The 461,373-nt window shown below is 38.1% G+C and carries 399 protein-coding genes, 5 tRNA genes, 2 other RNA genes and 1 riboswitch (1 of these 407 only partly in view); of the genes, 181 read left to right on the forward strand and 225 right to left on the reverse strand.

Going from position 1 to position 461,373, the window contains the following annotated elements; all coding sequences use genetic code 11:
* Positions 1-176: 176 nt before the first annotated feature.
* A tRNA-Arg gene (locus MR054_RS08040) sits at positions 177-250 on the reverse strand.
* 156 nt (positions 251-406) lie between these two features.
* Here MR054_RS08040 and MR054_RS08045 point away from each other — a divergent pair.
* Positions 407-1,117: an urease accessory protein UreH domain-containing protein gene (locus MR054_RS08045; protein ID WP_242157397.1), complete on the forward strand. Its 711-nt coding sequence runs from the start codon at positions 407-409 to the stop codon at positions 1,115-1,117.
* A 4-nt stretch (positions 1,118-1,121) separates the two neighbouring features.
* Here MR054_RS08045 and hypE read toward each other — a convergent pair whose 3' ends face one another.
* From hypE to MR054_RS08080, 7 genes are read right to left on the reverse strand one after another with little or no spacing between them, the layout of a single operon-like run.
* Positions 1,122-2,147 carry a hydrogenase expression/formation protein HypE gene (gene hypE, locus MR054_RS08050; RefSeq protein WP_242157399.1) on the reverse strand — a complete coding sequence of 342 codons (1,026 nt, stop codon included), beginning with the start codon at positions 2,145-2,147 and terminating at the stop codon, positions 1,122-1,124.
* A complete protein-coding gene (gene hypD / locus MR054_RS08055; RefSeq protein WP_242157402.1) occupies positions 2,148-3,245 on the reverse strand; it encodes a hydrogenase formation protein HypD in 1,098 nt (365 codons plus the stop codon).
* On the reverse strand, positions 3,242-5,512 hold the full coding sequence (gene hypF / locus MR054_RS08060; RefSeq protein WP_242157403.1) for a carbamoyltransferase HypF: 2,271 nt from the start codon (positions 5,510-5,512) through the stop codon (positions 3,242-3,244). The genes hypD and hypF overlap by 4 nt, the downstream gene beginning before the upstream one ends.
* A gap of 4 nt (positions 5,513-5,516) precedes the next feature.
* Entirely contained in the window at positions 5,517-6,047 is a 531-nt protein-coding gene (locus MR054_RS08065) for a hydrogenase maturation protease (RefSeq protein ID WP_242157404.1), read from the reverse strand.
* A gap of 27 nt (positions 6,048-6,074) precedes the next feature.
* The gene (cybH, locus tag MR054_RS08070) at positions 6,075-6,809 is read right to left on the reverse strand and encodes a Ni/Fe-hydrogenase, b-type cytochrome subunit (protein ID WP_242084654.1); all 735 of its coding nucleotides are present in this window, start codon (positions 6,807-6,809) and stop codon (positions 6,075-6,077) included.
* Between the two features lie 14 nt (positions 6,810-6,823).
* The gene (locus tag MR054_RS08075) at positions 6,824-8,557 is read right to left on the reverse strand and encodes a nickel-dependent hydrogenase large subunit (RefSeq protein ID WP_242157405.1); all 1,734 of its coding nucleotides are present in this window, start codon (positions 8,555-8,557) and stop codon (positions 6,824-6,826) included.
* 12 nt (positions 8,558-8,569) lie between these two features.
* Complete coding sequence (locus tag MR054_RS08080) at positions 8,570-9,697, reverse strand: hydrogenase small subunit (RefSeq protein ID WP_242157406.1); 1,128 nt, start codon at positions 9,695-9,697, stop codon at positions 8,570-8,572.
* A gap of 161 nt (positions 9,698-9,858) precedes the next feature.
* Here MR054_RS08080 and hypA point away from each other — a divergent pair, with 161 nt between their 5' ends.
* From hypA to MR054_RS08095, 3 genes are read left to right on the forward strand one after another with little or no spacing between them, the layout of a single operon-like run.
* Positions 9,859-10,200, forward strand: coding sequence for a hydrogenase maturation nickel metallochaperone HypA (hypA, locus tag MR054_RS08085; protein ID WP_242157407.1), 342 nt, complete (start codon positions 9,859-9,861; stop codon positions 10,198-10,200).
* 13 nt (positions 10,201-10,213) lie between these two features.
* Complete coding sequence (hypB, locus tag MR054_RS08090) at positions 10,214-11,038, forward strand: hydrogenase nickel incorporation protein HypB (RefSeq protein WP_242157408.1); 825 nt, start codon at positions 10,214-10,216, stop codon at positions 11,036-11,038.
* Positions 11,039-11,047: 9 nt separating this feature from the next.
* Positions 11,048-11,296, forward strand: coding sequence for a HypC/HybG/HupF family hydrogenase formation chaperone (locus MR054_RS08095; protein WP_242157410.1), 249 nt, complete (start codon positions 11,048-11,050; stop codon positions 11,294-11,296).
* Between the two features lie 245 nt (positions 11,297-11,541).
* Here MR054_RS08095 and MR054_RS08100 read toward each other — a convergent pair.
* From MR054_RS08100 to MR054_RS08110, 3 genes are all read right to left on the reverse strand, one after another.
* Positions 11,542-11,616, reverse strand: a tRNA-Pro gene (locus MR054_RS08100).
* Between the two features lie 6 nt (positions 11,617-11,622).
* Positions 11,623-11,706, reverse strand: a tRNA-Ser gene (locus MR054_RS08105).
* Between the two features lie 93 nt (positions 11,707-11,799).
* The gene (locus tag MR054_RS08110; RefSeq protein WP_242157412.1) at positions 11,800-13,851 is read right to left on the reverse strand and encodes an HD family phosphohydrolase; all 2,052 of its coding nucleotides are present in this window, start codon (positions 13,849-13,851) and stop codon (positions 11,800-11,802) included.
* A 219-nt stretch (positions 13,852-14,070) separates the two neighbouring features.
* On the opposite strand from MR054_RS08110, the gene MR054_RS08115 reads away from it, so the two are divergent.
* On the forward strand, positions 14,071-15,252 hold the full coding sequence (locus MR054_RS08115) for an acetyl-CoA C-acyltransferase (RefSeq protein WP_242157414.1): 1,182 nt from the start codon (positions 14,071-14,073) through the stop codon (positions 15,250-15,252).
* The gene (locus tag MR054_RS08120) at positions 15,252-16,001 is read left to right on the forward strand and encodes a C40 family peptidase (RefSeq protein WP_242157416.1); all 750 of its coding nucleotides are present in this window, start codon (positions 15,252-15,254) and stop codon (positions 15,999-16,001) included. Before MR054_RS08115 ends, MR054_RS08120 begins: the two co-directional genes overlap by 1 nt.
* Positions 16,002-16,078: 77 nt before the next feature.
* Here the strand turns inward: MR054_RS08120 and MR054_RS08125 are convergent, their stop codons facing one another.
* Together MR054_RS08125 and gyrA are read right to left on the reverse strand one after the other, a co-directional pair.
* Positions 16,079-17,326, reverse strand: coding sequence for a tetratricopeptide repeat protein (locus MR054_RS08125; protein WP_242157417.1), 1,248 nt, complete (start codon positions 17,324-17,326; stop codon positions 16,079-16,081).
* A gap of 20 nt (positions 17,327-17,346) precedes the next feature.
* A complete protein-coding gene (gyrA, locus tag MR054_RS08130; RefSeq protein ID WP_242084673.1) occupies positions 17,347-19,884 on the reverse strand; it encodes a DNA gyrase subunit A in 2,538 nt (845 codons plus the stop codon).
* Positions 19,885-20,132: 248 nt separating this feature from the next.
* Here gyrA and MR054_RS08135 point away from each other — a divergent pair, with 248 nt between their 5' ends.
* The 4 genes from MR054_RS08135 to MR054_RS08150 all read left to right on the forward strand — a co-directional run bounded on the left by MR054_RS08135 (position 20,133) and on the right by MR054_RS08150 (position 25,070).
* Positions 20,133-22,682: an ATP-dependent Clp protease ATP-binding subunit gene (locus MR054_RS08135; RefSeq protein ID WP_242157418.1), complete on the forward strand. Its 2,550-nt coding sequence runs from the start codon at positions 20,133-20,135 to the stop codon at positions 22,680-22,682.
* Between the two features lie 117 nt (positions 22,683-22,799).
* A complete protein-coding gene (locus MR054_RS08140; protein ID WP_242084677.1) occupies positions 22,800-23,363 on the forward strand; it encodes an RNA polymerase sigma factor in 564 nt (187 codons plus the stop codon).
* A gap of 10 nt (positions 23,364-23,373) precedes the next feature.
* The gene (locus MR054_RS08145; protein ID WP_242157419.1) at positions 23,374-23,943 is read left to right on the forward strand and encodes a hypothetical protein; all 570 of its coding nucleotides are present in this window, start codon (positions 23,374-23,376) and stop codon (positions 23,941-23,943) included.
* Between the two features lie 35 nt (positions 23,944-23,978).
* A complete protein-coding gene (locus MR054_RS08150) occupies positions 23,979-25,070 on the forward strand; it encodes a hypothetical protein (protein ID WP_242157420.1) in 1,092 nt (363 codons plus the stop codon).
* A gap of 31 nt (positions 25,071-25,101) precedes the next feature.
* On the opposite strand, the gene MR054_RS08155 is transcribed toward MR054_RS08150, so the two are convergent.
* On the reverse strand, positions 25,102-26,421 hold the full coding sequence (locus MR054_RS08155) for an MFS transporter (RefSeq protein ID WP_242157421.1): 1,320 nt from the start codon (positions 26,419-26,421) through the stop codon (positions 25,102-25,104).
* Between the two features lie 62 nt (positions 26,422-26,483).
* Positions 26,484-27,302, reverse strand: coding sequence for a M48 family metallopeptidase (locus tag MR054_RS08160; protein WP_242157423.1), 819 nt, complete (start codon positions 27,300-27,302; stop codon positions 26,484-26,486).
* A gap of 216 nt (positions 27,303-27,518) precedes the next feature.
* Here MR054_RS08160 and msrB point away from each other — a divergent pair, with 216 nt between their 5' ends.
* From msrB to MR054_RS08175, 3 genes are all read left to right on the forward strand, one after another.
* Positions 27,519-27,998 carry a peptide-methionine (R)-S-oxide reductase MsrB gene (gene msrB, locus MR054_RS08165; RefSeq protein ID WP_242157424.1) on the forward strand — a complete coding sequence of 160 codons (480 nt, stop codon included), beginning with the start codon at positions 27,519-27,521 and terminating at the stop codon, positions 27,996-27,998.
* A 166-nt stretch (positions 27,999-28,164) separates the two neighbouring features.
* Positions 28,165-30,333 (forward strand): prolyl oligopeptidase family serine peptidase, encoded by a 2,169-nt coding sequence (locus MR054_RS08170; protein ID WP_242157425.1) that lies wholly within the window; start codon positions 28,165-28,167, stop codon positions 30,331-30,333.
* Between the two features lie 119 nt (positions 30,334-30,452).
* Positions 30,453-31,004 (forward strand): DUF1572 family protein, encoded by a 552-nt coding sequence (locus MR054_RS08175; RefSeq protein WP_242157426.1) that lies wholly within the window; start codon positions 30,453-30,455, stop codon positions 31,002-31,004.
* Between the two features lie 53 nt (positions 31,005-31,057).
* Here MR054_RS08175 and MR054_RS08180 read toward each other — a convergent pair whose 3' ends face one another.
* Together MR054_RS08180 and MR054_RS08185 are read right to left on the reverse strand one after the other, a co-directional pair.
* The gene (locus MR054_RS08180; protein WP_242084693.1) at positions 31,058-31,987 is read right to left on the reverse strand and encodes a nuclear transport factor 2 family protein; all 930 of its coding nucleotides are present in this window, start codon (positions 31,985-31,987) and stop codon (positions 31,058-31,060) included.
* Positions 31,988-32,082: 95 nt separating this feature from the next.
* Entirely contained in the window at positions 32,083-33,375 is a 1,293-nt protein-coding gene (locus tag MR054_RS08185; protein ID WP_242157427.1) for an NAD(P)/FAD-dependent oxidoreductase, read from the reverse strand.
* 106 nt (positions 33,376-33,481) lie between these two features.
* On the opposite strand from MR054_RS08185, the gene lpdA reads away from it, so the two are divergent.
* Positions 33,482-34,858, forward strand: a complete 1,377-nt coding sequence (lpdA, locus tag MR054_RS08190) for a dihydrolipoyl dehydrogenase (protein ID WP_242157428.1) — start codon at positions 33,482-33,484, stop codon at positions 34,856-34,858.
* A 342-nt stretch (positions 34,859-35,200) separates the two neighbouring features.
* On the opposite strand, the gene aroQ is transcribed toward lpdA, so the two are convergent.
* The gene (gene aroQ, locus MR054_RS08195; RefSeq protein ID WP_242157429.1) at positions 35,201-35,617 is read right to left on the reverse strand and encodes a type II 3-dehydroquinate dehydratase; all 417 of its coding nucleotides are present in this window, start codon (positions 35,615-35,617) and stop codon (positions 35,201-35,203) included.
* Between the two features lie 20 nt (positions 35,618-35,637).
* Positions 35,638-36,522, reverse strand: coding sequence for a hypothetical protein (locus MR054_RS08200; protein ID WP_242157430.1), 885 nt, complete (start codon positions 36,520-36,522; stop codon positions 35,638-35,640).
* Between the two features lie 46 nt (positions 36,523-36,568).
* Here MR054_RS08200 and MR054_RS08205 point away from each other — a divergent pair, with 46 nt between their 5' ends.
* Entirely contained in the window at positions 36,569-36,901 is a 333-nt protein-coding gene (locus MR054_RS08205; RefSeq protein ID WP_242157432.1) for a TM2 domain-containing protein, read from the forward strand.
* 118 nt (positions 36,902-37,019) lie between these two features.
* On the opposite strand, the gene MR054_RS08210 is transcribed toward MR054_RS08205, so the two are convergent.
* Positions 37,020-37,544, reverse strand: coding sequence for a porin family protein (locus MR054_RS08210; protein ID WP_242157433.1), 525 nt, complete (start codon positions 37,542-37,544; stop codon positions 37,020-37,022).
* Positions 37,545-37,684: 140 nt separating this feature from the next.
* On the opposite strand from MR054_RS08210, the gene xerD reads away from it, so the two are divergent.
* Positions 37,685-38,581 (forward strand): site-specific tyrosine recombinase XerD, encoded by an 897-nt coding sequence (gene xerD / locus MR054_RS08215; protein ID WP_242157434.1) that lies wholly within the window; start codon positions 37,685-37,687, stop codon positions 38,579-38,581.
* Positions 38,582-38,608: 27 nt separating this feature from the next.
* Here xerD and rny read toward each other — a convergent pair whose 3' ends face one another.
* From rny to MR054_RS08235, 4 genes are all read right to left on the reverse strand, one after another.
* Positions 38,609-40,183, reverse strand: a complete 1,575-nt coding sequence (gene rny, locus MR054_RS08220; RefSeq protein WP_242157435.1) for a ribonuclease Y — start codon at positions 40,181-40,183, stop codon at positions 38,609-38,611.
* Between the two features lie 57 nt (positions 40,184-40,240).
* A non-coding RNA gene (ssrS, locus tag MR054_RS08225) (6S RNA) lies at positions 40,241-40,367 on the reverse strand.
* 56 nt (positions 40,368-40,423) lie between these two features.
* On the reverse strand, positions 40,424-40,717 hold the full coding sequence (locus MR054_RS08230; RefSeq protein WP_242157436.1) for a cell division protein ZapA: 294 nt from the start codon (positions 40,715-40,717) through the stop codon (positions 40,424-40,426).
* A gap of 16 nt (positions 40,718-40,733) precedes the next feature.
* Entirely contained in the window at positions 40,734-41,024 is a 291-nt protein-coding gene (locus MR054_RS08235; protein WP_242157437.1) for a hypothetical protein, read from the reverse strand.
* 177 nt (positions 41,025-41,201) lie between these two features.
* Between MR054_RS08235 and MR054_RS08240 the strand changes: the two genes are divergently transcribed.
* Genes MR054_RS08240 through MR054_RS08255 form a run of 4 tightly spaced genes read left to right on the forward strand, consistent with a single transcriptional unit; the run spans position 41,202 to position 47,116 of the window.
* Positions 41,202-42,887 carry a M23 family metallopeptidase gene (locus MR054_RS08240; protein WP_242157439.1) on the forward strand — a complete coding sequence of 562 codons (1,686 nt, stop codon included), beginning with the start codon at positions 41,202-41,204 and terminating at the stop codon, positions 42,885-42,887.
* A 9-nt stretch (positions 42,888-42,896) separates the two neighbouring features.
* On the forward strand, positions 42,897-45,374 hold the full coding sequence (locus MR054_RS08245) for a TonB-dependent receptor (protein ID WP_420868336.1): 2,478 nt from the start codon (positions 42,897-42,899) through the stop codon (positions 45,372-45,374).
* Between the two features lie 9 nt (positions 45,375-45,383).
* Entirely contained in the window at positions 45,384-46,571 is a 1,188-nt protein-coding gene (locus tag MR054_RS08250) for a retropepsin-like aspartic protease (protein ID WP_242157441.1), read from the forward strand.
* A gap of 11 nt (positions 46,572-46,582) precedes the next feature.
* Positions 46,583-47,116 (forward strand): PH domain-containing protein, encoded by a 534-nt coding sequence (locus MR054_RS08255; protein ID WP_242157443.1) that lies wholly within the window; start codon positions 46,583-46,585, stop codon positions 47,114-47,116.
* A gap of 44 nt (positions 47,117-47,160) precedes the next feature.
* Here MR054_RS08255 and MR054_RS08260 read toward each other — a convergent pair whose 3' ends face one another.
* Complete coding sequence (locus tag MR054_RS08260) at positions 47,161-47,907, reverse strand: hypothetical protein (protein WP_242157444.1); 747 nt, start codon at positions 47,905-47,907, stop codon at positions 47,161-47,163.
* A 136-nt stretch (positions 47,908-48,043) separates the two neighbouring features.
* Between MR054_RS08260 and MR054_RS08265 the strand changes: the two genes are divergently transcribed.
* Both MR054_RS08265 and MR054_RS08270 read left to right on the forward strand, forming a co-directional pair.
* On the forward strand, positions 48,044-48,742 hold the full coding sequence (locus MR054_RS08265) for a T9SS type A sorting domain-containing protein (protein ID WP_242157445.1): 699 nt from the start codon (positions 48,044-48,046) through the stop codon (positions 48,740-48,742).
* Positions 48,743-48,832: 90 nt separating this feature from the next.
* Positions 48,833-50,425, forward strand: a complete 1,593-nt coding sequence (locus MR054_RS08270) for a sulfatase (protein ID WP_242157446.1) — start codon at positions 48,833-48,835, stop codon at positions 50,423-50,425.
* Here the strand turns inward: MR054_RS08270 and MR054_RS08275 are convergent.
* Complete coding sequence (locus MR054_RS08275) at positions 50,422-51,561, reverse strand: cysteine desulfurase family protein (protein ID WP_242157988.1); 1,140 nt, start codon at positions 51,559-51,561, stop codon at positions 50,422-50,424. The two genes, MR054_RS08270 and MR054_RS08275, sit on opposite strands and share 4 nt — an antisense overlap.
* 108 nt (positions 51,562-51,669) lie before the next feature.
* On the opposite strand from MR054_RS08275, the gene MR054_RS08280 reads away from it, so the two are divergent.
* Entirely contained in the window at positions 51,670-52,566 is an 897-nt protein-coding gene (locus MR054_RS08280) for a hypothetical protein (RefSeq protein WP_242157447.1), read from the forward strand.
* On the opposite strand, the gene MR054_RS08285 is transcribed toward MR054_RS08280, so the two are convergent.
* Positions 52,567-53,130, reverse strand: a complete 564-nt coding sequence (locus MR054_RS08285; protein ID WP_242157448.1) for a Smr/MutS family protein — start codon at positions 53,128-53,130, stop codon at positions 52,567-52,569.
* Between the two features lie 35 nt (positions 53,131-53,165).
* Positions 53,166-53,369, reverse strand: a complete 204-nt coding sequence (locus MR054_RS08290; RefSeq protein WP_242084723.1) for a hypothetical protein — start codon at positions 53,367-53,369, stop codon at positions 53,166-53,168.
* 120 nt (positions 53,370-53,489) lie between these two features.
* On the opposite strand from MR054_RS08290, the gene MR054_RS08295 reads away from it, so the two are divergent.
* Positions 53,490-53,774, forward strand: coding sequence for a DUF2752 domain-containing protein (locus MR054_RS08295; protein WP_242084724.1), 285 nt, complete (start codon positions 53,490-53,492; stop codon positions 53,772-53,774).
* 9 nt (positions 53,775-53,783) lie between these two features.
* On the forward strand, positions 53,784-54,110 hold the full coding sequence (locus MR054_RS08300; protein WP_242084725.1) for a CCC motif membrane protein: 327 nt from the start codon (positions 53,784-53,786) through the stop codon (positions 54,108-54,110).
* 37 nt (positions 54,111-54,147) lie between these two features.
* Here the strand turns inward: MR054_RS08300 and rocD are convergent, their stop codons facing one another.
* Positions 54,148-55,392 (reverse strand): ornithine--oxo-acid transaminase, encoded by a 1,245-nt coding sequence (gene rocD / locus MR054_RS08305; protein WP_242157449.1) that lies wholly within the window; start codon positions 55,390-55,392, stop codon positions 54,148-54,150.
* Positions 55,393-55,512: 120 nt separating this feature from the next.
* Here rocD and MR054_RS08310 point away from each other — a divergent pair, with 120 nt between their 5' ends.
* From MR054_RS08310 to MR054_RS08325, 4 genes are all read left to right on the forward strand, one after another.
* Complete coding sequence (locus tag MR054_RS08310) at positions 55,513-55,665, forward strand: hypothetical protein (protein WP_242157451.1); 153 nt, start codon at positions 55,513-55,515, stop codon at positions 55,663-55,665.
* Positions 55,666-55,900: 235 nt separating this feature from the next.
* Positions 55,901-57,313, forward strand: coding sequence for a 23S rRNA (uracil(1939)-C(5))-methyltransferase RlmD (gene rlmD / locus MR054_RS08315; RefSeq protein ID WP_242157452.1), 1,413 nt, complete (start codon positions 55,901-55,903; stop codon positions 57,311-57,313).
* A gap of 15 nt (positions 57,314-57,328) precedes the next feature.
* Positions 57,329-57,868, forward strand: coding sequence for a DUF6452 family protein (locus tag MR054_RS08320; protein ID WP_242157453.1), 540 nt, complete (start codon positions 57,329-57,331; stop codon positions 57,866-57,868).
* Positions 57,834-58,568 (forward strand): DUF6048 family protein, encoded by a 735-nt coding sequence (locus MR054_RS08325; RefSeq protein ID WP_242084731.1) that lies wholly within the window; start codon positions 57,834-57,836, stop codon positions 58,566-58,568. Before MR054_RS08320 ends, MR054_RS08325 begins: the two co-directional genes overlap by 35 nt.
* A gap of 72 nt (positions 58,569-58,640) precedes the next feature.
* Here the strand turns inward: MR054_RS08325 and ychF are convergent, their stop codons facing one another.
* Positions 58,641-59,735, reverse strand: a complete 1,095-nt coding sequence (gene ychF / locus MR054_RS08330) for a redox-regulated ATPase YchF (RefSeq protein WP_242084735.1) — start codon at positions 59,733-59,735, stop codon at positions 58,641-58,643.
* Positions 59,736-59,918: 183 nt separating this feature from the next.
* Here ychF and MR054_RS08335 point away from each other — a divergent pair, with 183 nt between their 5' ends.
* Complete coding sequence (locus MR054_RS08335; protein ID WP_242157454.1) at positions 59,919-62,606, forward strand: TonB-dependent receptor; 2,688 nt, start codon at positions 59,919-59,921, stop codon at positions 62,604-62,606.
* A 195-nt stretch (positions 62,607-62,801) separates the two neighbouring features.
* On the opposite strand, the gene MR054_RS08340 is transcribed toward MR054_RS08335, so the two are convergent.
* The gene (locus MR054_RS08340) at positions 62,802-63,203 is read right to left on the reverse strand and encodes an ACT domain-containing protein (protein WP_242157455.1); all 402 of its coding nucleotides are present in this window, start codon (positions 63,201-63,203) and stop codon (positions 62,802-62,804) included.
* Between the two features lie 63 nt (positions 63,204-63,266).
* Here MR054_RS08340 and MR054_RS08345 point away from each other — a divergent pair, with 63 nt between their 5' ends.
* A complete protein-coding gene (locus MR054_RS08345; protein WP_242157456.1) occupies positions 63,267-64,739 on the forward strand; it encodes a carboxypeptidase-like regulatory domain-containing protein in 1,473 nt (490 codons plus the stop codon).
* Positions 64,740-65,094: 355 nt separating this feature from the next.
* Positions 65,095-67,053: a T9SS type A sorting domain-containing protein gene (locus tag MR054_RS08350; RefSeq protein ID WP_242157457.1), complete on the forward strand. Its 1,959-nt coding sequence runs from the start codon at positions 65,095-65,097 to the stop codon at positions 67,051-67,053.
* A gap of 110 nt (positions 67,054-67,163) precedes the next feature.
* Here MR054_RS08350 and MR054_RS08355 read toward each other — a convergent pair whose 3' ends face one another.
* Both MR054_RS08355 and MR054_RS08360 read right to left on the reverse strand, forming a co-directional pair.
* Positions 67,164-68,156, reverse strand: coding sequence for a sterol desaturase family protein (locus MR054_RS08355; protein ID WP_242157458.1), 993 nt, complete (start codon positions 68,154-68,156; stop codon positions 67,164-67,166).
* 108 nt (positions 68,157-68,264) lie between these two features.
* The gene (locus tag MR054_RS08360) at positions 68,265-68,618 is read right to left on the reverse strand and encodes a 4Fe-4S dicluster domain-containing protein (RefSeq protein WP_242084745.1); all 354 of its coding nucleotides are present in this window, start codon (positions 68,616-68,618) and stop codon (positions 68,265-68,267) included.
* A gap of 67 nt (positions 68,619-68,685) precedes the next feature.
* Here MR054_RS08360 and MR054_RS08365 point away from each other — a divergent pair, with 67 nt between their 5' ends.
* From MR054_RS08365 to MR054_RS08395, 7 genes are all read left to right on the forward strand, one after another.
* Positions 68,686-69,744 (forward strand): acyl-CoA reductase, encoded by a 1,059-nt coding sequence (locus MR054_RS08365; protein WP_242084747.1) that lies wholly within the window; start codon positions 68,686-68,688, stop codon positions 69,742-69,744.
* Between the two features lie 79 nt (positions 69,745-69,823).
* A complete protein-coding gene (serC, locus tag MR054_RS08370) occupies positions 69,824-70,888 on the forward strand; it encodes a 3-phosphoserine/phosphohydroxythreonine transaminase (RefSeq protein ID WP_242084749.1) in 1,065 nt (354 codons plus the stop codon).
* A gap of 194 nt (positions 70,889-71,082) precedes the next feature.
* Positions 71,083-72,033, forward strand: coding sequence for a D-2-hydroxyacid dehydrogenase (locus tag MR054_RS08375; RefSeq protein ID WP_242157460.1), 951 nt, complete (start codon positions 71,083-71,085; stop codon positions 72,031-72,033).
* A 244-nt stretch (positions 72,034-72,277) separates the two neighbouring features.
* Positions 72,278-72,721, forward strand: coding sequence for a DUF6146 family protein (locus MR054_RS08380; RefSeq protein ID WP_242157461.1), 444 nt, complete (start codon positions 72,278-72,280; stop codon positions 72,719-72,721).
* A gap of 44 nt (positions 72,722-72,765) precedes the next feature.
* Positions 72,766-73,260 (forward strand): DUF6787 family protein, encoded by a 495-nt coding sequence (locus tag MR054_RS08385; protein WP_242084755.1) that lies wholly within the window; start codon positions 72,766-72,768, stop codon positions 73,258-73,260.
* Positions 73,261-73,262: 2 nt separating this feature from the next.
* A complete protein-coding gene (locus MR054_RS08390) occupies positions 73,263-73,601 on the forward strand; it encodes a hypothetical protein (protein WP_242157462.1) in 339 nt (112 codons plus the stop codon).
* Between the two features lie 53 nt (positions 73,602-73,654).
* Complete coding sequence (locus MR054_RS08395) at positions 73,655-75,898, forward strand: TonB-dependent receptor (RefSeq protein WP_242157463.1); 2,244 nt, start codon at positions 73,655-73,657, stop codon at positions 75,896-75,898.
* A gap of 417 nt (positions 75,899-76,315) precedes the next feature.
* On the opposite strand, the gene MR054_RS08400 is transcribed toward MR054_RS08395, so the two are convergent.
* Positions 76,316-76,591 (reverse strand): hypothetical protein, encoded by a 276-nt coding sequence (locus MR054_RS08400; RefSeq protein ID WP_242084761.1) that lies wholly within the window; start codon positions 76,589-76,591, stop codon positions 76,316-76,318.
* Between the two features lie 37 nt (positions 76,592-76,628).
* Positions 76,629-77,219 carry a GTP cyclohydrolase I FolE gene (folE, locus tag MR054_RS08405; RefSeq protein ID WP_242157989.1) on the reverse strand — a complete coding sequence of 197 codons (591 nt, stop codon included), beginning with the start codon at positions 77,217-77,219 and terminating at the stop codon, positions 76,629-76,631.
* A gap of 156 nt (positions 77,220-77,375) precedes the next feature.
* Here folE and MR054_RS08410 point away from each other — a divergent pair, with 156 nt between their 5' ends.
* Positions 77,376-78,050, forward strand: a complete 675-nt coding sequence (locus MR054_RS08410) for an ABC transporter ATP-binding protein (RefSeq protein ID WP_242157990.1) — start codon at positions 77,376-77,378, stop codon at positions 78,048-78,050.
* 370 nt (positions 78,051-78,420) lie between these two features.
* Here MR054_RS08410 and MR054_RS08415 read toward each other — a convergent pair whose 3' ends face one another.
* On the reverse strand, positions 78,421-79,125 hold the full coding sequence (locus MR054_RS08415; RefSeq protein WP_242157464.1) for a hypothetical protein: 705 nt from the start codon (positions 79,123-79,125) through the stop codon (positions 78,421-78,423).
* Between the two features lie 243 nt (positions 79,126-79,368).
* Here MR054_RS08415 and MR054_RS08420 point away from each other — a divergent pair, with 243 nt between their 5' ends.
* Positions 79,369-80,133: a TIGR02757 family protein gene (locus MR054_RS08420; protein ID WP_242157991.1), complete on the forward strand. Its 765-nt coding sequence runs from the start codon at positions 79,369-79,371 to the stop codon at positions 80,131-80,133.
* A 191-nt stretch (positions 80,134-80,324) separates the two neighbouring features.
* On the opposite strand, the gene MR054_RS08425 is transcribed toward MR054_RS08420, so the two are convergent.
* The 7 genes from MR054_RS08425 to MR054_RS08455 all read right to left on the reverse strand — a co-directional run bounded on the left by MR054_RS08425 (position 80,325) and on the right by MR054_RS08455 (position 93,036).
* On the reverse strand, positions 80,325-80,720 hold the full coding sequence (locus tag MR054_RS08425; protein WP_242157465.1) for a heavy-metal-associated domain-containing protein: 396 nt from the start codon (positions 80,718-80,720) through the stop codon (positions 80,325-80,327).
* 68 nt (positions 80,721-80,788) lie between these two features.
* Entirely contained in the window at positions 80,789-82,561 is a 1,773-nt protein-coding gene (locus MR054_RS08430; RefSeq protein WP_242157466.1) for an efflux RND transporter periplasmic adaptor subunit, read from the reverse strand.
* Positions 82,562-82,832: 271 nt separating this feature from the next.
* The gene (locus MR054_RS08435; protein WP_242157467.1) at positions 82,833-85,331 is read right to left on the reverse strand and encodes a heavy metal translocating P-type ATPase; all 2,499 of its coding nucleotides are present in this window, start codon (positions 85,329-85,331) and stop codon (positions 82,833-82,835) included.
* A 3-nt stretch (positions 85,332-85,334) separates the two neighbouring features.
* Complete coding sequence (locus MR054_RS08440) at positions 85,335-86,552, reverse strand: TolC family protein (protein ID WP_242157468.1); 1,218 nt, start codon at positions 86,550-86,552, stop codon at positions 85,335-85,337.
* Complete coding sequence (locus MR054_RS08445) at positions 86,549-90,262, reverse strand: efflux RND transporter permease subunit (RefSeq protein ID WP_242157469.1); 3,714 nt, start codon at positions 90,260-90,262, stop codon at positions 86,549-86,551. Before MR054_RS08445 ends, MR054_RS08440 begins: the two co-directional genes overlap by 4 nt.
* A 106-nt stretch (positions 90,263-90,368) precedes the next feature.
* Positions 90,369-90,782 (reverse strand): HYC_CC_PP family protein, encoded by a 414-nt coding sequence (locus tag MR054_RS08450; protein WP_242157470.1) that lies wholly within the window; start codon positions 90,780-90,782, stop codon positions 90,369-90,371.
* Between the two features lie 361 nt (positions 90,783-91,143).
* Positions 91,144-93,036 (reverse strand): M61 family metallopeptidase, encoded by a 1,893-nt coding sequence (locus tag MR054_RS08455; protein ID WP_242157992.1) that lies wholly within the window; start codon positions 93,034-93,036, stop codon positions 91,144-91,146.
* 85 nt (positions 93,037-93,121) lie between these two features.
* Here MR054_RS08455 and MR054_RS08460 point away from each other — a divergent pair, with 85 nt between their 5' ends.
* The 8 genes from MR054_RS08460 (at position 93,122) to pheT (ending at position 102,404) form a co-directional block, all read left to right on the forward strand.
* Positions 93,122-94,129, forward strand: a complete 1,008-nt coding sequence (locus MR054_RS08460; RefSeq protein ID WP_242157471.1) for a glycosyltransferase family 2 protein — start codon at positions 93,122-93,124, stop codon at positions 94,127-94,129.
* 67 nt (positions 94,130-94,196) lie between these two features.
* Positions 94,197-96,122: a BatA domain-containing protein gene (locus MR054_RS08465; RefSeq protein WP_242157472.1), complete on the forward strand. Its 1,926-nt coding sequence runs from the start codon at positions 94,197-94,199 to the stop codon at positions 96,120-96,122.
* On the forward strand, positions 96,119-97,372 hold the full coding sequence (locus tag MR054_RS08470) for a dihydroorotase (protein WP_242157473.1): 1,254 nt from the start codon (positions 96,119-96,121) through the stop codon (positions 97,370-97,372). Before MR054_RS08465 ends, MR054_RS08470 begins: the two co-directional genes overlap by 4 nt.
* 6 nt (positions 97,373-97,378) lie before the next feature.
* Positions 97,379-97,711, forward strand: coding sequence for a hypothetical protein (locus tag MR054_RS08475; protein WP_242157474.1), 333 nt, complete (start codon positions 97,379-97,381; stop codon positions 97,709-97,711).
* Positions 97,712-98,377: an alpha/beta hydrolase gene (locus MR054_RS08480; protein WP_242157475.1), complete on the forward strand. Its 666-nt coding sequence runs from the start codon at positions 97,712-97,714 to the stop codon at positions 98,375-98,377.
* A 130-nt stretch (positions 98,378-98,507) separates the two neighbouring features.
* Positions 98,508-99,218, forward strand: a complete 711-nt coding sequence (locus MR054_RS08485) for a fatty acid desaturase (RefSeq protein ID WP_242157476.1) — start codon at positions 98,508-98,510, stop codon at positions 99,216-99,218.
* An 82-nt stretch (positions 99,219-99,300) separates the two neighbouring features.
* Positions 99,301-99,825, forward strand: a complete 525-nt coding sequence (locus tag MR054_RS08490; protein WP_242157478.1) for a YybH family protein — start codon at positions 99,301-99,303, stop codon at positions 99,823-99,825.
* 152 nt (positions 99,826-99,977) lie between these two features.
* On the forward strand, positions 99,978-102,404 hold the full coding sequence (gene pheT, locus MR054_RS08495; RefSeq protein ID WP_242157479.1) for a phenylalanine--tRNA ligase subunit beta: 2,427 nt from the start codon (positions 99,978-99,980) through the stop codon (positions 102,402-102,404).
* 3 nt (positions 102,405-102,407) lie between these two features.
* Here pheT and MR054_RS08500 read toward each other — a convergent pair whose 3' ends face one another.
* Entirely contained in the window at positions 102,408-103,232 is an 825-nt protein-coding gene (locus tag MR054_RS08500) for a cyclase family protein (RefSeq protein WP_242157480.1), read from the reverse strand.
* Between the two features lie 149 nt (positions 103,233-103,381).
* Between MR054_RS08500 and MR054_RS08505 the strand changes: the two genes are divergently transcribed.
* Complete coding sequence (locus tag MR054_RS08505) at positions 103,382-103,627, forward strand: putative signal transducing protein (protein WP_242084794.1); 246 nt, start codon at positions 103,382-103,384, stop codon at positions 103,625-103,627.
* Positions 103,628-103,638: 11 nt separating this feature from the next.
* Entirely contained in the window at positions 103,639-104,328 is a 690-nt protein-coding gene (locus tag MR054_RS08510; RefSeq protein ID WP_242157481.1) for a nitroreductase family protein, read from the forward strand.
* A gap of 31 nt (positions 104,329-104,359) precedes the next feature.
* Here the strand turns inward: MR054_RS08510 and MR054_RS08515 are convergent, their stop codons facing one another.
* Positions 104,360-105,985: an ABC-F family ATP-binding cassette domain-containing protein gene (locus MR054_RS08515; RefSeq protein ID WP_242157482.1), complete on the reverse strand. Its 1,626-nt coding sequence runs from the start codon at positions 105,983-105,985 to the stop codon at positions 104,360-104,362.
* 198 nt (positions 105,986-106,183) lie between these two features.
* Between MR054_RS08515 and MR054_RS08520 the strand changes: the two genes are divergently transcribed.
* Positions 106,184-107,605 (forward strand): TlpA family protein disulfide reductase, encoded by a 1,422-nt coding sequence (locus MR054_RS08520; RefSeq protein WP_242157483.1) that lies wholly within the window; start codon positions 106,184-106,186, stop codon positions 107,603-107,605.
* A gap of 38 nt (positions 107,606-107,643) precedes the next feature.
* Here MR054_RS08520 and fsa read toward each other — a convergent pair whose 3' ends face one another.
* The 3 genes from fsa to ffs all read right to left on the reverse strand — a co-directional run bounded on the left by fsa (position 107,644) and on the right by ffs (position 109,395).
* Positions 107,644-108,300 carry a fructose-6-phosphate aldolase gene (gene fsa / locus MR054_RS08525; protein ID WP_242084802.1) on the reverse strand — a complete coding sequence of 219 codons (657 nt, stop codon included), beginning with the start codon at positions 108,298-108,300 and terminating at the stop codon, positions 107,644-107,646.
* 105 nt (positions 108,301-108,405) lie between these two features.
* Positions 108,406-109,209: an SDR family oxidoreductase gene (locus MR054_RS08530; RefSeq protein ID WP_242157484.1), complete on the reverse strand. Its 804-nt coding sequence runs from the start codon at positions 109,207-109,209 to the stop codon at positions 108,406-108,408.
* Positions 109,210-109,296: 87 nt separating this feature from the next.
* Positions 109,297-109,395, reverse strand: an RNA gene (gene ffs, locus MR054_RS08535) — signal recognition particle sRNA small type.
* Between the two features lie 87 nt (positions 109,396-109,482).
* On the opposite strand from ffs, the gene MR054_RS08540 reads away from it, so the two are divergent.
* A complete protein-coding gene (locus tag MR054_RS08540; protein WP_242157485.1) occupies positions 109,483-110,517 on the forward strand; it encodes a glutaminyl-peptide cyclotransferase in 1,035 nt (344 codons plus the stop codon).
* An 82-nt stretch (positions 110,518-110,599) separates the two neighbouring features.
* Here MR054_RS08540 and MR054_RS08545 read toward each other — a convergent pair whose 3' ends face one another.
* The 9 genes from MR054_RS08545 to MR054_RS08585 all read right to left on the reverse strand — a co-directional run bounded on the left by MR054_RS08545 (position 110,600) and on the right by MR054_RS08585 (position 133,864).
* Complete coding sequence (locus MR054_RS08545) at positions 110,600-111,592, reverse strand: PorP/SprF family type IX secretion system membrane protein (RefSeq protein ID WP_242084805.1); 993 nt, start codon at positions 111,590-111,592, stop codon at positions 110,600-110,602.
* Positions 111,593-111,618: 26 nt separating this feature from the next.
* Positions 111,619-121,323, reverse strand: a complete 9,705-nt coding sequence (locus MR054_RS08550; RefSeq protein ID WP_242157487.1) for a T9SS type B sorting domain-containing protein — start codon at positions 121,321-121,323, stop codon at positions 111,619-111,621.
* 386 nt (positions 121,324-121,709) lie between these two features.
* Positions 121,710-124,274, reverse strand: a complete 2,565-nt coding sequence (locus MR054_RS08555) for a PorP/SprF family type IX secretion system membrane protein (RefSeq protein ID WP_242157489.1) — start codon at positions 124,272-124,274, stop codon at positions 121,710-121,712.
* A gap of 4 nt (positions 124,275-124,278) precedes the next feature.
* A complete protein-coding gene (locus MR054_RS08560; protein ID WP_242157491.1) occupies positions 124,279-125,718 on the reverse strand; it encodes a T9SS type B sorting domain-containing protein in 1,440 nt (479 codons plus the stop codon).
* Between the two features lie 251 nt (positions 125,719-125,969).
* Complete coding sequence (locus MR054_RS08565; protein ID WP_242157492.1) at positions 125,970-127,301, reverse strand: hypothetical protein; 1,332 nt, start codon at positions 127,299-127,301, stop codon at positions 125,970-125,972.
* Positions 127,302-127,592: 291 nt separating this feature from the next.
* On the reverse strand, positions 127,593-128,000 hold the full coding sequence (locus tag MR054_RS08570; RefSeq protein ID WP_338081515.1) for a hypothetical protein: 408 nt from the start codon (positions 127,998-128,000) through the stop codon (positions 127,593-127,595).
* 821 nt (positions 128,001-128,821) lie between these two features.
* On the reverse strand, positions 128,822-129,553 hold the full coding sequence (locus tag MR054_RS08575; RefSeq protein ID WP_242157494.1) for an SOS response-associated peptidase: 732 nt from the start codon (positions 129,551-129,553) through the stop codon (positions 128,822-128,824).
* Between the two features lie 121 nt (positions 129,554-129,674).
* On the reverse strand, positions 129,675-130,892 hold the full coding sequence (gene dinB, locus MR054_RS08580; protein ID WP_242157495.1) for a DNA polymerase IV: 1,218 nt from the start codon (positions 130,890-130,892) through the stop codon (positions 129,675-129,677).
* A complete protein-coding gene (locus MR054_RS08585; protein WP_242157496.1) occupies positions 130,889-133,864 on the reverse strand; it encodes a DNA polymerase III subunit alpha in 2,976 nt (991 codons plus the stop codon). Before MR054_RS08585 ends, dinB begins: the two co-directional genes overlap by 4 nt.
* 52 nt (positions 133,865-133,916) lie before the next feature.
* Here MR054_RS08585 and MR054_RS08590 point away from each other — a divergent pair, with 52 nt between their 5' ends.
* From MR054_RS08590 to rpsU, 4 genes are all read left to right on the forward strand, one after another.
* Positions 133,917-134,681, forward strand: a complete 765-nt coding sequence (locus MR054_RS08590) for an XRE family transcriptional regulator (protein WP_242084820.1) — start codon at positions 133,917-133,919, stop codon at positions 134,679-134,681.
* 335 nt (positions 134,682-135,016) lie between these two features.
* A complete protein-coding gene (locus MR054_RS08595; RefSeq protein ID WP_242084821.1) occupies positions 135,017-135,817 on the forward strand; it encodes a sulfite exporter TauE/SafE family protein in 801 nt (266 codons plus the stop codon).
* Positions 135,818-136,154: 337 nt separating this feature from the next.
* A complete protein-coding gene (locus MR054_RS08600) occupies positions 136,155-136,349 on the forward strand; it encodes a cold-shock protein (protein WP_242084822.1) in 195 nt (64 codons plus the stop codon).
* Between the two features lie 58 nt (positions 136,350-136,407).
* Positions 136,408-136,602, forward strand: coding sequence for a 30S ribosomal protein S21 (gene rpsU / locus MR054_RS08605; protein WP_242084824.1), 195 nt, complete (start codon positions 136,408-136,410; stop codon positions 136,600-136,602).
* A gap of 871 nt (positions 136,603-137,473) precedes the next feature.
* On the opposite strand, the gene MR054_RS08610 is transcribed toward rpsU, so the two are convergent.
* The 15 genes from MR054_RS08610 to MR054_RS08680 form a co-directional block, all read right to left on the reverse strand.
* A complete protein-coding gene (locus MR054_RS08610; protein WP_242157497.1) occupies positions 137,474-138,742 on the reverse strand; it encodes a T9SS type B sorting domain-containing protein in 1,269 nt (422 codons plus the stop codon).
* Between the two features lie 338 nt (positions 138,743-139,080).
* Positions 139,081-140,613, reverse strand: coding sequence for a T9SS type A sorting domain-containing protein (locus tag MR054_RS08615; RefSeq protein WP_242157498.1), 1,533 nt, complete (start codon positions 140,611-140,613; stop codon positions 139,081-139,083).
* Positions 140,614-140,826: 213 nt separating this feature from the next.
* Positions 140,827-142,359 carry a T9SS type A sorting domain-containing protein gene (locus MR054_RS08620; protein ID WP_242157499.1) on the reverse strand — a complete coding sequence of 511 codons (1,533 nt, stop codon included), beginning with the start codon at positions 142,357-142,359 and terminating at the stop codon, positions 140,827-140,829.
* Between the two features lie 17 nt (positions 142,360-142,376).
* Positions 142,377-142,697, reverse strand: a complete 321-nt coding sequence (locus MR054_RS08625) for a hypothetical protein (protein ID WP_242157500.1) — start codon at positions 142,695-142,697, stop codon at positions 142,377-142,379.
* A gap of 187 nt (positions 142,698-142,884) precedes the next feature.
* A complete protein-coding gene (locus MR054_RS08630) occupies positions 142,885-143,727 on the reverse strand; it encodes an alpha/beta hydrolase (protein WP_242157501.1) in 843 nt (280 codons plus the stop codon).
* 29 nt (positions 143,728-143,756) lie between these two features.
* Positions 143,757-145,583 carry a sulfatase family protein gene (locus tag MR054_RS08635; RefSeq protein ID WP_242157503.1) on the reverse strand — a complete coding sequence of 609 codons (1,827 nt, stop codon included), beginning with the start codon at positions 145,581-145,583 and terminating at the stop codon, positions 143,757-143,759.
* A 10-nt stretch (positions 145,584-145,593) separates the two neighbouring features.
* Positions 145,594-147,183, reverse strand: coding sequence for a RagB/SusD family nutrient uptake outer membrane protein (locus MR054_RS08640; RefSeq protein ID WP_242157505.1), 1,590 nt, complete (start codon positions 147,181-147,183; stop codon positions 145,594-145,596).
* 11 nt (positions 147,184-147,194) lie between these two features.
* Complete coding sequence (locus MR054_RS08645; protein ID WP_242157506.1) at positions 147,195-150,401, reverse strand: SusC/RagA family TonB-linked outer membrane protein; 3,207 nt, start codon at positions 150,399-150,401, stop codon at positions 147,195-147,197.
* Between the two features lie 23 nt (positions 150,402-150,424).
* The gene (locus MR054_RS08650; protein WP_242084844.1) at positions 150,425-152,890 is read right to left on the reverse strand and encodes a T9SS type A sorting domain-containing protein; all 2,466 of its coding nucleotides are present in this window, start codon (positions 152,888-152,890) and stop codon (positions 150,425-150,427) included.
* Between the two features lie 4 nt (positions 152,891-152,894).
* Positions 152,895-154,130: a hypothetical protein gene (locus MR054_RS08655; protein WP_242157508.1), complete on the reverse strand. Its 1,236-nt coding sequence runs from the start codon at positions 154,128-154,130 to the stop codon at positions 152,895-152,897.
* A 4-nt stretch (positions 154,131-154,134) separates the two neighbouring features.
* Complete coding sequence (locus MR054_RS08660) at positions 154,135-155,430, reverse strand: hypothetical protein (protein ID WP_242157510.1); 1,296 nt, start codon at positions 155,428-155,430, stop codon at positions 154,135-154,137.
* A 206-nt stretch (positions 155,431-155,636) separates the two neighbouring features.
* On the reverse strand, positions 155,637-159,464 hold the full coding sequence (locus MR054_RS08665) for an ATP-binding protein (RefSeq protein ID WP_242157512.1): 3,828 nt from the start codon (positions 159,462-159,464) through the stop codon (positions 155,637-155,639).
* A gap of 74 nt (positions 159,465-159,538) precedes the next feature.
* Positions 159,539-161,020, reverse strand: a complete 1,482-nt coding sequence (locus MR054_RS08670) for a sulfatase family protein (protein WP_242157514.1) — start codon at positions 161,018-161,020, stop codon at positions 159,539-159,541.
* Between the two features lie 7 nt (positions 161,021-161,027).
* On the reverse strand, positions 161,028-162,656 hold the full coding sequence (locus tag MR054_RS08675) for a sodium:solute symporter (protein ID WP_242157515.1): 1,629 nt from the start codon (positions 162,654-162,656) through the stop codon (positions 161,028-161,030).
* A gap of 65 nt (positions 162,657-162,721) precedes the next feature.
* Positions 162,722-163,747 (reverse strand): glycoside hydrolase family 130 protein, encoded by a 1,026-nt coding sequence (locus tag MR054_RS08680; protein ID WP_242157517.1) that lies wholly within the window; start codon positions 163,745-163,747, stop codon positions 162,722-162,724.
* 302 nt (positions 163,748-164,049) lie between these two features.
* Between MR054_RS08680 and MR054_RS08685 the strand changes: the two genes are divergently transcribed.
* From MR054_RS08685 to MR054_RS08695, 3 genes are all read left to right on the forward strand, one after another.
* Positions 164,050-165,621: a sulfatase family protein gene (locus MR054_RS08685; protein ID WP_242157518.1), complete on the forward strand. Its 1,572-nt coding sequence runs from the start codon at positions 164,050-164,052 to the stop codon at positions 165,619-165,621.
* Between the two features lie 22 nt (positions 165,622-165,643).
* On the forward strand, positions 165,644-167,206 hold the full coding sequence (locus MR054_RS08690) for a sulfatase-like hydrolase/transferase (protein ID WP_242157519.1): 1,563 nt from the start codon (positions 165,644-165,646) through the stop codon (positions 167,204-167,206).
* 304 nt (positions 167,207-167,510) lie between these two features.
* Entirely contained in the window at positions 167,511-169,223 is a 1,713-nt protein-coding gene (locus tag MR054_RS08695) for an FAD-dependent oxidoreductase (RefSeq protein WP_242157520.1), read from the forward strand.
* 115 nt (positions 169,224-169,338) lie between these two features.
* Here MR054_RS08695 and hemG read toward each other — a convergent pair whose 3' ends face one another.
* Positions 169,339-169,866 (reverse strand): menaquinone-dependent protoporphyrinogen IX dehydrogenase, encoded by a 528-nt coding sequence (gene hemG / locus MR054_RS08700; RefSeq protein WP_242157521.1) that lies wholly within the window; start codon positions 169,864-169,866, stop codon positions 169,339-169,341.
* 367 nt (positions 169,867-170,233) lie between these two features.
* Here hemG and MR054_RS08705 point away from each other — a divergent pair, with 367 nt between their 5' ends.
* Together MR054_RS08705 and MR054_RS08710 are read left to right on the forward strand one after the other, a co-directional pair.
* The gene (locus MR054_RS08705; RefSeq protein ID WP_242084860.1) at positions 170,234-170,641 is read left to right on the forward strand and encodes a c-type cytochrome; all 408 of its coding nucleotides are present in this window, start codon (positions 170,234-170,236) and stop codon (positions 170,639-170,641) included.
* Positions 170,642-170,723: 82 nt separating this feature from the next.
* Positions 170,724-171,941, forward strand: coding sequence for a glutamyl-tRNA reductase (locus MR054_RS08710; RefSeq protein WP_242157522.1), 1,218 nt, complete (start codon positions 170,724-170,726; stop codon positions 171,939-171,941).
* A 90-nt stretch (positions 171,942-172,031) separates the two neighbouring features.
* Here MR054_RS08710 and MR054_RS08715 read toward each other — a convergent pair whose 3' ends face one another.
* Positions 172,032-172,637, reverse strand: a complete 606-nt coding sequence (locus MR054_RS08715) for a DOMON domain-containing protein (RefSeq protein WP_242157523.1) — start codon at positions 172,635-172,637, stop codon at positions 172,032-172,034.
* A gap of 192 nt (positions 172,638-172,829) precedes the next feature.
* Here MR054_RS08715 and MR054_RS08720 point away from each other — a divergent pair, with 192 nt between their 5' ends.
* Both MR054_RS08720 and MR054_RS08725 read left to right on the forward strand, forming a co-directional pair.
* Positions 172,830-173,849: a 6-bladed beta-propeller gene (locus MR054_RS08720; protein WP_242157524.1), complete on the forward strand. Its 1,020-nt coding sequence runs from the start codon at positions 172,830-172,832 to the stop codon at positions 173,847-173,849.
* Positions 173,846-175,540: a cytochrome c3 family protein gene (locus MR054_RS08725; RefSeq protein ID WP_242157525.1), complete on the forward strand. Its 1,695-nt coding sequence runs from the start codon at positions 173,846-173,848 to the stop codon at positions 175,538-175,540. Before MR054_RS08720 ends, MR054_RS08725 begins: the two co-directional genes overlap by 4 nt.
* Positions 175,541-175,611: 71 nt before the next feature.
* Here the strand turns inward: MR054_RS08725 and MR054_RS08730 are convergent, their stop codons facing one another.
* Positions 175,612-176,067 carry a hypothetical protein gene (locus MR054_RS08730; RefSeq protein ID WP_242157528.1) on the reverse strand — a complete coding sequence of 152 codons (456 nt, stop codon included), beginning with the start codon at positions 176,065-176,067 and terminating at the stop codon, positions 175,612-175,614.
* A gap of 830 nt (positions 176,068-176,897) precedes the next feature.
* Between MR054_RS08730 and MR054_RS08735 the strand changes: the two genes are divergently transcribed.
* From MR054_RS08735 to MR054_RS08760, 6 genes are all read left to right on the forward strand, one after another.
* Entirely contained in the window at positions 176,898-177,653 is a 756-nt protein-coding gene (locus MR054_RS08735; RefSeq protein ID WP_242157530.1) for a cytochrome c3 family protein, read from the forward strand.
* Between the two features lie 247 nt (positions 177,654-177,900).
* Positions 177,901-178,899 carry an NHL repeat-containing protein gene (locus MR054_RS08740; RefSeq protein WP_242157531.1) on the forward strand — a complete coding sequence of 333 codons (999 nt, stop codon included), beginning with the start codon at positions 177,901-177,903 and terminating at the stop codon, positions 178,897-178,899.
* Between the two features lie 84 nt (positions 178,900-178,983).
* Positions 178,984-179,808: a cytochrome c3 family protein gene (locus MR054_RS08745; RefSeq protein ID WP_242157532.1), complete on the forward strand. Its 825-nt coding sequence runs from the start codon at positions 178,984-178,986 to the stop codon at positions 179,806-179,808.
* Between the two features lie 2 nt (positions 179,809-179,810).
* Complete coding sequence (locus tag MR054_RS08750; protein ID WP_242157533.1) at positions 179,811-181,778, forward strand: hypothetical protein; 1,968 nt, start codon at positions 179,811-179,813, stop codon at positions 181,776-181,778.
* 27 nt (positions 181,779-181,805) lie between these two features.
* Entirely contained in the window at positions 181,806-182,900 is a 1,095-nt protein-coding gene (locus MR054_RS08755) for a cytochrome c3 family protein (protein ID WP_242157534.1), read from the forward strand.
* Between the two features lie 27 nt (positions 182,901-182,927).
* Complete coding sequence (locus tag MR054_RS08760; protein WP_242157535.1) at positions 182,928-184,628, forward strand: tetratricopeptide repeat protein; 1,701 nt, start codon at positions 182,928-182,930, stop codon at positions 184,626-184,628.
* Positions 184,629-184,649: 21 nt separating this feature from the next.
* On the opposite strand, the gene rffA is transcribed toward MR054_RS08760, so the two are convergent.
* From rffA to MR054_RS08810, 10 genes are all read right to left on the reverse strand, one after another.
* Entirely contained in the window at positions 184,650-185,789 is a 1,140-nt protein-coding gene (gene rffA / locus MR054_RS08765; RefSeq protein WP_242157536.1) for a dTDP-4-amino-4,6-dideoxygalactose transaminase, read from the reverse strand.
* A gap of 4 nt (positions 185,790-185,793) precedes the next feature.
* Complete coding sequence (locus tag MR054_RS08770; RefSeq protein ID WP_242157540.1) at positions 185,794-187,470, reverse strand: hypothetical protein; 1,677 nt, start codon at positions 187,468-187,470, stop codon at positions 185,794-185,796.
* A 380-nt stretch (positions 187,471-187,850) separates the two neighbouring features.
* Positions 187,851-188,864, reverse strand: coding sequence for a 3-oxoacyl-ACP synthase III family protein (locus MR054_RS08775; RefSeq protein ID WP_242157542.1), 1,014 nt, complete (start codon positions 188,862-188,864; stop codon positions 187,851-187,853).
* 12 nt (positions 188,865-188,876) lie between these two features.
* Positions 188,877-189,626 (reverse strand): SDR family NAD(P)-dependent oxidoreductase, encoded by a 750-nt coding sequence (locus MR054_RS08780; RefSeq protein ID WP_242157543.1) that lies wholly within the window; start codon positions 189,624-189,626, stop codon positions 188,877-188,879.
* 4 nt (positions 189,627-189,630) lie between these two features.
* Positions 189,631-190,689 carry a 3-oxoacyl-ACP synthase III family protein gene (locus tag MR054_RS08785; protein ID WP_242157544.1) on the reverse strand — a complete coding sequence of 353 codons (1,059 nt, stop codon included), beginning with the start codon at positions 190,687-190,689 and terminating at the stop codon, positions 189,631-189,633.
* Between the two features lie 11 nt (positions 190,690-190,700).
* A complete protein-coding gene (locus tag MR054_RS08790) occupies positions 190,701-191,246 on the reverse strand; it encodes a GNAT family N-acetyltransferase (protein ID WP_242157545.1) in 546 nt (181 codons plus the stop codon).
* Position 191,247: 1 nt separating this feature from the next.
* Positions 191,248-191,475, reverse strand: a complete 228-nt coding sequence (locus MR054_RS08795; protein WP_242157546.1) for an acyl carrier protein — start codon at positions 191,473-191,475, stop codon at positions 191,248-191,250.
* A 10-nt stretch (positions 191,476-191,485) separates the two neighbouring features.
* Complete coding sequence (locus MR054_RS08800) at positions 191,486-192,415, reverse strand: glycosyltransferase family 2 protein (RefSeq protein ID WP_242157547.1); 930 nt, start codon at positions 192,413-192,415, stop codon at positions 191,486-191,488.
* 205 nt (positions 192,416-192,620) lie between these two features.
* Positions 192,621-193,334, reverse strand: a complete 714-nt coding sequence (locus MR054_RS08805; RefSeq protein ID WP_242157548.1) for a hypothetical protein — start codon at positions 193,332-193,334, stop codon at positions 192,621-192,623.
* An 18-nt stretch (positions 193,335-193,352) separates the two neighbouring features.
* Positions 193,353-194,087, reverse strand: a complete 735-nt coding sequence (locus tag MR054_RS08810; RefSeq protein WP_242157549.1) for a hypothetical protein — start codon at positions 194,085-194,087, stop codon at positions 193,353-193,355.
* Positions 194,088-194,228: 141 nt separating this feature from the next.
* Here MR054_RS08810 and MR054_RS08815 point away from each other — a divergent pair, with 141 nt between their 5' ends.
* Positions 194,229-197,408 (forward strand): cytochrome c biogenesis protein, encoded by a 3,180-nt coding sequence (locus tag MR054_RS08815; RefSeq protein ID WP_242157550.1) that lies wholly within the window; start codon positions 194,229-194,231, stop codon positions 197,406-197,408.
* Positions 197,409-197,480: 72 nt separating this feature from the next.
* Here the strand turns inward: MR054_RS08815 and MR054_RS08820 are convergent, their stop codons facing one another.
* The 8 genes from MR054_RS08820 to MR054_RS08855 form a co-directional block, all read right to left on the reverse strand.
* A complete protein-coding gene (locus tag MR054_RS08820; protein ID WP_242157551.1) occupies positions 197,481-200,336 on the reverse strand; it encodes a cytochrome c biogenesis protein in 2,856 nt (951 codons plus the stop codon).
* Positions 200,337-200,451: 115 nt separating this feature from the next.
* Positions 200,452-205,929 (reverse strand): glycine-rich domain-containing protein, encoded by a 5,478-nt coding sequence (locus MR054_RS08825; protein ID WP_242157553.1) that lies wholly within the window; start codon positions 205,927-205,929, stop codon positions 200,452-200,454.
* Between the two features lie 4 nt (positions 205,930-205,933).
* Positions 205,934-210,121 (reverse strand): PKD domain-containing protein, encoded by a 4,188-nt coding sequence (locus MR054_RS08830; protein WP_242157555.1) that lies wholly within the window; start codon positions 210,119-210,121, stop codon positions 205,934-205,936.
* A gap of 27 nt (positions 210,122-210,148) precedes the next feature.
* Positions 210,149-210,391 carry a hypothetical protein gene (locus MR054_RS08835; RefSeq protein WP_242157557.1) on the reverse strand — a complete coding sequence of 81 codons (243 nt, stop codon included), beginning with the start codon at positions 210,389-210,391 and terminating at the stop codon, positions 210,149-210,151.
* Positions 210,392-210,766: 375 nt separating this feature from the next.
* Positions 210,767-212,176, reverse strand: coding sequence for a TolC family protein (locus MR054_RS08840; RefSeq protein WP_242157558.1), 1,410 nt, complete (start codon positions 212,174-212,176; stop codon positions 210,767-210,769).
* Positions 212,177-212,235: 59 nt separating this feature from the next.
* Positions 212,236-214,668 (reverse strand): ABC transporter permease, encoded by a 2,433-nt coding sequence (locus MR054_RS08845; RefSeq protein ID WP_242157559.1) that lies wholly within the window; start codon positions 214,666-214,668, stop codon positions 212,236-212,238.
* 30 nt (positions 214,669-214,698) lie between these two features.
* Entirely contained in the window at positions 214,699-215,376 is a 678-nt protein-coding gene (locus tag MR054_RS08850; protein ID WP_242084886.1) for an ABC transporter ATP-binding protein, read from the reverse strand.
* Between the two features lie 34 nt (positions 215,377-215,410).
* Positions 215,411-216,664 carry an efflux RND transporter periplasmic adaptor subunit gene (locus MR054_RS08855; RefSeq protein WP_242157560.1) on the reverse strand — a complete coding sequence of 418 codons (1,254 nt, stop codon included), beginning with the start codon at positions 216,662-216,664 and terminating at the stop codon, positions 215,411-215,413.
* A gap of 202 nt (positions 216,665-216,866) precedes the next feature.
* On the opposite strand from MR054_RS08855, the gene MR054_RS08860 reads away from it, so the two are divergent.
* Both MR054_RS08860 and MR054_RS08865 read left to right on the forward strand, forming a co-directional pair.
* Positions 216,867-218,213: a sigma-54-dependent transcriptional regulator gene (locus tag MR054_RS08860; protein WP_242157561.1), complete on the forward strand. Its 1,347-nt coding sequence runs from the start codon at positions 216,867-216,869 to the stop codon at positions 218,211-218,213.
* 19 nt (positions 218,214-218,232) lie between these two features.
* Complete coding sequence (locus MR054_RS08865) at positions 218,233-219,543, forward strand: sensor histidine kinase (protein ID WP_338081516.1); 1,311 nt, start codon at positions 218,233-218,235, stop codon at positions 219,541-219,543.
* A gap of 162 nt (positions 219,544-219,705) precedes the next feature.
* Here the strand turns inward: MR054_RS08865 and MR054_RS08870 are convergent, their stop codons facing one another.
* Together MR054_RS08870 and MR054_RS08875 are read right to left on the reverse strand one after the other, a co-directional pair.
* Positions 219,706-220,902, reverse strand: a complete 1,197-nt coding sequence (locus MR054_RS08870; RefSeq protein WP_242157563.1) for a serine hydrolase domain-containing protein — start codon at positions 220,900-220,902, stop codon at positions 219,706-219,708.
* 142 nt (positions 220,903-221,044) lie between these two features.
* Complete coding sequence (locus MR054_RS08875; RefSeq protein ID WP_242157564.1) at positions 221,045-221,950, reverse strand: diacylglycerol/lipid kinase family protein; 906 nt, start codon at positions 221,948-221,950, stop codon at positions 221,045-221,047.
* Positions 221,951-222,385: 435 nt separating this feature from the next.
* On the opposite strand from MR054_RS08875, the gene MR054_RS08880 reads away from it, so the two are divergent.
* A complete protein-coding gene (locus tag MR054_RS08880) occupies positions 222,386-223,240 on the forward strand; it encodes a universal stress protein (RefSeq protein ID WP_242157566.1) in 855 nt (284 codons plus the stop codon).
* A 12-nt stretch (positions 223,241-223,252) separates the two neighbouring features.
* Positions 223,253-223,663 carry a hypothetical protein gene (locus tag MR054_RS08885; RefSeq protein WP_242157568.1) on the forward strand — a complete coding sequence of 137 codons (411 nt, stop codon included), beginning with the start codon at positions 223,253-223,255 and terminating at the stop codon, positions 223,661-223,663.
* Between the two features lie 260 nt (positions 223,664-223,923).
* Here the strand turns inward: MR054_RS08885 and MR054_RS08890 are convergent, their stop codons facing one another.
* The 7 genes from MR054_RS08890 to MR054_RS08920 all read right to left on the reverse strand — a co-directional run bounded on the left by MR054_RS08890 (position 223,924) and on the right by MR054_RS08920 (position 230,083).
* On the reverse strand, positions 223,924-224,130 hold the full coding sequence (locus MR054_RS08890) for a dodecin family protein (protein ID WP_242084904.1): 207 nt from the start codon (positions 224,128-224,130) through the stop codon (positions 223,924-223,926).
* A 139-nt stretch (positions 224,131-224,269) separates the two neighbouring features.
* Positions 224,270-225,196 carry a 1-phosphofructokinase family hexose kinase gene (locus MR054_RS08895; RefSeq protein ID WP_242157570.1) on the reverse strand — a complete coding sequence of 309 codons (927 nt, stop codon included), beginning with the start codon at positions 225,194-225,196 and terminating at the stop codon, positions 224,270-224,272.
* A 37-nt stretch (positions 225,197-225,233) separates the two neighbouring features.
* A complete protein-coding gene (locus tag MR054_RS08900) occupies positions 225,234-225,677 on the reverse strand; it encodes a response regulator (RefSeq protein WP_338081517.1) in 444 nt (147 codons plus the stop codon).
* A gap of 187 nt (positions 225,678-225,864) precedes the next feature.
* On the reverse strand, positions 225,865-226,938 hold the full coding sequence (glk, locus tag MR054_RS08905; protein ID WP_242157571.1) for a glucokinase: 1,074 nt from the start codon (positions 226,936-226,938) through the stop codon (positions 225,865-225,867).
* Positions 226,939-227,214: 276 nt separating this feature from the next.
* On the reverse strand, positions 227,215-227,853 hold the full coding sequence (locus MR054_RS08910; RefSeq protein ID WP_242157572.1) for a hypothetical protein: 639 nt from the start codon (positions 227,851-227,853) through the stop codon (positions 227,215-227,217).
* Positions 227,854-228,167: 314 nt separating this feature from the next.
* On the reverse strand, positions 228,168-228,836 hold the full coding sequence (locus tag MR054_RS08915; protein ID WP_242084911.1) for a BON domain-containing protein: 669 nt from the start codon (positions 228,834-228,836) through the stop codon (positions 228,168-228,170).
* A gap of 566 nt (positions 228,837-229,402) precedes the next feature.
* Positions 229,403-230,083 (reverse strand): Crp/Fnr family transcriptional regulator, encoded by a 681-nt coding sequence (locus MR054_RS08920; protein ID WP_242084912.1) that lies wholly within the window; start codon positions 230,081-230,083, stop codon positions 229,403-229,405.
* Positions 230,084-231,149: 1,066 nt separating this feature from the next.
* On the opposite strand from MR054_RS08920, the gene MR054_RS08925 reads away from it, so the two are divergent.
* Together MR054_RS08925 and MR054_RS08930 are read left to right on the forward strand one after the other, a co-directional pair.
* Positions 231,150-231,935, forward strand: a complete 786-nt coding sequence (locus MR054_RS08925; protein WP_242084913.1) for a lipocalin-like domain-containing protein — start codon at positions 231,150-231,152, stop codon at positions 231,933-231,935.
* A 5-nt stretch (positions 231,936-231,940) separates the two neighbouring features.
* The gene (locus MR054_RS08930; protein ID WP_242157573.1) at positions 231,941-233,872 is read left to right on the forward strand and encodes an erythromycin esterase family protein; all 1,932 of its coding nucleotides are present in this window, start codon (positions 231,941-231,943) and stop codon (positions 233,870-233,872) included.
* Positions 233,873-233,898: 26 nt separating this feature from the next.
* Here MR054_RS08930 and MR054_RS08935 read toward each other — a convergent pair whose 3' ends face one another.
* Positions 233,899-234,537, reverse strand: a complete 639-nt coding sequence (locus MR054_RS08935) for a phosphoribosyltransferase (protein WP_242157574.1) — start codon at positions 234,535-234,537, stop codon at positions 233,899-233,901.
* A 5-nt stretch (positions 234,538-234,542) separates the two neighbouring features.
* A complete protein-coding gene (locus tag MR054_RS08940; protein ID WP_242157575.1) occupies positions 234,543-235,187 on the reverse strand; it encodes a dienelactone hydrolase family protein in 645 nt (214 codons plus the stop codon).
* 365 nt (positions 235,188-235,552) lie between these two features.
* Between MR054_RS08940 and MR054_RS08945 the strand changes: the two genes are divergently transcribed.
* Entirely contained in the window at positions 235,553-236,005 is a 453-nt protein-coding gene (locus MR054_RS08945; RefSeq protein WP_242084917.1) for a pyridoxamine 5'-phosphate oxidase family protein, read from the forward strand.
* A gap of 26 nt (positions 236,006-236,031) precedes the next feature.
* Here the strand turns inward: MR054_RS08945 and MR054_RS08950 are convergent, their stop codons facing one another.
* Both MR054_RS08950 and MR054_RS08955 read right to left on the reverse strand, forming a co-directional pair.
* Positions 236,032-236,931: a ribose-phosphate diphosphokinase gene (locus tag MR054_RS08950; RefSeq protein WP_242157576.1), complete on the reverse strand. Its 900-nt coding sequence runs from the start codon at positions 236,929-236,931 to the stop codon at positions 236,032-236,034.
* A gap of 1 nt (position 236,932) precedes the next feature.
* Complete coding sequence (locus MR054_RS08955; protein WP_242157577.1) at positions 236,933-238,435, reverse strand: thymidine phosphorylase family protein; 1,503 nt, start codon at positions 238,433-238,435, stop codon at positions 236,933-236,935.
* Positions 238,436-238,684: 249 nt separating this feature from the next.
* Here MR054_RS08955 and MR054_RS08960 point away from each other — a divergent pair, with 249 nt between their 5' ends.
* The 3 genes from MR054_RS08960 (at position 238,685) to MR054_RS08970 (ending at position 240,946) form a co-directional block, all read left to right on the forward strand.
* The gene (locus tag MR054_RS08960; protein WP_242157579.1) at positions 238,685-240,073 is read left to right on the forward strand and encodes a PAS domain-containing protein; all 1,389 of its coding nucleotides are present in this window, start codon (positions 238,685-238,687) and stop codon (positions 240,071-240,073) included.
* 178 nt (positions 240,074-240,251) lie between these two features.
* Positions 240,252-240,665, forward strand: coding sequence for a hypothetical protein (locus MR054_RS08965; RefSeq protein WP_242157581.1), 414 nt, complete (start codon positions 240,252-240,254; stop codon positions 240,663-240,665).
* Positions 240,662-240,946, forward strand: a complete 285-nt coding sequence (locus tag MR054_RS08970; protein ID WP_242157582.1) for a type 1 periplasmic-binding domain-containing protein — start codon at positions 240,662-240,664, stop codon at positions 240,944-240,946. Before MR054_RS08965 ends, MR054_RS08970 begins: the two co-directional genes overlap by 4 nt.
* A gap of 242 nt (positions 240,947-241,188) precedes the next feature.
* On the opposite strand, the gene mnmE is transcribed toward MR054_RS08970, so the two are convergent.
* The 6 genes from mnmE to MR054_RS09000 all read right to left on the reverse strand — a co-directional run bounded on the left by mnmE (position 241,189) and on the right by MR054_RS09000 (position 247,394).
* Complete coding sequence (mnmE, locus tag MR054_RS08975) at positions 241,189-242,601, reverse strand: tRNA uridine-5-carboxymethylaminomethyl(34) synthesis GTPase MnmE (protein ID WP_242157583.1); 1,413 nt, start codon at positions 242,599-242,601, stop codon at positions 241,189-241,191.
* Between the two features lie 43 nt (positions 242,602-242,644).
* Entirely contained in the window at positions 242,645-243,475 is an 831-nt protein-coding gene (locus MR054_RS08980) for a CvfB family protein (RefSeq protein ID WP_242157584.1), read from the reverse strand.
* A 96-nt stretch (positions 243,476-243,571) separates the two neighbouring features.
* On the reverse strand, positions 243,572-243,910 hold the full coding sequence (locus tag MR054_RS08985) for a DUF2853 family protein (protein ID WP_242157585.1): 339 nt from the start codon (positions 243,908-243,910) through the stop codon (positions 243,572-243,574).
* Positions 243,911-243,967: 57 nt separating this feature from the next.
* The gene (gene menD / locus MR054_RS08990; protein ID WP_242157586.1) at positions 243,968-245,728 is read right to left on the reverse strand and encodes a 2-succinyl-5-enolpyruvyl-6-hydroxy-3-cyclohexene-1-carboxylate synthase; all 1,761 of its coding nucleotides are present in this window, start codon (positions 245,726-245,728) and stop codon (positions 243,968-243,970) included.
* Between the two features lie 119 nt (positions 245,729-245,847).
* A complete protein-coding gene (locus tag MR054_RS08995; RefSeq protein WP_242157587.1) occupies positions 245,848-246,969 on the reverse strand; it encodes a chorismate-binding protein in 1,122 nt (373 codons plus the stop codon).
* Positions 246,969-247,394, reverse strand: coding sequence for a PaaI family thioesterase (locus MR054_RS09000; protein ID WP_242157589.1), 426 nt, complete (start codon positions 247,392-247,394; stop codon positions 246,969-246,971). Before MR054_RS09000 ends, MR054_RS08995 begins: the two co-directional genes overlap by 1 nt.
* 105 nt (positions 247,395-247,499) lie before the next feature.
* On the opposite strand from MR054_RS09000, the gene MR054_RS09005 reads away from it, so the two are divergent.
* Complete coding sequence (locus MR054_RS09005) at positions 247,500-248,078, forward strand: GNAT family N-acetyltransferase (protein WP_242157591.1); 579 nt, start codon at positions 247,500-247,502, stop codon at positions 248,076-248,078.
* A 7-nt stretch (positions 248,079-248,085) separates the two neighbouring features.
* Here MR054_RS09005 and MR054_RS09010 read toward each other — a convergent pair whose 3' ends face one another.
* Positions 248,086-248,472, reverse strand: coding sequence for a gamma-glutamylcyclotransferase family protein (locus tag MR054_RS09010; protein ID WP_242157592.1), 387 nt, complete (start codon positions 248,470-248,472; stop codon positions 248,086-248,088).
* Between the two features lie 17 nt (positions 248,473-248,489).
* On the reverse strand, positions 248,490-248,678 hold the full coding sequence (locus MR054_RS09015; protein ID WP_242157593.1) for a DUF885 family protein: 189 nt from the start codon (positions 248,676-248,678) through the stop codon (positions 248,490-248,492).
* A 318-nt stretch (positions 248,679-248,996) separates the two neighbouring features.
* Here MR054_RS09015 and clpB point away from each other — a divergent pair, with 318 nt between their 5' ends.
* The 4 genes from clpB to deoD all read left to right on the forward strand — a co-directional run bounded on the left by clpB (position 248,997) and on the right by deoD (position 254,200).
* Entirely contained in the window at positions 248,997-251,603 is a 2,607-nt protein-coding gene (gene clpB, locus MR054_RS09020; RefSeq protein ID WP_242157594.1) for an ATP-dependent chaperone ClpB, read from the forward strand.
* A 372-nt stretch (positions 251,604-251,975) separates the two neighbouring features.
* Positions 251,976-252,632: a deoxyribose-phosphate aldolase gene (deoC, locus tag MR054_RS09025; RefSeq protein ID WP_242157595.1), complete on the forward strand. Its 657-nt coding sequence runs from the start codon at positions 251,976-251,978 to the stop codon at positions 252,630-252,632.
* 138 nt (positions 252,633-252,770) lie between these two features.
* Positions 252,771-253,436 carry a deoxyribose-phosphate aldolase gene (gene deoC / locus MR054_RS09030; RefSeq protein ID WP_242157993.1) on the forward strand — a complete coding sequence of 222 codons (666 nt, stop codon included), beginning with the start codon at positions 252,771-252,773 and terminating at the stop codon, positions 253,434-253,436.
* Positions 253,437-253,501: 65 nt separating this feature from the next.
* The gene (gene deoD, locus MR054_RS09035; RefSeq protein ID WP_242157596.1) at positions 253,502-254,200 is read left to right on the forward strand and encodes a purine-nucleoside phosphorylase; all 699 of its coding nucleotides are present in this window, start codon (positions 253,502-253,504) and stop codon (positions 254,198-254,200) included.
* Here deoD and MR054_RS09040 read toward each other — a convergent pair.
* The 18 genes from MR054_RS09040 to MR054_RS09125 all read right to left on the reverse strand — a co-directional run bounded on the left by MR054_RS09040 (position 254,197) and on the right by MR054_RS09125 (position 272,342).
* Positions 254,197-254,949, reverse strand: a complete 753-nt coding sequence (locus MR054_RS09040; RefSeq protein WP_242157597.1) for a DUF6503 family protein — start codon at positions 254,947-254,949, stop codon at positions 254,197-254,199. The genes deoD and MR054_RS09040 overlap by 4 nt on opposite strands.
* 62 nt (positions 254,950-255,011) lie before the next feature.
* Positions 255,012-255,863, reverse strand: a complete 852-nt coding sequence (locus tag MR054_RS09045) for a 5-oxoprolinase subunit C family protein (protein ID WP_242157598.1) — start codon at positions 255,861-255,863, stop codon at positions 255,012-255,014.
* Positions 255,856-256,587, reverse strand: a complete 732-nt coding sequence (gene pxpB / locus MR054_RS09050) for a 5-oxoprolinase subunit PxpB (RefSeq protein ID WP_242084960.1) — start codon at positions 256,585-256,587, stop codon at positions 255,856-255,858. Before pxpB ends, MR054_RS09045 begins: the two co-directional genes overlap by 8 nt.
* Positions 256,587-257,327, reverse strand: coding sequence for a 5-oxoprolinase subunit PxpA (gene pxpA / locus MR054_RS09055; RefSeq protein ID WP_242157600.1), 741 nt, complete (start codon positions 257,325-257,327; stop codon positions 256,587-256,589). The genes pxpB and pxpA overlap by 1 nt, the downstream gene beginning before the upstream one ends.
* 143 nt (positions 257,328-257,470) lie before the next feature.
* On the reverse strand, positions 257,471-258,715 hold the full coding sequence (locus MR054_RS09060) for an Nramp family divalent metal transporter (RefSeq protein ID WP_242157601.1): 1,245 nt from the start codon (positions 258,713-258,715) through the stop codon (positions 257,471-257,473).
* On the reverse strand, positions 258,708-259,817 hold the full coding sequence (locus tag MR054_RS09065; RefSeq protein WP_242157602.1) for a DUF2891 domain-containing protein: 1,110 nt from the start codon (positions 259,815-259,817) through the stop codon (positions 258,708-258,710). The genes MR054_RS09060 and MR054_RS09065 overlap by 8 nt, the downstream gene beginning before the upstream one ends.
* A gap of 66 nt (positions 259,818-259,883) precedes the next feature.
* Positions 259,884-261,422: a YifB family Mg chelatase-like AAA ATPase gene (locus MR054_RS09070; protein WP_242157603.1), complete on the reverse strand. Its 1,539-nt coding sequence runs from the start codon at positions 261,420-261,422 to the stop codon at positions 259,884-259,886.
* A gap of 350 nt (positions 261,423-261,772) precedes the next feature.
* The gene (locus MR054_RS09075; RefSeq protein ID WP_242157604.1) at positions 261,773-263,050 is read right to left on the reverse strand and encodes an alginate export family protein; all 1,278 of its coding nucleotides are present in this window, start codon (positions 263,048-263,050) and stop codon (positions 261,773-261,775) included.
* Between the two features lie 168 nt (positions 263,051-263,218).
* On the reverse strand, positions 263,219-264,052 hold the full coding sequence (locus MR054_RS09080) for an ABC transporter ATP-binding protein (RefSeq protein WP_242084997.1): 834 nt from the start codon (positions 264,050-264,052) through the stop codon (positions 263,219-263,221).
* 6 nt (positions 264,053-264,058) lie between these two features.
* Complete coding sequence (locus MR054_RS09085; protein ID WP_242157605.1) at positions 264,059-264,916, reverse strand: ABC transporter ATP-binding protein; 858 nt, start codon at positions 264,914-264,916, stop codon at positions 264,059-264,061.
* A gap of 89 nt (positions 264,917-265,005) precedes the next feature.
* Positions 265,006-266,112 carry an ABC transporter permease gene (locus MR054_RS09090; RefSeq protein ID WP_242157606.1) on the reverse strand — a complete coding sequence of 369 codons (1,107 nt, stop codon included), beginning with the start codon at positions 266,110-266,112 and terminating at the stop codon, positions 265,006-265,008.
* A 22-nt stretch (positions 266,113-266,134) separates the two neighbouring features.
* On the reverse strand, positions 266,135-267,529 hold the full coding sequence (locus MR054_RS09095; protein WP_242157607.1) for a CmpA/NrtA family ABC transporter substrate-binding protein: 1,395 nt from the start codon (positions 267,527-267,529) through the stop codon (positions 266,135-266,137).
* Positions 267,530-267,820: 291 nt separating this feature from the next.
* Positions 267,821-268,528, reverse strand: a complete 708-nt coding sequence (locus tag MR054_RS09100) for a multiheme c-type cytochrome (protein ID WP_242157608.1) — start codon at positions 268,526-268,528, stop codon at positions 267,821-267,823.
* 15 nt (positions 268,529-268,543) lie between these two features.
* Positions 268,544-269,572, reverse strand: a complete 1,029-nt coding sequence (locus MR054_RS09105) for a ferredoxin--NADP reductase (RefSeq protein WP_242157609.1) — start codon at positions 269,570-269,572, stop codon at positions 268,544-268,546.
* Between the two features lie 8 nt (positions 269,573-269,580).
* Positions 269,581-270,063 (reverse strand): hypothetical protein, encoded by a 483-nt coding sequence (locus tag MR054_RS09110; RefSeq protein ID WP_242157610.1) that lies wholly within the window; start codon positions 270,061-270,063, stop codon positions 269,581-269,583.
* 98 nt (positions 270,064-270,161) lie between these two features.
* Entirely contained in the window at positions 270,162-270,974 is an 813-nt protein-coding gene (locus MR054_RS09115) for a c-type heme family protein (protein WP_242157611.1), read from the reverse strand.
* A 21-nt stretch (positions 270,975-270,995) separates the two neighbouring features.
* Positions 270,996-271,409, reverse strand: a complete 414-nt coding sequence (locus MR054_RS09120) for a globin family protein (RefSeq protein ID WP_242085011.1) — start codon at positions 271,407-271,409, stop codon at positions 270,996-270,998.
* 186 nt (positions 271,410-271,595) lie between these two features.
* Complete coding sequence (locus MR054_RS09125) at positions 271,596-272,342, reverse strand: Crp/Fnr family transcriptional regulator (protein ID WP_242085012.1); 747 nt, start codon at positions 272,340-272,342, stop codon at positions 271,596-271,598.
* Between the two features lie 304 nt (positions 272,343-272,646).
* Between MR054_RS09125 and MR054_RS09130 the strand changes: the two genes are divergently transcribed.
* From MR054_RS09130 to moaA, 8 genes are all read left to right on the forward strand, one after another.
* Positions 272,647-273,825, forward strand: coding sequence for a molybdopterin molybdotransferase MoeA (locus MR054_RS09130; protein ID WP_242157612.1), 1,179 nt, complete (start codon positions 272,647-272,649; stop codon positions 273,823-273,825).
* 2 nt (positions 273,826-273,827) lie between these two features.
* Positions 273,828-274,169, forward strand: a complete 342-nt coding sequence (locus tag MR054_RS09135; protein WP_242085014.1) for a winged helix-turn-helix domain-containing protein — start codon at positions 273,828-273,830, stop codon at positions 274,167-274,169.
* A gap of 54 nt (positions 274,170-274,223) precedes the next feature.
* Positions 274,224-274,964: a sulfite exporter TauE/SafE family protein gene (locus tag MR054_RS09140; RefSeq protein ID WP_242085015.1), complete on the forward strand. Its 741-nt coding sequence runs from the start codon at positions 274,224-274,226 to the stop codon at positions 274,962-274,964.
* Complete coding sequence (gene mobA, locus MR054_RS09145; RefSeq protein WP_242157613.1) at positions 274,965-275,543, forward strand: molybdenum cofactor guanylyltransferase; 579 nt, start codon at positions 274,965-274,967, stop codon at positions 275,541-275,543. It begins immediately after the preceding gene.
* A complete protein-coding gene (locus MR054_RS09150; RefSeq protein WP_242085017.1) occupies positions 275,533-275,766 on the forward strand; it encodes a MoaD/ThiS family protein in 234 nt (77 codons plus the stop codon). The genes mobA and MR054_RS09150 overlap by 11 nt, the downstream gene beginning before the upstream one ends.
* Before the next feature lie 86 nt (positions 275,767-275,852).
* Positions 275,853-276,296 carry a molybdenum cofactor biosynthesis protein MoaE gene (locus MR054_RS09155; RefSeq protein ID WP_242157614.1) on the forward strand — a complete coding sequence of 148 codons (444 nt, stop codon included), beginning with the start codon at positions 275,853-275,855 and terminating at the stop codon, positions 276,294-276,296.
* Positions 276,297-276,330: 34 nt separating this feature from the next.
* Positions 276,331-277,242: a bifunctional molybdenum cofactor biosynthesis protein MoaC/MoaB gene (gene moaCB, locus MR054_RS09160; protein ID WP_242157616.1), complete on the forward strand. Its 912-nt coding sequence runs from the start codon at positions 276,331-276,333 to the stop codon at positions 277,240-277,242.
* A gap of 21 nt (positions 277,243-277,263) precedes the next feature.
* Entirely contained in the window at positions 277,264-278,271 is a 1,008-nt protein-coding gene (gene moaA / locus MR054_RS09165; RefSeq protein ID WP_420868337.1) for a GTP 3',8-cyclase MoaA, read from the forward strand.
* 80 nt (positions 278,272-278,351) lie between these two features.
* On the opposite strand, the gene MR054_RS09170 is transcribed toward moaA, so the two are convergent.
* From MR054_RS09170 to MR054_RS09205, 8 genes are all read right to left on the reverse strand, one after another.
* Positions 278,352-279,794, reverse strand: a complete 1,443-nt coding sequence (locus MR054_RS09170) for a rubredoxin domain-containing protein (protein ID WP_242157619.1) — start codon at positions 279,792-279,794, stop codon at positions 278,352-278,354.
* Positions 279,795-279,850: 56 nt separating this feature from the next.
* Positions 279,851-283,372 (reverse strand): nitrate reductase, encoded by a 3,522-nt coding sequence (locus tag MR054_RS09175; protein WP_242157620.1) that lies wholly within the window; start codon positions 283,370-283,372, stop codon positions 279,851-279,853.
* 563 nt (positions 283,373-283,935) lie between these two features.
* Entirely contained in the window at positions 283,936-284,601 is a 666-nt protein-coding gene (locus MR054_RS09180; protein WP_242157621.1) for a response regulator, read from the reverse strand.
* Positions 284,602-284,652: 51 nt separating this feature from the next.
* The gene (locus tag MR054_RS09185; protein ID WP_242157622.1) at positions 284,653-286,464 is read right to left on the reverse strand and encodes a sensor histidine kinase; all 1,812 of its coding nucleotides are present in this window, start codon (positions 286,462-286,464) and stop codon (positions 284,653-284,655) included.
* Between the two features lie 10 nt (positions 286,465-286,474).
* On the reverse strand, positions 286,475-287,059 hold the full coding sequence (locus tag MR054_RS09190) for a DUF4202 domain-containing protein (protein ID WP_242085027.1): 585 nt from the start codon (positions 287,057-287,059) through the stop codon (positions 286,475-286,477).
* Between the two features lie 20 nt (positions 287,060-287,079).
* On the reverse strand, positions 287,080-287,457 hold the full coding sequence (gene nirD, locus MR054_RS09195; protein ID WP_242085028.1) for a nitrite reductase small subunit NirD: 378 nt from the start codon (positions 287,455-287,457) through the stop codon (positions 287,080-287,082).
* A 22-nt stretch (positions 287,458-287,479) separates the two neighbouring features.
* Positions 287,480-289,999 (reverse strand): nitrite reductase large subunit NirB, encoded by a 2,520-nt coding sequence (gene nirB / locus MR054_RS09200; protein WP_276520164.1) that lies wholly within the window; start codon positions 289,997-289,999, stop codon positions 287,480-287,482.
* 523 nt (positions 290,000-290,522) lie between these two features.
* Positions 290,523-292,817: an FdhF/YdeP family oxidoreductase gene (locus MR054_RS09205; protein ID WP_242157624.1), complete on the reverse strand. Its 2,295-nt coding sequence runs from the start codon at positions 292,815-292,817 to the stop codon at positions 290,523-290,525.
* A 123-nt stretch (positions 292,818-292,940) separates the two neighbouring features.
* On the opposite strand from MR054_RS09205, the gene MR054_RS09210 reads away from it, so the two are divergent.
* On the forward strand, positions 292,941-293,972 hold the full coding sequence (locus MR054_RS09210) for a LacI family DNA-binding transcriptional regulator (RefSeq protein WP_242157626.1): 1,032 nt from the start codon (positions 292,941-292,943) through the stop codon (positions 293,970-293,972).
* Between the two features lie 7 nt (positions 293,973-293,979).
* On the opposite strand, the gene MR054_RS09215 is transcribed toward MR054_RS09210, so the two are convergent.
* The 10 genes from MR054_RS09215 to tilS form a co-directional block, all read right to left on the reverse strand.
* Positions 293,980-295,596: a sodium:solute symporter gene (locus tag MR054_RS09215; protein ID WP_242157628.1), complete on the reverse strand. Its 1,617-nt coding sequence runs from the start codon at positions 295,594-295,596 to the stop codon at positions 293,980-293,982.
* Positions 295,597-295,600: 4 nt separating this feature from the next.
* The gene (gene xylA / locus MR054_RS09220; protein ID WP_242157629.1) at positions 295,601-296,926 is read right to left on the reverse strand and encodes a xylose isomerase; all 1,326 of its coding nucleotides are present in this window, start codon (positions 296,924-296,926) and stop codon (positions 295,601-295,603) included.
* Positions 296,927-296,946: 20 nt separating this feature from the next.
* Positions 296,947-298,434, reverse strand: coding sequence for a xylulokinase (locus MR054_RS09225; RefSeq protein WP_242157630.1), 1,488 nt, complete (start codon positions 298,432-298,434; stop codon positions 296,947-296,949).
* 169 nt (positions 298,435-298,603) lie between these two features.
* Positions 298,604-299,230 (reverse strand): nucleotidyltransferase family protein, encoded by a 627-nt coding sequence (locus tag MR054_RS09230; RefSeq protein WP_242157631.1) that lies wholly within the window; start codon positions 299,228-299,230, stop codon positions 298,604-298,606.
* A gap of 2 nt (positions 299,231-299,232) precedes the next feature.
* The gene (locus MR054_RS09235) at positions 299,233-300,258 is read right to left on the reverse strand and encodes an XdhC family protein (RefSeq protein ID WP_242157632.1); all 1,026 of its coding nucleotides are present in this window, start codon (positions 300,256-300,258) and stop codon (positions 299,233-299,235) included.
* Between the two features lie 8 nt (positions 300,259-300,266).
* Positions 300,267-302,471 (reverse strand): molybdopterin cofactor-binding domain-containing protein, encoded by a 2,205-nt coding sequence (locus MR054_RS09240; RefSeq protein ID WP_242157633.1) that lies wholly within the window; start codon positions 302,469-302,471, stop codon positions 300,267-300,269.
* A gap of 11 nt (positions 302,472-302,482) precedes the next feature.
* Positions 302,483-302,938 carry a (2Fe-2S)-binding protein gene (locus tag MR054_RS09245; protein ID WP_242085040.1) on the reverse strand — a complete coding sequence of 152 codons (456 nt, stop codon included), beginning with the start codon at positions 302,936-302,938 and terminating at the stop codon, positions 302,483-302,485.
* 65 nt (positions 302,939-303,003) lie between these two features.
* Positions 303,004-303,966: a YheT family hydrolase gene (locus MR054_RS09250; protein WP_242157634.1), complete on the reverse strand. Its 963-nt coding sequence runs from the start codon at positions 303,964-303,966 to the stop codon at positions 303,004-303,006.
* A gap of 56 nt (positions 303,967-304,022) precedes the next feature.
* Positions 304,023-305,642 carry an adenine deaminase gene (ade, locus tag MR054_RS09255; protein ID WP_242157635.1) on the reverse strand — a complete coding sequence of 540 codons (1,620 nt, stop codon included), beginning with the start codon at positions 305,640-305,642 and terminating at the stop codon, positions 304,023-304,025.
* 59 nt (positions 305,643-305,701) lie between these two features.
* Positions 305,702-307,015: a tRNA lysidine(34) synthetase TilS gene (gene tilS / locus MR054_RS09260; protein WP_242157636.1), complete on the reverse strand. Its 1,314-nt coding sequence runs from the start codon at positions 307,013-307,015 to the stop codon at positions 305,702-305,704.
* A 124-nt stretch (positions 307,016-307,139) separates the two neighbouring features.
* On the opposite strand from tilS, the gene MR054_RS09265 reads away from it, so the two are divergent.
* Entirely contained in the window at positions 307,140-307,832 is a 693-nt protein-coding gene (locus MR054_RS09265) for a hypothetical protein (protein WP_242157638.1), read from the forward strand.
* Here the strand turns inward: MR054_RS09265 and MR054_RS09270 are convergent.
* Complete coding sequence (locus tag MR054_RS09270) at positions 307,829-309,130, reverse strand: anthranilate synthase component I family protein (RefSeq protein ID WP_242157640.1); 1,302 nt, start codon at positions 309,128-309,130, stop codon at positions 307,829-307,831. The genes MR054_RS09265 and MR054_RS09270 overlap by 4 nt on opposite strands.
* Positions 309,131-309,204: 74 nt before the next feature.
* Between MR054_RS09270 and MR054_RS09275 the strand changes: the two genes are divergently transcribed.
* The 6 genes from MR054_RS09275 to MR054_RS09300 all read left to right on the forward strand — a co-directional run bounded on the left by MR054_RS09275 (position 309,205) and on the right by MR054_RS09300 (position 314,791).
* Positions 309,205-310,098 (forward strand): aldose 1-epimerase family protein, encoded by an 894-nt coding sequence (locus tag MR054_RS09275; RefSeq protein WP_338081518.1) that lies wholly within the window; start codon positions 309,205-309,207, stop codon positions 310,096-310,098.
* Positions 310,099-310,134: 36 nt separating this feature from the next.
* A complete protein-coding gene (locus MR054_RS09280; protein WP_242157641.1) occupies positions 310,135-311,487 on the forward strand; it encodes a DEAD/DEAH box helicase in 1,353 nt (450 codons plus the stop codon).
* Positions 311,488-311,705: 218 nt separating this feature from the next.
* Positions 311,706-312,788, forward strand: coding sequence for a glycine cleavage system aminomethyltransferase GcvT (gcvT, locus tag MR054_RS09285; RefSeq protein WP_242157642.1), 1,083 nt, complete (start codon positions 311,706-311,708; stop codon positions 312,786-312,788).
* Positions 312,789-312,800: 12 nt separating this feature from the next.
* Positions 312,801-313,640 (forward strand): sugar nucleotide-binding protein, encoded by an 840-nt coding sequence (locus MR054_RS09290; RefSeq protein WP_242085049.1) that lies wholly within the window; start codon positions 312,801-312,803, stop codon positions 313,638-313,640.
* Positions 313,641-313,699: 59 nt separating this feature from the next.
* Positions 313,700-313,990: a 4a-hydroxytetrahydrobiopterin dehydratase gene (locus tag MR054_RS09295; RefSeq protein ID WP_242157643.1), complete on the forward strand. Its 291-nt coding sequence runs from the start codon at positions 313,700-313,702 to the stop codon at positions 313,988-313,990.
* A gap of 84 nt (positions 313,991-314,074) precedes the next feature.
* Positions 314,075-314,791, forward strand: a complete 717-nt coding sequence (locus MR054_RS09300; protein WP_242085052.1) for a YebC/PmpR family DNA-binding transcriptional regulator — start codon at positions 314,075-314,077, stop codon at positions 314,789-314,791.
* Between the two features lie 124 nt (positions 314,792-314,915).
* Here MR054_RS09300 and MR054_RS09305 read toward each other — a convergent pair whose 3' ends face one another.
* Positions 314,916-315,488 (reverse strand): YceI family protein, encoded by a 573-nt coding sequence (locus MR054_RS09305; RefSeq protein ID WP_242157644.1) that lies wholly within the window; start codon positions 315,486-315,488, stop codon positions 314,916-314,918.
* 105 nt (positions 315,489-315,593) lie between these two features.
* Positions 315,594-316,184 carry a Crp/Fnr family transcriptional regulator gene (locus tag MR054_RS09310; RefSeq protein WP_242085054.1) on the reverse strand — a complete coding sequence of 197 codons (591 nt, stop codon included), beginning with the start codon at positions 316,182-316,184 and terminating at the stop codon, positions 315,594-315,596.
* Positions 316,185-316,361: 177 nt separating this feature from the next.
* Here MR054_RS09310 and MR054_RS09315 point away from each other — a divergent pair, with 177 nt between their 5' ends.
* A complete protein-coding gene (locus MR054_RS09315) occupies positions 316,362-318,281 on the forward strand; it encodes a DUF294 nucleotidyltransferase-like domain-containing protein (protein ID WP_242157645.1) in 1,920 nt (639 codons plus the stop codon).
* A complete protein-coding gene (locus tag MR054_RS09320; protein WP_242157646.1) occupies positions 318,282-318,950 on the forward strand; it encodes a 3'-5' exonuclease in 669 nt (222 codons plus the stop codon).
* 28 nt (positions 318,951-318,978) lie between these two features.
* Here the strand turns inward: MR054_RS09320 and MR054_RS09325 are convergent, their stop codons facing one another.
* Positions 318,979-320,025, reverse strand: a complete 1,047-nt coding sequence (locus tag MR054_RS09325; protein ID WP_242157647.1) for an FKBP-type peptidyl-prolyl cis-trans isomerase — start codon at positions 320,023-320,025, stop codon at positions 318,979-318,981.
* Between the two features lie 81 nt (positions 320,026-320,106).
* Here MR054_RS09325 and MR054_RS09330 point away from each other — a divergent pair, with 81 nt between their 5' ends.
* Positions 320,107-320,478, forward strand: coding sequence for an RNA-binding S4 domain-containing protein (locus MR054_RS09330; RefSeq protein WP_242085058.1), 372 nt, complete (start codon positions 320,107-320,109; stop codon positions 320,476-320,478).
* A 28-nt stretch (positions 320,479-320,506) separates the two neighbouring features.
* Positions 320,507-321,010 (forward strand): phosphoribosyltransferase family protein, encoded by a 504-nt coding sequence (locus tag MR054_RS09335; protein WP_242157648.1) that lies wholly within the window; start codon positions 320,507-320,509, stop codon positions 321,008-321,010.
* Here the strand turns inward: MR054_RS09335 and MR054_RS09340 are convergent.
* A complete protein-coding gene (locus tag MR054_RS09340; RefSeq protein WP_242085063.1) occupies positions 321,002-321,523 on the reverse strand; it encodes a shikimate kinase in 522 nt (173 codons plus the stop codon). The two genes, MR054_RS09335 and MR054_RS09340, sit on opposite strands and share 9 nt — an antisense overlap.
* 133 nt (positions 321,524-321,656) lie before the next feature.
* Here MR054_RS09340 and MR054_RS09345 point away from each other — a divergent pair.
* Positions 321,657-321,732 (forward strand) — tRNA-Lys (locus tag MR054_RS09345).
* 56 nt (positions 321,733-321,788) lie between these two features.
* Positions 321,789-321,873 (forward strand) — tRNA-Leu (locus tag MR054_RS09350).
* A 14-nt stretch (positions 321,874-321,887) separates the two neighbouring features.
* On the opposite strand, the gene MR054_RS09355 is transcribed toward MR054_RS09350, so the two are convergent.
* Entirely contained in the window at positions 321,888-324,155 is a 2,268-nt protein-coding gene (locus MR054_RS09355; RefSeq protein WP_242157649.1) for a tetratricopeptide repeat protein, read from the reverse strand.
* A gap of 244 nt (positions 324,156-324,399) precedes the next feature.
* Between MR054_RS09355 and MR054_RS09360 the strand changes: the two genes are divergently transcribed.
* From MR054_RS09360 to MR054_RS09380, 5 genes are read left to right on the forward strand one after another with little or no spacing between them, the layout of a single operon-like run.
* The gene (locus tag MR054_RS09360; RefSeq protein WP_242085066.1) at positions 324,400-325,299 is read left to right on the forward strand and encodes a MerR family transcriptional regulator; all 900 of its coding nucleotides are present in this window, start codon (positions 324,400-324,402) and stop codon (positions 325,297-325,299) included.
* 45 nt (positions 325,300-325,344) lie between these two features.
* Positions 325,345-326,817 carry a phytoene desaturase family protein gene (locus tag MR054_RS09365; RefSeq protein ID WP_242157650.1) on the forward strand — a complete coding sequence of 491 codons (1,473 nt, stop codon included), beginning with the start codon at positions 325,345-325,347 and terminating at the stop codon, positions 326,815-326,817.
* Complete coding sequence (locus MR054_RS09370) at positions 326,814-327,653, forward strand: phytoene/squalene synthase family protein (RefSeq protein ID WP_242085068.1); 840 nt, start codon at positions 326,814-326,816, stop codon at positions 327,651-327,653. Before MR054_RS09365 ends, MR054_RS09370 begins: the two co-directional genes overlap by 4 nt.
* A gap of 9 nt (positions 327,654-327,662) precedes the next feature.
* Positions 327,663-328,112, forward strand: a complete 450-nt coding sequence (locus tag MR054_RS09375; RefSeq protein WP_242085069.1) for a sterol desaturase family protein — start codon at positions 327,663-327,665, stop codon at positions 328,110-328,112.
* Between the two features lie 3 nt (positions 328,113-328,115).
* Complete coding sequence (locus tag MR054_RS09380; RefSeq protein WP_242157651.1) at positions 328,116-328,814, forward strand: lycopene cyclase domain-containing protein; 699 nt, start codon at positions 328,116-328,118, stop codon at positions 328,812-328,814.
* Here MR054_RS09380 and MR054_RS09385 read toward each other — a convergent pair.
* The 8 genes from MR054_RS09385 to MR054_RS09420 form a co-directional block, all read right to left on the reverse strand.
* Positions 328,804-329,760 carry a D-2-hydroxyacid dehydrogenase gene (locus MR054_RS09385; protein ID WP_242157996.1) on the reverse strand — a complete coding sequence of 319 codons (957 nt, stop codon included), beginning with the start codon at positions 329,758-329,760 and terminating at the stop codon, positions 328,804-328,806. The two genes, MR054_RS09380 and MR054_RS09385, sit on opposite strands and share 11 nt — an antisense overlap.
* Positions 329,761-329,828: 68 nt before the next feature.
* Positions 329,829-330,401 (reverse strand): TlpA family protein disulfide reductase, encoded by a 573-nt coding sequence (locus MR054_RS09390; RefSeq protein ID WP_242157652.1) that lies wholly within the window; start codon positions 330,399-330,401, stop codon positions 329,829-329,831.
* Positions 330,402-330,525: 124 nt separating this feature from the next.
* Complete coding sequence (locus MR054_RS09395) at positions 330,526-331,197, reverse strand: Crp/Fnr family transcriptional regulator (RefSeq protein ID WP_242157997.1); 672 nt, start codon at positions 331,195-331,197, stop codon at positions 330,526-330,528.
* A gap of 102 nt (positions 331,198-331,299) precedes the next feature.
* Positions 331,300-331,731, reverse strand: a complete 432-nt coding sequence (locus tag MR054_RS09400) for a DUF5606 family protein (protein ID WP_242157653.1) — start codon at positions 331,729-331,731, stop codon at positions 331,300-331,302.
* Positions 331,732-331,785: 54 nt separating this feature from the next.
* Entirely contained in the window at positions 331,786-332,376 is a 591-nt protein-coding gene (gene def / locus MR054_RS09405) for a peptide deformylase (RefSeq protein WP_242157654.1), read from the reverse strand.
* 117 nt (positions 332,377-332,493) lie between these two features.
* Entirely contained in the window at positions 332,494-333,063 is a 570-nt protein-coding gene (locus MR054_RS09410) for a T9SS type A sorting domain-containing protein (protein WP_242157655.1), read from the reverse strand.
* Positions 333,064-333,124: 61 nt separating this feature from the next.
* Entirely contained in the window at positions 333,125-333,541 is a 417-nt protein-coding gene (gene ruvX / locus MR054_RS09415; RefSeq protein ID WP_242085077.1) for a Holliday junction resolvase RuvX, read from the reverse strand.
* 106 nt (positions 333,542-333,647) lie between these two features.
* A complete protein-coding gene (locus tag MR054_RS09420) occupies positions 333,648-333,905 on the reverse strand; it encodes a hypothetical protein (RefSeq protein ID WP_242157656.1) in 258 nt (85 codons plus the stop codon).
* A 331-nt stretch (positions 333,906-334,236) separates the two neighbouring features.
* Here MR054_RS09420 and MR054_RS09425 point away from each other — a divergent pair, with 331 nt between their 5' ends.
* Positions 334,237-335,052, forward strand: coding sequence for a 2,3,4,5-tetrahydropyridine-2,6-dicarboxylate N-succinyltransferase (locus tag MR054_RS09425; RefSeq protein WP_242157657.1), 816 nt, complete (start codon positions 334,237-334,239; stop codon positions 335,050-335,052).
* Positions 335,053-335,261: 209 nt separating this feature from the next.
* Here MR054_RS09425 and MR054_RS09430 read toward each other — a convergent pair whose 3' ends face one another.
* The 13 genes from MR054_RS09430 to MR054_RS09490 all read right to left on the reverse strand — a co-directional run bounded on the left by MR054_RS09430 (position 335,262) and on the right by MR054_RS09490 (position 347,753).
* Entirely contained in the window at positions 335,262-335,966 is a 705-nt protein-coding gene (locus MR054_RS09430) for a response regulator transcription factor (RefSeq protein ID WP_242085080.1), read from the reverse strand.
* A gap of 2 nt (positions 335,967-335,968) precedes the next feature.
* Positions 335,969-337,543: a sensor histidine kinase gene (locus MR054_RS09435; RefSeq protein ID WP_242085081.1), complete on the reverse strand. Its 1,575-nt coding sequence runs from the start codon at positions 337,541-337,543 to the stop codon at positions 335,969-335,971.
* 77 nt (positions 337,544-337,620) lie between these two features.
* Positions 337,621-338,211 carry a dephospho-CoA kinase gene (coaE, locus tag MR054_RS09440; protein ID WP_242157658.1) on the reverse strand — a complete coding sequence of 197 codons (591 nt, stop codon included), beginning with the start codon at positions 338,209-338,211 and terminating at the stop codon, positions 337,621-337,623.
* Positions 338,211-339,095: a CdaR family protein gene (locus tag MR054_RS09445; protein ID WP_242157659.1), complete on the reverse strand. Its 885-nt coding sequence runs from the start codon at positions 339,093-339,095 to the stop codon at positions 338,211-338,213. Before MR054_RS09445 ends, coaE begins: the two co-directional genes overlap by 1 nt.
* A gap of 74 nt (positions 339,096-339,169) precedes the next feature.
* Complete coding sequence (locus MR054_RS09450) at positions 339,170-340,177, reverse strand: glycosyltransferase family 2 protein (RefSeq protein WP_242157660.1); 1,008 nt, start codon at positions 340,175-340,177, stop codon at positions 339,170-339,172.
* A gap of 128 nt (positions 340,178-340,305) precedes the next feature.
* Positions 340,306-341,121 (reverse strand): enoyl-ACP reductase FabI, encoded by an 816-nt coding sequence (locus MR054_RS09455; protein WP_242157662.1) that lies wholly within the window; start codon positions 341,119-341,121, stop codon positions 340,306-340,308.
* 84 nt (positions 341,122-341,205) lie between these two features.
* Entirely contained in the window at positions 341,206-342,858 is a 1,653-nt protein-coding gene (recN, locus tag MR054_RS09460) for a DNA repair protein RecN (RefSeq protein ID WP_242157663.1), read from the reverse strand.
* Positions 342,859-342,923: 65 nt separating this feature from the next.
* Positions 342,924-343,811, reverse strand: coding sequence for a type IX secretion system protein PorD (gene porD / locus MR054_RS09465; RefSeq protein WP_242157664.1), 888 nt, complete (start codon positions 343,809-343,811; stop codon positions 342,924-342,926).
* On the reverse strand, positions 343,804-345,015 hold the full coding sequence (coaBC, locus tag MR054_RS09470) for a bifunctional phosphopantothenoylcysteine decarboxylase/phosphopantothenate--cysteine ligase CoaBC (protein ID WP_242157665.1): 1,212 nt from the start codon (positions 345,013-345,015) through the stop codon (positions 343,804-343,806). Before coaBC ends, porD begins: the two co-directional genes overlap by 8 nt.
* 7 nt (positions 345,016-345,022) lie before the next feature.
* Entirely contained in the window at positions 345,023-345,352 is a 330-nt protein-coding gene (locus tag MR054_RS09475) for a DNA-directed RNA polymerase subunit omega (RefSeq protein WP_242085094.1), read from the reverse strand.
* A 91-nt stretch (positions 345,353-345,443) separates the two neighbouring features.
* Positions 345,444-346,238, reverse strand: a complete 795-nt coding sequence (locus MR054_RS09480; protein ID WP_242085095.1) for an outer membrane protein assembly factor BamD — start codon at positions 346,236-346,238, stop codon at positions 345,444-345,446.
* A gap of 113 nt (positions 346,239-346,351) precedes the next feature.
* Positions 346,352-347,233, reverse strand: a complete 882-nt coding sequence (dapA, locus tag MR054_RS09485; RefSeq protein ID WP_242157666.1) for a 4-hydroxy-tetrahydrodipicolinate synthase — start codon at positions 347,231-347,233, stop codon at positions 346,352-346,354.
* Positions 347,226-347,753, reverse strand: a complete 528-nt coding sequence (locus tag MR054_RS09490; protein ID WP_242157667.1) for a DUF6913 domain-containing protein — start codon at positions 347,751-347,753, stop codon at positions 347,226-347,228. Before MR054_RS09490 ends, dapA begins: the two co-directional genes overlap by 8 nt.
* A gap of 81 nt (positions 347,754-347,834) precedes the next feature.
* Between MR054_RS09490 and MR054_RS09495 the strand changes: the two genes are divergently transcribed.
* From MR054_RS09495 to MR054_RS09505, 3 genes are all read left to right on the forward strand, one after another.
* Entirely contained in the window at positions 347,835-348,572 is a 738-nt protein-coding gene (locus MR054_RS09495; protein ID WP_242157668.1) for a 5'-nucleotidase C-terminal domain-containing protein, read from the forward strand.
* Positions 348,573-348,575: 3 nt separating this feature from the next.
* Entirely contained in the window at positions 348,576-349,490 is a 915-nt protein-coding gene (locus tag MR054_RS09500; RefSeq protein ID WP_242157669.1) for a bifunctional metallophosphatase/5'-nucleotidase, read from the forward strand.
* 66 nt (positions 349,491-349,556) lie between these two features.
* The gene (locus MR054_RS09505; protein ID WP_242157670.1) at positions 349,557-349,940 is read left to right on the forward strand and encodes a DoxX family membrane protein; all 384 of its coding nucleotides are present in this window, start codon (positions 349,557-349,559) and stop codon (positions 349,938-349,940) included.
* On the opposite strand, the gene MR054_RS09510 is transcribed toward MR054_RS09505, so the two are convergent.
* From MR054_RS09510 to MR054_RS09525, 4 genes are all read right to left on the reverse strand, one after another.
* Entirely contained in the window at positions 349,923-350,645 is a 723-nt protein-coding gene (locus MR054_RS09510; RefSeq protein ID WP_242157671.1) for a hypothetical protein, read from the reverse strand. The genes MR054_RS09505 and MR054_RS09510 overlap by 18 nt on opposite strands.
* 157 nt (positions 350,646-350,802) lie before the next feature.
* The gene (ligA, locus tag MR054_RS09515) at positions 350,803-352,806 is read right to left on the reverse strand and encodes an NAD-dependent DNA ligase LigA (protein WP_242157672.1); all 2,004 of its coding nucleotides are present in this window, start codon (positions 352,804-352,806) and stop codon (positions 350,803-350,805) included.
* Positions 352,803-353,678 (reverse strand): peptide chain release factor N(5)-glutamine methyltransferase, encoded by an 876-nt coding sequence (gene prmC / locus MR054_RS09520; protein ID WP_242157673.1) that lies wholly within the window; start codon positions 353,676-353,678, stop codon positions 352,803-352,805. Before prmC ends, ligA begins: the two co-directional genes overlap by 4 nt.
* Positions 353,675-354,166: a GNAT family N-acetyltransferase gene (locus tag MR054_RS09525; RefSeq protein ID WP_242085105.1), complete on the reverse strand. Its 492-nt coding sequence runs from the start codon at positions 354,164-354,166 to the stop codon at positions 353,675-353,677. Before MR054_RS09525 ends, prmC begins: the two co-directional genes overlap by 4 nt.
* Positions 354,167-354,201: 35 nt before the next feature.
* On the opposite strand from MR054_RS09525, the gene ribD reads away from it, so the two are divergent.
* Genes ribD through MR054_RS09540 form a run of 3 tightly spaced genes read left to right on the forward strand, consistent with a single transcriptional unit; the run spans position 354,202 to position 356,421 of the window.
* Entirely contained in the window at positions 354,202-355,185 is a 984-nt protein-coding gene (gene ribD, locus MR054_RS09530; protein ID WP_242157674.1) for a bifunctional diaminohydroxyphosphoribosylaminopyrimidine deaminase/5-amino-6-(5-phosphoribosylamino)uracil reductase RibD, read from the forward strand.
* The gene (locus MR054_RS09535) at positions 355,178-355,798 is read left to right on the forward strand and encodes an HAD family hydrolase (RefSeq protein WP_242157675.1); all 621 of its coding nucleotides are present in this window, start codon (positions 355,178-355,180) and stop codon (positions 355,796-355,798) included. The genes ribD and MR054_RS09535 overlap by 8 nt, the downstream gene beginning before the upstream one ends.
* A complete protein-coding gene (locus MR054_RS09540; RefSeq protein ID WP_242157676.1) occupies positions 355,795-356,421 on the forward strand; it encodes an IMPACT family protein in 627 nt (208 codons plus the stop codon). The genes MR054_RS09535 and MR054_RS09540 overlap by 4 nt, the downstream gene beginning before the upstream one ends.
* On the opposite strand, the gene MR054_RS09545 is transcribed toward MR054_RS09540, so the two are convergent.
* Positions 356,398-356,796, reverse strand: coding sequence for an acyl-CoA thioesterase (locus tag MR054_RS09545; protein ID WP_242085109.1), 399 nt, complete (start codon positions 356,794-356,796; stop codon positions 356,398-356,400). The two genes, MR054_RS09540 and MR054_RS09545, sit on opposite strands and share 24 nt — an antisense overlap.
* A 191-nt stretch (positions 356,797-356,987) precedes the next feature.
* On the opposite strand from MR054_RS09545, the gene dnaA reads away from it, so the two are divergent.
* The 3 genes from dnaA to MR054_RS09560 are packed head-to-tail and all read left to right on the forward strand — an operon-like array spanning position 356,988 to position 359,637.
* Positions 356,988-358,415, forward strand: coding sequence for a chromosomal replication initiator protein DnaA (gene dnaA / locus MR054_RS09550; RefSeq protein ID WP_242085110.1), 1,428 nt, complete (start codon positions 356,988-356,990; stop codon positions 358,413-358,415).
* Between the two features lie 11 nt (positions 358,416-358,426).
* A complete protein-coding gene (locus MR054_RS09555; RefSeq protein WP_242085111.1) occupies positions 358,427-358,879 on the forward strand; it encodes a low molecular weight protein-tyrosine-phosphatase in 453 nt (150 codons plus the stop codon).
* 41 nt (positions 358,880-358,920) lie between these two features.
* Entirely contained in the window at positions 358,921-359,637 is a 717-nt protein-coding gene (locus MR054_RS09560) for an SAM-dependent methyltransferase (protein ID WP_242157677.1), read from the forward strand.
* Positions 359,638-359,643: 6 nt separating this feature from the next.
* On the opposite strand, the gene MR054_RS09565 is transcribed toward MR054_RS09560, so the two are convergent.
* The 5 genes from MR054_RS09565 to dapF all read right to left on the reverse strand — a co-directional run bounded on the left by MR054_RS09565 (position 359,644) and on the right by dapF (position 363,661).
* Positions 359,644-360,303, reverse strand: a complete 660-nt coding sequence (locus tag MR054_RS09565) for a peptidoglycan-binding protein LysM (RefSeq protein ID WP_242085113.1) — start codon at positions 360,301-360,303, stop codon at positions 359,644-359,646.
* A gap of 111 nt (positions 360,304-360,414) precedes the next feature.
* Positions 360,415-361,317 carry a DUF2279 domain-containing protein gene (locus tag MR054_RS09570; RefSeq protein ID WP_242157678.1) on the reverse strand — a complete coding sequence of 301 codons (903 nt, stop codon included), beginning with the start codon at positions 361,315-361,317 and terminating at the stop codon, positions 360,415-360,417.
* Between the two features lie 2 nt (positions 361,318-361,319).
* On the reverse strand, positions 361,320-362,363 hold the full coding sequence (gene mltG, locus MR054_RS09575; RefSeq protein WP_242157679.1) for an endolytic transglycosylase MltG: 1,044 nt from the start codon (positions 362,361-362,363) through the stop codon (positions 361,320-361,322).
* Positions 362,364-362,888, reverse strand: a complete 525-nt coding sequence (locus MR054_RS09580) for a GNAT family N-acetyltransferase (RefSeq protein WP_242085116.1) — start codon at positions 362,886-362,888, stop codon at positions 362,364-362,366. It abuts the gene before it with no gap.
* Positions 362,885-363,661 carry a diaminopimelate epimerase gene (gene dapF, locus MR054_RS09585; protein WP_242085117.1) on the reverse strand — a complete coding sequence of 259 codons (777 nt, stop codon included), beginning with the start codon at positions 363,659-363,661 and terminating at the stop codon, positions 362,885-362,887. Before dapF ends, MR054_RS09580 begins: the two co-directional genes overlap by 4 nt.
* 149 nt (positions 363,662-363,810) lie before the next feature.
* Here dapF and MR054_RS09590 point away from each other — a divergent pair, with 149 nt between their 5' ends.
* The 4 genes from MR054_RS09590 to MR054_RS09605 all read left to right on the forward strand — a co-directional run bounded on the left by MR054_RS09590 (position 363,811) and on the right by MR054_RS09605 (position 367,605).
* Positions 363,811-365,217, forward strand: coding sequence for a trypsin-like peptidase domain-containing protein (locus MR054_RS09590; RefSeq protein ID WP_242157680.1), 1,407 nt, complete (start codon positions 363,811-363,813; stop codon positions 365,215-365,217).
* A 310-nt stretch (positions 365,218-365,527) separates the two neighbouring features.
* A complete protein-coding gene (locus tag MR054_RS09595) occupies positions 365,528-366,154 on the forward strand; it encodes a tRNA (guanine-N1)-methyltransferase (protein WP_242085119.1) in 627 nt (208 codons plus the stop codon).
* Positions 366,155-366,234: 80 nt separating this feature from the next.
* Complete coding sequence (gene trmD, locus MR054_RS09600; RefSeq protein WP_242157681.1) at positions 366,235-366,912, forward strand: tRNA (guanosine(37)-N1)-methyltransferase TrmD; 678 nt, start codon at positions 366,235-366,237, stop codon at positions 366,910-366,912.
* Positions 366,913-366,921: 9 nt separating this feature from the next.
* A complete protein-coding gene (locus MR054_RS09605; RefSeq protein WP_242157683.1) occupies positions 366,922-367,605 on the forward strand; it encodes an SIR2 family NAD-dependent protein deacylase in 684 nt (227 codons plus the stop codon).
* On the opposite strand, the gene MR054_RS09610 is transcribed toward MR054_RS09605, so the two are convergent.
* Genes MR054_RS09610 through MR054_RS09620 form a run of 3 tightly spaced genes read right to left on the reverse strand, consistent with a single transcriptional unit; the run spans position 367,592 to position 370,006 of the window.
* Positions 367,592-368,224 carry an alpha-ketoglutarate-dependent dioxygenase AlkB family protein gene (locus MR054_RS09610; RefSeq protein ID WP_242157684.1) on the reverse strand — a complete coding sequence of 211 codons (633 nt, stop codon included), beginning with the start codon at positions 368,222-368,224 and terminating at the stop codon, positions 367,592-367,594. The genes MR054_RS09605 and MR054_RS09610 overlap by 14 nt on opposite strands.
* A 9-nt stretch (positions 368,225-368,233) precedes the next feature.
* Positions 368,234-369,472: a glycosyltransferase gene (locus MR054_RS09615; protein ID WP_242157685.1), complete on the reverse strand. Its 1,239-nt coding sequence runs from the start codon at positions 369,470-369,472 to the stop codon at positions 368,234-368,236.
* Between the two features lie 60 nt (positions 369,473-369,532).
* Positions 369,533-370,006 (reverse strand): heme-binding domain-containing protein, encoded by a 474-nt coding sequence (locus tag MR054_RS09620; RefSeq protein WP_242157686.1) that lies wholly within the window; start codon positions 370,004-370,006, stop codon positions 369,533-369,535.
* Between the two features lie 53 nt (positions 370,007-370,059).
* Between MR054_RS09620 and MR054_RS09625 the strand changes: the two genes are divergently transcribed.
* Positions 370,060-370,623, forward strand: coding sequence for an adenylosuccinate lyase (locus tag MR054_RS09625; RefSeq protein ID WP_242157687.1), 564 nt, complete (start codon positions 370,060-370,062; stop codon positions 370,621-370,623).
* A gap of 1 nt (position 370,624) precedes the next feature.
* On the opposite strand, the gene MR054_RS09630 is transcribed toward MR054_RS09625, so the two are convergent.
* Positions 370,625-371,605 carry a DUF1028 domain-containing protein gene (locus tag MR054_RS09630; protein WP_242157688.1) on the reverse strand — a complete coding sequence of 327 codons (981 nt, stop codon included), beginning with the start codon at positions 371,603-371,605 and terminating at the stop codon, positions 370,625-370,627.
* A 122-nt stretch (positions 371,606-371,727) separates the two neighbouring features.
* Here MR054_RS09630 and purB point away from each other — a divergent pair, with 122 nt between their 5' ends.
* Together purB and MR054_RS09640 are read left to right on the forward strand one after the other, a co-directional pair.
* Complete coding sequence (gene purB / locus MR054_RS09635; protein WP_242157689.1) at positions 371,728-373,071, forward strand: adenylosuccinate lyase; 1,344 nt, start codon at positions 371,728-371,730, stop codon at positions 373,069-373,071.
* Positions 373,072-373,073: 2 nt separating this feature from the next.
* Complete coding sequence (locus MR054_RS09640) at positions 373,074-373,301, forward strand: hypothetical protein (protein WP_242157690.1); 228 nt, start codon at positions 373,074-373,076, stop codon at positions 373,299-373,301.
* A gap of 22 nt (positions 373,302-373,323) precedes the next feature.
* On the opposite strand, the gene MR054_RS09645 is transcribed toward MR054_RS09640, so the two are convergent.
* From MR054_RS09645 to MR054_RS09660, 4 genes are read right to left on the reverse strand one after another with little or no spacing between them, the layout of a single operon-like run.
* Positions 373,324-373,866 (reverse strand): DUF4252 domain-containing protein, encoded by a 543-nt coding sequence (locus MR054_RS09645; RefSeq protein WP_242085128.1) that lies wholly within the window; start codon positions 373,864-373,866, stop codon positions 373,324-373,326.
* 14 nt (positions 373,867-373,880) lie between these two features.
* Positions 373,881-374,441 carry a DUF4252 domain-containing protein gene (locus MR054_RS09650; RefSeq protein WP_242157691.1) on the reverse strand — a complete coding sequence of 187 codons (561 nt, stop codon included), beginning with the start codon at positions 374,439-374,441 and terminating at the stop codon, positions 373,881-373,883.
* 32 nt (positions 374,442-374,473) lie between these two features.
* Positions 374,474-374,944, reverse strand: a complete 471-nt coding sequence (locus MR054_RS09655) for a hypothetical protein (RefSeq protein ID WP_242085130.1) — start codon at positions 374,942-374,944, stop codon at positions 374,474-374,476.
* Entirely contained in the window at positions 374,931-375,440 is a 510-nt protein-coding gene (locus MR054_RS09660) for an RNA polymerase sigma factor (protein ID WP_242085131.1), read from the reverse strand. The genes MR054_RS09655 and MR054_RS09660 overlap by 14 nt, the downstream gene beginning before the upstream one ends.
* Positions 375,441-375,589: 149 nt before the next feature.
* Between MR054_RS09660 and MR054_RS09665 the strand changes: the two genes are divergently transcribed.
* Together MR054_RS09665 and MR054_RS09670 are read left to right on the forward strand one after the other, a co-directional pair.
* Entirely contained in the window at positions 375,590-377,092 is a 1,503-nt protein-coding gene (locus MR054_RS09665) for a S41 family peptidase (protein ID WP_242157692.1), read from the forward strand.
* The gene (locus tag MR054_RS09670; protein WP_242157693.1) at positions 377,085-377,801 is read left to right on the forward strand and encodes an adenine nucleotide alpha hydrolase; all 717 of its coding nucleotides are present in this window, start codon (positions 377,085-377,087) and stop codon (positions 377,799-377,801) included. The genes MR054_RS09665 and MR054_RS09670 overlap by 8 nt, the downstream gene beginning before the upstream one ends.
* Before the next feature lie 58 nt (positions 377,802-377,859).
* Here MR054_RS09670 and MR054_RS09675 read toward each other — a convergent pair whose 3' ends face one another.
* Positions 377,860-379,716 carry a TonB-dependent receptor plug domain-containing protein gene (locus tag MR054_RS09675; RefSeq protein ID WP_242157694.1) on the reverse strand — a complete coding sequence of 619 codons (1,857 nt, stop codon included), beginning with the start codon at positions 379,714-379,716 and terminating at the stop codon, positions 377,860-377,862.
* Between the two features lie 68 nt (positions 379,717-379,784).
* Positions 379,785-380,008: riboswitch (cobalamin riboswitch) on the reverse strand.
* Positions 380,009-380,121: 113 nt separating this feature from the next.
* Between MR054_RS09675 and MR054_RS09680 the strand changes: the two genes are divergently transcribed.
* From MR054_RS09680 to MR054_RS09700, 5 genes are all read left to right on the forward strand, one after another.
* Complete coding sequence (locus MR054_RS09680; protein ID WP_242157695.1) at positions 380,122-380,616, forward strand: DUF6580 family putative transport protein; 495 nt, start codon at positions 380,122-380,124, stop codon at positions 380,614-380,616.
* Between the two features lie 105 nt (positions 380,617-380,721).
* Complete coding sequence (locus MR054_RS09685) at positions 380,722-381,921, forward strand: hypothetical protein (RefSeq protein WP_242157696.1); 1,200 nt, start codon at positions 380,722-380,724, stop codon at positions 381,919-381,921.
* Between the two features lie 83 nt (positions 381,922-382,004).
* A complete protein-coding gene (locus MR054_RS09690; RefSeq protein WP_242157697.1) occupies positions 382,005-382,625 on the forward strand; it encodes a transcriptional regulator in 621 nt (206 codons plus the stop codon).
* Positions 382,622-383,323, forward strand: a complete 702-nt coding sequence (locus MR054_RS09695) for a DUF3307 domain-containing protein (RefSeq protein ID WP_242157698.1) — start codon at positions 382,622-382,624, stop codon at positions 383,321-383,323. The genes MR054_RS09690 and MR054_RS09695 overlap by 4 nt, the downstream gene beginning before the upstream one ends.
* 5 nt (positions 383,324-383,328) lie before the next feature.
* Complete coding sequence (locus MR054_RS09700; protein ID WP_242085139.1) at positions 383,329-383,865, forward strand: acyl-CoA thioesterase; 537 nt, start codon at positions 383,329-383,331, stop codon at positions 383,863-383,865.
* 68 nt (positions 383,866-383,933) lie between these two features.
* Here MR054_RS09700 and MR054_RS09705 read toward each other — a convergent pair whose 3' ends face one another.
* From MR054_RS09705 to MR054_RS09715, 3 genes are read right to left on the reverse strand one after another with little or no spacing between them, the layout of a single operon-like run.
* Positions 383,934-386,450, reverse strand: coding sequence for a TonB-dependent receptor (locus MR054_RS09705; RefSeq protein WP_242157699.1), 2,517 nt, complete (start codon positions 386,448-386,450; stop codon positions 383,934-383,936).
* The gene (locus MR054_RS09710) at positions 386,434-387,345 is read right to left on the reverse strand and encodes a FecR family protein (protein WP_242157700.1); all 912 of its coding nucleotides are present in this window, start codon (positions 387,343-387,345) and stop codon (positions 386,434-386,436) included. The genes MR054_RS09705 and MR054_RS09710 overlap by 17 nt, the downstream gene beginning before the upstream one ends.
* Before the next feature lie 46 nt (positions 387,346-387,391).
* Positions 387,392-387,916, reverse strand: coding sequence for an RNA polymerase sigma factor (locus MR054_RS09715; protein ID WP_242085142.1), 525 nt, complete (start codon positions 387,914-387,916; stop codon positions 387,392-387,394).
* 113 nt (positions 387,917-388,029) lie between these two features.
* On the opposite strand from MR054_RS09715, the gene MR054_RS09720 reads away from it, so the two are divergent.
* From MR054_RS09720 to MR054_RS09810, 19 genes are all read left to right on the forward strand, one after another.
* Positions 388,030-388,212: a hypothetical protein gene (locus tag MR054_RS09720; RefSeq protein ID WP_242157701.1), complete on the forward strand. Its 183-nt coding sequence runs from the start codon at positions 388,030-388,032 to the stop codon at positions 388,210-388,212.
* Between the two features lie 30 nt (positions 388,213-388,242).
* On the forward strand, positions 388,243-388,479 hold the full coding sequence (locus tag MR054_RS09725) for a hypothetical protein (protein ID WP_242157702.1): 237 nt from the start codon (positions 388,243-388,245) through the stop codon (positions 388,477-388,479).
* An 89-nt stretch (positions 388,480-388,568) separates the two neighbouring features.
* Positions 388,569-389,606, forward strand: a complete 1,038-nt coding sequence (locus tag MR054_RS09730; protein WP_242085145.1) for a hypothetical protein — start codon at positions 388,569-388,571, stop codon at positions 389,604-389,606.
* Between the two features lie 135 nt (positions 389,607-389,741).
* Entirely contained in the window at positions 389,742-390,119 is a 378-nt protein-coding gene (locus MR054_RS09735; RefSeq protein ID WP_242085146.1) for an OB-fold protein, read from the forward strand.
* 13 nt (positions 390,120-390,132) lie between these two features.
* Positions 390,133-390,846, forward strand: a complete 714-nt coding sequence (locus MR054_RS09740; RefSeq protein ID WP_242157703.1) for a T9SS type A sorting domain-containing protein — start codon at positions 390,133-390,135, stop codon at positions 390,844-390,846.
* 12 nt (positions 390,847-390,858) lie between these two features.
* On the forward strand, positions 390,859-391,707 hold the full coding sequence (locus MR054_RS09745; protein ID WP_242085148.1) for a DUF5777 family beta-barrel protein: 849 nt from the start codon (positions 390,859-390,861) through the stop codon (positions 391,705-391,707).
* Between the two features lie 35 nt (positions 391,708-391,742).
* Positions 391,743-392,108: a hypothetical protein gene (locus tag MR054_RS09750; RefSeq protein ID WP_242157704.1), complete on the forward strand. Its 366-nt coding sequence runs from the start codon at positions 391,743-391,745 to the stop codon at positions 392,106-392,108.
* Between the two features lie 46 nt (positions 392,109-392,154).
* Positions 392,155-392,697: a YceI family protein gene (locus MR054_RS09755; RefSeq protein ID WP_242085150.1), complete on the forward strand. Its 543-nt coding sequence runs from the start codon at positions 392,155-392,157 to the stop codon at positions 392,695-392,697.
* A 16-nt stretch (positions 392,698-392,713) separates the two neighbouring features.
* Positions 392,714-393,622: a nucleotidyltransferase domain-containing protein gene (locus tag MR054_RS09760; RefSeq protein ID WP_242157705.1), complete on the forward strand. Its 909-nt coding sequence runs from the start codon at positions 392,714-392,716 to the stop codon at positions 393,620-393,622.
* Complete coding sequence (locus MR054_RS09765) at positions 393,615-395,084, forward strand: B12-binding domain-containing radical SAM protein (protein ID WP_242157706.1); 1,470 nt, start codon at positions 393,615-393,617, stop codon at positions 395,082-395,084. The genes MR054_RS09760 and MR054_RS09765 overlap by 8 nt, the downstream gene beginning before the upstream one ends.
* A complete protein-coding gene (locus MR054_RS09770; protein WP_242157707.1) occupies positions 395,074-395,856 on the forward strand; it encodes a class I SAM-dependent methyltransferase in 783 nt (260 codons plus the stop codon). Before MR054_RS09765 ends, MR054_RS09770 begins: the two co-directional genes overlap by 11 nt.
* Positions 395,853-397,226, forward strand: coding sequence for a B12-binding domain-containing radical SAM protein (locus tag MR054_RS09775; RefSeq protein WP_242157708.1), 1,374 nt, complete (start codon positions 395,853-395,855; stop codon positions 397,224-397,226). Before MR054_RS09770 ends, MR054_RS09775 begins: the two co-directional genes overlap by 4 nt.
* Before the next feature lies 1 nt (position 397,227).
* Complete coding sequence (locus MR054_RS09780) at positions 397,228-397,986, forward strand: class I SAM-dependent methyltransferase (protein ID WP_242157709.1); 759 nt, start codon at positions 397,228-397,230, stop codon at positions 397,984-397,986.
* Between the two features lie 309 nt (positions 397,987-398,295).
* On the forward strand, positions 398,296-399,303 hold the full coding sequence (locus MR054_RS09785) for a hypothetical protein (RefSeq protein ID WP_242157710.1): 1,008 nt from the start codon (positions 398,296-398,298) through the stop codon (positions 399,301-399,303).
* The gene (locus tag MR054_RS09790; protein WP_242157711.1) at positions 399,290-399,982 is read left to right on the forward strand and encodes a methyltransferase; all 693 of its coding nucleotides are present in this window, start codon (positions 399,290-399,292) and stop codon (positions 399,980-399,982) included. The genes MR054_RS09785 and MR054_RS09790 overlap by 14 nt, the downstream gene beginning before the upstream one ends.
* On the forward strand, positions 399,983-400,855 hold the full coding sequence (locus MR054_RS09795) for a flavin reductase (protein WP_242157713.1): 873 nt from the start codon (positions 399,983-399,985) through the stop codon (positions 400,853-400,855).
* A gap of 4 nt (positions 400,856-400,859) precedes the next feature.
* A complete protein-coding gene (locus MR054_RS09800) occupies positions 400,860-401,546 on the forward strand; it encodes an FkbM family methyltransferase (RefSeq protein ID WP_242157715.1) in 687 nt (228 codons plus the stop codon).
* An 11-nt stretch (positions 401,547-401,557) separates the two neighbouring features.
* On the forward strand, positions 401,558-403,075 hold the full coding sequence (locus MR054_RS09805; RefSeq protein ID WP_242157716.1) for a B12-binding domain-containing radical SAM protein: 1,518 nt from the start codon (positions 401,558-401,560) through the stop codon (positions 403,073-403,075).
* The gene (locus tag MR054_RS09810) at positions 403,075-403,737 is read left to right on the forward strand and encodes a methyltransferase (protein WP_242157717.1); all 663 of its coding nucleotides are present in this window, start codon (positions 403,075-403,077) and stop codon (positions 403,735-403,737) included. The genes MR054_RS09805 and MR054_RS09810 overlap by 1 nt, the downstream gene beginning before the upstream one ends.
* A 2-nt stretch (positions 403,738-403,739) precedes the next feature.
* Here MR054_RS09810 and carB read toward each other — a convergent pair whose 3' ends face one another.
* Positions 403,740-406,592, reverse strand: a complete 2,853-nt coding sequence (gene carB, locus MR054_RS09815) for a carbamoyl-phosphate synthase large subunit (protein ID WP_242157718.1) — start codon at positions 406,590-406,592, stop codon at positions 403,740-403,742.
* A gap of 112 nt (positions 406,593-406,704) precedes the next feature.
* Positions 406,705-406,866 carry a 50S ribosomal protein L34 gene (rpmH, locus tag MR054_RS09820; RefSeq protein WP_040492009.1) on the reverse strand — a complete coding sequence of 54 codons (162 nt, stop codon included), beginning with the start codon at positions 406,864-406,866 and terminating at the stop codon, positions 406,705-406,707.
* 303 nt (positions 406,867-407,169) lie between these two features.
* On the opposite strand from rpmH, the gene MR054_RS09825 reads away from it, so the two are divergent.
* Complete coding sequence (locus MR054_RS09825) at positions 407,170-407,748, forward strand: tetratricopeptide repeat protein (RefSeq protein ID WP_242157719.1); 579 nt, start codon at positions 407,170-407,172, stop codon at positions 407,746-407,748.
* Positions 407,749-407,766: 18 nt separating this feature from the next.
* On the opposite strand, the gene MR054_RS09830 is transcribed toward MR054_RS09825, so the two are convergent.
* Complete coding sequence (locus MR054_RS09830; protein ID WP_242085164.1) at positions 407,767-408,687, reverse strand: lytic transglycosylase domain-containing protein; 921 nt, start codon at positions 408,685-408,687, stop codon at positions 407,767-407,769.
* 50 nt (positions 408,688-408,737) lie between these two features.
* The gene (locus MR054_RS09835) at positions 408,738-409,403 is read right to left on the reverse strand and encodes an alpha/beta hydrolase (RefSeq protein WP_242157720.1); all 666 of its coding nucleotides are present in this window, start codon (positions 409,401-409,403) and stop codon (positions 408,738-408,740) included.
* 120 nt (positions 409,404-409,523) lie between these two features.
* Between MR054_RS09835 and MR054_RS09840 the strand changes: the two genes are divergently transcribed.
* A complete protein-coding gene (locus tag MR054_RS09840; protein ID WP_242157721.1) occupies positions 409,524-409,820 on the forward strand; it encodes an N-acetyltransferase in 297 nt (98 codons plus the stop codon).
* Positions 409,821-409,901: 81 nt separating this feature from the next.
* Here MR054_RS09840 and MR054_RS09845 read toward each other — a convergent pair whose 3' ends face one another.
* Both MR054_RS09845 and mtaB read right to left on the reverse strand, forming a co-directional pair.
* The gene (locus MR054_RS09845) at positions 409,902-410,270 is read right to left on the reverse strand and encodes a hypothetical protein (RefSeq protein WP_242157722.1); all 369 of its coding nucleotides are present in this window, start codon (positions 410,268-410,270) and stop codon (positions 409,902-409,904) included.
* Between the two features lie 125 nt (positions 410,271-410,395).
* Positions 410,396-411,727: a tRNA (N(6)-L-threonylcarbamoyladenosine(37)-C(2))-methylthiotransferase MtaB gene (mtaB, locus tag MR054_RS09850; RefSeq protein WP_242157724.1), complete on the reverse strand. Its 1,332-nt coding sequence runs from the start codon at positions 411,725-411,727 to the stop codon at positions 410,396-410,398.
* Positions 411,728-411,817: 90 nt separating this feature from the next.
* Between mtaB and MR054_RS09855 the strand changes: the two genes are divergently transcribed.
* Complete coding sequence (locus tag MR054_RS09855) at positions 411,818-413,437, forward strand: ABC transporter substrate-binding protein (RefSeq protein WP_242157725.1); 1,620 nt, start codon at positions 411,818-411,820, stop codon at positions 413,435-413,437.
* Between the two features lie 132 nt (positions 413,438-413,569).
* Here the strand turns inward: MR054_RS09855 and MR054_RS09860 are convergent, their stop codons facing one another.
* From MR054_RS09860 to MR054_RS09870, 3 genes are all read right to left on the reverse strand, one after another.
* The gene (locus tag MR054_RS09860; protein WP_242157726.1) at positions 413,570-414,478 is read right to left on the reverse strand and encodes a TolB family protein; all 909 of its coding nucleotides are present in this window, start codon (positions 414,476-414,478) and stop codon (positions 413,570-413,572) included.
* 81 nt (positions 414,479-414,559) lie between these two features.
* Positions 414,560-415,735 (reverse strand): GlmU family protein, encoded by a 1,176-nt coding sequence (locus tag MR054_RS09865; protein WP_242085171.1) that lies wholly within the window; start codon positions 415,733-415,735, stop codon positions 414,560-414,562.
* A gap of 128 nt (positions 415,736-415,863) precedes the next feature.
* Positions 415,864-416,115, reverse strand: coding sequence for a type B 50S ribosomal protein L31 (locus tag MR054_RS09870; protein WP_242085172.1), 252 nt, complete (start codon positions 416,113-416,115; stop codon positions 415,864-415,866).
* A gap of 152 nt (positions 416,116-416,267) precedes the next feature.
* Here MR054_RS09870 and MR054_RS09875 point away from each other — a divergent pair, with 152 nt between their 5' ends.
* The 7 genes from MR054_RS09875 (at position 416,268) to MR054_RS09905 (ending at position 423,459) form a co-directional block, all read left to right on the forward strand.
* Entirely contained in the window at positions 416,268-416,801 is a 534-nt protein-coding gene (locus MR054_RS09875) for a DUF4199 domain-containing protein (protein ID WP_242157727.1), read from the forward strand.
* 167 nt (positions 416,802-416,968) lie between these two features.
* Positions 416,969-417,916: a glycosyltransferase family 2 protein gene (locus tag MR054_RS09880; RefSeq protein WP_242157728.1), complete on the forward strand. Its 948-nt coding sequence runs from the start codon at positions 416,969-416,971 to the stop codon at positions 417,914-417,916.
* 99 nt (positions 417,917-418,015) lie between these two features.
* Entirely contained in the window at positions 418,016-419,746 is a 1,731-nt protein-coding gene (locus MR054_RS09885) for a phospho-sugar mutase (protein ID WP_242157730.1), read from the forward strand.
* On the forward strand, positions 419,746-421,575 hold the full coding sequence (locus MR054_RS09890) for an ABC transporter ATP-binding protein (protein ID WP_242157731.1): 1,830 nt from the start codon (positions 419,746-419,748) through the stop codon (positions 421,573-421,575). The genes MR054_RS09885 and MR054_RS09890 overlap by 1 nt, the downstream gene beginning before the upstream one ends.
* 342 nt (positions 421,576-421,917) lie before the next feature.
* Positions 421,918-422,460 (forward strand): RNA polymerase sigma factor, encoded by a 543-nt coding sequence (locus MR054_RS09895; RefSeq protein WP_242085177.1) that lies wholly within the window; start codon positions 421,918-421,920, stop codon positions 422,458-422,460.
* A gap of 34 nt (positions 422,461-422,494) precedes the next feature.
* Positions 422,495-423,007 carry a hypothetical protein gene (locus MR054_RS09900; RefSeq protein WP_242157732.1) on the forward strand — a complete coding sequence of 171 codons (513 nt, stop codon included), beginning with the start codon at positions 422,495-422,497 and terminating at the stop codon, positions 423,005-423,007.
* Positions 423,008-423,009: 2 nt separating this feature from the next.
* Positions 423,010-423,459 carry a sensor of ECF-type sigma factor gene (locus MR054_RS09905; RefSeq protein ID WP_242085179.1) on the forward strand — a complete coding sequence of 150 codons (450 nt, stop codon included), beginning with the start codon at positions 423,010-423,012 and terminating at the stop codon, positions 423,457-423,459.
* 21 nt (positions 423,460-423,480) lie between these two features.
* Here MR054_RS09905 and MR054_RS09910 read toward each other — a convergent pair whose 3' ends face one another.
* From MR054_RS09910 to MR054_RS09930, 5 genes are all read right to left on the reverse strand, one after another.
* Positions 423,481-424,521, reverse strand: a complete 1,041-nt coding sequence (locus MR054_RS09910; RefSeq protein WP_420868338.1) for a WD40/YVTN/BNR-like repeat-containing protein — start codon at positions 424,519-424,521, stop codon at positions 423,481-423,483.
* A 92-nt stretch (positions 424,522-424,613) separates the two neighbouring features.
* The gene (locus MR054_RS09915; protein ID WP_242157734.1) at positions 424,614-425,324 is read right to left on the reverse strand and encodes an SCO family protein; all 711 of its coding nucleotides are present in this window, start codon (positions 425,322-425,324) and stop codon (positions 424,614-424,616) included.
* Positions 425,311-425,841: a toxin-antitoxin system YwqK family antitoxin gene (locus MR054_RS09920; protein WP_242157736.1), complete on the reverse strand. Its 531-nt coding sequence runs from the start codon at positions 425,839-425,841 to the stop codon at positions 425,311-425,313. Before MR054_RS09920 ends, MR054_RS09915 begins: the two co-directional genes overlap by 14 nt.
* 39 nt (positions 425,842-425,880) lie before the next feature.
* Positions 425,881-426,651 carry a YHYH protein gene (locus MR054_RS09925; RefSeq protein ID WP_242157737.1) on the reverse strand — a complete coding sequence of 257 codons (771 nt, stop codon included), beginning with the start codon at positions 426,649-426,651 and terminating at the stop codon, positions 425,881-425,883.
* 17 nt (positions 426,652-426,668) lie between these two features.
* On the reverse strand, positions 426,669-427,982 hold the full coding sequence (locus tag MR054_RS09930; protein ID WP_242157738.1) for a sulfatase-like hydrolase/transferase: 1,314 nt from the start codon (positions 427,980-427,982) through the stop codon (positions 426,669-426,671).
* Between the two features lie 109 nt (positions 427,983-428,091).
* Between MR054_RS09930 and MR054_RS09935 the strand changes: the two genes are divergently transcribed.
* On the forward strand, positions 428,092-429,303 hold the full coding sequence (locus MR054_RS09935) for an RsmB/NOP family class I SAM-dependent RNA methyltransferase (RefSeq protein WP_242157739.1): 1,212 nt from the start codon (positions 428,092-428,094) through the stop codon (positions 429,301-429,303).
* A gap of 41 nt (positions 429,304-429,344) precedes the next feature.
* On the opposite strand, the gene MR054_RS09940 is transcribed toward MR054_RS09935, so the two are convergent.
* Positions 429,345-432,683, reverse strand: coding sequence for a hypothetical protein (locus MR054_RS09940; protein ID WP_242157740.1), 3,339 nt, complete (start codon positions 432,681-432,683; stop codon positions 429,345-429,347).
* 413 nt (positions 432,684-433,096) lie between these two features.
* On the opposite strand from MR054_RS09940, the gene MR054_RS09945 reads away from it, so the two are divergent.
* Positions 433,097-433,957 (forward strand): fructosamine kinase family protein, encoded by an 861-nt coding sequence (locus MR054_RS09945; protein WP_242157741.1) that lies wholly within the window; start codon positions 433,097-433,099, stop codon positions 433,955-433,957.
* A gap of 202 nt (positions 433,958-434,159) precedes the next feature.
* On the forward strand, positions 434,160-437,825 hold the full coding sequence (gene purL / locus MR054_RS09950) for a phosphoribosylformylglycinamidine synthase (protein WP_242157742.1): 3,666 nt from the start codon (positions 434,160-434,162) through the stop codon (positions 437,823-437,825).
* 117 nt (positions 437,826-437,942) lie between these two features.
* Here the strand turns inward: purL and ppdK are convergent, their stop codons facing one another.
* Entirely contained in the window at positions 437,943-440,672 is a 2,730-nt protein-coding gene (ppdK, locus tag MR054_RS09955; protein ID WP_242157743.1) for a pyruvate, phosphate dikinase, read from the reverse strand.
* A 283-nt stretch (positions 440,673-440,955) separates the two neighbouring features.
* On the opposite strand from ppdK, the gene MR054_RS09960 reads away from it, so the two are divergent.
* From MR054_RS09960 to MR054_RS10005, 10 genes are all read left to right on the forward strand, one after another.
* Complete coding sequence (locus tag MR054_RS09960; protein WP_242157744.1) at positions 440,956-442,728, forward strand: AMP-dependent synthetase/ligase; 1,773 nt, start codon at positions 440,956-440,958, stop codon at positions 442,726-442,728.
* A 132-nt stretch (positions 442,729-442,860) separates the two neighbouring features.
* Positions 442,861-443,253, forward strand: coding sequence for a hypothetical protein (locus tag MR054_RS09965; RefSeq protein ID WP_242157745.1), 393 nt, complete (start codon positions 442,861-442,863; stop codon positions 443,251-443,253).
* 345 nt (positions 443,254-443,598) lie between these two features.
* Complete coding sequence (locus tag MR054_RS09970) at positions 443,599-443,937, forward strand: hypothetical protein (RefSeq protein ID WP_242157746.1); 339 nt, start codon at positions 443,599-443,601, stop codon at positions 443,935-443,937.
* Between the two features lie 11 nt (positions 443,938-443,948).
* The gene (locus tag MR054_RS09975; protein ID WP_242157747.1) at positions 443,949-444,830 is read left to right on the forward strand and encodes a nuclear transport factor 2 family protein; all 882 of its coding nucleotides are present in this window, start codon (positions 443,949-443,951) and stop codon (positions 444,828-444,830) included.
* Between the two features lie 27 nt (positions 444,831-444,857).
* Positions 444,858-445,886 carry a hypothetical protein gene (locus MR054_RS09980; protein WP_242085189.1) on the forward strand — a complete coding sequence of 343 codons (1,029 nt, stop codon included), beginning with the start codon at positions 444,858-444,860 and terminating at the stop codon, positions 445,884-445,886.
* 11 nt (positions 445,887-445,897) lie between these two features.
* Positions 445,898-447,313, forward strand: coding sequence for an MBOAT family O-acyltransferase (locus MR054_RS09985; RefSeq protein WP_242157748.1), 1,416 nt, complete (start codon positions 445,898-445,900; stop codon positions 447,311-447,313).
* A gap of 28 nt (positions 447,314-447,341) precedes the next feature.
* Positions 447,342-448,526, forward strand: a complete 1,185-nt coding sequence (locus MR054_RS09990; protein WP_242157749.1) for an acetyltransferase domain-containing protein — start codon at positions 447,342-447,344, stop codon at positions 448,524-448,526.
* Between the two features lie 10 nt (positions 448,527-448,536).
* Positions 448,537-449,832, forward strand: coding sequence for an APC family permease (locus MR054_RS09995; RefSeq protein ID WP_242157750.1), 1,296 nt, complete (start codon positions 448,537-448,539; stop codon positions 449,830-449,832).
* 67 nt (positions 449,833-449,899) lie between these two features.
* Positions 449,900-450,877, forward strand: coding sequence for a TolB-like translocation protein (locus MR054_RS10000; RefSeq protein WP_242157751.1), 978 nt, complete (start codon positions 449,900-449,902; stop codon positions 450,875-450,877).
* 140 nt (positions 450,878-451,017) lie between these two features.
* Positions 451,018-451,389 carry an RHS repeat-associated core domain-containing protein gene (locus MR054_RS10005; protein ID WP_420868343.1) on the forward strand — a complete coding sequence of 124 codons (372 nt, stop codon included), beginning with the start codon at positions 451,018-451,020 and terminating at the stop codon, positions 451,387-451,389.
* A gap of 30 nt (positions 451,390-451,419) precedes the next feature.
* Here the strand turns inward: MR054_RS10005 and MR054_RS10010 are convergent, their stop codons facing one another.
* The 5 genes from MR054_RS10010 to MR054_RS10030 all read right to left on the reverse strand — a co-directional run bounded on the left by MR054_RS10010 (position 451,420) and on the right by MR054_RS10030 (position 455,416).
* On the reverse strand, positions 451,420-451,563 hold the full coding sequence (locus tag MR054_RS10010) for a hypothetical protein (protein ID WP_242157753.1): 144 nt from the start codon (positions 451,561-451,563) through the stop codon (positions 451,420-451,422).
* Positions 451,554-452,018, reverse strand: a complete 465-nt coding sequence (locus MR054_RS10015; protein WP_242157754.1) for a mobile mystery protein A — start codon at positions 452,016-452,018, stop codon at positions 451,554-451,556. The genes MR054_RS10010 and MR054_RS10015 overlap by 10 nt, the downstream gene beginning before the upstream one ends.
* A gap of 498 nt (positions 452,019-452,516) precedes the next feature.
* On the reverse strand, positions 452,517-453,071 hold the full coding sequence (locus MR054_RS10020; protein ID WP_242157755.1) for a hypothetical protein: 555 nt from the start codon (positions 453,069-453,071) through the stop codon (positions 452,517-452,519).
* Between the two features lie 9 nt (positions 453,072-453,080).
* The gene (locus MR054_RS10025) at positions 453,081-454,487 is read right to left on the reverse strand and encodes a M20/M25/M40 family metallo-hydrolase (protein ID WP_242157756.1); all 1,407 of its coding nucleotides are present in this window, start codon (positions 454,485-454,487) and stop codon (positions 453,081-453,083) included.
* Positions 454,488-454,564: 77 nt separating this feature from the next.
* On the reverse strand, positions 454,565-455,416 hold the full coding sequence (locus MR054_RS10030; protein WP_242157757.1) for a PPK2 family polyphosphate kinase: 852 nt from the start codon (positions 455,414-455,416) through the stop codon (positions 454,565-454,567).
* Positions 455,417-455,550: 134 nt separating this feature from the next.
* Between MR054_RS10030 and MR054_RS10035 the strand changes: the two genes are divergently transcribed.
* Entirely contained in the window at positions 455,551-456,078 is a 528-nt protein-coding gene (locus tag MR054_RS10035) for a flavodoxin family protein (RefSeq protein WP_242157758.1), read from the forward strand.
* 87 nt (positions 456,079-456,165) lie between these two features.
* Positions 456,166-456,918 carry a hypothetical protein gene (locus MR054_RS10040; RefSeq protein ID WP_242085198.1) on the forward strand — a complete coding sequence of 251 codons (753 nt, stop codon included), beginning with the start codon at positions 456,166-456,168 and terminating at the stop codon, positions 456,916-456,918.
* 373 nt (positions 456,919-457,291) lie between these two features.
* Here the strand turns inward: MR054_RS10040 and MR054_RS10045 are convergent, their stop codons facing one another.
* From MR054_RS10045 to MR054_RS10065, 5 genes are all read right to left on the reverse strand, one after another.
* Positions 457,292-457,672 (reverse strand): HU family DNA-binding protein, encoded by a 381-nt coding sequence (locus MR054_RS10045; RefSeq protein WP_242157759.1) that lies wholly within the window; start codon positions 457,670-457,672, stop codon positions 457,292-457,294.
* A gap of 352 nt (positions 457,673-458,024) precedes the next feature.
* On the reverse strand, positions 458,025-459,191 hold the full coding sequence (locus tag MR054_RS10050; protein WP_242157760.1) for a sigma-54-dependent transcriptional regulator: 1,167 nt from the start codon (positions 459,189-459,191) through the stop codon (positions 458,025-458,027).
* Positions 459,192-459,193: 2 nt separating this feature from the next.
* On the reverse strand, positions 459,194-460,054 hold the full coding sequence (locus MR054_RS10055) for a DUF6268 family outer membrane beta-barrel protein (RefSeq protein ID WP_242085514.1): 861 nt from the start codon (positions 460,052-460,054) through the stop codon (positions 459,194-459,196).
* A 61-nt stretch (positions 460,055-460,115) separates the two neighbouring features.
* The gene (locus MR054_RS10060; RefSeq protein WP_242085201.1) at positions 460,116-461,021 is read right to left on the reverse strand and encodes a mechanosensitive ion channel family protein; all 906 of its coding nucleotides are present in this window, start codon (positions 461,019-461,021) and stop codon (positions 460,116-460,118) included.
* Between the two features lies 1 nt (position 461,022).
* Positions 461,023-461,373 carry the 3' portion of an ABC transporter permease gene (locus tag MR054_RS10065; protein WP_242157761.1) on the reverse strand. It continues 963 nt past the right edge of the window, so only the last 351 of its 1,314 coding nucleotides appear in the window; its start codon lies off the right edge, out of view — the gene reads right to left on this strand; its stop codon occupies positions 461,023-461,025.

Below are 461,373 nucleotides of genomic sequence, written 5' to 3' on the forward strand. Positions count from 1 at the left end.
TGGTGCTCCTGCAACGCTCCGCGTTGATAACAGTACAAACAAATTCCTTCGAATGCCATTGGTATTCAGGATTCACCACTCACGTGATGCTCCTGCAACGCTCCGCGTTGATAACAGTACAAACAAAAAAACGCTCAAGCAAGCTTGGCGTTTTTTCTTATTATACTGTTTATTCGTGATCGCGACAGGATTCGAACCTGTGACCGTCTGCTTAGAAGGCAGATGCTCTATCCAGCTGAGCTACGCGACCCCTTTTTTATTTTTACCGTGCAAATATATAAATGTATTTTAATTTAAAAATACAAAATCTCACATATTTAACCCCTTTATGACTATTGTCATGTTTATCTTCAACTTCATATTTTACTTTTAATTACATAGAAGAATTTTAATTTGTAAACGTATAGTGGAATCCCTTCCTTTGATTGCAGGGTTAACCGTTGCCCTATTACATGTTGTTACAGGACCTGACCACCTGGCAGCAGTGACCCCTTTCGCCATAGAATCTAAAAGAAAAGCCTGGAAGATTGGCCTGGCATGGGGGTTGGGACATGTTTTTGGAATGTTATTGATAGGCCTTCTATTTCTCATGTTTAAAGCGTTCATTCCTGTGGATAAAATATCAGCTTATAGCGAGCAACTTGTTGGTCTGACTTTAATAGGAATTGCCTTGTGGGTCTTTTACAGGCTCATTAACCCAAAACATAAACACAAACATTTGCATGTACATATTGAAAATAATCCTTTAATTCACAAGCACGAACATGTACATACCCACCGAGATTCACACCGTCACACCCATAGCCTGACCTTAAAGCAAACCAAATTTACCTCATTCGCCATTGGTGTTTTACATGGTTTTGCCGGTATAGCCCATTTCTTGATGTTATTACCTGCCTTGGGTTTTCAATCCCTAATGGCTTCCGGAACCTATATTTTTGGTTTCGCCATCGGAATTATCCTGGCCATGACTACCTTTGCCTTTACCATTGGTAAAATTTCTTCATTTTCAAAACAGGGTCATAATGCCCTATTCTTTAACAGCATTAGAATTGGTGGAGGTGTATTTGCCGCCGTAGTTGGTGTGTATTGGCTGTTAGGTTTTATGATTTTTTAAAAAGTCAACATATTCTTGGAAGTTGTTCTCCTATCAACGGACTTACTATCCGCTTGCCTCCTATCCTACTATTCAAAATGACTTTAGTGGAATGGGCATCGGTCATTTCGCCAATACAAACTGCCTTAGCCCCTTTTACATCATTATGCATAAAATTAATGACCGAATCTACAATGTCCTTATCAACAATCGCAATAAAAATGCCTTCATTGGCCACATAAAGCGGATCCAAACCCAAAATTTCACAGGCCGCTGCAACTTGCTTCTCGATGGGTATTTGGTCTTCAAAAATGGAAATGCCAATGCCGGTATCCTCAACAATTTCCGTTAAAACACTGGATAGGCCTCCCCTGGTAGGATCGCGTAGGAAATGAATATGATCACCAAAAGTATCTAAAAGCCCATTGACTATATCATTCAGATTGGTGGTATCACTCACAATATCGGATTCAAACTCCAGGCCTTGACGTTCAGACATGATGGCCATCCCATGTGTTGCTATAGACCCGCTTAACACTATCTTATCCCCCGCCTTGATACGACTTGTTGAAATATTGGACTTTGGATGCACCTCACCAAAACCTGTCGTATTGATAAAAATTTTATCCCCTTTCCCTTTTTCAACAACTTTAGTGTCTCCCGTAATGATTTGAACCCCACTTTGGTCTGCCGCCGCTTTTATGGTGTTAACAATGCTTATGAATTCTGAAAGTTTTAGCCCTTCTTCAATGATAAAGGCTAAGGATATGTATTTTGGAATGGCTCCACACATGGCCACATCATTAACAGTACCATTAACTGCAAGATCACCAATATTTCCTCCTTTGAAAAAGATTGGAGAAACCACGAAACTATCTGTTGAAATGGCTATTTGCCCGTCAAATTTTACAATGGCCCCATCATGTTTTTGATCTAAAATGGGATTATTGAAGGTTTCAAATATAATTTTATCCAATAGGTCCCGAGTCATGAGTCCACCGCTGCCATGTCCTAAATTAATAGTGTCAAAACCAAGATTTTTGATGTCCATTTATTTCGAAAAAATTAAATTATTGGAAAAATGATAATAGGCAGCACAGGCCCCTTCTGAAGACACCATCGGAGCCCCCAAAGGATTGGAGGGATTACAGTGTTTTCCAAACTCGCTGCATTGATGGGGCTTTTTTATACCTTTAAGTATTTCGCCTGCTATGCATTTCTTATGTTCAGAAACTTTCAGCCTGTGAATGCCAAATTTTAACTCGGCATCATAGGCCTTATATGCCTCGGTAAGCACATAACCGCTGTTGGGTATTTCACCTATGCCTCGCCATTCTCTGTTTCCTATCTCAAATACGTCATGGATAACCTTTAAGGCAGCTTCATTTCCGTCCGCCGTTACCACCCGTGCATATTGGTTTTCTACCCTGTAGATACCCCTCTCCAATTGGCATACAGCCATATAAATCCCCTGAACCAAATCAAGTGGTTCAAAGCCCGTGATGATGATGGGTATCTTATATTTTTCTGCCAATGGCATATAATCCTTGTATCCCATAATGGCACATACATGACCTGCTCCTAAAAAAGCATTGATGTTACAGAATTCATCATCTAAAATAGCCTCCATGGCCGGAGGAACCAAAACATGGGAGACTAGGATGGAATAATTTGTAACACCCTCTTTTTGAGCTTGTATCACCGATAGCGCATTCGCTGGGGCAGTCGTCTCGAATCCAACGGCAAAAAACACCACTTCTTTATGCGGATTTTCCTTAGCAATTCTAACCGCTTCCAAAGGAGAGTATAACACTCTTAAATCGCCACCATGGGCCTTAGCTTCCAATAGGCTTTTTTTACTTCCTGGTACGCGAATCATATCCCCAAAGGAGCACACAATAACATCGTTCTCCAGGAGTTCAACCGCTTTATCGATTAAATTCAGTGGCGTAACACACACCGGGCATCCGGGACCATGGATCATTTGAACCTGATCCGGAAGCAAATCTAAAATTCCATTTTTAACTAAACCGTGGGTTTGACCTCCACAGACTTCCATGATCTTCCATGTTTTGGTCACTGTATCCCCAATAAGCTGCAAATAGCGTTTTGTCGCCTCAAAATTTCTGTATTCGCTGAGATATTTCATTTCGCTGTTTTAATGTTTAAGTAATACATCATCTGGCCAAAAGCAATATTTTCGTCATTTGGAGATAAGTTACGATTAAAATACAATTTGTAATCCAATTTGGCCATTTCTTTTAACATATCAATCAATACGGTATTTTGAAACACCCCACCACTCAACACAATAGACCTGATGTTTTGCCTATCGGCCATCTGGAAAATGATATTAGCCAAAGTATACAGGAAATTGACAATGATAGACTCCATATTTACCCCCTTTTTAAAATCGAAGTAGATCTTTCTTAATATATCCTTAGAGGGTATCATTCCGTTATCGAGAATTGAGGCATACAATGTACTGTGCGCCATATCGTAATTATGGATTTGATTTTCAAGTATTATGGCCGCTTCACCTTCATAGGTATTCAAATTACATATGTCGAGTAAAGATGCCACGGCATCAAATAACCTTCCCACGGACGAGGTCTTGAGCCTATTCTGTTTTTTTATGGTTTGGTATACCGCCACTTCCTCATTTGTAAATTTTGGTAAGACCTCGTCCATAAGATCATCGGTTGCCAATGCGAGTAGTGATAGTCTTGGCTCTTTCGACATTTTGTCTCCGGCAAGCCAATCGAAGTATTCAAAATGAGATATCCTATGGATTTCATGTGAATTGTACTCAAAAAATTCACCTCCCCAAATATGGCCGTCATCACCGTAGCCTGTTCCATCCCATATAACGCCCAAAATCGGAGTTTCCTTGTCAAAAAGATGATGTTCACCCAAAACCGAAGCCAAATGGGCCTTATGGTGCTGAATTTGAATTGAAGGTACTTCAAGGTTCTGTGCCAATTCCTTACCGTATTGGGTAGAATGATAGGTTGGATGCGCGTCTACGAGAATAACCGATGGTTTCTCTTCAAAGAGGGTAATAAATTTTGAAACGGTTTCGGTGAGTCGATTGTAAACGTCGGCATGATTCAGATTACCCAGATATTGACTGATGTATACATAGTCATTCGGTAAAAAAGCCACAGCACTCTTTAAATGGGCTCCCATGGCCAGTATTTTTTCATCTGCCTTGAACGTTCCGAAATAATTGGGCGCGTATCCGCGAGACCTTCTGAACAGGACTTTATGACGATACTTTTTACTAAACTTTATCACGGAATCGTCTTGTGGATTGGATATGGAGAGATTATGATTCAAAAAATAATCAGCGACGCTTTTTAAGGCCTTAAGGGCGAGCTCCGATGAACTTATAATGGGTGAATTATGAATATTGCCGCTTGTGGCAACAATGGGACATTCCAATTGATCGGCCAACAAAAGCAACAGGGGTGTGTAGGGCAGCATAACCCCCAATTGATTTAAGTTTGGTGTTATTTCCTCCAAAGCCAATGGTCCTGAATAATTTTCTTTCGGAATAATGACAATAGGGCTTTCCAATGAGGTCAGTGCTTCTGCGTGTTCCACCGATATAGTCATGTGGTCCTTGAGCAAATTTAACGATGGGTAAAGTATGGCGAATGGTTTTTGAGGTCTGTTCTTTCTTTGTCGCAAGGTTTTTACAGCAGTACCATTTCTCGCATCACAACACAACAAATAACCCGCCGTATTTTTTATGGCAATGATTTGACCTTCCCTTATGAGTTTTGCAATCGTTGTGAATATTTGAGAGTTGTCAATAGCCTGTTCTTTTCCATCTGTATCACATAAGCTCATTTGAATACCACATGTTCCACAGGAGTTGGTTTGGGAATGAAAACGCCTATTGTTCGGATCGGTATATTCATTTTTACAAGCATCACACATATGGAACGCATCCATAGTCGTATGCTTGCGCTCGAAAGGGAATGTGTTGGTAATGGCCCACCGTGGCCCGCAGTTAACACATGTAGTGAAAGGATAGTGGTAACGCTTATTGGTAATATCCAAAATTTCTATCTTACAGTCTTCACAAATGGCGAAATCTGAAGTAAGCGACAGGTTGAGCTTTCCTGTTTTCTGAGAGGGAACAATACTGAAATCTTCAAATTCAGTATGGGAGATCTCCGTTAATTGATGTGTCTTTATTTTTGATAACTTCGGTGGATTTTGAACCAATCCCTTGTAAAACGAGTGGATATTTGATGCTATACCTGATACACATATGATAACCCCGTTCTCATTATTCGAAACAGTTCCTTTTAAATTAAAAGTGTTCGCCAATACATAAACAAAGGGTCGAAAACCAACACCCTGAACCAGTCCTGTTATGGTTATTTTATAGGATTTAATTGGCACCTTGTTATAATTCAGCGGTTAACCGCTTTGTTAACTTAATAATGTCGTCTATGGTTCTGGGTATGGCTTGTTTTACTGTTGTAGATAACTCCAGGCTCATTGGAACTACCTCATTGATGGAGATGGTGAACAAATGAATATCCGGTTTGTTTTCCAATAAATATACTGCTTCAATCATATCTTTTAATCCAACATCATGAACACTCAGTGCCGATGGAAAATCTGAAGCAAACTTTGGTCGAATTAAGGAAATGGTTCCCTCCTTCTGACCATCCAGGGTTGCATCAACAAAAATGACCGCTTTATAGGCCTCAAAGCAATGCAATAACAAAAATCCCCCTGTACCACCATCTAAAATATCCACATTATCGGGTAGTTTCATTGTGGCCATCTCTTGAATGACATGCACCCCAACACCTTCGTTTCCCATGAGATAGTTTCCGACTCCTAAGATAAGAATGCTTCTTGACTTATCCTTTTCAAAATAAAAAGCGTCACTACTTACCGCTACGGGTGCTTTCAATGAATCTGTCATAGTTTTTGTAGTTTATATCTCGAACTATTACGAAGTTTCTTTGGTATTTTCTTGTTCTGGCTCTGTTTTTTTTTGTTTTACGCGCTGTCCAACCACAAATTTATAACCTCCAAACATTGAAGATACTTCCCCTCTACCATCTAGCCAATCGTGATAAAATACAAGATAGAGATGTATCAAAACAAATAAGATAAATAGCCAAGTTGAAATATGGTGAATCTTTCTCACCATAAAATCGCTACCAAATAGAGGTACTACCCAATCAAAAAGATCGGGCAACCACCAGTCCGACATATCAGAATATAATCCAAAACCCGTAAATATCTGAACCAGAGCGAGCAAGAATAATATAAAATAAGAAAGCCCCGCAACACTGTTATGACCCACGCTTAAATCAGTGATCTCAGGATGTTTTTTATGTCTCAATAAAATATCAACCTTGAGAACGTGTAAAAAATTACGCCAACTCTTTCTAGAAAAAGGAAAAAATGATCTCCAGCTGGCAAATTGATTTCCTACAAAAGACCAATAGATCCTCAAAATGAGATTAAAGAAGAAAATATAGGCCGTCATGAAATGGATAAAACGTACGGTTCCTAACCAAAAAGAATCACTCGCCTCAGCACTGGACAACAGGGCCGGAGGATTGGCAATAATAAATCCCGTAACAGCCAAAACAGTTATTGAAATCGCATTAATCCAATGAAAAATTCGAACCGGAAGTTCCCAAACATATACACGTTTATAGTTAATTGTTTCCATGATATATGTGTTATCTATATGTCACAACTTGAAATATTTTGTACTTGAGAAATATGATTTCCATGTTCGTCATACAAATGTACGGCACAAGCGATGCAAGGATCAAAAGAATGAATTGTTCTGAGGATTTCCAAAGGAAGTTCAGGATCTGCTACCGGTGTACCCAGTAAGGTCGATTCGTATGGCGACAACTGTCCTTTCGGGTCTCTTGGAGAAGCGTTCCAGGTGGATGGAACCACTAACTGGTAATTCGCTGTTTTCTTGTCTTTTATCCTTATCCAATGTGCCAAGGATCCTCGAGGGGCTTCACTAAAGCCCACACCCTTTGATTCCGGTTCCCATTTATCCGGATCTCTTTTTTCGGAATGGGCCATTCGAGTATCTCCATTTTTAATATTGTTCATCAGGGTGTCATAAAATTCCATGGTCCAATTGGCCACTAATTGTGTTTCAATACCCCGAGCAGCTGTTCTTCCCAATGTTGAGAATAGGGCATCCACAGGCACGTTTAAATGGGTTAAAGCAGCATTAACGACTTCTTGAATTTCTTTATTACCCCTGGCGTAACCCACTAACAATCTGGACAAAGGCCCTACTTCCATAGGCATACCTTTCCATCGTGGCGTTTTTATGAAACTGTATTTTTCCTCTACATCTATATGATCATAAGGCGGTTTTGGTCCGGAATATTTGATTTTGGTCTCACCATCCCAGGGATGTCTACCGGTTTCCCGTCCTTCGGCATATTCCTCATACCAGGAATTATTGATGAACTCTTCAATATCATCGTTACGGTGATTGACATCATGAACTTTGGATAAATCCCTGTTAAGAATAATACCTTGAGGGAATTTAAAGCTTGAAATATCGTTATACCCATTCGTTGGGAAATCACCATAAGACATATAATTGCCAAAACCTTTGCCTATTGCACCCCAATCTTTATAGAACGATGCTATGGCCAATAAATCAGGAATATAAACTTGTTCAATAAATGCTTTTCCATCTTTTAATAAATGGCCAACATAGGCCAATCGCTCGGCATTAATACCTCCTATGTCGTCCGTATTTATGGCACAGGCCATTCCACCCACAAGATAATTCGGATGTGGATTTTTTCCGCCGAAAATGGTATGTACTCGAACAATCTCTTTCTGCCATTCCAGGGCTTCCAAATAATGAGCCACCGCCATCAAATTCACTTCAGGTGGTAATTTCATTTGAGGGTGACCCCAATATCCATTAGCAAAAATGCCCAACTGCCCACTTTCTACGAACTTGGTAATACGCTTTTTAATATCCGAAAAATAACCTGGAGAGCTTTTAGGCCATTTGGAAATACTTTGGGCCAGTTCGGACGTTTTAATGGGGTCGGCTTGTAATGCATTGACCACGTCCACCCAATCTAAAGCATGTAAATGATAAAAATGTACCGTATGGTCATGCATGTATAAAGCCCCTTCCATGATATTTCTTACCATTTCCGCATTGGGCGGAATTTCAATACCAAGAGCATCTTCTACCGATCTTACAGATGCCAAAGCATGTACCGTCGTGCAAACGCCACAGGCCCTCTGTACGAAGGCCCAGACATCTCTTGGATCCCTGCCTTTAACAATATTTTCAAGCCCGCGTACCATAGGACTGGAACTATAGGCATCGGTTATTTTACCATCTCTTACTTCTACTTCAATTCTTAAGTGACCTTCAATTCTTGTGATAGGATCAACGACTATTCTGTTTGCCATAATAATTTATTTTTAAGAATCCAATGCTTTTTCGTTTTCTTTTCCTCTCGAGATACTTTCCTTTAGTTCCTTCTTCTTCGAAATATTCGCAGCTACGGCATGTGCTGCCAGGCCACCGGCTACGACACCGGCTGCTACTTTACCTATGGTATCTGCAGAACTTTCTATACCAAAACCATGCAGACCGGTTAATCGTTCATACAATGGACCATTATCCCAGAAGTTTTCCTCGCTACAGCCAAAACAACCATGGCCGGATTGAATGGGATAACTTACACCATTATTCCATTTAATTGTTCCACAAGCATTGTAGGTCATTGGACCCTTACATCCTACCCTGTAAAGACAATACCCTTTTTTAGCGTTTTCATCATCAAAGGATTCCACAAACAGACCAGCATCGTAATAGGATCTCCTGTAACAGGTATCATGAACCCGTTTGGAGTAGAATGCTTTGGGTCTTCCAATTCTATCCAATTCCGGTAATTTACCAAAGGCTACCAAATGAACTATGACCCCAGCCATAACTTCCCCAATTGGCGGACATCCCGGTACACGTACTATGGGCTTATTTTTGATTATTTTGTGAATTGGTGTGGCCCCGGTTGGATTGGGGTAGGCCGCTTGAACACAACCATTGGATGCACAACTTCCCCAACAAATAATTGCTTTTGCTCCTTCGGCTGCCTCCAATAGAATATCCTTTGCAGATCTTCCTCCAATACAGCAATAATTTCCATCGTCACCTATAGGTACAGATCCTTCAACGCAAAGAATATACGCTCCTTTATGCTTATCCATCGTCGCCTTTTTCGCAGCTTCTGCCTGATGTCCGGAAGCAGCCATTAAGGTCAAGGTATAATCTAAAGATATTTTGTCCAATATAATATCGGCAACAATGGGATGATCTGATCTAATAAAGGATTCACTGCAGCAAGTACACTCTTGAAAATGTTCCCAAATAACGGGGACTCTATAGCTTGTCTCAAGAGCCTTGGCCACTTGACCAACCATGGAATTTTCCAATCCCAAATATGCACTGATATACGTAACGAACTTCATAAAATCCCGTCTGGAATACCCTTGCTTTATGATGCTTTCGTAATACGTGCTTTCTTTTGTTTCATTTTTTGTAATCATGATGGAAAGTTGAGTTTAGAAGCTTTGAACTTAATTTTAAAGTAATCGTTTTAAATATATCCAATAAAAAGGGTAGAAAACATGATTTAAATCATATTTACCGAACCGTTATTAGGATAACTTTATGGATTCCAATAGTTTAATTTTATTAACCCTTTATAATGCATGAATTATCGGTAGCTATGGGCATTGTGAAAATTGCCGAAGATGTGGTTGAAAAAGAAAAGGCAAAATCAGTGGACCTGATTGAACTGGAAATCGGAATCTTGGCCGGAATTGAATTTGATTCCTTAGATTTTGTTTGGGAATCTGCTGTTAAAAACACGGTATTGGAACATGCCAAAAAACGTATTAACCGTATTAAAGGTGAGGCCAGGTGTGCGGACTGTGATACTGTTTTTGAACTCCAACATCTTTATGATTCCTGTCCGGAATGCCACAGCAATTTTAAAGGAATTTTAAAGGGAAAAGAATTAAGGGTAAAAGCCCTGGAAATAATTTAAACCTATTTTTGCTATGTGTGGAACTTGCGGTTGTGGAAACGGAGAAAACAGGATGACCATTACCAATCCCTTGGAAGTCAAATTACATGACCATGGACATCACCATGGGCATGATCATGATCATCATTCCCATGAACATCATCACGCTCATGACCATGATCACAGCCATGTACACGAACACTCACATTCAAAAGTAGTGAAGATTGAGCAGGACATTCTCCAGCAAAATGATATCATGGCCGCTAGAAACAGAGGTTATTTTGAGGCTCTAAACATTTTTGCCATTAACCTGGTGAGTTCACCGGGATCGGGAAAGACCACATTGTTAGAACGGACCCTAAAGGATTTAAAACATGAGCTGTCATTTTATGTCATAGAGGGCGATCAGCAGACCCTGAATGATGCTCATAGAATTTCAGCACTCGACATTCCGGTAATCCAGATTAATACAGGAAAAGGGTGTCATTTAGAAAGTGATATGGTTTATGAGGCCGTTAAAAAATTAGAGGTTAAAAACAACGCTGTTTTAATGATTGAAAATGTGGGTAATCTGGTATGTCCATCCATGTTCGATTTGGGTGAAAACAAGCGTGTTGTAGTCATCAGCACAACGGAGGGTGTCGATAAACCCATAAAATATCCCGACATGTTCCATAGCTCGGATATCTGCATTATCAATAAAATAGATTTATTGCCGTATCTCGATATCGATATTTCGAAGCTCAAACAAAATGGGTTAAAAGTAAATCCAAACTTGATTTTCCTTGAAGTGTCCGCAACAACAGGTGAGGGTATGCAAGATTGGTATACCTGGCTGAAAGAACATAAGATAAAATAACCAACACTCATGTGCTTATCCATACCCGGTAAATTAATAGCCATAACATCACAGTTGGATGACACTTTTAGAATTGGAAAAGTGTCCTTTGACGGTGTTATTAAAGAAGTGAATTTAACCTTGGTACCCGAAGCTAAAATTGGTGATTATGTCATGGTACATGTAGGGGCTGCCATTAGCATTGTTAACGAAGAGGAGGCCAAGAAAACTTTCGAAATACTGAAGCAGCTGGGCGATTTAGATGATCTGGATACCTAGCAAAACATCCTGATAAATTTTAATCAGTCTTTTTAATTTTCAATTCGATTAAAACGCTAGCTTCAATCGCGTTCAAACAAAATAAGCCGAACAAAATGTTCGGCTTTTATGGTCGGGGTGGCAGGATTAACAAGGTTGATCCTGAAAAAGGGTTGTTGCAAATTAAAGCATGGCTTTAATTTATAAATAAACCTTTCGTTTTTTCAAGAAAGTAAACTTTCTAAAAAAACTCCACGCTTTATTTGTCGGGGTGGCAGGATTCGAACCTGCGACCTCCTGCTCCCAAAGCAGGCGCGATAACCGGGCTACGCTACACCCCGAAAAAGCGGAGAGACGGGGACTCGAACCCCGGCAACACTTTCGCGTTGACAGATTAGCAATCTGCTGCATTACCACTCTGCCACCTCTCCTAAGTATATCACATACTTATGTGATAAAATTGCGGTTGCAAATGTAATTTATATGTATAAAGCACGCAACTATTTTTTTGTTTTTTTAAATAATTATTCAGGGTACTCAATACGTAAATGATATATGTTTGCCAGTTTGTGTTTTAACACTTTTTTTATGGATTCAATTTCTTTAAATGTAATATTGGCATTTAAGAACTGGTCTTCTTCGATTTGTTTATTAATAATATTTTCAACAAAAGCATCAATTTTAGTCGAAGTGGGTTCTTTTAAACTTTTGGAAGCGGCCTCCACACTGTCGCACATCATTAATATGGCCGTTTCTTTACTAAATGGCTTAGGTCCTGGATAACTGTAGTCGCCTTTATCTACAATGACGTCCTGCAATTCCTTTTCCTTCATATAAAAATAATAGACCATGCTTGTCCCATGATGTGTCCTAATAAAATCAATCACCCGATCCGGTAAATTATTTCTTCTGGCAATCTCAATCCCATTGATAACATGTTCAATGATAATTTTTGAACTTTCCCTTGCCGAAAGTTCATCATGAGGATTAATTCCGGTGGATTGATTTTCAGTAAAATAGGTAGGATTCTTCATTTTGCCGATGTCATGGTATAACGCCCCTACTCTTATGAGCATCGCATTCGCTCCCACCTCATTGGCACAAGCCTCTGCAAGATTGGCCACATTTAGGGAATGATGAAACGTTCCAGGGGCCTTGTTCGACAATTCCTTGAGTAATTTCGTGTTGGTGTCCGATAATTCCAAAAGAGATACATCGGATACCAAACCAAAAATCTTTTCATAAGCGTAAATCAGAGGCTGAACAAATAAGGTTGCCAATCCACACAGGATAAACCAGACAAAGGTTTCTATGTTAATGGTGTCGATAGTGCCTTCATGGATAACAAAAAACGCAAAATATGCCACTATATATACCAAGGTTATCTGTCCGACAGAAATAAAAAGATTCGCCCGCTTATAAAGTTCTGAAACCGTAAGAATGGTAACGATTCCCGCTAAAATCTGAAGGAACATATATTCATAGCTGTTGGGAACAATAAATCCCAATAACAAAACCGTAATAACATGAGCGAATAAGCCCAGCCGCGCATCGAAGAACGCTTTGAATACCAGGGGAAGAATACATATGGGGACCACATAAATGTATTTCGAGCTATAATTAACAACTAGCGTGGTTAATAAAACAATTAAATATATATTGAAGAAAATAAAAGTAACCTTAGTATTATCATCAAAAACGGGTCGTCTGTATTTTCGCAAAAACAGTAATAACATCAACAAGGCCAATGCAACTAATAAGGTGTAGGCAAATAAAATCCAGTTGTAATTGGACTCGTTCCATATTTGTGACTCATATTCAGATTTTATGGAATTGAGCAGTTTGTATTTATTCCCTTCAACGATTTCACCCTTCGATATAATTAATGTCCCCCGTTCAACACTTCCTCTGGAATAGGAAATATTCTCAAATTCGTCTTCCAAAGCCTTATCCGTAAACGATTTATCGAAGGTCAGGTTAGGTTCAATTAGATCAAAAAAGAGAGACACAAAATAACTTTGATAAGCCTCAAGACGTTTAGCCGTTAAACTATTACTAATTACTTGTGATACCGCATTAGGCCGTATTAAATTTGAAAAAACGGTCTTTTCATAAATGGTGCGATCCTTAAGAATAATCACCTGCTTGTCATTGGGAAAATCATAAGCCTCATCCAGAATACCATAGGCATATAACTTATCTAAAATATCTTTACCGGCTTCGTGTAATTGATTTCGATCTGAACGCGGAATGGTATCCGAAAATACTTTACTGAACTCGGTTTTATACAATTCCTTAACCTTATTTGCCACAAGGCTGTCTAAATTGAAATACAAAAAAGCATTTTGGGAAATTTCTTCTTTTTCCTCATTAATTTCTTCCGGGGATTTTATAATTGCAAAATCAAAAGGGGCATAATAGTTTTCAGACTGCCAGGGTTTTCCTTTTTCAAAATTATATTTAAATTTCCCGCTTATTGGAAACAAATACACAATTAAAAATGTGGTAGTGATATAAAGAAGCCCTTTATAAATTAAGGAATGGTTTCTGTAAAGTTTGTTTATCAAATCTTTCATCCGCATACGTTTATATCTTTATCATGATAAGAGGTAACCTTTCAGCATGATATACAGAAGAAATGATTGTTTTATTCATAATAGTTTCATCAAAAGAATTCAGGTTTTCCAAAAGTAATAAATTTATAAGCGCAGTTGGACTTTTAATATAGCTATAAGGTTTAATTTAATCGTAAAAAAATCATTATTTTCGCAAGTAAATAATCTTATCACCTTGAAATGAGTCAGGATGTAGTAATTGTTTCGGCAGTGAGAACTCCAATAGGGAGCTTTCTTGGGGCTTTATCTTCGGTTCCCGCGCCCAAATTAGGGGCTATAGCCATTAAGGGGGCCTTGGACAAAATAAGCCTTAACCCTAATTTGGTCGATGAGGTCATTATGGGACAAGTCGTTCAAGCGGGCTCGGGGCAAGCACCGGCAAGACAGGCTGCGATAATGGCCGGTATTCCCAATACCGTTCCATGTACCACCGTAAATAAAGTTTGTGCGTCCGGTATGAAAGCAGTTATGCAGGCAGCTCAAGCGATAGCCCTTGGAGATGCGTCGGTTATAGTTGCAGGCGGAATGGAGAACATGAGTTTAATTCCGCATTACCTGTATGCTCGTACGGGTACCAAATTTGGACCAAGCTCTTTAATCGATGGCATGCAGAAGGATGGCCTGGTTGATGCATATGATCAAAATGCCATGGGGGTTTGTGCCGATGCGTGTGCATTAGAATATAAATTTTCCAGAGAACAGCAGGATGCCTATGCCATCCAATCATATAAACGTTCGAGTGAAGCCTGGAAATCCGGCAAATTTAAGAACGAAATTGTTCCGGTTGAAGTACCACAACGTCGCGGTGAGCCCATTGTTGTCGCAGAGGATGAAGAATACAGAAATGTGAAGATAGATAAAATACCTCAATTGCGCCCGGCATTTTCTAAAGAAGGTACGGTTACTGCCGCAAATGCATCAACCATTAACGATGGTGCTGGTGCCATGGTACTCATGCGTAAAAGTAAGGCCGATGAATTGGGTTTAAAACCTTTGGCAATCATTAAAGGCTATGCAGATGCCGCACAGGAACCAAAATGGTTTACGACGGCCCCTGCCAAAGCTTTACCAAAAGCATTGGATAAAGCCGGAATATCCCTGAAAGATGTTGATTTTTTTGAGTTCAATGAAGCTTTTTCGGTAGTTGGGCTTGCCAACATGAAGATCCTCGGCCTAAATGATGCAAATGTTAATGTTAATGGTGGTGCTGTTTCCCTTGGTCATCCCCTGGGATGTTCCGGAGTAAGAATTGTAATTACCTTGTTAAATATACTAGAACAAAACGATGCCAAAATTGGAGCAGCAGCCATTTGTAATGGTGGCGGCGGAGCATCGGCAATGATCATAGAACGCCTTAGTTGATGCAATACGGAATCTGTAATTTAAGCATTGTTCCCCTAAGACTGGAAGCTTCTGATAAAAGCGAACTTGTATCTCAAGTCTTATATGGGGAATTCTTTAAGGTCATTGAGTGTCGTAAATCATGGAGTAAAGTTAAATTGCATTTCGATGGTTATGAAGGCTGGATGGATAATAAACAATACCTCCCCATTAATAAGGACACCTACAGCACCCTAAAAAATGAAGACCCTGTTCTATCGGGAGATTTGGTAGAGTTTGTTCAAGATGAAAATGAGCAATTGCATCCTATTGTAATAGGGTCCACTTTAAATGGACGACATATCCTTGGGCACCGTTTTGAAGGACATTTTTTTAAGAACAAATTCCATAAAGAACATTTAGTAAACACAGCTCTTCTATATGTAAACACCCCCTATTTATGGGGAGGTAAAACACCATTTGGAATGGATTGTTCCGGCTTTACGCAAATGGTATACAAACTTAATGGTTACAAGCTGTTACGCGATGCTTCACAACAGGCCACACAGGGCGTGGCTCTTAGTTTTATTGAAGAAAGTGAACCCGGTGACCTGGCGTTTTTCGATAATCAGGAAGGCCAGATCATTCATGTTGGAATTATCATGAAGGATAATTACATTATACATGCCCATGGTAAGGTAAGGGTGGATCGATTAGATCATTCCGGTATTTTCAATGCAGACAAAAAAAATTATACGCATAAACTTAGAGTGATAAAAAAGATCATATAACAAAACCGCTTGAATCTTGTGAGGGAGCCTCAGTGAAACAAGCGGTCTTATAGGTCTAAGATAATATAGAAACGATTTTATTCGGCTTCTAAACTCTCAACCTTGGTTTTTAAAATTTTGTAATTTTCGGTATCTCCGGTAACACTGTAAATATTCATTAAGGTCTTGGCAGCATTAATGTTTTTTCCATCTATTTCCAGGGCCTTCGATAAATAAGGGATGGCATCTCTATAAAGTTGCTGACGCTCTTCTTTTAATTCCTCGTACCTTTTGTCATCGGCTTTGGAGGTGCCCAAACCATTCATTTCTTCAATTAGTGGTTCTTCCCTGCTCAACACAAGGGCTGCCAGATTAATATAAGCATTTACGTAATTTGGATCCAGTTCAATGGCCTTCTTGTAATATTTTTGCGCGGATGCAATATCATCAGACTCCGAAGAAATCACGCCCAGGTTGTATTGCAATTCCGGATTTTTTGGATCCATAACAGTCGCTTTCTCCAAAAGACTTTTAAATTTTTCCACATTACCCATTTTATAGTGCACATTGGCTTCGCTAAGGATCAAATTAATATCATCCGGACTTTCTGCTCTGGCATCCTGCATAGCGGCCAGGGCTTTTTCATCACTCCCCTGATTAACATAAATAAGGGCCACATTTTTAACGATCTCTGCTTTTTTAGATTCGGTCTTACGCTCACCCGGATTTTCGTGACTACCGGCTTTCACATATAAATCTCGCGTATTTTTATCTAAAATTTCTTCTTCACCGGTTTCTTTATTCGTCGCGAAATACTCTGTGGAAACACCGGTATACCCCAGGTCTTTTAATTCTTCATACAACTTTAAAGCCCGATCGAAATCCTGCACATTCACAGAGGTTGCGGCTGCGTAGTAAAGAAATAAGGTGTCCTTGGGAGAGGTTCTATAGGCATGCTCAAAATAATTGGAAGCTCCTTTAAAATCGTTGGCCTCATAAGCTTTGTTCCCTTTGGTTAAAATATCATTTGTCATTTTTTGCTTAATCTCGGCAATTTCAGAACCATATTCATCTCCGGCCATATTAAAATTTTCTATGGCTTGATCGATATCCTGAATTGAACCAGCACCTCCGGCATATAGGGCTTGACCCAAAAGGAAATGGTATTTGGCCTTGTTATCTTCATCCATATCGGACATCATTGTCTTGGCTTCATTTAAAGCAGCTTTGGCTTCAGCATAATTATTGGATTTAATAGCTTTTTCAGCGTTTCTCAATTCTTTCTTTTGAGCAAACGTGAATACACTCATGGAAAATGCTAAAGCAATAATAATTTGTTTTCTCATTTTTAACTAATATTAGGATTTTATTGTTCTAGATTATTATCGTCCTGATCCATATCAAGAGTTGTGCCATCTTCTAAACCATCAGTCGGATTAATAGTTTCAGTATCTGCGACTTCATCTTCATCGTGTCTTACCTTGGCAACGGCAGCAATCGAGTCCCCATTTCTCAGATTTATCAGTTTAACGCCCTGAGTGGCCCGTCCCATCACCCTTAAATCTTCAACGGCCATGCGGATGGCTATACCGGATTTGTTTATAATCATTAAATCGTCTTCATCAGTGACATTCTTTATGGCTACTAAATTACCGGTTTTTTCTGTAATAGAAATGGTTTTCACCCCTTTTCCGCCTCTATTGGTGATTCTGTAATCCTCCAGATCGGAACGTTTACCATAACCGTTTTCGGATACGACTAATATATTACTTTCCATATCATCAACAGCAATCATTCCAATCACCTCATCGTTCTCACCGGCCAAAGTAATGCCTCTCACCCCTGATGCGTTACGGCCCATAGGTCGGGTTTTAGCTTCCTCAAAACGAATGGCTTTCCCCGATTTTAATGCTAACATAACCTGACTGTTACCCGTTGTGAGTTTGGCTTCCAGTAATTCATCATCCTCCCGAATGGTGATTGCATTGATACCATTGGTACGCGGACGGGAATATTGCTCCAAAGACGTTTTTTTCACTTGCCCGTTTTTTGTGGCCATGATCACATAATGACTGTTAATATAGTCTTCATCTTTCAGGTCTTGTGTACAAATAAAGGCCATAACCTTATCATCCTGCTCAATATTTATGAGATTTTGAATAGCACGTCCTTTGGATGTTTTACTTCCTTCGGGTATTTCATAAACCCGCATCCAGAAACATTTTCCCTTCTGGGTAAAGAACAACATGTACTGGTGATTAGTACCGACAAATAAATGCTCCAAAAAGTCTTCATTACGTGTTGTTGAGGCCTTCTGCCCCACACCACCTCTGTTTTGGGTTCTATATTCCGTAAGCGAGGTCCGCTTAATATAACCGGCATGGGAAATCGTGATGACTACTTTTTCATCGGGAATCATATCTTCAATGCTCAGGTCACCCCCGGCATATTCTATGACGGATCGTCGTTCATCACCGTATTTATCCTTAACCTGAAGCAGTTCGTCTTTAATGATATCCATACGACGCTCTTTTTTATCCAGGATATCTTTTAAATCATCTATTGTTTTTAATAATTCATCGTATTCTGAACGTAACTTATCTTGCTCTAAACCAGTAAGCTGACGCAATCTCATTTCAACAATAGCTTTAGATTGTATTTCAGTCAGTTTAAAGCGTTCCATAAGCTTTTCCCGAGCTTCGTCTGCATTGGATGAGGCGCGAATTAAGGCAATCACCTCATCAATATTATCCGAAGCAATTATGAGTCCTTCCAAAATATGAGCACGCTCTTCTGCTTTACGCAACTCATATTGGGTCCGTCTAACCACCACCTCATGTCTGTGTTCTACAAAATAATGAATCAGGTCCTTGAGATTTAATAATTGCGGACGTCCCTTTACCAGGGCGATATTATTGACACTAAACGAAGATTGAAGGGCGGTATACTTATACAGTTTATTTAAAACAATGTTTGGAATGGCATCGCGCTTTAAGACATATACAATGCGCATCCCCTTTCTATCCGATTCATCGCGGATGGTTGAAATCCCTTCCAGCTTTTTTTCGTTCACCAAATCGGCAGTTTTTTTAATCATATCTGCCTTGTTGATTTGATACGGAATTTCAGTGACAATGATGCATTCTTTACCGTTAATTTCTTCTATATTGGCCTTCCCCCGAAGCACAATTCTGCCTCGACCGGTTTGAAAGGCCTCTTTGACACCATCATACCCGTAAATGGTTCCCCCGGTAGGGAAATCCGGTGCCTTAACGTATTTAATAAGCTCGTCAACTTCAATTTTAGGATTTTCAATATAGGCTACCGTACCATCAACAATTTCAGACAGGTTGTGAGGCGGCATATTGGTAGCCATACCAACCGCAATACCTGATGCACCATTAACCAATAAACCCGGAATACGCGTAGGTAAAACCGTGGGTTCCTGTAAGGTGTCGTCAAAGTTTAATTTGTGGTCTACCGTCTCCTTATCAATATCGGCCAACATATCTTCAGATATCTTACGCATACGCGCCTCGGTATAACGCATTGCCGCAGGGCTATCACCATCAACAGAACCAAAGTTCCCCTGCCCGTCCACCAGCATATATCTCAAGCTCCATTCCTGGGCCATACGTACCATAGCGTCGTAAACAGAGGTGTCGCCATGGGGATGGTATTTACCTAAAACCTCACCAACTATTCTTGCGGATTTTTTATGTGCCGTATTCGCCCGTACTCCTAATTCGTACATCCCGTAAAGCACCCGTCGGTGTACCGGTTTTAAGCCATCTCTAACATCGGGTAGCGCACGTGACACAATGACGGACATTGAATAATCAATGTATGCCGACTTCATTTCATCCTCAATATTAATAGGGATCAATTTTTCTCCTTCTGCCATATTTTATTTAGTTAAATTTTTCGATTTTTCAAAACATGCTAATATAAGTATTTCATTAGTTACAGTAGGCCTTTGAAGCGTATTTTTTAGTGGTTTTTATTAACAATTTAGGCGGCTTTTTTAGTTAATAAGTAAATCCCAAAAAGTTTTGATTTTATAAAGAATTTTTCGTCAATTAGCAATTTAAGGTACAGTTTTTGACTTTAATTAAGTATTATTAGTATTTTTAATGCAGAAAGGAGACCATTATGGATGATAATTTCTCACCGAGAGTAAAAGATGTAATCGCTTACAGTAAAGAAGAAGCCTTAAGATTGGGGCATGATTTTATTGGTACTGAACACTTAATGCTTGGTCTTTTGAGAGATGGTAATGGTAAGGCCATAAATATACTTAATGCCCTGAATATAGACTTGGACCATTTGAGGCGCAAAGTAGAGATCTTAAGTCCGGCGAACCCAAATGTTTCCTCGGCTTCCAATGAAAAAAAGAACCTTCATTTAACAAGGCAGGCTGAACGCGCTTTAAAAACGACCTTTCTTGAAGCAAAACTGTTCCAAAGTACATCCATAAATACGGCACACTTGCTATTGTGCATACTCAGAAATGAAAATGACCCCACTACCAAACTTTTAAATAAATTGAAAGTTGATTATGACAACGTTAAAGAACAATTTAAGCTTATGATAACAAATGACAGTGACTATATAGAACCTAAATCAGAATCTTTTCAAGATGATGATACAAGTACCGGTGATGAATCCTCAAAGGAGAATATTTTTAATTCGCCAGCGAGTAAGTCTAATAAGAAGTCTAAAACACCTGTTCTCGATAATTTTGGACGGGATTTAACGGTATTAGCCGAAGAAGGTAAATTGGACCCTGTTGTTGGTCGAGAAAAAGAAATAGAACGCGTCTCACAAATCTTAAGCAGGCGCAAAAAGAATAATCCCCTGCTCATTGGAGAACCCGGTGTTGGAAAATCGGCTATTGCCGAGGGATTGGCCTTGAGAATTACCAAACGAAAAGTATCTCGTATTCTGTTTAACAAACGCGTGGTCACCTTAGACCTGGCAAGTCTCGTTGCCGGCACCAAATACCGCGGTCAGTTTGAAGAACGAATGAAAGCGGTGATGAATGAACTTGAAAAAAATGACGACGTCATTTTATTCATTGATGAAATCCACACGATAGTAGGTGCAGGCGGTGCTACTGGAAGTCTTGATGCCTCCAATATGTTTAAACCGGCTCTGGCTCGTGGTGAAATTCAATGCATAGGGGCGACCACATTGGATGAATACAGGCAATACATAGAAAAGGATGGGGCTTTGGAAAGACGTTTTCAAAAAGTGATTATCCAACCTACTTCTGTTGAGGAAACCATTGAAATCCTCAACAATATTAAGGGTAGGTATGAAGAGCATCACAATGTTGATTATACACAGGAAGCTATTGAAGCTTGTGTGAAGTTGACCAACCGCTACATGACAGAACGCTTTTTACCGGATAAGGCTATCGATGCTTTAGATGAAGCCGGTTCACGAGTACACATCACGAATATCGAGGTCCCCAAGCAAATTCTTGAATTGGAAAAGAAACTGGAAGAAGTTCGGGAAACTAAAAACTCGGTGGTTAGAAAACAAAAATATGAAGAAGCTGCAAAACTACGAGATGACGAAAAGCGTCTTGAAAAGGAATTAACTACGGCTCAAGAGAAATGGGAAGAAGAGACCAAGCAACACAGAGAAATTGTTACTGAGGATAATGTGGCTGATGTGGTATCAATGATGACTGGAATACCTGTTAATAGAATTGCACAAACCGAAATTAATAAGCTGGCCCAATTGCCTGAACTTATAAAAGGAAAAGTAATCGGACAAGATGAGGCAGTCGCAAAAGTGGTTAAGGCCATACAACGGAATAGAGCCGGACTTAAAGACCCTAATAAACCTATTGGATCGTTCATCTTTCTAGGACAGACCGGTGTCGGTAAAACCCAATTGGCCAAAGTGCTTTCCAGAGAATTATTCGACAGTGAGGATGCCCTAGTTCGAATTGACATGAGCGAATACATGGAAAAATTTGCCATTTCAAGATTAATCGGTGCGCCTCCAGGCTATGTCGGTTATGAAGAAGGGGGGCAATTAACCGAAAAAATACGACGTAAACCCTATGCGGTTATTTTACTGGATGAAATTGAAAAAGCCCATCCGGATGTCTTTAATATGCTATTGCAGGTTTTAGACGACGGGTATTTAACCGACAGTTTAGGTCGAAAAATTGATTTTAGAAATACCATAATTATTATGACTTCCAATATCGGAGCCAGAAAACTTAAAGATTTTGGTACAGGCATTGGTTTTGGAACCGCATCTCAAAAAGCGCAAGAAGATGCAAACGCAAGAAGCATCATTGAAAACGCCCTTAAAAAATCGTTTGCACCCGAATTTCTCAACAGGATTGACGACGTCGTGGTATTTAACTCTTTAGAAAAAGAAGATATTGATAAGATTATTGATATTGAACTTCAGAAACTCTTATCGAGAATCAGTGGTTTAGGTTATAACCTTTCAATTACAAAGCATGCCAAGGCCTATATTGCCGAAAAGGGATTCGATAAACAATATGGCGCTAGACCCTTAAAGCGTGCTATTCAAAAATATGTGGAAGACGCTTTAGCTGAAGAAATTGTGGCATCCCACCTTCAGGAAGGAGATAGTATTAAAATAGATTTGGATAAAAAATCCAATGAGTTAAGTATATCTATTGAAAAAGCGGAAAAGCCCACAGAGTCCTGAAATAACTCAAACGAATTAATCATTAAGTCCTACTTCTCATTGAACGTAGGATTTTTTTTTTGAAAATATGTAACAAAAAAATAATTTACTCATCATTAGAATAAGAATTTGTTTTAGTTGACACCAACCCAATTAAATACGGAACAGTTAATTGAACTTTGTAAATCTGGAAACCAAGGAGCTCAAATGGAAGTTTACAACAGATACTACAAGGCGATGTACAATGCTTCTTTTAGAATTGTAAAAAACAGTTTTGAAGCCGAGGATATTATGCAAGATTCCTTTTTAATGGCGTTTACCAAATTGGAGACCTTAAAGGATGCCAAAATTTTTGGATCCTGGTTAAAGCGGATTGTGATCAATAACAGTATTTATCATTATAAAAAAAATAAAAAAAATGCTCTCGTCCCTTTGGACGACAAGCTTTATAAGATGAAGGATAAGGCTGATGAATCGGAAAATGGGCATGAGATCGCCAACCTGAAAGTAAAACAGGTATTGAATTCCATGCAATCGCTAAAGGCTAATTACAGAATTGCATTAACCTTAAATCTCATTGAAGGTTACGATTATGAAGAAATTAGCGAAATAATGAATATATCATATGCCAATTGCAGAACGATAATTTCGCGGGCCAAAGAAAGCTTGCGACAAAACCTAAAAGCAACTGTAGAATATTAAATGAACCATTATGAGTAATATGAATTTGGAACATATGTTTAAAAGATTGGAGCATGAATTTGATATTGAAAACCCCGAATTAGGTCATGAATGGCGATTTCTAAACAAACTGAATGCACAGGACAACAAATCGACCTTCCAATTAAACCATGCTAAAAAACATCAATGGAAATCGTATTTAGCCATAGCCGCTTCGGTTTTGATTTTAATGGCCTTAGGTTTCTATTTAACACCTCATTCTGAAAGTGGTGATTTGGCGGATGTATCCCCTAAAATGGCTGAGACCCAAGCATTTTTTATGACAACCATAAATGAAGAAATCAATACGATCAAAGAAGAACAGGCGCCCGAAGTTCAAAACTTAATACAGGATGCTTTACATCAAATTACAATTTTAGAAGAAGATTACCAACAATTAAAAACAGATTTAGTTGAAAGTGGTGATGACCATCGTGTCATCTATGCCATGATTTCGAATTTTCAAAATCGATTGGACATTTTAAAACAGACCTTACAACAAATTGAAACTGTAAAGGCATTAAATTCCTCCCCGGCAAAACCTAATGAATCATATATATAACCCTAACATATTTCAACAATTAAAAAAAAGAACAGATGAAACGCGTACTACCATTAAAAACCTTTGTAACATGTTTAATGTTACCATTGTTTATTTCTGCTGCAACAGAAATAAATTACAAACACACCAAATCAAAGACCATAAACAAGGAGTTTTCGGTGCATTCCGATGCCACCCTAAAAGTGAACAACAGCTACGGTAATTTAGATATCGTGACATGGAACAATAATAAAATTGTATTTGAAATAACCATTACAACCTCCGGAAATAATGAAGAAAAGGTCATTGAAAAATTAAACCAAATCGATGTTATATTTTCTGCCACAAAAGACCTGGTATCCGCAGAAACAACATTCAACAAGAAAGGATCGAAGTCCTGGTGGAATTGGGGTAAGACTAATAAAGTTAATATGAAAATCAATTATGTCGTTAAAATACCATTCACCAACCAAGTGGATTTACAAAATGATTATGGCAATATCAACCTGGAGAAATTGGAAGGTAAAGCCAAAATTAATTGTGATTATGGTAAAATAACCACCAAGGAATTAATGGCTGATGGCAATGTTTTAAAATTTGATTATAGCAATGGCTGTTATTTTGATTATATAAAAAGTGGCCATGTAAATGCCGATTATAGTGAATTCACCATTTCAAAAGCACAGAATATCGACGTTAAAGCAGACTATACCAATTCAAAAATTGAAGTTGCTGAAGCGGTCACCTTTAACTGCGATTACGGCAATATAAAAATTGACCGTGTCAATAATGTGACCGGTCAGGGCGATTATCTTACCATGATAATAGGCGATGTGTATAAAACGATTTCTCTAAGTTCCGATTATGGGGCCATTAAAATTAATAGAATGAACGACAATGCCGGAAATGTAACCATAAAATCAGATTATACCGGAATAGACTTGGGATACGCCCCAAATTATAATTTTAAGTTTAATTTGAACCTGGACTATGCTCATTTAAAAAAGGAGGAAGACCTGACCATAACCAAAGAAATTAAAAATGCCGTTAACTTGAAATATGAAGGGTATTACAACAGTGCATCCTCAGACAATACCGTTACTATCGATTCGGACTATGGCCATGTAAAGCTATTTAAAAACGAATAACATCATCAAACAACGAACCGTAAAGAACCACTCAATTTGGGTGGTTTTTTTGTGTGCTGATGGGCCCCCTGGGGACTTTAAACAATAAGAATATCCCGATCAAAAAGAATATTACCAAAAACAAAATCGCATTTCGCATGCTACCGGTAAACTGGTCTATGGCGCCATAGATAATCATTCCTATAACAATACCAATTTTCTCGGCAACATCATAAAAACTAAAATAAGAGGTGGTGTCTTCTGTCGGTGGTAAAAATTTGGAATAGGTGGATCTCGCCAGCGATTGTATGCCACCCATTACCAGCCCTACAATGCCGGCTGCTATATAAAAATCGGTGGGCGTAATCATAAAAAAAGCATATACACAAAGTACCATCCATATGAGATTAACACTTATAAGGGTTCTAATGTTTCCAAACTTTTCAGAGGCCTTCGAGGTTAAAATGGCACCGATTACAGCCACCAATTGAATAACCAGAATACTTACTATCAATCCTGAAGTTTTTTCCTCATTGGAGTTCCAGGCGATTTCTTCCTCACCAAAATAAACTGCGACCAACATGATGGTCTGAACGGCCATACTGAATACGAAAAAGGCGTACAAAAATCGCTTTAGTCTCAAATTTTGTTTGAGGTCTTTCCAAACGGACTGCAACTCCCTAAACCCATTCAGTAGAATAGTTTTCGTTATTTTATGTCTTTCCGAAACGCCTTTGGGTAACCAATAAAAAGTGTACTGGCTAAACAATGCCCACCATAATCCAACCGTGATAAAGGAGTATCGCATCATTTCCATCTTCGCTTCTCCGCCTTCCTGACTCATTACCATGAATAGGTTAACTATCAATAGAATGACACTGCCTATGTAGCCCATGGAAAATCCTCTCGCACTAATACGGTCCTGTTGTTCCGGAAAAGCAATATCCGGTAAATACGAATTATAATATACCAGGCTCCCCCAATAGCCTATAAGGCCCATGAAATAGAATAACAAACTGATATGGATGTGTTCTAAGCTAAACCAATATAAACCCATACAACCAGCACTACCCAGATAACAAAAAAACTTCAGAAATGTCTTTTTATTACCAATGTAATCTGCAACACCGGAGAGTATCGGGGAAATAAAGGCCACCACTAGAAACGTGAATGCCGTAACAAAAGTGATTAATGCCGTGCTTTTAAATTCAAAACCAAAAGCATGAACTTTTTTTAATTCTGAAACGAATAATGCCGAATAAAAAATGGGGAATATGGAGGATGCAATGGTTAGGGTATATACTGAATTTGCCCAATCATAAAAGGCCCATGCATTTAGAAGTTTTTTACTTCCTTTTTTAAGTTTTCTCATACAAGAAGCTGTCTTTGTTGACAGCTTCTAAAGTAATCAAATATTTTATTCTGGAACTAAAACTATTCCTTAAATGAGGTTACCCCAAATTTTCTGGCTTCCTCTTTGGCTCTGGGAGCCCATTTGGTCAAATTGCCAATTCGTGTTTCATTTGATGGGTGGGTACTCAAAAATTCCGGTGGTGCCTGTCCTCCGCTGTTAGCATTCATGCGTTTCCATAACTCGGCAGCCTCGTCAGGATTATACCCTGCAACAGCCATTAAATAAAGACCGATTTGGTCGGCTTCACTTTCATGGCTTCTGCTAAATGGTAACATAACACCTACGGTTGAACCTACCCCGTAAGCCTGGTTAAAGATGTTCCTGTTTTCTTCATCCTTAATTGCCACATTTCCCGCTACGGCTCCAATTTGTTGGAGCATCCCCGCGCTCATACGCTGTTGACCGTGATTGGCCAAAGCATGGGCAACTTCATGACCCATTATGGCAGCAACACCCGTTTCACTTTCAGCAATAGGTAAAATTCCGGTATAGAATACGATCTTACCACCCGGCATGCACCAGGCATTAACGGTTTTATCGTCCACCAGATGATATTCCCATTTATAGTCCTTTAAATACCCTTGATGACCATTGGCATCCAGCCAGCGTTCTGCGGCAACCGAAATACGCTTCCCTACCCGCGTTATCATGGCCGCATCTTTAGTCCCTTCTACGACTTTGTTCTCACTTAAAAATTGGTTGTACTGGGCAAAGGATGTTGGAAATAACTGAGAATTTGGCACCAGGGCCATCGTTTTTTTACCTGTAAACGGATTGGTGGCACAGGCCACAACAAGAATAACCGCACTAATTATCAAAAAGGTTCTTTTTATTCGCATAGTATCAATTTTATTACCGGTTAAAAATACAAACAATCACTTAAAAATGTCCTGTGTTTACCTCATTAGTTACGAAAAAAATGATAAAATAGATGTAATCCATTTTAATATCACTGGGCTTCAATTAACTCCCAGGTGGATTTATTTATTAAATTTAACCTCAGTATTGTTAGTTAAAAAAGCGCCTTACGACTTTATATGAACAAAATTCATACCATGAAACACATATTAGTCATACTATCATTTATGGTAGTGTTTAATTGCAACTCCAATGGGCAGAAAAAAGCCGAAAAGTCTCAATTTAAAATTTCAAAAACGGAATCGGAATGGCAAAAACAGTTGTCAGAATTGGAATATTATGTCCTGAGACAGGGCGGTACAGAACGCGCATTCACCAGTGATCTTAACAAGACCTACGAAGACGGTATTTATGTGTGCAAAGCCTGTGAAACACCACTGTTCAAAAGCGAACATAAATTTGATTCGGGAACAGGATGGCCCAGTTTTGACAGGGAAATTAAAGGCAATGTCGCCTACGCCAGCAGCAATCCCAATAGTTTTTATGGTGTAGAAGAGCATTGTGCCACCTGTGGCGGACATCTGGGACATATTTTTAATGACGGCCCAAAAAACACGACGGGCAAACGCCATTGTATTAATGGAGTCGCTCTAAAATTTATACCCAAACAGGAATAATCAGGATATATTTTTTGGTATTGTAATCTCAGCTATCCTGATACTTTAACAATTAATTTAGGAACAAGTGTTGTGCTCTGAACCTCCTTTTTTCGTACCTTTCTAAGGACTCCCGTTTTGCGTAGTCAAACTATTGACTTGTAGTTTAATTTGAACACTTTCCGATATGAAAAACGTTTTATGTGCCCTGTCATTTTTTATGCCTCTAGTCATTATCTCCCAGGAAGCCGTAAAACCCGATATCATTCCTCAGCACATCGTCACCGATTCCTATCATGGTACAGATCTGGATGACCCCTACAGGTATTTGGAAAACCTAGATGATCCAAATGTGGTCACATGGATGAAAACTAATGCCACCTATTCCGAGTCTGTTTTAAATCAGATTTCAGGTAAGGAGATGTTATTTAAAACAATGAAAGAATTGATTGAAAGGCGTGCAACTACCATATATAATTTGAGTATTACAGAGAACGACACCTATTATTATCTCAAGCGCCTACCCGGGGAAGAAATAAGTAAAATGTATAAAAGACAGGGTTATGAAGGAGAAGAAATCTTATTTTTCGATCCAACCACCTATAAAGCGGAAGATGGAAAAATCTATACCATAAGTACTATCAGTCCCAATATTCAAGGGGATAAAATAGCCGTGAGCGTGGCTGCCAATGGATCTGAAAACCAGGAGTTGCTCATTTTTAACGCTATGGGAGAGCCCTACCCGGAAACACTGGAGCTTGCGCGTGGCATATCATGGCTTAAATCGGGAGATTCCTTCTTTTACAACAGATTGAATTCCAAAGATGTCACGGACCAGAGTCGGAAAATATACACTGCTGTCTTCACGCATAAGGTTGGAACGGACCCATCCATGGACGACAGGTGTTTTTCAAAAGAAGATTATGCAGAATGGGGCATTTCGGAAATGGAAATTCCAGTGATAACCTATGCAAAGGAAGCCGATGCAAGACTTCTTTTTGCGAGTTCCGTAGATAAAAATATCAAGGCCTTTATGAGCCGTTCGCAAAACCAGCTGCGTGATAATTGGAAACCGCTATTAAAAAGAGAAGATAAAGTAACGCATATGATTTTAGCTGAGGATGCGGTGTACTATTTAACCTATAATGAGGCCCCCAACTACAAAATTGTTAAGGCCCCTTTAGATACGCCCGAATTTGAAAATGCAAAGACCCTTGTGGCTAATTCCGATTCTGAAACGATCACGGATGTCGTGGTAACCAAGGATGGATTATATTATGCTACCATAGAACATGGTGTTGAAGCCAAGGTGTATTTTCTTCCCCATGGCAAAAAGGAAGCCCTGGCCTTAACATTGCCATTCGCTGCGGGACAAGCCGGAATATCCAATAAAGGGCCGGCATTTAGTGAGGTTTGGATATCCATTTCCGGTTGGACCTCCCCCAATAAACGTTTTCTTTACGACCCCAAGAGCAACACCTTCACGCATCAGCCATTATCGACCCCCGTAGAATACCCCGAATTGGAAAACCTCATAGCTAAGGAAGTCTTGGTTAAATCGCATGACGGCGTTATGGTTCCGGTGTCTATTGTCCATAATAAGGATTTACCAATGGACGGGCAAAATCCAACTGTTCTTTACAGTTATGGCGCCTATGGGAATTCTATTTTTCCTTTTTTCAGTCCCCTCATTTTAGCCTATACCATGTATAATGGGATCCTGGTTGTGCCCCATGTAAGAGGTGGAGGTGAATTGGGTGATGCCTGGCACAAGGCCGGACAGAAATTGAATAAACCCAATACCTGGAAAGATGCCATTGCTACCGCCGAGTATTTAATAGATGAAGGCTATACCAATCCAAAAAAACTGTCCATTTTTGGCGGTAGTGCCGGAGGTATTTTAGTGGGGCGTTCTGTTACTGAGCGTCCGGATTTATTTGTTGCCGGGGCACCTATGGTGGGGGCCATGAACACCGTAAGAATGGAAGAAACACCAAATGGTCCTGTGAACACCCCTGAATTTGGTACGGTAAACGACCCGGAAGAATTTAAAGGATTATTGGAAATGGATTCCTATCACCATTTAAAACCGGCGACCGATTATCCGGCCATGTTGATTACAGCCGGTATGAACGATTCCAGGGTCATCGCCTGGCAACCTGCCAAATTTGCGGCAAAAATGCAACATGACAACACGAGTGATTCCCCCATATTATTTTTAACCAACTTTGAAGGGGGCCATGGGGGACGCACGACTTTGAGTCAGACACTGGAGGACTTTTCAAACATATTTTCGTTCTTTTATTGGCAGTCGGGGCACCCGGATTTTAAATTGAACAAGCCTCTCAAAGATTGATGACCGCTGTCCATTTTTAGAATATCACATTGCTTTAGAAAGCCCTTTAACTCATCTGGGAGGCCTGTATTGCAGGGCGCCTTTTGAATGATATGTATCATCACTATAAAATCTACATCATGGAAAGTTACCTGTCAAGTAGCATTAAACAATTTCAATATTATAAAAGCTTGGGAGACCGGACCTTTCATCAGCTTAGTTTCGAAGCACTTCAAAAAGAAATTTCTAAAGACTCCAATTCTATTGCTATCATTGTGAAACACCTGTCGGGCAATATGTTAAGCCGTTGGACCAATTTTTTAACGGAAGATGGTGAAAAGGAATGGCGTCAACGCGATTTGGAATTTGAAGACTCTTACACAACCCGAGAAGCGCTCATAGCGCAATGGGAAAAGGGATGGCAATGTTTGTTTGCCGCCCTCACCTCCTTAAGATCCGAAGATCTCGAAAACATTGTATTTATTAGAAACCAAGGGCATACCGTTACCGAGGCCATTAACAGACAATTAGCCCATTATGCATACCATGTGGGTCAAATCGTGTTTTTGGGAAAGGTTTTAAAAGGAAAAGACTGGAGCTCACTTTCGATACCCAAAGGACATTCAAAACGGTACAATGAAAAAAAGTTCAATAAAGAAAAAGAACGACGCCATTTTACAGACGATCCATAAAAAAACTCCTTTATCGGAATAAAGGAGTTTTTGATAAAAATTAGCTTGAAATATTATTTTGCGTCCAAAGCTTTGGTGCTTATATACGATATCCCTCTTTCAATCATTCCCTCATCATTAAAGTCGTGGGTATACATAGCCGGGATTACAAATTTCTTGCCATCGGACTTTCTTGTTAGTCTAAAGTTCCACCAGGACTGTACCGTATATCCATCTCCAATTTCATAATGCAAACAATCCGGATACCCTACAACATCAATACTCTCGATGGTGTACTTTTCTAGAAACTGACTATTGCGAGCCTTAAGTTCCTCAAGACCAATGGATTCTCCTATAGGCATTTCCAATCCGGTAAAGGTGGCCTTGTCATCAATAAAGCTATAGGCTTTATCCATATCGCCATATTCAAATGCCGCAAACATTCTGCGAACTTTATTAATATACTCGTGCTCATTATATAAGGTACCGTTGGTCCTTGTAGAAAACGCCCTTCTTATATCCCTCCCTATCGGATAATTGTAATAGATGGCCAATTCAATTTTACCCTCGTCATTCAACCGGTAAAGATTGTGCACGGGCATTTCAATTTTTATCCCTGTATCATCATGAACACCTTTCAGGTAATCCCAGGTTTGTACCCAGGTTTTGCCGTCTTTATATTCAATGGCATCAGGATAAGCTTCCCCGTGTCTGGATAAACTTCTGTAAGCCGTCCATTTGTTTCTGTTCGCTACCCACTTCAAAAAATCTTCCTTATTCGTACCCTCTGCATTTTTATTCCTGGTAGTCCCGCTATATGATATAAAATCATCGGCTAAATAGGAAGCAACCGCTTCGACGTCCCCTTTAATATCTGCTTGCTGCATGGCTTCCACTGCAACTATTGCAGGATGCTCTTTGTAAACAGTACCATTTTTTTCTTTTTTTTGGGGAAACATTACGGCTACGGTAAGTAGCATGACAATTAAAACATGTTTTTTCATATTGATAAAAAATTTTAAGTTAGTTAAGTCTTAAATGTAGGTAAAAAAACATTGATAATAAGAATTTTCAAAATGTTTTTTAAAGTGGAGCCTTTTTAAGGTTCCGGCATCCTGCTTTTTTTAAATGGTCTTATAATTAATCGTGCTTCCCTATCGAAACGCACATAATTATACACCCAGTTCACAAAAACGACCATACGGTTTCGAAAGCCGATAAGAAAGAATAAATGGACGAACATCCATACATACCAGGCAAATACGCCTTGAAACTTAAATCGCTTTAAATCTACTACAGCTTTATTTCTGCCAATGGTTGCCATGACGCCTTTATCCTTATATTCAAATGGTTTCAGGGGTTCATTTCTTATCAATCGTAAAATATTAACCCCCAACTGTCCCCCTTGCTGAATCGCAGGCTGTGCCATCATGGGTAATCCGTTGGGATAGGCCGCACTTGGCATACAAGCCAAATCACCAATGGCAAAAATATGATTGAAGCCCTTTACCTGATTAAATTCATTTACCAGTACCCTATGACTATGGGGCGTGATAAGTGCTTCCGCATCCAAACCTTTAATGGTTGCCCCTTTAACGCCTGCTGCCCATACCATGGTGGCTGTTTCAAAAGTTAAGTCGGAATTCGTGGTAACCGTTTTTCCATCGTAATGGGTCACCCTAACATTTTTCCAAACATTAACCCCAAGCTTTTCCAAAAATTCCTCTGCTTTTTCAGAAGCCTTGGCACTCATTCCCTGTAACAGACAATCGGCAGACTGTATGATATGAATTTGAGCCATACGGGTATCCAAATCGGGGTAATCCTTAGGTAAAATACCTTTTTTAATTTCTGCCAGTGCACCGGCCAGTTCAACCCCTGTTGGTCCTCCCCCTACTATCACAAAATTCATAAGGGCGTTACGCTCATTTAAATCGGAAGTCAATAAGGCCTCTTCAAAGTTTTCAAGGATTAAACTTCTTAAATTAAGAGACTGGGGTATGGTTTTCATGGCCATACTGTACCTTTCAATTTCCGAATTTCCAAAATAATTGGTTTTAGACCCCGTAGCCATAACCAAATAATCGAACTTTAGTTTACCGATATTGGTAATAACTTTATTTTTTGCAGTGTCAATGCCCTCAACATGGGCCAATCTAAAATAAAAATTAGGGAAATTTTTAAGTATTTTCCTAATGGGATAGGCAATGGAATCCGGTTCTAACCCCCCTGTAGATACCTGATATAATAATGGCTGGAAGGTGTGATAATTGTTTTTATCCAGTAGCACTACCTGGACATCTTGTTTTGATAATTTCTTGGCTAAGGAAACCCCAGCAAATCCACCGCCAATAATAACAACGCGGGCACTACTGGTTCTTGGTATGTTCATAAATATAAACTTGGAATACAAATGTAGTACAAAGATAGAAATTTAGCCTGTTCTAAATTCTTTATTAAAATTCGATTTTGTAAATTCGTACCCTAAAAAATAACAGATGGGTAAATACGATATTATTGTTCTTGGAAGTGGTCCTGGCGGATATGTTACAGCAATTAGGGCATCTCAGTTGGGATTTAAAACGGCTATTGTTGAAAAGGAAAATTTAGGAGGTGTATGTCTAAATTGGGGCTGTATACCCACAAAAGCACTATTAAAATCTGCACAAGTATTTGAATACCTAAAACATGCTGAGGATTATGGTTTAAAGGTAAAGGACGCCGAACACGATTTTGATGCTGTGGTAAAACGCAGTCGCGGTGTTGCTGAGGGCATGAGTAAAGGGGTTCAGTTTTTAATGAAAAAGAATAAAATTGATGTCATTGAAGGGTTTGGCAAACTAAAACCGGGTAAGAAAATTGATGTCGATGGAAAAGAATTCAGTGCTGACCACATCATTATAGCAACGGGAGCGCGGTCCCGCGAATTGCCCAGTTTACCTCAGGATGGTAAAAAAGTGATCGGTTATCGTGAGGCCATGAGTTTACCGAAGCAGCCCGGCAGCATGATTGTAGTAGGCTCCGGAGCCATTGGTGTGGAATTTGCCTATTTCTATAAGGCTATGGGAACCGAAGTGACCATTGTGGAATATCTCCCCAATGTCGTGCCTGTTGAAGATGAAGAGGTCTCCAAACAATTGGAACGATCCTTTAAAAAGAACGGTATCCAAATAATGACTTCGGCCGAAGTGACTTCAGTGGATACCTCTGGTAAAGGTGTTAAGGCCACGGTAAAAACAAGTAAAGGAGAAGAAACCCTTGAAGCAGATATCATTTTAAGTGCAGTTGGGATTAAAACCAACATCGAAAATATTGGATTGGAAGATGTCGGTATTGTCGTCGACAAAGATAAAATTTTAGTAAACGATTATTACCAAACCAATATTCCAGGTTATTATGCCATTGGAGATGTTACTCCGGGTCAGGCTCTGGCCCATGTGGCTTCTGCTGAAGGCATTCTGTGTGTGGAAAAAATTGCGGGTCAGCATGTTGAACCCCTGGATTATGGAAATATTCCGGGTTGCACCTATTGCTCACCGGAAATTGCCAGTGTTGGCTTAACCGAAAAACAGGCTAAGGAAAAAGGCTTTGATATTAAGGTGGGTAAATTTCCTTTTTCGGCTTCCGGTAAAGCAAGTGCCGGAGGGAATAAGGAAGGTTTTGTTAAGGTCATTTTCGATGCGAAATATGGGGAATGGCTGGGTTGTCACATGATTGGTGCCGGCGTAACCGATATGATTGCAGAAGCTGTGTTGGGCAGAAAATTAGAAACTACCGGACATGAAGTTTTAAAAGCGGTACATCCTCACCCTACTATGAGTGAGGCCGTTATGGAAGCGGTGGCCGCAGCGTACGATGAAGTCATTCATATTTAAAACAAAAAATAACCCGTTGTAAATTTTATGAATGGAAATGAAATAAATTAGCCTGCCTTTGGTAGGTATCGAGAATCAAATTTTAGTTCTTAAACTCGTGTCCTCGATATCATTTTCTATCGAAAATCACTTGAACTGACATTCATTTGTACCCTATAAATCAAAATGCACATCGATTAAAAATAAGGCACATCTATAACGAGGTTCTGATTTTACGGAACCTTTTTTTTGCGCGCTATTGGTTCTGGGTCCCATTGCTTTTAGACAGAGCAACACCACCCTTGTGGCACTCTACCCCGTGGTTTAGTGAGATTTATGTCATTGATTTTAGACCGGGCCCTCCTATAAAAAGCTCTGTATGGCCAACTCATAGCTTTGAAGTCCGAATCCGAGAATCACCCCTTTGGCATTGGGCGATATATACGATTGGTGTCTGAATTCCTCACGCCCAAAAGTGTTGGATATATGCACTTCCACAACGGGCGTATCGATCGCTTTAATCGCATCGCCAATACCAACAGAAGTATGCGTATACGCCGCAGCATTTAAAATGATACCATCATAATCAAAGCCAACCTCATGTAATTTATCGATAAGCTCCCCTTCAACATTCGATTGAAAATATGCGATCTCGATCGTGTTATATTTACCCTTAATTTCCTCTAAAAATTCTGTAAAGGAAAGACTGCCATAGATATTGGGTTCGCGTTTACCGAGTAGATTCAAATTGGGACCGTTGATGATGATTAGTTTTTTCATGCTACAAAGATATTCAAAAATCACATTTTAACTTTCAAAATATCTATTTGTGTGGATTCATCCTTTTTTAAATTAGAAAGCGCCTTTATGCTGTTCGTGCCATCCTCAATTTCCACGACTACGGTGTTCGGGGCTATGGTTCCCTCGTTTAGTGCCTTAATAATAATTTCTGTTTTATTATCAAGGAGATCTACCATTAAAACTTGTTTCGTGTTTTTCGCTTCATAATTGGATAGAATAGGTCGTCCATTGGCAAAAATTGAAATTCGGTCACCATCCTCCTTTCCTCCGTCATGAATAGAAAATGTTATTCGATTCCTTTTACTGAATAAGGATAATACTTCATTTTCTTTTAGAATATTCATATTCAAAGAATCCAGCATCTTTAATGGCTTAAATCGTTGTTTTACACTATCGGGAATCCTTTTCATTTTATTTATCCTTTCAGTGACTTTCATCATTTTAGCTTGAATTTTTTCAGCTGAACTTATAAACAAATCGCCATTTATACATGGTGTATTATCCGCAAACAGACCCATAAACTTTGCCTTGGCCTCTTTTGTTTTTCCTAATGAAAAGTTTTTTAAAGTCGTATTGATATAGCAAAATTCATAATCAGGTTCTAGTTTAGTTTTGGTATATATGGTTTGTGTTTCTCGAAAACTTAATTCTTTCTTTTCTTCATCATATTCACCAAAAACACTAGATTTGGTTTCATATGTACCCCCTAAATCAGTGATTGAATATCCCTTAACCTCACCATTAATTTCAGATATATCTAACTTGTAAGTAATGGTTAAAGAATCATTTAATTGAATACCTCCTATAAATTGATAGTCCTTTTGTGCCATGCCAATACATGATACTGTAAAAATAAATGCAGTAACTAAAAATTTTCTTAACATTTATGAAATTTATGATTAAATTTAAACAAACATAAATTAATTAATTATGAAAACTAAATTATTATTGACCCTGTTAGTCACTTTATTCATGTTTAGTGCCAGTTATGCTTCCTTTCCTGTGAAAAGGACGGTCTCCACATCGACCAATACGGAATTATCGGCTTCCGACATTGAAGTAGTTGAGCCTGTGGCAACTTTAGCTCCCCGAGACAAGTGGGTTGGAGTAGCGCTATGGTTCTTTTTGGGATGGCCCTTTGCCGCCCATAGATGGTATTATAAAAAACCCGTGGGCTGGAACATTTTATTCATCCTTACAATAGGTGGTTTGGGAATTTGGGCAATAGTAGATTTAATAAATATTCTCACGGATAATTTTTAATGGTGAATTGATTTCCACAACATTCCTTTTTCTTAAGGGAAACTATTAAATTGAGTTTGGAGACTAAAAAAACCGAAGTCCTGACGGCTTCGGTTTTTTTTATGTATAACAATTCAGATTAGAATTTATATCCTATTCCGGCAAAAAATCCGTTAAGCTTAATAGCATATCCACTTGGTGCATCCTCCAATAAATTGGCTAATCCTAAATTATATCTTGCTTCAATAAAGAAATTTTCTGTTATATCATATGAAGCTCCCCCTTCAAGGCCAAAATTAAAAGATTTTTCACCTTCTTCTGTATCTAAAATGAACCCTAAATTCGGACCAACTATTAAGTCAAGCTCATTAGAAACTGAATATTTCACCACTATTGGTATTGAAATATAATCAAAGTTCATATCTTCAAAATCAATAACGACATACAACAATTCCGGTTGCAGGGCAAAATTATCCGATAATTGAATTTCTACAAGGGCTCCTATATAAAAGCCTGTTTCAGAGGTAGAAATATTTTCTCCTTCTGCTTCTAAACGAAGTGAAGCGAAATCAACACCTCCTTTTAAACCAAAATTTACCTCCTGCGCAGGTAAATTAAATAATCCTAATACCGTTAATACGGTAAAAAATAATATTTTTTTCATAATTTTTAGTGTTATATGGAATGATTATTATGATCTTTAATGGTACTGATTAATTTTTGGGTACAAAATGATGGATATCAGTTTCTAAGGGGATTGGATTCCCTTAAGCTTTGTCATTAATTTGTTTTAATTTTACATTTATGAAATGGAAACATGCTCTTAAAGACTACCAATCATACCTTAAGATAGAACGCGGTCTATCCAAAAATTCTATCGATAATTACTCCCGAGATATTAAAAAGTTAATGGATTACCTGGATACGCACAGCATAAGTGTTTCTCCAATTTCCATAGCAACCGAAACGATTCAGGAGTTTATTTATCAAACGGCTAAAACCATAAATGTCCGATCGCAAGCCCGACTTATTTCTGGTCTTCGGAGTTTTTTCAGTTATATGGTATTTGAAAATTACAGGAAAACCAATCCGTTGGAACGTATTGAATCCCCAAAAATTGGTCGAAAATTACCGGACACCCTTGAGGAAGTGGAAATCGATGCCCTTATCGGGGCCATTGATTTGGGCAAACCTATGGGCGAGCGCAATCGAGCCATTCTGGAAACCCTGTATGGCTGTGGTCTTCGGGTAAGTGAGTTAACCACCTTAAAGCTGTCGGATTTGTTCTTTGATGAGGGGTTTATAAGAGTGACAGGTAAGGGCAATAAACAACGGTTTGTGCCTATAGTCCAAACCACTCAAAAATACATTAGCATCTATTTGAATGAAGTGCGCTGCCATATAACCATTCAACCGGGATATGAAGACACCTTATTTTTAAACCGGCGAGGAAAGCAATTAACGCGTTCCATGATTTTTGAAATCGTTAAACAACTGGCTGAAACAATCGGATTAAAAAAACGGATTTCACCCCATACGTTCAGACATTCCTTTGCAACACATTTATTGAAAAACGACGCCGACCTGCGATCCATTCAACTTATGCTGGGACATGAAAGTATTACGACTACCGAAATATATGTTCATTTAGATAAAAGTCATCTCACCAAAGTCATGAACAAATACCATCCCAGGAAATAAAAAACAAGGAATGGTCAGCGAAAACCACTACTTGGCAATATTGACTGCTCTTGTTTCTCTGATTACCGTAATTTTTACCTGACCGGGATAGGTCATGTCGGTCTGGATTTTTTGTGAAATATTAAAGGATAACTCAGCGGCTCTTTGGTCATCTACCTTTTCACTTTCAACAATGACCCTGAGTTCACGACCTGCCTGAATGGCATAGGCTTTTTTCACGCCTTGAAAACCAAATGCAATATCTTCCAAATCCTTCAAACGCTGTATATAACTGTCCAGTACCTGACGTCTTGCTCCCGGCCTCGCCCCGGAAATAGCATCACAAACCTGTACGATGGGTGCTAACAAGGATTTCATTTCAACTTCATCATGGTGAGCCCCTATGGCATTACAGACTTCCGATTTTTCACCATATTTTTCGGCCCATTGCATGCCCAAAATAGCATGTGGGGTTTCCATATCGATTTCAGCATCCGGCACCTTACCGATATCGTGTAATAAGCCGGCACGCTTGGCCAATTTCGGATTTAGCCCAAGTTCGGCTGCCATGACCCCGCAGAGTTTTGCTACCTCGCGAGAGTGTTGTAGTAAATTTTGACCGTATGAGGACCGGTATTTCATTCGGCCCACCATTTTTATCAATTCCGGATTCAAATTGTGAATACCCAGATCGATAACCGTTCGCTTACCGACCTCAATAATTTCCTGATCTATTTGCTTAGTAGTTTTCTTTACAATCTCCTCTATACGGGCCGGATGAATCCGTCCATCGGTCACCAGCTTATGTAAGGACAAACGCGCAACTTCCCGTCTTACAGAATCGAAACACGATAAAATGATGGCTTCCGGCGTGTCATCCACAATAATTTCAACACCGGTGGATGCTTCCAGCGCACGTATGTTACGGCCCTCACGACCTATAATTCTACCCTTTACATCATCAGATTCAATATTAAAGACCGAAACACAGTTATCGACAGCCTCCTCGGTGCCGATCCGCTGAATGGTATTTATGATCACTTTTTTCGCGTCTTGTTCCGCGGTTAACTTGGCCTCTTCAAGGGCGTTTTGAATGTAGGCCATGGCATCGTTTTTGGCCTCACCTTTTAAGGATTCTACCAGTTGGGCCTTGGCATCTTCGGCTGAAAGACTCGAGATGACCTCTAATTGCTCCACTTGACTTTTATGCAATTTATCCAATTCCTGCTGGCGCTTTTCAAGAAGTTCATGCATGTGGTTGTAGTCCTTAATTTTGGACTCCAATTCCCCATTTAACTTTTTGTTCTTGGAGAGCTCACTCGAGATTTGAGATTCCTTATCTCGCGTACGTTTTTCGGCTTCGGCCATTTTTTTATCACGTGCCAAAATCACCTTTTCGTGTTCGGCCTTGAGTTCGATAAACTTTTCCTTTGCCTGCAGAATTTTATCTTTTTTTATCGCTTCCCCCTCATTATTCGCTTCCTTTAAGATCGAGGCAGCACTGCGTTTAGCGTCCTTTATCAGTTTGGAAGCATTGCTTTTTTCGATGGATTTGGCAATAATAAAGCCTATAATAAGCCCTAATACGACACCTCCAATGATGAATATAATTAAATTGTCCATTATGTTTAGTTAATTTGAATATATAAAAAAAGCCTACACCGATTTAAAATTTTGTATAAACTCCTTAAAAACAAGTTTAGGGCTACCAAGCTGATCAAGGATCCGATAGGTACTGAATTAAATTCTGTACAGCAGCATGCTTTTACAACTTAAACTCACCCTTTTTAAAGAATTAATGTTGAGTTTATCAAAAAAAATAACCAATGTAGGCAGTAACTTTTTACTTTATTTTAAAGAACGTTAAGAAACTAAATGAGACCGTAATAACTCATCAAGGGCATTTAGTTTTTCCTCTAAATGCTCATTTACGTGCTCTTTATCTATTGACTTCTGTTCCAACTGAGAGGCAAACTGCAAAGCACACATCGCTAATACATCCTGCTTATCTCGAACAGAGTAACTTTGCTCAAATTGCTGAATCATGGCTTCAATGTTTTTGGCCGCCTTTCGCAACCCTTCTTCCTGTTTGGCATCAATAGTTAAGGGGTAAACCCTGTTTGCTATGGATAGCTTTATTTTAAGCTTTTCTGACATTGAACATGATGCAGCACTATTCGGATAATTGAGCAATACAATGGTCAATATCCCGTATTAATGCATTTATTTTAAGCTTAGTCTCTCTTTTATTATCGTCACTGCCAAGCATTGAATTTGCAAGTTTCAGGGCTTCGTACTTTTCCTCCCAGGATGCAACAAGCAATTTTTGGTCTTTAAGATCTTGCTGCGAGGTGGCTATGGCTGCACTCAGTTTTGAGTTTTCAAGCCTTAAAAGCTCTAATCTGTGTAATACTTTACTAATCTTGCTTTCTAAAGAATCTACAATATCTTCAATATTACCCATTTACAAATTTCAATACTTATCTCACAAAGTTAACATACCTTACCATAAATTACAATTGTTTTTAAATAAAATTTTTTGTTATGCGTTTATGTAAATTGGATGCTGTCATAACCGGATTTTTACCCATACCTTTGCACATTCAAATCAAATTAATATTTTAGCCTTAATGAGATATCTATGAGATTAAACCTATTTATTCTTTTACTTTATTCTATTATCGCCTATCCCCAAAGCAATTATCCTCAGGATTATTTTGTCAATCCCTTGGAGATTCCCACATCCCTATCCGGAACCTTCGCAGAGTTGAGGTCCAATCATTTTCATTCCGGAGTGGATATCAAAACCCGGCAACGTCAAGGATTTAAGGTACTGTCTGCTGCAAGTGGATTTGTGAGTCGCATTAAAGTCTCTTTTTTTGGTTACGGTAAGGCCTTATATATAACCCATCCCAATGGATATACCACCGTTTATGCACACCTGCAAAAATTTGCTCCTGAAATCGAGGCTTATGTAAAAAAGCACCAATACGAAAAGGAATCTTATGAAATCGAGTTGTTTCCAAAAGCCGATGACCTCAAGGTCAGTCAAGGGGATGTCGTAGCCTTTAGCGGCAATAGCGGTGGGTCTTTGGCGCCTCACCTGCATTTTGAGATACGGGACAATCAAGAGCGCCCTTTAAATCCAATGTTGTTTGGTTTGGACGTTAAGGACACCACGCCACCCTTTGTAACTGCCCTGTATGCCTATCCCATGGATAAGACCTCCCATGTAAATCATTCCAATGCCAGACAGAAATTACGCCTTATTCCACTTCAAAACGGGGATTATAGCGTTGAAAACATTGAGGCCTTTGGTAAAATAGGGATTGGAGTTGTGACCAACGACAGGCAGGATTATGCCCCAAATAAAAATGGGGTTTACAATATCCAGACCTTTTTAAATGGCAGTCAGGCCTATGAGTTGGATTTCAGACGGTTTTCGTTCGATGAGACCAGACATATCAACCGCCTTATAGACTACGAACATTACAAAAAGAAAAAACAGTACATCCAGAAGCTTTTCAATGACGAAAACCCCTTGAGCATTATAAAACCATCCCTGTCGGATGGATTTCTGGTCATAAAAGATAGTGCCGACTACATGTATAAGATAAAGGTAAACGATTTTAAAAATAATCCTACCTGGATTACCATGGAAATTAAGGGGATTAAAAACGATTCCCTGAACCCCGAAATACAAAAAACGACCCCGTACTTTATACAAGCCCATCAAGCCACTACTTTAAAAGAAGGGCGTGTTTCCGTGAACATATTCAAAGATTCATTTTACGATGATTTTTATATGGACTTTGAAGTCCACAACGACACCTTAATCCTTCATGACGATACGTTACCGGTAAAAAAAAGTATCGCCATATCCTATGATATCAGTAATTATAAGGAAGTCGATAAAGAACGATTGTACATCGCTAACTTGCTGGGCTACTCAAAATACCCTGTGTATAGCGCTTCAGAAAGAAAGGGCAACCAACTGACCACACGTACAAAAAATTTAGGCACCTATGCCCTGGCCATAGATACCATACCACCAACGATAAGACCCGGAAACTTCAAGGACAAACAGTGGGTCAGTAATTATCAGTATTTAAAAATTAAAATTGATGACACGCCGAGCGGGATCTCAAATTACAGGGCTACGGTAAATGGTAAATGGATATTAATGGAGTATGATTATAAAACGAAAACCCTAACTTACAATTTTAATGACGGTATCATAACGGATACTAAAAATAATTTAAAACTAAATGTTACGGATAATGTTGGAAATAGTTCTACTTTTGAAACACTGTTTTATCGCAAATAAGTTACGCTTTTGAATACGAAATATATACTACCCACCTTGTTTCTGTTGTTGCTGACCCTGATTGGACAAACACAGAACGCTACGGTTAAGGGTGTTATTTTAGACGAAGACAATAACCCCATAGTCAACGTGAATGTCAAAGCGGGGACGAATGGCACAGAAACCAATGAAAACGGATTCTACCTTTTAAAAATTCCGGCTAACCAGGATATTACCGTCGAATTTTCCCATCTGTCCTTTAAAAAAGTGGTAAGTACTTTTAATTTAAAAAATGGTGAAGACTATGAATTCAACCCGGTCATGAATGCCTCAGTTGAACAAATAGCTACGGTCATTATTTCGGGTAACCGACGAAAGGACGTTGAGGGCATCACCGTGCTGGAGCCCGAAACCATTAGAAAAATTCCGGGCGCCAATGCCGGCGTGGAAAACCTATTGCTAACCCTCCCCGGGGTAAGCAACAACAACGAATTAAGCACCCAATACGCCGTTCGCGGGGGTAATTTTGATGAAAACCTGGTGTATGTTAACGATATAGAAGTATACCGCCCCTTTTTAATACGATCGGGTCAACAGGAGGGACTAAGTTTTGTAAATACCGATTTGGTACAAAATGTAGATTTTTCGTCAGGCGGTTTTCAGGCAAAATATGGCGATAAACTGTCTTCGGTCCTGGACATCACCTATAAAATACCCTACCAATTTGAAGTCAATGCCGATTTAAGCCTTTTAGGAGGAAGTCTGTCTGTTGAAAACATCAGTAAAGATTCCAAGTTCTCCAGTATTGTTGGATTGCGGTATCGGGATAACGGTTTACTGGTGAATGCTAAAGAAACCGAGACCAACTATGATGCGGCCTTTGCCGATGCCCAAACCTTCCTGACCTATACTTTTACGGATCGGTTCCAGTTAAGTTTTTTGGGCAATGCATCGCTAAATAAATACAACTATGCCCCTGAGGCAAGACAAACCAATTTCGGAACTTTGGCCGACCCCGTTGCCCTTATTGTTTTGTATCAGGGACAGGAGAAAGATCGATACCAGACCTTGTTTGGAGCCTTGAAAGGATCCTTCTTTGTCAATCCTGATTTAAATTTAAAGCTGATCACATCCACCTACCATACAACTGAAGAAGAATACTTTGATATTCTGGCCCAATATCGTCTTGGAGAAGTGAATACCAATATTGGGGATGAAGATTTGGGTGAGGTGGAATTTAGTGAGGGTATTGGCAGTCAGTTGAACCATGGAAGAAACGATTTGGATGCCCTGATTACCACCGTTGAACATAAAGGAGATTTAAAAATTAAAGACCATCGTTTGGAATGGTCCGTTAAGTATAATAATGAAGATATCAGGGACCGCCTCATCGAATGGGAGGTTATCGATTCTGCGGGGTTTTCCATTCGACCACGATTTATCCCCGGTAACGAACAACCTTATGTGCCTTACAGTGGTCCACTGGAACCCTATCAAAATGTCAGGGCTACAAATCATGTTAAAATAGATCGGCTTCAAGGATATCTGCAATGGAGTAAGCGTTCTGCAATTGGAACGAGCGAGATATGGTACAATGCCGGTATACGGGTTCATAAGTGGTCCGTTAGTGATAAAAATGCGATGGCAAAAGGGGGTGTCAAAAAATCCAATCAAACGGTGTTCAGCCCGCGGGCCCAGGTTGCCATTAAGCCCAAATGGGAAAAGGATATGGTGTTTCGGTTTGCAACAGGACTGTATTACCAACCGCCGTTTTACAGAGAACTTAGGGATTCACTGGGTGCCGTGCAACCCCATGTTAAGGCCCAACGCTCGGTGCATGTCGTTTTAGGAAACGACTATAGTTTTAAAATGTGGGACAGACCATTTAAATTAACCACTGAAGCCTATTATAAGAATTTAAGTGATGTTAATCCCTACACCCTGGAGAATGTGCGTATTCGATATCGCGCAAAAAATAATGCCAAAGCATATGCTTATGGATTGGATATGCGCTTAAATGGTGAGTTTGTGCCGGGAACAGAATCGTGGTTTAGCTTCGGTTATTTAAAAACGGAAGAAAATATAGATCAGCGGGGTTACATTTCAAGACCTACAGACCAACGGTTAAAATTTGCGGCTTTATTTCAAGATTACGTCCCTAACATCCCCTCAATGAAAATGTACCTGAATTTAGTATACAACACCGGTCTTCCCGGTGGATCTCCAAGTTACGCCGACCCCTACGTGTATCAAACCCGATTACCTGATTATAAAAGGGCCGATGTTGGTTTTCAATTTGTATTGGTAGACGAAAATAAAACATTCCAAAGCGGTTGGAAAAAGCCCTTTAAGGCCTTGTCATTTGGTATTGAGATTTTTAATCTTTTCGATGTACAGAACTCCATAACGAATACCTGGGTGAGGGATGTATACAGCAAGCGTCAGTTTGCCGTACCCAATTATCTCACCCCACGGGTTTTCAATGTAAGGACAACCATGAAATTTTAATTTAGGGCCATGACCAAACCCATTATCAATTTCGTTTGTTGTTTCATTTGGGTCCATGTTGTTCTTGCCCAAAAAACAACCTTTAAAACCGGTAAACCTATCAGCAAAACATATTATGCCGAAATTGCTTATGAGGACGTTGGCGGTAAATTAATCATTCCGGTGACCATCCAAAACACCACCTATAGATTTTTATTCGACACCGGAGCTCCCAATGTCATTTCAGAGGATCTGGCAAAGGATATAAATGCCCGAATCACGCAATCCATTTCGGTATCCGACGCCAACCAAAAACGACAGCGCATGCGGATTGTAACCCTTCCACAATTAACCATGGCCAATGTCTCATTTAAAAACACGAGTGCCCTGGTATTTGAAAAAGCACAAAACCTGGTGTTCGACTGTTTTCAGATTGATGGCATTATAGGCAGTAATCTCCTCCGCCATTCCGTGGTTCAAATTCAGCCTAAAAACAAGCTTATCATTGTCACCAATTACAGGAGGAAACTTGAGTTGAATGCACATAAAGGCGTAGAATTAATGCTGAGAGGCGATCAAAGCAGCCCCTATGTTTCCATAAGTTTAAAAGGCTCTAAAACGGCTAAGGAAGAGGTGCTTATTGACACCGGTGCCAGTGGATTTTACGATATGTGTCATACCAATTATCAACTCATGAAGGACCACGAAATAGTACAGACCTACGCTAGCGGATCGGGAACCTCGAGTATTGGTTTGTTTGGCAATGCCGAACACTTCCTACAATACCAGGTTCATATTCCTCAAATAGAACTGGATGGGCATGCGTTTAAAAATGTTTCAACAACCACCTCAAGCGACAATAACTCGAGGCTGGGATCTGATATTTTAAAATATGGCAATATAACGCTTGATTTTAAACGAAAACGTTTCTATTTCCACCCTTTTAATGATGAAACCGATGTTACCAAGCTTGACTTTGGTTTTACACCGACCATTGCCAATAACAAACTTATCGTAGGTGTTGTTTGGGAGGAGTACCTGAAAGATATCATCAAAGCCGGCGACGAAATTATTAAGGTCAATGATATGGATTATTCCAAATTGAACATTTGCGATGTCATTACCGGGGACTCCCCTTTTAGAACTTTCCAAACTGTAGACATTACCTTCAAGACCGCAATGGGTAAAATTATTTCGTTAACTTTAGAAAAACATTAATCGGCCTAAATATGTCCTTATCAAACGATGTGATCCGAGAAGCCCGGTTCAATCCTAAAATAAAAACTTATATTCTTATTACTGTGGCCTTTTTTTGCACCATAAGCCTTATAGGTATTCCGTTTTTATTGATATGGTTTTTAGGTTTGGGTCAGTATATTGGACAACGTTATTATGAAAACATCAGTTGCAGATTAACGAACAAGCATCTCGAATTTAAAAAAGGGGTTTTGTTTAAGGTTGAAAAAACCATCCCATTAGAAAATATTCAGGATATCACCTTTCTTGAAAATCCTTTTCTTAAGTATTTAGATCTCCGGATTCTTAAAATTGAAACGGCAGGACATAGCAACCCCGGAGGAAGTGATATGAAGCTTATTGGCATAATAGATACACAGGGGTTTAAACAGGCCGTTCTAGACCAGCGGGACCTATGGTCCTCCAAATCCAGCCCCGTAGATTCTGCCCATGACCATCTGGAACAAACAAATCGCTTGTTGCAAGACATCAAAGATTTACTGGAAATTATAAAAAATAAACCTTAAAATGGGTGGTCCATCATTCCTCATGTTCCGAGCATGAAAAGGGCTTACCTAGCCTTATGGGTTCGAGTAATAACATATCTGATATCGTAAATTTCTGCACTGGCATCCGAAACAATTTTTACGGTACCGCCATTCGTTTCCCAGGTATCTAAGGTATAGGCATTAAAAGAACTCAAATAGTAATGTTCTACCCCGTTACCTTTAGACATGATAAAATCGCGAACATATATTTCGCCGACAGCACCTCCAATGTCTATAGCAACAGTTAGTTTAGTCACTGCGGCAGTAGTGGGTCGTGCTTTAAATTCTATGTTTATATTAATCCCATCTCCATTCCTTCCCGTTATTGTGGAATTTGAAGCGTTGTAAAATTCAATAATATCCGTAGGTTTTTGACTATCTCTAACGGTCATTGCATTATTTGGCAGGGTGACCTTATTTGAAGCTGTTAGAGATAATGGACTAGCTGAAGTATAAACACCATCCACATAATCGGCCCAGCCCGAATAATCATTAAGACTATTTTCATTTATGAGTTTTAACCAACCCGTACCATTGTAATGAAAAAAAGCATTTTCATCGGTATCATAAACAACCAATCCAATAGCAGGATTTGAAATAGCAAGGCGTTGCACGCCATTCATTCTAGGTGTTAGCACACCTTGAGTGGTTGATGCCAGGTCCAGAATTGAAGACGCGTCAGGAGAATTGGTCCCAATACCTACCTGTGCATACATCAGAGAATTCAATAAAATAGCAATTAAAACGAGTAAGGTTTTAAAATGATTCATGATTTGGGGTTTTATTTGAGATGGACAAACATAGATAAAAAATCGTTTAAATGCAATATATTATCGTTTAAATGCGTTTTTTTCTTGTATTTCTAATATTTAATTCTACTTTTGGTACCGATAAAACCCCAATACCATGAAGTTAAATTCAACAAATTTAGTGTATTTATTAAGTATTATGAGCTTTTCCGGTTTTACTCAGGACCTATACATCACCAGTGGTTATGCCATCGATATTATGGGTGCTACACAGATGTATTTTAATGGATTAGAACTTATTCCCGGTACAGATTTTAAAATAAACGGGGCAAATGCGTTAACGAAAACCAATACTCCTATTAACAGCGAAAGTATTAACCGTGTTTTTAGTTTTGAAAGTACAATTGCTAATTTCGAGGGGGACCTTACCATGCATTATAAAGATACCGAGCTGAATGGCATTATAGAAAGTAATCTCGTGCTCCTACTGGAGGACGAAATGAATGTTTGGAATCCGTATACTTCAAGTCTTAATGCTACCAACAATACCATAACTTACCATTTTATTAATCCGGTAAGTTTTCTATCGGTTACAGCTTCAGACGGAACCACACTAAAAACAGATGAATTTGAAAACACGAATATTCAGGTATATCCAAATCCTACGGCTGAACGAGTAGAAATAAGAACGCCCTTACATGTCGAAACATCTTTATTTGATGCAACTGGAAAACAGTTACTTAAAACACGTAATTCATCGATAGATATCTCTAATTTGGGAACAGGCATGTACTTGTTTGTAATTGAAAATTTACAGACCCAACACCTAAAAACATATAAAATTATCAAACGATAGCATATCCCGTCCATTTTGAAAATAAAATGTTTTATTTTTAGGCTTATTTCACCATAGGCCTATTTTTTTTAATATAATCTGTTGCATATCATGACTATTAAATCAATCTTCCTCTTCGCCTTTACTCTAGGTGTCATAGTCTCATGCCAGACAAAGTTTGAAAAAGAAAATCTTAATAAACGACCTAATATTGTATTTATTTTGGTGGATGACCTCGGGTATCATGACCTTAGCTTTACAGGAAGTTCCTTTTATGAAACGCCCAACATTGATAAAATTGCTCAGGAAGGTATGGTCTTTACCCAGGGTTATGCGGCAAGCCGGGTCTGTAGCCCCTCCAGGGCTAGTATTATGACCGGCAAGTTTACCGCACGGCATGGCATAACGGACTGGATTGGTGCAGCACACGGAGCGGATTGGCGCCGTCTTAACAGATATGACAAACTCCTCCCTGCAGATTATGTTCACGCCCTGCCTAAAGATGAAATCACTTTAGCAGAGGCCATGAAATCGGGGGGCTATAAAACCTTCTTTGCCGGAAAATGGCATTTGGGAGACCTTGGGTCCTATCCCGAGGATCATGGTTTTGATATTAATGTAGGCGGCTGGGAAAAAGGAAGTCCTATTGGCGGGTATTACTCCCCCTGGACCAATCCAAGACTTGAAAATAAGGAAAATGGCGAAAATCTCTCCATGCGACTGGCCAGGGAAACGGCAGATTTTATCACAAAACATAAAGACACGACCTTTTTTGCCTTTTTATCTTTCTATGCGGTACATGGCCCCATCCAAACCACCCAAACAAAATGGAATAAATACAGAGAGAAAGCGGAATCTCAAGGAATAAAAGATAAGGGATATACCATGGAACGCGTACTTCCGATAAGGCAGGTTCAGGATAATCCCATCTACGCCGGCCTGGTGGAAAGTATGGATGACGCCGTTGGGTATGTTTTAAAAACGCTGGAAGATTTAGAGCTAGACGATAACACCATCGTCATTTTTACCTCCGATAATGGTGGCGTTGCTTCAGGGGATAGCTACTCGACCTCCAATTTACCGCTTCGGGGCGGCAAGGGCTATCAATGGGAAGGCGGGATTCGTGAACCCTATTTCATTAAGGTCCCCTGGCTGGAATTACAGGGACATCTCAGTCTTTATCCTGTTATTGGTACAGACTTCTATCCTACTATCCTGGATTTGGCTAATATCGATTTATTACCGGAGCAGCATAAGGATGGCATGAGTTTAAGGCCCCTTTTGGAAGGCCAACCCATATCGGTTCAACGCCCTTTGTTTTGGCACTATCCGCACTACGGCAACCAGGGTGGCGAACCGTCATCAATTATTAGGGACGGCCAGTGGAAACTCATCCATTACTGGGAAGACGGTAGAAATGAGTTGTACAACCTGCATACCGATCCTTATGAGCAACAGAATCTGTCCCATGACCATTCTGAAATAACCATGGCCTTATACAATACCCTTATTAACTGGTTAGATTCAGTGCATGCCCAAAGGCCGGAAAGGGATGTGGAGTTTGATGACCTGCTGGCCCAGAAGCGACGGGAGGCGATTAGAAATACGCTTTTACCCGATCTCGAGCAAGAGCGAAAAGCGGTGTTATCGAAAAATTTTGAGCCTAATGACGACTGGTGGAATAGCAACATAACGTCCGACTAAACAAAGGTCTTTAAGGCATCGATCACATAGTCTATTTCTTCTTTCGTATTATATATGCTAAAGGAAAACCGAACAGAAGGTTTCTGCAAGTCCTCATCGCTAAGCAGTTCTGCCAGTACATGGGAATTTTGATGACTACCACTTTGACAGGCACTTCCCTTCGAACAGGCTATCCCCTTTAAATCCAGTTGAAATAGGAACATAGCGGCTTTGTCAGGCGTTACCGGAAGGCAAACATTGACCAGCGTATAGGTGCTCTTTTCCAAATCTCCTGAGCAACCATTAAATTGCACCTCGGGAATTTCCGAAGTTATCCTGGCTATAAAATACCGTTTTAGGGCAACGATATAATCCCGTTCCTTTTCCAGGTTTTGGTAGGACAAGGTTATCGCACGCTCCAGCCCAACAATATTGTGTATGCTTTCCGTACCCGCTCTTAATCCACGTTCCTGTTCCCCGCCATGAATCAAAGGTTTCAGCCCTGAGTTTTTTCGAACGAAAACAAAACCAACCCCCTTGGGGCCATGAAACTTATGGGCACTGGCTACTATGAAATCTACAGGAATTTGATCCAAAGGCAATGCATAATGTCCCACAGATTGCACGGTGTCACTATGGAAAAGCGCGCCATTGGCCTTACACAACCGAGCCACGCGATCCATATCCAGAATATTACCGATTTCATTATTGATATGCATCAGGCTCACCAGGGTGTTTTGCGACTGGCCCAATAAGGTTTCCAGATGATTATAATCTATCACACCTCTGGGATCTAAATCCACAAAGTTTACCGACAAATCGTAATCCATCTGCAGACGCTCAATACAATGTAAAACGGCATGGTGTTCCGTTTTTGCAGTAATTATGCGGGTAATCCCCAAATCTCGTACCGCACTTTGAAGCACCAGATTATCGGCTTCGGTACCTCCCGAGGTGAAGACAATTTCACCTGCCGAGACCTTAAAATGCTTCGCTATGGTTTTCCTGCAGGACTCAATGACCGCTTTGGACGCTCTTCCTACACCATGTGAAGACGAGGGGTTTCCGTAATTGGTTTTCATTGCACGAGCCATATGGTCGACTATGTCGTCCCGCATTGGCGTTGTCGCGGCATTATCAAAATAAACCGTCTTCATAACTCCTGTGAAATCCTTTTCATCTGGCAAAAATACTTGAAATAAAATTATTTTCAATAACAGGCGTTATAAATTACAATTCTATTATTTTTGCCTAAAACCCAAACCATGCGAAAGACAGTCTTTGTGGTATTACTTATCGGTTTCTGTTTTCAAACTTCCTGTGACGACGGTGATATCCTTACCATTGAGTTTGATTTTGATGATACGTTTAAAACCTGTGGGGATTTAGTATTTTATAAAACAAAAAGCGATCCTTCGGAATCTCTGTCACTCGCAGTAACAGACGTGAATTTTGAAGATTTATTCGATGTTATGCCGGGAGAAACCCTAAATGTCACCTCCAATTCAAACACCTTTAATTATAGAACATACAGTAACACTACCCTCCCGTCAACTTTATTTTGTAATGACATACCGCCGTCTGAAATCAATATTAAGGAAGATTATGAGAGTGCCAATGATACGGCTACATTTACGGTAACCCTTACTGAGGATGACAACGATGGTATTCCTGCCGAATATGAAGACCTCAATAACAATGGTGATTATGAGGATGATGATACGGACAATGATGGTATTCCCAATTATTTAGATCAGGATGATGATGGTGATAATGTGTTCACCGCTACCGAAAAACCCAATTTCACCGATCAGGACGGCCTGGCAAATGCCCAGGATACCGATGGTGATGGTACCCCTGATTATTTGGATACCGATGATGATAATGATACGGTTCTCACCCGTGATGAAGAAAGTGTGGATCAGGACAACAACCCTACAAACGATATTAAAGACCCCAATGTAGGGGCTGATTACTTGAATAAAGATGTTGCTTTAAGTGTCCCGGCCGTTGGGTATCGCGAGCATACCATTTACCAAACATTTACCATTTCCCTCTATATTGAAAACGTAAATCTGGAGGTGATAACCCAGGATTTCGATTTTGGGACTTTGGATAACAGCGCCACCTCCAAAACCAGAACATTAACTCCCGATTTTTGATTATTTAGACTTTACATTTTGATATATGTAAATTTCGGTAGCCCCTAAGCCGTATTTTTGATAATTGGCATCATAAAACCTGATATTATCATATCGTCCAAATAAATATTCTAATTCCAGCTTAAGCACCCCCTCTCCAATACCATGGATAAATACCACTTTTTGAATTCGTTTTTTAATAGCATATTCGAGCTGCCGTTTTGCGGTATCCAATTGAAGGGTCAATATATCGTGTTTGGACATGCCTTTGGTGGATTCCACCAATTGGTTAATATGCAGGTCCACCTCCATTGGGGGTATAACGCGCTCCTTAGGCTTCACCTTTATCGATTTCTTTTTTGAAGTATGCTCCTTTTCAGAAACCACAGTGCTTAATTGCTCAAAAGAAAACATATGGTGTTTAAGCAAATGATCCTGCTTTTTAGCAACTAATGCCTTATGGGAAAATTCCATTACAAAACCATCTTTGGTCTCAATGGAAATGAGGTCACCATCAATCTTTTTAACCACCCCGGATAAATCTTCATCCAGCACCAAAACATAATCCCCTATTTTAAATGTCATCTTGTCCAATGGCTTTTTATCCTAAACATAATCTATTAATTGCAATCCTCTGCTTCCTTTTCACGGTCGTCCATCGCCTTATCCCTTTTTCCGGGTATACGCTTCGTTAAACGGTAAACCCCGATCATGAGTACGACAATACCCCCAATCAACACAACTTCATTTTGATCCTCACCGGCCTTTGCATAAATGGCGACTAGTGCTCCTATACTAATGAACAGGTAATTTAAATATTTCATGGTTTTAAAATTTTAGATGGTCTGTTAAAGCATTCGAATATCGAATTTTAAATGATTAATTAATCCATAGGCCTTATCAAAAAGGCAAATTTAATATATTAGCAGCACAAACATATTATTATGACCGGTTTTGAGGATTATATGCTGCCCTGTCTAAACAAAAAACTATTGGGTTTTGAATGCCTGGGCTGTGGTATGCAACGTTCTGCATTACTGGTACTCCGGGGTGAGTTTGCAGATGCATTTAACATGTATCCGGCCATTTATACCCTTATAATACTGCTTGGTGTTATTGCTCTCAATGCCTTTAAAAATTTCAAATATGCCCATAAGATTATTACTGTTTTGGTGCTCCTTAATGTTGTAATCATTATTGGAAATTATGTGATAAAACTAACCCATTAAATTAAAATTATGGAACAACAAAAACTCAATCCTACCCTTGTTTACGTTTTAGCTGTATTCGGGCTGCTCTGTTGCTGCGTTGGCGGTACTGGTTTTATTTTATCAGGAATAGCTGTCTTCATTGCACATAACAAATTGAACGCCGTTAAGGATGATCCGGATAGTTTTGATCCCGACAGCGTAAAAGCCATGAATACTGCAAAAATTGTGGCCATGGTGATATTAATCATTAATGTGCTCTATTTTATAATGACCATCTACAGAATATCTACCGTTGGATGGGACGAAATAATGAGACAATCTCAGGAAATGATGGAACAAATGCAAACCAGTTAAAATAAAAAAAGCACCACAGGTGCTTTTTTTATTTGCTTTATGTTTTGAAGGTCTTTACAGTTTGACTAATAATATCCACACATTCTAAAATCTGTTCCTCCTTCATGACCAGGGGTGGTGCAAATCGAATGATATTGCCATGGGTAGGTTTCGCAAGTAAACCGTTCTCCTTCAAGGTCATGCACATGTCCCAGGCGGTGGAACTATCTTCCGTATCATTGATAACAATGGCATTTAAAAGGCCTTTACCCCTAACCAGTCTAACAAGATCGGTGGTTTCAACAAGCGCCTGCATGTGTCTTCTAAAAATACCGCCCAATCGTTCTGCATTTTCAGCGAGATGCTCTTGTTCCACAACTTCTAATGCCGCTGTGGCTACCGCACAGGCCAATGGATTACCTCCAAAGGTTGACCCGTGGTTCCCCGGCCTTATAACCTCCATCACCTCATCATCAGCCAATACTGCCGATACCGGTATGACACCCCCGGAAAGGGCTTTCCCCAAAATCAGAATATCCGGCTTAACTCCGAAATGATCGACAGCCAGCAATTTACCTGTACGCGCAATACCGGTCTGTACTTCATCTGCTATAAAAAGCACATTGTGCGCCTTACACAAGTTATAAGCGTCCTTAATATAATGTTCATCAGGGACATAAACCCCGGCTTCGCCTTGAATGGGTTCCACCAGGAAAGCGGCAATCGTATTATCTTTTAAAGCGTCCTCCAGGGCTTCTAAATCATTATATCGTATCGATACGATCCCCGGTGTAAAGGGTCCAAAATTTTCCGTGGCAATCGGATCATTGGAGGCCGAAATTATAGTGATCGTTCTCCCGTGAAAATTATTTTGACAGACCACAATTTTGGCTTGATTGGCATGAATGCCTTTTTTTTCATAGCCCCACTTTCTGGCCAGTTTAATGGCCGTTTCTACAGCTTCGGCCCCGGTGTTCATGGGAAGTACCTTGTCAAAACCAAAATAGTGTGTCAGGTACTTTTCATAATGGCCCAACCGGTCATTATAAAAGGCCCTGGACGTTAATGTTAATCGTTCCGCCTGAAGCTTTAAGGCGTTGATAATTTTAGGATGACAGTGCCCCTGGTTTACCGCCGAGTACGCCGATAAAAAATCATAATATTGTTTACCTTCAACATCCCATACAAATACGCCTTCTCCCCGCGTAAGCACAACGGGTAAAGGATGGTAGTTTTGGGCACCATACCTGGTTTCTAAATCAATTGCTTGCTGTGACGTTAATTTTTTTTCTAAAACAGCCATTTTAAATCACATTTAAATTCATAAAACAACCATTCCTACTGTACCTTTATTCTTTCGAAGCATCCGAAAAAGCAGCGTGGGAGAGAAATCATCCTTAGACAGGCCTGCAAGTTAATAAATATGCGCTTCTTTATAAAATCTTATGCCGATATTCTAACAGATACGGTCGACATTCCCGAATCCAAACCAGGTATTCACGCCAGAAAGGCATTGAAGGTCCTTTTTAGTGCAGTTATTCCCCAAATACCCAGATACCAAATAAAAAGCCCATAGATCCTGTATTCATAGTTTATCCATGACAAGCAAACCGTATAAAAACCTCCATATCTTATGGGGCCATGGGAAGTAAAGCCGCCTGACCACCAAAGTTGAAATTCAGAACTTCAGAATTTGACCCTTATAAAATTAAGACCGTACTGTTCAAATCAGGTTCTATTTTTTTTTGATGATCGTCTCAAAAACCGTTAAAGTTAATAGGTTTATGTCCAGCGATTACTATTTTTGCAGCATGTCTAGAAGAAAATCCAAAACCCCATTTTTTGAACAGATAGAAGTTCTGGATGCCGGTGCCAAAGGGAAAAGTATAGCCAAAGCCCCTGATGGCAGAGTTATCTTTTTACCCAATGCGGTTCCAGGCGATGTGGTGAATATCCAAACCTTTAAAAAACGTAAAGCGTATTATGAAGGCAAAGCTACGGCATTCCTTAAGCTTTCAGATAAGCGGACCGATCCCCTGTGTGAGCATTTCGGCACCTGTGGCGGTTGTAAATGGCAACACATGGGGTATGAACATCAACTCCATTACAAACAACATGAAGTGATCCATAATTTAACCCGAATCGGAAAGGTTGAATTATCGGAGATCCTTCCTATTGTCGGTTCTCAAAAACAGTATTACTACAGAAATAAAATGGAATTTTCGTTTAGTGATCGCCGCTGGCTGACCCAGGCGGAAATTGAATCCACAGATACCGTCGAGGATAAAAATGCTTTAGGGTTTCATATTCCAGGGATGTGGGATAAAATTTTGGATATTAAGCAATGTCACTTGCAGGCCGATCCTTCAAATGTCATACGTAATGCGGTGAAAAAATTTGCAACTGAAAATGATTTGGAGTTCTTCAACACGAGGAACCAGACAGGTTTTCTGCGTACCCTGATGATTCGTACGTCCAGTACCGGTGACCTTATGGTATTGATTCAATTCTATAAGGAAGATGTTTTTAAGCGCAAGTTATTGTTGGACTATATCGCTCAGCAATTCCCGGAAATTACAGCCCTGTTATATGTCATCAACGAAAAGGCCAACGATACGATCTATGACCAGGACATCATTTGCTATAAAGGTCTGGATCATATTTTTGAAGAAATGGAAGGCTTACGCTTTAAAATCAATGCCAAATCATTTTATCAGACCAACTCCGAACAGGCCTACGAACTGTATAAAATTACTCGGAATTTCGCCGGACTGTCGGGAACTGAATTGGTGTACGACTTGTATACCGGCACAGGTACCATTGCTCAATTTGTCGCCAAACAGGCCAAGAAGGTAGTCGGTGTGGAATCGGTACCCGAGGCCATTCAGGCGGCCAAGGCCAATGCAAAATTAAATCGTATTGAAAACGTGTCGTTTTTTGTAGGGGATATGAAACAGGTATTTAATGACCGTTTTATCGCCAATCACGGTCATCCCGATGTCATCATTACCGACCCCCCACGCGATGGCATGCATAAAGATGTGGTGCAGCAAATACTAAGTATTGCTCCCGAAAAAGTAGTGTATGTAAGCTGTAATAGTGCAACCCAGGCACGAGATCTTGCCTTAATGAATTCGATGTACAAGGTATCCAAAACACAAGCAGTAGATATGTTTCCACAAACCTTTCATGTGGAAAATGTTGTACTTTTGGAGCGTAGATAAACCAATATGCCATTTATGAAGAATATTTGCCTGCTTATATTAGTCCTGTTCCTAACCAGTCCCTATGGCTGTGAACGCGACGATATTTGTCCTGAAACCACCCCTACCACCCCTCGATTAATTATCGATTTGTATGATTTCACCAATCAGGAAGAACAAAAGAATGTTTTCGATTTTCGTGTACAAGGTGTTGATAACGATAACGTTTTACCGGGGTATAATGTTATTGGAGCGACCAATTCCATAATGCTTCCATTACGAACCGATACCAATTCCACCGTATATAAACTTCATATCAATTATGCGGTTAATAATAATGGCACTCCGGATAATCCGGATGACGACTTCCTGGAAGGCAATGAGGATACTATTACCATTAATTATTCCACCGAAGAAGTATATGTATCCCGAGCGTGTGGTTACAAAACCATTTTTAGAAATGTAACCCTTTTGATTAATGCCGATAGCGATAATTGGATAAAATTGAAGGAATCCCTAACCGAAAATCAATCTGTAGAAGATGAATCAACGACCCACTTTAACTTATACCATTAGTTGTTTATGTATAGTACTTTTGTGTTGTGTGTCCGTAAAAGCACAAAACGATAGTATTCCCGGTGCCGTCAGCGACTCGACTACCTACAAGTTGAAATACGGTTTACGGGTAGGCGGAGACCTGGGAAAACTTTTGCGTTCCTTTTTGGATGATGACTATAGCGGATTCGAATTGGTTGCCGATTATCGACTGAAAAATAAATTATACATCGCGGGAGAACTGGGAATTGAAGAAAAAAATACCATTACCGATTATATGGACATTACCACCAACGGCAGTTATTTAAAGGGTGGTATTGATTACAATTTATACCAGAATTGGCTGGACATGGATAATATGATTTTTTCCGGGTTTAGGATTGGTGCAAGTTCCTTTAGCCATACCAGAAACCGTTTTCAGGTCTATAGTACCGATCAGTATTGGGCACCGCAATATACCTCCACCGAAAGTGAAAAATTTAGTAACCTCACGGCCTTATGGATCGAATTGATAATCGGTATTAAGGCAGAGCTTTTGAATAACCTCTACTTAGGGCTGAATTTCCAGTTAAAGGGTTTAATAAGTGAGACCGAACCTGTTGGTTTTGAAAACCTCTACATTCCCGGATTTAACAAAACCTATGACAGCAGTGGTATTGGTGTGGGCTATGCGTATACGCTGTCCTATCGCATTCCACTTTACAAAAAGGACAAGAAATAAATCATTAATATTCTTTTTTAATGCTATAAGGCAAGATAATAGAACGGTAAATCGTCCTATACGCTTCCGCTTTTAGACATTAAACAGGAAATGCATAACATCACCATCCTTAACGATATAGTTTTTGCCTTCCACACGCATTTTTCCGGCTTCTTTTACCTTAGCTTCACTCCCGTAGTTAACATAATCGTCATAGCTTATAACTTCTGCTCGAATAAATCCCTTTTCAAAATCGGTATGAATCACACCCGCCGCCTGTGGAGCCGTCGCCCCTATTTTAACGGTCCAGGCCCGTACTTCTTTTACTCCTGCCGTAAAATACGTCTGTTGATTTAATAATTTATAGGCCCCCCGGATTAACTTGGCAGACCCGGGTTCATCCAAGCCTATGTCCTGTAAAAATAGTTGCCGCTCCTCATAATCGTCCAATTCATTAATATCGGCTTCCGTACCAACAGCCAATACCAGAACCTCGGCATATTCATCTTTAACCGATGCCTTGACTTGTTGCACATAACTATTTCCGGAAACTGCCGAGGCCTCATCGACATTGCAAATATACATGACGGGCTTATCGGTTATGAACTGTAGGGGTTTTACAAAATCGTTATAATCATCTTCACTAAATTCCAGGGCCCGTACCGATGTACCCGACTCTAAACCGGACTTTAACTGTAACAACACGATCTCTTCTTTCTGGGCCTCTTTATTACCTGTTTTAGCCGCCCGTTTAACCTTATCCAATTTCTTTTCTACGGTTTCCAAATCTTTAAGTTGCAGTTCCATATCGATGGTTTCCTTATCGCGTATCGGGTTTATACTGCCATCAACATGCACAATATTATCGTTGTCGAAGCAGCGTAATACATGGATAATCGCATCGGTTTCCCGAATATTTCCCAGAAACTGATTTCCCAATCCTTCCCCTTTACTCGCGCCTTTTACCAACCCGGCAATATCCACAATTTCCACGGTAGCAGGTACCACACGCTCTGGCTTTACCAGGGATTCCAGGGTCTCCAAACGCTGGTCCGGAACATTCACAACGCCTATATTCGGCTCAATAGTGCAAAACGGGAAGTTGGCACTTTGCGCTTTGGCATTAGATAAACAATTGAATAATGTTGATTTACCCACGTTCGGTAATCCTACAATACCTGCTTTCATGATATACTGATTTTTAGCGAGTGCAAATATAATTCATATAATATGTTTTTTACCTCTTTTTTTAAGTTTAGTATGCATAAAATAAGACCGAACAACAACTATATTAAAGAAAAAGCCTACAATGCGTCGTTCCAAACCAAACTTTGACTTATATTAGTGTAACTAACTCAAAAATATTTACTTATGAAACACTATTATTTTTATTGGTTCATGTGCATCACTTCCCTGGCGTTAGCACAGCAGAACGTTACAGGAACCGTCACTGATATTAACGGCACACCGCTTCCCGGTGTTAATATTACCGAGGAAGGGACGTCCAAAGGAACGGCCACCGATTTTGATGGTAATTTTTCCATAACCGTAGGAGAAAACGCAACACTAGTCTTCAGTTATGTGGGGTATAATACGGTAAGCATGCCCGTGGATAACCGGTCGACATTAACGATTACCATGGAAGAAGGGGTCAGTCTGGATGAGATCATCCTTGTGGGTTCTCGCAGTCCCCGGAGAACAGCAACAGATACCCCTGTTCCGGTAGATGTTTTGGATGTTTCGGGAATTGCTTCTACTACCGGTAAGGTTGAGGTTAATGACATCCTCCAATATGCAGCACCTTCATTCAATGCCACCAGGCAATCGGGATCCGATGGTGCAGATCATATTGTTCCGGCTTCTTTACGGGGTTTGGGTCCGGACCAAACTTTGGTATTAATCAATGGAAAACGTCGTCACCAGTCATCCCTGGTTAATATTTTTGGTACACGCGGACGCGGCAACTCAGGAACCGACCTCAATGCCATTCCTGCCTTTGCCATAAAGCGGATTGAAGTTTTAAGGGATGGTGCCTCTGCACAGTACGGCTCTGATGCTATCGCCGGAGTTATTAACATAGTCTTAAAGGATAACACCGATGGGTTTTCAGGAGGAATAACTTATGGCGCCTACAGTACAGCCATAGGCGATGGCTGGGAGGAAGCAACGGGAGAGACCCTTTATAATGTTGAAGGGAAAAACCGATTGGATGGAAATGACAAAAATTTTGATGGCGCAACGGTTAAAATAGATGCCAATTATGGCGTATCACTAAACGATCTCGGTGGGTTTGTTAATTTTACAACCGAATTTCTATCCAGAGATCGCACGCTCAGACCAGGCTTTCCATGGAGAAAAGGGTATGGTAGTGCCGGTGTGGATGGTTTTAATTTTATGGTTAATGCCGACTTACCGGTTAATGATAATACCGTAGTTTATGCCTTTGGAGGCAGAAACTACAGAGACACCGATGCCTATGCCTTTTCCAGAGACAGTTTTGACGATGGTGATAACCGTTCCGTCCCCAGTTTATACCCTAATGGTTTTACTCCAAGAATTACGTCGAATATTACCGATGTTTCCGTTTCTGTGGGGGTAAGACACCAAATGGATAACGGATGGAATGTCGATTTCAACAATACCTTTGGTAAAAACAATTTCCATTATTACATTAAAGGGAGTAACAATGCCTCCATGCAGGAGGCCTCCCCAACCGATTTTGATGCGGGGGGACACTATCTGTCTCAAAATACAACAGGACTGGATTTCAACAAATACATCGAGGACGTCGCTTCCGGGTTGAGTTTGGCTTTTGGTTTTGAATATAGAACCGAAAATTTCGGCATCTTCGCCGGCGAAGCGCCTTCCTATGGCCTTTATGATGAAAACGGGGTTATCATCACTAATCCAGAGGTGCAAACGGTGGCCTTTGATTCTAATGGGGATGACTTACCCGGTGGTTCTCAAGGGTTCCCCGGGTATAGCCCGGCCAATGAAGTGGACCGTAGTCGAACCAATTATGGTATTTATTTTGATACCGAGCTGAATGCCAGTGAGTCGTTCATGGTTGGCGCTGCGGTACGATTTGAAGACTATAGCGATTTTGGCAATACCTTCAATGTTAAATTGGCCAGCAGATTAAAACTTAGTGATGACTTTGCGTTAAGAGGGTCCATATCAACAGGGTTTAGAGCCCCTTCTCTAGCCCAACTCTATTACAATCTTATATTCAACAATATTGTGGCAGGACAATCGGTACCGTCCTTATTATCGGCCAATAACAGTACCGTGACCAAGGCCTTCGGTATTGGACAGTTAAATGAAGAAAAAGCAGTAAATGCCAGTATTGGTTTTACTTTTAAATCCGGAAACTTTACGGCTACCGTCGATGCCTATTCCATTACGGTAGACGATCGTATTATCCTAACCGATAACTTTACCGATCAAGCCGTTTTAGGCCCTTTAAATGTAGATGCCGCACAGTTCTTTGCCAATGGGGTGGATACCAGGACCAGCGGTGTGGATATCGTTTTGGGCTATGAAACAGGTATTGGAAATGAGGGTAATATTAAAATAGGGCTCATCGGGAATGTCAATGATCTAAAAATAAAGGACATCAAAAATGGCAATTTAAATGAATTTACCTTCTTTGGGCCGTTTTCACAAGCCTATCTCGAGGCGGCGGCACCCGATTATAAATTTGGTCTCAATCTCGGATATACCTGTAAAAAGTTTGATGCGTCCTTATCATTGACCCAATTCAGTGAAGTCGAACTCCAGGATTTCCAATGGGTGGATTCCCCGGCTACCAATCAGGCCGAGGCAGACGCGCTTTATGATGTAGCCACGGATGTCTATAAGGCTGCCATGGTTGTGGATTTAAGCCTCGGGTATCAAATTTGTGAAAATGCTAAATTCAGTATAGGGGCGAATAATCTATTCAACACCTACCCAACCCCTCAATTTGATGGTTGGACAGACCAGGGAGGCCTGGCCGATTCAGTACAAATGGGATCTGATGGTACCTATGTGTTTGGTCGATTGAATTTTAATTTTTAAACCGCTCTGAATACAAGTAGAAGCGGGTATCTAAACAGGGGCAATCTGAAGGGAACACGGTAAGGTGAAGACCTTTTTACATGCTATCGTAACACAGGGAAAGCCTATACTCTGAGGACCCTTACTCGGGATTAGGGCCTTAACCCGGATACCCATAATGGTTTAGACACCCGCTTCGTTTTGTTAGCGCACCGGTCATTCATAAGATGCCGATAAATCCTTTAAAACCTGCATGGCTTTGTCGGCATCATTTTTAGGTAAGAAAAGATGGTCATGATAATACCCTGCTATGACGTTGCAGCTGATCTTGTGCTCTGCCAGGGCATTCGAAAATAGGGCCGTCAACCCTACGGCTTCCAGGGAAGCGTGTACAAATAAGGTTATCCATGAGGCCTCATAATCATAGGAAAGGCCCAGCTGATCGGCTAGGTCCTTTTTCAAAATAACCGTTGTGCCTTCCGGTTCCTTAATTTCACACAGTGTTTTTGTTCTGTCGATGCGATCCAAATCATGGGTAACCACAAAAACAAATGTCCCTTCATTCAACCTGGGGCTCATATGACGCACCAATGTCCTTAATTGCTTTTCTCCACTCATATTTTGTTTTTATACCTTGTAACAATATAGCATTTTATTCGTCATCATTACAAACCCTCATGCATGAAGATTATTCTGGCAGGCCTTCTTTTTTTAAGTATTTCAATACCGGGGTATTGCCAATCCATTACCGCCAAACTTATAGATAAAGATAGTGGTCACCCCATTGCTTATGCCACCATCAAAACAGGTGCGGACAGTGGTGTGATCTCCAACGAAGAAGGATACTTTACCATTCATACAGACCAGATCGATGCCCTTAGCATTTCCTGCATGGGCTATCAACCCAAAGACCTTAGCCTTGCATCGCTGGCATCCCTGAATTATGTCATCCCCCTCGAAGAGGCCATCAACCGGCTTGATGAGGTCTATCTAAGTAATAAACGCCCACATATCGATACCATTATGGCTCGCGTGAAACGTAATATAAGCAAGAATTACAGTATCGACCTGAACACCTATACCCTGTTTTACCGAAGGACCGAGCATGCAGATTTTAAACATTTGGACTTTGAAATTGAAAAGGCCTCGCATGTCTCGTCCAAAAATCTGGATCAGGCCAACGTCGAATTGACTCAACTTTCAAATCACATCACTACCAGTAAAATGGTCCATTTTACTGATGTTAAAGGCGTTCTTCATACCCTAAATCAGGATAGTAGTAAAATGGAAGTTCAAAAAATGACCAAACTGTTGGACCATAAAAAAGATTTTTCATTGGATAAAGTGGAAGATAAAGCGAAAACCCTTGTGCTAAAGTACCTGGACACCACTAAGACCTATAAGGTCAAAACGGGAATTTTTAAAGTTGAAGATTCCCTGTCTTTAAAAGAAGAGGAACTTAAAAGCGATACACCCCGGACCTATGGAATTCAGGATCTAAAACACCATACCGGTGCCATGGTCAAAAATGCCACATTTTGTCGGGATGCCTTTTTAAACACCCTCCTTGATCCCTCAAGATATGATTACGTTCTTGAAGACCTCAATTATTATAGGGGTGAACTCATGTACATCATCGGTTTTACACCCCGACGGGCGAAATCGAAATTAGAGGGTACTTTCACAGTGAATCACAGGGATTATGCCATTACTCGCGTAGATTATCACTATTACAAATCACGCCATGGAGCCAAATTTAACCTGCGCCTTATCCTGGGAGTCAAGTATATTGAAAATGTAAGTGAAGGCACTTATATCTATGAAAAACAGAAAGACAGTACTTACCAACCCAAATACATTAAACAGACAGAAGGCAGTTATTTTTATGTGAATCGTGATTTTAAACTGATCGAAAACAGCCCGAAAAAGAACAAATTAAACTTTAGCTTTAAAATTGAAGGCGATAATCGGTCCAAAGAAGAATTATTGCTCACGGCCTTTAACCCTACAGATTTGGATAGCTTTAACGGCGTACAGCAAGAAAAAGAGGTGCCGTTTATACAATTAAGTGCTTTCGATACATCGGCCTGGGAAAACGAAGACATTATTGAGCCTTTGGAGGAAATGAAGCGATTTGGAAGCAGGGAATACTAATGACTATTAGGAGCAGGGATTTCCATATCCTATAAGCCCGCAGGTGTGAGATTCATATGGCCTCAGGTCCTACCGGTGTTAGCTATTCCCCCTAAGTCCTGCATGATATGACCCAATTGGAAAGGGGTCGCATGAAACACCAAGAGCGTCCTTTGTTTCCTTGTCTATTTTCTTTTTTTCGTTCCGGGATCGTTATACCTGTTTGTCCCAATGGTCTAAAAAACGCGTTAATTCATAGCCGGACCGACGCTTATGGGTTTTTAGGTATTAAACTGATATAAATCATAGTAATTCTACAAAAAATTCAATACCATTCATAATTATATAAAAACCCTATAATTAATTTCTAGCCAACATGAAACGCTTAGATCTCAAGCTCAGTTTGTTGTTGATACTCGCCTTTATTTTATTGAGTTGGATAACCCGAACAGGGTCCATGTACTATGTACCCACAACATTGGATGATTTCTTCATGCCCGGATCACAACCCCTGGAGTCCGGCACCTTCAATTCATCCGATCAATGTGCCAATTGTCACGGCGATTACGATATGGCCGTAGAGCCCAGCTATAATTACAAGGGCAGTATGATGTCGCATAGCATGCACGATCCCTTGTTTGAAGCTTCCTTAACCATAGCCAATCAGGATGCCTTATTTTCAGGTGATCTCTGCATCCGGTGTCATACACCAAGCGGTTGGCTTGAAGGACGCAGTACGCCAACAGATGGATCGGCATTAACCAGTAATGATCGGGAAGGGATCCAATGTCACTTCTGTCATAAACTAGTAGACCCCTTGAGTACCAGATCGGAAGATTTAGCGTATATAAATACCTTACCTGCAGAACATATCCCCACACAATATGGCAATGGCATGTATGTGGTAGATTCTGATGACCTTACCAGACGAGGCCCTTATGATGATGCCAATGCCAACCACCCCACCTTATACTCCCCATTTCATTCATCATCGGAACTTTGTGCGACCTGTCACGATGTAAGTAATCCCGCATTCAGCAAGGCACCTGATGGCAGCTACCAGCCCAATGCCACAGGTATGCCGGCCCCTTCCTTTGATAAATATGAACTGTTTCCCGTAGAACGCACCTATAGCGAATGGAAAATGAGTGCCTATAATACTCCGGAAGGCATCCCTTCCGATGTGTTTGGTGGGACAAAGGCTAATGTGTCGACTTGTATCGATTGTCATATGGCCCAAACTACCGGTAAGGGCTGCAACAAACAGTTTGCCCCAACCAGAAATAATTTGGCCATTCATGATTTAACGGGCGGCAATACTTTTGTCCCCCTGCTCATTAAGGATAAATTTTTTGGCGTAGTGGATGCCAACGCCATTGATGCCGGTATACTGAGAGCCCAATATATGCTCCAACATGCCGCAACCTTAAATCTTAATGTCGTGGCTGCCGTCAACGGATACGATGTTGAAGTCGAAGTCATTAATGAAACAGGACATAAATTACCTTCGGGTTACCCCGAGGGAAGACGCATGTGGATTAATGTGGAAGCCTACGACATAGCCGACAATCTGGTCTATGAATCCGGTGCCTACGATGAAGCTACCGGCGAATTGAACCAAAATGGCACAAAAATCTACGAATCAAAATTGGGGTTAAGTGAGGATGTCGCTGCTCTGGCCAACCTCAATGGCACAGGCGTTTACACTGCGGGAGAATCCTTTCATTTTGCATTGAATAATGTGGTTGTGAAAGATAATCGCATTCCGCCCCGTGGATTTACCAACAGTAACTTTGAAGCCGTGCAAGCTGCTCCTGTGGGCTATTCTTATCCCGATGGCGCCTATTCCGACATCACCTCTTATACGGTTCCCGAAACCACCTATCGTATAGAGGTTAAGCTATTATATCAAACGGCTTCCAAGGAATATATTGAATTTCTACGAGATCAAAACGTCACCGATACTAAAGGACAGGAACTTTACGATCTTTGGATAGCCCACGGGAAATCCAAGCCGGAAGTCATGCAGGAAGCTGAGTTTTATACCTCTGCATTAAGTCTGGCAAACGATCAAACCATGGATAAAGCCATAAGACTATATCCTAATCCGGCCAACCATACCGTAAACGTCCTTTTTAATTTTACCACAGGAAAGAAGATTAAACTAGACCTCTACAGCACCAATGGTATTAAATTACGGTCGGTCATCGATAATAAAACGGTAATGGCTAACGACAAGATTCAATTTGAAACCTCCAATTTACCCGGTGGTATTTACATTTTAAAATTTCAAGTCAACCAAAAAGTAACATCAAAATTATTGGTCATCAAATAAGACGCTTTTAAGTCATATACAGAAACCTTGTCACAGTAAGTCTGCACAGGAACTTGAATGAAACGGCGACTCCCATAGCCTAATGGCCATGGAATATTCCTGAATAAAGATCAGGGGGTAGTCCTGCTTTTTAAATAATTGTGGCGGACCACCCTGGCCGTCTTATGATCCCCACCGTGATGCCAACCCGGAGGCATGACCAAATACAATAGTTTGTTTTTTAATCCGGGAGCCCGGGACACATCTTTATACAGAGCAATGATCTCTCCAAAATAGACATCCAAAAAACTGCCGGAATCCATGCTGCGGGTAATACCATATTCAATTTTAACGCTGTCCACTTCCTCCTGATAGGTGCCAAATAGTCTATCCCAAATATTAAGCAGATTGCAAAAATTGGTATCCATGTATAACGGATTTCTCGCATGATGGACGCGATGGTGTGATGGGGTAAGAATGAATTTGCTTAAAAACCCAAATTTTCCGTTTCTGATTAAATTCTCACCCACGTGAATAAAGGCCCCGTACGTGCCGTCGATAAACATGATTAAAAAGAGGAGTTCGGGCTGTACACCCAATAAAATACATACTGTGGTACGGATAACATCCGCATAAGGTGCTTCCAGAAAGAAATGGGCATAAGTCACCGAAAGATTCATGTTTTCCGGGGCGTGGTGTGTGGAATGCAAACACCAAAACAATCGGACTTTATGACCCCAATAATGATACAAGAAATGGCCAAATTCCCAAACGATGTAGCCGTAAACCAGCCAATACCAGGTGAAACGGGTTTCCAATAAGGCATAGGGTTGAAATAACCCTATACAAAAAGTTACCATGGCAATGGCAATGAACCTTCCGACAAACCTGTTAAAGACGTAGATCAAAAAATTAACTTTATAGACCTTAGTTTGCGGTTTCTTGTAGATCAGGCCCAATACCAATTCCAACAGGACCAGCAAAGGTATAATCGGGTAGATTAACGCGGTTATCCCATCATAGGTCTTAAAGGCTTCAAAATTTCCGGCCTGCAAAATATCCAAAGCCTGTCCTATTCCCAAAAAACCAATGATTTCCTCCCAAAACAGTTTTAAAATTTCCATGTCTAAAGGGTATTCCAAAGTTTATAGGAGGAAATGTATAACTTTTTCAGAGTAAAAAAAAATCCCAAGTAAAAACTTGGGATGCCTTATAAGGAATTCAATATTAAATTATCCATCAGGGTGCATAAAACTCTGTTTGGCCAAAAGTTCATCTTCTGTTTCAACGTGATCCTCATCCGGTACACAACAGTCTACAGGACAAACGGCGGCACATTGAGGTTCATCATGAAACCCTTTACATTCGGTACATTTGTCGGGAACGATATAGTAAAACTCATCACTTATGGGTTCTTGTGGTTCGTCGGCATCCACGGCTTTTCCATTGGTGAGTACCACACTGCCACTTAGGCTCGTCCCATCTTTATAGCGCCAATCATCAGCGCCTTCATATATTGCGGTATTAGGGCACTCCGGTTCACAAGCGCCACAATTAATACATTCGTCCGTTATTATAATTGCCATAGCGTTTTTTCTTTTTAAATTTGCAATCGCAAAAGTAAAGCCAAAACTATACAAAACCAAATTAAGCATGGAATTACACGAAAGAATTGATGCTTTTGTAAAATTAGGTACTTTTTTGGGACAATTTTCAAATGAAGTTCCCGTAAAAAATGATAATGTTGAATACCACTCCCTTTTCTTTGATGGCTTTAAACATCAAATAAAATTGGCCGAAGAACACAATGCATGGTTTACTGCAGAAAACATCCGTTTTGCTCTGAATTCATGGGCAGAAGCCCTAACAGAACATAATGTTAAGACCTGGTTAAACCCCTATGCCTTCAACCAGGTAACACAGAAAAAAGTAGCCATAATCATGGCCGGCAATATTCCATTGGTAGGCTTTCACGATTTTTTGTCGGTACTCCTTTCCGGTCACAGTGTTTTGGTAAAACCATCGTCCAACGACAAGCACCTGCTACCCTATTTGGCCAAATATTTGGAGCATGTGCAACCACAGTTTAAAGACCTTATCGCTTTTACCTACGATAAAGTAGAACACTTTGATGCGGTTATTGCTACAGGAAGTAACAATACCGTGCGGTATTTTGAATCCTATTTCAAAAACAAACCATCCCTCATTCGAAACAATAGAAATTCAGTTGCTGTTCTTACGGGACAGGAAACTCCCGACGCGTTGGAAGCGCTTTCAGAAGACATTTTCAGATACTATGGTTTAGGTTGCAGAAACGTATCCAAACTGTTTGTCCCCCGGGATTACAAGTTCGATGCTTTTTTTGAGGCCATTTACCATTGGCATCCCATTATTGACCAGGTAAAATATGCCAATAACTACGACTATAATAAAGCCATCTATTTAATGAGTGAGTTCAACATTTTGGATAATGGGTTTTTTATGATCAAAGAAGATACCAGTTACAGCTCCCCCATCGCAACCCTTTTTTATGAATATTACGATAGCCCCGATTCCTTGAAAGAAAAATTGAAAACGGATAAACCTCTAATTCAATGTATCGTTTCTAACGGATTTACCGAAAATGAAATTGCTTTTGGACAAACCCAAAAGCCTAAACTTTGGGATTATGCGGATAGTGTCGATTCTATTAAATTTTTATTATCAATTTAACCAAAAAATTATTGAATTCTTACTAAGAAATACTCAATAAATTAGGAAATTTGTTCCTTTAAATTTTTTAAATTAAACAATGAAAAAACATAACTTTAGTGCAGGGCCATCTATTCTTCCTCAAGAAGTTTTACTCAAGGCTTCAGAGGCTGTTATGGACCTAGACGGTAGTGGGTTGTCATTAATTGAAATATCGCATCGAAGCAAAGCTTTCGTGGATATTATGGAAAAGGCCAGAGCTCTGGCTCTGGAGCTTCTTGGGCTTGAAGGCAAAGGTTATAAGGCCTTGTTTTTACAAGGTGGTGCCAGTACCCAATTTTTAATGGTAGCGCTTAATCTTTTAGAAAAAAGAGCGGGCTATTTGAACTCCGGAACCTGGGCTAACAAAGCCATCAATGAAGCTAAAATTTACGATGATATTTATGAAGTAGCGAGTTCTAAAGAGGCCAACTATAATTATATACCGAAAGGCTACGACATTCCGGAGGATTACGATTATTTTCACTGTACCTCGAACAATACCATTTTTGGTACTCAGATGAAAGCCTTTCCCGACTCACCCATCCCTATGGTATGCGATATGAGTAGCGATATCTTTTCACGTACTTTAGATTTCTCAAAATTCGGGATCATTTATGCCGGAGCACAAAAAAATATGGGTCCCGCAGGCACGACCTTAGTCGTTGTTAAAGAAGATATATTGGGCAAGGTATCACGGAAAATTCCGTCCATGATGGACTATAAAAAACATATTAGCAGTGGCAGTATGTTTAATACACCTCCCGTTTTTGCCGTTTACACGTCCATGCTAACCCTGGAATGGTTGAAAAATTTAGGTGGTATTGCTGCCATTGAAGAAGAAAACGAAAAGAAAGCGCGCCTCATTTATTCTGAGATTGATTTAAACCCTTTGTTTAAAGGATTTGCCGTAAAGGAAGATCGGTCTTACATGAACGCCACCTTTACTCTGGAAAATGAAAACTTGAAGGAAACCTTTGAGACCATGTTAAAAGAAGCCGGCATCAATGGACTTAATGGCCATAGAAGCGTTGGTGGCTATCGCGCCTCAATGTATAATGCGCTTCCCCTTGATAGTGTAAAAGTTTTAGTGGAGGTCATGAGTGAGTTAGAAAGTAAGGCTTAGGTCGTTTTTTATAGGATCTACGAACCATAAGCAGTACGCAATCTGACAGATAAAACATGTCGGTGTTGTCTATCCGAAGACCTGATCAAGAGGATTGCAATGCCTTTAAAAAGATGAAGATTTAATTTGAAGTTAATATAAGTTCCATAAACATTAAAGCCATTAGCTTCTAACGTTTAACTGTAAACATAAAAATGAAAGTATTAGCAAACGACGGCATATCAAAAAGTGGTATCGAAGCCCTGGAACAAGCCGGTTATGAAGTGATCACAACAACCGTTGCCCAGGAGCAATTAATTGATTACATAAACCAAAATAATATAGCGGTCTTATTAGTGCGCAGTGCGACTACGGTTCGTAAAGATGTCATTGATGCCTGCCCTGGTTTAAAAATTATTGGACGCGGTGGTGTAGGTATGGATAATATTGATGTTGAATATGCCAGATCCAAAGGTCTGCATGTTATCAATACGCCGGCCGCATCTTCACATTCGGTTGCAGAATTGGTTTTTGGCCATTTTTATGGTTTGGCCCGTTTTTTACACCACTCGAACAGAGAGATGCCTTTGGAAGGAGATTCCAACTTTAAAGGTCTTAAAAAGGCCTACGCCAAAGGGATTGAACTGAAAGGCAAGACCTTGGGTGTTTTAGGGTTTGGCCGCATAGGTCAGGCTACCGCTAAAGTGGCTCTGGGTGCGGGTATGAAAGTTGTTGCCTTCGATCCCTATTTAGAAAAAGCCAATTTACAATTGGAATTTTTTGATGGCCAGAAGGTGACTTTTGAAATTACGACCGTTTCCAAGGAAGAGGTCCTCCGACAAGCCGATTTTATAACCCTTCACGTACCGGCCCAAAAAGATTACGTCATTGATGAAAAAGAGTTTAACATGATGAAGGAAGGTGTTATTTTAGCCAATGCTGCCCGGGGTGGCGTGGTGAACGAAGTGGCCCTTGTTAAAGCCATTGAAAGTGGGAAAGTGGCCGGAGCCGCTTTGGATGTGTTTGAGAAAGAACCAAAGCCGGAAATTCAATTGTTAATGAATGCTTCCTTATCGCTTACCCCCCATACCGGTGCAGCCACAAATGAAGCACAAGACCGGATCGGTACAGAACTGGCTTCTCAAATTGTTAGCATTTTAGGATAAAAATCCATTACTCATATAGACGCATTGGACCTAAGGGTCCTTTCAAGTCCTGACACATCGTTAGGGCTTTTTTGTTAAATGTATTTAAATAAAGAGCAGTAAGGAATGATTTTTGTAACTTTAGTATAGAAGAAGAAAAATAGGTGAATCACAAGGATAAAGATGGGTTATGTCATCGTTTTGAGATGAATTCGTCCCGTTTTTACCGTTGTGATATCCTGCAAAACAAATAAAAAATTGAAATATGAAAAATCTACTCCTTTCTTTGGTGATCATGATCTTTTTAGTGGGTTGCCACGCTACAAAGTCCAGGACCTCCAATACAGATGCGGTTGAGCAAGAGATCGCCGCAACTACCAGTGATACCGTAACCATAGCCAATGACGAACTCGAATATGAAATCATTATCATAGAACCGGGATTTAATGCTTGGCTGCTTAGTACCGCAAGACCTGAAGGTTACTATTCCCAGGGCTTTTTAGAAAGCAGAAATTACCTCTATGTCACCGAATGGAACCAAAGAGTGCGTCAACCCCTGCGTTATAATCCAAACCTCTACGAAATGCAAATCGACTACAGTCCGAATATTGATTACGGGTATGAAGTGAATTATAAGCTGTATAATTATTTTATTTATTTTCAACGGACCTATAAACAGAGATTAGGACCATTTACACCCAGAATTTAAAACGCTTTTCTTATTTTTGACCCACGTAACAAACACCAAACGCCTTGGAAAAAATAAAAAAACGTTGGGACATCCATAAAAATTGGCAATTCGGCATTCTGGTATTAGGAATTGTGGGTATTGGCTATTGTTCTTATGCATTAGCGCTCCTGTGTTTGGAACGTCAACCCCTTATTTTTATTATAGCGTTAAGTTTGGTTTTCTTTTTTATACTTCTAAAACTCATCCTGAAAATTTTTGATAAACTTCAAACTAAATGGAACGTCAATTACAGATGGGAACTCATTACTATTTTTTTTGTTTTTGCCATTACAGGATCGTCTTCCGTTTTTGTAGGGCGTCCAGTGATTAAAATGTTAGGAATTACTAAGGAAAATTTACCTGATTTAGCCTATTGGTTCTTATATGTTGTTATTGGGTTTGTGTTTTATCAAATTTTATTGATTGCCATTGGCTGGTTATTCGGGCAGTATCGATTTTTTTGGGATTTCGAAAAGAAAATGCTTCACCGAATGGGTCTCAAAAGATTCGGGAATTAACCATGGGCGCTTTAAAGGAACATATGGCCTTTAGAATTTTTACACTACTGGTAATCGCCGCATTACTTACACCCACCGTGGTTAAATTTACACATACGTTTTATCATCACACCCATAAGGTGTGTACCGGGGAAAAATCGACCCATTTACATAAAATCGATCTGGACTGTGAATTATTAAAATGCCATCTCCATAAAAACTTTACACTTTCTTCATTTACGATTACGCTTTTTTCTGAAGACCCACTTCAATCTATAACAGAAGCCTATTATTTCTTTTTAAGCGACTACCAACGCCTTCACTTTTCGCTTCGGGGGCCCCCTCAAATTAATTTTGTTTAAACCGTCATTGGAGGTATTCCAAAACTTTTTTACCAAAATTAATTTGAACATAAATGAAACACATAATACTTATTTTGTTTTGTCTTTTAGGCTTATCCCTAAAGGCACAAAACCACATTCAAGGACGACTAACAGATGCCCTTTCAAAACAACCCATTGAAGGCGCCAATCTGTATTTTCCGGAATTGGAAAAAGGGACCATGTCCCAGGCACAAGGTGAATTTTATATAAAAAACATTCCCAACGGAACCCACAAAATAATCATTTCCTATCTGGGATATGAAACCCTTTCCATAACCGTAGACTTTCCCTATAATGGCACGTTAACCATAGACCTGGAGCCTTCCGTAATTGAAATGGAGGGCATCATCATATCCACCCCCTTTCATAAACTCCAAAGTGAAAATGTCATGAAAGTCGAAAGGGAAAATGCGAATAACTTACAAAAACAGGGGGCAGTTACCCTGGCCCAAGGCCTCTCCAATATCTCTGGCGTAAAAAATAATGCTACCGGATTAAGTATCGGTAAACCTGTTATAAGGGGTTTAAGCAGTAACCGTGTATTGGTCTATACCCAGGGGATCCGATTGGAGAATCAACAGTTTGGAAGCGAACATGGATTAGGTCTTAGCAGTAATGGTATTGAAAGTATTGAAGTTATTAAAGGTCCGGCTTCCCTGCTCTATGGAAGTGATGCATTGGGTGGTGTAATCTATATAAATCCGGAAAGGTTTGCACTTAACAATACGGCTCAGGCGGATATCTCGACAACCTATTTCAGCAATACGCTGGGGTATAATTCTCATCTTGGTGCCAAGCAATCGGGAGACCGGTTCAAATTTTTATTTCGAGGCGGTGTTGCGGAACATGCCGATTACAAAACAAAGGATTACCGGGTGACCAATACACGATTTAGGGAAACCGACCTTAAAGCCGGAATAGGTTATCAAATGAACCGGTTTAAGACGGAATTGCGATACAATCTAAACCAATCCAAACTGGGAATTCCAGAAGATATTGGTGAACCCTCCAGGCTGAAAACCCCGCTTTTTCCATTTCAGTATATCACAAACCATGTCCTCAGTTCAAGATCGACCATTTTCCTGAACAACTCGAAATTGGATGTGAATTTTGGATTACTATATAACGACAGAAAAGAATTTGAAGACCATCATCACGGTGAAGAAGAACATGGAGATGAACATGAGGAAGAGCATGAAGAAGACCATGAGGAAGACCTTGATGATCCCATTGAAGCCGCACTTCACATGAAATTAAAGACCTTGAACTATGATATAAAATACCATCTTCCCGAGCTTGGTAAGTTTGAAACGATAGTAGGTCTTCAGGGCATGACCCAATCGAATGCCAACTATGGTGAAGAACAACTCATACCAGACGCTACAACCCACGACATTGGCCTATTGGCCACGTCTCACATTCACTTTAAAAAGGCCGATGTCCAATTAGGTGCGCGAATTGACAACCGACAAATTAAGGTCCCCTCCGGGATCCACAAAACCTTCAACAGCTTTAATGGTGCCTTGGGATTAAAGACCACCGTATTAAACGGATGGATCACACGGGTGAATTTGGCTACCGGGTTTAGAGCCCCGAATTTGGCCGAACTCACCTCGAACGGTTCTCATGAAGGTGCAAACAGATATGAAATTGGAAACGAGACCCTTAAAAATGAAAGCAACCTTCAGTTCGACCTGTCCATGGAATACCAAAGTGACCATTTTGAATGTTTTGTTAACGGATTTTATAATACCGTTAGTGATTATATTTATTTGGCACCAAACGGAAATTTTATAGATGGAGACCCCGTGTTTATCTATCTTCAGGATGATGCGAAATTGTACGGTGGTGAAATGGGGTTTCACTTACATCCGCATCCCCTGGATTGGTTGCATTTTGAAAGCAGTTTTGAAACCGTTACGGGTAAACAGGGCAATAATGACGATTTGCCCCTCATTCCCGCCAACACCTTAACACATATTTGTCGTGCCGAATTTGATAAGGATTGGTTAAAAAATGGATATGGCTTTATAAAATACCAATTCACCTTTAGTCAAAATAACATCAGTAGCTTTGAGACCCCTACGGGAGCCTACCAATTATTAAGTCTCGGTGCAGGAGGTATCATCACGATGTTCAACAAGCCCTTGGATATACGCATTGCGGTGACAAACCTGACCAACAGGAGGTATATAGACCATTTGTCACGTTTAAAACCTGATGGCATTTTAAATATGGGAAGGAATGTGAGCTTGGGGATGACTTATAGTCTTTAAGGCCTTGAAATTTATTTTTAAGCGCTGGGAGACCTAAAAGAATTATGGCCTCTTGAAAAAGAAAATCCTTAAGGATAAAAATAGAATCCCCTGGTTAGAACTTTACCATTTTATAACCATGCAGTAGCCAAAAACTCCTGTGAATTTTTAAAAAACTCCTGTGAATTTTGAAAATTCACAGGAGTTTTTCAGGAATCGATGCTTATTAAATTTATAAAGTTGGACGAGAAAAGACCTGATGTTCGCGTAATAAAGGTACCGTTATCCCGTCACCGAAAACCCCTTACCCAGATGGTATCCATCTTTGAGTCAATATGGCCTGTTTCAGGTGGATCATGTAACGGAATCTCCTATTTTGAATCCATCGCCCAGGCCGTTCATCTTATTTAGAATCCGGATAAGATTACCGCTGTCCGTTTAAGGATTGCTTACTTTGGCTTTAGTGAACACATAAGTATACAACCACATTAACGTAAAGGTTGGAATGACGTCAACCCCGGGCAAGGCTTCTTCAATAAAAGAAATGATCCCGGCAATTTTACCGGGTTTTCCTTTATAAAGTTTGGTCATGATCCAAGCTGAAAGCGGTGCCCAAACCACATCTGAAAATTCACCAATCCCGGGTATCACAAAAGACAGGTATCCAACGGCATCACATATAATGCTCAGGGCCAATATGTGGTATTTATTCATGTGAGCTTATTTTATGAGGAGCAAAAGCCTTAAACTGTCATTTTCCAATAAGTTTTAAAAACTCATTACGGGTCTCGATCTTTTCAAACTGGCCTCTAAATCCAGAGGTGGTGGTAATGGAATTTTGTTTTTGAACACCCCGCATCATCATACACATGTGGGAGGCTTCAATGACAACTGCGACTCCCTGGGGCTTTAAGGTATTATTGATACAATCCAGAATTTGTTCATTAAGCCGTTCCTGAACCTGCAAACGCCTGGCAAAGACATCGACCACCCTGGGTAATTTACTCAGGCCAACAATATTCCCGTTGGGTATATAGGCGATGTGTACCTTTCCAAAGAAAGGCAGCATATGGTGTTCGCAAAGGGAATACAGTTCAATATCCTTGACAATAACCATTTCGTCATAGGACTCCTTAAACATGGCACTTTTAAGTATCTCCACAGGATCCTGATGGTACCCCTGCGTTAAAAATTGCATGGCTTTAGCGGCACGTTCTGGGGTCTTTAAGAGCCCATCGCGAGTCACATCCTCTCCCAGACCTTCAATAATGTTTTTGTAACGCTCCTTGACTTCGTCGGTTATCCGAATATTGTACTCCTCGAACTTTTTATAAGGCATCATTCTTTTTTTCATGGGTAAGATATACAATTTTACGCTTTTAAGGTCGGCTTTGTGGTCAAAAAATGACAGGGATTCAAACTTGGCCATAAAGATATGTGTTCTAAATTGTATAGACCAAGTTAAAATATTAAATTCACCATCTATTTTTTGAGTTATATGATCAAAGCAAAGAACATTCATAAATACTACGGTAATTTACATGTTTTAAAAGGCGTGGATATTCAGGTTAATAAAGGAGAGATTGTTTCCATAGTCGGTGCTTCGGGTGCCGGTAAAACCACCCTGTTGCAAATATTGGGGACCCTGGATATGGCCTCGAAAAAAGAAGATTACACGCTTGAAATCAATGCCACGGATCTAAAATTGTTGAGTGACAAAAAGCTTGCTAAATTTAGAAATGAGCATGTCGGATTCATTTTTCAGTTTCACCAGTTGTTACCTGAATTCACGGCCCTGGAAAATGTCTGCCTTCCGGCTTTTATAAAAGGGACCAAGAAAAGTGATGCTGAAAAGCATGCCAGGGAACTTTTGGACTTTTTAGGCCTGTCTGAGCGCTATACGCATAAACCCAATGAACTCTCCGGCGGCGAGCAACAACGTGTGGCGGTGGCTCGGGCTTTAATTAACCATCCGGACCTGATCTTCGCCGACGAACCTTCCGGCAATCTCGATAGCGAATCGGCGGAACACTTACACCAATTATTCTTCAAATTAAGGGAAGAATTTGGTCAAACCTTCGTTATCGTCACCCATAATAAGGAACTGGCCAATATGGCGGACCGTAAATTGGTTATGGTTGATGGCAACTTTGTTACGAGTAATAAAGATTAGCCTATTAACAATCCATAACTGTTACCCCTGGATTTAGGTATCCGTTAATGGTACATCCACAATAAACTCTAAAAACTGTAGTTAACTGATCCATTTGAAGCGACAGACAACTTTTTGGATATTCATGTTAATCCTGGTCCTGAATTTGGGTTTTTGAATGATGTCAGTGGAAATTGGCTTTAGCTTACCATAACCGTTAAGGGGCTGTTATGAGTGGTTAGCACGTTTCTTTTTATAGATAAATCGAATGCGGACAAAACATATAAGAACCAAGGATTTTAATAATAAAATTGAATTAAAAACCTGTAAAGCCACTTTACAGGTTTTTAGTTATTTGAATGGGTGAACTGGAATTTATATCCCATTTAATTTACAATCCTATTATCTTGAACACGGAATTGTTATTTTGAGATTCATTATTGTTTTTGGCTACATTAATGATCTTCAAATTCGTTACAGCAGAAGGTGAATTACAATCTCCCTCTCCTGTTTCCGGGTTGGTTAATACGAATCCATTATTGACTTGAACGCTTAGTTGTAAATTATTGACAGTCATACTTTCTTCAGGGTTTTCCGGGAAATACAATGGACCAAAACCAAAGTCAATAACACTATATGGTGCGGTCCAATTCACATGAAAATGCCCAATCTTCTCATCATCACAAATATTGGAAAACAATATTTCCCCTGTAAACAAATTAGAGATTTCAACGTAGGGATTATTGGTATTAGCAGAGAATTGCGCTTTATTCTCATCAAATACTTTAACATCGATTAATGGATCGGGATTTCCTTCTTCATTTAGTTCATAGACCAGAATAAGGTTCGGAAAATCAAAAAATCCAATAAAATTTGAAAAAGCCCCCGATTTTTCAAAAAACATTACCCCATTGCTATTGGAATTTTTGGAGTTGGCCATTTTAGACACCGTACTTACAACATTGGTGAAATCCAAACTTTGATTAAATGATTTTTTAATGGGTGAATCTCTACTCAATTCTGGTTCTGAGTTAGATGTAGAACACCCAAAAATTAGAAATGCCACGACGGACAAAACAAAAAAAAGTCTTTTCATAATTGGTTGATTTAAATTAAAAATTAGTTAACCCATACTATAAAAAGGTCGTGTGGTATCTTTGGGTACCTCAATGGAAAAGCTAATTAATAATTGTTAGGGAGTTATATCTGTTCTACAAATTTTGATGTACAACAGTTTAAATATAGTAAATAATATTTAAATATGACCCATTTTCTTATTCGCAACCCGCCAATACTCAATATTAAAAAAACCATATATTTGGATTTAAATTAAATTTAGATCGAAACACAAGACCTTAAGGAATTCTTAGATACCAAGGTACTTCAGTATAACCACCCCCGGTTTATTGAAAGTGATCCCATACAAGTTCCGCATGCCTTTACGGCCAAAGAAGATATTGAGATTGCCGGTTTTTTGACCGCTACGATTGCCTGGGGCAATAGAAAAAGTATTATCAGCAGTGCCAAACGCTTAATCGAATTGCTTGACAATGCCCCTTATGATTTTGTGCTTAACCACACGCCAAGCGATCTGGACAGATGCGTCCCATTTGTCCACAGAACGTTTAATGGCGAGGACTGTAAACAATTTATAAGATCACTACAACACCTTTATAAGACCTACGGTGGATTGGAGTCCATATTTAGCAAATACGCAGAAACGGATTCGTTGCAGGGTGCTATTTCCCGCTTTAAATCACTATTTTTCGAAATAGACCATAGGCCAAGAAGTCAAAAGCACATTAGCGACCCCTTAAAAAATTCGGCAGCCAAACGTATAAATATGATGCTCAGATGGTTTGTGAGAAGGGATAATTCCGGAGTGGATTTTGGTATCTGGAAAAGCCTCTCGCCTGCTCAACTGTCCTGCCCATTGGATGTGCACTCCGGAAATGTTGCCAGAAAACTGGGTTTACTAACTCGAAAACAAAATGATGCCAAGGCTTTACAGGAATTGGATCAAAATTTAAGACATTTAGATCCCATGGACCCTGTAAAATATGATTTCGCCTTGTTCGGTTTGGGGGTTTTTGAAAAATTCTAAATGCTTCGAAGGATGGCGCTTTTAGGATATTTACCAGGAAATTTTCCCTTGGTCCACGCACGTCAATATAAGCCCTGTTACAGATCTCCACGTATCTGCTGATCATAACATTTGAATGATTACCAGATATGAGTGAAGATCATAAGACCGAATAAAAGCCTTACCTTAAACATTAAGGCCCTTAACGGGCGTTATTCATGGTTATGTTCGGCATGGTTATCCCCTTCAACCTGGCCCGATTGGTTCATGGCCATCGCATGGTCATATTGACAGCATTCAGGTAAATTTTTATAGGCTTCTTCATTCCCTGCAACACGCTCTGTATCATAACCTGATGCGGCGATTGCATTGTGGAAAGCCATTTCATCCGTCTTAGAACCGTCAAAAACAACCGTCATGGCTTTACGGTTCACATCCCACGTTGCGGTAATAACGCCTTCCACACCATTTGCCGCCTTCTCAATGGTTTGTTTGCACATGACACAATTTCCCCTCACACCAAAGGCGGTTTCCACCCTTGAAAGTTCATCAGACTGCACGTGTTCTACGGTTTCCATTTTTGTCTTAGCGTCATGCTTACAGCTCATTAATCCTGTTATTGCTATGACTGCAACACTTAAAATGACTTTTTTCATAATTTAAAAATTTAAAGGTTTTATTCTATTATTTGTTTTACCTCGCCACAGGTTAACATGGCTCCCCCGAAATAGGGATTGATTACTTTTTTTTCCTTGCTCAACCAATAGGCGCCTTTGTTATTATCGGCCATTGGACAAAATTCCACATAGACTTTTTCCCCGATGCCAAATATTTGTATAGCATGGATTATAGGGGATGATAAATGCTTAAAATGACTACGCTGCGCTTTTAGTGCTGTTGCTTTGGAAATGGAACTTGTGACTAATTTCAATTCGTTTTCCAATGACATCCAATGGGTTCGCGCTATGGTATCGGCCAATTCGGTCTGGTCCATGTCATCCAGTTTACCCATCAATCCCTGTGCCGCATCTTTTACGGCCTTACGATCATTATGCACTAAAGCATCCTTTAGTTGTATATATGCCTCATAGACCTCCTTTAATTGCTTTTGGAAGCCTACCGATACGGTGATTCTTTCATTGGGGTTCGAATAATTCTCCTGATTTGCAGACATTATTGGTGGTGTCCCCCAATGGCCTTCATGACCCGTCATTGATGTGCTCCCGTCCTTGTTCATCATCGATTTTTTGCCTTGTAATTGCGCCGCTGCATCGACGGTAAAGGTGCCGTTGGTAACAATTTCATCACCCCTTTTCAAACCGCCCAGAACCTCGTAATACGCGCCTAAGGGCTTTCCTAAAATGATGTCGCGCATCTCAAAAATGGGTTGATCCGGTTGGGGCTTCAAATACACGACGGAGCGTTCTCCCGTCCATAAAACAGCAGATTTGGGGATCGTCAAAACCTGTCCGCCAGAGGTTTCAAATCCCTGTATCCGGCCTTCAACGAACATTCCGGGTTTAAGCAAGCCGTCCTTATTATCTAAAACCACTCTTAATTTTACCGTTCTGGTCCCGGAATCCAGAATGGGATCAATAAAATCCACTCTGGCCTTAAAGGCTTTGCCCGGATAGGCATGCGTGGTTATGGTAATGTCCTGTCCCGTTTTGAACAGGTCAATCTGATTTTCATAGACATCCAAATTAGCCCAAACCGTATTTAAATTGGCGATCTTAAACAAGGGTTGCCCCTGTTTGATATAATCGCCTTCTTCAACCAATTTATCGGTAACCGTTCCGGAAACCGTTGCAATAACCGGGAAATTTTCCTTTACTGTTCCCGATGCTTCAATGCCATTAATTTGATCCTCTGATAACTTCCATAATTTTAATTTGTTTCGAACCGCCTTATACAATTCCGGTTGGGATTCCTTTAAAGTAGCAGCTGTAATTAATTCTTGTTGAGCCGCGTACAATTCCGCGGAATAAATAGTGGCCAAACGTTGCCCTTTTTTAACCTCTTCCCCCTTAAAGCTGACATTCAATTGTTCTATTCTCCCCGTAAAATAGCTCACCTGGACCACATTGGCTTCCTCATTTTCTACAATTTTACCGGAGAGCTTGATGGATTGATCCGCTCCGGAATTCGTCCCGACAATTGAGGTTTTAATGTTGGCCAATGCCATGGCATTATCGGTCAATTGGAATTGATCCGCCGAAAGCCCGTCGGCGGCGGTCTCCGCCGGGATTAAATCCATACCACAAATAGGACAATCCCCGGGCTCGGGTTGCATTATTTGTGGATGCATGGAGCAGGTCCACATTTGTCTCGTTTCAGCGACTTTAAGATGATCGTGCTCACCTTCCTTATGGGAAGGGTTACCAAATAGCCACCAGCCCAGTAGCAATCCGATAAGTAATACTGCGATATAAACGATATATTTCTTCATGATGTTTTCTTTTTTATTCGTATTCGTACTATTTGTTAGCATAGTACCGTGTTAACAGTCCTTAATGCCATAGATTTTATCCCTTCGGATATATCCGCTTTGAATGGGCTTAATTCATTATTGACTGATGTGGATCCTTGGCTTAGCTGTTTAAGATGGTCACGGCTACCATAATCCATATGAATCCCAAACCAAAATCGGATTCCTGAAAAGCATTCGAAATAAAAATGCATTTTACTGATTTTCAATATTATATTGCTTCTTACCATAATTAAATATTTAAACGTCTTAACCGTAACGCATTGGATATGACCGATACCGAACTGAAACTCATCGCCAAGGCAGCAATCATTGGGGAAAGTAATATTCCGAAAACGGGAAACAGGACCCCTGCAGCAATGGGCACGCCCAAAGTGTTATAGATGAGTGCAAAAAACAGGTTTTGCTTAATATTTTTCATCACAGCATCACTTAAATTTCTTGCCTTTACAATACCGTTTAAATCCCCCTTAACCAAGGTTATCATGGCGCTTTCAATGGCCACATCTGTTCCTGTTCCCATGGCAATGCCTACATCACTTTTGGCTAAGGCCGGTGCATCGTTAATCCCATCACCTGCCATGGCAACCACCTTACCGCTGTCCTGCAGTTTTTCAACTGCTTTTAACTTATCCTCGGGAAGCATCCCGGCTTTAAAATCCGCAAGTTTTAATTCGGAGGCTATGGCCTGTGCCGTTTCATAATTGTCCCCTGTAAGCATGACCACATCTATTCCCTTGCGTTGGAGCTCCTGTATGGCTTTTGCACTGGTTTCCTTTAAATTATCCCCAATAACAACATATCCGGCTACTTGTTTATCAATGGCCAAAAATGACACTGTTTTGCCCTGTTGCTGATAGGTTTTAGCCTCGTCATCCATTTCGGAAGTGCGTTCTGCCCCAACAAAATCCATCATCTTTGGATTTCCTAAAGCAACCTTCTTTCCATTAATTTCAGTTTCCACCCCTTTACCGGTAACAGCTTTAAAGTTGTTCGATTTTAACAGGTCCACCTGATGCGCCTTTCCATATTTAACGGTTGCTTCCGCTAAGGGGTGTTCGCTATTGACATTGACCGATACCATATATTGCAACACGTCCTCCTCTTTGAAACCACCAAACGCGCCCACTTTTATTACCCTGGGTTTTCCTTCGGTAATCGTGCCTGTCTTATCCACAATCAAGGTATTTATCTGATCCATTTTTTCAAGCGCCTCCGCATTTTTAATTAATACACCATTTTGAGCTCCTTTTCCAACACCTACCATCACAGACATGGGTGTTGCCAAACCCAATGCACAGGGACAGGCAATGATTAGAACCGCAATCGCATTAACAAAGGCATAGACATAGGCCGGTTCCGGCCCCCAAATGGACCAGACCATAAAGGTGATAATTGATATGATCACCACCAGGGGCACAAAATAACGCGATACCTTATCTGCCAAATTTTGAATGGGTGCCCTGCTTTTACTGGCCTTATTGACCATTTGAATGATTTGAGAAAGCAAGGTGTCGCTACCTATTTTTTCGGCTTTCATCAAAAAAGATTGGTTGCCATTAATGGTACCACTACTAACCTGGTCTCCAACGGATTTCTGTACGGGAATGGGTTCTCCTGTGATCATGGACTCATCAATACTGGTTTCACCTTCTGTTATGGACCCATCCACAGGGATTTTATCGCCGGGCTTCACTTTTATAATATCATTTAACGCGATGTCATCAATACGTACCTCAACTTCCTCCCCATCCACAAGTTTTATGGCCTTGTTGGGTGCTAATTTTAATAATTCCTTTACGGCTGAATTGGTCTTACTATGCGCTCGAGCCTCCAACAGCTGGCCTAGCAGTACCAGGGTTAAAATAACTGTTGCAGCCTCAAAATAGACATGAACGGCGTTAGACTCCGTTTTAAACTCTTCAGGAAAAACAGCGGGAAACAGCATTCCTATAATACTAAATAGCCACGCTACACCTGCGCCAATCCCAATAAGGGTAAACATATTTAAATTCCAGGTTTTAATACTTCGGTACGCCCTTTCAAAAAACATCCAGGTGGCATAGAATACTACCGGAAGGGATAAGACAAACTGTACCCAATTCCAACGGTGCTGTGTCATGACCTCATATAATGGGTTGTTCGTAAACATGTCGCTCATGGCAATGAGAAAAATGGGTAATGTAAAGGCAGCGGCAATCCAGAACTTAAACAACAGGGTATTATAGGTTTTTTCTTCTGCCGAAGGTTCTGGTCGCAGAGGAACCAGATCCATTCCACAAATAGGACAAGACCCTGGCTGATCTTTGATAATGTCCTGGTGCATGGGGCAGGTCCATTGTTCATTAGAGACCTCGGAAAGGTTCTGTTCTTCAATTAAATCCATACCACAAACAGGACATTCACCGGGTTTGTCATAGGTTTTTTCACCTTCGCAGTGCATAGGGCAGTAAAATAGGCCATTGCCATTTGCTTTGGCTTGATTTTTCGTTTTGGGTACTGAAGTATGCTCCTGCTCCCCAGGCATATGAATGCTATATCTTCCGCCATCCTCTTGCAGGGCGTTTTGAAATGTTTCCAATGGAATATGGCTTTCCATTTCGATGGTAGCCTCCCCTTTTTCCAGATTAACAGACGCCTTTACAACGCCTTTTACTTTGGAAAGGGTTTCCTCTACATGATTGCGACATCCGTTGCATGTCATTCCGTTTATTTGATAAGTGTGTTTCATTTTTTATTGGATCACATAATTAATAATTGACGTCTGAACATAATAGGCTTTAATGGCCTCTATTTGGTTCAGTTGAAACTTTAGTTGTAATTCCTGAATATCCAAAACATCATTAAAATCAATACCTCCTGTTTCGTATCGGGATAAAAGAATATCTTCAGCATCTTTAGCTTGTTTGAGGTTTTTGGTTGCGGTAGTATGACTTATCCTGGCTGAAATACGGGCTTTAAGGGCTTTGTCCAAAAGGGTTTCCAGCCTGTTTAACCGGTCTTGTTTCTGATAATTGATTTTGTGTTGTTCCAACGCGTTTTGTTTCGTTACCGATCGATATTTTTTATTGAATATTGGAATGGAAACAGAAAGCATTGGCATGACAATATCTTTGCCATTATCACTAAAGGTTAAGTCCGGTCGTTTTTCGACGTTTATATAATCCAGCCCGAAACCAAACATCGGGCTACGGTCTTTCCGATTTAAGAGTTCGGACTGCTCAATAGATTGATAGAGTTTATCATATTTGATGAGTTCGGGGTGTAGGGTTAATTGATCCGTATCAACATCAAAATCTTCAGAAGGCATCTGCAATTCCTGAATAATAGTTACAGCAATATCTTTATCTCGGCTTAAGAGTTTATTGAGTAAGGTTTGCTCTGCTAAATACTGTTGCATCAAAACTTGCTTAAGTTGCTCCAATTCATTTTGACGCATTTGTAACCTCAAAACATCAACAGCCGAGGCCTGGTCTACTTCAACAGAGGTTAAAGCTAAGGTTTCATAGGTTTTTAATAATGCGATGTTTTCGGTTAAAACCTCTTGTTTACTCTTATTCTCATAAAGATAATAATAGGATTGTGAGATTGAAGCCACTAATTTTCTCTTAGCGATAACGATATCTTCATACCTGGCTTCCGCTAATGCAGTGACATAATGTTCTCTTGCCGTCAATTGTCCAAACCATGGCAACATTTGTTTTGCGGATACCTTGAACCGTTGTGCCCCGGTTCGGGTTTCCGGTTCACTAACAAAATAACCAACCCCAAATTCCGTGTTAGGGATGGTGCTGACTTCGTTAACTTTTTCTGAAGCTATGCGGTATTGCATTTCAAATTGTTGAATTTCCGGATTGTTGGATAAGCCTTCCGCGATGAGCCTATCCAATTCCTGAGCCCCTGAAACGTCATAGACCAGTAATACGATTATTACTATAATTGCTCTTTTCATTTTGCGGTTCGTTTTAGTTGAATTTCATGGTTCCAGCTAAATAATACCGGAACAATAAACAAGGTTATTAATGCTATTAACATGCCTCCAAAACTTGGAATTGCCATTGGAATCATAATGTCGCTTCCTCGTCCTGTTGAGGTCAACACAGGTAAAAGGGCCAATAGGGTTGTTGCCGTTGTCATTAGGCAGGGTCTAATCCGTTTCTTACCCGCTTCAACTACCGACATCCTAATTTCTTTTTGGTTTTTGGGCTTGTTTTTTTGAAAAGTCTGGGTTAAATAGGTAGCCATTACTACCCCATCATCCGTTGCGATACCAAACAGGGCAATAAAACCAACCCAAACCGCAACGCTTAAATTTATGGGATGCATTTGGAACAGGACTCTTAAGTTCTCTCCAAAAACATTAAAGTTTAAGAACCAGTTCTGACCATAAAGCCATATCATTATAAAACCACCGGCAAAAGCCACCGCTATTCCCGAGAATACCATGAAAGAGGTAGACACAGAGCGGAATTGAAAATAAAGAATTAAGAAAATGATGAGTAATGCCAGAGGAACTACCAGTGCCAAAGTTGCTTCTGCTCTTAATTGATTCTCATAGGTTCCGGTGAATTTATAGTTGATTCCTTTTGGTACGATCAATGCTCCTGAATCTATTTTTTCCCTAATTAATGCCTGTGCATTTTCAACGACATTGACCTCTGCGAAGCCCTCTAATTTGTCGAATAACACATAACCCACCAAGAAGGTATCTTCACTTTTTATAACCTGCGGCCCTTGCTCATACCGGATGGTAACCAGCTCCTTTAAGGGAACCGGATTACCATTTTCAACAGGAACATAAATTTGTTCCAAATCATTTGGATGTCCTCTTAGCTCTCTTGGATAACGCACGCGAACGCCATAGCGCTCCCGACCTTCAACGGTCTGCGTCAGCTCCATTCCACCAATGGCGACCTTCAGCACCCGTTGCACCGCATCAATAGTCACTCCATAACGCGATAGTTTTTCTCTATCAATATCAATTAACACATAAGGTTTTCCAACAATTCGGTCGGCAAATACAGCTTCCTGCTTAACCCCTTTCACTTGTTTGAGAATAGCTTCCAACCGAATGCCAAAGGCCTCTATTTGTTCTAAATCCTGACCTTTAACCTTAATTCCCATTGGTGCACGCATACCGGTTTGCAACATGACCAGTCGCGTTTCTATAGGCTGAAGTTTTGGCGCCGAAGTCACACCCGGTAATTTGGTGACCTTAACGATCTCATTCCAAATGTCATCAGGAGATTTAATTTCCGGTCGCCAGTTGCGGTAAAGCTCACCTCTTTTGTCTGGTATTAAATCGGTGTGGTGAATGTTTTGTTTTAAAGTGCCGGTTTGGGATGTGTTATTCGGGTTGGCAATAAAACGCCCATCTCTTAACTCGAACAGTCCCTTATCATTGATTTTAAAGCGCTGCCGCTCACCCCTTTCATTGAGCATGTATTCAGGTTTGTATTGAATTATATTTTCATACATGGACAAAGGCGCGGGATCTAATGCAGATTCTGTTCGTCCGGCCTTTCCAACAACCATTTCAATTTCCGGAATTTGGGCGACCGCCATGTCTAACTGCTGTAAAACACGTTTGTTTTCCTCAACACCGGAATGCGGCATGGATGTCGGCATTAACAGAAAGGTCCCTTCATCCAAGGACGGCATAAACTCTTTACCTGTGTTTCTCATGATGGCAATCCCCGCAACGACAATTAGTGTTGGTATGGACAAGAAAAATACTTTATGGCTCAAGCACCATGCTAAGATCCTTGTATAATATCTCATGAATAACGAAAATATGCCGAGTAACCCAAAGCACAGGGTCCCCACAAAGACGAGATTCCAAAAGACACTTTTATCGACTCCCAAAGGACGCCAGTAAATGGCCAATAGAAACACAATGGCACATACTGAAATGATCATATTGATGCTATTGGATTGCTTTACAGTTATCCTTTCCCTCCGTTTTAGTAATCCAGTTACACCAAATGCCATTAGAACCAATCCCAACCAATATCCATATATGAGAACGATGCCCCCCACTATTATCCATAGTCCACTTAAAGCATCGTTAAACCTGTTTTTAATCCGTTGCTTTCGGAATAGAAACGCTGCGAAAGGGGGTATTAAAAAGAGGGCAATCAGAATCGAGGCGGTTAATGCAAATGTTTTGGTAAAGGCTAAGGGCCTGAAGAGTTTGCCTTCGGCGCCAATCATGGTAAATACAGGAATGAAACTTATAATGGTGGTCATTACCGCAGTTATAATGGCTCCTGACACCTCAGTGGTCGCATTATAAACCACGGTATTAATGGACACGTTTTCCTTATTATCCTTCAAATGGCGAAGGATGTTTTCTGAAAGTATGACCCCAACATCTACCATGGTACCAATGGCAATGGCGATTCCTGAAAGGGCCACGATATTGGCATCTACTCCAAACAGCTTCATAGCGATGAACACCATTAATACGGCTACAGGTAATAATCCCGAAATAAGGACAGAAACTCGTAAATTGAAAACCATGATGACAATAACCAAAATGGTTATGAGTATCTCCATGGTTAAGGCCTCATTTAAGGTGCCTAAAGTTTCCTGGATAAGTTCGGTCCTATCATAAAAGGGAACAATCGTTAATTGTGACGTTCTACCGTCTTTAAGCACCTTCGCGGGCAAGCCGGAACTCAGTTCCTTAATCTTATCTTTAACATGGTCAATAACTTCCATAGGGTTGGCTCCATATCGGGCCACAATAACACCCCCAACAACTTCCGCACCTTCCTTGTCTAAAATCCCACGCCTTGTGGAAGGGCCCAGTGACACCTTCGCAATATCCTTTATTGTTATGGCGGTAAAATCTTTGGAAGTCACGACGGCATTTTCTAAATCGGCAACCGATTTCACATACCCTAAGCCCCTTACCAGGTATTCGACCTGATTAATTTCTAAGGTCTGAGCCCCAATATCCCTGTTACTTTCTTTAACAGCCTTCACGACATGTTCCAGGTTCACCTTGTACTGGCGCATCAGTTCGGGGTTAACATCGATTTGGTATTCCTGAACATAACCCCCGATAGAGGCTACTTCTGAAACGCCACTGGCAGATGACAACGCATATTTAACGTAAAAATCCTGAATGCTTCTAAGTTCATGTAAATCCCATCCACCGGTAACCTTTCCGTTCTCATCACGACCTTCCAGGGTGTACCACAAAATTTGTCCTAAACCGGTAGCATCCGGACCTAATACGGGATTAACACCCTCAGGCAATAAACCAGCAGGTAAGGAATTTAGCTTTTCCAGAATACGACTTCGACTCCAATAAAACTCAATGTCTTCTTCAAAAATGATATAGATACTTGAAAAACCAAACATGGACGAGCTCCTAATGGTTTTAACCCCCGGGATACCGAGCAAGGTCGTTGTAAGTGGATAACTTATTTGGTCTTCAATATCATGAGGTGAGCGACCATCCCACTTTGTAAATACGATTTGTTGGTTTTCACCAATATCAGGGATGGCATCTACAGCGACCGGATGTGTTGGCAACCACTTAATATCCCAATGAAATGGCGTATTAATGGTTCCCCAGAAAATGAATAACACGAGTAGTAATACCGCTACCAGTTTATTCTCTATTAAAAATTTGATGCTTTTGTTGAGCATTGGATTTGATAGTTAACAATTAGACATTAGTGTCACAGAAACACCGAATACCGCGAATTACCCAAAGACCTGTGGTCCCGGGATAACACCGTCCATTGTTAAAAAATCAAATTAAGTAAACCTCGTAAAGAACTTGTATGTCGCGTTCCACCAGAGGCGGGGAATAATCTTTAAAGGGGATAATGGTTTCACTTAAACCTTCAAAAAGGTTCATATAAGTGTATACAAATGACGCTATAAAAAGGTGCTGATCCAAAGACATGTTCTGAACCGACAATTGAAGTTCATCCTGACCTTCAACGGTTAATTGTTTATCCTCACAACAATTCTTTTTGGTTACCGTGCATCCTTCGGTTACGGGACCACTCATTTCCATGCCACAACCTTTGGCTTTGTGAAACAAGGCTGTTTCAACTAAAGTATCGCCGCAGTAATGCATGTTTATAGTAAATGACATGGTAGAAAACACGACTACCAAAGCCATTACAAACGCCCATATTTTATGTAATCTCTGCTTCATTGCTGTTACAAATTTAAGAAATAAAATTTTTATATCACTTTTTTAACAAAAATTTGATTTTGAGCATATTATCTTCATTGGATTTACAACATTCTATATAATGGTTTAATTATGAACAAAATAGATTATGGTTCTTATGTACATAGCTTGTTTTTTTTTTGATTTAGTCTTTTACTGAAATACAGCGGTTACCCCTGTTTCATTGCGTAGTTTTATCAATGGGCAATAAGGCAACCCATATGGAGTGCATGCGAAAAGACCGGGTTTTGAAAAGAGGATGTATCCAAATACGTGAAAAAGCCCTGTCTGGATTTGATATTTAAGACAGGGCTTCTTTAAAATATGGACGGGATTGCGGGTATTAGCCTTTTAACCAAGCTTCACGGAGTGCTTTCTGGCTTTCGGTAGCATCGGGTTTTTCAACAAGTCCTTTTCCGAAGGTATACCCCTGTGTTGTTATGGTTTTAATTGTAATTTCTTCACCATTCCGATCGAGGACCACCACGATATCCTTACCTGGTTTCCACAGAAAAACTTCTTGCAACAACTGATTGGCATTTTGAAAGGTCAGGTCTTTACCATCTATGGATCTAATAACATCGTTGGCCTGTACGCCCTGGTCTTTCCAAAAGCTGTTTTTTAAAGCCATATCGGTGAAAAATATAGTGCCATTCTGTGGATCACCACTAACAATTGGAGCGCCGTTCATCAAGATATAATTGGCCTTAATCTGGGCCTCCCCTATTTCCAGTCCGACTTTATTCAAAAAGTCGTTGTAATTGATGGGGATATCCCCAATGACATGGGTATCGAAAAAGTCCCGAAGAGACGGATAGGTCATGGCCACAATCTCATCGAATAGCTGGTCATCTTCAAAGGGTTTATTTTTACCGTATTTTTGGGATAAGTCCTTCATCAACGCTAAAATACCGCGATCTCCTTGACTGCCTTCCCGTATTAAAATATCGACGCACATACCAATTAAAGCCCCTTTTTGATAGACATTTAAATACTGGTCTTTATAAGGTTCTTTTAAAACATTTTCGCTCATTATCGTGAAACTCATGGCATCATCCATTTGCTTTGAAAATTCTATCTTATCCATGATTTTAAGATAAAACTCGTCCTTATCAACTAAGTCTTGATTAATTTGAAAAAGGGTTGCAAAATACTCTGTTACACCTTCATACATCCATAAATGTTTGGAGAAGGTCGGGTTATTATAGTCAAAATAATGAACATCTTCTGAATGGATGGTCAACGGGGTCACAATATGAAAAAATTCATGGGATACCACATCTATCATACTGCTGGCCAACTCCTCGTCCGACATGTGTTCAGGCATGACAACTACTGTTGAGCTATGATGTTCCAGGGCTCCGAAACCTTTTGGAGAATCCTCTTTTCCCTCAGAAAGATAGACGTAGATATCATAACGGGGTGTACTGTTTATATCGCCTAAATAGGCTTTTTGCGCCCGCATCATTTTGAAGATGGTCTCTTTAAGCGATTTAGCGGAATGTATGTTATTGGGGGAATATACACTTAAGACAATTTTAATATCGTCTACTTGAAATTCTTCGACATCAAATTTACCGTACATCATGGGATTATCGGTGATCTCAAAATAGCGATTCGCCTGATATGAATTGGTCATGGTTTGGCCATCATCACTATATGTAGTCCCCAAATTTTGTAAGGCTGACGTATGGACCAACTCTTTGGGTGCAGTCACATTCAATTTATAGACATTGTCTTTTAAAGCATCGAAGTAGCCAACGAAACCATGAAGATTCAAAACATAATTATCGGGCTCTATATTAGTTCCTGCAGGCGAAAATGGAATGTCCTTACCAATCCCTCCCTCTTCTTCCATATCGTATGTATCATTCACGAAATAAGTAACTTTATCCAAATTCCTGGCATTGCTGATAGACCATGAATTCGTATCCAATTTCGTCACTGGTAATGCCTTACCGGCGTAATCAAAAGCCTTAAAATCATCCACATACTTGCCAAAATCACTAACGGCATAGGTCCCTTGTATCACCTTGGGGAGTCTGAAAATTACGGTTTCTGTGGTAAATCGCCCAGGATCAATGCTTACGGGCAACTTATCGTCTGTAACCCTGTTTAGGTCTATTGTTGAAACAATAGGTGTGTTAATGGCTAAATCATTGGCTGTCGTTTTAGTGGCACCACAGCTCACCAATAAAATTGCTGCTGCAAAAAGGCTAATTAATCGCGTATTCATATAATAGTTTCTAAATTTTTTAAGTGACGCTAAAAATACCATTATGTTACACGCCATTTTCATAAGGTTATGTTAAATTAGCAGTATGCAACAACCAAAAGTAAGCATTCTGACACCGTTCAAAAATACGGAAACTTTTCTTCCTGAATGCATTGAATCCATCATTAATCAGACCTACTCTAATTGGGAATTAGTGATTGTAGACGACGGTTCGACGGATAACAGTTTTGATGTTGTTAGCACCTATACCGAACAGGACCGAAGAATTAAATTATCCATAAATAAGGGTATCGGTATTATTAGCGCATTACGACAAGCTCTTGAACAGGCCTCAGGCACGTTGGTAACCAGAATGGACAGTGATGATATCATGGCACCCCATAAACTGGAAGTCTTAACCCATAACTTAATCACATATGGTAAAACCCATGTTGCCGTAGGGCTGGTAGAATATTTTTGTAAGGATGGTGTTGGTAAGGGCTATAAAAATTATGAAGCCTGGTTGAATACCCTGACACGAACCGGAACAAACTACTCAGAAATTTATAAAGAATGTGTTATTCCATCGCCCTGCTGGATGGTGTACAAAAGTGATTTGATCGCTTGCGATGCCTTTAACCCTGATATCTATCCTGAAGATTACGATTTAACCTTTAGGTTTTATAAGAATCATTATAAATGTATCCCTTGTGATCAAATTTTACATTACTGGCGTGATTATCCTTCACGCACATCAAGAACACATATCCATTATGCACATAACCATTTTACTGCTTTAAAAGCACGTCATTTTATAGCCATAGATTATGATCCAGATAAAACTTTAGTGATTTGGGGTGCAGGTAATAAGGGCAAAACTGCAGCTAAAATTCTTTTAGATCATGGCATTCCATTTGAGTGGATTTGTAACAACCCCAATAAAATTGGTCGTAAAATTTATGGTAAGACCATGCATCCGTTCAGTACATTAAAAACCATGGAACATACACAAAGTATCATAACGGTGGCCAATAAAAAAGCCCAAAAGGAAATCCGAGCCTTTTTCGCCCAATTGCATTTAAAACCCATTACAGATTATGTGTTCTTTTGTTAAGGCAAATTATTAATTTTGATGCTACAAAATGAAAAAAAATATGTAGGTTTGATAAACCCATTAGCGAATGCAGTTTAAACACCCCGAAATTCTTTATGCTTTATTTTTACTGCTCATTCCTCTTATTGTTCACCTATTTCAATTACGCAAGTTTAAAAAAGAGGCGTTTACCAATGTAGCCTTTTTAAAGAAAGCCACCCTGCAAACTCGAAAAAGTTCTGAAATTAAACGGTGGCTCATTCTAATCACAAGACTTTTACTGTTTGCTGCCATTATTTTAGCCTTTGCACAACCCTACTTTTCAAAAACCAAAAGTTTAAACGCCAAATCAGAGACCGTCATCTATTTGGATAATTCGTTTAGCATGCAGGCAAAAGGGGGTCAGGGTGAATTATTAAAACGAGCGGTTCAGGATGTGATCGCCAATGTTCCGGAAGATGAAACCATTTCCCTATTCACTAACGATGTAACTTACAAGAATACGACTGTAAAAGCATTGAAAAATGATTTGTTACAACTTCAATATTCAGCAATTCCACTGTCTGCCGAAGCGGCTTTATTAAAAGGGAATACCTTGTTTAAAAGCCCCGAAAACACCGTAAAAAACATGGTGTTTATTTCAGATTTCCAGGAAGCCAAAATCAATTTGGACCTCCCCATTGATTCTCTTACAAATTTGCATTTGGTCAAGCTAAAGCCTGTAAACACCGATAATATAGCCATAGATAGCATGTACATTTCCAATTCTAATGCAACCACATTGGAACTTACCGTATCCCTGAAAAACAGTGGCCAATTTGTGAAAGATTTACCCGTTTCACTTTATGATAATACCCGTCTTATCGCTAAAACCTCTGTTGATCTGGATCAAAAGGCTCAAACGACCTTCTCCCTTCCAAAGGATATCACTATCCATGGCAGGGTCATCATTAATGATTCATCCCTTCAGTTTGACAATATTTTGTTCTTCAATATTAATGATACGGAAAAAATCAATGTCCTTGCCATTAACCAGGCCAATGACGCTTTTTTAAAGCGTATTTATTCGAGTGAGGAGTTTAATTACCTCACCACCGGGATGAGTCAACTGGACTACAATGTAATAAGTGACCAACAGCTTATCATTCTTAATGAGTTGGAACAAATACCAGCTTCGCTCATGTTATCCTTAAACGCTTTTGTTAAAGAAGGGGGCTCTATAATTATTATTCCCTCAAACACCATTAACCCAGCTTCTTATAATACCCTATTAGTTAATTATAACCTGGAATTAGGCAATTATTCAGCCAGTGAAAAAAAGATTACCTCCATTAATTTTTCACATCCGTTATACCATGACGGTGTGTTTGAAAAGCAGGTCAGTAATTTTCAGTATCCAAAAGTAAATTCACATTACACCATTCATTCAAATAAGGTGTCTTCGGCACTTAAATTTGAAAACGGCAGTGCCTTTTTATGTGGAGATCAAAATGTATATGTCTTTGCATCAGCGCTAAACGACGATAATTCAAATTTTAAAAGTTCTCCACTTATTGTTCCGACACTTTATAATATTGGACGATTTAGTCTTAACCTTCCCAATTTATATTATACCATTGGCCAGAGCAACAGTTTTGATATATCCACCAATTTGCAGCAAGATGATATTTTATCATTACGGAACGACCAGATCTCTATTATACCCAGGCAACAACAATTCAACAGTAAAGTGGTTATTAAAACCCAAGAAACCCCTGCAATTGCAGGAACCTATGCGGTGACAAACAAAGACCAGACATTGGCTGCAGTGAGTTACAACTATAATAGAAAGGAAAGTGACTTAATCTATAATGATTTATCTCATCTGGACCCTAAATTAGTCAGCGATTCTGTAATCGATGTTTTCAACACTATAAAAAGTGATGTAAAAATTAATGCCTTATGGAAATGGTTTGTTATTTTTGCATTACTATTACTCATTATAGAAATGCTCATCTTAAAATATTTTAAATGAACATACTTATAAAGTCTGCCAAAATTATAGATCCTAAAAGCGATTTTCATAATACTACTCAGGATTTACTAATTGAAAAGGGTGTGATTTCGAGCATAGGAAGTAACCTAAAAAATCCGAACAACTTCAAAGAAATAAAACTAAAGAACCTTCATATTTCACAAGGGTGGTTCGACAGTGGTGTGAGTTTTGGGGAACCTGGTTACGAAGAACGTGAAACCATTGAAAATGGACTGATAACGGCGGCACGGTCCGGCTTTACTTCCATAGCTCTGAATGCCAATACCAATCCCATAATAGACACCAATGCGGATGTCGCTTTTGTACTCTCAAAAGCCTCAAATAGCCCGGTTACATTATTACCTTTGGGCGCCTTAACGCGTTCCAGTAAGGGTGAAGAATTGGCAGAACTGTTCGATATGAAGACCGCCGGTGCTGTGGCCTTTTATGATTACAAAGCTCCCGTAACTAATCCAAACGTGATGAAAATTGCCTTACAATATGCCAGCAATTTTAATGGATTGGTCTGTTCGTTCCCCCAGGAAAGCAGGATTTCCAGAAATGGTGTCATGAACGAGCATATCTCCAGTACCAGACTCGGATTAAAAGGAAATCCTGCCCTGGCTGAAGAACTGCAAGTGGCTCGTGATTTATTTTTACTGGAATATACGGGAGGTAAATTACATATTCCTACGATCTCAGCCGCGAAATCCGTCGCATTGATTAAGGACGCTAAGACCAAAAAATTGGATGTGACCTGTAGTGTCGCCATACACAATTTATGTTTTACCGATGAGGCCTTGACCGATTTTAACACCAACTTTAAGGTATTGCCCCCATTGAGAACGCAGGCCGATGTACAGGCGCTTATTGAAGGGCTTAAGGATGGGACTATCGATATGGTAACTACAGATCATACCCCAATAGACGTAGAAGAAAAAAAGGTAGAATTCGATCATGCCAATTATGGTACTATTGGATTAGAGAGTGGATTTGGAGCTTTGCGAACGGTATTAACTACAAAAACATGTATTGAGGTCTTGACCAAAGGCAAAACGCGATTTGGTTTGGAATCATGGCCCATTAATATTGGAAATCCTTTAAATGCCACCCTTTTCGATCCCGATGAAAATTATACATTTAGCCTTAAGGACATTAAGTCTAAATCAAAAAATGCCATATTTGAAGGATTTCCTTTAAAAGGAAAAGTTTATGGCATCCTTTCAAACCGTAAAATTGTATTAAACTAAACACACATGACCGCCCAGGACATTAATGAAGGAAAAGGACTTGCTATTGTGAGTTACCTGGCTGTAATAGGCATAATTATAGCCTATTTTTTAAATAATGACAAAAAAAATCCATTTACAAGCTTTCATCTCAGACAGTCCCTAGGGCTATGGCTTCTGTTTCACGTGCTCGGTTTTGTAGCGAGCTCTTTTGATAATTGGGGGGTCACCTCCGGATTTTATTTATTTTTCTGTATTCTTTTTATTTATGGCCTGATTGGTGCTGTGAGCGGTAAGGCTCAAAGCATTCCTCTTTTAGGTGACGTATTTCAAAAATGGTTTTCAAGTATCGGACACTAAATGGCGAAAAATACTCTTTCTTTATACCACATCATCCGTGAGTCTAGTTTAAAAACGAATGCACCATTGCTCATTATGCTTCACGGTTATGGCAGTGATGAAACGGATCTGTACGCTTTTGCATCAGAACTGCCGGAAGCGCTTTTTATCATTTCAGTCAGGGCACCCTTTCCCATGCCCCCTTATGGTAATGCCTGGTACGCGATTAACTTTGAAGCGGAAAAAGGAAAATGGAGTGACACTAAACAAGCGGCGGCCTCTCGCGATTTAATTGCAGATTTTATAGATGAAGCCATTGCAACTTATCCGGTGGACAAAGATCATGTTAGCTTATTAGGCTTTAGCCAAGGTACGGTTTTAGGCTATGCCGTGGCACTGACCTACCCGCATAAAGTGAAGAATTTAGTGGCCTTAAGTGGCTATATAAATACAGATCTGATTCCCAAAGATTTCAAAACCTTGGATTACTCCAAATTGGACTTTTATTGTTCCCATGGCAGTTTAGATCAAGTCATCCCGGTGGAATGGGCCAGACAGTCTAAAGCATTTTTAGCGCAATTACACATTAAATTCCAATATGCGGAGTTCCCGGTTGGTCATGGCGTGGCACCACAAAATTTCTATGAATTAAAGGCCTGGTTGACCCAGCGCATTCCCCATTTGTAAAATGAGATTGGCACCCTCAATTAAAATGAACCTCAATCCCAACATCTTTATTTATCGAAAATACGTGTAGATCATAGATATAATTTGGTTTTGTTTACTTTTTTTGTATTTTTGTTAAACAAAAATAAACATGCCAAAGAATACAGAATCCATAAAATCGCTTCGTAAGTCTGTTGATCCTCTCGGACTAATTATTGGTTTTCTCATTATTTTTATATGGTATGCCAGTTTAATGGGCTTATTAAATTGGGACTTAAGGTATACAAATCCCTTAGTCTATATTGCCGTTTTATGGCAGACCCATCTTTTTACGGGATTATTTATTACGGCTCATGATGCCATGCACGGCTCCATTTCTAAACATAAGAAATGGAATTATTTTATGGGTTGGATAACGTCCTTCCTTTTTGCCTTTAACTTTTATGACCGGCTGCTTATTAAACATCATGAACACCATAGATTTGTAGCAACCGATCAGGATCCCGATTATCACGAGTCCGGAAACTTTTGGTTATGGTACTGGACGTTTATAAAAAAGTATACCACGTTAAAGCAGTTAATTTTGATGACCATTAGTTTACAGGTGTTGCGCTTTATATTTCCATTAGAGAATTTGTTACTTTTTTGGATTTTACCCGGTATTTTATCGACGTTTCAATTGTTTTATTTTGGTACTTATATTCCTCATAAAAATGGGCATGAACATCCCAACAAGCATAAATCGAAAACGTTGAATAAAAATCATGTCTTAGCGTTTTTGAGTTGTTATTTTTTCGGATATCATTATGAACACCATGATGCCCCGGGCGTACCATGGTGGAGACTTTGGCAGATGAAATAGCGTTACGGAGTCCAATTCATGAATAAATGATGTGTATATTTTGAAATAACTTTGTTATTTAACCACTAAAATTGGATTCCGAATGAAATTACTGTGCACTTCCTTTATTTGTTTTTACCTATGCTTTCCCAATCAAGGTCTTTCCCAAAATGCCGAACAATTAAGAGCCATTAATTCAGCTATTTGGGAAAAATTCACTAAAGCCTTTGAAACCAAGGATATCGAACTGTTTTCCAGTTTACATGCAGAAGATTTAATTCGTATTAGTGGGGACGGTAAAACCATAAGAGGAAAAACGGCATACATTCGAGGCTATGAAAGCCGTTGGCATAATAAAGGCCTGGATCAGACTATTGCATTTCGATTTTTGGAGCGTATTTGTAACAGGGAGCATGCCTCAGAGCGTGGCATCTATAAATTAACTCATAACCCGAACACCGACAACGAGGTCTCTTATTATGGTAAATTTCATGTTATTTTAAAACAAGTGAACAAGCAATGGAAAATACTGGTGGACTACGATTCATCAGAGCATCACACCATTGGTGATCCCGCGTTTAATGCTGCAACGGCCTTAAATGCTGTTGAACCATTTGAACGTCGTTAGGCCCCTTTCAGGATATCCATAACTTCAACAGCCTCCGATCCCAATGAAAAGGACCTCCATTTCTTTTCATAATTTATACCGCTTTTAATCTGGCACTATTTGAATGCTTGACACAATAGTTTATCTTTGCAAGCTTAAAAGGGATATGACATATGAACATTTCTTATAACTGGCTCAAACAATTTATTAAAATAAATTGGACACCAGAACAATTAAGTGAACTCTTAACTGATTTAGGACTGGAAGTTGAAGGGATAGAATCCTTTGAATCTGTAAAAGGTGGATTGGAAGGTGTTGTTATCGGTGAGGTATTGACATGCAAAAAGCACCCCAATGCCGATAAATTGAAAATAACCACTGTCGATATTGGTCAGGAAGCCCCTTTACAAATTGTTTGTGGCGCACCCAATGTGGCTGCAGGTCAAAAAGTACCGGTCGCTACCATTGGAACGACATTATATCCTACTGAAGGAGCGTCATGGACCATAAAAAAAGGAAAGATAAGAGGTGAAGAAAGCCATGGCATGATTTGCGCAGAAGATGAATTGGGTCTTGGAACATCCCATGACGGTATAATGGTCTTAGATGCTAAACTCAAAGTAGGCGTACCGGCTGCAGAGGTTTTTAAAATAGAAAAAGACAATGTATTCGAAATAGGCCTAACCCCGAATCGTGCTGATGCGATGAGTCACTTGGGTGTAGCTCGGGATTTAAAAGCCGGATTTTTACAAAAAGATATTAATTTAGAACTTATTACACCGTCGGTTAGTGCCTTTCACACAGACAATCGCACCCTCAAAATAGATGTTGAGGTAAAACATAAAGAACTTGCGCCGCGATATTGTGGGGTTACCATTTCAGGTCTGAGTGTGGAGGAATCTCCTCAATGGCTGCAAAACCGATTAAAAGCTATTGGATTAAACCCCATCAATAATGTTGTAGATGCTACGAATTATGTGTTACATGAATTGGGCCAACCGCTACACGCCTTTGATGCCATTAAAATTACCGGGAAAAAAATTGAAGTTAAAACCCTTGAAAGGGGGACTAAATTCATCACATTGGATGGTGTGGAACGTGAACTTCATGAGGATGACCTCATGATCTGCGATGGTAATAAACCCATGTGTATTGCCGGAATCTTTGGAGGTATCGATTCTGGGGTTACCGAAACCACCACGAGTATTTTTCTCGAAAGTGCCTATTTCAATCCCGTAAGTATCCGTAAAACAGCGAAACGTCATGGTTTAAGTACCGATGCCTCCTTCAGGTTTGAACGTGGTATTGATCCCAGCATAACTGAATATGCCCTAAAGCGTGCAGCGCTATTGATCCAGGACGTGGCCAGTGGTGAAATTACAAGCGATATCGTCGATTTTTACCCCAATAAGATTAAAGACTATGAAGTGCGGTTAAGTTTTGAGAATGCCAAAAAACTTATAGGTGAAGAAATCCCGAAAGAAGTTATTAAGCGCATACTGTCATCATTGGAGATCAAGGTGAATAATGTCACCGAAGCCGGTTTGGGACTTACGGTACCTGCATATAGAAATGATGTTCAGCGGGAAACTGATATTATTGAAGAAATACTAAGAATTTATGGTTATAATACGATTAAAACCACTAAAAAACTTAGTGCCTCTATTTCAAACACCTCCCGATTTGAAGATCATGTCATTCAGGACACAATCGGTAATTTATTAGCTGCTCAGGGGTTTTTTGAAATGCTGTCTAACTCCTTAACCACTCCGAATTACATCACCTTTAGCGAGCAATTGAAGGCAGAACACCATATTAGCATGTTAAACCCCCTGAGTCATGATTTATCGGTGCTTAGGCAGTCCTTATTGTTCTCTGGTCTGGAAGCTGTTTCGCATAATATAAATAGGAAAAGGCTGGACTTAAAACTTTTCGAATTTGGAAAAACCTATCACCATATCGATGATGACAGAAAAGAATTAAAACACCTTTGCTTATTGGTAACCGGTAATCGGGAGCCTGAAAGTTGGTATACTGTTAATACCAAAAGTGATTTTTTCTATTTAAAGGGTATGGTTAACGCTATTCTAGATCGATTGGGCATTTCTAGTTGCACAGAAGTTCCATTGCGCAATGATCTTTTTGGTGAAGGGTTGTCCATCGTCCATAAAAAAACGCCACTGGTTGATTTTGGGATGGTCAAAAAATCTATTCTGAAGGCCTTTGATATTTCACAGGAAGTCATTTATGCCGATTTTTATTGGGATGCGATCTTAGATATGGTCAAGCGTAACAAGATCGTTTTCGAACCCATACCAAAATACCCGCAGGTACGGCGTGACTTTGCCCTGCTTATCGATAATCATGTCTCTTTTGAGGATATCCTAAAAATTGCCAAACAAAGTGAAAGACAGCTGCTCAAGGATGTCAATCTATTTGATGTGTATCAGGGTAAAAATTTACCACAAGGTAAAAAAAGTTATGCGGTTAGTTTTACTTTACAAGACCAAAACAAAACGCTTACCGATAAACAGATTGATAAAATCATGACCAAACTTCAAGTCAGTCTTGAAAACGAACTTGGGGCTGAATTACGATAGAATTTATTCGATCAAGGCAATAATGCGTAACGGACCACCACTGCCCCCTTTGATTTTAATAGGTAAGGCAAAAACAACAAATTGATTTGCCGGAAGGGCATTTAAATTCGTCAAATTTTCAAAAGCAGGAATATTATTCCCCAATAGGATGACATGGCTCTGGAAATCTGTGGATTGGCCATAGTCGATACTCGGGGTGTCAATACCAATGGCATGAATATTTCTGTGTTCTACCAACCAGGCGGCAGCTTTAGGATCAAGGCCTGGAAAATGTAAGTCCTTAATAGCTTCAGGACCACGCATTTCTGTTCCCAGGTATTTTGATTTATCGGGATAAAATTTTGAAAATCCTGTTTCCAGCAATACGATACTACCCTCAGGTATTTGTTCTTTTTCTGCTTTTTCCCAATTCAGGAAATCATTAATACCAATAAGATAGTCCGGGTTATCCAGTGCATTCCGGGACACATCAATTTTAATGGCATGGCCCACCAAATGCTCGAGGGGAATTTTATCCACCGTTTGTCCGTGTTTGGCAAAATGAATAGGAGCATCTACGTGTGTTCCTCCATGCTCGGCAGTCGAAAAATTATTGGCGGCGTAAAAGAACCCCTGATCGGTATCACCATAAGCAACAGTATCCAAATGAAACTCTTTAGCCGTAACCCAATAAATGGTTTCATCCGAGAAATCATACGACAAATCAACTATTTTTGATTGTAACAAGGCCTCATAATTGGATACCGTGGTCGCCACTTTATCTTCCTGGGGTGTTTTACACGATACTACCAGCCCAATAAGTAAAAAAATGAACATCCTGTTTTTCATGACCATGTAATTTTTAGGTATAATTCGTCCAACAGATTCTAATTACAGGTAATGTAATCATTTAATTTTACAGTTGTCATTGAATGGAAATAAAATTTATGATGTTTTATTTATTACGTATATTTATTACAGATAAAAATATGTAAGCCATGACAGATTCAGAATATGTCAAAATTTATACCGGTAGTTTGGTAATTGTACAACACCTCGTACAGGAACTCGAAGAACATGGAATTAACGCCATAGTTAAGGATGAAACGGAATCCGCTCGTTTGGCAGGTTTTGGAGGGGGTATTGTTCCAGGATTTCAAGAGGTATTGGTTAATAAGGATGAACTTGATAAAGCCTTGTCTGTTTTAGAAACCTTTGAGGCTGACCTGGAAGAGCAACCTTAACACGAACTTTCATGATCAAGGACAGCATTGTAATTAACGGTTTCAAGCATATCAAATACAAACCGGTAACCTGTACGCCCGAAACGTCTGTACAAAAGAGTCTCGACTTTTATCATATTATGGACACCAGACGGTCGGTACGAGAGTACGCCAGAACGCCTGTTTCACAAAACCTTATTGAAACCATCATCCAAACGGCGTCAACGGCACCATCCGGTGCCCATAAACAACCCTGGACCTTCTGTGCAGTTTCAAATGCCGAGTTGAAATCCAAAATTAGAAAAGCCGCCGAAAAGGAGGAAAGAGAAAGTTATTCGAATAGAATGAGTGAACGATGGCTTAAGGATTTGGAACCACTTGGTACAGATAGCAATAAGCCTTTTCTCGAGGACGCACCGTGGCTTATCATAGCTTTTAAACATGTTTATGGTTATGATGAAGCGGGTTCAAAACACAATAATTACTATGTTAATGAGTCCATAGGGATTGCTTGTGGTATGCTGATCACTGCCATACACAAGGCGGGATTGGTAACCCTTACCCACACGCCCAGTCCAATGCACTTTTTAAGCGAATTACTGGATCGCCCAAATAACGAACGTCCTTTTCTGCTCTTACCTGTAGGGTATCCTAAAGATCCGGTTTATGTGCCTGATATTCAAAGAAAGCCTTTAGAGGCCATAGCTGCATTTTACACGTAATGATAAGTATAGAGGAACATCAGTTACAATTCTAAGCGGTAACTGAATACATCTTTTCACGTAATTCCTTAATCCTTTTATCCTGCATGTATTCATCGAATGTCATGTAACGATCTATGACGCCATGGGGGGTTAATTCAACCACCCTATTAGCTACAGTTTGGGCAAACTCATGATCATGCGTTGTGAACAAGATAGTTCCCTTAAAATTTTTAAGCGAGTTGTTAAAGGCAGTTATACTTTCCAGATCGAGGTGATTTGTGGGTTCGTCCAACATTAAAACATTGGCCCTTAACATCATCATCCGACTAAGCATACACCGGACTTTTTCGCCTCCTGAGAGGACATTGGATTTTTTTAAGGCCTCTTCCCCGCTAAAAATCATCTTTCCCAAAAATCCACGTATATAGACCTCTTCACGCTCTTCCTCTGTTTTCGCCCACTGACGTAACCAATCAACCAAAGTCAGGTTGTTATTAAAAAACATGCTGTTATCCAAAGGCAAATAGGATTGCGTTGTGGTGATGCCCCAGGAAAATTGACCGGAATCGGCCTTTTCCTTGTTATTTAATATTTGATAAAAAGCCGTTGTGGCTCTGGAATCCCTTGAAAACACAACCACCTTATCCCCTTTGGCCAAGTTTAAATCAATAGAATTGAACAATACCTCACCATCAATGGAGGCCGATAGGCCTTCAATATTTAGAATTTGATCTCCTGCTTCACGTTCACGTTCAAAAATAATAGCCGGATAACGACGGCTGGAGGGTCTTATATCTGCAATATTTAATTTGTCTATCATCTTTTTTCTACTCGTAGCCTGCTTACTTTTAGCGACGTTGGCTGAAAATCGTCTGATGAATTCTTCCAATTCTTTTTTCTTCTCCTCTGCCTTTTTATTTTGTTGTGCACGTTGTTTAGCAGCGAGCTGAGAAGACTCATACCAAAACGTATAATTGCCGGAATAATGATTGATTTTTCCAAAATCGATATCTGATACATGCGTGCAGACCGCATCAAGAAAATGACGGTCATGAGATACGACAATAACACAATTATCATAATTGGCCAGAAAGTTTTCAAGCCATGAAATCGTTTCATAGTCCAGATCATTGGTTGGCTCATCCATAATCAATACATCCGGATTTCCAAACAAGGCTTGTGCCAGTAAGACGCGGACTTTTTGTTTACCGTCAAGATCGGCCATGGCACTGAAGTGCAATTCTTCTTTTATCCCTAGATTCGACAGTAAAGCCGCAGCATCACTATCGGCATTCCACCCATTCATTTCTTCAAATTGAACCTGTAGCTCTCCTATTTTATCCGCATTTTCATCTGTATAATTCGCATATAATGCATCGATTTCGGTCTTAATCTTAAATAAGGGTGCATTGCCCATCAAAACCGTCTCTAAAACAGGGTGTTCATCATACAGATTATGGTTTTGTTCAAGTACAGACATGCGCTTACCTGATTCCAACGATACCTGCCCCGAGGTAGGCTCCATTTTTCCAGATAATATTTTTAAAAAGGTAGACTTCCCTGAACCGTTAGCTCCAATAATGCCATAACAATTACCGCTATGAAAGGTTGTATTGACCTCGTCAAAAAGAATTCTTTTCCCAAATTGTACAGAAAGATTTGAAACTGATAACATAGTGCGTATTAAAAAATTTTTGCAAAAGTAGAAAATTCCATCAGTTAGGCGAAACGTAATGAATGATATTTTTAATCTGCATGCACCGGTAATTGCAAGAATAACAAGATTTAACAGGCTATTAACAGCACCTTTTGATAACAAGATTTATTTTTGTTCTACGATTTCAGGTTTGATACTTGAAAACGGAATGGATTTATGAAACTTAAAATTGGACTTTTATCCCTCTTTATTACACTTCTTGGATGTAACAATACCTCCCATGAAGAAGGAAATAATTATGCCTATTTTGGTGGTCAGGTGATTAACCCAAAAAACAATTTTGTTGTCATTTCCAAACGTGAACATGTTTTGGACACGCTTTTATTGGACGGATATAATCGGTTTTCATATCGGATAGATAGCTTAGAAACAGGGTTTTATACCTTCCGGCATGGGGATGAGTTTCAATTGGTTCTATTGGAACCTAAGGACAGTATCATGTTTAGGCTCAATACCTTAGATTTCGATGAATCGCTGGTGTTTACGGGATTAGGAGCTAAAAAAAATAATTATTTTGTGAATGAGTTTCTTCAAAATGAAATTGAAGAAAAAAAGGTGTTCAAACATTGCCAGCTGGATCCAAAGAGCTATGAAGATAAAATTAACGAAGTAAGGCATAAAAAATACCAGGACCTATCCATTTTTAAAGAAAAGAACACCACATCCGATCTGTTCTATACTATCGCGAAAGCCAATATTGACTATAATTATTACTTTAAAAAAGAAATTTATCCGTTTGTTCATTATGGCAGTAATAAAAATGATATTTTAAATTCCCTTCCTGAAGATTTTTATGCGTTCAGAAAGTCGATTAACTATAATGATTCATTTTTAAAAGATCATTTTACCTATCAGTCCTTTTTAAGGTCGAATGTGAGCAATTTAGCCTTAAAAGCCCACATGGACCATTCTGAAAATAAACTCTTTAAGAGAAATTCAGTGTGTTATACCTTGGATAAGTTGAAATTTATTGATAGCCTGATTGATGATCCGATTTTAAAAAACAATATGCTCTTTCATTACACCATTAACTTTTTAACCAAAAATAAAGATGACAAGAATTATGAAACTGTAATTGCGTCCTATTTATCTAAAAGTAATGACATAAAAAACAATAAAATGGTGGAGAATTATGCATCGGCAATGAACAATTTGAAAAAGGGAGGTACACTACCCGACGTCATGGTTAAGAATTACGAAAACAAGGAGTACAGCATAAACGCCATGATTCACAGCCCCACAGTCATTTGCTTTTGGTCGCATACGGCATATAATCATTTCAAAGAAAGTCATCTCAAGATAAAAGAACTGGAGTCCAAATATCCCGAGGTTACCTTTGTATGTATCAATATTGATGATTATGATTTACATACAACCAAAACAACCTTAAAGCGTAATCACATATCATATGAAAATGAATACGTCTTGAAAAATCCTAAATCGGCCAGGGAGTTACTTGCTATTTATCCTATGACAAAAACAATTATTTTAGATAAAAACAAAAGAATTGTAAACAGCAATTCCAACATCTTCGATCGTTTATTTGAAGAAGAATTATTAGGCGCTATAAACAGATAATACAGGCTATTATGAGCCACTGAATAAACTACACGAATTTACTTGTTTCCTTTTTTATAATCGGCCAAAAACTTAGCCAGGCCAATATCCGTCAGCGGATGTTTGAGCAACCCTTCGATAGCGCTTAGTGGTCCGGTCATGACATCGGCGCCTAATTTAGCACAATCGATGACATGCATGGTATGACGTACTGAAGCTGCCAGAATTTCGGTTTCAAAACCATAGTTATCATAAATTTGTCGTATTTCTGCGATGAGGTTCAACCCATCGGTAGAAATATCGTCCAGTCGCCCAATAAACGGCGATACATACGTGGCGCCCGCCTTTGCCGCCAATAAGGCCTGACCCGGGGAGAATACCAAAGTCACATTCGTTTTAATTCCCTTTTCAGAAAAGTATTTACAGGCTTTGACACCATCTTTAATCATGGGCAGTTTAATGACAATTTGATCGTGCAATTCGGCTAATGCCTCCCCTTCTCTTATCATACCCTCAAAATCGGTAGATATGACTTCAGCACTGACATCGCCATCAACAATATTACAAATATGAACATAATGCTTCATAATATTATCATGTCCTGTAATACCCTCTTTGGCCATTAAGGAGGGATTCGTGGTAACCCCATCTAAAACACCCATGTCCTGGGCCTCTTGTATTTGATCTAGATTTGCTGTGTCTATAAAAAACTTCATTACTTAATAATTGATTTATGTTTCATTTAATTGTTGGTAAATTTACAACAATAAGATGCTATAAGATAAAAGAAATCAAACGAATCACTTAAAGGTTTAAGTTACTCACAGCTTATAATGGGCCATCAATAACTTCTCATACACTTTATCCGGCAACAAACGTTTTAAAACGATCGAAAAGATTTGCATGAACCCGCCGACTTTATAATGTACTTTTGGCGATTTGGTCTTAATAATTTTAAAAACAGCCCTGGCCATTAATTTAGGGTCACTTCCCGAATCGACATGGGTATTCATCAAGTCTAAGGTTTTACTATATGATGATTTGTACGGCGACCCTTCTTTTAAGGGCGCATGGTAACGCCCGGAAGCGATGTTGGTAGCAAAGTCACCGGGAGCTACATTAGTCATGTGTATTTTAAAGGGTTTCAATTCCATTCTAAAGGCTTCAGTGAGAAGTTCCAAAGCCCCCTTACTGGCGCTGTAGACACCTCGGTAGGGTAATCCCATATACCCTGCTATGGAGGTTATGTTAATAATTAAGCCTGATTTTTGAGAACGCATGTATGGCAATACGGCCTTGATCACGTGTATTGGACCAAAAAAGTTGGTCTCAAAATTAGCCTTTATTTCGGTTAAAGGTATTTCTTCTATGGGACCCGTAATTCCTGCACCTGCATTGTTTACCAAGACATCCAGCCTTCCCTCTGTCTTGATAACGGTCTCTATGGAGGCCTTAATCGTACTTACATCCTTGAGGTCGAGCTTTAATAATGGAAATTTACTGTCCGGATACTCCTTTGGGTGTCTACTGGTGCCGTAAACCACAAATCCCTTTTGAGTTAAAAACTCCCCTATGGATTTTCCAATTCCAGATGATCCGCCCGTAATGAGTACAATTTTGGACATAAATTAAATTAAGGAAATAATATGTAAATGTAACAATGAATCTGATTAATCAAGTGTAAAACAAAAAAAGATTGGAATAGACAGAAAAAAAGGCAAGCTACCTACATCACACCGCTACAACCGTATACCTTTGCTGCGTTCCCGCCCTGGAGGATTCTACAGGAGCTGGTTGTGTAGGACTTGCCTGTTGCAAAGATACAACCTTTTAAAATTATCACAATGATTTTTTAAACCGATTTTAAATAAATATCTTGGCAAAAAATTTGAACGACCATGAGGATCTTTAACTTTTTTGCTATCCTATTTTTAGGTTTGTTACTCTTGTCCTGTGGCTCTAATGCCAAAAAAAAGAAGAGTGATTTCAGCATTTTGACCAATGCTGAAAAAGGCAATATGACTTTACATGAAACCTTAGACATCGAACTGAAAAACACAAAAAACCATATCATAGACTCTGTTATTTATCAATTGGATGGGAAACACATTCAAGAACATACGGTACTCTCTGAATTTAAATTAGGAAAACACATCATTGAGGCGACGGTATATTTTAATAATGAAAAACAAATCGCCACAACTCCAATAACTATTTTAAATGATACTCCTCCAAAAATTTATACCTATAAAATTATTAACGCCTATCCACATGATATCACCTCCTACACTCAAGGCATTGAGTTCTTTAATGGTAATTTATACGAAAGCACTGGACAGTACAAAGAGTCCAAACTGCGCAAAATCGATTACAAAACCGGTGAGGTCATTAAAAGCATTGATCTTGCCGATGACTATTTTGGTGAAGGCTTAACTATTTTACACAATAAAATATATCAACTTACCTGGCGGGAAGGTACGGGCTTTGTCTACGATGTGAATACCTTTGATAAACTGAGTAGTTTTAAATACGGCAATAGCAAAGAAGGTTGGGGACTATGTAATAATGATACTACCATTTACAAAAGTGACGGTACGGAACACATTTGGCTTTTAGATCCCGACACCCTTGTAGAACAAAGTTTTATTCAGGTATACACCAACAAAGGAAAAATAGTGGGCATCAATGAAATGGAGTGGATTCATGGGAAGATCTATGCCAATCGCTATCAAAAAGATGGTGTGGCTATTATAAACCCCGATAACGGTGCTGTTATTGCAGTAATTGATTTTTCACCTTTAAAACAAAAAGTAACGCAACATCAAGGATTAGATGTGCTTAATGGCATTGCCTATAATCCGGAAACCAATTCCATTTTTGTTACAGGTAAACGTTGGGATAAATTGTTTGAGGTAGAGATTGTAGAACAATAAGTTATGGATCTAATAAGGTCCTAAGCAGGATTAAACACTAAAGTGCTGATACCTTGATTATTTAATAATCCATACCCAAAATCTAATACCTTACCCTGGTCTTGGTACACGGACAGTTACTAATGCCTCTCAAGAAATTCAATCCAATGGTCACTACATGGGTTCCGGAGTTATAGGCTGAAAGTCCATTTGTAGTCACCTGATAGGCATAGGCAAAATAAAATTTATTCTGGTTTATGCCCATCATAGGACCGATATTGAGTGGCTTGAGGAATTGGTCGTTTAAAAAACGGTAGGATATCCCTCCAAACACATAATTATCATTTCTACCAAACTTTTTGACCTTAAAATTAAGGTCTGTACTGGAGCGCTTATCACTGGTAAACATTTGATAAAATAGGGATGGTTCAAATTGAAGGCCATTGCGCACCGGCTTACCAAATACATAACCTGTATATATTTGATAGTTTAACAATAAATTGGGTTCCTCCTGACGAATGAGGGCATCAATATTTTTATCGAGAATATTATTCACATTTAAACTAAAAAAGAAGTCTTTAAAGCGGTATAAGGCACCAACATCAAAGTTAATGTTTGAGGTCCTTCGGTCATCTTCAATACCTGTTACAGGTATTGGAGCTCCTGTGGATTCATTATAATTAACAAAATTATTGATGTCTATCCTAAAATTATTGACGTTTAAAGATAATCCCAACGACAAGTATTGCTCTGAAGTAACATCCAATATCAAATGATGGGCGAATGAAAATTTCGCACCAGTTTGTATGGTATTTCCATTTCGGTCGTTATAGAATGATGCCCCAAGACCCGAACGATCGCCAATTCTAATATCTGCATAAACGGATTGGTTATCCGGTGCATCCTTTATACCTACCCATTGTGTCAGCCCGTTGGCTCTAATCTTTAAGTAATCTCCAATCCCGGCAAAGGTAGGTGACACGACAAAATCGTTGTCTGCCAAATATTGGGTATAAACGGGCAAGTTCAACTCTTGACCATAACCGAATGTTATGGCAAAAAGGAAGAAAGCTATAAGTAGGTTTTTAAGTTTCATAATAAAATGTTTGAGGGTTAACATGGTTATCGGTATAGCGTGAAATGTCCAACAAAATCACGATCGTCATTTGTATCATTTAATTTTACCACATACCAATAATCTCCTGTTGGCAGTTCATGTCCATTATATTTACCATCCCATTTTTGACCAACACGTAATCGCGCTACAACCCGACCATATCGATCATAAATGTCCACTGTTAGGTCCTGATAGCCTTCCGTACAGCCAGGACCCCACTGATCTTCATTACCATCACCATCTGGTGTGAAGTAGTTTGGTATACAAACATCAACATATTCAAAATACCCTGATGCCGTAGCAGTACATCCATTACTATCGGTTACAACCACCGTATAATTACCTGTTTCATATATGTGGAAGGTATTGGTACTACCGGTAGATTCCCCGTTAAATTCAAACTCATAATCGCCGGTACCACCGGATACAATAGCCACAATCTCGTTTAGCTTGGTCCCTTCTGTAAGGACCACCTCTAAGGGTTCATAACTTGGAATATCAAATAATTCCGTTTGTTGAATACATCCGTTGGTATGCCTGACATCGATATAATGTCCTATTCCAGGCGGTACATCCGTAAATACATTACTTACCTGATAAGGTCCGCCGTTTAAGGAATAGTCGATGTCCGTTGGATTGGTTATACTATCGTCAATGGTAACCGTAACCGTATTGGTCGATAAATTATTGGAACAACCAAATTCGATGGTCAACGATGGATTGATGCGAACCGATTCTGGGAAGGTGATGTTCCATTCCGATTCACAGCCTTGGGCATCTCGCACGTAAACAATATGATCGCCACCAACCAACCCCGTAAAATCAAACTGGGTTTGTGTAGGTCCGCCTGTGCTATAGGTTCCATTAATATCATCCAAAGCGACACTATAAGGTAAACTACCTCCGGAAATATCTATGCTGAACTCCCCATTCATATCCCCTTCACAAACCTCGGGAAGTATGGAATTGGGCACAATACTTAATATTACCGGTGCTGCCTCAATAATTTCAATATCTTCGAGAAGGATATAACACCCTAGCTCATCCTGAACAATAATGTCGTATAATCCCGGCGTAAGTTCATCAAATAGAGGCTCATCAAAAAATTGGTCCAACCTCGGGGTTATGGCATACTTAATGATACCGGTACCGCCAGAGGCTATAACCTCAATAATACCATCGTTTTCGCCATTACAGGTAATATCGGTAACCGTATATTGTGCCACCAGTGGTTCTGATGGTTCTGTGATGATCACAGTAGCTGAGATCACCTCACAATCAACACTTTCCACATACACCTGGTAGGTCCCTATGGGCAAGTCTGTGAACACACCAGGACTATTTTGTGTGGCTCCAGGAATATCATTTCCGGCACCATCCTGTAAGGTATAAATATAATTTCCTAAACCACCTTGGGCCTCAGCAACAATAACACCAGTAGAATCTCCAGCACAATTGACGGTTGCATTGGTCGTATCCAAATTAACAATCAGTGGCTCCAAGGGTTCTATGGTTATTTCATTGGAAACGGTAGCCAAACAGCCATTGGCATCCCTTACATAATATGCATGATTTCCTGCTGTAACCGCAAAGGTAGTTGCGGTCGCAAAAGTTCCTAAAACCGTTGCAAACGTATTGGTATCACTGTATTCATAAGGTCCTGTGCCTCCCGTTGCACTCAAAGTAAGCGTAGCATCGTTTATGCAGGTCTGTGTAGATGCCGTTACCAATGAAGCCGTTATTGGTGTGGGCTCATCAATTATGACATCCGGTGTGGTGAACGAACAATTATAGCCATCGGTAATGGTGACATTATAGGTTCCCGCACCCAGACCTGAAAATACTGGTGCTGCTTGTGGTCCGGATGAACTCACCGTCGGTGCGATTCTATTTAAAGTGTAACTGTAATTACTTCCCTGGCCCCCGGTAACATTGGTTATGGTTATGGTTGCATTAGTATCACCATAACAATTTAATAGCGTTGGTGTGGCCGTTATGGTCGCATCGATCGGTGTAGGCAGGTTAAGCGTTACATTTTCCGATACGATACACCCTCCTGCATCCATAACATTAACCGTGTATGCGCCTGCTGAGAGGTTGGTAAAGGTCCCATTTGCCGAATATGGCACGGTAACTGTACCGGTTAATTCGTATTGATAATTACCCCAACCACCACTGGCCACAGCCGTTATAGTACCTTGATTATCAGTACAGGTCACATTCGAAGTTTCCGTTGCCGATAAGGTTAATGGTGCTGTAGGTGATGCTATAGTCACCATATTTGATGTTGCAGAACAGAATGGACTGGCCGTTTCAATAACCTCAACGTAATAATTACCAGCAGTCATTCCGGTAATAATTTGCGGATCTGAGGACGTATTGGCAGCTATTATTCCGCTTACAGAGGTTCCTGAGCTGTTAAATACTTCATAGTTGTAAGCCCCTGAATAACCATTTACACTAAATTCTAAAGCGCCGTTATTATCACCAAAACAGGTTACATCGGTTGTTGCTACCGCGGTAGCTTCAATGGTGTCGAATGGTGCAACGGTCAAGGCCGAAGTGTCTATACTACAACCCGTATCCAGGTCATAAACCCTGAAATAATAGGTTCCAGGATCGGTAACAGCAAAAGTATTTGAAGCCTGTGGTGTTCCATCTGGAAGCATTTCATAACTAAAATTACCGGAACCACCTGTAACTGTAATGGTAACAGTACCTGTGCCGTTACAATCAATCGGACTGGCTATGGCTGCTGTAGCTAAGGTCAATGCTGGTAATGGATTGATATTTACCGAACCAAATGCGATACATCCATAGGCGTCCTTTGCATAAATATCAATGGTCTGGACGCTGCCCGTGTCCATAATGTCGAAGGTATTTGTAGTAAAATAATTAGTACCATCTATACTATAGGTATACGGTGCTGTTCCTCCACTTTCTGTGATAGTGAGTGTTGAGGTATTTACGGAATTATCAGGGGCACAGGAAAAATCGGTTGCCGTTCCGGAAACCTCCAATAACAAGGGTTCTCCTATAGTCACTGATTCGGTTGTGCTACAATTTCTTCCGGAGGTAACCGTGATATCATAGGTTCCGGCGGGTAATCCGGTAAATAGCGTCGATCCTTGTGGTCCTGCCAAGACCGGACCGGCAGTGATTTCGTACGTATATGGTGGATTATCATTCCCGGCCAATAAGTTGACCAAAATGGTTCCGTCATTCCCACCATTACAGCTAACATTTGTTGCCACAGGGGTAAATGTGACAGGCGTAGCAGCCTCTAAAGTTATTGATGTGGTGCTGGTACATAAGGTGGTTGTATCTGCTATAGTTAAGGTATAGGTACCATCTGGCAGACCATTAAAAACAGTAGAAGCCTGGGGTCCAACCAATACAGGACCAGATGTTATTTCATAAGTATAATTTCCTGATCCACCATACCCTGTTACTGTTATAATGCCATCATTATTGGTACACGAAGGTAATGCAGTGACCTGTGCAAGTATTTGTATAGGAGGATAAATTGTTATGGTATCGGTCGCTGTACAACCATTCCCATCTCTTATCGTTACGGTATATGTTCCCGATGAAGTCACCGTAAAAATTGGACTTGATTGGAAATTCACACCATCAATACTATAGGTTACAGGTGTTATTTCACCACCTCCAGGTGTGGCTGTAAATGTATAGGAACTACCATCAGAGGTACATTGGTCGTCTGCTAATGTAGGCAGTGTAACAGAAGGTACAGGATCTGAATTGATAACCACATCCAGTGGGACCAAAATGTTACAACCGTTTGAATCGCGTACGTAAACATCCCAATCTAAGCTTACACCGGCATCTAGAAATGCAAGATTACTAGAGGTCCAATCTCCAGCACCAGGGAGTGCACCATCTACTACAAAGGCATATTCGTATGGTGGTGTTCCACCACTGGCATTCACAGCAACTTGAGCACTTTGGTTACAATTGGCATTAGTATTAACGACTTCTGCTATTACCAACTCCGTGGGTTCTGTAATTCTAAAATTGATAATCGCTGTACATTGTGTTGATGTAAGATCGGTTTCGGTAACCAATAAATAATAGTCTCCCGGTGCTAAACTTGAAACCGTATCGCTATAATCAGAACCTGTTAGTCCTAAAGCATTACCTGTTATACCTGTTGATGCATTAGATAGGTTTTCGAAAACCTCCCAGGATAATTCAGTACCGTCATATCCAGAAACAGTAAAATCGAAGCTACCATTATCCAAGGCGGGCAATTCGTAGCATGTCACATCTGTAGGTGCTCCTGTTACTGCTATAGACGATGGGCTTGGTACAGCAGGTACCTGTTCTATATAGGTACAGTTAGTACTGGTATCCAAAACTTCAAAAACATAGCTCACATCAAACAATAAACCTGTAAATTGATGATTTCTTTCATTTGGTGAAATGTCTGAAGTTGGCAACCCGTTAGGTGCAACACCATCTGCTGGTGTGAAAGTGGTCGTGCCATCATAAATACGAACTCTGAATGGTCCTGTTCCATTAACGATGTTAATGTTATACTCTACCCCTGCTATACAGGTTCCTCCTCCATTAGCGACAATATCAAGGTTATCGACATCTGACGCTACCAAATATGGTCCAAAATTATATTCACAACCATTGGCATCTACTATTCTTAAATAATAATTACCAAAATTGAGATCATTAAAACTAACATTATCATTAGAGGTTGGTCCTAAAGGATTCGTTGAGGATGTTGTGGCTATGGCCCCTGAGCTGTTTAAAAGCGTATAGGTATAATTAGGGGTCCCTCCAGTTACATTAAGGATCTGGATTGCGCCAAGCACATTGCCAACCAATCCACAAGTAATGGGGGTGACAATTTCAGAACCCAGTGTAATGGTATCTGGTTCATTAATGGTAACCGAACCATTAAATACACAACTGTTGCCATCCTGAACAATATAATTATAGGTTCCAGCGGATAAATCATTATAGACCGTTTGAGGTGTAAACCCTGAACCGTTAAAGTTGATCACATAAGGCGGTGTACCCAATGTTTCATCAATGTCAATGGTAACGACACCACTGGTATCACCAGTACAAAACACATCCGTTGCCAAGGCCGTTGCGGAAGGATTGGTAATGGGTTGAATAGTGATTATGTTTGTTAAGGCTGTACAGCCTGCAGCGTCTGTAATTCGGTATTGGTAATCTCCTGTCTCTGCACTGTTATAGGTATAAGGTGGATTCCCGGTGGCTGTGAAGGCACCGCCATTTACTGAAACCTCATAAGCAAAGGGTGCAGTTCCACCGGTAACGGTAATATTAATTTCCGCATCCGGATTTACAGTACAATCCAGTCCTTTTATGACATTAGCCGATGCCATTAATTGATCGGCAATCGCAGCGGTAGGTAAGCTGAACAGACATCCAAAAGCATCTCTAACCGTAATATCATAGGTTCCCGGAATTAAATTCGTGAATACATTATTGGATTGGAATACACTTCCATTGATACTGTATTCATAGGGTGGATTACCTCCTGAGGCATCGACCTCTAAGGATGCCCCATTTGTAGTATCATAACAATAATCGGCATTAATTATGGTCGCGGTCGGATTAGTTGGTGTGGTTAACACAAATGTTGTTGTAACAACACATCCATTAGCATCCGTAACCGAAATCGTGTAGGTCCCAGATTGAGATAGACCTCCAATACTGTTGCTTCCCTGTGGGCCTAAAATGGTACTATTGGGCTGTTCCAATTCATAGCTATAACCTCCCCAGCCACCGGTTGCAGAAATGGTCACGCTACCGTCGTAATTACAGGTTATTGGTATTTCTGTTGCATTGACGGTTAACGCAGAAGGTGGTCCGCTTATAGTTACGGTATCGGTTGCGGTACAGTTAGTTGTTGTATCTGTAATTATTATGGTATAACTACCGGCTGCCAATCCTGTTAAATTGATTGGCGAGGTACCAACATTGGATGCGCCCCCGTTAATAGTGTATGTGAAATTAGACGTTCCAGACACTGTAAATTCTACAGTACCATCTGAAGCGCCAAAACACGTAACATTATTCAAAGTTACACCCACCACCGCAAGGTTTGGTAATGGATCTATAGCATACGATTCACTATAAATACAATCATTGGAATCCCTTACTTCGAAGGTGTAAGTACCGGGAACCAATCCCGTAAATATAGTGGAGGATTGATATGTTGTTACTGCACCTGATGGTGCAATGATGCGATATTCCAAAGGACTGGTACCTCCTGTTGTTGCAGTTATGGTAACATCGGAGGTATTGGTCGGGCATGTTAAAGGTGTACTACTGAAATCCATGTCCGTAGGCGGATCTAAAGCATCTATCGTTATAGGCGCCAAAGCAGCACTACAACCGCTGGCATCCCGAATAGTGACTGTATAGGTTCCATTGGTCAATCCTGAAAAGGTATTCCCGGATTGAAAGTTCACACCATCAATACTATATTCATAAGGTGGGGTTCCACCTGTGACACCGGAAACCGTAATACTGCCATTGGTGGTACAGGTTAATGGCGTGGTCAATGTTGCTGTTCCTGTTATTGGTGCTTGAGCAGTAATGGTGATAGCCTGGGCTATTGAAGCACAAACATCAGCGTCATAAGTATATTGCACAACCACGTCATAATTACCAGCCGATAGCCCAGCAAATACATTGGAGCTGGTAAAAGTAGCGCCGTTATCGATACTATACATTAAACTATTTCCATTGGCATTGGTAACATTTATAACTATTGATCCACTGTTAGGGTCATCGGCACATAAAATATTAGTTTGGGAAATACTAAATTCTGGTGGTAAAATACCATCAACCGTTATGGTTGTAGACGCCTCACATCCATTAAAGTCTAAAACCGTTATATCATATGTTCCAGCTGCAGTAACCACATATTCAGGATAATCCTGAGAGGTAGTTGTGCTATTAATGAAATAGTTATAAGGAGGGGTGCCTCCTAAGGGATAAATAGTGATTTCACCATCGGTACAGGTTAATGGCTGGGTCAACGCTGCAGTAACCGTTATTGCAGGTGGAGCAATGATATCTATATCCCCAGTAAATAAACATCCGTCATCTGTTGATACATTGTAGGTATAAGTACCTGAATTTAAATTTGAAAATGTATAATCACTCGCACTTATAGGTCCAACACTGCTGATAAGGGTAGCTCCTTGAGTTAAGGTATAATAGTATTGAGGCAAGGCATCATTGACCTGTAATTGAATGCTCCCCTGATCTCCATTACAAGTTGGCTGGGTAATGACAGTGGTTAAATTGGCATCCCTTTGTCTTACATAAATACTAGGGGTTTGGAACGTACAGGGAAAAGAATCTGCTGCTGTTTGCTGCATATATACGGTATAATATCCCGGTGTGTTTATGGTAAACACATTTGAAGACTGATAAGGACCGTTGGGGTCTAAACTATATTCGTATCCTGATGGTACCCCTCCTACGGTGACTTGGCCTGGCGTGGTACAAATAATATCTTCAGCGGATATGGTTGGATTAAGCAGGTTTTGATAAACATTGAAATAGAAAATGCTAAAACACCCTCCCGGGTAATTGATAACAAGTCGAAATTCACCGGCTGAATTAGCTACATAATCCGGTCCTGATCCCACTTGATTCCAGGTGCAGGTATCATTTTCGTTAGCACAATCGTCCACCGTCATGGCAGGACAGCTATTTTCGTCTAATTGTTCCCAAACCATAGAAACGGCATCACTAATGCCGGTATTGATCGTTCTTGTTTCATTAGCACCACACAAGAAAATATAAGGCAACACCTTACCATCATTGGGACAAACGGGTAATAAATCGGCATAAGGAATAACGGGATTGGTTTGGGTATTCCCGTAAAGAGCCACGGTGATTTCTTCTTCTATGGAAATACAAGTCGAAGTAGTTGTATTGGTAACATAATAGGTACCAACCTCGGTAGCCGTATAGGTTTGTCCCGTTCCTATAACGGGGGTTCCTGTGGGGCTGGTGGACCATGAATAGCTATCATAACCACTAGCAGCCGTTAATAATACACTGGAACCGCAGAGTATTTCGGTTCTTTGAAAATCACAATTGGAAATATCTACAATAAAGTTTGTAGACCCCGGTACTCCTAGGCATTCTTCTGTAGCAAAACTTCCTTCTTCTTCAATGATGGTTGGGTTAATGACTCCTCGATAGGTTGCAAAGGCTTGATTTTTAACTTCATTCGAACAGGCCTGACTTAAATCATAACAATTCGGAACCACCTGAACGGCGAGACGAATGACAAAAGCCGGATCATTAACTTCAACAGATCCATCGGGGATACTAAAAATAAGGGTGCGGGTTACGGGATCCCATGATTGTAAAGTAGCTCCACCTGCATTGGTCAAATCAATATCCGTATTGGGGTCGAAAACAATATTATCGGGCAATACATCCTTAATGGTAAACTCAGTAACATTGTCATTACCTACACTTTGATAGGTAATTTCATAAAATAACCGATCTCCCAAATAGACGTCAGCACCATCTATATCACTTCCAAAGGTATCGGAAACCGTTTTGGTCAAAACGATATCCGGCGCTATAATATCTACAGCAAAAGCCCCTAAAAAGGCAAAAATGGGATCGGCTTGTCCCCTGGCGACTTGTAATCTAAAATCTGCTGAAGTATCCCCATTTTTTATAAATTCCGGTTCTGAATTAATAATTTCCAAAAACCCCGTATCATATCCCAAGGTGTTAGCACTGTAAGGCACTCTTGGATGAGACACTCCGTTTTCATTTTCAATGACCGACCCAAAAAACTTGTTGGCCGGCCTCAAAGGCGTTGTGACCTCTTTTCCATTTATTTCCAGTTTAGTGGCACGTTTAGTTCTATCGCCATCCAAAGTGGCATAGGCAAATTGTAAATCGATGTTACCAGCGGGAGGTGTGGCAAATCCTGTTACGGGAACCGTTTCCTGGTGCCCGTCGTAAATGTGACTAAAACCATCGAATATATTAAAGGATTTCGTGTGCAGATTAGGATCTTCGTAAATCATGATTAAGGTCCACCCGGCTGCTAATCCTGTTGAGTTATTAAACCCTAAACCGGAAGTAACATTGGCCACTGTATAAGTCCCCTCAACATCTGTTAATCCAGATAATAAATCGGTCACCTCGGCATAACATGCATATGGTGTATTTCCCGGCTCTCCACTTTCAGCAGGAATAGGATTAACGATGGCATCATATATAATTTCTCCGGTGATATCGATATAATTCGTACTTCCGGGTAATTTAAACTTCACTTTATCAATATCGGTCCTGCTGCCATTTTGTAATATAGCTCCCCAATAAAGCCCGGCATACGACACTCTATAGCATGTGGTTGCACTACCATCCTCTTGAAGATGTAAACTTAAATCAGCGCTACTTGAACTGAAGGTAGACGCATCACTATCCACGTCGATATATTGCATCGAAATATCTTGATTGTCCCGACTAAGATCATTGAAATCGTTATTGTTTTCACCGAGTATGGCATTACCAACTACAAGCATACTCCCTTTTACCTCAACATTTTTTCTAAGGCTAAACGGCTCATAGGTTTGTGTTGTACCCGAAAAGCCAATAAATAAAAAACATAAAACAACAAGTATAGTTTTTACATAAGTAGTTTTCTTCATGGTCGCCTATTTTTTAATCCGTTTTAATTGGGGCAATTAAAACAGATTTTTAATGGTTTGAACATTAAACTGTAGTCAAAATATTACCTAAATAACACTTTATCTAATTTTAATGTTTTTAAACGGCATAAATATCGTGAATTTTTTTGGAACTATACTAAGAAGAAGGGAAAAATTATGCATTTTATCGATGTTTTTTTACTTTTAACATCAAAAAATACCATTTATGTCATATTTTTACTACTTTATTAATAAGATTTATGATCTAAGACCATTACAAATTGCGCAATTTATTTTATAAATGTCCGAACTAATAAGCTATTAAGATCTTGATAGGACAGAAAATAATGTTCAATACATTGTTTTTTAGAACATTAAACTCCATTTTAATTTTCAATTTTAACCACAGACATATTCGTGTTGTATGGTTGACTGCCCTTTAATTCCATCGATTTATTTGCAGCATCTATACTATTGTATTTTTGATAATAAATATAGTATTTACTTGAATTTACATCAAAGAAGAAATCAATATTGGTTTGACCAGAGGCAATGGCTTTTCTTAAGAATTCATCTCTTTTATCCACATCGGTATGAACGGCTACCACCAGGTAATACCCGTTTTCGGCATTGTTGACACCCTTGAGGATTTGGATATTACTCAACACCTCTCCGGAATCAAAATCTTCTGCTCTTAATGGCTCACTGGCCAAAGGCGTAATTTCTCTGATCATATTCAGGGTGGCCCTGTCTTTTTGATACCTTACCTGCTCATTATCATATGCAGCACGCCTAATTCGACGTTTTCTTTCAACTTCTGTAGCGACCTTAATGGTTTCCAGTTTCTTGAACAAACTGACTTTAGTGGATAAGGCTTGTTGTTGCTCGGACTTAAGCTCGTTAATTTTTCTTAAATAATAGGCATTGACCTGATCTGCTTTATTGCCTATTGTTTTTAGTCTTTCATTATACAAAGCTTGCAACTCATTAATTTTAAGATCCTGTGATTTAATAATATTATCGATATCAACTTTTAAGGCTTCAATTTCCCTGTTTTCGGCCGATATACTTTTAAAGGCCTTAGGGGCAACATATATACCCTGCTCACTTAAATCATTTTCTTCTTTTAAATCATCCAAGTCCTGTTGTTTAACAGCAACCTTAGCCTGCAATTGCGCTAATAGATTTTGTTGTTCAATTTTAGCATTTTCGGTTAATTCTGTAATATCCTTCATTTCCAGTGCCTCTCTATCTCTGGCTACAGGTACCATGACACCGTCCAATTCTTGCATTTCTATTTCTTCATCGCGCGCTGCTCTCGTCTTCGCTTCAGCCTCTTCTTTAAGCCTGGCTTCTTCAGCCAATTTTGCCTGAGCTTCCTGTTCAGCTTTTTGTCTGGCTTCTTCAGCCAATTTTGCCTGAGCCTCTTGTTCTGCTTTCAGTTTGGCCTCTGCTTCTGCTTTGAGTCTGGCTTCTTCAGCCAGTTTAGCTTGTAGTGCTTCCTGTTCGGCCTTTAGTCTGGCTTCCTCAGCCATTTTGGCTTGAGCCTCTTGTTCTGCTTTGAGTCTGGCTTCTTCAGCAAGTTTCGCTTGTTGTGCTTCCTGTTCAGCCTTTAATCGGGCTGCTGCTTCGGCCCTTAAACGTCTTTCTTCCACCAATTTAGCCTGTGCTTCCCTTTCGGCTCTTAACTTAGCTTCTTCAGCCAATTTAGCCTGTGCTTCCTCTTCAGCTTTTAATTTGGCCTCTGTCTCTGCTTTCAACCTGGCTTGTTCAGCACGTTTAGCCTGTTCAGTTGCTTCTTCTGCTTCTATGCGTTTTTCCTCCGTATTATCTTTTTCCACGACCTCATCGTTTTCGGGTATGGATGTCTGTATAGCATTGGTGTCGTTGTCGATTTGACCTTCTCGTACAGTTCTCGACTTTCTTACCACCCTTGGCCTATTGCTGTTATTTGCCGTTTGACGTCGAGCCGCTATGCCAGTTGATCGTTTTGAGGGCATTATCAGTGCTTCTTCCTCGTCGTCGTCAGCATAATTGTAACGGTAAGATTTTTTGAATTTATAAGCAATGGTGATCTCATGGGAATTTCCAAATTCTGCCAGGTCCCCAATGGCCTGCTCATAATTATATTCCAGGGCTATTTCCTTGGTTAAATTGAGTCCAATACCGCCAGAAACGCCATAAAGGGAATTATAACCGGCTTGCACCCAAATACCTTTAGGAACGGTGAGCATGGCTATTCCGGAAAATACCGTATTCTCTTTTTTAAATTCCGATCTCAGCAATGTAGAAAACTTACTTTGATCTAAAAACCCGCGAGTATTCATATAACCTGTATACATCACATGGGCCTGAACACTTTGTTCCGGATTGTCTTTGAGCATCTCAGATGTATTAAAATTATACGATACAAGATTATTCACCGATAGCCCAAAATCGAAAAATGCAGTGCCATAGTTTATTCCCGGATTAATAAATAATATAGAATGGGTTGGAATATTATCCAAAGAAGGATCCGGAAAATTGGTGACCACTTTACCCTCATTTAAACCACTTTGATAAAACCCCAGGTTCATACCAAAGGTGAGGTTACTGTCTCTGTTTATAGTGGCATTATAAGCAAAGTTTAAAACCCCTCCAAAGCTGGTCAATACACCATAGTCCTGTTGAAACAGACCAATACCAGCTCCCATGTTTTCTCTAAATCGTCCTGAATAACTAAACAAATACGTATTTGGGGCATCATCAAACTGTACCCATTGTCTTTTATTGGTAAAACTGATGTATCTATTTTGTTCCCTGACAAAACTAAAGGTTGGATTTATGGCATATCTGTTAAACCTCAATCCATTTCTTATAGGCAAATCAAGAGCTATTACACCATCTTCTTGTGCTATAGATTGCTGAATACCAGCAAATAATATAATATATAAAAGAAGATGTTTAATCATAGTTTTATTTGATGACCGTTATTGATCCCTTTTTTGTATTGTTGTTTGCCGTTGTAATGATATAATAGTAGACTGGATTTATGGAATTAAAGTCTAATTGGTTTTGTGGCCAGTTATTTTGATAATCATTTGTTTGCAAGACGACTTTGCCCTGTGCACTGTAAATAACAACCTGAGTATCCGTCCCACTGACATACTGTTGCGGAATGATCCATGTGTCATTGACACCATCACCATTTGGACTAATAACATTTGGTATATTACTAACTGCAGGAAAAGCATCTATCACCGAAAATGTAAATTCAGTAGAAGCATTGCAACCCGTCGTTTGGGATATCACCACCCTGTAATTTCCTATTTGGTTTACTTGGTAAATATTGCTTACCGCCCCAGATATTAAAACATCATTTCGGTACCAGTTAAATGTTGGGCTAATGGCATCGGTAGTCACGGTTACCGTCAATGTTTCTCCTTCGTCCAAATAATTGTTTTCCGGAACATCAATGGAGCTTGTAAAGCCTTCGGCATTAAGGTCTATCGATGCCGTATCTGTACAATTGCCCAAATCCACTTCCACCGCATAGGTTCCCGATTCGTTGGTTTGATACATCTGACTGGTAGCACCAGAAATTTCCAGTCCATCTCTAAACCATTTATAACTAACACCCGAAATCGCACTTAGTGTTGTTGGTCCATTTCCCGAACAATACGGATTTCCCAAACTGGAACTAATCTCTGAAGTAGAACCCGAACCGGATTCGCTAACCGTAACTCGGTTAGAATAAGAATTAGACGTACAGGATCCGTAGTTCGTTTCTACAAAATAAGTTCCAGATTCTGTGACAACCAAAGATTCTCCCATGGATATAAACGCTGATGTTGATGGTCCTGTTTCTTTATACCAGTTAAAGGTTAATGAGGGGTATTGCAACGGTGAGTTGTTTGAAGGGGGGCCTGGATTGTCTATAGTCAATAAGTAGCTGCCTCCCGGGCAGTAGGCACCGGTAGCCACTAAGTTGTTTATGGTAAATGGTTCATCCTGTGCTTTATAATAGGCCGGAAAGGCATCAGAGGGGGTACTTGTGGCGGCAGGAGATGTACTTTTCACCCTTAATCGATACGCTTCACCCGAAACTGTTGTTGGAAATGAAAAGGTTACCGTGGCAGGAGAAGTGGTTATACTACCGGCTGTTGACGTATAAATAACGGTAGGACTAGAAAAGTCACCCGTATCATCCGATAGCTCAATAAGAAATTCATTTCCTGCCGTTACGTCTCCTTCGGGTGAAAACGTGAATGTGACATTATACGTATTAAATGATGCACTTGCACATGCCTGACTAAAGCCTAAATTGGGCTTACTAATTACAATTTGAGCATGACTAAATAAGGATAAGCATAAAGTAAAAACAACAATTACGATTATGGATTTATAATATTTCATTTGTTATTTTTAATAGATTTAGGTAAAGCAAATCACGATCATTTAAAAAGAGATTGATGATGCATTCCAGTTGAACCGAAGAACCTTAAGGTAACGCCTATCACCTGTTTTGAGGTTCCCTTTCTGCGAATTGACAGCTTCATTTCAAACAGAATGCCACAATTTATAGAGCCTCAATTCATAGTTGCTTCATTTAGATTATTTGTGAAGAGTCATATCCATTCATAGTTAAATATAATCTCAAATACGTCTTAATCATCGATGAGATCCGGGTCGTTATTGGTAGCTATAATTTTGTTTATTTTCAATCTGAAATCCGGTCGTCTCTCATTTCTAATATCAATAAATGTTTCTGCATTGGGACTTTTGGAGTACACATTGAAAAAGGCACTATTACCATACCAATTTTCCAGGTCGTCATTATTAGCATTGTTTTCAACAAAAATATTTCCATTGCAGTTGTTAAAATACATCTCGGAAAATTTAATCTTTTCTAAATTCTCTTGATTAATATGCACCTTACTGTCGAAAATAACGGCCGGATTAAAACCGGAAATCACGGTCTTTTCCATATCCAGGGACGTAAAATGCCCCACGTATACCCCTGCCCTTACCAAGCCCATACTAATGTCATTCTTTAAATCTTCGCTATCATTAAGCAAGGTTAAGTTTTTAGCGGTTAAGGAAGTTCCCTTTTTAGACAAATCAACTTCCCCTGGTTCTTCATAAGACATCACTTTAACACATCTCGATCCCTCACTACTGGATATGTATGGGGAACGAACTGCCAGGGAATTGGTTAATTCGCACTGGGCACCATAATTAAATTTAAAATCATTACCATTAGATTTATAAGACACTGCCCTATCTATACTTACGGCTCCGCCCAAGACCTTAAAGGCATCACCGGCAGCAAAACTTACCATAACATGACTGATTTCGGTCTTTTTACCCACACCGGCTAACAGCAACCCATTAAAATAACCGGCGGATTTGGTTCGTTTCCCGGCATATTCAATACGTACATAACGCAATATACCAGAGCTTGCTTCAATATTTTCACCACCATAATTGGTATTTCCGTAGTTGGCCGGATCGAGTTGTTCCAGATAAGCTGAAACTGACCCGTTACCGAATTTATTCGTAGGTGCGTCACCAAGAATCATAATGCCTCCCCAATCACCGGCACGCTTTACACTTTTGCTAGAGGTAAAAATAATGGGATCGGTTTCCAGGCCTTTAGCCATAATTTTAGAACCTTTAGCTATGGTCAATGATCCATTAGTTTTATAATCACCAATAATAACTGTTCCCGGTTCAATGGTTAATGTAGCCTGATTAGCAACAAACACACTCCCTAATAATAAATAGGTATATCGTTTATGAAGTTTGGTGTCTTCGGTAATACGACCAGTTAGTATTTGAGTAGGTTCACCATAATATTCTTGATTGGGTCTGAATTGTGTCCAATTGTTTAACCAATTGTCTATGCCTACTATTCCTTTTTCTTGTTGTCCGGATATAGTTCCAGAAACTCCAAATACCACAAAAAGCAAAAAGATTATTTTAGTAGATTTTTTCATGTTTTAGGGCTTTTAAAAGATTAATCACTACTTTAAGGCCAAACATATAAAAAATATCCATGTAATGCAATTTTTTACGATTAAATGCATTATTTGAATAATAATTAATCACTTTTATCGATGAAATACATCATTTATCGGATAAAGGTAATTTTGTCTGTTTTTCTTAAAATTATGTTAAAAAAACCTTTAATTCCACCAAATCCTGAAATTATATTCAAATTAAAGCCCATAAAAAAAGCTAATGGATACCATTAGCTTTAAGGCGTTTTTTAAATTATTCCATAGATTTTAATGGAATTCGGCGTATTCATGAAGGGACTTTAAGGTTTCCTCGTAGAATAATATAGCAGAAATTAAGTTGTCGGTATCAGAATACGGTAGAATACGTTCCTGAAACTCGGCGTTGGACTCTAAAAAGTTATCGGTAGCTTCGAATTGCCTGTCTAAACTCTTATAGTTTTCTTTATCGCTTGGAATACCTAAAGTAGACATGGTTACACCTGGCTTGGTTGCGAAAGCAATATAAGGCAATAACCTCACCAGGCTTTCAATACGTTCAACATAAAGACCTAACAACTGACCTTTTTGAAGGCGCTCCAACTCAGGTTTATTATGGTATTTTTTTATGGCTACTCCTTCCTGAATAATACTCTTTTCTCCCTTATTCTTTTGGGCAAAACCTAGACCGGTTGCCAAGAAAAAACATAACGTTAAAAAAATAAATTTTGTTCGCATATCGTAGATTTTAGTAATACTTTCGAACAAACATAATACATTTTATCGAATTATTTGGTATTTTATCTATTTTTTTATGACTTATTGACGAATATTCCTTCTTGTTTTTTTAGTTGTAAAACGCTAATTCACTACAAATTAATACGTTGAGATATTCAAAACATGTTAGATGAAATGCCCTATTAAAGTTGAATATTTTAATGGATTACCCAAACCCTCTGGGAGTCTGAATTATAATTCTTACAACATAGCACTATACTGGGATGACAAGGTTTTATTCCAATTGAATTATTATAAAGGCCACATGCTAATGCAAGGACTTAGGTCACGTTCTGGTCTGCTTCCAAATCATCCCAAATTACCTTAACACCTGAATTGATTTTTTTTAGTTTTGTGAAAAGATGAACCATAACTTAAGACTATCGCTTATTTAATTCCTACGTTTTGAGCTTATCTTGTATCGTCATCCCGTTATTTAAATAGTAGTCCTGTAATTTAAAAGAAAACCTCACCGCAACCCGGATCACCATGTTTATCTCCAAACACAAGCATGGATACATATCCGTTTTGTAGTCATTAAGCCGGATAATACAGGTGTTTAATACCAAACCGAGAGCACTTCACAAATGTACTATATGAAATACGTTCAACGGATTATCAGTGAAAAAGCTATAAAATGGCTAGTCTTGTTGAATAAAATAGGCCATGACGAACTTCGTAATTAAAAAAGTTACCTACCAGTTACTATTTTTCTACATCCATAAAGACCCATTAGCATATATTCAAAATAAAGTGTCCTTTGAAACAGGTAACACACTATTAGGGTGATTGGTGTCCACTCCTCGCTTATAGAGATCCCGACTCACGGGATGCGCCTTAAAGTCTCTTTGGGTAAAACCAAATGCCATTAATTCATTTATCTGGGACGGATTAAGCCCATCGTCCAACCAATCCTCGTAAAGGTCATAGGCCAACACCAAAGGCATTCGTTTCTTTTGGTTGTGCACTTCGGCAAAAAAAGCATTGGCTTCGGTGGTCAATATGGTTGCGGAATATAAGTTATCATCCCATTTATTGTACAGTCCGGCCATGACAAACAAATCGCCTTCCGGAAATGTTCTGGTGGGTTGATAACAGAAATACGGTATGGCCACACCGTTTTCATGATGGGGTTCGAAAAAGCCATCACATAAGACCAGGCACCGTTTATCTTCGGCACTGTGTTTATAGGAGGTTTTTTCAAAGATGCTTTCACAGCGTGCATTTAAGGTATTGCTTTTCTTCCAAAAAGCCTCTGGATCATGGAGCCCCCAATCCGGTACCAAGCCCCAGGCAGCAGGATAAATCGCTTCTGGATTATCCATAGGTATAATGTAGATATTGCCATGCGTAAAACCATTAAGATGGTAATAGGGTGTATACTCCAAAGTAATGGTAAAATCCAGGCTCAATTCGGCTCGTAACCTCGAGATGACTTGTTCTTTTGTTTTACGTAAGGCCTTGGAATAACACATAACCGAATGTAATCAATTTTAAAATAAAATGACCATCCGTTTTGGGATTTATTGTTAGCACTATCTGTAAACCATAGCCCATGACTATTGAATGGGTTCTAGAATGGGGGTGTTCGACCACCTAAATTCGCCTATTAGCCAATAATGGTGGGGGTTCTCCATTAAACGGATTCCATCTGCTAATGCTTTTGGCATGCATACCACTAGCTTTAATAACTGCCCTATCGCCATACCGTTCCCGCATTTTATCCATAGCCTGATAGAGATTTATAATTTTTTCATCATCCTCAAAAAGATCAATCTGATACCCCCCCTCAACCAAATGGCTAAACTTCACCCCTATAAGCCGAACCAATAACCGTCTTTGATATAGCTTTTTGTAAAGAGACATGACCACGGGAATGATTTTATGATCGGCAGAGCTATAAGGTATCCTTTTTTGGATGGTATACGTGTTAAAATCGGAATATCGGATTTTAAAAGTAATGCAAGCCGTTAATTTATTACCCCTACGTAATTGATAAATCAGATTTTCTGCCATGGCCATTATAATGCCCTCTAATTTCTTAACATCGGTAGTGTCCCTGTCGAATGTTCGTTCTGTAGAAATCGATTGTCTTTCACGGTATGGCACCACAGGGCTATCATCAATACCATTGGCCTTTTTCCAAATGCTTAATCCGTTTTTACCTAACACCTTATACATCATTTCCATAGGCATTTTTTGCACCGTATGAATGTGTTTAATACCCAAATCGCAAAGCGATTTAAAGGTTACGTCTCCTACCATGGGGATCTTCCTGATCGACAGGGGCGCTAAAAAGTGCTTTTCGGCACCCTTTAATATCTGTATTTGATTGTTTGGCTTCGCCTCTCCCGTAGCCACTTTCGATACGGTCTTGTTCAATGATAACCCAAAGGATATCGGTAATCCGGTTTCTTTAATAATTCTTGCTCTTAGCTCTGTAGCCAGCTGATGGCAGCCAAAAAATTTGTCCATACCTGTAAGATCTATATAAAATTCATCTATGGACGATTTTTCATAAAGAGGAACACCTTCCTTTATGATCTCGGTTACCATATTGGAAAACTTAGAATATATCCCGGAATTACCCCTTAAAATAATAGCTTCTGGACATAACATCCTGGCCATTCGCATGGGCATTGCAGAGTGTACTCCAAATGTTCTGGCCTCATAACTACAAGAAGCAACCACACCCCTATCGGTCGTACCGCCAATAAGAACTGGTTTACCGATTAGCTTCCTATCCAATAAGCGCTCGCAGGATACAAAAAAGGTGTCCAAATCCATGTGAACAATGGCTCGGTCTTGGTTCATATAACCATGGATTTAAAGGGCTTATCAGAATATCTAGGGTCTTCAATAATTGGTAATCGATACATCTCACTAACCTCTATGGTCACACAGTCAAATTCTTCAAGCACCTTACCAATTATACTGTAAACCCCTTTACCTCGAAAGGGATGTTTCGTCGCAACAGGGGGGAAATGTACCGTATCCAAAAAATTACCTTCAATATCCAAAAAGGTCCCGAAATACATCCGTTTACCATTGGACGTAGAGGTTCTTTTAGTGGTAACCAAATACCCCGTAGTACGTACCGTCTTATTACTATAATTCCTTAGCTCTCTGGCTTTTACATGGGACTCAAGAGGGTTTAAAAGCAGTTTAAAAGGATGGCAAAGCGGATAGCCCAACAACTCCATTTCATCAAAAGCATCCTCTAAGATTGTCGAAGGCAACTCCGGTGTTTTGTAGCTCATTCGTTCTGTCCTAAACAAGGTCATGGTATGCCTCTCACAAATTACCTTATTGATCTTCATGTAGGCCTCCCACAATAATTCCCTTTTGTGTATTCCTGTAAATCTAAATGCATTGATTTTAATAAGTATAGTCATCTGTTCCATGGAAATAGGGACCCGTTCAATAAAATCATCAAGGGATTCATATTTACCATTTCTAGTTCTTTCATCGACTATATTAGATATGGTTTTGGACTCAAAGGACTGTAAAAACATAAAGCCGATAACAATGTGTTTCCCATAAATAACGGTATGTTTAAAACTCCTGTTGATACAAGGTGCTTCAATAATGCCACCATGCATCCTAGCCTCATGGATGTACAATTCGGTACTGTAAAAGCCCCCAAAATTGTTAATGGTCGCCACCATATATTCCAAAGGATGATAGGCTTTTAGGAAAAGACTTTGGTAACTCTCCACGGCATAGGATGCCGAATGTCCTTTGGCAAAAGCATACCCCGCAAAGCTTTCTATTTGTCTCCAAATCTCATGGGTTAAAGCCGGATCCTTTCCACCATGTTCACAGTTGTTAAAGAACTGTTCCTTTACTTTTAAGAATTCGTCCCTCGATCTGAATTTGCCGGACATACCACGCCTTAACATATCGGCCTCACCAAGATTTAATCCCCCAAAGTAATGAGCTACTTTAATAACGTCTTCTTGATAGACCATTACCCCAAACGTATCGGGCATAATGCTCAACAGTACAGGGTGTGCCTCCTTTCGTCGTTCGGGATAGCGATATCTCAAAATATATTCCTTCATCATACCGGATTTGGAAACCCCCGGACGGATTACAGAGCTGGCAGCCACCAATCCAAGATAGTTATCCACCCTTAACTTTTTTAAGAGCATTCTCATGGCCGGGGACTCCACATAAAAACAACCTATAGCCTTGGCATTTTTAAGAAGGTATTTAATCCTTTTATCCTGTTTAAATCTTTTGATATCATGTATGTCTATTGGGGGTTTATCCGGATTGTTATAGCGGACTACTTCCACAGCCTCCTTAATCTTTCCAAGGCCCCTCTGACTTAGTATATCAAACTTATACAACCCTATATCTTCTGCTACTACCATATCGAACTGAGTTGTTGAAAATCCTTTAGGGGGCATAAACGTAGCAGTATAATAGTGTATGGGTTGTTCTGAAATAATAATACCCCCGGCATGTATGCCCAAATAGTTAGGAAACCCCTCGATTAATTGACTGTAGGTAATAACGAGTTGGGAAAGCTTATCTAACGATCGGAAATTATAATGGCCTGAAGAAAGCGTGTCTATTTCAGATTTTGGCAGTCCAAATACCTTACCAAGTTCCCTAACCGATGCCTTGTACTTAAATGTATTATAGACAGTAATTAATGCCGTATGTTTGAATCTCCTAAAAATAAACGCAGTAACGTCATCTCTATCCCGCCATGAAAAATCAATATCAAAATCCGGAGGATTGGTACGATAGAGGTTAATGAAGCGTTCAAAATACAAATCAAGTTCAATGGGGTCAACATCTGTAATTCTAAGTAAATATGCTATAATACTATTGGCTCCACTACCACGACCAACATAGAAGTACCCCTTACTCCTGGCGTATTTGAGAATTTTCCAGTTGATCAGAAAATAAGAGACGAATTCTTTCTGCTTTATAATTTTCAATTCCTTGTCGATACGGTCAAGAATTGCATCGGTTACTTTTTCATAGCGGTACTTTATCCCCTCATAGGTTAGTTTCCTTAAAAACCTATAGTCTAATGCCTTATTACCTGTATATGCCTCCTGGTTGTTGGGTGTTTGCTGACTAAAATCAAAAGTTACCTTACAGGCTTTAATCAATGCTTCAGTATTGGATATAAGATAGGAATGCTCCTTAAACTTTGAAACGAGATCACCTTTTGGCATGAATCTATCCGTTTCGGGGGCAACTTCACATGAAGGCAATTTGCTTAAAAGGGTATTGTTATCGATAGCCCTGAGCAGCCTGTGGGTGTTGTATCCCTTTTTATCTTTAAAGGTAGTGGTATGCAAGAGGACCAACTTGCTCCTATCGCCATGGTAGCGTAAAAAGGTTAAGGTGTTTAAATCGGCATGTCTTACACCCCAGTATTCATTTCTTGACAGGGGATTGCCATCATATTTTTGGAAGGGATATATCGTATAAACCTCATCCATTAATTTGGCTTTTGTGGGTATTGTAAACTGCTCTAAGTGTAAAAAAGAAGATAGATACTCATTGATATTTTGAAAACCTACATTGGTCTTGGCCAAAAGGACAAATTCTTGCTTAGCCCCATTTCTAAAATCAACACCAATCATTGGATTGATATGGTACTTAGGGGCAAGCCTCATGTAGTCCAAACACGCTGAGGTATTGTTAACATCCGTTACTGCAAAGCTATGGTATCCCCCTTTTTTTGCAAGATCGAGTAGTTCCTCCGGCTGTATCGTGCCGTACCGTAAACTAAAATAGGTATGCCCATTTAAAATCATATTACAAAATTAGTTTCATTTTTAAACAATTATTGTTTAATTTTGAAACATTATGAATTTTATTGCATCAAATACACGCTACATCAGGGAAAGAAAGGGGTATACCCAAGAATACTTTGCAGATGAGTTAAAATGGTCAAGGTCTATGGTTATGGCATTTGAGTCTGGTCGGACAAAGCCTTCCATTGAAAGGCTGATAGAGCTTTCCGATTATATCAAAATTCCGATTGACACCTTGATAAAAGTTGACCTTAGAAAAACAAAAGATATTTCCTTTATAGAAATAGCGAATAAGCGGGTGTTGTTTCCAATCATGGTCGATGAGGATAATGAAAATCTCATCGAGGTCGTTCCTGTGACTTCCACAGCAGGCTATTTATCCGGTTATGATGACCCTGAATATATTGAGCAACTTGCCAAAATGAAGTTACCGTTTATCCCCACAGGCAAACACAGGGCATTCCCAATTAAGGGAGATTCCATGTTGCCCCTAAAAGATGGTTCTTTTGTGGTTGCCAAATATGTAGAACGCTTTGAGGATGTAAAGAATGGGAGCACATACATTATACTTACCCGTGAGGACGGGATGACGTATAAACGGGTTTTTAATAAAGAGAAATCATTGGTATTGAAACCGGACAATCCTAATTATGAAGCGTATGAGGTTTCCAAAGGCGATGTATTGGAGCTCTGGGAGTTTACCTGTAGCATAAATACTAAAGAGTACGATGCCCATGACCTAAGGTACAGTAGTATTATTAAAATGTTGAACGACCTAAAAGTAGAACTGGAAGTGTTTAACAAACCTAAAACATAATATCTCTCATTGTAAACCACGGGTTGATACTATTGGCATAATCCTGTAAAAGTTGCATGAACTGGAGAAAATCACAGGTCCTAACAGTCATTGTATTTATATTTTATCCCACCCTTAAATAGCGCCTTAGTTAGTACTCATTAGTCTTCTTTTAAAACTCATGATATTTCGTGAATCATTTATGAAATATCATGAATACACGAAATATCGTTACTGTATTTTTTATAAAATTTAACTCTATTTATTTGATTTACAGTATTTTATATGGTTTGGCATTCCATTTGAACTTTACTGAACATATCATAGTCATAAATCATCAAAATCACTAAAAACTCATGGAAATTCTAGACATTATTGGATATATAGGAGCACTGATTGTTGGAATAGTATTAGGATTAATGGGCGGTGGCGGTTCCATAATTACCGTTCCCGTTTTAACCTATCTGTTTCATCTTAACCCTATAACCACTACCGCTTACTCCCTATTTGTGGTTGGCACCTCTTCTTCCATAGGAACCCTAAACAATTGGAATAAAGGTCTCATAGATTACAGAGTGGCCTTTGTTTTCGCTATCCCGGCATTCTTGGCTGTTTATATGGTTCGTAAATTCATCATGCCAATGATTCCTATGGAAATCATCTCTGTAAATGATTTTATAATTACTAAGGACATGGTAATCATGGTGTTTTTTGCAGTAATCATGATATTTTCGGCCACTTCCATGATTAGGAAAAAGACATTATTATCCACAGATCCCATGTCAAATCCCTATAATTACCCCTTAATAATTTTTGCGGGAATAGGTATTGGTCTCATAACAGGTGTTATTGGTATTGGGGGTGGTTTCCTAATTATACCCACGTTAGTTTTATTACTAAAAATACAAATGAAAAAAGCTGTGGCCACCACATTATTTATCATTGCCATAAAATCCCTGGTCGGGTTTTTGGGTGATCTCGGAAATACAGAAATTAACTGGACTTTTCTTCTGCTTTTTACGGCCATCTCAACCATTGGCATCTTCTTTGGCAGCTCCCTTTCTTCCTACATTAAGGGAGTAAAGCTTAAAAAATCGTTTGGATGGATGATTTTATTCGTATCCTTTACCATTCTTTATAAAGAGATTTTCATCTAATACTATTTTACATGCCTCAAAAACACAGTAAGAGAAATAGTCATCGGTATAAAAAACAATCATACCCAGCTCAACCTTCGTCCTTACTTTACTAATTAATGCCGGTAGGATTAGATTATTCCAATTTAAATCCAGTTCTTTGTATTTATTAGCGAAACTATATTATTTAGCAAAATTTTTATACTTCCATTTAACTCTTTTCTATCTTAATTTTTATTGCTAAACAAACCCACACCGTTATTGAAGGGGTTTCATGCTCGTTTATCCTGAGTCATTCAACACCTCTTTATGATTGCGCATGGGTATGACATTAATTAATATTTAAAATTTTATAATTATGAAAGAAGGTACAGTTAAGTTCTTTAACAGAACTCGAGGATTTGGATTTATTGCATCATCTGACGATAGTCAGGACATCTTTGTGCATGAATCCGGATTGATTGACAGAATTAATGAAAATGACAAGGTAGTTTTTGATGTTGAGCAAAGCTCAAAGGGTTTGAACGCCATTAATGTTAAATTAATTGATTGACTTATCTATAAAGCAGTTACAATTTAATTAACACTTACTTTAAGATAATCAAACAAACATGCTCATAATACCTATCAAACCTGGCGAGAAAATTGAACGCGCCTTAAAATCATACAAGCGAAAAGTCAGAAACACGAAACAATTACAACAAATAAAAAGCAATAAATTTTTCAAAAAAAAATCCACCAGGAGAAGAGAAGAAATTGCGAAAGCCAAATATAAAGAAGATTACCAGCGTTCTCAAGAAATTTGAACGATACGGTTACCCTCCTACTCCTAAAGATAGTGACATAACATCGCTTTGAGTAACTCGTTTAATGGGCTCTTTTATTGTCATTGGCATATTCCGAAATGATAACTGTTTCCATACTCCTACAATAATAATTCCTTTCCAACAGGATCTGTATTAAGTCAGACGGAGGCCACCACTTCCTTTGATGTCGTTTATTTTTTATTATTTTAGCGCTTCTGTAATCTTAAATTTTTCCTGTGAAAAGCATGCTTTTTTCATTTATGGCTTTAACTCTTTTATTGAATTGAAAATCTAATGATGGTGGGGCCTTTTTCGGATAGGTTTGTAATGATTGCAGGTTTGTCAATTTATTAAGTTCTTGTGATAACAGCGCTTCAACTAAAATACAAATTACCTGTGAGGAATTTGAAAGACTCACAGAGATTAGACAAAGTAATACCAATGCGTGTATTGAAATCACAGTAAATCCCAGTGATGGTGGTGAAGCATCTAGCGGATATGGTCGCGACTGGTTTTTCTCATGTAATGAATAGTTATAAGAATCTCGTAATGCACTTTAAAAAGGCATCATATATCCTTTGAATTGAAGCCATAATTTCTAAAATAGAATTAAACCACTTTTTTTGTACTGAATGGATTACCTCCCGATGCAATATCTGAAGTTACCTCATTATTACAAGTCTTTAATAGGCAAAATATAGATGATGCAAATAGCAGAAATGACCTACCATAAGACGACCAAAAAGCCATTTGGTTAGTCCATATGAAAGCTGACTAACGATTGGGTCCAGGAATTAATCAGTACTGATACGGCTACCCTACATTTTGATTGAACCCATTCTTTTCTAAGAATTTATTAAATTAACTATTTTTATCTTTTTAACGTAAAATGTGCCTGAAACTGTTTCCTTAAACCATCCCTTGGCTCAATGTAGCTTACTATAAACCAATAATCGCTTGTGGGCATTTGGGTACCGTTATAAGTACCATCCCAACCAGAAGAATTTGGAAGAATCTGTTTGATTAATTTACCATAGCGATCGAAAATAGCAACGGTTGCTTGTAGATCATCTTGCCCGGTTATAGCCCAAGTATCGTTGAAGCCATCGCCATTTGGTGTAAAATAAAGCGGATAATCCATGACAGTTATTCTTGTACTTCCAATTCTACAGCCAGTAGAATTCATGACACTTATTTGATGTTCTCCCATCGAGACATTATTGAAAATTGATTCCTGTTGCCATGGTCCATCATCGATACTATAGTCATAGATATCATTGGAATCATCAAGAATTGTGACCTCAATGTTATTTTCTTCAATAAAAGTATTAGAAACAACTTCGGCATTTATTTCCAAAGGTGAGGAATCCAAGAAGCTAAAATTGAATTGATAATGTTCAATGACAACGTTAGATGTGTTTCGGGCTTCCGCTTTATAAATTCCCTCATGAGAAACATCTAAAAAGGCTGTTCCTTCACTATAAATTTCTATAAAGTTTCCTTCATCATCTTCTTGATACCATTGATAATGCGTAGCATTTGCGGTTGAGGCATTCAAGGTTTGGATTACATCAGTACAAGCCTGGCTTTCCATTACTATTGGTTCTTCAACCAAAATACAATTGGTGGTCGCTTCACCTGCAGTTTGCGTAACAGTTATAAATCCGGAATCCAATGAGAAATTGGTTATCAATAATAAATAATATTCCCCAGCGATGGTATTGGCTAAATTAACATACTCAACAAAATCTACTTCAAAACTACAGTCCTTTATTTTATCTGCATTCAAATCTGAAATACAGGGCGATCTCGGATCAGTAAATGGCCCAAACAAAATAAAATCTACATCTAAATCTGGTATATTCCCGAGAACCGTGCTTTGTTCAATTTGTAATTGAATATCTCCTGGCTGATCAATCTGAAAATAAAACCAGGCAGGGTTTAGTGCAAGAAATAAACATCCATAATCCGGACCATTTTCGGCTAAATTAAATCCTGAAGTATTGGGATAGAAGAAAAGACCTGACCCACATAATGGCTCAGCATCAATACAGAATTTCCCACTACCTTCTTGCGATTGAACAGATGAATGATAAACGATAAATATTATAAATATTGCTATGTACCGTACTGACGTCATACATTTGAGGCAGAATTAATTTCAAGACGACTTTCTTCGATTTTCAAATGGTAATTTTATTTCGAAGAACTTGTCCCTATTATTAGCTAATGGATTGACTCTATTTACCATGGACGACGGAATTCTTTTGGATTCTCTGGAAGAAACCTTCGTCAATCGGTTACAGCTAAATCGTAGCAAGAGTAAGTTTATAATTAACAATATGGAAATTATAGCAATAATAATCATCCCTCTATTTTATTCGTATCATCAAAAACTACTTTAGATTAAACAACCATGCCTCTTGCCTAAAACATAGAGGCACTGCTGTTCGCGCCTATCAATCGGGTTTATCTATTCTATCTGGAAACAACTAATTTAGAAGAACTCCAGTTATGATCTACATCTTCAACCTTTAAGATATATAGTCCTACTTTTAAATGGGAGACATTCAAACTGTTATTATATATAGTTTGAGATTGGTATACACGTTTCCCTGTCATATCATATATAAATGCACGAATAATCGTATTCAAACTACTTATATGTAATGTGGACTTTACGGGATTAGGGAAAATTTTTAGGGTATTGACTTTTAAGACTTCACTTTCAACAGATAACGTCCCTCCAAACTCAAATGCCCCGGCATCTTGAATCCCTTCACGGGAATAACCACGTTGGTCTGTAGTGGGAATAGCAATGCCTGTAGCTGCCGTACAATAATCGTCTCCCGTACTGCTTTCTGTAATAGGAATCACTAGAGTGCTTCCACCTGCATCAGTCAAGGTCCCGGTCAAACCTGCATAGGTAGCCGTTTTACCTCTTTGATTATTTCTGGAAGCATTGTCTAAGAATCCAGTATTGGGGCTTTGCAATCCTCCAAGGATACAATTTATGACCTCTATTGTATTAGAATTAGCAAAGTTTAACACTTTTTCTGAAAGTACATCTGCCGTAACAATTATAGAATTAAATGCTTGGAAATTAGTATCTTCAGTTCCTGCCGAAGTGAATTGAATACCATTTTTAACAGCCGTGCCACTGTGGTCGTTGTTATATAATGTTGCGTGAACTAATTGCAAGCTCGTGTTGGCACCGCCATTCCCATCAGTGCCAATGTAGTCAGCTGCCTTTGCCCAAATTCCACCGCCGCCTGCACCTCCACTGCCACTGCTAGCTATATTATTTGAAATTGTTGAATTTTCAATATTGCATTCTATTCTGTACTGATCACCAAATCCGTTGTTGCCATTAATATAAATTCCGCCACCATTATTAGATGAATTACTATCAATTAGCGATTGTTTTACATTTATTACATTATCCACACTTGCACCGTTATTTGGAGCCACAATCAGACCTCCTCCATCTCCGTTTCCACAGCTATTATTTTGGATTGTGCAATTTATTATGTCGACATTGGAGCCTGCAATCCCAATTCCACCACCATTTTTGGCAGCAAAATTATCCACAATCATTAAATTGTTCAAAGTAACCGATCCGGTAACTTTATCAATGTTAATACCACCACCGTTATCCATAAAATTCCCATATCTTATCCCAAGATTTTCCATAATGACATTAAGATTTTGTGCATTGCCGTTAATAGTAATTACCCTGGGTCCGGTACCATCAGCTGAGGCAGAACCTGCGGCTTGTATGATATCTATCGTAGGATCTGTACCCCTTAGTGTGATACTTTGGTTGATTGTAACGGATTCTGTAATTGCCCCTGTTATCAAAATAACATCAGCTGGGTTAGTCGAATCGGTAAGGGCATCAGCTATTGAGGCATATGGATTGTTTCCATAAGGGTCGCCCTCAATAATTATTTGTGCAGAACCTACAACCGTAAATACTGCCAGGAATAAAAGTGTAATAATCTGTTTCATGACTCAATTATTTAATAATTTACATTGTTTTTAATCCGTAGGTTGTATTGTTTTAGTCTTTATCTAGTGCTAGAAATATCTAATCTTTAAGATAGGTTAGTATCTAAAGCATTAATTTTTTTAAGAAATTTGGGGAGAGAAATAGAATGACTTCCATTTTAAAAATTGGCTTTCCTTAAACAATTTATTATTCAAGGAAAGCCCGCTATTAATCTATTCCACCATTAAACGTTTAACAAGGCTTTGGTTATCTGTTTTAATAACCATGACGTGCATGCCACTGGATAAATCGGAAATAGAGAACTTGTTTGAGTTATAAACTTCTTTCTCCAAGCTTCCAAGAATAGAATATATCTTAACAGAATTTATTTTGTTTTGACTGCTAATATTAACCCATTCCCTAGCAGGATTTGGATATACCCTCATTTCATTATCTCCAAGTGTTATATCAGCTGTTGATAAAGTAGCCCCTAGTTCAAATGCACCGGCATCTACTACCCCCTCTCTTGTATACCCGCGTTGATCTACAGCTGGAAGTGATATACCTGTGACGGCCGTACAATAGTCATCAGCAGTTAGAGCCCCAAATCCAGACTTATCTAAAATTGCATAAACCTGAGTATTGCCACCTAAGCTTTGTAAACCAGAAGCCGTATCTAAACCAGATTCGTTAGCTGTCCTACCTTTAAGATTGTTTTTATTTACGTCATCTACAAGAGTTGGGACTGCATTGAGTCCCCCAAGAATACAGTTCACAACATCTGTTGTATTAGTGTTAGCAAAGTTTAAGGCTTTTGTCGCAACATCATCCCCAAAACTCACAATAATCGAATTATAGGCGCTGAAATTGGTTAGTGCAGCTGAACCGAACTGAAGACCAGATTTATTTAAAGCTTCATGAGAATTATTATAAATTGTGGCATGAACTAATTTTAAGGTAATATTCCCAACAGCAGTATTGGAAGTCCAAGGTCTTGCTGCAGAAAAAATAGCACCTCCCCCGTTACCACCTGAAGCACTTGTGGCCGAGTTATTAGAAACCGTACTATTCTCAATATTAACATCTATTAAATAGTCATTTCCAAAATTGTTATTTCCATTGATATAAATAGCTCCCCCATTTCTTCCTGTATTGCTATCAATGAGAGATTGCTTTATATCGATAACACTATTAATCCCAGTAGCATTATTTGGGGCTGCGAGTATGGCGCCACCATCTGTACTAGCTAGATTATTCTGAATTGTACAATCCGTAATAGTAGCTATAGAACCGGCAAGCCCAATGCCACCACCATTGCCTGAAGCATAATTGTCTTCTATGATAAGGTTTGATAAGGTTAAGGATCCTGTAATTTTATCAGCAAAGATACCACCACCGTTACCGGCATCATTACCATTTTTAATACCCAAATTTTCAATTGTTATATTTAAAACTGGCAGTGGATCCGGGTCCGTTGAAGAAGCGCTTAAAGAAACAACTCTGTTGCCGCTACCATCGGATGCTGGTGAAGCTGCTGCTCGAATAATATCTGTGTTTGGATCCGTACCTCTTAATGTAATGCTTTTATTAGAAACAGTAATTGCTTCGGTCCATGTACCTGAAATTAAAATAACGTCATTATCACTTGAAGCATCAATTGCTTCTTGAATGGTCATATAAGAACTACCGCCTTGTATTGAAACTGTTTGTGCTGAAATTGATAGAGCAAAAACCGCGAATAATAATAAAGTAATTTTCTGAATCATAATTTTGGAATTTAGTTTTAGTTATTAGATTTATATTCTTTCCATTTTTGCTGGCGCTCTTTACCTAGAATATCTTTAACTTGATTAAAAACCTTTTTACCCATTTCCCTTTGTTTTTCGTTCAAAGTTTCTTGGTCATCCGCATATTCTTTTCTCCAAGCCTGGACGGTAGTAAACCGCTCCAACTGTATCTGGTAAATAGCTTTTGATTCTTCCTTGCTTAAGGACAAAACCTCGGTCATTTCATCGGCAATCTTTTGAGCTTTTTTCTCCGGTTTTGGCTGGGCATTCAAAGACAGTGTCATGAATAGAGCAATAATAAATAGTAAGTGTCTCATTGTTATTTAATTTTAGATTTTAGTAAAACTTTTAGTTTCCATAAAAATACTTTGTGAATTTCTACTTTTAGTTTTAATGCTATTCAATATGGTTTAAATTCTAACCATATTAAATAGTGGTTCTTTTAAAAGTAGTTTTTGTGAGTTTTGTCGACAGATTTAGTTTTGTAAAACTGTTAAGAGCATTCTATTCAATCTTTACCTTAGATTCGGGGTCCAAATATCCTAAAGAGACCAAGAAATTATCTGTATGTATAATAGTGTCTCGGTAATTTTCAAACTTATTGTAATTAAAAAACCCATGCTTTTTGCCCTCATATAAATGCAGTTCGCATGTACTTCCCACTTTTTGCATGACGGTCTGATAATATTTTACCGTTTCAACGGGGATTAGGTAATCATTTGTTCCTAAAAACAATATGGTAGGTGGCGCGCCTTTTTCAATATTATGAAGCGGTGAGAAATTCTTGTAAGCATCGCCAATCTTATTATAACCAACACCAGCTGGGCCATTATCTATAGCCGGATTAAATAGAACCAGTGCATTGGGCTTGCAGTTTATGGATACATCATCAGAGGTTTCGTTATAATCGCTAATCAATGCCGTAGCGGCGGCCAACTGACCACCTGCTGAAGCTCCGGAAGCTACAATTTTTGAGGTATCGATCTGGAATTCACTGGCGTGTTCTTTTATATATCGTATAGCAGATTTTGCATCCTTCAACGATTCAATCGGTGTAGTATGGTGCCTTTCCCTAACCCGATAGTCAACCAGAAAGCACACCATACCTCGCTTGGAAAAATATTTGGCGTGCGGTTCAAATTGTTTGATGGTACCTTTGTTCCATCCGCCTCCAAAAAAGAATACCATGGCAGGGTATTCTTTATTGAAATCCATACTTTCAGGCCGATGTAACTCCATCACTAGTTTTATGGAATCTATTTGTTTATATACAATTTGCTGTTGCGAGAAGCTCTTTCCTGCTACAATTAAAATGAACGCCAGAATTAATATGTGTTTAACTTTCATTTAAAATTGGATTTCTACCTGACCTTTTATTAATTCAGTTCAATGCAATTTGATACTGGTAGTATATAAGCATAGTTCTCTAGGGCTACTGGTACGTTGTCACCATAAAACTTGGAGGTTTGGGTTAATTTGGGCTTAGCCAACACCCAATAAAATCCTTTTTCTTTTGCAGTATATGAATTCTTTAATATGTCCGCCTTTACTAAAATGGCATTTCTATGATCTTTAGTTTCAGAATAATAAAGTGAATATGACTCAAAAGTATTTGAAGCATCCCAACGTATTTGATTATTAGTAACGGTAACTTTTATAGGGCTGTATTCTTGAAAACGCCAATCTGCCAGGGTCTGAAAATACATGTCTTGGTGGATGTCACCATGATTTTTATTAAAAATGAGATTATTTAATTCATCCGGATCTTCCTTAACATTATAAAGCTGATCGATTAGACCATGTGTGTATATGAATTTATAGTCTCCTTTTCGCATCATTCTGGAGGGCAGGTTTTTAATGCCGGGCAAGAGTTGGTAGTCTGCTCCTCTGAATTCAGAAAATACCGTTCGGTTTTTTAATTCAGTACCGTTTATCAATACATCTACCAGCGAAATCCCTTGCGTTGTTTCGGGAGTCTTACCATCAATCAATTCAGCCAGAGTTGGCATAATATCCACAAAACTAACGATGGAATTATTTACGGTGTTTTGTTCGAACAGTTTTGGATAGGATATAATAAAAGGTACATTTACAGCATCCTCATACATATTATGCTTTCCTCGCAAACCATGTTCGAACAAATGCTCGCCGTGATCGGTTGTATAAATAATGATGGTGTTGTTGTAGAGACCATTTTCTTTTAATGATTGAACGACTCGGCCAACCATATCGTCCATTTCAGTAATACAGGCATAGTAGGCAGCCATCACATTTTGTGCCCTTTCTATAGTTCTAGGAATACCGGAATGTACCCAATTTGGCACCCATGGGTATTTTCCTTTGTTGTACCAATCATCAAAAGTTTTTGGTAATTCAAAATCTGACGGATTGTACATGTCCATATATTTTTTGGTGGTCGTAAAAGGTGCATGCGGTTTTTCGAAACCTACATGTAGAAAAAAGCTCTTCCCGTCTTCAGCCCTTTTTTCTATGAATTCCACACTTTTTTTGGCGACCACCATGTCGAAGTTATCCTCATCGTTTTCGACCAGAGTTGGTATATACTCCTCATTAAGATGCATCGCGCCTCCCTTGTAGGTATTACTATATTTTTTGAATTGCCGATAGCGCATATAGGTGTCTTCCCCTACCTCATCTTCGTAATGTCCTCCGGGGAAATAGGTGTAGTATCTCACGCTTGTTTCGTCAAACCCTAAGTCATTACCTTCTTTAAAATCTTCGTCAACATTTTTTTGAAGTTCACCGTGGACGTGCATTTTACCGGGGGCTGCTGTAATATAATGTTGCTCTCTGAAAATTTCGGGCAAGGTTGTAATTCCTTCATGATACCCCGTTTCCCTTAAATAGCCACTGCCAATATTTTTAATTTTTCCATTGGGCATCGTAATAGGTGCCTTATGGTAAATAGCTCCGTTGGCATAGGGATACATTCCTGTAATTAAGCTGGCTCTTGCGGGTGCACACACGGGCGCCGGGGTATAACAATTTTTAAACAGCACACCAGTCTCGGCAAGTTGGTCAATATTGGGTGTAATGACCATAGGATCACCATAAGCGCCTGTTGCCTCCAATTTATGTTGATCGGATATGATAAAAACTACATTAGGTTTCGTTTTTTGTTGTGCCTGATTTAAACCAACAAATAAAAAAACAAAACCTAATAATGGAAAAATTATTTTCATGGTATCTCGATTAATCGATGTTGGGGTTCGCGGAAACCTCGATGAGCGGTATTGGCCAAGTATAATCTTCAGGCCCTCTGGCCCCTACTGAGTTACCGTAGGTTCTTTTACAATATTCGTCGTAAACACCCATTCGAGTTAAATCAAAGAATCTGTTCCCTTCCATATATAATTCCACTCCTCTTTCTCTCAACAATTCTTCTCTAAACTCATCCATAGATAATCCTGAGTAATCTATATCCTCTAATCCTACTCTATTTCTTAGAGCATTAATATCGTTATTTGCCAAAGCAGGAGATTGGTTTACCTCAGCCAGAGCTTCTGCCCGAAGCAAATAGACATCCGCAAGCCTTATTACATGCCAATTTTGTTGGCTGGTGTATTCGGTAGTGGCATCGGTATCTATATATTTACCTGTAAAGACTCTAAATAAATTGCCAGCGGCAGAACCATTTTCAATTCTTGTTCGTATATAACCGGTTAAACCAGAACCCAATTGATAAATAAAGGTATCATCTTGATAATTATGAATTATAGTGTTAAGATACCTTAGGTCAAATTTATCGATACTCCGGTTAATGAATTGTGGTTGAAGTCTATTAGTTCCTCCAAAACCACCTCCGGCCAGCCCCGAATTTCTCGGAGAGAACAAGTTGGAAACAGCAGTACCTTCACCAGCTATAGAGGCCCCTTGAATATCAAATAACATTTCAAAATTGTTCCCGTTTGTAGCATCGAATATGGTTTCATATTCCTGCAAGTCTGCAGATAGTCTGTAAAAAGGTTCCTGAAGCGCAAAATCTGCCTGCTCAACTGCTTTTTGATAATAAAAATCCGGGGCATTAGTAAACCCTAAATATTTAGAATTACCTTCAACACCTGCCTGAGCAGTTCTTATCGACGATGCCATTTGCACATAAACCTTAGATAAAAGGCCATGAGCTGAAGCCTTAGTTACTCTACCAATGTTGTTATTAAACCCATTTCTGGTTTCATTGTAACCCCAACAGTGCTCCCCGGCAAATTCTAAATCTTCGACGATTACGTCATAAACATCTTGTATTGACGACAATGGCAGGCCTTCTTCACCCGGCAGGACCGGAGTTGTTCTAAGAGGTACTTCCCCGTAACATCTTACCAAATTAAAATAATGTAAAGCTCTTAAAAACCTTGCCTCACCCAGAATTCTTTGTCTTAGTTCTTCATCTATTTCCAAAACATCCGGTACTCTTGCAATAACATTATTAGCGTCTTTTATAGCGACGTAAATATCTACCCAAGATCTTTCTATCAATGGTTCTGCATTGGTTATAGTCCCGAATCTAAAGTCCCGGTGATTAAAACTGCCTTGCCCTTGATCTGAAGCTGCATACATATTGGATAAAAATTGTTGTCTATAATATCCATTGCCACTTTTTAGCTGAGCATAAGCACCTGTTAACCCAGCCAGTGCATCAGATTCATTTTGATAAAAGGCATTTATATCAACTTGTGTTCTTGGTTCTTCTTCAAGAAAGTCTGCACAATTTGTACATACAATTGCTATGGTAATCAGCAAAGCGTTAAACAGTATACGTTTTTTAATATATGTCGTTTTCATTTTCACTAGTTTTAATAATTGAAATTTAAGCCCAAAGAGTAGGTTTGAACGCCTGGATAGCCTCCAAAATCGACTCCCCTTCGTTGAGGGTCTTTGTTAAAAGTTGTCACTTCAGGATCATATCCCGGGTAATCTGTAATAGTTACCAGATTTTGAGCAGTTGCATAAATTCTAAGACTTATACTATTTTTAAAGTTAAAAGTGTAACCCAAATTGACATTTTTTAACCTAATAAAAGAGCCATCAAATACATTTCTGTCGGATGAAATTATTCTGGGGCTATTAGCGTCAATAATTGGGGCCGGATATGCAACCCTAGACGTAGCGCCAACAGAAGGATCGGAAAAGACATTGCCATTAGCATCGACATTCAATGGTGCTTGCCAAGAATCTTGGAAAGCAGAGGCTAATCCATTTCTAGAGTTTGAGTTACCGGTTATTGGCCAAGTATCCACCCAAAAAATATCGCCTCCTTTTTGAGCTGTAATAAGTGTACTCAAATCCCAATTTTTATATTTGAATTTGTTGTTTATAGCTATATTAAAATCAGGATTAGGATCACCAATCTGAACGTAATCATCAAAGTTAATCACTTGATTACCATTACTGTCAACAGTATTGGTATCCTTATTTACATATCTTCTTTCTCCCGGTGCTGCACCCGCTATACCACTGGCATTGGCCTCTTCCCAGGATTCGTAAATGCCATTGGTTTGAGCACCCCAGAAAATTCCTAATGGACTACCTACCTGAAACAAAATGGGATTTTCCTGAGCAAAACCGACATTAGGTCCGAGTTGAAAATCTAAATTGGAATTTAAACTTTTAAGATTATTTCTGTTTAAGGTAAAGTTGGTTCCAAACTCCCATTGAAAGTCATCCTTATTAAATAACTGGGCATTTAAGGCGATTTCGAGTCCATAATTTTCTACTTCTCCAAAATTATCCAATATTCTTACAAAACCATTCGAAGCTGGTAGAATGACATTTTGTAATAAATTACTAGTAAGTTTATAATAGCTATCTATAGTTAAATTTATCTTATCATCTACTAATCCTAAATCTACACCAAAATTAAACTGGTCTGTAAGTTCCCATTTTAAATTTGGATTTGGCAAGTTAGATTCAATAAAACCAGTAGCTATCTGACCATTAAAATTATACCGTATGGCTTCACCAAGAGATAATGATTGGAATGGCGGAATGGCATCATTACCTACTCTACCATAAGATAATCTAAACTTGAGATTGGATATGGTTTCCGATTTTCTTAAAAATTTTTCGTCGGATGCTAACCAAGACAAAGCCAAAGATGGAAAGAAATTAGCCTTGTTTCCTTTTGCAAGTTTAGATGAAGCATCTACCCTGGCGTTAACATCTACAAAATACCTTCTTTTATAATTATATCCTACTCTTAAAATACTGGATAGCAACCTGGAATCCAAAAAATTTGATACAGGCGGTAAAATATCTGTTGCTGCACTTAGATCATAATATTCCAACACATCACTCCCAAAACCAAAAGCTCTGTTAAACATGGTTCTTATTCTTACATCTTCAACAGTTCCCACAGCTACTGCATCAACTCTATGTTTTCCAAAACGATTTCTGTATCTCAAATTAACTTCACCGTACAATTTTCTGTATTGCCTTGAAGCTTGAGATGCTTCTCCATTATTTCGTCGGCCCCTTGTGGTGTTTGTAGGGTAATAAATATCACGGTTACTTTTTTGAAGATTAAATGCTCCTTTTACAACGCCTGTAAGCTTAGGGGTAATCTTTGCCGTTACAGACAGATTTTGAATAAGGTTATAATTTTCTTTTAGATCGGTGACATCTCGCGCTAAAGTGAAAGGATTGGAAATTTGATTACCCTCATTTAAGTCGGAATAAATATCATCTTCTTGTCCGGGTTCCAATAGCCCAAAAATAGGTTGAAATTGAAGTGCTTGAGAAGTCACACTTCTATTCAGTAATAAGTCTCCATTACCTACTGAGGCAGAATTACCTTTGTTATAGGCAATATTAGTTTTAGAAAAAATGTCTATTTTATCATTAAATGCCTTTCTGCGACCATTGACATTTAATGTAATCCTTTTGTTTCCTGTATTTATAATAACCCCTTCGGTTTCAATAAGACCCAGACTCACTAAAAAATTATTTTTCTTGTCTCCTCCTCTATAGGACAGGTTATAGGCTTGAGAAAAAGCCTCTGTAAAAACAACGTCTTGCCAGTCTGTATCAACCCCTGTTGTTGTTGGATAAGGAATGTTAAACCCATCTAATTGAGGATAATTAGCCACCGTTAATTCTTGAGTACCATTAAATGGATCACTATTATCTTGTGGATTTGTGATATCAATATACAATTGATTAATGGCTCTTCTATTCATATAATTTTCAAAAGTAGGACCATCCATAACATGTATCTTATTTGTAATGGTCGTTATAAAATTATCTACTGTAATTGAAAGATTATCTCTTCCCTCTTGACGACCTCCTGTTTTTGTAGTAATTAACACTACACCATTCGCGCCTCTTGCTCCATATACTGCAGTGGCTGCAGCATCTTTTAAAACTTCAATTTTTTCAATATCATTCGGATTAAGAAAACTTAAGGAGTTTTGGGAAGCGCCTGCACCTGTGTTTCCCTGTGCGTCTTCAACCGGATCTACCGGTAAACCATCTATAATATAAAGCGGCTGAGTCCCTCCAAGGAATGAGTTTGTTCCTCTAATAGAAATAGCTACACCACCACCGGGCTCTCCATTTTCTGAAACTACAACCCCGGCTACCTGGCCCTGTAGAAGTTGTTCCACAGCTTGCGTTCTTTGCTGCTCTAATTTTTCAGAACTTACTTGGGCAATTGAGCCTGAAAGATCTCTTTTGTTGATATCAAAATAACCGGTACTAATGACCACTTCATCAAGTTGTGCAATGTCTGGTTCCAATACAACATTGAGAATAGCAGCGTTTGCAATTAGTTCCTGTGATTTCATACCAATGTATGAAAACACCAAAATATCGCCCTTATTCACCGTCAATTCGTATTTTCCGTCAAAATTGGTTACTGTGCCTTGTGTAGTGTCCTTTACGAGGACAGAAACTCCAGGTAATGGTTGTTTGAATTCTTCATCTATCACAGTTCCACTTACGGTTATTTCTTGGCCTAATACAGATAAAGGTATTAGTAAAATAAATAAAAGTATTCTTTTCATTAGTTTATTTGATTAGTTATGATTTAGTTTTTAATTAATTTTTTGAATTCTATGGCATTATCATTACTCTGAATTTTAAGAATATAAGAACCCTTACTTAAATTGCTGACATCAATTATGCTATGTTCTAAATAATTCGTCGCCATAACTTTTCTACCATTCAAATCATAAATGGCAATGGCATATGTCTGACTCGGTCCTGTAATGTTTAGTACATCTGTTGCAGGATTTGGATATAATCGAATATTCTGGTTAGGAGCAAAACCATCTTCTATAGAAAGTGCCTCCTGCCATTGTTCCATTAAAAAGCTAGCAGCAACTCCCCAACTTCCATCGGGTTCAATTATCCATTTCCCAACCAAATAGTCATACAGGAAACTTGTTTCATACTGAGTATCTTTTTCCCATGTAAAACCACTAGGGCCAGCCTTGTCATTTCCGTACAAATTCCATAAATAAAAGTTTGGAATTCCAAGCCCAAGTGCCACCCCAATATATCTTGCATATCTATTAGTGATACCTGTTGGATTTGATATATCTTGATAATAAAGTGGGTTTTCATTGATTCCAAATTCACCAATTTGCACAGGGAAATTATCTGGTAAGTCACCTGTTTCCGTTGTGAAATAGCGAGCGATTTCTAAACCCTTCCACATAGCGTGTCCGAGGGGATTATTGGTGTTATACCAACCGCCATCGTAAGCGGACCAAGATGACAGATCTATTCTAGTTGAAGGGATCACATTGCCTAAAACACTTGGCGTGTTATTTTCCATCATAGTAATCTTACTCCCACTACTAGTCATCCAAAGTTTATTGAATTCAATGGCATGAAATACCTTTGCGGTAGTACCTGTAACTTCATTCCTGGCTCGTTCTGTACCTCTTTGTCTGGCTCGAAACAAACGCGCCATTCCTTCAATTTTCCAATCTACATCGTCTGGAATAAGATTAGGGTCGTTTTCCCATAACACTCCCTGTCCTCTTAACATCCAATCACCTTCCCAATTTTGATAAGTAAATCTTTTATCCATGGCCCCATAAGTTTCCAAGAGATATTTTGTTAAATCGTAAAATTGTTGTTCCTGGTCAAGAAAACTGTTATGATTAAAATCAGGACCATTTTTATAGAACGATTGATTTTTCGTGGTAGTCCAAAAAGTGTGCTTTTTAATGTGTGAACGCTTAAATAAAGAATCAACATACTCATGTTGTGCAACTTCTTTTAGGTTTGCAAAATTAGGCCAGGTATGATTAAAGTGATAGGCACTATACATATTGCCATTTTGTGCAGTCAAAGTAGTTTTAACTGAAGTAGCTCCAAAATCTTTATAAATATCTAAACCTTCTAAAAGATACGGCCTATCGGTAAAATTATACCATCCAGAAATATGGCTTGCACCGAATATATGCTTGATTTGAGGAACACTCGCACCTTTATTGGGGTCATACTGGTCTAGGGCAGCAGTTATTTGATCTTTGTTTGATAAGGTTTGTGAATAATGCTCCCTTAATTCACCATTGTTATTAAACACAAAATAAGGATTTGAAGATGTAAGATTAGCAAAATTAACTCCTTGTCCCAAGCGAAATAATCCTCCAGAATCTATGTTTAAAGTAAAACCAGCAGCTTCTGTTTTTATATCTAGATTGCCCTTATTTATTTTTTGGGTGTATAGGCTACCTTGATTGGCTATGGTTAAAGAGGTAGATTCGGTAGGTGTTGTATTTTTAGTAAATAAACTTATATCATTAGTGACAACAATACCGTGTATGGTTAAATCGGACTTTGCTGTTGGTGAACTAAATTGATAATCACTGCCTGTCAATCCTAAAATACCTTTGATTCTAATATATGCGTAATGGGTAATAGTAACATTAACACGATTATTGGATTTAATGGCAAAATTGTCATCCATCATCATGTTATACAAATCTATGATCAGGTTTTTATTTTCAAAGTTACTGGCAATGCTCAACGATCTTGGATTGAAAAATCCCGAACCCGATATATAGGTTTGGTCTTCTATGAGATTCAAATAAATACGACTGTTGTAGGTATAAATAGATCCATCACCCGATCCACCAGGCAGATTTCTTCCCGACGAAAAGGTCCCATTACAAAGGATGCTCCCGTTTATCCTTAAATCTTTTGCAAAACTAGGGGTATCGTGTCCCATTTGTAAAACCGCCGTCTGCTTTATCTGAAGGTTACGGCATAGATCAACGATTTCGGCCGATACACTGCCTTGAACATCAATGTAAACGGTATGGCCATCCTCAATAATCACATCTGTTGAAGCAATAGGTACCTGCCCATTACTCCAAATGGCCGGGTTGCTCCAATTACCATCTGAGACTGTACTTACGGCACTCGAAAAATCGATGGTCTGATCACTAACCAAGGCCAACTGTGCGAATGCATTATACCAAACAAACAACAGGAGTCCCAAAATGGGAGGATACGATTTTGTAATTTTCTTCTTCATTTTTTTAATTTAACGATGCCAATACCTTTGGTTCTATATCCTGATACACGGCTTCTAAAATGCCCAATGCTTTTTTCTTAAAATCTTCGTGACTTGGATATACATTATATTGGGTCTTGTATGTTTTCAGATAGTCATTAACTTGTTTGTAATACCTTTGGTGGAGGTCGTATAGTGGCCTTTTCTTTCCTTTTTCATTTATCAGGGACATGTTCTTGGATATGCCTTCAGGAGTGTATTCATTATTATACATCTGCCAGTATAGGGTAAAGGGTAAATCTTCCTCCAGTGCTATTTGCATGATGTCTTTGGCATTGTTAAATTGCCTGAGGTGTGTGGCAGGTCTGTCATCGAAGGCATGACCTCCATATTCCCCAATAAACACCCTTCTTTTAAATGGCAATCCTTCTTTTGGTTTTAATTGACCTTCTATATAATCTAAAACTCGAATAAGTGATTCCTTATTAGCTTCGTAGTCTTTCTTTTTACTTGATTCATAACTTGAATACGAAACAAAATCCACATCAACATTTGGCAATATATCCTTTGTAATACAGGTTTTGCCTTCCATGCCTTTCTTAACAAGATTAACTTCAATATAATAGTATAAAGAAACGTTATTATGCTTTATGTCCTTCTTAGCATCATTAATGGCGCGGGATCGTATTTGTAACCATTTGGTCATATTATCCACATGTTCCTTTGGAGGTGTCAGGTTTCTATTTTGAGTGCCGTGCAGCAGCCAATCACCTTCCCAGTTTCCAATAAGAAATGTTTTGCCAGTATTGTTATAATTTTTGAGAAGATAAGACACAAAATTGTACATCTCATTATAAAGTCTTTTTTCTTGCTTATTATCGATTCCTTTTTTCCAATTTATTCCCGTAGCTGTATGTACCCAGAACAAATAGTAGTTAAAATCCATTTTAAATATTTGGTCATAATCGGGAATTATTTTTATAACATCCATGATGTTATTGGCATCACTTTTTGTAAAACCATAATCTTTCAAATAGCGATCAGTAATCGAGCTTTTAAAGATGTTCGTTCCTAATGCTCTGGCTTGTTTAGCCTGCTCTATTAATTTTGTATCCTTTGAGAATTGATATTTCGTAGGGAAACAGTTCAATCCCAAAACAAGATTATAATCTTCTAATGGCATATTAGTGCCATAATCATAATCTTGTGGGAACATCGTAACGGTTAAAAACAGGGCTGCTATAAATATTAGATTTCTCATAATGCTATTTTGATGGATTTAAGCTTTTAAAAGTCAGGGCCTTTTCCCTAAAGTCATCAAAACCTGGTAATTCGCCGTTGGTCTGGAGATAGTCCTCCACATAGTTTTTAGACTCTTTATAAAAATTGTGATGCGTATACCAGATGGGTTGTTTCTTTCCCTGATCATCGATCAACCAGTACCCTATTTGTTCTCCGGTTTCAAGTTCAATTTCATTATTGTACATTTCCCAGTATAAAATAAAGGGTGTGCCCCACTCCAATGCGGCTTTTATGGTCCAAATGGATCTTTGGTTCTGTACCTTATCGTCGTACTTAATGCTTGGATTTCCATATTCTCCGATCCAGACCCGTTTCCCGGCTGGAATTCCTTCTTTTGGTGATAACTGGGCTTCGAGATAATCTAAAGACCTTTGTAAGCCTTTCTTTAAGGAAACTTCTGATTTGTATGGATTGGTGGCATCATAGGACGAATAAGACACATAATCCGGGTTGACTGTTCTAACTACTGTATTGGCCACCACTTTTGCATCCGGTTCCTTTATTGCCTTCGTCACCAAGTTGACCTCAATATAATAGTAAACCGACACATTCTTATATTGAGTATCTCTTTTAGCATCATCAATTGCCTTTTGTCTTACCTTGGCCCATCGTACCATACCCTCGATCGTTTTCTCGTTTGCCGGTTTGGTACGATCGTAATCTGACCTTAAATGCCAATCGCCCTCCCAATTGCCTAAATAAAAGACCTTACCGGAACCATTAAATGTTTTTAGGAGATAGGTAGTAAATTCGTAAAGCTCCTTATAGAGGGCCTCTTCATAATGTTTTGGATAGCCGTCAATAAATTTTATTTGAGCCGTATCATCCTTTTCTCCGGGTGGTTCCGGTGTATATTGAGAAAACCCATAGGTCCAAATGTGATAGTACTTGAAGTCCATGTCTAAAACCGTTTTCATAGAGGGTTCTAAAGAGGCCAATTTGGTCAGGGATGTGATGGCATCATTTTTTGGCAACCCATAGTTCTCTGTGCAATATCTTGGATGCATACTGAATTTCAATAGATTGGAGCCCATATTTTTTATCTCGATAGCGGTTTCAACAAGCATACTCTCCTCAGTAAATTTATACTTTGAACCAACGGTTTGTGTTCCAATAACATAATTGTACGACTCGACTCTAGCTGAAACAGAGCTGGTATCTTCCGGTTGGTTTGCTTTGATTGCACTAATCAAGAAGTAAACGAGTAAAGTAAAGAACCCTAACCTGGTTACTATTTTCAGAACTTTTCTTTTATTCATAATTAAGCGTCTTTTGTTTACTGCAATCTCGCGAAAAACGCCTTTAAAAAGGTTGATATGTCATTCAAGAAGGTTTAAATAATAGTCAAAACAACTTTTATCGGTAGTGAAAATAGAATGTCGAATTTTAAAAGGGTTGTTTTATCAATAACACACACCTCTGTGCAGTTTATAGATTGGCGTAATGTATAACAGAGATAAACAGCTTACAGGCTATCCATATATTCCTTCGGCGTTTTTTCGTAGTATTTTTTGAACAGTGTACTAAAATGTTTCGGATCATGGAAGCCGGACTCATAGGCAATATCTGAAATTCGAGAATAGATTTTTTTCTTCATCAGTTCCTCGGCGTGATTCAATTTAATTTTTAAAATTAAATCGGAAGGTGACATATGTACCAATCCTTTGAGCTTTCTAAAGAGATTGGATCGGCTCAACCCCATCATTTCGGCAAGTTTGTCAATTGAAAAATCCTTTTCGGTTAAATTTTCTTTTATGGTGCTAATGACATCAGACAAGAAACTCTCATCCGGAGTGAGTTGTCTCTCTATTTTCTTATCCCCCAACAAATGCGAAATATTCTCCCTAGACCTGATCAAGTTATTTATGGTGGCATTTAAAATGGATACGTTAAAAGGTTTTTCGACGTAGGCATCTGCACCTGTTTCCAGCCCTTTTATTTTATCATCTATATCTGCAAGGGCCGTTAACATGATAATAGGAATATGGCTCGTTTTAAAATTGGTTTTTAATAGATTACAAAGTTCCTTTCCATCCATTTCAGGCATCATTATATCCGTAATGATCAAATCGGGATTTTTGGACAATGCCAGCAACAATCCCTCTTTACCATTTGAAGCCTCAATAATGGCATGTGTCTTACCTAATTCATTCCTAATGGCCAGTCTCAACTCCTCATTATCCTCAACCAATAAAATAAGTTTTCCTTTTATTAAGTGTTCTTCGATGATATTTTTATTATCCTGACTGTCACGGGCGTTCATTAGGACATCGTCCTCATAATGCTCACTTCCGCCGGGCAATAGGATGCTAAATTTCGAACCGATGTTCTCTTTACTTTCTAAAGAAATTTTGCCCCCATGTAACTCAATAATTCTCTTCGACAGCATCAACCCAATACCAGTCCCCGGAATCCCCTGGTTTGCTACATTTGTCCCCCTGGTAAAGCGATTAAATATAGCATCTTGTTGTTTTTCGGGAATACCTATGCCATTGTCAATAAAATCAATTCTCAATGTTTTATCATTTAAGAAAGCGCTAATCGTTATTTCACTTCCTTCGCTACTGTATTTAATAGCATTAGAAATCAGGTTATAAAAAATACGGCTCATTTTGGGAACATCAAACCAAACCGGAATATGTTTTACCTTAAGAATAACATCAATCGATTTTTCCTTAAGAATAGGCGAGAAATCATCGACTATTTTAGATAAACACTCTTTAAGGTTTACCTGACTTACCTGAAGTTTAAGCTGGTTTCTATCCAGTTTCTGGAAGTCTAATAACTGGGAAACATATTCATTTAAGTTTTGGGTGTTTCTCTGTATGAGTTCCATAGATTTTTCAACCTGCTCCTGATTCGCTAATTGCTTTACCAACAACTGGATCAAGGAAACCGGTGTTCTAATGTCATGAGCCACTTCAACAAAGAATTTTATCCTGTCCTCATCGGTGCGCTTACGAATATTGGCCATGTTTATCTTATACATTAGAAAAGTGAAAAAACCTAATATTAATATATAAGATGCAAGGGCTACACCCGATTTCCAAAATGGTTTTTTCACTTTGATATTCAGAACATAATCATTTTTTGCTTTTTCCCCATCGGCATTAAACCCAGTGGCTGTCAGTGTGTAGTTCCCCGGGCTCAAATTGGAATAGGTGATCTTTTCATCACCGTATGCATTTCTTAAACTGTCCTCATTGCCTTTGAGTTGCCATTCAAAACGATTTCTTTTTGAGCCGTGAAACTTAATGGTCTCGAAGTTAAATGATATGGTATTCTGATCGTAGTCTAAAACAATGTCCTGAATATAATTAATGTTTTTATTTAGGGTCAAACTATCGGGTTGTTTTCCATTAATTTGAAAATTTACCAGGTAAATTTTTGATATTTCAGGGTCTTTTTCCAAATCCATAGGTTGAAACACCACAGCCCCTTCTGGTCCACCTAAAGCCAATCGTCCATCTTTTAGCTTTGCAGCGGCACCCGGCCCAAATTCATGGATAAACAATCCGTCCTGCTCACTATATTTTCTAAACAGTTTGGTCTTTATGTCATACCGCCAGAGTCCTGTGGTGGCAGCCAGATAAAGGTTTTGTACGTTGTCCTTCTTAACGGCGAATACGGTCCCTATCTCTTTATTTGTATTAATACTGGTATGATCCAAGGATTCATCACTCAAATTAAATTTATGCAAGCCTTTGGCCGAACCGATCCATATGGTATTGTTTAACTGGTCAAAATTTAAATTATGGATTTCATTTAAGTTGTTAAAAAGGCCTTCCTTTATTTTTCGAACACTTTTGTTTCGTTTATTGATTTCGTAAAAACCGTTACTGGATCCGGCATATATAATGTCATCATAACCCTGAACAATGGATCTCACCAGGCCGACATCATAGATGTTCACCAATTTGTTTTGACTGTAATGCAATAGAGGACCATCATTACCCTGTGCAATCCAGATATCATCATTAAATACAGAAATATTAAAAATAAACTTTAAGGGAATTTCAGGATGAAACAGTTGTTTATCGATTACGACATTGTTCTTATCGAAGACCAGAACACCTTCGCCATAAGTACCCAACAACAAATCATCTTTATATTCAGAAATGGTTAACACCGCAGTATTAAAAAGCTTCGGATCACTATTGTAATTCAAAACATTTTGGTCTTCATATTTACTGACTCCATTTTCGGTACCAAACCATAATGCACCATTTTTGCTTTCATAGATAGCCCTAATGGTATTGTTATTTATACTATTGTCGTCATTTCGTACATGGTGTATCTGGTTGAAGATATTGTCTTTTTCATAAATAATATTTATGCCACCTTCCCGAAGCCCAAGCCAGTAAGCGTTCGTTTCGTCGATATAGACTTCATAAATACTATTTTGACCAATGCTGTTGGGGTCGTCTATATCATGACCGAATACGTTTATCACCTTCAGGTTTTCATCAATTACAAAAAGCCCTAACCTGTCAATGGCCACCAGGGCATTATTTTGCCTGTTGAACTCAATTTTTCTAATGGCATAGGTCTTTTTTTGTAAATCCTTAATGAAAATCTGCTTAACTTCCTTATCATCCCTAATAAAAAGTCCACCGACCTCAGTACCTATCCAAAGTCTGTTTTTAGAATCCAAAGCGAGACTAATGATGTCATTTTTTTCTAAAACGATATCCCTTAAAGACAAATCGTCGGAGCCTGAGACCACATCGAAAATGTAACACCCTCTTCCTGTGGCTACATAGACCACCTTATTTGAGACCAGAATATTTCTATTGATAAAAGTTTCCGGATATAAAATGTCGGAGGCCTTTTGCGTAGTGAGGTTGAAAATAACATACCCACTATCCAAACCAATTAAAATTCTATCCTTATCCAATTGTGCCATGCACAGGAATCGCCTTACTTCTACATGTAAAACCTCCTCAAAGCGATCATGCTCGTAGTTGTATTTTATGAGAAAGCCATTGGGGCTGATCATATATAAATTCTCATTAACATTCAGCATGTCAATGATTCCGTTATTATCCAAGGATGTTATCGCCTTTAGGTCATAATTTTTGAATTCCAAACCGGAATAACGATTCAGTCCCTTATCTGAGCCTATCCAGAAATAACCCAGGCTGTCTTTTTCAAAAACATTTATAGTTCCTTTAATCAGTCCTGCCCTGGTATCCAATCGCTTCACCTGCTGGGCAGCCACAAAACCACTAAACCATAAAAAAACAAAAAGGACAAAAAAGAATTTGATGTATATTTTTTGCTTGTAGCACATTATTTAGCATGTTTACTTAAACTTACTAAAAAAATTAAATTCCCATTTAAAATTTAATGGGAATTTAAATAAAACTATTTAGACACTTTAGTTCGTAACCACCAATCTCTGTCGGGGTTGTAGTTGTATTTTTCTCTTAATTTTTCAAGTTCTGTCCGTAAACCATCTTCTATGTCCTGATATTCCGGATCATTAATGAGGTTGTTCATTTCTCCCGGATCATTTTCCAAATCGTAGAGTTCATCAATATCGTCTTCGAGAAAGGCATCTATCAATTTAAATCTTTTTGTGCGTATGGCCAACATATTTGGCCCGGCATACGGATAGGCATCATCTACGTAATATTCGAACATAAAGGAGGTTCTCCAGTTTTCATGATTCCGATGGTTATCGAATAATCGGGTCATGGACTCCCCTTGCATATAACTTGGTGTATCAACACCGGCCAAATCCAAAATGGTAGGAGCTAAATCAATATTCAAAGCGATATCCTTAATTATTGTACCGGGTTGAATGGTTTTCGGATATCTCATCAACATGGGTATTTTCATTGAATTTTCATAAGCTATTCTTTTATCCCAGTAGCCATGCTCGCCCATAAAATAACCGTTATCACTGCTGTAAATAATAACCGTGTTGTCAAGTTCGCCGAGGTCTTCCAGGGTTTTAAGTACATAACCTAAGGATTCATCAACCGCCACGAGACATTCCAACAATTTTTTAAATTTATCGCCCTTTATGGGCCATGGTTTTGGTGCTAAAGTATCGGTATGCACATAATCCTTCCATTTGGAGTCCCAGGCTTTAATACGTTGCCATTCGGGTTTACCTTTAAAATTCTCCAAATGCGTATTGTAGGGTGGTACGGGTAAGGAATCTTTGGCATATATATCCTCATGTCGGGGTGCCGGAGAATGATTTTCATGTACGGCCTTATGCCATAAATTCAAACTAAAGGGTTTGTTCGGATCTCTCCTTTCGGTTAACCAGCTTATGGCTTTATCCGTTAAAATATCCGTCATATAACCCTTCTCCTGATATTCCTTTCCATTATCATTCACCATGGGATCAAAATATTCTCCCTGTCCCACAAAACTGTACCAATAATCAAATCCGGGCCTGATATGTCTTTCCCCTTCAAAATGCGCCATATGTATTTTCCCTATATGGGCCGTTTCATACCCAGCCTGTTGCAAAATCTGACTGTAAGGCTTGTAGGTCTCCCAATCCGGGTCGACATGGCGGTTGTTCTGATTCACCCCATGAATGTGCGGATAGGTACCGGTTAAAAAACTGGCTCTTGACGGTGAACAAATGGACTGGGTGACATAGAAGTTGTCAAATTTCACACCTTCGTCTTCAAGCCTTTGCATGTTAGGTGTTTTTAAAAATGGATACCTCCGGCTCGATTCCAGGGCATCGAAAGGCTGATCATCGACCAAAACAAACAAAAAATTGGGTTGATTTTTTTCTGTTTCCTGTGTTTTACATCCCACTATTAAAACGGAACAAAGCAGAACAGATAAAATCGTATTAAAAGATATTACAAGTTTCATATTTAAATTACCAATACATGATTAAAGTTACTAAACAAAATAATAAGAGCATATAAGACCAGAATCGATAACTCTGATGAAAAGGAATCTGTTTTAAACTTATGGTCTCCTTTTTATACTCGTCCATTGAGAACGTTAGTCCCTCAATTTTTTCAAGTGGTGGTTTCCTGGTCAACAAGCTCACAACTACCATCACGACCAAACTCCAGGCAAAATAATAGGGAACGGTTAGTAAAAAGTGTATATCCCCAAATATGGAATGCCCAACGTTTACAGCGTAAATTATATTGACCACTCCCAGAGCAATCCCTGCCATAAGTCCGACAAAAGCACCGGCTGCATTGGTTCTTTTCCAAAAAATGCCCAACACAAAAGCTGCAACAATTGGTGGTGCCATGATCGATAGCATTTCCTGATAGTATTTTAGCAAGGTACCGAATTGCTTACCAATTTGGGGTGCCCAAAATACCGCAATAAGCAATACGGTTACGGAAGCCATTTTTCCCACCCTGACTTTTCGCTTGGAGGTGCTATTCGGGACAATCTTATCATAAAAATCCATCGTGAAAAGCGTTGCAACCGAGTTGAGCAAGCCACTCAGAGATGATGTTAATGCCGCTACCATGGCAGCCATCATAAATCCGATAAGCACATTAGGTAATAAATTCATTATTAAATTCGGATATACCATATCAGGCTTTGGCAGATCCGGGAATAATTTGATCGCCATAATACCTGGTATAATAATAACAAACAAGGTGAGCACTGTGAGAAAACCAACAAGTATCACGCCCTTTCTGCCCTCGTCAATCGACTTGGCAGTCAATACTCTTTGCACCAACTGTTGATTGTTACCCCAAAAAAACAAGCCCAGGATTGGAATTCCTATAATAGCACCCAGCCATGGCACGGACGAATCGTCCATGGGACGAACCAATTTCATTAGAACATCGCCTTCTGTTAACAGTTCTCTCACATATTCAGCGCCACCGTTATAAGTTGCATAGAAGGTCAGTACTATGGATCCAACCAATAAAAATATACCCTGCATCAAATCGACACGAATAGCAGCCGAAAGTCCTCCGGGTATCGTATAGGCTGCCACGATAATGGCAAATCCAATAGACAGGGACAGTATGGAGGCCTCAGGGAATACCAATTTCATGACCATCGCGGCAGCATACAAAGATCCAGCTGCATCCAGAAATATATTCACGATAATGGTTATTGCCGAGAAGTAATATCTGGAAGCCGCATTAAAGCGTTTTTCCAGAAACTCTGGTATGGTAAATATCTTTGATTTAATATAAAAGGGTAAAATAAACCAGGCAAAAAATACCATGACCACGACCGAGCCCAAGTTATAATTAAACACGGCAATCCCGGTGCTGTAGGCATCTCCAGCCTGCCCTATTAATGTTGAGCTGGATATACTAGCCGCAAACAATGAAAATCCAATAACAGGCCAAGCCATACCACGACCTGCCAAAAAATAAGATTTCTCGTCCTTGCTTTTGCTATATTTAATACCGAGATAAACAACAAATAAAAAATAAAGTACAATGATTAGAACGTCTGCCCAGGAAAGTCCATTTACCCAACTAGGCCCGTCGGTTAGGAAGTTAGTTGATTGCATTTCGTGTTAGTTTATGAATTACTGTTAGTTTTTGAATTACTGTTAGTTTATGAATTACTGTTAGTTTATGAATTCTGTTCCTCGCTTAAAGTAAATTCTATTAGTTCGTTTACGTCACAAGTAGCTAACCCTATGTATTTATCGGCACCGCCATAGTAAACATATAAGGTATCCTCTATAATCATATTACCCGTTGGAAATACACAGCCTTTATAATACCCTTCAATTTCATAATCGAATTCAGGTTCCATAATGTAATCCTTGGTTCTTCCAATTACTTTGGTAGGATCATCAAGATCTAACATTACTGCACCGACCCTATAATAGCCCAAACCTCCTTTTTCAACACCATGGTACAAAACCAACCATCCACGATCTGTGCGCAATGGAGGTGTACTACCTCCCACTTTTTCTTCCCAGCCACCATCAATGCCCCCTATGAGCATCGTGCTCGGCTCATTCCAAATTAAGAGGTCATCACTAAATCTTATCCAGACTGCCGGATTTTTAACCCCATAGTCCTCTCCGATCCATTCTTTCGGTCTATGCAACATAGCATACTTCCCATTAATCTTTTCCGGGAACAATATGACATCCCGATCATCCAGGTTCGATTGGGTAATGCGTCCGAGCCGTATCCATTTTTTAAAATCCTTGGTCATGGCCAGGGCGGAGTTCGCCATGTTCTTTTTAATAAAATGAGGCGCATGTTCTCCATGATCTTCTGTTAATACCACATCATGATCGAATTTCCAGTATTGTCCGGGAGGAAATGGTCGGAAGGCATAGGTCACATAGAAGTAATCATCCAGTTTAATGATTCGCGCATCCTCAATACAACCCATGTCCGGCCCTTCTGCACTGGGACCCAAAACAGGTTTATCTGAAACACGATTAAAATGATATCCGTCATCACTGACTGCCAATCCAAATCTAATAATGTGTTCTGCATCATCTCCTGCTGCCCTGTAAAGCATATAGAATTTTCCGTTGTCAAAGTAGACACCGGGATTACATACTACAAGATTTTCCCATTCATTATTTGGTTCAGGAGTTAAAATCGGATTGCCTGCGAATTTTTCTAGTTTCATTGGTTGTAACATATTTGTTAGTCTTTTTCTTGCTACAATATTAATGTGATCTTAAAAAGAAAAGGTTTTGAAATAGGTCAATATGATAGAAATTATGGTCAACCCCTTACTCATGTCATGAATTTTTAGGTTAACTGCCGCACGTTACCTATCCGATACCGAATTCAATGGCTACTCTCAGTGTGTATTGATAAAAGTATATCTGTGGTCAGATAAACGAAGCTTTTGCACGAGAAACAAACTTAAAACCAGCACCGTTACTGTAACTTTGTTTTTCGGAAATATCCTTTAAAATTTACTTTATGAAACGTATTTTACTAATCCTTTGTATTGCTTTTACAATTAACGTCATTTCCCAGGAAGTTTCTGATATTACCACACGTCCTAATATTATATTTATTCTTTCGGATGATCATGCGACAAACGCCATTTCAGCATATAGCAGTATGTACAGGGCAATCGCACCGACACCAAATATTGATCGTTTGGCCAATGAAGGCGCCATTCTCTTGAATGCTTTTAGTACCAATGCCATATGCGGACCGAGTAGGGCATCCATAATCACCGGGAAGTATAGTCATATGAACGGCTATTATAAAAACTACAAAGGGGGTTATTTTGATGGGGGACAATGGACCTACCCAAAAGCACTTCAACATTCAGGATATCAGACAGCCATGGTTGGCAAATGGCATTTGGCTTCCGAACCTCAGGGATTTGATTTTTACAAATATCATATAGATCACGGCGAACAAGGGGTGTACTGGAATCCGACGTACAGTGAAAATGGCATCCCTGTTAAAGAAGAAGGTTACGCTACAAACTTAACGACTGATTTTGCTTTAGAATGGCTCAAAAATAAAGAAAGTGACAAACCTTTTTGTCTATTACTGCAATATAAAGCGCCTCATAGGGAATGGGCTCCGGATAAAAAGTATGAAGACTTATGGGAAAATGAAACCATTCCCTATCCGGATACCTTTAATGACGATTATGAAGGACGCGAACAAACAGCTGGAAATACACATATGACAATGGATTTCTTTAACCGCAGGGACATGAAATTATCGCCTCCGGATTCCTTAACCGGAAAATTGTTGACTAAATGGTTTGATTTTGGTAATAACCCCGGTGAGATTGTAAATCCGGGTGATTCGTTATCCGGAGGTGCCCTTAGAAAATGGAAATTTCAAACCTACATTAAAGATTATCTGGCCACTGTGAAATCTGTTGATGATAACATAGGTCGGGTACTCAATTATTTAAAAGATAACGATCTGGAAGAGAACACCATTATTATTTATGCCTCAGATCAGGGATTCTTTCTTGGGGAGCATGGTTGGTTTGACAAGCGATTCATGTATGAGGAATCCATGCAAATGCCTTTCTTAATCCGTTATCCAAAATTGATTCCACCAAAAACAACAATAACCGATGTCATTTCCAACATCGATTTGGCACCTACGGTTTTGGATATGGCCGGTGTGAATATTCCGGATGAAGTACAGGGTAAGAGCTTTTTTAAACAGTTAAGCGGTAAACCAAACGAAGATTGGAGACCATCTGTATATTATCACTATTATGAATATCCGTTCTGGCATCATGTACAACCCCATTATGGTATAAGAACAGACAGGTACAAACTCATTCATTTTTATTATGATGTTGATCTTTGGGAATTGTACGATTTAAAGGAAGATCCCTCAGAAGTGAACAACATCATACATTCCGAAGCCCATGCCGAACTTATTTCAAAATTAAAGGCAGAATTAACACAATTAAAAACAGAGTATGGCAATGACTTGACTTTGGATGAGCTGAGAGCCATATCTGACACTGACTTTGGGGGACTCGAATCGGATAACAAGAAATAAATAACCTTTATTGATATTAATTATGAAACGATATATCTATTTACTTGTTTTCATCGGTTCTCTTATTTCCAGCACGTCCATGAGTGGACAAAGCAAGGCACCCAATATCCTTTTAATTACAATGGATGATATGAGCTGGGATTCGCCCGGTATCTGTGGAGGTCCCATACCGGATTTAACCCCACATATCGATAAATTAGCATCTGAAGGGATCTTATTCGAAAAGGCCTATGTACAGGCGCCGAATTGCTCACCATCCAGAAGTGTCATTCAGACGAGTTTGTATCCGCATCAAAGTGGCATGAGAGGATTCTTTTATGTAGAGCCTAATGGTTCTACACTGCCTGAAATTTTAAAGGAAAATGGATACATGACCGGGGTTATCAATAAATTGGCAGATACCAGTTTAAGTCCGGATTCGGAAAGGTATTGGGATTCAAGTATTGGCCTTAATGGTCATGAGAAGCGCTCGGCAAAGGCCTACTCTGAACAGCTAAGTGGTTTTTTGAAAAGTGCCAATACCTCAGGGAAACCATTTTACTGTGTAGTTAATGTCGCAGATCCACACAAACCCTTTTTCAACGATCCCGGATCTAAAAAAAGCGGTTTTGATGATTTCAAACCTTCAAAATTATACACTTTGAATGACATAACGGTTCCGGAATTTCTTCCCAGTCACCCAAAGATCAAACAGGAGCTTTTGAATTATTACAACTCCGTAAAAAGAGGAGATGATTGTGTTGGTGAGATTATAAGTACCATTAATAACAGAGCATATTTTGAAAACACCATTGTCATTTTGTTATCCGATCATGGTATGCCGTTCCCTTTTGCTAAATCGTCTTTATATCAAAACGGCATTCGGACGCCTCTTATCGTAAGCTGGCCGAACAAAATTGCGAAAGGGCAAGCAAATAAAGAAAATTTGGTTTCCGCTGTTGATATTGCTCCGACCCTATTAGAACTGATCGGTATTTCAGTACCAAAAACTTATCAAGGGCATTCCTTTCACTCATTGGTGTTGGGTAACAAAATAGAGTCTACCGATTATATATTTGCACAATTTGATGAAAATGCTGGAGGCATTCCAAGACCTTCGAGAACAGTCCTTGGAAAAAGGTATGGTTACATTTTTAATCCATGGGCTACCGGTAAATTACCTTTTAGATCTGCTGCAGATTACCATACGTCATATAAAGTAATGAAAGCGCTTGCTGTAAATGATACCGTTACAGAAAGAAGATTTAAAAATTGGGTCTTTAGAGCTACGGAAGAGCTTTATGATTATGCAAACGATCCGAATGCCTTAAATAACCTGATAGATGATCCGAAATATCAGGATGTACTTGTTGAACTCAGAGAGAAACTCATGGTTCAATTGAAAGTGACCAATGATTATGTCCTTCCTGCATTTGAGAACAAAAATGATAAGGCATTCTTAAATGATTGGATGGAGATCCAAATTAGAGAGGCGAAGCTCAGGACAAAAACCATAATATGGAAACGTTATACGAACAGCAGTGGATCTACAAAAAACAACACCAAACTATTTAAAATTGATGATCTCTCGTATTCCGGAAACTAATGGATTGTCATCTCATTATTCCACTACCCTCTTTTTCTTGATGATTTAGCATGGACATCTTATGAACAGTTCATATGCTTGAGTCTATTTGATGGTGTACCCTCTCAAATAGGTACCAGGTTATCCTGAAATGGATTAAACACACCTGCATGATACATTATTTTAATTGATAAAAATCTGTTTGATTGTCGGTTAATTAATTAATTTTAGTGAGAACCATTTTATTAATAGGAATGTCTTGTATTTCTTTCTTATTTTTTCTAAAAAATCATTACAACAAATAATCAAAAAGCATGACGAATTTATGAGAACAGTACAGTATTTATTGGTGATCTTCTCACTAGCCTTTATGTTAGCTGTATTAAGCGGTTGTATAAGTGACCATGCTCAGCATTCTGCCGATGTGATTGTTTATGGAGGTACTTCAGCCGGGATATCCGCAGCCATACAAACAGCACGGCTTGGAAAGACGGTCCTGTTAATTGAACCGACCAATCGTCTGGGTGGGCTCACGACAGGCGGCCTTGGACAGACAGATATTGGCAATAAGCAGGTTATCGGAGGCATTGCACGGGAGTTTTATAAACATATCAAGGCCTACTACGACGATCCAACCCATTGGATATGGCAAACCAAATCGGAATATAAGGATGGCGGACAAACACGCTCTACATGGAACGAAGACGCTATGTGGACCTTTGAACCCTCTGCCGCATTAAAGGTATTTCACCTGATGATAGAAGATACGAGCATTAAAATTGTTTATAACCAAAGGCTTAACAGAACAACAGGGGTCAGGAAAGTCGGCAATGCCATAAGCTCCATCACCATGGAATCAGGAGACACCTACCAGGGAAAAATGTATATTGATGCCAGCTATGAAGGTGACCTCATGGCAGCTGCAGGGGTATCCTATACGGTTGGTCGAGAATCGAATTCTGTTTATGGAGAATCGTTAAACGGGGTTCAGGCGGAACCTTATGGCAAGACGCTCAAGGGAACCCTATCCCATAACAGCGTACATCATAATTTTATCGATGGCGTTGATCCCTACTTGTTAAAAGGAGACTCTACGAGCGGATTACTGCCCTTTATATCGAAAGGTGGCCCTGGTATTGAAGGTACCGGTGACCACGGTATTCAAGCCTACTGCTTCAGGATGACCCTGACAGACCATCCTGAAAATCGTCTCCCTTTTGAGAAACCTGACCAATACAATGAATTGGACTATGAGCTGCTATTTCGCAATTACGAAGCCGCGACGGGTCCGATAGAAGACATGTATACTTATGGTGATCGGCTTGTGCCCTGGATCAATTCCGCGATGCCCAACCGAAAAACCGATACCAACAACCAAAAAGGATTTTCGACCGATTTTATAGGTCAGAACTGGGATTATCCTGAAGCTTCCTATGCAGAACGGGAACGCATTGTAGCGCGACATCGCCGGTATCAGCAGGGATTAATGTGGACACTGGCCTACCATCCGCGAATTCCGGATAAAGTAAGAGAAATGGTGTCGCAATGGGGCACCTGTAAAGATGAATATGAACGTGCTGATGGCTGGCAGCAGCAATTGTATATCAGGGAGGCGCGACGGATGCTGAGCGCTTACGTGATGACTCAGAAAAACTGCGAAGGTATTGAAACGGTTAATGATCCCATTGGTATGGCAGCCTATGGTATGGATTCCCATCATATAAAGCGTTATGTCAATTCCGATGGATATGTGGCCAATGAAGGGAATGTTGAAGCTTCCGTAAAATCACCGTTCCCTATAAGCTACCGGTCCATTGTACCAAAAAAGGAAGAATGTTCCAATCTGGTGGTTCCGGTATGCCTCAGTGCATCGCACATTGCATTCGGCTCCATCCGCATGGAACCCGTATTCATGATTCTTGGTCAAAGTTCGGCTAATATTGCATGCTTGGGGATTGATGAAGCTCAATCTGTTCAGGATTTGGATTACAACAGGTTAAGAAAACTGTTGCGCGATCAGGAGCAGATCCTGGAGTAAGTATTGAGTGTTATGTTCTATTTCAATAGTCATGACAGACATCAAATCCGAAATGATGACACCCTCATTTTTTTGGTCTGAGTTCAGCTCTGGTTTGCCATGCCAACTTTTTTAGTTAGAAATCTGTTAGTCGTTTACCAAAGGCTGTCACCCTGTCCCAGTCGGTATACTCTATTTCCACATTGGGGTTTGTCGGCCCCTTGGTCATCCACATAATAAACCGGATCATGGTTCTATCAAAAAAAGTGTATTTCTTATAGTCCAGTTTTCCGGCAAACACCTCAGTTACAGTGGGGGTCCAATCGATGGTCTTAAAAAATTTAATGACGTAGGGATTGGTATCAGGTGCATTCTTCTCCGGTTTTCGAGCCACTAGGTTTACAGAGAAGAAAGCGGTTTTCATGGCGTCCAGCTGTTCCTTATGATGGTTAATGAAATCGATAACGCTTTTATTATGAACGCCATATCTGATGCTTGCGCCAATAATCAGTTTGTCATAATGGCTTATATTTTCATCAAAATCATCAATGGAATGTAGTGCAAGGTCTTGATTGTATTGCTTAAAAACAGCTTTGAGTTGATTGCAAATTTTTAGGGTTTGTCCATCTACCGATGAATATAACATTAAGGTTTTTTGATTCATTTTGTTCAGGTATTATAATTTCACCGTTTTTGGTTTGCTGCTTTAGATTTATAATTCTGATATGATATTTTATTTTAAAATTATTAAAAATCGTTTTTGATTGATCCTTCGGTAATAACAAGTATTGTAAATAAGTTTATAGTTCCGATATGAAAAGCGTTCATTATTATGCCGGGCTGGGTACGCTATATTAACTCTATGGCCTGTAATCTGAATTCAAAATTACAATTTCAATTGTTTTAAAAACAGAACAAATGTTCTGTTTTTTTAAAATCTTAATATGTAACATATCTGACATAACATGACATATGTCATAAAAAATTTGCTTTAAAGATTCTAATTTCGTTAGAATTAATACCACAACATTATGAAAAATAGAATTTTTGTTATCGCCTTACTGCTTATTGGTAGCTATGTTATGCTTTCAATGACACTCATAAAATCAAGTTATCAAGATCCATGGGAGGTTCCTTCTAAATTTGAAAAGATGGAAAATCCTTATGCTTCCGATGCGGATGCGGATAAAATAGGTCGCACCTTATATGCGAAACATTGTAAATCGTGTCACGGTTCCAAAGGATTGGGCGATGGCCCAAAGGCGGAAGGTTTAGATACGCCGTGCGGCGACTTTACCACCGATGCTTTTAAAGCGCAATCTGATGGCTCTCTTTACTATAAAATGATTATGGGCAGGGACGATATGCCTGGGTTTGACAAAAAAATTCCAGATGAACAGGATCGTTGGCTCATCGTTAACTATTTAAGAAGTCTTTAGTTATTCATCTATTTGAAGTTTTCTTTAAACACATACGGACCAAGCCAATTACATCTGTAATTATTAATTAGAATTACTATTTATGGATAAAATCCTACGCTATATAAGTATCTCACATATAACGGCCAGCGTTGCCCAAAGATCACATTATCAATTTTCAAACGAACAAAAAATTGGGTTATTAAATGTCTTACGAAAAGAATTTAATGATATTTCAGGACTGATGTTGCTGGCTACCTGTAATAGAACGGAACTCTATTTTGAATCTATTTGTACTTCTGCAGCTTCAATAAGGGACTTCTTATTAACCTTTAGAGGGCACCAGAGTTCAGGTATTGACAACAAATTATTCTGTTTGAGCGATGACACGGAAACCACTGTTAATCACTTACTACAGGTATCATCAGGATTGGAATCTTCTGTTTTAGGTGATGCCGAGATCATTCATCAAATTAAAAAAGCACATCAATTTGCCATTGCGCATCATTTACAGGGCTCCTTACTGGAGCGTGCCTTGCAATCCGTTTTCAAGGCTCATAAGCGCATCAGTAATGAAACGCATTTTAGAGATGGCACCACTTCATTGGCGTACAAATCCTTAAAACTGATCAAAGAGTCCTATGACCTGGACGAACATAAACGGGTTAAAATTCTTTTTGTAGGGGCCGGAGACATTGTGAAACAGTTATTCAAGTACAACTCGAAGTTCAATTTTAAAAACATTTCCATTACAAATCGCACGGAACACAGAGCCAAAGATTTGGCTGAAGTTCACCATGGCAAGGTATTTGGCTGGAATCGGCTTCAGGACAATGCTCTGGACGATTTTGATGTGATTATCGGTGCCGTAAGCAATTCCAAGAACCTCATCAGAAGGATACCCCGAGGCAGACAAAAGGTGATGCTCATCGATTTATCCGTGCAAGGTTGTATAGATAAGGTTCTGGCCACTGAAGATCACGTCAAATATTATGACCTCGATGCCATATCCGAAGACCTTAAAGAAGTTAAGGAGCAACGCATTTCAGCCATAGATGAGGTCAATAGAATTATAGCCCATGAACTATCGGAATACTGTGACTGGTTGCATGAAGCACCGCTTAGGAAATTACTGGCGGAATATAAAATAACCGTGGCCCAAAAGGTGAATACGTATTTTGAAGCCAACAAAGAACAAGATAAAATAACAGCTGTAACCAATGAGGTGATGCGAAAACTAATGAGCAAACCTAAGGCCTTCTTGTCATCATCAAAAATGGACCTGGTAATTTCCGAACAGGTTGCTAAATATACGGATTGAACATCCAATTTTTGATCTTTTGACTAACTCGACAAAGGCAATCCCATAATTAGGATTGCCTTTTTTATTTTTTATAAACTTGCATGGGGATCAAAAGGTAATCAACCCCCAGGTTAAGGGATCTCCTATTAAGGCTTCCTCAGGCCAGTAGGCCTGCTGGTCCAAAGGGTCACTCACTTTGAAGGCCATTCTTATTTGTCGGCCTTTTGCAGGATTGATGTTCAGTTTAGAGAAACTGATCTTAAATTCCATATGGTCGTTCCCTTCCTTAAAAGGAAAGGTATTGGCAGCCCAACCCACAGGCCGTGTTGTACAATTCTCCCAAAAATAATAGAGCCCGACTGCAGAACAGTTGCTGTAGGACGAATGGAACCAGTAGGATTGGTTGCTCCAATCAGGGGTATCGCTATTGGTACTGATAAGGACCTCCGCATTATGACTGATGTTATTGGCGTCGGTCAGATGTTTAAAGGCCACATATAAGTAATCTTTGTCGTATTTGAGTAATACGACCATGTGATGATCCTTTCCCTTCCTTAAGTTCAGTACCCGGGCATCCGACCATTCGTTTTCATCCAGTTGGCCGTCAACAATGATTTCAACACCAGGGCTTTCCACAAGTTTCAGGGAACCTTCCTGTGTGTGCGTCTGAACGCAAAAACCCGATAGTATAATCAATACGAAAAAAGCCCTCATACATACATCTTTAGGACGCTACCCTATTTTTTTATACAAAAACAACACCTCTTTATGACTGCAATTTATGATAATTCCGTAAGTCGTAATATGACAATTATCACCATTTTGCTCAGCACAATAGCTTAAATTTGTTTAACTACGACCTCGACATGTAGTAGTTATGCATGTATTGGGTTTACTCAAAGTTTGATGAATCTAATTATTACAAATAGGATTTTTCTCATGATCGGTTTGATGCTGTTTTGGGTGAACAGCGTTCAACCTCAGGACACGACCTATGTCGATGTAATGGATTTGACAGAATCAAAAGGGGTGGAATGGGTCAATCAAATTCCGCACTTAAAAGATGCTAATAAAAAGATCAAAAAAGGATGGCTAAAGCGTCTCATATTAGGAAAAGATGATATGACCTCTATACAAAAACCTGTTGAAGTAATTGCTTTCAACCCGGAAAACTGTATGATATTTGAGCAGGGTAACGGCACCTTATTTGCCGTGGAACAAGATAAAATCAAAATTCCAAAACTGTTACGCAAAAACGAGAGGTATTTCCCTTCCCTGGTGGGTGCCTGTTTGCTGCCGGATAATAGCATCCTATTTACCGATTCCAAACTAAACAAAATTTTCTCCTTATCCGAGGACAGAAATACCCTAAGGGAATTAAATGCACGACTTGAGCTGTCTCAACCAACCGGAATCGCCTATTCACAAAAGAACAACCAAATATGGGTGGTAGAAACGGGCAAGCATCAGATATGTATTTTGGACACCCATGGGAAGCCTGTTAAAACCATTGGTCAGCGTGGTACCGATACCGGAGAATTTAATTTTCCAACATCCCTCTGGATTGATAGAAAGGGTCATGCCTATGTGGTTGACGCATTAAACTATCGCGTACAAATATTTGATGCAGAAGGTCATTTTATAAACATGTTTGGAGAGAATGGCAACGGTACCGGCTTTCTGGCCCGTCCCAAAGGAGTTGCAACCGACAGTTATGGACATATTTACGTGGTGGATGCCCTATTTCATACGGTTCAAATCTTTGATAAAAGCGGTAATTTCTTGTACAGATTTGGAAATCAAGGAAGGGATACGGCTGAATTTTGGATGCCCTCAGGCATTTATATCGATAAAGCCAATTATATTTATGTCGCCGATAGTTATAATAGTAGAATCCAGATCTTTAAATTGAATTATACCCCATGAGATGTGCTGTACTAATCATATTATGCATTCTATTGCTGCCCTTTGAAATGGTGTTGGGCCAAGGCGTGTCTGAATCCAAACACAACCTATCGGCAACAGGTAAAGGCAGAATCAAATCTATGGCTGACGACCGTGTCTGTATCTTTTGTCATACCAGTCATAGCAGCAACCCAAAAGCACCCTTATGGAACCGCAGACAATCAGGCGCGGTTTATACCTTATATAACAGTTCGACCTTAGATGCTACTCCGGGGCAGCCCGACGGGACCTCCATTTTATGCCTGTCTTGTCACGATGGTACAGTTGCCCTGGGCAATACTTTTAAAAATCCGAACAGTATCTCTTTTGCTCAGAGTATGAGCAAGCGAGGCAATCTGGGTACCGATCTATCAGACGATCATCCCATATCATTTGTCTACGATCCTAGCCTGGCGAGTAAAGACGGCGCTTTGGTAAACCCAACCACCTTGCCAAGGCATGTATTGGACCAAAATAACAAATTGCAATGCACGGCCTGCCATGATTCGCATCGAAATCTTTATGGTAATTTCTTAAAAGTGACCCATGAATCGTCACAACTATGCCTTACCTGTCATGATAAACAGCACTGGGACAATAGCAGCCACAATACCTCAAAAAGCAAATGGAATGGTGATAAACCCAATCCGTGGTTGCATTTAGATGCCCCCTATCCCACGGTTAACCAAAATGGCTGTGGCAATTGTCATGATGTGCACAATGCTTCTGGCAAGGAACGATTGTTTAAAAAGTCTGATGAAGAAAGTAACTGTCTGGATTGCCATAATGGTAATGTGGCCATAAAAAATGTGGAACTGCAATTTGCAAAACCCTATCGGCATGATGTCTATGCCTATACAGATGTTCATGACCCCGTTGAAAATGAGCTCAACACCAAAAGACATGTGGAATGTGCCGATTGCCACAATGGACATAGCGCCAATATTACCGAGGCAGTGGCACCTTTTGTCAGTGGTGCTAATATTGGCGTTAGAGGCATAGACCGTTCAGGATTTCAGGTTAATGAAGCCGTCAATGAATACGAGATCTGTTTTCGCTGTCATGCGGACAATGCCATGACTCCCGAAAGCACGCTTCGGTATTTGGGAACTGAAAACACCCGGCTGGATTTCGACCCCAACAACATTTCCATGCACCCTGTGATCGAGCAGGGTAAAAACAGTAATCCGAGAGGCCTTTTAGAACCCTATAACTTCAACAGTATCCTCTATTGTTCCTCCTGTCACGCCAGCGACGGTACCAAGGCCCCAAAAGGACCACATGGGTCCAGTTTTCCACGAATTTTAAAGGCCAACTACAATCTCGATAAAACACCCCAGTTGGGTAAAAGCTGGCCCTCACTAATCCAGAGCAATTTTACCTTGTGCTTTGAGTGCCATAATATCAATGCAGTCACCAGTATGCATCAAGAGATCAGCGGAGGTCATTTTATGGAGACCATTGGCTGCAACGCCTGCCACGACCCCCATGGCTATCAGGGCGGTACCCCATCAGAGAATGCCTTTGGCATCAATTTCGACCGCAGTGTGATACAGCCCAACCCATTGAATGGCCGTATGATCGATCTCGACCAGAAAAAATGCTTCATGACCTGCCATGACTCACAGGGTTTGGTCAATTATACCCATAGTGCCGAGGGTGACGATTATTAAAGCTTTTACCGTTAATCTGCTATGGCAAGCTTAAAAGGGAATGACCATCTTCTGAAATAAATAGGAGTTGCTTAAAATGAAAAGCAGTGCAATCCGAAATAATATCGGGAGTAATGCGACAACACTAGTTTTAAATAATTGTAATCTTGAGATTCTTTATCTCGCAACTTGTGATATTGCAACCAATTTGGCGTTTGCCTTAAGGTTAAATGGACAATAACATGAGAAATCACCGAATAACACTCATGACGTGAGAGCAAACGCTTTTGGCCATCCATTTCTAGTAACCAATATTGTTTGTTTCTCCATTCGACAGCCAATCGTAAAAAGTCACATTCAAAGCGATTGGCGGTAACTCTCTGCCAGACGGAGGTATTCAATAGCCTGAGATCCGGATGGAACACCTCGCGACCGTGAGGAACCTTAAATTTTTCATTTACACTGTCCTTAACGAGTTCCGGTATTTCCTGAGAAAAAGTAATTAAGGCACTCAGAACTACACATAATAAGATACCTATTTTCATCATAGCAGACTTTTATTATTACAAATACCATCCATTTATAGTCTTAAAATAAGATAATTAATTCCCTTCGTGCAATGACGGTGGTCATTTAGTAAACATTTGTACCTATTGGTTTAGTGAAAACTATGTTCATAACCAAGACATCAAATACCCTTGTTTTTACGCGCCATGAATGGATTATTCATTGCATGAACCACTAATAAACCCTTCATTGAAAACCACAGACTCCAAGCCAGATTGAAGTGAAGAAAAGTAGTCTTATTAAAACAATTCCAAACAAACGGATTGTCACACTTATCTATCCCCCACCAAGTAAAATCGGACGGTCATGGAAAGCGTCTCGGGACATATCGGTCACATAATTCATATTCTTTTAACAAACGTCCTCTTCCATTCTGACCATGGCAGGTTGGATGTCCTTGCATTAGTTACTCAAATGGAAACTTAAAAGATTGATAATGTAACACAACGGACCGTTCAATGGCTTTATAATTTCCAGCAAAACCGAAGCGCTTTCTAGTGTAATCATGGAATTTCAAAGATTAATTAGAACCTTTATAAATAACCTATCTGTCTGATTTACTGTGATTTACATATTTAACAATAACACCTCGAATTAAACCAAAAAAATCTGTCGCTTACAGGCCTAACAACAAGACATATATGTAATTGTATATCAGTACATTACATCTATTTTTTATTATTCAACGAAAAAATGTATCGCTGGGTATAAAACATGATAAAAGTCATCTTTTTTCTTCGTGTTGAGTGTTATTTTAATGTATTGTTATTAATCACATGTGTATATATATAAAATCTTAAATTTAAGTCTTATGAAAACAACAAAATCTTTACTTTTAACTTTAATCTTATGCCTGTTTACCATTTATGGTTTTGCGCAAACCATGGCCGGTACTGCACACGACTTTTCTGATGAAACCTGGGCAGGTGGCGATGGTGATGGCAGCAATAGTGGCCGTACCTGTATTGTATGCCACATTGCGCACAACTCCTCAGCAACTATAAATGCTCCTCTTTGGAACAGAGCTGATCCGGCAGATATCGTTGTATCCAATTACACGCCTTACACATCAAACACATTCCAAGCCAATGATGGGACTTTCGTCAGTAGTGTCTGGTCTCAGGCAGCTTACGCTGATTATTTAGTAGACGATCCTGATAATCCTGGAACTGAAAGTGCTGTATGGATTCCAGACGGGTCTTCTGTACTGTGTTTATCTTGCCATGACGGTGTGGGTAATTTGGATGCTTTTGGTGGTGTTAATGAGAGTGGAACCTATGTAATAGCCACTGGTGGGGTAAAAATTGCCTCAGTAGCGCGAAGAAATGATGGAACCGGTGAACATCCTTATTCATTTACTTATTCAGACGCATTAGTCACTGCAGATACTGAAGGTGGTATAGCCGGATTAAAATCACCGAGTACGCTTACCGGAACTGTTTTATTAGAAAGTGGTAAAATACAATGTACTACTTGTCATGATGTCCATAACAGTTATAGCAATGATTATTTATTGACATTGGATAATGCCGGTAGTGCCTTATGTAGATCTTGTCATACAAAATAACAGGAAAGCACAACATAAAAAAAAGGCGAATGATTCGCCTTTTTTTTATGCGCTAACCCTTGTTAATACCTGACTTTTATCATCTTTTTTACACAGTATTCTAAGTACCTTTGAATATATGTGTTTCCTTATTAATATGCTGATAAACAAGACTTTAACATTTTTTAGATATCATATGAAAACAATAGCGCTACACAGTATTCTACTTTTTTTAATGGTTTCATTATTTATAAACTGCTCGCCTAAATTGGCGCCAAACAGCAAAGCAGAAGCAGAGCCATTTAGAATGTTTTATCCCCGGCCACCGGATACTGCCAGACTTCAGTTTCTCACCAAATTTGACAGTAGTCTGGATTTTGGCAAAAAACGCTCCTCGTTTATGAGTAAGATTGTAGGTGAGGAAGCGCCCTTAAGTATTGGTAAGCCATATGGGGTTGAAATCAAAAATAGTAAAATATTTGTCTGCGACCTTGCCGGCCGTATCGATGTCATTGATTTAGTTGCAGAAAATATTAGACATTTTACGCCCATGGGCCAAGGCAAACTTTTAGCCCCGGTAAACATGGCGATTGATGACCAGGATAACATGTTCATTGTAGACATTAGAGCTAAAGTCATCAAGACCTTTAATAAAAATGGCAGTTTTACCGGGGCCATTGGTGGAGACGAATTAGTAAAACCCTCCGATGTTGACCTCATGAACAATAAATTATACGTATGCGACACAGACAACAACCGGATCAATATTTATGATAAAAATAGTGGAGCGCATTTAAGCTACATCCCAAAAGCAGAACCAAAAACGGAAGAATGGCTTTTCAAACCAACCAATATTTGTGTGACCGATAGCGAGATACATGTGTCAGACACCGGTGCCAATTGCGTTAAAACTTATACCCTTGATGGCCAATATGTACGAAAAACGGGTTCTTATGGCACTAAAGTAGGACAATTTGCAAGAACAAAAGGAATATCGGTCGATAAGGAAAACAACCTGTATGTGGTAGATGGGGCCTATCAGAATGTACAAATATTCAATGATAAGGGCGAAACCTTAATGGCTTTTGGGGCCATGAAAGGGTTGATAGGCGGCATGATCTTACCTACCTCCATTACTGTTGACTATGATAATATGGACTATTTTCTAAAATATGTAGACCCAAAATTTAACTTAAAATACATCATTTTGGTGGCCAACCAGTACGGCAATAAAATTAATATCTATGGCCGGATTGTGCCGAAATAAATTCAGGGGAAAGCTGTTTCATGAGCACCGCCTTTTTTGACCAACATCATGTAGAACAGGTTAGTAATTACATTAAGGAATGCAATGTTCAATAATAAACATACATATTTAGTTTTACTGCTACTCAATGTATTAGCCTGTTCACCTACAAGCACCTATAATATAAAATCCTTTTTTTTTGATGGTGTCCCACAACCACAATTAAAAATAACGAATGAAGAAGTAACTGAGTTGGGCGGACCAGTTGCTGACAGTACCATACTGTTTAAAGTGTCTGATAATATTCATCCCCCCTATAAAGAGCGAGCCTGTGCAGAGTGTCATTCCAAGGCCTATATGGGCGTACCTAAAATGAAGCAGCCTCAGCTGTGTTACCAATGCCATGAGGATTTTAGGCAGCAGATTGGATTTTTGCATGGACCGGTGGCCTCAGGCAATTGTACCCAATGTCACCATCCGCATCAGTCTAAAATCGAAAAATTACTGATACGCAATGGTCAGGACCTGTGTTTAAAATGCCATATTAAAGATAAAATAGTTAATAACAGGGTGCACACCCATATTGAATCCAAAAACTGTATGGCCTGCCACAACCCCCATGGTGGTTCAGATATAAATTATTTGAACAAAAATTCATGCTTTAGCTGCCATGACGACTTTACAGCTCAGAATGTGCACATACATGGCCCGGTGGCCTCAAGAGAATGCTCCATGTGTCATGAGTCGCATAAATCGTCAGCACCAAAATTATTACGTGATCCGGGAAATCAACTGTGTTTAAATTGCCATGGCATGCAGGACATTTTTGCGACTGCCTATCATAGCCCATATGAAACATCCGCCTGTACGGAATGTCATGACCCGCACAGCAGTGATCGAAAATATTTTTTAACCCTTAACACACCATGATTATGGACCTCTTTAAAGTTATTATGGTGTTTTTAACAGCAATGGCGTTTAGGGGATATGCTCAATCAGCTGGCGGATATAAGATTACGCCATGGCGCTTATTGGAATTCTCGGGGAACGTAGGCGTGCAAGGCATGCTATCTTCTGTTAAATATCAAAATGATACGACCTTGTTAAATCAATTGGACCGATCTCATTTTACCGGTATTGCCAAATTCAACAGCAAATCGTACGTGATGCATCCCAATTTATTGGTTCTGGATATCAACGCCAGCTATAACCCGGTGTTCAGTAATTTTGCTGCCTTAGGCCTACCGGACTTTGCCACCGAAATCATTCAGAAACAACTTTTTTTATCCTCAGAAATTCTAAAAGAACAGCCACTGAGTTTCAGGACCAGAATCAATTTATCAGAATCCACTGTAAATGTCGATAACATTGAAAGCTACGACAGAATCAACAAAAATTATGGCGCCTCGGCCTTATATAGGAACCGAGTATTAGGCGCTGTAATGCTAAATTATGACGCCAGAAAGTCTTTTTTAAAGAATTCCAGCATCGGACGTCGGCTGGATCAATCGGGTGATATTCTACAATTGAATGTATCCAAAGGAATTAATTCTCGTTTTTATACCAATTTACATGCAGTACACAGGACTGACAATACTGATGCTGCCGCACTCAATAAGGTGAGTTCAACAACAGATCGTGTTTCCCTAAATACAAATTATAAATTTTCAAAAGGATATAAAAATCGATTTAATTCCAATATAGATTATTTTAAACGGAGCCGGTATGCTTCCAGCGAAAGGCTGTCTTTTCTAAACCGATTGGATTTGAAATTGTCTGATAGAATGAGATGGTCAAATACCGCTAACTATGGCATTAATGGCTTTAAAAATGGAAATATTAAAACGTTAACATTTAATAGTTTTTTTACGCATACCTTATACCAAAGCCTAACCTCTACTGCAAATGTGGGGTACACCAACACAAAAAGTAACTTTATAAAGCAAACCAATTATAATTTTGCTATCGGTAACAGATATACCAAAAATATTCCGTTCAACGGTAAATTAAGGATCCACCATACGTACAGTAAAAGAATAAACAACACTAACGGTTTATCCACCATTTTTGAAGAAAACAATAAGGAATACAGACTTTCAGATAATGATGTGGTCTTACTTGGCCATTCCAATATTGCCAGAAATACGATTGTTGTACGAAATGATACCGGTACCTTGATCTATGAAGAGAACATAGATTATGTGTTATACGAAATCGGCAATTTTATTGAGATTCAACGCTTACCAGGAGGTTTGATTGAAAACAATACTACGGTTTTAATCAGCTATACGGCAAATCAAAACGGCGATTACACAATAAACTCAAATACGAACAGCTTTACAGCAGGTGTCACTTTATTCAAGGACATTATACATTTTAACTATTTTTTTAACAACCAAACCTTTAAGAATACCTCACTTATTATCTACGAGTCTGAAAATTATTATAAGAGCATGGGTTATGAAGGCAGCATTACCTATGATTTTTTTCAAGGCAGTTTGAGATATCAAAAATACATTAGCGACTTAGTACCTTACAGCCTGTTATCTTATAACATTAACCTTCGTGGCAATTTAAGGCAGAATATAATTTATAATCTCAACTATAATGGAAATGGCTATAGTTTGATTCAAGAAGCAGGCAGAAATGAACACAGAGAACGTTTAACGGGTATGCTGGCCTATGCCTTTAACACAAAACATAAAATAAATTTTACAATTGCCTATAATAAACGAAAAGTGAATGAAACGAAACGAAAATGGTTAAGCGGACAAGTTTCCTATAGAGCTAGAATTGGTCAATTATCTTTTATGACCAATGTTAATTTTTTTAACAGTCACACGGCATTTTATAAGGCTAATTTTATTGGAGGTCAAATCTCCATATTTAGAAATTTTTAAATCCATCTTAAAGTAAAACTATATATTATGAAACCTATAACAAGAATTAACGGCCAACATTGGATTGCAAATGTATTAAAAAGATATGTTTTCATTGCTTTTTTAATGATTTTCAGTATGGTTTTAAATGCTCAAAACAGCAAAATAAACACCTGTACAACAGAATGTCACCAACGTACGGTCAGAAAAGACATCCTTCATGGTCCGACGGCTACCGATTGTACCATATGCCATGAGCCCAATGGTAAGGAGCACCCCATAGAAGACGTATCGGCCTTTACCTATTTTGCCAAAGGGGCCGAACTGTGTTACTCCTGCCATACCGAACTTAAGGAAGAGCACAGCTTAAAATATGTTCACAAACCTACCAAAAATGGGGAATGTACCGAATGCCATGAAGTTCATAGCTCCAACGACCCAAAATTGGTATTTACCCAGGCCCCGGATCTGTGCTTTTTCTGCCACAGCGAATTTGATGATGACCGCGAGACTGCAGTATCTGTACATACCGCCTCCTATACCGGCGAGGCCTGTTTACAGTGCCATAATCCTCATGCCTCGACCCAAAGACGGCTATTGGTTGACAATAACCGAAAATTGTGCCTTAGCTGCCATAATAAAAGTATTAAAAAGGAGAATGGTACTACCCTGGCCAATATCGAAAAGCACTTAAAGGAAAGTACCCATGAGCACGGAGCCCTGGGCAAGACCTGTACCGGTTGTCACAGTCCCCATTTTTCAGAAATAGAACTGCTCTTAAAAGAAAGTTTTACACTGGGTAATTATGTTGAGGGCATCGAAGATAATTTCGCTTTATGTTTTCAATGCCATGACACGGACCTGTTGAACGTGGAGACCACTACTATTGGAACTGAATTCAGAAATGGGGATCGTAATTTACATTACGTGCATGTCAACAAGGTAAAAGGACGTAATTGTACCAATTGCCATGATGTTCATGGTGCCAAGAACAAGAAACTTATTGCTGCAACAGTTAAGTTTGGCCGTTGGGATATGCCTTTAAATTATATCCCAAACAACAATGGCGGCACCTGCGCGACGGGATGCCATGAAGAACGCGGGTATTCCCGAGTTGGCAGCAACACAACCAATGATGACTAGTGAATGAAAATAATTGTAAAAAATCCTATGAAACAACGAGGACATCTTACATACCGTAATGTTTTAAACGTTTTCCCTGTTATTATTTCGGTCATTGCCCTTATCCTATATTACCCTTCCTTATTTGGAAAATTTGTAATTGATGATGGTTCCTATTTCGATGATACGGTTTTAACCCACTTAAACCTGACGGATATCAAAGCTGTTTTTAGAGAATCCACCAACAGATGGGGTGAATTGTTACCCTTACGGGATTATTTGTATGTTATAGAATACAATGTATTTGCCGAATGGACCACAGGGTATCATATTATAAGTTTAATGTTATTTTTAGCTTCGGGATTTTTGGTCTATTACTGGACCAGAGTACTCTTTGAAAACCATGCATTTAAAGATCATACTGCTGCAAATAAGAATTGGCTCGTAAAAGTATCTGCCTGTATCCTCATGAGCTTCTTTTTATTAAATCCCATGTATGTGGAATCTGTCGCCTATATCTCAGGTCAAAAAGATATTTTATCGCTATTTCTGATCGTGGCTTCTTTTTTCTTTTTATATAAAATCGGAAGAAAATCTACTCAAAACGTAGTTTGGTTGTTTTTGTTTGGGGTACTCCTCCACTATTTAGCCGTTTTATCGAAACTCATCGCTTTAGCCAGCATTATTTTTATTCCTTTTTTATGGCTGATAACAAGCAATAAAAAATCTAGAGATATCTTAAAATTAGTTGGATTTTGGTTACTTGCCAATATTCCCGTTTTTATTTGGATCCAATATGTTTTCGCACAACCCAAGTTAACCGATATCATGATATCTACCTCAGTATACGAGAGAACTCTAAGGGCAATAAACATACTGGGCCATCACCTAAGCAGAATTGCCTGGCCCAATGAACTCAGTTTTGGTTACATTTTTTTATGGCGCAAGGAATATAATTTTCATTGGTATACTAATTTTGACCTCTTTACGGTCATTGGTCTGGTTTTCATTCTGGTCTTGATGGTCCTGTTTTTTAGATATCGTAATTCATTGATCACCTTGGGTATGCTGTTATTTATAATTTACCTGTTGCCCGTGCTATCGATTTTTCCGGATATGCCCAATGAAAAGATCTATGATCGCTATTTGGCCATACCGCTATTAGGCATATTCTTAATGGTATTGAGCCTTATGCAACTCATCTCTAGGTTGTGGCCTAAATCCAAAGTTGCACTGGCAGGCTTTGTCGTGTTTCTCTGGGTGTCCTGGTCTGTAATGACCGTTAATTATATTCCCACATTTAAAAGTGACCTGGCTGTAAGAGAAAACAGGTATAGATTAAATCCAAACAATGATTTTAACATCATGAATTATGTGAAGTTGTTGATAAGTGCTAAAAAGTTTGCACAGGCAGAATTTATAATTGAAAATATTGATACCAATGCAAATTTATCTGAATGCATTGTGGAATATTTATTAGGATTGAGTTATATGGATCAAAATAAAGTGGACCAGGCGGAAAAGCTATTATATTCTTCTTCAATTAAAGCGTCCAAGACACATGATTATCCGGACGCCAACTATTTATTGGCGGTAATTTACTTAAATAAAGGAAAGGTTGCATTGGCAGAAGCACTTTTGAAAGAACAATTGGCCCACCCCTACAAACCCTTATATCAAACTATACGAATTGAAAAATTATTGAAAGAAATACATGACAATAAAAAGAAATTAGAAAAATCGGACTAACAAAAAAGACCTATTGGTTCACTATGAAATACCCTTTTTAATTGTTTTGACAATATAGTCTATATCGTTGCCGTTCAACTCATAATAAAACGGCAAACGCACCAGGGTATCACTGTATCGGTCACTTTGGATGAGTGCTCTTCCGTCGTGTTTATTCCTGTAAAAAGGACTTTTATGCAGGCTTAAATAATGAAAAACAGCCAGGATTCCGTAAGCTTTCAAATGGGTAATGAGTGCGCTGCGTTGTTTCATATTTTTGCACACCATATAAAACATGTGCGCATTGTTGGTGGCGTAGTCGGGTGTGTGCTGCAGCATGATCCCCTTTGCATCGGCCCATTGATGTAAGCGCGTATAATAGGCATTCCAATGCTGCTTCCGTTGATTTTGGATGTCATCCAGATTCTCTATCTGTGCCCACAAAAAAGCGGCAAGAATATCGGAAGGCAAAAATGAGGACCCCAAATCTACCCAGCCGTATTTATCGACCTCCCCTCTAAAAAAAGCCGCCCGGTTTGTGCCTTTTTCCCAGACCACTTCGGCTCGATCCACAAATTGCGGGTCATTGATGACCAGCATACCGCCTTCACCTGAAGTTAGGTTTTTGGTTTCATGAAACGAAAAGGTCGCCAGGTGGCCGATACTTCCCAAGGGTTTTTTCAACCCATCCCCGCCTGTATAAAAGCTGTCAACAGCCTGTGCCGCATCTTCCACCACATAGATTTCATATCTGTTGGCCAGTTCCATAATGGTATCCATATCGCAGGCCACCCCGGCATAGTGCACGGGGACAATGGCCTTTGTTTTTTTGGTGATCAGGGCCTCCAGTGTATCCTTGTCGATATTGGGGTGGCTAGGCAAGCTATCGGCAAACACGATCCTGGCTCCCTGCCTCACAAATGCATTGGCCGTACTGACAAAGGTGTAAGATGGTACAATAACCTCATCGCCCGGTTGGATGTTCAATAAAATGGCCGCCATTTCCAGCGCGTCAGAACAGGACGTCGTGAGCAGACATTTTCCAAAACCGTAGCGCTGTTCAAAAAACTGCTGGCATTTATTGGTGTATTTTCCGTCGCCCGAGATATGACCTCCTTTTAAGGCATCCTCAATATAAAGGGTCTCCTTGCCCGAAAAATGTGGTTTGTTAAAGGGAATCATAGCATTACATTTTAATATGGTAGGTATGTTTAATGAGCATTTTATTTTCCGTCACTTTAATGAGTTCTCTACTAAAACTGCGATTTGGATAAGTTTTGAGATAAAATTCGTATACTATTTTAGCAAATAGCTTATAATAAATATCATTTTGAAAATACCATACGATATCCTTATTAAATATGGTATAGACCCCCAGATTTCTGTTGCCGGTAAAGCGTTCTATTTTGTCCTTGTTGACCGGACTCCCTGCCGACCACCCTAAAGAATAAGCCTTTGACATGTTAAACGGTAGGTTAAAAATGGGATAGTATTGCAGAATCACCCAGCTCACATAAAAAGGTTCGGGTCTGGCTTCTAGAGCAGCATGCATTTTTTCAGTTATTTCAAATTCGTTTATAATGGCATCCTTTGTCATGTTGAACTTCAACAGGGGTATAAAAAGAACAACAGCGCAAAAAACAATAAGGCCTGTTTTTACATAGTTTAAATGTTTAATTCCAATCCATTTAAAAATGCGGTCGAAAGACAAAAAATAAATAAGCATAAGACCCAAGGGCAATAGCAGACCAAACGCAATATGATCCTTTAAATTTCCTTCAATTACGATCAGAATGAAAACAGCAATAAGCACAATATATATGAAGTAGGCCAATACCTGTAGAAGTGCCTTTGTTTTGCGCTCTATTAAAAGAAACAGGATACAGCAAAACACCAATAGCCAATGGGTTTGCCTTTTAATAAAATCAAATAACGTTTTAAGTGAAATGCCTACATGTTCTAACAAGAAAGAGAGTGACCTCTTTTTGTTCAATCCCGGGTCATAATTGGCGACCCGTTTTAATTTTTCTTTTGTGAATTTAAGATGTCCCACATCCAGATTAAAACTTGCCATCAATTCAACATCTGCAATGCCCCACCCCATCGCCTTAAAAATTTCCATTTTATCAAATAACTGGCTGTTATCACTTGCCGTAACTTTAGATCGAATCTGGTTGAATTCTCGGTATTCCTGATATTCGGTATGGTTATGATAGACCAATTTGTCAATCATCATGGCCCCAAAACTTATGAGGACGGATAAGGCTATATACAGGAGTTTCCTATAGTGTTTGGAATAAATCAAATACACAAAAACAGGAACACCCAAAAGCATGATCATTTTAAAGACATCGGTCCGTATCAAGGCTCCCAGGACCATAAGAAACAACCCGAATCCAAGTTCAAAATGATTTTTATGTTCAGCGTTAGCAATTATAAGGATACCCCCTATCATGACCACAACTGCGACTTCACTGAAGGTAATAGTTAAAAGACTAGTCATTATTAAGGCCAGTATCAAAATATGCTTGAAAATTTTTAGCCAAAGGGATGCATTTTTAGTCGCAAACGCATATTGAATGGCAAAATAGCCCATAAACAGTGCGCTAAGCAAATACCAGGTGTACCAGTTTACCGTTGGAACATAGGTGAAAAAGAACTTTAACAGATAGCCAATAATGACATTGGTAAATAATAAAAATTCAGAAGGGCTACCGGAAACCGCACCCGATGCAATGGCATTCATGCCTGTATCGTCGTTCAGCTCGAAATAAACGGGTAATGAAGCCATGATAAGAGCGAATTCGATAAGACAAATTGCAAACAGTAGTAACTTATTGATATTTTTCGTGGTTCTTAACATGATTAAGGATTTAAATCATTTTTTACCTCTTGAAAGTATGATTAAACGCGGGATTACTATTAGAAAGCCAAGCGGCTTGGATGTTTTTATCAGTTCATTAAATAATAACACGCATATATAAAGCACAACAACAAAGGATAAACTCACAAAAGTACAAGCATATGACAGTTCGAACTTGGCCGATTTAACCATCATTATAAAAAAGGCTAAAAGTAAATCGGATAAGACCCAGAGATCTACTATAAGTTGAAGCCAAAACTTTGTCAAAGGAGCAAAACCTTCCGGCTTCATACCATTTATGTTTATGCACCATTTTAAAATTAGTTGTCCAAAAACAATAAACAAAAGCGTTAAAAATAAATAACTCATAATTAGAGTAATTAGAATGTCCTTAAAATGGTACCAGCCCATGAATAACCCACCCCAAATCCTGCCAATAAAATGGTATTGTCATTTTGAATTCTATTTTCATTTTGAGCATGATACAAAGCAATGGGAATAGTTGAGGAAACGGTATTACCGCAATGTTCCATCTTAATGTAAAACTTACTGTTAGGTATCTTGCATTTTTTCTGAAGACTTTGAAGCATAAAACGATTGGCCTGATGCAATATGAACAGATCTATATTGTCTTTATTTAGGTTGTTTTTTGTTACTGTTTTAGAAATTAATTTAGGCACAGATTCTAAAGTGAATAAGAATATTTCCGTTCCATTCATATATAAATGGTTGTCTGAATTATAATTGCCATACTCATCTATTACAGCTTCCTTTTCAGTTACCGGACTACGTAACGCTCCATTTTTTACGATTAGATTTTCGGCGCCTTTACCATCGGTACCATATTCAAATTCACCTATTTCAGCAAAACCATGCTCAGAGGAAATTAATGTTGCGGCAGCAGCATCCCCAAAAATGGTTCTATTGCTTTTATCCATAGGATGTATAAACTTGCTATACGTTTCAGAGGTTATCAGTAAGACGTTCTTTGCTTGTCTCGAAACGATAAGGGCTTTCGCAATTCCTAATCCATAGACAAATCCCGAACAGCCCAGATTCATATCAAATGCCCCAACAGATGTTTGCAAACCCAGTTTTTCCTGAACAATACAAGCCGTTGTAGGTAAAAAATGGTCCGGACTTTGTGTGCATAATATTAAATAATCGATTGTGGAGCGATCGATGGAATTTTCCCTAAAAAGTTTCTCGGCCGCCTTCACCGCCATGTCACCTGAAGTTTCATCATCAGCGGCTATACGCCTGTTTTCAATGCCGGTCTTTTCTGCAATTTTAGCAATGCTCCATTCAGGGAATTGTGTTTCAATAACGGCATTATCCAATTGATTACTGGGGAGGTAATATGAAATGGCTTGAATTAAGGCTTTAGCACTCATAGTTTCAAAATATTAATGAATGGAAGCTCCCCCATCAATAACGAGATTGGTGCCCGTAATCCAGGAACTGGCATCGCTCAATAAAAACACAATGGCATTGGCGACCTGCTCGGGGGTTCCATAACCGAGCGGATAGTTTTCTTTCTCATCCTTCTTAAGTTGATTTGAAGATATCGCCTCCAAGTTATCTACCATTTCAGTTAAGACCATTCCTGGGCAAACTGAATTAACCCTTATTTTTTTTGTTGCCATCTCCAAAGCCATAACCTTAATGACTGATGAAATTGCTCCTTTTGATGCGCTATAGCTTGTAGCACCATAATAAGTTTTACCAACACCAACCAAGGATGACAAAAAAACTATAGAGCTTTTACTATGTAATTTTCTTTTTTTTATTAGGTCCCTAGTAATCATCAGTGGCACATTTAAATTTAGGTTAAATATTTTATCTAATGCTTTTTGTTTTATAAATTGAAAGGGAACGTTATCTACAATGCCAGCTGAATGAACTATACCATCAAGTTGATCTATTGCTGCAACTAAACGGGTAATAGCATCTTCATTTTCAAAATCCAATACCAATTTCTGATGCCCGGATCCAGACAAATTTGTAAAAGTTTCATTTAGTTTTGATTCTTTTCTTCCTGTAATGAACAGGGTTGCACCCATCTCGGCACATAATATTGCTGTGGCTCTGCCAATACCCGAAGAGGCTCCGGTTATCAATATGGTTTTATTTTGTAATGTAAAAGGATTGCTCATACTATCAGATTTCTATCAAGTTCGGCATAGTTAAGTTTTCTGTAGTTAAATAACAACTTCCCCAGGAAAGACCAACGCCAAAGCCACAGAGCAGCAACCTGTTTTTGCCACTTGAGAGCTGTTCTTTTAGTTGTGTAACCATGGTTAAGGGTATGGAAGCCGAACTGGTATTGCCAAATTTTTCCAATGAATAGGGCACTTTTTCTTTTTCCAGTTTTAGTTTTTTTCGGATCATTTCATTCATCATTTTATTGGCCTGATGAAAAACGGCATAGTTGATATCACTATTTTCAATACTTGCATATTCAAATAGTTCCTTGACCGTTTTGGGAGCCTGAGTGATCCCAAACCCAAAAACATCCATGCCATCGAGCGCCAACTGGCATCCGTTTCTTTTAATCCCCTCTCCATAATCAACAACATCTAATGAATTGGTGTTGTAAGGGTTTTTGTAGCCTCCTTCTTCAATAATGATGGCCTTATACCCTGAGCCATCAGAGCCCATATTAAAATGTACGGGGTTGGCATCTTCTTTTCTTTCGATAATAGCAGCGGTAGCAGCATCTCCAAAAAGTAAGGCCGTACTTTTATCCTCGGGATTAATTGTTTTGGTAGAGGTATCTCCGCAAATTAAAAGTCCTTTTTTAAAGGCAGGATTTTGCATATAGGAAGCCAAAGTACTCAAACCATATATGAACCCAGAGCAGCCTAAGGTTAGGTCGAATGCCAAACAACCTTTGGATAAACCCAGTTTATCCTGCAAAATAGGAGCTGTATTAGGAATATTTAAATAATCTGGGGTTTGGGAAACAAAAATCAACACATGAATCTCATTTTTGTCAATATTCATGTCTGAGATCAATTTTCTTGCGGCTTCATATCCAAGATCGGATGTTGTCAGATTTTTACCAGCCACTCTAAATTCTGCCACACCAGTGGTTTGGGTAAATTTTTCGACATCTTCTTTAGGGAAATAACCATTCTCCGCATTGACTTTCCTTGTTTTTGGAACCGCTGCGGCGATCCCTGTGAGTTCGATATGTTGAAATGAAAAATTAGCCATGAAAAATATTTTTAACTCTTTTCTAAATAATTAAGAAGCTTCGAAATACGATTATTTGCAAAAAATTCCTCCTTTTTTAAAATTAATTCGAAAAAATCATTATTCTGAAATCCAGTATTTATCTTAAACCCTAATTGCTTATTATATGATAGTGCTTTTTTATTAGTTTTTAAAACATGAATAATCTGAGATTCTAAGTTTAATTCTTCAAAGGCAAATAATAGTAATGAGAATGACCCTCTTAAAGTGAATTCACTTTCCCACAAACTTTTATTTTTTAAAAATACACCGGGTTCACCTGTTTTCTTTTCAAGATCAATATCTTTAATACTGTATACACCAAAAGGCTCATTGTTGTAAAATGTGAAATAGTAAAAATTAGTTTTTCTATCTAAAGATTCATACCATTTTAAATGATCCTCAGGGCTTATGATCTTTTGATAGATCATGTAGGGACGGACATCATCTGAATTTCTCCACTGCCTCAGCATTTCAAGCGTGTCCATAGACAACCGCTTAAAAGTCACACCAAGCCTGGAAAATTCAGAATATTCCATGTTATTTCACTTTTAACTTTTCAAAAATATCTTTAACCGTTTTGGAATTCCTGATATCGTCACCCGTTAATTTTACATTATAGTTTTCATCTGCCATCGCAATGATCACCAAGGCCATTAATGAACTCCATTCATCAATGTCTCTAAATATAGTGTCCGGAGTTATACTATTAGGTTCTACTTCTTCAAATTGTAACTCGAAATCTTTAACAAATTGGGCTAATTCCATACTATAGATTTTATTTTTTTAATGTATTATTTTTCTTGTCAATTATAAATGGAGGTCTGTTTTTAGTTTGCTCGAATACTTTCCCAACATAAATACCCACCACACCAATAACGGTAATCACGATGCCTGATAAAAACCAGATGGATACCATGAGTGAGGTGTAACCCATGACACCCACTTCTCCATTTAAATATTTGTATATAGTGTATATACCCAGGCACATGGAGATAAAGGAAATGGTGAGACCAAATCGTACAAATAATTTTAAAGGTTTATTAGAATAGGATAAAATGGTGTTGTAAGCAAAAGAAAACAGCTTCCCAGGGCTATACGAAGTCTTCCCACTGTGCCTTGCTGCATGTTCTACTAAAACAATAGTAGAATTGTAACCCGAAAAATAGACAAACAAAGGAAAGGACTTGATATAGTCGCCCATACTTAAAACCGAAGCAATTACTTTGTTATGATAGATCCCAAAGTTGGCGATACCATTATCGGCTTTTATTCCTGCCAGATAGTTGAAAATGATGGAAAATAGTTTGGAAGATGCTTTTTTTAAGAAGCTGTCCTTTCTGTTATTTCTTTTGGCAAAAACCACATCATAGCCTTCAAGTGCTTTGTTGTACAATTTTGCTATTTCTTCAGGTTGGTCTTGCAGGTCGCAGTCCACCACCACCACCCAGTCACCTTGTGCTTGGGTCAATCCCGCCATAATGGCCGGGTGCTGACCAAAATTACGGCTTAAGCGTATGCCTTTAAGGTGCGCGTTCCCTTTTGACAAGGTTTCAATCACCTTCCACGAATTGTCAGGACTGCGGTCATCCACTAAAATAATCTCATAATCGGGCGTTATGCTTTGAACCGATTTTTCAATACGCTCTATCAGTATCGGAATGATGCTTTCTGCTTGGTATACCGGACTGACAATGGAAAGTGTCATAGATTATAAAATAAAATGGTAAAGCGTTAAAAATCAAATATAAAGCTTAATCGCCGGAATTCGTATGACAATTATCATACGACTAACCATTCAAAATGATTGGACCTAAGTACAATCCTTATGATTAAAGAAGTCTTACCATTCCCAATAATGCCCAGAAACTAAGGTGCCTGGCCTGAATATTTAAGAACGGCACTCGTTTTAATTAGTTGACGCGTTCACCGTCTTCGAGTATGACCTTATAATAATAACCTGCTCCAAAATTTTTATCAATGGCAATTACACCTTCGAACGCCACCACATCGCCTACCGAAACAGTTTCCTGACTGGTTACCATGAGGTCATAAGCACCATTAAAGGCCGTCCCGTCCTGAACATGGATCCAGTTTTTGCCCATAATGTTAGCCGTAAATTTGGTGACCTCGCCAACCACCTTGACACGTTGTCCGGCATATTGCGAAGCCTTTTCAAACAAGGTCCCAATTCGGACACCACCTTCAATGGCTTCAATGTTCAATGCCAATCGGTCTAAAGTCGGTTGCTTGGCAGGTTTCATATTCTCGTTTGTTGCATTGGGATCGACAATGCCATTAACAGGATCCACCGCATTGGCGTTGGTGATTCCCCCAAGAAACAGTACAGTTTCAAAGGTTTTGTCCAGCTCAGTACTGTAAAAATTATGCATTTCTGCACCGCCCTTATAGTAATAGACCTCATGGGGTTGCGCCTCCATGGTGGGGACGGCAATCCATTTTTCAATCCCTTCCTCCAACACATGCAGGTAAGTATACGATGTGACCTGAATCACTTTCTGGACCACAACTTTCCTTAGTCCGCTATCGGCATGCGGATCTTGTGCCGTCCCATGTAAACCAAACAGCACAGTCGCCAAAATTAAGATTGTCTTCACTATTTTCATGTGTATGGTATTTCAGGATTATTTGTTCACGGTCGCATTTTCTACGATAATATTATAAAAGTAACCGGCTCCAAAATCCTTGTTCAAGGTCACTTTACCCTCTAGGGTGACCACATCTCCAACCTGTACTTCAGACGTCGTGGTGGCGGTAAGATCGAACTCTCCGTTGAATTCACTGCCATCCTGGATGTGTAACCAATTGACATTCATAATGCCGGGATTATATTTGGTGACCTGTCCCCTTAGCCTGACGACCTTATTGTTATATTGTTCTTTATTTTTAAACAGGTCGGCTATACTCAAGGTATTTCCTGAAGTTTCGACATTGACGTTCTTTTTTTCTATTACGGGTTTAGGATTGTTCATACTATTTAATGGCTGACTGTTTGCCCTTGTCGAGGTACTTGGCCCGGCTTTTATAGGTGAAGTGGCATCCGCTTCGGTGGCACTTATTTTTTCAATGAAATAAATCGTCTCAAACGCTCTGTTGAGTTCTTTGCTTTCAAAATTCTTCATTTCCATGGTCTCACCATAATAGTAGGTGCCCCCTATTTCAACATTTGCAGTTGGTGCTGCCAACCACTTTTCTTTACCATCCTCCAGGACACGGATATAAGAGTAATCCCTTACTTGTATCACCTCTTGGACAATACCCTTTTGGATCTCGGGTTTATAGGATCTATTGGTTGTTTTTGCATCCTTGCAAGATGCGACCAATACCATAAGAACAAGAACTTTAATAATATATTTCATTTGATTTTTTTTAGAGTTAATAAAAATTATAAAGCAAATTTAGGTAAAATGTACCTTTATTTAGCTGACAAATGTCATCTGCAATTATGACGTATTGTATTAATTTTGATACCGAATCAATACAAATGCATTGGACTCATCATGAAAAAATTATTAAAAATTATATACTCTCCCAGAACCACTCTGGGACTTTTGGTCATTTTTGCACTGGCCCTTGGCATTGCCACTTTTATTGAAAATGCTTACGATACCGCAACGGCCAAAATTTTGATCTATAATGCCAAGTGGTTTGAAGTACTGATGCTTTTAATGATATTTAATTTTATTGGCAGTGTACAGCGTTACCAGTTGCTCACCTGGAAACGCTTTTCGGGGTTTCTATTCCATACCGCCTTTATCATCATCATCATTGGTGCAGGGGTAACCAGATACATTGGTTTTGAAGGCATGATGCATATTCGAGAAGGTGCCTCCTCCAATTTTATTTACAGCAACCTAAACTACTTAAATGTAAGGGCATCGGATGGCTCTAAGAATTACTACCTTGATAAGGAAATGAACCTGAGTATGATCGGTGACAACACCTTTGAAATTACGATGGAGACTGAACAAAAGGGCACTGTTTCGATTCGTTACAAAGACCTGATCAGAAACGCGAAGGAATCTTATGTAGATGCGGAAAATGGTTTTGCAATGCTTGAACTGACATTGAGCGTGGATGGGCATCAAGACGATATTAAGTTAAAAGATGGGGAGGTGGAGTTTGTTCATAATTTTCCGGTTTCATTTAATAATGCCTCAAGACCTGATGGCCTGATGATCACGGGAAATCCCGATCAATTGTTCATCAACTTTGACGGCGATATCAAAACCTCGCGTATGCCCGATATGGAAGAGGGGCTGATCCCAAAAGACAGTCTTGGAGAATTTACTACTATGAAGTTATATGAACCCATGGGAACCGGAATGGCGGTTGTACTGACCGAGGTATTTCGCAATACCGCCATTGCTTATGTAGAAGCTAAAGACGATGAAAGGCGACCCAATGCCTTAATATTGGACGTAACCCACAACGGCCAATCTCAAGAGGTTAGTGTGCTTGGTGGTTCGGGCTACATGGACAATTATGTAAGTGTTCCCTTGGATGACCTGAGCCTGAAACTGGCTTATGGCGCTAAAAAAATCACCCTACCATTTTCATTGAAGCTCAATAGATTTGAATTGGAACGCTACGCCGGCTCCATGAGTCCCTCATCCTATGCGAGTGAGGTGACGCTTATTGACCGCAACAAAGGCATCACTAAAGACCATCGCATTTTTATGAACAATGTACTGGACTACGAAGGGTATCGATTTTTCCAGTCCTCCTACGATCAGGATGAGAAAGGAACCGTGCTTTCTGTAAACCATGATTACTGGGGCACCATGATCACGTATTTAGGGTATGCCTTAATGATTATCGGTTTTATATGGACCTTGTTCAATAAGAACTCAAGGTACTGGAGTTTAATGGAGATGATCAGAACAACGAGGGAACGCAGAAAAGCTCTGGCATTAATTGTTACTTCCCTAATGGTTCCCTGGTCACTTTTGTCTCAGCAGGCTCACCATGATCACCAACACGAAGCCAGCCCATATTCGGTGAGTGAAGTACATGCCAATGCATTTGGAGAACTCATCGTGCAAAATTATGAAGGTCGGTTTGAACCTGTGCATACCCTGGCTGTCGATGTCATGCATAAAATTTCAAGAATGGACAAGTTTGACATCCTGGAACGGGGCACAATGAGTTTAATACAGGTATTTCTGGATCTGCCGCTCAATCCTGAATTCTGGAAGACTCAGGACATCATTTACATCAGGGAACAGTCCGTTTCTGACCTTATTGGCGTTAATGGAAAACATGCGTCGTTCAAAGATTTTTTCAATGAAAAAGGTGAATATAAACTGGCTGAATTTGCAGAGACTGCTTTTAGAAAGGCCGATGCTGAGCGCAATAAATTTGATAAGGAACTGATTAAACTGAATGAACGGCTGGAAATATTCATGATGGCATCTCAAGGGAATATGCTGGATATTTTTCCCGTTCAAAATTCAAAAAACAATACATGGGTGAGCTGGGAAGACAGACAGGCACAACAACCCTTAACCGGCCCTATTCGCATCCTTAATGATGATCTGCAATTGCCACAATTGAATTATGCCAGTATTATGAGGGCCTATTTTTTGGAGGTCATAGAGGCCACCAAAACTGCCGATTATACAAGAGCCGATAAAATTCTTGGTTATCTCAAAAGCATACAGAGGCAAACCGCCTCGAATATCGACATTCCTTCAGAATCTAAAATAAAGAAGGAAATCCGCTATAATAAATCCAACATTTTTAAAAATCTTAAGAATGTCTATGGCCTGTTAAGTGTGCTATTGCTCCTGCTTACCTTTATTGACAATCTGCGATCAAAAAGAAACAGGTTCCTCAATGTTTTACTTTACACTTCCATTGGAATCCTTGCCATGGCCTTCCTGTATCATACCTATGGCATGGGCATGCGCTGGTACCTCTCCGGTCATGCACCCTGGAGCAATGGTTATGAAGCCCTGATCCTGGTTTCCTGGTCCAGTTTACTGGCGGGGTTCTGTTTTATGCGCTATTCAAAGATTACCTTGGCGGCAACATCGCTATTGGCATTCTTTACCTTAATGACCGCAGGCCACAGTAATTATGACCCGCAACTCACCAATTTGCAACCGGTACTCAAATCGTACTGGCTCATCATTCATGTGGCTACATTAACCATTAGCTATGGGTTTTTGGGCCTTGGCTTTATTTTGGGTCTCTTCAATATGGGAATTTATATATCCAAAACGAAAACGAATGTGAGACGTCTTTCTTTAATTACAAAAGAACTGACCTACATCAATGAAATGAATTTAACCATTGGGTTGCTATTGGCCACCGTGGGCACCTTCCTGGGAGGCGTGTGGGCCAATGAATCCTGGGGGCGCTATTGGGGATGGGATGCCAAGGAAACCTGGGCATTGGTGATCACCATTGTATATACCATTATCCTGCATTTGAGACTGGCTCCAAAAATTAAAGGGGAATTCATTTTTAATGTGGCCGCCATATTTGGTTTTGGATCGGTATTAATGACCTTTATCGGGGTGAACTATTATTTCACAAAAGGTATGCATTCGTATGCCAGTGGAGAGACACCCGTATTTCCTATGTGGGCCTGGTTAACCATTCTTGCCATTGTTCTTATTATAATTATAGCGGGTATTAGGGAAAAACATAATAAAAAATATATAGTTGACTAATTCGAATATTATTTTTTTTAAACCCTGTTACTAATATTTAACAGGGTTTTTTAATCGCTGCCTTTTCAGGTATTAAATTTTATCTAGCTTTATTTTAAAGTATTGTTCCTTTACTAGTGCTGAAACAATTACTATTAATAAAGACACGATCGAAATCCATGCCCATGTAGGGAAAATGGGCGGATCGTCTGAAGCATAACTGTGAAGTCCCTTTGTAAAGTAGTAATTCACCCCAATGAATGTCATGAGCACACTGCCGAAGGACAGCACAGATGCGATATTAAAAACCAAAGCAGATTTCATTTTTGGGATAAACTTGAAATGCAATATGAGGCCATAAATCAATACGATGATTAGAGACCAGGTTTGTTTTGCGTTCCAAGACCAGTAATTTCCCCAGGATTCGTTGGCCCATATACATCCTATAAATGTGCCAATGGCTGTCAATACCATTCCAACGGTCACCAGTTTTTCATTGATAAAAGAAAGCTCCTGTATCACCAGACTAAAGCGTTCCTCTTTCTTTTTTGTCTTTACTAAATTCAGGGAAATATTAATGAGTCCGATCAGGAAACTCAATGCCAAAAAACCATATCCTATAGTAATAATGGCAACATGTATGATAAGCCAATAGGATTTTAAAACGGGGTTTAAGTTGGTGAGCTGAGGGTCGTAATAGCTATGCCCGGCTGTCAATAAAATAAAAAAAGCGAGTAAGGCCGTAGACCCTATGGTTATTTTAGAATATCTAATTACAGAGAATCCAGCCAACATACCTCCCCAGGCCACTAATAAAAGCACTTCATATCCGTTACTCCAAGGGGCATGTCCTCCGATATACCATCGTAGTCCCATGCCAAAGGTCTGATATGCAAAAGCGATTATAATCAGCCCGACTATGAGTGAAATGCATAACCCCAATGTCTTACTGTTTTCTGTTTTAAAATTCTTCACAAAAGTCAAAAGCAAAAGTATCATACCCAATAGTGCATAGATATATTTGAGAACCACAAATATGTTAGATTTATTATAATATACTTCCAGTTCAATTTTGGCTGTGGTGGGAAGCAATTCAGGCGGTGTTAATTCCCTTTGAATGTTCTCAATGTAGTTTATGAATTTATCCGGAATATCATAATCATTCTTCTCTCTGGCATATACGGTTGAGATAAGGTACCCGCGCATTATATTGTGATACGTAAATTTATCGAGCTGTAAACCCGGATTGAGATTCACGATCGTATGACTTAATGGTTTAGTGGCAAGAGGATCATTCCAACTTATCCACTTATTATTCTGGGAATGAACCTCCGGAAATACTTTAAGTAAGGTGCCATGAATGGCCATATTGAATATGTTCACCCGTTCTGTCACTTTTAATACCTCCCTGTCAAATGTATTCTGGGCTTCTGCTCTTTTTTGAAATGCATTCTGGGCCAAATCACTTAACTTATAGTTGTTATTCTTATCAAAAAAAATATGAAATGAAGCCATTTTTCCGGACAGGCCTAAAACATCTCTCAAAGATTTTTCCCGAATCACGATCAATTCCTGTTGTTTATAAAACTCGGGGTCCACGTGCATATCTAAGAAAAGTTGCATGGCATCCATGGTTCCCTTACCGGCAAAATTAAAACGATCCTTCCCGTTGAGCTTATGCATCACATCGATGGCCAGTGAATTAATGGATGAAAACCGCCCGTCATAGGTTTGAACCAATACATGTCCGAAACGATCTGCATGGTCTTTGTTTATGGGTTTTAGGTAACTTGTTTGAGACCACCCAAAACTCAGGGCACCCAGGCATAAAAAAACAGTTAGATATAAGGCCTTTCTCTTGGCCCTGACCTCTTTTATCCGCTCATCCAATAGAGAGAAATGGGATCTTTTGGAAAACAAAATCAATAGGGCTCCCAGAGTCATCAATAGATATCCGAAATAGGTAACTCGGGTCCCGTAATAATCGTAATTTACGCTAAGAATTGTTCCATTTTCATCGTCGTCATAAGAAGTTTGAAAAAACCTATAGCCATCATAATCCAAAACCTTATTCTTGGAAATCAGGTATTGTTCTTTAATGTTTTTTCTTTTATCAATTAGGGTAACTTTGCTTTCTGAAGCAGAAGGGATATTGGTGCCCGGATATTTGCTTAAGGTAAATTTATCGAGTTCCATAGAAAAGGGAATTTCTATGGGTTTGGGCCCGTAGGTCATCTCCAGTTGCAAACCTCCTATATCGAAAGATTTAAATTTTTGAATATATTTTGTATCATCATAAAATAAAATGGCCTCATGGGCATTGCCTTTAAATGTGAGCCCTACCACTAAAGCATCCGGACCTTTTTTGTTTGGGTTTCTAGATTGGTAATCTACCTTTTCTTCTTCTGTGCCATAGCGTGTAAAATAATCTTTAGCTTCAAAAATATAGTCCTGATACGTTATTTCCAATAGTTCTGTATCGTCAACAGGGAATTCCAAATGAAAGTCATTGCTCTGAATCTGCGAGAAATGGATTGGTGAATTACTGGAATAAGCAATGGCACCATTATCGCCTCTTATCTGAAGATAAGGCTCCACAGAGTGTATGGTATTCACGGCTTCATTTTCAAGTATATGCATGCTGGCTTCAAAACCGAAATAACGCGTGATACCTCCACCAATAAACAATACAACGAATGAAAAATGAAAAACAAGCTGTGGCATCTTTTCCCAATACCACAGGTTCTTTCGAATCACCATTGCAATGTATTGAACGACCAACACAAACATTAACAGCTCGAACCAAAATGCATTATAAATTAATCGTTTTGTAGTGGCTGTATCATAAGCCTCTTCTATTAACGTTGCAGATGCTATTATGAAAATAAAAACAGCCAAAATAAGCATGGATGCTTTTGAAGAAATTAGAGAGTTCCAAAGTAATTTCATACTTAGATTAGAAACAATGGTTTTTTAAAGTTTTATGTAAAATTAGGTAATTAAATTTTGAATATAGACAAAGGGGCAAATGCCCCTTTTTATACCTTTTTAAAGTTGTTATTCATTACCAACAATTTTTACCATTTCCACAATGCTCGTTCGTTGGTCCCACCCAAGAATAGCCAAGTCCCGGAACCATTGAACCCAGAAATTTACCAGGCTCGTCGGGGTCAGCAGGTGCCGGATGCCACACATAACCAGCACCCAATGCATTAATTTCGGCTTCAGTGTCCATTAAGTAATAGTCAGGAGCCTGACCTCCGGAAGTTTTTTCGCCCCCTCCTTCCCATCCATACCAGAATGAATAGAACCATACTTTACCATCAACATGTTTTGAAGTCCCGTACGTTCCTTGATATTTTGCTACTCCACTGGCAGCTCCCGGATCATTATTATGACACCAGAAACATTGCACTTTCGGCCATGAATGTGAAAGTGCTGTTCCATAGTTTGCATCTTCGGTTATTACGAGAAGCTGATCCGGAGAATTATGGGCCCCTGTATTGGCTCCGTGGGCCCCTGTATTGGGATATTGATCGTTTGCAGTAACAACTCCATTACCCGTTCCCTCTACTATAGTGTATGCAGGAGCATCAGGCATTGAAGGTCCCGGGTGGCATGAATTACACGCAGTGATAGAGCCGGTTGTCCAATCAGGTGTTGTACTATACACCATTGTTGTTGCACTGCTATCGGAATTCCATACCGATACACCTTCACTGTATTTATTGGCAGTACCACCATTACTATGGCAGTAAATATTGTTACAAGTCGTACCTGTCCATGGGTCGGGTGTATTGGTATCTAGTCCATTTCTTGTCGCCAGACCATTGGGGTCAAAAACAATATTTATGGTTCCACTGGGGTGTGTAGGCTCAGAAGCCCCTCCACTACCATGACCGAAATGACATGTAGAACAGGCAAATCCATATCTGTCCTTATGTGTTACATGAACAGCCGAGGTAAATGTGGGTGCATTGGTTTCATGGCACGAGGTACAGCCTCCGCCCGAAGGAGAGAAATTCGAGCTGTGCGGATGGCAATTAGTACAAGTTTGTCCCGGTATTCCAGCTCCCTGACTGGTATGATATTGATCACTTCCCGATCCGTTGTTGAGGAAATGGGATAGCGGTGTAGCGTCATAATTAGGATCATGACAAACTTCACAAATACCATTAAACTTTTCTGGATTGTCAGCTCCTAAACCATCGGCGAAAGAATTGTTTCCAGACCGAGTTGTGAAAATCACATTTTTATTACCGCTCACTGGGGTAGTTATAGTTCTTTTAATCATGTAAATATTGTCGTCCACGGTGAGGTCTACAGTATTATGAACCTCATGACAATCCAGGCAATCCATCCCGTTATGAGTCCCATAATTATGACAGTCGGTACATAAGGAAGCATCGTTGGTGGTTCTTAATAGATTGCCATTGGCAGCCAATCCTAAAGATCCCGTCACGTCGTCGTGTACCCCATGACAGCTGGAACATTCCACTTTAGAATTTACCAACTGGGTATTGGTCGGGGCTGCATTGAATCTGGAATCGCCACCGTTGTACGTCACGCCAACGGGATGGGAGCCTCTGTTATTGCTGTTATCTGTGGAATATAAGCCTTTATCTCTCTTACGGTGGCAATCTTTGCACAATAAATCGCCGGTATTGTCAATTCGCAAATAGGGACTTCCTGCACTATTTTCATGTTGGTTATGGCAGGTGGAACAAATAATTTTATTGTCTACAATTCTTAACTGCATCGATGAATCTGACGGTGGCCACACTTCTTTCGTATCATTTTCCGCCAGGACATCCCATGCATGCGAAGAGGTACCATTATCGGGATTTACTAGCGGTTTGGCGCTGGCCGCTCCTGTTGAGGTATGGCAGCTTTGACAAAGGAGCGCGTTTCCTGCCACGGCAGTTAAAGAAGAACCCGGGGCATTATGGGTAATATGACAAGAGGTACAATTGTATAATGAGTGATCTGTCGTCGTATTCACCGTCACTGCCAAGGATTCTGTCGGACCGGTCCCACAAGCATTGGTAAGATTAACGGTAATATTTCCATTATTGCCAACAGCACCCGTAATCACTTTTATACGGTTGGTATTGGATGCCCCATCAAAACTCCAACCACTCGGTAAAGTCCAGTTATACGTTGCGTCAGGTGCAGACAACACTGCATAAGAGAAAGAACTGTTTGCCGCTACCGTAGCTTCTCCATAAATTACAGATGGCGTAAGTACATCAGAAACGGATATGATAATCACATAATTGACACTGGTCAGACCGGTAGTGGTGTTGGTAACCGTGAGATTACCATAGTATTGTCCTGCGGGCGCCGTTGCAGGTACCGTAAGAGCTATTGGACTCAACCCTAAATCAGCCAGTATGACGTTGGTGAAACCGGCTGATATTTCTGCATCACCCAAATAACGGATGCTATACTTATTCGGATCATTTGTCGTATTGCTGTATGGCAGATCGGTTTGAGTGGTTCCGCTACAAATCGCTGCAATTTTACCCAGGGTAATGGTAGGCGGATTTACGGCAGTAGAAATTGTAACCGTAATTGAATAACTACTACTGGACAAACCCGTACTTGAATTCCTAACTGTTAAGTTACCATTGTAGACACCCGCTGTGGCAGCGACAGGAACAGTTAAAATAATAGGACTTGAAGGAAGAGCATTTAGGTTTATATCTACAAAACCCTGTCCTTCTGCGGTGGCATCATAATCAATACTATATTGATCCGGACCATTGGTTGTTGCCGTATACGGTAAATTGGCCGTCGTTGTTCCTTCCGAAACAGAAGGCATCGCTCCTAAGGTTATTGTAGGTGGGCTTGCCCCAGCTGTAACAGTAATTGTAATTGCATAATTAGTACTGGTTAAACCTGTAGTTGAATTTCTAACCGTTAATACAGCATTATATATTGCGGCAATTGCCGTACCCGGAACTACCAAAACTATGGGACTTACAGGAAGAGCAGCTGAGGTAACATCTAAAAATCCTTGTCCTTCTGCTGTGACATCGTAGTCGATACTGTACTGGTCAGGACTATTGGTTGTGGCTGAATAAGGCAAATTAGCCGTTGTTGTCCCTTCGGTAACAGAAGGCATAGCTCCCAGAGTAATTGTAGGTGGCCCGGGAGTAATGGTTACAGTAATGGCATAGTTACCACTTGATAAACCCGTTGAAGAATTTTTTACAGTTAAAATACCATCATAAGTGGATGGTACTGCTCCGGCCGGAACAACGAGTGTGATTGGACTCGCAGGAAGTACAGCATCCGTTACATCAACAAAACCCTGAGCTTCAGCAGCAACATCGTAATTTATGCTGTACAGATCCGGGTTCTCGGTAGTCGCACTATAGGTTATATCAGCCGTTGTTGTTCCTTGGACGACTGAAGGGTTAGCATCAGCTAAAGTAATTGTTGGTGGTGTCCCGGCTGTAACCGTGACTGCCAGTGTTGATAACGGTCCGTCCCCACAACTATTGGTTACATAAACCGTAATGTCTCCCCCCTGTGTTCCTGAGGTGACGGTTATGGAATTCGTTCCCTGACCTGTAATTGGACCCCATCCTCCTGGATTTCCCGGGACGGTCCAGGTATAACTGATGGCGCCGGCTACAAGATCGACACTATAAACCAATCCACTTGTATTTTCAGTTACGGTGGTTAGACCAGAAATTGGTCCGGCTGAGACCACATCATTAACAGACACCGTTTCAGTTATTCCGGAAAGCGTCCTCGTACAGGTCCCATCATCAACCAAGGTCAGATTTAAGGTCACATCTGCGGTGACTCCGGATATGGTAACATCAACAGTGCCTCCTCCTCCAATAGTTGTAGTACCTGAAGCATCACCCGTATAGGTGACTTGGTCATTGGGAGTTCCTGAAATAGTAAATATGGCATCATCACCCGTACAAACCGGGCTATTTGAACTGAGGGTAGGTGCTGTGGGTAAGGGATTGACCGTAACCGTTTCGGTGTTAGTAAGTGTCCTGGTACAGGTCCCGTCATCAACCAAGGTCAGATTCAAGGTCACATCTGCAGTTACCCCGGATATGGTGACATCAACAGTGCCACCACCACCTATGGTTGCGATTCCCGAAGCATCACCCGCATAGGTAACCTGATCTCCCGGAATTCCCGATATGGTAAATATGGCATCCTCACCCGAACAAACCGGGCTGTTGGAACTGAGGGTGGGTGCTGTGGGTAAGGGATTGACCGTCACCGTTTCGGTGTCAGTAAGTGTCCTGGTACAGGTTCCGTCATCAACCAAGGTCAGATTCAAGATCACATCTGCAGTAACCTCGGATATGGTGACATCAACAGTGCCTCCTCCCCCAATAGTTGCGGTTCCCAAGGCATCGCCTGTATAGGTGACCTGGTCTCCCGGTGTTCCCGATATGCTAAATATGGCATCCTCACCTGAACAAACCGGGCTATTGGAACTGAGTGTGGGCGCTGTAGGCTGATTTACGGAGATCGTAATTGGATAATCAGGACTTGTTTCACCTCCGCTTATGGTTACTGTAAAAATTGCATTATAAGTTCCCTCTGCAGCACTTGGAGGAACCCCCAATGAAATGGGGCTAGTTGGCAATACTGCCAAAGTGACATCTACAAACCCCTGACCTTCAGCATTTGCATCGTAATCAATGCTATACTGGTCAGGGTTATTTGTTGTTGCACTATAACTTAAATCAACTGAAGTATCCCCTTTACAAACGTTCAAAGCCGTATTATCCAAAGTTATTGTAGGGATTACAGCTTCAGTGTAAGTTAATCTTACCTGACCATTGGCACCTGCTCCACCATCACCTTTATCACCTTCACCACCACCTCCTCCTCCAGGGGCTAAACCTGGAGACCCGTTACCGCTAATGCCCCCATTTCCACCTGCACCACCGTCTGTGGGAGTAGTGGGGGTATTACCTCCCGCTGGAGTTCCGCCATTATTTCCAATTCTATCAGTTCCAGCCGAAGAACCGCCACCACCACCTGTATTGGCACTATTACCAGAGCCCCCACTTCCACCTGACCACCTTACTGCACCAATTCCTTCTGATTCTAATCCTCCTGCTCCTCCGGCACCAGGAGTATTTCCTATAGCTGCAATACCACCAGACCCTCCTTTGGCCAAAATGGTTGTATTACTAATAAACCAACTATCTCCCCCTGGATTTCCATCTCCGTTAGTTGCGATTTCCGGCAATCCTCCTAAACCAACATTTACTGTGTAAAAATTTCCAGGAATAACAATCAGTACAGCATAGCTATAAGCACCACCTCCCCCACCTCCGGATCCGAGGCTGTTTCTATTACCACTTCCTCCGGCACCTCCGGCTCCCCAACATTCCACGGTAACCGAAGTCACAGTTGGAGGTGCTTGCCAGGTATCCGAAGTTGTAAAGGTTCGCGTCGTTTGAGCACAAACCGTTTGAAATAGACCGAAGAGGAAAAGGACGATTCCAAGTTTAAATAGCGACAATGTTATATAGTGCTTTTTAGTGTTCATGTGTTCAATCTTTTAAAACCAGCTTTTCCTGTTCTGCAAAATTTTCCGCATTGATATAGACGATATATATTCCCTTGTCAAAGTTTTCAATATTTACAGGGATATACATGCTACCATCGTATTGCGTTATATAATAAGGGTCAAAGACCTCTGCATAAATGGTTTGACCTGAAGTACTGTTAATGCATATACCAATGTTGGATGTTATTGGGGCTAATGGTGTAATTTTAATGGTAAAAGCCCCATAAGAAGGATTGGGATAAATGACCAGGACATCGGTATCTGTATTACTGCCAACAGGTATTACCTTGCTTACCTCAAGGGTACCACAATAATGATTGATGGCCGTATATGTGACCGTGTAATTGCCTTTTTTACTATAGGTATGGATCGGGTTCTCCTCGGTGGAAGTGGTGTTATCTCCAAATTCCCAATAATGGGCATCGGCTTCAGTCGCGTTGCTGATAAACTGCACTTCAAAACGATTGATATCATAGTAAAAGTCTGAATTTAAAAATGAATGCACCAAAACATTGATAAGGTCGGTTGCTGAACAGCCATACCCATTGGTTACCGTGACACTGTAGGTGCCCTCGGCGCTCACTTCAAGGGTTCTGCCTGTACTTCCATCACTCCACAAATAGCTATCAAACAAGCCGGCATCCAACGTATAAGTTGAACCTCCTTCGCAAATATCAACATCGGGCCCTAAATCCAATACAGGTAAAGGATTTTCAATGACTTCAACGGTAGCAGAATTTGTACATCCATTTTGGTCGGTCACCATGACACTGTAAAAACCGGCCATATTTATGGTTAGGGTTTGGTTGGTGCTGTTGTTATTCCATTGATAGCTTTCAAAATCTCCTGGATCGAGTACAATGGAATTTCCCTGGCAAAGTGTATAAGTGTCAGCCAGGTTTATAATAGGTAAAGGATTTTCTATAACCACCGCCGAACCCGAAAAAGTCCCAGAATTATCTAAACCATCTGTGAGCGCACTCAACTCATAGACACCAGGTGTTGATGTTAGGAGCTGATAAGGGCTTTGATCGGCTGTAAGGGTTCCGGCAGGAATTCCATCTATGGTATACGTAAAGGTCCATGGGGATGCTCCCGTGAAATCAATGGAGAGCATGGTGGATTCTCCGGAACATACATAAAAATCTGAAGTTGTAAGGGATGCCGTAGGAGTTACATTCTCAGAAATGGCGATATCAAAAAAACACTGCCAGTCAGTATTCGTACAATACTGGTCATTGATGGATATAATCTCATAAGTGCCTTTTTCGGATAGGGTAAGTTTATAAGGATTATCTGAAGTTGTTATTGATGTGGGGTTGACCTCATCTCTTATATAGGTAAAGGTATATGGGGCACTGCCCGTAAAATAAATATCAACATCTCCGGATACTCCGGGGTTAATCAAAATCTGATTCCCTGTTAGATCAAGAGATGCCGAAGGTAATGCATTCACAACAACATCAACACTTCCATTGCTTATTGAACCACTGCAACCATCATCGCGCATAGCGATTATTTCATACAATCCAGATATTTCGGGAATGAGGGTGTGAAGCCGATTGGCAGAGTTCCCCTCTATTGGCTGTCCGTTATCAATGGTATATGTAAATTGATATGGTGGTGTTCCCGTAAATTGTAATTCTATTCCCGAAGTATCATTATGGCATCGTACCACAGTATTGGATAGTGCAGTGACTGAAGGACTCTCAAGACTCGCTGAAATTAAAGTACTTCCCGTAAAACAGGCACCAGCCACATCATTACTGTCTGTTACGGCTGTTACTTCATAAAGACCTGGTTCGGTAACCTCAAAACTAAACGGTGACTCATTGGCATTAAGAGATATTGGGTTTAACTTATCGACGGTATAGGTAAAAGACCATGGCCCGTTTCCTGTAAAATTAATTTCAATACTGCCTGTGGCATCGGTACAAATGGTTTGGTCCTCACTTGTTATAGTGGCCGTGGGTAAGGCATCAGTGATTGAGAAAATATCAATGGCCCCTTTGTTCATGGAAGATACGAATGCCCTATTATCGGAGGTAAAAACAATGTCCATCGGTAAATTCAACTCCCCGTCACCGTCACCCTGAAATCCGAATTTTGTCAGATAATTTCCACTGGAATCGTAAACATTCACACGTCCCAAATAGGGATCCACCACATAAATATTACCGCAAGTCCCCATGGATACACCCATGATTCGTTGAAACTCACCGTCTTTTGTTCCAAAACAACCAAATTGATTAATTAAATTACCATCTTCATCTAAGATATATACTGTGGTTACGGGGCCCCAACTACTGACATCCCATTGACCGCTGTAACAATATTGAACATCTTCACCAATGCCCCCATGTTCAGAAACAATAAAATGATTGTTTTGTTTGTCGTAGGCAATACCCGTGGGGAATACAAAATTTTCAGAAGTAAAATTTGAAACAACAGTTCCGGAGCCATCCAGTCCAATTACTTTTTTCAGTTTGCTATCCGCAACATATAAGATATTCTTTAAACCGAACACCATGGCATTTGGTTGATCGGTACCCGAATAAAAAATCGATTTAGTCCCGTTTGAAGCTAAGCTATAAATATTGCCGGAGATCTGATCGCCCGCAAAAAGGTTATTGTTCTTATCTAGAGCAATGGATATGGGATTGAAATCGGTGGCAATGGTTGCCAGATAATTGCCCTGGGCGTCATATTTTATAATGCTGTGTTGAATGGCATTGATGACATACACATTGTCGTCGGTATCCACGGCCATTCTTCCCGGTGCCGTTATTTCACCGGTAAGTGTTAACAAAGGAGTCGTGACTATAGGAGGTCTTTCAGTGATGGTTACCGCTACCGGTTTTATGGTATAACATCCCCCCGTATTGGTCAATTTGATGTAATAGGTACCAGATGCACTGACGGACTCAGGGGTGGTCAGTTGATTCGTTGCGGATGGATCGGTCCAGTAGGACAAGGTCCCTGAATCGCTTCCGGCAGTTATGTTTGGATCGGTTAAATTAACCGTAGCCGGTATGTATACCGCTTCAGGATTGGTAATCGTTAGATTTGGTGTATCATACAAGGTAATTTGCGTTGTATTGGAGGCCAAAGTTTGTGTTGCATTGGTTTGCCCACAACTGCTATCTGTAGAATAGCCTACACAGAAGTACCAGCGAGACCCTAAATCGTCCGTAGTGCTCGGAGGTGTATAGGTTGTAGAGGTTGCACCTTGAATTAAAGTAGCTCCGGCAATCAGATTACTGTCTGTTGTATTGTAATACCACTGATAGGCAGCCGTATTAGACCCGGGGTTGTAGCTCAATGGATTGCCACTGTCTAAACTCACTGTTGCGCCGAAGACTTGGGTCGACGGATTTGATGTCCCAATTCCAAATCGGTCTTTATAATAATCCCAATGCTGTGAGACCTCTGCAGAATTGAATTCTTTATTCAGATATAAATTATAGATGGGTAATTTCGCGTTGCCAGTTCTAGACAATCCACCATCATAGAAGAACCCATTAATATTGGATGAAGTTGCAAATGCATTAGCATTTAAAATAGTTCTTTCAACATTATTAATATATATTTTAAAGTTTGATGGTGTTGAAAAACCATTTCCGTTATATGAAATTAAAATTTGATACCAAGTATTAATGGCTATGGCATCATTAATTTTCATTCTGGCATTTGCTCTATGACCAAATGTAAAGGTGCCATATCCGGAAAACTGCGAAGAAGGGACAAATGCTGTAACAAAGGCATCACTCTGACCATTTACTTTGACAACTATTGGATGTGGAAAATTATCATATAAACTATTGAAATAGATCCAATATTCTATTGTAAATGCTTGTGCTGTGTTAATAGCAGGGTTTGTATCGCCAAGAGCATAATCATCAACCCCATCAAAAGTCAACACCCCACCATTAGCGGTGTCGTAGCCTACACCATTTTGTAAAACTGCATCGTAGCCATTGCCGCTCAAATCCAGCCAATCGGTTGCATAGCCCGTTGCCTGATTGGGTGTGATCTCAGCCGTTAAAGTAGCAGCAGCATCACCTACACATACACTTTGTGTTACTGAAGGGTTTATGGCAGTGGCCGTGGGGCAATCTATACCACTTTGAGCCCATGGTATAACAAAACCGGTGCATAAGAATAAACTCAATACTATGTGTTTAAAGCCTTCCATTCTTTAGGTAAATTGTGCAGATTTAAAAGATGTTATTATTAGGCTATCTCCTGTGCACTCCTCGTTATTCTTCTGGATTGCATAGTTGTTATCTTGAGAATCAATAGCCATTCTACCGGGAGCATCGAGTCCGTAACTTATCAATTGTAAAGGGGTGTAATCACTTTCACTATTTTGAGCGAACGAAGTGATCACATAAATCATTAAAAGATTACATAAAATGGTATGTTTCAGAGAGGTAAGCATTTATAAAACTTGCAACCCTAAATTTAATCTTTGTTTCGCCGAAATAATATGACAAAAGTCAGCTAAGGCACTAATATTTCTTCTTTATAACGGAAATAAACTAGATTATAACGAAGTTCGTATTTCATCCCGGGAGGAACCTTAGAGTATCATAATAAATGTCAACAGAAGTGTCCACACAGTCCAAAATTTTTATTCCTGTTTTAATTAAAAAACATGGAGAAGTCAGAAGTATATATTCACTCTAATGCAGTGTCTTCAGTATGGGGCAGCAAAATGGATATTGGGCAGCAAAAAAAGATTTAAAAATAAAGTAAACAATATTAAGTGGTTCCTAATGCATCAGAGAAGCATTTAAATCTATTTTATAAAATATTAATTCTGTCCGGTGTAATAGTCGAGAAGCTTTAAACGTAAGACATATTCATACTTCACATTATTTAGGCTTACCTTGGCATTCTCTAAGTTGTTTTTGCTAATGATGTAGCTCACACTATTATCAACGCCATTGTTAAACCTTATTTCGTTAATACGCATGGATTGTTGGTAGGCTTCATTCTGAGATTGAAGGACTTGATATCTTTCGTATGCAGCCGTCATATCCTTATAGGTTTGTTCAATGGCTGAACGCAACTGCAACTTAATGCGATTTAAGTTTACGTTGGCCTCTTCTCTTCTTATCTTTTCCAGAGCCACTCGGTTCTTAGACTCGAAACGATTGAAGATAGGTATGTTCACCTGTATGCCCACCGCACTATAAAGGTTATTCTCGAATTGGTCATTATACGAGATAGCTTCACTTGCAAAATTGGGTTCCTCTCTTAACACGGGGTAGTCAACACCGCTGAAATTAACATAATCGCCCGTTTCAATAACACTAGAGCTCGTTTCATTGAAGATTTGCGCCAAACTTGAGTAATTGGTATTTAAATTCGCAAAGAATGAGACCTCAGGCGTAAAGCTGGCACGCGCAACGGCAACGCTCTTTTTAGAGGCCTGTAATCTAAGTTCACCGGCTTTTACAATGGCCATGTTTTCAAGAGCCTGGGTATACACATTTTCTAGGGAACTGTTGTATTTATCAAAGTGATCGGGAATATCGATAGCCACAACCTCTAAGTCGGTTTGAATGTTCAATACCGTTTTCAATTCGGTTAGCGCGTCGTCATAATTGTTTTTAGCTGTTATGAGATTGGCTTCATCTGATGCTCTTAACCCCTGAAAATCCCGATATTCGGCCGGGTTAGCCATTTCTTCTTCAAACATGGCATCGAGGCGACGTAACTGATCCTCTGTAGACTGCATTCTATTTTTGGCCATATGATACAAATCCTGTGTATTCACCACCTGTAAATAGGCCAGCGTGACATTGAGGATCACATTGAGCCGCTGATCTTCCCTTTCCAATTCAGCAGCCTTCCAATTGAGCTTCTCCATTTTCCATTGGTTCAATAGTCTAAAACCATTGAATACAGTGGCATTCAGGCTCAGGCCTGCATTGGAAAAGGTTAATTTCTCATCTATATAGCTATTCGTAAACGGATCGATACTGCGTCCGGAAGCCTTACCGATATTATAGTTCCCATTAATGCTTGGTAATAAGGCATTCCTGCTTCTATTAAAACTCACCTTCGCTAATCGAGAATTTAAATCTGCCGATTTTAAATCCAGATTATGCTTCAGTGCCAGATTGATACATTCCTGCAAATTATATGTAGGTGTCGACTGTTGTCCGTACGATGTCGCTATAAAGAGGACAAATAAAATGATTACTATGTGTCGCATGTCTCTTGTTTTAGTGCTTCAATGGTATCAGTGCATGAGTATATTGCCTAAATGACTACCTATTCCGTTCTTAAGCTGTTTACAGGATTAGACAGTGCAGCTCTTATGGCTTGAAAGCTTAGGGTAAATAGTGCTACTAACAATGCCAGTAGTCCAACGACAGCAAAGATCCACCAATCCAGGGTTATTCTGTATGCAAAATCCTGCAGCCATTTGTCCATAAACCACCAGGCTATCGGAGAGGCAATCAAAAAGGCGATGAGCACGAGTTTTACAAAGTCCTTAGAAAGCATTTTCACGATGTTGGTCACCGATGCACCCAGTACTTTACGTACGCCAATCTCTTTTGTTCGCTGCTCGGCTATGTATGTCGCCAGACCCAACAAACCAAGACAGGCAATAATGATGGCCAGGATAGCAAATGTCACTGCCACACTCCCGACACGCTGTTCCTGACGATACATATTATCGAAGGATTCGTCCATAAAAGAATAGTTGAAGGGCATTCCCGGGGCGACTTCCTTATATTTGGCTTCTATGGTATCCACAAGACCCGCCACGTCCGCTGATTTGAATCTATAGGCTGACACCCAGCTATTATCGGCCAATCGGAAACTCAAGGCGCCCACATTTTCCCTAAGCGACTCGTAATTGAAGTTCTTAACAACGCCGATAATTTTAACGGTATACACATCCCCTCTTGCGTTCGTTTGGTACAGATTTTTACCTACCGGATCTTTAAGACCTGATAATTGCACAGCCGTTTCATTGATCACTACAGACATGGAATCCGATCCAAACTCTCTTGAGAAAAAGCGGCCCTCCAGCATCTCCATTCCCATATTGTCCAGATAGTCATAGTCAACCGGCCAAAATTGCATGTTAAAGCCATTCGACTCCGTCATGACCGCTTCAGTTGAAAAGGTCGTATCACTTCTTGAAGAATCCGAAACGGGCAAAAAGCCCGCAAAAGAGGCAGAAACCACATCGGTTAACTGCTCAATCTCATCTCTTAAGGATTTTCGGGTCTCCTGAGGTACTCCGGAGTTATTCACCAACAGCATCTGTTCTTTATTGAACCCCACTTGCGTATTCTGAATATAGTTCAATTGCTTATAGATGACTACCGTGCCAACGATAAGTATGATAGATGTTGTAAACTGGAATATGACCAGGAAATTTCTAAGGGTATTTTTTTTGTGCCCGGTTCCAAGCTTCCCCTTTAATACAGTTACGGGTTGGAATCTCGACATAAAGAATGCCGGATAGATTCCTGCAAAAGTGCCCACAATAAACGGGAATACGATTAGGAAAATGATGAATTGTGGTGTTAACAGATTGGACATTTCCATTTCTTTGCCTGACATCCCATTGAACCATCCCAGGGATAATTTCACAAACAATAAACCGATTATTAAGGCCAGAATGGAAATGAGAATCGATTCGGTTAAGAACTGACCGATTAATGATTTCTTTCCTGTTCCCAACACTTTTCTGATACCTACTTCTTTGGCGCGTCCTGAAGAACGCGCTGTGGTCAGATTCATAAAATTGATGCATGCCAGAATTAATATGAATAGGGCCACAGCAGAGAAAATATATACATATTGTATATTGCTGTTAGCGCTTAACTCAGCATACCTTGAAGATTTCAAATGGATATCCTTAACCGGAAACAAGGCATAGGATAAATGATTACCTCCCTTTTCGAAGTCGTCCATACTTTCTATCTGCATGTATTGCTGCGCCTGGGGAACGATATATTTATCGATGACTTCCGGAAAATTAGCATTAAATGCTTTGTAATCTGCGCCGTCTCTCAACCGAACATAGGTGTAAAAGTTATGACTTAGATAGTTTCCATAACCATATTCCACATTGTCCATGGAAAAGAAAAAATCACGTCTGAAGTGAGCGTTCTGTGGCATGTCCTCAATAACAGCTGTCACTTCATACAGGGTCCGGGTATTATCATTGGTTTCCAAAAACGCCCCGACAGCCTCCTGTGCACTGCCAAAATAGCGGATAGCTGCCGATTCCGTAATGACCACCGTATTCGGTTCATTCAAGGCCGTTTTGGTGTTTCCTACCAAAGCCGGTAAGGTAAATACATCGAATAAGGTAGAATCGGCATGAACAACACTGTTCTCCTCGATATACTTGTTTTTGTTCTTTATTAACTTCGATCCGCTCGCTGCGAATACCCTGGCAAATTGCTCAACATCAGGATAGTCTCTCTTCAGTGTTTCTCCCATAGGGTCGGAACTCAAGGCCATTATCAATTCTGTTCCCCCGAAGACAATATCGGAGTGGACTCTGTACAGATTGTCAATATGCTCGTTATGCTTGTCATAGCTCAGCTCGTCGGATACAAACATGGCGATGACAATGAAGCAACCGATTCCCAGAGAAAGGCCTATAATATTGATTGCGGTAAACCCTTTGTTTTTCAAAAGATTTCTCCATGCTGTTCGTATATAATTTTTGATCATAATTGTCGTTTTTTGATTGCTGTTGCTATTTTATACGAGTACATTTTCAGTCACTTTCTGCCCGTCTAGCATGCGTATAATGCGATGGCTGTATTTGGCATCGTGTTCACTGTGGGTGACCATGACAATGGTCGTACCGGCATCGTTCAATTCGGTTAGCAGATCCATAACTTCATTGCCATTGCTACTATCGAGATTTCCTGTTGGCTCATCGGCAAGTATTAACTTGGGGTTATTTACTACGGCTCTTGCCACAGCCACCCGTTGCTGCTGTCCTCCTGAGAGTTGCTGAGGAAAGTGCTTTCTTCTGTGCATGATCTGCATTTTTTCCAAAACCTCTTCTACTCTTTTTTTACGCTCTTCCGGTTTTACACCCGTATAAATGAGAGGTAACTCAACATTTTCGTATACCGTGAGTTCATCGATGAGGTTAAAACTTTGGAATACAAACCCGATATTATGCTTTCTTAAATTGGCGCGTTTGCGTTCATTAAAGTCCGTGACTTCAATCCCGTTAAATTCAAAGCTTCCTCCATCGGGATCATCCAGTAGTCCGAGAATATTGAGTAAAGTGGACTTCCCGCAGCCTGAAGGTCCCATAATGGCTACAAATTCACCTTCCTTAACCGAGAATGACAGTTTATTTAAGGCTATAGTGCGAACTTCATCTGTACTGTAGAATTTTTCCAAGTTGTTAATTGTTATCATTTGATTCCGTGTTTTTTGCGTAATTAATTGTTTATTATTCGTTTATGACAAGTTCTTCAATATCTTCATAGTTACTGTAGCTGGAAGTCACTACCTTATCGCCGGGCTGTAATCCTCCGGTTACCTCATAGAATTCTGTGTTCTGGCTTCCTAGGGAAATATCGACTTTATAGGCCTGCGTGCCGTCTTCACTAAGCTTAAAAATCCAATTGCCCCCTGTAGTTTGAAAGAAGCCTCCCTTCGGCACCAATAAGGCCTCCTTCTCCTGACTCAACGCCACTCTTATCTGCAGAGTTTGTCCGCGTCTGATACCCTCCGGTACGTCCCCTTCAAACTCCATATCCACCTGAAAACGTCCGTTTGTCACCTGAGTGTACACCTTTTTAATGACCAGTGTATATTGGTTGTTGTTAAACGTAAAGGTTCCACGCTGTCCGGGGTAGATGCGCGCGATATAGTGCTCATCGATGTCCACACGGACTTTAAAACCATTGAGTACATCAATTTGACCCAACCGTTCACCCTTTATTTTAGATTGTCCAATCTCGGCATCTAAAGAGGTCAACTGGCCATCAACAGGGGCCTTTACAATAAGATCGGCCACTTTCCTGCGCATAAGTTCAAGCGCATTTTGAGTACGCTCATAGGAACTGCGTATCTGTTCTTGCTCTTGACGGGTAGCCACCGAATCCTGTTGTAAAATCTGTTTGGCCAACTGCATTCTTTGTTTTTGATAGTTATATTCGTTTTCTGATTTGATGAATTCCTGACGTCCTACAGCATCCTTTTCGTAAAGCTTTTTGTTGAGCTTATACAACCGCTCAGCTTCAATTAAACTGTTCTTAACATCAGTAAATTGATTTAACTTATTAATGGTATTTTGTCTTGCGGCATTTTGTGAAATTTGCATCTGGGTCAGCAGGTTATAAACCGAAGTTTCCTGATTCACCAGGCTAAGCTCCAGATCGGTATTGGTTAACCTAAGAATGGGTTCGCCTTGCTTCATAACCGCACCGTCTTCCACATACTTCTCTTCAACACGACCGCCTTCCAAGGCATCCAGATAAATTGTTGTAATGGGTAAAACAACGCCATTAACCGGGATATTCTCCTGGAACACGCCGCGCTTAATCGTGCTAATGCTCAGTCTTTCTTTTTGAACATTGAGTTTGGAATTGCCGGTGGATGAGAGTATGGCATACAGGATGAAAACCACACCTATTGCCGCGCCACCCATGGTTAGCAAATTTGATTTTGAAAACTTCTTTTTTTCGATAGGTATGTCCATGTAATACAAATTTTAATTGCTAGTATGGGAATACTGTGCCAAAACCTTAATTAGTTGGATATCAATACGTTTTAATCGGGTTAAGACCTTAAAGTGTTCGGTTATGATACACCTTGTGTGCGAAACCGATACATTTTTACTGCACCACAAAATAGTCGCTTATATTTATTAGAAAGGGTATTGAATTTCTTAAATTTGACTGATGCTTCTTAAAAATGCTAAAATATTAATCATTGATGACGATGAAGACGTGCTCATAGCGTTGCGTCTGTTGTTAAAGTCACTAGTTCATAAGGTAACTGTAACCACGAATCCAAATACCATTCACGACCATATTCAAAAGGAAACCTACGATGTGGTGATTCTTGATATGAATTTTAATGGTTTGGTGAATACAGGAAACGAGGGCCTTTACTGGCTTAATAGGATAAAAGAATTAGATTCAAGTATCGATATCATTTTAATTACGGCTTACGGAGATATCGATCTGGCTATTCGATCTTTAAAAAAGGGGGCTTCTGATTTTTTAGTAAAACCCTGGAAAAACGATAAGCTCATAGAAGCTTTAAAAGCAGTAATTCATAAAAAAAAGGGGCCTTTAAGCAAGACGAGTCTCAAGTTCAAGAAAGAAACAAAAATAGTTGGAGAAAGTGAGGTGATGCAGGATGTGTTTACCAAGATATCCAAAGTTGCCCCAACAGATGCGAATATTCTCATATTAGGAGAGAATGGCACCGGGAAGGACTTGATTGCACAGGCCATTCATGCGAATTCACTTCGGAAGGACAAACCGTTTATTAAGGTAGATGTGGGAGCACTGACATCCTCTTTATTTGAAAGTGAACTTTTTGGGTACAAAAAAGGTGCGTTTACAGGTGCTAATGAAGATCGTATTGGACGTTTTGAGGCGGCTAATGGAGGCACCCTGTTTTTAGATGAAATAGGAAATATCACCTTAGGACAGCAAGTCAGGCTCCTTAGTGTTTTACAAAACCGTCAGGTCATTCCTTTAGGCTCTAATGATGCCATTGATCTGGATATCAGACTTATTTGTGCAACAAATTTGGGTCTCAGTGATCTGGCCGATGAACATAAGTTCAGGAAGGATCTTATTTATCGCATCAACACTGTTGATATTATTGTACCTCCTCTAAGGGAGCGCGGTACAGATATCACCCTTATCAGTCACCATTTTATAGATCTTTATGCTGAAAAGTATTTCAAAGATCCCTTCAAAATGAGCCCTGAATTCATAAAGAAGTTAAAGGCACATTCCTTCCCGGGCAATGTGAGGGAATTGCAGTATGTTTTAGAACGTTCTGTAATAATGGCTGAAGGGAATGTCCTGAATGAAGACGATCTTGTATTTTCTGCTATTGAGCGCAACGCACCAATAACTGCCAATAAAACGGTAAATCTGGAAACCTTAGAGAAAAATACGATTTTGAAGGTTATTGAAGACCATAATGGTAATATTTCAAAATCTGCAAAAGCATTGGGTATTACACGTACAGCATTATATCGTAGACTCCATAAATATGATCTATAAGTCATTCTTTTTCTTTCTTATGATGAGGGTTATTTTGCTATTACTGGCAGTTACTGTGATAGCCTATGGGATAACGGATCAACATAATTACCTCATTATTGGAGGTCTTATAATCACATTAATTCTATGTTACAATTTATATCAACTCGTAGCGAAACGCTTTGTTGAAATAGATGATTTCTTTGAAGCCGTAAAATACCGAGATTTTTCGCGCTGGTTTAATGAAGAGCAGGGAACCCAAGATATTCGAAAATTACATCGTGGATTCAATATAGTTAACAAAACGTTCAAAGACATTAATAACGAGCGACAAGCACAATTTCTCTATTTGCAGAAAATCCTTGAAATGGTAGAGGTAGGTATTGTTGCCTATAACCTTGAAAATGGAGATGTGCTATGGGTTAACGATTCTATTTTAAACATTTTAAATCTCCCTTCATTTAAAAATATTCGCTTTGTTGAAAAACGTCGTCCTCAGTTATTCGAACCACTTTTTGAGACCTACCATACCAACGATCGCTCGATGACTTTGGAAATGAAAGATGAACAGTTAAAAGTATTAGTCTCCAATACTATTTTTCAGATGGATGAATCGGCATACAAGCTCATAGTACTTCAAAATATTGAAACCACACTTAATAAAAATGAATCTGAAGCCTGGAAAAAATTGTTAAGCGTGATGACTCATGAAATTATGAATAGCATAGCTCCTATATCGTCTTTATCTGAAACACTGCATACTGAAGTTGAATCGAAACGTAACCATCCTGAAACTTACGATTTGAACTTAGAAGATCTCAACGCCGGTATTTTAAGTATTAAAAAGCGGAGCGAAGGGCTAATGAAGTTTGCAAAGACCTATCGCACACTGAACAAGGTAAGTCAGGTATCAAAATCCAGAATATTGGTGAACGATTTGTTTGAGAGCATTCGAAATTTGTTGATCCCTTCTCTAAATCAAAAAGAAATTACATTAGAATTTAAAAATGCAAATCCAAAATTAGAAGTTGACATCGACGTGCATTTAATCGAACAGGTCCTGATTAATCTGATCCTTAATGCCAGGGATGCCTGTGAAGGGATTGCGAATGGAAAAATTAGTGTTTCGGCTGAGAAATTCAGGGATGGTTTACAGATTAAGGTTGCCGACAACGGCATAGGTATCCCTTCTGAAATTCTGGAGACCATTTTTGTGCCGTTTTACAGCACCAAAAAGACGGGCAGTGGCATAGGTCTCAGTCTTTCCAAGCAAATAATGATGTTGCATAATGGGCGCATTCAGGTACAGAGTATTGAAGGCCAAGGCACCGTAATGAGTTTGCTCTTTTAATTGCGTTAATATTACTTTTCATGTGTGGTCCATATGTTTAGGAGACTGGTGTTTAGAACTGCAACGGGATAGTTCATAAAGTAAATAAAGGAAACAGGAATTCTAGATTAATCTGTAGAATAGGGTTTGGAGAGCATCGCAATGCACAGGAAATCTCGTGAATTATTTTTTTAAAAGCGGATAAACGGCCTTGAACACGTCCTCCTCAACCTGATAAAAGGTCGTTTCTTTACCATATTTATAGGCTAATTGGCTTCCGTTTGTAATAAAGACAATACCACTTCGCGTTTGGGTGTTGAAATACATATCACTTAGAAGTCCATAGGCAATTCCCGGGTGACCAGCCATGGTCCGGTCTTCAAAAATGATATCAGATTGCGCTGTATTGGTAATACGGTGAATTCCCAAACCATAGGATAAATAAAAGTTATTCCATGTGTTACCGTTATGACCGTCATATTCCCAATGACTTTTTAGCATCATGCCCACGGATGCTTTGGATATGATGTGTTTGCCCTTTATGCTTCCCTCGTTTAAAAAAAGCATGATGATTTGGGCAAGATCTTCGGCGGAGGCCCTCAGGTTTCCCTGGGGTCCAAATAGCAACCCATTTTGACCAGGTTTATACCCATCATACAAGCGCCTGGGCGGTTTTTGTCCTTGGTAATCGTCTGTCTGAGGCGTCCATTTACCATCCATGAAACGATAAAGAACCGCCAGATCATCAATGTCATCAACATATGCCGGATCAAAATCGGCATGCATCCCCATAGGATTAAAAATATGGGCTCGGCAATAGGAATCGAAGGTCATTTGACTTACGATCTCTATAACCGATGCAATGATGCCCCAAGTGGCGTTCGTGTAATTAAAAAAGGTTCCCGGAGCATGGTCGGAAAAGAGATCATCTGAAAAATAAGCCCCATCAAGGGCAAATAACGCTTTGATGGCCAATTGCTCACTGATCATGTTCTTTGAAAAATTAACATAGCCTTCACCATCCGATATGCCACTGGTATGGGTTAGTAACTGATGCAGTGTAATTGGTATATCGGGGAAATTCGGGTTCCGTAATTCCCAACCCAAATAATCACTGACATCATTATGCAAATGAACCTTTCCTTTTTCCATCAATTGCATCAACGCAATGGTAGTCACGGTTTTAGAAATTGAGGCCACTCTGTATTTGGTATTCGAAGTCACCTTGCTACCACTGGCCACATTTGATAGTCCATAACTTTTATGCCACTGCACTTTCCCGTTATCAATGAGAAGCACGGACATGCCCATTAATTCATTTTTATTGAATATCGCTTCCAGGGTCGTATCAATAGCCTGTTCCTTTTGTTCAACTTTCAATGTATTCGATACTGATCTTTCCTTACATGATAGAGTAAAGAGCATAATAGTTAAAATAAATAGTAAAGTAGTTTTCAATCTATGTTTCACTTTATAAAATGATTCAATAAAAATACGAATAGTCTCAAGAATAAAACGATTATTACTTTACCGGAAGGAGAAACTTCAACTTTTGAGGCAGTATTTGGATACGCACAGGTGTATAGCCAATAAATTCGCCATCAATTTCAATCGGACAGGGCCTATCATTGTGATACACATCTATGCTTCTAACGGTATCATAATGTACTTCAGGATGTTTGATCATTTCACCTCTTTTTATTCTTCCCAAATTTTTAAAATAATCCAGTAAAGAGACATTACCTATGTTCGTAATGTTTAATGTATTACTATGGATATTGGCTTTTGGAGCAATGCACAGACCATATCCAAAATACGGACCATTACATATGGCAAGCGTTAAAATTTTGCCATTAAACATATAGTCCCCATCAACCTTTAGTTCCGGTTTTGAGTATTGAATTATACCACGCAGTATCGCTAAGGCGTACTTTACTTTGCCCGAAATAAACCTCGTATTCTGTTTTAAAATGGCCTGGGTTACAAATCCACCAAGACCTATATCGGCAATATTTACAAATCTTTTTTTTAACACTGTTTTCTTATCCAAACCTTTAACAATTCCAAGATCAATGCTTTTATAGCTATCATTTTTAATCAGATTGAAAAGAAAATGCGCATCAAATTGTAGTTCCTGTCCTCTTGAAAAATCATTGCCGGTACCATAAGGCAGAAGCCCCGTTATAACCTTTGATGACAGGTCTATACCATTTATGACTTCATTTAAGGTGCCATCCCCGCCAACAGCAATAATATAGTCAAATGTTGAGACGTTCTCCTTGGTTATTATGGTGGCATGTCCGGAATATCGCGTTATTACCACCTCAACCTTTGAAAAAAAAGTGTGATTTGAAAAAAAGGCTAGAATAGTCCGTAGTTTTTTACTTTGCTTTTTAGCTCCATTTACGATAAAGAGGATACGTTTCAATTAATATTATAAAATGAGATCAGACTAAACAAATGTAGACTTTTATAATTTGATTCATAAATTATTTACTTATACACAAAGTAATATATTGATTATCAATACTTTAAAATTTTAAGGTGCAAATGTGGTACAATTAAACTAAAAATTGACCAATTTAAATTAATACATAATGTAAAACATTGAAGAACTGTCATTCCATTGATTATCGATAGTGATCTCATATGCCACGTATTCGTGTCTATTTACAATTAAACAAATTATTAATACATCTTTAATTGTGATTCCAATAATGGCTATAAAATAAAAAGTGAAGCTAAGACAAAAAATAGGAGTTAATATTTACGTATTCCATAATAGGATATCCTAATGAACTGATATTTATCATTGTCATCCGAACCTTTTAAATTTAAATTTATAGTATAGCTAAAAACTGTTATGAAGCGTAAAATACTATTACCTACGGATTTTTCGAAAAATGCATGGCGAGCAATAGTTTATGCATTGGAATTATTTAAAAAGGATCATTGCAATTTTTATATCCTACATGCATTCTCTTTACAGGGGTATTCTATTGAGAGTCTAATAGCTATGGAGCCCGGGAGTGAAGCTTATGAAACCGCAAAATTGGATGCTCAAAATGATTTAGCCAAGGTGTCGGACATGCTCGCTTTTAAAGATTATGATAATCCAAAACATCATTTTGAGTATCTCTGCACCTTTGGTAACGTGGTAGAAGTCATAAAAAATGTCGTCGAGGAAAAGGATATCGACATGATCATTTTGGGTACCAAGGGGAAATCGGCATCAAAAACAAAACTATTGGGAAGTGTAGCTATTGATGTCATGGAAAAAGTAAGAAATTGTCCGGTACTGGGTGTTCCCGAAACTGCTCAGCATCATTTGCCGAAAGAAATCGTCTTTCCTACCAGTTACAAGACTCATTATAAAAAAAGGGAACTTCAGTTTTTGATAGATATCGCCAAAACATCGGATGCTGCTATTAGAATTATACATATGACTACCGAAGATAAATTAAGTGATAAGCAACAAAGTAATAAAAATCTTTTGGAAGAATACATTCAAGATATTCCCCATACCTATCATATACTTAGTCATACCAACATTCCAACGGCCACTAATTGTTTTGTTGAAAGCAGAGGAAGCGACATGGTGGCATTTATCAATAAAAAGCATATTTTTTTTGGCAGTATACTAACCCACCCATTGGTCAAAGAGATTGGACACGATACTAAGGTCCCGCTATTGGTAATGCACGACTTAAGAAACTAAAAAATTATATTTATGAAAGTAGGTGTTTGGATTGATAAAAAAGAAGCCATCATTGTCACCCTGAATCATGAAAAAGTACGGTTGAACACAATATTGTCTAATATAGAATTCTTTCACGTTCACGGTGGCTCTGGGACTCGCCTTAAAGGAGGACCGCAAGATGTCGTTCAGGACAGAAAATATCTAGAACGCGAAAAACATCAAATGAAAAGATATTTTGATGACATCATCTCAGAAATTAAGGAAGCCAATACAATTGTAATTTTTGGCCCTTCTGAAATGGGTCAAAAACTACACAAAGAAATAGAATTGAACCATAACGTTTTGGCAGGTAAAGTTGTTGAGGTTGCAAAAGCCGATAGTATGACTAAAAACCAGATTAAAACTTGGGTTCAATCTTTTTTTAAGGCACACAAACTTTAGTCTAGATTTAGATGTATTAAGAATTATGGAATAGTTTGGCATAAATGCCATTAAATCTGTAATTAGTAGGTTGAAATTTTAATCAGTCAAACCAGAACCACTGTAACATTATACTAAGTGTTTTGGTATAATATAGGAAATAATATATGAAAATAGACATCAAAAGTAAAGATCATAATTGCTGTCATATTTACTTCAAAATAATCCGAAACCAAAATATGCCTGAAACCTAGGGTATGGCCTCGGATTATCACTTAGTATTATTCATCATGAACTCCAAAACAAACTTTGGCATTTACACGATATTCTACAATTTTATTGTCCTTTATTGTCGCCTGCATGTCCTTAACATAAACAGACTTAATGTCTTTAACCGTCTTTGACACCTCCTTAACAACTTGTTGTACGGCATCTTCCCAACTAACGGTTGAGTTTCCCAAAATTTCTAATACTTTTAATACTGACATAGCTTAAAATTTAACTGATTAATAATTCCATTAAATTAAAGGCTTCATATCGGATATAAAATGATATGCATCATTAATAGTCTTTTTTAATCGTAAATTTATTATCAACAGAAAACTAGTTATTACTCAAGTCTAAACGTTATGAGGACATTAATTTTAGCACCATTTCAATATTTTCAAGAGTTGCTAAGTGAGTACCTTTACTCATAATAGTTGCAACACCACATGCTACCCCCATTTTTAATATTTCTTTTGGTTCATAACTCTTGTTAATTCCATAAATAAGACCAGCTACCATACTATCTCCTGCTCCAATAGTACTTTTTACCTGAACTGACGGAGTGGATTGATAAAATAACCCCTCTTTACATGCTAAAAAAGCCCCTTTTACTCCTAAAGATACCGCAACATATTTTGCTTTACCAATATTAATAAGTTCCTTTGCAAAGTTTTCTTGTTCAATATTAGATAAGAATTCCTTTCCAGCTAATTGAGCCAATTCCCTTTGGTTTGGTTTTATTAAATATACTGGATGTTCAAGTGCTCTAATTAACGAAGCTCCAGAAGTATCAATTATTATTTTAGGTTGTTTCTTTGAAAAATATTGTATTAATACAGAATAGGTATTGTGGGGTAAATTAGATGCTAAACTTCCACTTAAAATTAAAAAATCTCCTTTGTTTAAATGCTCAGAGATGGTATTTTTAATCAATTCAAGTTCATCCTCTGAAAGTTTATTACCAGGCATACCAAAACGGTATTGTAAATTGGTTTTAGTATCTAAAACAGCTAAATTTTCACGAATCCAATCTTTTATTGCAATTGGGTTCGGTCTTAGGCCTTCCTCTTTAAGCAATGTCGTTAAATAAGCTCCTGTATCTCCACCTGATGGATAAACACAATAACTATCTAATCCCAGTCTCGTTAAAAGTCTTGAAACATTAATCCCTCCCCCTCCTGGTTGTTGGCTGATGGAATGACATATTAATTTACTACTAGGAACTAAACCATCAACTTCGGCGTTTTTGTCTAAAGCCGGATTTAGTGTTAAAGATGTTATATTCAATATTTTATATTTTTATTGGTAAACTTTAGATCTTCGATTATTTTGAAGATTTTGCTAAACACCTTTCTAGGGTAGTCAATAAATCTCTTTCTTTGAAAGGCTTGGTAATGTAACCGTCAGCGCCAAGATTAATGCCATAATAGATATCTCTTTCCTCAGTTTTAGCTGAAAGAAATATGAAAGGAATTTCGAGCGTTGCATCATTTTTTGATAAATGATCTCGAACAACATAACCATTCATTTCTGGCATTACTATATCACAAATTATGATATCTGGTAAATGTTCCTTGACTTTGTCTATACCAGATTTTCCATTGGCAGCTGTGATAACCCTATAACCTGAAAGTTCCAAGAGTTCTGCTATATTCTCTCTCAAGACATTGTCATCTTCAATCAACAAAACAGATTTTTTCAAGGATCTTGAATATTGAAGTTCAATATTTTCTTTTGAAAAATACCCTTTTTTGTGGAGTTCGGTCATTTTCACTTGAGGGATTTAAAATTATTGAAACTCTTGATTCATTAAGAATGAGAAGCTTAAGTAAATTTACGAAATTCGCAGGTAAAATAATAGTCGGCATAAAAGATTCTGTTCATTAACGTTAATATTAACTGAACCCTCATTTATTATTAGCTGTTTGGTTTCTTGGTCTTTTTAAATTGAATGATTAGTTATAATAAGACATGGCCCCATAGCATGCGGCACCTAATAATGGTGTTTTTTCATTTAAAATAGCTTTTACTGGAACCATTTCCAATAGTTTATTCAAACGACCAGACTGAATAAAGTTTGTTTTGAAAATGGTTTTGTCAATCCCTTTAATTATTTTAGGAACAATACCCCCACCAATGAAAATTCCACCAATAGCGTTCATTTTTAATGCAAGTTGTGCTGATTCTGCTGCAAGAAATTTTGTAAATAAATTAAGGGTTTCTATACAAATAGGGTCTTTTCTTTCCATAGCTAGCTTTGTAATTAGTACAGAAGGATTTTCGCTTAACATTTTTTGTTCAATATCTTCAGGTACAGATTCTCTTTTATGCATTATCAGAAATTTATAGATATCATAAATGCCTGGGCCAGATATTACCCTCTCCCAACTTACATGGTTATATTTTTTATGCAAATATTTCCACAGATCCATTTCTAGTTCATTTCTGGGGCTAAAATCACAATGACCACCTTCTGAAGCAAATGGATGATAATGTGTCCCATCCCAATATAAACCAACCTCACCAAGCCCTGTCCCTGGCGAAATAATTGTCGCATTTCCAGATATATTATTTCCTTTAAAGATGACCCCTAATTCCTTTTTTCTTAGTACAGCAAGTCCATACGCATTCGCTTCCATATCATTTATAATTGATACAGAACTTATTTGAAGTTCTTTGGATATTTCTTCCCAATCTATTAACCAAGGAAAATTGGTTCCCTGTGCTTTACCATTAATAACGGGACCCGCTACACCCAGGCATACACAATCAATTTTAATTGGGATGTCATTTTTAAAATGATTAAAAATTTCTAATAGTGAATTATATTCTTTAGTAGCATAAAGTCTTTCATTCAACGTTATCAACATTCCTTTACTTGCCTGAAAAAGAGCTAGATTGGTCTTTGTTCCACCAACATCAGCAGCTAAAACATTGCAGTCTTTATGGATAATAGTATTTCTTCTTCGGAAATAAATTGGAAATAGTGGTTTATCATATAGATAGGTCTCTTTGGTTTTTCTTGCCATATTTTTAATGTTTATAATTTGTTAAAGATTTTAGACTTTTAATAGCAATTTTTAGTGGTGTTTTGGTGGAAAATAAATTGGAAGCATTTAAGAAATTAATATAAATATCCATTAGTAACCAATAGCTTTCAAATTGCTTCTGATGATTGATCCTCGACAACAATAATCTGTTTGTTTTGGTCATCATTCGAGACTTCCTAATATGAGATTTCAAAGGACTCTGAATTGTATATATGGACTTTCCCGAAGGTTATTCAGATGTTAAACATTCAATTCTTATTTAATTTTTTTTGGTATAATTTGTTCTTGCTCTAATGATATTATTATAGCCGTTACATAATTTTTTATTGTTGAGGCGATTTTTTTAGGATTCACAATATCATATGAAGCTACCCAGACTAAAGATTTGTCATTATTTTCTTTTAAGTTATATAATGAGGCCTCTACATGATATACTTTGTATTTATCGTAATAACCTTCAACTAGATAAATGTCTTGGTAAAGATAGTAGTAGCGCCCAAAACGTCTCCAATAATAATCTTTATAAAGTCTATTACCACTATAAGAAGTTCTTTCATCGATGCCTTTTACTACAGAGATTAAAATAGTATCAAAACCTCCATTATTAAGTTTTTGAATTTCGCGCTCGATATCCTCTTCATTTTGCTTTAAATTTGTAAATGTTTGGTCAAATTCATCGTAGCTTTCAACCGCATAAACACCCCTGTTTTTGAGTTCATTGGTTAAATCTTCCTCGAAAATTTTCCTTGCTGTTAAATTATCAGTAACACCAATAACCAATACTTTTTTAGGCTGATAATTAGCATGTTCTTTACTTACCCATATGTCTATCACTTTTGCAGAAGAACAGCTTAAAATAAATAAGATTAAGAATATATAATAAATCGTTTTCATGCCTAACCTTTTATGGAATAAATAAAGGTATATTAAGAGGTCAAAATCAAAAATGATATATATCAGACTAATAAGTTTAAATTGATTAACATCTTTGATTATTAATGCTTTAGCTAATTATTAAATGTCGAAATCTAATAATGGCTTATATTTACAATAATGAATTTTGGCATTGTTCCAGCCTTATTAACTTTTCTTCAACTTTAGAATTTATTCACTGTTTCTGAGCCACTATGCGATTAACTTAACTATTTGAATTATGAAATTATAATGCCTTATCATATGATAAGGCATTATTGAAATTAAAAAATTAATCAAGCGTATTCCGGATATAATTTAACTTTAAGTTTGTTTTCAACATGTGTTACACCTGGTGCCCAGAATGCAGCTTTACGGGCCTCCTCTTTTTCAGCTATGGAATGAACCGTACCAGTTAATTCTACAGTTTTACCTTTAATTTTAACGTTTATGTTATTAGCATCTATAACAGCCGATCTTTCAAATGCTTTAGTGATTCTATCCTTAATGTCATCGGGTTGTATCTGTTGTCCCAACTTTAAATTATTTGTGATACCGCGAACACCATTAATATTCTGTATCGCTTTTCTTGCAGCTTCTTTTTGAAAGGACCAATCAACAGTACCGGATAAGTACACCTGCCCATTTTCCACTTTTATGGAAATTTTGTCATCTGGTACGGAGGTATCCCACTTTAAAGTATTAACCACATTTTTAGCAATATCGGTATCCGATTTACTAAATCCCGGGCTATAATTTATTTCAATGTCTTCGGCTACAGCTTTTACGCCATATACTCTTTTAGCAGCATTTTCAGCAGCTATTTTTTTAGAATAAGAGTCAACTACTCCAGTTAAAGTCACTACGCCGTTTTCAACAATAACGCCAATCTGAGTTTCATCAATGCTGGATTCCCATTCTAATTCATCGAGCACATCTTGCTTGATTTGTGAATCTGTTCTCATGATATTAATATTTTAGTTTAAATTAATTATTGAATATAAACGGCTTTTTTGGATTTTAAAATGATCCCCATCAGTCTTAATTTATTAAATTAAAAGATCCGTTTTTTGATTTTAGATTTTAAAGGCTGCATTTCCAACATTAAAAACTTTTAAAGACAAGAGATAATAAATACCTTATGTTTGTTATAAAGGGTCTTGAATCTAAAAATTTTTTAGTTAGATATATCACTATTTTTATATGGAAACAAACAAAAGCTTATAATGAAAATCACCATTGCCAATGATATAAGTCATTGTTTTATGATGCCTTTTTATTGTATATTTATTACGCTAAACAAGAGATAAAAGGCAGACTGTAAAGTCAAACTGAATATTCATTGTTTCTTTGAAATTCTTGATGATCATGGATTATTTAGGTTGGGATAGGAAAAATGTTGTTTAGTTAGAATCTGGTAGTCTTTGGACTTAAGGATAAAGCTAAAATAACTGTAGTTTAGAATTTAAACTTTTACTTTACGGTAAAATTTTGAATAAAACGGGAATCTATGCATTCCCGTTTACTGTTTTTAATTGTACATATTTGATATTTTTTGCAAGTCTTGAAATTTAAGAATTTGGATTTTGGTGCCGTTGGTTTTTATAAGTCCTTCATTCCGAAATTCAGATAACAATCTATTAATAGTCTCTCTTGCAGTACCAATTAATCCTGCCAGATCAGATCTTGTCAAGCTTATAGAATGTTTATTATTAGGGGATTCATTAAATTTTTTATCTAAGTAAATTAAGGCATCAGCCAATCGTCCCCTTACAGGTTTAAATGCTATGCTTGAAGCCTTGTTTTCCAATCGTCTAATGTATTTAATCAATCTTTTGAGCAATTCTTCAAAAAGTTTAGGATGATTCCACAGAACTTCCTGGATATCCCGTTTATAAAAAAAATAAATATTACTATCTTCCAATGCTACGCCTGAACAATTGTGACTGGTTTCTAAATATAAATCAGAATAACTTAAAATATCTCCAGGGGTTGCAATATGCGTAATAAAGTTCTTTCCGCCACAAGTGGTTCTGGTTACCTTAACTTTTCCTTTTTTGATAAGGTAAATTCCTTGAGGAGAACTTCCTTCAAAATAGACAAACTGGCCTTTCTTAAATAATAGGGTTTCCCTGTTTTTAATATACTCCAATTCCGCTACATGATGATATCGTTCTTCTTTTGGAAGTAATTCATGATTATCATATTTCATTGGAAATAGCTTATAAGGGGGGTTTAAAACATATTTGGAATATATAGGATTCGAGCCATTTAAAAAATGATTGTGGTCAGTTTCAAGTTTAGTTCATTTGGGATAACACTGAGGCGATTAAATAGCTGATTCATATACAAAGACCAACATATTGTCCAAAACATCAAAATATTAAAACTTTTATAAAGATTATTGCAAAGTGGATTATACCAATTAAAAACTTAAAACTTAATGCCTTTAAAATTTTCAGGTTTTCTACAATTGACTTAAGATTTCACATCAATTTTAAAAGATACTTTGAGTATAATTTATTCATCAATTAATCATTCAGTAATTATAATACCAAGTCTTGGTTATTCAATTACTCAGAATTGGGAGTTAAATTTTACAGGGCAATCATTTTTTGAGTTTGAAGACTATAAAACATTAGGGAATAGGGCTTTTATTAGATTCCGAAAGAGGTTTTGAAAATATATAATGATAGACAACTTGTCTTTTTGTAAATCAATTGAAGGTAGAATGTATCATTCAAAATTCTGCTATGATTTCCAGCGAGATCGAATATATAATGGTGTATGTTTCATGCGCTAATGTGATTTAGTAAAGATCTAAAAAGATATGCAATTCAATGAGAAGTTTTCGTTTTCTGTATTTAGTCAGAATATGGTCAAAATTTTCTTTCAATTCTTCAAATATTTAAATAATTCCAGAGTCAGTAAAATTAAGCTTGAGCCAATTAGTGAAAAAATAAAATGATTTAGACCTGAAAATTCAAAACTGAAAATATTTTGTAAAAATGTGATACAATTATATTAAAAATTGACCAATTTTAATTAATACAAGTCCCTTTGTTATTTATAAAGATTTACTTATCTATCTAACACTCATTTTTTATTATAAAGTCATTTCTTATAACAAAACACATGTCTGGGTGAATTTCTTAGGTTTTTTAAAAAAATAACTTTAATAATTAAACTTAATAATCCATCATTAAATTGAGGAATATCATTTTAGTGTTTTAAGTCTTGGTGTATTTTTAATAGTATATAAACTAAACTCAAAAGCCATGAAAAAAATAATGCTAGTTATAGGGATTATTCTTGTTGTCATAAGTTTCAATTCATGCACTAGCGATGATGGAAATGACAATCAAAATGCCGACAAGATTGTTGGTGCTTGGAAATTAAGTCAATTATTTATTAATAACATTGACCAGCAAGTCAATGAATGTGAAAAAAAGATGACCATTGAAGTTTTCAAAAATGGGAATTACACCGAAAAGGACTATGAATATAACAATGTACTTACTGAATGTGTGCTTTATGATCTTGTCAATGGGACATGGAAAAATTTAGGAAATTCCATGTATGAAATGTCAGGATTGAACACATCGACTGTTAAAGTCACTTTTAATCCTCTTGGATTTACGGCTGAATATTCCGAGACCATTGAAGGCATAACATTAACCGTAAAAACAGTTTTTATGGCTATTGAACATGTGGTTCCCGATCCAATCATCGGTCAATGGAAACAGGAGCAGGAATTTTTGAATGGAGAAGAAGTTACCTTATCCAGTTGTGAGAAAATGTCAACCTTCGAATTTAGGGATGATGGATTCTTTTTGGAAAATGAATACGAAGATAACGAGGCCATGTTGGAATGTGTTGCAAGTCCTGTCAAAACCAGAATTTGGAAACACATAGATGAGACGACCTACATGATGTATGAACTAGACGATGATAGTGGACAAGAGCTTCATATCACTTTTGAAAATAATAAGATGATCATAGAACTATCTATGGAAGAAGATGGCACAATTTACATAGCTAAACTGATTTTTGCCAAAATTTAATGCACATGGAATATCAGGGTTTATCGTCTTTTTTGCAGGATAAAGGGATTAAAAATGCATTATTGCTCAATGCTTTTCAAGAGCTTCCAGAAGACTTGTTGTTATATAATACATCTTATCCCTATACCTATCAGAAATCGAATGTCGGTTCTAAATTGGAAACGATAGAACCCCGAGTAATCGTAATTGCTAAGATGCTTGAAAAATTAAACATCGCGGAAGGTGAGAACATTTTGGTCATAGGCGTGGATTCTGTGTTTATTTTAGCTGCCCTTTCAAAAATATATAGAGACGTTTACATGGTTCAGACTCTTGAACCTTATTTCAATTGGACAAAAAAAGTCTTAACCAAAATAGGTATCCAAAATGTCCATATCAAAATGGAGGGTCAAGAATTAGGCTGGAAGAGCGAGGGTCCTTTTGATACCATTTTAATTGCTTCAGAATTAGAAGCCATTCCCCTAGCCTTGAAAGAACAATTGAAAATTGGAGGAAAATTATTGGTTCCCATAGGTCCTGACTGGACGCATTCAATATTTGAAATGTTCCAAAGAGTCTCCGAAAACAGATATTTAGAGGAAAAACTAAGGGATAATTTCTTCATACCCAATCCAAAGGTCTTACCTGAAATAGGAACAAAGGCATTTTCTGAAACGGAGATAATTCATCATATTAAAGCCAAAGTAATTGCTTTCGACAAAATAACGGCTATACCCATTGATGCGCTTTTAAGTCGAATTGGAGAGGCTAAAGTAGTTCTTTTGGGTGAAGCATCGCATGGTACCTCCGAATTTTATTTAGCGCGCCAGGAAATCACAAAGGCTCTAATTGAAAAGAAAGGATTCAATTTTGTGTCTGTTGAAGCCGATTGGAGCGATGCCGAACAAATAAACAGCTATGTGAGAAACAAACATTCACAAATCGATTTGCTACCGTTCTCCCGATTTCCACAATGGATGTGGAAGAATAGAGAAGTACTCGAATTTGTCGAATGGTTGAAAAAATACAATACAAAACACAAAAATAAGGTAGGCTTTTATGGATTGGACTTATACGGAATGGAACATTCCATTCGGATGGTGATCAATTATTTAGAGCATAAGGACACTAATCTAGCCAGTTTAGCAAAAACACGGTATGCCTGTATGCGACCCTATCTGATGGACCCTGCCATTTATGGAAAAATGGTATTAAGCAAACAATTGGCAAGTTGTGAACATGAGATATTGACAATGTTGGTCGATTTGCTCAAGAACAAGGGCAAATTGAATCATTCGCCCGAGTATTTTTATGCATATCAGAATGCCAATGTGGTCGTCGATGCCGAAAAGTACTATAAGGTGATGTACTACGGTAGCACAGAATCATGGAATTTGCGTGATTTTCATATGTTTCACACTTTGAAATCGCTCTTATCCTATTTTGGGTCTGAAACCAAAGCCATTGTATGGGCTCACAATTCCCATATTGGCAATGCCATGGCCACCGAAATGTACTCAAGAGGAGAAATTAACATTGGACATCTGTGTAAAGAACATTTCCAAGAAGACTCCTATCATATTGGTTTTGGTACCCATTCTGGTTCTGTTGCTGCTGCACATCATTGGGGTGAAGACATGGACGTCATTAGCATCAACACGTCTTTACCCAATAGTTATGAATATCTATTTCATAAGACCGGAATCAAAGCATTCTTATTGCCCCTAAAAGAAAAAGATTCAGGTAAAAAATTAAGGGAATTGTTAAACACGCCAAAGCTAGAGCGTGCCATAGGTGTCATTTACAGGCCAAACACAGAACGCATGAGTCATTATTTTCATGCGGTCCTCCCCGCCCAATTTGATGAATATATTTGGTTTGACACCACCAACTCAGTAACCCCAATAAGTACAGGCAATAGGACTCCAAAACTTGTGAAAAATCATCCACTGGTATAATACTTTTATGGTTCTATAGGCCAAAACTATCCTGCTGATTCATTAAACCCCTTATTCAATAGTTGCTTAACCTCTAAATCATCAACCTGTTCAAAATCTGCATAAAACTGACCTACCGCCCTAAAATAATCCGGTACCAATGGGCAAATGACGTCATTCACATAGGGTGATGCTTTCAATTTTTTTATGGAATCGTAAGGAGCCACGGGTATGGCCACTACAATTCTATCCGGTTTTTCATCATGGAGCATTTTAATAATCGATAGCATGGTATTCCCAGTGGCTATGCCATCATCCACTACGATCAAAATCTTACCCTTTAACTCTAGTGGCTTCCGATAATCATAATAATCCTGATGCCGTCTTTTCAATAGACCTCTGATGTGTTCTATTTCTTCTTTGATATATAATGGTGATATATCGGCAGCGGCATCACTTAAAACACTGCTCTTTAATGTGACAGCTCCAATGGCATATTCTTTATGTAAAGGATGCCCAATCTTTTTAGAAAGTACGATTTCCAATGGTAAGTGTAATTTTTCACTGATCTCATACCCTATGGGTACACCCCCTCTGGGAATTGCCAATATAACGGCATCTGTGTTGCTATAGTTTTCCAACTTTTCTGCCAGTATTCGACCGGCCTCAATTCTATCCTTATACATGCTTCTTATTTTAAATATTCATTAAACCAAAGGGTTGAGAGTTCAGCAACCTTCTCCAGTTTCCCTGGTTCACCAAACAAATGTGTTGCCCCTTCAACAATCTCAAGTTTTTTAATTCCACCCAGTTCCACAAAGGCCTGTTGATTTAAGCTAATCACTGCATGATCATTCCCCCCGACAATTAAAAGCGTCGGCACGTCTATGGTATCCAAAACCGACATGGCCAGATCAGGTCGACCTCCTCTGGACACAACGGCCTTGATACGGTCCTTTAGGCGACTGACCGCAAAGAGCGCTGAAGCCGCACCGGTGCTGGCACCAAAATATCCAATGGGTAAATTGGCTAACTGTTTTTGTTTAAATACCCATTGTGTTGTTTTTATCAAGCGTTGCGACAGCAAATTGATGTCAAATCGGTTTTCATAGATGCGATCCTCTTTTTCGGTCAACAGATCGAAAAGCAAAGAAGAAAATCCTTCCATTTGAAGATACTCGGCCACATAATTATTTCTACTGCTGAATCTGCCACTGCCACTGCCATGAGAGAATATCACCACACCTCTTGAGTTTTCAGTGATTCTCAAACGACCTTTCAATAGCACATTATCTATGGGGATACCAATTGTCTCATATGGGTTTAGTGTTTTCATTTATTTTAATTTATTACTGGTTAACAATCTCACTCTGGATATTCGGATTAAGCGTTGAGCTATCCCATCTTTCACCCGTCAATCGCTTGGGTTTTGCATCAATTCCTAAGATACTCCAACTCATCGGGACTTGAAATGATATTGGTCAATCAGTCGAAAAAAGTCAGATATATGAAAATGACACGTCATTACTTCACTGTTTTTTGGGAATTCAAATCATTCATTTCCTATCCGGAAACAATAAAAACCCTATGCATGCAGTGAGCCCAAACTAATGGCCTTGAAAAGAGAATACACATATGACATATATCATTTCATTTTTTAAATCAACTTATTAATTTGTATGTCTAATTGTAAAATAGAATATGATGTTAGGAGAGTTAACAGCAAATCAGATAGAACATTTACTCTATTCTCAGTTAATTGGTCGACTCGGTTGCCATGCAGGCGGCATCACTTATGTGGTACCTATAACCTATACTTATGACGGCACTTATATTTATGGACATACCAAGGAAGGTATGAAAATCGACATGATGCGAAAAAATCCTAAGGTCTGTTTTCAGCTGGACGTCATGGAAAACATGAGCAACTGGAGGAGCATCATTTCCTGGGGTACATTTGAGGAATTACAAAATCCTGAAGATCGTATCATGGGCATGAAAAAGCTATGGGACCGTATCATGCCATATACCACAGGTGAAACAACGGTAAAACATGCCATTACCGATTCCCATGCCAAAAGTATAGAAGCCATGCAGGGTGTCGTTTACAGAATAAAACTCTCTGAGAAGACCGGACGCTATGAAAAAAAATGATGGGCTATACTAACGGCAAGCACAAGTCATGTAAGGTTGGAAATCATCTCGGTTATTTGAGAGGCCAGTATATTGGTGAGATCAATGGCATTGCTTGGATGCCTTACCGTATTACAGGTCACCACACTATGAACGCCACAATCCAACAATTCCTGATAGCTGCTTCCTGAAAAAATGGCATGAATCCCAATACACACAGGAGGTTTCATCCCTGCTCTTTTTAAATGTTTTACAGTTTCAATCATGGTGTGTGCCGTGGATATAATATCGTCTACCACTACCGGCACCTTGTTTTTATACCGAACCATTTCGGGAAGCCTTATTTCAACAGTATTGGCACTATGTCTTATTTTCCCTAAGACCACGTGGGGTACGCCTACTGCAAGGGCTATATCGGACACCCATTGCTTGCTCTCTGTATCAGGTCCTATAATTATTGGATTATTGATATAATCCTTTATCCACCTCGAAATCTCAACTCCCGAGTGAACAACAGCGTTTGGAATTCGGTAATGCTCTGAAAGTGATGTTATCCGATGCAGATGGGGATCAATGGTTATGATAGCATCCACAACAGTTGACATCAGCTCACCAAAATATTGGGACGTCAGCCCTTCTCCCTTATGGAATTCCTTGTCTTGTCGCATATAGGCCAGATAAGGGGCCACTAAAAGGACCTTCTTTGCCCCTAATGATTTCGCAGTCCGGCTTAAAAAATAAATGGGAAGTATTTTCTCGTTAGGTTCGTATAAGGTACAGATGAGAACAACAGCTTTATCTTGGACATCCGTTACGACTCTTACATAGGTTTCCTGATCGGGAAATTTGCTAACTATATGATTTCCAATGTCAGCATCCATTTTAATGGAGAGCTGTTCCGTTAATATTTCGTTCCCCGGAAGACTAAAACAGACGATATCCTTCATTTCATAATATGGTTAAAATATCTTGATGTAATCTTAAATAATTCAGTGCATACTTAAGTTCACCTTGTGCTTCAGCATAGATGGTATATAAAAGTTGTCCTTTACTTATTGTATTCCCCAAATGAACATTGAGCAATATACCAGATGCCTTCAATTCCGGAGCACCGGATAACTTCGCCAGTTTCGCCATTTTTCTGTTATCAATCCGTATTAACGTACCTTCTTTCTCTGCATGTATTTTATGTGAATGACTGGTCAGAACAGGTTCCGTAAACCTTCCCTGCGCTTTACAGATGGCCATGAACTTGTTTAGTGCTTTTCCGGAGTCCAGAATTTCGGTAGCCGTTTTTATGCCGTGTCCCTGAGATACCTTACCTGATAATTCCAAAAGCGCTCCGGAAAGTAAAAGTGCCCGTTCTCTAAGATCGACCGGTGCGCTAGATTCTCTTCTTAATATGCTTAAAATATCCATAGCTTCCAATACCGGACCGATACCATTGCCAACCGGCTGGGAGCCATCGGTAAGGACCACCTTTGTGTTGAGCCCGATAACTTTGCTCACCACTTCAATATGCGATTTAAGGAGTTCCGCTGTTTTTCTACTTCTTACCTTAGCAGTTTCTCCAACGGGCATATCAATAATAACATGTGTCGAACCGGCCGCAGTCTTTTTTGAAAGCACTGATGCAATAAGCTGTCCTTCAGAATCAATATCCAACGCTTTTTCCACCTTTATCAAAATATCATCCGCCGGACTTAAACGGGCCGCATCCCCCCAGACAAAACAGCCTCCCTCCTTTTCAACCACCTTCTGTAGTTGTTCCGGTGAAAGGGAAACATTGGTTAGCACCTCCATGGTATCGGCTGTTCCGGCTGAGGATGTTATGGCTCTTGAAGAGGTCTTCGGCATGGTGAGTCCAAAGGCTGTAATAATGGAAACGACTATCGGGGTTGTTCTGTTTCCGGGTAAGCCGCCTATGGAATGCTTATCCATGATAATGGCATTATGCCATTTCAATTGGATTCCCGAAGCCACCATAGCCTTCGTTAAATTTGAAATTTCATCGACATCCATGCGTTCACCAGAACAAGCCGTAATAAATGCCGACAGGTGAATATTGGAATAATCACCTCGGACAATATCATTTATAATATGCTGATAGGCATGATAGTCCAATTTGTTGTTGTAGATCTTTGCTCTTAAATGGTTGAGGGAGTTTATGGGCTCCAAATGCGAAACGGTTAACATATCACCATCGCTCACATTGAGCATCTCCGCTGCCGTATTGGACAATCCTATTTCATTGGGAAGCAACATGTTCGAGGTTACCACATTCAGACTGGCGACAATGGAACCGGTCTGTGTCGATACCCTGACCCGCGTCAGCGCTTCGAATCCCTCAGAAATACACACCTCACTGTCCTTTTTCAGGAATACCACGTTGTCATTTTGGGTGAAAATACCCAAATGCTTATACTTTAACACGTTCGGATGTTTTGTCATGGTAACCGAATTCAGTATGTTCTTCTTTTCTGATTTTCTTCTAACGCCTATACAATGGTAGGATATCCGTTTAAATTATGGAATGATATATATCATTTTGCCTGTATGCTAAATTCAATACATTTATTTTAGATTAGAGATGATCCAAGCGGTACGCATCTAAAAATCGTTATTGATTTTGTTCTACTGATGGCTATAGTTAAAATTACATACGAAAAAAAAATTTTGCTAGGATATATCGTCAACTTGATGGTTGTAATTGCATTGGGACTCATCTACTGGAAGCAAATGCCTCTATCCGGCGATGCCATACTCTGGGACTGGATCTTATTGGCGCTCATTATTTTGTCTTTAGGTATGCTGACTGTCGTTTATTTTATCCTAAAGGCCCAGCTAAAAGCCAATAAGACCTATGCACAAGAATTATTGAAGAGTCAGAAGTTGTTGCAATCCATCATCGATAACACCTCCAACCCAATATCTGTAAAAAAGTTAAACGGAGAATACCTTTTGGTTAACACACAATACCAAATGCTTTTCCGGGAGAAAGCACAGGATTTGATTGGGAAGACCAATCATGACGTCTTGGCAAAAGAAATAGCCGACAGGTATCGCAGTAGCGATCTGGATGCTCTGAAGGCAGGCAAGGAAATTCAGGTAGAAGAAACATTCGAACAAGCTGAAGGCACACGCACCTACTTGTCCGTTAAGTTTCCATTGTTTGATAACACCGGTAGGGCGTATGCCATTGGAAATATTTCTACGGATATCACCGAAAGAAAAAAGATTGAACAATCATTGAAGGCCGCAGATACCTTTTTTAATCTTTCCATAGACAGCCTGGTGATCGCCTCAAAAGACAGGTTCATAAAAGTAAATCCCTCATTGAGTAAACTACTGGGGTACAGCGATGCCGAACTATTGGAGAAACCATTTGCCGATTTTATTCATTCCAAGGATAAAACAGCCACCAAAAAGGAAATCGAAATACTTGAAAAAGGAAATGATCTGATCAATTTTAGAAATCGCTGGGTCTGTAAGGACGGTTCTGTTAAATGGCTTTCATGGAATGCTACTGCCGATCCAAGTACCGGAACAATTTACGCTATTGTCAGGGATGTTACGGCTCAGCTTAAGCTCAAGGAAAAGGAAGAAAAAGAAAGGAATATGCTCTATGAGAGTCGGCAAAAATTAAATATGATTCTCGAGAACATCAGTGATGGCGTCATTGTCGCTAACGCCGACAAGCAAGTCGTATTGGCCAATTACAACGCCAACGAAATTTTTGGAATTAAAGAGGACGCCGACATATCCATTAATTTTTCAGATCATTTTGAAGTCCTGTATCCCGATGGAGAAACGCCTTTTCCTGCTCAAAATCTTCCCGCAGAACGTGCATTGGTTGGTGAAGTCACAGATGATGTGGATGTGTTGCTCAGAGATTTTGTGACCCAAAAAAAGCGCCGGGTACTCATAAGTGGCAGGCCCATAATAAATCATGAAAATGATATAGTCGCCGTTGTCGTGACTATAAAAGACATCAGCAAGTATAAAAAACTGGAAGCGGAATTGAAAAAAAAGGATATAGCTTCACGTACCATCATCGGTTTTAAGAAATCCAAGGTAAAAAGCAAATAGCCTTATCATATTGGAATAAATACGTTCACGCTCCTTTGTAACAAATACTCCAGTAACCATAGTTTGTAATAAACAATAAGTCCGAATAAGATAAAACAACAGTAATTCTTAGCTGACTAATATCATGGAAATATTTCACAAAGTAGATTACATTTGTTTTTTAGATGAGTGCATAATAATGATTAAAAAATTTTCAAAACAAACAAAAAACAGGTTTTATCAATCCTTAGGCAAAGTGTTTTACGCTGTGGCCGCTTCAGATAAAGGAGTTAGTAAAAAAGAATTTGGAGAACTCAAAACTTTAGTAAAAGACTTGTGGCTGGATGTAGATACGTCTACGGATGAGTTTGAAGAGGATGCTGCGTATCAAATAGAAATAGTATTTGATTATTTGGCTTCCGAAGAAGTAGAGGCCGAACAATGTTTTCAAGATTTTAAAGATTTCAAATTAGAATATCCAAAAATCTTTTCAAAAGAGCTCATTAAGTTAATATGGCAAACCTGTGATAGTATAGCAACTTCCTTTTATGGGCTAAACCAAGCAGAGCTTAGAATGTTACATCGCGTGAAAAAGGTATTGGGTAAGCCTTGATAATAGTCTATTGTAAACATGTCAAAAAGAGAGGTTGCTTTTGGGATAGGGATTTGGTGGAAATAATAAAGTTAACGCGTGCCAATAATTGGAAGTTGGGCAATCAAATTGGCCTGATTAGTTACAATGACACACCAACCAAAGAAATTCTTGACGGTGGTATTACCATAATTAGTACAGACTTTAAAGAAATGGGAGCAGAAGCAGCTAATATGATTTTATCTGGTGATTTTGTTAAAAAACCGAACCGAACCAAAATGGTCTTAAGGAATTCACTTTAGTGGCTTTAAATTATACTCTGCTTTTAATTTAGAGTTTAAGATTTACTTCTGGTACATAGTCGAATACACTACCTTTTTGATCTAGGACTAATATTTTTGTTTTACCAAGTTTTTTGTTTTCATTCGATTTAAATCATATTTAGGTTCATTCAATTAGTTAAAAGTTTTCAACAATCTATAGAGTCTTCAGATGAATGTATTTTTTAAGTTATAGTGATTCATTAAAATTATAATCATCTAGATTACTTTCCAATACAAAAGTTTGCGAAGATGTTCCCAAGAAGCTCATCGTTAGTGACTTGTCCGGTAATTTCACCAAGGTGATAAAGAACTTGCCGGATGTCAATGGCCAATAAATCACCCGATAGCCCCATTTCCAAACCTTGCTTTACTTTGCGGATTTCTTCAAGTGCCTTCAATAGGGCATCATAATGTCTCGAATTTGTTATTATGGTATCATTATGTTTTAAAGCTCCTGTATTTATAAAGCTTAACAGGGTCGCTTTGAGCTCTTCTATTCCTGTCCCGTATTTTGCGGATAGAAACTGACTATGAGGCCCTTCAACTGTACTCAAGGTATCATTGAGATCTTGTATTTGATCTTTTGAAAGTTTATCTATTTTATTCGCTACAACCAGTAATGGTTTTTGTGGGTACTTATTTTTTATCTTTTCGATTTCAACGACGATCAATTGCGATTTTTTCTTATCCTTAGATACCGTATCGGCTTCAAACAGATAGATCACCACCTGGGCCTGTTCTATCTTTTCGAATGTTTTTTTAATGCCCAATCCTTCAACCACGTCTTTGGTATCCCGGATACCGGCCGTGTCTATAAATCGAAATCCAATACCCCCTATGGTCATCTCATCCTCAATCGTATCGCGCGTTGTGCCAGCTATATCACTTACAATCGCACGATCTTCATTCAATAAGGCATTTAAAAGGGTTGATTTTCCAACGTTTGGTTCTCCGACTATGGCTACGGGAATGCCCTGCTTAATCACATTACCTACAGCAAACGAATCGATCAACCGTTTTAACACAAAGCTAATACGGTCTATTAAATCCTTAAACCGAAGGCGATCTGCAAATTCTACATCCTCCTCTGCAAAATCAAGCTCCAACTCAATAAGTGAAGCAAAATTCAACAATTCCTCCCGAAGCTTAGCTATTTCTGAAGAAAAACCACCGCGCATTTGCTGCATGGCTATTTGATGAGAAGCCTCATTATCGCTTGAAATTAAATCGGCTACAGCCTCGGCCTGGCTTAAATCCATCTTGCCATTTAAAAATGCCCGCAATGTAAACTCCCCTGCTGTGGCCATACGGCACCCTTTACGAAGAAACAATTGAATGATTTCCTGTTGAATATAATGGGACCCGTGACATGAAATCTCAACCACATCTTCACCTGTGTAGGAATTTGGATTTTTAAACACCGATACCAGAACTTCATCGATCGTCCTCGACCCATCCTTAATATGACCCAAATGTATGGTATGCGTGGGCTGCTTTTCAAGAATTTTTCCGGAAACTGATTTAAAATGGGCCCCGGCAATAGTGATGGCTTCATTACCCGATAATCGTATGACCGCAATAGCCCCCACACCTGAAGGCGTTGCCAAAGCTACTATCGTATCCTGATTTATCATGGGGTAAAATTACGAAAAATGAAATGCTTTTTTAATTATTGAATCAGGCCAGATAGATCCCCTCAGGTTTTATTTCTATCAACCGTTTTTTATACAGTGCTCCAACCGCCTTTTTAAAATTCTTTTTACTCATTTGAAGCATGTTCTTTATATCTTCAGGGTCCGATTTGTCGTTAAGGTTTATGAAACCACTATGCACTTTAAGTTCTTGCATGATTCGATCGGCATTAGGCTCAATACTTCTATAACCCAACTGACCCAATACGATATCCAGTTTATTACCGGGTCTGATTTTCTTTACGATACCCTCCATCTTATCCCCTACACTGATATCTTCAAATAGGTTGTCTTTGTAAATCAGACCATGGTGTTTCTTATTTACAATAACATTCCAACCCATTTCTGAAGGATGGGAGGCTATTATTTCAACCTGATCAAACTGTTTAATGCTAAGGTTTTTATTATCCAAAAATCTGTTTGTTTTGCTTGATGCAACCAATCTTCCTGTTTTTTCATCCAGGTAACAATGTACCAAATACCACCCCCCGGGCTTCATTTTAAAGACCTGTTCCTTAAATGGACAAAATAATTCCTTAACCAAACCCCAATCCAAAAATGCGCCAAAAGACGTCACTTCATTACATCTCAGTAAGGCAAAATCATCACGGGTGATATACGGTTTTTCGGTAGTAGCTACCGGACGTTCCTCGTTATCCAAATACACGAACACCTCCAATTTATCCCAAATCTTATAGGCTTCGGGAACATAGCGATTGGGCAATAACACTTCATTACCTGCTTCATCAGCCAGGTATACCCCCTGTTCGGCTTCCCTAAAAATCTCTAATGTGTTATATTCCCCCAAATGTATCATGCCGCAAAGGTAAGGTATTTAACCAGAGTTTGTGATATAAAAAGGTAGGTGGAAAGCAAAATAAATTTATAAGACCATGACATTTACATTCCTAGTTTAATACACGGACTCCCTACCAAAATGCTTCGTCAATAAGTAATACACGACCACTCTGTATTTGGTTCGGTTCGTTCTGCCATATTCATCCATGATCTTGGCTATACTTTCGTCTAGTTTTGGACTATCGCTTAACCCTAATTTTTTAATTAAAAATTTTTCTTTTACTGTTTCCAATTCAGAGGCATCAGAACTGGAAACCGTAGATGAATCAAGGTTATAAATGGATGGACCACATCCAATGGTGATTTTGGTTAGTAAATCCATATCGGCGTTAATTCCAAATTTACGCTTTAATTCTGCAGCATATTTAATAATGAGTTCTTCTCTCTTGTTCATTTTAATTAAGAATTGTCGGTTTAATGTTCCAGATTTTAAATTTAACCATTCTCAAAATTATTTTATGAAATCAAAATAATTTAATAAAACCGTATCATTTTCAAGTCTCGGCGTAAAAATCTCTAATAATTTAGGGGATTTACTTTTTGTATAAAACTTAACCAAAGCTTGTTTTAAATCAGGCTCATTGGATACGCTTTCATAAGCAAAACCATACATTATACATAACTCTCGAGCCGTTAAATGATGTGTGGTTTCAAAGAAATCATCGAATACTTCGGTGTTTTTAGGACCCGGTAAAATTCTAAAAATACCTCCTCCCCGATTATTGATCAAAATGATTCTAAAATTTTTAGGAATGTACCTGTTCCATAAGGCATTACTGTCGTAAAAGAAGCTTAAATCACCCGTAATGAAAATGGTTTGTTTAGGAGCGACGCTGGCAAAACCAATGGCTGTTGATGTACTTCCATCGATACCGCTTGTACCTCTATTACAATAGACCTCAATGGATTTTTTAAGCGTAAATAATTGCAAATAACGAATCGTTGAACTGTTACTGGACTGCAGAATGGTATTATTAGACAACGATTTCACCAAAATATCAAAAACTTTTAAATCACTAAAGGGAATTTCTTTAATATATTGCTTTTGTTTGGCTTGCCTTTTTTGTTTGATTAACATCCAATCATCTCGATAAGTGCTTTTTACATAATGGGTAATCTGAGGTAAAAAACGACTGAAAAAGACATTGGGTGTTGTTTCAATGTGTTGTTTTAAACAAAAAAATGTGTCATAAGCTGTTTCTGAATCGATATGCCAATGTTGGCTCGGTTGAAATTTCCGGAGCAGGGCTTTTATTTTCTTTGAAACAATCAATCCCCCGAATGTCAGGAGAATATCCGGTTTCAATTGCTCCTTTTCAGTATCATCAAGTGGTGCTATAATTTGATCTATATTGGGGAAAAAACTGGGATGGTGTAAGTTGGATGTAGTTTCCGTCATAACGATAACACTTTCATCTTCACTGAGTTCATCTAACCACTTTTGTTCTATGGTGTTTGGTCTGCTGCAACCGATTAAAATTAATTTTCGCTTGGCGCCGTTCCAATATTCTAAACATGTCCTTAGTACGTAATCGTCAATAGGTTTAGGCTTTAAGCTGACTTTTATATCTTCAGGAGCTACCAGCAGTTTATCAACTGTTTCATACAAAGGTTCATCAAAAGGAACGTTAATATGAACGGGGCCCTTTTTTTGAATGGCCATATTTATGGCGGTGTTGATGGACTCTTCGTTAAAGGTCTGAATATCTTTTTGTAATCCCAAAAGGCGTTCAAATTTATCCTCTAAATTCTTTATAATCGGTAATTCCTCATTTGCAGGTATGTTTTTCTCATCTTTTAAATCGAGTTTTAAATTTGCTGAACACAGGATATGGTTCTCATAAACCTGTTTCTGATTGATGGTCTGTCCATCACCAATTCCTATTAAATGCTTGGGTCTGTCGGCAGACACTACAATTAACGGGAGCCTACTGTAGTAGGCTTCTGCCACCGCTGGATAATAATTTAATAAAGCACTCCCCGATGTGCATATCACAGCAACAGGTTCCAGTAAATGTTGTGCAATCCCCAATGCAAAAAAAGCAGCGCAGCGTTCATCTACCAGACTGTAACATTTAAAAAAAGGGTCGTTCGTAAATCCTATGGTTAAAGGTGCATTTCTGCTACCCGGAGATATGATAATGTGTTTTACCTGTTTTACTTTAAAAAGCTGAACCACCGTTTGTGCAAGTGGTATTTTAGAATGCGTCATTGACTTATAAAATATGCCCAAAAGTACATGATTTTTTTTATTTCCAAATTCATGAACAGGATAGACTTCAAATTTAAATTTTTATGGATTAAAGAGATGAAAAGTTACCATTTATTACACTATAGAACCCCTTTAATCACCATAGATTTTGCTACCGTTTCGTCCCATTCGTGTTCCGGATTGGACCATTTTGTAATGCCTCCTCCTACATAAAGTATAGCCCTAGATCCCTTAAGTTGCATACAGCGTAAATTAACAAACAATTGGGTATCGGCTTTTTGAGTTGTAAAAGCCCTATTTTCTTTGTTTTTGGTATTTGATTGTATCATTCCAATCGTTTGAAAATTCAACTCGCCCAGAAACCCAGTGTAATATTCGCGGTCATAATTTTCATGTTCTAAAATAAACTGTTTGGCCTCATGCTTTGGTACGCCACAAACGGCCGGCGTAGGGTGTAAAGCCTCAAGTAATTGGGTCATGTTTACTCCATTTGAGTTTAAGGTTCCTGTTATGATGGATTTCAGGTGTAATAAATTTCCGGATTTAGAGGTTTCTGCTTCAGAGACCGCCACATGTTCAACTGACGCTTTTAATCGGTCTAATATAAAATCGGTTACATATTGCTGTTCTTCTTTTTCCTTTTGTTCCCAAATAACGTTAACCGTACCCTTATATGCTTGCGTACCTGCTAAGGCCATAACGGAAAGTTGTCTATCCTTTATCCTTATAAGGGTTTCCGGTGTTGCTCCTAACCAAAGCCCCACCTCAGGATGATACCAGCAGTATACAAATCCTTTAGGGTAAGCCCGGAGTAATTTTTTAAAGATGGTTAAAGGATTAGAGTCGGTTAATTCCAAAGATTCACTACGGGACAATACCACTTTCTTGAGTTTCCCCTTTTTTATATTCTGAATAGCTGTAGTAACTAGGGCCATGTAACGTCTTTTAACATGGGACTGTTTATTCAAGGATAACGTGGATTCTAACTTAGAAGTACCAGTTGGAAACTCCGAAAAGCTTATCATCTCAGAATCAACAAGAGGAATTAAAACGGTTTTATGGATATCGTTAAAAGGTGAAAACACAAAGCCACTTTCGGTAAAATTCCGCGTGTAACACAATTGATGGGTTTTCTGTAAAAGGGCATTAATACCACTTTCGTTAGGTTTTCTATAGGCCACAAACGGAAGTTTTGCCTTTAGTTGTCCTTTTAGGCTTTCAAAAAAAAGAGTATTGGTCATTATGCTGTTCTCGGAAGCGATAGCGTCGTTAATTTGCACAAAGAAATAAGATGGTCCTTTTCATCGGTTACCCTTATTTCTAACAATTGCGTACTTCTTCCCTTGTGGACAAAGGTGGCCTTGGCATAAACATAGCCTTCCCGAACACTTTTTAAATGGTTTGCCGAAATTTCTATGCCACGAACGAAATACTTATTAATATCTACAAAAATATGGGTTGCAAAACTCCCAACACTTTCAGCTAAAGCCAAGGTGGCGCCACCATGTAATACACCATCAGGTTGGTGGACTTTGGGGGTTACAGGCATTCTAGCAACTAAAAAATTATCCCCATAATCAATAACCTCAATATCTAAGGTTTCCATCAAGGTGTTTTTACATGATTTATTGGCCTGTTCTATAATAGTTTCCTTTGATAATTGCATCTAAAACATGATTTTCTAATGCTGTAAAAATACAAAATAGGCATCAGTATGTCATAATAAGTCTAACTAATTTATATTTGCTAAAATAGAAGTAACCGACAAGGTATGTTAGTACCAACTTTAGAAAACGATCGTGTAAGACTTTCTCCCTTGGGTTTAAGCAATTACCATCATTTAGTGGACATCGCTAAGGAGAAAGATTTAATCCGGTATTCGCCAGGTAACATTACTTCTCCAAAAGCACTTAAAGCTTATGTGCAACAAGCTGTCGATGGTCTTTACCATAAAACCTGTATCCCATTTCTCATATACGACAAACATAAAGGAGCCTATGCAGGAAGCACACGTTTTGGACATATCAACTGGCACCACAAGGTGCTACATATCGGATGGACCTGGATCGGTTATGAATTTCAGGGGACAGGGCTTAACAAAAACATGAAGTTTTTAATGTTACACTATGCCTTTGAAACTTTAAATTTTGATAAGGTCGAATTCCGAATCGATGAGCGTAATCTGCGCTCCAGAAAAGCTGTTGAAAACATAGGTGCCATGCTAGAAGGCATTTTAAGAAAGGACACTTTAATGCTGGATGGTTTTAAACGCAGTACCTGCTGTTATGGGATTTTAAAAGAAGAATGGGAAGACCTGAAACGTTCTGTTTTTAAGGACTTTAACTTCTAAATGATCATTAAGGATTCAAAAAATCACCTGATTGAATTTGTTCAAGGTCAGTGATCGGCTGGTTGTAAAGATAGACCCAGCAATTATAAACGGTTTTGCTTTCCAGAAAAACCTCCATAATATGCCTCTTGTACAAGCCTTCATCAATACCTTCATAGCCATCTAGTACCTCAAGTACCTTCTGTGCGTTGCTCATTCTGTAAATACGGCCAAAAACTTTATTCTTCCCCTGTTTAATAGCTATGGCTCCGGGATACCAATCCACCATATACAATTTACCCGGGAAATACCCCTTACCAACATATTCTGAATGCGTCTCTAAAAATTTAGACATAGCATTGTTAACATCACTCAATAAGGTGCCATAAACAAATAAATAATTTGTGCTGTGCATGAATAAAATGGTTTTATCTATTTACTGGAAGAAATCCAACGGTCTATCTTTTCTTCCAAAAGCTGCAGTGGTACACAACCGGTTTCCCATATTTGCTGATGAAATTCCTTAATATCGAAGGATTCACCCAAGGCTTTGACAGACCTGGATCCTAACTCACTAATCTTAAATTGACCAATTTTATAGGATAAGCGTTTATATTTCATATAAATAGCCTTTTAATAACCTCAAGTTTATTATAGATTACACCTCTGTGTGATCCATAAAGATAATTAAATTTATATTGTTATATACTTCTGTGTAATTGGTCAAGTGTCTTCAATAAACCCGTTTCAACACGTATTTTAAGCGAGGATTACTGTCGCATGGCCCACCTTCATTTTAACTGATATGAAAACCCTGTTTTCAAATTCTTAAACTGACCAAAAGTCAGCAATAATCTATAGTTAACGGACATTTTGTCTGATACAATATCATGGTAAGGTTATTGAATTATTCATGTAAGAGAAACTAAAATTTGCATTATGAATTTAAATAATTTCACTATAAAATCACAAGAAGCCATACAGCAAGCACAGCAGATTGCTCATGGTTTCGGACATCAACAAATTGAAAACGAACATCTCTTTAAAGGGGTTTTTGAGGTTGATGAAAATGTATTGCCCTTCCTCCTAAAAAAACTGAATGTAAATGTCTCCATCCTTCAAAAAGCCTTAGATAAACAATTGGAAAGTTTTTCCAAGGTATCCGGCGGAGAAATTATGTTTTCAAGAGAAGCTGTAAAAACATTCAATGAGGCCAACATAATCGCAAAAAAAATGAAAGACGATTATGTCTCTATTGAACATTTGGTTTTGGCTATTTTTAAATCGAATAGCAAAATAGCACAAATGATGAAGGATCAGGGTGTTACAGAAAAAGGCTTATTTGCCAGTATTGATGAACTAAGGCAAGGAGACCGAGTGACATCCCAAAGTCAGGAAGACACTTATAATGCACTAAACAAATATGCCAAAAACCTGAATCAGCTTACCAGAGAAGGCAAACTCGACCCGGTTATTGGACGCGATGAGGAAATTAGAAGAATTCTTCAAATATTATCCCGTCGTACCAAAAACAACCCCATATTAGTGGGTGAACCGGGAACAGGTAAAACAGCTATTGCCGAAGGCCTCGCACACCGTATTGTAGATGGTGATATACCCGAAAACCTGAAGGAAAAGCAAATTTTCGCATTGGATATGGGGGCATTAATAGCCGGTGCTAAATACAAAGGAGAATTTGAAGAACGCTTAAAAGCCGTCATTAAAGAAGTTACAACCAGTAATGGCGATATTGTCCTGTTTATTGACGAGATCCATACCCTTGTTGGTGCCGGAGGCGGACAGGGCGCTATGGATGCTGCCAATATTTTAAAACCTGCCCTGGCAAGAGGTGAGTTGAGAGCCATAGGTGCTACCACATTGGATGAATACCAAAAGTATTTTGAAAAAGACAAGGCATTGGAACGTCGCTTCCAAAAGGTCATGGTGGATGAACCGGATACTGAAAGCGCCATATCCATCTTAAGGGGTATCAAAGAAAAATATGAAACCCATCATAAAGTACGCATTAAAGACGATGCCATTATTGGAGCAGTAGAATTATCGCAGCGTTACATCACCAATCGGTTTTTACCGGACAAAGCCATTGACTTAATGGATGAGGCTGCCTCAAAATTGCGCATGGAAATTAACTCGAAACCCGAGGAACTGGATGTTTTGGATCGAAAGATTATGCAGTTGGAAATTGAAATTGAAGCTATTAAAAGGGAAAAAGATGAAAGCAAATTAAAATCACTTCGATCGGACTTAGCGAACTTTAAAGAACAACGCAATGAGATAAATGCCAAGTGGAAAAGTGAAAAAGAAGTTGTAGACAACATCCAAAACACTAAACAAACCATCGAGAATTACAAATTGGACGCCGAAAAAGCCGAGCGTGAAGGCGATTATGGTAAAGTAGCAGAATTGCGCTATGGCAAAATCAAAGAAGCGCAAGAACAGCTTGAGCACTATCAATTGCAATTACAGGAGCACGCTGAAAACTCCCTCATTAAGGAAGAGGTAACTTATGACGATATTGCTGAAGTAGTCGCCAAATGGACAGGCATTCCAGTAACCAAAATGTTGCAAAGCGAACGTGATAAATTGTTAAAGCTTGAAGACGAATTGCACAAACGCGTTGTAGGTCAAGATGAAGCCATCGAAGCCGTTAGTGATTCTGTGAGACGAAGTCGTGCAGGTTTACAAAACCCTAAAAAACCTATAGGCACCTTCCTGTTTTTGGGAACTACGGGTGTAGGTAAAACAGAATTGGCCAAAGCATTGGCAGAATATTTGTTCGACGATGAAAATGCCATGACCCGCATAGACATGAGCGAATATCAAGAGCGCCACGCAGTGAGCAGATTGGTTGGTGCACCTCCCGGATATGTGGGTTATGATGAAGGTGGACAACTCACGGAAGCCGTGAGACGGAAGCCTTATTCCGTAGTCCTTTTGGACGAAATAGAAAAAGCACACCCCGATACCTTTAATATCCTTTTACAGGTATTGGATGAAGGTCATTTGACAGATAATAAAGGACGTGTGGCTGATTTTAAAAATACCATAATCATTATGACTTCTAACTTGGGTAGTCATTTGATTCAAGAACGATTTGAAGCCACGAAGGATATTGATTCGGCAATAGAAACGGCAAAAGTGGACGTTTTAGGTCTATTAAAGCAAAGCATAAGACCCGAATTTTTAAACCGTATTGACGATATCATAATGTTTACGCCATTAACAAAAGCCAATATTAAAGATATTGTTGGTTTACAACTTAAGGAAATTACCAAAATGATCGGTCAACAAGGAATAACCTTTGATGCCACCAATGAGGCAGTTGATTATCTCTCCGAAAAAGGTTATAATCCTGAATATGGAGCCAGACCTGTAAAACGCGTGATTCAAAAAGAGGTCCTGAATGCCTTGAGTAAGGAAATTTTAGCCGGTAAAGTAACAACAGATAGTATCATTTTATTGGATGCCTTTGATGATAAACTTGTTTTTAGAAATCAGAGTGACCTGGTGAAGGAAGAACTATAATAACGCCCTAACCCGGTGTAACAAAAGTGAAAAAAAATCGTCTATTAGTTAATTGGTTGGTTAGTTTGAAAAGCAACGTCAATCTCAGTTTTGGGACGCGTTGCTTTTTATGTTTATCGACGAACAAATTCATATTTTCGACGAAATGCATTTTATAAAGACAAACTGCAATAATTTGAAAACAAACCAGTTAAGCGATATGAAATAAAATAATTCCACTATTGCTTTAAGATAGAATAGTACTTACCATTAATTTTTTATATTTTAGTTTTCGAGTAAAGCCCCAAACTCTACTCCATTCCCTTTTTTTTTGTTAAACCGTTTTTTTACATATATAGCTGTGTAAACAAACAAAAAACCTACTTAATAGCAATGAATATATTTAAACACATTGATTATTCCCTTTTAAAATCTACCACAACCGAAAGAGAAATTATCGATTTTTGCCATGATGCTAAAGACAAAAGACTCAATAGTATTTGTGTGAACAGCTCCTACGTAGCTTTAGCAAAACAATTACTTAATAATACCCAAGTAAAAATTTGTACGGTGGTCGGTTTTCCATTGGGAGCCATGTCAACCGAAGCCAAGGTCTATGAGGCAAAAAAGGCCATTAAAGATGGAGCGGACGAAATTGATATGGTCCTGAATTTAGGATTCTTAAAAAGCAAAAATTACGTATCCGTATTAAAAGACATAACCGATGTAAAGCTTGCCATAGGAGATGTACCTCTGAAGGTGGTTTTAGAAATTTCAGAGCTTAGCAAAAATGAAATTATTAAAGCTTGTGAAATTTGTCTGGATACTAAAGTCGATTACATAAAAACCTCAAGTGGCTTCACAAAAAGCGGTGCAACACTAACAGGCATTAAAATGATAAAAAAAACCATTAAGAATAAAATTAAAATTATAGCATCCGGCGGAATAAATGATATGGAAACCGCAATTAAATATTTGGAAACGGGAGCACATCGGGTTGATATATCCCATATGATACAAATAGACGATCAATTACACGCCTTTTCTTAAAACTGTCTTTTAATCTACAACTCATTTATAAATTGCCGGTTTTATTTTTTTAAAACCGGCTTTTTTATGTCCCACATTAATATAATTTAAATAAAGTTAATACCTTTGGATATCAGCATTTCAATTCGTAAAGTTTTGATACAACTTAATACCTATATTGACCATACCCTGTTAAAAGCAACAGCAACTAAACAAGATATTATAGAACTTTGTGAGCAAGCCAAGAGGTATAAATTCCATGCTGTTTGTGTAAATAGCGGCTATGTTGCATTGGCAAAGGAGCAGCTAAACAACAGTAGTGTAAAAGTGTGCAGCGTTGTAGGTTTTCCCCTAGGAGCTATGGCCACTCAGGCCAAGGTTGCTGAAACCCAAGAAGCCATAAAAAACGGTGCGGATGAAATTGATATGGTAATTAATGTCGGGTTATTGAAAAGTAAGGATTTTGATGGCGTATGGAGAGATATCGAAGCGGTAAAGTGTATCCTACCTAACCATATCTTAAAGGTTATCCTGGAAACCTGCTATTTAGAGGAATTGGAAATTATAAAATCCTGTGAACTGGCCGTACAATGTGGTGCCGATTTTGTTAAAACCTCAACGGGTTTTGGACCAGGTGGTGCCCGATTTGAAGAAATAACGATTATGAAACGTGTTGTAGCCCAAAGCGGTACTAAAATTAAAGCTTCAGGAGGCATTAGGGATACCGAAACCGCCCTGAAATACATTAATATGGGTGTTGCCCGTATAGGAACCTCCTCAGGCATTGAAATTGTTTCAGGAACCATATCAAAATCAGACTATTAAATTAATCACCTATATCATGTTCATTAGACAAACCTTTAACTTGTTATCCAAAATCAATACAAGTAATGAGTGTACATATTGAAGCCAAAAAAGGAGATATAGCGGAAACCATTTTACTACCCGGGGACCCCTTACGTGCCAAATGGATTGCTGAAACTTTTTTAAAACATCCATCCTGTTTTAATAAAATCAGAGGCATGTTGGGCTATACGGGTGAATATAAAGGCAAACGCGTTTCTGTAATGGGTACCGGCATGGGGGTCCCCTCTATTTCAATCTACACCCATGAACTGATTAACGAGTATGGTGTTAAAAACTTAATTCGAGTTGGAAGTGCCGGGTCTTACCAAAAACATATTAAAATTAGGGATATTGTACTAGCAATGGCGGCATCATCTAGTTCTGGTGTTAATGAATTACGATTTGGTGGCGCAGACTATGCTCCTACAGCCAATTTCGAACTCTTTCAAAAGGCTATAGAAGTGGCAAAAGAAAAACATATCTCTTTAAAAGCCGGCAATGTTTTTACTTCGGACGAGTTTTATGCCGATGACTTTGAATCCTATAAGAAGTGGTCGAAATTCGGCGTGCTCTGTGTGGAAATGGAAACAGCGGGACTCTATACGGTTGCAGCCAAGTATAACGTTAATGCCTTGTCCATTCTTACCATCTCCGACTCATTGGTTACCGGAGAGCGAACAAGTAGTAAGGACCGTGAAAATACATTTAAAGAAATGGTTGAAATAGGGCTTGAATTAGCTTAATAGTCAGATACTTGAACATTGATATTAATTAATTCTACTTTTGAGAGTAAGTGCAAAGCTTTTTGTTCAAACAAACGATCCATAGCCATCAGATCTATATTGCTTCCTTTAGGTTTATAATTGTTATAATCGACAAATCGAATGCCATTAATGTAACGCTCATTATAAGCTTCGCGAAAGCGGTAGCCGATTCCATCAGATTCCGCATAAGAATACGCGATATAATCGGCTTTAAAGGTATCTGCGTTAATCCAATATACGAATACATCTTCAAAATCTTCACCACCGCCCTCCGCATTAAAAGTAACCTTTATTTTATGGTACTCTTTATCATTGATTTTTGTTTTGCCAATATAAGTTTTATTCACTGCGTCATCATTTAACCTATAAGGTAATACCGAAAAATAATGCACAGCATTAACGGATGATTTATATTTTACTGCCATGGTATCATGCAATTGAATCTTTTTTTGATTCCTATACCTTATAAAGTCATCCTTGCTATTTAAGGCGTCCACAATAGTATCGGAACCGACCAATGTGGTTCGGGTAAGTAAAAAATATCCCTTATCCCTTATGGCTTTATAGTGCCGGTCCCTAAAATCAAAATCAATGGTGGAATGCTCAAAGCGTTTACCACCAGAGACTTCAATAGATTTATTGATTATGGCATCAGCTTCCGGAAAATTATGATCGCTACAAGCAAAAACCATAGTTATAAAGAATAGAACCACATGTAAACTTTTCATAAAACCCTATTTATATCTCGTGAAACTACAATTTCCCCTCCAACAAGACTCTTAATCTTTTCTTAAATGTTTATCCGTTTAAATTTAATACGATTACCTGTAAACTTCTGACTTAAAATGTCAATGGCATTTTCCTTTAATTGCAATACTCTAGGATATCCCCCTGTGGTTTGACAATCCCGCATTAAGATAATTAATTGCCCTTTTGGGGTTAATTGCACCGTTCCCGGTAGCACTGGTGATGTAATGATGGCTTTTATAGAATTCTCAAGGGGTTCTTCCAATTGATAGGCCATTCTATTATTGTTATTGGAAATAATATGGGGTTTAGAAAATAATTTTTCTTGCTGGTTTTTGGAAAGAAGATTAAATTCCGGCCCCTCAAACACCTCAATACGCTCCTTATTAATATAAGCTTTGTGAACACGTAACACTGCATATTTTTTATCCGTCACCCCGTCTTTTTGTGCAAAAGGCAGTTCGCTACCTTTTGATATTACAGAATTAGTGGTAATGCCTTGATACATACTATAACTATCCATAACATGTTCAGTTTTAAACCCGCCAAAAACTGCAAGATACCCCCTAAAACCGCGTATTGATTTGCCAAAATTCAAAACATCCCCTTGAGTAATAGCAATGGCTTTGTTTATACCTAATGGCAATCCATTTAATCTGGCCTCCATATCCGCACCAGTAATGCAAATTTCGGTTTGTTCAAAGAATTGTAAGACAGGACCAACCATAGTCATTTCCAAAACAGGTGCCTCTTTAGGATTCCCTAAAAGAGCATTGGCCATGGAAGCTGCGTACCAGTCCATAACCCCAGAAATGGGTACTCCATATTGCAGGTAATTATAGCGTCCAAAATCCTGTATGGTGCTATAAAACCCGGGATTTAAAACTTTAATCACGGAACACCTCACTTTCCAACTGATAGACCCCGGCGTCAACAAGAGTCTTAATGTTATGATATTGCTTCAAGGATACCGGAACAAACAAAAGTTTATCTCCAGGTTTTGCAAAACAAGGTTGTTCCTTGGATACATCAAAAAAATTAACCGGTGAGTTGCCAATAATATACCATCCCCCCGGGCTTCTCAATGGATAAATACCGGTTTGTTCACCACCAATAGCCACAGCTCCTTTTTCAATTTCCATACGAGGTGTACCTTTTCTAGGCATAAAAAGGGATTTATCCAATCCGCCTAAGTACAAAAACCCAGGTAGAAAGCCAATAAAATACACGGTATAAACCACATTAACATGGCGATCAATGAGCTCCTGAATAGTAAACTTCTTTTCCTGTGAAAGCTCTTGTAAATCTGCACCAAAGGTTTGGTCATAACATACGGGAATCCTCCAGAGCGTTCGCGTCATTTTGGTTCGAGAAGATTTTGTAAGGTATATGCTGTGAAGCACCTCACTTTCCGCTTTAAATTTAAAATTTAAATATTCATAATTTACTAATATTGAGCTATATGCATGGGTAATATGAACTGTTGAATCCCTATAATGCTTTTCAATTTTCTGTTTAAAATAAAGCACATCATGCAAAAGTTTTTCATCAATTAAAGCCGGCCATTCAATAAGAATAGACCGTTCACCAAATTGCTTATAGGATAATTGATACCGCATTATAGGACCTGAATCTGTTTATTCGCCAGGCGTTGCCTTACACTTTCCAACAAATGAATTGCATTTGGAGTATCTCCATGAACACAAAAAGTATGGGCCTGAATAGGTATATTCTTTCCATTAACCGTTTTAACCTTTTTTTCCTTAACCATTTTGTAAATGTGGTGAAACATGGCATCGGCATCTTCAATTAAGGCATTGGGCTCTTGTCTGGAAACTAAGCTTAAATCGTCGTTATAATTCCTGTCAGCAAACGCTTCATAAATAATGGGAACGTGGTTTTTAATAGCCAAATCCGCTATAACCGATCTATATGGTACATAAAGGTAAACGGGAAACGCAAAACTTTTCAACAATTCAATGATAACCATTGCCGTATTTTGGTCTTTAGCAATTATATTGTAAAGGGCTCCATGGGGCTTAATGTGATGTAAACTTACGTGCGCCTTATCCAAGTTCGCAATAAGCCGACAAACTTGATCTTCGAGTGATTTAAATAAGGCCGCGTAAGGCATATCCATAACAGCCCTGCCGAAATTTTCCTTATCCGGAAATGAGGGATGGGCTCCCACTTTAACGCCATGTGTTTTTGCCAATGCAATTACGCGTTCCATAGTTTCATCATCTCCCGCATGCCCTCCGCATGCAATATTACAGGAAGAAATAAGCGGAATCAACAGGTTTTCGTTGTCCAAACCTTCTCCCACATCAGCATTAATGTCGATAATAGATGTATTCAAAAGTATCCATTTTAATTAGGAACCACTAAGTTAAAAAGTTATTGTTACTTAGAAACCTTATGTGATGGAAAGATTAAATCAAATATGGATTACAGCATTGAATGACTTCCTTTTTTTACGTATTGCACACTACAAGAATCCTTTTAAAACAGATGAAAACTAAACACTTTGTCAAGAACAGCTGCAGATAAGAGCATGCTTAATACTAAAATCATAAACCCAAATACATTTTGCCAAATACTATTTTTATGTATTCCCAAAATATGTCGCTTGTTCATTACCCATAACAGAATACCGACAATAACGGGCAACAAAATACCATTGGCCACTTGGGCAAACTTTATAATTGAAACAGGTTCTATGTTTAAGGAAGAAAATGCTATGCCCAAAAGCAAGATTACCATCCATACCGATCTGAACTTCTTCGTACGCATATTAGCAGGCCATCCCAAACAACCACTGGCCACATAAGCTGCTGCCAACGGTGCTGTTATAGCACTGGTAATCCCAGCAGCAAACAACCCAATAGCCAAAATATATTTAGCAAAATTCCCGAATAAGGGCTCAAGCCCTTGAGCTAAATCAACGGCATTCTCTATTTGGGAAGAATCAATGGTTGCTGCACAAATAATAACACACATGGACACTAAGCCACCCAAAGCGACAGCTATTACAGTATCCTTTCTGGCGAAGATTAAATCTTCCTTGCTTTTCCATTTTTCTGTGACCAATGATGCATGTAAAAACAAATTATATGGCACTACGGTAGTTCCTATTAAACTTATTACCGTCAGTAAACTACCCTTGGGTAATGTTGGTACAATAACGCCTTTAATAACATCAAAAAGGTTAGGTTGTGTGATACTGGCTGAAATCACAAAAGCCAAACTCATTAAAACGACAAGCGAAATCAGGACCTTTTCCAAAATTTTATAGCTACCAAAATACAATAGAAGGAATGCAATACCTCCAACAATAAGACTAAACACGTCGAAAGTAAACATACCAAGGCCAATATTATGTCTACCTAAAACCGTTTCCAAACCCAAAACACTTCCCGTAATATTCCCGGCCTCATATGCCGCATTTCCTATAACAATCGCAGATAAAGTAATTACAATAACGATTCCTTTTAGTAAAGGGTTTTTAATTTCCATTCGCAAGGTTTCGGACAGGCCTTTACGCGTTACAATCCCCAATCGCGATGCCATTTCCTGTAAAATAATAGCGGACAAGGTTGAGATTACCATGGCCCACAATAAGACATACCCAAAACCTGCGCCCGCAAGGGTACATACCGTTACGGTTCCCGGACCAATAAATGCTGCGGCAATTAATGGTCCTGGTCCTATATTTCTAAAAAAGAGTTTCAAAAACCACCTAATCATGAACTGACTTTAAGGCATAAATAGCGAAGCTGCCCAACCAATGTCCACCTTCATAACTATCACCAAAAATACTGGGTAAGGAATAATTGATGTGGTGATTGGCTATGTTTTTTAAATGCTGATACTCAGGTAGTCCTTCAGCTATAGTATATAAACTCCAGGCACGAGAAAAATTAACGCCATCCAAGTGTACCAAATGCCCATCCGTCCTGTCGGAAACCAGGCCTACTTCCAAATTATAGTTTTTGTTTTTAAGTGCTGGTAAAAACTGGTCTAACCAGATTCTGAATTCTTCTTTTGGTAAAAGCCGCTTCATTAATGCTGCTTCCTCCAAACAGGGCGACAGAAAATCCGTTCCACTGGGTTCCCAAGACATCGGGCAATTCGAATCATTTAAAAAGAAATATTTAGCTCGTGATTCAATGGCGTCCTTAAGGGCCTGATGATTTACCGTCTTCGCATAGTCATAGGCAAACGACAGTCCAAATGCGGTATTGGTGTGGGTTCCTACACGCATTGGATAATTTAATTTGGGAAGAAACTCAATATATTTATCAACGATTAAGTTGGTCAACGGTTGGAGGTTAGCCGTCAATTTCTGAGCCGTTTCATCATTCCAGGTATGGAGTTCTTCAGCTAATTTCAACAACCACGCCCATCCATAGGTGCGCTCAAAGGATTTGTTATAGGTCATATCAAAATAAGCGACTTCGGTTAAAATATGCTCTTTTGAAATATTATTAAGTAACCTTTGCTTTATATCAGCGGCTCCATCAAGATTTGGAAATGATTTCAACAACCTTACCAAACTCCAATGTCCATGTACCGCCGAATGCCAGTCGAAACAGCCATAAAAAGAAGGGTGTAGTTCGTTTGGTGTTTTTAAATCTGCTTCACTACCCAAGGTTTGGGATAACTTGTTAGGGTACTCCGTATTGATACAATCCAATGGTAATGCCGCTAGCTTATTGGCTTGCTCTAAATTTAAAACAGGCAGTTCGGCGATTTCAATTTCTGGTGTTTTAACGATATGCTGTTTTTCTTTGGTTGATAAATTACAACTCATTATGATAATCAAAATAATTAATATAAAGTTTCTCATGGTGACGTTTATATAGGTATATGTCAAATTTTATAGGGTGATCTCCTATTTCTTATTTAAATTTTTTCACCCCAGCCACCCTTCTCTATCCAGGCTTCGGTACTGAATGGCTTCACTAATATGACTTCCATTGATGTTATCGGCATCTTCTAAATCCGCTATGGTTCGAGCTACCTTTAAAATGCGATCATAGGCGCGAGCTGATAAATTTAAACGTTCCATGGCCGTTTTCAACAATTGATTGGAATCATCGTCTAAAATACAATATTTACGTATTTGTTTGGTATTCATCTGAGCATTGTAATGTACGATTTCAGATTCTTTAAATCTTTGACTTTGTAGTTCTCTGGCCGCGGTTACTCGTTTTCTAATGTCTCTCGAGGATTCCCCTTTTCGATCATCGGACAATTTTTCAAATGGCACGGGAGTAACTTCAATGTGAATATCAATTCTATCCAATAAGGGTCCAGAAATTTTACTTAAATAACGCTGCATCTCGGCAGGGCTAGAGGTTACAGGAGCATTAGGGTCATTAAAATACCCTCCTGGACTTGGATTCATACTGGCCACTAACATAAAAGACGAAGGATAGGTGACCGTAAATTTAGCTCTGGAAATGGTCACTTCTCGATCTTCCAATGGCTGGCGCAACACCTCCAATACACTACGTTTAAATTCTGGAAGTTCATCCAAAAATAAAACGCCGTTATGGGATAACGATATCTCTCCCGGCTGAGGAAAAGCCCCACCCCCAACTAAAGCCACATCGGAAATGGTGTGATGCGGACTTCTAAATGGTCGTTGTGCCATGAGCCCTGCATGCGCTTTGATCCGGCCTACCACCGAATGAATTTTGGTGGTCTCTAAGGCTTCATGTAAAGTCATAGGAGGCAAAATACTAGGCAAACGCTTGGCCAACATCGTTTTTCCGGCACCGGGCGGCCCAATTAAAATAATATTATGACCCCCGGCAGCTGCAATTTCCATACAACGTTTTATGCCTTCCTGTCCTTTTACATCGGAAAAGTCAAATTCGGGAAATTCAAGATTCTTGTAGAATTCCTCTCGAGTATTAATTAGAGTTTGTTCCAGAGGATGGCCTGTATCAAAATAGCGGATCACTTGCTTAATCGTATCTACGCCATAAACAATGAGATCGTTTACTATAGCGGCTTCCTTGGCATTTTGACGCGGTAGGATAATATATTTAAATCCCTCGTCTCTGGCCTTTATGGCAATAGGCAACGCTCCCTTTATGGGTTGTAAACTGCCATCAAGTGACAATTCACCCATTATTAAATACTCTTCCAAATGTTCTGCTACTATTTGTTCGGATGCAGCAAGAATGCCAACGGCCAAAGTAAGGTCGTATGCACTACCCTCTTTCCTAAGATCAGCGGGAGACATATTAATGATGATTTTTTTACCGGGAATTTTATACCCATTGTTCTGTAAAGCAGCAGCTATGCGAAAATTACTTTCCTTAATGGCATTATCGGGAAGACCCACAAGATGATATCCAATTCCGGTATCCACATTGACTTCTACGGTTATGGTGGTGGCTTCGACACCAAAAACAGCACTTCCAAAAACTTTTTTAAGCATTTATGTATTTTTGTACGCTAATGTAAGAAAAGTATATTAACTTTCAAGGGTAGCTGGTTATAAATAGAAGGTTAACCATTTACAAATCATCATTCACCTCTCAAAGTTAATTTAGCATAGGAATTAGTTAATAATGTTCTGTTTCGCAACATTTAATTCCGATATATTTGATTTGCTATTAATTAGTTCCTGAAAAAGGGGAATGAAATTCCTAAACCCTGCAAAAATTTAATTTTGTAGGGTTTTTTAATGACAAAAATCCCGCCAAGGCGGGATTTAAAATTTGGAACTAACATGAATATTACAGAAGGGAAGGTCTTATTTAGTTTTGTTATATATTCATTCTCCTTTTAATTAGCGGTGTTTAGAAACTTTGGTTTAATAACCAACATCACCCATGCCCAATTTTGACCATCGGCTGCGGCACTTTCCGAGAGATTTTTTAACTCGTACATACCATCGCTTGCAAATAATTGCGAATACCCGGCAACCAGTGTATATCCCTTAAAGGCATGTTTATAAACGATATCGATTTCTGTACCTAATGCATTTTCTCCACTTGGTAAATCTTGCTCTCCGCTAAAGTTCAATGCCTTTACCATTAGACTTGATTTTTCACCCAACTTAAAGTTAGCGCTGACATGGATATCTACTAATCCAATGGAATTGGCATGATTACCCACATAAAAATAATCCATAAAACCGTTAAACTTATGATTGGTACCATATAAAGGGAAGAATGCACCTGTCTCTCCTGCGTCTCCATCATTACCACTAATGATTTCAACTCCCGCTCCTAATCCAACTTTCGGTGATATCTTATAATTTAGATCCAATCCCAATAAATAGGCTCCTTTAACATCAACATCTCCCTGCCGTTTACCGGTTTGAAGGAATGCATTGGCCGCCAGCCCAAAATTTCCTGAATTATACTTCAAATGGGTTCCCAGAGTCTGCAGGCTACTAACACCATCCGGAGCGTCATTAGTATCGAATTCTTGGAAACCATTATTGAGCACCAATAAGCTACCTGCAAATTTATCCCAGGTTTGTTTCAAATATAGCATTTGCATGGTTTTATATGAAAAGAATCCCGTTGTATTATAGGCCGTTCCGGTTGAAACAAACCCCGTTGGATGGGAATAATCCTGATTAAAGGCAAACGCCAAATCCATTATAAATTTACCCTTACTATACTTTAACATTCCTGCATCATGATTACGCCCTTGTTGTGCCCAATCCAATCCGCCCAGAATCCGTTCATCATCATAGGATAGTACCTGACGTCCTAATTTTGTAGACCATCCTGACCCTAAAGTAAGTTCTGCCCAGGCCTGAAATATGGCAAAGGAATTATTTTGATCGTATGGTAAGATTTGTCGGTTCTCTCCCCATACCATAATGTCTTGTAAACTGAGATAAAAGGTATAGGCCTCCGTTTTAAACCCTGCATTTAAACGTGCCCTGGTTGAGATTCCAAAACCGGCATCCGCATTATCTGCAATAAGGCTACCAAAGCCATGACGGTATTCGGTTCTCGGTCTAAATTCACCATCAAAGGTAAATTGTGCCTGTGCAATTTGTAAACACCCTAGCACTAATCCTAAAATTACGTATTGATTTTTCATTGTGTTCTTGTTTTTAAGGTTGATTTGATTCTTGAGTTTTCTTTGTTTAATAGTTATTTTTAAATAATTCTTTTATAATTATAGGATATAACACTTCTGTATTTTGAAATCCTAACATTCCAAAATCTGTATAATCTTTTATTTAGCTAAGGGTTTAGTTGTTTGTTTTTAATGTTCTAGAAAGTCAATTAAATGCTTTCTATAGGTATAATAATCGTCATGTTCCAATACGGTTTTTCGAGTTCTGGGTCTTTCAAAATCAATGTCCAGAACATCTCCTATTTTTGCTTTAGGACCACTGGTCATCATGACCACACGATCGGCTAAAAATATGGCTTCATCCACATCATGGGTAATCATTACCGCTGTAATTTTTTCCTTGTTCCAAATCTCGATAAGAATATCCTGTAATTCTCCTCTGGTAAGTGAATCTAGCATTCCGAAAGGTTCATCCAATAATAGTACTTTAGGTTTTATAGCAAAGGCACGAGCTATTCCAACACGTTGCTGCATACCCTGGGATAGTTCTGAGGCTTTTTTATTATAAGCATCTTCCAAACCCACTTTTTGCAAATAATATTTTGCTATATCGATACGCTGTGCCTTTTTAGCATGGGGAAACACCTGATTCACTCCCAACATGACGTTCTGAAGAGAAGTCATCCATGGCATTAAACTTGGCGCCTGAAATATAACACCTCTATCTGGTCCCGGTCCTTTAATGCGTTTTCCCAAAACGGAAATACTACCTCCTGAAATCTCATTTAAACCTGCAATCATGGATAACATAGTGGTCTTGCCACATCCAGAGTGCCCGATAATAGTCACAAATTCCTCCTTCATAATTTGAAGATTTAAATCCTCAAGCACAACATAATCACCTTTGGGGGTTGGATATACTTTCTTAAGGTGTTTTAAATCCAACATAACTCTGGATGGTGCAAAAATTCCATTTTCTGTTAGAATCGAGATATCCTTTGGTTTTGTAAGTATTGTATTCATAATTTCTTAGAATTTAAGCTCAAATCGATCAACGAAATTTTTTGGTTCTAATTCTGGGAGTGTAATGGGCGCTTTGGCCTCTGATTTTCTCTCATTTCCAATATCCATTAAATATTCTATAATGGCATTTCTTGTTTTCTTGAAGTTCAGATTATCATTTAACTCCGTTTTATCGCGGGGGCGTTCAATATCTATCTTAAATTCCGGACCCAATGTGGCTTTAGGACCAGGCCGCAGAGGAATAATGCGATCTGCCATATAGATTCCTTCATCAACATCATTTGTAATTAACAATGCTGTACGTTTATCCTTTTCCCATATATTCAAGATTTCGTCCTGCAAGTTGCCTCTGGTAAGGGCATCCAATGCGCCTAATGGCTCATCCATGATAATCATTTCGGGTTTCATAGCCAAAGCTCTGGCAACTGCCACGCGCTGACGCATACCTCCTGAAAGTTCTTTTGGCCTTTTATTTATCGCAGGTGTTAATCCAACCATGTCAACATAGTCGGCTACTAATTGTTTTAATACAGGTTTAGGCTCTTTTGAAAACACCTCTTTAACTGCCATGTAAACATTTTGTTCAACAGTTAGCCAAGGCAACAATGAGTAGTTTTGAAATATAACTCCTCTTTCATGACTGGTTCCTTCAACACGTTTTCCTTTGAAGCGTATTTCGCCCTTTGTAGTTTCAAGCAATCCGTTTATAAGATTCACCAATGTGGTTTTCCCACTTCCGGTAAAACCAACAATAGCCACAAACTCGCCCTCCTCTATGGACAGATTAATATTGGACAGCACTTCCGTAGTATTATCTCCCTGACCATAAGTCTTATAAATATTATTTAATTCTAAATATGCCATTATTTAAGCTTTCTAATTATTGACTTCACTCGTCTTTATGTGCGTTTGTAATGAGATGGAAATGGTATTTCGAACAAATTCCTTAAGTTTTAAATAGCTTCTGTTTTATTAAAAGACACCATATTCTGTACGGTTAACATCAATCGATCCAAAAGAAATCCTATAATTCCAATAACAAACATGGCCACAATAATTTTTGCATTCGAGTCGTTGGCCCCATTTTGAAATTCCTCCCACACAAATAGCCCTAAACCAGGACTCTGTGCTAACAATTCAATGGCGATCAACACCATCCAAGCTACCGATAGTGTAATTTTTAATCCTGTGAAAATAAGAGGTAAAGATGATGGTAAAACGACTTTGAATATTTTCTGAAAAGCTCCTAATTTCAATACTTTGGCCACATTGATATAGTCCTTATCGACCGAAGACACTCCCATTGCGGTATTCACCAGGGTTGCCCACATAGAGCATAAACCAACGCTTATAAAGGATATGGTAAAGGAGCTGTCTTCACTTGAATCAATCAATAAAGTTTTTACAATCATAAAGACCAATAAATACCAAACAACAGGTGACACAGGCTTAAATATTTGAATAAACCAATTGAATGCACTTTTTAAAGTTGGGCTCAATCCTATAAAAATCCCCAACGGTACAGCAATAAGAAAAGCCAAAAGAAATCCTGCAAATACCGTCTTTAGACTTCTAAAAATCTGGTCAACGAAGGATGGTCTTCCGGTATACACAATAGGTTCTTTTCCTTCCGCAAGACGTTTTTGGTTTAAAACTGCTGTTTTATCAGCAAATTCTGCTTTATCAGCACTAATAATCTGATGGTCCCTTAACAAAGATTTATAAGATTCCCAAACCTGCGCTGGTGATGGCAGGGTGTTTGGTCTGCAACTTAGGTCGCCCAACGCAATGCATTCCCGCATGGCTTCGGCTGCTTCCGGACCTTGATCTCGTAATGCCTTCTGGATCTTAAACTCAGCTTCTGTATTGTACAGGGATTCTGCACCCATATGCCACAACCCAATAAATAAGAATACGGAAGCAATAGGTACAACAATTTTGCGTAAGAAGTTTTGAAGGTCTTCTTTTTCAAGCTTCCCGGTGAATAAGTCTTTAAAGGTACTTAGAAAGCCTAATCCCACAAATTTGGTAACTTTTCCTAATGTTATCGTTTGCTTCATAATATCTATTTATTTTATATCGTTACTGTACAGCTGTGTCTTTGTTTCCAATTTTAAAACTGTTTATATATCCAATTGGATCCGTGGCATCATAGACATTACCATCTATAAAGTCTGAAGTTGCCGGTTTATACCCATCGGTCTCGGGGATATCGCTTGGTGGTATATGGCCTTCCTCAACCAATAACTTGGCTGCTTTGGTCCATATATCCGGTCTGTAAATATCCTTGATAGTTTCTGAATACCATTCCACAGGTTTTTGTTCTGGAATTTGTCCCCACCGACGCATTTGCGTTAGGAACCAAATACCATCTGAATAAAAGGGATATGTTGCATTATACTTGTAGAATACATTAAAGTCCGGCATAGCGCGTTTATCTCCCTTTTCGAATTCAAAAGTTCCTGTCATGGAATTGGCAAGTACAACTTCATCTGCTCCCACATATTGAGGCATAGATAGTATTTTAACAGCTTCAGCTCTATTTTCCGGCACATCTAACCATTTCCCTGCACGAATTAAGGCTTTGGTAACCGCGATAGCCGTATTTGGATTTTCTTCCACAAATTTCTTAGTCATAACAAATACCTTTTCAGGGTTATTCTTCCAAATATCATAGTTGGTGGTGACCGGAACACCTATGCCCTTAAATACGGCTTGTTGATTCCAAGGTTCTCCAACACAATACCCATAAATGGTTCCCGCTTCTAAGGTCGCCGGCATTTGAGGCGGAGGTGTAACAGACAATAAAACCTCGGCATCTATTTGCCCCTGCACATTCTCTGATGTGTACATACCAGGATGAATACCTGCTGCAGCTAGCCAATATCGAATTTCATAATTATGGGTGGAAACAGGAAATACCATTCCCATCTTAAAAGCCTTTCCGGAGTTTTTATATTCTTTAATAACCGGTTTTAATGCCTCAGCGCTGATGGGATGTATAGGTTTACCGTCGTCTCCTTTAGGAACATTAGGTTTCATCTTGGACCAAACATCGTTAGAAACGGTAATTCCATTGCCATTTAAGTCCATTGAAAAAGGGGTTACTAATGCCGCCTGACGACCAAAACCGGCTCCAGCCGCAATAGGTTGTCCTGCTAACATATGAGAACCATCTAGTTGACCATCAATAACACGGTCTAATACATTTTTCCAATTGGACTGCGCCTCGACAGAGACAAAAAGCCCCTCCTCCTCAAAAAAGCCTTTCTCCTTAGCAATGGCTAAAGGAGCCATATCGGTTAACTTAATAAAGCCAAATGTTAATTGCGGCTTTTCAATATCTAATGATTTTACTTCGCTTGCTTCGATAGCCGCATTATCTGCCAGTGCTTGTTTTTTTTGTTTACCACCACAGGAGAATATTAAGACGCCTATAGATAATACCCAAGTTGTTGTTTTTAGTAGAGATTTCATTGTTCTTGATTTTAATAGTTCTAAGTATTTATACTTAATTTTTAGCAAATATATAAGTAGTATTGATTCTATTTTATGACTATTTCCATGTTGTTACCACTTTTTAATCATATATTTAACTGTCTTTTAGCAGTTTCTAAGCCTAAACATCTTATTTATAATTATTTAAGAATACGTATACAAAATAAATACAGTACTTAATAAAAATAAGTGTCGTAAGGCATGTGTTATTTTTTCCTTTTTCAAGGACTGCAAAAGGAGAATTTAAAAGATAATCTGGAAATGAGTTGGTTATTTTTCCAAGGTTTTAACCCAATCCTCTTGAGATAAAGCGATATACTTTTTATCCGTTCCGTAAGGATCCTCTCCGCCATTAAAATAGTTTTGTATAATATGCATGGGAATCGTATCCGTAAGCTTCTCCGGTACTTCATATTTGTGATTACCGTGAAAATCATGACATTGAATACATGTAAACCAGGATTTCTGGTCAATTAATGCTTTATGGCTTATATCCAGGGGATCGTTTTCAACTTCCAATTCTTGATGACAATTCATGCAATAATTAATTGAAGCTACCGAGACCCGTTCCTCTTGATGTTCGGTATGGCAGGTTATACATGTCGTTGCATCTATGTTCTTGATAGCCTCGCTAAATCGAGGCTCTGAAAATCGATATGTCGGGTGCCGGTCATTGGGCCTATCATGGCATTGTAGGCAGTTATCTACTGTTACATCCTGAGTACCAAAATCCACGCCTTCTTTTCTCATACCAAAAGCATGAGAAATATTGGATTGAACCTGCTGCAACAGGTTTCCCTTTGCATCAGCATGACAAGTAAAACACGATAGTTCCTGATGACCCGTATTCATGGGTCCTATGGACACGTATTGTTCTGTCATATCTAATGTTAACAAATAAAATATGGAAATACCCAACCCTAATCCAAGTACACCACCTATAAATTGTCTATTTCGTAAGGGACTGATTTTAATCATACCATATGCCTTTGTTTATATTTCAATAACCACTTTTTCGCTTACCGGATAACTAATGCAAGTCAGTACATGGCCATTCCCGACTTCGCTTTCCGAAAGAAAATGACCATCCGTCATCTTGATTTCACCTTCAATACATTTGGCCTTGCATGTTGCACACATACCCGATCTACAGGAATATGGTATCACAATATTATCAGACATAGCCTGTTGTAATATCGATATATCTCCACGCACTTTTAACTTATGCTCTTCTTTCTTATATTTTAATGTAACATCACTAAGTAAATTTTTGCCGGTTACTTTTACCACTGGACTTTTAAAAACCTCCACCTTTATCTTGTCTCTGGTGACACCATTTTCCCTGAGTATTTCTTTAATTTTCTCCATGTAACCAAAAGGACCACATATCATATAGACATGATCTTCATAGTTCAGATTATGTTTTTCAAAAATATCATCCATGAGCTCCTTCGAGGCAAACCCCGGATGATAATTTCCCATTCTTTCAGTTTTGGAAGATATAATATGTTCTACACAAAAGGTGTTGGCGTATTCTTTCTCTAAGGCGTTGATCTCGTCATGGAAGATAATGGATTCCATATTCTGATTGGCATATATTAAGAGCAATTGAGAGTTAGATTCTTTGGATAACACGGATTTTATTATCGAGAAGATGGGCGTTATCCCGCTTCCCCCTGCAAATAAAACATATTGTCTTTTGGCTTCACCAGATGGTTCAATAATGAAAGATCCCGCAGGGTCATCTACCTCCAAGATATCCCCTGGTTTAAAATGATCGTGCACAAAATTAGAAACCAATCCCTTTTCCACACGCTTTATGGTAATTTTTAAATCCTTGTCGGTGTAAGGGTTACTACTAAAAGAGTAGGCCCGTTTATGCACTACTTTTTCGATAGGAACATGGATTGTAATGAATTGCCCAGGTTTATACTTTAGTCTCTTAAAAAAATTACCATTTTTAAAATTAATACTAATGGCATCATTAGTTTCTTTTATTATGTCTTTTATCAATAATTTCATCAAACTTTCTATTTATAATAAAATACCATCGTAATATGAAAAAACATTAATATTGTGATTGTTATCGACAAGGCCACATGAGTAATCATCCAACCTTTAAACCACAAATCATTATTGTTCTTTATGACATCTAAATTAAAATATCCCAACAGGGTATTTGAAAAAAAAATATAGCTTAGCAGCAAAAGGTAGCCATAGCCAAGTGCCATACTATGCATATAAAAAAACAAAGGACTCAGCGCACCAACCCATTTGTGAATCGTTTGCATGGTCATAGCAAATCTTCTCAATTTTTTTATAACTCTGGTGATTGTTAAAATCCATTGAAATGCTATGAAAAGAGCGAGACAAAGACCAGACCAACGCTTATACAATTCTTCCTGCTGTAAATGGTAAAGCCACGGCCATTCTAATTTTAGAATATATTGTGCAAAAAAAGCACTTAGCAACACCAATCCTAACCAAGTAGATTTATTATTACTGAAGATCATAAAGTAAAGGGGGTTAACAATAATAAATCACAATCTGCCCATTTCTCATCCTATAAAGGAATGGGCCAGATTGTCAGATTAACACTAAAATGATTTATTTATTTTGCCGCAACCAAGTGTTTCATGGTTTCATAGGACGATAGTTTTTTAACACTATCTAAAAACACCTCTGCCGTTGGTAAAAAGTTACCTTCTTCAGGCCATTTAATACCAATCTCCGGTTTTTCACTTTCTTTAAAGGCCTCAATTTCATCCAAATATTCCAAGTAAATATCCACTGTCCCCTTGGCATAAGAATTTAATACCGCCACGGTTTCTTTATAGGTTAAAGAATCCTTTGGATATTGCCAGGTCGTAGCCCCCATAACATCACCCAATTTCCAATCTGATTTCGTTGTTTGCGGATGGCTATTATGACATGTAACGCAGGCACCAGCACTTGCTAAATCAGCAAACATGGCCGTATGCAATTTTTGTCCTTCATCATAAAAGAACTTGGGCTTCTGGTCTACTTTAATTTCCTTGAATAATTCAGCTTGCCTACCTTCAAACTTATTAGCCGCATTAACAGGGAAGTCGGACCCAAGATATAATCCTAAGGGTACCGGCCCCTTCCTAATACTCGTTGCAACACCACGTAAAAACAAAGCTGGAAGTGGTCCGGCCTCAACATCATCCTTGCGCCAATCTTCATCAAATTTCATGCCTTGTGCCTTTCCTTTACCAACAATAGCTTTGGTATAGAGGGTCCGGGTAACATCATTTTCCTTGGCCACCATTTCTAAAACTTCTTCAACAGAAAAGACATTTTCCATACCGGCAGTTTCAGATTTTTCCTCAGGAACGCCTCCACAGCCCTGCAGAATAAGTGTACTTAAAATAGGTATTGTTATTGTTTTTAAGATTTTCATAAACATAATTTTATGGGTTAATTAATAAGATGCTTCAATCATTACTGAAGACATTGTACCGTAGACACTGGCCCAGGCCTCCTTAACATCCGGAGTAAAATCATCTCCTAATCCGGCTTCAAGAGTGCCCAATAAAGCGGCACCAACGGTGTCATAATGAGAAGGTTCTACTTTATAAGCGACATGCCTCTTTCCCAGATCTTGTAATACAGGAACTAAGGCTTCCAAATTGCTTAACCCAGCTACAGCAGCAGCTAACATGGTCATTAATTTATTCCCTTGAGTTTTCATAGCTTCTTCCCCACTTGGAAATAACGGTCGAAGCGAAGGATCTAATTCAAATAGTTTACCGTAAAAAATTTCGGCTGCCGCAGGAGCTATTGGTTTTACTTTTTCGAATGACTCTTGGACAAGTGTAACTGTTTTTGATTCCATATCTACTTATATTTGATTTGATTTTAATTTGTTTATAAGTATTAATACTTATTTGAAGCAAAAGTAAAGTCTAACCTTTAGATTTATTATGGAAAAATGCAGGTAAGAACCCTTTTTTGTATAGTTTAAAACCTGTAAAATAGCAGGAAATAGTAAATGAGGGCAAAAAAATATAGGAAATACGTATTAAGTATCTAAAAAATAATGGTGTTCACTGATTTCATTCTTAAGTAATTGAACATTTTTTATTCCTATTTTTTTACCTTGAGAAGCGATGAGTTTTTCCTTTTTAAGAGCAGAAAATACGCGTATAACCTGTTCTTCCGTTGTTCCGGCATAATCTGCGTATTCTTTCCTGCTTAGTGGAAGATTTAGGTACCCTCTTAAATCGCCAAACTTTCTATTAATGTACAGCAGCGTATCCACAACACGTTCACGTACGGTCATTTGAGAGAGTGATTTAACTTTGGACTCACTTTTATTGAGCTCGTTGGCATAAAATAACATCATGTCGTACGTAAACTCTGGATTTTTCCTTAGAATGTCTTGAAGGACATTTTTAGAAAAATAACATAATACACTATCTTCTAGTGCAATAGCGCCAATTGAATAATATTCTTCCGTACCAAACCCTCGATGTCCGATTATTTCCCCATTCTTGGCAAATCTAACAATCTGTTCTTTTCCGTTAATCCCTGTTCTAAATACTTTTACCTTACCTTTAAGAATGTAAAAAAGACCATTAACAGGTGCACCTTCAATAATAAACTGTTGTCCCTTTTTACAAAATATCTCTCTTTTACTTTGAAGAAAATCTGTATCAGAAAGTGTTTTTATATTTTTATTGATTAAACAGTTCACATTTTCACATGTAGAACATGCATCCTTCTTAATAGATGTCAGTTTTGATTTATTGGACGCATAAGCTATCATAAACAAAAAAGTATTTAAGCAAATATAAGTATTAATAAGTAGTTCTTTATGCGTTGGTGAATTTTTGCGAGCAATGTAAAAACACACGTATTATTTTATAGGAACGAGAAAATAAACTCCCTATAATTATGATATGAATAATCAAATTCAAGTATTCTTAGTTGAACTTATCTGAAATCGATACAATTTTTTAATGAAAAGGACTATTTCAAACCATTTACAGGTACTACCGTTAAATACAAATCCCATATTCATAGTAATACTCTGAAATTCGTTATATTTGTCCGAATATAACGAGTTGCATATGATATCTATCGATAGCGCCATATTAACCATTAAGAAGCATAGCAAACCCTTACAAAAAGAAACGATTAAACCGGTTGAAAAGTCCAATGGATATGTAATCAGTCAAAATATATATTCTCCAATTAACATGCCTCCTTTTAGACAATCAGCAATGGATGGTTACGCGCTTCATTTACATGATTTATCAGAATATAAGCTTATTGGAGAAGTTAAGGCCGGAGATCATAAGACCTATCAATTAAAAAAAGGGGAAGCTGTTAGAATTTTTACCGGGGCTCCTGTACCCGATACGGCCAATGCAGTTGTAATGCAAGAAAAGGTTCAGGTAAAGGGCCATATAATTGAAACTGGAAACAAGATACTTAAGGGTAGTAATATTCGTCCCAAGGGGGAACAAATAAAAACAGGAGCTATAGCCTTAAAAAAAGGCACATCACTAACATCTGCTGGAATTGGTTTTCTAACATCATTAGGCATAAAAGAAGTTCCCGTATTTAAAAAACCAACTATTGCCATAATAACAACAGGTAATGAACTTATTGAGCCTGGAGAAAAACTGAAACCTGGAAAAATTTATGAAAGCAATTCTAAAATGCTTTTAAGCGCACTCTATAGTTTAAAATTTTACGACATTACCTTACATAAAGTCGAAGACCATTATGAAACTACTTATGAATCACTGAATCGCGTAATACCAACAAACGACTTGGTCATTATAACAGGGGGAATTTCGGTTGGAGATTATGATTTTGTTGGCAAAGTATTAGAGGATCTGAAGGTTAAACGCTTATTTTATAAAGTAAACCAAAAACCTGGAAAGCCACTGTACTATGGAAAAATGAACAATACTTCTGTATTTGCATTGCCTGGTAATCCTGCTGCAGCGCTCACCTGTTTTTATATGTACGTTTATATTACCTTAAACAGGATGATGGACCATGCCATAGTTGAATTGCCAAGGATATGGGCTAAATCACTTACCAAATTCGAAAAAAGGGCCGATAGACCACAATTTTTAAAGGCCATTTTAAATCATGGGAAAGTAGAGATACTGGATGGACAGAATTCCTCTATGCTACAGAGCTATGCTATTTCCAATGCCCTGGTATTTATGCCGGAAAAATTAAGTGTAATTAATATAGGAGATCAGGTAGAAACTATTGTATTACCAGTATAATTATGGGTTATAAAATTAAAAGTAGGATATGGATTGAATCTGATGGACATGTGCTGCTAGGTGAAGGCCGGGTGAGATTGCTTAAGGCTATCCACGATACAGGATCGCTGTCAAAAGCAGCAAAATCACTTAACCTTTCCTATAAAAAGGCATGGCACCTCCTAGATTCAGTAAATAAATCAGCCAAAAAACCGGTAACCATCAATATTACAGGAGGAAAAGACGGAGGTGGTACAACGCTAACGGATTATGGAAAAGCTCTGATTACCATATTTGATGGCATCAATCGGAATTGTTGGGAGTTTTTAGACCGCCATTTAGAAACCATTGAAAAACTAAAATGATATTTACCCTATAAGTTTAGAGGAATTTTAACATTGGCCCGTACTTTATAAAAAATGCTGCAACAAGATAACATATATTTATTCTTAGCCATATTACCTGCTATATCATTCCTGTATTCCAGTGTTGGTCATGGTGGAGCAAGCGGCTATTTAGCTTTAATGGCGTTATTTACTTTTACTCCTGAGGCTATGAAACCCACAGCGCTCCTACTTAATTTATTTGTTGCCGGTATAGCATTTTATTACTATTACAGGAGTGGGTATTTTAATTTAAAGCTTTTTTTGCCTTTTGCTGTGACCTCAATTCCCATGGCCTTTATTGGTGGTTCTATAGAAGTTGAAGCTTCTGTTTATAAGAAAATATTGGCCGTACTCTTAGGGTTTGCTATTTTAAAAATGTTGAATGTCTTTGGTAAAGAAAAAGGCACCATTACCAATGTACGGCTTTGGCAAGGTCTTGTTATTGGTGGTATTATTGGATTTTTCTCAGGACTTATTGGTATTGGTGGTGGCATTATACTAACGCCAATAATCTTGTTATTACATTGGGGGAAAATGAAAGAGGCCGCAGCAGTTTCTGCTTTATTTATTTGGGTCAACTCGGCTTCTGGATTGATCGGCCAATTAAGTAGTGGCATTATAATTGAAAATGACGCCTTTGTGTTGGTAGGTGTTGCCTTAATTGGAGGTATTTTAGGAGGTTATTTAGGAAGTAAAAAAATAAATAACACGAATTTAAGATACATATTAGCTTTTGTATTGTTCATAGCATCTATTAAATTATTATTCACCTAAATGATACGTACAAAAAACATAACCGGTATTATTCTTGCAGGTGGGAAAAGCTCCAGAATGGGGACCGATAAAGGTTTGTTGGAAATAAATCAAAAACCATTTGTAACGCATATTGCAGATGCCCTACAACCATTGGTTTCTGAAATTATGATAGTTTCTGATAATTCCAAATATGACGTTTTTGGATATAGAAGGATTTTGGATGTCTTTAAAGACTCCGGACCATTAGACGGGGTATATTCCGGTTTAAAGGCCTCCAAAACCGAATATAACCTTGTTTTAAGTTGTGATATTCCTCTAATTAAGACCATTGTTTTAAAACAGTTAATTGATAGTATTGATGCTACAAATGATGTGTTTCAAATTGAAAGTAATGGTAAGACCATGCCACTCGTTGCCTTATATAAGAAAACTTGTTTTAGAACATTCCAAGAACTCTTAGTCAATCACGAAAAACGGCTACAATTTGCTGTTAATCAATGTAAAGTCAAAAACATTAAACTTAAACATCGGTATGATCATACGATAACAAATGTAAATACCAAACAAGAATTTAAATTACTAAATTATGAACATTAGCATCATGTATTTTGGGCAAATAGCAGAAGTAACCGGAGTAAAAGAAGAAACCATGTTGCTTGAACATCGCTTAATATCAGAACTGGTTTCCTTTCTTATCCAAAAATACCCTGAATTGGAGTCAAAATCCTTTCAGGTGGCCCAAAATAAAGAATTAGTCTCATTTGACACCCAACTTACAGGAGAAGAGATTGCATTATTGCCTCCTTTTGCAGGTGGATAATATCAAGACTTTTCCCGAGGTAAGGCCGGCTTTATAGCTCATTAAATTAAGATCCAAAACGATTTAACCATTTAGACACAATAAAAATGAAAGATAACAAAATTAAAAATGTATTCCACCAGGGGGCTATTACTTCCGATTTCATAGGTTCATCTATTGCCAAGCACCAAACTAAAACCGCTATAGGGGCGCACAATATATTCTTAGGGCAAATACGTGCAGATCAAATTAATGGCAAAACCATAACGGCTATAGAATATACCGCTTATGAAGATATGGCTAATGCCAAGTTTCATGAGATACGTGAAACAGCTTTTGAAAAATTCGATCTAACCTGCATGCATATTTATCATAGTTTGGGTGAAGTGAAAGCGGGTGAAATATGTTTGTTTGTCTTTGTTTCCTCACCACGCCGAAGGATGGTTTTTGAAGCTTTGGAATTTATTGTAGAACGCATTAAGGCAGATGTCCCCGTCTTTGGAAGAGAGCGGTTCGAAGACGATACACATCAGTGGAAAGTAAATTCTTAAGAGTTCAAATTCAGCAAATAGTAAAACAGAAAATATGGTAGACATTACAAATAAAAACAAAACTTTACGCGTTGCAACAGCCCAGGCTATTGTTAAAGTGAGTAAACCTGAAACCATCACAGCCATACAAAATGACTCAGTCCCAAAGGGCAATGTATTTGCCATGAGCAAAGCGGCCGGGTTGCTTGGAGTAAAGCGAACGCCCGATTTATTGCCAGACTGTCACCCCTTACCTATTGAGTTTACCGGTATAGAATATGAAATAGAAAACTTAGAAATTAAAATCTTATTCACCGTTAAAACCATATACAAAACCGGTGTCGAGGTAGAAGCCATGCATGGTGCAAGTGTTGTCGCATTAAATATGTACGATATGTTGAAACCCATCGACAAAGGAATAGAAATTAAACAAATTAAATTGCTTTCCAAAAAAGGAGGTAAATCTGACTTTAAAGATCGATTTAAAACGAATTTATCTGCTGCCGTGGTTGTTTGTAGTGATACCATTTCGGCAGGCCATAAAGAAGATAAAGCAGGCAAGGCCATTATAAAAAAGCTTGAAACCTGTAATGTATCCATTTTTGAATATATTATCATTCCGGATGAGAAAGATGTGATTCAGAATAAAGTAAAATATTATCAGGAAAAGGGTGTAGATATGGTTATTTTTACTGGTGGCACAGGACTTTCACCTCGCGATATCACACCGGAAGCCCTAATTCCATTATTGGATAGAAGGATTCCCGGAATTGAGGAAGCCATCCGTAGTTATGGGCAAGAACGCATGCCATTTTCAATGTTATCGAGAAGCATTGCAGGAACCCTAAAGAATACATTAGTGTTGGCTTTACCAGGCTCAACTAATGGTGCAAGAGAATCCATGGACGCCATCTTTCCAGCAATTTTACACAGTTTTCGGGTTTTAAAAGGTGCCAGACATGATTAGGACAAAAATAGAATGAGAACTTTGAAAGAAAGTAAAAACATATTAAGGGATTCGCATGGCAGAGTACATAGCTATTTACGTATTTCCCTGACCGAACGTTGTAATTTAAGGTGCACTTATTGTATGCCAGAAAATGGAGTGCAACTCGCTCCTAAAAGTCATTTGATGACTTACGAAGAAGTATACGATATTGCCAGACTCTTTGTAAAGCATGGTGTAACTAAAATTCGTTTAACCGGCGGGGAACCCTTGGTGCGAAAGGATATCCCTGTTATTCTAGAAAAACTTGCAAGCCTTCCGGTAGAACTCTCCATGACTTCTAATGCCATAACTATTGACAGGTTCATTCCGGATCTTAAAAAATACGGTGTTAAAAACCTCAATATTAGCTTAGACAGCTTAGATCGTAAAAAGTTTGAACAGATTACACGTCGCAATCAATTTGATAAAGTGTACAGCAATATTTTACTTTTGATTAAGGAAGGATTTAAGGTAAAGGTCAATGCCGTGCTCATTAAAGGATTTAATGATAACGAGATCATTAAATTTATTCATTTAACTGAAAAACTACCTGTTTCGGTGAGATTTATAGAATTTATGCCATTTGATGGCAATAAATGGGATATGGCAAAAATGGTATCGTACAACGATGTGATGAACCGCGTTCACGCTGTTTTCCAAAAGGAAGACCTATTAAAGTTAAGCGATGCGCCACATGACACTTCTAAAAATTTCAAAATTAAAGGTTATATAGGTAGCTTTGCTATAATAAGCTCAGTAACGAACCCGTTTTGTGACTCGTGCAACCGATTGCGAATAACAGCCAACGGACAGCTAAAAAATTGCTTGTTTTCATCTTCCGAATCTGATTTGTTAACACCGTTGCGTCAAGGCAAATCGATTGAAGGTATCATTCAAAAAGCCGTCCAGGCTAAATTTAAAATACGCGGTGGCATGGATACGTTAAAGAAACTTCAAGACCCCGATTTACATTCCAATAACCGGAGTATGATATCTATTGGCGGATAGCCAAGCTTTAAAAAAAACGGTCGTAATCAAGAAAAATGGACGCGCTTGTTTAAAGCGACTTCTAAAAGGGTTATGGTTCATTAAGCATTACTCTTTTTTAGGTATGTTATTTTTTTTAAATTCTCTTTAGGTGCTTCACATAGAGAACAGACATAATTTTCAGGTAACATTTCAAATGGGGTTTCAGGAGGAATATTTTGTATTCTATCACCATAAGACTCATTATATATTGTAAGACAATCGAGGCATTGATATACCAATTCTTCCTTTTTTTCACAGACATCGTCTTCGGATAATTCGACTTCCATTTCCTGTCCCAATTGATCAAAATACAATTGACTCAATTCCATAAGCAAGCCCGGTAATTCAACTTTATCGACATCTTGGACATGCATAATGTAATCTCTTGTATTCGGATCAAAATTTTTGGCATATAATAAATTATAGGTATCCCTAATAACAAAATCCCCTTGCAATTCAGGTTGCTTGTTTTTTTCTATTACAATAGAGGTAAAGTAATATGCACTGCTTTCATAGTCGGTAATTCCAAAAGTCAGTCCATAAGTACTGATATCATTCTGGTCAAAATTGGTTACTAAATATTTTTTCAAGTACAGTGCATCCTTATTTGCAACCGGTAGATGCCAATTCAATTCCAACATCGAGTGGCGCACGTTTATTCCAAACTTTCCTAGAAACTTTTCCCATTGTAATTTAGCACTTATTGGTATTCCTTTAACTATAAAAGATTTCCATGGAGTTATTGATATTTTGCCGATTTTACTCTCGGCACAGAGTTCACACATGGCCTTTAAAAAAGTCAGATCGTATAAGTTATTCCTCCAATACAAACCCAACCAGTATTTATCGGTACCTATTCGATTCATACCTTCAAAATAAGGAAAAGGATAAAATGGCACCTCCAGGGGTTCATCCACAGTTCTGTTATTCGTGTCCACAGCATCACTAACCAACTCAAATACTGTTTCAATGGTTTCCGGTTCCTCTTTGAGGATATGTTCTATCGCCAATTCAAATTTATCCAATTCCCAACTATACACTAAAGCAGGATACATTTGTGTTTGTTTCCATCCTGGCAACCTTAGATAGACATACCAATAATCTTCATGTGCCGAGGCTATAAAATTTATGTGTCCGGTAAACAAGGGTACCAAACGCTGTCTGGGATCCGTAATATTAACCCTTAATCGCAAATTATGCTTAAACTGCTCTAATATGTACAAGTACCGATCTCCCGTAAGCCATGGAGTACTTGGAAATATATCCGCCGACACATAAGAGGATACTATATTCTCGATACTCGCTTTACCCGGTTCAACCACTTGAATCTTATCGAACTTGGCCAATTGACCTTGATCAATTTTGTCGGGAAAAATGATATCTTGTCTAGAACCAAAAGAAATAGCATTCAATCCCAATTGTTCTGCCATTTCACAAATGTATTTTAACTCTCCAGGAGATAAAACCCCTCCGTTTACGATTAATCGGTTTAATTCCTTCATTTGTCATTATTATTATTGTCTCATATCCACTTTACCGTGTCCTACCTTCCTCGAATTTATACTAAAACTTTAGCTTTACTCAACAATTCACGTACCTCGGTCTTACAACTCCCGCAACCCAGGCCTGCACCTGTTGTTTTACACAACTCGGTAAAATCGGTACACCCTCCTGATATGGCTTCCAGAATATTACCATCGCCCACCTGACTGCATGAACACACCAACTTACCCAATACCGGTTTATCAATTGACGATCCACGCAGTAGCGTATTCCGTTTTTCTGACATTTCAATCTTACTCTCGATCATGGTTTTAAATTCTGCAAACTCAGTTTTGTCACCCATTAAAATGGCACCTACCAACAAGTCGTCTTTCACAATACATTTTTTATAATAGCGTTTGGAGATATCAGTAAAAACAACTTGTTCATAACTCATGTCATTATCCGGTATATTAACATCCCCTATACTGCACAAATTAAGATCATTAAACTTTAAAATATTCATTAGTACAGAACCATGATATGAACAGCTAATATCGCCAGCTATGAAATTTGCTAAAATAGCAGCTTGTTCTTCCGCCGCAGAAGTTATTCCAAATAACTGATTGTTAAATTCGGCTATTTCACCAATGGCAAATATATTTGGATTTGAAGATTGCAGATGCTGATTTACTTTTACGCCTCGCCCGCAGATAATTCCATTAGATCGTGCCACTTCAACATTTGGTATGGTGCCAATGGCATAAACAATGGCATTGGCTACTATAAATTTCCCACTCTTTAAGGTAATATTTAACTCTCCTGTATCTTCATCATCAAATACAGTACTCACTTCATTATCAAAATAAATTTGAATCCCTCGCTCTTGAACATCAAGGGCCAGCAACTTACTTGAAACTTTATCCAACTGGCGTTCCATTAATCTGGACCCCCTCTGAATAATGGTTATTTTAACTTGTTTATGCTTAAGAGCTGCAGCCAATTCCAAGCCTAACAATCCGCCGCCCACAATAACAACATGTTGTTGTTCTGAAGGTAAATTGGTAGCCTCCAAATAGGATTTAAACTTATCGGCATCTAACTTATTACGCATGGTAAAACGTCCCGGCATATCTATTTGTACATCCTTAGGAATAAAAGCACGGCTTCCGGTTGCCAATATTAATTTATCAAATCCATGGGTTACACCATTACTATCCGTAACCGTTTTCGATTCTTTATCAATTTCAGAAATCCAAGTTTGCGGATAGGTCATCACGTTCAACTTGTTCAATTCTGTCTTTTTAATTTTTAACAACTGTTCCCATGTTAATTCTTCGGTCACATATTCGGGAAGCAACACTCTATTATAGAACAGATTGGATTCTTTTGAAAACACATGAATGTCATCTTGCTCATTATATTCCCTGTAATTCTGAATAAAGCGAAATGCAGCTGCACCTGCTCCTACAACAATTAATTTTTCTACAGGTTTTTTATATTTTGATACAGCAACCGTTGTAAATTTAAAATCGGGTTCTTTGGATAAGGGATCAATAAGTGTATTGGTCAAATTATTTGCACGATTCAAATCGTTTTGAAGTTGTTTTCCCCAATGCATCGGTAAAAATACCACCCCTTTTTTTATGGTATCGGTTATTTTGGCGCGAACCCTAACGACCCCATTCTTACTGCGTATCTCCGTAATATCTCCATTTTTCAGTTTGTTTAAATAGGCATCAACCGGATTAATTTCCAAGACTGGTTTGGGATAATGTGTTTTTAATCTGGACACCTTTCCTGTACGGGTCATTGTATGCCATTGATCTCGAACCCTTCCGGTAGTTAGGATAAGTGGATAGTCCTCACTAGGCATCACGGAGGTGTTTAACACTTGTTCGGGAATATTAAAAACTGCTTTTTGTGTAGGCGTATAGAACTTCTTATCTCCGAATAATCTTGGTGTTCCTGTATGTCTGTATTCAGGAACCGGCCATTGAAATGTGCCTTCATTCTTTAAGCGATCATAATTTAAATAGGACACGTCGATATGAGTGTCCTTAGTCATTTCACTATACTCGTCATAGATCTCCTCAGCACTGTTATAATTAAATCCACGAAAACCCATGCGCTGCGCAAAATCACAAAATATTTCAACGTCCGGACGTGCTTCGCCAGGGGCATTAATGACTTGTGGCAAGTACGATATACGTCTTTCTGAATTGGTCATGGTTCCCTCTTTCTCTAACCAACCTGCCGCGGGAAGCACTAAATCGGCATAATCGACGGTATCCGATCGATAGGAAATATCCTGAACTACAACAAACTTAGCTTGTTTTAAAGCCCTTTCTATACGATGGGTATTGGGCAAACTAACCAGTGGGTTGGTACATGCAATCCATATGGCCTTCAACTTACCTTGTTCAAGCGCATCAAACATTTCGGTAGCGGTATAGCCCGGTTTCTCCGAAATTCCATCAACACCCCAAAAGCGGGCCACTTCACGGCGATGTTCTTCATTATTCAGATCTTTGTGAACCGCCAAAAGATTTGCCATACCCCCTACTTCACGGCCACCCATGGCATTGGGCTGACCCGTTAATGAAAATGGTCCTGATCCTGGTTTTCCCACCTGTCCTGTGATAAGTGATAAATTAAGTAAAGCTGTATTTTTATTGACTCCAATGGCGCTCTGGTTTAGACCCATAGCCCACATACTTATGAATCCTTTGGACAGACCGATAAAATCGGCTGCTTTTCTTAAGTCTTTTTCTGGTACGCCACACATGTTTGCCGCTTTTTTTATGGAAACAGAACAAATTTGATCCCTATATTCCTTAAATCCTTCTGTGTGATTATTTATGAAATCTTCATCTATCAGTCCCCTCTCAAATAGGCAGCGACCAATTGCATTATACAGTATAATGTCTGTACCGGGAAGTAATTGCAAATGTAAATCCGCAAAATGAGCAGAATCGGTTTTACGAGGGTCCACCACTATAATTTTTATATCAGGATTTTTCTCTTTATGCATTTCAATACGGCGAAAGAGAATGGGATGACACCAAGCAGGATTTGCCCCGGCAATAAAAAAACAATCTGCAAGTTCTATGTCTTCATATGAAATAGGCACGCTGTCCTCTCCAAAAGTTTTTTTATAGCCCACCACGGCCGAGCTCATACACAACCGCGAATTGGTATCGATATTATTGGTACCCAAAAACCCCTTGGTCAGCTTATTGGCTATATAATATTCTTCCGTCAAGCTTTGTCCAGATACATAAAATCCAACACTGTCAGGTCCATAGCGTTTAATAATTGATTTAAAAACACTACTGGCTCTATCCAAGGCATCGTCCCAACTAACACGTTCAAGCGGATGCGACCTGCTCCAACGCATCTCAGGATATAGAATTCTATCGGAGGTATCATTTACCACATAATGCAGATTCATGCCCTTGGAACAAAGCATTCCCTTGTTTACGGGATGATCTTTATCGCCTTCAACAATAACCTTGTTATTGCTATCTTTCCTAACGACGATACCACAACCCACCCCACAGTAAGAACATGTTGTTTTTATCTCATTATTAACCATTTACATATTTGATTTTCGACGAATTAAACCATTATAACAACACCAAACAAGATCATTTATATATTATTCCCAATCTCATAAAAAAGCTCCACATAATTTCCAATTCACTAAAAAACAATCAAAATTATTAGTGTTTTACAAGTCTGTGTTTATTCCAAAGTTAATTAACCTAATTTTCAAGATTCAGATGCTACTTAACCATAGTCCATAATATCATTCCAATATAGGTACTGATTATTCATCCCGAATGGTTAACCACATAAGATAGCCCTCTAATAATGCTAAATCATAAACAACCCGTTAACTATAAAATTCCTCAGCAATGATATTTAAAGTAATTTATGGTATTTGAAAATCAAATTTATTGTATCAATCGTATTTAAATCGGAATTATACTAACAACAAATCTAAGTATAAATACGTAATTATTTAAATAAATATACTTATTTAGTCAATTAATGTAGAATTGATAATTAACAAAATATCAATTTAATAATCTGTCAAAATAAAAGGATTAAATCGTAGGTTTTATAAGAACTGTATTAACAAATTGATGTCAAAATTTAAACAAGATTATATTCCTTAGCCTTTTCGGTAAGCTCTTTAAGGTTTTTCACATCCAATTTTTTCATCAAATTAAAACGGTGTACTTCTGCTGTTCTCTTACTTATGCTTAATTCTTCAGCAATATCCTTATTATTTTTTAATTGAAGGACGAGTTCTAATATTTGCTTTTCTCGTTTAGTAAGGTGAAATGGTATTTCTATGGACTCTTTTTTTAATACCGTTTCCCTATTCACATTGCCATTTACAAAATTGTTCATGATAATTGAAGATACGTCACCGGTGAAGTATTTCCCTCCAGTGGCTACGGTGGTTAACGCTTTTAAAAATTCTTCTTTACTTGCACCTTTCAATAAATAGCCATCCGCTCCCGCCTGAATGGCCTGGACGACATATTCTTCAGAATCATGCATCGAAAGTACTAGCGTTTTCACATCACTGTAGTTCATACTGACCTCTCTAACAACTTCAATACCATTTAATTCCGGCATACGGATATCAACGACCAAAACATCAGGCTTATTGAATTTAACAACTTCCAAAGCCTCCCTTCCGTTTGACGCTTCATCTAATACCACAACTCCCGTTTGATCCTCCAAAAGAGCTTTGATGCCATCCCTGACTAATACATGGTCGTCTGCAAGAACTACATTTATAACACTCATAATTTTTTAATTAACACAAAACTAGTGAATTTCAAGTTATACCACGTATTTCTATATCGGAATATTTAAGGTCACCCGAGTACCTTTACCCGGTTCAGAGTTTAAAAATAAACGGCCGTCAATATAGGTAATACGTTCCCGCATAAAGGTCATTCCCATACCCCCGTCTCCATTTTTTACATGCTTTACTTTCTCCGGATCAAACCCCTTTCCATTATCATCTATAACTATACTTAAAATATTTTCGCTACTGGTCAATGATACCAGTATATGCGTTGAATCTGCATATTTGATGGCATTATTGATGGCTTCCTGGGTAATTCTGTAAATATTAATCTCGGTTAAGGAGTCCATACGTCGGTTAAAATTTGTCTTATTGTAAAATACAATCTCCTTTCCCGTAAGTCTGGACAGTTCTTTTGTTAATTTGGTAATGGCCGGTACAATGCCGTGATCGGTCAATTCGGGAGGTGTCAAATTAAACGTTGCGGTTCTTACACCTTTAATGATATTTGCGGTTAGTTCTTTTAAATGTTCTATTTTGGAAGCGGTCTTTTCTACATCTGAAATATCAATGCTTTCAAGGTTATACTTTAAACCCGTTAACATTTGACCAATGCCGTCGTGAACATCCTTAGCAATCCGATTCTGTTCTTTTTCTTGGTTTTCAATAATCTTACCGGATATAATCTTTTGCTGACTCATTTTCTCCTCAAAACTGGCCTTTGTCAATCGTTCAATTTCAAGTTGGGCTTCTTTCCGTTTCGTGATTTCTGAAGCAATAATGAGTAATTCTGAAGCATCATCGGTATAGGTAAACGGAATGATGGCCATTTCTAGCCATATAGGTTCATTGTCTTTAGTCGTGGCCTTTACTTCCCCTTGCCATCCCGTCTTTCTATGTTTCGTAATGACTTCATCTATAAAGGCGCGTTCGTTTTCGTGGACCGATAGAATTTCTGAAAAACTGGCACTGGCTTTAAATCTGTTGAACTTAAATAACCTTGAAAATCTATTTCCCATATGAACCACTCTTCCCTCGGACGTGATTCGTCCAAACAAAAGCGTTTCGTCCATGGCATGGCTTAAGGCACGAAGTTCTTTTATCGATTTCTCTTTGGCTGCGCTCAGTACATCGGCATCATAGGCCATTTTTTTTGCTCTTTTTTCCGCCGTCAATAATTCTGCCAAGGTTTGTTTAACACTTTTAGCCGTTGGCCAAAAAATAAAAAGGAATTCAAAAAGTAGGATTAACAGGGTCAAGGTTGTTAGTAACAGCTCCAGGTTCCTCAGCCAATTTACCTTCTCATCGGCTTCAAGGTCATATTGATTGACAATTTGATCCATCAGCGACAAAAAGTTACCTTCGGTGCTTTTTATTTTATTGATATCTGCTAAATACGCATTTAATGGCAGTGGTGGTTTATTTTCTACAGCATCTATAAGGTGTTGGGACGCTTCACTCATAATGTTGAATGACACATTAAGTCTTTTAAATAAATTGGAAACAACCTTACTATTGTCGCCCGGTACGCCCAAACTATCATTACCGGTTTGAAGTGCCACATGTGAGGTCCTCCAGAGCGTCAAGGTCTCTTTTATGCTATCCTTTATACTGGATATTTTATTTAAATCCTCCTCTGCCGCAAGGGAAACAACATCCTTTGTTAATTTCTGACTTAGCATGCGTTGTCTTCCGGCTACATTAATAACCGTTGAATCACTCTGCTGGTCCCTCAGGTGTTTTCTGATTAATATTTGACTAAGGACTACCGATAAGGCAATGGTACTTAGGGCAATAATGTATAAACGGCTTAACTTATCAAAGGTTCGCTGATCTAAAGAACTCCCACTTTTACTCATGGTTTTGCAATTATGCTAAGGCCTGCTTTATAAGAGCAAGATCCTTTTTTGAAAAATTAAGCTTCAAAGCTGCTGCATGCCCTTCATTCGACATTTTATTCCAGGTTTTCCTTAAAATATCTATGATCTTTTCGTCTTCATGTTTGGCAGCAAACTCTTCAAAGTAGTACTCAAGAAACACCAAGCAAATAACATCTTCTAAAGCCTGGCTTTCTTCATCCTTTTTTATTAGTTTTTTGTTGATTAAAAAGACAACGCGATCAACAAATGAATCGTCGTAACCCACTTTCTTTAAAATTTCAGCAGTCAAGTTACCGTGCATTTTCTTTAGGGTTTCACGCCATTTTAAATATCCAATCCTATCCATGGGGTATTCATTTCTGGCTATCTTCCAGCGACAGATATGTTGTGCCCGTGCGGCTATCTGAAGGGCTTCAGAAGCTTCAGGCCTAAATTGCAGTAGTCTTTGTGTCATACGCTGTGAGTACAGCAACTCCTTCGAATAGGTTATCCCTTGAACCTGGTAGGTATTTATATCTTCCGCATTTTTTTGATCAATTAAAATAATGGCTTTTTCAAATCGTGTCGGTTCCATAATACTGGCATTGGTTTAAATTAATCTATAAAGCCAATATACACATTTCCATCTTTTATTTTAACGGGGTAGGTTGCTATTTTGAGATCATCACCTCCTAATTGTGAACCGTCCTCTAGTGAAAAATTCTTTTTATGCATAGGACATGCTACTTTGGGTATCCCATTTTTATCACCAATCATTCCAAGGGACAATACCATTTCCATTTTATGCGGGCATACATTTTGGCAGGCATACCATTTCGAAATCCGTGCAAAATTATAAACCGCTATTTGCTTGGTTTTATATTTTATACAAGCACCACTGTTTTCCGGAAAATCCTCTGTGACACCTACCTTGAACCATGTTTTTACACACGCTTCGGTTACTGTTTGATATTGATTTAATATGTGTTGCATCCTAAGTTTTATAAAATATTAATTAGCTCCAAGCCTTTGGCATTTTTTGATCTCTCATGGGTACAAAGACCAAATTGTCGTCGGTATCATCCGAGTTGACAAAATGTTTAAATCGTTCACTCATATCTGGATCTTCTATGGCTTGTTTCCACTCACATTCATATTTATTGATCAGTCCTTGCATTTCCAATTCCAAGTCCTCAGCAATCCCTAAAGAATCTTCCATTATAACTTGTTTTAAATAATCTATTCCACCTTCCAATTTATCCAACCAAGGTGCCGTTCGCACCAATGGTCCTGCCGTTCTTATATAGTACATTAAAAATCGATCGAGATATTTTATGGCTGTTTCATCATCCAATTGTTCAGCAAATAAAATGGCGTGTTTCGGTGTTGCCCCTCCGTTACCACAGACATAGAGGTTCCATCCTCCCTCAACAGCAATCAATCCAAAATCTTTTCCCCTTGCTTCAGCACATTCCCTGATACAGCCAGACACTCCTCCTTTTAACTTATGAGGCGATCGTAATCCTTTATAACGATTTTCTATTTCAATAGCAAAAGTTACGCTTTCATGCATTCCATAGCGACACCATGTTGATCCCACACAACTCTTTACAGTTCGTAAGGACTTCCCATAGGCGTGACCACTTTCAAATCCGGCATCAATCAAATCTTTCCAAATAACGGGTAATTCATGTAATTGGGCTCCAAACAGGTCCACGCGCTGTCCACCAGTTATTTTTGTATAGAGATTAAATTTCTTAGCCACCTGTCCAATAGCGATCAATTTGTCCGGTGTAATCTCACCACCAGGAACTCTGGGTACAACGGAATAAGTTCCATTTCGCTGAATATTGGCTAAAAATCTATCATTTGTATCTTGAATGGCCACCTGGCGGTTTGGCGTTTCCATATGGATGCTGGCATAAATGGAAGCTATTACAGGTTTACATACTTCACATCCATGACCTTCACCAAATAAATTAAGTGCCTCATCATAATCCTTTACTTTATTTATTTTTATGAGATCATAAAGTTCCTGCCTGTTAAAGTTAAAATGTTCACATACGGTTTCCTTAATCTCCTTTCCCTGGGATTTTAGGGTTTCGTTTACGAGATCGACTACCATGGGTTTACATCCACCACAACCAGTTGTGGCTTTGGTAATGCTAATAACTTCTGCTAGATGATTACATCCTCCTTCCGTTATCGAACTGCAAATACTTCCTTTAGTAACGCTTTCGCATGAACACACTTGAGCAACATCCGGAATATCCATCACATTACCAAAGTTAGACCCGTTTGCTCCTCGACCACCAATGATCAGTTCTTCTGCCTCTTCAGGAATTGGTAAACCATTTAAATAGATTTGATGGAGCATATTATAGTCGGAGGCATCGCCAATTAAAATTCCACCGAGTAAGGATTTTCCATCATGACTTATATTTATCCGTTTGTACAAATTTTTTGTTTTATTTTCATAAACAATGGAGTATCCCTTGTCTACGGGCATAAATGGCTGCCCATAACTGGCCACATCGACACCAATCAATTTTAATTTAGTTGACATATCGATATCATCCTTCATCAATACCTCTGTATTTCCCAAAATTTGGTTTACAGCTACTTCCGCCATATCATAGCCTGGAGCTACTAAACCATAAATCATATGATTAAATAAGGCGACTTCTCCAATAGCATAAATTTCTGGGTCGGATGTTTGCATACCATTGTTCACTACTATTCCACCTCGTACACCCATTTCCAAATGACAGGTCTTACCCAATTCGTCACGCGGACGAATACCGGCAGATACTACGAGCATATCCACATCTAAATTATCATATTCCCCAAACTGCATACCAGTAATCACATCATCACCCAGTATTTTATTGGTGGCCTTTGACAAGTGTACATGGATTCCCAAAGATTCAATCTTTTCCTGTAACACCTTACTGCCTCGCGTGTCTAATTGTCTGGGCATCAATTTGGGCGCGAATTCCACCACATGGGGTTCAAAACCCATGTCTAAAACTGCTTTAGCGGCTTCCAATCCCAACAAACCACCGCCAAGAACGGCTGCTTTTATGGTCCTGTCAGTCTTAGATTTTAAGTCCTCGGCATAGTCCAACATAGCCTCCAAATCTTCAATCGTCCGGTACACAAAAACACCCTTTTTTTCAATACCGTCAACATTCGGAACAAAAGGTGCAGATCCTGTGGCTAAAACCAAATAATCATATTTATAATGCAAATCATTAGATGTTGTAATCTTATTTGATGCCCGATGAATATCTGTAACACGTTCATTAGACCTCAATTGAATACCATGTGATTCATACCAGGATCTCGGTGCCATTTCCAAGGCTTCGGCATCTTGATTTTGGAAATATTCACTTAAATGCACGCGATCGTATGCTGGCCTGGGCTCCTCTCCAAAAACCATAAGTTCAAAACCCTTGGCTAATGGATTTGCCACAAACTTTTCACAAAATTTATAACCAACCATGCCATTACCCACAATGATTATTCTTTTCATCAGATACTATTTTATTTATACATTATAATTAATATCATGGATTATTCGTATGTCATTAGTATCCATCAAATATCTTTGATCATGTTACTAACTACGTATTTTTAAAATCAAAAATAAGTATTTTTACTTAATTTAATACGTAAATCATTAAATTTTTATCAAAACTGGACATTATTAAAGATTTCGTAAAAGGAGATACATTTTTTTACTAAGAAGGCAAAATTCGAACGTTCGCATTAAGAAAGTAAAAACGTTTAAGGATAACCGTTTTCATTGCGCAGTAACCGGACAAAAAGAATATTGAAATCCTTAAAAATGTTTACCGACTGCAAAGACCAATTTATCTAATGGTTATAAATTGACAAACGGACTCACGACCCACTCGTACAGCCATTCCCAAAAAACAATATAACATGCTTATAAGGACTTGATTCGATTTAAGGAAAATTAACAGATTATTCTTGGTCAGAACCCTATAAAGACAACTCCTACTCTACCCATTGGAACAGGTATAATGAACTTCTCATGCAGGTATAACTGTAATGATGACACTTTTGGAGGCCGGTGTTTTAGCAGTGTGTGCAAAACTGTCCAAAGGAACTAAAACATTAGTTTCCGGAAAATAAGTAGCACAACAATTTTTAGGGATATCATAACCCACTACCTTAAAGTTATGTGCTTCCCTGACTGTTTCTTTATAATGCGATTTTATATGCACGATTTGCTTTTCCTCAAGTTGCCGTTCTTTCATGTCTTCAACATTCATGAAGATAACACGTCTTTCATTGAAAATACCGCGATACCGATCATTAAGTCCGTAAATGGTGGTATTGAACTGATCATGGCTACGAATGGTCATCATAATTAATTCTTCCCCTTTAAGGGTCCATTTTGGCAATTTGTTCAAGGTGAAATTTGCTTTACCGGTTTTGGTGTTAAATTGCCTTAATCTGGCACCATTAGGCAAATAAAATCCGGATGGATCTTTTATGCGCTCGTTATAATTCTGAAATCCTGAAACCACCTCCTCTATATCATCGCGAACAAGATTATAGTCGTCTTTATATTGCAACCAATTAACCTGTGAACGCTCTCCCAAGGTAGCATGCGCAATACCACAAACAACAGCTACTTCACTCAGCAATTTATCGGAACAGGGGTTTAAAACCCCTTTGGTTGATGACACAATGCCCATAGAGTTCTCGATACTCTGAATCTGCTCTCCTGATTTTTGATAATCTTTTTCGGTCCGCCCTAAACAGGGTAGAATAAGAGCCTCCTTACCAGTGACCAAATGTGATCTATTCAGTTTGGTACTCACGTGTACAGTTAGATTACAATTTTCTAAGGCCTTTGCCGAGTACAGGGTGTCTGGAACCGCCGCAATAAAATTTCCTCCCAGCCCAAAGAACACTTTGGCTCTCTTTTCATACATGGCCTTAATGGCTTCAATTACAGAATAACCATGCTTATTACTCGGTTTAAATCCATATTTATCTTCAATTTTATCCAGAAAACTTTGTGGGGCTGCTTCCCAAATACCCACTGTTCTATCACCCTGTACATTGGAGTGCCCTCGAACCGGACATGTTCCGGCCCCATCTTTTCCAATACTTCCTTTAAGTAATAGTAAATTAACCAATTCCCTAATATTGTCAACGGCATTTTCATGTTGTGTCAGACCCATGGCCCAGCAAATTATAATTTTATTGTTGTTCAGGATCAATTGTAATGCAGCGTCAAATGTGTCCCGGGGTATTCCAGCGGACTTTAGGCAATCCTCAAAATCATAAGATTTTAAATCTGAAATAAACGCTTGATATCCATGCGTATGTTTTTCAATAAAATCGTGATCAAATACCTTTCCAATAGTTTCTTCTTTTTCTAATAATTTTAGCAGAATGGCTTTAAAAAAAGCCACATCCCCATTTATAGACAGCGGCACATAAAGGTCTGCTAAAATGGTACCTCCGGTTACCATTTTCATTGGGTTCTGTGGATTGGTAAATTTAATGAGGCCGGCTTCAGGTAAGGGGTTCACGGCGATAATCTTTCCTCCGTTTCTTTTGCACTTTTCCAGAGCTGAAAGCATCCGGGGATGATTGGTTCCCGGGTTTTGACCAACCACCATTATGACTTCTGCTTTATACAAATCATCTAAGGTAACCGACCCTTTTCCTATTCCTAAAGTTTCTGATAATGCTGTGCCACTAGCCTCATGGCACATATTGGAGCAATCCGGTAAATTGGAAGTTCCGTATTCACGCACAAATAACTGATACAAAAATGCAGCTTCATTAGTCGTCCTACCTGAAGTATAAAAAACGGCTTCATCAGGATGATCCAATGACTTGAGGTGCGTTGCTATTTTATTAAAGGCCTCTTCCCAAGACAAAGGTCTGTAATATTTTGATCCCCTTTTCAATAACATGGGCTCAGCCAATCGGCCAGATTTTCCAAGATCAAAATCGGACCAATCGGCTAATTCATCAACAGAATATTTACTGAAGAAAGTGCGTCCAATGGTTTTATTTTGCGCTTCTTCTGCAATAGCCTTGATACCATTTTCACAGTATTCTCCCCATAAAGAGCGCTCATCATCTGGATCGGGCCATGCACATCCCGGGCAATCAAATCCACCTTTCTGATTCATTTTCAAGGAAAGCTTAAGAGCTTTACTTAAGCCTATATACTTTTGAGCATGATTCAAAGCATGGGTAATTCCTTTAATACCAGCACTGTTATTCGCCCGTTCTTTAATTTTCAAGTTTGTGAATTCTTCAGGTGCTAACGCCCTTTTGTCCTTCGATTGATTCATTCTAATGGCTTATATCTATCAAATATCGCATTTTTAAAAAATTATCTGTTAATACATCCTTATATTTTCTAAAAACAAAAGCAAAAATATTTTACATTAGACGATAATTTACGTGGGTTTATAATGAAAAAGAAAATTACCTTAAAAGACATAGCTACGACCTTTGGGGTGTCTATTGCTACCGTTTCAAAAGCACTTAATGATAGCTACGATATCAGCACAAAAACCAAACAGAAGATTCAAGAATATGCCAAAGAACACCATTATAAACCAAATGTTATTGCTCTCAACTTACTTAATAAAAAAACCAAAACGATTGGGGTGGTTATACCCAATATAATGAATAGCTTTTTTGCCAAGGCCTTCGTGGGCATAGAAAACATGGCTTCTCAAAACGGTTATCAGCTTGTATCCTGTATTTCAAACGAATCTTATGAAAAAGAGGTGAAAACAATCGAACTGTTAAAGTATGGTGATTTAGATGGTCTTATCATTTCCTTAGCCGAGGAAACCCAGGTGAAGCAGAATTTCACACATCTTCAAAATACCATTAATGAAGGTATTCCAGTTGTGATGTTCGATCGGGTTTCGGATTCCGTTTCATGTGATAAAATCATTGTAAATGATTTAGAAAGCGCCTATTCAGCCACTAAACATTTGCTGCAATCCGGATGCCATCGAGTGGCCCTAATTTCCATCATTGATAATTTGAGTGTTGGAAAACTACGGGTAGAAGGCTATAAAAAGGCCATTACAGAATATGACATGCCTATAGAGGAACGACTCATTATTCGCATTGGCAATCACGAAGACTTTGATACTATTATGAAAGTAACACTCTCGGATAAAACTATTGATGGCCTTATCTGCCTGGAAGAAAATGCGGCCGTGAATGCTTTAAAAATAGTCAAACAAATGGGCTATGCCATTCCAAATGAAATGTCTATTATCTGTTTTACAAATGGTAAACTTTTACAACATCTTACCCCCTCTATATCAGCCATTAGTCAACATGGAAAACATATTGGTGAAACCGCCGTTAACATGCTTATTGACCGTATAGAAAATGCGGTAACAGATCAACCTTTTATTACGAAAATGATAAAAACAAGTTTGATTCCCAGAGAAAGCACAAGACCCGTTAAATTAATATAGTATCCGGCTAACCCGTAAAATAGGTGAGCACTGAAATGACAACAATGACTAATAGGACAGATAGTATAATATCTATTTGATCAAAACTGTCTTTACTGGCTTTCTTTTGTTCGATGGATAGGGTTCCAAAAGCCAATCCCTTAATACTTTCATAATTGGGAGCCTGAGAGACCAGACTAACGACCACACAAACAACAGCAGAAAATAAAAACATAAATATGGCCATATGGGCAAAATTTATCGCTGCAAAGGCATGAGCAATGCCTTGTAAACTATCGATGTTAATTTCAGCAGCAATTCGCAATGCGGCCACAAAAAGACCAGCCATTAAGGTAACAATGGCTCCCTTTGCATTTACGCGTTTCCATAAAATCCCTAATACAAAGACAGCTGTAATTGGAGGTGCGATATAGGATTGTACACTTTGTAAATATTTGTAAAGGGTACCACCACCTATTTTTTCCATGATAGGTATCCAAATAATTCCTAAGAACACTACAATAGCCGTTGCCAACTGTCCAATTTTAACCAATCGCTTTTCGGTCATGTGTGGTTTTAATTTTTTATAAATATCAATGGTGAAAATAGTAGAACACGAGTTAAAAACGGAAGCTAGGGAACTCATAAGGGCAGCCATTAAACCCCCTGCTACAAGACCCTTGAGCCCTACGGGAAGTAAGGCCTTGACCATTACCGGGAAAACCTGATCTGCCCGATCATAGCTTAAGACCCCCTTTTGTGCAAGTGCAAAAGCAATGATACCTGGTATTAAAAAAATAAATATCGGTAATATTTTTAGGTAAGCTCCGAATATAGCACCTCGTCTACCTATTTTAATATTATTAGCCGCTAAGGTTCTTTGAACTATATATTGATCGGTACACCAATACCAAACCCCAACCACTGTTCCACCAAATAAAAGGCCGGTCCATGGAAAATCCGGGTCACTAACGGGGCGCCACATATTAAAATGTTCAGATCCTACCGTAGCCCGTAATTCTGACCACCCTCCAACTTCATGTAAACCCAAATACGTTATGGTTACGGACCCTGCAATAAGAATAACCGTTTGAAGGGTTTCAGTATAAATGACCGCCTTCATCCCTCCTATAATGGTATAAATACCGGTAAATACAACAATTCCTATTGCTCCATACCAAAAGGGAATACCTAACAATTCGGACACAACAATACCACCGGCATAAATCGTTACCGATACCTTGGTAATGACATATCCGGCTAATGAAAACACCGATAAAAACCAACGCGAACGGGCATCAAATCGTTTTTCAAGAAATTCCGGCATGGTAAAAGCCCCACTTCTGATATAAAACGGCAGAAATAACCAACCCAGAAGTAATACGATCCATGCATGTAATTCATAGTGCGCCATAGGCATACCTGATTCGGCTCCTGTACCAGCCAAACCAACAACATGCTCTGAACCTATATTGGAAGCAAAAATTGAGGCCCCAATAACGAACCATCCCACGTTTCTACCTGCTAAAAAATAGTCCTCCGTATTCCTATTTTTTTGTAAAATAACCCAAACAGCAACGGCCATTAATGCTAAAAAGTACACTCCTAATACGACCCAGTCTAAGCCTTCCAATACCGAATTCATAGGTTTAGATATATTGGTTTATAATATTTTCAAATAATTCCTGTTTCCCACTTACTAAAGGTAATTCTCCATTATCCAGAGCGATTTTATATAAATCGGAAAGTGTCAGCTTCCCTTCTTCAAAGGCTTTGCCATTTCCAGTATCAAACGAACTGTAGCGCTCCTTTCTTAATTTTTCATACGGTGATGAGGATATAATTTTATCCGCGGTCAATAATGCCCTTGCAAACGTATCTGCGCCTCCTATATGCGCATGGAAAACATCATCGATATCGGTCGAGTTTCTTCTTATTTTGGCATCAAAATTTACACCACCCCCTTGTAAACCGCCAGCTTTGAGAAATACCAGCATTGCCTCGGTCGTTTCTTGGATATTATTTGGGAATTGATCCGTATCCCAACCGTTTTGGTAATCACCCCTATTAGCGTCTATACTTCCAAGCATACCTGCTTTGGCTGCCACTTCCAATTCATGTTGGAAGGTGTGTTGCGCCAGGGTGGCATGGTTAACTTCAATATTAATCTTAAAATCTTTATCCAGACCATATGCTTTCAAGAAACCAATTGCCGTTGCTGTATCAAAATCGTATTGATGTTTTGATGGTTCCATGGGTTTAGGTTCTATAAAAAAGGTGCCTGTAAATCCTTGACTACGCGCATAATCTCTGGCTATGGTTAGAAATTGTGCCATATGGTCCAATTCACGACCCATATCGGTATTCAATAAACTCATGTAACCTTCACGACCACCCCAAAACACATAATTTTCCCCGTTGAGTTTTATGGTTGCATCCAACGCCAATTTTACCTGTCCGCCAGCCCTGGCTAGAATATTAAACTCCGGGTTGGTCGCTGCACCATTCATATATCGTGGATTGGAAAAACAATTGGCTGTTCCCCAGAGCAATTTTATTCCTGAAGTCTTTTGCTTGACTTTAATATAATCTGTAATGCTATCTAATCGCCTTTCAGATTCCAAAAATGTGGGAGCTTCGGCAATTAAATCGAAATCATGAAAACAGAAATAATCGAACCCCATTTTACTAATAAATTCAAATGCGGCATCAGCCTTATCCTTTGCTGCCTGAAGGGGATCTGAAGATTGATCCCATTCAAAAGTTTGTGTGCCCGGGCCAAAAGGATCAGCACCTTTACCACAGAAGGTGTGCCAATAGGCTACAGCAAATTTGAAATGCTCTCGCATGGTCTTTCCAGCGACAACTTGATCTGGATTATAATATTTAAATGCCAATGGATTATCGGATTCTTTTCCTTCATAGTTTATATCACCAATTCCTTTGTAATATTCCCGGTCTCCAATTATTGCCATAATATTAATTATTTTTAGGATTATACATTATTCAATATAAGTTCCAATTCATATTTCCAATTTTTATAGGCCTTTTGGTAAGGGCTTTTATCCCTTAAAGGCAAAAAGGTCATGACATGGTCATTATTCATTATTGATTTTCCAAAACTTTCTAAATCGCCATTATGCAGGCCTGCTGCGCGTGCTGCCCCTATAGCTCCGGTGGTATTGTATATTTCTATTTCCTGATCGATCAAAGTTGCAACGGTAGTGGCAAAAATTTCGGATCGGAATAAATTGTCGTTTCCTGCCCGTATCACCTTTGCTCGGATACCGTCTGATTTTAATATTTCCATCCCATAAACGAATGAAAATGCAATACCTTCCAATGCTGCCCGGCACAAGTGCCCTTTATGATGGTTATTTAAATTCACGTTAACGATTCTGGTTCCTAATTCTTTATTGTTTAACATGCGTTCGGCTCCATTTCCAAATGGTATTAAACAAACCCCATCCGATCCAACTCTAACTTCCGATGCCATTAAGTTCATCTCGTCATATGAATTAACGGCCAAATTATTCAATAACCAACGGTATTGAATACCTGCTCCATTGATGCATAGTAATTTACCGATACGGGTTTCTTTTTCCCTATGATGGTTAACATGCGCAAAATTATTTACCCGGGCATTTTCCTTTACAGATAAGTTATCCGTTATGGCATAAAAAACCCCTGAAGTGCCTCCGGTAGCTGCCACTTCACCCGGATTAAATACATTAAGGGACACGGCGTTATTTGGTTGGTCTCCGGCTCTGTAATATATTGGTGTGCCCGATGCTATACCGCTTTCTTCTTCCCCTTTTTTATCAACAACGGACTGGACTCCAAAAGTTTCTGTTATATCCGGAACCAAAGCCCGATCAATACCGTAATAGTCCAATAACATATTAGCGATATCATTCTCTTTAAAGTTCCACAAAATCCCTTCAGATAATCCGGATAGAGTGGTATTTATGGTATTCGAAAATTTATAGGCAATAAAATCACCCGGTAGCATGAATTTGTAAATGTTCTGATACGTGTTGGGTTCGTTATCTTTAACCCATTTTAGTTTTGACGCAGTGAAATTGGCTGGTGAATTAAGTAATTGTGAAGCGCATTTTTCTTCCCCAAGATCTTCGAAGGCCTTATTTCCAATGTTTACCGCTCGGCTATCACACCATATGATACTTTTTCTTAGTGGAACACCATTATGGTCGACCACAACCAAGCCATGCATTTGATATGATATGCCGATGCCCTTTATTTGCGTTTTCGAAATATGATATTCTTTTTTTATCCGTTTTATGGCATTACAACAATGGATCCACCAATCTTCGGGGTTTTGCTCAGCCCATCCATTTTTTTGGGCATACATACCCATTTCCTGCTTTGGTTCCTGAACAACTCCCAAACTTCTCCCAGTGGCTTCCTCTACCAAAGCGGCCTTAATACTTGAACTGCCTATGTCTAATCCTAAATAATACAATTAATAACGAAAGTGGTTTTTTCAAAAGTAGGTATAGATGACCCATTCTCCATTAAAATTGTCTAAATTAGATGTCATAACCCTCAGGGAGCATAACGGTAACTATTTAAATTTCAATATTTTAATATTAAGAATAGGCCTACTTAAAGGTTTTCGTAATTTTTCATATTTAAAGATTATCTGTATCATAACCCTGCTTACGATAAGTCTTATAGTCTTCCATGGTATCCAGATCAGCATTATTGAATTCAGGCCTTAAATAGGTAATAAAATGCTGGTTTTTATCCACTATACTTTTTGCACCAACATCTGAATTTAATTGGCGTAATTGGTCGAGATAGGACAGGTCAAAAAGAACAGGAACACCATGACTCTGGTGTTGATAAGAGGTACTGATAATTTGATTCCTACCTGGTAAAAAAACTGAAATCATGTTATTGAGGTAGTCAGGAGTAACAAAAGGTTGATCTGCCAATGTAATCAAAATGCCATCCGGCTTTAAAACTTGCTCCTTTATATAATTGGAAGCCATGGCAATAGACATCCCCAATCCCATTGACCAATCCGTATTATTTAAAACGGTTACAGGAAAACGATCAACTTTTTGGTTTATGTAATCATAATTGGCCCCTAACACAACAATAATTTCTGTTGCTACCGTTTTTAGGGCATTTTTTACAACATGTCCCAATAAGTAATCTTCCCCCCATGGTAACAACTGTTTTGGAGCACCCATTCTTCGTGAAGCTCCAGCAGCCAAAATAACCAAGGCTACATTCGTGGTTTTAGCAGGCACAACTATAATTTATTATGATGTATTTTCCCGTTTTTTTTACTTAACGACATAGGGTTTTGTTGACGTGTAAATGCCAATATTTCCGAAATAATAGAAATGGCAATTTCCTCAGGAGTTTCGGAACCAATATTTAACCCCGCGGGTCCATGGATGCACTCCAAAAACCTGTCTTCAATTTCAGGAGAATATTCAATAAATTGGTTCAATAAATCGTCCCGTCGCTTGGATGGACCCAACAAACCTATATAGGCCGGACTGGTCTGTTTAAGGGCCACGAGATACCGTAAATCATTAGCAAAGTTATGAGTCATGAGTACAACTGCGGTTTGCTCATCTATGTTTTCTACTTCAATAGTTTCTGGAGTTGTACTAATGAAAGCAGTAGCTCCGGGGAAATTTTCAATAGACTTATGTTCTTTAATCCCAGCAATTATAGTAACTTCCCATCCCGTTAATGCCGCATAACTACAAAGTTTTACAGCATCGTGTTCTGCACCAATTATAATCATTTTAAAACAAGGTGCCATCGGTTGTTTCAATACAGGGAGTGGATTGCTTTTATAATTTATTGAAGGATTGGATATGGAAAATAAGAGATTTTCAATTATAAGATAAGATCCTAAACCATTTAATGGCCCTGCTTTCTTTTCAAAAAATGAATGTATTTCGAATTTGGTTCTATGCTTTAAACAGGCAAAAAAAGCACTGGAAAAACCATCCTCTGGATCAAATAATTCCAATAATATGTACAGTATTCCCTCACAACCTAATCTGTAGCGTCCATCATAAGTCATCATCTTGGACCGTCCGGTTTTAAAAACAGATTGAGCCTGTAGGCAAACTTCTTTTTCTACACATCCTCCACTTACTGCACCTACCATATCCCCATTTTCGAGGACAAGCATTCGCACACCAGGTCTACGATATGATGAACCATCCAAGGCCACCACCGAAGCTAAAACCGATTTATTACCTTGCTGTTTTGCAAGTAGGGCGTTTTCAACTATGTTTTTAAATTCATGTGTCATAACCCAATCTACCCAACCAATTCTTGCAATTGCATATTATTCATAAATGGTTGTTTATAGAGTCTTTGTCCAGTAGCTTGGTAAATTGCATTTGCCAAAGCCCCAACAGCAGGTGGTAAGCCCGGTTCACCCAATCCGGTAGGATCAACGGAACTGTCTACAAAAAACACCTCAATATCCTCTGGTGCCTGTGCATGGCGAATTAATTGGTACCGATCAAAATTGATTTCATTGGGTTCACCATTATTAAAAGTTAGCTGACTATACATGGCATGACCTATGCCATCAATAACCCCTCCTTGGATCATATTTTTGGCAGCGTCAGGATTAATTACAATTCCGCAATCCACGGCACACCAAACTTTTTTAACTTTAGGTTTCTCATCCACCATAACCACATCAATAACCTCTGCAACGTAGGAGTGATGACAAAAATACGCAGCTACTCCACGATAAACTCCCGGTATGGATTCTCCCCAATTGGATTTTTCCTTAACTAATTTCAGGACTCCAGCATAACGTTCAGGTTCATAATCATTCTTTTCCCCAATTGGATTATTAATCGCACGATCAAACAACTCCAAACGGAAATCTATAGGATCCTTGCCGGCTAATTCTGCAACCTCATCCAGAAAAGCTTGCTCTGCCCCTGCCGTAAAATGTGATCTTGGCGCTCTCCAGGCTCCTGTTGTAATATTGGTTTTGGCATCAATCTTTTCCGCTGAATAGTTTTCAACGGCTCCCGCAGGAAAACGATTGGGAAATACAGGTCCTTCCGGCAGTCCCGCACCTTTTACACTAAAAGCAATTAAATTATTATTTTCATCCAGACCTGCTTTATACACCGATTGATATGCTGGTCTGTAGGTTCCCTGAGTCATATCGTCTTCTCTCGTATAGATAAGTTTAACCGGTGCGCCAATTTTCTTGGAAATGGCAGCAGCTTCAACACCAAAATGCACATAAAGCCGTCGTCCAAATCCTCCGCCAATACGTGTCATGTTTACGGTGACATCCTCCAATGGTAAGCCTAATAATTTAGAAACAGAACCTTCAAGTGCCTCGGGCGTTTGGGTAGGACCTATTAACTCTGCCGAGGTATCTGTAACATTTGCAAAAAAGTTCATGGGTTCCATAGTATTATGAGGTAAAAACGGTGAACTGTAGGTCCGTTCTATAACTTTTGCAGCTTTACTAAAAGCCATATCTGGATCACCATCTTTTCTACTACCCTGAGCTTTTCCGGAAGCTAATGCCGTTTCTAATATACGGTTATGCATTTCAGAATTCTCCAATTCCGAAATCAACTCCCAATTGGCCCTAATCGCTTTTTTTGCTTTCATTAAAGGCCATGTTGAATCGCCAACTATAGCAATAAGCTGTAAAAATCCTTTTTCATCACTCCAAGAAGGATCTTCAAGAGCAATATCTATAATAAAAGCATCTTTTACTCCTGGCATTGCCTTAATTTCTTCTTCATTGAAGTCCTTTAACTTCATCCCGAAAGCCGGTGGATGCTGTATCATGGCAAATTGCATACCTTCTCTTTTGAAATCTAAGCCGTACATGGGTTTTCCGGTCACAATGTTTTCGCCTTCTACATTCCTTTTACTGGTGCCGATTAATTCGAAACTATTGATATCTTTTAGGTCAATCTCATCCGGAATTTCAATACCAACGGCCTTAGAGGCAATGGCCCCGTAATCCACGGTTCGTTCTCCATTCTTCTCACTTATTATCCCTTTGGTAACACTCAAATCAGAAACCGCAACACCCCACTCCTTGGCCGCTGCCTCCAACAACATTCTTCTTCCGGTAGCCCCCGCCATTCGCAGAGCGTTCCAACTTAATCGAATGGATAAACTACCCCCGGCAAATTGATTTTGATATATCCCCGTATTCAATGGGGCCTGCTCAACAACAACATTATTCCAATCTACATCCAACTCTTCGGCAATAATCATGGGCATTGAAGTCCTTACATTCTGCCCGATCTCTGGATTAGGTGAGTAAATGGTAACCATACCGGTATCTCCAATTTTTATATAGCCGTTTATTTCAAACCATTCGTTGGGAATGGCTACTTTTTCTTTAATTTTTTTATCTGAAGTACAGCCAGTAAACCAACTAAACCCAATAAGCATGCCACCACCCGCTGCAGCAGAAACCTTTAAAAATGAGCGACGATTGTAATGTGTTCTTATCTTAGTCATAATGTCTTATTTTAAAGTTTTGATGCGGTTTTAATCGCTTGTTTTATTCTTACATAAGTGCCACATCTACAAATATTCCCATTCATTGAAGCATCAATGTCTGCGTCTGAAGGATTTGGATTACTCTTCAATAGCGCCGCTGCACTCATTATTTGTCCACTTTGGCAATAGCCGCATTGAGGAACATCGTGTTCTAACCAGGCTTGTTGTACCGGATGATCGCCGTTATCCGAAAGACCTTCAATAGTGGTGATGTTCATGCCTTCGGCTTGGGAAACTTGAAGTAAACAACTACGAACGGCATTACCATTAACATGCACAGTACAGGTACCACACTGTCCAATTCCACAACCATACTTCGTTCCTAACAAATCCAAATGATCTCTTAGTACCCACAAAAGCGGCGTATCCATATCTGCCTCAACTGTATGTTTTATATTATTGATTTTTAGGGTGAATGTTGACATAGTTAGCATTTTAGAAGTTATCTCCCTAAATTACAAAAAAATATACTTTCTTTAGTTTACGGTATTCAATTTAACACTGTTTTAATAAACTCTAATGCTCGCCTTTCGTTATAGTAAAAATCTTTCTTCTCAATAAACCCGACATGTCCTCCATACTTTGGCATTTCAAGATGCAGAAAGGAATTATTTTTAGCTTCTTTAACAGGGAAACACTCCGGTGATAAAAAGGAATCGTTTAATGCATTAATGATGAGCACCGGAGTTTTAATATGAGGCAGAAATTGTAAACAACTGTTCTTGTCATAGTAATCTCTAGCATTCTTAAAGCCATGTGCCTTTGCCGTGTACACGTTATCAAAATCCTTTAGGGTTTTAATGGTATTAATCTCACTAATGCTCAATGCATTGGGAAATCGTCTTTGTTTTTCTCTTAACCGTTTTAATAAATCCTTTAGAAATCTATCATGAAATGGTTTATTTTTAATTGTATGAAGTGCCTCGCAAGAACCGGATAAACTACAAGGTACCGAGACCGCCACCGCTGCTTTTATATTAGGTGGGACATCCCGTCTTTCTCCTAAATATTTCAAAATTAAATTTGCACCTAAACTCAGGCCTTTTAAAAAAATGTGATCATAGTGTTTTACATGAATAGCATGATCAATAACTTCTTCTAAGTCTGAAGTTGCTCCTGAATGATAACTGTAGTATTTTAAATTTTGTTCACCACTACATCCTCTGAAATTTACACAAAGTGCATCAATGCCATTGGCGTTAAACAATTGAGCAGGACCCGTTACATAAGGACGTTGCCCATGGCCTTCAAGCCCATGAAGCAGAATAATTAATTTGTTGGTCTTCGATTTTGAATGGCTCCAATCCAAATCCAGAAAATCCCCATCTGAAAGTGTGATTCGTTCCCGGTGTTGTTTTAGGGTGACTTGTCTCAATAATCCGGAATATACGGTTGAAATAAAACCGTTTTTAAAGTAAAAAGGAGGCTTGTAAGTGGATTCTAATATGGGCATTTTATAATTGACAGTAAATTGTTATAGGTTGACAGTTCCATGACTCAGAGTAATCATTATACTTCAAGGGAGGTAAATGTAAAATCATTTCCATTAAACAACCCCTTATCGCTTAATTTTAATGATGGAATGACCAACAATGCCATAAAAGAGAGGGTCATGTACGGGGCATGCATTTGGGATCCCAAATACTTAGCCATTATATTCAACTGTGAATATGCCTTTCCAACAGTTTCACCATCTTTATCACTCATAATGCCAGCAACGGGAAGGGGCATCACTAATTCCTCCTCCTTTGAAACGGCACATATACCGCCTTTATTTTCTATAAGTAAGTTAACCGCCTTACAAATGGCTTCATCATTAACGCCAACAGCAATGATATTATGTGAATCATGTGCCACGGAAGACGCTATAGCGCCTTCTTGAAGTCCAAAATTCTTTATAAAGGCCATTACAGGACGTTCGTTCTTGTAACGATTAACCACGGTCATCTTTAAAATGTCTTTTTTAATATTTGATATTAGGTTTCCATTAGAGTATATGGCATCTTCAACAATTTCATTAGTTACTAACTGCCCCTCTAAGGCTTCAATAACCCGAATTTTCTTTGCCGTAGAAGCCACTCCAAAATCTGACTCTTTCTTTTTATGACAACTAAAATTATTGACTTTACTAAAGGAAATAGGTTTTATTAATGATTTTCCATTATGGAAAACCACCTCTCCGTTAATAACGGTCTGTTTGGTTTTAAAGGTATTTAAGTCTTCAACAACAATGCAATCTGCCGGATCTCCAACCCTTAACAGTCCAACCTCCAGCTTATAGTGGTCTACGGGATTGACGCATGCTACCTGTAATACCTTAAAGACATCCATCCCTCTTGCAACTGCGCTCTGGCAAAGTTCATTAATATGACCTACAATTAAATCATCGGGATGCTTATCGTCACTACAAAACATGATATCATTATAATATTCCGGCAATAAATCAATTAAGGCATCAAAGTTTTTGGCTGCACTACCTTCTCTAATTAAAATTTTCATACCCTTTTGCAATTTTTCCAATGCCTCATCATACGTAAAACATTCATGGTCGGTCGAAATTCCCGCTTCAATATATTTGGAAATAGCATTACCCCTTAAACCAGGTGCATGTCCATCCACCGGTTTTTGGTAATGTTTAGCCCAAGCCAGTTTTTTAATAACATCATCATCCTTAAACAACACACCGGGGTAATTCATCATTTCCGCTAAATATTTTATTTCAGGATGTTCCAAAAGGATTTTTATGTCATTCGGATTTATTTCAGCTCCGGCCGATTCAAACATCGTAGCAGGGACACATGAAGGTGCTCCAAAATTGAACTTAAATGGAACCTGTTTACCGTTTTCAATCATAAATTTCACACCTCTAACGCCTAAAACATTGGCGATTTCATGCGGATCGGAAACGGTAGAGACCGTACCATGCCTAACGGCAATTCTTGCGAATTCACTGGGCACCAACATCGAGCTTTCTATATGGATATGGGCATCGATGAAACCGGGCAGAATAAAATGGTCCATATCATGCTCTTTCTCCTCTATGGATACAATAACATGGTCTTCAATGGTTATTTCACCTTTATAAATACGCCTATTTGATATATCAACTATATTGCCTTTTAGATTCATCCTTTTATTGATACTGGGCAGTGCTTAATGTCACCTCAGAAATCGTGCTCAACACGACCCTATTTTTTTAGTTCTATTTTTAAAATTTGTTTGGTTTTATCTGTCACTTTAAAACGATTATCTGCACGCCTTCCGACAACCCATACTATATCATCTTTCGAACACAACAACCAGGTACGATCTTTTTCTATCAATGATAACTTCTCATCCTTAAAATATTTGCTCAACTTCTTTTTTCCAGACATTCCCAAAGGATAGAAGTAATCACCGTCCTGTTTTCTTCTCAATGTTAACGGAAAATGCAACATTTTTTTATCAACATAAATACACGTATTACCGGCTTTTGAAATGCTATCCACTTCTTCAAAACTAAATGTTCCCAAAGGTGTTTCAAAGTTTTTTAGGTCATTCAGGGTAAATATTTCCGGAACACTGGTTAATTCGATTTCAGTTACCAACAAATGCGCCCTATTTTTTATTAACCGGTGTGTTTTAGATTGCACATATTTTCCCGTTTCAGCTTCCAATAAATTAGTGACATCCTGCCATTCGGTAAACCCATATTTTTTAAAGACTTCATATAGGTAGGCCTTTGGGTGGGTTAGCTTTTGAAATTCTGAGATTTTAAAAGCACTAATACCATTTTCAACCTTGGCTATGGCGCGGTCTAAAAAAGCATCCATCTGGTCTTTAACAATGACTGAGGCCTCATTCAAATTATTTAAGGTCGTCTGAAAACTTTGCAAAAGGCTGGGATTAATGTCCTTCAAAACAGGGATAACCTCGTGCCTTAATTTATTCCGTAAATATTTAACTGACGCATTGCTGCTATCGGACCGCCATTTAATGTTGTACTCATTTGCAAAACCCAAAATTGCTTCCCTGGAGTAAGGCAAAAGGGGTCTAACAAATTTATCATTGACTTCGGGAATTCCAGTTAACCCTTCCAATCCGGTTCCACGGGTGAAATTTATTATAAAGGTTTCTAAATTATCATCCGCATGATGCGCCGTTAAAACATAGTCAAAATGTAATTGTTCGGCAATTTCCTTAAACCAATTATAACGCAGTTCCCGCGCTGCCATTTGGAGTGAACACTTATTATTTCTGGCATAGTCCTTAGTGTCAAAACTTTCTATAAAAACCTCCAGATCCAAATCCTCGGCGAGATCCAAAACAAATGCTTCGTCGGCATCGCTCTCCTCTGATCGCAAATTAAAATTACAATGCGCCAGGGCAATGTTAAACCGCAGTTTATGGCATAAATGCGTTAATACCACACTATCAACTCCCCCTGAAATGGCAATAAGTAGTTTCTTCTTATTTAAAAATGGCAACCTGAGATCGATATGGTTTTGAAATGAATTCAGCATAGGCCAAATATACAACTTTGCCAAGTTAAAAATAGGCGACATATTTTATAAATGAAATGATGAATATCATATCCCAACCCTCCAATTTTTGTATCTTTAACGTATCATTTATATTTCTTCAGTCATGCGTCAAAAAGACAACATATTAGATAAGTCGGGTGAAAAAGCATTTCATAAGAAAGTAGTTTCAGTAACCCAACATTTAAGGGCTTATGTCAATCATAGGTTATATATCGCAGAATCCTTAGGAATTATTCCGAAAAACATGTACAGTTCTAACGATCTCATCGATGAGGCCATTGTAAAATATTACGATAAAGGCTATGATGTTGATGCCGACCCTTTAACCATCAAGTTGAAACTTTTTAAAATTGTGGACACGGATTTGGATGAACTTTATAAAACCGAAGCTTTTCATAAGAATACCCTTAGCACGAATGACATATTGCATGAAGAACTGGACGGGCTAATTGAAAATTATACCATTGATGACGATTTCGATTTTATTATGAAGGAAGAGTTAAGTGATATTTCTTACAGGCAAGATACCAAACACAAACATGTTTTTGTATACGATGATAATAATACATCTTTAGCCCAAGCTTTTGAAATTGAAAACCTTAAATCCTTATCGCGTACTAATTTATTGGGGAGGTTTTACACCTCTACTCCTTTAAAAGTAACGGATATTGTCGATCTGTTTGTTTTTGGCAGACTGAATTACGATGATATTGCCAAAATAAAAAATACCGAGAAGGAATATATAGAGAAGCTACTTACCCAAGCCATGGAAACCTTAAAAAGCAATTTAGGTTAGTTTTCAAGCACAGTCCTCATGGCCTTGGCCTTTACCAAACATTCCTCATATTCTTTTAAGGGATCACTTTTTGATGTGATGGCACCTCCCACAGAATAGGAAACATAACGATTGTTAGCATTATAAAGAATGCTTCGGATAACCACATTAAAATCAAAATTTCCAATTGGAGTAAGGTAACCAATCGCTCCGGAATAAACTCCCCTTCTGGTTTCCTCCAGGGCTTCAATGATCTGCATAGCTGAAATTTTGGGTGCTCCGGTCATGCTCCCCATAGGAAAAGTACTTTCTATAATGTCCACCGGATGTGTAGAAGGATCCACTTCGGCACTAACCGTTGAAATCATTTGATGAACCTGATTGAAGGTATAGACCTTGCACAATTCTTCCACCTTAACACTACCCTTAATGGCAGTTTTGGATAAATCATTACGTACCAAATCCACTATCATAATATTTTCACTGCGTTCTTTAATATCAGTTGCCAAAGCGGTATTAAATAAGGCATCTTCATGCAAATTATCCGATCGCTTCGCTGTTCCCTTGATAGGTTGTGATATTACTTTGCCGCCATCCTTCTTTAAATAGCGTTCTGGAGAAGCACTTAATACATATTTTTCGCCCAGTTTGATAAAGGATGCAAACGGAGGCTTAGAAATTTCATTGAGTTTCCTGTAGGTTTCCAATGGATTAATTTGGGTGTCTTCGGCATAGAACTCCTGACAAAAATTGGCTTCGTAAATATCACCCCTATGGATGTGACCCAACATTTTATTTACTTTTTCAAAATAGGCATCCTTATGGATTCGAAGTTTTATTTTAATGTCCTCTTTACCGTGAACCTTTGTTGATTTGCTCAAAGGATTAATCCCTTTAATCGCTTTTACATCGTCCCCTACCTCATCATCAATACATTCTAAATAGTGTGCTTCAACCGTATTTCCCTTAATTAGAAATAATCTCTTCGGCTGAAAAAAGTATAAATCCGGAAATTTAAGTGCATCAAAATTAGCGGACGTCACATCCTCGATATCATTTTTTAAATCGTAGGTCAAAAATCCAAAAATCCAATCTTTTGTATGGGTGTGATACGCCTTCAATTGATCAAAGGCTTGATGAAAATTAGTATCAATGACCGAAAAGGCTTCCACGGCAAGAACGGCGTCATAACTTGAATAATCCTGAATGTAACTATTTGAATCCAACCAAACCACATCACTAAATTGTTGTGCCCAAACCAACAACTGATTCTTGAATGTATCAATTTTCTCTACATAAATAGCTCGTGATGTTCTCAACAAAAACAGATTAAGACACAAAGTTAATTAGTTTACTTAAAAAATTAAGTATTTTGTGTATACTTTAAACAGAAATGATGCATACATTAAAAAACAACAAGCTGCAAATTACCATCAATAAAATAGGCGCTGAACTTTGTAAAATAACCTCTACAAAATTCGGTACTGAATTTATGTGGGATGGAAATCCTGAGGTTTGGAGTGGAATTTCTCCTGTGTTATTCCCGATTATTGGAGCCTTAAAAAATGGATCTTACCTATTCGATAACAAGATATTCGAACTCCCCAAACACGGTTTTGTTAGACATAATGATCATTTTAAAATAAATAAAGAAGCCGAGAACCACTTAAATTTTGTATTACGTCATAACGATCATCTCTTAAAATCATACCCTTTTAAATTTGAATTTAACCTGGGCTATACGCTAACGGATAATACCGTAGAAGTGACACATGCAATTCGAAATTGTGATGACCATACAATGTATTTCTCGGTAGGTGGACATCCCGCTTTTAAGTGTCCCGTTTTTAAGGATGAACATTACAAGGATTATATTTTGGAATTTGAATACAATGAAAATTCCAGTACCCATTTAATCAATATGGATAATGGATTGATAACCAACCGAACTCAACCGATATTAGTAAATTCAAATAGTATTAAACTAAGGCATGATTTGTTTAATCAAGACGCCTTAATTTTGAAAGATTTAAAGTCCAAAAAGGTTACTTTGAAAAGTAATACACATGGTGCCATTTTAACGGTTAGCTATCCCGATTTTCCATATTTGGGTATTTGGGCAAAACCAAGTGGGGATTATGTATGTATTGAACCATGGCTAGGTATAGCGGATAACGAAATAACCAATCAGAATTTGAAGACCAAAGAAGGAATTCTGGCACTGGATCCCAAAAACGAATTCAAAGCCTCTTATACCATAGAAATACATGACGATCATCTTGTCTAATAAATTAATGGTAGATTTGCAGACTAAATAACAGTTTTGAGGTTTTCTGATTTAAATTTAAGCACCCCCCTTCTAAATGCCCTGGACGATCTGGGGTTTACCATACCAACCCCTATTCAGGAACAAGCTTTTAACCCTGTAGCTTCAGGAAAAGATATTGTGGGTATAGCACAAACTGGAACAGGAAAAACCTTTGCCTATATGCTTCCCATTTTAAGACACATGCAATTTTCAAAGCAAGATAATCCTCGTGTTTTAGTTTTAGTTCCAACGCGTGAGCTGGTTATACAAGTTGTAGAAGAAATTGAAAAACTTTCTAAATATATAAATAACCGTGTTTTAGGAGTTTATGGTGGCACCAATATCAACACACAAAAACAGGCTGTTGGTGAAGGTTTGGATATATTAGTTTCTACACCAGGGCGATTGTACGACTTAGCAATGAGTCGTGTACTTCAGCTTAAATCAATTCAGAAATTAGTGATTGATGAAGTTGATGTTATGCTCGATTTGGGTTTTAGGCATCAACTCATTAATATTTTCGATATCCTTCCCAAACAACGTCAAAACATTTTATTTTCGGCTACAATGACCCATGATGTCGATGCCTTGTTAAATGACTTTTTTAAAGCTCCCAAACGCATTTCCATTGCAGTTTCTGGAACGCCGGTGGACCATATTACCCAGACAAGATACAACGTCCCGAATTTTTATACTAAGGTTAATTTAATAACTCACTTATTAGAAGATTCTGAAATCTTTAACAAAGTATTAATTTTCGTGGCTTACAAACGTATGGCAGATCGTTTGTTCGAAAACCTTGATAAGATATTTCCAAATGAGATAGGGGTAATCCATTCCAATAAAACCCAAAATTACAGGTTTCGAAGCATTGAAGCCTTTGAAAGTGGAGAACATCGGATTTTAATCGCCACGGATATCATGGCCAGAGGATTGGATATTGACCATATAACTCATGTCATCAATTTCGATACACCCGAATTTCCTGAAAACTATATGCATCGCATAGGTCGAACAGGACGTGCGGAACGTCAGGGGGCATCCATCCTGTTTTCTTCAGACAAAGAGCAAGAAAGTTTGGGCCGAATTGAAGCCCTCATGAAAATGAATATTCCCCTGTTGGAGTTTCCGTCATTTGTTGAAGTATCATCGGAACTCATTGAAGAAGAGCGCCCGGAATTAAAAGAACACTACAATCCTCTCAAACATAAAGAAGAAGATTCTCCAGGTCCTGCATTTCATGAGAAGAAATCAAAAAACTCAAAGGAAAATCAGGGTGGTAAATACCGCAGGGAAATAGCTAAAAAGTATAAAAAGCCCAAAACTCGAGGCGATAAAAACTTTAACAGACGACATAAAAGGAAATAAACCTTAACCCTTTCTCTTCAGAGGTGGCCCACTTGGTTTTGAAACAAAACCGAACTATCTATTTTGGGTTTCGCTGTACCCTAAGATTCCAAAACCATTGCGGATTAAAAACCAATGGCTAATCATCTGGTTAAGAATTAATATCTTTTTCAGATTTACATTGACTTTATCAATAGAGTAAACTACATTTGCCAAAATCAAAAAATGATGGACTTCTAATGAAAAATACAGCGTTATCATCAACCCATGAAGCCCTTGGAGCAAAAATGATACCCTTTGCTGGTTTTAATATGCCTGTACAATATGAAGGTGTAACCATTGAACACGAAACCGTACGAAATGCTGTTGGGGTATTTGACGTTTCCCATATGGGAGAATTTTTAATAGAAGGCAGTGGTGCTTTAGATTTGATTCAAAACGTATCGAGTAACGATGCCTCTAAATTGACTATAGGCAAAGCTCAATATAGCTGCTTACCAAATGATTCTGGCGGTATTGTTGACGATTTAATCATTTATCGAATCAAAGAGAATACGTATTTATTGGTTGTTAATGCCAGTAATATAGAAAAGGATTGGAAGTGGATACAATCCAAAAATCATGTCGGTGCTAGCATGCGTGATATCAGTAATGATTATTCATTGCTTGCCATTCAGGGTCCAAAGGCTGTTGAAGCCATGCAAAGCCTGACCAGTCATGATTTGTCGGCTATAAAATTTTATAATTTTATTGTTGGTGATTTTGCAGGTATAGAACATGTCATCATTTCAGCAACAGGATATACCGGAAGTGGTGGTTTTGAAATTTACTGTAAAAATAGTGAAGTAAAGCAAATTTGGGATAGAGTATTCGAGGCAGGGGTACATTATGGTATAAAACCAATTGGATTAGCAGCACGCGATACTTTACGCTTGGAAATGGGCTATTGCCTTTATGGAAATGATATTGATGATACTACTTCACCCATTGAAGCCGGTTTAGGGTGGATCACCAAATTCGATAAAGACTTTACAAATTCTGAAGCCTTAAAGGCAGAAAAAGAGAATGGTCCCAAACGAAAACTTGTTGGTTTTGAATTGGACGAAAGAGGTATCCCGAGACAGGGATATAATATTGTAGATAGTAGTGGCCTTGTCATAGGCAAAGTCACCTCGGGCACCATGTCCCCTACATTAGGTAAAGGTATTGGACTAGGTTATGTGACCATTCCGTTTTCCTCCATAGATAGTAAAATAAATATTCAAATACGTAAAAATACGGTTCCAGCAACGGTTGTAAAGTTACCGTTTTATAAAAAATAGAAAATAGTTTCTATGAAAGCGCAGATGAAAGATGGGAAACATAAAATTTTAATTTTAGGGGCTAGTGGTTTTTTAGGTCATGCCATTTATCGAGAACTCTGCTCCTATTTTAAAACCTTCGGAACGTATTGTACTTCCAATAGAATTTATGAAAAAAACCATCAGTTTTTTCAATTTAATTTTGAAGAAGATGACATTTATGAAATTCTAGATATTATAAATCCTACCCTAATTATTTCAGCTTTAAGAGGGGATTTTTCAAAACAGGTATTACTGCATCAGCATTTATCGGAATATGTTATTTCAAACAAGGTGAAACTTTTTTTTCTGTCATCAGCCAATGTTTTTGATGCCTACAGTAAATATCCCAGCTACGAAACGGATAAAACCTATAGCAACAGCATTTATGGGCATTTTAAAATTAAAATAGAAAATATGCTTTTGCGCTTGCCAAAAGGCCTTGCTACAATCATACGACTCCCCATGGTTTTTGGAAACCAGTCTCCGAGAGTTATGGAAATGGTTGAGCAAATTAAAGCCAAAGAACCCGTCGAGATATTTCCCAATTTAATTATGAATGTGACTTCAGATGACAAATTAATGCAACAGATTCATTACATGATAAACAGAAATAAATCGGGAGTTTTCCATTTAGGCAGTTCAGATTTAGTGCACCACGACGAATATGTTAAGGAGATTATTTCCGCTTTAGGTTTAGAGAACGAGGTGATTTATAAACGGGTCTATACGACTAATGATGACAGGTATCTAGCTGTTTTACCAAAGTACAGCAAACTTCCAAAACATCTGCAAATTAATAGTCAGGACATTTTAAATGCATTAAAAATTTAATTGACTTTAACCCGTGAATTCATTACATTGGTTACATACTGAATACTAAATAATAAATTATGAGCAAGCTTTCCGAACAAGACATTGAAAAAAGATTACTCCAATTTCCGGATTGGGAATATTATGACCAAGCCATTCATGTAGAATTTGAATTTGAAAATTTTAAAGACTGTTTTAGTGCAATGAGTCGCATAGCATTTGAATGCGAAGCTTTAAATCACCATCCCAATTGGAGTAATGTGTATAATGTTTTAACCATTTCCCTCTCCACACATCATGTAGGTGGAGTTTCCGAAAAAGATTTTAAACTCGCCGAAGCCATTGAATTGATTGTAGAGCCGGAAGATTAATTTTATTTGGTGCCCAATAAAATCATTTTTAATTTCGCCGGGGTGTAATGGTTTCAATAAAAAAATAAATTAACATTTTAAACTATGGGAAGAGCTTTTGAATTTAGAAAAGCCCGAAAATTAAAACGTTGGTCGGCCATGAGTAAAGCCTTTACCCGCATTGGTAAAGATATAGTAATGGCTGTAAAAGAAGGTGGACCAGATCCGGATAGTAATTCCAGGTTGCGTGCGGTGATCCAGAATGCCAAGTCGGTAAACATGCCAAAGGACAATATTGAAAGGGCTATTAAGCGTGCTTCGGATAAAAGTCAAGGAGATTACAAGGAAGTTGTTTTCGAAGGATACGCCCCTCACGGTATTGCTGTTTTAGTTGAAACCGCTACAGATAATAACACCAGGACTGTTGCTAATGTTCGAAGTTATTTTAATAAATGTGACGGTAGCTTGGGCACTTCGGGTTCGGTGGTATTTATGTTTGACCACACCTGCAATTTTAGAATAAATGGAGATGGGTTAGATCCTGAAGAATTAGAACTGGAATTCATTGACTATGGAGCAGAAGAGGTTTTTGTAGACGATGATGGGATTTTAATATATGCTCCATTCGAAAGCTTTGGTGCCATTCAGGCAGAACTGGAAAAACGCGATATCGAAATATTGTCATCCGGTTTTGAGAGAATTCCACAGGTTACTAAAAAATTATCTCCGGATCAAGCTGAAGACGTAGAAAAACTTCTTGAAAAACTGGAAGAAGACGACGATGTCCAGCAAGTCTATCACACCATGGAGGAATCCGAATAAAATGCAATAACAAGGGAAAAAAGCCAGAGAAAATACCATTTAGTAAATATGAACCAAAATGGGAAGTATACCGCAAAAAAAAAAGCGTTCAATTATTGAACGCTTTTTAATTTTAGATTATCGATTAGAACTGCAAATCTGTTACTAAATCGAATTCATCATAAATGGCCTTATCCTTCAAGTTATCGAAAAAACTGGTTGAGCCATATTTTACATTGTACTTCGACCTGTCAATTTTTAATGCGGCAGTCGCTTTGTTGCCATAGATGGAAATAGTAAACGATATGGGGTGCGTTATGTTTTTAATGGTCAAATCTCCCGTCACATCATAAGCGTTTTTGCCACTTGATTCTACCTTAGTAAAGACTAATGATGCCGTTGGGTGATTTTCAACTCCAAAAAAATCATCAGACTTTAAATGACCTTCTAACTTTCCTTTATACTCTCCTTGTAAATCGGTAACCTCAATAGAAGTCATATCAATTACAAAAGCCCCTCCAACAAGTTCTCCTTCTTCCATGACCAACTCTCCAGACTCAATAGCTATGGTTCCTTGATGAGAACCGGTAACTTTATAACCTTTCCAAACAACTTGACTGTCATCTGTTTTAATAAACTTTTTTTCTCTTTTTAATCCTGTAAAGGAAAATGCCAAAAAGGCGACTATCAGTAAAGATACTTTAACTAAATTTTTCATTTTTATACTTTTTTATTTTAAACGTAATTCCAATACAAAGATCGTATGTATCGTAACAATAAAAAATGAAGTAGTTTATAAAATAAAGTTAAACTAGATTAACTTTTATTCAAGGGCCAGTTGACTTTTAATTTTACTCAGAAATTCTTTGGTTATACCCAGGTAAGATGCAATCATATACTGTGGAATACGTTGTTCAATTTCGGGATATTGTTCCCTGAAATAAATATATTGCTCCTTGGCCGTTAAACTAAAATTCCTAACAATCCTTTTTTGGGAAGCAACAAATGCTTTCTCAATAATCTGTCTAAAAAAGCGCTCTAATTTTGGAACTTTGGCATAAAGCTCTTCGATAGTTTCATATGGGAACATGACCAACTCGGTGTTTTCCAGGCACTGCACATTAAAATTGGCAGGGGTTTGAGTAATGAAACTACCCATGTCTGCAGCCCACCAATCTTCGATAGAAAACATTAAAATGTGTTCTTGACCTTCATCATCCAAATAAAATGTTTTGGTGCACCCCGAAAGGACATAGCATTCATATTTACACACATCTCCCTGCTGAACGATATATTGTCCCTTTAAATATTTTCTAAACGTAACATGTGATAATAATACATCTTCCTCTTCTTTGGTAAGAGTAACATGCTTTCTTATATAATCTAGTAAAGGTTGTACTTTTTGAGAATTCATGCTATTATTTCAATAGTAAAACATCGGTCACTAAAATAAGAAATATTAGCTTGGTTCTACTAGACAATTATTTAAAAACCTCGATTTCTGTAATTCGTCACCTCATATTATTTCTTACATTTATAACTTATTTTATTTGATCAAACTTAATCCGCATCTGACGATAACAACTAGTTCATGAGCAATTCCATAGCCGACCGTGTCAGTAATTTTTTAAAGGAATATCCACCTTTTAATATGCTTCAAAAAAAACTTTTGCTGGAAATAGCTTTAAAGGTTAATATCATTTATATGGAAAAAGGAGATGTTCTTTACAAAAAAGATGATCCATTCTCTGATTTCTTTTATATGGTGCGCAACGGATCGGTTTGTTTGTATCACCTCAATGCAGACGAGTCCTTAAGATTGGTTAATATCAATGATGGCGGCGATGTTTTTGGCGTTCGGCCATTGATTACCAAAGAAAATTATAAGCTTACGGCCATTGCCAATGAAGAATCTATTGTTTATGCCATACCCATAAACACCTTTGAAGCTGCGTCTAAGAACAATCTTAACGTTTACAAATATTTGGTAACTGCACTTGCTTCAAGTGCCTATGACCCTTACACAGCTGAAGAAAATTCCAGAATCTTTGTGGATTACCTTCCCGATTACTCCAATGATGTGGTAAATTTTCAAACCGCCAATTACACTAAAAATCCTATTTATTGTCCTGCCGAAGCAACCTTAAAAAATGCCGCTATTAAAATGAGTAAATTTAAAATAGGCTGTATTATTGTGGTGAATGATAACATAAACCCTGTTGGTATAATAACCAATAGCGATATAAAAAACAAAATAGCCACCGGACAATACCCTATTAATACTAAGGTTACAAATGTTATGTCGGCTCCTGTTATTACCGGTAAAAAGAATTTAACACTCGCTGATGGCCAATTAAAAATGATTAAACATGGGATTAACCATTTGGGTATAACAGAAGATGGAAGTCCAAATTCTAAACTTGTTGGGGTGCTTTCACATCATGACGTTATTACCACCCTTGGAAATAATCCTACCTCGATTCTTAAAGAAATAAAGCGGGCCGAGCGAACTAAAAAAATAAGGGCGGCAAGATTAAAAGCCAATACCCTGATTCAAAGTTACTTAAATCAAAACATTCCTATAACACATATCATCGATGTCATTTCACAAATTAATGAAGCCGTAACCATTCGTGCCATTGAGATTGCATTGAAAAAAATGCCTGCACCACCACCTGTAAAATTTTCTTGGTTTGCCTTAGGTAGTCAAGGCAGAAAAGAACAGCTATTATTTTCCGATCAGGATAATGCCCTCGTATTTGAGGATGTGCCTAAAAAACAATATGCCAAAACACAGGATTATTTTTTACAATTGGCCAAATTAGTAACCAAAACGTTGAACAAAGTAGGGTTTGAATATTGTGAGGCAGATATGATGGCCAGTAATTCAAATTGGTGTAAATCGATATCTCAATGGAAAATGCAATTTAAAGAATGGATACTTAAACCGGATGAAAAAGCCGTTTTATTATCGTCCATTTTTTTTGATTACAGTCTAATATATGGAGATTATAACTTGGAAAAGGAATTGACCAATACCATATACGAATCACTGGAAAAGACCTCGTTGTTTTTTAAATACCTGTGCACTGATGCCATTAAGACCCCGCCTCCGCTTGGTTTTTTTAAACAGTTTGTTGTCGAACAAAATGGAGAACATAAGGAATTGTTCAATATTAAAAAGAGAGCCCTAATGCCATTAATTGATGCCGGACGCTTACTGGTGTTAAGTAAACAGGTAAGAGGTATTAACAGTACCTATCAACGTTTTGAAAAATTGGCGGAACTTGAGCCCGAAAATAAGGAACTGTTCGAATCTTGTGCTTATGCCTTTAAGGCTCTTTTGAAATTTAAGACCAAGCAGGGTATTTTAAATGGCGAATCCAGTAAATTTATTGATTTGGAAAAGTTAACCAAGGAGGAAAAACTTAAACTCAAACGCTGTTTTAAACCTCTAAACGGTATTCAGGAATCCTTAAAGCTACGGTTTGAAATAAATACCTTTATGTAAATGGGTTTTAATTGGTTTAAAAAGAAGTATAAGGATACCCATCCCCAGTTTTGGAAAGATTATGTTGATCGATTCGATTCCATTTCAAAGGCTGCCATATCGGACACTCGTTTTATCGCCTTCGATACCGAAACTACGGGTTTCAATAAAATAAAAGACCGAATATTATCCATTGGTGCCGTGTCGATTAAACATAAGACTATTGAGGTAAACAATACTTTGGAACTCTTTGTGTACCAAAAGGTATTCAATCCGGATTCCGTTAAAATACACGGTATCTTAAAAACCGGACATGTACAAAAACATACCGAAATGGAAGCCATTGAGTCTTTTCTAAATTATATCCAGAACACGATTTTAATAGCGCATCATTCAGCTTTCGATTACGGCATGATAAATCAGATGTTATCGAGGAATGGTTTGGGAACATTAAAAAATGAATGTATAGACACAGGAGTCTTATTTGCGAAATCTAAACACATTATTTATCGCGATACCCTAAAAAAACATTATACCCTAGACGATTTATGTACAGAATTGAACGTCCCTATTGTTGATAGACATACGGCTACAGGTGATGCCCTATTGACAGCTATGGTCTATTTAAAAATAATTGCCCGTTTAGATAAACGGCAAAATCTGAATTGGAGCTATTTGCTCAATACATAAGAAAGGTGGTATTCTCCGTTAAGAGGGTTTAATTATCTGAATCTAAATAATCAGGTGTTCCATCATTATCTGTGTCTGTAAATAATACGGATATGCCTGTATAGTTTCCATTACCGTCTTCGATAACATGTATTAAAATTTCATTATCAGCAAATGGCAAGGCCTCAACCTCTTCTCTGGTAGCATAACCCATTCCGTTATTATCGTAGGTTTTACTTATAATTTCGTTAATTGTTAAAACTCCATCTCCGTCATCATCATTGTCAAAATAATCCGGTATTGAGTTCCCGTCAGTGTCATCATCAGTGGCATCTGTTAAGTCCTCAAAATTCACTGTAAACTCTCCATCATCATTCAAGTCTTCCAAATAAGAGGGAATACCATCATTATCATGATCATTCACGAAGGCCTGGACCAATTCAAACTTAAAATTAATAGGCGAATAGGCCGGGATTCCTGATGTGGCATTTGCAAAATAAGCCAAACCGGAAGGTAAAAACATAACCCCTAAACCACCGTTCACATAATCTATGGTACCATCACCTAATTCAATAAAAGATTCCGAAACATTAAATGTAGGAATTACTTTCCTCCATCCCGGAATAAGGTTAACAAGGTCAAAATCTACCGGGGTACTCGCACTGTCAAAAACACTGCCATCAAACAAAAAACCTTCATAAAATAATCGAACGTTATCTGCAAATGTCGGTTTTTTTCCCCCTCCACCCTGATTGAGTTTAAGCACGTAAATTTTATAGTCGGTATTCGCATAAGTCACTTGAATAGAATCTACAACCGGCTTAAGCATGGTATGTCCGGCAGGTAAGGTTTCGCCATCTTCCAATTTGGAAATAACAATATCAGAAATACTGGGGTCTGATAATCCTGCCAGCATTTCGGAATTATAATAATGATGGTTTAAATATTTTTGAAGTGAGTCGTTATCTGCTGCTTCTTGTTCGGTCCTATCCCTTAACTCCACAGGAGTAACATTACTTCCTCCATCGTCCTTCTTACAGGAATAAGCCACCAAAAGTGCACTTACAATAAATAAACCTAACTTTTCTAGTTTCATTATTATTATTTTTGGGGCGCAAGATACAATTTAAATATAATTTTGCACAACAACATTAACGTAGTTTTTAGACGAAATGTTATGCGGATAGATAAGTATTTATGGTGTGTTAGGTATTTTAAGACACGGTCCCTGGCAACGGCGGCCTGTAAAAAAGGCCATGTACGGGTCAATCAAGATATTGTTAAACCCAGTCGGGAGGTTTATCCACAGGATAAAATTCAACTTCGCAAGGATCAAATAAATTATTCACTTACCATAAATGATATTCCAGATAGTCGGGTTGGTGCCAAATTAGTAGACATTTATAGAACAGATACAACCCCCCGTGACGCCTTTGAAGCTCAAGAACTGTTAAAATATACGAAAAGTTACTATCGCAAAAAAGGGGTTGGAAGACCTTCCAAAAAAGATAGAAGGGATATTGACGATTTTACAAGTGAAAATGAGTAATTTTATGCATTAATTTAAATGTAGTTTTATGACCCTTAAAAATAACGTGATTTTAACCCACGATGACATTAATAATAAAATTAGACGTATTGCTTATCAAATTTATGAAAGTAATATCGATGAAAATGAAATCATTATAGCAGGTATTGCAAGTAATGGGATCGTATTTGCGAAAAAATTAAAGGACATGATTGAAACTATTTCTAAAATTAAACCCATACTTTGTGAAGTACACATCGATAAAAAACATCCCAGAAATGAAATAAAAACGTCTATACCCGCTTCCAATTATATCAACAAATCTCTAGTTCTTGTTGATGATGTCCTGAATTCAGGATCAACGTTAATCTATGGGGTCAAACATTTTTTGGAAGTCCCTTTAAAACAATTTAAAACGGCTGTTTTGGTTAATAGAAACCACAAAAAATATCCGGTGAAAGCAGATTTTAAAGGCATCTCTTTATCTACCTCATTACACGAACAAGTAAATGTCATTTTAGAAGGCCGAACATTTGGAGCTTATTTAGACTAAGAAGGACTGTAACTCTTTAATAATTTCCTTTTTAGATTTATCATCCACGGAAACCTTAATGTGTGCCATCTCGTAATATGGTGATCGCTCGAACAAATGCTTCCCTATAAATTCCATCAGTTCCTCCTCTGTTTCGAGATGTGAAATTAAAGGACGACTATTCTTTTTTTCTTTTAGCTTATCCACCAGGTGAGGTAATGAGGCTTTTAAATAAAAACTTTTAACGAGGTCTGACTGCAAAATCATCTCCATATTATTTCCATAACAGGGTGTACCTCCTCCCAAGGATAACACAATATTATTTTTCGTGTTCAGTAATTCACCGAGATAGAAAGTCTCTGCTTTTCTAAAATAAAGTTCTCCCTTTGTTTTAAAAATATTTTTAACTGTCAATTTTTCCTGAATCTCTATATATTCATCTAAATCAATAAATTCATAAGTTAGTTTTTTTGCCAAAATTTTTCCCAAAGTTGACTTCCCTGACGCCATATATCCTATCAAAATTATTATCATATTACGGGTATAAATTGAACGTAAAAGTACCGTTTAAAACGGTACAAAAAAACGAAAATTTATTAAAAAAAAGCATTGTTTTATTAATTAAACATTATATATTTGCACCCGCATTAAGCAGGATAATGCCTGAGACCGGGTAGCTCAGTTGGTAGAGCATCTCCCTTTTAAGGAGAGGGTCCTGGGTTCGAGCCCCAGCCCGGTCACCAAAAAAAAGTTAAGCTTTTTTGCTTGACTTTTTTTATTTTAGCAGACTTCACAGAATGCGCACGTGGCGGAATTGGTAGACGCGCTGGCTTGAGGGGCCAGTATCCGTTTAGGATGTGGAAGTTCGAATCTTCTCGTGCGCACTTAACGATTTTCTTTACTGTCTGGCATTTAGCTGATTATAAAATGTTCTGTAATCCGGGTTATTTGGATACAAATCAACCAATCGTCTGGCTATGTTTTTAGCTTTTTCTAATTGATTGCCTTTGGAATATATATAGGCCAATATATATAGCATACTTTCATTTTGAGGTGCTTTTTTCAAGCCCTGAACAGCAATAGATTCTGCCTTTTTTAAATCATCGGCTTTATCGTACAATAAGCTCAAATTGTAATATGGTCTAACATTATCAGGCATAAACTTTATAGCCAATTCCATTTGAACAATTGCATCTTTAACCCTATTTAATTCGGCTAACAACAACCCATATGAATAGTAAGTTTGACCATATTCCGGTTCTTGTTCAATAATCGTTATAAATGCCTCTTCTGCACTTTCAAAATTATTGTTCCTATAGTACAAGTTGGCCAAATTAGTCCTCACGATATTGTTTGTATTATCTATATTTAACGCATCTTCGTAGCCTTTTATAGCCCGGTCTAAATCGCCCTTTTTAAGAAAATAATCAGCTTCTTTAACTTTGCCTCCAACGAAATCTGCAGTCACTTTTAAACTGGTTTCAAATTCCTTCTTCACGTCATTGTACACCTGTTTATAATGTTCAGGAACTAACGACACATCTAATGGTGCAAGAGCAAAAAAAGCTTTTACCCGGACTGCACGTTTTTCATCATTTAATAGTGGTAAAAAATAATTCACATAATCAGAGGTGTTTATTTCGCCTAATGCATCTAAGGTGGCTCCCTTAACCAAAGGAGACTCATCTTTTAGAAAGCGCAACATATCATCCACGACCTGAGGCCCGGAATAATTCACCATCCCTCTAACTGCAGATGCTCTGGCCATATCGGGATAAACAGTATCTTTAGCCAATTCCAACAAATGGTTATACCCATCCGGTTCCACTCGTAATCCAGGAATCAGTAAATCCGAAAAGTGTTTGTTCTTAGGTTCTCCATAAAGTCGGAGGTAATTATCCCAAGCCCACTGGTCATCTTTGTTATCATGACATTTGGTACAGGCATTAGGCGTATCGTACTTAAGACTTTGATCCGGTCTTGGGATTCTAAAACTATGATCCCGCCTAAAATCATTACCCATATAAAATTTCCCCGTCATGTGACAATTAATACATGCGGAACTTTCGGTATTCATAGGATGGAAATGGTGATTAACGGTATCGTAATTTTCTGGAACATGACATTGCGTACAAAGGGCATTCCCCACAAACTTAAGTTTAAGGGAATGCGGATTATGGCAATTGGTACAGGTCACCTCATTATGGTACATTTTACTTTGAATAAATGAACCGTAAACATAATCTTCATCCAAAATTTGACCATCCGGATAATAAATATTTTCTACAATCAATTGCGGAAAATAATGATCCAACAAAGTGCCCTCAAAATTATAGAATTCTGAAATCTGCTCCCTGCGCATATGGCAACGTGCACATTGATCGACCAAAAGTTTTGAATTAGTGCCAGGAACCATTTTTAAGTCATTTGTAACCTTATAATCCGAACCCAGGTTTTCAGCACGTTCCACATGTGTCTTTCCTGGTCCATGACACGCCTCACAACTCACATTAATAAGCGCATATTGGGTATTATAACTCTGTGTTTCTTCTTTAAAGTTTTTTCTAACATTAGTGGAGTGGCAATCCGAACACATATTATTCCAATTTAATCCCCCTCTGGACCAGTGCAACCACTCTGAGTGTATAATTTTAAAATCCGGATACAAATCGAACCACTTATTTTTTTTAGTATCCCATGCTGTTCTTAAACATTGGTACCGTCCGTTTGGAAACTTCACAATATATTGTTGAAGCGGTTCAATACCAAAAGTGTATTCTATTTTATAGTCATGATTATTACCATCCGGACCTTCGGTATTCACATAATAGGCATTACCCCTCGTAAAAAAATGGGAGGTCACACCCTGACTGCGAAACGTAACACTACTAAAATCTCCTAGAACAGTTGAATCTGATGCAATAGCCATGGCTTTATCATGATGAGAATCTTTCCAATCCTCAAATTCTTGAGAATGACATGACTGACACACCTGGTCACCTAAAAAATGACTGTCTGGTATTAGAGTGGATGATGTGAATCTTTTTTTGTCCTGCTCTGATACATCCACATAATCTGATTTTTTATTGATACACGAATGGAAAATCAAAAACAATACAGCAAAACAATACGGTATACCATTAAATCTTAAAATAATTTTCGTCAATGTATTTAATTTATAATCAAATAATTATGCTAATTTTAAACTTCTACTACACCGCATGATATCAAATGTATGATGATTAAATCGCTAAGTTAGTTAAAAATATTGCCTTTAAATGGTGTTTCAAAAATTGTTAGTCAAGAATATTTTAAGGTGTTAAAAAATATCTAAATATGTAGCTTTATTAATAATGTCATGGTTATATAAATAAAATTATGTAATATTGTTTAATATTTACGTAAAATACATGAACAATATTCAAGTTAATTTTAGCATTAAAGATTTAGAAAATCTTACAGGAATTAAAGCGCATACCATTAGAATATGGGAAAAACGTTATAGTTTACTCAGTCCCAACAGGACTGAAACCAATATAAGAAACTATAGTTTGGCTAGCCTACAAAAGTTATTAAATATTTCCTACCTCAATAACAACGGGTTTAAAATTTCGAAAATTGCAAGTTTAAAAGAAGATGAAATCCCTGTAGCCGTTAGGGAAATAGCCTCTAGATCAAAAGTAGAGGATCATGCCATAAATGCCCTTAAAATGGCCATGATAAATTTTGATCAGGTATTGTTTTATAACACCTATAACAGCTTAATACAAACCAAATCATTTAGCGACATATTTTATTCTGTGTTTTTACCGTTGCTCAACGATATCGGACTGCTTTGGCAAACCAATACCATTACACCGGCTCATGAACATTTTTTATCCGTTCATATCAAACAGAAAATACTTTTAAATATTGAAAGGTTGCAAAGTTTAGAGCCAAAACCGACGACTAAGACTTATGTTCTGTTTTTACCTGAACAGGAAATTCATGATATTGGTCTATTATTCATCAATTACCAGTTACGAAGTAAAGGATATCATACCATTTTTCTGGGGGAAAGTGTTCCAATGGAAAGTTTAACAGATTTACATGAATTTTTTGAAGATATTACTTTTATTACTTATTTTACCGTTTATCCCGAAACGGATAAAATAATAGAATACCTGGTTAATTTTAATGAAAGTTTACTTACAAACCATAATACCAAGCTCATGGTTCTCGGTCCGAAATTAGCCGGGCTGGATGTAATGAACCTACCTAAAAGAATAGCCACATACAGTTCTATAGAAAATTTAGTTAAAGAATTTTAAAAATCCTTTATTTTTGTTTAACTTTATTTTATATTTGTTAAACATTTGAAAAATAATATTTCCATAATCGGTTCAGGGTTTTCATCACTAGCGGCTTCATGCTATTTAGCAAAAGCCGGTTTTGAGGTAACCGTATTTGAAAAAAACAAAGACATAGGGGGCCGAGCGAGACAGTTAAAAAAAGAGGGGTTTACGTTTGATATCGGACCAACATGGTATTGGATGCCCGATGTTTTTGAAAGATTTTTTTCTGATTTTGATAAAAGCCCTTCTGACTATTATGCCTTAGAAAAATTAAATCCGGCATATTCTGTCTACTTCGGAAAAAACGACTGCATAACCATTGGTGATACTTTGGAAAAAATTTGTATCGCATTTGAAAATGAAGAGCCCGGAAGTTCAAAAGCACTCAAAAGGTTTATTAATTCTGCAAAAAAAAACTACGATATAGCTATTAAGGATTTGGTTTATAATCCTGGCGTCTCCCCTTTAGAATTAATTACACCGACAACCTTACTAAGGCTTAATCAATTTTACAGTACCATTAAAAAAGATGTTAGAAAAGCATTTGCAAATGATAGATTGGTTAAAATTCTTGAGTTTCCAGTTTTGTTCCTGGGAGCCAAACCTAGTGATACACCCTCTTTTTATAATTTTATGAATTATGCCGACTTTGGCTTAGGCACTTTCCATCCCCTAAAAGGGATGTACGAAGTTATTTTAGCTCTTCAAAGTATGGCTCAGGAATTAGGGGTAAACATTAAGACCGAACACCCTATTGAAAAAATTATTATAGAAAACAGAACAGCTAAAGGAGTTATTTCCAAGGGTCAGGTCTTTCATTCTGACATCGTAATTAGTGGTGCCGATTATCATCATTCAGAGCAGTTGCTCGACAAAAAGTATAGACAATATACCGAGGGCTATTGGAACAAGAAAGTATTTGCACCCTCCTCCTTACTCTTTTATGTAGGTTTTGACAAGAAATTGATAAATGTTAATCATCATACCCTATTTTTCGACACGGATTTTGATTCCCATGCCGAAGCAATTTATGACCATCCCAAATGGCCTGATAATCCATTATTTTATGCGAGTTTCCCTAGTAAAACAGACCCTCACTCAGCTCCTAATGGCAAAGAAGCAGGGATTTTTTTAATTCCTCTCGCCCCAGGGTTAGAAGATACCGTTGAACTGAGATCTCAATACTTTGATAAAATAATGAAACGGTTCGAAGATTTGACTTCGCAAAAGATTGTAAACCATATTATTTTCAAAGAATCCTTTTGCATTAATGATTTTATTAATGACTACAATTCCTTTAAGGGAAATGCATATGGTATGGCCAATACCTTAATGCAAACCGCATTTTTAAGACCCAAGTTAAAAAGTAAAAAAGTGGACAACCTCTTTTTTACCGGACAACTTACAGTACCTGGGCCAGGTGTTCCACCTTCGCTCATTTCAGGAAAACTGGTGGCAGATTTAGTTATTAAACACCATAAAGTAATATTATGAAAACGCTTTTTGATTCAGTTTCTTACGATTGCAGTAGGTTAGTAACAAAAACCTACAGCACGTCCTTTACTTTGGCCACAAAAATGCTGTATAAATCCATTAGAATGGATATCTACAATATTTATGGCTTCGTCAGATTGGCTGATGAAATTGTGGATTCCTTTCACCATTATAACAAAGAAGAATTGTTTGAAAAGTTTTCGAATGATCTTGATGCGGCACTTAGGGATAAAATTAGCTTAAACCCTATTTTAAATGCCTTTCAACACACGTTTCACAAATATAGTATTGATAGGGAACTGGTTGATGCCTTTATGAATAGCATGCGTATGGATTTGCATAAATCAGTTTATTTAACAGACGACGAATATAAAAATTATATTTATGGATCCGCTGATGTCGTCGGCCTAATGTGTTTAAAAGTCTTTGTTAAAGGTGATTTTAAAAAGTATGAAGAATTAAAGGAAACAGCTATGTCTCTGGGTTCGGCCTTCCAAAAGGTAAACTTTTTAAGAGATTTGAAAGCCGATTTCGAGGGATTAAATAGAACCTATTTCCCAAATACCGATTTAAATAATTTGGATGAAGCCTCAAAATATGCTATTATAGAGGACATTGAAAGGGACTTTGAAAAAGGTCTGATAGGCATAAAGAAATTGCCTATCGAAGCTAAATTTGGCGTTTTTATGGCATATAGGTATTATAGGCAATTATTGAAAAAACTAAAAAAAACACCTGCATTACAAATTAAGAACTCACGTATTAGAGTTTCAAATCATAAAAAAATTGAATTATTAATGCGCAGTTACGTAAAATATCAATTAAATTTAATGTAAATTAACACCATGGGCACCTTATATTGGATTCTTGTCTTTTTGGCCGCATATTGTTTTATGGAGTTTATGGCATGGTTTACTCATAAATATATAATGCATGGCTTTCTATGGCATTTACACAAAGACCACCATCATAAAGACCATGACAGTTGGTTTGAACGTAACGATACATTTTTTCTGTTTTATGCCGTTGTTAGCATTGGTTTCCTATTGCTGTGGGAGTTTAAAGATTTTTGGCCGGGATTACCTATAGGACTTGGTATTTTTTCATATGGTGTATCTTATTTTATTGTTCACGATATTTTTATACATCAAAGGTTTAAAATCTTTAGGAATGTAAACAACTGGTATGCTAAAGGGATTAGACGAGCCCACAAAATACACCATAAACACCTAGGTAAAGCAGATGGCGAATGCTTTGGGATGCTTTTTGTCCCCTTTAAATATTTTAAAAAATAGTGAATGAGCTATTTATATTTATTGTTGAACTTAGGCTCTTTATCCATTCCCCTTATTTTTAGTTTCCATCCAAAGCTAAAGTTTTACAAAAAATGGAAAGCCATTTTTATTGGAATTTTGGTAGGAATGTGCATTTTTATTCCTTGGGACATTATTTTTACCATCAATGGCATTTGGGGCTTTAACAGTTCCTATTTTATGGGGATTACTTTTCTTAGTTTACCCATAGAAGAGTGGTTGTTCTTTATTTGTATTCCCTATGCCTGTGTATTTACTCATTATGCGCTTTTGTTTTATTTTCCAAACATGTTGCTTCCAAAAAGTTATACACGAATGATTAGCTATAGTATCCTTTCCATTTTAGCCATTCTGTCGATATATTATTACAATAAATGGTATACCCTATGTAATTTCACTTTAGCAATATTTATATTGTTATTGGTCACAAGAAATAATATGCAACTTCTTCGCAGTTTTTATCTTACTTTTTTGGTGATGCTTATCCCTTTTTTTATTGTTAACGGTGTTTTAACGGGAAGTTTTATTGAAAATGAGGTGGTTTGGTACAATAATTCTGAAAATTTAAATATGAGATTGTTTTCCATACCTATTGAAGATACCGTATATGCATTTACACTTATTTTGTTAAACCTGTTTGTCATGAATCACATTCAAAAACGTTTTAATAATCCTAAAAATTAACCACGTGAACCGGAGTACCATTCAAATAAGCTTCCAGATTTTTTATGGCTACGTCCATTAAACGCTGTCTGGATTCCAATGGCGCCCAAGCAATATGTGGAGTAATAATGCAATTTTTTGCTTTTAACAATGGGTTATCCAAACCGATTGGCTCAGATGACACAACATCAACTGCAGCACTATAGACTTTTCCAGATTTAAGCGCACGACTTAAATCTTTTTCTACTACCAATCCTCCTCTGGAGGTGTTTATAATCATCACACCATCTTTCATCTTATTAATATTATTCATGTTAATAATACCCTGCGTACTTTCTGAAAGTGGGCAATGTAAACTAATAATATCCGATTTTGCTAATAACTCCTCTAGATCTACAAAGGTGCAATACTCAGTTTCCGCTTCTGGTTCTCTGCGTCTGCTATAAATCAAAACCATCAACCCAAATGCTTGGGCCAATCTGGCGGTAGCTTGACCAATACGCCCAAATCCAATAATTCCAATAGTCTTACCCTGTAATTCGATTAGTGGATGTTTCCAAAAACAAAAATCCAATGAACTGGACCATAATCCCTCCTTAACGGCCGTATTATGGGACCCGACATGATGACACATTTCCAATAACAAAGCCATAGTAAATTGTGCAACAGCCGCCGTGCTATAAGCAGGTACATTCGTAACTATTATCCCTAACTTTTTTGCCACTTCAATATCGACTACATTATAACCAGTAGCCAGAACACCAATGTATTTGATATGCTTCGTTTTAATTAAAACCTCTTCTGGTAATGGCGTTTTATTGGTAAAAACAATTTCGGCATCGGCTATGTTTTGTATAATAGTCATATTATCATATGCTGTCCTATCATAAATAGTTAAATCACCAAATTGTTCTAAATCTTGCCAAGATAAGTCCCCTGGATTTAGGGTATATCCATCTAATACCACTATTTTCAAAATATTAATTATTTAAATTGGTTCAGGTAAACTAACAAAAGATAAATGGCTTTTCAAAATTATTCCTCCTTGTCAGTTATGAGTTCATTAATAACATTTCTAACGACTTTACTGTTCCAATTAGAAACACCAGTCTTATCGATGACAACGTTACCACTTTTGTCAATTAAAAATGTTCTAGGAATACTGGTAACGTTAAGCTGATCACTAAAGTCAGACAGGGGTCTGTATACGGGAAACGTATAGTTGTTTTTAAGTAAATATGGTTTAATGGTTTCAAATTTGTCATTGGATACCATAACAAATTCCATTTCATTTTGAAAATCATTATACAGCTTTTGGAAGCTTGGCATTTCGGCTATACATGGTGGACACCAAGTTGCCCAAAAATTTATCAGCACCACTCTTCCTTTTGTATCTTTAAAATTAAAAATATCTCCATTATCTTTTTCAAGAATCCAATGATAGTTTGCTAATTGATGCTGATTATCTGGTGGTAACACAGATGGGCCAAAAAGTGCCGGGCCTTTATTTATAAAAACTTGAACAGGACGTCGTGTTTGTGGAATCACTAAAATGGCTACTATTGCCAAGTACAATAAATCCTTTAGTTTGAATTTAGGATAACGCATATATTAAAATTATCATGGGTCGGGAAAAAAAGTGGCCGCATACAAAATTAGAAAACAAATCAGCCTCGTAAGGATTATCTTCAAATGATTTTCAAAGTTTTTAAAATTAAACCCTGGATGTTAATTAAGCCATAGTCTTATGAATCCTTATTTCCTTTCTATTAAACTCAATAATGTTTTCTTCTTTAAGTTTATGCATCAACACATTTAAGGTAGGTCTTGAGGTTCCTATTAAGCAAGCTATATCCTTTTGGGTATAAGGATGTCGTATTACCTTATCACCGGTTTTTTGGCAGTCGTAACCATAATCTGCACAAAGTTCTTCCAAAAACTCCACTAATCGGGTCTTTGCATCTTTGAATAATAAAAGCTGTATTCGTCTTTCCAGTCTTTTTAATTTGAACCCAATAAATTTATATATTTTAAAACTAAAGGTCTCATTATTCCTCATTAAGGTATACATGGTTTCTACTCCTATTGGGCATATGCTCGTGGCGTTATCAATGGATTGGGCAAACTCCTCTCTTTTGGATTCACCTAAAATGGCTGTTTCCCCAAATAAATCACCTCGTGTTAAAATGGCCTTAACCACCTCTGTACCATCTTCATTATAGTATCCAATTTTAACTTTTCCTCTTTCTATAAGATATACCTTATTTGCTGAATCCGCTTCAAAGTATATATAATCTTTCTTTTTATACGTGCCAAAATTATGGGAAGATTTATAGGCTTTAAATTTGTGTGGACACAAAGCCTTAAAAAGATTAACATCATCGAAAAACCAAAGGGGTTTCATCACATTTAACGTGTTAGCATTAACAACAGTGTTAGTCGACAATGCCAAGCTCTACTTACATCCAATTCATAAAGGAACCTCCCTTTTGAAGTTGGTCATCACTTATTCTTCTTCATCTGATATCGTATCGGCTGGAATTTCAATATCCAAACCGTCAAGCATGTTGTGATCGTGCAATAAATTGTACCACTGAATAATTTTCTTAATATCGCTAGCATACACCCTATCCTCATCGTAATCCGGTAGAACTTCAAAAAAGTATTCTTCTAGCTTATCTTTGCTATCTTTAGGTTTTACGGTGGTCTTCGCTCCGTTTTCCTTATTTCTGATGTTTTCGAAAACTTGTTTTAAAGGGACTTCCTCCTTTAATGTATAAACGGCTATTTCACTTAGTAAACTAACATTTTGCTGAATTCGAACTGAAAGTCTTTTTTTATCAATTAAAGATTCAGCCACAAAGCCTGCTCGTGTTTGTGTGATTAACCTATATAGCCCGGGTTTTCCGGAAATTGCTAATACTTTTTCTAAACTCATAAATTACTTTTTTGAAAGGGACAAATATATTTGATTATCTATGGATAAAAAATGCTATCTCTTCTTTTTTTTATTGGGAAAACGCATCTTATAATCCACACTAATTTTACCTTTGGAAATATTCGTAAGCTTACTCTTTAGCAATCTTTTTTTAAAACCCGAAAGCTTATCGGTAAACAAAATACCTTCAATATGGTCGTATTCATGCTGGATAACACGTGCTATCAATCCTTCAAATGTTTCTGTATAAGAGGTAAAGTTTTCATCTTGATATTCAATGGTAATTTTAGGTGGTCTCAATACATCTTCCCGAACATCTGGAATACTTAAACACCCTTCATTAAAAGCCCATTCTTCACCTACTTCTTCTGTTATTTTTGCATTTATAAAGACACGCTTAAAATTTTTTAAAATAAGAGCCTCTTCCGCAGAAAGAACTTCATCATCTGCAAAGGGAGAAGTATCAACCAAAAACAACCGGATAGGTAAACCTATTTGGGGTGCCGCTAATCCTACGCCGTACGCATTGTACATGGTTTCGAACATATTCTCCAATAGAACGTCTAAATTTGGATAATCTTGGGAAATATCGGATGCCTTTTTCTTCAATACCGGATCGCCATAAGCTACAATAGGTAAAATCATATTTTAATCTTGCTTTTAATCGACACAAAAATACAATACTTATGGCTGTTTGCGATATAGAACTATAAAAAAACTCCTTAAGAGAAAAGGAGTTTTTAATTATTATAATAGTGTTCTCTATTTCGTAATTACAATTTTTCGGGTTACCAAAGCGTCTCCTTTTACAATTTTGAGCATGTAAACACCATTGGTAAGGCTTGAAAGGTTAATTTCCTCACTAACACTATTTTCAATATTAATTACTAAGGCCTTTTTACCGGTCATATTATAAAAACTAATCTCAGCTGAAATAGGAGAACCAAAAGACAAGGTAATTTCATTCCCATAACGTAGCGGGTTAGGAAACACACTTAGTGTTCTATTTAAAATAAATTCCTCAACGGGAAGTGTCCCATTAGCTTCAAAATGACAGCTTCCTATAGCCCCTCCAAAATTAGCAGTAAAGGCCATATTGTCTGCTATTGGAGTATCATTGGTCTCATAAGTTAACAGATCTGTTGAACACTGAATCTTCATATAAGCTATTCCTTCTACTGTTATATTATCTTGCCAATCCATGCAATTAAATGAATTGTCATCATCGACAAAATAAATTAAGTTTCCAGTGGCAAAGCCCCTATCCGGACAAGGTTGGGCCATAATTAAGTTAAATCCAAAAAAAAGTAATAGTAGGTAAAAATGCTTCATAGGTTGGTAGTTAAAATTAAACAATTAAAGTTAAGCAAAATTCTGAACCTTTTAAATTTAATTACATTTTTTTTGAATACAAATAGCTTTGCAGTATAATGGTAGCACTAATTTCGTCTATAAGGGCTTTGTTTTTACGCTTTCTCTTTTTGAGACCACTATCAATCATGGTTTGAAATGCCATTTTAGAAGTAAAGCGTTCATCAACCCGTTCAACAGGTATATTAGGAAATTCTTGAACGAGTTGTTTAAGAAAAGGGCCAATCAAGGCCTCACTTTCAGAAGCCGTATTATTCATCTGCTTAGGCTCTCCCACCAAAAACAGCTCCACATTTTCATGATTTACATAATCGTTCAAAAAGGATAGCAGTTCATTGGTATATACTGTGGTTAAACCGGAAGCAATAATTTGTAACTCGTCGGTAACGGCAAGGCCTGTTCTTTTCATTCCATAATCTATTGCTAAAATACGACCCATAACTTTTTAAAATTCAAAAATAACTATAAAAATAAAAAGACCTCCTAAAAGGACGGTCTTTAATCAATAGTTTAACCTTATTAATATTTGAATATGAATTTTAAGCTTATGCGATTTTGCGTCTATGAATCTTAGGGAAAATCAATTTGATGTTCTCAACCTTACGCTCCATATTAAGATAATTTCTAATATCGCTGGTTTTAGAAATGGCTTCATTTAATTTTATAGTATCAATTTCGATAGTATTGTCTGTTGAAGGCGTTACAACTTGATTAACTTCATTGGTAGTTATCACGATATTACTCTGCGCATTTGACAAGGTAAAAGAAAGTGCTAAAGTTAAAGTTAAAAATAAAGTTTTCATCAGATTTGGGTTTTGATTACTGATTCAAATATAGGGCGAGCAAGTACCTTAAGTGTAAAAAATTAGTTGTAGTATTTGGTATTTTCGATTATTAGAAAATGTGATGATTTCTACCGATTAACTGATTAAATCCACATATTTACCGACCAAAAGACAGGCAGTTTGCATTTCAACCGAAAAGAGAATACATTCAAAGGAAAAAATGATGTTTATATGACCTAAAATTGCTCTTAAAACTTTTAATTTTTTATGAAATATTAATCTTATATAGTCATACTAAAATTCTATTTTTTAATGTGTAGCTATTATATTTGTCAAAATTTATTTATTGATGACAGATTTACAAGAAATAATAGAGCAAGCATGGGATGACAGATCCCTTTTAAATGATATAAAGACCACCACAGCGATTAGAAGCGTTATCGATTTACTGGACCAAGGCGAGCTGAGGGTTGCCGAACCTATGGCTCATGGATGGCAGGTAAACGAATGGATAAAGAAAGCCGTTGTTCTATACTTTCCTATACAAAAGATGGAAACTATCGAAGCGGGTCCTTTAGAATTTCATGATAAAATACCCTTAAAAAGAGGGTATGCCAAAAAAGGTATTCGCGTTGTACCTCATGCCGTGGCAAGACATGGGGCTTACATTTCAAGTGGAACCATTTTAATGCCCAGTTATGTAAATATTGGCGCATATGTGGATGAAGGCACTATGGTAGATACTTGGGCTACAGTTGGTAGTTGTGCACAAGTTGGTAAAAACGTTCATTTATCCGGAGGTGTTGGCCTTGGTGGGGTATTAGAGCCATTGCAAGCCGCGCCTGTAATTATTGAAGATAATGCCTTTATTGGTTCGCGTTGTATTGTAGTAGAAGGGGTTCGGGTTGAGACTGAAGCCGTTTTGGGGGCCAATGTGGTATTAACAGGCTCCACAAAAATTATTGATGTTACTGGGGATAGGCCCATTGAAATGAAAGGCCGAGTACCTGCGCGGTCAGTGGTGATTCCCGGGAGTTATGCTAAAACATTTCCCTCAGGAAGTTATAATGTCCCTTGTGCACTCATTATCGGTAAGCGAAAGGAAAGCACCAATAAAAAGACCTCATTAAACGACGCACTTCGTGAACATGATGTTGCCGTATAGAGAGTGGTATCTTATCCATATATCCCGTTCTCCGATATTCCTAACCACTTTTCATAAAAAAAAGCAAGCTTACGCTTGCTTTTTTGTTTAGAAAATTAAGTTCAGGACCTTTGGTCCAAATTTTATAATAATTATGATTAAAAATTAAGTTACAACTTATACACTGCGAAAAAAAGTAAAAATGTACATAACAAAAGTGGAAAAATTATTTAATCATTGACCACTAACCTAAAACCTTCACCATGTATATTAAGAATTTCAACTTTTTCATCAAGCTTTAGGTATTTACGCAATTTAGCTATATAGACATCCATACTACGTGAAGTAAAATAATTATCATCTCGCCAAATTTTGGTCAATGCCAATTCACGAGGCATCAAGTCGTTTTCATGCAAAGCCAATAAGCGTAACAATTCATTTTCCTTAGGAGATAGTTTAATCGGATCTCCACCATCAAAGCGTAAAAAGCGTAACTTGGAATTTAAATCGAAACGGCCAATCTTGAACTCAAATTGCTTACTGTCCGATATGGTTTCGGTTGCCTTACGTTGCATGATAGCCTTTATTTTCATCAATAATACCTCACTATCAAAGGGTTTGTTTAAATAATCATCTGCACCAACTTTATATCCTTTAAGCACATCTTCCTTCATAGCTTTAGCAGTAAGGAAAACGATAGGAACATCCGTATTCTTCTCCCGTATCTCTTTGGCCAAGGTAAAACCATCTTTATATGGCATCATGACATCCAGAATACATAAATCGTAATCGTCTTTTTTAAATTTCTCAAATCCTTCCATGCCATTTTTAGCATGAACCACGTCATAATCATTCATCATTAAATAATCCTTAAGAACTGTTCCAAAGTTCGGATCGTCTTCAACCAATAAAATTTTCTTGTTTACTTCTTCCATAGTTATGTAATTATTGGAAGCTTAATAGTAAATGTGCTTCCTTTATCCTTTTCAGTTTCTACCGAAACATGGCCCTGATGATCTTCAACAATACGCTTAACATATGCTAAGCCCAAACCATGCCCCTTTACATTGTGTATATTTCCCGTATGTTCTCTATAAAATTTTTCAAACACACGTTTGGCAGCCGCTTTACTCATTCCACTGCCGTGATCCTTTATTTTTAACAAAATATTATTTCCCACATTTTCGGTGGACACCTCAATCTCTGGAGCCTCGGGAGAATATTTTATAGCATTGTCCAACATATTAACTATCACATTAGTAAAGTGCGTCTCATTAGCCAATATAGATGATTTATCTGCTTCTAAAAAGGTTTTTATATATCCTTGCCTATTTTCTACTATTAACTCAACATGCGTAATGGCATCTAAAACTAAGTCGTGCAACTTTACCCTATCCTTACTAATGTTGAGTTCGTTTTTCTCTAGTTTAGATATTCTTAAAACATTCTCCACTTGTGCATGCATGCGTTTATTTTCATCTTTTATCATATTAAGGTAACGCAGCACTCTTTCTTTATCATCAATAATCTTTGGATTTTTAATGGCATCTAAAGCCAAATTTATAGTCGCAATGGGTGTTTTAAATTCATGGGTCATATTGTTAATAAAATCCGTCTTTATCTGAGATATCTTCCGTTGTTTTACCAATTGAAACAAGGCACTTGAATACGCAATAATAATAATTGAAGTAAAAACTACAGACAATAAAATCATACCAATTACAGAGGATAAAATAAACTTTTTATCATCCGGAAAGTTGACCAAAAGCTTGTAGGTACTTATGTTATTTTCATCATAAAACATCGGTACACTAAACATGGATGCCTTGTTATATTCGAAATTATCGCTTTGTACTTTTGTTGCCAGGTCATTACTGTAAATAGCAAATTCATAATCTATATCAATATCATTCTCCTTTAACTTTTTTGAAAGTAAGTTTGCAATTTTTTCTTTAGACACCCTCTTATGTATGGGTGTCCGTTTTGAAATTGCTTTAAAATTTTTCTCAAAGTTCAGTTTTTGTGCCTCATTCAGGCTTCCACTATTAATAATGCTTAATATAGGAGCCTGATTACCATCACTCTCAGAAAATTCGATATTATTATAAATTTCCGCTTTAGAGCTTCCAAAAATATTTTTAATATTAATACTATCTAAACCAATGTCAAAGAGCGATGAGGATAACTTATAGTTATCTTCCAAAACACCACTTTTATATATAAGTGCCTGTTTCGTATTATTGTTTTGTTGATAAATGAATAATTGGGAAACTGAAACTGAATCAGCTTCTTTTTTTTCACTTACCAAACTTTGATACTTTTCAAAATAAGTGGCCAGTTCATCATCTTGGATTTGATTGGAAACATTGGCCAAAACAGTTTTTACCTTAAAAGTAAACCTGCTTTCCTCATTTTTCACAGAACCTTTAATATAATAAGCCTGAACGAATATAATTCCTATAAGCGACAAACTCATTAAAAGAATTAATAGGCTAAATATTCTCTTGCTCATCAGTCAAATTTAACATTTTAACATTTAGTAGACTTACCATTTAACCTAATGTTAACAAAAATGTTAAAATTGGAGCTTTACAAAATTTTTTGGGTTATTTCTTTGTGTATTTTTAATACTTGCTCCTTGGTATTCTCTAAGTCTATATTCTCAATTACAAAATCTGAAAGAGGCACTCTTTCATTATCATCCCATTGATTTCTCATGATAGCTTCAATGCGCTTAATTGAATTTTCTTCTCGATTCAACAATCGCTTTATTTTCAACTCTTTTGGAGCCGTAACGGTAATGACATAATCACATGCTTTATGCCCGTCATTTTCAAACAATATGGCGACTTCTTTTATAACATATGGACTATTCTGTTGCTTTAACACCCATTTTTTAAAATGCCTGGCTACTTTTGGATGTACAATCGCGTTCATTTGCTCCAAATGGCTCCGGTCATTATATATAACTTTAGCCAGAAATGATTTGTTTAGTTTACCATCTAGATAAGCTTCTTCTCCAAATAAGGCAATAAGTTTACGCTTAATAACTTTAGACGTATTCATAAGCCTTTTGGCTTCTTCATCTGCAATATAAATTGGCACTCCCAAGGCTTTAAACACGTTTGCTACAGTGGTTTTACCACTGCCTATGCCTCCTGTAAGTCCGACTATGATCATTATAAAATTATAAATTCAATATGTTGGTTGTTTATTTTTACACTTTTTACGTACTTGGAGGTTTTAACGAGCTCAGCAATAAAAAAAGAACTTTCAGTGTTGAGCATATTATAATCACAAATAATTTTAAAATCCATAGGTTTAACCATTTTAAAATGATCTAAACTTGTATAAAACGTTATCGTAACTTCCTTGGGAAAATACTTAATCTTAAGCTCCTTAGGAACGTTAACAATAGTTATCGGAATTTTCATGACCCCCTCTGTAAACCGCTCTACACTTGCACTTAAATCTACAGATTTACTTGAAAAGCGTATATTATCATTTTTAATAGGTAAATCCAACTTTATTGTTTCATGGATATCAGTCTTGACCCCTTTTAATATAACTGCTTCTGTTTCTATGTGACCAATGGTGTCAATTACATGTTTTGGACCAATAATTTTAATGGAATCAGGGGTAATTGTAAATCCATCAAAACTATCGAAACCAGGACTGAATGAAATGTTTTCACGTAATTTAACAGGTATTTTTTTGACCGAATTAACATCAAAATTAAAAAACAAACTATCCGGGTAAATATTAATGATTTTAACCTGTTTAGTAAACTCCGTATTGCTAAATAATCGCGTATTGGCCTTTGTCCAAATAAATTTTGAATGACCCAAAGTAACATCTTCTGAAAAGTCTATTGTAATCTTTGGGCTTTTAAAATAATAATCTAACCATTTAAAACCGTGTGTATTTAAAGTGATGTTTAAAATCGAATCCGAATTATTTAAAATCACCTTTTCATCTGGCACATTGATTTTTTCAATTTTAAAAGCTATAGTATTTGTGTATGATTTAGAAAGTTTAGAAATAATCAAAATGATGAATGCCATTACCAAGAACAAAAAAAAGACATTTATTCTTTTGTTCTTAATGGAGGCAAGTAATTTTTTTTTCACCTTTCTTATCATACCTTATTGAAAAATAAATCCGGGAAATAAGCTTTGGGGTCTTTGTTAAAAAAGTGTAGGGCAATGGTTGATTTTAAGAACCCGTATCCATAACCCACAAATTGAACACTTATTGCTACCATAGACCAAAAAGACACTACCAAGCTCTTAGTTGTTGCTAAGGCTATTATAAATGCGACGATGAAATATACCATATAAAGTAAAATAAACCATTTATATCCTATAAACAAAAAAAGTAAGCCCAGAACAAATCCAGACACAAAGAAAGTTGGAAACCAATAGGTTATGCTTTTTGTACTTGGATGCCATTGGTTTAATATAGGTCGTACCAATCCAAATTTTTGGACTTGTTTATAAAATTTGCCCCAAGACACTCTGCGTTTGTGATATACAACAGCCCTGGGAATGAATTTAGTTTGGTATCCCAACTTCCACAATCGTATTGACAAGTCCGGATCTTCACCCGGATGAATGGACCCAAATCCATTTGAAGCTTCGAATGCGGCTTTTGAAAGTCCCATATTGAAACTCCTAGGTTGAAACTTGTTGACGCTGTTGGAATGCCCCCGAATGCCACCTGTGGTAATAAATGAGGTCATTGAAAAATTAATAGCTTTCTGTAGGTCAGTAAAACTCTCATGTGCTTCATCAGGTCCGCCAAAACAGTCTACATATTCATTGATCAATTCGTTATGGACTTCAATTAAATAGTTCTCCGGTAAAATGCAGTCGGAGTCTAAAATTATGAAATAATTTCCTTGGGCTCTTTTCATTCCATAATTCCTTGAATCACCTGGTCCAGAGTTTTCTTTAAAGTAATATGAAATATTCAATCTGTCTTTATAATCATCCACAATAGCCTTAGAGGGCTTTGAGGAACCATCTTCAACTATAACCACTTCAAATTTATTAGCTGTTCTCAAAGCAGCCAAGCTGTCCAACAATTCCTGAATTTCTTCAGGTCGATTGTAAACAGGGATAATAAATGAATAGTTTAATTGCATAACACAAATGTAACCATTCCACACAAAAAAGCCACCTTTAAAAAGTGGCTAAATCGCTATTTGTTAAACCTTGTGAATATAATGTTTCTGTTAGTTTAAACTGGGTTATTCTTTATTTTAATTAAAAGTTATTCCTCGCCAGTAAATGTAGACATTACCGCATCACTGACGCCCATATTACTAAAACCGCCATCATTATATAAATTTTGTAAGGTTACCCGTTTGGTTAAATCGCTAAACAAAGTAACGGTGTAATTAGCACAATCTAAAGCTGTGGCATTACCCAAGGGTGACATTTTTTCAGCGTATGCAATAAAGCCATCGAATCCTTTTACTCCACTACCTGCAGTTGTAGGTGTGGGCGACTGGGATATTGTGTTTACACGAACGTTCTTGTCCCTACCGAAGAAATATCCAAAACTACGCGCTATACTTTCTAAATAAGCTTTATTGTCGGCCATGTCGTTATAATCAGGGAAAACGCGTTGCGCAGCCATATAGGTTAAAGCAACTATACTTCCCCACTCATTCATGGCATCCGTTTTGTATAACGTTTGCATCAATTTATGAAATGACAAAGCGGATACATCAGTTCCTTTTTGTGTCCAATCATAATTTTGATCTGTATAGTGCCGTCCTTTTCTAACATTTATGGACATCCCAATAGAATGAAGCACAAAATCTAACTTTCCTCCTAAAATTTCCATGGATCGTTCTATCAGGTTTTGTAAATCTTCTACTGATGTGGCATCAGCAGGAATAATTTGAGAGCCTGTTTTTTCTGCTAATTCATTTATTTGTCCCATACGCATTGCTACTGGCGCATTGGTTAAAACAAATTGTCCGCCTTCTTCATAAACCCGCTCTGCAGTTTTCCAAGCAATGGAGTTCGAATCTAAAGCCCCAAAAATAATTCCCTTTTTCCCTTTTAATAAATTATACATATTAGTGTTAGTTTATGTGTTTATCCAATATTTAATTATACATGGCAAAAGTAATAAACTTTAAACTTTAAATGTGAAACTTTTTTAATTGAGCAGTTCTTTGGCATGTGCAATTGCTGAAGATGACATGTCTATACCACCTAACATTTGGGCAATCTCCACAATTCTTTCGTCATGGTCTAATTTCACCATGTTGGTCTGGGTGATCCCATTAACATCTTTTTTGTAAACTTTAAAATGCGAATGCCCTTTGGCTGCTATTTGAGGCAAATGCGTAATGGCAAAGACTTGCATGGTCTCACTCATTTGTAACATAATTTCACCAATTTTATTTGATATCTCACCGGAAATCCCGGTATCAATTTCGTCGAACATTATGGTTGGTAATTGAATGTAATTGGATAGCATCAATTTTATGGCTAACATAATTCTCGATAATTCACCTCCTGAAGCCGCCTTTTTTAACTCTAAAAAATTGCCTCCTTTATTAGCTGAAAACAAAAATGATAATTCATCTTTTCCATTGAAAAGTAAATTAGGGGTTAGCTTTAGTTTTATATCGAACTGAGCATTCGGCATACCTAAATTTTTCAAAATAGATTCCAATTGATCTTTTAATTTTGGAATAGCTTCGACCCTATTATTATGGATGGTTTTCGAAATGTGATCTAACAACTTTTCTTTTGACAAAAGTTCATCCTGATGACGCAAAATTCTTTCGTCTAAATTTGCAGTATTCGTCACTTTTTCAGAGAGGCCTTCTTTCACAACAAGGAGTTCTGATATATCTTTAACGGCATGCTTCAACATTAAGTTATGGAGGATTTGCAATTTGCTGTTAATTTGTTCCAAGCGTACTGGATTGGGTTCCAATTGCTCAAACAAATCATCAATTTCCCCACGAACATCATCCAAATCAATTAGACTACTGTTGATGCGTTCATATAAAAGGCTATATTTATTTGATAAGCTTATAAGTTTACTGAAATTAGTCTTTAATTGAGTTAACGTTGTAATAATGCCCATTTGCTCGTCACCAAGCAATTGATAGGACTCTGATAGCTTTTCTTTAATATCCTCAACATTGTTTAAAGTTTCGTATTCTTCTTCCAGTTCTTCTAATTCTCCCAAAACCAAATTCGCTTCAATCAGTTCCTTCAACAAATAGGAATTATAATCATGTTCTTTTAGTGCTTCTGACTTTAGTTTTTGCAGTATGGTCAAATCGTTTTTGATAGCTTTAAAATCCTTTAATTCTCTACTGTAATCCATTAATGCTTTAGCATTACCGGCTAAGGCGTCTATGACCTTAAACTGATAGCCATCATTAACTATTTGTAAGGATTGATGTTGGGAATGAATATCAATTAATTGCTCCCCTAAAAGCTGCAAACTGTTTAAATTAAGGGGCGAATCGTTTACAAAAGCTCGCGATTTACCCGAGGGCAGTATTTCCCTTCTAATTATGGTTTGAGATTCGTAATCAAGATCTTCTCTTTCAAAAAACGATTTAAGATTGTAATTAGAGATATTAAATACGGCTTCTATAATACACTTCTTGGTGTTGTCCTTCAAGCTACTTAAATCAGCTCGTTTACCCAAAATCAGGGACAATCCTCCAAGTAAAATAGATTTACCAGCACCCGTTTCACCAGTAATAATTGATAGTCCATTATTAAAATCGACCTGTAAATTATCGATTAAAGCATAATTTTTTATAGCAAGGGATTCTAACAAGGTGCTAAAACTTTATTTGGTTTGAAAATAAATATACTAAATGAATTCTAAAAAAGGAGATTGTATTAAAACTTAATATTTGCCCATTTACCGGAATGCATAGGTGCCACACTTTGTAAGGTCTCTTTAACGCTGGCTATATTCACATTGGGTCCATCGGAAAAAATTTGTTCAATTTCATCGGACTTGGCATCAAAAAATGTCCTTAAAAGAAAGGAATTTGGCCGACGACTGTTCATGGCTTCAAACAGTTTTAAGGAAGATGCTATTTCTTCTTTACCTCTTTTAGCATTTTCACTCATGATATCCAATCCCAAACGATGATAACTATACATAACCTCTCTGTATGCAGAAAAAGTCGGTGACAAGAGGTTATCTATTAGGGCAAATCGACTTTGTAAGCCATCTTCTAACTTCCACCCTTTATAATTTTCTTGTTGGGAATAATTCACAATGGTCTGTGCTTGTTTAAAATAGGCATCTCCACCCTGTTTTGCAAAAGTATCGGCATCTAATCCCAAAACCATGTAGACATGAAAAGCAAGTACAGAAACCAAATTAGATTCATATTGGGTAGGATTAAATATTAAATTTTGAAATTCCAAATAGCGAAATGAAAAATCTCTATCATTAAAATTATAAACAGGTGTAGTAAAGGTAGATCCAAAAACCGGTCGTGATGATTGCACTTGAATGGTCCCCTGAAAGTTTTCACCACTATAATCAGTAATGGTTATAACCATACTGCAATCAATTCGTTCTTGAGGAGCAACGGATCTGCTTGTCCATTTGGAATTATTAATGAACTCAGTCAATTGCTTTTCCAAAGTTTTAAAGATAGACTGATTTTCATTACCTGTTTGCTGGGCATTAACAACTAAACTACAGTTTAATTCTTGTGAATACCCTATAAATCCAAGACAAAAAAAGAAAATGTAAAAAATGCTACGCATGGATCTGTTTTATGATTTCGTTAAATAAATCTTGAGCCACTTCCGCTTTATCCTTTAATTCAAACTCCGTTACACGGTCTTTATTATCAATAATAGTAACTTTATTTGTATTGTTTTTAAAACCAGCGCCATAATCATTTAACGAATTTAAAACAATTAAATTTAAATTCTTCTTTTTTAGTTTGTCTTTTGCATTTTTCAATTCATCATTAGTTTCCAATGCAAAACCAACCAAAAATTGATGCGTTTTTAATTTTCCCAAAGATTCCAAAATATCTTTGGTTTTTTCCAATTCAATGGATAATGAAGCCTCCTTTTTCTTAATTTTTTGTTTCGCAATATTTTTGGGTTTAAAATCGGCTACAGCCGCCGATAAAATGGCTATGTCACTATTTTTATAATGATCATGTACTGCATTATACATGCTTTCAGCACTTACAACTCGAATAACCTCTATAAGACTATGGGACACTTTTTCGTGGGACGGTCCTGTTATTAAAATAACTTCGGCACCTAAATTTGCTGCCGCTTTTGCAATTTCAAAACCCATTTTTCCACTGGAATGATTTCCAATAAATCTTACAGGATCTATTGCTTCATAGGTGGGACCAGCAGTGACAAGGATTTTTTTTCCTTTTAAGGGTAATTTACTTAAAATATCTTGCTCAATAAAAGACACAATATCTTCAGGCTCTGCCATTCTCCCCTCACCTAACAACCCACTCGCTAGTTCTCCACTAGTAGCAGGAATCATAACATTGCCGAAGTTTTTTAAAATCTTAAAAGTGTGTTTTATACTTTCATGCTTATACATATCCAAGTCCATGGCCGGTGCAAAATAGACAGGACATTTGGCCGATAAGTACGTTGCCAATAACAAATTGTCGCAAACACCATGAGCCATTTTGGATAAGGTATTGGCTGTTGCCGGAGCAATGATGAAAATATCTGCCCAAAGTCCCAAATCTACATGGTTGTTCCAGAGAGGATTATCATCTTCGTCATTAATAAACGAAGAATAAACGGGGTTTTTTGAAAGAGTTGATAAAGTAAGGGGTGTTATAAAATCTTTAGAGGCCGGTGTCATTACCACTTTTACACGTGCACCCGATTTCACAAACAGTCGAACTAAAAAAGCCGTTTTATAAGCAGCAATACCGGCGGTTACTCCTAACAGTATATTTTTGCCGCTTAATATAGACATGCTAAAATTATTCCTGAGAATCGTCCTCAGTATTTCTAAAATAAACTTTTTCCTTTAACCATTCCTGAATAGCCAAAGCATGCGGTTTTGGGAGCTTTTCATAAAACTTGGAAACTTCAATTTGTTCTTTGTTTTCAAAAATTTCCTCAAGGCTGTCATTATAAGTTGCAAATTCTTCCAACTTATCAATAAGTTCTTTTTTAATCTCCGTATTAATTTGCTCTGCTCTCCTTGATATGATAGAAATAGCTTCATAGATATTTCCTGTTTGCTCATCGATTTGATTTCTGTCGTAAGTCATTGTATTAACAGGAGCTTTTGTCTTTTTTAAATCCATTTTCATATTTTATTTTATTTTACCAATAGGTCTATCAACGTTTACTAAAATGTAATCTATAGTCTTAACCTAAATTATTCATTAATTACCATTATGATGAAAACTGTTGTAATTCATTATCAATTTCTTCCATCATATTATTGACTTCCTCCATATATTTTGAATTGACAAAATACTTTTTGAAAGCATCTAGATTTGATTTGGCATCCTTTAAACGCTCTTCTTTTTTATATTCAACACTATTAATCGCTAGTTTGTATGCCGAATCTAACTTATAAAACATGGCATCTTCACGTAGCGAAGATCCTGGAAACTCAAAAATAAAATTTTCGAAGGACTTTATGGATGCCGGATAATCTGAAATGTGATTATATTGTTTCGCAATACTGAAAGCCTTTTGCTCTAATTTAAATTCAAGTTCCTTAACCAACTTATTTGCTTCGACTAAATATTGGGATTCAGGAAATAAATTAATAAAGTTTTGGAGTTTCTCTATGGCTTCTTTAGTCTCAGTTTGATCCTTGGTGTATACGGGTGATAACATATAATAACTCTTGGCACTTAAAAAAGAGGCCTCTTCAAGCTTTTCGCTATTTGGATAACTAGAAGCAAAACGTTCAAACTGATAACCTGAAACGTAATAGTCTTTCATCTTGTAGAATGAATCGGCGTATAGGTACATCAATTTTTCTGCTTGCGGCTTTCCTCTGTAATTAGGCACTATTTGAGCAAATAGACGATTGGCCTTATCAAATTTACCAGCATCATAAAGTTCTTCTCCCAATTTAAATTTAGGAGCAATATCTTCAGCTTTTAATACTTTTTGATATTCGCTACAAGAACTTAATGTTAAGATTACAAATGATATGAATATAGATATCCTCATAGTTTAAAACAAGATGCAAAATTAAGGTAATAATATGGATTTTAAAAATATATTTTAATGGCTAAAATAATTGTTGAAATACAGTATCCATACGGTTTAAGTAATATTTAACATTACCTAAAATCGCTAACAAAACGCGCAACCTTTGCTTTTAATTGCGAAGATGCTGGAACTAATGGCAATCTTACCGTATCCTTGCATAAGTTCAGAGCTTCAAAAACAGCTTTAATCCCTGCAGGATTATTTTCTTCAAAAATATAACCGATAACGTCCATGAGCTTGAAATGCAGGTCATAGGCTTCCTGAGCTTTACCCTCTAGTCCCAAGCGGATCATAGCAGAAAATGTTTTTGGAAAAGCTTGACCGATAACCGATATAACTCCTGCTCCTCCAGCTAAGACAACCCCTAAAGCTAAATCATCATCACCGGAAATAACTAAAAAGTCGTCCGGCTTATCTTTTATCAGCCTTAAATATTGCGCGACATTATTTCCCGCTTCTTTTACCGCTACAATATTTTTAAAATCATTTGCCAATCGTATGGTAGTTGAAGGCTCCATGTTTTTCGACGTACGTCCGGGTACATTATACAAAATGACATCTATGGGAGACGCTTCAGAAATGGCTTTAAAATGCTGATAAAGGCCTTCTTGTGTTGGTTTACTATAATATGGTGCTACTGATAAAATGGCATCCATATGGCTTAAATTGGTAGTGGTTATTTCTTCAATAATGGCAGCAGTATTATTGCCACCGATACCTAAAACCATTGGCACTCTACCATTGTTGGCTTCAGAAATAGTTGCGACTATATCTTTTTTTTCTTGTTTGGTTATCGTAACACTTTCACCAGTAGTCCCTGAAATCACCAAATAGTCCGTACCGTTTTCTATATTGAAATTAACAATGTTGGCAAGAGCTTCATGATCTACACTCAAATCCATTTTAAATGGTGTTACCAAGGCCACACCAGTCCCTAAAAACTTACTATTCATCACTTACTTTGTTTAATATGGTTAAGTATTTAAAAATTTCCCTTTTAAACACCTTAAATTCTTCTAAATTGGTGTTAATTATCAAATCGTTCAGTCTTGGATCCTTTTGCAAAATACCAATCTTAAATGTTGCCTTAGATAACGCTGTAAGCAATTTTAATTCTATTTCATCACTGGTATAATAACTAATTAAGACATCAAAGGTTGTATCTAAAAACGTTTGTAATTCTATATTCTTGATAGCTCCATTCCAACCAATGTCCTTTGAATTAAAACAAATTTCCCAAAAATTAGGTTTTTCACTTTTTGAAGGCGAATAAGCTATAACCTTAAGTTTGTTTGGACGAACATGTAAATAGGTAGCAAGACTTCTGAATAATTCAAAATCGTCCACCTCATCAATATTTAAAATAATGCCCAAACTTTCCACCTTGCTGTCATCGACATAAACTTTACGCTCCGACAACATTTTGTTTAAATACTTTTTAATAGATTTCTCCTTAAAACCTTTTAAAATCATTTATATTTATGCTTTCCGCAAAGGTAGCAAAAGTACAACCAAAATTTTTGCATTTATATGAGGTTTACACATTTGATTTTTTTGTTAAATTTTTTAGTTTTTTTTAGCTGCAAAAAGAAGAATTTCCACATTACAACAATCAAAGGCAAACAAATTGAAATAAACGATTCTATACAAGATAAAATTGAAATTGAGGATTTTATTGCACCTTTTAGAGTACATATTGAAAAAGATTTGGACAGTATAATTGCCTATGCCATGGGTACTTATTCTAAGTCCGATGGAGACTTTAACACCGCTATAGGTAATTTTATGGCAGATGCCATATACGATCAAGCCGCTCCGGTTTTTAATCGTAGAACAGGGAATAACCTCGACATGGTTTTATTGAACCACGGTGGTATCCGTTCTATTATTTCAAAAGGCGATATTAGAATGCGTAATGTTTATGAATTAATGCCCTTTGAAAACAAAATTGTTGTTATTGCTCTTAAGGGACGACAGATTGACAGTATGATCAGTTTTTTGTGTAGATCCAGAAAAGCCAATCCTATATCTAAACTTAAGCTAACCATTGACAGTGAATTCAATCCCATTGAAGCCTCAATAAATGGAGAAAAAATAAACACAGAAAGGATCTATTATGTCGCCACTAATGATTATTTATATAATAATGGCGATAATATGAGATTTTTTAGACCTAACGATGGTTATTTCGATTTAAATTATAAAGTCCGTAATGCTTTAATTGATTATCTAAAACAGGTCGATACCATCAACCCCGTTAGTGATGATAGGTTTACGCAAATAAAAAAATGAATCATGAATCGCCGAGATTTTATTCAAAAGACATCAGCTGGAACAGCATTAATAACCTTGGGCAGTATTGGCTTGCCGTCGTTTACCACTTTTAATACCAAGCATATCACAATACTTCATACCAACGATGTGCATAGTCACATTGATCCCTTTGGCCCAGAGGATGGAAGAAATGCCAATAAAGGAGGGGTTTCGAGAAGAGCTAGCTTGATTGATTCCATTAAAACAGAAAACCCCAATACGATTTTATTGGATGCCGGTGATATATTCCAAGGCACTCCTTATTTTAACTACTATGGTGGTGAATTGGAGTTTAAATTAATGAGCAAACTTAAATATGATGCAGCAACCATTGGTAATCATGATTTCGATAATGGTATAGAGGGCCTCTTTGCACAATTGCCTCATGCTAAATTTGATTTCATATCTGCCAATTACGACTTTTCAAAAACGATAATGGACACGCATACCGACCCCTTTAAAATATTTATTAAAGATGATATTAAAGTAGGTGTATTTGGTCTTGGTATAGAACTCAAGGGATTAGTTGAATCGGCTTTATACAAAGAGACCCAATATTTAGATCCGATTGAAATCAGTCAAGATATGGTGAGAATCTTAAAAACAGAAAAACATTGTGATCTGATTATTTGTTTATCACATTTGGGATATCATTATAGAAATAACCCCAATAAAGTAAGCGATTTAAATCTAGCTGCGGCAACAAGTGGCATCGATTTAATCATCGGTGGTCATACCCATACTTTTTTACCCAAACCGTCGATAGTTAAAAACAAAGACGGCAATAATATGCTCGTAAATCAAGTGGGGTGTTACGGTATTAATCTTGGTAGAATTGATTTTTATTTTGATGACGATAAAACTATATCCGCAAAAGGCACCTCAATAATAGTTTAGTTTTTTTTCATTCTTGAAATGAAACCTCTATACGTTCGTCTAAGAACCAAATCATATTTCAAGATTATGAAAAAACAAATTTCCTTTTTCATTAGAATTATCGTAGCGGTTATTTTAATTCAAACTTTGCGGTTTAAATTTACAGCTCATCCGGATAGCATATATATTTTTAAATCCCTTGGCATGGAACCGTATGGCAGAATTGGTACGGGAATATTGGAATTGGTTGCTGGGATTTGCCTGATAATTCCAAAAACGGCTTGGGCAGGCGCATTACTCAGCATTACCGTTTTATTTGGTGCTGTTGTATCTCATATAACTGTCCTGGGTATTGAAATAAATGGGGATAAGGGATTATTGTTCTTTACAGCCTTGATTACATTTATCCTTTCCGTTATAATACTTTATCTCCAAAGAAGAGATATTCCGTTTTTAAAATTCTTCGACTAACAAAGTTTTAGCATTATTCTCCTGTTTAACCTTAGACTGCCAGAATAAAATATAAAAGGCTAATAAATATAACGTTGTTGATATAAAGTTTAGCAGACCTTCGTTTGCAATATACATATATGCCACACCAATGACTTCTGCAAATACAATACACAATGAGCCTATAAATAATAATAGAGACTTTTTGTCATCCTTATGAAAATAATTAAGCAGTGAGGAGGACAGTAAAACTAACATAACGATATTATAGGTTAATTCCATAATATATTCTCCAGTCATAGTCGACAAGATATGCTCTGTTACAACATGCTGCAGCACATAAACAATATAAACATTCAATGCCGTTAACACTACTAAATGAATTTTAAGATTTCTGAGGATATGGGTAATACACATCCTTCGGCAAATTTCAAATAATAATGCAATATATGCAGCCACATAAAGCCCATTACCCAGGAAATAATTAATCTCATAAGGAATATATTTTGCAAATAAAACCATGATATCCGATGTGGAAAAAAATATCAAAAACAGAGAAACAGGTATCGTTTTTTTCTTTACGAACAGAAAATATAAAATCGTTATGGCAGGGCTTAAAAGTGAGCTTACTTTATAGGCCAAAGCAGCCTTATCAAAAAGAAGGCAGACTATAAAAGCGATATAGATAAGAGGCACAAAGCTCATCAAGACTCTCGACTTGTACATAACGTAGGTTTGAAGTTATGTGACAAACATAATAAAAAAAATGCTATTAAACGTATAAAAACTGCTTTTTATCGATTTTTTTTTATTTTTTGTTATTTTTTGTAAGAATTAACATTACTTTAGGTGGGTTAAATCATGTAGTATATAGCCTAACATATTATTGGAAATCGATTTTATTTAAGAATTCTTTTTCACTAATGAGTTTAATGTTCAATTTTTCGGCTTTCACCTTCTTACTGGGACCCATATTGACCCCAGCTACAATATAACTGGTTTTAGATGAAATAGAACTACTCAGTTTTCCCCCATTATCTTCTATTAATTTTTTTAATTCGCTTCTGGTAATAGTTTCGAAAACGCCCGAAACTACTATAATGTCACCTCTTAATTTATCCGTTTGCCCGGCAAGCTGTTCTTTTGACATTTCTAACTGAACACCAAATTCCTTCAATCTATTGACAATTAGGTTATTCTCTGGTAATGAGAAAAAATCCGTAACACTTTTTGCAATTTTTTCACCAATTTCATCCACATGAACCAGATCCTCCTCAGAAGCATGAGCAATCGCATCTATTCCTTTGTAATGCCGAGCCAGTTTTTTCGCAACGGTCTCACCGACATAGCGAATTCCTAAGGCATATAAAACACGCTCAAAAGGGATTGTTTTGGACTGCTCAATGCCCCTTAATAAATTCTCGGCACTTTTTTCAGCCATTCTTTCCAGCGGAAGAATCTGTCCTTTGGTCAATTCATATAAATCGGAATAATTGTTTATGAGTCCGGCATTAACTAACAATGCAACTGTCTCACCGCCCAACCCTTCAATGTCCATGGCCTTTCTCGAAATAAAATGTTGTATGCGGCCAATTATCTGTGGTTTACACCCATTGTAATTCGGGCAATAATGCTGAGCCTCTCCTTCCTGTCTAACCAGTAATGCATTACATTCCGGACAATGTGTAATATAGTTGGTTGGAACAGACCACATGGGTCGTTTACTGAAATCTACTCCGAGAATTTTTGGAATTATCTCACCTCCCTTTTCCACATAAACCTCATCTCCTATCCTGATATCCAACTTTTCAATCTGATCCGCATTATGAAGTGAAGCTCGCTTTACAGTTGTTCCCCCTAATTCAACCGGTTCCAAATTAGCGACAGGCGTTATTGCACCGGTACGGCCTACTTGGTAGTCAATGCTATTAAGCCGTGTTGAAACCTGTTCAGCCTTAAATTTGTACGCTATGGCCCATCTTGGGGCTTTAGCGGTATATCCCAATTCTTCTTGTTGTTGCAAACTATTTACCTTCACAACAACGCCATCGGTTTCGTAAGGAAGTTTATGTCGTGCTTCATTCCAATAGTTAATATACTCAAGAACCTCGTCTATGGAATGGCACAATTGAGCAGCATTGGGAACTTTAAAACCCCATTGCCTAGCTTTTTCCAAGCTTTCTAATTGGGTGTCAACACCTAAATTGGTTCCTTCTAGATTATAAAGCAAACAATCAAGTGGACGTTTGGCAACCTCTGCACTATCTTGTAGTTTTAAACTTCCGGAAGCAGTATTTCTTGGATTTCTATAGGGTTCTTCACCAATTTCTATACGTTCTTCATTCATTTTATGAAATCCGACAAAAGGTAAAATGATTTCACCACGAATATCAAATCGTTCTGGAAAATCACCTTTTAATTCTAAGGGTACAGATTTAATTGTTCTTACATTGGCCGTAACATTATCCCCTTGAACGCCATCACCTCGTGTTACTGCTTTAATCAATTTTCCGTTTTCGTATGTCAAACTAATGGAGGCCCCGTCATACTTCAACTCACATGTGTATTCTACGTCACCATCAATAATTTTTTTTATACGCTTTTCCCAATCAAGCAAATCTTCTTGAGAATACGAATTATCCAATGAATACATCCTATACTCGTGTATGACAGTTTCAAAGTTCTTAGTAATTTCACCACCAACCCGTTGGGTCGGTGAATTAGCATCGAAGAATTCTGGATATTTCGCTTCGAGCTCTTGAAGCTCCTTCAGTTTTAGGTCAAATTCGTAATCTGAAATAATTGCCTGGTCCAAAACATAATAATTATAGTTATGCTGACGCAGTTCTTGCCGGAGGTTTTCTATGTGTTGTTTTATATCCTTCATGGTAAAGTTCCCATAATCATTCTATCTTTTTTAAATAAATCCTGCTTTAATTGTATAGTTGTAAAACCATATTCGCCCAACAATGCCCTCATTTCGTTCCCAAGATACTCATTGATTTCAAAAAAGAGCAACCCCTTTTTTGATAAATTATTAACAGCAAATTTTGAAATGGCATGGTAAAATAATAAGGGATCCTCATTTTTCACAAAAAGGGCCAAATGGGGCTCGTTATTCAGGACATTAGGTTTCATGAGTTGCATTTCCTTCTCCCGTACATAGGGCGGATTAGAAACAATAATATCAAATTCCAAATCCGAATGTTCTTGCTTTAATATATCCTCTTTAAAAAAGAAGACTTCAACATTATTGAGCTTTGCATTTGCCTTTGCCACCTTTAAAGCCTCTTCAGAAACATCCAAAGCAAATACTTTTGCATGGGGTAAATGTGTCGCTAAAGAAATAGCTATGCAACCACTACCAGTACCGATATCCAGAATTTTTAATGTAGTGGCCTTGCTGTTGTCTTGTCTTTTCGCCAACACCAGTTCGGGATGACAATCGATAATCCACGCTACAAGTTCTTCAGTTTCCGGGCGTGGAATTAAGGTATGCTTATTAACTTTGAAAGGGAGTCCATAAAATTCGGTTTTACCCAGGATATATTGAATGGGATACTGAAGTTTTAATAATTCCAGTGCATCAATAAGTCGTTTATCATTGCTCATTTTATAATCAGGCTGCATTGCCAAATCTAAGCGTGATACCTTATAATAGTCAGCAACCAACAAATAAAAGAAATTGTCTATTTCTTCTTTTCCATAGAGCCCCTTTAAGGTGTTATGAAATGTTATAAGACTGTCCTTTAATCTCATAGTTCCTTAATCATCCATACTCCACAGGAATAATGTCCTGTATTGCCTAGTGCTTTATCTAAATGTTTGAACCCAAAACTCTCGTAAATATGAATCGCTGCCTTAAGCTGTGGAGCGGACTCAATATAACATGTTTGATACCCCATTGCTTTAGCCGCATGCAGACATCTTTCAAAAAGTTGTTTTCCATAACCTTTCCCTCTGATTATGGGAGAAAAATACATCTTTTGAATTTCACATATGGTATCTTCGAATCCCTTTAAAGGCTTAATACCTCCTCCACCCATAACTTCTCCATTACTCTCAATTACATAGTAAACCTCATTGTGATTTTGATAGGATTGAAACATTCGAGGAGTTTCATCATCAGTATATGCTGTACCTTCCAATGGAATCTTAAATTCATGAAAACACATCCTAATTATTGATTCTATTGATTTGTTATCCTTTAGTGCTATATTGCGAATTATGATATGGTCATTACTCATTTTAAAGCCTTAATTTTGTATCGATAATTATCTGGATGAAGATACATGAAAAATATATAAAACGTTGCATTGAAATTGGCAAAAATGGACTTGGTACCACACGACCAAATCCCATGGTTGGCTGTGTCATAGTCCACAATAACACCATCATTGGAGAAGGATTTACAAGTCCGTATGGCGGTAATCATGCGGAAGTCAATGCTATCAATTCTGTTAAGAATAAAACACTCTTAAAAAACGCCACGCTTTACGTTACCCTTGAACCCTGTTCTCATTATGGTAAAACCCCGCCATGTAGTGATCTCATAATAAACTATCAGATCCCTGATGTCGTGATAGGTTGTATGGATGACAACGAGAATGTAGCCGGTAAGGGTATAAAAAGGCTGATGGAAGCGGGTTGCCGTGTAACGGTTGGTATTATGGAATCTGAATGCAGAATCCATCACAAACGGTTTTTTACATTTCATAACAAAAAACGTCCTTACCTGATTTTAAAATGGGCAGAAACTAAGAACGGATTTATGGCTCCCAAAGTCAAATTTGAACAAAAACCCATTTGGATTACCAATAGGCTCTCAAGGCAGTTAGTCCACAAATGGCGAGCAGAAGAACATGCCATACTAATAGGGGCCAATACCGTATTTCAAGATAATCCTACATTAACTGTTAGAAATTGGTCCGGGCAACATCCAATTCGAATAGTATTAGATAAAAACAATGCATTAACCAATACCTATCACGTATTTAATGATCATTCTGAAACTCTGGTCATTAGAGAAATTTCTGCTAAATCCATTTGTGAAAAACTATATAACCATAATATCAATTCAGTTATTATAGAGGGCGGGACCAAAACCTTACAGCTATTTATAGATGCAAATTTATGGGATGAAGCACGAGTATTTACAGGTAAGATTTCTTTTGAAAATGGTGCACTGGCACCAAGATTTTATGGTAATTTAATTTCTGAAGTACGTATAGATACGGATATCCTTAAAATTTATAGAAATGATTAAAGCCATCATTTTTGATTTTGGAAATGTTTTTATTAATCTGGATATTGAAGGCGCTTTAGTTAAAAGTTGTAAGTCCCTGGGTATTGATAGCTTTCCAAGGGAATTAATGGACATTAACCAATCGTATGAACAAGGATTGATTTCAACCCAGGAGTTTTTGATCCGGTATTTAGAAAAATTTCCCGAAACCACCAATAAAGAACTGATCGAGAATTGGAATTTTATGCTTAAGGATTTTCCAAGTTACCGATTGGATTTTTTGAAAGCACTAAAATCAACTGCCCGATACAAGCTCATATTATTGAGTAACACCAATGAACTCCACATCAATTGGATCATCGAAAATTTGTCTTTTTATGCCGATTTCAAAAATTGTTTTGATGCGTTTTATTTATCGCATGAAATTCAGCTTAGAAAACCAAACCGTGATATTTTTGATTTTGTTTTAAATGAAAATAATTTGGCGGCCCATGAATGCCTTTTTATTGATGATAATCGGGATAATATTAAAACAGCCTCCGGATTAGGCCTTAAAACCTGGCATATTAATCCAGATACTGAAGATATTGTAGACTTATTTAAAAATAAAACCCATTTATTCATTAGCACTTGACCCAAAAAGACGTCTACCATACTATTACAATTTCACCAGCACCCGTCCTGTTTAAAGTTAAAAACAGTAAGTTTTTTGGTTATGCTTACCCGGTATCGAATGAAGCAACTATAAAATCTCATTTAGAACGACTAAAAGAAGAGCACCATAAGGCTAGACATTGGTGTTACGCTTACCAAATTGGAAAAGAAGACCTCATTTTTAGGTTCAACGATGATGGAGAGCCCAGCAATTCTGCAGGCTTACCTATTTACAGACAAATACAGTCCTTTGGGGTTACCAATATCTTAATTGTGGTAATACGCTATTTTGGAGGTATTAAATTAGGAGTTGGAGGGTTAATTAATGCTTATAAATCGACCGCCCAACTCACATTAGAACATTGCCAAATTATTACTAAAACTATACAGACAATATATTTAATATCCTTTGCTTATACGGACATCAACAAAGTAATGCGCATTATTAAAGAAAAGACCCTTGAAGTAATTGATCAGAAGCTAGAATTGAATTGTGAAATAACAATATCTGTGAGAAAAAAAGATTCAAACATGGTATTTAATTTGTTTGATGGTCTTTATGGTGTACAAATAAAAAAATTAAACTCCGATAACATCCAATAAATATTTTGGAGCTCTCATTGGCTTATTGGATTTCATATTAATAAAAACCAAAGTGGTTGATGCCGTTGACAGAATTTCGCCTTTTTCGTTGGTTATTTCATAGTCAAACTCAATCTTTGCTGTGGGTGTTTTCTTTAGTTCAGTTTTAACATTAATTACATCATCATAACTAGCTGATTTTTTATAATTTATACTTAAAGAAACAACAGGAAGCATAATGCCGTTTTCCTCCATTTTTTTGTATGAAATTCCCAATTTCCTGAGTAACTCAATTCTTCCCATTTCGAGATATAATACATAATTACCGTGATAAACAACTCCCATTTGGTCCGTCTCACCATATCTCACCCTTATTTGTATTTCATCGAATTTCATAGGAATAATTAAATATTTTTTTGTAGTTTCGGCTAGTGCTTAAACATGCAGAAAAAATTCTAGAAATTCAATAGCAAATGATTTTTTTTTTAAGAATTTTGTTCACATATTTGCCTTGCTATTAAGGGGTGATTTGAAAAGCCATTTTTCATTCGAATTCTAACTAACTAAAAACCAAATAAAACTAAAAAATGAGTAAAACTGCGCAATCGGTATGGAATAATTGTCTGGAGTTTATAAAAGATAATATTCAACCGCAAGCCTACAAAACATGGTTTGAACCTATTGTAGCAGTTAAACTTACCGATAATGCCTTGAGTATTCAGGTACCTAGTAAATTCTTTTATGAATGGCTTGAAGAGCATTATGTAAAAATTCTTAAAGTATCCCTTACCAAAGAGCTTGGAGACACCGCCAAATTGGTTTACATTATAAAAATGGAAAACACTTATGGCAATAAGCAACCTTTTACTGAAAAAATACCGAGCTCCAATAGAACAGCCGTAAAGTCTCAAGATGTCGATATTCCCCTTAATAATAAAAGCCCGGAACTAAAGAACCCATTTGTAATTCCGGGTATTAGAAATGTAAAAATCGAATCGCAACTTAATCCTAATTACAGCTTCGAGAATTTCCTGGAAGGCGATTCTAACCGATTAGCAAGAAGTGCAGGATTGGCTGTTGCCGCCAAGCCAGGCGGAACTTCATTCAACCCTCTGTTAATTTTTGGTGGTGTTGGATTGGGAAAAACACATTTAGCACACGCCATTGGGGTCGATATTAAAGATAAATATCCGGAGAAGACCGTGTTATATATTTCTGCCGAAAAATTTACACAACAGTATATAGAATCTGTTAAAAAGAACAACAGAAACGATTTTATCCATTTTTATCAAATTATTGACGTTCTTATTATAGATGATGTACAGTTTTTTTCTGGAAAATCAGGAACACAGGATGTATTCTTTCATATTTTCAACCATTTACATCAAAATGGCAAACAAGTTGTCTTAACCAGTGACAAGGCTCCTGTAGACATGCAGGACATAGAACAACGATTATTGTCTAGGTTCAAATGGGGGTTGTCGGCTGAGTTACAGCATCCGGATTTTGAAACAAGGGTTTCCATTTTAAAAAACAAACTTTACCGTGATGGGGTTGAAATGCCTAATGACATTATTGAGTATGTCGCCAAAAACATAAAAACCAATGTTCGTGAACTGGAAGGTGCCATCATTTCACTTATTGCACAATCCTCATTTAATAAAAAAGAAATTACACTGGATCTTGCCAAACAAATTGTAGAAAAGTTTGTTAAAAACACCAAAAGGGAGGTATCTATAGATTATATCCAAAAGGTTGTTTCAGATTATTTTCAAATGGATATTGATACCTTGCAATCCAAGACACGTAAGCGACACATAGTACAAGCCAGACAATTAGCTATGTTTTTTGCCAAAAAATTCACAAAGGCCTCTTTGGCCAGCATTGGCTCTCAAATTGGTAAACGCGACCATGCTACAGTTCTGCATGCCTGTAAAACCGTTGACAATTTATCTTCAACCGACAAACAATTTAGAAAATACGTAGAGGATATCACTAAAAAATTGTCTGTTTAAATCCAATTATAATGACTAAAATTCTAATGGTATGTCTGGGTAACATTTGTCGTTCACCATTGGCAGAGGGTATTTTACGCTCAAAGCTTCCATTGGATAATTTTTTGGTTGATTCAGCAGGTACCGCTAATTATCATGTTGGAGATCGACCCGATAGCCGTTCCATCGCCGTTGCCAAAAAATTTGGTCTGGACATCTCCAATCTCAGAGGACGACAGTTTAATATGAACGACTTTGATACCTTTGATTATATTTTCGTTATGGATGAATCTAACTACAATAATGTCATATCCCTAGCAAGAAGTGATAAAGATATCGCTAAAGTTAAATTCATTTTAAACGAGGTATATCCCAATCAAAATTACAGTATCCCGGATCCATATTACGGAGGCAATAGTGGATTCGAAAACGTATACAAGATGCTGGATGAGGCTTGTTCACTTATTGCTGATCGATTAACTTAAATTTAGTATTTTTATTTTCATTAAACAATCGTAATTAAAAAATGGATACGGAGCATGGTGTGTTATATTTAATCCCCACAACTCTAGGGGATACAGCACCTTTAGAAGTTTTACCCATTTCTGTTAAGAAAATTATTGAGCAAACCAATGTTTATATTGTAGAAAATGAAAAATCGGCAAGACGGTTCATAAAAAAGATTAGTTCTGGAAAATCTCAATCGGCATTACAAATGTTTCGTTTAAATAAATTCACCAACCCTATAGAACTGCCGGACTTTCTGGAACCCTGTCTTAGGGGTGTTAATATTGGATTGCTTTCAGAAGCAGGTTGCCCTGGTGTGGCAGACCCAGGATCAGACATTGTAAAACTGGCTCATAAAAAAGACATCAAAGTGGTTCCCTTGGTTGGTCCTTCATCCATTCTAATGGCAATAATGAGTTCTGGGCTAAATGGTCAGAATTTTGCATTTAATGGTTATTTGCCTATCGATAAGGATGAACGTAAAAAAGAAATAAAACGACTTGAGAAATTATCGTTCAGCAATAACCAATCTCAAATTTTCATTGAGACTCCATATAGAAATAACAAGTTATTAGAGGATCTGGCCAGTCTACTATCTGACAATACACAGATATGTGTCGCTGCAGACATCAGTTTATCGACAGAATTTATAAAGACCGAAACTGCAAATTATTGGAAAAAAAATATGGTAGACTTGCATAAAAGACCTACCATATTTATCATCCATAAAGTTTAATAAGCTCTATATTGCCTTAGCTTTTCTATTAGGTTTAAGGAATGATGTATCATAACCTGAAAACTTCTTCATATAATATGAGATCGTTGTACCATATCCATCAGCGAAATCATTAAGACCATAACTTCTAAGATATTTTTTCACACTGCCAGGTCCCGCTAAGTGGGCTGCGGCTAGTATTCCAGATTCAGTTACAACTGCACCATTAATCCGCTTACCTACAAAATTCTTTATATCCTTTCTTAAAATCCACTTATTACGTTGGGCATTGGCTATAAAAGCACGTTCCTGTAATTTGGCATCTTTTAAAAACTTTGATGGATTGTGTATTCCTATTAATTTTAATGTTTCCTTACCAAATTGGTATTTCCCAAGATAACCATACGTGTTAACACATGCATAATTACCTCTGGATTCCTTGAAGGCCAACGCTTCTTTAAATCCAACAAAAGATTTTCCTAAATAAGGGGAAAAGGTCTGGGAATTCTCTTTCGATACATCAATATTGCCTGCAATATTTTCATCAAGGCCAACGCTGTAATTTAAATTTAGGCCTTCGGTTGAATATTCACTCAAATCTATCGTTTCATTTGCTGAAAACGATGCATACAATAACATAGAAATTGTAAGCGTCAGGGCCGAATAACTTGCAATATTCTTTACCATAATTTCTAAATTTCTTCAGCGAATTTCCTGTGGAATTTCACCTGAAAATTTGAGCGTGCAAAATTAGATATTTTTTTAATAATTTCAAAATTAATCGTTTATGTGTTGTTTTTAGAAGTACAATAGATGAAATGCACATCCATGTTTACTTAATTCCAAGGCCGGAAAAGGCACTTTGATTACGTTTAAAAGACTAAAAACTGTTTTCAAAAAACGAGATTCTGTTCTAATTTTATTCAAATTTACATCTAAACTTATAAAGAATTGTCGAGCTCGGTCTGTTTTTCTCAACAAATTATTGTCAATATCTTCTACGCCACGCAACATCCCCGTTGCACTATAACCCACAGCAAAATTTAACCATTTGGGTAATCTGCTTTCTCTAAAAAAATCATGTAAATTAATACTCAACCAATATGTCTGACCATTGTAGTCTTTCAAAATTTGTTCGAAATACCCTTTCCCAAGTTTATCCGGATTTAAAGAGGCGAATTGGGTTTGATGAAATGAAAATTTAAGCTGTATACGTTGCTCATTCCATAATAATTCCTGACCAACATACAATCCAGTTCCTGTGGCATTAGCCATGACATCACCCCATGAAAATCCCCATTCCTTGGAATAACCGTCAAAAACTTCTACTGCCGTAAGAAAACCAAAACCTAACGAGGATCCATAAATTAACTGACTTTTTCTACTCGCACCTCCCCAATTTAATATTTCTGCTCCTACTCTTCCCATTTGATACGATGCCAAAACATGACCCATCTTGTCCATTTGTAACCATTCATTATTGTCGTTTACGGTATGAAATTTAGAATGTTTAAAATCGGAATACCACAGCTGATTCAATCCTACCAAGGAAATGGCTACAACTGACGATTCAAGTATGACTATCGATTTTAGCCTCGATTTGTTAAGTGTATCTGCAGGTTTTAAAAACCCATCAAGTTTGGATTGTGAAAATGAGAGTATTGAAAATAAATACAGGGAAATTTTTAAAAGCCGGACCATAACTACCTATTAATACCTTGTGAAGATAGGTACCGGTGGTATTCGCTGGCATATTTGTTATGTTGAGTTAAAGTCTTGGCGAATTTATGATAGCCCAGGCGACTAGCATCAGCAACAAAATAAAGAAATTTATGTTTTTCATAATTTAGGACAGCATCTATGGCCCTCAGGTCAGGCATAGCAATAAGGCCTGGTGGTAGACCCAAATTAGTATAAGTATTATATGGAGAATCTATTTCTTTATGTACATTAAGCACCCTTTTAATAACCGTGTTTTTATATTCGGGTAATTGATAAGCTGCAAATTTAATGGTAGGATCGGCCTGAAGAGGCATTCCTATTCGTAACCTATTTAAATATACACCAGCAATTCGGGGTTGCTCAATGGGCTTTTTGGATTCCTCATAAACTATTGAAGCTAAAGTAATTACTTGATTTGGAGATAATCCAAGGTTATGAGCCTTTTGAATTCGGTCTTCCGTCCAAAAACGTTGATATTCCTTTAACATCCTGTTTCGAAACTTTATGGCTGAAGTATTCCAAAAAAATTCATAGCTATTCGGTAAGTACATTCCCAGAGCAGTGGCTTGATTAAAGTTGTGTTCTGCTAAAAAAGCGTCATCCTGCATGGCATTCAATAATGAAATACTATCGGCCTCAATTTCTTTGGAAATCCTGCCTGCTAATTTTTCAAGCGTCCCTTGATTATTAAAAGATACCGTGACTGGTAAATTATGGATTCGAATTGAATTGATGATATCATTATTGCTCATTCCTCGTTTAATGGCATATTTCCCAGCTTTTATATGAGAGATATATTGTTTTTTTTGGGCTAAAATATCGAAAGAAGCGATGTCATCCAGTAAAGGCTCTAATTGTTTTCTAACATCTTCATAAGTTGCGTCAGATGGAATGTAAACATAGGCTGCCTCATTATTAAATGCTGTATTGGGCTTTAACAGGACCTTGTAAACATAATAGGCAAAAAAAGCAGCAACAATCAATCCTATAATAGCCGTGGCCCAAAGAATTTTTTTTAAATACATTTAGTGGTTTATAAATTGAAATAAATATTCATTTTTAAAGGCGCCGTTAACCAGGTTCCAATCCTTCTTTAATCCTATTTTTTTGAATCCAAGACCGGTAAATAATTTTAAGCTTGCCTCATTATCTTCTGAAATATTACAATACAGCTGATGCAAGCCTAAATGTATGAAGCAGTAATCCATGAGGAGTTTTAGCGCTTCTTTCCCATAGCCATTGGCTCTATTAGCAATTTCCTTTATTAAAATACCGACACCCGCCCTTGAATGTTTAAAATCAAAATCGAATATATCAATTAATCCCAAAGCGACATGGTCATAATTTGAAATAACCAAACGCAATTGTTTTACTTCAAAAATATCCTTGTGAGCATGCTCTAAATATTGTTTGATCACAAATCTAGAATATGGTGCTTGAGTGTTACTGAGTTCCCAAATCATTTCATCATTTTCAATAGCAAAAATAAATTCCAAATCATCAGGCTCTAAAGCACGCAGATATATATGTTTTCCTTTTAAGCTGATCATACCGTACCTTTAAAAACGAATGTTGCCGGACCAATAAGCCATACATTCTTGTATCCTCCATTTTGTTTATCAAAACTAACCTGTAAAGGGCCTCCTTCTGTTTCTAAAGTAATATAATTACCATGGGTTTGTCCTATGGCATTCATAGCAATGGCTACCGCTGTTACGCCTGTACCACATGACAAAGTTTCATTTTCAACACCACGCTCATAGGTTCTGACCCTAAAAGTCGATTCTGATAATTTCTTCACAAAATTAACATTACTCCCGGCCTGATTATAAGGCTCACCATAACGGATGTTGGCACCTAACGATTTTATGTCGAAATTTTCAATATTATCCTCTAACTGAACGTGATGCGGAGAACCCGTATTCAAAAACACATGAGTAGAATGCTTTTCAACATGACTCACATTCTGCATTTGAAGCTTTACAACACCATTCTCATCAATTTCGGCTTGATGTAAACCATCAACCGCTTCAAACTGGGCTAGGCGGTCAATAATTCCTAAGTGTTTTGCAAAAGCTACTAAACACCTACCTCCATTACCACACATGGAACTTTCGTTTCCATCTGAGTTATAATAAACCATTTTAAAATCAAGGGTCTTATGATTTTCCAGTAAAATAAGACCATCTGCTCCTATGCCAAAACGTCGGTCACAAAGTTCTTTAACCAGTTTGGTATCTTTTTTGTTAAAATGATGTTGACGATTATCAATCATCACAAAATCATTTCCCGTTCCTTGATATTTATAAAAAGTCAGTCGCATAATTACAGCACAAATATATAAATATTAAACTGTTTTTTTTGTGTGTTAAATAGTCGTTAAAGTAGACGTTAAAAATCGTTAAAAGGATTTTGGCGATTCAATAAATATTTAATTTTAAACGTTAGTAATATAATTTAAATGTTAAAATTATGAAGAAGATTTTATCACTTGTATTAGTCTCAGCTTTAGGTGGTATCATGGCTATTGGAGCCTACAAATTGTTTCTGGAAAATGATAATAAGGTTATGGTTACCCCTACAGAAACAACTGCTTTCCTGCCAACGAACAATCTAAGTAGTATAAACAACATCTTAGAGGCTCCGGATTTCACTATAGCTGCTGAAAACACAGTGCATGCCGTAGTCCATGTGAAAAATGTTTCTATTAGTTCTGGACAAATGACTTTTGAGGATTTGTTTTTTGGAAGAAGCCCGCAACGTGCTCAATTAGGTACCGGGTCTGGTGTTATTATTAATGCAGACGGCTATATTATTACGAATAACCATGTTATCAACAATGCCCATAAATTATCGGTGACTTTAAATAATAATGAAACGTATGACGCTGAAATTATTGGGACCGACCCCAAAACAGATATTGCCCTTTTAAAGATTGATGCAGAAGAAGACTTGCCTTATGTCACTTTTGGTGATTCCGATAATGCTAAAGTTGGTGAATGGGTCCTCGCTGTGGGTAATCCGTTCAACTTGACATCAACGGTGACAGCCGGAATTATCAGTGCTAAATCAAGAGACTTAACCGGTAGATCTGCGCAGTCATTTATTCAAACAGATGCCGCCGTAAACCCGGGAAACTCAGGGGGTGCTTTAGTAAATACCAATGGAGAATTGATAGGTATAAATACTGCTATTACCTCACAAACAGGATCTTACATCGGGTATTCCTTTGCAGTTCCAAGTAATATTGCCCGTAAAGTAGTGGAAGATATCATGGAATATGGGAATGTGCAAAATGGGGTTTTAGGAATTAAAGGGGGGACCTTCAGCAGTGAAGCAGCCGAAGAAATTGGAGTCGACTATACAAAAGGAGTATATGTGGCCGAAGTCATAAAAAATTCTGGTGCCGAAAAAGCCGGCCTTTTAAAAGGTGACATTATAAAGCGGTTAGACAATATTGAAATATCAAAATTTGAAGATCTTAGTGGTTATATTAAAACTAAACGACCGAATGATAAAGTAAATGTAGAAATATTGAGGGATGGGAAATTAAAAGAATTTCGAGTAATGCTTACTAATCCCGAGGTGTTTTCAGTAAATTTTATGAACATGGAATTACAAGATTTACCGAATTCATTAAAAGATAAATTCAATATAGATTATGGTGTTATGGTTAAGAGTTCCCAAAACAAGTGGTTATATTCCAATTTAGGAATTACAGACGGATATATCATAACCGGAATTAATGATATCAAAATTGAAAGCATTGAAGATATATCGACATTAAAACAAAGTTATGGAGATGATATTCTGGATAAAATCAAAAAAATGGAATACATTAATCTTAGAGGAGAAAGAAAAGAAGTGATATTTAGATAAAATTATATTTTTAATTACATAATAACCTCATATAAAATGAATAGTTTATATGGGGTTTTTTTAATTCCTTTTTTTAATTCTTATTGGAGGTGGACGGTATTATTCAAAGTCCTCAAGTAATTAGGCTGGCAAAATATATGGCCCAATTACCACGTTATACTTATTATTAATATTGAACATCTATTTTAAAACTTCAATCGTATATAACTTAGCCTCACAAAAAGTGAGGCTTTTCATTGAATAATGTTTGATACTAGACAATATTTTTTAAATTCGTAACATATATAATATTCATATAAACCAATCTTAAATGAAACCCATCAGATATATAACACTTATCACTTATTTATGTATATCCTCATTAAATGTACACTCTCAAAATAGCAGTCAACAAGATAGCGAGCTATCCCTGGATAGTAGCTCCATTAACAATCAGTTTGAATATGTTTTAAAAAAATCGGGCAATTTTAGAGGAACCAATGGTCAAATGTATGAAGCTGTTAAGCTTAGTATGCTTCTTGCACTCAAGGCTCACGCTGTAGATTCACTAAAATTGGTACATAGTGAATTAGCTGATACGCAAACCATAGTTCAAAATCAGTCTGCTGAGATTTCGGATTTAAAATCCAAACTTTTAACGACACAAAACAACTTGGATAAAACGAATGCCGAAAAAAACAGTATGGCTTTTTTTGGATTACAAATGAGTAAAACAGGATACAATGTTCTCATGTGGTCTATAATTGCAGGTTTAATGGCCTTGCTTGTTTTCTTTATTTACAAGTTTAAAAATAGTAATACTATAACGAGAAAGGCTAAATTAGCTCTATCGGAAATTGAAGATGAATTTGAAGAACACCGTAAAACAGCGTTAGAAAGGGAGCAAAAGGTGCGACGTCAGCTTCAGGATGAAATAAACAAACAAAAAGGGATTTAAGCTTCATATGACTAAAATGTAGTTTTGAGAAACTAGATTTTAAAGTTTAAATTCCCAACTCCATAATTTAGCGTTGCTCCATGAGAATTGATATAATTACCGTTTTACCCGAGCTGTTAAAAAGTCCTTTTGAGGCATCTATTTTAAAACGTGCCATTGAGGCAAATTTAGTGGAGATCCATTTTCATAATTTGCGTGATTATACCTCAGACAAATATAAGAGTGTTGATGATTATCAGTTTGGAGGTGGTGCAGGTATGGTCATGCTCATTGAACCCATTGATAAGTGCATTTCAGCATTAAAAACAGAGCGCTCCTATGATGACATAATTTATATGACTCCCGATGGAGAGCGTTTAAATCAGGGAATAGCCAATCAATTATCCCTCAAAAAAAATATGATTATTCTATGTGGGCATTACAAAGGGGTGGATCAACGGGTTCGTGATCACTTTATTACACGTGAAATATCTATTGGTGATTATGTTTTATCCGGTGGTGAATTAGGAGCCGCCGTGCTTTGTGATGCCGTTATAAGATTAATACCAGGAGTATTGGGTAATGAAACATCAGCCTTAACCGATTCCTTTCAAGACAATTTATTGGCCCCACCAATTTATACGCGTCCTAGAGATTATAACGGCTGGCAAGTTCCTGAAATTCTGTTTAGTGGTGATTTTCCAAAAATTGAAAAATGGCGGGAGGATCAGGCTCTTATTCGTACTAGGGAACGCAGACCGGATTTGATGGATGACTAAAATTAAAAAATGAAAAAGCACATTGTTGTATTAACCGGTGCTGGAATGAGTGCTGAAAGCGGAATTAAAACATTTCGTGATTCAGACGGTTTATGGGAAGGTCACGATGTAATGCAAGTAGCTTCACCCTTAGGTTTCCACGCTAATCCAGAATTGGTTTTAGATTTTTACAATCAGCGAAGAAGACAACTTTTAACGGTCAATCCCAATAGTGCCCATTACGATTTAGCGGAATTGGAAGAGAATTTTAATGTGACCATTATTACCCAGAATATTGATGATCTTCATGAACGTGCCGGAAGTAGTACTGTTATTCATTTACACGGAGAATTGCTCAAAGTTAGAAGCGCTATAGATGGCAGCGACATCCGGGAATGGAAATCAGATTTATTATTAGGCGACCTTTGCAAAAAAGGCCATCAATTACGACCACACATTGTTTGGTTTGGGGAGGATGTACCCCTGATTGAAAACGCAATAGATGTTTGTAAAGTGGCAGATATTTTAATTATAATTGGCACTTCCTTACAAGTATATCCTGCGGCCGGATTAATGCATTATGTGCCTCAACAAACAAGGATTTATTTTATTGATCCTAAACCAAATGTAAATCATCATTCAAACTTAACGGTCTTCGCTGAAAAAGCAACTGTTGGAGTAAAAAAAGCCATTCAAGCCATTATGGATTTATAATCCGGTAGGTCAAATTTATTCTCGGGCTTATAATTTTGGATGTTTTAGGTATTTTATGTTTCCAAAAATGTTGGGTAGTCCCTTTCATGAGTAAAACACTGCCATGGGTCAAGGGAATAGTAACGGGCTTAACATGAACATTTTCGATATGTTTAAGCTTAAATGGTCTCGTTTCTCCAAATGAAACTGATGCAATAACAGGATTTCTTCCCAGTTCTTTCTCGTTATCTTGATGCCAATCATTACTGTCCCGGCCTGTTCTATAAAGGTTGAGTAAACAAGAGGTGAACCTTACCTTTGCAATTTCCTCAATTCGTTTTTTTACAAACAGCAAATCCTCCGTCCAAGGGTATGGGTTCATGGATATACCAGAATAACTATATCCTCTTTTTACATCTCCATAAAGTGCTGTTAATCGTGGAACTTCATATTCTTTGCCAAAAAACTTTATTTTATCTTGTTGCCAACAAATTGTGCTGTATAAACTGTTGTAAAGTGCATCGCTTTTTTCCAAACGAAATACATTCTTGTAAAGTATTATGTCTGCATCTGGTAAATCAAAGTGTTCCCTATAAAGGTCCTCTTCCAAAAATTTAAACCGCTTTTGATTTTGCTGCATGGTAAATTTTTAGTTTTTATTTTTTTCTTCAATCCATTTACTCATAAACTTTGTACTTTGCAATGTTTGGTACTGAAGGAGTTGTCCTATAAAATTATGTTGTCTTCTAATGTCGATTTCCCGAATTGCTTTATTAACGTCTTGCAATACCTTTTGGCGATATTTTACATTTGAAAATCGTTTATTGATAGTCTCAAAACCAAACTGTTGCTTTTCATTCCATAGTATTTCATCTGTATATAATTGTATGGCCTTTGCCGCGAACATTGAACTGTTGTCTTCAATAAAGCCATTGGCTTTTAGTTTACCAAACATGCCTTCCGCAGCAATTGATGTCATTACACTAGGCGTTCCGTTCTGCATGGCATCGATAAGTTTACCTTTTAATCCAGCACCAAAACGTAATGGTGCTAAGCATACTCTAGCACGCTGCATCACATGGTTGGCATCGTTTGTAAAACCTTTAATTAAAAACCTTTCTTTCTCATTGTGTAACTGCTTTACTTTTTGCGAAAGATAGGCTCCATAAACATGCATTTCTGCTTGCGGTAATTCTTTTCTAATTAAGGGCCAGATGGATTCCTTTAGGAATAATATCGCATCATAATTAGGGTCATGTAAAAAGTTGCCTATGCTTATAAAATCTTGACGTTCATTAAATTTGGGTAAGGCATTAATCCATGCGCCTTTGATGGTCTCTAGCATAAAAGGTAAATAGCACAACAGATCCGGATCAATTTTGAATTCAGTTTTAAGTAAATTCATTTCTATTTCTGAAATGATTAAACTTAAGTCACTTCTATATATACTCGCTATTTCTCGCTTTGCTGTGTTATTAAATAAATAGGCTCTATCAAATTCATGATTATCTTTTAAAGCCTGCTGTCTTCCTTTGCGGAGCGCATGAAGATCTTCAGTATCCAGAATCCGTAGGGCTTTGGGACATTGTTCAGCAACCCGCCATCCATATTGCTCTTCAGTCATAAATCTATCGAATAAAACAACATCTGGATTCAATGTTTTTACAAATAGATCGAAACTTGAATCATTCAATGTTATCCGTATTGGAGAAACACCAATAGAATCCAAATCGAATGCTTGTTTTGTTTGGACACAAGCACTGGCAAAAGTAATCTCATAGCTACCGGCTTTAAAAGCTTCAATGAGTTGCATCATCCTGCTCCCGGCAGCTGAACTCTTAGGTTCAGGCCATACAAATCCAATAATCAATAATTTTTTAGAGGCCACAAATCAAGATTGTTTTATAGAAGAGGCATTGAACTGAATACCAATGCCAATTCCTTTTTTTTATTCTGGCTTAGGCATTAATCCATATTTGGCTCGTACCAGTTTAGCCCAATCTATCACCGTTTTAATTTGTGCATCGGTTAACCTGGCTTCGGAATGGGTCCAAGTGTACGATTTTAAAGGCATGTCTTTGGCTTCTACCATTTCAATAAGTTCCTCAAATTTGTGGTCTTTGCGTTTCACCGAATTACCCACCCAATTGGACATATTAAAATGTTTTTTACCATCTTTTATATGTCCGGCTAACCAATAATTCAAGGGAGTTATGCTATTGTACCATGGATATCTTGTAAAATTACTATGGCAATCAAAACAGCTTTCCTTTAAAATAAGTTTTACATTTTCCGGGGGGTTGGTTTCGGCTAAAAAAGGTTCAACAGAAGTTTTATCCCCTTGATTTTTTTCAGGACCTATAAATTGTGCTAGTAACAGAAGTATCAGTGCAAATAAGCCCAATGTTTTTGATGTCGTCATTAACTATGAATTTTTATGGTATTTTTAGAACTCTAAAATTATGAAATAATTAGATGAACACGGCGGAATTAATTAAAGAATTAAATGATGTTAATGGCTCCCGACAAAAGCGGTTGAAGTGCGCACAACTGGTCTTAAATGACCTGACTTTATTGCCTAAACTTATAGATATAATAGCTTTAGTTGATAACAAAATATCGTGTCGAGCGGCATGGGTCTTAGAGATGGTTTGTAATGAATACATTTACGCCATTGCGCCCTATTTGGATACATTCTGCAGTAGTCTTAACAAGGTACATTTAAATGGTGCTGTACGAGCAGTTTCGAAAATTTGTGAATTAATTGCTAAAACTAATGATTCCGGTCCATCAAATCCATTAAAAAAAGCACTAAAACCTTTACACAAAGAATTAATTATTGAAACCTGTTTCGATTGGATGATTAAAGATCAAAAAGTCGCGACAAAAGTACACGCCATGGAAACCCTTTATCTTTTGGGTAAAGGCAGTCAATGGATCCATAAGGAACTATCCATAATAATAGTGCGAGATTTTCAAACACAAAGTGCCGGTTTTAAAGCCAGGGCAAAACAGGTTTTAAAGAAATTGAAAAAATAAATTATAAGGCCATGACCTCTTCCAATCGTTCTTTGGGGATAATTAGCAGCTTACTGTTTACCAAACGGCCAGTTAAGGTTTTCCAGTTTTTATCTTGGTTAAAAATTGATTTCAAAATAGGGAATGCTTTACTGTAATCCTTATTATTTAATAAATTAATGGCGTACCAATACGTCATCTCCAAATTGTCGGGAAAAAGATTTTGCGCTTGCAAATACAAGTTTTCCGCCTTATCTGAATTCCCTTCCTCCATCGCCAAATCCCCTTTGTTCATATAGTTATAAGCATCATGCATTTTTATTAATCGTTCTAATTCATGTAAAGGATCTTCATGGTCTTCCACACGTAAGTCCATCGAAACATCTTCCCAAATATTACCTGTAGCTTCACCCTTAACCATCAAAATAGCAGCAGATTGTTTTCCTCGTATATCCCCTTTTTCATTTTCCGCGGCCTTCAGTGCAGCCAAAACACGATAGCTCAAATGACCTCTTGTAGTCTGAAAGGCTTGAGCCATAGCATCCCAAACGGTATTATTCAACATCATATTGGCCTGAACAGAAAAATTACGCCCCTGTTTATGACCGGCCTCATCAATACATTGGCTTCCTGTATGGGTCGCAACGATCCCCTTATGGTTTAAAAATGCAACCTGTCTGAACATCGCCCCGGGATCATTTTCCAATAACCCATTTAAAGCTTGTTCCGGGGTTAGTCCTTGTTCCATCAAAGCTAAACCTTTAGGACCATAACTGGGATTAACCAACGATTGGGTAGCCACCACGCCAACCCCTGCTCTCCCATAGGTCACCACACTACCCACACTAAACCAATGGCTTTGAACAGCCACTGCCATATCTCCGGTTAAAGAATCTCTGGCCACAATGGAATACGTATGCACAAATGGTTCTGATTTTATATAGAATTGGGCCATTAGACCTTGAGAAAACAAAAAAATCAACACTATTTGAAACGATTTCATATCACTTAAATTTTTATAAATATACCATTTATCCATGGATCATAATTAACAATCTTCCCGTCTTTTCTTAAAATCTTCTGTACAAAAAAACTATCTTTGCAACTTCAAAAGTAGAACACCATATGTCATTATCAAACTTAAATGCGATTTCCCCAATAGATGGTCGTTATCGAAATAAAGTGGAAGAATTAGCAGACTTCTTTTCGGAAGAAGCCCTTATAAAATATCGTGTTTTAGTTGAAATTGAGTACTTTATTGCGCTTTGTGAAATACCATTACCGCAACTAAAAAACATTGACATTAAAAGTTTTGTGGATTTAAGAGCGATCTACAAGAATTTTTCAAGTGATGACGCCCTGGCCATTAAAGCCATTGAAAAGGTTACTAACCACGATGTCAAAGCGGTCGAGTATTTTATCAAAGAAAAATTTGATGCTTTGGGATTATCGCCATTTAAGGAGTTTATACATTTTGGACTAACATCACAGGATATTAACAATACAGCCATCCCATTAAGTTTAAAGGAAGCTATTAACCTGATTTACATCCCTGAATACCAAAACCTTTTAGACCGACTCAAGGCATTGACTGAAGAATGGATGGAAGTACCCATGCTGGCGAGAACGCATGGGCAACCGGCCTCTCCAACTAGACTGGGGAAAGAAATAGAGGTTTTTGTTGTACGAATGGAAGAACAGTATAATTTCCTTAAAAACATTCCAAATGGGGCCAAATTTGGTGGAGCAACCGGTAATTTTAACGCCCACCATGTGGCCTATCCCGATATGGACTGGAAGGCTTTTGGAACCACTTTTGTACAACATAAATTAGGACTACATCATTCATTTCCGACCACACAAATAGAGCATTATGACCATATGGCGGCCTTGTTCGATACCCTCAAGCGCATCAACACTATTGTCATCGATTTAAACAGGGATATTTGGACCTATGTGTCCATGGATTATTTTAAACAAAAAATCAAGGCGGGCGAAGTTGGAAGTAGTGCGATGCCACATAAGGTGAATCCCATTGATTTCGAAAACAGTGAAGGGAACCTTGGCCTGGCCAATGCTATTTTTGAACATCTTTCTGCCAAGCTTCCCATTTCCAGATTACAACGCGATTTAACAGACAGTACCGTATTACGAAACATTGGGGTGCCTTTCGGACATACCTTAATCGGGTTTAAATCAACTTTAAAAGGGTTAAATAAATTATTATTGAATGAGGTCAAATTTGCGGAAGATTTAAATAATAACTGGGCTGTTGTGGCTGAAGCTATTCAAACTATTTTACGCCGCGAGGGCTATCCAAACCCCTATGAAGCCTTAAAAGGTTTAACACGTACAAACGAAAAGATAAACCAAAAATCCATTTCAAATTTTATCGATACCTTAGAAGTCTCTAACAACATAAAAGAGGAACTAAAACGAATCACGCCCAGCAATTATACTGGAATTTAAAAATGATACTTAAGGACAATCAATCGTTATTACTCTGTGGCATTTTGGTAGCGGGTATATTTGTTTCGGGTATATTTGATATTCTGGATAATTTTATGGTATTGACCCTATTAATCCTTATTTATGGATGTATTGTTGCCAATATTATCTATACAAAAAGTAAATCCATTACCAGCACTGTGGATAACCATACTCAAGAAAAAACTCCCAGTGAGCACCGGGAGTTTTAATGATTTTGTATGCATCAAAATGTTATTGAAAGAAATTCATAAGGTCACCCACTTGAGAGGCCTCAAAATTGCTGTCTCTCAAAACACTTGCCAGTGTAATCATTTTATCTGGACTCATAGCGTTGCCTAAAACCCGAACAATTGCAAACCCAATACCTTTAGAATTACCAAACACGATAACTTCATCGGCCTCATCATCATCACCAACATATTTAACTACAATGTTATTCCCCTTGTCACTAAACTCGATTAAATCGTTGTATTTTTTGTTATTCAAAATCGTCTTCACCTTAGCCAACTCGATGTCATACCTCTCTTTGTTATCTTCTTGAGCTTTAAATCCTAAGAAATTTAATCGCTTCACGGATCGATAGGCTTCCATCTGATCATTATTAAATTTGGATGCATCTACTTTAACCATAGATAATGGGAGATCTTGTGAAATAAAGTTAGCGGACTCCTGGTTATCTACAAAATACCGTTGCAGACTAACGCCATCGTCACAGCTGGTTAACCAAACTGTGACCATGACGATTGAAAATATATGCTTGATTGTTCGTTTCATGATTGATTTCCAGTCTATTTATCCTTTTCCAAATGTTGACCACCGGGAATGTTCATTTTTTGGGTCAGTTTAGAGATTTCATTCAAATCAATGTTACCGGTAAGGGATACTACAACCGTTTCTATTTTACGCGCCTTACCATTAATTTCAATTTTATCCTCCATAACCTTATCAATACCATTAACAAAGATTAAAAGTTCTTCAACATGATCTACGTCTTTACCTTCTTTTACATAAAATTTCACTTCACTACCATCATCCTTTACTTCCATAAGTTCTTCCAAGGCACTGGAGCGTGATTTAACCCATTTTGAAATATCAGCAGAAATGCTTTGGTTATCCGTTACAATGGTTTTAAAACTGGTAATACTTTTAACCATATCCATATAAGCTTTGGCTTCGGCATCATCCGTATCTATTCCAATTTTGGCTATCATTTGGAACATCTTTGGTTTAATGTTCACATAGGTTACATCAGGGTTTTCGCTATATTTTTCAAAAACACTATTTTGGGACATACCGGTTAATGGTAACATTACCATGGCCACTAACCATATTGTTAATCTATTTTTCATCGTATTTGTTATTAAAGTTGTTATTGATTTACTTATCTATTTGTTTTAAAAATGATACTTGTTGTATTTTCTATTTCTGAAAGATACCCTAAAGTAGACGTTCCTTTGTTTACCTCGTTCAGGTATCCTACAGTCGAAGTTCCTTTATTCATTTGATTTGAAATCATAGCTAACGATTTTGAAATTTCGTTAAAAGCAACTTCGGGATCATCAATGGTACCAACATCGCCGGGTTTGTTGAAAAATATCCCCAACATTAAAACAACTACTGCTGCGACAGAAATCCACTTGTAAATAAATATTCGCTTAGTTTTTAATGGAATGTCTTTAGTAAATTGTTCTTGTTGATTTACCAAAAAATACGTAAACATAGGTTTATACATTTCTAAATGTGGTGCCACCGTGTCACTCGTAAAATAGGTTTTTAACACTTGCTCTTCTTTTAGCGATGTTTCCCCCTTTTCGTACTTATTCAGTAATTTTTCTATATCATTTAATACCATAATTATGTGTATTAGTTAATTTTTCTCGTATTGTTTTTCTGGCTCTGGACAGGTTAACACGCACAGCGGTTTGGTTCATACTTAACATTTCTGCGATTTCATCATAATCATACTCCTCAATATCCCTTAATTGTATGATCAATTTTTGCTGTTCTGGGAGGTCTTCTATTATTTTTGCCACCCAATTAACGCTGTCATTTAGTTCTATCTGCTTTTGAAGCGCAGTTTGTTTATCTTCATAATTACTATGAACAATCTTTAAATTTTGTGATTGTTTTGACTTTAATTTATCAAAACAAAAATTCTTTGTCATGGTCATAGAAAAGGCTTCAACATTTTTATACTCTGCTATCTTTTCTTTATTGTTCCATAACTTTAAAATGATCTCTTGCGTGGCGTCTTCAGCTTCCTCTGTAGAAATAAGTAATCGTTTAGCTAATCGAAATACTTTATCCTTAAAAGGCATTACAATATTTAAAAACTCACTTTGAGTCATTTTTTGGTTATGGTTTAGTTTAAATCGCTTATTACCGCTATTTGAAATTACGACGAATAATGAACATATTTGTTACAAAAAATTTTTAAAATACAATAATGTAAGTACTTTTAGGGTTTTATTGACTACTTATAACAAAAGAAATTGTAATGAAAACTCAGTTAAAAGTCCCCCTTCTACTCCTCTGTTTATTTCTGTTAACCCATAGTTGTTTTCAAGACAATGATGACAATACCATTAGCGCCAACCAAATCAATGATTTTATTTGGAAAGGAATGAACTTGTTTTATTTGTACAAGGACAATGTTCCCGATCTCGCCAATGATAGATTTTCTACAACTGGCGAATATGCCGATTATTTAAACTCATTTTCACAACCTGAAGAATTCTTTGAAAGTCTAATATATCAAAGAGAAAATGTCGATCACTATAGTTGGATTGTAGATGATTACATTGCTTTAGAGCAATTCCTCGTTGGTTGCTCTGTAATAAATGGGATGGAATTTAGCCTTCTTAAAGCTCCTAATAGTGCGAATAATGTAATTGGTATAGTCCGTTTGGTTGTGCATGGTAGTGATGCCGAAAATAAAGGAATTAAAAGAGGTGATATTTTTTATGAAGTTAATGGAGTACAACTGTATTATAACTCTGAAACTGATAATAATTTTAGTTTGTTTAACTCAAGTTCCTATACCATAGCTCTCGGAGATTATAATGATATGGGAACTCAGGACCCTTCAGATGATAGGATAGATCCGAAAAACGAATCGATTACCCTCAATAAATTTGAATTTTGTGAAGATCCCATCCATGATACTAATATCTTTACTGTTGGAACAAAAAAGGTGGGATATATTTTGTATAATGGATTTAATCCTGATTACGACTCAGAATTAAATGCCATTTTTGGTGATTTTAAATCTAATGCTATTGATGCTCTCATTGTGGATTTACGGTATAATCCGGGTGGCTCCGTAAATTCGGCCATTCTTCTGGCGAGTATGATTACAGGGCAATTTACGGGAGAAATTTTTAGTACTGAAGAATGGAATAGTGAATTTCAACAAGCCATTGAAAGTGAAAATCCGGAATATCTTATCAATCGATTTGTTAATAATGATGAAGGCTCCAGCCTAAATAGTCTTAATCTGGATAAGGTGTATATTTTAGCAACAAATTATTCAGCTTCAGCAAGTGAATTGGTTATTAATAGCCTGGATCCTTATGTTGACGTTATACACATCGGCGAAAATACCGAGGGCAAGTATCAAGCGTCTATAACGCTTTATGATTCTGACGATTTTACCAGAGAAGGTGTTAACCCGAGTCATGCCTATGCGATGCAACCATTAATTTTTAAGTCATTAAATAGCGTTGGTTATACCGATTATAACAATGGATTAACTCCAGACATCAGTTTGGAAGAGGATTATTTAAATCTTGGTGTCTTAGGCAATGAAAATGAACCTCTTTTGGCTGCTGCATTATTTGAAATTGAAAATGCATCGGGAAAATTATCTGATATTAAATCCAAACAACGACTTCAGTTGCAATTACTTGAAGACAATAACTATCTTTCTCCAATACGAAGGGGTATGTATGTTGATAAACCCTTACCTTCTGAATTGTTAAATAAATTTCTTTTTGAATAAATTTAAAACCTACTTCAACTGGAGCTCTGGTAAGGATTCTGCTATTGCTCTTTTTTACTTGTTACAAGATGCGCGTTTTAGCATTGAAAAACTTATAACTACTATAAACAGTCATTATAATAGAGTGTCCATGCACGGGCTCAGAACAGAACTTTTGGTGGCCCAGTTCCAGGCGGTCAAAATTCCCTATAGCTTTGTAGAGTTACCTGAAATGCCAGATATGGCCCGTTATGAGCAAATAATAGGAGAAACCGTAGAGCGCTTAAAAATGGAGGGATTTACTCATAGTGCCTTTGGAGATATTTTTCTAGAAGACCTCAGAAACTATCGTGAACACCAACTTGCCCGCCAGGGAATCAAAGCTGTTTTTCCCATTTGGAACAGGGATACCAAGGAACTCCTGCAAGAATTTCTCGATTTAGGCTTTAAATCCATTGTGGTTTGTGCCAATTCAAAATTCTTTAATGAGGACTTTGTTGGTACTGTTATGGACAAGGATTTTGTTAAAAGACTTCCACAAGGCGTAGACCCTTGTGGTGAAAATGGTGAGTTTCATACGTTTTGCTTCGATGGCCCCATTTTTAATAATCCTGTTAGCTTTGATATTGGAGAAAAAGTATACCGGGAATACGACAATCCTAATACGGGTGATAATTCGAACGGTCCGCAAGATCCCTATGGAGTTTGGTATTGCGACTTAAAACCCTGAAAAATGCCTCCTTGTTTTGGAGGCATGGATTCATTCCATAAGGGTCCGATAATCTATTTTATAACATAATATGCAAACCTAAATTAACATTTCTACCCTTGGTTGTGTAATAATAAATTTCAAAATAATCTTCATTGAGTACATTGGTTACACTAGTAAAAAGTTTTATTTTATTTTTTATGATCTTCATACTAAAATAAAAATCTATTGTCGAAAATGCGTCAAGCTTAACATTCCCGATATCCATTCTGCTATCTACAAATTGATATTGTAATGAGGCATATGTGTTTTTACTACAGTCATATCCCAATCCAACATTTACTTTATGCTTTGGAATTCTTAAACGATATCCCTCCTTGAATTCGGTAAAGGTATAATTCGTAACGACAGACAGATCCTGCGCTAAATCAAATTCACCCTCTACTTCAACACCATGAACTCTTGCATCTTCATCGGCGTTTACATAGCCCGTGGTATACACAATTGTGTTTGTTTCCTTTCTATTATAATAGACCCCGCTTAAACGCACTCCTGATTTTGAGTTAAATTCCAAACCACTTTCAATGGTTCGGTTCTCTTCTGGTTCCAAATTGGGATTGGCACCAAAATAACCAAATAGTTCAGACAAATTAGGGGCTATAAAAGAAGTGGCATAAGAGCCGAAAACTTTAATATAACCCTGTTGTAAATCAACTGTATAGGACGGATTTAAACTATATACAAAGTGCGAACCATACTCACTATGGTTGTTTAACCTCCCTCCCGCATTTAAGTTCAAACCGAAGTCAGAAATATAAACCAGATTTAAAAATGGATCAGTATTTGTAAAACGTCTTTCTTCTGAAAATTGACTTTTATAATCACCATAATTTATACCAACAATGGTATAAAACATATCATCAAAAACATATTTATTATAAGCATCAACGATATAACTCTTAGCCTTGTGGACAGATCCAAAATCCGAAATGGTTTCTCTGTTCAATTCTGTATAAGCCGCATTAAATTGAAAACTGCCATTATTATAACTAAACTTAGGAGACACTCCTACCCGTTTTTGCTTGGAAATATAGCTGTCATTAGTATCCGCAAATGCATATAACGGTGCCGGGTAACCATCAATGTCCGTTTTAAGTTTATCATAACTTACAAAAGCATTCACACTAAAAACCTTATTGCTTTCATAACCCAATTTCACACGGGTGTTAAATCTTGAAAACATATCTTTTTCAGGGTCCATAGTTTTTGCTGCAGACATTCCATCCACGTATCTATTGGCAAAACTGGCCAAATAATTAAACTTTTCAATGCTACCACTAACAGAAACATTATTGGTGAAACTGGAAACATCATAATTTAAATCATCCTGAGGTTGATTGGTACCAACAACGGTTAAAAAACTTCCAGATATGTGGTCCTTGGAGGCCTTTTTTGTTGTGATATTAATCACTGCGGTAGCTGCGGCATTTCCATATAATGTACTTGCTGCACCCTTAATAATCTCAATGGATTCCACCGTGTTTAAATCTAAAAGGCGTAAATCGAAATCGTTGGCCACAGTTGATGGGTCATTTACCTGTATCCCATCTATTAATACAAGTACCTGTCTATTGTTCCCACCACGAATAAAATTACCAAGGTTTTGTCCTTCCACACTCCTACTGCCATTAATCTCAATGCCGGATTTAGTGTTAATTAATTCTGAAATTGTCCTTCCCTGATTTCTTTCAATTTCCTGATTTGAAATCTTAATGACCATCTTTCCTGAATTTTCTCGCTTTAAGGTAAAACGTGAATCCGTAACAACAACTTCGTTCAATTGCTCTACTGTTGTTGAATCGATTTGCTGCTGCGCAAATCCAAACAAGGATATACCCAAAAAAAGTATACCAAAAGACTTTGTTTTTTTGTTCATTTTAAATGATGAATTACTCGAGAATCGCATGTGCATTCATACGCAAACTTTTATCCCGAAAGTTTAACTAATTTGTTTTGAAAATGGCAGGTCTCCTGACTTATTACACACTAATTATACCTTCCCATCACGATATGCCGTAACAGTGGTCTAGAAGAATTAGTGTCCCTCTTAAAGGAATGCCCTATAACAATCGGACATGAAATTTACAGTTGCGGGAACAGTTCCGGATTTACACCGGATTCCCTTTTAATCAGTAATGCTTTTATAAGCCCAAATAAGAAGCGCTTTGACGCTAAAAAGTGCTTAGTACATTACCAAACCAAATTTCTTTACAAATGTAATCATCATTTTTATTTTACTGTTAGAACAATTAATATTATTTTTGAATATAAATTAAGACGCATGAAAAAGTTTCTCAATACATCACAAGGGATTATTATTTTATTTATAGTGGTTGCAGCCGGCTTTAGATTGGTTCCGCATTTACCCAATGTTACCCCTATTACGGCCATGGCTCTTTTTTCAGGCGTTTATTTTAACAATAAAAAATTGGCCTTAACTGTACCGCTATTAGCAATGGCTCTATCCGATTTATTTTTAGGCTTTACGAGTATTAGCCTATTTGTGTACATAGCTTTTATTTTAGTTGGGGTAATTGGTATGGCTATGAAGAAAATGAATATTAGATCCATTCTTCTAAGTAGTATCTTATTTTTCTTAATCACCAATTTTGGTGTGTGGTTACTCTCTTATCCAAAAACATTGAACGGAATAATAGAATGTTATACCTTGGCAATTCCATTCTTTAGAAATGCATTAATTGGCGATTTCTTCTTCGCGGGAGTTATGTATTACGGTTTTGATATCGTTTCTAAAAAGTATTTAAAGACCATATAGCATTATTGATTTTTATTTACCGATTAATAAAAACAAAACGCTTTCCGGCGTTTTTTTTATTTTTAAAATAGTAATTTTATAAACATTAATTTTAGTCTGATTTCAATGAACGATGGTCTATTTTTTTTATACTTAATAATTTCTGTGGGTATAGGAGCCTTGGCAGGTGTCCTATTTATGAAATTAAAGAATAAAGGTCTTACAGATTTGTGGCATGAGCGAATGGCTCAAAAAGACAAAGACTTAGGGTCTTTAGAAATGGCTATGAATAAAGAGATCGACCATTATAGATCGGAAATAAAAGTATTACAGACCAAGTTAACGGATTTCGATGCTTTGAAAAATGAAAAATCAAAGCTTGAAGTTGAACTAAAAAATACCGAAAAAGAAAAAAATGCGCTTAAAGATGAAAACACGTCTTTAAAAAAGGATGAACAAAACAGAATTCGGGATCATCAAAAAGCCATAGAAGCAACCATTACCCTTCAAAGTTCACTTGAAAAAGAAAAAGAACGATTAAATGATGAAAGGGTACAACAAGAAAAAGAGAGATTGGAAGCCCTTAGAGAGACTTGGGCCAATCATGAAAAAGATGTGGAAAACCATATTCGATTAATTTGTAAAAACAACGTCATTACTTATATAGAGCAAAATGACTTCCCATATGCCGGTAGAAAGCCAGATAATACCATTGAAATCTTAGACCAACTAATCATTTTTGATGCCAAAAGTCCGGCTAATGACGATCTGAAAAATTTTCCTAAATACATAAAATCTCAAACTGAAAACCTGAAAAAATATACCAAACATGAAAATGTTAAGAATGATATTTTTTTAGTTATTCCATCAAACACACTTCAGGTAATTAAAGACGTGATTTACAACATTGGTGATTACAATGTATATATTATCTCGAAAGACGCCTTAGAACCAATTATTTTAAGTCTTAAAAAAATTGAGGACTATGAATTCGCTGATAAATTGAGCCCTGAAGATCGTGACAACATTTGTCGTATCATTGGAAAATTTGCCCATACCACAAAACGGAAAATTCAAATAGAACAGTTTTTTGCCAGTGAATTTCTGGACATTCTTCAAAAATCTAAAACCTTACTTCCAACAGAAATACTCAAAAGTGTTATTGAATTTGAAAATGCCGAAAAACTTAATCCCCCGATGGAAAAAAGGAAAAAACCTATTTTAACCAAGGATTTAATAGACCAAACTAATCAACTAAAAAAAGAAATTGAATTAAGAAATATTCCTCAAATTGAAGCTAAAATCACATTCAAAGAAGATCATTAAACTTTTATCACAATAAAGTGTGATATATTTGTTTATCACATAATTATGCGATATATTTGTTTATCATGTAATTATGTGATATAATGACAACAAGTGTAATAACAGGCGATATTATTAAATCAAGGACAAATCTAAATCCAGATGTTTGGATTTCTGCCTTAAAAGAAGCCCTATCCTATTTAAGTCCCAATAATAAATATTGGAATATTTATAGAGGGGATAGTTTTCAATTGGAATTAAGCAATTTTACGGAAAGCTTTAAAGCTGCAGTTTACATTAAAGCCTGTATTAAATCTTTCAGAGGGTTGGATGTACGCATTTCCATTGGAATTGGTGAGAAAACCTATGAGGGTAATAATGTTATGGAATCGAATGGAGAGGCTTTTGTGTTCTCGGGAGAAACATTAGAAACTTTAAAGAAAGAAAAACAAAATCTTCGAATTAAAACAAACCATAAAGCACTAGATGATGAACTTAATTTGTGTTTTAGATTAGCACTGATCGCCATGGACAAATGGACCGTAAATGCAGCTGAGATCGTTAAGCTAACCATGGAACACCCTAAAGCCCTCCAAAGTGAATTAGGACAGCTGGTTGGTATAAACCAAAATGCCGTAAGCAGCAGACAAAAAAGAGCACATCTGGAAGAAATATTTGCCTTAAACAGATTATATCAAGAAAAAACAACCCATTATTTAAAATGATATTAATAAAACTCCTTTTGGCACATCTTATTGGCGATTTTTTTCTGCAACCCCGAAAATGGATAAAGGAGAAAGAAAAGAAAACCATTAGATCACCAAAACTCTATTGGCACGTTCTATTACATATGGTATTACTTTTCATAGTATTATGGGATATGACACTTTGGCCCCTTGTTGTTATTATAGGGGTTTCCCATTTTGCAATTGATGCCTTAAAGCTTATCCTACAAAAGAAAAATACAAAACGATTGTATTTCTTCATTGACCAGGGGCTTCATATTTTGATACTGTTAGGTTGCTATGCTTACCTGTCGGGAGATTCTTTTTTTGAAAATCTCCATATACCAGAACAGGGATTATTACTTCTGGTTTGTCTGGTGTTTTTAACAATTCCAGTATCCATAATTATGAAAATGATTTTTTTAAAGTGGAATATTTCAAAACTCACCAAAAATAAACAATCCCTTGAGGATGCCGGGAAATATATTGGTATTTTAGAACGCATTTTAGTGTTCATTTTCATTATTACCTCTCATTGGGATGCCGTTGGTTTTCTCATAGCGGCAAAATCTGTTTTTAGATTTGGGGATTTAAGGGAATCCAAAGACAGACAACTTACGGAGTATGTATTAATAGGCACTTTAATGAGTTTCGGCATTGCCATTGTAACTGGTATAGTTTATAATCATATAACTTAAATGTTATGTATAAAAATATAAAGGACTCACAGGTAACCATCACCCAACTCATGTTACCTTCCCATTCGAATTTTAGCGGAAAAATTCATGGGGGATATATACTGAATTTAATGGATCAAATTGCATTTGCATGTGCTTCCAGGCATTCACAACACTATTGTGTAACGGCTTCTGTTAACAAGGTGGATTTTTTACAGCCCATCGATGTGGGTGAATTAGTAACCCTGAAGGCTTCCGTAAATTATACGGGACGCACGTCAATGGTTGTAGGCGTCAGGGTAGAAGCCGAAAATATTCAGACCGGAGAAATCAAACACTGCAATTCTTCCTATTTTACAATGGTCGCCAAAGACGACAAGGGCAAGAATGTGCCCGTACCGGGTTTAATCTTAGAAGACCACCAAAGCATCAGGCGGTTTTCCAGAAGCATTGCCCGACAAGAACAGGCTAAGCACAGAACGACCAAATTCAAGTCCTCTGAGTTTAAAGTTGAAGATCATTTGGACGTCATTAAAAATCAGAATGCTAAAATTGCTATATAACTCTCTATGCCCTTAAAGTCCCTTTACTCATACTGCATAGACTTTAAGGTGTAATTATGTTCAAGGCTTTAAAAGTCAATTCGTAAAAAAGCGTTAGGCGTAATCCCTAATGAAAACTGTAGTGTTTGGATGGGCATATCCTCTTTAATGCTATAAAAATCGTTAAGTTCATTTTTTCTATTCAACAGGTTCCAAACAGATACCCCTGTATGGATTTTGGTGCCTTCAGTTAACTTAAAGTTATAAGTTGCCGACAGATCAATGCGCAGATAATCCTGCAAAGCTGACCTATTTGGATGATCAAAATTAACTTCATTATCCACTATTTCATTACCTTCAACAGGTATCGTCGCGGGCCTGCCAGTGCGCCATTGCAGTCCGGTCGATAATTTTAAATGGTTTATGGCATAACTGGTGCCAACATTTACGTTATGGGTAATATGGTAATTACTCGGAAACGATTCCTTTTGCAAGGTCTTAAATTGATAGGTATTATCCATATAGGAATAACTGAACCACATGCTTAATTGTTTTATTTGCTTTCTCAAAAGAAAATCCATACCATATGCCGAGTAATTACCGTGAGTTTTTACAAATTCATATTGATTTTGAAAGCCTTGACTCTGTGAGGTTATCCCTTTTATCCTCTTAAAATAGGTGTCGGCATTAAGTAGCCATCCTCTTTTGTTATAGGTTATACCCGCCGAAATTTGCTTTCCTCTTATTATAGGAATATCCACATTATTTGCGAGCTGCCAGCGCCGCTTTTCAATCCCTAAAAAGTCATTTTGAAAGTTTATGATCTGTGAGGTGTTTTGATGCTTAAATTCACCTAACACTTCAAACGTAAAACCATCGAGAAATTTTTGGTTAAAACTCAGTCTTGGCTCCCAAATGTCCTTGTTAAATTTACCGATATAATTAAACCGCAATCCGGCATTCAAGACTGTTTTTTTATTTAAAGATCTGTAGTTAAGCTCAGTAAAAACACCGTGGCTTCTTATAACTTCCGAACGTAAATTTCGATATAATGGGTTATCCACATCGTCCAAATTGGTCACTTCTGTCTCCACGAAATGATACCCATTCAACCAATGCAATTTTGAACTTACTTTATAAAAGGATTTTACCTTAATACTACTTTCAGAAACCGTATTTTTTTGCAAAAACCTCTGATTGTCCTGAATATTCACATTGATGGCCTTTAGGTCATAATCCGATTCATAGAATTCTAAAGTGGTTTTAAATCTGTCGTTCCATATGCGATTATAATGTAATCCTTCGGCAATACTATGTTGCACCAAACTGCTCCCTCGCGATTCAATGATCTGATTTTCAATTAGATTTTCATCAAACATCAGTTCATTATGAGCATAAATAAAATTAACCTGCAATTGGTCTTTTTCTCCAATATTATAGATCCACCTGAATGAGGTGTCGTAAAAATCAAAATTTTTATTCGTATTACCCTCAGTAGTGGTATTTGTACTCAATTCGGTATTTTGGGAAATCCTGTCGAAAAAAGCGGTATAGGTTGGTGTTTTAATAAAATCGTTAATCGATTTTCGCGCCGCTATTTGTATGGAAGATTTATTCCCCAAAGGCATATCCAAAAACCCATTGAGGTTGGTGAGATTAATTCCTAAACTTCCCTTAAAGTTTGAATTAATCTTTTTTTCTGTCCGCATTTCTATGGTCCCCGATACCCCATCTGTCAATGCGGCGGAACTCCCGTTTTTACGTAAAAAGACATTTTGGGTAATTTGAGGGTTGTACATGGAAATTAATCCAAAAAAATGACCGGATTGATACATTTTAATGTTATCCCACAATATTAAATTTTGGTCGTGCGACCCTCCTCTAATATTAATATTAGAAACGGTTTCATTTGTACTTTGAATACCAGGTAAAGCCTGGACAGAATGCAGGACATCAGTATCCGTAAGTCCCGGAAGGATTTTAAAATTTGAAAAATCGATTTCAAAAGATCCATCATTTATTCTATTAATCCCGCTAATTAAATAATTTGATATTACGATTTCGGAAAGGGTTTGGAAATCTTGTTCTAAAAAAATGTCCCTGCAACCATCTTCGGAAAAGGATGACGCGATCATGGTCTCGGTTTTATATCCCAGGCAACTTATAATAATTGTTTCGTTTAGATATATATCGGATAACTGAAAAAAACCATTTTCATTACTAATCAGGGAATTTCCAACACCGGTAATTACGGCGTTAGCAATAGGCTCCAAACTACTTTTATCTCTAATAGTACCGCAAAACAAGGGTTGTTTGTCGGGGGTGATAAGTATAATATTTTGTCCAAGAAATTTAAAGGTTAATGGCGTTTGGTTTTCTAAAATTTCCAAGGTATCCGCAAGGGATTTGGAATCATCGGGCAAGAACACCTCAACCTGAGCAATAATGTCTTCCGCATAATTAAACTTTATTTCATATTTGGACTCTAAAATGGCTAAGGTTTCGGACAAGGACTGCTTTGAATGGATATCTTGTGCAGAAATGATGTCGGCAAATAAAAGCGTTAATAAAATTAGTGTTGTTAAGCGACTAATTATTTTTCCCATGAATGACAACTTCGTTTGAACTTCTAAATTCATAGATCAAATTCAGTGGTTCGGTAATGGCTGTTAATGCATTTTCTAAATTGTCGTGTTCAAACGCTCCGGTAAAAAGCCTGTTGGAATCTGTGTCTGTTAAAGTAATCTCAATGTGATACTGTCTTTCTAACTCCGACAAGACTTCCTCGAAAGGCACAGACACAAAGGTACTCATCCCATCAATCCAAGATGGCTTCGACGCTGATATTCTTTCCTGTGAAAACGAACCATTAATCATTTTAAATACATCACCTGCATGTAATACTCTGGTAATCGAATCTGACTCGACCCTAACGGCACCTTCATAACATTTTACCTCAAAAAAATGCTCTCGTTGATTCACATTAAACTTAGTCCCAACAACGGAAACTATTCCATTATCGGTAGTAACCCTAAAGGGTTTACCTTTTGAAACCTCAAAAAACGCCTCTCCCTTAAGGTTTAAAGTTCTAACTTTAGACCAATCACTGGCATCATAAACAATTTCAGAACCTGCATTTAATTCCACTATCGTGTGATCTGGAAGTTCAATGGTTAACTTTTGATTCTCTAAAGTTATTATTTTCTCCGAATCACCAGAAAAAAAAGTGAAATAAATCCCAAGGGATATGATCAATACACTCGCTATTTTGAGGAAATAGTTGCTAAAAGACTTTCTCGTAGACCCTTGTCTTCTAACTTTATAATGGGCTTTGAATTCTGAGAAATCCTCAACCTTAAAAAATTCATCTGCCTTAAATCGTTGGGCCGAATGGATAATGTAATGGTTAAGCTGGGCATCATCCAAAGCAGTGAACATGTCCTTTTCAGCTTCACTCAAGTCATTATTCAACCATTTTCTAATTAAGTCTTCCTTGTCCATTTAACTTTATTTATTATTAAAACAACTTAAAAGGGCTTTCTCCTGATTATTTTATTTTAAAACCGGCTAACTCCTCTTTTAATAGTTTAAAGGCACTGTAAATTCTGTATTCCACAACTTTTTGGGTCACATCCAATAATTCGGCGATTTCACTGTGCTTCTTCCCCTCTACTTTACTCAGCATGAATGCCACACGCTGTTCTTCACTGAGTCTTTCCAGGACCTTCTTATACTGTTCTAAGAATTGCTTTTCCTCTATAATAAACTCTGGAGTTTCGTAGTTATAGGACTTTGACTTTCTCCGGCTGTATTTTAAAACTACTTTTTGATGCTTAATTTCATTGAGCATTAAATTGTTGGCTACAGTATATAAAAATGCTTTCGCTTTACTGGGTTTGATCTTTTTACAGTTATTCCATAATTTAATATAGGCTTCCTGGACCTTATCTGTTGGATGATACGCTGCACCGTACTTATAGTACAAAAAGTTTTGCAAATCTTGGGCATACTTCTCATAAAGGTGAGTAAAAATACGTTCAATACAGATACTCGTGTTAAGTTCTTTAGGCAAAATATTGAATATTTAATTTTTAAAGTTAACTAAAAATTTTATTAAAATTTTTGGGGTATTTGCATAATGACTTGTTATATAATAAAACCCCCACTATTAATTTATCCATTGCTATGAAGTCCCCTACCCGCCCCAATCCACTCATTTGGTCCTCAAAAGATCAAGAAATCACCTACCTAAGAAAGACCATTGTCCAACTTTCAAAATCCTTAGTCGAGCATCCCGAAGAAACCACATTAGCCATTAGACTCAAAATTTCCCTGAAAAGACTGGAAACCTTATTAAATGTGGAATAAAACTTGAATGCTTAAAATACGCCCAAAAACATGACTGAACATTTAAACAAGCTGGTTAATCAAATCTATACTTTAAAAGAAAGGGAAATCATGGAGGCTATTGAAAAAATGAACAGTTTGACAATTTTAATGTATACCAATCCACAAAATAAGACCTACACTTACAGACACAGGTTAGTGAAATCAAGGTTCGAAAATCTCATTCGTACTACGAAACAATTAAAGTATTTACAACATGAAATAAATGGTTTAAATAAAAAAATCTAATGTTTTTTCAGGATTTTTTGAATTGAGATTGTTATTACATAAAGAGGCCAGCTATAATGTTAAGTTCAAGAATCGTAATAATCATAATAATGTTCTTAGCAGTTTGTATAAGTTCATGCCGAACAGAAGAAGAAGAACTTATTCAAACTCCTGAGGAGTTGTTACTTACTGCTAATTCCACCGTGGCTAATCTTATGCTTAAGACGGTCAGTAATGACGGCTCAAACGACAATATTTTGGATAGATCCAATTGCTTTAATTTAAAACTTCCTCTTAAAGTCACGGCAAATAACCAGGAAATTACCATAAATGCTGTTGAGGATTACAAAATTGTAGAGTACATTTTTGACGATGAAGACGACGATATCGATAACCTGGACATTTCCTTTCCTATTACCCTGGTATTTGCTGATTATTCGGAAACGATGATAAACAGTATGTCCCAATTAAGCAGCTATTCCAATAATTGCAATGGTGAAAATGAAGTGGATAATGATATCGAATGCCTTGATTTTAATTATCCCATTTCGGCATCGATCTTTAATACCACTAATGATCTCATTTCTACCCAATCCGTGACCGACGATTCCGAATTTTTCGAGTTTATTAAAAACATAGACCCAAACCAAATCGTAAGCATCCAATTTCCAATAACTGTTGTATTATTTGACCAAACGGAATTGACCATACATAATTTAAAAGAATTAGAAAGCGCTATTGAAGACCATAAAAATGATTGTGATGAGGACGATGATTTTGATTATAATGATGATGATTGTGATGATTGTGCTACCGACCAATTGACGGCGTATTTAGTAAATTGTTCCAATTGGACGGTGGATAAGTTAGAACGCTATGGCCAGGACTACGATGACGCCTATTATGGGTACATATTTAACTTTTCCAATAATGGAGACATCTCGGTGTATTGGTCTGGAATAACCGCCTATGGTACCTGGGCTGCCACGGGTTCAGGAAACAACATAACCGTTACCATTGATATTCCGGGTTTACCCTATTGCAATAACGATTGGGTTTTACATGAAATATCAGAATACACAGAAACTAAAATAGATTTAAGAGTTGGAGATAACGACAGAATTCGTTATGAAAACTATTGCAACTAAAATATAAGCTAGTAGAAATAGTATGTGAAAAAGAAAAATTTCGATGGTCAAAATAATACTTCCCCAAGTATGAATTTGACGCTAGCTAAAACAGCTTCAGCGTAAAGCTGAAGCTGTTATTAAAAAACACACAACATGAAGAAATTAATTGTAATTGTTGTCGTCATCATTGTAACTATTGTTATTGGCTACAATTATATTTATCAAGACCACAGAAATATTGAAAAAGAGCAACCCACTTATCGTGCAGAAGCCAAATTGCTAGCCGAGGAATTTTCTGCAACCCCTGCAGCTTCCGAAAAAAAATACCTTAACCAAACCATAGAAGTCAGCGGTATAATTACTGCAATAAGTGATAATACCATTACCTTAGATAAAACCGTCTATTGTCAGTTTTCAATGAACATCAGTGGATTGCAGGAACACAATCGAATACAGGTTAAAGGTCGTTTTATAGGCTATGATGATTTGTTGGAAGAAATCAAATTAGATCAATGCAGTATTTCGAACTAAATAAACTTTTATAATGAAAAGCCAACTATTAGTCCTGTATTTATGTGTTTGTTGTTTAAAAGTCATTTCAGCACAAACCATTTGGACCGGATCACATACCACGTTTACGAAAGCTAATTTTGCAGATCCCGCTTTAGAGGCCAATCAAGATCGAATTACAGACCATGTTTGGATAACAAGAGGCGATATACAGGGGATCTTCAACATTAAAAAGGAAGGTGCTTATTCCAAGACTACCGGCATCTCTCCCATCGATACAGAATGGGCCTTTGGAACAACGGATAACTGGGAAAGCTTGACATACAATACCTGGGTAGCAACCATTGAAAACAATCCACCCGATATGCTAAACAGGAATATGGTACTTCACTTAATCACCGATGATATCTATATAGACCTTGAATTTACCGCATGGTCCATAGGCAGTACCGCTGGTGGAGGCTTTAGTTACCATCGGTCTACAGACTCAAGTTTAAACATTGACGATTACGATTCCATTATCGGGATACAAATTTATCCCAATCCTGCGCAGTCGTTTATACATTTTAAACATGCTAACAGGTTTGACATCCAATCCTTAAAAATTACGACTATATTAGGTCAACAAATTTTTAATTACACCATTTTAGAATCTGGTATAGAGGTCTCACATTTAAAAAACGGTGTCTATTTTTTGCATATCACCACCATTTCAGAAAAACAGGTCAAACGATTCATAAAACAATAACCCATCTAAATTATGAAACACTTCTTATTCTTACTGTGCTTAATCCCTTTAACCCTTTTTAGTCAAGATGATTTACTGGATGAAATCGACACAGATTCCACCTGGTCTGATTATGCAGAAGCTACCTTTAAAGGCTTAAAGATTGTAAATTTTGAATCCACAAAATTAGTGGCGAAAAAAGAGTTTACCTTAATTGTTTCCCATAGATTTGGCAGTTTGGAAAATGGATTTGATAATTTTTTCGGTCTGGATGAGGCCGTTACCCGCTTGAATTTTGTTTACGGACTATCGGATGGATTAAATATTGGGTTTTCAAGGAGTTCATTTCAAAAAATCTATGAATTTTCATTAAAATACCGATTATTACGACAGAAAGAAAACGGATTTCCATTTACTGTGGTTGGGTTTAACGAAATACTTATAAACACCGCCCTTGATGAGGATAACCTGCCTTTATTGGAGTTCAAGCACCGACTTAGTTACGTGGCACAACTATTAATTTCGAGAAAGTTAAGTTCCAATTTTTCTTTGGAGTTAGCCCCAACCTTTTTCCATGATAATTTTGTGTATTTGGATGAACAGGATAATTCACAGTTTGCTTTGGGATTTGGCGGTCGGTATAAATTAGGGAAGCGCTGGTCCATTAATGCGGACTATGGCTGGCACATGAACAGAGCCGATAATTCCCCATTTAAAAATCCCTTTTCTATAGGATTCGATTTGGAAACCGGAGGGCATGTCTTCCAGATGCATTTTACCAATGCACAAGGCATGAATACCAATACCTTTTTGGGTCAGGGTTCCGGAGATTGGGGCGATGGAAATATCTATTTTGGATTTAACTTAAGTAGACGTTTTTAATTAGAATGATTTTATTAACCTAAATTATGTACGCTATGAATTTTAAAAATTTAACTTTTATTTTGTCTCTGGTCTTTCTTATATGGGGATGTTCCAGCAGCAGCACTGATGATTTAACCAACAATCCGGATCCAGACCCCAATCCCGATCCAGATCCCATAACCTATAACGCCGATATTGCAAGTATTATAAGCAGTAACTGTATAGGTTGTCATGGTAATCCGCCTACTCAGAACGCTCCATTTTCTTTAACAACTTACAACGAAGTAAAAACTAGAGTCAGCACAATAATCAGCAGAATAAATAATACAACTAATCCCATGCCACCAACTGGTCTTATGCCGCAAACCAATAGAGATTTAATACAACAATGGAAAGATGATGGTCTATTGGAAAACTAAAAAGGCGTTTGGTACCGTTTTTGACATCCATACTAAAAACAAAATCATGAAATATTTCGTTTATCTCCTTTTCTTTATAAGTGCCTCACTATTGTCGCAAACCAAATACCTTACAAAAAATGGGGTAGTTGGATTTGAGGCTTCGGTCCCTTCATTTGAAGAAGTAAAAGCCAGTAATAACGCCGTCACCGCCATACTGAATGCGGATAATGGCGAGTTTGCCGCTCTGGTCCTGGTAAAAGGCTTTCGGTTTAAAAATGCGTTAATGGAAGAACATTTTAACGAGAATTATGCAGAATCCGACATCTATCCCAAGGCAACATTCAAAGGGACCCTGAAGGACTTTGACAAATCCAGACTAAACAGTGGGTCAAAATTTAAAATAACGGGCGAACTGATGTTTCACGGGGTTACGAAAACATTTGATGATATTGATGTATCTTTATCCTCAAAAGGCAATGAAATCCAAATGTCCGGAAAATTTCAAACTTTAGCATCTGATTTCGATATCAAAATACCTAAAATTGTACGGAACAAAATTGCTGAGACCATAGATGTCGACTTTAATTTTAAATTGCAATTAAAATAAATATAAAAACCCATTGATGGACGTTTTAAAAACCATACTATATTTTTCCATTTTCAATTACCCGGTAACCAAAGATGAGGTTTTAAAATTTTCGAATTGTAAAACTTTAGAAGAAGTACATCTTGAACTGGAAAATCTTCTGGAAGCCCGTATCATTTGTAAAATTGGTGATTATTATTCAAAAACCAATAATTCCCAATTTATTGAAAAAAGAGAAATGGGAAATCGTATGGCCAAAAAGGTGATGCCCAAAGCCTTAAAAAGAGCTTATTTAATATCTCAATTTCCATTCGTTAAAGGGGTTGCCTTTTCCGGTGCGTTTTCCAAAGGGTACTTTGACCAAGACGGAGATATTGATTTTTTTATTATCACCGAAGCCAACAGGTTGTGGGTGGCCAGAACCCTGCTAATACTCTACAAAAAACTATTTTTATTAAACTCGAGAAAGTATTTTTGCGTTAATTATTTTCTCAGTGAAAGTGCTCTGAAAATTTCAGAGCAAAATAGATTCACGGCCATGGAAATCGCAACCTTAATTCCCCTGCATGGACAAACGCATTTTGATCTGTTTTTTAAAAAAAATAACTGGTTTTTAAATTACTTTTCAAATATTTCCACACAAGATAAAATAAGGGAAATTTGTGATATTCGTCCCGCATGGCCCAAACAATTCGTTGAATTTACATTGCGTTCAAAACTTGGAGATCTGTGGGAAAATTGGTTTCGGAAAATGACCCTTCTGAGATGGAAATCAAAATTCCCTGAATTACCGGATGAAGACTTCAAATTAGCCATGAAATCCACCAAAGACGTATCCAAGCACCATCCTAAAAACTATCAGAAGAAAGTAATAAATTCTTTGAATGAGTTATATGTACAGATTAATGAATCCCATCAAATTGTTTTAGACCCTGAACATGCTTGATGTCTTGTTTTCACATTCATATTATTATAAATTAGATCCCAAGCAGTGGAGTAATCAAAATCCTTATCCCCCTTTGGGGACACTCTTTGCGGCATCACTTCTTAGAAAAAATAACTATTCCGTTGGACTATTCGACACCAATTTAAAAGATGGGCCGGAATCCATTGAAAAGGACCTGCTCACATTACAGCCTAAATTTTTGGTCCTGTATGATGATGGATTTAATTATTTAACCAAAATGTGCCTGACCAATATGCGTGACGCTGCATTTAAAATGATTGGTATCGGGAAAAAACAGGGGTGCGTGGTTGTTGTAAATAGTTCCGATGCCACAGATCACTATCAAAAATATTTGGATCAAGGCGCCGATTTTGTCATTCAAGGTGAGGGAGATCAAACTTTGTTAGAACTCATTGATGGATTACAGAAAAATAATGACATTAGCAATCTTAAAGGTTTAATCTTTTTAAGTGAAAACAAAACCATTGTTAATCCAAAACGAGAGGTATTAAGAGAACTAGATACCTTGCCTTTACCCGCCTGGGATCTCGTGGATATGGCCAGTTATAAAGAGGTGTGGAAAAAAAGCGGGAAACCATTCACCTTAAATATGGCTACCACGCGAGGTTGTCCCTTTAAATGTAACTGGTGTGCAAAGCCTATTTATGGTAATCGATATAATTCACATTCCCCAAAATATGTGGTTGAACACCTTAAAGTTTTAAAGGAGACCTATGATGTAAAACGGTTTTGGATGTGTGATGATATTTTTGGTCTTAAACCCAATTGGGTACAGGAGTTTAACAGAATCCTTAAACGTGAACAGTTATCGATTTCATATTATATTCAAAGTAGGGTTGATCTCCTTTTAAAAGATGATACCATTAATGCTTTGGCGGAAAGTGGATTGGAAGAAGTCTGGGTGGGTGCCGAAAGTGGATCGCAAAAGATTTTGGATGCCATGGATAAAGGCATCACCGTAGAACAGATAAAAGAAGCCACAAAACGCTTAAGAAAAAGGGGCATTCGTGTTTCATTTTTTATTCAGTATGGCTATTTGGGCGAGACCCAAGAGGATATTCAAAAGACCATAGACATGATTAAGGATTTATGTCCTGATAATTTGGGTATCTCTGTTTCTTATCCTTTGCCGGGCACAAAATTTTACAACAAGGTAAAGGAGGAATTAAACATCAAATCCAATTGGACAGACTCCGATGATCTTGCCATGCTGTTTCAGGGAACTTATAACAGTAGATATTACAAAACATTACACAGATACACACATAAAGAATATAGAAAAAGTCAGGCTTTAAAAAATTTGAAATCGTTTGTTCAAAATCCCTTTACCCTTTTTGCCCAATCACGGTTGCGATCCATGTCATTATATCTGTACTATGTCCTTTCCGCTTGGTTCTATAAATTTCAACTCAAAAGCATACAGATGAGCGATGGAAAATAGTTTTGATGCAGTTGCAGTAGATTATGACCAATCATTTACCAAATCCCAAATTGGTAAATTCCAACGTGAAATGGTCTACAGCTATGTCCTGAATTTTATACCCAGGAATACGAAATTGCGTATATTGGAAATTAACTGTGGTACCGGCGAGGATGCCATTTGGTTTGCCGAACAGGGACATGAGGTATTGGCAACGGATATTTCCCCTGTGATGTTGGACATGGCCAAAATCAAAACCAAGTTAAAAAATTTACGCTTTCAACAATTAGATATCAAAGCTATTGATCAACTAAGCCCTGAAAAAAAATACGATATATTATTTTCCAATTTTGGAGGATTAAACTGTCTTTCTCCGAGTGAACTAAAACAGTTTTACCAGACATCGAGAAAACTACTTAAGGACGATGGAAAAATGATCCATATTATTATGTCCAAATGCTGTATTTGGGATAATATCTACCTTTTTTTTAAAGGTAAATGGAAATCATTATTCAGAAGAAATACGACTAACCCCGTTGCTGTGAATATCAATGGCTGTTCCATACGGACATGGTATTACAATCCTTCTGATATTGTCTCGTATACCAGAGACGTATTTAATTTGGAAACCTATTACCCGATTGGATTCTGTATTCCACCGTCCTACCTGGAACACTTTTTCTCCAAAAAAAAAAGTGTATTGCTTTTGTTGGTCTGGTTGGACCGTCACTTGCAATTTAGTATAATTTCGAAATATGCCGATCATTTTATCATTAGTCTAAAAGCCAAATGAACATACTATTAACACATGGGTATTACTTGAATGAGGATAAAAAGGAGGCAAAAATAATGAAGCCTTATCCGCCTTTGGGATTACTGTATGTTTCGTCCTTTTTAAAGGAAAACGGACTTAAAAATAAGGTGTTCGATAGCACTTTTTCCTCACTTGAAAAACAACTTCAATGGATTGCGGAAAACCAACCAAAAATTGTTGGCATTTATACGAATCTTATGACGAAAATAAACGTTATAAAGCTGGTAAAACTCTTAAAGAATAATCCTGAATTTGGCTTACCTCATATTATTCTCGGTGGGCCCGATGTGACCTTCAATTGTAAAAACTACTTAAACTCTGGAGCTGATTTTTTGGTAATTGGCGAAGGTGAAGAAACCATGTATGAACTGTGTTCGGCATTGATAACCAATGACGAATACCAATCCATTAAGGGTATTGCTTATCTGGTAAACGGACAGCTTATAAGGACGTCAACACGTTCCAAAATAAAGGATTTAAAAAATTTGCCCTTCCCAAACCGAGCAGCTATTGATTTCAAACCCTATTTAGATACCTGGGAAACCTATCATGGTAAAAGCTCTATGACCATAAGCACCCAACGGGGCTGCCCTTATACCTGTAAATGGTGCAGTACAGCGGTCTACGGACAAAGCTATCGCAGACGTCCTGCTAAACAGGTCGTAGAAGAAATAAAATTAATATTAGATACCTATCACCCGGACGCCCTGTGGTTTGTGGACGATGTATTTACTGTAAGTCATAAATGGATTGATGAATTCCATAAAGAAATGACCACAAATCATCTGAATGTTCCCTTTGAAATAATTACCAGAGCCGAACGCCTTAATGAAAGGGTGCTTAAACAGCTTAAAGACATAGGGTGTTTTAGAATTTGGATTGGTGCGGAAAGTGGCTCACAAACAGTCATTGATGCGATGGACCGACGTGTTGAGATTGAATCCGTTAAACAAATGATTCAACAGACCAATGCATTTGGAATGGAAACAGGCACATTTATTATGCTGGGTTATCCCGGGGAAACGGAAGCCGATATAAAAGAAACCATTCAATACCTTAAAGAGGCTAATCCAACACATTACACCATTACGGTGGCATACCCCATTAAAGGGACAAGCTTATATGAGGACATTGAGGATCGCATTATCCATCAACCCCATTGGGAAACTTCAACAGACAGGCAAATCGATTTTAAAAGGACCTATAGAAGGAAATATTACGATTATGCGGTAAAAAAAGTCATTAATGAGGTGGAATTCGAAAGAACAAAAACCTTTTCCAGAGCTTTAATTCACAAAGTCAAATCAACGCTGTTGAGTCTGATCATGTTATCCTTAAAATATTCTTGAAATGAAAAAATCGTTTCAGGAAATAGCGTATTTAACCCCTCGTGATCATGCCAGTGCGTTTACTGAATTGTACATTGCCGTTAGAAAAAAGGAGAACAGGGTATTGTCAGATGAGGAGGTTTTAGAATTGCCAAATGTTTCCAAAAGAGTTTTCAACTACAAAGAATGGAGGGTTCGAAAAAAATCAGCCCATAGATTTTTAAATTATCTGTCTCAACAAAAAAAGATCCGTTCTGTTTTGGACCTTGGTTGCGGTAATGGTTGGTTTTCCAACTGGATTGCGAAATCTTTTTCTTCCATAACTGTTACGGGGTTAGACATAAATGAAATCGAACTGGAGCAAGCGAATAGAGTGTTTCAAAGCACCAATTTAAAATTTGCTTATGCGGATATTTTTAAATTAGAACCCAGTGCTGAAAATAAATTTGACCTGATTGTATTAAATGCAAGTGTTCAATATTTTTCGGATTTTACAGCACTCATTTTAGTATTGAGGACCTTTTTAGAACCAAATGGAGAAATCCATCTTATAGACAGTCCGTTTTACAACGATCATCAAATATATAAAGCTCGCGAAAATACGAAAAGCTATTTCAAAAAACTGGGGTTTCCGGAGATGTCCAAATACTATTTTCATCATAATGTAAAAAAGCTTCATGCCTTTAATATCCTTTACAGACCTGAAAAAAGACCTGTAGATCTATTATTAGGCAGAACAGATTCTCCTTTTATGTGGTTAAGACTTAAAGATTCAACATGATTGAGGCATTTTAAGCGTTAGAAAACATGAATGACGCCATGGTACACAGGAGCAGATGATACATCATATTTTTAATATGGAATATAGATATAAGGGCCTTCCTGTCATAGTATGGAGCAAAATAATTATGAAAGATCAAAATTGAACAAAAAATTAGCGTATAGAGGATTATATATTATTAAAAGCGGAGTTCGCAGCTTCTTACCGGCTATATTTTCAGTAGTACTTTCTGTACTGATTATAAAACTTTTTTCGAAAGCGCTTTGGGGCGATTTTGTTAAGTATAATATATACCTTTTAAGCTCAAGCATGATATATTCATTTGGAAATAAAGAATTTTTACTTAAAGAATTTAGTAAAACCCCTTCCAAAATCAAGTTGCTTTTTAATGAGGCTTTCACGTCCCGTCTTCCATTTCTTTTTTTAACTATGCTGGGAGCGGTAATTCTGTATCCTCAGTCCTCACATTTGGCTTTTATGATATTACTGTTGTCCGGATATGTGTGCAATGCTTTCAGTACACTGGTCATTTATAACAAAAACTTTAGTACAGCCATTCTTATCGAGCTTCTCGCCTTTTCAGTGTTCGTAAGTTTAATTTGGATATCTAAACCCTCTACCATTGTTAGCCTCTTTAATTTATTTGCCATCCAATATGGCCTTAAAATGGCACTTTATATGTTACTCATTAAAAATATGGGTTTGCAACTATCTCCATTAAACTTTTCTTTTCACTATATCAAAAAAACCGTCCCATTTTTCCTTATTGGGCTCATTGGATTTATTAACACAAAAGTGGATCTGTTTTTAATTATATATTTTGAAAAAAATGAAACCATTGCACTATATCAAATTATTACTAATTTCTTTATTATGGTACAATCCTTATCTGTAATTATTTCTTTACCTTTTACCAAACATATTTATCGTCTGAAATATGACCTATTGCTCAAAATTGAAAACAGGATTAGACTATTTGCACCACTGTTTATAACCCTATGTTTACTTTTCACCTATTTTATCATAGTCCTGGTCTATGGTTTTAATTTTAATGCCTTGTTCTATGTGTTTGGTTTCTTTATCATATTTCCCTCCTATTGGTTATTAATCAGATATTTTGTCCTTTTTAAAAATGGAAAGGAAATGCTAATTTCGAAGATTAGTTTAATTTCAGTCCTCATAAACTTTATGAGCTCCTTAGTATTATTAAAATTAGGCTATGGCATGCTGGGCGTTATTGCAGGCAGTGCTTTAGCTTCAGTGGCCACAGTTTTTATGTTCTTTTTAATTAAAAAAAGCACCTATGAAAGGAAATAGCCAACACTATTACGATAGTATCGCGAACAACTATGAATCACTTCTTGAGGAATACAAGGCCCATAAGTCCATTAGGTCTATGGTTCAAAAGGAATTTACCAGGACCGTTCCTCAGAGTAGCAAGGTTTTGGATTTTGGTGGTGGTACCGGATTAGATTTGGATTGGCTGGTTAAAGATTACAGGGTTACGTTTTGGGAGCCCTCACAAAAAATGAGAGCCATCGCGAAAATGAAAATCAAATCAAATGATTATAGGAATATAATCTGTATTGACAATCGCAAAAATGATCTGGACTCCTTAATAAAAACCGTGGGCAACCTTACATTTGATGCTGTTTTAGCGAATTTTGCCGTTTTAAATTCTATTCAAGACCTCCACCATTTGGCCACGAAACTGCAAGTTATGACCTCAGAGCGTTGTGATTTATTTTTTCTCGTTCTTTATCGGTTTCCTCATACACGTGTTGGCAGGCTAAGGGATTATTATTTTAATATGAGATTTTATTGCCGTTTCCACCCTAAAAGGTTTCATATTACTCATAATAATATCGTCCATGATATATTTGTTCATCCTTTAAATCATATAAAAAGAAGTTTTAATTCCAGTTTTAAACTAATTTCGGTGAAACAGATAAATAATTCGTATTTCAAGTTGTTGCATCTTAAAAAGAAACCATGAATGTCCCAGTTTAAATTTATAAAAGAATTTATTCCTATTGCTTATGATAATCACGTATATCAGGCCGTACTACATGTTGGTGAAAAGGTCATAGATATTACAAATTCAGAAAATATTTTAAGCATTTCCCCCAACATCTTTGGATTTTATTACGAGGAGCACAATTATGATTTCAGCGAGAAAACCAGTGTGGTTTTAAAATATTTCAAAAAGAATTCCCTGCTGTCATCCAATAAATTGACCTATAGTGAAAAAATCAAACTAACGGAAAAGGGGTATTTATTCTTATTTAAAGTTAAAAATACCTCTTATAAAAATTTCCAAACGATTAAAATTTCTGTTTTTAACCTCCTGTTATTTTTAAAAAAGAAAGGGAAAATGGAAGTCAGTTTTAACCAAAACAAACAAATAATATCTTTTTTCTCCATTCCAAGAACGGTCTATTTATGTTCATTCACTTCAATGGAAAACCAAAGCTGTATTTTTCCAATTGATCTGGTTATTGATAAATCCGATGAGGATTTGATGATTTTCTCAATTAGAAAATCAAATAGGATTGTGCCAAAACTTAGTCAAGAAAAAAAAGCTGTTATCATATGCAGTAGTTACATCAATAAAAGAGAAATTCTTAAACTGGGTAAATATCATTCGAAATCATTTCCGAAAATTTCAGATTTGGAATTTAAAACGTTTAATAGTAAGATTTTTAATTATAATATTCCTTGTTTCCTCGATAGCTATATGGAATTGGAAATTAGAATCGAAAAAGACATCGGGCAGCAAATTGTATTTGTTGGAAAGGTAATTCACAAAAAAACAGGCGCATCTAAAGATCCTCCATTAGCACATATACATTCACTTTTTCATTCTTGATTCAATGCCATTAAAAGGTTTTATACAGCAAAAAAAGCTATTCCGTTTTTACAAAACACTCATTAATAAAAATGATTTGTGTTTTGATATAGGAGCCAACCTTGGAAGAAAAAGTAAAATTTTTCTATCATTGGGGGCGAAGGTTATCGCTTTTGAACCCCAAAGTTCCTGTTCTAAAGCCTTACTTAAAATTCAAAATAAAAATAAAGATTTTACTTTTATTCGTGCCGGTGTTGGGGAAAGTAACGGTTTGGAAGAATTATTTATTGGGAGTCATATTGAAGTTTCGACTTTTTCAAAAAAATTCATGCGTTTTTTTGAAAATGAGGCCATTTACTGGCCCCGTTCGGAACCCATTGAGGTCATGACATTAAATACCATTCTAAAGACTTATGGGGTGCCCGATTATTGTAAAATAGACACTGAAGGTTATGAGCTCAAAATTCTTGAATCCCTGAATCAACCTATACCATTCATTGAGTTTGAATTCACTTCGGGTTTTATGGATGAAACGATACAAATCATTCATAAACTCTCAAGTCTTGGCCCCACTAAATGGAACTATATTTTAAATGAAAACCCTATATTTAAACTATCTAATTGGGTATCCTCCCATGAGATGATGGCCCTATTTGAAACTTTACCACAATATCGATTGCATGGCAACCTGTATGTAAAAACCGAAATATAATAGTTTATCCTATGACCCCTAAGGTGTTAATATTCAACCCGCGCAGTGCTAACAGCAAACACCGCATTCCCAACTCGATTCTTCAGGTTGGAGCTTCCATTCATGGGATATATGATTATGTGTTCGTGGACGGGAATTTGGAAAAGGATCCTTGGTTAAAACTAAAAACCTTCTTTACATCGGGTAGGATAAAATATTTCTGCATTACGGTTATGCCGGGACCACAGTTAAAACAAGCCATACCATTTTCTAAACGTATAAAGGAACTGTTTCCAAAAACAATCGTTATTTGGGGTGGCTACTTTGCATCCAATCAATATAAGGTGTCCTTAGATTCAGGGTTTGTCGATTATATTGTTAGTGGCCCCGGTGACCATGCATTTCCACGTTTATTAGATTGTTTGGAAAGCGGCGAGTTTCATAAACTTGAAACGATTCAAAATCTCATCTATAAAGCATCCCATAAAATCATTAAAACAGCTAAAGAACCCTTACTGGACCAGGATGCCCTGCCACCATTACCCTATGAATATCTCAACACCTTTTATCCTCTGGAACAGTATCTGGGCAAAACATTTCTGGGTAAAAAAACATTCGCGTATCATTCTAGCTTTGGCTGTCCATTCACTTGCTCTTTCTGTGCTGTTGTACCCATTTATAACGCCCGGTGGAAGGGAAAATCGGCAAAAACCATGTACGATGATATTTCCTATTTCAAAAAAAATTATGGGATTGATGCCATCGAATTCCATGATAACAATTTTTTCACTTCAAGAAAACGGGTGGTGGAATTTTCGAAATTGATTTTAAATGATGGCATTTCATGGTGGGGAGAAGGCCGAATAGATACCATTAATCAATATTCGGACGACGATTTAATACTGATGCGAAAAGCAGGCTGCAAAATGATTTTTCTGGGTGCAGAAACGGGTAATGACGAGGTGTTGAAGCAAATGGACAAAGGCGGGCAACAAACCGGACAAATGATCAAAGACTTTGCCGTTCGGATGAAAAGAATCGGGATCATCCCGGAAATGTCTTTTGTACTTGGATTACCTGCCGATTCAAAGGATAAAGTCATGGATCAAATTGACATGGATATTGAATTCATAAGAAACATAAAAGCTCTTAATCCGGATACTGAAATCATCATTTATCTTTACAGCCCTGTACCATCTGAAGGCTCGGAATTGTACCAACAAATTGTTGCTGCCGGTTTCACTTTTCCAAAACATTTAGAAGCCTGGATTTCACCCGATTGGGAACATTTCGATTTGCGTAAAAACCCATTAACCCCTTGGTTAACCCCATCTATGGTCGATAAAATTAAAAATTTTGAGACCGTTTTAAACGGGTACTACCCCACGGTATCCGATTTTAGGCTTAGAGGTTTAAAACGGAAAATTATTAAACAATTGTCTGCATTTAGATATAAAAATAACCTCTATGCATGTCCTTACGAGATTAAGCTGTTACAAAAGCTTTGGAAATACCGTCAACCCGAAATAGAAGGCTTTTACCTGGAATAATGAACCCCATTCTCAAAAAAATAACGAGTCCTGTATTGCAGTGGTGTTATAAAAAATACTATTCAAAACCGCGTCCTTTTCGCTACAAGGATATACATATTATCATCTATCCAGGTGTTTTTGCCCCGCAATTCACATTTAGTACAAAATTACTTCTGAATTATATGGAAGGTCTGGATCTCAAGGGCAAACGATTTTTAGAGCTAGGCTGTGGCTCCGGCATTATAGCTTTGAATGCTTCAAAAAAAGGGGCTTTTGTGACGGCTTCCGACATCAATAAAAACGCTATATCCCAACTTCAACAGTCAGCCGTCTCTAACCACCTGGAATTAAAAACCATCATATCCGATTTATTCAATGCCATTACTGAGCCTCACTATGATTATATTTTCATCAACCCGCCCTATTACCCCAAAACGCCCCAAACTATTGAGGAGCATGCCTGGTATTGTGGACCCCATTTCGAGTATTTTAAAAAACTTTTTGAACAGCTTTCAACCTATGTCGCCTCCAAAAGCGAAATTATTCTTATCCTTTCTGAGAATTGCGATATTATAAGCATCCGGACCATTGCCCATACCAACCATCTGGATTTACATCTTATAAAAATTGAAAAAAATATATGGGAACGCCATTACCTGTTTAGGGTCGTGAAAAAATAATTTTATTTACTCAAATACATCTTCCTTCTGGAATACAAATCGTAAAATTCATCATCCTTCAAGCTATCGATAAACAAGATACTTTCTCCGGTGCTCTTCATTTCCGGCCCTAATGTTTTATCGACATTTGGGAATTTATTAAACGAGAAGACCGGTTGCTTAATGGCATAACCCTCCAATTTGGGATTAAAGGTAAAATCTTTAACCTTCTTTTCACCGAGCATCAATTTAGTGGCATAATTTACGTAAGGTTCTTTATAGGCTTTTGCAATGAATGGAACCGTTCTGGATGCCCTTGGATTTGCTTCTATAATATAGACCGTATCATCTTTTATGGCGAACTGAATATTTATTAAACCAACCGTTTTAAGTGCCAGCGCAATTTTTTTGGTATGATCCTTTATCTGTTGCATGACAAATTCCCCCAGATTGAACGGTGGTAGAGTTGAATTACTGTCACCGGAATGGATGCCGCATGGCTCAATGTGTTCCATGATTCCAATGATGTATACCTCTTCTCCATCACAAATGGCATCTGCTTCAGCTTCAATAGCACCATCTAAATAATGATCCAGGAGCAATTTATTATTAGGTATTTTTCTTAAAAGATCAACAACATGTTCTTCCAGTTCCTGCTTGTTAATTACAATTTTCATCCCCTGGCCTCCCAATACATAGGATGGTCTCACCAAAATTGGAAAATCCAATTTATCAGCCACCTGAAGCGCCTCTTCAGCCGTTTCGGCCGTATCAAATTCCGGATAAGGAATGTTGTTCTCCTTTAGCAAGGTTGAAAAACTTCCACGATCTTCTGCCAAATCAAGGGATTCAAAACTTGTACCTATAATTTTTATACCATATTTTGTTAACTTCTCAGCCAATTTTAAAGCCGTCTGTCCTCCCAACTGAACAATTACACCCTCTGGTTTTTCGTGTTTAATGATATCGTAAATATGCTCCCAGAATACAGGTTCGAAATACAACTTATCAGCGGTATCAAAATCGGTTGAAACGGTTTCCGGGTTACAATTAATCATAATGGTTTCATATCCACACTCTTTAGCGGCATACACACCATGAACGCAGCAATAATCGAATTCTATCCCCTGCCCAATCCTATTAGGTCCCGAGCCTAAAACCACAATTTTTTTCTTATCACTCACCACACTCTCATTTTCCGCATAACGTGTGCCATCGGCTGTTTCCATATCACTTTCAAATGTCGAATAGTAATATGGCGTCTGGGCCTTAAATTCGGCTGCACAGGTATCGACCAGTTTATACACCCGATTAATCCCCAATGCTTCACGCTTATTATATACCTGGCTTTCCAGGCAACCTAACATATGTGCTATTTGTCTATCGCCATATCCTTTTTGCTTGGCTTCCAACAGAAGATCCTTTTCGATGGTGTCGATCGTATAGGTCGAGATCTCCTTTTCCAGGAAAAATAATTCCTCATATTGCTTTAAGAACCACATGTCTATCTTAGTGATTTCGTGAACGCGACTTAACGGAATTCCCATTTTTATGGCATCGTAAATAATAAATACCCGATCCCAGGAAGCATGTGTGAGCTTTTCAATAATTTGATCATATTTGGTATTTTCCTTACCGTCGGCACCCAAACCATTGCGCTTTATTTCGAGAGACTGTGTGGCTTTATGCAGAGCTTCCTGGAAGGAACGTCCAATTCCCATGACTTCACCTACCGCTTTCATTTGTAGTCCCAAAGTCCTATCAGAACCTTCAAATTTATCAAAATTCCAACGTGGTATTTTTACAATGACATAATCTAAAGTAGGCTCAAACAATGCCGAAGTTGATTTTGTGATTTGGTTGTTCAATTCATCCAGATGATAGCCGAGTGCAAGTTTTGCAGCTATTTTTGCTATCGGATATCCGGTTGCTTTACTCGCCAAAGCAGAAGACCGAGATACCCTTGGGTTAATTTCAATAGCAATAATATCTTCTTTTTCATCCGGACTTACTGCAAATTGTACGTTACAACCTCCTGCAAAATCTCCTATGCTACGCATCATGTGGATAGCCATATCGCGCATACGCTGGTAGGTTCTGTCACTCAAGGTCATAGCAGGAGCAACCGTAATGGAGTCACCCGTATGGATTCCCATGGGATCCATATTTTCTATGGAGCAAATAATAACCACATTATCATTGGAATCACGAAGCAATTCCAGCTCATATTCTTTCCAACCAATTAACGCTTTATCGATCATGACCTCATGAATAGGAGAAATTTCCAGGCCACGACGCAATAGCTTATCGAAATGTTCCTCTTCATAAACTATGGCCGCACCCGCACCACCCAGGGTAAAGGAAGAACGAATGCATAAGGGAAATCCAAATTCCTGGGCAATTTCCTTGCCTTTTAAAAAGGAGCTTGCCGTGGCTTGCGGGGCCATGGGTATTCCAATTTTTTCCATTAATTCCCTAAATTGTTCTCTGTCTTCTGTAATGTTAATCGCGTTAATATCCACACCAATCAATGCGACACCAAAATCTTTCCAAATCCCTTTCTCATCTGCCTCAATACAGAGGTTTAATGCCGTCTGGCCACCCATAGTGGGTAAAACGGCATCTATTTGGGGATGTTCAGTTAATATTTTTATTATGGATTTGGTATTTAGTGGTAGCAAGTATACATGATCGGCCATAGAGGGATCGGTCATAATGGTTGCCGGATTCGAATTAATAAGTATGGTTTCAATTCCATCTTCCCTTAATGACCGTAACGCTTGAGACCCGGAATAGTCAAATTCACAAGCTTGCCCAATAATAATAGGACCTGAACCAATAATTAGTATAGATTTAAGATTAGATTTTTTTGGCATTTTTTTTTGTTATGTATTGTGTTTTAAACTTTTACAAAAATAGTAATCAAGAGATATAAAAAAAGGCGTTACGCTTAAGTAACACCTTTATATTATCAACAATTGTTAATCATTATTTTTTATGTCTGGCTTCCGATGACACCGATAATTTTTTTCTTCCCTTAGCTCTTCTGCGTGCTAAAACTTTTCTGCCATTGGCAGAAGCCATTCTTTCTCTAAAGCCGTGCTTATTTTTTCTCTTTCTTTTAGAAGGCTGAAATGTTCTTTTACTCATTATCTCGTGTCTTTAAAATCTAAAATTGTAAAACCAGTGCAAATCGTTTTGCGCTTTTCCAAAACTGAGGGCAAATATACGAACCCTTTATTACTTTGCAAATCATTTTTATAAAATATTTTTTAATATTTATTTTTCCTGGTAATATTCGTTTAGCCCTTTATTTATTTGAGATAAACACATTTTTTGTTTCATCAATATGGGTCAATTTTGATTAAATTTTAGTTTATTTGCAGTCTAATTAACTGTCGGAGTTTCTTTTTTTAATGAATAACTTTGTAAAATTGCATCAAATATAACCTTATGTACAATAAAATCATAAAACTTATAATAGCCCTTGGTATTGTTGCTTATGCCGTTTATCAATTTACTGAAGGATATGTTGGCAATGGTATTATGTATATATTTTTGTCGTCCATTTTTATATTCCTTTACTTTAAAAACGAGTTCATTTTATTGGCATTCTTAAGATTGCGTAAACAAGATTTTGACGGTGCAAAAAAATGGCTTGGTAAAATTAAAAATCCTGAAAGTGCTCTGGTTAGAAAACAACAGGGATACTATAACTACCTTCAAGGAATTATGGTGTCTCAGAGCAATATGAATGAGGCCGAAAAATATTTTAAGAAGGCCGTGGCATTGGGTCTAAATATGAAGCATGATTTAGCTATGGCTAAGTTGAACCTTGCCGGAATTGCGTTCTCCAAGCGCAGAAAACAAGAGGCTAAACAATTGCTTTCCGAGGCTCAAAAATTAGATAAACAGGGCATGCTTTCAGAACAAATAAAAATGATGAAACAAAATATGAAACGTGCGCAAATGCCAAATCAGCATTATGGCACCGGTGGTTCATTACGGGCACAAAAACGCAGATCTAAATAAGGAATCCTTTATAAAAAGCTATTGATAATAGCCTTCCCGGGGAATTTCAATTTCGTATAATTTTCTTGATTTGTTGTTTAAGTGTGGTTCCCTCAACCAAGGATTGTGCAGTTTAAGAATTTTATAATTAATTCCAAACTGTTCTGCAAATTTAGTGAAATCGGTTACTGCGGTATCCACCTCTACTTTAAAGGTTGGCACACTATGATACAAATCTTTATCCCTGAAATTAAAGCCGTATTTACCGGGGTGATTTAAAATTTCTTTAAATGCTACTATCCTAAAGATATAGCGACCTGTTTCCTCTCCAAGGAGCAAATCGTAATAATTGGTTACCTCTTGTTCCTTTAATCGCCTTGAAATACCCGCATTACCGGCATTGTAAGCCGCAGCAGCTAGCGTCCATGACCCAAGTTCCTCTTTCGATTTTAACAGGTACTTACTCGCCACCTCGGTAGCCATTTCCAAATTGTACCGTTCATCAACGTTTTGGTTTATCTCTAATCCATTTTCTTGTCCCGTGGACTTCATGATCTGCCAAACGCCCCGCGCTCCTGCAGGCGAAACCGCATTGGTAAGGCCACTTTCTATAACCGCAAGATATTTGAAATCGTCTGGAACACCATATTTTTCCAAAATGGGTTCTATAATGGGAAAATACTTTTTGGCTCGCTTAAACATGAGTAGTCCATTGGATTGCCAATAGGTATTCACCAGGAGTTCCCTATCCATTCGTTCGTGGATATCCGGATTCTTTAGAGGCATAGGTTCACCTGCAAAATCCAAATATTCCGGAATTTGTAAGGCGTAAACATTATAGTCATTAATTATTTTTTTTTCTAGATTTTCATCGGTAGGAGCATCCTGGAGGGCATGAATAAATAAGAAACACAAACTTAACAATCCCACAAACGCGAGTCCCTTTTGTACTGTCTTCATCGCAAATAAGTTTTGTCTAAAATTATAAAAAATATTTGAACAAATCTTAACTATCCCTCTAAAATTATAGTGGGCAGGTGCGTATTAAACCATCTGAATTTATTTATAATCATAACATGCGTACCGCCTTTTATGGTCATACAATCACTAATGTGTTTTATAGGAAAAACATGATCGTGATCGCCATGGATATGAACGATTTTTGGAATCACCTCCTGTTGATTCCAACAGACCAATTGCTCAATAGCCCACTTTAAATATTCCGGCTGGTTAAACGACAGGTATCTTTTATAAAGATCCAGTCGCCGCTTCACATTTTCACCAAAAGCATATTTCGAAAACAGTTTAATATTCGAAATCCATTTTGTAGGCAACAGTTTATAGGCCCTGGTCCATTTTAGAAGTAAAAAACGCTTGGGCAATTCGGATGATGATTTGACACTCGATACAATAATCAATTTTTTCACCTTAATATGCCTGCTCATTTCCTGCACCAAAATTCCTCCAAAAGACACCCCTAATAATACAATTTGGTCATGATGAATATGCTGATTCATTCGAAGAGCATAGGCCTTAAGGGTCTCATTTTCAATGGGAAGCATCCATTCTAAATAATGGATTTGAAATTGCTCATTGGGCAATTTAATATATTCGAAAATTTGAGGGCTGGCAGCCATTCCCGGCATGAGATACACATGTATTAACTCTTGACTCATAAGCTTTTAACCTTATTTCCCTTTTATTATGTGGATTTTTTTTGTACTTTTGCATAACAAATTTATACAAATAGTTTTCACTATTTATTACTCCTAAGTAAATTAATTAAAACACTTACCATGTTTGATGTAGCAGAATTAATTGACAATGATTTTTTACGCCAATACGAATTAAAAATTGATAATCATTTAGCTAAAATTGAGTACTCTCTACAAGAGCGCAAGATCTTTTTAACAAAACTTGTCATTCCCAGCGAAATCAATAATGATGTCTTTAAAAAGCAATTTTTAGCCGCTGTATTTGATCAAATTGAAGAACGCAATTTAAGCATTGTCCCTACCAGTCCGGAGATTGCCCGATTTGTAAGAAGTAACCGCAAATACAAACGTATGCTTCCGGTTGGGGTAAGGATCTAAATTATAACAATGAACGGTTAAACAAAAACTCCGAAGTGTACTTCGGAGTTTTTTTATGAACTATTCCCTTAATTTATGATCCTAATAATACCTTGAATAATCATTCGATACTTTTAAAAACCGCAAATTGGAGGGACTTAAAACCAATTCACCTTCTGCATTTATACTGTAGTTTCTCTGCATCGTATTACCATCCGTTATCACTATATCCTTGTTATTGACCATCCAACTAAAGGAAATGGCGCTAGAGGTGACTTCGGCATCGTTGGCCATGGTTTCTATACTTAAACCGGTATTATGTTCTCCAAATACCAAAGTGTACGTATGACTGGAAACCGTGGTTTCCCATACTCCGAGAATATTATGATCTTCATGGATTTCCTCTTCTGAACAAGACGTGAAAAATGAAATAAGAATAAAACCAACGAGCAACTTTAAGTAGTTTTTCATAACTAATAGATTTGGGTTCTTTAGTATTGAAATATAATTTCACCTCAAACCTACTTTAGTCTTGCGGAGCCATCAAATAAATCCGATTAAAATCAATAAAACCAACCTAAAAGGTCATTTTTATCTTAATGGACCAGGATTTTGGCATTTAAAAATTCAAATCGCATACAACCATCATCGTCAATATGAGTTAATTCTACCTCTTGTAAAGTGTTGACCAATTCAGGATTCCATGGGGTTTTTACTTTGACATAGTTTTCTGTAAATCCATGAATATAGCCGTCCTTATTCTCCCCTTCAAATAAAACGGTTCTGCTGGTTCCTATTTGACTTTCATAAAAGGCACGGCGTTTTTTAACCGATAAACCGCGTAACATTTTACTCCGTTTACGCCTTACGGCTTTAGGCACCACGCCATCCATGTCAACCGCCTCAGTACGGTCGCGCTCCGAATAGGTAAAGACATGCAAATAGGCTACATCTAGAGCATTTATGAAATGATAGGTTTCCAAAAAATGGGCATCAGACTCCCCAGGAAAGCCTACAATCACATCAACCCCAATACAGGCATGTGGCATCAATTCTCTTATTTTTGCAACTCTATCCACATACAATTCCCTTAAATACCGACGTTTCATCCTTTTTAAAATGGCATTACTGCCAGACTGCAGTGGAATATGAAAATGTGGCACAAAAGCTCTGGATTTCGCTACGAGTTCGATGGTTTCGTTTTTTAATAAGTTAGGTTCAATCGAAGATATACGCAAGCGTTCAATGCCCTCAACTTTATCCAGTTGGGATACCAAATCCAAAAAGGTGTGTTCGTGCTTTTTGTTTCCAAACTCTCCTTTACCGTAATCACCAATATTTACGCCGGTCAATACAATCTCTTTAATATTCTGTGAAGAAATCTCCCTGGCGTTTTTTAAAACATTGCCCATAGTGTCACTGCGTGATATACCGCGAGCCAACGGAATAGTACAATAGGTACATTTGTAATCACAGCCATCCTGCACTTTTAAAAAGGCTCGCGTTCTATCGCCTATAGAATAAGACCCCACATAAAAATCGGCTTCCTCAATTTCACAGGAATGCACTTCTCCAAAATCATTCTTGCTTAAATCGTTTATATAATCGGTAATTTTAAACTTTTCTGTTGCGCCCAGGACCAAATCGACGCCATGAACATCAGCCAATTCCTCCGGTTTTAACTGCGCATAACAGCCAACTGCTGCAATAAATGCTTTTGAATTGGCTTTTTGAGCTTGTTTCACTATGGTTTTAAAACGCTTATCGGCATTTTCAGTAACAGAGCAGGTATTAATAACATAGATATCTGCCTGTTCCGAAAAATCAACGCGATCGAAACCCTCATTTAAAAAACCTCTTGCAATGGTTGATGTTTCAGAAAAATTAAGTTTACAACCTAATGTATAAAATGCAACTTTTTTGTTCATTTGTGCTTTTATGTCTCCTAACTTGTATCAGCCGGTTATAACATTTATATTTACTGTTAAAAGACTGCAAATTTACAACTAATAAGTTATATGTTAAAACCTACTCAAAAACATTTAAAGAACTATTTTTCAATTGGTTGTATTTCAATATTTCTCTTATCATGCACAGGGGACCTGAATTCCAACAGGGATCATTTGGTTTTTCGATACAATGAATACGCGAACTTAAACACCTTAGACCCGGCTTTTTCCAGAACATTACAGGACAATTCGGCGTGCAATCAACTGTTTAACGGATTGGTTCAATTTGATCAAAATCTTAACATTCTTCCATCAATTGCAAAGCACTGGACAGTTTCCAATGATGGGATCTATTATAAATTCACCTTACGTAAAGATGTGTTTTTTCATAAGCACCCCTTATTCGGAAAAGATTCTACAAGATTGGTCACTGCCGAGGATTTTACCTATAGTTTAAATCGACTAAGGAATCCCAAAATAGCTGCGCCCGGAAGTTGGGTACTTAACAAAGTGGATGATTTTGAAGCCCTTAGCGATACGGTCTTTCAAATTAAATTAAAACAACCGTTCCCTGCTTTCATTGGTTTATTGACCATGAAATATTGTTCGGTGGTCCCTAAGGAAATTGTGGATTACTATGGGGATGAATTCAGGTCACATCCTATTGGTACCGGTCCTTTTAAATTCAAACGATGGGAAGAAAACATAAAGTTGGTTTTTAGAAGAAATGAACTTTATTTTGAAAAGGATAGTCATGGGCAAGCCATACCTTATTTGGAGGCCGTGGCTATTACGTTTTTACCCGATAAGCAGAGTGAGTTTTTGCAGTTTGCACAGGGAAACATTGACTTTTTAAATAGTTTGGACGCGTCCTATAAGGATGAATTGTTAACGGCTGATGGTAATCTAAGAACCTCCTATGCAAAACAGGTTAATATGATTCGTGGCCCTTATTTAAATACGGAGTATCTGGGCTTTTATTTAGACTCCGAAACTCCTGAAATACAGTCGGAATGGATACGCAAAGCCATCAACTATGGTTTTGATAGAAAAAAAATGATGATTTATTTGCGTAACGGCATTGGAAATCCGGCTAACGGAGGTTTTATACCCATCGGACTTCCCGGATACAGCCAGGCCATAGGGTATACCTACCAACCCGAAAAAGCCAAACAGCTTATCGAAAAATTTAAGACCGAAACAGGAATTCTAAACCCGGAAGTTACTTTAAATACAACCAGTAATTATTTGAGTTTTTGTGAATTTATACAACGGGAACTTCAAAAAGCAGGATTAAAAATAAATGTCGATGTCATGCCGGAGGCCACCTTGAGAAGTGCACGATCCAATGGTAAGGTCGATCTGTTTAGAAGTTCCTGGATTGCCGATTATTTGGATGCCGAAAACTACTTATCCATTTTTTACAGCAAAAATTTTGCCCCTTATGGATCGAATTATTTTCATTTTAAAAGTGACCTGTTAGATAGTTTATATAACAAAGCATTTACCATTACCCATATTGAGGAACGCAAATTACTCTATACCAAAATGGATTCCATCGCCATGCAAAAGGCCATCATGGTGCCGTTATATTATGATGAAGTGGTACGCTTCACCAGAAAAAATGTGAAGGGTTTGGGTATTAACCCTATTAATTTATTAGATTTAAGATATGTTAGAAAAGACTAAACGGCCTTCGGTTCCCCAATACTCAGCGGTCATACCAAACCACAATGGATCGTCCTAAACCCATATGGAATACGATACGCGCTTCCACGAACAGTAATGGGATGCAGGACCAGATTATCGAATCGTTTAACCTTAAGGTTTGGCGAAATAATAAATATCATCATCCCCTTTACCCCCATCTCGCTTAGACACAAAGAATCCCGAGCGATTATCGGCATTCATAATTAACGAAAAGTCATCTTTATCACTGTTTAGTGGTTTGGGGAGTTTTTCGGCCTTTTCGTAAGTACCATGTTCATTCATCTTAGACTTATACATATCAAATCCCCCATAGCCCGGTCGGTTTGAAGCAAAGTATAAGGTATTGTCAGGACCCACAACCGGAAACATTTCACGGCTATATGAATTTATATTGCTTCCCATATTGGCGGGGGCACTATAGGTATTATGATCCACAATATCAACCTTAAAAATATCCGATCCCCCTTTTGTCGTTTCCTTACCTCCTCTCAGGTTAGCAATAAAAAAAAGGGTTTTTCCATCGTTACTGAACGCAGGATGCCCATAGGAATAACGGGGTTCACAAAACGGGAGTACTTTAAAATTAGTCCAACCAAGTCCTTCCTTATATGCCCCTATTTCCAAATGAAAATTGGTGTCTTTAAAATCGCCTTGGGGTTTGGTTTTATGAGTGTACTGTGTGGTGATAATCAGATGTTGGCCGTCAGGTGATACTGCAGCACTCGTTATGACAGAAAGGTTGGCCTCCGGATCTATTGCAACGGGACTTACAGCCGTAATGTTACCTCCCGGATTTACAACCCCTTCGTATAGGGTCAAGACAGGATGACCGCCTACCGATTCCACCTTGCCTCTTTTATTTATAGCATAGGAGATATAGAGTATTTTACCCTTTGGGGTTTCCATTAAACCAAAATGTGGATATTCCGTATTACTATCCAAATTCGAAATGGTATAATCCGGGGTTTGAGTGAAACCATAGACACTCAATACAAAAACTAACAAAGGAAACGGGTTCATGACGTAGGTTATATTTGATACGTATCAAATATAACATTTTGCAGGAAACAGCATGAAAATATGGGTTAAGGTTCTTAAAAATTAAGATCTTCTGTAAGATTTGGTCAATTCAAAAACCTGTTCTAAAATATGTTGTTCTTGAGCCGTAAACTCTAATCCGCGTCTGGAAAATACGCGTTCAGCAACTTCAAAGGCCCTTTTGGTTTGGTAGGTGGTAAAGCCGCTACTACCGCCCCAACTGAAACTAGGAATGAAATTCCTGGGAAATCCCGAACCAAAAATATTAGCACTTACGCCAACAACGGTTCCGGTATTAAACATGGTATTTATACCACATTTACTATGGTCGCCCATCATTAATCCGCAAAATTGCAAACCCGTTTTAGCAAAATTCCCGGTATCATAATTCCACAAACGTACTTCAGCATAATTGTTTTTTAAATTGGAACTATTGGTATCGGCACCCAAATTACACCATTCCCCGATCACCGAATTGCCAAGATAGCCTTCATGTCCTTTATTGGAATTGGCAAAAAATACCACATTCTTCACTTCTCCACCCACTTTACAATACGGTCCTATGGTGGTAGCGCCATAAATTTTAGCGCCCATTTTAGTGCCAGCTCCTTCACATAAGGCCAATGGTCCTCGAATAAGGGTCCCTTCCAAGATTTCGGTATTTTTACCAATATAAATGGGTCCCGTACTCGCATTTAATGTGGCAAATTCCAAAACAGCGCCTTCTTCAATAAAAATGTGCTCTGCACCAATAACCTGATTACTTGATGGAATTGGTTGAGAGATTCGATCTTTGGTCAAAAGATTAAAATCCTCCTGGATAGCCTCATCATTTTTTGAAAAAATATCACAAATATGTTCTATTTTTATAATGTCTTCGTTAAACTCTAAGGCTTCAAAACGACTAAAATCAATATCCTCCTGAGCTTCTTTGGTATAAAATGCAATGATATCTTCATCTTTAAAAATGGCCTGGTTTTCCTGAAGCTCCCTAACCATTTCCACCAATTCTAAATTGGGCAGAAAAGCGGCATTAATCATGATGTTTTCATCCATTTCCACCATGGGATACTTATCGGACAAGTAATCTTCAGTAACGGTTGTTGTAGTCGTCTTTAAATAAACTTCCCACTTTTCGCGAATCGTCAATATACCGACTCTAATATCTGCTACGGGTCTGGTAAAAGTAAACGGTAACAAATTGTTACGTGACGGACCATCAAAAAGTATGTAATTCATAAGTCGTAATTTCTAATGATAGCAAGGAACCTTAAAGGTATGCAAATGTGTTCGAAAACATCATAGGCATACATAAAAAAAGCCTTTCAAAGGTATTGAAAGGCTCTTTATTCGTATTCAAACTAAACTTATTTTTTAAATTTAGCATATTTGTTTTTAAACTTATCAATACGACCGGCCGTATCTACCAATTTAGATTTACCGGTATAGTAAGGATGCGATGTTCTTGAAATCTCCATTTTTACAAGTGGATACTCAACACCATCAACCTCTATCGTTTCATTTGTGTTAGCTGTGGATTTTGATATAAACACATCATCGTTAGACATGTCTTTAAACGCTACCAATCTATAATTTTCCGGATGTATGCCTTTTCTCATCGCTTTAAACTTTTCTTTTCAAATTTCGAGCTGCAAATTTAAATATTTTTTATTAATGAACAATGGTTTTTTATTGTTTTTTATTTACTGCAAGCATGTAACGAATTAGTATCTTTGAATACTAACCACTAAGAACTCATAAATTATTATTAATGGAAAAATCATCAAACGCTTCGGCTAAGGATTATGGCTTCTATTTAGGTGTCGCTTTAGCCCTTTGGACCGTTATTGCTTACGCTTTAAATTTAGAATTATTGGTAAATTTCTGGATAAATTTGCTCATCCTTCCTATAGTTATTGTTGCAGCCGGCGTGGTCGCTACCGCAAAATCAAAACAACTTCAAGGGGGCTTTATCTCCTTTAAAGGCGCCTTTACGAGCTATTTTATTACCGTCGTAATCGGTATTCTCATTAGTTTTATGGTAAGTATTATTTTGTTTAACTTCATTGATACTGAAGCCGCAAATACCGTTAAAGAAATTGCTGTTGAAAAAACCATTTCGATGATGGAAGGATTTAATACCCCTCCGGAAAAAATTGCAGAACAAGTCGATGCCATGGAAAACCAGGATATTTTTTCTTTAAAAACCCAGGTATTCCAAATAGCACAAAGCATTATTCTTTTTACCATATTGGGTTTAATTGTTGCAGCCATTATGAAAAAAACCAACCCGGACGCTCAATAAATGCTGTATTTTTCTTAGTAAACTTAAATTTTGTACCCGAAATTCACAAAATTTAAGTTTACTTCGGGAACCGCTTCATGAGTACACGATTTTCCCCATGCATTTGAGATGCATTTATAAATAAAAAAAATCATGTACTTTTGAAATGTTAAATTTCCATTACCCTTATGAATTTATCTGTAGTTATACCGCTGCTCAACGAGTATGAGTCCTTACAGGAATTAAATGATTGGATTGTGAAGGTTATGGCAGCCAATCATTTTTCGTATGAAATTATTTTTATTGACGATGGCAGTACGGATAACTCCTGGCAAATTATTGAAGCTCTTTCTACAGAAAACCCTAACATTAAAGGTATCCGATTTTTAAAGAACTATGGAAAATCGCAGGCGCTGCATGCGGGGTTTGAAAAGGCACAGGGTGATGTGGTGATAACCATGGATGCCGATTTACAAGATAATCCGGATGAAATCCCTGAACTTTACCGCATGATTGTAAATGATGGCTTCGATTTGGTATCGGGATGGAAGAAAAAGCGCTATGACGCCATGCTTTCAAAGAACCTGCCCTCTAAACTATTCAATTGGGCAGCCAGAAAAACTTCCGGGGTAAAATTACACGATTTTAATTGTGGTCTGAAAGCCTATAATAAAGAGGTTGTAAAAAATATAGATGTTAATGGGGAAATGCATCGTTATATCCCCGTACTCTCAAAAAATGCGGGATTTACCAACATAGGTGAAAAGGTTGTTCTCCACCAGGCAAGAAAATATGGGGAGACCAAGTTTGGCATGGATCGTTTTATACACGGGTTTCTGGATTTAATAACCATTTGGTTCTTATCGCGTTTCGGTAAACGTCCCATGCATTTATTTGGTGCTTTAGGGGTACTCATGTTTGCCATTGGTTTTGCTTTTGCCGTTTATTTGGGCATCGATAAATTATTTTTAAATCCAACAGGAAGGCTAATTACACAACGCCCACAGTTTTATCTTGCCCTGTCAACCATGATTATTGGAACACAGTTTTTTGTTGCTGGTTTTTTAGGCGAAATTATTTTACGTACAAAGGATAGCAAAAAAAGGTATCTCATAAAAAATAAGTTGAATTTTTAGTCAAACTATTCCATTTTCTCTCCAGTTTCCTAGAAAATATCAAAATTTGAAAAGTATTATTTTTCAATTGTTTAATTTTGTACATATTTCATAGATATTATGATAAAGATAGAACCAAAAATCCTCGAACGTATAAATACATGGTTAACCCCGGTATTTGATGATGAAACTCAATCGACTATTAAAGAAAGTATTGCGCACAAGCCAAAGGACATCCAGGAGAGCTTTTATAAGGATCTGGAGTTTGGAACCGGTGGTATGCGTGGTATTATGGGCGTTGGTACCAATAGAATCAATAAATATACGCTTGGTAAAAGCACTCAGGGTTTAAGCCTGTATTTAAAAGAACAATTTCCCGATGAAACGCTAAAAACAGTGATTGCCTACGACTGTAGGCATAACAGTAAAACCTTGGCCAAAGTGGTGGCCGATGTATTTTCCGCCAATGGTATTGAGGTTTTTTTGTTTGAAGATTTACGCCCAACACCGGAACTGTCATTTGCACTGAGGCATTTGAATTGCCATTGCGGTATTGTGCTTACCGCATCACACAATCCGCCGGAATACAATGGCTATAAAGTGTATTGGCAAGATGGAGGACAATTGGTGCCTCCTCATGATAAGGCCGTAATAGATAGGATAAACGATATCCAATATGCCGACATCAAATTTGAGGCCAATAATAAGCTTATCACCTATATCGGAACAGCTGTTGATGAGAAGTTTATTGAAGCCGCTGTTAAAAATGGCTCGGTTGGAGCAACCCAAGAGGCTAAGGACAACCTTTGCATAGTCTTTACCTCACTGCATGGCACCTCCATTACAGCCGTTCCGGAAACCTTAAAACGTGCCGGGTATAAAAACGTACATATCGTAAAAGAACAGGAAGTGCCCAATGGTGACTTCCCAACGGTCGAATCCCCGAATCCTGAGGAACCAGCCGCATTAAAAATGGCATTGGAACTCGCTGAAAAAGTGAATGCTGATATTGTCATTGGAACGGATCCCGATTGTGACCGATTGGGCGTTGCAGTACGTAATAACGAAAACAAACTGCAACTGTTAAATGGCAACCAAACCATGTTGATGATGACCGATTTCCTGTTGAAACAATGGAAATCTGAGGGCAAAATAAAGGGGAAAGAATTTATTGCCTCTACTATTGTTTCAACACCCATGTTAAATAAACTTGCAGAAGCATATGATGTTGAAAGTAAGATTGTATTAACAGGATTCAAATGGATAGCCAAATTAATTAAGGATCATCCCGAACTTCATTTTATTGGAGGCGGGGAAGAAAGTTTTGGATATATGGTCGGTGATTTTGTTCGCGATAAAGACGCTGTAACATCCACCCTATTGGCTTGCGATATTGCCGCGATCTCAAAATCAAACGAAAGTTCGTTTTTTAATGAACTCATAAAACTTTATATGAAACACGGCTTCTATAAAGAAAAATTAGTGTCCCTTACCAAAAAAGGTATTGAGGGCGCCCAGGAGATTAAGCAGATGATGGTCGACGCCCGTGAAAAGCCTTTTAGCGTAATCAATGGCTCAAAGGTGGTGAAAATTGAAGATTATGACACGTCCATAACCAAAAATAGGGTAACCGGAGAGGAAATCAAACTGGATATTCCTAAATCCAACGTATTGATTTATTATACGGAAGATGGCAGTCAGGTGGCCTTGAGACCTAGCGGAACAGAACCAAAAATCAAATTTTATGTTAGTGTAAACACGGCGTTACATGCCGTTGAAGCCTTTCATGAAACAGAGGCCCTTCTGGACGCCAAAGCAGAAGCCATTTTAAAAGACATGAACCTTATTTAATGAATCATTTTTTTAATATTTTAAGGTACGCAAGACCTTATAAACATTTTGCCATAGGACACATTATTTCTAATGTGTTTTTTGCTTTATTTGGAGCTTTGTCTTTCGTGGCATTAATACCCATGTTGGATATTTTGTTTGAGAAAAAGGATGAAGCCTTTCAAATTGTAAAACCGGTTTATCAGGGCCTTAGTAATTTAAAGGATTTTTACAAAGACTATTTGGCCTATCAGTTGAGCATCTATGCCGATGACGAGCCACAAAAAGCCCTGCTTTTGGTGGTTGGACTTATCATTTCCCTTTTCCTTTTAAAAAATATATTTGGCTATTTAGCTAATTATTTCATGGTGTTTTTAAGAAATGGGGTTGTTCGCGATTTAAGGAATGCCGTATATGAAAAAACCATGGCGTTACCACTTTCGTATTTTTCAGAGCAAAGAAAAGGAGACATCATGTCGCGAGTTACCAACGATGTATTTACCTTACAATATTCTATGTTGCCCGTTTTAGAGCTGATTGCCCGAGAACCTCTCATGATTATCTTTACGATAATTATGATGCTTATCATAAGTTTCAAGCTCACCTTATTCGTTTTTATTTTTATACCATTGTCCGGGTTGATCATTTCGAGAATTGGTAAAAGTTTAAAACGTAAATCCGACCGTGTACAACGTGAACAAGGAACCATACTGTCTATTTTGGAAGAAACCTTAACCGGCTTACGAATCATTAAGGGATTCAATGCGGAAGAAAAATTCACAACGAGATTTTTTGAATCTTCGAACCGCTTTTATCATTTTTCAAATAAATTATTAAACCGTCAAAACCTGGCCTCTCCAACCAGTGAGTTTTTAGGTATTTTAGTCATTTCCATCTTATTATGGTATGGCGGTCAGTTAGTTTTGGTAGACCATTCCCTTGATGGTGCCTCATTTATTGCCTATATGGGTCTGGCCTATAATATCATGGTACCTGCCAAGGCCATATCAAGAGGCCTCTATAATATTAAGCAAGGGAATGCGGCAGCCGAACGTATTCAGGAGATTATTGATGCCGAAAACCCGTTGAAGGATAAAGTGAATGCCATTGAAAAGCTCAGCTTTGATAAAAACATCGTATTCGACCATATTTCTTTTAAGTACGATAAGGAAAATGTACTGACCGATTTTTCATTGACTATCCCAAAGGGAAAAACTATTGCTCTGGTGGGACAGTCCGGAAGTGGGAAGTCGACTATTGCCAATCTTATTACCCGGTTTTATGATGTTAATAAAGGCCATATATTTATTGATGGTGTTGATATTAGAGACTTATCCATACGGTCGCTCAGAGGACTTCTGGGTATCGTTACCCAAGATGCCCTTCTATTTAACGACAGCATAAAAAATAACCTGAAATTGGGCAATGATGCGGCAACCGACAAGGACATCATTGAAGCCCTTAAAGTGGCCAATGCCTGGGAATTTGTCAAAGATCTCGATGGTGTACTGGATTATAATATCGGTGATGCCGGTGCTAATCTGTCAGGAGGTCAGAAGCAGCGTTTAAGCATTGCCCGTGCTGTATTAAAATCCCCTCCCATCATGGTTTTGGATGAAGCGACATCTGCATTGGACACCGAAAGCGAGCGACTGGTGCAGGAAGCCCTGGAAAACATGATGAGAAACAGGACCTCCATCGTTATTGCGCACAGGTTATCCACCATTCAAAATGCAGATACCATCATTGTCCTTCACAAAGGTAAAATAGTAGAACAAGGCAAGCATAACGACCTCATTTCTGAGAACGGTGTCTATAAAAAATTAGTGGCCATGCAAAGTTTCGATTAATCATCCCATCTCCGGATTTTATCCTGTATTTCACAAGGTTAAAACCAACGAAACGTTCAAAACAAATAAAGACGTGTAAAAATAAAAAAGGATAGAGATTTGGGCATCTATCCTTTTTATCGTTCATTGTTAGATTTGGGGACAACTAACAACATAAGTAGGTTTCTGTTACAAACATAGTACAAAACCTAGTAGCAAGCAAGAAAAATTTGCATTTTATCGCCTAAATATGCATTTTATCGATTTTTACAAAACTATGTTGTTAATTATCAACCTTTTAAGGATTGCGGTAAATTGCATTTAAACTTTTAATATATTTAGAGGTCCAATAAGAAAAATTAAGTGACTAACGAAGAAGATTTAGTTAAACAGCTGCAATCCCCTATCCATCAAGAAAAAGCCTATAGAGCTTTAGTGCACCTCTATAAAGAACGCTTGTATTGGCACATACGACATATCGTGAAGCTGCATGACGATGCCGACGACGTCTTACAAAATACCTTTATTAAGATATTTAAAAATATCCATAACTTTAAGGGAGATAGTAAATTGTTTTCCTGGATGTATCGCATTGCAACCAATGAAGCCTTAACCTTTATCAGTAAAAAGGCCAACAGATTGCAAATTACAAGTGAAGCCGTCCAGCAACGTGCTATTAGCCATTTAAAGTCTGATGTTTATTTTGAAGGAAATGATATCCAATTAAAATTACAAAATGCCATCGCTACATTGCCGGAAAAACAACAATTAGTATTCAATATGAAATATTTCGAAAATTTAAAATATAAGGATATGGCGATAATTTTAGGGACCAGCGAAGGCGCACTTAAAGCATCATACCATATTGCCGTAAAAAAAATTGAAACCTATTTAACTCAAAATTAAACTATTAAATAAAAAAAGAGTCTTATTTAATACTATGGGAAAAAAGCGTATACATCATATCACTGAAACCGGATTTAAAACGCCCAAAGGGTATTTTACGACTTTGGAAGATTCGACTTTAAATCGCATGAAAGCCGGGGAATTCGTTCGGAATCCTGGTTTTAAAACCCCCGATCACTATTTCAGTACTCTGGAGGATCGGGTTATGGAAAACGTGATCAAAAAAGAAGCTTCACCCGTTATTTCCATATTCAGTAAACAAAAACTCATCTATGCTTCCAGTATTGCAGCCGCGATAGCATTGCTTCTCATCTGGCCCATTTTTAAAGCCGAATCGAATATCTGGAACCATTTAGATACCGAAACTGTGGAAAATTATTTTATTGAAGAAAATATGGGAACTTATGAGATCGCCACGTTGTTATTGGAAGAAGACATCAAAGAAGAGGAAATTGTCGATTACCATTTAAACGAAGATCAAATTGAATCGTATTTATTGAACCATACCGAGGTTGAAGATTTAATCCTTGAAAAAAATAACTATTAACCATGAAACGCTACATTCTTTTCATATTCCTTGTCATTCACTCCTTCAGTAATTATGCTCAACCGAAAAGAGAGCAAATTAAGGCGCTTAAAATTTCATTTTTAACCGAAAGGCTGGACCTAACAGCAAAGGAAGCCCAGGAATTTTGGCCTGTTTACAACACCTATGAACAAAATACCATACAAATAAAACACAAAGAGCTCAGGAGCATTCGTAGAGAGATTAAAGAAAACCTGGACACGCTTTCCAACGACCGGGCCAATACCTTATTAGACAGATTAATTTCTGCTCATGACCAATTGCATAAAGAAAACGAGCTCCTTTTTTCTAAATTAAAAAACATACTCCCTGCTCAAAAAATTTTGTCACTAAAAGTGGCCGAGGAAGATTTTAATAGAAAACTTTTCGAACAGTACAAAAGGCATAGACCATCACGTCCTGACAAAGATTAAAAAGAGCGAAAGCTCTTTTTTTTATTCCCTAAAGGTCAACATGGATATACGACCTCGGCCCCCGGCATAGGCTGTACTATCATTTAAAAATCGAATGGTGTAAAAGGACGCATCACTTAAATGCTTCCATGAGGTACCGGAGTCACTGCTGTAATCAATTCCCTGAAATCCAACAGCAACCAATTCTTTTCCTGCGCTACCCGGTACATATTGCACACAGCTTCTATAACCGGGGATCTGGTCTTTAGCCACCAAATGCCAGGTTTTACCGCCATCCATAGTTCTTATTTTGTTCGCGGCATGGGCATCGGGGTTGGTATAATCACCCCCAATAGCAAAGCCATTCAAGTCATCATAAAAATCAATGGCATATATTCCTTCAGTATCCTTTTCCTTAACGATAGGCGTATCATAAACCACCCAGGTTTTTCCTTTGTCGGAGGAATGATAAACGCGTCCGGCCGTTGTGGCTACCCAGGTCTGGTTTCCAACGATTGCAATATTGGTATTACTGGCAGCAAAGGCCCCTTCATGCGCCAACCCCTCGGGTAAATCGCGGCATGGGGTTTTCATCCAGGTATTTCCTCCATCTCGAGTTATAATAACGGACAAACACCCATCAACACTATCCCCAATGGCCAGTCCTTCCAGATCGTTCCAAAAGGTCATGGCATCATAAAAAACGCCATCGGCGATCTCTTTGTAAACGAGTTCCATCTTACCTTCATCTCCCGTTTTAAACAACAAAGCCGGGGATGCAATGCTCAGCATAAAAAAATCTTCACCCGTATGGGCCACCGCTCTAAAATGGGGGCGCAGTGAATCTTGTTTTTGTACTGAGGTCTGCCATAATCCGGTTTTGGGATTGTACAACCCAAATACCCCTCCATTCGCCGCAAAAGTCAAACTTTTGTCATTTAACAATTCAATGGCCCGTATACTTAAAAGGGAATCTTCTAAAATAGTATGAATTTCAACTGTATTCATATTCCGCGATACAAATTTATTTTCCTTCCTACAGGAAAAACAGACTACAACTATAATTACGATAAAACGTGTCATTATTTTTTTTTATAAAAATAGAAAAAGCCTCAAGAACTGGCATGAATCCCTGTCAAAAAAAAATCTTATACCAATTTTAAACTCCGGACCCTTTAAATTTCATTCAGCAACACCCTTACATGTCGCTTCAATCGTTCTACATCAACTTCTAATGTCCCATTATAAACGCCACGTATAAACCCTTCTTTATCCACTAAAATAAAGTTTTCGGTATGTATAAAACTGCTTTCATCCTGGGTTTTTGTAAAATCTTCATCGGCTAAATACCCCTCCCTCGCTATGGAATAAATAGCCCCTTTATCGCCGGTTACCAAATGCCATTTTTTAACATTTACTTGATTCTTTTTTGCATACGTCTTTAGCAGGGGTATGGAATCTTTCCATGGCATAACGGTATGCGACAGCAATAAAACTGTATCGTTATCGGCATAGGTGTCTTGCAGTTTACCCATATTCTTTGTGAGTTTTGGACATATACCGGGGCAACTTGTAAAAAAGAAATCGGCTATATAAATTTTACCCTTGAAGGTTTCGTTGGAAATGATACCGCCATTTTGATTCACAAAGGCAAACTGTGGAATTTTATGTGCCGCTACTTCCCAGTCGGGCGTAAAATCGGCCGTATTGAAATAAGGTAATTTAAGCGTAACATCTTTAGTTTCGTTGGCTCCATGCTTACAAGAAACCAGGATAAATAACATGAGTAGTATCGCTGTAAATTTCATCCTCATGCCTTTACAGTATCCGGAAGGTTCCCGATACCTATCTGGACTGTAAATCCATGCATAATTAGTTAAGTTCATCTTGACCACCCTTTACCGTATAACACTTTTTTAAACCGATTAAACCAAACCGTTCGCCATGAACCACATGGTAATTTGCCTTGATGGTGCCATCTGATTTCCACAAATGCTGAGGTCCGTCCTCTTGCCCCCTCGTATAGTTAAAATAACGATATAATCGACCCGATTTGTACCATTCCTTAACAACGCCATGAAATTCTCCCTTTTCATTAAAATGGTATTCAAACTTTGGTCTGCCGTCCTTCCACCACGATTTGTGTATTCCTGTTTTTATCCCCTTTGTGTAATGGCGTTCTTCCGATAATCTACCATCAGAATACCAGTGCCTCTCAAACCCGATCTTCCGACCATCTTTATATTCAATATCAGATTTAGGACTTTCATCTAAATATTTTGAAACCAAATGCCCGGTATAAGGTTTTTTATGATAAAACAAGACCCCATTTTCTAGTTTCAATCCACCATTGGAGGCATCAACATAGGACAAAGAGGTATTATCCCGACATGAAAAACACATCAACAACACACCTATTGTATATATCCATTTACTTTTCAATTACTGTGAAATATTTCCTGGTACACCATAGTAGCCGTTACCATTTAAATACGGATCTTCACCCGTAATATGATAATGGTAGATACCCTCCGGGAAATCTGGTGTTACAGAGGTATGTCCATGATACATATCCAAATCGTCATTCGTTATTGTTATCCCATTTTCAATAGGGCCGTAAACAGGGAAGCCATCGGCCAACAAACCTAAAAAGGCCTCATCCCCAAATTGTGAGGTCAAAAAGGCAGGTTCTATATGGTAATGATAGATTCCTATACGTTGGGGATGCCCCAACCACTGATCAAAAGAATTGATCTCATTGGTCAATGGCTCATCAGGTCCGGCATACTGATTGAAAAACACAATTCCATTTCTGGATATTCCAATGGGCCCCAAAGGTGTCGCTTGTTTATTGGACGCCTCCTCCGGGTGAAGCGGAATGGTAAACATTATATTTTGTGTTCTGATTTCATTTGGGTTTTGTCTCCAACTTGAGTTCGTGCCATTGTAATCTTCATAAAGTGGGTTGTCGACGGGCCAATACGGGCTGGTGTGGTTTGGCAAATCCTGGGTGGTGAATATTACGGTATTCCCGCTGACCTCATAGGATAAACCTGTACCTTCAAATTTTAACAAGATAGAACTAATGTCATAGCTTGTTGCTTCATTCCCTTCCTCTTGCTTTTCAGTTACCTGATCATCTCCACCTGAACAAGCAATAATGAGCAAAAAAAACAGTGATCCAATTTTAAAAACATATCGAAATACGAGCATATAAATAGATTTTAACATTATAATTTTAATTTTCCGAGTTCATTCTTTAAGTTAGCCAAGGCAGTAGCCTCGGCTTGAGTAAGAGGACTTTGGGGAACCTCAAGTAAATTTTCAGTTTCCAGTGGATCCGATTTTAGATTGTAAAAGGCTTCATCACCATTAGCAAAGGTTATATACTTGTAGATTTCATCTCTTATGGCACAATCCAGATCTCCCGCCCCATTGTCCCATTCTGCATAGGCATAATCCCTAACTTTCAGATTTGGTGAACCCAGCAAGGACTCAAAATTTTTACTGTCGTTAATATCGCTAACATTCACTCCAGCTATAGAGGCTATAGTTGCATATAAATCGGTGGTATTTAACAAGGCCTCTTCATACCTGCCCTTTCTATTTACATTTTTTCCAGAAATGACCATGGGTACCCTGATACCGCCTTCGTAAATACTGTTTTTGGCATGACGCCTTGAAAAGTCCTGAACCACATTATTTGGAGTTCCATTATCCCCTATGAATATAATCACCGTATTCTCTAAATCTTCCGCACTTAACGCGTCCAATAGCCTTCCCATTTCGGTATCCATAGCTTCCAGCATCGCCATATAATAAGGCAGGGGATTGGCTTCGATGCTCATGTCATCTGAAGGCAGGGTATCCTCATAATGCAAATCGCTTTCAGGTAAATGAAACGGCGTGTGTGGCGCATTGTAGGCCAACCATAAAAACCACGGTTGATCTTGATCTATTATCCAATCAATGGCCAAATCCGTAAGCTTTGTGGTATTATACACGGTCGAATTATGGGTCTGTCCGTTTTCCACCAAATCCCAATTCCAATAGGATCGTAATCCACCACCTATCACCCCTGAAAACGTACCTATCCCCATACTAAGGGGGTGGTTCACCTGGGAAGAAAGATGCCATTTCCCTATCACAGCATGCGAATAGCCCGAATTTGACACATCCAAAAACTTTTGCAGGGACATTTCTGAAGTCGATAAGGTCTGTCCTACCCGGGTTACTTGAGTCCTAAAACCATATTTACCTGTTAATATACTCGCTCGAGCAGGCGTACAAACGCCATAAGACCACACATTGTTAAAACGAATACCCTCGTTCATGAGTAATTCCAAATTTGGCATATGGGGTTTAACCGACCCCAAACTGTAGCCCGGCATGGCGTCAATACCTAGATCGTCAGCAATCACCAATAGGATATTGGGTTTTTTTATTAGCTCGAGTTCATCATTCATATTTTCGGCCACATCCATATTTTTGGTACACGACAACCACAAAACGAGCACTATAAAAATGGAAAAGCTTTTTTTCATGGACCACATTTTGATTTTAGACATCCCTCATTTTAAAAGGTTTAAAGCCTGGTGATTTAATGTCAAGTAAATGACTTTATGACTATCTTTGCACCTTTAAATGAATTACATGCGATTACACAGAAATTTATGCTTTGCGGTTATTGATGGATTAACCCAAATATTTAATGACCACCAATATGCCGATAAGGTCATCCAACAACTGCTAAAACGCGACAAACGCTGGGGTTCCCGTGATCGCTCCTTTGTTGCTGAAACCACCTATGATATCGTTCGCTGGAAGCGCCTGTATGCGGAGATTGCAGAAGTGAAAGAACCCTTTGACCGGGATAACTTATGGCGCATGTTTGCGGTTTGGGCGACTTTAAAGGGTCTTAAATTACCCGATTGGAAATATTTTGAAAATACGCCTACCCGAAAAATAAAAGGGCGATTTGACGAATGGTCTAAAATCAGAGCCTTGAGAGAATCCATTCCGGATTGGCTGGATACTATGGGAGAGACAGAATTGGGCGAAGCGCTATGGACCAAAGAAATCGCGGCATTAAATACACAGGCCGATGTTATTTTAAGAGTGAATACCCTTAAAACCTCTAAAGATCAATTACAGTCCGAGTTATTCGATTTAGATATTGAAACCGAATTTTTAAAAGACTATCCCAACGCTCTAAAACTCAAAGAGCGTACTAATGTATTTACAACCGAAGCCTTTAAAAATGGTTATTTTGAAGTACAAGATGCGTCATCCCAACTGGTCGCCGAATTTCTGAATGTCAAACCGGGAATGCGTGTCGTGGACGCCTGTGCGGGCGCCGGGGGTAAAACCCTGCACATAGCGGCCTTGATGGAAAACAAAGGGCAAATTATAGCTCTGGACATTTATGCCAACAAACTGCAAGAATTAAAACGAAGGGCCAGACGCAATGGCGCTCATAACATCGAAACCCGTCATATCGACTCCACAAAAGTGATAAAAAAATTATACGATAAAGCGGATCGTGTATTAATTGATGCCCCCTGCTCCGGACTCGGGGTGTTAAGGCGAAATCCAGATGCCAAATGGAAATTAGAGCCTCAGTTTTTGGATAATCTAAAACGGACACAGCAGGACCTTTTGCAACAGTATTCCAGAATGGTTAATGTGGGCGGACAATTGGTGTATGCGACATGCTCAATCTTACCCTCAGAAAATCAAAACCAAATAGAGGCATTCCTGAAATCAGAGTCCGGAGCACCTTTCAGTTTAATAAAGGACCAAACCCTATTGGCACATACGTCGGGCTTCGACGGATTTTATATGGCGCTATTGGAACGGAATTAATAAAAAAGCGACCGTTCTGGTCGCTTTTTTATATCTATGATTTAATTCTTTATGAGTTTACCGGTTAATTTCTCACCCCCATAATTTAAAATGTAAATAAGTAACGACGGATTATAAGAAAATCCTCTGGCCTCAAAAGTATGTATGCCTTTGGTAAGGGCTCCTTCATAGACCGTCTGCACAACTTGTCCCTGCAGATTCACTAACTTAAGGCTTGCCTCGGTATCCTCGGGAATATCCACCACAAACTTCACAGAGTCCCTGAACGGATTCGGGTACGCCCTGATCAAGGCATTTTTCGGATTCAATTTCGTTTTAGTTGGTGCTGCTTTTGCAGGAGCCGGACTCAGATCACAGGACATCGTGGCTATGTTACCGCTTTCATCAATGGCGGTCCAGTTTCTACTTGATCCATTATCCCGGTAATATCTCGTGATATTCGGTTCGGAAGAACAGTTGTCCGAAAATGTCGCATTGCCTTCGGTGGTGCACGTAATAGTGGGTGCTTCAGTATCTCGAACAATAATATATTGTACACATTGTGTTGAATTACCACAAACATCGGAAGCGGTCCAAGTTCTTGTAATAATTGATTGACACCCATTATCAACCTGACTGTCTGAGTATGTAGGTGTGACATCATCACAGTTATCGGTTGCGGTTGCACTACCTGTATTGGCAGGTAGGATCGAGTCATCACATTCCAAAGTAATATCTGATGGACAATAATCAATTACCGGATCAGTATCATCACCTCCACTATAGGTAATGTCTACAGCCGTTGCATAGTTACCGCACTTGTCCGCTATCGTATAATTGTAGGTAACGCTCCATGAACAGTCATCCCCAGTAGGTGAACCCGTCTTAACAACGGTAATGCTACCACCACAACCATCGGTATATTGATTGGCTATATCACTTTCCGTCGGACCGGCCGGTGCATTGGCTATGCAATCATCAATACCCGTCTGGCCTGAGGGAATCGAACCTGTCAAGCTCGGAGCCGTGTCATCACCACCACTATAAGTAATGTCTACAGCCGTTGCATAGTTACCGCACTTGTCCGCTATCGTATAATTGTAGGTAACGCTCCATGAACAGTCATCCCCAGTAGGTGAACCCGTCTTAACAACGGTAATGCTACCACCACAACCATCGGTATATTGATTGGCTATATCACTCTCCGTCGGACCGGCTGGTGCATTGGCTATGCAATCATCAATACCGGTTTGGCCCGAGGGAATCGAACCTGTCAAGCTCGGAGCCGTGTCATCACCTCCACTATAGGTAATGTCTACAGCCGTTGCATAGTTACCGCACTTGTCTGCTATCGTATAATTGTAGGTAACACTCCATGAACAGTCATCCCCAGTAGGTGAACCCGTCTTAACAACGGTAATGCTACCACCACAACCATCGGTATATTGATTGGCTATATCACTCTCCGTCGGACCGGCCGGCGCATTGGATATACAATCATCAATACCGGTTTGGCCCGAAGGAATCGAACCTGTCAAGCTTGGAGCCGTGTCATCACCACCACTATAAGTAATGTCTACAGCCGTTGCATAGTTACCGCACTTGTCCGCTATCGTATAATTGTAGGTAACACTCCATGAACAATCATCTCCCGTTGGAGATCCACTCTTTACGACACTTATGGCCCCTCCACACCCATCGGTATATTGATTGGCGATATCACTTTCCGTCGGACCGGCCGGTGCATTGGCTATACAATCATCAATACCTGTCTGACCTGAAGGAATGGATCCTGTTAAAGTAGGTGCTGTATCATCTCCTCCACTATAAGTAACTGTTGGAGATGGCGAATAAGAATTACCACAATTGTCAGTAACCGCATAAGTATAGGTGACACTCCATGAACAGTCATCTCCCGTTGGAGATCCACTCTTTACGACACTTATGGCCCCTCCACACCCATCAGTGAACTGGGCAGCGATGGTGGCCTCGGTCGGACCAGTTGGTACATTTGCAATACAATCATCAATACCTGTCTGCCCCGAAGGAATGGTTCCTGTTAAAGTTGGTGCTGTACTATCAATAACACTTACAATTTTACTACAAGATGTTACAAAAATATCGGCATCTGTTCTAATGGTTAAAGTCAAGGTATAGCTTCCATTACATGAACTTCCGGCAGTAACGGAAACTGTTGGGCCATCTGAATTGGGAGGGATACTTCCATCTCCGGATATACTCCATTCATAATTATAGCCATCCGGAATGACACTTGGATCCATAATGGCATTGTTTTGATAAACATGACCTGTTGAACTAGGACATACCGGATCAGGCCCAGTAATTTCACAGGGAGGCGGGTCTATAACGGCTGCAGCAGAAAGTGAACGGTCCTGGTTACCTACAGAACTAAATACATCGTCATCGTTAGGACTCCATTGCAGTACACGCGTATGGTAGGGTGACCCGCTCACGGCTTTGGCAGAATTACCGATTCCCCAAGTGTCCTCAGTGGCAATATGACCAGACCATGAAAGAATAACTGTAGCGGCTGTACTGGTAAAATGAATTCGAAGCATGGTAGTAGAGGAGGCATCAATAAGGGATCCTTCTGATATGTAGGCCATCGAATTAATGGTTCCATTCCAAATGGTCATTCGCTCTTTCATTGCCAAAGCTAAATCATCAAATAAATTATCAGGGGCTGCTGGTAACGTTGGTATTGGAATATTACCATAATTCGGTCCTGAGACAATGGATGCTCCATATCCGTCGGTCGGATCGATCGGTTCTGGCTCATGGCCGAAACTTGCGGCATGGGAACCAATCGGGTAATTCAAAAGTTCATAATAACTTATAAAATCAATGGCATGTTTATCGGAGTGTTTGATGTCCCAGGCGATATCCACCGAATGATTGCCATCTGTAAGATTGGTAAAGATAAGTCGATATGGAATGCCCCAGCCTTCCACATAATGGGCATTGGAGGCCCCGGCATTTCCGTTTTGCCATTCAACGGAGCCTAAAACAGATCCATCTCCATCCCTCACCTGTTCCAGGCTGAGTTTTGTGGGTGGCATTACGGCATTGTTCAATACCGAACTTCCCGATAGCTCATAGGTGCTTATGGTATGCCAATTGGTATCATTTGTATAGATATTGGCTGTTTTCGAAGTTATGCCTTCAAGATAATAGGTAAAAAAATCGGTGATAAAAGACGGTTCATTATGATGGCTCATGGCGCTTTGAGCAGAACCCGGATTAAAAATGCATAAGACACTAAAAACGAGCATCAAATGTAGCGCAGTTTTACAGGTCATTAAAACACGAAAGGGTGTTTTAGTCGACATTTTATAGTTCCTGACTACAAAATGTTTGGTTAGGGTAATTGTTGTTCTCATTAGTTGTAATGGTTTATTAATACGTTACAGTTTTACGAATAACAACGGTGAGTAAGGTGAAATAGATTGAGCGTCAAAAAACTCAAAACAAAGCGGCAATGGATAAAAAATTATTGTACAAAGTACTTCAAACTTTTACATACCAGACAAACCCAAAGTAGAGGGACATGACATTGCTAAATTTGCTATTAATACTAATTGGAGAAGATGGTTAATACATTATAAACCAGTATAATAAGATACGAAAAACAATTAATATTTTAAACACATCTTTATTAATATCGACAAATGTCATTTTTTACCGATTAATAGTTAGTTATTTTATTTTTGCTGTATCCATAATGCAAGGAGAAGGAATAACTATTTTCATTCAGTGTTCGCTTTAATTCATTGTTCTTTAATATTTTTAGGTTATGGAAATAATTCTGAAAGCACATCTATCTCATATTTTAAATAATACTATTCATAACATTATACCAGTTTCAGGTGGCGATATCTCCAGTGCCTACCGCATTGAAACGGCCGAAGGGAATTATTTTTTAAAATCCAATACGGGTAAGACTGCTTTGGAGATGTTCCAGGCTGAAGCCAGGGGACTGGAATGTATTGCTAAAACAAATACCATTCGGACCCCTAAGGTGTATGCTTGCAGCAGCATGGGAAAAAACGCCTTTTTACTATTAGAGTACATTGAAAGTAAATTACCGTCATCTCAGGATTTTGGTAATTTAGGGGACCAATTGGCCCAATTACATCACTATACCACCGCCCCTTTTGGTTTGGACCATAATAATTTTATCGGTAGTTTACCGCAAAGTAATCCACAAAAAGAGCATTGGGCAGACTTTTATACCGAAGCCCGTTTGTTGCCCCAACTCCAATTGGCGAAACAAAACCATTTACTCCGTCCTGGTGAATGTCCCACAAAAGAAACGATTCGCCATACTTTGGAAAAACCGCTGCAACAGGTCAGGCCCTCTTTACTTCATGGCGATTTGTGGAGTGGTAACTATTTGATTTCAACATCAGGTATTCCCTACCTCATTGATCCGGCTGTGTACTACGGAGATCATGAAGTCGATATCGCCATGTCCAAACTATTTGGTGGTTTTGGGAAAACCTTTTACGACGTTTACTTTGATCATATGCCTACAGACCGCTATACCACCACTAGAATAGCGATTTACCAGTTGTATTACCTCCTGGTTCATTTAAACCTCTTTGGACGGTCTTACCACGGTTCGGTAGTTTCCATATTAAGATCGTATTTTTAGCACACTTTATAGATCCATAGTCGTGAGCGATCTGCGCACATTAAAACCATAACCATTATTGCACGTTATTGACCCATCTTATCCGTTCCGGGGTTGTTAAAATTCCTGTTGATAACCCCTGCTCCTTTTTATAGAAAATCATATATTAATGCTTAAAATTGTGTAATTTTGCATTTTCAAAACGCAACATAATACCTCTACAATGATTCATTTCTTTGGAAACGTTAACCGCAAGATTTTTGCTGTTCAAACCACAAAAGAATTATCACCTGAAACCATCTCGAAACTAACATGGTTATTTGGCAACCAACCCAAAATAGAACAATCCGCCCTGGCGGATTTTTTTGTTGGTCCACGGGCCGCCATGATTACCCCGTGGAGCACAAATGCCGTGGAAATAACGCAAAATATGGGTGTTTCAGACATCATCCGAATTGAAGAATTTAAAGTCGTTTCAAAGGATTTTGAAGATTACGACCCCATGATTTTTGAGAAATTCAAAGGTTTAGATCAAGACTCGTTTACCATAAACATTACCCCTGAACCTGTTTTGAACATTGAGGACATTGCGGCTTATAATGTTCAAGAAGGATTGGCTTTAAGCGATGAAGAGATTAGCTATCTGGAAGGCGTGGCGAAAAAAATTGGCAGACCGTTAACCGATTCTGAAGTCTTTGGTTTTTCACAAGTGAATAGTGAACATTGTCGTCATAAAATTTTTAATGGAACTTTTGTTATTGATGGTGTGGAAAAACCCTCTTCACTGTTCAAATTAATTAAAAAAACGTCAGAAACCCATCCCAATGACATTGTATCCGCTTATAAAGACAATGTCGCCTTTATAAAGGGCCCTAAGGTAGAGCAGTTTGCTCCAAAACGGGCCGATATTCCGGACTATTATACCTCTGAAGATTTTGAGTCGGTCATCTCCTTGAAGGCCGAGACCCATAATTTCCCGACTACCGTAGAGCCCTTTAATGGTGCCGCAACAGGATCGGGTGGTGAAATCCGCGATCGGCTGGCAGGCGGAAAAGGATCCATTCCCTTGGCAGGAACGGCGGTTTACATGACCTCCTATTCACGATTGTTGGAAAACCGTCCATGGGAACAGGCCTTCGCCGAACGTGACTGGCTGTACCAAACCCCCATGGACATCTTAATTAAAGCGTCTAATGGGGCTTCAGATTTTGGGAATAAATTCGGGCAGCCTTTAATTTGTGGATCGGTATTGACCTTTGAACATGAAGAGGACACCAGGAAGCTGGGTTTCGATAAAGTCATTATGCTTGCCGGTGGAATTGGTTACGGCAAAAAAGACCAGGCAATAAAAGGAACCCCAAAAAAAGGGGACAAAATAGTTATTTTAGGTGGTGATAATTACCGTATTGGAATGGGAGGTGCTGCCGTTTCCTCGGCCGATACGGGTGAGTTCGCCTCCGGTATCGAATTAAATGCCGTTCAGCGCTCCAACCCCGAAATGCAAAAGCGTGCGGCCAATGCGGTTCGTGGCATGGTGGAAAGTGAAAACAATTATATCGTTTCGATTCACGACCATGGTGCCGGTGGGCATCTTAACTGTTTATCGGAATTGGTGGAAGACACCGGTGGGATCATCGACCTGGATGCATTACCTGTTGGCGACCCAACCTTGTCTGATAAGGAAATAATAGGTAACGAATCCCAGGAACGTATGGGATTGGTTATTGCCGAAAATCATCTGGACACCTTGCATAAGATTGCCGATCGCGAACGTTCACCCATGTATACGGTAGGTGATGTCACGGGAGATGATCGCTTTACTTTTACATCCAAATCCAAGGGCAATACCCCTATGGATCTGGCCTTGGAGGACATGTTTGGCAGTTCCCCAAAAACCATTATGACGGATAACACCGTTAAACAGAACTACGTGGATCTTGCTTACAGTTCGGACAAATTTCAAGACTATTTGGAGCAGGTGCTGCAATTGGAAGCTGTGGCCTGTAAAGACTGGCTCACCAATAAAGTAGACCGATGTGTAGGTGGCAAAGTGGCAAAACAACAATGTGCCGGTCCACTACAACTCCCTTTGAACAATGTAGGGGTTATGGCTTTAGATTACAAAGGTAAAGAGGGTATTGCCACATCTATAGGACACGCCCCTATTTCTGGACTTATTGATCCGAAGGCCGGGAGCAGGAACTCCATAACTGAAGCCTTGACCAATATCATTTGGGCCCCTTTGAAAGAAGGTTTGGAGAATGTTTCACTATCAGCTAACTGGATGTGGCCTTGTAAAAATGAAGGCGAGGATGCCCGATTATATGAAGCCGTTGAAGCGGTTTCGGAGTTTGCCATAGATCTGGGGATTAACGTACCAACAGGCAAGGATTCGCTATCCATGAAGCAAAAGTACCCTGATGGTGAGGTTATTGCCCCCGGGACAGTTATTATTTCAGCAGCGGCGAATTGCACCGATATTAAAAAGGTGGTTGAACCCGTATTACATAGGAATGCAGGTGCCATATACTACATCAATATATCCCAGGACCAATTTAAGTTAGGCGGTAGTTCGTTTGCACAAATCCTGAACAAAATAGGGCACGATGTCCCAACCGTAAAACAGGCCGGCTATGTTAAAACCGTGTTCAATACCATCCAGCGCTTAATAGGGGAAGGACAAATTGTTGCGGGTCATGATGTGGCTTCCGGGGGGTTAATTACGACCTTGTTGGAAATGTGTTTTGCAGATAACGATTTAGGAGCAGAACTGGACTTATCCGCACTCGGAGAAGCAGATTCCTTAAAATTGTTGTTTGCTGAAAATGCCGGGATTGTGATTCAGGGAAAGGATGCTTCAATTGAATCTGTTTTATCTGATGCCAATATTACATTCTTTAATATTGGAAAAGTGACAAATACCAATGTGCTTAGCATAGTAAACGGGTCTGATGCATTTCCCTTACCCGTTTCGACACTTCGTGATGTTTGGTATAAAACCTCCTATTTACTGGATAAAAAACAAACCGCCAATCATCTGGCTGAAGCCCGATTCAACAACTATAAAAACCAACCTTTACAATACGTGTTTCCAAAACACTTTACCGGTAAACTGCCTAAACGGCAAACCTCAAGGCCAAAAGCTGCCATTCTCCGGGAAAAAGGGAGTAATTCCGAACGTGAAATGGCCAATGCCATGTATTTGGCAGGCTTTGATGTCAAGGATGTACATATGACCGATTTAATTTCAGGACGCGAAACCTTGGAAGACATCCAGTTTTTAGGAGCCGTGGGTGGATTTAGCAATTCTGATGTCCTGGGTTCGGCTAAGGGTTGGGCAGGCGCCATTAAATACAATGAAAAGGCCAACAAGACCATTCAGGACTTCTTCAAGCGAGAAGATACCCTGTCCGTTGGGATCTGTAATGGGTGTCAGCTATTTATGGAATTGGAAGAAATTAACCCGGATCATGACATTCATGGCAAACTAACGTATAACGATTCCCACAAACACGAAAGCGCCTTTACCTCTGTGAAGGTTAAGCCCAATTCGTCTGTGATGCTGTCTACATTGGCGGGCACCACATTGGGAGTTTGGATTTCCCACGGTGAAGGAAAATTTAGTTTGCCTTATGCTGAAGACCGGTACCATATTGTTGCTAAATACAGCTATGAAGACTATCCACATAATCCGAATGGTTCAGATTACAATACGGCCATGATGTGTGACCATACCGGACGTCATTTGGTAACCATGCCTCATATTGAACGATCTACCTTTCCATGGAACTGGGCCTATTACCCTGAAGGGCGGCAAGATGAAGTGTCTCCCTGGCTGGAAGCTTTTGTAAATGCGAGAAAGTGGATTGAGAATAGAGAGCAGGTCTAATTTGAGATGGCCATGTCATAGATTCCAATACGAAGAATTCCATACCCTAATCTATTTAATCCAAAAAAAAGCCTAAGCGATGTCGCTTAGGCTTTTTGAATTTAAAATTAACATGTATTACATGGTTGATTTTATGGCCGCCTGTGCAGATACTAATCTTGCAATTGGCACCCGATAAGGTGAGCAACTCACATAATCCATTCCCAGATTGTAACAGAACTCAATGGAACTGGGCTCTCCACCGTGTTCGCCACAAATACCAATTTTTAAATTTGGTTTAGAACTTCTACCGCGGTCTGTTCCTAATCTCACCAACTGTCCAACACCCTCTTTATCCAATACCTCAAATGGATCTACCTTTAATATCCCCTTCTCGTAGTATACGGGAAGGAATTTACCAACGTCATCACGGGAATATCCAAAGGTCATTTGGGTCAAATCGTTTGTGCCGAAGGAGAAGAAATCTGCTTTTTCAGCAATCAAATCGGCCATTAAAGCTGCCCTTGGCACCTCAATCATGGTGCCTACCAAATAGTCGATTGAATCGTTTCGTTCCTCAAAAATCACATCGGCTGTTCGTCTTATTATTTGTTCTTGAGCTTCAAACTCCTTAACCGTTCCAACCAAAGGAATCATGATTTCTGGTTTACTTTTAATACCGCGCGCTTTCAAATTAAGAGCAGCCTCTATAATGGCCCGGGTTTGCATTTCAGTAATCTCTGGATAGGTGTTACCTAAGCGGCATCCACGGTGTCCCAACATAGGATTAAACTCTTCCAGTTCAGCGACTTTATTTTTTACGGCTTGCAAGGAAATGTGCATATCTTCGGCCAGTTCCTTTTGTGTTGCTAACTGGTGAGGCACAAATTCATGCAATGGGGGATCTAACAACCTTATGGTAACCGCTAGCCCTTCCATAGCCTCAAAAATACCTTCAAAATCAGAACGTTGCATGGGTAACAAATCTTCTAATGCTTGTTTACGACCTTTAACCGTATCGGCTAAAATCATTTCGCGCATGGCCTTGATTCTATCGACTTCAAAGAACATATGCTCTGTTCGCGTCAAACCAATACCCTGTGCCCCAAAATTCCTGGCCACTTTAGCATCTTTCGGCGTATCGGCATTTGTTCTTACTTTCATTTGACCATATTTATCAGTTAAGGTCATGAGCTCAGCAAATTCTCCACTCAATTCCGGCTCCATAGTTGCTACCTTACCTTCAAAAATATTACCGGTAGACCCGTTTAATGAGATCCAGTCTCCTTCATGGTACTCATGTCCATCAACCGTAAGCGTTCTGGTTTTATAATTAATTTTTAATGCACCGGCTCCGGACACACAGCATTTACCCATACCACGCGCTACAACAGCGGCATGTGAGGTCATTCCACCACGTGCAGTTAAAATACCCTTTGCAATATTCATACCTTCCAAATCTTCCGGTGAAGTTTCAATACGCACCAGAATGCTGTTTTTGAATTTAGCGGCTTCGTCTGCAAAGAACACTATTTTACCTGTTGCAGCTCCGGGTGAAGCCGGTAATCCTTGTGCTATAACCTGGGATCTTTTAAGTGCATCCGGATCGAAAATGGGATGCAATAATTCATCCAACTTATTGGGCTCGATACGTAACAGGGTCTCTTTTTCATCAATCATGCCTTCTTTAAGCAGATCCATTGCAATTTTTACCATTGCGGCTCCGGTTCGTTTTCCATTTCTAGTCTGCAATATCCAGAGTTTCCCATCCTGTATGGTAAATTCCATGTCTTGCATATCGCGATAATGTTTTTCCAAAACATCCTGATAGGTATTCAATTCTTCAAAAATAGAGGGCATGAGTTCTTCCAATGAAGGGTAATTCTTCAATCGGTCTTCCTCTTCGATTTTGGCCAATTCTGCCCAACGTTGGGAACCCAAATGCGTGATTTGCTGAGGGGTTCTTACCCCGGCTACAACATCCTCGCCCTGGGCATTTATTAAATACTCTCCATTAAAAACATTCTCTCCGGTACCTGCATCTCTGGTAAAGCAAACACCTGTTCCCGAGTTTTCACCCATGTTTCCGTACACCATGGCTTGCACGTTTACAGCGGTTCCCCAATCGGCAGGATATCCATGCATGGTTCTGTAATATACCGCACGGTCTCCATTCCAACTGTTAAATACAGCAATGATAGCGCCCCATAACTGATCCCAGGGATCGGTAGGGAAATTATGGCCGGTACGTTTTTTTACCGCTTCTTTAAAATCGTATACCAGGTCTTTTAAATCCTGAACACTAAATTCCGTATCCAATTTAATACCGCGTTTATGCTTTAAATGCTCCATAATTTCTTCAAACGGATCAATATCTTCTTTAGACGCAGGTTTCATACCTAAAACCACACCGCCGTACATTTGAATGAAACGCCTGTAAGAATCCCAGGCAAATTGTTCATTATTGGTTTTTTTGGCCAACCCCTGCACCACCTCATCGTTTATGCCCAAATTTAAAACGGTATCCATCATGCCCGGCATGGATACACGAGCTCCGGAACGCACGGAAACCAACAATGGATTGGTTTTATCGCCAAATTTAGATCCCATTAATGTTTCTATATTAGCAATCGATTCCTCCAGCTCATCCTTAATTAATTCTACGACATTCTCTTTTCCCAATGTATTATATTCGGTACAAACTTCGGTGGTGATCGTAAATCCGGGGGGTACCGGGATCCCTAAGGAACTCATTTCGGCTAAATTGGCCCCTTTTCCTCCCAAAAGATTCTTCATTTTACTATTCCCATCGGCGGTTTTATTACCGAATTTATACACTCTTGTCTTTACTTTTTCTAATATTTCCATGATTTTATAATTTTAAATTCATCGGTAAAATTACCTTTATTATACGTCTATTTTAATGATAAAAGTCATATTCTGAACAATTTACACAAGCCCTGCATGCCCAAAAAAAAGACCCTAACACCGTATCTTAAGGGCCTTATTACATGGCTGCTGCTTCCGTATTCGTCCTACTTTACCTTAAAAATCTAACTTTACCCTGTTCCGAACCTGTTCTTTTTTAGGACTTGATTTGAAAATCCCTTTTAATTTTATACTTTGCGTCATAGCATCTCATAAATTACGAATGGCGGCCATTACAAGATTATTTGATTTTCCTTATTACCAGTTGGAGCACTGTCCATTGGACGCTGCGTTGGTTTCAAAACATAAGGGTACCTGGGAAAAAACATCAACGCAGGAGTATATTGACAAAGCGAATGCCATAAGCAGGGCCCTGCTAAGATTAGGAGTGAAAAAGGATGATAAGATAGCCGTTATTTCTTCAACGAACCGAACGGAATGGAATATTGTCGATATTGGCATCCTTCAGGTCGGTGCCCAGAATATCCCCATTTACCCCACTATAAGTTCTGAAGATTACGGCTATATATTGAATCATAGCGAGTCCCTCTATTGTTTTGCCTCGGATTCTGAGGTGTTAGAAAAAATAAACAAGGTCAAGGCCAAAACTAAATTAAAGGCGGTGTATACCTTCGATTATATTGTTGGCGAGAACCATTATTCCGAATTACTGAAATTGGGTGAGGATCCTTCAAACCAAGATCTTGTGGAGGCCAGAAAAGCAGAAGTAGACCCCTATGACCTGGCCACGATTATCTATACTTCCGGTACCACCGGAAAACCTAAAGGGGTGATGCTGTCGCATTGGAATATTACCAGTAATGTGCTTAACAGTGCCCCCAGAGTGCCTTTGCCCCGTGGACAGACACGAGTGCTCAGCTTTTTACCCATATGCCATATTTTTGAACGTGTACTCATTTATGTGTATCAACATGCGGGAACCTCCATTTATTATGCCGAATCCCTGGACAAAATAGGAGATAATGCCAAAGAGGTTAAACCCCATATGATGAGTGTGGTTCCACGACTTCTGGAGAAGGTTTATGATAAAATAATGGCAAGGGCCGAAGAATTGGGCAAATTCAAAAAAAGTTTATTTTTATGGGCGGTGAGATTGGGGGAAATATGGGAACCCTATGCCCAGAATGGATGGTGGTATGAATTTAAATTATGGATAGCCTATAGACTTGTTTTTAGAAAATGGCGTGATGCCCTTGGTGGAGAAATCACGACTATGGTATCTGGAAGTGCCGCGCTCCAAACCCGCTTATCCAGAATTTTTTGCGCAGCCAGAATGCAAATTATGGAGGGTTATGGATTAACCGAGACCTCGCCTGTTGTCTCTGTTGGGATGTATGCGAATAAACATTTCAAAATCGGAACGGTGGGCAAACCGATTAAAGGTGTTGAAGTCAAGATTGCAGATGATGGTGAAATTCTCATAAAAGGCCCCAATGTCATGATGGGATACTATAAGGATCCTGAAAAAACAGCAAGTGTTATGACCGGTGACTACTTTCATACCGGTGATAAGGGTGAAATAGATAAAGATGGATTTTTAAAGATTACCGGTCGTAAAAAAGAAATGTTTAAAACCTCCGGGGGTAAATACATCATCCCAACACTTCTTGAAAATGAATTGAAACAATCACGCTTTATAGAACAGGTTATGGTCATCGGTGAAGGTGAAAAGATGCCCGCGGCCTTAATACAACCCAACTTTGAATTCATAAAAGAGTGGATGGAACGAAAACAGTATGCCATTGAACATTCTAATGAAGCCATGTGTCACTCTGAATTGGTCTGTTCCAGAATACAAAAGGAAGTTAACCGGTGTAATGAAAAATTTGGTAAATGGGAACAAATAAAGCGTTTCCAATTAACGCCGGAGGTCTGGACTGTGGATAACGGCTTGCTTACGCCCACCCTTAAAATGAAGCGCAGTGTTATTGCCGAAAAATACCACGATTTAATTGAACAGATTTATAGACCCTGATTTTAGGATATTAAATAATTATCGGTTTTTCGCTTTCAAAATATTATATCCATAAAAAAATACCATCAAATTTAAGATATTGACATTTTTTTTATACTTTTATTCACATCTAACTAATTAAAATTAAAAAAAATGAAAACAAAAAATTTACTAGCCGCCGGCGTAGCTGGCGCCGTTGTTAACTATCTTTTAGGATGGGTCTTTTATGGCATGCTATTTAAAGACAGTTTTCCACAACCAGAAGAAAGCGGTCAGTCTTTGCTAATGATCTTTCTAGGATGTTTGACCCTCGGATTGTTTATGGCCTATATTTTTATCCAATGGGCCCAAATATCTACAGGGACTACAGGTGCCAAGGCAGGAGCGGTTATATCTTTGTTTGTTGCGCTATATTTTGATTTTTTCCAACTGGCCATGAATTCAGAGGTAACCTACCAAATGGTTGGACTGGATGTTATTCTCATGGTGGTAATGGGAGCCATTACCGGAGCAGTCATTGGCGCTGTTAACGGCAAAATGGGATAATTTAAATCCTTCAATATAACTTCTTACCATGCTCAATTTCGGGCATGGTTTTTTTATCTGCCCCATAAAACCGACAAACAATTATTTTTTAGTATAAAAATTTTTCCTAAATTGTCCTTTGATTCCCCCTAAGTCTTTCAAAAATTAATTTTAAATAAAATTTCACAATGAGAAAGGCGCTTTTCAACTCCTCAAATTATTATAATGACTTCACCGAACATGTCATGTTTAATTTTTCCAATTGTATTCCCTATTATTGATCATTTCCTGAACCAAAAGATTATTTAACAACTAACCAAAATTTCCTATTTGAATCTAAAGCCATCTTTAGCGATAACTATAATAATGAGCCTACTTTGCTCAAGTATTTGGGCACTCTACCGGCGCGCCAAACCAGAGTATTATAGCACCTGTCTTGTGGAAGTTGGAAATTTATTTGCTGAAGTACGTGTCAACATTGAATCTGCGACTCCTAATACCCTCCTGCTTTTGGAAACTTCCGGGACAGGATATAATGTGAACAGCCTCATGGGTAAAGAAAGGCCAGATTTAAAGCAGCATAGCATTGAAATACATGCCATGGACCATGCTATGAATCGCTACACCAAGGCTATGATGAACCGATTCAATGAAGACAGACCTCTCATTAATTACAAGAAAAAAATAACTCGTAAAATTCCTTAAAACCAATCCAAATGAAAACAGTATTCACAACCCTCATATGTTCCATCCTATTAACACTCTATTCTTGTGGAGATGCAACCGTTGAACGTAATATTGCCATGTATACCGATACCTGGGACCGCATTATAAATGAGGCCAATTTAGACCTCATTAACAACGCGAATTTCACGGAGGATATCACCCTGGTGTCAAGCCCGGAAAACATTGTTGGAATTGATGATTTCAAAGCGTATTATTCCAATTTTATAACTGGTTTTTCAGACGTGACCTTCCACATTAAGGCGGTTTTCGGTCAAGGGGAAAACCTGGTAAAGCACTGGCACTATACGGGAACCCATACCGGTGACTTTTTCGGTATTCCGGCCACGGGAAAGACTGTCGATTTGGAGGGCGTAACCTTAGTCAAAATGAAGGATGGGAAGATTGCCCAAGAACAGGATTTTATGGACAATCTGGTCTTTATGGAGCAACTTGGCCTGGATCCGTTCCTCAATCCTGAAAACACCATAACCATAAGAACCTTATATGAAAATTTCGCCAAAGGTAATGTTGAAGGCGTTGCAGCGGTTATGGACGACGATTTGGTATGGAACGAAGCCGAAAACTTTCCGTATGCCGACGGCAACCCCTATCATGGCTTTGATGCTGTTTTAAAAGGCGTGCTTTCCAGAATCATGGAAGAATGGGACTATTGGAATTTAACCCATATGGATTTTCTTGAAATCACCAATAATAAAGTTCTGGTCACCGGAAGATATGAAGCCAAATACAAAAAAAATGGTGCCGTTATCAATTTACAGATGGCCCATTTATGGACTCTGAAGGATGGTAAAGTCATATCCTTTCAACAATTTGCCGATACCAAGGGTATTAGCGATGCCATGACAAAATAAAAAACTAACCAAAAACAACCACACCAAATGAATTTAAAACAATCTGTAATCGTTGCCCTGATCCTGACTGTTATAGCCATTGCGGCATGGGAGCTCTATTGGAGATCACAAGAATTACATCCCACATTGAATGACGAAAAGGCGCTTTGGGCATTAGCTCGTAAACAAGTTGAAACCGCCTCTAAAAGTGATGTGGTCATACTTGGGTCTTCAAGAGCCTATTTTGATATTCAAGTGGAGACCTGGGAAGAAGCCACCGGAAGCCAACCCATTCAATTGGCATCCACCGGATCTTCACCATTACCAACCTTTCACGATATCGTGCACAACACCAATTTTTCAGGAACCGTTGTTATCGGCGTGACACCGGGGCTTTTCTTTTCAACCACCTACCCGGGTGCTTTTCCCTGGAAAAGAGCACAATCCAAGGTAGACTATTACCAAGATCAGACTTATGCCCAAAAACTGAATTTCCAACTGTCCATCCCATTGCAAAAAAACCTGGTGTTCATGTCGGGAGATGAGGAAGAATGGAGCGACGATATAGACTTAAAATCCCTATTGAGAAGAATACATGTAGGCCATCGTACCGAAGATCCCGGTATGCCTCCATTTTATAATTTTGGAGATGTCTCCATTCCCAGAAACATGAGTATGATGCCTCGTACCGTCACTGATACCGCCTTTGCCAATACCATCATTAAAGTATGGCATTTTTTTGGTAAAAGTGCCCCGCCACCGGACAAAACATCCACCATGGACTATTTCCTTAAGGATCTGGAAGCGTTTAAAGCACGGCAAGGCACCGTAATTTTAGTGCGGTGCCCTTCAAGCGGTGGTGTAAGAATGGGGGAACACATGGGAGTGCCACGTGACGGCTTTTGGAATGATTTGGTTAAAGAGGCCCAGGTAAAAAGTTATCATTTTGAGGACTATGATCAATTCAAACATTTGACCTGTCCTGAAGAATCCCACCTCTCTCTGGACGATGCCAATTATTTTACATCAGAGCTCATTAAAATAATGAAGGCAGATAACGCATTAACTAACATTTAAATCCATCCATCATGCTATTTAACTCATTAAGTTTTATATTATTTCTGGTTATAGTCCTCATTCTTTATTACGCTAAATGGTTCAGTTGGACGGGCAAAAAACGAATGTTATTGTTATCCAGTTATGTCTTTTATGGTATATGGAATCCACCATTAGTTATACTGCTATGGATCTCCACCATGGTAGACTGGACGGCGGGACAACGGCTGGCTAAAGAAGACAACCCGCACAAACGCAAATTCTGGTTGCTTCTAAGTATGTTCGTCAATTTAGGATTTTTAGGATTCTTTAAATATGGTGATTTTCTTCTGGAGAATTTTGTCATGATTATGAATGCCATAGGTATTGATTTTCAAGCCCAACCTATGGATATCATTTTACCCATGGGCATCTCATTCTACACCTTTCAGACGATGTCCTATACCATCGATATGTACAAACGGAAAATCGAACCGGCAAGAACCTTTCTGGATTTCGCCCTGTATGTTACCTTTTTCCCTCAATTAGTGGCCGGTCCTATTGTTAGGGCCAAGGAATTAATCTCTCAGTTCTACGAAGAGAAAAAAGCCACAGCCAACCAATTTATCTGGGGTTTGTTTTTACTAACAATAGGGTTATTTCAAAAAATTGTCTTGGCCGACACCCTACTGGCAGATACCTCCGATACGGTTTTTGGTTCAGATAAATTACTTCATGGGGTAGATGCCTGGATTGGCACCATCGCGTTTTCCGGACAAATCTTCTTTGATTTTGCAGGGTATTCAACCTGTGCCATTGGAATCGCCCTTATGTTGGGTATTATTTTACCCGACAATTTTAAATATCCCTATGCCTCTCTTGGGTTTTCAGATCTGTGGAAACGCTGGCATATTTCACTTTCCACCTGGTTACGAGATTATTTGTACATTCCGCTTGGAGGCAATCGGCATGGTATCACCCGGTTGTATGTCGCCCTTATGGTAACCATGCTCCTCGGTGGATTATGGCATGGTGCCGCCTGGACCTTTATGGTTTGGGGAGGGTTACATGGCACCTATTTAATCCTTGAACGCCTTCAAAGACGATTTCTTCCATTCGAAATCACTAAATGGAATGGTCTCTTTTTGGCTTTTACAACCTTTAGCTGTGTGAATATCACGTGGGTGTTTTTTAGGGCAAGAACTTTTGAAACGGCTTGGAATATGATTAAATCCATGTTTTACTTTCAAACCGAAGGCGTTAAAATTTTGGATACCTTTACCATAATAAAAGTATCTGTAATCATAGCGGCCATGTTTTTATGTCATTGGTTCATGAGAAATACCTCCATGAAAGAGGTCTCCTTAAAAACATCCCCCTATGTTTTGGGTGTGATATGGGCCGTTATGACCGTTTTAATTGTCGTGGCTCAAGGTAGTGGTGAACAATTTATATATTTTCAGTTTTAATAGAAAAATAAAATTTAGAAATTAGTGCATGACTTTGGTGAAATCAACCAGAATTGAATCTATAGATCTCTTAAGGGGGTTAGTTATGGTGCTCATGGCTTTAGACCATGTCCGGGATTATTTTCATTTCGATGCGGCGGTTCATGATCCTCTGGATTTAGATACCACAACACCTGTTTTATTTTTTACCAGGTTTATTACACATTTGTGCGCGCCGGTGTTTGTGTTTTTAGCGGGAACATCGGCCTTTTTATATGGCAGTAACAGGACTAAAGCCAACCTTTTTAAGTTTTTGTTTACCCGAGGATTGTGGCTCATAGTTCTCGAGATCGGTATAAATAGTCTGAACTGGACTTTCGATTTTACCTATAGTTTTATCATGCTTCAGGTTATATGGGCCATTGGGGTAAGCATGGTATGCCTGTCCTTTCTCATTTTTTTACCAAGAAAAATCATCGCTCTCATTGGAATTGTTTTAGTTGCCGGCCATAATAGCCTCGATACTATTGTTCTGGAAGGTCAGAGTTTTCATTCTGTAATTTGGTACATGTTGCACCAGGCCAATGGCATACCCATTGGTGAAACCCGAACGCTGTTCTTTGGATACCCGGTACTGCCGTGGATTGGCTTAATTGCCCTGGGGTACTGTTTAGGGACCCTGTATACCAAAGGGTTTAGCCCTTCCCTTAGGAAAACGTGGTTATGGGGATTGGGTATTGGATCCATCCTGTTGTTCTTTATCCTTCGGGGCATTAATGTTTACGGAGACTTAGTTCCCTGGTCTGCACAGGATACTACCGTTAAAACAGTATTGTCGTTTTTTAAGGTGACAAAATACCCGCCTTCACTGGCGTATATCCTGATTACCATGGGACCTTCATTGCTGTTATTACATGCTTTTGAGTACGTGAAAAATAAATTTTCGGATTTTATTCTGGTGTTTGGCCGGGTTCCGCTATTCTATTATTTTCTTCATATTTTCGTCATCCATATCGGAGCTATTGTTGGGGTGTTACTGTTCCATGATAACGGCATGGCCTTACTGTCGGCCATCACAGAGAACCCCATACAAGGACTTGCAGCACAAGGGTATTCCTTATTTACAGTTTTTGCTGTATGGTTGGGAATTATTATCCTGCTCTATGTGCCCTGCAAAAGATATATGATATATAAAATCAGCCATAAAAATAAATGGTGGTTGAGTTACTTGTAATTTATGAACTATGGCACATCGGGATGAAGGATTAAAACGGACTATTGGAGTATTGGGCTTATCGGCCAATATCATTAACATCATCGTTGGGGCCGGTATTTTTGCTTTACCCGCCATAATAGCCTCAAAAATGGGGGCGTCCAGTATCATTGCCTATATCTTTTGCGGTATTTTAATCGCGCTTGTCATGCTGTGTTTTGCTGAAGCCGGTAGTAAAGTAAATAATACCGGTGGTCCCTATACCTATATAGAAACGGCATTTGGTGATTACGCCGGGTTTATGGGAGGTGTTTTTGTAATTGTTAGTGCTTTATTTGCCGATGCTGCCGTATCTAATGCCTTAATTAATATGCTGGCTACCATATATCCGGTTTTTGAACATGGATGGCTGCGACTGGCTTTCCTGGTCATCATTTTGGGTGGATTGGCTTTATTAAACGTTATCGGGTTAAAACAAGGTATTGGTCTGGTTAAGTTGAATACGATTGCCAAACTTATTCCTTTACTCATTTTGATAACGCTGGGATGGAAAGGCGTATCTATGGAACATTTGCATATCCAATCCGCACCAAGTCTAAAAACTTTAGGAGAAACTTCCCTGATCTTGTTTTTTGCCTTTCAAGGTGCAGAAACCGGACTCATCGTAGGAGGCGAAATTATAAATCCCAAACGCAATGTGCCGAGGGCCATTTTAATAAGTATACTAACAGTACTTATTATTTATATGCTTATCCAGGGGGTGTCCCAGGGTGTTTTGGGGGATGACCTGCCTAACTTTACGGCTGCACCACTTGCCGAAACCGCCCGGAAGGTTTTTGGACCAATGGGTTTTAAACTGTTGTTCCTGGGGGCCTTAATATCCATGTTTGGGTATTTAAGTGGTTCTATACTTAACAATCCCAGAGTGGTTTACGCCCTATCCAGAGATCGGGTAATTCCCCTAAAAAAACTGTCTAAAATACATCCCTCTTTTGCAACGCCATACGTTTCCATCATGGTTTATGCTGCCTTATGCTTTATCATAGCGGCTACAGGGAGCTTTACCCAGTTGGCCGTAATTGCCAGCGGTTCCATGCTCATCATTTATGGTCTTGTATCATTATCCGTTATCAGATTGCGCTACAAGCTAAAACCAAACCCTTCAGAGTTTAAAATTCCGGGGGGGCTGTTGATCCCCATATTGTCCATTGGTATTATCCTGTATTTTTTATCCAATCTTTCCCGAAATGAAATGATTGGTACAGCCATTTTTATTGGGGTACTCAGTATTATTTTTGCAGGTATTAAATGGTTGAAAAATCGGTAATGGCCCATTAGGACCTCATCACAGTATATGAGACCCCTTAATGGGTTAAAATGCTATTTTCAATATTATGCCTATATTCGTAAAGCCATTGCTTATTAATTCTGTCTTCGTGCATTTAAACATCATATACATCCTTTTTATTGTGGCCTTTGGTTCAAAGGTCTTTTCACAAGAGCCATTGGGGTATAAAGAAGAGGTATTGACCCATACCACTGCAGACAACAGATATGCGAGTTACAATGATGAAGGATCCAAAATCATATTTGAATCCAATCGTGACGGCCGGTGGCAAATTTACCTCATGGATATCAACGGCGGGCACCAAAAACCCTTGTTTAAAAGTACCAGTAATGACAGGCGTCCTTCATGGCATCCCTATAAAGACATGGTTCTCTTTGAATCCGATAGAACGGGTGTTTCCGAGATTTATACCTATTCCTTTGAAACCCATACCATAGACAAAGTTCCCATTGGTCTGGAAGGCGATAAATCTTTCGCCCGGTTTGCGCCGAACGGGGTGCAGGTGGTCTTTAGCCATCGGGCCCAGGAAGGTATTTCCGATATCTACATGTGTTCCAATAAAGGCAAGCGTTTAAAAAAAATAATAGCGAACCAGCATATAAATGTCTACCCCCATTTTACGCCAAGAGGTGACAATGTCATTTATTTTTCAAACCGAAATACGCAAGGAGAAGGTCATATTATTTATTCCTATAATATTATTACCAAAGACCGCAACAGATTAAGTTATTTCAAAGACCATAGCGAATACCCCAATTGGTCTAATATCCGCGGTGCCAGGGTGGTTTACTCTGCTAAGGTGGACGACATGGAACATTCGGAAATATTCATTATGCAAAACGATGCCAGAAATAAAACCCGGGTCACCTTTAATGATGTTGACGATATTTTACCCGCCTGGTCTCCAAACGATATCAATTTACTCGTTACCCGTTACCAGAAGGGCCATTATCAAATCTGCAAAATTTTATTGAAGGAACCCTTAAGTGACAAGAATAAGCCGTTGCACCATCAACAACTGTAAGCAGGCTTAAAAAGAATCCCGGATATCAAAACAATCGTTCCGGCAAGTCCAGCCAACCTTAACCTGTTTTCCCAATGCTTAAAAGTCTTTGATTTTGGCCTGAAACAAAAAGGGTATAATACCAAGGTACTAGTACAAATATTGCGCTCAATAAAAAGTTTGGCGGTAAAGAGTATCAGGATGAGTTGGGTCTAAACTGGTACGGTGCAACAGCCAGGAATTATGATTCAGCAATTGGTAGATGGATGAACTTGCGCCCTTTAGCTGAAAAGATGAGACGTCATAGTTCCTATAATCAGGCAGTTGATAATCCGATCTATTGGATTGACCCTGATGGGATCTCTACAGATGATTTTGTGAAGTTAGAGCAAGATGGTTCTTTTGTATGGGTTGCAGATGATGATACGCAAGATGTTGTTGATCTTTCCAAATCGCTTTGGAAGATTGGACTTTTAATCATTTTGAAAATAAGAATTCTCTTTGTTTCTGGTTCATTGTCATGCTACCATTAAGATTGTGCAAATGCAATTAAATCTTTATAATCACCATTGTAAGCCTTTTTGGATGTTGAGTTGCTCAAATTCATCTAGCTCTCTTTTTGTGGTCACTGATGGAATGAGCAACCCATCCATTTCTTCTTCATCCAACGGGGTTTGGCCAGGGTCATATACAATTTCTAATCCCATAAGTATCTAGGCATTTCGTATAGGATTTGCTGGGTCCTTTCATCTATGGCCCGTTTAATACGCTCATCCGTGTTTTCTTGGTCCTCTAGGGCCATGGTGTTCGAAGTGGTCCTGACAATCTCTGTTGCAAGCGCTCTGGCCTTAATTTCGATGGACCGCTTTATGGACCCATCCATAGGAACAAAACCATAGACGAGCTTCATGTTGAGTGCACGACCAGCTTCCTCTAGACTTTTTAAAGTTATGCTGCCTTCCATCTCCCTTTTTTCAATATTCTCAGCTGATGGCGGGGTTAAACCTAAACGCTCTCCGAATTGTCTGAAAGACATCTTATACGCTTTTCGGATAACATGCAGCCATCCTTTCTCAGGTGGATTTATGTTTAACAAAGGAGTGTAAATTTGTAGTTTATTGTCCAATTGCTCTACCATTAACCTATGCTTTGAATCTCTCATTATTTTTATATTTATTACTCTTTATAAGAGTATATTATTATAATAAATAGACAAATATAAGAATATATTCATATAAACAAGTTATTTTCATAAGACTATAGTGTTATAAAATTAATCTAAACATAAGATTATAGTCTTATAAAAAGGAGATGGATGTAAGCATATATTATTATGAAGACAAATTATAAAGCAAATATTCTAAGCAAAATCCTTATTGGTTGAATTTAAATAAATGCCATATTTGATTCATGTTCTTTTACATAGTAATGCAAAAAATAGAACTTTAGGGTAGAGCATTTTTCTGATAACAGGATATTATTCCTTTTGTCTGAAGCCTGTATTACGAATCACGAGTTCTTAAAAAAGGGTCCCAAGTGAAATGATCCTGGCAAACAAGGTGCTTGCCATTAGGGGGAGTCTCTTTTGCCCTTCCGTATTCGGGTATTTATCACAACCGTATTTTGTTTATACCCAGAACACAGGGTTATTACTTCCAATTCATTCTCTAAGTTTACCCGCAAAAACACTTACCTTAGAATTAAAAGGATTACCTGAGGCCCGCCTTAACATCACTACTTGTCCGCAATGCCAGATGGCATCGGCAATAGGTCCGTTAACTAGATTCCAAAAGGGGAACCTTTCGTTGTCAAATGGCGCTAAATCATCCAAAGGTCTCAATATATCTGAAGCCTTCTTTAAATTTAACAGGGTGCGCCTGCGCTTCTCTTCAAAGGACAGTTCGTCTTTTTCATTCTGGTCATCTTCCTTTGAAATACTTTTAAGAATAAAGTTTGATAAGCCTAATATATGATCTATGGTTTCAGAAGACGATCGCCCGGTGTCACTAGGTTTATAATTTAAATCCTGAGCCCTCAACCCTTCTGTAGCCCAATAGTAGCGAAATCCAAGACCATCTATCATCCGGGAAGCCACTGCTCCTGCCGTATAGCGTTCAGGATAGTCGGGAATTTCATAATACGGGAGGTGATCATTTTGTTGTGCCATAGTCCATAAAGATAAGAAGGCCGTTAACATTAAAAGAGATTTTTTCATGGGTTGCAATTAATTTTTTAAGCCACTTGATATCTCATGCACGCCATAAGTATCAAACAGATATACCAGGGCAGTCATCGTAGCCGCACCTAATTCCAATTCTCTCTTATTTACGGCATCAAAGGTATCATTACTGGCGTGGTGATGGTCAAAATAGCGCTGGGAATCCGGTCGCAATCCGGCCAACACATTGGTACCGGTTTTCAATGGGCTTACATCGGCTCCACTTTCCCCTTTTTCAAAATAATGTATTAAGTAGGGCTTAAACAAATGCTGCCACCCCAGGACTTGGTTGTAGGCCGCATCTGTACAGTCCAAACTAAAACCCCGTGGTGAAAACCCGCCCGCATCACTTTCAAGGGCAAAAACATGGTGTTCTCCATTCTTTTTGGCTTCTTCAGCATACTTATGCCCTCCGCGCAGGCCATTTTCCTCATTCATGAACAACACCACCCTGATACTTCGTTTGGGCTTAATTCCGGTTTCCTTGAGTAATCGCAGCACTTCCATGGACTGAACCACGCCGGCACCGTCATCATGCGATCCATCCCCTAAATCCCATGAATCCAGGTGTCCCCCCACGACCATATATTCCTTTGGGAATTGACTGCCGGTAATCTCCCCAATGACATTATAAGACAGAACATCCTTAAACTGTTTACAGTTTTGTCTAAAGAAGAACTCCAAATCCGGGTCCAGTTTTAGCATGGTGCTCAACAATTCTGCATCATTTGTACTAATGGCAGCAGATGGAATCCGTTTGTCATTAGGCAAATCCTTATAGGTCATACTTCCCGTATGGGGCAAATCATCCAAACGCAGATTCATGGACCGCACTATAACACCGGCGGCACCATATTTAGAAGCCTGAACCGCACCTTCATAACGCTGGTTCACACAACCGCCATAGGCCTCAAACGTATGGATTACATCAGGCTGCATGGGACGATTATAAAATACTATCTTGCCTTCAATATGGGCTCTCCCCAACGAGTCCAGTTCTTCAAAATCATGAACTTCAACCACATTCGCCTTCAATCCCAGGGCCGGGGTGGCAATGGAACCTCCCAAAGCACAGATATTAACCGTAGTTGTTTTGCCTTCAGTAGATTTAATATAGGCGTATTCCTTGGCACCCCTTACCCACTTGGGCACCATTACCGGTTGCAACCACACCTTATCCAGACCCAATTTTTCCAGCTCTTCCCTGGTCCAGGAAACCGCTTTTTCGGCACCCAGAGAACCAGATAGACGACTGCCTATCTGATTGGACAGATAATTTAACCAATCGTAACTCTTACCATGGGTTAAAGCGGTTTTATAAATGCTTTTAAATATGGCTTCGTCAGATTGCGAAAACAGGGTTGTTGTGATGAAAAGACTAACAATTGAAAGGCTAACTCTAATGAAATTCATGGAAACGGATTATGTGCTTAACGGCACTAAAGATATTACTTATTACAGGGTTTCCTATAAGGAAATCTTAAAAAATGTTATTCGCTTCGCAATTGCCGTTTATACAGAGCCAGGTTTTCCTTTACATCGTCTTCAAGTTCCGGTTCTTTAATATCGGTATAGGTCAGGAGGGTATCGTATATTATTTTTGCGACCAAATAACGGGCAGTAGATTTATCATCGGCCGGAATAATATACCAGGGGGCATGTGGCTTTGAGGTTCTGTTTATGGCGTCTTCATAACAGTTCTGATAATCGTCCCACAGCTTACGCTCTTTTAAGTCACCTGGAGAAAACTTCCATTGTTTTTCCTGTTTGTTCAAGCGGCGCAATAAGCGATGTTTTTGTTCTTCCTTGGAAAGGTTTAAAAAAAACTTAAAAATAAGGGTGCCATTCTCCGCGATATGCTTTTCAAAACTATTGATTTGCTGGAAACGCCGGTCCCAAAAGGCATCGTTAATATCGTCAACAGTATTTACCGTCGGAATATTTTCGTTTAAAATATATTCGGGATGTACCCGGGTTACCAACACATTCTCGTAATGGGTTCTGTTAAAAATTCCAAACTTGCCGCGCTCCGGTAACACGAGATAATGGCGCCATAAATAATCATGACTTAATTCCTGTTCGGTCGGTACCTTAAAACTGTGTACTTCTACACCCCTGACATTAAAATCTTTAAAGACCTCACGAACAAGGCTGTCTTTTCCCGAGGTATCCATACCCTGCAAACATACCAATACCGCATATTTATTATGGGCATACATGGTGTTTTGCAGATCCCCTAGTTGCTTTCTGAAGGCTTTGAGTCCTTTTTTGGCGGTCTTGATGACCAATTTGGTTTCGGTGTTTTTAAGAGTTATCGGCGAGGTGACTTTAAATTCATCCATTTTTTATCATTTAGCGGTTAAAATATAAAAAATCCTATTGATTTTTCTATTTCTACCATTGATTGTTTCGATACCACTTCCCTGAATTTAAGTGGCTTATTTTGTTCCTTTGGTATCATTTTAAACACATAAGCATGTCTAAAACCGTAATCATTCAGGGGAGTTCCAGAAGTAATGGGGATACTGGAAAAATTGTTAATTATATGGCCCGCAAGTATGGTTTTGATGTCATTGACCTTAAGTCTAAAACGATTGGACACTTTGATTATCATTACAAAAACCAGGATGATGACTTTATGGGTCTCATTACAGACATCATTGATCGCTATGACACCCTTATTTTTGCAACGCCGGTATACTGGTACAGCATGAGTGGTTTACTAAAGGTATTCTTCGATCGGATTTCCGACTTACTCCATATACACCGGGAGACCGGTAGAAAAATGCGGGGTAAAAATATGGCCCTGATCAGTTGTAGTAACGCCGATGACCTCAAAGCAGGGTTCAATATGCCGTTTTATGAATCCGCTCATTATTTGGGCATGAATTACCTGGGGGATATACACACTTTTCTTGTGAATAACCGCATAGACAGAAAGGTTTTGAGGAGAATAGACGCCTTCGTAAAATCTGTGGAAGAACAGCAAAGCCATAGTGTTTAGTTTTTATCTTTTCGATGAAATGCACGCCAAAGTATTCCGTTTTTAGTACATTAGCCCCGCCTATTTATGTTTAAAATCCAAATCGCCATGAAAACTTTGTTTTTTTTTAGCCTATTCATATTCTGTTTAACGATACATGCCCAAACGCCTTGTGATGTGGCCAATGCCTATGTGGTTAGTGCCTATTCCCATGTTAAGGACGCCTATGAATCCAATAATATTAGCCATTTAAAATATTATGCCGACCGTTCTTTAAAATCCTTTAAACTTTCAAGGAAAACCATGGGAGATTGCAGCTGTGATAAGGCCATGACTCTGGCCACTAAAAGTATGGACCTACTCGTTAAGGTGGACGATGTAGAAACGTATGAAGATGGTCGCTTTTTTGTGAAACGGGCCCGGGACTTAAGTAAGGACTGTGTTATTGAAATGGACAGATGTTCGGTCACCTCCAGTTCAACCCTTACTGAACCTACGGATACCGGTGATCTCACCGACCTTCAAAAGGAACAGCAGATGCTGAAACAGCAACAAGATGCCTTAAAGCTAAAAGAAGCTGAAATTAAGGCCAAATTAGCGGAGCAGCAAGAGAAAGCCTTAACGCTGAAGAAAAAAGAACTTATTCATTCTTATGAAAGTGCCGTAACTTCTAATGTAAAAACCTATAACGAGACCCTGCACCTCTGTAACTGCAAACACGATGCATTAACTGCCGATATCATTGCGGAGGACCAATTGGAAACCCAGAGTTTGGAAGCCATTAAGGACTATTTTAATCGCACCATAAAAACGTTGGCCTCTAATTACGTGACCCAGCTCGATATGTGCAGTGCCAATTAAGAAAGGTCTCCTCCTTAATGGTGTCCAATCCCTATGCTAACCATAGGTTTATTGGGGATACGCTCAAATTTATAATGTTTAGCAGAATGCCCTTACCGGTAATGGTTCTGATCTAACACCTGTATGGTGAAGCAAGGACGGCAACATCATATTGAGAGAGGGAACGGATGTTTTGTAGCCCGACATGGCTAAGCATGTGGTGTCCCCTTAAAAGTTCTGTACGCATGGCTAGCTGAAAAACTCCTGTGTTTTTCTGAAAAACTCCTGTGTTTTTCTGAAAAACTCCTGTGTTTTTTGAAAAAACACAGGAGTTTTTGAATAATCCCCGGTTACGAAATCATAAAGTCCGAGGCAAGAAATTGCCATTTTGTGCCTAGTGCTTTTCATAATCAAGCTCAGCAAGCATTTGACGCATAGGACGCCCGGGAGTAAATATGACTTCTGAAGTCTTAATGATCTTTCTGTTAACTTCTGCCTGGGATTCTACGCCTTTACTGCGTATCTTAATTTTTAAGGTTCCAAAATCACCGATCTCCACTATTTTCCCCGCCTTCAATTCCGTGATAGTGGCATCAATCAGGGCATAAATAACACCATGGACATCAGCAGGGCTCATGGTGCTCATCTGGCCAATGGATTGTGTCAAACGATGGATATCACACCGTCCTCTTGAAAAACCGGAGGCATACCAGCGCTTTTTATATCCGGTGACTAATTTGACGGTTTTATAAATTGCTCGAAATGGAATAGCCATAAATACATAGATTTTAAGGGATCTTTTTACGCATAAATATAAGTCTTTTTCCTACAATTTTGTAGCGTATTAAATGGTTTTTCGTTGTAATGCGATACAGAACAATACGAGCGCGCCATGGTTGGCCGGTTTATTGGATGATATCTGTTATGGTGTAGTACGTTTAAGCTGGCCTTAAAACAAACAGATTACAAACAGGGCCGGCACCACGAAAATAAAGGCAGCATATCTTTATAACGGATCGTAGAAGCTTCCCGGACAGACCATTAGAATTTCATTTTAGGTCTGTGTCCGACGATGGGTCCCAGGTGGACCATAGTCCAAATGGCCAGGGCGTTTGTTCGGGAGAAGATCAGGTTTTGCTCGCAAAAAGTTTAACATCGCTTTCACTAACCTCCTGCCCCCCGAGGATGATAAGGCGTTCTATGACATTTCTAAGCTCACGTATATTACCCGTCCAATCGTAATCCTGAAGTTGTTTAATGGCCTTATCGGAAAACTGCTTTTTGGCAGTGCCTTGTTCACCGGCTATTTTTTCAGAAAAGTAATTGACCAGTAAGGGGATATCTTCCCTTCTGCTGTTAAGCGCCGGCACTTCAATTAAAATAACGGCCAATCTGTGATAGAGGTCTTCCCTGAACTTCCCCTCCTCTATTTCTTTCTTTAAGTCTTTATTGGTGGCTGCCACAACCCGAACGTCAACTTTAATATCCTTATCACTACCAACACGCTGGATCTTATTCTCCTGTAGGGCACGAAGCACCTTAGCTTGTGCCGATAAGCTCATATCCCCGATTTCATCGAGAAAAATAGTACCCCCGTTAGCCGCTTCAAATTTACCGGCTCTATCCCTATTAGCACTGGTAAACGCCCCTTTTACATGACCAAACAATTCGCTTTCTATAAGTTCGCTGGGTATGGCGGCACAGTTTACTTCCACTAACGGACCCTTGGCGCGTTCACTTTTTTCATGTAACCAATGGGCTACCAACTCCTTCCCTGTTCCATTGGGACCCGTTATCAAAACACGGGCGTCCGTTGGGGCCACCTTATCTATCATGTCCTTTATTTTGGAAATCGCAGCACTCTCGCCGATCATTTCATATTGCCTACTAACTTTTTTCTTCAGGATTTTGTTTTCAACAACCAACTCCTTGCGATCCAGGGCATTTCTAACCGTATTTAACAAACGGTTTAAATCCGGTGGTTTCGATATATAATCAAAAGCCCCTAAACGCATGGTGTTCACGGCAGTATCTATATCGCCATGACCGGAAATCATTACCATAGGAATTTCCGGTTTTATTTTTTTTACGGCCTCCAGGACCTCCACGCCATCCATTTTCGGCATTTTAATATCACAAAGGATCAAATCGTAATCTTCATTTTTAATTTTATCTACTCCAGCCAGACCATCTTCTGCTTCCTCAACTTGATAGGTGTCGTTCTCCTCTGAAAGAATTTTAACCAACACCCGCCTTATAGCGGCCTCATCTTCTATTACTAAAATTTTTGACATATTTAAATTTTAAATTTTACTCCGGTTCTTAAATAAAAGGTATTCAAATCATCTAATTTATAAATTTCATCCCGATGTTCATTACGCAAAACGTTATTTAACCTAAAGGTGTAACCTGTATACAAATATCCTACCAAATGACTGGTAAAAAGATATTCATAGCCCATTCCTCCAACAATTATGGATAGTGAAATATTTTCAACAGGTTCTCCATTTATGACCAATGGCTCTTGCAAATGGGCCAAATAGCCATCCAAACCTACAAAAGTCAGGATGTTGTTTTTCGCATTCAAGGCATATTTTAAATTGGTTTTAGGCACCCCCAAATTAAAACTCCAGTGTTCATTAATTTCCCTAAAGTAACTCACGAATGGCAAAGGGAACGGAATTCCGGTGGTGGCGTTGTAGGTTAACCCTAAAATTAAACGATACGGACGTTTCAGACTGTCGTCCATCGTCCTGTCGTTAATAAAGAACACCCCGCCATTCATAAAAAAATCTTCCGAAACCAGGGCCTTGGTGAGCGTAGACGCTATGCGGGGATTAAACTTTGCGCCAAAACGCCAATTCTCATTCCACTTGAACGTATACCCCAGGCTTAGGTCGATAACATGAATTTTGTTTAAAGCGGACGTATCAAACGGATAATCATCTTCTAAATTTAATAATATGCGGTTATACTCACCCCCTATCACAATATAATCCCCATTTTTGAGCGCGATGGGATAATTGATGATTGCCCTTAACCTGGTGTATTGATCGTCCGATTTGTTTTTTGGCATAAATGAATATTCCAAACGGGCTAAATCCGTAAGTTGCGCATTTCCAATAGTAAAGGTCAGGATAATACCCCAAAAAATCATCACCTTTAGAAACCTATAATCCGGTTTTTGATATGTTTTTCTAGGTTTAATAATCCGCTTTCTATTTTGAATTTCTAATAATATGGATATCTCTTTGAGGAAAAGGAATGGTGACCTTATGCTCTCTAAACAATTTATCTATCTCAAAACGTATATCACTCTTTGGAAATTGTGCTTTAAAGCTATCATTGATGGTAAAAATAATCTTAAAATTCAATGAACTGTCTCCAAAATCCGTAAAGACTACTGTGGGTTCCGGTTCACTCAAAACTTCGGGATGGGTACTGGCAGCCTGAATGAGCAGCTTTTTAACCAATTGGACATCACTCCCATAGGCCACTCCAACCGAAACAGACTCCCTGGTAGTGGTTCCATTCTGTGTCCAGTTATAGAGGCTGTTGGTTAAATAGAGATGGTTTGGGATAATGAGTACTTTATTGTCTATGGTTACGGCTCTAGTGGTACGCAACTTAATTTCTTCCACTCTGCCAATTTTATCTTCTAATTCAATAATATCACCAACGTGTACCGTTTGGTCGATAAGAATAAAAACCCCAGAAATGATATCTTGAAATAGGGTTTGCATGGCCAAACCAACACCGATTAACAGCGCTGCTGATGCAGCAAAGATAGCCGTAACATCGACCCCTATGGTATCCAGAGTAATGAGTAGGATTATCAGATAGATTAACCATCTAAAATACCCATACACCACATTGAATTTGGTTTTGTCCTCCTTTGGAAGTTTACGGGTGATGATTCTTAGAATAATTCTTAAAATAATGGATGTTACAAAAATTACGGTAACAATAATGAACAGATCGAGTATCGAGATACTGATTTTATCCGTGAAATCTATATGAAGATCCAGAAAGTTCTTCAAGCTTTCCCATAATGAACTTTCTGAAATAGCCTCCCCAACTTGTTCTACTTTTTGCTCTAATTTATCTGAAACATTATCTTGCATACTAATACTTTATCCATTTAATCAATTCTCTATAACTTGCCTTTTTCCCATACATTAAAATACCTACCCGGTATATTTTGGCGGCAAACCAAACCGTGAACATAAAGGTAGCAATTAACAACAATAAAGCTATTACTTGTTGCCATAAAGGTACACCAAATGGTATTCGCATGAGCATTACTACCGGAGAGGTGAAGGGAATAAATGAAAATACGACGGAAACGGTTCCGTGAGGATCCTCAATGACCGTAAAAATACCAACATAAACGGCTAAAATCAAGGGGACCAGAATGGGCAATATAAATTGCTGGGTATCGGTTTCATTATCAACAGCAGCACCGATAGCAGCATA

The sequence above is a fragment of the Aestuariivivens sediminis genome (assembly GCF_022662105.1).
GTDB lineage: Bacteria > Bacteroidota > Bacteroidia > Flavobacteriales > Flavobacteriaceae > Aestuariivivens > Aestuariivivens sediminis.

Bases quoted from the DNA above. Each gene is read 5' to 3' on its own strand.
- hypE (WP_242157399.1), bottom strand. From the start codon at position 2,147: ATGGACATCAAAAATCTTGGTTTTGACACTATTAATTTAGGACATGGC.
- hypD (WP_242157402.1), bottom strand. From the start codon at position 3,245: ATGAAATATCTCAGCGAATACAGAAATTTTGAGGCGACAAAACGCTAT.
- MR054_RS08065 (WP_242157404.1), bottom strand. From the start codon at position 6,047: ATGACAGATTCATTGAAAGCACCCGTAGCGGTAAGTAGTGACGCTTTT.
- cybH (WP_242084654.1), bottom strand. From the start codon at position 6,809: ATGGAAACAATTAACTATAAACGTGTATATGTTTGGGAACTTCCGGTT.
- MR054_RS08075 (WP_242157405.1), bottom strand. From the start codon at position 8,557: ATGGCAAACAGAATAGTCGTTGATCCTATCACAAGAATTGAAGGTCAC.
- MR054_RS08080 (WP_242157406.1), bottom strand. From the start codon at position 9,697: ATGATTACAAAAAATGAAACAAAAGAAAGCACGTATTACGAAAGCATC.
- hypA (WP_242157407.1), top strand. From the start codon at position 9,859: ATGCATGAATTATCGGTAGCTATGGGCATTGTGAAAATTGCCGAAGAT.
- hypB (WP_242157408.1), top strand. From the start codon at position 10,214: ATGTGTGGAACTTGCGGTTGTGGAAACGGAGAAAACAGGATGACCATT.
- MR054_RS08095 (WP_242157410.1), top strand. From the start codon at position 11,048: ATGTGCTTATCCATACCCGGTAAATTAATAGCCATAACATCACAGTTG.
- MR054_RS08110 (WP_242157412.1), bottom strand. From the start codon at position 13,851: ATGAAAGATTTGATAAACAAACTTTACAGAAACCATTCCTTAATTTAT.
- MR054_RS08115 (WP_242157414.1), top strand. From the start codon at position 14,071: ATGAGTCAGGATGTAGTAATTGTTTCGGCAGTGAGAACTCCAATAGGG.
- MR054_RS08120 (WP_242157416.1), top strand. From the start codon at position 15,252: ATGCAATACGGAATCTGTAATTTAAGCATTGTTCCCCTAAGACTGGAA.
- MR054_RS08125 (WP_242157417.1), bottom strand. From the start codon at position 17,326: ATGAGAAAACAAATTATTATTGCTTTAGCATTTTCCATGAGTGTATTC.
- gyrA (WP_242084673.1), bottom strand. From the start codon at position 19,884: ATGGCAGAAGGAGAAAAATTGATCCCTATTAATATTGAGGATGAAATG.
- MR054_RS08135 (WP_242157418.1), top strand. From the start codon at position 20,133: ATGGATGATAATTTCTCACCGAGAGTAAAAGATGTAATCGCTTACAGT.
- MR054_RS08145 (WP_242157419.1), top strand. From the start codon at position 23,374: ATGAGTAATATGAATTTGGAACATATGTTTAAAAGATTGGAGCATGAA.
- MR054_RS08150 (WP_242157420.1), top strand. From the start codon at position 23,979: ATGAAACGCGTACTACCATTAAAAACCTTTGTAACATGTTTAATGTTA.
- MR054_RS08155 (WP_242157421.1), bottom strand. From the start codon at position 26,421: ATGAGAAAACTTAAAAAAGGAAGTAAAAAACTTCTAAATGCATGGGCC.
- MR054_RS08160 (WP_242157423.1), bottom strand. From the start codon at position 27,302: ATGCGAATAAAAAGAACCTTTTTGATAATTAGTGCGGTTATTCTTGTT.
- msrB (WP_242157424.1), top strand. From the start codon at position 27,519: ATGAAACACATATTAGTCATACTATCATTTATGGTAGTGTTTAATTGC.
- MR054_RS08170 (WP_242157425.1), top strand. From the start codon at position 28,165: ATGAAAAACGTTTTATGTGCCCTGTCATTTTTTATGCCTCTAGTCATT.
- MR054_RS08175 (WP_242157426.1), top strand. From the start codon at position 30,453: ATGGAAAGTTACCTGTCAAGTAGCATTAAACAATTTCAATATTATAAA.
- MR054_RS08180 (WP_242084693.1), bottom strand. From the start codon at position 31,987: ATGAAAAAACATGTTTTAATTGTCATGCTACTTACCGTAGCCGTAATG.
- MR054_RS08185 (WP_242157427.1), bottom strand. From the start codon at position 33,375: ATGAACATACCAAGAACCAGTAGTGCCCGCGTTGTTATTATTGGCGGT.
- lpdA (WP_242157428.1), top strand. From the start codon at position 33,482: ATGGGTAAATACGATATTATTGTTCTTGGAAGTGGTCCTGGCGGATAT.
- aroQ (WP_242157429.1), bottom strand. From the start codon at position 35,617: ATGAAAAAACTAATCATCATCAACGGTCCCAATTTGAATCTACTCGGT.
- MR054_RS08200 (WP_242157430.1), bottom strand. From the start codon at position 36,522: ATGTTAAGAAAATTTTTAGTTACTGCATTTATTTTTACAGTATCATGT.
- MR054_RS08205 (WP_242157432.1), top strand. From the start codon at position 36,569: ATGAAAACTAAATTATTATTGACCCTGTTAGTCACTTTATTCATGTTT.
- MR054_RS08210 (WP_242157433.1), bottom strand. From the start codon at position 37,544: ATGAAAAAAATATTATTTTTTACCGTATTAACGGTATTAGGATTATTT.
- xerD (WP_242157434.1), top strand. From the start codon at position 37,685: ATGAAATGGAAACATGCTCTTAAAGACTACCAATCATACCTTAAGATA.
- rny (WP_242157435.1), bottom strand. From the start codon at position 40,183: ATGGACAATTTAATTATATTCATCATTGGAGGTGTCGTATTAGGGCTT.
- MR054_RS08230 (WP_242157436.1), bottom strand. From the start codon at position 40,717: ATGTCAGAAAAGCTTAAAATAAAGCTATCCATAGCAAACAGGGTTTAC.
- MR054_RS08235 (WP_242157437.1), bottom strand. From the start codon at position 41,024: ATGGGTAATATTGAAGATATTGTAGATTCTTTAGAAAGCAAGATTAGT.
- MR054_RS08240 (WP_242157439.1), top strand. From the start codon at position 41,202: ATGAGATTAAACCTATTTATTCTTTTACTTTATTCTATTATCGCCTAT.
- MR054_RS08250 (WP_242157441.1), top strand. From the start codon at position 45,384: ATGACCAAACCCATTATCAATTTCGTTTGTTGTTTCATTTGGGTCCAT.
- MR054_RS08255 (WP_242157443.1), top strand. From the start codon at position 46,583: ATGTCCTTATCAAACGATGTGATCCGAGAAGCCCGGTTCAATCCTAAA.
- MR054_RS08260 (WP_242157444.1), bottom strand. From the start codon at position 47,907: ATGAATCATTTTAAAACCTTACTCGTTTTAATTGCTATTTTATTGAAT.
- MR054_RS08265 (WP_242157445.1), top strand. From the start codon at position 48,044: ATGAAGTTAAATTCAACAAATTTAGTGTATTTATTAAGTATTATGAGC.
- MR054_RS08270 (WP_242157446.1), top strand. From the start codon at position 48,833: ATGACTATTAAATCAATCTTCCTCTTCGCCTTTACTCTAGGTGTCATA.
- MR054_RS08275 (WP_242157988.1), bottom strand. From the start codon at position 51,561: ATGAAGACGGTTTATTTTGATAATGCCGCGACAACGCCAATGCGGGAC.
- MR054_RS08280 (WP_242157447.1), top strand. From the start codon at position 51,670: ATGCGAAAGACAGTCTTTGTGGTATTACTTATCGGTTTCTGTTTTCAA.
- MR054_RS08285 (WP_242157448.1), bottom strand. From the start codon at position 53,130: ATGACATTTAAAATAGGGGATTATGTTTTGGTGCTGGATGAAGATTTA.
- MR054_RS08290 (WP_242084723.1), bottom strand. From the start codon at position 53,369: ATGAAATATTTAAATTACCTGTTCATTAGTATAGGAGCACTAGTCGCC.
- MR054_RS08295 (WP_242084724.1), top strand. From the start codon at position 53,490: ATGACCGGTTTTGAGGATTATATGCTGCCCTGTCTAAACAAAAAACTA.
- MR054_RS08300 (WP_242084725.1), top strand. From the start codon at position 53,784: ATGGAACAACAAAAACTCAATCCTACCCTTGTTTACGTTTTAGCTGTA.
- rocD (WP_242157449.1), bottom strand. From the start codon at position 55,392: ATGGCTGTTTTAGAAAAAAAATTAACGTCACAGCAAGCAATTGATTTA.
- MR054_RS08310 (WP_242157451.1), top strand. From the start codon at position 55,513: ATGCGCTTCTTTATAAAATCTTATGCCGATATTCTAACAGATACGGTC.
- rlmD (WP_242157452.1), top strand. From the start codon at position 55,901: ATGTCTAGAAGAAAATCCAAAACCCCATTTTTTGAACAGATAGAAGTT.
- MR054_RS08320 (WP_242157453.1), top strand. From the start codon at position 57,329: ATGAAGAATATTTGCCTGCTTATATTAGTCCTGTTCCTAACCAGTCCC.
- MR054_RS08325 (WP_242084731.1), top strand. From the start codon at position 57,834: ATGAATCAACGACCCACTTTAACTTATACCATTAGTTGTTTATGTATA.
- ychF (WP_242084735.1), bottom strand. From the start codon at position 59,735: ATGAAAGCAGGTATTGTAGGATTACCGAACGTGGGTAAATCAACATTA.
- MR054_RS08335 (WP_242157454.1), top strand. From the start codon at position 59,919: ATGAAACACTATTATTTTTATTGGTTCATGTGCATCACTTCCCTGGCG.
- MR054_RS08340 (WP_242157455.1), bottom strand. From the start codon at position 63,203: ATGAGTGGAGAAAAGCAATTAAGGACATTGGTGCGTCATATGAGCCCC.
- MR054_RS08345 (WP_242157456.1), top strand. From the start codon at position 63,267: ATGAAGATTATTCTGGCAGGCCTTCTTTTTTTAAGTATTTCAATACCG.
- MR054_RS08350 (WP_242157457.1), top strand. From the start codon at position 65,095: ATGAAACGCTTAGATCTCAAGCTCAGTTTGTTGTTGATACTCGCCTTT.
- MR054_RS08355 (WP_242157458.1), bottom strand. From the start codon at position 68,156: ATGGAAATTTTAAAACTGTTTTGGGAGGAAATCATTGGTTTTTTGGGA.
- MR054_RS08360 (WP_242084745.1), bottom strand. From the start codon at position 68,618: ATGGCAATTATAATAACGGACGAATGTATTAATTGTGGCGCTTGTGAA.
- MR054_RS08365 (WP_242084747.1), top strand. From the start codon at position 68,686: ATGGAATTACACGAAAGAATTGATGCTTTTGTAAAATTAGGTACTTTT.
- serC (WP_242084749.1), top strand. From the start codon at position 69,824: ATGAAAAAACATAACTTTAGTGCAGGGCCATCTATTCTTCCTCAAGAA.
- MR054_RS08375 (WP_242157460.1), top strand. From the start codon at position 71,083: ATGAAAGTATTAGCAAACGACGGCATATCAAAAAGTGGTATCGAAGCC.
- MR054_RS08380 (WP_242157461.1), top strand. From the start codon at position 72,278: ATGAAAAATCTACTCCTTTCTTTGGTGATCATGATCTTTTTAGTGGGT.
- MR054_RS08390 (WP_242157462.1), top strand. From the start codon at position 73,263: ATGGGCGCTTTAAAGGAACATATGGCCTTTAGAATTTTTACACTACTG.
- MR054_RS08395 (WP_242157463.1), top strand. From the start codon at position 73,655: ATGAAACACATAATACTTATTTTGTTTTGTCTTTTAGGCTTATCCCTA.
- MR054_RS08400 (WP_242084761.1), bottom strand. From the start codon at position 76,591: ATGAATAAATACCACATATTGGCCCTGAGCATTATATGTGATGCCGTT.
- folE (WP_242157989.1), bottom strand. From the start codon at position 77,219: ATGATGCCTTATAAAAAGTTCGAGGAGTACAATATTCGGATAACCGAC.
- MR054_RS08410 (WP_242157990.1), top strand. From the start codon at position 77,376: ATGATCAAAGCAAAGAACATTCATAAATACTACGGTAATTTACATGTT.
- MR054_RS08415 (WP_242157464.1), bottom strand. From the start codon at position 79,125: ATGAAAAGACTTTTTTTTGTTTTGTCCGTCGTGGCATTTCTAATTTTT.
- MR054_RS08425 (WP_242157465.1), bottom strand. From the start codon at position 80,720: ATGAGCTGTAAGCATGACGCTAAGACAAAAATGGAAACCGTAGAACAC.
- MR054_RS08430 (WP_242157466.1), bottom strand. From the start codon at position 82,561: ATGAAGAAATATATCGTTTATATCGCAGTATTACTTATCGGATTGCTA.
- MR054_RS08435 (WP_242157467.1), bottom strand. From the start codon at position 85,331: ATGAAACACACTTATCAAATAAACGGAATGACATGCAACGGATGTCGC.
- MR054_RS08440 (WP_242157468.1), bottom strand. From the start codon at position 86,552: ATGAAAAGAGCAATTATAGTAATAATCGTATTACTGGTCTATGACGTT.
- MR054_RS08445 (WP_242157469.1), bottom strand. From the start codon at position 90,262: ATGCTCAACAAAAGCATCAAATTTTTAATAGAGAATAAACTGGTAGCG.
- MR054_RS08450 (WP_242157470.1), bottom strand. From the start codon at position 90,782: ATGAAGCAGAGATTACATAAAATATGGGCGTTTGTAATGGCTTTGGTA.
- MR054_RS08455 (WP_242157992.1), bottom strand. From the start codon at position 93,036: ATGAATACGCGATTAATTAGCCTTTTTGCAGCAGCAATTTTATTGGTG.
- MR054_RS08460 (WP_242157471.1), top strand. From the start codon at position 93,122: ATGCAACAACCAAAAGTAAGCATTCTGACACCGTTCAAAAATACGGAA.
- MR054_RS08465 (WP_242157472.1), top strand. From the start codon at position 94,197: ATGCAGTTTAAACACCCCGAAATTCTTTATGCTTTATTTTTACTGCTC.
- MR054_RS08470 (WP_242157473.1), top strand. From the start codon at position 96,119: ATGAACATACTTATAAAGTCTGCCAAAATTATAGATCCTAAAAGCGAT.
- MR054_RS08475 (WP_242157474.1), top strand. From the start codon at position 97,379: ATGACCGCCCAGGACATTAATGAAGGAAAAGGACTTGCTATTGTGAGT.
- MR054_RS08480 (WP_242157475.1), top strand. From the start codon at position 97,712: ATGGCGAAAAATACTCTTTCTTTATACCACATCATCCGTGAGTCTAGT.
- MR054_RS08485 (WP_242157476.1), top strand. From the start codon at position 98,508: ATGCCAAAGAATACAGAATCCATAAAATCGCTTCGTAAGTCTGTTGAT.
- MR054_RS08490 (WP_242157478.1), top strand. From the start codon at position 99,301: ATGAAATTACTGTGCACTTCCTTTATTTGTTTTTACCTATGCTTTCCC.
- pheT (WP_242157479.1), top strand. From the start codon at position 99,978: ATGAACATTTCTTATAACTGGCTCAAACAATTTATTAAAATAAATTGG.
- MR054_RS08500 (WP_242157480.1), bottom strand. From the start codon at position 103,232: ATGAAAAACAGGATGTTCATTTTTTTACTTATTGGGCTGGTAGTATCG.
- MR054_RS08505 (WP_242084794.1), top strand. From the start codon at position 103,382: ATGACAGATTCAGAATATGTCAAAATTTATACCGGTAGTTTGGTAATT.
- MR054_RS08510 (WP_242157481.1), top strand. From the start codon at position 103,639: ATGATCAAGGACAGCATTGTAATTAACGGTTTCAAGCATATCAAATAC.
- MR054_RS08515 (WP_242157482.1), bottom strand. From the start codon at position 105,985: ATGTTATCAGTTTCAAATCTTTCTGTACAATTTGGGAAAAGAATTCTT.
- MR054_RS08520 (WP_242157483.1), top strand. From the start codon at position 106,184: ATGAAACTTAAAATTGGACTTTTATCCCTCTTTATTACACTTCTTGGA.
- fsa (WP_242084802.1), bottom strand. From the start codon at position 108,300: ATGAAGTTTTTTATAGACACAGCAAATCTAGATCAAATACAAGAGGCC.
- MR054_RS08530 (WP_242157484.1), bottom strand. From the start codon at position 109,209: ATGTCCAAAATTGTACTCATTACGGGCGGATCATCTGGAATTGGAAAA.
- MR054_RS08540 (WP_242157485.1), top strand. From the start codon at position 109,483: ATGAGGATCTTTAACTTTTTTGCTATCCTATTTTTAGGTTTGTTACTC.
- MR054_RS08545 (WP_242084805.1), bottom strand. From the start codon at position 111,592: ATGAAACTTAAAAACCTACTTATAGCTTTCTTCCTTTTTGCCATAACA.
- MR054_RS08550 (WP_242157487.1), bottom strand. From the start codon at position 121,323: ATGAAGAAAACTACTTATGTAAAAACTATACTTGTTGTTTTATGTTTT.
- MR054_RS08555 (WP_242157489.1), bottom strand. From the start codon at position 124,274: ATGATTAAACATCTTCTTTTATATATTATATTATTTGCTGGTATTCAG.
- MR054_RS08560 (WP_242157491.1), bottom strand. From the start codon at position 125,718: ATGAAATATTATAAATCCATAATCGTAATTGTTGTTTTTACTTTATGC.
- MR054_RS08565 (WP_242157492.1), bottom strand. From the start codon at position 127,301: ATGAAAAAATCTACTAAAATAATCTTTTTGCTTTTTGTGGTATTTGGA.
- MR054_RS08575 (WP_242157494.1), bottom strand. From the start codon at position 129,553: ATGTGTTATTCCAAGGCCTTACGTAAAACAAAAGAACAAGTCATCTCG.
- dinB (WP_242157495.1), bottom strand. From the start codon at position 130,892: ATGAACCAAGACCGAGCCATTGTTCACATGGATTTGGACACCTTTTTT.
- MR054_RS08585 (WP_242157496.1), bottom strand. From the start codon at position 133,864: ATGATTTTAAATGGGCATACCTATTTTAGTTTACGGTACGGCACGATA.
- MR054_RS08590 (WP_242084820.1), top strand. From the start codon at position 133,917: ATGAATTTTATTGCATCAAATACACGCTACATCAGGGAAAGAAAGGGG.
- MR054_RS08595 (WP_242084821.1), top strand. From the start codon at position 135,017: ATGGAAATTCTAGACATTATTGGATATATAGGAGCACTGATTGTTGGA.
- MR054_RS08600 (WP_242084822.1), top strand. From the start codon at position 136,155: ATGAAAGAAGGTACAGTTAAGTTCTTTAACAGAACTCGAGGATTTGGA.
- rpsU (WP_242084824.1), top strand. From the start codon at position 136,408: ATGCTCATAATACCTATCAAACCTGGCGAGAAAATTGAACGCGCCTTA.
- MR054_RS08610 (WP_242157497.1), bottom strand. From the start codon at position 138,742: ATGACGTCAGTACGGTACATAGCAATATTTATAATATTTATCGTTTAT.
- MR054_RS08615 (WP_242157498.1), bottom strand. From the start codon at position 140,613: ATGAAACAGATTATTACACTTTTATTCCTGGCAGTATTTACGGTTGTA.
- MR054_RS08620 (WP_242157499.1), bottom strand. From the start codon at position 142,359: ATGATTCAGAAAATTACTTTATTATTATTCGCGGTTTTTGCTCTATCA.
- MR054_RS08625 (WP_242157500.1), bottom strand. From the start codon at position 142,697: ATGAGACACTTACTATTTATTATTGCTCTATTCATGACACTGTCTTTG.
- MR054_RS08630 (WP_242157501.1), bottom strand. From the start codon at position 143,727: ATGAAAGTTAAACACATATTAATTCTGGCGTTCATTTTAATTGTAGCA.
- MR054_RS08635 (WP_242157503.1), bottom strand. From the start codon at position 145,583: ATGAAAATAATTTTTCCATTATTAGGTTTTGTTTTTTTATTTGTTGGT.
- MR054_RS08640 (WP_242157505.1), bottom strand. From the start codon at position 147,183: ATGAAAACGACATATATTAAAAAACGTATACTGTTTAACGCTTTGCTG.
- MR054_RS08645 (WP_242157506.1), bottom strand. From the start codon at position 150,401: ATGAAAAGAATACTTTTATTTATTTTACTAATACCTTTATCTGTATTA.
- MR054_RS08650 (WP_242084844.1), bottom strand. From the start codon at position 152,890: ATGAAGAAGAAAATTACAAAATCGTATCCTCCCATTTTGGGACTCCTG.
- MR054_RS08655 (WP_242157508.1), bottom strand. From the start codon at position 154,130: ATGAGAAATCTAATATTTATAGCAGCCCTGTTTTTAACCGTTACGATG.
- MR054_RS08660 (WP_242157510.1), bottom strand. From the start codon at position 155,430: ATGAATAAAAGAAAAGTTCTGAAAATAGTAACCAGGTTAGGGTTCTTT.
- MR054_RS08665 (WP_242157512.1), bottom strand. From the start codon at position 159,464: ATGTGCTACAAGCAAAAAATATACATCAAATTCTTTTTTGTCCTTTTT.
- MR054_RS08670 (WP_242157514.1), bottom strand. From the start codon at position 161,020: ATGAAACTTGTAATATCTTTTAATACGATTTTATCTGTTCTGCTTTGT.
- MR054_RS08675 (WP_242157515.1), bottom strand. From the start codon at position 162,656: ATGCAATCAACTAACTTCCTAACCGACGGGCCTAGTTGGGTAAATGGA.
- MR054_RS08680 (WP_242157517.1), bottom strand. From the start codon at position 163,747: ATGAAACTAGAAAAATTCGCAGGCAATCCGATTTTAACTCCTGAACCA.
- MR054_RS08685 (WP_242157518.1), top strand. From the start codon at position 164,050: ATGAAACGTATTTTACTAATCCTTTGTATTGCTTTTACAATTAACGTC.
- MR054_RS08690 (WP_242157519.1), top strand. From the start codon at position 165,644: ATGAAACGATATATCTATTTACTTGTTTTCATCGGTTCTCTTATTTCC.
- MR054_RS08695 (WP_242157520.1), top strand. From the start codon at position 167,511: ATGAGAACAGTACAGTATTTATTGGTGATCTTCTCACTAGCCTTTATG.
- hemG (WP_242157521.1), bottom strand. From the start codon at position 169,866: ATGAATCAAAAAACCTTAATGTTATATTCATCGGTAGATGGACAAACC.
- MR054_RS08705 (WP_242084860.1), top strand. From the start codon at position 170,234: ATGAAAAATAGAATTTTTGTTATCGCCTTACTGCTTATTGGTAGCTAT.
- MR054_RS08710 (WP_242157522.1), top strand. From the start codon at position 170,724: ATGGATAAAATCCTACGCTATATAAGTATCTCACATATAACGGCCAGC.
- MR054_RS08715 (WP_242157523.1), bottom strand. From the start codon at position 172,637: ATGAGGGCTTTTTTCGTATTGATTATACTATCGGGTTTTTGCGTTCAG.
- MR054_RS08720 (WP_242157524.1), top strand. From the start codon at position 172,830: ATGAATCTAATTATTACAAATAGGATTTTTCTCATGATCGGTTTGATG.
- MR054_RS08725 (WP_242157525.1), top strand. From the start codon at position 173,846: ATGAGATGTGCTGTACTAATCATATTATGCATTCTATTGCTGCCCTTT.
- MR054_RS08730 (WP_242157528.1), bottom strand. From the start codon at position 176,067: ATGATGAAAATAGGTATCTTATTATGTGTAGTTCTGAGTGCCTTAATT.
- MR054_RS08735 (WP_242157530.1), top strand. From the start codon at position 176,898: ATGAAAACAACAAAATCTTTACTTTTAACTTTAATCTTATGCCTGTTT.
- MR054_RS08745 (WP_242157532.1), top strand. From the start codon at position 178,984: ATGTTCAATAATAAACATACATATTTAGTTTTACTGCTACTCAATGTA.
- MR054_RS08750 (WP_242157533.1), top strand. From the start codon at position 179,811: ATGGACCTCTTTAAAGTTATTATGGTGTTTTTAACAGCAATGGCGTTT.
- MR054_RS08755 (WP_242157534.1), top strand. From the start codon at position 181,806: ATGAAACCTATAACAAGAATTAACGGCCAACATTGGATTGCAAATGTA.
- MR054_RS08760 (WP_242157535.1), top strand. From the start codon at position 182,928: ATGAAACAACGAGGACATCTTACATACCGTAATGTTTTAAACGTTTTC.
- rffA (WP_242157536.1), bottom strand. From the start codon at position 185,789: ATGATTCCCTTTAACAAACCACATTTTTCGGGCAAGGAGACCCTTTAT.
- MR054_RS08770 (WP_242157540.1), bottom strand. From the start codon at position 187,470: ATGTTAAGAACCACGAAAAATATCAATAAGTTACTACTGTTTGCAATT.
- MR054_RS08775 (WP_242157542.1), bottom strand. From the start codon at position 188,864: ATGAGTGCTAAAGCCTTAATTCAAGCCATTTCATATTACCTCCCCAGT.
- MR054_RS08780 (WP_242157543.1), bottom strand. From the start codon at position 189,626: ATGAGCAATCCTTTTACATTACAAAATAAAACCATATTGATAACCGGA.
- MR054_RS08785 (WP_242157544.1), bottom strand. From the start codon at position 190,689: ATGGCTAATTTTTCATTTCAACATATCGAACTCACAGGGATCGCCGCA.
- MR054_RS08790 (WP_242157545.1), bottom strand. From the start codon at position 191,246: ATGGAATATTCTGAATTTTCCAGGCTTGGTGTGACTTTTAAGCGGTTG.
- MR054_RS08795 (WP_242157546.1), bottom strand. From the start codon at position 191,475: ATGGAATTAGCCCAATTTGTTAAAGATTTCGAGTTACAATTTGAAGAA.
- MR054_RS08800 (WP_242157547.1), bottom strand. From the start codon at position 192,415: ATGACACTTTCCATTGTCAGTCCGGTATACCAAGCAGAAAGCATCATT.
- MR054_RS08805 (WP_242157548.1), bottom strand. From the start codon at position 193,334: ATGAAAATAGTGAAGACAATCTTAATTTTGGCGACTGTGCTGTTTGGT.
- MR054_RS08810 (WP_242157549.1), bottom strand. From the start codon at position 194,087: ATGAAATATATTATTAAAGTTCTTGTTCTTATGGTATTGGTCGCATCT.
- MR054_RS08815 (WP_242157550.1), top strand. From the start codon at position 194,229: ATGAAAAAATTATTAAAAATTATATACTCTCCCAGAACCACTCTGGGA.
- MR054_RS08820 (WP_242157551.1), bottom strand. From the start codon at position 200,336: ATGAAATTACTTTGGAACTCTCTAATTTCTTCAAAAGCATCCATGCTT.
- MR054_RS08825 (WP_242157553.1), bottom strand. From the start codon at position 205,929: ATGAACACTAAAAAGCACTATATAACATTGTCGCTATTTAAACTTGGA.
- MR054_RS08835 (WP_242157557.1), bottom strand. From the start codon at position 210,391: ATGCTTACCTCTCTGAAACATACCATTTTATGTAATCTTTTAATGATT.
- MR054_RS08840 (WP_242157558.1), bottom strand. From the start codon at position 212,176: ATGCGACACATAGTAATCATTTTATTTGTCCTCTTTATAGCGACATCG.
- MR054_RS08845 (WP_242157559.1), bottom strand. From the start codon at position 214,668: ATGATCAAAAATTATATACGAACAGCATGGAGAAATCTTTTGAAAAAC.
- MR054_RS08850 (WP_242084886.1), bottom strand. From the start codon at position 215,376: ATGATAACAATTAACAACTTGGAAAAATTCTACAGTACAGATGAAGTT.
- MR054_RS08855 (WP_242157560.1), bottom strand. From the start codon at position 216,664: ATGGACATACCTATCGAAAAAAAGAAGTTTTCAAAATCAAATTTGCTA.
- MR054_RS08860 (WP_242157561.1), top strand. From the start codon at position 216,867: ATGCTTCTTAAAAATGCTAAAATATTAATCATTGATGACGATGAAGAC.
- MR054_RS08865 (WP_338081516.1), top strand. From the start codon at position 218,233: ATGATGAGGGTTATTTTGCTATTACTGGCAGTTACTGTGATAGCCTAT.
- MR054_RS08880 (WP_242157566.1), top strand. From the start codon at position 222,386: ATGAAGCGTAAAATACTATTACCTACGGATTTTTCGAAAAATGCATGG.
- MR054_RS08885 (WP_242157568.1), top strand. From the start codon at position 223,253: ATGAAAGTAGGTGTTTGGATTGATAAAAAAGAAGCCATCATTGTCACC.
- MR054_RS08890 (WP_242084904.1), bottom strand. From the start codon at position 224,130: ATGTCAGTATTAAAAGTATTAGAAATTTTGGGAAACTCAACCGTTAGT.
- MR054_RS08900 (WP_338081517.1), bottom strand. From the start codon at position 225,677: ATGACCGAACTCCACAAAAAAGGGTATTTTTCAAAAGAAAATATTGAA.
- glk (WP_242157571.1), bottom strand. From the start codon at position 226,938: ATGGCAAGAAAAACCAAAGAGACCTATCTATATGATAAACCACTATTT.
- MR054_RS08910 (WP_242157572.1), bottom strand. From the start codon at position 227,853: ATGAAAACGATTTATTATATATTCTTAATCTTATTTATTTTAAGCTGT.
- MR054_RS08915 (WP_242084911.1), bottom strand. From the start codon at position 228,836: ATGAGAACAGATTCACAAATCAAGCAAGATGTGCTCGATGAATTAGAA.
- MR054_RS08920 (WP_242084912.1), bottom strand. From the start codon at position 230,083: ATGAAATATGATAATCATGAATTACTTCCAAAAGAAGAACGATATCAT.
- MR054_RS08925 (WP_242084913.1), top strand. From the start codon at position 231,150: ATGAAAAAAATAATGCTAGTTATAGGGATTATTCTTGTTGTCATAAGT.
- MR054_RS08930 (WP_242157573.1), top strand. From the start codon at position 231,941: ATGGAATATCAGGGTTTATCGTCTTTTTTGCAGGATAAAGGGATTAAA.
- MR054_RS08935 (WP_242157574.1), bottom strand. From the start codon at position 234,537: ATGTATAAGGATAGAATTGAGGCCGGTCGAATACTGGCAGAAAAGTTG.
- MR054_RS08940 (WP_242157575.1), bottom strand. From the start codon at position 235,187: ATGAAAACACTAAACCCATATGAGACAATTGGTATCCCCATAGATAAT.
- MR054_RS08945 (WP_242084917.1), top strand. From the start codon at position 235,553: ATGATGTTAGGAGAGTTAACAGCAAATCAGATAGAACATTTACTCTAT.
- MR054_RS08950 (WP_242157576.1), bottom strand. From the start codon at position 236,931: ATGAAGGATATCGTCTGTTTTAGTCTTCCGGGGAACGAAATATTAACG.
- MR054_RS08955 (WP_242157577.1), bottom strand. From the start codon at position 238,435: ATGACAAAACATCCGAACGTGTTAAAGTATAAGCATTTGGGTATTTTC.
- MR054_RS08960 (WP_242157579.1), top strand. From the start codon at position 238,685: ATGGTTGTAATTGCATTGGGACTCATCTACTGGAAGCAAATGCCTCTA.
- MR054_RS08965 (WP_242157581.1), top strand. From the start codon at position 240,252: ATGATTAAAAAATTTTCAAAACAAACAAAAAACAGGTTTTATCAATCC.
- mnmE (WP_242157583.1), bottom strand. From the start codon at position 242,601: ATGATAAATCAGGATACGATAGTAGCTTTGGCAACGCCTTCAGGTGTG.
- MR054_RS08980 (WP_242157584.1), bottom strand. From the start codon at position 243,475: ATGATACATTTGGGGGAATATAACACATTAGAGATTTTTAGGGAAGCC.
- MR054_RS08985 (WP_242157585.1), bottom strand. From the start codon at position 243,910: ATGAACAAGAGAGAAGAACTCATTATTAAATATGCTGCAGAATTAAAG.
- menD (WP_242157586.1), bottom strand. From the start codon at position 245,728: ATGACGCATTCTAAAATACCACTTGCACAAACGGTGGTTCAGCTTTTT.
- MR054_RS08995 (WP_242157587.1), bottom strand. From the start codon at position 246,969: ATGACCAATACTCTTTTTTTTGAAAGCCTAAAAGGACAACTAAAGGCA.
- MR054_RS09000 (WP_242157589.1), bottom strand. From the start codon at position 247,394: ATGCAATTATCAAAGGAAACTATTATAGAACAGGCCAATAAATCATGT.
- MR054_RS09005 (WP_242157591.1), top strand. From the start codon at position 247,500: ATGTTAGTACCAACTTTAGAAAACGATCGTGTAAGACTTTCTCCCTTG.
- MR054_RS09010 (WP_242157592.1), bottom strand. From the start codon at position 248,472: ATGCACAGCACAAATTATTTATTTGTTTATGGCACCTTATTGAGTGAT.
- MR054_RS09015 (WP_242157593.1), bottom strand. From the start codon at position 248,678: ATGAAATATAAACGCTTATCCTATAAAATTGGTCAATTTAAGATTAGT.
- clpB (WP_242157594.1), top strand. From the start codon at position 248,997: ATGAATTTAAATAATTTCACTATAAAATCACAAGAAGCCATACAGCAA.
- deoC (WP_242157595.1), top strand. From the start codon at position 251,976: ATGAATATATTTAAACACATTGATTATTCCCTTTTAAAATCTACCACA.
- deoD (WP_242157596.1), top strand. From the start codon at position 253,502: ATGAGTGTACATATTGAAGCCAAAAAAGGAGATATAGCGGAAACCATT.
- MR054_RS09040 (WP_242157597.1), bottom strand. From the start codon at position 254,949: ATGAAAAGTTTACATGTGGTTCTATTCTTTATAACTATGGTTTTTGCT.
- pxpB (WP_242084960.1), bottom strand. From the start codon at position 256,587: ATGCGGTATCAATTATCCTATAAGCAATTTGGTGAACGGTCTATTCTT.
- MR054_RS09060 (WP_242157601.1), bottom strand. From the start codon at position 258,715: ATGATTAGGTGGTTTTTGAAACTCTTTTTTAGAAATATAGGACCAGGA.
- MR054_RS09065 (WP_242157602.1), bottom strand. From the start codon at position 259,817: ATGAGAAACTTTATATTAATTATTTTGATTATCATAATGAGTTGTAAT.
- MR054_RS09070 (WP_242157603.1), bottom strand. From the start codon at position 261,422: ATGCTTAAAAAAGTTTTTGGAAGTGCTGTTTTTGGTGTCGAAGCCACC.
- MR054_RS09075 (WP_242157604.1), bottom strand. From the start codon at position 263,050: ATGAAAAATCAATACGTAATTTTAGGATTAGTGCTAGGGTGTTTACAA.
- MR054_RS09080 (WP_242084997.1), bottom strand. From the start codon at position 264,052: ATGAATACAATACTTACAAAACCAAAGGATATCTCGATTCTAACAGAA.
- MR054_RS09085 (WP_242157605.1), bottom strand. From the start codon at position 264,916: ATGGCATATTTAGAATTAAATAATATTTATAAGACTTATGGTCAGGGA.
- MR054_RS09090 (WP_242157606.1), bottom strand. From the start codon at position 266,112: ATGAAGCAAACGATAACATTAGGAAAAGTTACCAAATTTGTGGGATTA.
- MR054_RS09095 (WP_242157607.1), bottom strand. From the start codon at position 267,529: ATGAAATCTCTACTAAAAACAACAACTTGGGTATTATCTATAGGCGTC.
- MR054_RS09100 (WP_242157608.1), bottom strand. From the start codon at position 268,528: ATGATTAAAATCAGTCCCTTACGAAATAGACAATTTATAGGTGGTGTA.
- MR054_RS09105 (WP_242157609.1), bottom strand. From the start codon at position 269,572: ATGAAATTATTGATAAAAGACATAATAAAAGAAACTAATGATGCCATT.
- MR054_RS09110 (WP_242157610.1), bottom strand. From the start codon at position 270,063: ATGATCTTCAGTAATAATAAATCTACTTGGTTAGGATTGGTGTTGCTA.
- MR054_RS09115 (WP_242157611.1), bottom strand. From the start codon at position 270,974: ATGAAAATCTTAAAAACAATAACAATACCTATTTTAAGTACACTTATT.
- MR054_RS09120 (WP_242085011.1), bottom strand. From the start codon at position 271,409: ATGGAATCAAAAACAGTTACACTTGTCCAAGAGTCATTCGAAAAAGTA.
- MR054_RS09125 (WP_242085012.1), bottom strand. From the start codon at position 272,342: ATGATAGCTTATGCGTCCAATAAATCAAAACTGACATCTATTAAGAAG.
- MR054_RS09130 (WP_242157612.1), top strand. From the start codon at position 272,647: ATGATATCTATCGATAGCGCCATATTAACCATTAAGAAGCATAGCAAA.
- MR054_RS09135 (WP_242085014.1), top strand. From the start codon at position 273,828: ATGGGTTATAAAATTAAAAGTAGGATATGGATTGAATCTGATGGACAT.
- MR054_RS09140 (WP_242085015.1), top strand. From the start codon at position 274,224: ATGCTGCAACAAGATAACATATATTTATTCTTAGCCATATTACCTGCT.
- mobA (WP_242157613.1), top strand. From the start codon at position 274,965: ATGATACGTACAAAAAACATAACCGGTATTATTCTTGCAGGTGGGAAA.
- MR054_RS09150 (WP_242085017.1), top strand. From the start codon at position 275,533: ATGAACATTAGCATCATGTATTTTGGGCAAATAGCAGAAGTAACCGGA.
- MR054_RS09155 (WP_242157614.1), top strand. From the start codon at position 275,853: ATGAAAGATAACAAAATTAAAAATGTATTCCACCAGGGGGCTATTACT.
- moaCB (WP_242157616.1), top strand. From the start codon at position 276,331: ATGGTAGACATTACAAATAAAAACAAAACTTTACGCGTTGCAACAGCC.
- MR054_RS09170 (WP_242157619.1), bottom strand. From the start codon at position 279,794: ATGAAGGAATTAAACCGATTAATCGTAAACGGAGGGGTTTTATCTCCT.
- MR054_RS09175 (WP_242157620.1), bottom strand. From the start codon at position 283,372: ATGGTTAATAATGAGATAAAAACAACATGTTCTTACTGTGGGGTGGGT.
- MR054_RS09180 (WP_242157621.1), bottom strand. From the start codon at position 284,601: ATGAGTGTTATAAATGTAGTTCTTGCAGACGACCATGTATTAGTCAGG.
- MR054_RS09185 (WP_242157622.1), bottom strand. From the start codon at position 286,464: ATGAGTAAAAGTGGGAGTTCTTTAGATCAGCGAACCTTTGATAAGTTA.
- MR054_RS09190 (WP_242085027.1), bottom strand. From the start codon at position 287,059: ATGGAACCGACACGATTTGAAAAAGCCATTATTTTAATTGATCAAAAA.
- nirD (WP_242085028.1), bottom strand. From the start codon at position 287,457: ATGCAACACATATTAAATCAATATCAAACAGTAACCGAAGCGTGTGTA.
- nirB (WP_276520164.1), bottom strand. From the start codon at position 289,999: ATGAAAAGAATAATCATTGTGGGTAATGGCATGGTTGGTTATAAATTT.
- MR054_RS09205 (WP_242157624.1), bottom strand. From the start codon at position 292,817: ATGAATCAATCGAAGGACAAAAGGGCGTTAGCACCTGAAGAATTCACA.
- MR054_RS09210 (WP_242157626.1), top strand. From the start codon at position 292,941: ATGAAAAAGAAAATTACCTTAAAAGACATAGCTACGACCTTTGGGGTG.
- MR054_RS09215 (WP_242157628.1), bottom strand. From the start codon at position 295,596: ATGAATTCGGTATTGGAAGGCTTAGACTGGGTCGTATTAGGAGTGTAC.
- xylA (WP_242157629.1), bottom strand. From the start codon at position 296,926: ATGGCAATAATTGGAGACCGGGAATATTACAAAGGAATTGGTGATATA.
- MR054_RS09235 (WP_242157632.1), bottom strand. From the start codon at position 300,258: ATGACACATGAATTTAAAAACATAGTTGAAAACGCCCTACTTGCAAAA.
- MR054_RS09240 (WP_242157633.1), bottom strand. From the start codon at position 302,471: ATGACTAAGATAAGAACACATTACAATCGTCGCTCATTTTTAAAGGTT.
- MR054_RS09245 (WP_242085040.1), bottom strand. From the start codon at position 302,938: ATGTCAACATTCACCCTAAAAATCAATAATATAAAACATACAGTTGAG.
- MR054_RS09250 (WP_242157634.1), bottom strand. From the start codon at position 303,966: ATGCCCATATTAGAATCCACTTACAAGCCTCCTTTTTACTTTAAAAAC.
- ade (WP_242157635.1), bottom strand. From the start codon at position 305,642: ATGAATCTAAAAGGCAATATAGTTGATATATCAAATAGGCGTATTTAT.
- tilS (WP_242157636.1), bottom strand. From the start codon at position 307,015: ATGCTGAATTCATTTCAAAACCATATCGATCTCAGGTTGCCATTTTTA.
- MR054_RS09265 (WP_242157638.1), top strand. From the start codon at position 307,140: ATGCGTCAAAAAGACAACATATTAGATAAGTCGGGTGAAAAAGCATTT.
- MR054_RS09275 (WP_338081518.1), top strand. From the start codon at position 309,205: ATGATGCATACATTAAAAAACAACAAGCTGCAAATTACCATCAATAAA.
- gcvT (WP_242157642.1), top strand. From the start codon at position 311,706: ATGAAAAATACAGCGTTATCATCAACCCATGAAGCCCTTGGAGCAAAA.
- MR054_RS09290 (WP_242085049.1), top strand. From the start codon at position 312,801: ATGAAAGCGCAGATGAAAGATGGGAAACATAAAATTTTAATTTTAGGG.
- MR054_RS09295 (WP_242157643.1), top strand. From the start codon at position 313,700: ATGAGCAAGCTTTCCGAACAAGACATTGAAAAAAGATTACTCCAATTT.
- MR054_RS09300 (WP_242085052.1), top strand. From the start codon at position 314,075: ATGGGAAGAGCTTTTGAATTTAGAAAAGCCCGAAAATTAAAACGTTGG.
- MR054_RS09305 (WP_242157644.1), bottom strand. From the start codon at position 315,488: ATGAAAAATTTAGTTAAAGTATCTTTACTGATAGTCGCCTTTTTGGCA.
- MR054_RS09310 (WP_242085054.1), bottom strand. From the start codon at position 316,184: ATGAATTCTCAAAAAGTACAACCTTTACTAGATTATATAAGAAAGCAT.
- MR054_RS09315 (WP_242157645.1), top strand. From the start codon at position 316,362: ATGAGCAATTCCATAGCCGACCGTGTCAGTAATTTTTTAAAGGAATAT.
- MR054_RS09320 (WP_242157646.1), top strand. From the start codon at position 318,282: ATGGGTTTTAATTGGTTTAAAAAGAAGTATAAGGATACCCATCCCCAG.
- MR054_RS09325 (WP_242157647.1), bottom strand. From the start codon at position 320,025: ATGAAACTAGAAAAGTTAGGTTTATTTATTGTAAGTGCACTTTTGGTG.
- MR054_RS09330 (WP_242085058.1), top strand. From the start codon at position 320,107: ATGCGGATAGATAAGTATTTATGGTGTGTTAGGTATTTTAAGACACGG.
- MR054_RS09335 (WP_242157648.1), top strand. From the start codon at position 320,507: ATGACCCTTAAAAATAACGTGATTTTAACCCACGATGACATTAATAAT.
- MR054_RS09340 (WP_242085063.1), bottom strand. From the start codon at position 321,523: ATGATAATAATTTTGATAGGATATATGGCGTCAGGGAAGTCAACTTTG.
- MR054_RS09360 (WP_242085066.1), top strand. From the start codon at position 324,400: ATGAACAATATTCAAGTTAATTTTAGCATTAAAGATTTAGAAAATCTT.
- MR054_RS09370 (WP_242085068.1), top strand. From the start codon at position 326,814: ATGAAAACGCTTTTTGATTCAGTTTCTTACGATTGCAGTAGGTTAGTA.
- MR054_RS09375 (WP_242085069.1), top strand. From the start codon at position 327,663: ATGGGCACCTTATATTGGATTCTTGTCTTTTTGGCCGCATATTGTTTT.
- MR054_RS09380 (WP_242157651.1), top strand. From the start codon at position 328,116: ATGAGCTATTTATATTTATTGTTGAACTTAGGCTCTTTATCCATTCCC.
- MR054_RS09390 (WP_242157652.1), bottom strand. From the start codon at position 330,401: ATGCGTTATCCTAAATTCAAACTAAAGGATTTATTGTACTTGGCAATA.
- MR054_RS09395 (WP_242157997.1), bottom strand. From the start codon at position 331,197: ATGAAACCCCTTTGGTTTTTCGATGATGTTAATCTTTTTAAGGCTTTG.
- MR054_RS09400 (WP_242157653.1), bottom strand. From the start codon at position 331,731: ATGAGTTTAGAAAAAGTATTAGCAATTTCCGGAAAACCCGGGCTATAT.
- def (WP_242157654.1), bottom strand. From the start codon at position 332,376: ATGATTTTACCTATTGTAGCTTATGGCGATCCGGTATTGAAGAAAAAG.
- MR054_RS09410 (WP_242157655.1), bottom strand. From the start codon at position 333,063: ATGAAGCATTTTTACCTACTATTACTTTTTTTTGGATTTAACTTAATT.
- ruvX (WP_242085077.1), bottom strand. From the start codon at position 333,541: ATGGGTCGTATTTTAGCAATAGATTATGGAATGAAAAGAACAGGCCTT.
- MR054_RS09420 (WP_242157656.1), bottom strand. From the start codon at position 333,905: ATGAAAACTTTATTTTTAACTTTAACTTTAGCACTTTCTTTTACCTTG.
- MR054_RS09425 (WP_242157657.1), top strand. From the start codon at position 334,237: ATGACAGATTTACAAGAAATAATAGAGCAAGCATGGGATGACAGATCC.
- MR054_RS09430 (WP_242085080.1), bottom strand. From the start codon at position 335,966: ATGGAAGAAGTAAACAAGAAAATTTTATTGGTTGAAGACGATCCGAAC.
- MR054_RS09435 (WP_242085081.1), bottom strand. From the start codon at position 337,543: ATGAGCAAGAGAATATTTAGCCTATTAATTCTTTTAATGAGTTTGTCG.
- coaE (WP_242157658.1), bottom strand. From the start codon at position 338,211: ATGATCATAGTCGGACTTACAGGAGGCATAGGCAGTGGTAAAACCACT.
- MR054_RS09445 (WP_242157659.1), bottom strand. From the start codon at position 339,095: ATGGCATTCATCATTTTGATTATTTCTAAACTTTCTAAATCATACACA.
- MR054_RS09450 (WP_242157660.1), bottom strand. From the start codon at position 340,177: ATGCAATTAAACTATTCATTTATTATCCCTGTTTACAATCGACCTGAA.
- MR054_RS09455 (WP_242157662.1), bottom strand. From the start codon at position 341,121: ATGTATAATTTATTAAAAGGGAAAAAGGGAATTATTTTTGGGGCTTTA.
- porD (WP_242157664.1), bottom strand. From the start codon at position 343,811: ATGCGTAGCATTTTTTACATTTTCTTTTTTTGTCTTGGATTTATAGGG.
- coaBC (WP_242157665.1), bottom strand. From the start codon at position 345,015: ATGTCTATATTAAGCGGCAAAAATATACTGTTAGGAGTAACCGCCGGT.
- MR054_RS09475 (WP_242085094.1), bottom strand. From the start codon at position 345,352: ATGGATTTAAAAAAGACAAAAGCTCCTGTTAATACAATGACTTACGAC.
- MR054_RS09480 (WP_242085095.1), bottom strand. From the start codon at position 346,238: ATGAGGATATCTATATTCATATCATTTGTAATCTTAACATTAAGTTCT.
- dapA (WP_242157666.1), bottom strand. From the start codon at position 347,233: ATGAATAGTAAGTTTTTAGGGACTGGTGTGGCCTTGGTAACACCATTT.
- MR054_RS09490 (WP_242157667.1), bottom strand. From the start codon at position 347,753: ATGATTTTAAAAGGTTTTAAGGAGAAATCTATTAAAAAGTATTTAAAC.
- MR054_RS09500 (WP_242157669.1), top strand. From the start codon at position 348,576: ATGAATCGCCGAGATTTTATTCAAAAGACATCAGCTGGAACAGCATTA.
- MR054_RS09505 (WP_242157670.1), top strand. From the start codon at position 349,557: ATGAAAAAACAAATTTCCTTTTTCATTAGAATTATCGTAGCGGTTATT.
- MR054_RS09510 (WP_242157671.1), bottom strand. From the start codon at position 350,645: ATGTACAAGTCGAGAGTCTTGATGAGCTTTGTGCCTCTTATCTATATC.
- ligA (WP_242157672.1), bottom strand. From the start codon at position 352,806: ATGAAGGATATAAAACAACACATAGAAAACCTCCGGCAAGAACTGCGT.
- prmC (WP_242157673.1), bottom strand. From the start codon at position 353,678: ATGAGATTAAAGGACAGTCTTATAACATTTCATAACACCTTAAAGGGG.
- MR054_RS09525 (WP_242085105.1), bottom strand. From the start codon at position 354,166: ATGAGTAATGACCATATCATAATTCGCAATATAGCACTAAAGGATAAC.
- ribD (WP_242157674.1), top strand. From the start codon at position 354,202: ATGAAGATACATGAAAAATATATAAAACGTTGCATTGAAATTGGCAAA.
- MR054_RS09535 (WP_242157675.1), top strand. From the start codon at position 355,178: ATGATTAAAGCCATCATTTTTGATTTTGGAAATGTTTTTATTAATCTG.
- MR054_RS09545 (WP_242085109.1), bottom strand. From the start codon at position 356,796: ATGAAATTCGATGAAATACAAATAAGGGTGAGATATGGTGAGACGGAC.
- dnaA (WP_242085110.1), top strand. From the start codon at position 356,988: ATGAGTAAAACTGCGCAATCGGTATGGAATAATTGTCTGGAGTTTATA.
- MR054_RS09555 (WP_242085111.1), top strand. From the start codon at position 358,427: ATGACTAAAATTCTAATGGTATGTCTGGGTAACATTTGTCGTTCACCA.
- MR054_RS09560 (WP_242157677.1), top strand. From the start codon at position 358,921: ATGGATACGGAGCATGGTGTGTTATATTTAATCCCCACAACTCTAGGG.
- MR054_RS09565 (WP_242085113.1), bottom strand. From the start codon at position 360,303: ATGGTAAAGAATATTGCAAGTTATTCGGCCCTGACGCTTACAATTTCT.
- MR054_RS09570 (WP_242157678.1), bottom strand. From the start codon at position 361,317: ATGGTCCGGCTTTTAAAAATTTCCCTGTATTTATTTTCAATACTCTCA.
- mltG (WP_242157679.1), bottom strand. From the start codon at position 362,363: ATGTATTTAAAAAAAATTCTTTGGGCCACGGCTATTATAGGATTGATT.
- MR054_RS09580 (WP_242085116.1), bottom strand. From the start codon at position 362,888: ATGATCAGCTTAAAAGGAAAACATATATATCTGCGTGCTTTAGAGCCT.
- dapF (WP_242085117.1), bottom strand. From the start codon at position 363,661: ATGCGACTGACTTTTTATAAATATCAAGGAACGGGAAATGATTTTGTG.
- MR054_RS09590 (WP_242157680.1), top strand. From the start codon at position 363,811: ATGAAGAAGATTTTATCACTTGTATTAGTCTCAGCTTTAGGTGGTATC.
- MR054_RS09595 (WP_242085119.1), top strand. From the start codon at position 365,528: ATGAAACCCATCAGATATATAACACTTATCACTTATTTATGTATATCC.
- trmD (WP_242157681.1), top strand. From the start codon at position 366,235: ATGAGAATTGATATAATTACCGTTTTACCCGAGCTGTTAAAAAGTCCT.
- MR054_RS09605 (WP_242157683.1), top strand. From the start codon at position 366,922: ATGAAAAAGCACATTGTTGTATTAACCGGTGCTGGAATGAGTGCTGAA.
- MR054_RS09610 (WP_242157684.1), bottom strand. From the start codon at position 368,224: ATGCAGCAAAATCAAAAGCGGTTTAAATTTTTGGAAGAGGACCTTTAT.
- MR054_RS09620 (WP_242157686.1), bottom strand. From the start codon at position 370,006: ATGACGACATCAAAAACATTGGGCTTATTTGCACTGATACTTCTGTTA.
- MR054_RS09625 (WP_242157687.1), top strand. From the start codon at position 370,060: ATGAACACGGCGGAATTAATTAAAGAATTAAATGATGTTAATGGCTCC.
- MR054_RS09630 (WP_242157688.1), bottom strand. From the start codon at position 371,605: ATGAAATCGTTTCAAATAGTGTTGATTTTTTTGTTTTCTCAAGGTCTA.
- purB (WP_242157689.1), top strand. From the start codon at position 371,728: ATGTCATTATCAAACTTAAATGCGATTTCCCCAATAGATGGTCGTTAT.
- MR054_RS09640 (WP_242157690.1), top strand. From the start codon at position 373,074: ATGATACTTAAGGACAATCAATCGTTATTACTCTGTGGCATTTTGGTA.
- MR054_RS09645 (WP_242085128.1), bottom strand. From the start codon at position 373,866: ATGAAACGAACAATCAAGCATATATTTTCAATCGTCATGGTCACAGTT.
- MR054_RS09650 (WP_242157691.1), bottom strand. From the start codon at position 374,441: ATGAAAAATAGATTAACAATATGGTTAGTGGCCATGGTAATGTTACCA.
- MR054_RS09655 (WP_242085130.1), bottom strand. From the start codon at position 374,944: ATGGTATTAAATGATATAGAAAAATTACTGAATAAGTACGAAAAGGGG.
- MR054_RS09660 (WP_242085131.1), bottom strand. From the start codon at position 375,440: ATGACTCAAAGTGAGTTTTTAAATATTGTAATGCCTTTTAAGGATAAA.
- MR054_RS09665 (WP_242157692.1), top strand. From the start codon at position 375,590: ATGAAAACTCAGTTAAAAGTCCCCCTTCTACTCCTCTGTTTATTTCTG.
- MR054_RS09675 (WP_242157694.1), bottom strand. From the start codon at position 379,716: ATGAACAAAAAAACAAAGTCTTTTGGTATACTTTTTTTGGGTATATCC.
- MR054_RS09680 (WP_242157695.1), top strand. From the start codon at position 380,122: ATGAAAAAGTTTCTCAATACATCACAAGGGATTATTATTTTATTTATA.
- MR054_RS09685 (WP_242157696.1), top strand. From the start codon at position 380,722: ATGAACGATGGTCTATTTTTTTTATACTTAATAATTTCTGTGGGTATA.
- MR054_RS09690 (WP_242157697.1), top strand. From the start codon at position 382,005: ATGACAACAAGTGTAATAACAGGCGATATTATTAAATCAAGGACAAAT.
- MR054_RS09695 (WP_242157698.1), top strand. From the start codon at position 382,622: ATGATATTAATAAAACTCCTTTTGGCACATCTTATTGGCGATTTTTTT.
- MR054_RS09700 (WP_242085139.1), top strand. From the start codon at position 383,329: ATGTATAAAAATATAAAGGACTCACAGGTAACCATCACCCAACTCATG.
- MR054_RS09705 (WP_242157699.1), bottom strand. From the start codon at position 386,450: ATGGGAAAAATAATTAGTCGCTTAACAACACTAATTTTATTAACGCTT.
- MR054_RS09710 (WP_242157700.1), bottom strand. From the start codon at position 387,345: ATGGACAAGGAAGACTTAATTAGAAAATGGTTGAATAATGACTTGAGT.
- MR054_RS09720 (WP_242157701.1), top strand. From the start codon at position 388,030: ATGAAGTCCCCTACCCGCCCCAATCCACTCATTTGGTCCTCAAAAGAT.
- MR054_RS09725 (WP_242157702.1), top strand. From the start codon at position 388,243: ATGACTGAACATTTAAACAAGCTGGTTAATCAAATCTATACTTTAAAA.
- MR054_RS09730 (WP_242085145.1), top strand. From the start codon at position 388,569: ATGTTCTTAGCAGTTTGTATAAGTTCATGCCGAACAGAAGAAGAAGAA.
- MR054_RS09735 (WP_242085146.1), top strand. From the start codon at position 389,742: ATGAAGAAATTAATTGTAATTGTTGTCGTCATCATTGTAACTATTGTT.
- MR054_RS09740 (WP_242157703.1), top strand. From the start codon at position 390,133: ATGAAAAGCCAACTATTAGTCCTGTATTTATGTGTTTGTTGTTTAAAA.
- MR054_RS09745 (WP_242085148.1), top strand. From the start codon at position 390,859: ATGAAACACTTCTTATTCTTACTGTGCTTAATCCCTTTAACCCTTTTT.
- MR054_RS09750 (WP_242157704.1), top strand. From the start codon at position 391,743: ATGAATTTTAAAAATTTAACTTTTATTTTGTCTCTGGTCTTTCTTATA.
- MR054_RS09755 (WP_242085150.1), top strand. From the start codon at position 392,155: ATGAAATATTTCGTTTATCTCCTTTTCTTTATAAGTGCCTCACTATTG.
- MR054_RS09760 (WP_242157705.1), top strand. From the start codon at position 392,714: ATGGACGTTTTAAAAACCATACTATATTTTTCCATTTTCAATTACCCG.
- MR054_RS09765 (WP_242157706.1), top strand. From the start codon at position 393,615: ATGCTTGATGTCTTGTTTTCACATTCATATTATTATAAATTAGATCCC.
- MR054_RS09770 (WP_242157707.1), top strand. From the start codon at position 395,074: ATGGAAAATAGTTTTGATGCAGTTGCAGTAGATTATGACCAATCATTT.
- MR054_RS09775 (WP_242157708.1), top strand. From the start codon at position 395,853: ATGAACATACTATTAACACATGGGTATTACTTGAATGAGGATAAAAAG.
- MR054_RS09780 (WP_242157709.1), top strand. From the start codon at position 397,228: ATGAAAAAATCGTTTCAGGAAATAGCGTATTTAACCCCTCGTGATCAT.
- MR054_RS09785 (WP_242157710.1), top strand. From the start codon at position 398,296: ATGATATATTCATTTGGAAATAAAGAATTTTTACTTAAAGAATTTAGT.
- MR054_RS09790 (WP_242157711.1), top strand. From the start codon at position 399,290: ATGAAAGGAAATAGCCAACACTATTACGATAGTATCGCGAACAACTAT.
- MR054_RS09795 (WP_242157713.1), top strand. From the start codon at position 399,983: ATGTCCCAGTTTAAATTTATAAAAGAATTTATTCCTATTGCTTATGAT.
- MR054_RS09800 (WP_242157715.1), top strand. From the start codon at position 400,860: ATGCCATTAAAAGGTTTTATACAGCAAAAAAAGCTATTCCGTTTTTAC.
- MR054_RS09805 (WP_242157716.1), top strand. From the start codon at position 401,558: ATGACCCCTAAGGTGTTAATATTCAACCCGCGCAGTGCTAACAGCAAA.
- MR054_RS09810 (WP_242157717.1), top strand. From the start codon at position 403,075: ATGAACCCCATTCTCAAAAAAATAACGAGTCCTGTATTGCAGTGGTGT.
- carB (WP_242157718.1), bottom strand. From the start codon at position 406,592: ATGCCAAAAAAATCTAATCTTAAATCTATACTAATTATTGGTTCAGGT.
- rpmH (WP_040492009.1), bottom strand. From the start codon at position 406,866: ATGAGTAAAAGAACATTTCAGCCTTCTAAAAGAAAGAGAAAAAATAAG.
- MR054_RS09825 (WP_242157719.1), top strand. From the start codon at position 407,170: ATGTACAATAAAATCATAAAACTTATAATAGCCCTTGGTATTGTTGCT.
- MR054_RS09830 (WP_242085164.1), bottom strand. From the start codon at position 408,687: ATGAAGACAGTACAAAAGGGACTCGCGTTTGTGGGATTGTTAAGTTTG.
- MR054_RS09835 (WP_242157720.1), bottom strand. From the start codon at position 409,403: ATGAGTCAAGAGTTAATACATGTGTATCTCATGCCGGGAATGGCTGCC.
- MR054_RS09840 (WP_242157721.1), top strand. From the start codon at position 409,524: ATGTTTGATGTAGCAGAATTAATTGACAATGATTTTTTACGCCAATAC.
- MR054_RS09845 (WP_242157722.1), bottom strand. From the start codon at position 410,270: ATGAAAAACTACTTAAAGTTGCTCGTTGGTTTTATTCTTATTTCATTT.
- mtaB (WP_242157724.1), bottom strand. From the start codon at position 411,727: ATGAACAAAAAAGTTGCATTTTATACATTAGGTTGTAAACTTAATTTT.
- MR054_RS09855 (WP_242157725.1), top strand. From the start codon at position 411,818: ATGTTAAAACCTACTCAAAAACATTTAAAGAACTATTTTTCAATTGGT.
- MR054_RS09860 (WP_242157726.1), bottom strand. From the start codon at position 414,478: ATGAACCCGTTTCCTTTGTTAGTTTTTGTATTGAGTGTCTATGGTTTC.
- MR054_RS09865 (WP_242085171.1), bottom strand. From the start codon at position 415,735: ATGAATTACATACTTTTTGATGGTCCGTCACGTAACAATTTGTTACCG.
- MR054_RS09870 (WP_242085172.1), bottom strand. From the start codon at position 416,115: ATGAGAAAAGGCATACATCCGGAAAATTATAGATTGGTAGCGTTTAAA.
- MR054_RS09875 (WP_242157727.1), top strand. From the start codon at position 416,268: ATGGAAAAATCATCAAACGCTTCGGCTAAGGATTATGGCTTCTATTTA.
- MR054_RS09880 (WP_242157728.1), top strand. From the start codon at position 416,969: ATGAATTTATCTGTAGTTATACCGCTGCTCAACGAGTATGAGTCCTTA.
- MR054_RS09885 (WP_242157730.1), top strand. From the start codon at position 418,016: ATGATAAAGATAGAACCAAAAATCCTCGAACGTATAAATACATGGTTA.
- MR054_RS09890 (WP_242157731.1), top strand. From the start codon at position 419,746: ATGAATCATTTTTTTAATATTTTAAGGTACGCAAGACCTTATAAACAT.
- MR054_RS09900 (WP_242157732.1), top strand. From the start codon at position 422,495: ATGGGAAAAAAGCGTATACATCATATCACTGAAACCGGATTTAAAACG.
- MR054_RS09905 (WP_242085179.1), top strand. From the start codon at position 423,010: ATGAAACGCTACATTCTTTTCATATTCCTTGTCATTCACTCCTTCAGT.
- MR054_RS09910 (WP_420868338.1), bottom strand. From the start codon at position 424,521: ATGACACGTTTTATCGTAATTATAGTTGTAGTCTGTTTTTCCTGTAGG.
- MR054_RS09915 (WP_242157734.1), bottom strand. From the start codon at position 425,324: ATGAACTTAACTAATTATGCATGGATTTACAGTCCAGATAGGTATCGG.
- MR054_RS09920 (WP_242157736.1), bottom strand. From the start codon at position 425,841: ATGTGTTTTTCATGTCGGGATAATACCTCTTTGTCCTATGTTGATGCC.
- MR054_RS09925 (WP_242157737.1), bottom strand. From the start codon at position 426,651: ATGCTCGTATTTCGATATGTTTTTAAAATTGGATCACTGTTTTTTTTG.
- MR054_RS09930 (WP_242157738.1), bottom strand. From the start codon at position 427,982: ATGAAAAAAAGCTTTTCCATTTTTATAGTGCTCGTTTTGTGGTTGTCG.
- MR054_RS09935 (WP_242157739.1), top strand. From the start codon at position 428,092: ATGCGATTACACAGAAATTTATGCTTTGCGGTTATTGATGGATTAACC.
- MR054_RS09940 (WP_242157740.1), bottom strand. From the start codon at position 432,683: ATGAGAACAACAATTACCCTAACCAAACATTTTGTAGTCAGGAACTAT.
- MR054_RS09945 (WP_242157741.1), top strand. From the start codon at position 433,097: ATGGAAATAATTCTGAAAGCACATCTATCTCATATTTTAAATAATACT.
- purL (WP_242157742.1), top strand. From the start codon at position 434,160: ATGATTCATTTCTTTGGAAACGTTAACCGCAAGATTTTTGCTGTTCAA.
- ppdK (WP_242157743.1), bottom strand. From the start codon at position 440,672: ATGGAAATATTAGAAAAAGTAAAGACAAGAGTGTATAAATTCGGTAAT.
- MR054_RS09960 (WP_242157744.1), top strand. From the start codon at position 440,956: ATGGCGGCCATTACAAGATTATTTGATTTTCCTTATTACCAGTTGGAG.
- MR054_RS09965 (WP_242157745.1), top strand. From the start codon at position 442,861: ATGAAAACAAAAAATTTACTAGCCGCCGGCGTAGCTGGCGCCGTTGTT.
- MR054_RS09970 (WP_242157746.1), top strand. From the start codon at position 443,599: ATGAGCCTACTTTGCTCAAGTATTTGGGCACTCTACCGGCGCGCCAAA.
- MR054_RS09975 (WP_242157747.1), top strand. From the start codon at position 443,949: ATGAAAACAGTATTCACAACCCTCATATGTTCCATCCTATTAACACTC.
- MR054_RS09980 (WP_242085189.1), top strand. From the start codon at position 444,858: ATGAATTTAAAACAATCTGTAATCGTTGCCCTGATCCTGACTGTTATA.
- MR054_RS09985 (WP_242157748.1), top strand. From the start codon at position 445,898: ATGCTATTTAACTCATTAAGTTTTATATTATTTCTGGTTATAGTCCTC.
- MR054_RS09990 (WP_242157749.1), top strand. From the start codon at position 447,342: ATGACTTTGGTGAAATCAACCAGAATTGAATCTATAGATCTCTTAAGG.
- MR054_RS09995 (WP_242157750.1), top strand. From the start codon at position 448,537: ATGGCACATCGGGATGAAGGATTAAAACGGACTATTGGAGTATTGGGC.
- MR054_RS10000 (WP_242157751.1), top strand. From the start codon at position 449,900: ATGCCTATATTCGTAAAGCCATTGCTTATTAATTCTGTCTTCGTGCAT.
- MR054_RS10010 (WP_242157753.1), bottom strand. From the start codon at position 451,563: ATGGGATTAGAAATTGTATATGACCCTGGCCAAACCCCGTTGGATGAA.
- MR054_RS10015 (WP_242157754.1), bottom strand. From the start codon at position 452,018: ATGAGAGATTCAAAGCATAGGTTAATGGTAGAGCAATTGGACAATAAA.
- MR054_RS10020 (WP_242157755.1), bottom strand. From the start codon at position 453,071: ATGAAAAAATCTCTTTTAATGTTAACGGCCTTCTTATCTTTATGGACT.
- MR054_RS10025 (WP_242157756.1), bottom strand. From the start codon at position 454,487: ATGAATTTCATTAGAGTTAGCCTTTCAATTGTTAGTCTTTTCATCACA.
- MR054_RS10030 (WP_242157757.1), bottom strand. From the start codon at position 455,416: ATGGATGAATTTAAAGTCACCTCGCCGATAACTCTTAAAAACACCGAA.
- MR054_RS10035 (WP_242157758.1), top strand. From the start codon at position 455,551: ATGTCTAAAACCGTAATCATTCAGGGGAGTTCCAGAAGTAATGGGGAT.
- MR054_RS10040 (WP_242085198.1), top strand. From the start codon at position 456,166: ATGAAAACTTTGTTTTTTTTTAGCCTATTCATATTCTGTTTAACGATA.
- MR054_RS10045 (WP_242157759.1), bottom strand. From the start codon at position 457,672: ATGGCTATTCCATTTCGAGCAATTTATAAAACCGTCAAATTAGTCACC.
- MR054_RS10050 (WP_242157760.1), bottom strand. From the start codon at position 459,191: ATGTCAAAAATTTTAGTAATAGAAGATGAGGCCGCTATAAGGCGGGTG.
- MR054_RS10055 (WP_242085514.1), bottom strand. From the start codon at position 460,054: ATGATTTTTTGGGGTATTATCCTGACCTTTACTATTGGAAATGCGCAA.
- MR054_RS10060 (WP_242085201.1), bottom strand. From the start codon at position 461,021: ATGCAAGATAATGTTTCAGATAAATTAGAGCAAAAAGTAGAACAAGTT.